At 41.1% G+C, this 461373-nt stretch carries 421 protein-coding genes, 43 tRNA genes, 3 rRNA genes, 1 other RNA gene, 4 pseudogenes, 3 riboswitches and 3 other annotated features (2 of these 478 only partly in view); of the genes and pseudogenes, 345 read left to right on the top strand and 127 right to left on the bottom strand.

Annotated elements, in window-relative coordinates:
* The 7 genes from AA0Y26_RS18825 to AA0Y26_RS18795 all read left to right on the top strand — a co-directional run.
* Positions 1 to 268, top strand: the 3' portion of a protein-coding gene (locus tag AA0Y26_RS18825; protein ID WP_413363560.1) for a YlbF family regulator. Its footprint begins 77 nt before the window's first position; only the last 268 of its 345 coding nucleotides appear in the window; its start codon lies off the left edge, out of view; it ends in the stop codon at positions 266 to 268.
* 184 nt (positions 269 to 452) lie between these two features.
* On the top strand, positions 453 to 1955 hold the full coding sequence (locus tag AA0Y26_RS18820) for a coproporphyrinogen III oxidase (RefSeq protein WP_413368315.1): 1503 nt from the start codon (positions 453 to 455) through the stop codon (positions 1953 to 1955).
* A gap of 139 nt (positions 1956 to 2094) precedes the next feature.
* Positions 2095 to 3294 carry an MBL fold metallo-hydrolase gene (locus AA0Y26_RS18815; protein ID WP_413363559.1) on the top strand — a complete coding sequence of 400 codons (1200 nt, stop codon included), beginning with the start codon at positions 2095 to 2097 and terminating at the stop codon, positions 3292 to 3294.
* On the top strand, positions 3281 to 3529 hold the full coding sequence (locus AA0Y26_RS18810; RefSeq protein WP_413363558.1) for a DUF3006 domain-containing protein: 249 nt from the start codon (positions 3281 to 3283) through the stop codon (positions 3527 to 3529). Before AA0Y26_RS18815 ends, AA0Y26_RS18810 begins: the two co-directional genes overlap by 14 nt.
* A 141-nt stretch (positions 3530 to 3670) precedes the next feature.
* Positions 3671 to 4459, top strand: coding sequence for an HAD family hydrolase (locus AA0Y26_RS18805; RefSeq protein WP_413363557.1), 789 nt, complete (start codon positions 3671 to 3673; stop codon positions 4457 to 4459).
* A 479-nt stretch (positions 4460 to 4938) separates the two neighbouring features.
* Positions 4939 to 5274, top strand: coding sequence for a hypothetical protein (locus AA0Y26_RS18800; RefSeq protein ID WP_413363556.1), 336 nt, complete (start codon positions 4939 to 4941; stop codon positions 5272 to 5274).
* A gap of 57 nt (positions 5275 to 5331) precedes the next feature.
* Entirely contained in the window at positions 5332 to 6156 is an 825-nt protein-coding gene (locus tag AA0Y26_RS18795; RefSeq protein ID WP_413363555.1) for a hypothetical protein, read from the top strand.
* Between the two features lie 146 nt (positions 6157 to 6302).
* Here the strand turns inward: AA0Y26_RS18795 and serA are convergent, their stop codons facing one another.
* Positions 6303 to 7925, bottom strand: coding sequence for a phosphoglycerate dehydrogenase (serA, locus tag AA0Y26_RS18790; protein ID WP_413363554.1), 1623 nt, complete (start codon positions 7923 to 7925; stop codon positions 6303 to 6305).
* A gap of 62 nt (positions 7926 to 7987) precedes the next feature.
* Positions 7988 to 8235 (bottom strand) — a binding site (T-box leader).
* A 349-nt stretch (positions 8236 to 8584) separates the two neighbouring features.
* Between serA and AA0Y26_RS18785 the strand changes: the two genes are divergently transcribed.
* The 3 genes from AA0Y26_RS18785 (at position 8585) to AA0Y26_RS18775 (ending at position 12361) form a co-directional block, all read left to right on the top strand.
* Positions 8585 to 10231 carry an FAD-binding dehydrogenase gene (locus tag AA0Y26_RS18785; RefSeq protein ID WP_413363553.1) on the top strand — a complete coding sequence of 549 codons (1647 nt, stop codon included), beginning with the start codon at positions 8585 to 8587 and terminating at the stop codon, positions 10229 to 10231.
* A 60-nt stretch (positions 10232 to 10291) separates the two neighbouring features.
* A complete protein-coding gene (locus tag AA0Y26_RS18780) occupies positions 10292 to 11074 on the top strand; it encodes an enoyl-CoA hydratase (RefSeq protein WP_413363552.1) in 783 nt (260 codons plus the stop codon).
* Positions 11075 to 11191: 117 nt separating this feature from the next.
* Positions 11192 to 12361 (top strand): hypothetical protein, encoded by a 1170-nt coding sequence (locus AA0Y26_RS18775; protein WP_413363551.1) that lies wholly within the window; start codon positions 11192 to 11194, stop codon positions 12359 to 12361.
* A 59-nt stretch (positions 12362 to 12420) separates the two neighbouring features.
* Here AA0Y26_RS18775 and AA0Y26_RS18770 read toward each other — a convergent pair whose 3' ends face one another.
* Positions 12421 to 12606, bottom strand: coding sequence for a YhzD family protein (locus tag AA0Y26_RS18770; RefSeq protein WP_413363550.1), 186 nt, complete (start codon positions 12604 to 12606; stop codon positions 12421 to 12423).
* Between the two features lie 324 nt (positions 12607 to 12930).
* On the opposite strand from AA0Y26_RS18770, the gene yhaM reads away from it, so the two are divergent.
* Positions 12931 to 13866, top strand: a complete 936-nt coding sequence (yhaM, locus tag AA0Y26_RS18765; RefSeq protein ID WP_413363549.1) for a 3'-5' exoribonuclease YhaM — start codon at positions 12931 to 12933, stop codon at positions 13864 to 13866.
* An 88-nt stretch (positions 13867 to 13954) separates the two neighbouring features.
* Here yhaM and serC read toward each other — a convergent pair whose 3' ends face one another.
* Complete coding sequence (gene serC / locus AA0Y26_RS18760) at positions 13955 to 15043, bottom strand: 3-phosphoserine/phosphohydroxythreonine transaminase (protein ID WP_413368313.1); 1089 nt, start codon at positions 15041 to 15043, stop codon at positions 13955 to 13957.
* A gap of 498 nt (positions 15044 to 15541) precedes the next feature.
* On the opposite strand from serC, the gene AA0Y26_RS18755 reads away from it, so the two are divergent.
* Positions 15542 to 16117 (top strand): TetR/AcrR family transcriptional regulator, encoded by a 576-nt coding sequence (locus AA0Y26_RS18755; protein ID WP_413363548.1) that lies wholly within the window; start codon positions 15542 to 15544, stop codon positions 16115 to 16117.
* Between the two features lie 237 nt (positions 16118 to 16354).
* The gene (locus tag AA0Y26_RS18750) at positions 16355 to 16693 is read left to right on the top strand and encodes a zinc ribbon domain-containing protein YjdM (protein ID WP_413363547.1); all 339 of its coding nucleotides are present in this window, start codon (positions 16355 to 16357) and stop codon (positions 16691 to 16693) included.
* 272 nt (positions 16694 to 16965) lie between these two features.
* Here the strand turns inward: AA0Y26_RS18750 and AA0Y26_RS18745 are convergent, their stop codons facing one another.
* Positions 16966 to 17799, bottom strand: coding sequence for a peptidylprolyl isomerase (locus tag AA0Y26_RS18745; protein ID WP_413363546.1), 834 nt, complete (start codon positions 17797 to 17799; stop codon positions 16966 to 16968).
* Between the two features lie 144 nt (positions 17800 to 17943).
* Between AA0Y26_RS18745 and AA0Y26_RS18740 the strand changes: the two genes are divergently transcribed.
* On the top strand, positions 17944 to 18048 hold the full coding sequence (locus AA0Y26_RS18740) for a YjcZ family sporulation protein (protein WP_081978036.1): 105 nt from the start codon (positions 17944 to 17946) through the stop codon (positions 18046 to 18048).
* 56 nt (positions 18049 to 18104) lie between these two features.
* Here AA0Y26_RS18740 and AA0Y26_RS18735 read toward each other — a convergent pair whose 3' ends face one another.
* The 6 genes from AA0Y26_RS18735 to AA0Y26_RS18710 all read right to left on the bottom strand — a co-directional run bounded on the left by AA0Y26_RS18735 (position 18105) and on the right by AA0Y26_RS18710 (position 21639).
* Complete coding sequence (locus tag AA0Y26_RS18735; protein WP_036157470.1) at positions 18105 to 18290, bottom strand: hypothetical protein; 186 nt, start codon at positions 18288 to 18290, stop codon at positions 18105 to 18107.
* A gap of 47 nt (positions 18291 to 18337) precedes the next feature.
* Positions 18338 to 18904 carry a DUF3267 domain-containing protein gene (locus AA0Y26_RS18730; protein ID WP_413363545.1) on the bottom strand — a complete coding sequence of 189 codons (567 nt, stop codon included), beginning with the start codon at positions 18902 to 18904 and terminating at the stop codon, positions 18338 to 18340.
* A gap of 224 nt (positions 18905 to 19128) precedes the next feature.
* Entirely contained in the window at positions 19129 to 19689 is a 561-nt protein-coding gene (locus AA0Y26_RS18725; RefSeq protein ID WP_413368311.1) for an HTH-type transcriptional regulator Hpr, read from the bottom strand.
* A 162-nt stretch (positions 19690 to 19851) separates the two neighbouring features.
* Positions 19852 to 20241, bottom strand: coding sequence for a YtxH domain-containing protein (locus AA0Y26_RS18720; RefSeq protein ID WP_413363543.1), 390 nt, complete (start codon positions 20239 to 20241; stop codon positions 19852 to 19854).
* Between the two features lie 218 nt (positions 20242 to 20459).
* Positions 20460 to 20987 (bottom strand): tryptophan transporter, encoded by a 528-nt coding sequence (locus AA0Y26_RS18715; protein ID WP_413363542.1) that lies wholly within the window; start codon positions 20985 to 20987, stop codon positions 20460 to 20462.
* A gap of 238 nt (positions 20988 to 21225) precedes the next feature.
* The gene (locus AA0Y26_RS18710; RefSeq protein ID WP_413363541.1) at positions 21226 to 21639 is read right to left on the bottom strand and encodes an HIT family protein; all 414 of its coding nucleotides are present in this window, start codon (positions 21637 to 21639) and stop codon (positions 21226 to 21228) included.
* 101 nt (positions 21640 to 21740) lie between these two features.
* Here AA0Y26_RS18710 and AA0Y26_RS18705 point away from each other — a divergent pair, with 101 nt between their 5' ends.
* Together AA0Y26_RS18705 and AA0Y26_RS18700 are read left to right on the top strand one after the other, a co-directional pair.
* Complete coding sequence (locus tag AA0Y26_RS18705; RefSeq protein ID WP_413363540.1) at positions 21741 to 22481, top strand: ABC transporter ATP-binding protein; 741 nt, start codon at positions 21741 to 21743, stop codon at positions 22479 to 22481.
* Complete coding sequence (locus AA0Y26_RS18700) at positions 22474 to 23670, top strand: ABC transporter permease (protein WP_413363539.1); 1197 nt, start codon at positions 22474 to 22476, stop codon at positions 23668 to 23670. The genes AA0Y26_RS18705 and AA0Y26_RS18700 overlap by 8 nt, the downstream gene beginning before the upstream one ends.
* Positions 23671 to 23852: 182 nt before the next feature.
* Here the strand turns inward: AA0Y26_RS18700 and AA0Y26_RS18695 are convergent, their stop codons facing one another.
* Positions 23853 to 24359, bottom strand: a complete 507-nt coding sequence (locus AA0Y26_RS18695) for an antibiotic biosynthesis monooxygenase family protein (protein ID WP_413363538.1) — start codon at positions 24357 to 24359, stop codon at positions 23853 to 23855.
* Between the two features lie 88 nt (positions 24360 to 24447).
* Between AA0Y26_RS18695 and AA0Y26_RS18690 the strand changes: the two genes are divergently transcribed.
* The 8 genes from AA0Y26_RS18690 (at position 24448) to AA0Y26_RS18655 (ending at position 32285) form a co-directional block, all read left to right on the top strand.
* Positions 24448 to 24669 carry a hypothetical protein gene (locus AA0Y26_RS18690; protein WP_413363537.1) on the top strand — a complete coding sequence of 74 codons (222 nt, stop codon included), beginning with the start codon at positions 24448 to 24450 and terminating at the stop codon, positions 24667 to 24669.
* A 124-nt stretch (positions 24670 to 24793) separates the two neighbouring features.
* Positions 24794 to 25846: a uroporphyrinogen decarboxylase gene (gene hemE / locus AA0Y26_RS18685; RefSeq protein WP_413363536.1), complete on the top strand. Its 1053-nt coding sequence runs from the start codon at positions 24794 to 24796 to the stop codon at positions 25844 to 25846.
* 222 nt (positions 25847 to 26068) lie between these two features.
* Positions 26069 to 27001, top strand: coding sequence for a ferrochelatase (gene hemH / locus AA0Y26_RS18680; protein ID WP_413363535.1), 933 nt, complete (start codon positions 26069 to 26071; stop codon positions 26999 to 27001).
* Between the two features lie 11 nt (positions 27002 to 27012).
* The gene (hemY, locus tag AA0Y26_RS18675) at positions 27013 to 28452 is read left to right on the top strand and encodes a protoporphyrinogen oxidase (protein ID WP_413363534.1); all 1440 of its coding nucleotides are present in this window, start codon (positions 27013 to 27015) and stop codon (positions 28450 to 28452) included.
* 307 nt (positions 28453 to 28759) lie between these two features.
* Entirely contained in the window at positions 28760 to 29716 is a 957-nt protein-coding gene (locus tag AA0Y26_RS18670; RefSeq protein ID WP_413363533.1) for a YncE family protein, read from the top strand.
* Positions 29713 to 30405 carry a response regulator transcription factor gene (locus AA0Y26_RS18665; protein ID WP_413363532.1) on the top strand — a complete coding sequence of 231 codons (693 nt, stop codon included), beginning with the start codon at positions 29713 to 29715 and terminating at the stop codon, positions 30403 to 30405. Before AA0Y26_RS18670 ends, AA0Y26_RS18665 begins: the two co-directional genes overlap by 4 nt.
* A complete protein-coding gene (locus AA0Y26_RS18660) occupies positions 30402 to 31787 on the top strand; it encodes a sensor histidine kinase (protein ID WP_413363531.1) in 1386 nt (461 codons plus the stop codon). The genes AA0Y26_RS18665 and AA0Y26_RS18660 overlap by 4 nt, the downstream gene beginning before the upstream one ends.
* Entirely contained in the window at positions 31788 to 32285 is a 498-nt protein-coding gene (locus AA0Y26_RS18655; protein WP_413363530.1) for a FixH family protein, read from the top strand.
* A gap of 399 nt (positions 32286 to 32684) precedes the next feature.
* Here the strand turns inward: AA0Y26_RS18655 and yhfH are convergent, their stop codons facing one another.
* Positions 32685 to 32810, bottom strand: a complete 126-nt coding sequence (gene yhfH / locus AA0Y26_RS18650) for a protein YhfH (RefSeq protein WP_081978034.1) — start codon at positions 32808 to 32810, stop codon at positions 32685 to 32687.
* A gap of 140 nt (positions 32811 to 32950) precedes the next feature.
* Here yhfH and AA0Y26_RS18645 point away from each other — a divergent pair, with 140 nt between their 5' ends.
* The 33 genes and pseudogenes from AA0Y26_RS18645 to AA0Y26_RS18485 all read left to right on the top strand — a co-directional run bounded on the left by AA0Y26_RS18645 (position 32951) and on the right by AA0Y26_RS18485 (position 65156).
* On the top strand, positions 32951 to 33943 hold the full coding sequence (locus tag AA0Y26_RS18645) for a lipoate--protein ligase (RefSeq protein WP_413363529.1): 993 nt from the start codon (positions 32951 to 32953) through the stop codon (positions 33941 to 33943).
* 95 nt (positions 33944 to 34038) lie between these two features.
* Positions 34039 to 34743: a response regulator transcription factor gene (locus AA0Y26_RS18640; RefSeq protein ID WP_413363528.1), complete on the top strand. Its 705-nt coding sequence runs from the start codon at positions 34039 to 34041 to the stop codon at positions 34741 to 34743.
* On the top strand, positions 34743 to 35729 hold the full coding sequence (locus AA0Y26_RS18635) for a sensor histidine kinase (protein ID WP_413363527.1): 987 nt from the start codon (positions 34743 to 34745) through the stop codon (positions 35727 to 35729). The genes AA0Y26_RS18640 and AA0Y26_RS18635 overlap by 1 nt, the downstream gene beginning before the upstream one ends.
* A 10-nt stretch (positions 35730 to 35739) precedes the next feature.
* Positions 35740 to 36168: a hypothetical protein gene (locus AA0Y26_RS18630; RefSeq protein WP_413363526.1), complete on the top strand. Its 429-nt coding sequence runs from the start codon at positions 35740 to 35742 to the stop codon at positions 36166 to 36168.
* Positions 36169 to 36178: 10 nt separating this feature from the next.
* Entirely contained in the window at positions 36179 to 36952 is a 774-nt protein-coding gene (locus AA0Y26_RS18625) for an ABC transporter ATP-binding protein (protein ID WP_413363525.1), read from the top strand.
* Positions 36924 to 38852 carry an FtsX-like permease family protein gene (locus tag AA0Y26_RS18620; RefSeq protein ID WP_413363524.1) on the top strand — a complete coding sequence of 643 codons (1929 nt, stop codon included), beginning with the start codon at positions 36924 to 36926 and terminating at the stop codon, positions 38850 to 38852. Before AA0Y26_RS18625 ends, AA0Y26_RS18620 begins: the two co-directional genes overlap by 29 nt.
* A gap of 149 nt (positions 38853 to 39001) precedes the next feature.
* Positions 39002 to 40555 (top strand): fatty acid--CoA ligase family protein, encoded by a 1554-nt coding sequence (locus tag AA0Y26_RS18615; protein WP_413363523.1) that lies wholly within the window; start codon positions 39002 to 39004, stop codon positions 40553 to 40555.
* Between the two features lie 559 nt (positions 40556 to 41114).
* Positions 41115 to 41372 (top strand): (4Fe-4S)-binding protein, encoded by a 258-nt coding sequence (locus tag AA0Y26_RS18610; RefSeq protein WP_413363522.1) that lies wholly within the window; start codon positions 41115 to 41117, stop codon positions 41370 to 41372.
* 288 nt (positions 41373 to 41660) lie between these two features.
* Positions 41661 to 43631 (top strand): S9 family peptidase, encoded by a 1971-nt coding sequence (locus tag AA0Y26_RS18605; RefSeq protein ID WP_413363521.1) that lies wholly within the window; start codon positions 41661 to 41663, stop codon positions 43629 to 43631.
* Between the two features lie 154 nt (positions 43632 to 43785).
* Positions 43786 to 45024: an EAL and HDOD domain-containing protein gene (locus AA0Y26_RS18600; RefSeq protein ID WP_413363520.1), complete on the top strand. Its 1239-nt coding sequence runs from the start codon at positions 43786 to 43788 to the stop codon at positions 45022 to 45024.
* A gap of 435 nt (positions 45025 to 45459) precedes the next feature.
* Positions 45460 to 46311: a YitT family protein gene (locus tag AA0Y26_RS18595; RefSeq protein WP_413363519.1), complete on the top strand. Its 852-nt coding sequence runs from the start codon at positions 45460 to 45462 to the stop codon at positions 46309 to 46311.
* 51 nt (positions 46312 to 46362) lie between these two features.
* The gene (gene cccB / locus AA0Y26_RS18590; RefSeq protein ID WP_413363518.1) at positions 46363 to 46707 is read left to right on the top strand and encodes a cytochrome c551; all 345 of its coding nucleotides are present in this window, start codon (positions 46363 to 46365) and stop codon (positions 46705 to 46707) included.
* A gap of 349 nt (positions 46708 to 47056) precedes the next feature.
* Positions 47057 to 47998 carry an HPr(Ser) kinase/phosphatase gene (hprK, locus tag AA0Y26_RS18585; RefSeq protein ID WP_413363517.1) on the top strand — a complete coding sequence of 314 codons (942 nt, stop codon included), beginning with the start codon at positions 47057 to 47059 and terminating at the stop codon, positions 47996 to 47998.
* 15 nt (positions 47999 to 48013) lie between these two features.
* On the top strand, positions 48014 to 48835 hold the full coding sequence (lgt, locus tag AA0Y26_RS18580) for a prolipoprotein diacylglyceryl transferase (protein WP_413363516.1): 822 nt from the start codon (positions 48014 to 48016) through the stop codon (positions 48833 to 48835).
* A 12-nt stretch (positions 48836 to 48847) separates the two neighbouring features.
* Positions 48848 to 49786 (top strand): nucleoside recognition domain-containing protein, encoded by a 939-nt coding sequence (locus tag AA0Y26_RS18575; protein WP_413363515.1) that lies wholly within the window; start codon positions 48848 to 48850, stop codon positions 49784 to 49786.
* Complete coding sequence (gene ppaX / locus AA0Y26_RS18570) at positions 49783 to 50421, top strand: pyrophosphatase PpaX (RefSeq protein ID WP_413363514.1); 639 nt, start codon at positions 49783 to 49785, stop codon at positions 50419 to 50421. Before AA0Y26_RS18575 ends, ppaX begins: the two co-directional genes overlap by 4 nt.
* Positions 50422 to 50424: 3 nt before the next feature.
* The gene (locus AA0Y26_RS18565) at positions 50425 to 50958 is read left to right on the top strand and encodes an acyltransferase (protein WP_413363513.1); all 534 of its coding nucleotides are present in this window, start codon (positions 50425 to 50427) and stop codon (positions 50956 to 50958) included.
* A 208-nt stretch (positions 50959 to 51166) separates the two neighbouring features.
* Positions 51167 to 52333 (top strand): ATP phosphoribosyltransferase regulatory subunit, encoded by a 1167-nt coding sequence (locus AA0Y26_RS18560; protein ID WP_413363512.1) that lies wholly within the window; start codon positions 51167 to 51169, stop codon positions 52331 to 52333.
* A complete protein-coding gene (gene hisG / locus AA0Y26_RS18555) occupies positions 52330 to 52953 on the top strand; it encodes an ATP phosphoribosyltransferase (RefSeq protein ID WP_413363511.1) in 624 nt (207 codons plus the stop codon). Before AA0Y26_RS18560 ends, hisG begins: the two co-directional genes overlap by 4 nt.
* A 13-nt stretch (positions 52954 to 52966) precedes the next feature.
* Entirely contained in the window at positions 52967 to 54247 is a 1281-nt protein-coding gene (gene hisD / locus AA0Y26_RS18550; protein WP_413363510.1) for a histidinol dehydrogenase, read from the top strand.
* 1 nt (position 54248) lies between these two features.
* The gene (hisB, locus tag AA0Y26_RS18545) at positions 54249 to 54845 is read left to right on the top strand and encodes an imidazoleglycerol-phosphate dehydratase HisB (RefSeq protein WP_413363509.1); all 597 of its coding nucleotides are present in this window, start codon (positions 54249 to 54251) and stop codon (positions 54843 to 54845) included.
* On the top strand, positions 54842 to 55453 hold the full coding sequence (gene hisH, locus AA0Y26_RS18540) for an imidazole glycerol phosphate synthase subunit HisH (protein ID WP_413363508.1): 612 nt from the start codon (positions 54842 to 54844) through the stop codon (positions 55451 to 55453). Before hisB ends, hisH begins: the two co-directional genes overlap by 4 nt.
* A 2-nt stretch (positions 55454 to 55455) precedes the next feature.
* Positions 55456 to 56214, top strand: coding sequence for an imidazole glycerol phosphate synthase subunit HisF (hisF, locus tag AA0Y26_RS18535; RefSeq protein ID WP_413363507.1), 759 nt, complete (start codon positions 55456 to 55458; stop codon positions 56212 to 56214).
* On the top strand, positions 56211 to 56825 hold the full coding sequence (gene hisIE / locus AA0Y26_RS18530) for a bifunctional phosphoribosyl-AMP cyclohydrolase/phosphoribosyl-ATP diphosphatase HisIE (protein WP_413363506.1): 615 nt from the start codon (positions 56211 to 56213) through the stop codon (positions 56823 to 56825). Before hisF ends, hisIE begins: the two co-directional genes overlap by 4 nt.
* A 366-nt stretch (positions 56826 to 57191) precedes the next feature.
* Positions 57192 to 58709 (top strand): tetratricopeptide repeat protein, encoded by a 1518-nt coding sequence (locus tag AA0Y26_RS18525; RefSeq protein WP_413363505.1) that lies wholly within the window; start codon positions 57192 to 57194, stop codon positions 58707 to 58709.
* Positions 58710 to 58782: 73 nt separating this feature from the next.
* On the top strand, positions 58783 to 59727 hold the full coding sequence (gene trxB, locus AA0Y26_RS18520) for a thioredoxin-disulfide reductase (RefSeq protein ID WP_413363504.1): 945 nt from the start codon (positions 58783 to 58785) through the stop codon (positions 59725 to 59727).
* A gap of 230 nt (positions 59728 to 59957) precedes the next feature.
* Positions 59958 to 60422, top strand: a complete 465-nt coding sequence (locus tag AA0Y26_RS18515; protein ID WP_413363503.1) for an NUDIX domain-containing protein — start codon at positions 59958 to 59960, stop codon at positions 60420 to 60422.
* A 23-nt stretch (positions 60423 to 60445) separates the two neighbouring features.
* Positions 60446 to 61339, top strand: a complete 894-nt coding sequence (rapZ, locus tag AA0Y26_RS18510) for an RNase adapter RapZ (protein ID WP_413363502.1) — start codon at positions 60446 to 60448, stop codon at positions 61337 to 61339.
* Between the two features lie 28 nt (positions 61340 to 61367).
* Positions 61368 to 62351 (top strand): gluconeogenesis factor YvcK family protein, encoded by a 984-nt coding sequence (locus tag AA0Y26_RS18505; RefSeq protein WP_413363501.1) that lies wholly within the window; start codon positions 61368 to 61370, stop codon positions 62349 to 62351.
* 50 nt (positions 62352 to 62401) lie between these two features.
* Complete coding sequence (gene whiA, locus AA0Y26_RS18500) at positions 62402 to 63349, top strand: DNA-binding protein WhiA (protein ID WP_413363500.1); 948 nt, start codon at positions 62402 to 62404, stop codon at positions 63347 to 63349.
* A 122-nt stretch (positions 63350 to 63471) separates the two neighbouring features.
* A complete protein-coding gene (locus tag AA0Y26_RS18495; protein WP_413363499.1) occupies positions 63472 to 63729 on the top strand; it encodes an HPr family phosphocarrier protein in 258 nt (85 codons plus the stop codon).
* 274 nt (positions 63730 to 64003) lie between these two features.
* A pseudogene (locus AA0Y26_RS18490) lies at positions 64004 to 64258 on the top strand (CPCC family cysteine-rich protein); the annotation flags it as partial.
* Positions 64259 to 64670: 412 nt separating this feature from the next.
* Positions 64671 to 65156, top strand: coding sequence for a hypothetical protein (locus AA0Y26_RS18485; protein ID WP_413363498.1), 486 nt, complete (start codon positions 64671 to 64673; stop codon positions 65154 to 65156).
* A 194-nt stretch (positions 65157 to 65350) separates the two neighbouring features.
* Here AA0Y26_RS18485 and clpP read toward each other — a convergent pair whose 3' ends face one another.
* Complete coding sequence (clpP, locus tag AA0Y26_RS18480) at positions 65351 to 65932, bottom strand: ATP-dependent Clp endopeptidase proteolytic subunit ClpP (protein WP_413363497.1); 582 nt, start codon at positions 65930 to 65932, stop codon at positions 65351 to 65353.
* Positions 65933 to 66115: 183 nt separating this feature from the next.
* Between clpP and AA0Y26_RS18475 the strand changes: the two genes are divergently transcribed.
* Positions 66116 to 66190 (top strand) — tRNA-Arg (locus AA0Y26_RS18475).
* Positions 66191 to 66374: 184 nt separating this feature from the next.
* Here AA0Y26_RS18475 and AA0Y26_RS18470 read toward each other — a convergent pair.
* Positions 66375 to 66680, bottom strand: a complete 306-nt coding sequence (locus tag AA0Y26_RS18470) for a hypothetical protein (RefSeq protein WP_413363496.1) — start codon at positions 66678 to 66680, stop codon at positions 66375 to 66377.
* Between the two features lie 1098 nt (positions 66681 to 67778).
* Between AA0Y26_RS18470 and AA0Y26_RS18465 the strand changes: the two genes are divergently transcribed.
* Genes AA0Y26_RS18465 through AA0Y26_RS18455 form a run of 3 tightly spaced genes read left to right on the top strand, consistent with a single transcriptional unit; the run spans position 67779 to position 70018 of the window.
* Positions 67779 to 68570: a basic amino acid ABC transporter substrate-binding protein gene (locus AA0Y26_RS18465; protein ID WP_413363495.1), complete on the top strand. Its 792-nt coding sequence runs from the start codon at positions 67779 to 67781 to the stop codon at positions 68568 to 68570.
* A gap of 21 nt (positions 68571 to 68591) precedes the next feature.
* The gene (locus tag AA0Y26_RS18460; RefSeq protein WP_413363494.1) at positions 68592 to 69299 is read left to right on the top strand and encodes an amino acid ABC transporter permease; all 708 of its coding nucleotides are present in this window, start codon (positions 68592 to 68594) and stop codon (positions 69297 to 69299) included.
* Entirely contained in the window at positions 69296 to 70018 is a 723-nt protein-coding gene (locus AA0Y26_RS18455) for an amino acid ABC transporter ATP-binding protein (RefSeq protein WP_413363493.1), read from the top strand. Before AA0Y26_RS18460 ends, AA0Y26_RS18455 begins: the two co-directional genes overlap by 4 nt.
* Positions 70019 to 70070: 52 nt before the next feature.
* On the opposite strand, the gene AA0Y26_RS18450 is transcribed toward AA0Y26_RS18455, so the two are convergent.
* Positions 70071 to 70682: a spore coat protein gene (locus AA0Y26_RS18450; RefSeq protein ID WP_413363492.1), complete on the bottom strand. Its 612-nt coding sequence runs from the start codon at positions 70680 to 70682 to the stop codon at positions 70071 to 70073.
* A 98-nt stretch (positions 70683 to 70780) separates the two neighbouring features.
* On the opposite strand from AA0Y26_RS18450, the gene AA0Y26_RS18445 reads away from it, so the two are divergent.
* The 9 genes from AA0Y26_RS18445 (at position 70781) to eno (ending at position 79974) form a co-directional block, all read left to right on the top strand.
* Positions 70781 to 71371, top strand: a complete 591-nt coding sequence (locus AA0Y26_RS18445; RefSeq protein WP_413363491.1) for a LemA family protein — start codon at positions 70781 to 70783, stop codon at positions 71369 to 71371.
* Positions 71372 to 71528: 157 nt separating this feature from the next.
* The gene (locus tag AA0Y26_RS18440) at positions 71529 to 72233 is read left to right on the top strand and encodes a TPM domain-containing protein (RefSeq protein WP_413363490.1); all 705 of its coding nucleotides are present in this window, start codon (positions 71529 to 71531) and stop codon (positions 72231 to 72233) included.
* 47 nt (positions 72234 to 72280) lie between these two features.
* Positions 72281 to 72541, top strand: coding sequence for a glutaredoxin family protein (locus tag AA0Y26_RS18435; protein ID WP_413363489.1), 261 nt, complete (start codon positions 72281 to 72283; stop codon positions 72539 to 72541).
* A gap of 161 nt (positions 72542 to 72702) precedes the next feature.
* Positions 72703 to 73722 carry a sugar-binding transcriptional regulator gene (locus tag AA0Y26_RS18430; RefSeq protein ID WP_413363488.1) on the top strand — a complete coding sequence of 340 codons (1020 nt, stop codon included), beginning with the start codon at positions 72703 to 72705 and terminating at the stop codon, positions 73720 to 73722.
* 48 nt (positions 73723 to 73770) lie between these two features.
* Entirely contained in the window at positions 73771 to 74781 is a 1011-nt protein-coding gene (gene gap, locus AA0Y26_RS18425; protein ID WP_413363487.1) for a type I glyceraldehyde-3-phosphate dehydrogenase, read from the top strand.
* A gap of 326 nt (positions 74782 to 75107) precedes the next feature.
* Positions 75108 to 76295 carry a phosphoglycerate kinase gene (locus tag AA0Y26_RS18420; protein ID WP_413363486.1) on the top strand — a complete coding sequence of 396 codons (1188 nt, stop codon included), beginning with the start codon at positions 75108 to 75110 and terminating at the stop codon, positions 76293 to 76295.
* Between the two features lie 12 nt (positions 76296 to 76307).
* Positions 76308 to 77069 carry a triose-phosphate isomerase gene (tpiA, locus tag AA0Y26_RS18415; RefSeq protein ID WP_413363485.1) on the top strand — a complete coding sequence of 254 codons (762 nt, stop codon included), beginning with the start codon at positions 76308 to 76310 and terminating at the stop codon, positions 77067 to 77069.
* Entirely contained in the window at positions 77062 to 78618 is a 1557-nt protein-coding gene (gene gpmI, locus AA0Y26_RS18410) for a 2,3-bisphosphoglycerate-independent phosphoglycerate mutase (RefSeq protein WP_413363484.1), read from the top strand. The genes tpiA and gpmI overlap by 8 nt, the downstream gene beginning before the upstream one ends.
* A gap of 63 nt (positions 78619 to 78681) precedes the next feature.
* Complete coding sequence (gene eno, locus AA0Y26_RS18405) at positions 78682 to 79974, top strand: phosphopyruvate hydratase (RefSeq protein ID WP_413363483.1); 1293 nt, start codon at positions 78682 to 78684, stop codon at positions 79972 to 79974.
* Positions 79975 to 80372: 398 nt separating this feature from the next.
* Here eno and AA0Y26_RS18400 read toward each other — a convergent pair whose 3' ends face one another.
* The 4 genes from AA0Y26_RS18400 to AA0Y26_RS18385 form a co-directional block, all read right to left on the bottom strand.
* Complete coding sequence (locus AA0Y26_RS18400; protein WP_413363482.1) at positions 80373 to 81335, bottom strand: nuclease-related domain-containing protein; 963 nt, start codon at positions 81333 to 81335, stop codon at positions 80373 to 80375.
* Positions 81336 to 81632: 297 nt separating this feature from the next.
* Complete coding sequence (locus AA0Y26_RS18395) at positions 81633 to 83309, bottom strand: sodium:solute symporter family protein (protein WP_413363481.1); 1677 nt, start codon at positions 83307 to 83309, stop codon at positions 81633 to 81635.
* Between the two features lie 33 nt (positions 83310 to 83342).
* The gene (locus AA0Y26_RS18390; RefSeq protein WP_413363480.1) at positions 83343 to 83645 is read right to left on the bottom strand and encodes a DUF4212 domain-containing protein; all 303 of its coding nucleotides are present in this window, start codon (positions 83643 to 83645) and stop codon (positions 83343 to 83345) included.
* A gap of 151 nt (positions 83646 to 83796) precedes the next feature.
* Entirely contained in the window at positions 83797 to 83973 is a 177-nt protein-coding gene (locus AA0Y26_RS18385) for a hypothetical protein (protein WP_413363479.1), read from the bottom strand.
* Positions 83974 to 84598: 625 nt separating this feature from the next.
* Here AA0Y26_RS18385 and AA0Y26_RS18380 point away from each other — a divergent pair.
* The 6 genes from AA0Y26_RS18380 (at position 84599) to smpB (ending at position 90610) form a co-directional block, all read left to right on the top strand.
* Positions 84599 to 85903, top strand: a complete 1305-nt coding sequence (locus tag AA0Y26_RS18380) for a hemolysin family protein (protein ID WP_413363478.1) — start codon at positions 84599 to 84601, stop codon at positions 85901 to 85903.
* A gap of 87 nt (positions 85904 to 85990) precedes the next feature.
* A complete protein-coding gene (locus AA0Y26_RS18375; RefSeq protein ID WP_413363477.1) occupies positions 85991 to 86320 on the top strand; it encodes a hypothetical protein in 330 nt (109 codons plus the stop codon).
* 104 nt (positions 86321 to 86424) lie between these two features.
* Positions 86425 to 86652, top strand: coding sequence for a preprotein translocase subunit SecG (gene secG / locus AA0Y26_RS18370; RefSeq protein WP_413363476.1), 228 nt, complete (start codon positions 86425 to 86427; stop codon positions 86650 to 86652).
* An 81-nt stretch (positions 86653 to 86733) separates the two neighbouring features.
* Positions 86734 to 87480 (top strand): alpha/beta hydrolase, encoded by a 747-nt coding sequence (locus tag AA0Y26_RS18365; RefSeq protein WP_413363475.1) that lies wholly within the window; start codon positions 86734 to 86736, stop codon positions 87478 to 87480.
* A gap of 37 nt (positions 87481 to 87517) precedes the next feature.
* Positions 87518 to 89917 carry a ribonuclease R gene (gene rnr / locus AA0Y26_RS18360; protein WP_413363474.1) on the top strand — a complete coding sequence of 800 codons (2400 nt, stop codon included), beginning with the start codon at positions 87518 to 87520 and terminating at the stop codon, positions 89915 to 89917.
* 228 nt (positions 89918 to 90145) lie between these two features.
* Positions 90146 to 90610, top strand: coding sequence for an SsrA-binding protein SmpB (gene smpB / locus AA0Y26_RS18355; RefSeq protein WP_036157296.1), 465 nt, complete (start codon positions 90146 to 90148; stop codon positions 90608 to 90610).
* 145 nt (positions 90611 to 90755) lie between these two features.
* Here the strand turns inward: smpB and AA0Y26_RS18350 are convergent, their stop codons facing one another.
* From AA0Y26_RS18350 to AA0Y26_RS18325, 6 genes are all read right to left on the bottom strand, one after another.
* On the bottom strand, positions 90756 to 91127 hold the full coding sequence (locus tag AA0Y26_RS18350) for a hypothetical protein (protein ID WP_413363473.1): 372 nt from the start codon (positions 91125 to 91127) through the stop codon (positions 90756 to 90758).
* 300 nt (positions 91128 to 91427) lie between these two features.
* Positions 91428 to 91619, bottom strand: a complete 192-nt coding sequence (locus tag AA0Y26_RS18345; RefSeq protein ID WP_413363472.1) for a DUF4083 family protein — start codon at positions 91617 to 91619, stop codon at positions 91428 to 91430.
* 274 nt (positions 91620 to 91893) lie between these two features.
* Positions 91894 to 92331, bottom strand: a complete 438-nt coding sequence (locus AA0Y26_RS18340) for a hypothetical protein (RefSeq protein ID WP_413363471.1) — start codon at positions 92329 to 92331, stop codon at positions 91894 to 91896.
* Between the two features lie 650 nt (positions 92332 to 92981).
* Positions 92982 to 93158 carry a multidrug transporter gene (locus AA0Y26_RS18335; protein ID WP_413363470.1) on the bottom strand — a complete coding sequence of 59 codons (177 nt, stop codon included), beginning with the start codon at positions 93156 to 93158 and terminating at the stop codon, positions 92982 to 92984.
* Positions 93159 to 93251: 93 nt separating this feature from the next.
* On the bottom strand, positions 93252 to 93617 hold the full coding sequence (locus AA0Y26_RS18330; RefSeq protein WP_413368309.1) for a DUF2294 domain-containing protein: 366 nt from the start codon (positions 93615 to 93617) through the stop codon (positions 93252 to 93254).
* Positions 93618 to 94326: 709 nt separating this feature from the next.
* Positions 94327 to 94797 (bottom strand): hypothetical protein, encoded by a 471-nt coding sequence (locus AA0Y26_RS18325; RefSeq protein WP_413363469.1) that lies wholly within the window; start codon positions 94795 to 94797, stop codon positions 94327 to 94329.
* A 314-nt stretch (positions 94798 to 95111) separates the two neighbouring features.
* Between AA0Y26_RS18325 and AA0Y26_RS18320 the strand changes: the two genes are divergently transcribed.
* Complete coding sequence (locus AA0Y26_RS18320) at positions 95112 to 96062, top strand: hypothetical protein (protein ID WP_413363468.1); 951 nt, start codon at positions 95112 to 95114, stop codon at positions 96060 to 96062.
* A gap of 253 nt (positions 96063 to 96315) precedes the next feature.
* On the opposite strand, the gene AA0Y26_RS18315 is transcribed toward AA0Y26_RS18320, so the two are convergent.
* From AA0Y26_RS18315 to AA0Y26_RS18305, 3 genes are read right to left on the bottom strand one after another with little or no spacing between them, the layout of a single operon-like run.
* Entirely contained in the window at positions 96316 to 97044 is a 729-nt protein-coding gene (locus AA0Y26_RS18315; RefSeq protein WP_413368307.1) for an amino acid ABC transporter ATP-binding protein, read from the bottom strand.
* Positions 97045 to 97071: 27 nt separating this feature from the next.
* Positions 97072 to 97737: an amino acid ABC transporter permease gene (locus AA0Y26_RS18310; RefSeq protein ID WP_413363467.1), complete on the bottom strand. Its 666-nt coding sequence runs from the start codon at positions 97735 to 97737 to the stop codon at positions 97072 to 97074.
* A gap of 33 nt (positions 97738 to 97770) precedes the next feature.
* The gene (locus tag AA0Y26_RS18305; RefSeq protein ID WP_413363466.1) at positions 97771 to 98556 is read right to left on the bottom strand and encodes a transporter substrate-binding domain-containing protein; all 786 of its coding nucleotides are present in this window, start codon (positions 98554 to 98556) and stop codon (positions 97771 to 97773) included.
* Between the two features lie 237 nt (positions 98557 to 98793).
* Between AA0Y26_RS18305 and AA0Y26_RS18300 the strand changes: the two genes are divergently transcribed.
* Positions 98794 to 99114: a hypothetical protein gene (locus AA0Y26_RS18300; protein ID WP_413363465.1), complete on the top strand. Its 321-nt coding sequence runs from the start codon at positions 98794 to 98796 to the stop codon at positions 99112 to 99114.
* Positions 99115 to 99234: 120 nt separating this feature from the next.
* On the opposite strand, the gene AA0Y26_RS18295 is transcribed toward AA0Y26_RS18300, so the two are convergent.
* Positions 99235 to 99870, bottom strand: coding sequence for a hypothetical protein (locus AA0Y26_RS18295; protein WP_413363464.1), 636 nt, complete (start codon positions 99868 to 99870; stop codon positions 99235 to 99237).
* On the bottom strand, positions 99870 to 100949 hold the full coding sequence (locus AA0Y26_RS18290; protein ID WP_413363463.1) for an ankyrin repeat domain-containing protein: 1080 nt from the start codon (positions 100947 to 100949) through the stop codon (positions 99870 to 99872). Before AA0Y26_RS18290 ends, AA0Y26_RS18295 begins: the two co-directional genes overlap by 1 nt.
* A gap of 667 nt (positions 100950 to 101616) precedes the next feature.
* Here AA0Y26_RS18290 and AA0Y26_RS18285 point away from each other — a divergent pair.
* From AA0Y26_RS18285 to AA0Y26_RS18255, 7 genes are all read left to right on the top strand, one after another.
* A complete protein-coding gene (locus AA0Y26_RS18285) occupies positions 101617 to 102486 on the top strand; it encodes a MurR/RpiR family transcriptional regulator (RefSeq protein WP_413363462.1) in 870 nt (289 codons plus the stop codon).
* 5 nt (positions 102487 to 102491) lie between these two features.
* Positions 102492 to 103628, top strand: a complete 1137-nt coding sequence (locus AA0Y26_RS18280) for an amidohydrolase (RefSeq protein ID WP_413363461.1) — start codon at positions 102492 to 102494, stop codon at positions 103626 to 103628.
* Entirely contained in the window at positions 103625 to 104440 is an 816-nt protein-coding gene (locus AA0Y26_RS18275; RefSeq protein ID WP_413363460.1) for a GNAT family N-acetyltransferase, read from the top strand. The genes AA0Y26_RS18280 and AA0Y26_RS18275 overlap by 4 nt, the downstream gene beginning before the upstream one ends.
* Positions 104440 to 105546: an o-succinylbenzoate synthase gene (menC, locus tag AA0Y26_RS18270; protein ID WP_413368305.1), complete on the top strand. Its 1107-nt coding sequence runs from the start codon at positions 104440 to 104442 to the stop codon at positions 105544 to 105546. The genes AA0Y26_RS18275 and menC overlap by 1 nt, the downstream gene beginning before the upstream one ends.
* 105 nt (positions 105547 to 105651) lie before the next feature.
* Positions 105652 to 106746, top strand: coding sequence for a hypothetical protein (locus tag AA0Y26_RS18265; RefSeq protein WP_413363459.1), 1095 nt, complete (start codon positions 105652 to 105654; stop codon positions 106744 to 106746).
* A gap of 123 nt (positions 106747 to 106869) precedes the next feature.
* Complete coding sequence (locus tag AA0Y26_RS18260; RefSeq protein WP_413363458.1) at positions 106870 to 107928, top strand: hypothetical protein; 1059 nt, start codon at positions 106870 to 106872, stop codon at positions 107926 to 107928.
* A 63-nt stretch (positions 107929 to 107991) separates the two neighbouring features.
* A complete protein-coding gene (locus tag AA0Y26_RS18255; RefSeq protein WP_413363457.1) occupies positions 107992 to 109428 on the top strand; it encodes a hypothetical protein in 1437 nt (478 codons plus the stop codon).
* Between the two features lie 54 nt (positions 109429 to 109482).
* Here the strand turns inward: AA0Y26_RS18255 and AA0Y26_RS18250 are convergent, their stop codons facing one another.
* The gene (locus AA0Y26_RS18250; RefSeq protein ID WP_413363456.1) at positions 109483 to 110172 is read right to left on the bottom strand and encodes a zf-HC2 domain-containing protein; all 690 of its coding nucleotides are present in this window, start codon (positions 110170 to 110172) and stop codon (positions 109483 to 109485) included.
* The gene (locus AA0Y26_RS18245; RefSeq protein ID WP_413363455.1) at positions 110169 to 110651 is read right to left on the bottom strand and encodes an RNA polymerase sigma factor; all 483 of its coding nucleotides are present in this window, start codon (positions 110649 to 110651) and stop codon (positions 110169 to 110171) included. The genes AA0Y26_RS18250 and AA0Y26_RS18245 overlap by 4 nt, the downstream gene beginning before the upstream one ends.
* Before the next feature lie 579 nt (positions 110652 to 111230).
* On the opposite strand from AA0Y26_RS18245, the gene AA0Y26_RS18240 reads away from it, so the two are divergent.
* A complete protein-coding gene (locus tag AA0Y26_RS18240) occupies positions 111231 to 111440 on the top strand; it encodes a hypothetical protein (RefSeq protein ID WP_413363454.1) in 210 nt (69 codons plus the stop codon).
* A 44-nt stretch (positions 111441 to 111484) separates the two neighbouring features.
* Positions 111485 to 111841: a transfer-messenger RNA gene (ssrA, locus tag AA0Y26_RS18235) on the top strand.
* Positions 111842 to 111966: 125 nt separating this feature from the next.
* Here ssrA and AA0Y26_RS18230 read toward each other — a convergent pair.
* Together AA0Y26_RS18230 and AA0Y26_RS18225 are read right to left on the bottom strand one after the other, a co-directional pair.
* Complete coding sequence (locus AA0Y26_RS18230; RefSeq protein WP_413363453.1) at positions 111967 to 113112, bottom strand: tyrosine-type recombinase/integrase; 1146 nt, start codon at positions 113110 to 113112, stop codon at positions 111967 to 111969.
* A gap of 57 nt (positions 113113 to 113169) precedes the next feature.
* Positions 113170 to 113787, bottom strand: coding sequence for a helix-turn-helix domain-containing protein (locus tag AA0Y26_RS18225; RefSeq protein ID WP_413363452.1), 618 nt, complete (start codon positions 113785 to 113787; stop codon positions 113170 to 113172).
* Between the two features lie 174 nt (positions 113788 to 113961).
* On the opposite strand from AA0Y26_RS18225, the gene AA0Y26_RS18220 reads away from it, so the two are divergent.
* The 12 genes from AA0Y26_RS18220 (at position 113962) to AA0Y26_RS18165 (ending at position 130428) form a co-directional block, all read left to right on the top strand.
* Complete coding sequence (locus AA0Y26_RS18220) at positions 113962 to 114222, top strand: DNA-binding protein (RefSeq protein ID WP_413363451.1); 261 nt, start codon at positions 113962 to 113964, stop codon at positions 114220 to 114222.
* A gap of 73 nt (positions 114223 to 114295) precedes the next feature.
* Positions 114296 to 115810 (top strand): YfjI family protein, encoded by a 1515-nt coding sequence (locus AA0Y26_RS18215; RefSeq protein WP_413363450.1) that lies wholly within the window; start codon positions 114296 to 114298, stop codon positions 115808 to 115810.
* A gap of 749 nt (positions 115811 to 116559) precedes the next feature.
* Positions 116560 to 117834, top strand: coding sequence for a replication-relaxation family protein (locus AA0Y26_RS18210; protein WP_413363449.1), 1275 nt, complete (start codon positions 116560 to 116562; stop codon positions 117832 to 117834).
* Positions 117835 to 118459: 625 nt separating this feature from the next.
* A complete protein-coding gene (locus tag AA0Y26_RS18205) occupies positions 118460 to 121588 on the top strand; it encodes an AAA domain-containing protein (RefSeq protein WP_413363448.1) in 3129 nt (1042 codons plus the stop codon).
* Positions 121588 to 123324: a hypothetical protein gene (locus tag AA0Y26_RS18200; protein ID WP_413363447.1), complete on the top strand. Its 1737-nt coding sequence runs from the start codon at positions 121588 to 121590 to the stop codon at positions 123322 to 123324. Before AA0Y26_RS18205 ends, AA0Y26_RS18200 begins: the two co-directional genes overlap by 1 nt.
* A gap of 517 nt (positions 123325 to 123841) precedes the next feature.
* A complete protein-coding gene (locus tag AA0Y26_RS18195) occupies positions 123842 to 124495 on the top strand; it encodes a recombinase family protein (protein WP_413363446.1) in 654 nt (217 codons plus the stop codon).
* Between the two features lie 274 nt (positions 124496 to 124769).
* Entirely contained in the window at positions 124770 to 125870 is a 1101-nt protein-coding gene (locus AA0Y26_RS18190) for a GTP pyrophosphokinase family protein (RefSeq protein WP_413363445.1), read from the top strand.
* Between the two features lie 751 nt (positions 125871 to 126621).
* Complete coding sequence (locus AA0Y26_RS18185) at positions 126622 to 127065, top strand: hypothetical protein (protein ID WP_413363444.1); 444 nt, start codon at positions 126622 to 126624, stop codon at positions 127063 to 127065.
* Between the two features lie 619 nt (positions 127066 to 127684).
* A complete protein-coding gene (locus AA0Y26_RS18180) occupies positions 127685 to 128056 on the top strand; it encodes a helix-turn-helix domain-containing protein (protein WP_413363443.1) in 372 nt (123 codons plus the stop codon).
* Between the two features lie 6 nt (positions 128057 to 128062).
* A complete protein-coding gene (locus AA0Y26_RS18175; protein WP_413363442.1) occupies positions 128063 to 128872 on the top strand; it encodes an ImmA/IrrE family metallo-endopeptidase in 810 nt (269 codons plus the stop codon).
* Entirely contained in the window at positions 128859 to 129716 is an 858-nt protein-coding gene (locus AA0Y26_RS18170; protein WP_413363441.1) for a hypothetical protein, read from the top strand. The genes AA0Y26_RS18175 and AA0Y26_RS18170 overlap by 14 nt, the downstream gene beginning before the upstream one ends.
* 535 nt (positions 129717 to 130251) lie before the next feature.
* Complete coding sequence (locus tag AA0Y26_RS18165) at positions 130252 to 130428, top strand: hypothetical protein (protein WP_413363440.1); 177 nt, start codon at positions 130252 to 130254, stop codon at positions 130426 to 130428.
* A gap of 270 nt (positions 130429 to 130698) precedes the next feature.
* Here the strand turns inward: AA0Y26_RS18165 and AA0Y26_RS18160 are convergent, their stop codons facing one another.
* Complete coding sequence (locus tag AA0Y26_RS18160; protein WP_413363439.1) at positions 130699 to 131874, bottom strand: hypothetical protein; 1176 nt, start codon at positions 131872 to 131874, stop codon at positions 130699 to 130701.
* A 900-nt stretch (positions 131875 to 132774) separates the two neighbouring features.
* On the opposite strand from AA0Y26_RS18160, the gene AA0Y26_RS18155 reads away from it, so the two are divergent.
* On the top strand, positions 132775 to 133638 hold the full coding sequence (locus AA0Y26_RS18155) for a hypothetical protein (RefSeq protein WP_413363438.1): 864 nt from the start codon (positions 132775 to 132777) through the stop codon (positions 133636 to 133638).
* A 267-nt stretch (positions 133639 to 133905) separates the two neighbouring features.
* Here the strand turns inward: AA0Y26_RS18155 and AA0Y26_RS18150 are convergent, their stop codons facing one another.
* Together AA0Y26_RS18150 and AA0Y26_RS18145 are read right to left on the bottom strand one after the other, a co-directional pair.
* Positions 133906 to 134637: an SDR family oxidoreductase gene (locus tag AA0Y26_RS18150; RefSeq protein ID WP_413368303.1), complete on the bottom strand. Its 732-nt coding sequence runs from the start codon at positions 134635 to 134637 to the stop codon at positions 133906 to 133908.
* Positions 134637 to 134912 carry an Atu4866 domain-containing protein gene (locus tag AA0Y26_RS18145; protein WP_413368302.1) on the bottom strand — a complete coding sequence of 92 codons (276 nt, stop codon included), beginning with the start codon at positions 134910 to 134912 and terminating at the stop codon, positions 134637 to 134639. Before AA0Y26_RS18145 ends, AA0Y26_RS18150 begins: the two co-directional genes overlap by 1 nt.
* A gap of 256 nt (positions 134913 to 135168) precedes the next feature.
* Between AA0Y26_RS18145 and AA0Y26_RS18140 the strand changes: the two genes are divergently transcribed.
* Complete coding sequence (locus tag AA0Y26_RS18140; protein ID WP_413363437.1) at positions 135169 to 136050, top strand: AraC family transcriptional regulator; 882 nt, start codon at positions 135169 to 135171, stop codon at positions 136048 to 136050.
* A 249-nt stretch (positions 136051 to 136299) separates the two neighbouring features.
* Entirely contained in the window at positions 136300 to 138525 is a 2226-nt protein-coding gene (locus AA0Y26_RS18135; protein WP_413363436.1) for a YcdB/YcdC domain-containing protein, read from the top strand.
* Positions 138526 to 138686: 161 nt separating this feature from the next.
* Here AA0Y26_RS18135 and AA0Y26_RS18130 read toward each other — a convergent pair whose 3' ends face one another.
* The 3 genes from AA0Y26_RS18130 to AA0Y26_RS18120 all read right to left on the bottom strand — a co-directional run bounded on the left by AA0Y26_RS18130 (position 138687) and on the right by AA0Y26_RS18120 (position 142299).
* Positions 138687 to 139517, bottom strand: a complete 831-nt coding sequence (locus AA0Y26_RS18130; protein WP_413363435.1) for a glycerophosphodiester phosphodiesterase — start codon at positions 139515 to 139517, stop codon at positions 138687 to 138689.
* A gap of 733 nt (positions 139518 to 140250) precedes the next feature.
* Positions 140251 to 140619, bottom strand: a complete 369-nt coding sequence (locus AA0Y26_RS18125; RefSeq protein ID WP_413363434.1) for a hypothetical protein — start codon at positions 140617 to 140619, stop codon at positions 140251 to 140253.
* Between the two features lie 504 nt (positions 140620 to 141123).
* The gene (locus tag AA0Y26_RS18120; RefSeq protein ID WP_413363433.1) at positions 141124 to 142299 is read right to left on the bottom strand and encodes an ROK family protein; all 1176 of its coding nucleotides are present in this window, start codon (positions 142297 to 142299) and stop codon (positions 141124 to 141126) included.
* Positions 142300 to 142450: 151 nt separating this feature from the next.
* On the opposite strand from AA0Y26_RS18120, the gene xylF reads away from it, so the two are divergent.
* The 9 genes from xylF (at position 142451) to AA0Y26_RS18075 (ending at position 153290) form a co-directional block, all read left to right on the top strand.
* Entirely contained in the window at positions 142451 to 143539 is a 1089-nt protein-coding gene (gene xylF / locus AA0Y26_RS18115) for a D-xylose ABC transporter substrate-binding protein (protein WP_413363432.1), read from the top strand.
* A gap of 97 nt (positions 143540 to 143636) precedes the next feature.
* The gene (locus tag AA0Y26_RS18110) at positions 143637 to 145163 is read left to right on the top strand and encodes a xylose ABC transporter ATP-binding protein (RefSeq protein WP_413363431.1); all 1527 of its coding nucleotides are present in this window, start codon (positions 143637 to 143639) and stop codon (positions 145161 to 145163) included.
* A 10-nt stretch (positions 145164 to 145173) separates the two neighbouring features.
* A complete protein-coding gene (locus tag AA0Y26_RS18105) occupies positions 145174 to 146328 on the top strand; it encodes a sugar ABC transporter permease (protein WP_413368300.1) in 1155 nt (384 codons plus the stop codon).
* Between the two features lie 16 nt (positions 146329 to 146344).
* Entirely contained in the window at positions 146345 to 147664 is a 1320-nt protein-coding gene (gene xylA / locus AA0Y26_RS18100; RefSeq protein ID WP_413363430.1) for a xylose isomerase, read from the top strand.
* Positions 147665 to 147751: 87 nt separating this feature from the next.
* Entirely contained in the window at positions 147752 to 149248 is a 1497-nt protein-coding gene (xylB, locus tag AA0Y26_RS18095) for a xylulokinase (protein ID WP_413368298.1), read from the top strand.
* A gap of 13 nt (positions 149249 to 149261) precedes the next feature.
* Positions 149262 to 150239, top strand: a complete 978-nt coding sequence (locus tag AA0Y26_RS18090; protein WP_413363429.1) for a Gfo/Idh/MocA family protein — start codon at positions 149262 to 149264, stop codon at positions 150237 to 150239.
* Entirely contained in the window at positions 150236 to 151264 is a 1029-nt protein-coding gene (locus tag AA0Y26_RS18085; RefSeq protein ID WP_413363428.1) for an aldose epimerase family protein, read from the top strand. Before AA0Y26_RS18090 ends, AA0Y26_RS18085 begins: the two co-directional genes overlap by 4 nt.
* A 715-nt stretch (positions 151265 to 151979) precedes the next feature.
* Positions 151980 to 152126: a YrzI family small protein gene (locus tag AA0Y26_RS18080; protein WP_413363427.1), complete on the top strand. Its 147-nt coding sequence runs from the start codon at positions 151980 to 151982 to the stop codon at positions 152124 to 152126.
* A gap of 735 nt (positions 152127 to 152861) precedes the next feature.
* Complete coding sequence (locus AA0Y26_RS18075) at positions 152862 to 153290, top strand: hypothetical protein (RefSeq protein WP_413363426.1); 429 nt, start codon at positions 152862 to 152864, stop codon at positions 153288 to 153290.
* Positions 153291 to 153652: 362 nt separating this feature from the next.
* On the opposite strand, the gene AA0Y26_RS18070 is transcribed toward AA0Y26_RS18075, so the two are convergent.
* The gene (locus AA0Y26_RS18070; protein ID WP_413363425.1) at positions 153653 to 154102 is read right to left on the bottom strand and encodes a hypothetical protein; all 450 of its coding nucleotides are present in this window, start codon (positions 154100 to 154102) and stop codon (positions 153653 to 153655) included.
* Between the two features lie 549 nt (positions 154103 to 154651).
* Between AA0Y26_RS18070 and AA0Y26_RS18065 the strand changes: the two genes are divergently transcribed.
* A complete protein-coding gene (locus AA0Y26_RS18065; protein ID WP_413363424.1) occupies positions 154652 to 155086 on the top strand; it encodes a hypothetical protein in 435 nt (144 codons plus the stop codon).
* Between the two features lie 291 nt (positions 155087 to 155377).
* Here AA0Y26_RS18065 and AA0Y26_RS18060 read toward each other — a convergent pair whose 3' ends face one another.
* Entirely contained in the window at positions 155378 to 156145 is a 768-nt protein-coding gene (locus tag AA0Y26_RS18060; protein WP_413363423.1) for an SDR family oxidoreductase, read from the bottom strand.
* A 334-nt stretch (positions 156146 to 156479) separates the two neighbouring features.
* Here AA0Y26_RS18060 and AA0Y26_RS18055 point away from each other — a divergent pair, with 334 nt between their 5' ends.
* Complete coding sequence (locus tag AA0Y26_RS18055; RefSeq protein WP_413368296.1) at positions 156480 to 156950, top strand: DinB family protein; 471 nt, start codon at positions 156480 to 156482, stop codon at positions 156948 to 156950.
* A 323-nt stretch (positions 156951 to 157273) separates the two neighbouring features.
* Here AA0Y26_RS18055 and AA0Y26_RS18050 read toward each other — a convergent pair whose 3' ends face one another.
* Positions 157274 to 157600, bottom strand: coding sequence for a peptidylprolyl isomerase (locus AA0Y26_RS18050; protein WP_413363422.1), 327 nt, complete (start codon positions 157598 to 157600; stop codon positions 157274 to 157276).
* A gap of 482 nt (positions 157601 to 158082) precedes the next feature.
* Entirely contained in the window at positions 158083 to 158574 is a 492-nt protein-coding gene (locus tag AA0Y26_RS18045) for a hypothetical protein (RefSeq protein WP_413363421.1), read from the bottom strand.
* Positions 158575 to 159411: 837 nt separating this feature from the next.
* On the opposite strand from AA0Y26_RS18045, the gene AA0Y26_RS18040 reads away from it, so the two are divergent.
* A complete protein-coding gene (locus AA0Y26_RS18040) occupies positions 159412 to 160281 on the top strand; it encodes a polysaccharide deacetylase family protein (protein ID WP_413363420.1) in 870 nt (289 codons plus the stop codon).
* Between the two features lie 526 nt (positions 160282 to 160807).
* Here AA0Y26_RS18040 and AA0Y26_RS18035 read toward each other — a convergent pair.
* Complete coding sequence (locus AA0Y26_RS18035; RefSeq protein ID WP_036198350.1) at positions 160808 to 161554, bottom strand: SDR family NAD(P)-dependent oxidoreductase; 747 nt, start codon at positions 161552 to 161554, stop codon at positions 160808 to 160810.
* Between the two features lie 168 nt (positions 161555 to 161722).
* Between AA0Y26_RS18035 and AA0Y26_RS18030 the strand changes: the two genes are divergently transcribed.
* Entirely contained in the window at positions 161723 to 162085 is a 363-nt protein-coding gene (locus AA0Y26_RS18030; protein ID WP_413363419.1) for a winged helix-turn-helix transcriptional regulator, read from the top strand.
* Positions 162086 to 162494: 409 nt separating this feature from the next.
* Here AA0Y26_RS18030 and AA0Y26_RS18025 read toward each other — a convergent pair.
* Positions 162495 to 162909: pseudogene (locus tag AA0Y26_RS18025) on the bottom strand (DUF2716 domain-containing protein).
* A gap of 515 nt (positions 162910 to 163424) precedes the next feature.
* Between AA0Y26_RS18025 and AA0Y26_RS18020 the strand changes: the two are divergent.
* The 4 genes and pseudogenes from AA0Y26_RS18020 to AA0Y26_RS18005 all read left to right on the top strand — a co-directional run.
* A complete protein-coding gene (locus AA0Y26_RS18020) occupies positions 163425 to 163919 on the top strand; it encodes an RNA polymerase sigma factor (protein WP_413363418.1) in 495 nt (164 codons plus the stop codon).
* Positions 163916 to 164653, top strand: a complete 738-nt coding sequence (locus AA0Y26_RS18015) for a hypothetical protein (RefSeq protein WP_413363417.1) — start codon at positions 163916 to 163918, stop codon at positions 164651 to 164653. Before AA0Y26_RS18020 ends, AA0Y26_RS18015 begins: the two co-directional genes overlap by 4 nt.
* A gap of 500 nt (positions 164654 to 165153) precedes the next feature.
* A pseudogene (locus AA0Y26_RS18010) lies at positions 165154 to 165369 on the top strand (YdeI/OmpD-associated family protein); the annotation flags it as partial.
* Positions 165354 to 165467 (top strand): annotated as a pseudogene (locus tag AA0Y26_RS18005) (VOC family protein); the annotation flags it as partial. The pseudogenes AA0Y26_RS18010 and AA0Y26_RS18005, both read left to right, overlap by 16 nt.
* A 366-nt stretch (positions 165468 to 165833) precedes the next feature.
* On the opposite strand, the gene AA0Y26_RS18000 reads toward AA0Y26_RS18005, so the two are convergent.
* The 4 genes from AA0Y26_RS18000 to AA0Y26_RS17985 form a co-directional block, all read right to left on the bottom strand.
* Positions 165834 to 167168 carry an FtsW/RodA/SpoVE family cell cycle protein gene (locus AA0Y26_RS18000; RefSeq protein WP_413363416.1) on the bottom strand — a complete coding sequence of 445 codons (1335 nt, stop codon included), beginning with the start codon at positions 167166 to 167168 and terminating at the stop codon, positions 165834 to 165836.
* Positions 167165 to 167587, bottom strand: a complete 423-nt coding sequence (locus tag AA0Y26_RS17995) for a PadR family transcriptional regulator (RefSeq protein WP_413363415.1) — start codon at positions 167585 to 167587, stop codon at positions 167165 to 167167. The genes AA0Y26_RS18000 and AA0Y26_RS17995 overlap by 4 nt, the downstream gene beginning before the upstream one ends.
* Positions 167588 to 167590: 3 nt before the next feature.
* Positions 167591 to 168142, bottom strand: coding sequence for a sigma-70 family RNA polymerase sigma factor (locus AA0Y26_RS17990; protein ID WP_413363414.1), 552 nt, complete (start codon positions 168140 to 168142; stop codon positions 167591 to 167593).
* 608 nt (positions 168143 to 168750) lie between these two features.
* The gene (locus tag AA0Y26_RS17985; protein ID WP_413363413.1) at positions 168751 to 169713 is read right to left on the bottom strand and encodes a 2-hydroxyacid dehydrogenase; all 963 of its coding nucleotides are present in this window, start codon (positions 169711 to 169713) and stop codon (positions 168751 to 168753) included.
* A 292-nt stretch (positions 169714 to 170005) separates the two neighbouring features.
* Between AA0Y26_RS17985 and AA0Y26_RS17980 the strand changes: the two genes are divergently transcribed.
* The 5 genes from AA0Y26_RS17980 to AA0Y26_RS17960 all read left to right on the top strand — a co-directional run bounded on the left by AA0Y26_RS17980 (position 170006) and on the right by AA0Y26_RS17960 (position 174660).
* Positions 170006 to 170554: a helix-turn-helix domain-containing protein gene (locus tag AA0Y26_RS17980; RefSeq protein WP_413363412.1), complete on the top strand. Its 549-nt coding sequence runs from the start codon at positions 170006 to 170008 to the stop codon at positions 170552 to 170554.
* Positions 170555 to 170691: 137 nt separating this feature from the next.
* Entirely contained in the window at positions 170692 to 171948 is a 1257-nt protein-coding gene (locus tag AA0Y26_RS17975; protein ID WP_413363411.1) for a hydroxymethylglutaryl-CoA reductase, degradative, read from the top strand.
* Positions 171949 to 171951: 3 nt separating this feature from the next.
* The gene (locus tag AA0Y26_RS17970; RefSeq protein WP_413363410.1) at positions 171952 to 172392 is read left to right on the top strand and encodes a hypothetical protein; all 441 of its coding nucleotides are present in this window, start codon (positions 171952 to 171954) and stop codon (positions 172390 to 172392) included.
* Positions 172389 to 173744: a tripartite tricarboxylate transporter permease gene (locus AA0Y26_RS17965; RefSeq protein WP_413363409.1), complete on the top strand. Its 1356-nt coding sequence runs from the start codon at positions 172389 to 172391 to the stop codon at positions 173742 to 173744. The genes AA0Y26_RS17970 and AA0Y26_RS17965 overlap by 4 nt, the downstream gene beginning before the upstream one ends.
* A gap of 19 nt (positions 173745 to 173763) precedes the next feature.
* Positions 173764 to 174660, top strand: a complete 897-nt coding sequence (locus AA0Y26_RS17960) for a hydroxymethylglutaryl-CoA lyase (protein ID WP_413363408.1) — start codon at positions 173764 to 173766, stop codon at positions 174658 to 174660.
* Between the two features lie 129 nt (positions 174661 to 174789).
* On the opposite strand, the gene AA0Y26_RS17955 is transcribed toward AA0Y26_RS17960, so the two are convergent.
* Complete coding sequence (locus AA0Y26_RS17955) at positions 174790 to 174993, bottom strand: hypothetical protein (RefSeq protein ID WP_413363407.1); 204 nt, start codon at positions 174991 to 174993, stop codon at positions 174790 to 174792.
* 155 nt (positions 174994 to 175148) lie between these two features.
* On the opposite strand from AA0Y26_RS17955, the gene AA0Y26_RS17950 reads away from it, so the two are divergent.
* The 33 genes from AA0Y26_RS17950 to AA0Y26_RS17790 all read left to right on the top strand — a co-directional run bounded on the left by AA0Y26_RS17950 (position 175149) and on the right by AA0Y26_RS17790 (position 214660).
* Positions 175149 to 175331: a hypothetical protein gene (locus AA0Y26_RS17950; protein ID WP_413363406.1), complete on the top strand. Its 183-nt coding sequence runs from the start codon at positions 175149 to 175151 to the stop codon at positions 175329 to 175331.
* The gene (locus AA0Y26_RS17945; RefSeq protein ID WP_413368294.1) at positions 175321 to 176742 is read left to right on the top strand and encodes an amidase; all 1422 of its coding nucleotides are present in this window, start codon (positions 175321 to 175323) and stop codon (positions 176740 to 176742) included. The genes AA0Y26_RS17950 and AA0Y26_RS17945 overlap by 11 nt, the downstream gene beginning before the upstream one ends.
* A gap of 185 nt (positions 176743 to 176927) precedes the next feature.
* Complete coding sequence (locus AA0Y26_RS17940) at positions 176928 to 177395, top strand: hypothetical protein (RefSeq protein WP_413363405.1); 468 nt, start codon at positions 176928 to 176930, stop codon at positions 177393 to 177395.
* A 171-nt stretch (positions 177396 to 177566) separates the two neighbouring features.
* Positions 177567 to 178568 carry a LacI family DNA-binding transcriptional regulator gene (locus tag AA0Y26_RS17935; RefSeq protein ID WP_413363404.1) on the top strand — a complete coding sequence of 334 codons (1002 nt, stop codon included), beginning with the start codon at positions 177567 to 177569 and terminating at the stop codon, positions 178566 to 178568.
* A gap of 523 nt (positions 178569 to 179091) precedes the next feature.
* Positions 179092 to 180495: a hypothetical protein gene (locus AA0Y26_RS17930; protein ID WP_413363403.1), complete on the top strand. Its 1404-nt coding sequence runs from the start codon at positions 179092 to 179094 to the stop codon at positions 180493 to 180495.
* Between the two features lie 5 nt (positions 180496 to 180500).
* Complete coding sequence (locus tag AA0Y26_RS17925; RefSeq protein WP_413363402.1) at positions 180501 to 181922, top strand: aldehyde dehydrogenase family protein; 1422 nt, start codon at positions 180501 to 180503, stop codon at positions 181920 to 181922.
* A 12-nt stretch (positions 181923 to 181934) separates the two neighbouring features.
* Positions 181935 to 183110, top strand: a complete 1176-nt coding sequence (locus AA0Y26_RS17920; RefSeq protein WP_413363401.1) for an iron-containing alcohol dehydrogenase — start codon at positions 181935 to 181937, stop codon at positions 183108 to 183110.
* A 302-nt stretch (positions 183111 to 183412) separates the two neighbouring features.
* Positions 183413 to 184012 carry a glycerol-3-phosphate responsive antiterminator gene (locus tag AA0Y26_RS17915; protein ID WP_413363400.1) on the top strand — a complete coding sequence of 200 codons (600 nt, stop codon included), beginning with the start codon at positions 183413 to 183415 and terminating at the stop codon, positions 184010 to 184012.
* 161 nt (positions 184013 to 184173) lie between these two features.
* Positions 184174 to 185478, top strand: coding sequence for an ABC transporter substrate-binding protein (locus AA0Y26_RS17910; protein ID WP_413363399.1), 1305 nt, complete (start codon positions 184174 to 184176; stop codon positions 185476 to 185478).
* 63 nt (positions 185479 to 185541) lie between these two features.
* On the top strand, positions 185542 to 186459 hold the full coding sequence (locus AA0Y26_RS17905; protein ID WP_413363398.1) for a carbohydrate ABC transporter permease: 918 nt from the start codon (positions 185542 to 185544) through the stop codon (positions 186457 to 186459).
* Positions 186446 to 187270, top strand: a complete 825-nt coding sequence (locus AA0Y26_RS17900; protein WP_413363397.1) for a carbohydrate ABC transporter permease — start codon at positions 186446 to 186448, stop codon at positions 187268 to 187270. Before AA0Y26_RS17905 ends, AA0Y26_RS17900 begins: the two co-directional genes overlap by 14 nt.
* A gap of 11 nt (positions 187271 to 187281) precedes the next feature.
* Complete coding sequence (locus tag AA0Y26_RS17895) at positions 187282 to 188394, top strand: ABC transporter ATP-binding protein (protein WP_413363396.1); 1113 nt, start codon at positions 187282 to 187284, stop codon at positions 188392 to 188394.
* 20 nt (positions 188395 to 188414) lie between these two features.
* Positions 188415 to 189245, top strand: coding sequence for a sugar phosphate isomerase/epimerase family protein (locus AA0Y26_RS17890; protein WP_413363395.1), 831 nt, complete (start codon positions 188415 to 188417; stop codon positions 189243 to 189245).
* Positions 189226 to 190005, top strand: coding sequence for an HAD-IIA family hydrolase (locus tag AA0Y26_RS17885; protein WP_413363394.1), 780 nt, complete (start codon positions 189226 to 189228; stop codon positions 190003 to 190005). The genes AA0Y26_RS17890 and AA0Y26_RS17885 overlap by 20 nt, the downstream gene beginning before the upstream one ends.
* 157 nt (positions 190006 to 190162) lie before the next feature.
* Entirely contained in the window at positions 190163 to 191527 is a 1365-nt protein-coding gene (locus AA0Y26_RS17880) for a glycoside hydrolase family 28 protein (protein ID WP_413363393.1), read from the top strand.
* Positions 191528 to 191558: 31 nt separating this feature from the next.
* Entirely contained in the window at positions 191559 to 192896 is a 1338-nt protein-coding gene (locus tag AA0Y26_RS17875) for an extracellular solute-binding protein (protein WP_413363392.1), read from the top strand.
* Positions 192897 to 193204: 308 nt separating this feature from the next.
* Positions 193205 to 194146: a carbohydrate ABC transporter permease gene (locus AA0Y26_RS17870; RefSeq protein WP_413363391.1), complete on the top strand. Its 942-nt coding sequence runs from the start codon at positions 193205 to 193207 to the stop codon at positions 194144 to 194146.
* Positions 194147 to 194153: 7 nt separating this feature from the next.
* Complete coding sequence (locus AA0Y26_RS17865) at positions 194154 to 194990, top strand: carbohydrate ABC transporter permease (protein ID WP_413363390.1); 837 nt, start codon at positions 194154 to 194156, stop codon at positions 194988 to 194990.
* Positions 194991 to 195014: 24 nt separating this feature from the next.
* A complete protein-coding gene (locus AA0Y26_RS17860; protein WP_413363389.1) occupies positions 195015 to 196358 on the top strand; it encodes an ABC transporter substrate-binding protein in 1344 nt (447 codons plus the stop codon).
* Positions 196359 to 196445: 87 nt separating this feature from the next.
* Positions 196446 to 197552: a glycoside hydrolase family 88/105 protein gene (locus AA0Y26_RS17855; RefSeq protein ID WP_413368292.1), complete on the top strand. Its 1107-nt coding sequence runs from the start codon at positions 196446 to 196448 to the stop codon at positions 197550 to 197552.
* A 511-nt stretch (positions 197553 to 198063) separates the two neighbouring features.
* Positions 198064 to 199767 carry a sensor histidine kinase gene (locus AA0Y26_RS17850; protein ID WP_413368290.1) on the top strand — a complete coding sequence of 568 codons (1704 nt, stop codon included), beginning with the start codon at positions 198064 to 198066 and terminating at the stop codon, positions 199765 to 199767.
* Between the two features lie 6 nt (positions 199768 to 199773).
* Positions 199774 to 201321 carry a response regulator gene (locus AA0Y26_RS17845; RefSeq protein WP_413363388.1) on the top strand — a complete coding sequence of 516 codons (1548 nt, stop codon included), beginning with the start codon at positions 199774 to 199776 and terminating at the stop codon, positions 201319 to 201321.
* Between the two features lie 220 nt (positions 201322 to 201541).
* Positions 201542 to 202372: a 5-dehydro-4-deoxy-D-glucuronate isomerase gene (kduI, locus tag AA0Y26_RS17840; protein ID WP_413363387.1), complete on the top strand. Its 831-nt coding sequence runs from the start codon at positions 201542 to 201544 to the stop codon at positions 202370 to 202372.
* 28 nt (positions 202373 to 202400) lie between these two features.
* Positions 202401 to 203183, top strand: a complete 783-nt coding sequence (kduD, locus tag AA0Y26_RS17835; protein ID WP_413363386.1) for a 2-dehydro-3-deoxy-D-gluconate 5-dehydrogenase KduD — start codon at positions 202401 to 202403, stop codon at positions 203181 to 203183.
* Between the two features lie 80 nt (positions 203184 to 203263).
* Positions 203264 to 204106: a sugar phosphate isomerase/epimerase family protein gene (locus AA0Y26_RS17830; RefSeq protein WP_413363385.1), complete on the top strand. Its 843-nt coding sequence runs from the start codon at positions 203264 to 203266 to the stop codon at positions 204104 to 204106.
* A 12-nt stretch (positions 204107 to 204118) separates the two neighbouring features.
* A complete protein-coding gene (locus tag AA0Y26_RS17825; protein WP_413363384.1) occupies positions 204119 to 205621 on the top strand; it encodes a tagaturonate reductase in 1503 nt (500 codons plus the stop codon).
* Positions 205596 to 207083: a UxaA family hydrolase gene (locus tag AA0Y26_RS17820; protein ID WP_413363383.1), complete on the top strand. Its 1488-nt coding sequence runs from the start codon at positions 205596 to 205598 to the stop codon at positions 207081 to 207083. Before AA0Y26_RS17825 ends, AA0Y26_RS17820 begins: the two co-directional genes overlap by 26 nt.
* 261 nt (positions 207084 to 207344) lie before the next feature.
* Positions 207345 to 208442: an ABC transporter ATP-binding protein gene (locus tag AA0Y26_RS17815; protein WP_413363382.1), complete on the top strand. Its 1098-nt coding sequence runs from the start codon at positions 207345 to 207347 to the stop codon at positions 208440 to 208442.
* Between the two features lie 142 nt (positions 208443 to 208584).
* The gene (locus AA0Y26_RS17810) at positions 208585 to 209529 is read left to right on the top strand and encodes a sugar kinase (protein ID WP_413368287.1); all 945 of its coding nucleotides are present in this window, start codon (positions 208585 to 208587) and stop codon (positions 209527 to 209529) included.
* Positions 209530 to 209538: 9 nt separating this feature from the next.
* The gene (locus AA0Y26_RS17805; RefSeq protein WP_413363381.1) at positions 209539 to 210165 is read left to right on the top strand and encodes a bifunctional 2-keto-4-hydroxyglutarate aldolase/2-keto-3-deoxy-6-phosphogluconate aldolase; all 627 of its coding nucleotides are present in this window, start codon (positions 209539 to 209541) and stop codon (positions 210163 to 210165) included.
* 19 nt (positions 210166 to 210184) lie between these two features.
* Positions 210185 to 211579, top strand: a complete 1395-nt coding sequence (gene uxaC, locus AA0Y26_RS17800; RefSeq protein ID WP_413363380.1) for a glucuronate isomerase — start codon at positions 210185 to 210187, stop codon at positions 211577 to 211579.
* Between the two features lie 211 nt (positions 211580 to 211790).
* Entirely contained in the window at positions 211791 to 212363 is a 573-nt protein-coding gene (locus AA0Y26_RS17795) for a TetR/AcrR family transcriptional regulator (RefSeq protein ID WP_413363379.1), read from the top strand.
* A 104-nt stretch (positions 212364 to 212467) separates the two neighbouring features.
* On the top strand, positions 212468 to 214660 hold the full coding sequence (locus tag AA0Y26_RS17790) for a YhgE/Pip family protein (protein WP_413363378.1): 2193 nt from the start codon (positions 212468 to 212470) through the stop codon (positions 214658 to 214660).
* A 303-nt stretch (positions 214661 to 214963) separates the two neighbouring features.
* Here the strand turns inward: AA0Y26_RS17790 and AA0Y26_RS17785 are convergent, their stop codons facing one another.
* The gene (locus AA0Y26_RS17785; protein WP_413363377.1) at positions 214964 to 216358 is read right to left on the bottom strand and encodes an L-cystine transporter; all 1395 of its coding nucleotides are present in this window, start codon (positions 216356 to 216358) and stop codon (positions 214964 to 214966) included.
* Positions 216359 to 216799: 441 nt separating this feature from the next.
* Here AA0Y26_RS17785 and AA0Y26_RS17780 point away from each other — a divergent pair, with 441 nt between their 5' ends.
* The gene (locus AA0Y26_RS17780) at positions 216800 to 217270 is read left to right on the top strand and encodes a Fe-S oxidoreductase (RefSeq protein ID WP_413363376.1); all 471 of its coding nucleotides are present in this window, start codon (positions 216800 to 216802) and stop codon (positions 217268 to 217270) included.
* 236 nt (positions 217271 to 217506) lie between these two features.
* Here AA0Y26_RS17780 and AA0Y26_RS17775 read toward each other — a convergent pair whose 3' ends face one another.
* Positions 217507 to 217767 (bottom strand): hypothetical protein, encoded by a 261-nt coding sequence (locus AA0Y26_RS17775; RefSeq protein WP_413363375.1) that lies wholly within the window; start codon positions 217765 to 217767, stop codon positions 217507 to 217509.
* Between the two features lie 686 nt (positions 217768 to 218453).
* On the opposite strand from AA0Y26_RS17775, the gene AA0Y26_RS17770 reads away from it, so the two are divergent.
* The 5 genes from AA0Y26_RS17770 (at position 218454) to AA0Y26_RS17750 (ending at position 223650) form a co-directional block, all read left to right on the top strand.
* Entirely contained in the window at positions 218454 to 218654 is a 201-nt protein-coding gene (locus AA0Y26_RS17770; protein ID WP_036157120.1) for a cold-shock protein, read from the top strand.
* A gap of 215 nt (positions 218655 to 218869) precedes the next feature.
* Positions 218870 to 220453: an ATP-binding protein gene (locus tag AA0Y26_RS17765; RefSeq protein WP_413363374.1), complete on the top strand. Its 1584-nt coding sequence runs from the start codon at positions 218870 to 218872 to the stop codon at positions 220451 to 220453.
* 5 nt (positions 220454 to 220458) lie between these two features.
* Positions 220459 to 221148, top strand: a complete 690-nt coding sequence (locus AA0Y26_RS17760; protein WP_413363373.1) for a response regulator — start codon at positions 220459 to 220461, stop codon at positions 221146 to 221148.
* A gap of 831 nt (positions 221149 to 221979) precedes the next feature.
* Entirely contained in the window at positions 221980 to 222921 is a 942-nt protein-coding gene (locus AA0Y26_RS17755; protein ID WP_413363372.1) for a diguanylate cyclase domain-containing protein, read from the top strand.
* Positions 222922 to 223200: 279 nt separating this feature from the next.
* Entirely contained in the window at positions 223201 to 223650 is a 450-nt protein-coding gene (locus AA0Y26_RS17750) for a DinB family protein (protein WP_413363371.1), read from the top strand.
* Positions 223651 to 223860: 210 nt separating this feature from the next.
* Here AA0Y26_RS17750 and AA0Y26_RS17745 read toward each other — a convergent pair whose 3' ends face one another.
* Positions 223861 to 224208, bottom strand: a complete 348-nt coding sequence (locus AA0Y26_RS17745; protein WP_413363370.1) for a hypothetical protein — start codon at positions 224206 to 224208, stop codon at positions 223861 to 223863.
* Positions 224209 to 224533: 325 nt separating this feature from the next.
* Here AA0Y26_RS17745 and AA0Y26_RS17740 point away from each other — a divergent pair, with 325 nt between their 5' ends.
* From AA0Y26_RS17740 to AA0Y26_RS17725, 4 genes are all read left to right on the top strand, one after another.
* Entirely contained in the window at positions 224534 to 225133 is a 600-nt protein-coding gene (locus tag AA0Y26_RS17740) for a nitroreductase family protein (protein WP_413363369.1), read from the top strand.
* Positions 225134 to 225555: 422 nt separating this feature from the next.
* Positions 225556 to 226029: a DinB family protein gene (locus tag AA0Y26_RS17735; protein WP_413363368.1), complete on the top strand. Its 474-nt coding sequence runs from the start codon at positions 225556 to 225558 to the stop codon at positions 226027 to 226029.
* A 665-nt stretch (positions 226030 to 226694) separates the two neighbouring features.
* On the top strand, positions 226695 to 226952 hold the full coding sequence (locus tag AA0Y26_RS17730; protein WP_413363367.1) for a hypothetical protein: 258 nt from the start codon (positions 226695 to 226697) through the stop codon (positions 226950 to 226952).
* A 267-nt stretch (positions 226953 to 227219) separates the two neighbouring features.
* Entirely contained in the window at positions 227220 to 227558 is a 339-nt protein-coding gene (locus AA0Y26_RS17725; protein WP_413363366.1) for a cupin domain-containing protein, read from the top strand.
* Positions 227559 to 227933: 375 nt separating this feature from the next.
* On the opposite strand, the gene AA0Y26_RS17720 is transcribed toward AA0Y26_RS17725, so the two are convergent.
* Complete coding sequence (locus tag AA0Y26_RS17720) at positions 227934 to 229028, bottom strand: NADH-dependent flavin oxidoreductase (protein WP_413363365.1); 1095 nt, start codon at positions 229026 to 229028, stop codon at positions 227934 to 227936.
* Between the two features lie 368 nt (positions 229029 to 229396).
* Between AA0Y26_RS17720 and AA0Y26_RS17715 the strand changes: the two genes are divergently transcribed.
* The 3 genes from AA0Y26_RS17715 to AA0Y26_RS17705 all read left to right on the top strand — a co-directional run bounded on the left by AA0Y26_RS17715 (position 229397) and on the right by AA0Y26_RS17705 (position 233467).
* Positions 229397 to 230170, top strand: coding sequence for a TerC family protein (locus tag AA0Y26_RS17715; protein WP_413363364.1), 774 nt, complete (start codon positions 229397 to 229399; stop codon positions 230168 to 230170).
* Between the two features lie 328 nt (positions 230171 to 230498).
* Positions 230499 to 230750 (top strand) — a binding site (T-box leader).
* A gap of 80 nt (positions 230751 to 230830) precedes the next feature.
* A complete protein-coding gene (locus AA0Y26_RS17710) occupies positions 230831 to 232195 on the top strand; it encodes an amino acid permease (protein ID WP_413363363.1) in 1365 nt (454 codons plus the stop codon).
* A 378-nt stretch (positions 232196 to 232573) separates the two neighbouring features.
* Positions 232574 to 233467: an SDR family oxidoreductase gene (locus AA0Y26_RS17705; protein ID WP_413363362.1), complete on the top strand. Its 894-nt coding sequence runs from the start codon at positions 232574 to 232576 to the stop codon at positions 233465 to 233467.
* Between the two features lie 459 nt (positions 233468 to 233926).
* Here AA0Y26_RS17705 and AA0Y26_RS17700 read toward each other — a convergent pair whose 3' ends face one another.
* Entirely contained in the window at positions 233927 to 234346 is a 420-nt protein-coding gene (locus AA0Y26_RS17700) for a hypothetical protein (protein WP_413363361.1), read from the bottom strand.
* Positions 234347 to 234723: 377 nt separating this feature from the next.
* On the opposite strand from AA0Y26_RS17700, the gene AA0Y26_RS17695 reads away from it, so the two are divergent.
* The 3 genes from AA0Y26_RS17695 to AA0Y26_RS17685 all read left to right on the top strand — a co-directional run bounded on the left by AA0Y26_RS17695 (position 234724) and on the right by AA0Y26_RS17685 (position 236475).
* On the top strand, positions 234724 to 234915 hold the full coding sequence (locus AA0Y26_RS17695; RefSeq protein ID WP_413363360.1) for a hypothetical protein: 192 nt from the start codon (positions 234724 to 234726) through the stop codon (positions 234913 to 234915).
* 278 nt (positions 234916 to 235193) lie between these two features.
* Positions 235194 to 235265: transfer RNA gene (locus AA0Y26_RS17690), tRNA-Asn, on the top strand.
* A 439-nt stretch (positions 235266 to 235704) separates the two neighbouring features.
* The gene (locus AA0Y26_RS17685; protein WP_413363359.1) at positions 235705 to 236475 is read left to right on the top strand and encodes a TSUP family transporter; all 771 of its coding nucleotides are present in this window, start codon (positions 235705 to 235707) and stop codon (positions 236473 to 236475) included.
* Between the two features lie 515 nt (positions 236476 to 236990).
* Here the strand turns inward: AA0Y26_RS17685 and AA0Y26_RS17680 are convergent.
* Positions 236991 to 237596, bottom strand: a complete 606-nt coding sequence (locus AA0Y26_RS17680; RefSeq protein ID WP_413363358.1) for a TetR/AcrR family transcriptional regulator — start codon at positions 237594 to 237596, stop codon at positions 236991 to 236993.
* Between the two features lie 173 nt (positions 237597 to 237769).
* Here AA0Y26_RS17680 and AA0Y26_RS17675 point away from each other — a divergent pair, with 173 nt between their 5' ends.
* The gene (locus AA0Y26_RS17675; RefSeq protein WP_413363357.1) at positions 237770 to 238558 is read left to right on the top strand and encodes a tyrosine-protein phosphatase; all 789 of its coding nucleotides are present in this window, start codon (positions 237770 to 237772) and stop codon (positions 238556 to 238558) included.
* 516 nt (positions 238559 to 239074) lie between these two features.
* On the opposite strand, the gene AA0Y26_RS17670 is transcribed toward AA0Y26_RS17675, so the two are convergent.
* Positions 239075 to 239926, bottom strand: coding sequence for a TetR/AcrR family transcriptional regulator (locus AA0Y26_RS17670; protein ID WP_413363356.1), 852 nt, complete (start codon positions 239924 to 239926; stop codon positions 239075 to 239077).
* A gap of 118 nt (positions 239927 to 240044) precedes the next feature.
* Here AA0Y26_RS17670 and AA0Y26_RS17665 point away from each other — a divergent pair, with 118 nt between their 5' ends.
* From AA0Y26_RS17665 to AA0Y26_RS17645, 5 genes are all read left to right on the top strand, one after another.
* On the top strand, positions 240045 to 241475 hold the full coding sequence (locus AA0Y26_RS17665) for an MDR family MFS transporter (protein WP_413363355.1): 1431 nt from the start codon (positions 240045 to 240047) through the stop codon (positions 241473 to 241475).
* 225 nt (positions 241476 to 241700) lie between these two features.
* Complete coding sequence (locus AA0Y26_RS17660) at positions 241701 to 242348, top strand: FusB/FusC family EF-G-binding protein (protein ID WP_413363354.1); 648 nt, start codon at positions 241701 to 241703, stop codon at positions 242346 to 242348.
* Positions 242349 to 242502: 154 nt separating this feature from the next.
* Positions 242503 to 242685: a hypothetical protein gene (locus AA0Y26_RS17655; protein WP_413363353.1), complete on the top strand. Its 183-nt coding sequence runs from the start codon at positions 242503 to 242505 to the stop codon at positions 242683 to 242685.
* Between the two features lie 504 nt (positions 242686 to 243189).
* The gene (locus AA0Y26_RS17650) at positions 243190 to 243498 is read left to right on the top strand and encodes a hypothetical protein (RefSeq protein ID WP_413363352.1); all 309 of its coding nucleotides are present in this window, start codon (positions 243190 to 243192) and stop codon (positions 243496 to 243498) included.
* 432 nt (positions 243499 to 243930) lie between these two features.
* Positions 243931 to 244257 (top strand): helix-turn-helix domain-containing protein, encoded by a 327-nt coding sequence (locus AA0Y26_RS17645; protein ID WP_413363351.1) that lies wholly within the window; start codon positions 243931 to 243933, stop codon positions 244255 to 244257.
* Positions 244258 to 244947: 690 nt separating this feature from the next.
* Here the strand turns inward: AA0Y26_RS17645 and AA0Y26_RS17640 are convergent.
* Positions 244948 to 245163: a hypothetical protein gene (locus AA0Y26_RS17640; protein WP_413363350.1), complete on the bottom strand. Its 216-nt coding sequence runs from the start codon at positions 245161 to 245163 to the stop codon at positions 244948 to 244950.
* 60 nt (positions 245164 to 245223) lie between these two features.
* Positions 245224 to 245324, top strand: a riboswitch (purine riboswitch).
* Between the two features lie 144 nt (positions 245325 to 245468).
* Here AA0Y26_RS17640 and AA0Y26_RS17635 point away from each other — a divergent pair.
* Entirely contained in the window at positions 245469 to 246764 is a 1296-nt protein-coding gene (locus AA0Y26_RS17635) for an NCS2 family permease (protein WP_413363349.1), read from the top strand.
* Positions 246765 to 247164: 400 nt separating this feature from the next.
* Complete coding sequence (locus tag AA0Y26_RS17630; protein WP_413363348.1) at positions 247165 to 247569, top strand: hypothetical protein; 405 nt, start codon at positions 247165 to 247167, stop codon at positions 247567 to 247569.
* A gap of 441 nt (positions 247570 to 248010) precedes the next feature.
* Here AA0Y26_RS17630 and AA0Y26_RS17625 read toward each other — a convergent pair whose 3' ends face one another.
* Positions 248011 to 248394, bottom strand: coding sequence for a RidA family protein (locus AA0Y26_RS17625; protein ID WP_413363347.1), 384 nt, complete (start codon positions 248392 to 248394; stop codon positions 248011 to 248013).
* Between the two features lie 106 nt (positions 248395 to 248500).
* Here AA0Y26_RS17625 and AA0Y26_RS17620 point away from each other — a divergent pair, with 106 nt between their 5' ends.
* From AA0Y26_RS17620 to AA0Y26_RS17595, 6 genes are all read left to right on the top strand, one after another.
* Positions 248501 to 248839 (top strand): winged helix-turn-helix transcriptional regulator, encoded by a 339-nt coding sequence (locus AA0Y26_RS17620; protein WP_413368285.1) that lies wholly within the window; start codon positions 248501 to 248503, stop codon positions 248837 to 248839.
* Positions 248840 to 248855: 16 nt separating this feature from the next.
* Complete coding sequence (locus AA0Y26_RS17615) at positions 248856 to 249122, top strand: hypothetical protein (RefSeq protein ID WP_413363346.1); 267 nt, start codon at positions 248856 to 248858, stop codon at positions 249120 to 249122.
* Between the two features lie 5 nt (positions 249123 to 249127).
* Positions 249128 to 249631, top strand: coding sequence for a hypothetical protein (locus AA0Y26_RS17610; protein ID WP_413363345.1), 504 nt, complete (start codon positions 249128 to 249130; stop codon positions 249629 to 249631).
* 257 nt (positions 249632 to 249888) lie between these two features.
* Positions 249889 to 250917, top strand: a complete 1029-nt coding sequence (locus tag AA0Y26_RS17605; RefSeq protein WP_413363344.1) for a Bug family tripartite tricarboxylate transporter substrate binding protein — start codon at positions 249889 to 249891, stop codon at positions 250915 to 250917.
* Positions 250918 to 250974: 57 nt separating this feature from the next.
* Positions 250975 to 251439, top strand: a complete 465-nt coding sequence (locus AA0Y26_RS17600) for a tripartite tricarboxylate transporter TctB family protein (protein ID WP_413363343.1) — start codon at positions 250975 to 250977, stop codon at positions 251437 to 251439.
* 18 nt (positions 251440 to 251457) lie between these two features.
* Positions 251458 to 252984, top strand: a complete 1527-nt coding sequence (locus AA0Y26_RS17595; protein WP_413363342.1) for a tripartite tricarboxylate transporter permease — start codon at positions 251458 to 251460, stop codon at positions 252982 to 252984.
* A 78-nt stretch (positions 252985 to 253062) separates the two neighbouring features.
* Here the strand turns inward: AA0Y26_RS17595 and AA0Y26_RS17590 are convergent, their stop codons facing one another.
* From AA0Y26_RS17590 to nirB, 6 genes are all read right to left on the bottom strand, one after another.
* A complete protein-coding gene (locus AA0Y26_RS17590) occupies positions 253063 to 253791 on the bottom strand; it encodes a DUF5694 domain-containing protein (RefSeq protein WP_413363341.1) in 729 nt (242 codons plus the stop codon).
* Positions 253792 to 254160: 369 nt separating this feature from the next.
* Positions 254161 to 254916: a sirohydrochlorin chelatase gene (locus AA0Y26_RS17585; protein WP_413363340.1), complete on the bottom strand. Its 756-nt coding sequence runs from the start codon at positions 254914 to 254916 to the stop codon at positions 254161 to 254163.
* Position 254917: 1 nt separating this feature from the next.
* Positions 254918 to 255694 carry a uroporphyrinogen-III C-methyltransferase gene (cobA, locus tag AA0Y26_RS17580; protein ID WP_413363339.1) on the bottom strand — a complete coding sequence of 259 codons (777 nt, stop codon included), beginning with the start codon at positions 255692 to 255694 and terminating at the stop codon, positions 254918 to 254920.
* Between the two features lie 5 nt (positions 255695 to 255699).
* The gene (locus AA0Y26_RS17575; protein ID WP_413363338.1) at positions 255700 to 256545 is read right to left on the bottom strand and encodes a formate/nitrite transporter family protein; all 846 of its coding nucleotides are present in this window, start codon (positions 256543 to 256545) and stop codon (positions 255700 to 255702) included.
* 133 nt (positions 256546 to 256678) lie between these two features.
* The gene (gene nirD / locus AA0Y26_RS17570) at positions 256679 to 257026 is read right to left on the bottom strand and encodes a nitrite reductase small subunit NirD (RefSeq protein ID WP_413363337.1); all 348 of its coding nucleotides are present in this window, start codon (positions 257024 to 257026) and stop codon (positions 256679 to 256681) included.
* A 21-nt stretch (positions 257027 to 257047) separates the two neighbouring features.
* The gene (gene nirB / locus AA0Y26_RS17565) at positions 257048 to 259471 is read right to left on the bottom strand and encodes a nitrite reductase large subunit NirB (protein ID WP_413363336.1); all 2424 of its coding nucleotides are present in this window, start codon (positions 259469 to 259471) and stop codon (positions 257048 to 257050) included.
* A gap of 318 nt (positions 259472 to 259789) precedes the next feature.
* Between nirB and AA0Y26_RS17560 the strand changes: the two genes are divergently transcribed.
* Positions 259790 to 260626 carry a uroporphyrinogen-III synthase gene (locus AA0Y26_RS17560; RefSeq protein ID WP_413363335.1) on the top strand — a complete coding sequence of 279 codons (837 nt, stop codon included), beginning with the start codon at positions 259790 to 259792 and terminating at the stop codon, positions 260624 to 260626.
* A gap of 198 nt (positions 260627 to 260824) precedes the next feature.
* On the opposite strand, the gene AA0Y26_RS17555 is transcribed toward AA0Y26_RS17560, so the two are convergent.
* Positions 260825 to 262276 (bottom strand): helix-turn-helix domain-containing protein, encoded by a 1452-nt coding sequence (locus tag AA0Y26_RS17555; RefSeq protein ID WP_413363334.1) that lies wholly within the window; start codon positions 262274 to 262276, stop codon positions 260825 to 260827.
* 162 nt (positions 262277 to 262438) lie between these two features.
* Here AA0Y26_RS17555 and AA0Y26_RS17550 point away from each other — a divergent pair, with 162 nt between their 5' ends.
* Genes AA0Y26_RS17550 through hutI form a run of 3 tightly spaced genes read left to right on the top strand, consistent with a single transcriptional unit; the run spans position 262439 to position 266736 of the window.
* A complete protein-coding gene (locus AA0Y26_RS17550; protein WP_413368283.1) occupies positions 262439 to 263773 on the top strand; it encodes a YjiH family protein in 1335 nt (444 codons plus the stop codon).
* 15 nt (positions 263774 to 263788) lie between these two features.
* A complete protein-coding gene (hutU, locus tag AA0Y26_RS17545) occupies positions 263789 to 265450 on the top strand; it encodes a urocanate hydratase (protein WP_413363333.1) in 1662 nt (553 codons plus the stop codon).
* Positions 265450 to 266736 carry an imidazolonepropionase gene (gene hutI / locus AA0Y26_RS17540; RefSeq protein WP_413368281.1) on the top strand — a complete coding sequence of 429 codons (1287 nt, stop codon included), beginning with the start codon at positions 265450 to 265452 and terminating at the stop codon, positions 266734 to 266736. The genes hutU and hutI overlap by 1 nt, the downstream gene beginning before the upstream one ends.
* A gap of 140 nt (positions 266737 to 266876) precedes the next feature.
* On the opposite strand, the gene AA0Y26_RS17535 is transcribed toward hutI, so the two are convergent.
* Complete coding sequence (locus AA0Y26_RS17535; RefSeq protein ID WP_413363332.1) at positions 266877 to 267410, bottom strand: hypothetical protein; 534 nt, start codon at positions 267408 to 267410, stop codon at positions 266877 to 266879.
* 386 nt (positions 267411 to 267796) lie between these two features.
* Here AA0Y26_RS17535 and AA0Y26_RS17530 point away from each other — a divergent pair, with 386 nt between their 5' ends.
* The 3 genes from AA0Y26_RS17530 (at position 267797) to AA0Y26_RS17520 (ending at position 271850) form a co-directional block, all read left to right on the top strand.
* A complete protein-coding gene (locus AA0Y26_RS17530) occupies positions 267797 to 269230 on the top strand; it encodes a hypothetical protein (protein WP_413363331.1) in 1434 nt (477 codons plus the stop codon).
* Positions 269231 to 269526: 296 nt separating this feature from the next.
* Positions 269527 to 271059 carry a DEAD/DEAH box helicase gene (locus tag AA0Y26_RS17525; protein WP_413363330.1) on the top strand — a complete coding sequence of 511 codons (1533 nt, stop codon included), beginning with the start codon at positions 269527 to 269529 and terminating at the stop codon, positions 271057 to 271059.
* 14 nt (positions 271060 to 271073) lie between these two features.
* Positions 271074 to 271850, top strand: coding sequence for a YqhG family protein (locus tag AA0Y26_RS17520; protein WP_413363329.1), 777 nt, complete (start codon positions 271074 to 271076; stop codon positions 271848 to 271850).
* A 59-nt stretch (positions 271851 to 271909) separates the two neighbouring features.
* On the opposite strand, the gene AA0Y26_RS17515 is transcribed toward AA0Y26_RS17520, so the two are convergent.
* Positions 271910 to 272434: a YceI family protein gene (locus AA0Y26_RS17515; protein WP_413363328.1), complete on the bottom strand. Its 525-nt coding sequence runs from the start codon at positions 272432 to 272434 to the stop codon at positions 271910 to 271912.
* Positions 272435 to 272782: 348 nt separating this feature from the next.
* On the opposite strand from AA0Y26_RS17515, the gene AA0Y26_RS17510 reads away from it, so the two are divergent.
* Positions 272783 to 272855: transfer RNA gene (locus tag AA0Y26_RS17510), tRNA-Val, on the top strand.
* Positions 272856 to 273060: 205 nt separating this feature from the next.
* On the opposite strand, the gene AA0Y26_RS17505 is transcribed toward AA0Y26_RS17510, so the two are convergent.
* The 3 genes from AA0Y26_RS17505 to AA0Y26_RS17495 form a co-directional block, all read right to left on the bottom strand.
* Entirely contained in the window at positions 273061 to 273570 is a 510-nt protein-coding gene (locus AA0Y26_RS17505; protein WP_413363327.1) for a YfiT family bacillithiol transferase, read from the bottom strand.
* Between the two features lie 29 nt (positions 273571 to 273599).
* On the bottom strand, positions 273600 to 275111 hold the full coding sequence (locus tag AA0Y26_RS17500) for a succinate CoA transferase (protein WP_413363326.1): 1512 nt from the start codon (positions 275109 to 275111) through the stop codon (positions 273600 to 273602).
* A 188-nt stretch (positions 275112 to 275299) separates the two neighbouring features.
* Positions 275300 to 276223, bottom strand: a complete 924-nt coding sequence (locus AA0Y26_RS17495; protein ID WP_413363325.1) for a LysR family transcriptional regulator — start codon at positions 276221 to 276223, stop codon at positions 275300 to 275302.
* 333 nt (positions 276224 to 276556) lie between these two features.
* On the opposite strand from AA0Y26_RS17495, the gene AA0Y26_RS17490 reads away from it, so the two are divergent.
* From AA0Y26_RS17490 to AA0Y26_RS17460, 7 genes are all read left to right on the top strand, one after another.
* Positions 276557 to 277399, top strand: coding sequence for a hypothetical protein (locus AA0Y26_RS17490; RefSeq protein ID WP_413363324.1), 843 nt, complete (start codon positions 276557 to 276559; stop codon positions 277397 to 277399).
* A 268-nt stretch (positions 277400 to 277667) separates the two neighbouring features.
* Complete coding sequence (locus tag AA0Y26_RS17485; RefSeq protein WP_413363323.1) at positions 277668 to 278489, top strand: phosphate ABC transporter substrate-binding protein PstS family protein; 822 nt, start codon at positions 277668 to 277670, stop codon at positions 278487 to 278489.
* Positions 278490 to 278503: 14 nt separating this feature from the next.
* The gene (gene pstC / locus AA0Y26_RS17480) at positions 278504 to 279415 is read left to right on the top strand and encodes a phosphate ABC transporter permease subunit PstC (protein WP_413363322.1); all 912 of its coding nucleotides are present in this window, start codon (positions 278504 to 278506) and stop codon (positions 279413 to 279415) included.
* 1 nt (position 279416) lies between these two features.
* On the top strand, positions 279417 to 280241 hold the full coding sequence (pstA, locus tag AA0Y26_RS17475; RefSeq protein ID WP_413363321.1) for a phosphate ABC transporter permease PstA: 825 nt from the start codon (positions 279417 to 279419) through the stop codon (positions 280239 to 280241).
* Positions 280242 to 280280: 39 nt separating this feature from the next.
* Entirely contained in the window at positions 280281 to 281075 is a 795-nt protein-coding gene (gene pstB / locus AA0Y26_RS17470; protein ID WP_413368279.1) for a phosphate ABC transporter ATP-binding protein PstB, read from the top strand.
* Positions 281076 to 281313: 238 nt separating this feature from the next.
* Complete coding sequence (locus AA0Y26_RS17465; RefSeq protein WP_413363320.1) at positions 281314 to 281811, top strand: RNA polymerase sigma factor; 498 nt, start codon at positions 281314 to 281316, stop codon at positions 281809 to 281811.
* A complete protein-coding gene (locus AA0Y26_RS17460; protein WP_413363319.1) occupies positions 281811 to 282683 on the top strand; it encodes an RsiV family protein in 873 nt (290 codons plus the stop codon). Before AA0Y26_RS17465 ends, AA0Y26_RS17460 begins: the two co-directional genes overlap by 1 nt.
* 69 nt (positions 282684 to 282752) lie before the next feature.
* Here the strand turns inward: AA0Y26_RS17460 and AA0Y26_RS17455 are convergent, their stop codons facing one another.
* The 5 genes from AA0Y26_RS17455 to qoxA form a co-directional block, all read right to left on the bottom strand.
* Positions 282753 to 283688 carry a hypothetical protein gene (locus tag AA0Y26_RS17455; RefSeq protein ID WP_413363318.1) on the bottom strand — a complete coding sequence of 312 codons (936 nt, stop codon included), beginning with the start codon at positions 283686 to 283688 and terminating at the stop codon, positions 282753 to 282755.
* Between the two features lie 235 nt (positions 283689 to 283923).
* Entirely contained in the window at positions 283924 to 284205 is a 282-nt protein-coding gene (qoxD, locus tag AA0Y26_RS17450) for a cytochrome aa3 quinol oxidase subunit IV (RefSeq protein ID WP_413363317.1), read from the bottom strand.
* 1 nt (position 284206) lies between these two features.
* Entirely contained in the window at positions 284207 to 284806 is a 600-nt protein-coding gene (locus tag AA0Y26_RS17445) for a cytochrome (ubi)quinol oxidase subunit III (protein WP_413363316.1), read from the bottom strand.
* Positions 284806 to 286764 (bottom strand): cytochrome aa3 quinol oxidase subunit I, encoded by a 1959-nt coding sequence (gene qoxB, locus AA0Y26_RS17440; RefSeq protein WP_413363315.1) that lies wholly within the window; start codon positions 286762 to 286764, stop codon positions 284806 to 284808. Before qoxB ends, AA0Y26_RS17445 begins: the two co-directional genes overlap by 1 nt.
* A 47-nt stretch (positions 286765 to 286811) precedes the next feature.
* Positions 286812 to 287750 (bottom strand): cytochrome aa3 quinol oxidase subunit II, encoded by a 939-nt coding sequence (gene qoxA / locus AA0Y26_RS17435; protein ID WP_413363314.1) that lies wholly within the window; start codon positions 287748 to 287750, stop codon positions 286812 to 286814.
* Positions 287751 to 289231: 1481 nt separating this feature from the next.
* On the opposite strand from qoxA, the gene AA0Y26_RS17430 reads away from it, so the two are divergent.
* The 6 genes from AA0Y26_RS17430 (at position 289232) to AA0Y26_RS17405 (ending at position 296495) form a co-directional block, all read left to right on the top strand.
* The gene (locus AA0Y26_RS17430) at positions 289232 to 289969 is read left to right on the top strand and encodes a 3D domain-containing protein (RefSeq protein ID WP_413363313.1); all 738 of its coding nucleotides are present in this window, start codon (positions 289232 to 289234) and stop codon (positions 289967 to 289969) included.
* Between the two features lie 424 nt (positions 289970 to 290393).
* Complete coding sequence (locus AA0Y26_RS17425) at positions 290394 to 290861, top strand: NUDIX hydrolase (RefSeq protein WP_413363312.1); 468 nt, start codon at positions 290394 to 290396, stop codon at positions 290859 to 290861.
* 249 nt (positions 290862 to 291110) lie between these two features.
* Positions 291111 to 292322 carry a serine/threonine transporter SstT gene (gene sstT / locus AA0Y26_RS17420; protein ID WP_413363311.1) on the top strand — a complete coding sequence of 404 codons (1212 nt, stop codon included), beginning with the start codon at positions 291111 to 291113 and terminating at the stop codon, positions 292320 to 292322.
* Positions 292323 to 292627: 305 nt separating this feature from the next.
* The gene (locus AA0Y26_RS17415) at positions 292628 to 293470 is read left to right on the top strand and encodes a hypothetical protein (RefSeq protein ID WP_413363310.1); all 843 of its coding nucleotides are present in this window, start codon (positions 292628 to 292630) and stop codon (positions 293468 to 293470) included.
* A 374-nt stretch (positions 293471 to 293844) separates the two neighbouring features.
* Entirely contained in the window at positions 293845 to 295539 is a 1695-nt protein-coding gene (locus AA0Y26_RS17410; RefSeq protein WP_413363309.1) for a methyl-accepting chemotaxis protein, read from the top strand.
* Positions 295540 to 295721: 182 nt separating this feature from the next.
* Positions 295722 to 296495 (top strand): SDR family NAD(P)-dependent oxidoreductase, encoded by a 774-nt coding sequence (locus AA0Y26_RS17405; protein WP_413363308.1) that lies wholly within the window; start codon positions 295722 to 295724, stop codon positions 296493 to 296495.
* A gap of 374 nt (positions 296496 to 296869) precedes the next feature.
* Here AA0Y26_RS17405 and AA0Y26_RS17400 read toward each other — a convergent pair whose 3' ends face one another.
* Positions 296870 to 297568, bottom strand: a complete 699-nt coding sequence (locus tag AA0Y26_RS17400; RefSeq protein WP_413363307.1) for a DUF421 domain-containing protein — start codon at positions 297566 to 297568, stop codon at positions 296870 to 296872.
* Positions 297569 to 297782: 214 nt separating this feature from the next.
* On the bottom strand, positions 297783 to 298508 hold the full coding sequence (locus AA0Y26_RS17395; RefSeq protein ID WP_413363306.1) for a hypothetical protein: 726 nt from the start codon (positions 298506 to 298508) through the stop codon (positions 297783 to 297785).
* 635 nt (positions 298509 to 299143) lie between these two features.
* Between AA0Y26_RS17395 and AA0Y26_RS17390 the strand changes: the two genes are divergently transcribed.
* Positions 299144 to 299617 (top strand): DUF2062 domain-containing protein, encoded by a 474-nt coding sequence (locus AA0Y26_RS17390; protein ID WP_413363305.1) that lies wholly within the window; start codon positions 299144 to 299146, stop codon positions 299615 to 299617.
* Positions 299618 to 300267: 650 nt separating this feature from the next.
* Here AA0Y26_RS17390 and AA0Y26_RS17385 read toward each other — a convergent pair.
* Complete coding sequence (locus tag AA0Y26_RS17385) at positions 300268 to 302259, bottom strand: methyl-accepting chemotaxis protein (protein ID WP_413363304.1); 1992 nt, start codon at positions 302257 to 302259, stop codon at positions 300268 to 300270.
* 425 nt (positions 302260 to 302684) lie between these two features.
* Between AA0Y26_RS17385 and AA0Y26_RS17380 the strand changes: the two genes are divergently transcribed.
* Positions 302685 to 302858: a Zn-dependent hydrolase gene (locus AA0Y26_RS17380; protein ID WP_413363303.1), complete on the top strand. Its 174-nt coding sequence runs from the start codon at positions 302685 to 302687 to the stop codon at positions 302856 to 302858.
* Positions 302845 to 303417, top strand: a complete 573-nt coding sequence (locus AA0Y26_RS17375) for a Fic/DOC family protein (RefSeq protein ID WP_413363302.1) — start codon at positions 302845 to 302847, stop codon at positions 303415 to 303417. The genes AA0Y26_RS17380 and AA0Y26_RS17375 overlap by 14 nt, the downstream gene beginning before the upstream one ends.
* 95 nt (positions 303418 to 303512) lie before the next feature.
* Here AA0Y26_RS17375 and AA0Y26_RS17370 read toward each other — a convergent pair whose 3' ends face one another.
* Genes AA0Y26_RS17370 through AA0Y26_RS17360 form a run of 3 tightly spaced genes read right to left on the bottom strand, consistent with a single transcriptional unit; the run spans position 303513 to position 308260 of the window.
* Positions 303513 to 305330 carry an ABC transporter substrate-binding protein gene (locus AA0Y26_RS17370; RefSeq protein ID WP_413363301.1) on the bottom strand — a complete coding sequence of 606 codons (1818 nt, stop codon included), beginning with the start codon at positions 305328 to 305330 and terminating at the stop codon, positions 303513 to 303515.
* 20 nt (positions 305331 to 305350) lie between these two features.
* Positions 305351 to 306847, bottom strand: coding sequence for an ABC transporter permease (locus tag AA0Y26_RS17365; RefSeq protein ID WP_413363300.1), 1497 nt, complete (start codon positions 306845 to 306847; stop codon positions 305351 to 305353).
* Between the two features lie 12 nt (positions 306848 to 306859).
* Positions 306860 to 308260, bottom strand: a complete 1401-nt coding sequence (locus AA0Y26_RS17360; RefSeq protein WP_413363299.1) for an ABC transporter permease — start codon at positions 308258 to 308260, stop codon at positions 306860 to 306862.
* Between the two features lie 123 nt (positions 308261 to 308383).
* On the opposite strand from AA0Y26_RS17360, the gene AA0Y26_RS17355 reads away from it, so the two are divergent.
* The 3 genes from AA0Y26_RS17355 to AA0Y26_RS17345 all read left to right on the top strand — a co-directional run bounded on the left by AA0Y26_RS17355 (position 308384) and on the right by AA0Y26_RS17345 (position 311681).
* Positions 308384 to 310120 carry a dipeptide ABC transporter ATP-binding protein gene (locus tag AA0Y26_RS17355; RefSeq protein WP_413363298.1) on the top strand — a complete coding sequence of 579 codons (1737 nt, stop codon included), beginning with the start codon at positions 308384 to 308386 and terminating at the stop codon, positions 310118 to 310120.
* A gap of 336 nt (positions 310121 to 310456) precedes the next feature.
* Positions 310457 to 310906, top strand: a complete 450-nt coding sequence (locus AA0Y26_RS17350) for a hypothetical protein (protein ID WP_413363297.1) — start codon at positions 310457 to 310459, stop codon at positions 310904 to 310906.
* 139 nt (positions 310907 to 311045) lie between these two features.
* On the top strand, positions 311046 to 311681 hold the full coding sequence (locus AA0Y26_RS17345; protein ID WP_413363296.1) for a hypothetical protein: 636 nt from the start codon (positions 311046 to 311048) through the stop codon (positions 311679 to 311681).
* 238 nt (positions 311682 to 311919) lie between these two features.
* Here AA0Y26_RS17345 and AA0Y26_RS17340 read toward each other — a convergent pair whose 3' ends face one another.
* From AA0Y26_RS17340 to AA0Y26_RS17325, 4 genes are all read right to left on the bottom strand, one after another.
* Entirely contained in the window at positions 311920 to 312948 is a 1029-nt protein-coding gene (locus tag AA0Y26_RS17340; protein WP_413363295.1) for an NADH:flavin oxidoreductase/NADH oxidase, read from the bottom strand.
* Positions 312949 to 313080: 132 nt separating this feature from the next.
* On the bottom strand, positions 313081 to 313548 hold the full coding sequence (locus AA0Y26_RS17335; protein WP_413363294.1) for a DMT family transporter: 468 nt from the start codon (positions 313546 to 313548) through the stop codon (positions 313081 to 313083).
* Between the two features lie 13 nt (positions 313549 to 313561).
* Positions 313562 to 313990: a DMT family transporter gene (locus tag AA0Y26_RS17330; RefSeq protein WP_413363293.1), complete on the bottom strand. Its 429-nt coding sequence runs from the start codon at positions 313988 to 313990 to the stop codon at positions 313562 to 313564.
* Positions 313991 to 314071: 81 nt separating this feature from the next.
* Positions 314072 to 314386 (bottom strand): ArsR/SmtB family transcription factor, encoded by a 315-nt coding sequence (locus AA0Y26_RS17325; protein WP_413363292.1) that lies wholly within the window; start codon positions 314384 to 314386, stop codon positions 314072 to 314074.
* Positions 314387 to 314876: 490 nt separating this feature from the next.
* On the opposite strand from AA0Y26_RS17325, the gene AA0Y26_RS17320 reads away from it, so the two are divergent.
* From AA0Y26_RS17320 to AA0Y26_RS17305, 4 genes are all read left to right on the top strand, one after another.
* Entirely contained in the window at positions 314877 to 316469 is a 1593-nt protein-coding gene (locus AA0Y26_RS17320) for an ATP-binding protein (protein ID WP_413363291.1), read from the top strand.
* A 164-nt stretch (positions 316470 to 316633) separates the two neighbouring features.
* Positions 316634 to 317311 (top strand): response regulator, encoded by a 678-nt coding sequence (locus AA0Y26_RS17315; RefSeq protein WP_413363290.1) that lies wholly within the window; start codon positions 316634 to 316636, stop codon positions 317309 to 317311.
* Positions 317312 to 317347: 36 nt separating this feature from the next.
* Positions 317348 to 318307: a tripartite tricarboxylate transporter substrate binding protein gene (locus AA0Y26_RS17310; RefSeq protein ID WP_413363289.1), complete on the top strand. Its 960-nt coding sequence runs from the start codon at positions 317348 to 317350 to the stop codon at positions 318305 to 318307.
* Between the two features lie 529 nt (positions 318308 to 318836).
* Positions 318837 to 320129, top strand: a complete 1293-nt coding sequence (locus AA0Y26_RS17305) for a CitMHS family transporter (protein WP_413363288.1) — start codon at positions 318837 to 318839, stop codon at positions 320127 to 320129.
* Between the two features lie 242 nt (positions 320130 to 320371).
* Here AA0Y26_RS17305 and AA0Y26_RS17300 read toward each other — a convergent pair whose 3' ends face one another.
* A complete protein-coding gene (locus AA0Y26_RS17300; RefSeq protein WP_413368277.1) occupies positions 320372 to 321250 on the bottom strand; it encodes a TRM11 family SAM-dependent methyltransferase in 879 nt (292 codons plus the stop codon).
* 390 nt (positions 321251 to 321640) lie between these two features.
* Here AA0Y26_RS17300 and AA0Y26_RS17295 point away from each other — a divergent pair, with 390 nt between their 5' ends.
* The 4 genes from AA0Y26_RS17295 (at position 321641) to hutH (ending at position 326807) form a co-directional block, all read left to right on the top strand.
* A complete protein-coding gene (locus tag AA0Y26_RS17295) occupies positions 321641 to 322390 on the top strand; it encodes a metallophosphoesterase family protein (RefSeq protein ID WP_413363287.1) in 750 nt (249 codons plus the stop codon).
* Between the two features lie 195 nt (positions 322391 to 322585).
* Positions 322586 to 323020, top strand: a complete 435-nt coding sequence (locus tag AA0Y26_RS17290) for an SACOL1771 family peroxiredoxin (RefSeq protein ID WP_413363286.1) — start codon at positions 322586 to 322588, stop codon at positions 323018 to 323020.
* Between the two features lie 14 nt (positions 323021 to 323034).
* On the top strand, positions 323035 to 325032 hold the full coding sequence (locus AA0Y26_RS17285) for an ABC1 kinase family protein (RefSeq protein ID WP_413363285.1): 1998 nt from the start codon (positions 323035 to 323037) through the stop codon (positions 325030 to 325032).
* Positions 325033 to 325331: 299 nt separating this feature from the next.
* Entirely contained in the window at positions 325332 to 326807 is a 1476-nt protein-coding gene (hutH, locus tag AA0Y26_RS17280) for a histidine ammonia-lyase (RefSeq protein ID WP_413363284.1), read from the top strand.
* 42 nt (positions 326808 to 326849) lie between these two features.
* On the opposite strand, the gene AA0Y26_RS17275 is transcribed toward hutH, so the two are convergent.
* On the bottom strand, positions 326850 to 328061 hold the full coding sequence (locus tag AA0Y26_RS17275; protein WP_413363283.1) for an NAD(P)/FAD-dependent oxidoreductase: 1212 nt from the start codon (positions 328059 to 328061) through the stop codon (positions 326850 to 326852).
* Between the two features lie 115 nt (positions 328062 to 328176).
* On the opposite strand from AA0Y26_RS17275, the gene AA0Y26_RS17270 reads away from it, so the two are divergent.
* Positions 328177 to 329052, top strand: coding sequence for a 5'-3' exonuclease (locus AA0Y26_RS17270; protein WP_413363282.1), 876 nt, complete (start codon positions 328177 to 328179; stop codon positions 329050 to 329052).
* A 17-nt stretch (positions 329053 to 329069) separates the two neighbouring features.
* On the opposite strand, the gene AA0Y26_RS17265 is transcribed toward AA0Y26_RS17270, so the two are convergent.
* Complete coding sequence (locus tag AA0Y26_RS17265; RefSeq protein ID WP_413363281.1) at positions 329070 to 329594, bottom strand: C39 family peptidase; 525 nt, start codon at positions 329592 to 329594, stop codon at positions 329070 to 329072.
* Between the two features lie 237 nt (positions 329595 to 329831).
* Positions 329832 to 330149, bottom strand: a complete 318-nt coding sequence (locus AA0Y26_RS17260; RefSeq protein WP_413363280.1) for a thioredoxin family protein — start codon at positions 330147 to 330149, stop codon at positions 329832 to 329834.
* Between the two features lie 310 nt (positions 330150 to 330459).
* On the opposite strand from AA0Y26_RS17260, the gene AA0Y26_RS17255 reads away from it, so the two are divergent.
* The 10 genes from AA0Y26_RS17255 to AA0Y26_RS17210 all read left to right on the top strand — a co-directional run bounded on the left by AA0Y26_RS17255 (position 330460) and on the right by AA0Y26_RS17210 (position 341112).
* A complete protein-coding gene (locus AA0Y26_RS17255; RefSeq protein ID WP_413363279.1) occupies positions 330460 to 332850 on the top strand; it encodes a 3-hydroxyacyl-CoA dehydrogenase/enoyl-CoA hydratase family protein in 2391 nt (796 codons plus the stop codon).
* Between the two features lie 143 nt (positions 332851 to 332993).
* Positions 332994 to 334166 (top strand): acetyl-CoA C-acetyltransferase, encoded by a 1173-nt coding sequence (locus AA0Y26_RS17250; protein ID WP_413363278.1) that lies wholly within the window; start codon positions 332994 to 332996, stop codon positions 334164 to 334166.
* 161 nt (positions 334167 to 334327) lie between these two features.
* Positions 334328 to 336109 (top strand): acyl-CoA dehydrogenase family protein, encoded by a 1782-nt coding sequence (locus AA0Y26_RS17245; RefSeq protein WP_413363277.1) that lies wholly within the window; start codon positions 334328 to 334330, stop codon positions 336107 to 336109.
* A gap of 478 nt (positions 336110 to 336587) precedes the next feature.
* Positions 336588 to 336944, top strand: a complete 357-nt coding sequence (locus AA0Y26_RS17240) for an arsenate reductase family protein (RefSeq protein WP_413363276.1) — start codon at positions 336588 to 336590, stop codon at positions 336942 to 336944.
* A gap of 82 nt (positions 336945 to 337026) precedes the next feature.
* Positions 337027 to 337407, top strand: coding sequence for a glycine cleavage system protein GcvH (gcvH, locus tag AA0Y26_RS17235; protein ID WP_413363275.1), 381 nt, complete (start codon positions 337027 to 337029; stop codon positions 337405 to 337407).
* A 214-nt stretch (positions 337408 to 337621) separates the two neighbouring features.
* Complete coding sequence (locus tag AA0Y26_RS17230; RefSeq protein WP_413363274.1) at positions 337622 to 337945, top strand: hypothetical protein; 324 nt, start codon at positions 337622 to 337624, stop codon at positions 337943 to 337945.
* A 9-nt stretch (positions 337946 to 337954) separates the two neighbouring features.
* Positions 337955 to 338257, top strand: coding sequence for a thioredoxin family protein (locus AA0Y26_RS17225; protein WP_413363273.1), 303 nt, complete (start codon positions 337955 to 337957; stop codon positions 338255 to 338257).
* 61 nt (positions 338258 to 338318) lie between these two features.
* A riboswitch (SAM riboswitch) is annotated at positions 338319 to 338422 on the top strand.
* A 78-nt stretch (positions 338423 to 338500) separates the two neighbouring features.
* Entirely contained in the window at positions 338501 to 339526 is a 1026-nt protein-coding gene (locus AA0Y26_RS17220; protein WP_413363272.1) for a methionine ABC transporter ATP-binding protein, read from the top strand.
* Positions 339519 to 340187 carry a methionine ABC transporter permease gene (locus AA0Y26_RS17215; RefSeq protein ID WP_413363271.1) on the top strand — a complete coding sequence of 223 codons (669 nt, stop codon included), beginning with the start codon at positions 339519 to 339521 and terminating at the stop codon, positions 340185 to 340187. Before AA0Y26_RS17220 ends, AA0Y26_RS17215 begins: the two co-directional genes overlap by 8 nt.
* A 58-nt stretch (positions 340188 to 340245) precedes the next feature.
* On the top strand, positions 340246 to 341112 hold the full coding sequence (locus tag AA0Y26_RS17210; protein WP_413363270.1) for a MetQ/NlpA family ABC transporter substrate-binding protein: 867 nt from the start codon (positions 340246 to 340248) through the stop codon (positions 341110 to 341112).
* 177 nt (positions 341113 to 341289) lie between these two features.
* Here the strand turns inward: AA0Y26_RS17210 and AA0Y26_RS17205 are convergent, their stop codons facing one another.
* The gene (locus tag AA0Y26_RS17205) at positions 341290 to 342192 is read right to left on the bottom strand and encodes a LysR family transcriptional regulator (RefSeq protein ID WP_413363269.1); all 903 of its coding nucleotides are present in this window, start codon (positions 342190 to 342192) and stop codon (positions 341290 to 341292) included.
* A gap of 118 nt (positions 342193 to 342310) precedes the next feature.
* Here AA0Y26_RS17205 and gltB point away from each other — a divergent pair, with 118 nt between their 5' ends.
* A complete protein-coding gene (gltB, locus tag AA0Y26_RS17200; RefSeq protein ID WP_413363268.1) occupies positions 342311 to 346828 on the top strand; it encodes a glutamate synthase large subunit in 4518 nt (1505 codons plus the stop codon).
* 166 nt (positions 346829 to 346994) lie between these two features.
* On the top strand, positions 346995 to 348476 hold the full coding sequence (locus tag AA0Y26_RS17195) for a glutamate synthase subunit beta (RefSeq protein ID WP_413363267.1): 1482 nt from the start codon (positions 346995 to 346997) through the stop codon (positions 348474 to 348476).
* Between the two features lie 109 nt (positions 348477 to 348585).
* Here AA0Y26_RS17195 and AA0Y26_RS17190 read toward each other — a convergent pair whose 3' ends face one another.
* Positions 348586 to 350592, bottom strand: coding sequence for an ATP-binding protein (locus AA0Y26_RS17190; protein WP_413363266.1), 2007 nt, complete (start codon positions 350590 to 350592; stop codon positions 348586 to 348588).
* A 91-nt stretch (positions 350593 to 350683) separates the two neighbouring features.
* On the bottom strand, positions 350684 to 351406 hold the full coding sequence (locus AA0Y26_RS17185; protein ID WP_413363265.1) for a response regulator transcription factor: 723 nt from the start codon (positions 351404 to 351406) through the stop codon (positions 350684 to 350686).
* 520 nt (positions 351407 to 351926) lie between these two features.
* On the opposite strand from AA0Y26_RS17185, the gene sufC reads away from it, so the two are divergent.
* From sufC to sufB, 5 genes are all read left to right on the top strand, one after another.
* Positions 351927 to 352706 (top strand): Fe-S cluster assembly ATPase SufC, encoded by a 780-nt coding sequence (gene sufC / locus AA0Y26_RS17180; protein WP_413363264.1) that lies wholly within the window; start codon positions 351927 to 351929, stop codon positions 352704 to 352706.
* Positions 352707 to 352724: 18 nt separating this feature from the next.
* Entirely contained in the window at positions 352725 to 354032 is a 1308-nt protein-coding gene (sufD, locus tag AA0Y26_RS17175) for a Fe-S cluster assembly protein SufD (protein ID WP_413363263.1), read from the top strand.
* Entirely contained in the window at positions 354029 to 355258 is a 1230-nt protein-coding gene (locus tag AA0Y26_RS17170) for a cysteine desulfurase (protein ID WP_413368276.1), read from the top strand. The genes sufD and AA0Y26_RS17170 overlap by 4 nt, the downstream gene beginning before the upstream one ends.
* Positions 355248 to 355691 (top strand): Fe-S cluster assembly sulfur transfer protein SufU, encoded by a 444-nt coding sequence (gene sufU / locus AA0Y26_RS17165; RefSeq protein ID WP_413363262.1) that lies wholly within the window; start codon positions 355248 to 355250, stop codon positions 355689 to 355691. The genes AA0Y26_RS17170 and sufU overlap by 11 nt, the downstream gene beginning before the upstream one ends.
* 159 nt (positions 355692 to 355850) lie before the next feature.
* Positions 355851 to 357248, top strand: a complete 1398-nt coding sequence (gene sufB, locus AA0Y26_RS17160) for a Fe-S cluster assembly protein SufB (RefSeq protein ID WP_413363261.1) — start codon at positions 355851 to 355853, stop codon at positions 357246 to 357248.
* A gap of 69 nt (positions 357249 to 357317) precedes the next feature.
* Here sufB and AA0Y26_RS17155 read toward each other — a convergent pair whose 3' ends face one another.
* Positions 357318 to 358163, bottom strand: coding sequence for an AraC family transcriptional regulator (locus AA0Y26_RS17155; protein WP_413363260.1), 846 nt, complete (start codon positions 358161 to 358163; stop codon positions 357318 to 357320).
* Positions 358164 to 358629: 466 nt separating this feature from the next.
* Positions 358630 to 359364 carry a glycerophosphodiester phosphodiesterase gene (locus AA0Y26_RS17150; RefSeq protein WP_413363259.1) on the bottom strand — a complete coding sequence of 245 codons (735 nt, stop codon included), beginning with the start codon at positions 359362 to 359364 and terminating at the stop codon, positions 358630 to 358632.
* Between the two features lie 187 nt (positions 359365 to 359551).
* Between AA0Y26_RS17150 and AA0Y26_RS17145 the strand changes: the two genes are divergently transcribed.
* The 5 genes from AA0Y26_RS17145 to AA0Y26_RS17125 all read left to right on the top strand — a co-directional run bounded on the left by AA0Y26_RS17145 (position 359552) and on the right by AA0Y26_RS17125 (position 365024).
* Positions 359552 to 360640, top strand: a complete 1089-nt coding sequence (locus AA0Y26_RS17145; RefSeq protein WP_413363258.1) for an ABC transporter ATP-binding protein — start codon at positions 359552 to 359554, stop codon at positions 360638 to 360640.
* Positions 360641 to 360652: 12 nt separating this feature from the next.
* Positions 360653 to 361537 (top strand): carbohydrate ABC transporter permease, encoded by an 885-nt coding sequence (locus tag AA0Y26_RS17140; protein ID WP_413363257.1) that lies wholly within the window; start codon positions 360653 to 360655, stop codon positions 361535 to 361537.
* 2 nt (positions 361538 to 361539) lie between these two features.
* The gene (locus AA0Y26_RS17135) at positions 361540 to 362352 is read left to right on the top strand and encodes a carbohydrate ABC transporter permease (RefSeq protein ID WP_413368274.1); all 813 of its coding nucleotides are present in this window, start codon (positions 361540 to 361542) and stop codon (positions 362350 to 362352) included.
* Between the two features lie 20 nt (positions 362353 to 362372).
* On the top strand, positions 362373 to 363743 hold the full coding sequence (locus AA0Y26_RS17130; RefSeq protein ID WP_413363256.1) for an ABC transporter substrate-binding protein: 1371 nt from the start codon (positions 362373 to 362375) through the stop codon (positions 363741 to 363743).
* A 261-nt stretch (positions 363744 to 364004) separates the two neighbouring features.
* The gene (locus AA0Y26_RS17125) at positions 364005 to 365024 is read left to right on the top strand and encodes an ArsR/SmtB family transcription factor (protein WP_413363255.1); all 1020 of its coding nucleotides are present in this window, start codon (positions 364005 to 364007) and stop codon (positions 365022 to 365024) included.
* Positions 365025 to 365332: 308 nt separating this feature from the next.
* Here the strand turns inward: AA0Y26_RS17125 and AA0Y26_RS17120 are convergent, their stop codons facing one another.
* The gene (locus AA0Y26_RS17120) at positions 365333 to 366121 is read right to left on the bottom strand and encodes a glycerophosphodiester phosphodiesterase (RefSeq protein ID WP_413363254.1); all 789 of its coding nucleotides are present in this window, start codon (positions 366119 to 366121) and stop codon (positions 365333 to 365335) included.
* A gap of 150 nt (positions 366122 to 366271) precedes the next feature.
* Between AA0Y26_RS17120 and AA0Y26_RS17115 the strand changes: the two genes are divergently transcribed.
* From AA0Y26_RS17115 to AA0Y26_RS17085, 7 genes are all read left to right on the top strand, one after another.
* Positions 366272 to 367129 (top strand): DUF72 domain-containing protein, encoded by an 858-nt coding sequence (locus AA0Y26_RS17115; protein ID WP_413363253.1) that lies wholly within the window; start codon positions 366272 to 366274, stop codon positions 367127 to 367129.
* Positions 367129 to 367950 (top strand): sulfite exporter TauE/SafE family protein, encoded by an 822-nt coding sequence (locus AA0Y26_RS17110; protein ID WP_413363252.1) that lies wholly within the window; start codon positions 367129 to 367131, stop codon positions 367948 to 367950. Before AA0Y26_RS17115 ends, AA0Y26_RS17110 begins: the two co-directional genes overlap by 1 nt.
* A gap of 15 nt (positions 367951 to 367965) precedes the next feature.
* Positions 367966 to 369330, top strand: coding sequence for a bifunctional metallophosphatase/5'-nucleotidase (locus AA0Y26_RS17105; RefSeq protein ID WP_413363251.1), 1365 nt, complete (start codon positions 367966 to 367968; stop codon positions 369328 to 369330).
* A gap of 78 nt (positions 369331 to 369408) precedes the next feature.
* On the top strand, positions 369409 to 370512 hold the full coding sequence (locus AA0Y26_RS17100; RefSeq protein ID WP_413363250.1) for an HD-GYP domain-containing protein: 1104 nt from the start codon (positions 369409 to 369411) through the stop codon (positions 370510 to 370512).
* Positions 370513 to 370574: 62 nt separating this feature from the next.
* Positions 370575 to 371324 carry a sporulation protein YunB gene (gene yunB / locus AA0Y26_RS17095; RefSeq protein WP_413368272.1) on the top strand — a complete coding sequence of 250 codons (750 nt, stop codon included), beginning with the start codon at positions 370575 to 370577 and terminating at the stop codon, positions 371322 to 371324.
* A 109-nt stretch (positions 371325 to 371433) separates the two neighbouring features.
* A complete protein-coding gene (lipA, locus tag AA0Y26_RS17090) occupies positions 371434 to 372360 on the top strand; it encodes a lipoyl synthase (protein WP_413363249.1) in 927 nt (308 codons plus the stop codon).
* 51 nt (positions 372361 to 372411) lie between these two features.
* Positions 372412 to 372732 (top strand): YutD family protein, encoded by a 321-nt coding sequence (locus AA0Y26_RS17085; protein ID WP_413363248.1) that lies wholly within the window; start codon positions 372412 to 372414, stop codon positions 372730 to 372732.
* Between the two features lie 166 nt (positions 372733 to 372898).
* Here AA0Y26_RS17085 and AA0Y26_RS17080 read toward each other — a convergent pair whose 3' ends face one another.
* A complete protein-coding gene (locus tag AA0Y26_RS17080; RefSeq protein ID WP_413363247.1) occupies positions 372899 to 373165 on the bottom strand; it encodes a DUF3055 domain-containing protein in 267 nt (88 codons plus the stop codon).
* 88 nt (positions 373166 to 373253) lie between these two features.
* On the opposite strand from AA0Y26_RS17080, the gene AA0Y26_RS17075 reads away from it, so the two are divergent.
* Together AA0Y26_RS17075 and AA0Y26_RS17070 are read left to right on the top strand one after the other, a co-directional pair.
* Positions 373254 to 373703 carry a DUF86 domain-containing protein gene (locus tag AA0Y26_RS17075; protein ID WP_413363246.1) on the top strand — a complete coding sequence of 150 codons (450 nt, stop codon included), beginning with the start codon at positions 373254 to 373256 and terminating at the stop codon, positions 373701 to 373703.
* Positions 373696 to 374469: a TIGR01457 family HAD-type hydrolase gene (locus tag AA0Y26_RS17070; protein ID WP_413368270.1), complete on the top strand. Its 774-nt coding sequence runs from the start codon at positions 373696 to 373698 to the stop codon at positions 374467 to 374469. Before AA0Y26_RS17075 ends, AA0Y26_RS17070 begins: the two co-directional genes overlap by 8 nt.
* A 474-nt stretch (positions 374470 to 374943) precedes the next feature.
* Here the strand turns inward: AA0Y26_RS17070 and AA0Y26_RS17065 are convergent, their stop codons facing one another.
* Positions 374944 to 375180, bottom strand: coding sequence for a YuzB family protein (locus AA0Y26_RS17065; protein WP_413363245.1), 237 nt, complete (start codon positions 375178 to 375180; stop codon positions 374944 to 374946).
* A gap of 181 nt (positions 375181 to 375361) precedes the next feature.
* Here AA0Y26_RS17065 and AA0Y26_RS17060 point away from each other — a divergent pair, with 181 nt between their 5' ends.
* Positions 375362 to 376432, top strand: a complete 1071-nt coding sequence (locus AA0Y26_RS17060) for an NAD(P)/FAD-dependent oxidoreductase (protein WP_413363244.1) — start codon at positions 375362 to 375364, stop codon at positions 376430 to 376432.
* Positions 376433 to 376569: 137 nt separating this feature from the next.
* Here AA0Y26_RS17060 and AA0Y26_RS17055 read toward each other — a convergent pair whose 3' ends face one another.
* Entirely contained in the window at positions 376570 to 376944 is a 375-nt protein-coding gene (locus AA0Y26_RS17055) for a HesB/IscA family protein (RefSeq protein ID WP_413363243.1), read from the bottom strand.
* 151 nt (positions 376945 to 377095) lie between these two features.
* Between AA0Y26_RS17055 and AA0Y26_RS17050 the strand changes: the two genes are divergently transcribed.
* Positions 377096 to 377791: a DUF2225 domain-containing protein gene (locus AA0Y26_RS17050; protein ID WP_413363242.1), complete on the top strand. Its 696-nt coding sequence runs from the start codon at positions 377096 to 377098 to the stop codon at positions 377789 to 377791.
* A 72-nt stretch (positions 377792 to 377863) separates the two neighbouring features.
* Here the strand turns inward: AA0Y26_RS17050 and AA0Y26_RS17045 are convergent, their stop codons facing one another.
* Complete coding sequence (locus tag AA0Y26_RS17045) at positions 377864 to 378100, bottom strand: NifU family protein (protein ID WP_413363241.1); 237 nt, start codon at positions 378098 to 378100, stop codon at positions 377864 to 377866.
* Positions 378101 to 378185: 85 nt separating this feature from the next.
* Here AA0Y26_RS17045 and AA0Y26_RS17040 point away from each other — a divergent pair, with 85 nt between their 5' ends.
* The 6 genes from AA0Y26_RS17040 (at position 378186) to AA0Y26_RS17015 (ending at position 384466) form a co-directional block, all read left to right on the top strand.
* Positions 378186 to 378512 carry a YuzD family protein gene (locus AA0Y26_RS17040; RefSeq protein ID WP_413363240.1) on the top strand — a complete coding sequence of 109 codons (327 nt, stop codon included), beginning with the start codon at positions 378186 to 378188 and terminating at the stop codon, positions 378510 to 378512.
* A gap of 175 nt (positions 378513 to 378687) precedes the next feature.
* Positions 378688 to 379893, top strand: a complete 1206-nt coding sequence (locus tag AA0Y26_RS17035) for an EAL-associated domain-containing protein (RefSeq protein WP_413363239.1) — start codon at positions 378688 to 378690, stop codon at positions 379891 to 379893.
* Positions 379894 to 380188: 295 nt separating this feature from the next.
* Positions 380189 to 381400 (top strand): NAD(P)/FAD-dependent oxidoreductase, encoded by a 1212-nt coding sequence (locus AA0Y26_RS17030; RefSeq protein ID WP_413363238.1) that lies wholly within the window; start codon positions 380189 to 380191, stop codon positions 381398 to 381400.
* 140 nt (positions 381401 to 381540) lie between these two features.
* Positions 381541 to 382038 (top strand): NUDIX domain-containing protein, encoded by a 498-nt coding sequence (locus tag AA0Y26_RS17025; RefSeq protein WP_413363237.1) that lies wholly within the window; start codon positions 381541 to 381543, stop codon positions 382036 to 382038.
* A gap of 123 nt (positions 382039 to 382161) precedes the next feature.
* Entirely contained in the window at positions 382162 to 383967 is a 1806-nt protein-coding gene (locus AA0Y26_RS17020; RefSeq protein ID WP_413363236.1) for a carbon starvation protein A, read from the top strand.
* 166 nt (positions 383968 to 384133) lie between these two features.
* The gene (locus AA0Y26_RS17015) at positions 384134 to 384466 is read left to right on the top strand and encodes a YuiB family protein (RefSeq protein WP_413363235.1); all 333 of its coding nucleotides are present in this window, start codon (positions 384134 to 384136) and stop codon (positions 384464 to 384466) included.
* 163 nt (positions 384467 to 384629) lie between these two features.
* Here the strand turns inward: AA0Y26_RS17015 and AA0Y26_RS17010 are convergent, their stop codons facing one another.
* Positions 384630 to 385118 (bottom strand): divergent PAP2 family protein, encoded by a 489-nt coding sequence (locus tag AA0Y26_RS17010; protein ID WP_413363234.1) that lies wholly within the window; start codon positions 385116 to 385118, stop codon positions 384630 to 384632.
* A 138-nt stretch (positions 385119 to 385256) separates the two neighbouring features.
* On the opposite strand from AA0Y26_RS17010, the gene AA0Y26_RS17005 reads away from it, so the two are divergent.
* Both AA0Y26_RS17005 and AA0Y26_RS17000 read left to right on the top strand, forming a co-directional pair.
* A complete protein-coding gene (locus AA0Y26_RS17005) occupies positions 385257 to 386750 on the top strand; it encodes a leucyl aminopeptidase (RefSeq protein ID WP_413363233.1) in 1494 nt (497 codons plus the stop codon).
* Between the two features lie 462 nt (positions 386751 to 387212).
* On the top strand, positions 387213 to 387437 hold the full coding sequence (locus AA0Y26_RS17000) for a hypothetical protein (protein WP_413363232.1): 225 nt from the start codon (positions 387213 to 387215) through the stop codon (positions 387435 to 387437).
* A gap of 38 nt (positions 387438 to 387475) precedes the next feature.
* Here AA0Y26_RS17000 and mnhG read toward each other — a convergent pair whose 3' ends face one another.
* Genes mnhG through AA0Y26_RS16965 form a run of 7 tightly spaced genes read right to left on the bottom strand, consistent with a single transcriptional unit; the run spans position 387476 to position 393234 of the window.
* On the bottom strand, positions 387476 to 387844 hold the full coding sequence (gene mnhG / locus AA0Y26_RS16995; protein WP_413368269.1) for a monovalent cation/H(+) antiporter subunit G: 369 nt from the start codon (positions 387842 to 387844) through the stop codon (positions 387476 to 387478).
* Complete coding sequence (locus AA0Y26_RS16990) at positions 387828 to 388109, bottom strand: Na(+)/H(+) antiporter subunit F1 (protein WP_413363231.1); 282 nt, start codon at positions 388107 to 388109, stop codon at positions 387828 to 387830. Before AA0Y26_RS16990 ends, mnhG begins: the two co-directional genes overlap by 17 nt.
* Positions 388106 to 388585: a Na+/H+ antiporter subunit E gene (locus AA0Y26_RS16985; RefSeq protein ID WP_413363230.1), complete on the bottom strand. Its 480-nt coding sequence runs from the start codon at positions 388583 to 388585 to the stop codon at positions 388106 to 388108. Before AA0Y26_RS16985 ends, AA0Y26_RS16990 begins: the two co-directional genes overlap by 4 nt.
* A 1-nt stretch (position 388586) precedes the next feature.
* Positions 388587 to 390074, bottom strand: coding sequence for a Na+/H+ antiporter subunit D (locus AA0Y26_RS16980; RefSeq protein WP_413368267.1), 1488 nt, complete (start codon positions 390072 to 390074; stop codon positions 388587 to 388589).
* Complete coding sequence (locus AA0Y26_RS16975) at positions 390067 to 390408, bottom strand: Na(+)/H(+) antiporter subunit C (protein WP_413363229.1); 342 nt, start codon at positions 390406 to 390408, stop codon at positions 390067 to 390069. Before AA0Y26_RS16975 ends, AA0Y26_RS16980 begins: the two co-directional genes overlap by 8 nt.
* Positions 390408 to 390830, bottom strand: a complete 423-nt coding sequence (locus AA0Y26_RS16970) for a Na(+)/H(+) antiporter subunit B (protein WP_413363228.1) — start codon at positions 390828 to 390830, stop codon at positions 390408 to 390410. The genes AA0Y26_RS16975 and AA0Y26_RS16970 overlap by 1 nt, the downstream gene beginning before the upstream one ends.
* Positions 390817 to 393234, bottom strand: a complete 2418-nt coding sequence (locus tag AA0Y26_RS16965; protein WP_413363227.1) for a Na+/H+ antiporter subunit A — start codon at positions 393232 to 393234, stop codon at positions 390817 to 390819. Before AA0Y26_RS16965 ends, AA0Y26_RS16970 begins: the two co-directional genes overlap by 14 nt.
* 157 nt (positions 393235 to 393391) lie before the next feature.
* Between AA0Y26_RS16965 and AA0Y26_RS16960 the strand changes: the two genes are divergently transcribed.
* On the top strand, positions 393392 to 393952 hold the full coding sequence (locus AA0Y26_RS16960; protein WP_413363226.1) for a DUF5366 family protein: 561 nt from the start codon (positions 393392 to 393394) through the stop codon (positions 393950 to 393952).
* 53 nt (positions 393953 to 394005) lie between these two features.
* Here the strand turns inward: AA0Y26_RS16960 and AA0Y26_RS16955 are convergent, their stop codons facing one another.
* Both AA0Y26_RS16955 and AA0Y26_RS16950 read right to left on the bottom strand, forming a co-directional pair.
* Positions 394006 to 395856, bottom strand: a complete 1851-nt coding sequence (locus AA0Y26_RS16955; protein ID WP_413363225.1) for a transglycosylase domain-containing protein — start codon at positions 395854 to 395856, stop codon at positions 394006 to 394008.
* A gap of 54 nt (positions 395857 to 395910) precedes the next feature.
* Positions 395911 to 397128 (bottom strand): MFS transporter, encoded by a 1218-nt coding sequence (locus AA0Y26_RS16950; protein WP_413363224.1) that lies wholly within the window; start codon positions 397126 to 397128, stop codon positions 395911 to 395913.
* 284 nt (positions 397129 to 397412) lie between these two features.
* Here AA0Y26_RS16950 and AA0Y26_RS16945 point away from each other — a divergent pair, with 284 nt between their 5' ends.
* Together AA0Y26_RS16945 and AA0Y26_RS16940 are read left to right on the top strand one after the other, a co-directional pair.
* On the top strand, positions 397413 to 398000 hold the full coding sequence (locus AA0Y26_RS16945; RefSeq protein WP_413363223.1) for a peptidylprolyl isomerase: 588 nt from the start codon (positions 397413 to 397415) through the stop codon (positions 397998 to 398000).
* A gap of 21 nt (positions 398001 to 398021) precedes the next feature.
* Positions 398022 to 398240, top strand: a complete 219-nt coding sequence (locus tag AA0Y26_RS16940; RefSeq protein WP_413363222.1) for a hypothetical protein — start codon at positions 398022 to 398024, stop codon at positions 398238 to 398240.
* A 20-nt stretch (positions 398241 to 398260) separates the two neighbouring features.
* Here the strand turns inward: AA0Y26_RS16940 and AA0Y26_RS16935 are convergent, their stop codons facing one another.
* Both AA0Y26_RS16935 and AA0Y26_RS16930 read right to left on the bottom strand, forming a co-directional pair.
* On the bottom strand, positions 398261 to 399451 hold the full coding sequence (locus AA0Y26_RS16935) for an MFS transporter (protein ID WP_413363221.1): 1191 nt from the start codon (positions 399449 to 399451) through the stop codon (positions 398261 to 398263).
* 103 nt (positions 399452 to 399554) lie between these two features.
* Positions 399555 to 400724 (bottom strand): MalY/PatB family protein, encoded by a 1170-nt coding sequence (locus AA0Y26_RS16930; RefSeq protein ID WP_413363220.1) that lies wholly within the window; start codon positions 400722 to 400724, stop codon positions 399555 to 399557.
* Positions 400725 to 400803: 79 nt separating this feature from the next.
* Here AA0Y26_RS16930 and AA0Y26_RS16925 point away from each other — a divergent pair, with 79 nt between their 5' ends.
* Positions 400804 to 401064, top strand: a complete 261-nt coding sequence (locus AA0Y26_RS16925) for a DUF1871 family protein (protein ID WP_413363219.1) — start codon at positions 400804 to 400806, stop codon at positions 401062 to 401064.
* Between the two features lie 24 nt (positions 401065 to 401088).
* On the opposite strand, the gene AA0Y26_RS16920 is transcribed toward AA0Y26_RS16925, so the two are convergent.
* Together AA0Y26_RS16920 and AA0Y26_RS16915 are read right to left on the bottom strand one after the other, a co-directional pair.
* Positions 401089 to 401298, bottom strand: coding sequence for a helix-turn-helix domain-containing protein (locus AA0Y26_RS16920; RefSeq protein WP_413363218.1), 210 nt, complete (start codon positions 401296 to 401298; stop codon positions 401089 to 401091).
* A 134-nt stretch (positions 401299 to 401432) separates the two neighbouring features.
* Positions 401433 to 402758: a sodium-dependent transporter gene (locus AA0Y26_RS16915; RefSeq protein ID WP_413363217.1), complete on the bottom strand. Its 1326-nt coding sequence runs from the start codon at positions 402756 to 402758 to the stop codon at positions 401433 to 401435.
* A 245-nt stretch (positions 402759 to 403003) separates the two neighbouring features.
* On the opposite strand from AA0Y26_RS16915, the gene yugI reads away from it, so the two are divergent.
* The 4 genes from yugI (at position 403004) to AA0Y26_RS16895 (ending at position 407802) form a co-directional block, all read left to right on the top strand.
* A complete protein-coding gene (yugI, locus tag AA0Y26_RS16910) occupies positions 403004 to 403378 on the top strand; it encodes a S1 domain-containing post-transcriptional regulator GSP13 (RefSeq protein WP_413363216.1) in 375 nt (124 codons plus the stop codon).
* Positions 403379 to 403557: 179 nt separating this feature from the next.
* Positions 403558 to 405099 (top strand): L-glutamate gamma-semialdehyde dehydrogenase, encoded by a 1542-nt coding sequence (gene pruA / locus AA0Y26_RS16905; RefSeq protein ID WP_413363215.1) that lies wholly within the window; start codon positions 403558 to 403560, stop codon positions 405097 to 405099.
* A 206-nt stretch (positions 405100 to 405305) separates the two neighbouring features.
* Positions 405306 to 406550 (top strand): Glu/Leu/Phe/Val family dehydrogenase, encoded by a 1245-nt coding sequence (locus AA0Y26_RS16900; protein ID WP_413363214.1) that lies wholly within the window; start codon positions 405306 to 405308, stop codon positions 406548 to 406550.
* A 97-nt stretch (positions 406551 to 406647) separates the two neighbouring features.
* On the top strand, positions 406648 to 407802 hold the full coding sequence (locus tag AA0Y26_RS16895) for an iron-containing alcohol dehydrogenase (protein WP_413363213.1): 1155 nt from the start codon (positions 406648 to 406650) through the stop codon (positions 407800 to 407802).
* A gap of 155 nt (positions 407803 to 407957) precedes the next feature.
* On the opposite strand, the gene AA0Y26_RS16890 is transcribed toward AA0Y26_RS16895, so the two are convergent.
* Complete coding sequence (locus tag AA0Y26_RS16890) at positions 407958 to 408914, bottom strand: cation diffusion facilitator family transporter (RefSeq protein WP_413363212.1); 957 nt, start codon at positions 408912 to 408914, stop codon at positions 407958 to 407960.
* A 55-nt stretch (positions 408915 to 408969) separates the two neighbouring features.
* Positions 408970 to 409686 (bottom strand): MgtC/SapB family protein, encoded by a 717-nt coding sequence (locus AA0Y26_RS16885; RefSeq protein ID WP_413363211.1) that lies wholly within the window; start codon positions 409684 to 409686, stop codon positions 408970 to 408972.
* A 79-nt stretch (positions 409687 to 409765) separates the two neighbouring features.
* Between AA0Y26_RS16885 and AA0Y26_RS16880 the strand changes: the two genes are divergently transcribed.
* The 46 genes from AA0Y26_RS16880 (at position 409766) to AA0Y26_RS16655 (ending at position 421958) form a co-directional block, all read left to right on the top strand.
* Entirely contained in the window at positions 409766 to 410668 is a 903-nt protein-coding gene (locus AA0Y26_RS16880) for a DMT family transporter (RefSeq protein WP_413363210.1), read from the top strand.
* 252 nt (positions 410669 to 410920) lie between these two features.
* A 16S ribosomal RNA gene (locus AA0Y26_RS16875) occupies positions 410921 to 412475 on the top strand.
* A gap of 277 nt (positions 412476 to 412752) precedes the next feature.
* Positions 412753 to 415681 (top strand): 23S ribosomal RNA (locus AA0Y26_RS16870).
* 139 nt (positions 415682 to 415820) lie between these two features.
* A 5S ribosomal RNA gene (rrf, locus tag AA0Y26_RS16865) occupies positions 415821 to 415936 on the top strand.
* Together the 16S, 23S and 5S rRNA genes with 20 tRNA genes alongside form the textbook arrangement of a ribosomal RNA operon.
* 10 nt (positions 415937 to 415946) lie before the next feature.
* Positions 415947 to 416022 (top strand) — tRNA-Val (locus AA0Y26_RS16860).
* A 9-nt stretch (positions 416023 to 416031) separates the two neighbouring features.
* A tRNA-Thr gene (locus AA0Y26_RS16855) sits at positions 416032 to 416107 on the top strand.
* A 4-nt stretch (positions 416108 to 416111) separates the two neighbouring features.
* A tRNA-Lys gene (locus AA0Y26_RS16850) sits at positions 416112 to 416187 on the top strand.
* A gap of 12 nt (positions 416188 to 416199) precedes the next feature.
* A tRNA-Leu gene (locus AA0Y26_RS16845) sits at positions 416200 to 416281 on the top strand.
* Between the two features lie 34 nt (positions 416282 to 416315).
* Positions 416316 to 416390 (top strand) — tRNA-Gly (locus AA0Y26_RS16840).
* Positions 416391 to 416396: 6 nt separating this feature from the next.
* A tRNA-Leu gene (locus tag AA0Y26_RS16835) sits at positions 416397 to 416485 on the top strand.
* A 16-nt stretch (positions 416486 to 416501) separates the two neighbouring features.
* A tRNA-Arg gene (locus AA0Y26_RS16830) sits at positions 416502 to 416578 on the top strand.
* Positions 416579 to 416587: 9 nt separating this feature from the next.
* Positions 416588 to 416664, top strand: a tRNA-Pro gene (locus AA0Y26_RS16825).
* A 27-nt stretch (positions 416665 to 416691) separates the two neighbouring features.
* Positions 416692 to 416767 (top strand) — tRNA-Ala (locus tag AA0Y26_RS16820).
* A 20-nt stretch (positions 416768 to 416787) separates the two neighbouring features.
* Positions 416788 to 416861 (top strand) — tRNA-Met (locus AA0Y26_RS16815).
* Between the two features lie 7 nt (positions 416862 to 416868).
* Positions 416869 to 416945: transfer RNA gene (locus AA0Y26_RS16810), tRNA-Ile, on the top strand.
* 15 nt (positions 416946 to 416960) lie between these two features.
* A tRNA-Ser gene (locus tag AA0Y26_RS16805) sits at positions 416961 to 417053 on the top strand.
* 55 nt (positions 417054 to 417108) lie between these two features.
* Positions 417109 to 417183: transfer RNA gene (locus AA0Y26_RS16800), tRNA-Met, on the top strand.
* A gap of 3 nt (positions 417184 to 417186) precedes the next feature.
* Positions 417187 to 417262, top strand: a tRNA-Asp gene (locus AA0Y26_RS16795).
* A gap of 12 nt (positions 417263 to 417274) precedes the next feature.
* Positions 417275 to 417350, top strand: a tRNA-Phe gene (locus AA0Y26_RS16790).
* An 8-nt stretch (positions 417351 to 417358) separates the two neighbouring features.
* A tRNA-Gly gene (locus tag AA0Y26_RS16785) sits at positions 417359 to 417432 on the top strand.
* Between the two features lie 13 nt (positions 417433 to 417445).
* Positions 417446 to 417522: transfer RNA gene (locus AA0Y26_RS16780), tRNA-Ile, on the top strand.
* Between the two features lie 13 nt (positions 417523 to 417535).
* Positions 417536 to 417610 (top strand) — tRNA-Asn (locus AA0Y26_RS16775).
* Between the two features lie 6 nt (positions 417611 to 417616).
* A tRNA-Ser gene (locus tag AA0Y26_RS16770) sits at positions 417617 to 417707 on the top strand.
* A 20-nt stretch (positions 417708 to 417727) separates the two neighbouring features.
* A tRNA-Glu gene (locus AA0Y26_RS16765) sits at positions 417728 to 417799 on the top strand.
* 838 nt (positions 417800 to 418637) lie between these two features.
* Positions 418638 to 418713, top strand: a tRNA-Val gene (locus AA0Y26_RS16760).
* Between the two features lie 8 nt (positions 418714 to 418721).
* Positions 418722 to 418797 (top strand) — tRNA-Thr (locus AA0Y26_RS16755).
* 4 nt (positions 418798 to 418801) lie between these two features.
* Positions 418802 to 418877, top strand: a tRNA-Lys gene (locus AA0Y26_RS16750).
* A gap of 12 nt (positions 418878 to 418889) precedes the next feature.
* Positions 418890 to 418971 (top strand) — tRNA-Leu (locus tag AA0Y26_RS16745).
* A 33-nt stretch (positions 418972 to 419004) separates the two neighbouring features.
* Positions 419005 to 419079: transfer RNA gene (locus AA0Y26_RS16740), tRNA-Gly, on the top strand.
* A gap of 6 nt (positions 419080 to 419085) precedes the next feature.
* Positions 419086 to 419174: transfer RNA gene (locus AA0Y26_RS16735), tRNA-Leu, on the top strand.
* A 16-nt stretch (positions 419175 to 419190) separates the two neighbouring features.
* Positions 419191 to 419267, top strand: a tRNA-Arg gene (locus tag AA0Y26_RS16730).
* Between the two features lie 9 nt (positions 419268 to 419276).
* A tRNA-Pro gene (locus tag AA0Y26_RS16725) sits at positions 419277 to 419353 on the top strand.
* Between the two features lie 27 nt (positions 419354 to 419380).
* Positions 419381 to 419456 (top strand) — tRNA-Ala (locus AA0Y26_RS16720).
* A gap of 20 nt (positions 419457 to 419476) precedes the next feature.
* Positions 419477 to 419550 (top strand) — tRNA-Met (locus tag AA0Y26_RS16715).
* A gap of 7 nt (positions 419551 to 419557) precedes the next feature.
* Positions 419558 to 419634, top strand: a tRNA-Ile gene (locus tag AA0Y26_RS16710).
* 15 nt (positions 419635 to 419649) lie between these two features.
* Positions 419650 to 419742, top strand: a tRNA-Ser gene (locus tag AA0Y26_RS16705).
* A 55-nt stretch (positions 419743 to 419797) separates the two neighbouring features.
* Positions 419798 to 419872 (top strand) — tRNA-Met (locus AA0Y26_RS16700).
* A gap of 3 nt (positions 419873 to 419875) precedes the next feature.
* Positions 419876 to 419951, top strand: a tRNA-Asp gene (locus AA0Y26_RS16695).
* Positions 419952 to 419964: 13 nt separating this feature from the next.
* Positions 419965 to 420040, top strand: a tRNA-Phe gene (locus AA0Y26_RS16690).
* A gap of 8 nt (positions 420041 to 420048) precedes the next feature.
* A tRNA-Gly gene (locus AA0Y26_RS16685) sits at positions 420049 to 420122 on the top strand.
* A gap of 13 nt (positions 420123 to 420135) precedes the next feature.
* Positions 420136 to 420212, top strand: a tRNA-Ile gene (locus AA0Y26_RS16680).
* Positions 420213 to 420225: 13 nt separating this feature from the next.
* A tRNA-Asn gene (locus AA0Y26_RS16675) sits at positions 420226 to 420300 on the top strand.
* A gap of 5 nt (positions 420301 to 420305) precedes the next feature.
* Positions 420306 to 420396, top strand: a tRNA-Ser gene (locus tag AA0Y26_RS16670).
* A gap of 2 nt (positions 420397 to 420398) precedes the next feature.
* Positions 420399 to 420470, top strand: a tRNA-Glu gene (locus tag AA0Y26_RS16665).
* Between the two features lie 116 nt (positions 420471 to 420586).
* Positions 420587 to 421342: a MerR family transcriptional regulator gene (locus AA0Y26_RS16660; protein WP_413363209.1), complete on the top strand. Its 756-nt coding sequence runs from the start codon at positions 420587 to 420589 to the stop codon at positions 421340 to 421342.
* A 268-nt stretch (positions 421343 to 421610) separates the two neighbouring features.
* On the top strand, positions 421611 to 421958 hold the full coding sequence (locus AA0Y26_RS16655) for a TraR/DksA C4-type zinc finger protein (protein ID WP_413363208.1): 348 nt from the start codon (positions 421611 to 421613) through the stop codon (positions 421956 to 421958).
* 84 nt (positions 421959 to 422042) lie between these two features.
* Here AA0Y26_RS16655 and AA0Y26_RS16650 read toward each other — a convergent pair whose 3' ends face one another.
* Positions 422043 to 422963: a 1,4-dihydroxy-2-naphthoate polyprenyltransferase gene (locus AA0Y26_RS16650; RefSeq protein ID WP_413363207.1), complete on the bottom strand. Its 921-nt coding sequence runs from the start codon at positions 422961 to 422963 to the stop codon at positions 422043 to 422045.
* A 194-nt stretch (positions 422964 to 423157) separates the two neighbouring features.
* Here AA0Y26_RS16650 and AA0Y26_RS16645 point away from each other — a divergent pair, with 194 nt between their 5' ends.
* The 7 genes from AA0Y26_RS16645 to AA0Y26_RS16615 all read left to right on the top strand — a co-directional run bounded on the left by AA0Y26_RS16645 (position 423158) and on the right by AA0Y26_RS16615 (position 432056).
* Positions 423158 to 424537: an isochorismate synthase gene (locus AA0Y26_RS16645; RefSeq protein WP_413363206.1), complete on the top strand. Its 1380-nt coding sequence runs from the start codon at positions 423158 to 423160 to the stop codon at positions 424535 to 424537.
* Positions 424530 to 426251 (top strand): 2-succinyl-5-enolpyruvyl-6-hydroxy-3-cyclohexene-1-carboxylic-acid synthase, encoded by a 1722-nt coding sequence (gene menD / locus AA0Y26_RS16640; protein WP_413363205.1) that lies wholly within the window; start codon positions 424530 to 424532, stop codon positions 426249 to 426251. The genes AA0Y26_RS16645 and menD overlap by 8 nt, the downstream gene beginning before the upstream one ends.
* Positions 426239 to 427057: a 2-succinyl-6-hydroxy-2,4-cyclohexadiene-1-carboxylate synthase gene (gene menH / locus AA0Y26_RS16635; protein ID WP_413363204.1), complete on the top strand. Its 819-nt coding sequence runs from the start codon at positions 426239 to 426241 to the stop codon at positions 427055 to 427057. The genes menD and menH overlap by 13 nt, the downstream gene beginning before the upstream one ends.
* 12 nt (positions 427058 to 427069) lie before the next feature.
* Complete coding sequence (menB, locus tag AA0Y26_RS16630; protein ID WP_413363203.1) at positions 427070 to 427891, top strand: 1,4-dihydroxy-2-naphthoyl-CoA synthase; 822 nt, start codon at positions 427070 to 427072, stop codon at positions 427889 to 427891.
* A 300-nt stretch (positions 427892 to 428191) separates the two neighbouring features.
* Positions 428192 to 429463: a diguanylate cyclase domain-containing protein gene (locus tag AA0Y26_RS16625; RefSeq protein ID WP_413363202.1), complete on the top strand. Its 1272-nt coding sequence runs from the start codon at positions 428192 to 428194 to the stop codon at positions 429461 to 429463.
* Between the two features lie 45 nt (positions 429464 to 429508).
* Positions 429509 to 430945, top strand: a complete 1437-nt coding sequence (locus tag AA0Y26_RS16620; protein WP_413363201.1) for an o-succinylbenzoate--CoA ligase — start codon at positions 429509 to 429511, stop codon at positions 430943 to 430945.
* A gap of 319 nt (positions 430946 to 431264) precedes the next feature.
* Positions 431265 to 432056: a transglutaminase domain-containing protein gene (locus AA0Y26_RS16615; protein WP_413363200.1), complete on the top strand. Its 792-nt coding sequence runs from the start codon at positions 431265 to 431267 to the stop codon at positions 432054 to 432056.
* A gap of 101 nt (positions 432057 to 432157) precedes the next feature.
* Here AA0Y26_RS16615 and AA0Y26_RS16610 read toward each other — a convergent pair whose 3' ends face one another.
* Together AA0Y26_RS16610 and yidD are read right to left on the bottom strand one after the other, a co-directional pair.
* Positions 432158 to 433189, bottom strand: coding sequence for a metal ABC transporter solute-binding protein, Zn/Mn family (locus AA0Y26_RS16610; protein ID WP_413363199.1), 1032 nt, complete (start codon positions 433187 to 433189; stop codon positions 432158 to 432160).
* Between the two features lie 98 nt (positions 433190 to 433287).
* The gene (gene yidD, locus AA0Y26_RS16605) at positions 433288 to 433521 is read right to left on the bottom strand and encodes a membrane protein insertion efficiency factor YidD (RefSeq protein WP_413363198.1); all 234 of its coding nucleotides are present in this window, start codon (positions 433519 to 433521) and stop codon (positions 433288 to 433290) included.
* Positions 433522 to 433816: 295 nt separating this feature from the next.
* Here yidD and AA0Y26_RS16600 point away from each other — a divergent pair, with 295 nt between their 5' ends.
* The 4 genes from AA0Y26_RS16600 to AA0Y26_RS16585 all read left to right on the top strand — a co-directional run bounded on the left by AA0Y26_RS16600 (position 433817) and on the right by AA0Y26_RS16585 (position 435954).
* On the top strand, positions 433817 to 434260 hold the full coding sequence (locus AA0Y26_RS16600) for a Dps family protein (protein WP_413363197.1): 444 nt from the start codon (positions 433817 to 433819) through the stop codon (positions 434258 to 434260).
* Positions 434261 to 434356: 96 nt separating this feature from the next.
* Positions 434357 to 434665: a transposase gene (locus AA0Y26_RS16595; protein ID WP_413363196.1), complete on the top strand. Its 309-nt coding sequence runs from the start codon at positions 434357 to 434359 to the stop codon at positions 434663 to 434665.
* Positions 434666 to 434714: 49 nt separating this feature from the next.
* On the top strand, positions 434715 to 435182 hold the full coding sequence (locus AA0Y26_RS16590; RefSeq protein ID WP_413363195.1) for an NUDIX domain-containing protein: 468 nt from the start codon (positions 434715 to 434717) through the stop codon (positions 435180 to 435182).
* Positions 435166 to 435954, top strand: coding sequence for an alpha/beta hydrolase family protein (locus AA0Y26_RS16585; protein ID WP_413363194.1), 789 nt, complete (start codon positions 435166 to 435168; stop codon positions 435952 to 435954). The genes AA0Y26_RS16590 and AA0Y26_RS16585 overlap by 17 nt, the downstream gene beginning before the upstream one ends.
* A gap of 221 nt (positions 435955 to 436175) precedes the next feature.
* On the opposite strand, the gene pckA is transcribed toward AA0Y26_RS16585, so the two are convergent.
* Positions 436176 to 437762, bottom strand: coding sequence for a phosphoenolpyruvate carboxykinase (ATP) (gene pckA / locus AA0Y26_RS16580; protein WP_413363193.1), 1587 nt, complete (start codon positions 437760 to 437762; stop codon positions 436176 to 436178).
* Between the two features lie 200 nt (positions 437763 to 437962).
* Positions 437963 to 438079, top strand: a riboswitch (SAM riboswitch).
* A gap of 279 nt (positions 438080 to 438358) precedes the next feature.
* On the opposite strand from pckA, the gene metK reads away from it, so the two are divergent.
* Positions 438359 to 439555 (top strand): methionine adenosyltransferase, encoded by a 1197-nt coding sequence (gene metK / locus AA0Y26_RS16575; RefSeq protein ID WP_413363192.1) that lies wholly within the window; start codon positions 438359 to 438361, stop codon positions 439553 to 439555.
* A 271-nt stretch (positions 439556 to 439826) separates the two neighbouring features.
* On the opposite strand, the gene AA0Y26_RS16570 is transcribed toward metK, so the two are convergent.
* A complete protein-coding gene (locus AA0Y26_RS16570; protein ID WP_413363191.1) occupies positions 439827 to 440339 on the bottom strand; it encodes a gamma carbonic anhydrase family protein in 513 nt (170 codons plus the stop codon).
* A gap of 111 nt (positions 440340 to 440450) precedes the next feature.
* On the opposite strand from AA0Y26_RS16570, the gene AA0Y26_RS16565 reads away from it, so the two are divergent.
* The 4 genes from AA0Y26_RS16565 to AA0Y26_RS16550 all read left to right on the top strand — a co-directional run bounded on the left by AA0Y26_RS16565 (position 440451) and on the right by AA0Y26_RS16550 (position 444867).
* Positions 440451 to 441254: an alpha/beta hydrolase gene (locus AA0Y26_RS16565; protein WP_413363190.1), complete on the top strand. Its 804-nt coding sequence runs from the start codon at positions 440451 to 440453 to the stop codon at positions 441252 to 441254.
* Positions 441255 to 441413: 159 nt separating this feature from the next.
* Positions 441414 to 442865, top strand: coding sequence for an alanine/glycine:cation symporter family protein (locus tag AA0Y26_RS16560; protein ID WP_413363189.1), 1452 nt, complete (start codon positions 441414 to 441416; stop codon positions 442863 to 442865).
* Between the two features lie 245 nt (positions 442866 to 443110).
* Entirely contained in the window at positions 443111 to 443605 is a 495-nt protein-coding gene (locus tag AA0Y26_RS16555) for a sigma-70 family RNA polymerase sigma factor (RefSeq protein ID WP_413363188.1), read from the top strand.
* The gene (locus AA0Y26_RS16550) at positions 443605 to 444867 is read left to right on the top strand and encodes a DUF4179 domain-containing protein (RefSeq protein ID WP_413363187.1); all 1263 of its coding nucleotides are present in this window, start codon (positions 443605 to 443607) and stop codon (positions 444865 to 444867) included. Before AA0Y26_RS16555 ends, AA0Y26_RS16550 begins: the two co-directional genes overlap by 1 nt.
* 33 nt (positions 444868 to 444900) lie before the next feature.
* On the opposite strand, the gene AA0Y26_RS16545 is transcribed toward AA0Y26_RS16550, so the two are convergent.
* From AA0Y26_RS16545 to AA0Y26_RS16525, 5 genes are all read right to left on the bottom strand, one after another.
* A complete protein-coding gene (locus AA0Y26_RS16545; RefSeq protein ID WP_413363186.1) occupies positions 444901 to 446184 on the bottom strand; it encodes an ABC transporter permease in 1284 nt (427 codons plus the stop codon).
* Between the two features lies 1 nt (position 446185).
* Positions 446186 to 446869 (bottom strand): ABC transporter ATP-binding protein, encoded by a 684-nt coding sequence (locus tag AA0Y26_RS16540; protein ID WP_413363185.1) that lies wholly within the window; start codon positions 446867 to 446869, stop codon positions 446186 to 446188.
* 106 nt (positions 446870 to 446975) lie between these two features.
* Positions 446976 to 447605 carry a LysE family translocator gene (locus tag AA0Y26_RS16535; protein ID WP_413363184.1) on the bottom strand — a complete coding sequence of 210 codons (630 nt, stop codon included), beginning with the start codon at positions 447603 to 447605 and terminating at the stop codon, positions 446976 to 446978.
* A gap of 151 nt (positions 447606 to 447756) precedes the next feature.
* A complete protein-coding gene (locus tag AA0Y26_RS16530) occupies positions 447757 to 448338 on the bottom strand; it encodes a class I SAM-dependent methyltransferase (RefSeq protein ID WP_413368265.1) in 582 nt (193 codons plus the stop codon).
* Positions 448335 to 449291, bottom strand: coding sequence for a TIGR01212 family radical SAM protein (locus AA0Y26_RS16525; protein ID WP_413363183.1), 957 nt, complete (start codon positions 449289 to 449291; stop codon positions 448335 to 448337). The genes AA0Y26_RS16530 and AA0Y26_RS16525 overlap by 4 nt, the downstream gene beginning before the upstream one ends.
* Positions 449292 to 449425: 134 nt before the next feature.
* On the opposite strand from AA0Y26_RS16525, the gene AA0Y26_RS16520 reads away from it, so the two are divergent.
* The 11 genes from AA0Y26_RS16520 to AA0Y26_RS16470 form a co-directional block, all read left to right on the top strand.
* The gene (locus AA0Y26_RS16520; protein ID WP_413363182.1) at positions 449426 to 450598 is read left to right on the top strand and encodes an MDR family MFS transporter; all 1173 of its coding nucleotides are present in this window, start codon (positions 449426 to 449428) and stop codon (positions 450596 to 450598) included.
* A 47-nt stretch (positions 450599 to 450645) separates the two neighbouring features.
* Positions 450646 to 450860, top strand: a binding site (T-box leader).
* A 102-nt stretch (positions 450861 to 450962) separates the two neighbouring features.
* Positions 450963 to 453377, top strand: a complete 2415-nt coding sequence (leuS, locus tag AA0Y26_RS16515) for a leucine--tRNA ligase (protein WP_413363181.1) — start codon at positions 450963 to 450965, stop codon at positions 453375 to 453377.
* 743 nt (positions 453378 to 454120) lie between these two features.
* A complete protein-coding gene (gene cobA / locus AA0Y26_RS16510; RefSeq protein ID WP_413363180.1) occupies positions 454121 to 454900 on the top strand; it encodes a uroporphyrinogen-III C-methyltransferase in 780 nt (259 codons plus the stop codon).
* Between the two features lie 13 nt (positions 454901 to 454913).
* Positions 454914 to 455654, top strand: coding sequence for a sirohydrochlorin chelatase (locus AA0Y26_RS16505; protein ID WP_413363179.1), 741 nt, complete (start codon positions 454914 to 454916; stop codon positions 455652 to 455654).
* Positions 455651 to 455797, top strand: a complete 147-nt coding sequence (locus tag AA0Y26_RS16500; RefSeq protein WP_413363178.1) for a YezD family protein — start codon at positions 455651 to 455653, stop codon at positions 455795 to 455797. Before AA0Y26_RS16505 ends, AA0Y26_RS16500 begins: the two co-directional genes overlap by 4 nt.
* Positions 455798 to 455818: 21 nt before the next feature.
* Complete coding sequence (locus AA0Y26_RS16495; protein ID WP_413363177.1) at positions 455819 to 457594, top strand: assimilatory sulfite reductase (NADPH) flavoprotein subunit; 1776 nt, start codon at positions 455819 to 455821, stop codon at positions 457592 to 457594.
* Positions 457595 to 457606: 12 nt separating this feature from the next.
* Complete coding sequence (cysI, locus tag AA0Y26_RS16490) at positions 457607 to 459328, top strand: assimilatory sulfite reductase (NADPH) hemoprotein subunit (protein WP_413363176.1); 1722 nt, start codon at positions 457607 to 457609, stop codon at positions 459326 to 459328.
* Positions 459329 to 459348: 20 nt separating this feature from the next.
* Positions 459349 to 459936 carry an NAD(P)-binding protein gene (locus AA0Y26_RS16485; protein ID WP_413363175.1) on the top strand — a complete coding sequence of 196 codons (588 nt, stop codon included), beginning with the start codon at positions 459349 to 459351 and terminating at the stop codon, positions 459934 to 459936.
* A 94-nt stretch (positions 459937 to 460030) separates the two neighbouring features.
* Positions 460031 to 460201: a hypothetical protein gene (locus AA0Y26_RS16480; RefSeq protein WP_413363174.1), complete on the top strand. Its 171-nt coding sequence runs from the start codon at positions 460031 to 460033 to the stop codon at positions 460199 to 460201.
* Positions 460202 to 460518: 317 nt separating this feature from the next.
* Positions 460519 to 460968, top strand: coding sequence for a CoxG family protein (locus AA0Y26_RS16475; protein WP_413363173.1), 450 nt, complete (start codon positions 460519 to 460521; stop codon positions 460966 to 460968).
* A gap of 105 nt (positions 460969 to 461073) precedes the next feature.
* Positions 461074 to 461373: the 5' portion of a sigma-70 family RNA polymerase sigma factor gene (locus AA0Y26_RS16470; protein WP_413363172.1), read on the top strand. Its footprint extends 234 nt past the window's final position; only the first 300 of its 534 coding nucleotides appear in the window; it begins with the start codon at positions 461074 to 461076; its stop codon lies beyond the right edge, outside the window.

Raw genomic sequence — 461373 nt, 5'->3', positions numbered from 1 at the left:
GTCAGTCGAGGAAGTTCGTGCTGACGAGGAAGCGCGTGTATTATTTACGAATTTCCGTGATATTCAAATGAAGCTGCAGCAGAAGCAGGCAGCTGGTGAAGAACTTCAAGAAGATGAATATGTCTACTTACAAAAAGCAGCACAGCTTGCACAGCAAAATCCAAAGATTTTAGCAATGCTTGAAGCAGAAATGGCGATGAGCACTGTTTTAGAAGAAGTAAACCGCATTTTAGTTCAGCCGATTCAATCATTATATGACGGGCTATAAGAGCCTATGAGAGACCGTACCGATCGTACGGTCTTTTTTATGTACTGCCGGCATTGAGTCTGGAAAAATTAAATGCTTGAATCATTCATGACTGTAGTGTAGGCTGTTTTTTGTTACAATAGGTAAGGTATTTTGAATGGTAGAATGAATGAAATAGATGAATTTAACGAAAGTAGAGAAGATAATGAAGACGATACACATTACTGAACAATTTAAAGATGATTGGAACCGTGTACTGAATCATATTGCGAACCTTTTTTATGAGGATTCTGTAATTCGGTTCACAAAAGATGGTTCTGATATGTCGATTTCTTTTACACATGCAATAGATGAACACTTCACCATTACAACGACAGCAAAACTGATCGTGGATGGACAGGAGTATACAAGCCATTATTCGATTGGCTATGCAACAGAAGGGACAGAAAAAGAGCGCAGCATTCGTATGAAACGCGCACTTTCCCATGTCATGCTGGATGTATTGGAGCAATATACAGGGATGACGCAGCAATGGGGAATCCTAACGGGAGTACGCCCGACAAAGCTGTATCATAAATACAGAAAAGCCGGGCTTCCAGAGGAGGAAATATTCGAGGTCCTTAAAAAGGATTTCCGGCTATCCGATGCAAAAATTGATTTGATGAAGGAGATTGCAGCGCGCCAGCTGCAGGTCATTCCTGATTTAGATGAGATTGGGAAAGAGATCTCCATCTATATTGGTGTTCCTTTCTGTCCAACAATGTGTGCGTACTGTACGTTCCCTGCGTATGCCATCCAGTCCAACCGGAAGGCGGGCCGTGTAGAAAAATTCATCGATGGCCTGCATATTGAGCTGCGCGAAATGGGTAAATGGCTAACAGAAAAAAATATGCGCATCACGTCTATTTATTGGGGCGGGGGTACACCGACTTCCATAGAGGCAGAAGAGATGGATGCACTTTATCAAACCATGTTTGATTCGTTTCCGAACAAGGAATCCATTCGTGAAATTACAGTAGAGGCAGGCCGACCTGATACAATTACGCCTGAAAAGATTGAAGTGCTGAAGAAGTGGGGAATCGACCGTATTTCCGTAAACCCGCAGTCATATACGCAGGAGACATTGAAGGCAATTGGGCGCCACCATACTGTCCAAGAAACAATCGATAAGTTCTGGCTATCACGCAACATGGGGATGAACAATATCAATATGGATTTAATTATTGGCCTGCCGAATGAAGGTATTGAGGAGTTCCGGCATTCACTGGAAGAATCCGCAAAAATGCAGCCAGAATCATTGACAGTTCATACATTGAGCTTTAAGCGTGCTTCGGAAATGACGCGTAATAAAGATAAATATAAAGTGGCAGATCGTGATACAGTGGCAGAAATGATGCAGATGGCAAGCAACTGGACAAAGGAAAACGGCTATGTACCTTATTATTTGTACCGCCAGAAAAACATTTTAGGGAATCTTGAAAATGTAGGATATTGCAAGCCTGGAGAAGAATCGATTTATAATATTGTGATCATGGAGGAAGTGCAGACGATTTTAGGAATCGGCTGTGGGGCTTCATCAAAATTTGTCCATCCTGAAACAGGAAAGATTACGCAATTCCATAACCCGAAAGATCCTGCCGCTTATATCATGACTTTTGAAGAGGCAATCAAGAAGAAAATTGATATTTTAAATGAATTATACTCGTAAGAAGCCTTTGGTATTTCTCTAGTTTTTTTACTTAGAGAGAATGCTCGGTTTTGTTAAAGGGGGCGGCAGCTTTGCCGCTCCCTTAAAAGTAACTGGCTAACGTACTAGTGCGCGTAGTCAAGAAAAAAGGATTTGTAATATGAAGAAAATAATGATACTGCTACTGATGTTCCTGCTTGTAGGTTGCACAGATGTAACGAAGCCTATAGAGAATGAATCCGTTGTTCCAACAGCACAGTCCGGGAAAGATATGTTAGTTCACTTTATAAATGTAGGGCAGGGAGACGCTATCTTGATCCAGGCGCCGAATGGCAAAACAATGCTGATTGATGGAGGGGTGAAAGGAGAAGGTTCAAATGTTGTTTCCTACCTTCGAGAGCAGGGAGTCAAGCAGCTTGACTATGTAGTAGCGACTCATCCGGATGCTGATCATATTGGCGGCTTGATTTCGGTATTGAACTCTGTTTCCATCAAACATTTCCTTGATTCGGGAAAAGTGCATACCTCTCAAACTTATGAGGAAATGATCTCATTGATTTCCGCAAAGAATATTCCTTACATTGTTCCGAAGACAGGGGATAACGTGAAGCTGGATGATACACTTGATATTACCGTACTAAATGCAGATGAAGATGCGTCTGACAATAATGAGGCGTCAATTGTGCTGAAAGTGGTATATAATAATGTATCCTTCTTGTTGACAGGGGATGCGGGAATTGATGTAGAGAAAGAAATGATGGCCTCCCAGGATGTACATGCTACGGTCTTGAAGGCAGGGCATCATGGTTCCAACACGAGCAGTTCTCCTGCATTTATAAATGCTGTTGACCCGGAAGTATCCATTTTAAGTTATGGACAGGATAATAAATACGGACATCCTCATTTTGAAGTAGTAGAAAGTCTGCAGGCAGCAGGCAGTAAAATTTATGGAACAGCTGAATCTGGCCATATTGTTATTACTACTGATGGGCAAAGCTATTCGGTCAATGCAGGTGAATGGACAGGGGTAGGTGCAACAAGCTCGATTCCGGCAGCACCAAAAGGCAAAATAGAAATTATCAGTAAGGATTTGGAAGCAGAATTAGTAAGTATTAAAAACAATAGCACCAAATCAGTCAATCTTGCTGGATGGCAGTTAGTTTCGGTAGAAGGAAACCAGGTATATGAATTCCCGGATGTGACCTTACAGCCAGGTGAAACGGTCATAATTGCGAGTGGACCGGACGCCGTAGAATCAGAAGGAGTACTGAAATGGACGAGCCGGCAGATTTGGCTGAATTCCGGGGATGCGGCAAAACTACAGAACGTAAAAGGAGAGGTTGTCAGTGAGCTCGAATAACTATACCCTCGACCGTTTTGAGGCGGATTATGCTATCTTTTTAAAGCGGCCTAATGAAACAGAACAATTAATCATTCACAAGGAAGATATCCATGTACCTGTAAAGCAGGGTGATATCGTAAGTATTCTTGATGATGGAGAAAACTATGAAATCAAAGTGCTGGCAGAAGAAACAAAAGCCGCCGAGGAACGGATAAAAGATTTAATGAGCCGGCTTAGACAAAAACAACAGTAAAATAAACCCGTAAATGGTAGAGGTCAATCTAGCGTTTACGGGTGTTTTTATATAGAAAATTGTTCATAAATCATCGGAATTTTATGACTTTAATATGCTAAAATGAAAGGTAGATATATTGATGATGTAGGAGCGAAACAGATGACAATAAAAACGATAATTTTTGATCTTGATGATACATTACTTTGGGATCAAAAATCAGTGAAAACAGCATTCGAAAAAACGTGTAGCTATGCGGCAGCAAAATATGAAGTAGCACCGGATGAGCTGGAAAAGGCTGTGAGACAGGAAGCCCGCACGCTTTATGAAGGTTATGAAACGTATGATTATACTGTGCTGATTGGTATTAATCCATTTGAAGGGCTTTGGGGTGTATTTGATGACCCAACGCCAGAGTTTCAGAAAATGAAAGAAATAGTAGCAGGGTACCGTACAGAAGCATGGACAAACGGGCTTAAGAAGTTTGGAATTCAGGACCCGGAGTTTGGGTATGAGCTGGGAGAGCGTTTTGTGGAAGAGCGTAAGGCAGCGCCGTTTTTATATGATGATACCTTTACAGTACTGGATGAACTAAAGGATCACTATCAATTAGTGCTTCTGACAAATGGATCACCAAGCCTGCAAAATTTGAAGCTTGAAATTACGCCAGAGATTGCTCCCTATTTTGATCAGATTGTGATTTCAGGCGATTTTGGTAAAGGAAAGCCAGACGCTTCTATTTTTGCTTCTGTGCTGGAACAAAACAATTTGAAACCAGAAGATGCGATAATGGTAGGCGACAATTTGATGACAGATATTTTAGGCTCGTCACGTGTCGGTATGCGCAATGTCTGGATTAATCGTGAAAATAAACCTCATAACCCGGATGTCACACCTACATATGAAGTGACTTCATTGACAGAGTTTTTAACGTTATTAAAAGAGCTTTAACAGGGGGGTTTTTCAGCTGTGCGCTGTAATAGGGAATAATGAAAATAGACACAGTATGATGAAAAAGCCGTTTGATTAGGAGAACTAAAAAGAGTGAAGACAAAGTCATTTTTGGCTTTGTCTTCACTTTGTTTAGATGTTTTTATATCTAGGTAATCAATCGGATACTTGCCAAGCGGGTACTAGGGAAATAGAGCCGTTAAAGAAAATTTAAAATATATTCTTTCTATTTATTATGAATAATTACAGTGATATAAAGAATAGTATAAAAGGGAGCAGGATCTTTTTATATTCTGCTATTTTCCAGCCAGCAATCTTCTTTTTAGCTCTTTCACTCAACGTTTCCTGTTTCTTTCAGCGGTGAGGTGAAACGGCGGATTCATATCATAGAGTTACTCCTCCGTTATTCTTGCAAATACGTGAATAGTCTGACTATTCATGGTATACTTGATTGAATAAAGGGTGAAAGGAGTTTGCTCATGAATATACCATGTGAAAATTGCAGACGCCTGGAGATAGAAACAGCCACTCTAACAATTGAGGGACATGCTGCAAATCTCTGTATAACATGTCAGCATGTATTGGCACAGAACAAAGAGCGATTTTTTCAACTTGTGCGTTCTAAAAGAAAGTCTGAATCTAATGATGAAATGAAGAAAAAGCATACAATGTTATCCGCCTTGCTGGTTACAGGTATGGCAGGGATTGCATTAGTCATAGGAATTGGAACAGCTGAAAGTATGGGGATATTTACTGAGGTCCAGTTCATTAGTCAAACTGAATACTTATCATTTGCATTGCTTAAACAGCTATAGTGATTTGACGCCCGCATGATACTTGTGGGCGTTTTTATATGAAATGAGGGGAGACATATGAGAAGAACAATCGAGGGAGAATGTTTTAGCTGCCATGACAAGATGCCGATGAATTTTATGCCGCGTGCAGTGGTGAACGGAAAGGATGTCCTTTTATGCAGGAGCTGTAATTATCATTTTGAAAACGGTGGTCATACACCGCAGCCTATTATCTTTCCTGCAACATCTATCCATTGTGATCAATGCAAGAGACTTTATACGAAGGTAGATATTTACCAAGTAAATGATATGAGACTTTGCCTGTTATGCGAATCGATGATTACAAGGACTCATAAGCCCGCTGCTACTGCTGCTAGCGGTGCGCGCTTATCCTTTTCCTGGAGAACCGGCATTGTGGTTGCTGTATTGCTGCTAAGTATAATTGGAGTGACAAAAGGAGAAGAGTTTTTTGACCCGATGTTTACATCGCAGCAAGAGGTGAGTGAATACGTCCAAACAGTGACGAATCCATTAAATGAATTGAACAATCAATTGATGGAGGAGTTAGGGATTGCAGGGGGAACGATTGAGCAGGAGAAAGCAGTTGATTATAAGGAGAAATTGAATCATCTTTCCTTGCAGGCAGTGAGCAAAGAAGAAGAGTTACTGGAGTTGGCAGAGGGAGAAAAACATAAAATTGAGATTTTAGAAAAAATGATCAGCACTTCTCAAATACCTGATGCGAAAAAGCGGGTCATAGATATAGAATCATTAGTAAGTGAGCTGCAGAGCGCCCACGAACAGGGAAATGAGATCTTGACAGGTCTATTTGATAAAAAAGAAATAAAATATAATAAGAAAGAAGGAGAATTAATGCACGTTTATTATATAGGGGGGAAGTAGCGTAGAATTTCTATATGTTATCTTGAAATAAACAGAGCTCTCCAGAAAGTCGAAACTTTCCAGGGAGCTCTGTTTTTCTTGATAAATATTTACTTCAAACGTATTGCTTCTGGAGAGAGCAAGTACTCTTATTCCTTGTTGAAAGATTAAAGTGTAATTGACTTTACTTCATCGATATTTTCAAGCTGGCCCACGTAGACCAGATCTTCTTCTGTTACTTCATTGTCTACTGCAAGCATCATGACAGCAGAACCGCCAATATCGTTACGGCCAACTTGCATCGTCGCGATGTTGATATCCTTTTCAGCTAATTTCGTAGCTACGCGGCCGATTGCACCTGGCTTATCCGTATTTTTAATATAAAGAAGATTGCCTTGCGGAATAACATCGACTACGAAACCTTCCACTTTTACGATCCGTGCACCAAGACCGTTTAGAAGTGTGCCAGCGACTACATGTGTTTCTGTTTCTGTTTTCACTTCTACAGTAACTAAATTCGTGAAGCCTTTTGCTGTTGTTGTTTTATGTTCATTAATTTTAATGCCTACACGTTCAGCTAGGTAACGGGCATTTACATCATTTACATGTGTGCCGTGATTTGTTGATAATAATCCTTTGATTGTGTTGGCAGTCAATGGGCGAACATCATAGTTTGCAACTTCACCAGCATAAGAAATATTTAATTCTTTTACTGTACCTTCTGATACTTGGATAAGGAACTTTCCAAGCTTTTCAGCTAGTGCAAAGAATGGCTCTACTTCAGCAAGCTTTTCCTTAGGAATAGAAGGCATATTGACAGGGTTTGTTACTGTGCCTGTTTTAAAGAATTTAATAATGTCGTTTGATACATCTACCGCTACAGATTCCTGAGCTTCTACAGTTGAAGCGCCAAGGTGAGGTGTTGCGATTACTTGCGGCAGCGTAAGTAGTTTGTGATCTGTTGCAGGCTCTTCTACGAATACGTCAAGGGCAGCACCGGCCACTTTTCCTTGTACGATTGCATCATACAGATCATCTTCATTGATAATTCCGCCGCGTGCACAGTTAATAATTCTTACGCCGTCTTTCATCATTGCGAATTTCTCTTTGTTAATCAGGTTACGTGTTTCTGGCAGAAGAGGTGTATGCACAGTAATAAACTCCGCTTGTGCACAGATTTCTTCTACTGTAGCTTTTGTTACACCAAGCTCTGCAGCACGTTCCTCAGATAGGAATGGGTCATATGCCATAACATTCATACGAGAGCCTTTCGCACGGTAAGCTACTTCAGCACCGATACGTCCAAATCCGACTACACCTAATGTTTTGTTTTTTAACTCTACACCAACATAAGATTTGCGGTCCCATTTGCCATTCTTTAATGTGTTGAATGCTTGTGGAATGTGACGGGCTAATGATGTCATCATCGCTACAGTGTGCTCAGCGGCAGAGTTTGTGTTGCCGTCTGGCGCGTTCACTACGATAATCCCATGCTCTGTTGCTGCAGTTAAATCGATGTTATCGACGCCTACTCCGGCACGTCCGATTAATTTCAACTTTTTAGCAGACTCGATAATTTCGCGTGTTACTGTTGTTTGAGAACGTACTAATAACACTTCCACATCTGCAATTTTTTCTTTTAATTGCTCCGGTGTTAAACCAGTGTCGATGATGACATTTAAGTCTAATTCATTTTCCAGGCGAAGCGGCTGGATCCCATCCTCGCTTAGTGGGTCTGCGATGAATACGTTAATCGTTTTTGTTGCTTTCTCAATTGTTTCTGTTGCCATTTGATTATTTCGCTCCTTTTGAATATAAAATAAAAAGCCTTCCCGTCCCCTTACAGCAATGTGTAAGGGGCGAAAGGCTGTTAATGAACATACTTACGCGGTGCCACCCTTTTTCGTTGCAGGAATTTTCTGAATAAAAAGTCTGCAACCTTCGTTCAACTGCGTAACGTGCATGTGACGGATAGGCATACTGTATTTCCGCCTATCTATTCAGGAGTTGAACCCAATTCGATTCTAACACCGGTTTGCACCAACCACCGGCTCTCTTGAGAAAGAAATTCGAAGAGCATGTCTCCATCTTCATATTTGTTCTTGATTAAATTTGTTAACATCATAATCCGATTGTTCACTTCTGTCAACAAGGTTTATAAAAAAAATTAAAAATACCGTTTATTTCATAGGAACATCAACTTAAAATACGAACTATATTTATTGAAATGTTTTATAATGTTCGTTTTTGAGCATATTGTATGAAAGCGTTATCGTTCACTTTAACTGCTTATATTGCTTAATTTGCAGAAAATTCAAATATACCATCCGTGTAATCGTAACGAACAACAAGACGAACATTCACAAACAGTCACAATTTTGTCAAGAAGGGCAGGGAAAGGAATGATAGCCCTAGAAAGTAAGTATTATACAAGTACTGGGGGTATGGGATGAAATACGATGTAATTGTAGTAGGGGCAGGCCTTGCGGGGCTGACAGTTGTATATGAACTGATTGATAAGGGGAAAAAGGTGCTGCTCGTCGATCAAGAGCCGGCATCCTCTATCGGCGGGCAGGCGTTTTGGTCGTTTGGCGGTTTGTTTTTAGTGGATTCAACTGAACAACGAAGAATGGGCATCAAGGATAGTCATGAACTGGCATGGCAGGACTGGTTAGGAACAGCTGGCTTTGATCGATTGGATGATGAGGATTCATGGGGATATCAATGGGCCAAAGCTTATGTGGAGTTTGCAGCGGGTGAAAAGTATGCATGGTTAAAGTCTAAAGGAATCAAGTTCTTCCCTGTAGTCGGATGGGCCGAGCGTGGGGGAAGCTTGGCAGGCGGACATGGAAATTCTGTTCCACGATTCCATATTGTATGGGGGACAGGCCCGGGTCTTGTTGAACCTTTTGCTCAAAAGGTAGTAGATGCCGTTAAAAGCGGTGATGTAGAGTATAAACCCCGTCATAAAGTAACCGATTTATTAGTGGAGAATGGAACAGTAGTCGGGATTACCGGGAAACAGCTGGAGCCAAGCGATGTGGACAGAGGGAAGGAAAGCTCGAGAGTTGAAATAGGAGACTTTGAATACCATGGGGATGCTGTTGTGATCGCAAGCGGCGGAATCGGGGCCAACTTGGATCTTGTAAGGAAAAATTGGCCATCGAGGCTTGGACTTCCACCGAAAAAAATGGTGGCTGGCGTACCTGCATATGTAGATGGCAGTATGCTTGAAATAGCAGAGAATATTGGCAGCCGCCTCGTGAATAGAGATAGAATGTGGCATTATACAGAAGGGTTGAAAAACTGGAATCCGATTTGGCAAAACCACGGAATCCGTATTCTGCCCGGCCCATCTTCCATGTGGTTTGATGCAAAAGGCAACCGCTTTACAGCACCAAATTTTCCAGGTTTCGATACGCTGAGCACATTAGAGGCTATACAAAAAACAGGGTATGACTATTCGTGGTTCATCTTAACGGAAAAAATTATCGAAAAAGAATTTGCGCTGTCAGGCTCCGAACAAAATTTAGATCTTACAAATAAAAGTGTCCGGGATGTTATTAGGCGCGCTCTTCCTGGGCCTCCTGCTTCTGTTCAGGCTTTTAAGGAACATGGTGAAGATTTCATAATCGCCAATAGTCTTAAGGCATTAGTCGAGGGAATGAATCAGCTGGCAGGCAATGAAAATCTAGACTTCCTGCATATAAAAAATCAGGTTTTGGCTCGGGATCGAGAGATGGAAAATTCGTTTACGAAAGACGCACAGGTAACGGCCATACGAGGCGCTCGTAATTATATAGGTGATAAACTCATTCGTGTAGCAAAGCCCCATAAAATTCTCGATCCGAAGGCAGGGCCTTTAATCGCTGTTAGATTAAATATTTTGACACGGAAAACACTTGGGGGTTTACAAACGAACCTTGACGGGGAAGTGCTGAATGAAGGCGGTGAAAGAATTCCTGGTTTGTTTGCTGCAGGAGAAGCATGTGGTTTTGGCGGCGGCGGTGTCCATGGATATCGTTCGCTGGAAGGTACCTTCTTGGGAGGCTGCCTATTCACAGGACGGCAAGTAGGAAAATATTTAAGCAATTAAAGGGTTTTACAAGAAAGTGTCGAAAATAATGAATGAATATTCATAAAAGGGGTGGAGAAAATGAATTATGAAACAATTGTATTGGAAATTTTAGAGAGAAAAGCGATTTTGACATTAAATCGACCGAATGCTATGAATGCAATGGACTTTACGATGATGCGAGAGCTAGCGGACTGCTTTGAATCGCTACATAATGAAAAAGATGTGCAAGTCTTAGTCGTGAAGGGCGAAGGTAAGGTGTTTTCAGCAGGAGGCGATGTGAAAATGATGCTTGCATCCAGTGACCTCTCAGACTTTGGGGATATTATGGGGGATATATCCCGCTTAGTAAAAGCATACTACACATTACCGATGATTACTGTAGCACAAATTCATGGTGCCTCAGCTGGGCTGGGTTTTAGTCTCGCTCTTGCCAGCGATATCATTGTTGCGGAAGAAACGAGTAAACTTGCGATGAATTTCATTGGCATCGGGTTAATTCCAGACGGCGGAGGACATTTCTTCATGAAGGAACGCTTAGGTACGCCGAAAGCAAAACAAATGATTTGGGAGGGCAAGGTACTAAATGGTGAAGATGCGCTGTCTCTTGGGCTAATTGACTATAATGTACCAAACGGAACCTCGGCTGCAACAGTAGATCAAATTGTTGGGAAGCTAATTGCCTCACCGATTGCTGCTATGCTGGAATCTAAGAAAATATTGCATAATGCGAAGCTGCCGGAGCTTGAAGCGATTCTCGAAGGAGAAGCGAGAGGACAGACGGCTATGCGTCATACGGAAGACCACCTAGAAGGTATCAAGGCATTCGTTGAGAAACGTTCGCCAGAGTTCATAGGGAAGTAATATGAAAAAAGGATATCTCGTTTTACTCGAGGCATCCTTTTTAATTTATACAAAAACCTGTACAGCAGCAGTGCAAATAATTATGATTATGAAGGACTGAAAAATGGAGGATCAATAATGGAACAAACATTACAACGTCTTCAGGAAGGCCAGCTCATTCATAATATATACTGTCCTACAGCTGAAGAGACCATTGCTGTATGTGAGGCAGAGCTTGCAATGCTGCAGGATGAGAAGCGGTTTTATTTTGAAGTGCCCCTTGAGCAATTTGATCAAGTCTTTCAATACTTTAATGAGATGGGTTCAATTAAACAAGGCGCTTTTACGTATATACAAGCCCGTCATATTGCCGAAACAGGTAATATCCGGAATTTAAAAATAGACGAGCGGGGCCGTATTTTCTTTGAAAAAGAATTGATTGGCATAAGTACAGCCCTTGCATTTGCGCAAAGCAAGTGGAACGGGTCATCCCGTGAAGAAGCGATGGAAATTGCGGTCATGACAGGTCTTGCTGTTATAGGCGAAGCATTTGTAGAAGACCTCATCTCTGTTCATGACATCGAGGTTTATGAGGGCCGGAAACTGCATGTAGGTGATGGTTTGGAAGATGTAGTGAGAACAAACGGAGCAAAAGTCATCGTAAAAAAAGTCGCGGCTAAAGCAACGAAAAAAGCGATGTATAGCTCTGTAGTAGCAAAAAAAACCATTACCTTACTAAATGCAAATGTTGTCACAGGCGCACTCGTTACAGGTGTAATGTCAAGCATTGATATTGTACGGACAATAAAAGGTGAGATGTCACCTGCCCAACTATTTAAAAATGTCTCCAAAACTGCTGCAAGTGTGATGGGAAGCATGATCGGGTTACTGATTGGAGGCGGCATCGGTTTAAACATCCCGAATGTCAGCACGGCTGTGATCAGTCTGATTGGCGGCATCGTTGGTCTAATTATCGGAAGTATGCTGGCTACGAAGATTGTTAAGCGGGTATTAGATTTCTTCATCAAGGATGATACAGCGAAGATGCTGGATATATTCAATAAGCAGCTAGCAATTGCGGCTGAAGAATTCCTGTTGAATGAACAGGAATTGCAGCAGGCATTGAGCAATTTCAGTGAAGACTATGACATGCAAGATGAACTTCGCAAAATGCACGCTTCAGATCACCGTGAAGGTTATGCGAACTCTCTCATTGAGCACGAGCTGATACGTATTGTACGAGCCCGCATGTATTTACAAGTGCCAACGAATGAGGAACTTTATCAAGTCATTAGACGAATGCAATAAAAATAGACAGTCTCTCGCACGGGAGGCTGTCTATTTCTTACAATTAGGCATATGTAGGATTACACATGAAATAAGATTAATTTTCCAGACTTGTTTACTAGGCGATGGGTCTTTTCAGCAATACCTTTTTCTTCAATTTGTTTTTGGCCTTCGATTTTGGCCACATCATCATTTTCAAAAGTCCATACTTCATCAAACAATGTTTCCCCCGTCTTTTCAAATGCAGTGAATCGATAGTTTTCCATTTTACTCACCCTTTATTTTACAAGATACAACTATTATACATGAAATTTCTCATTAATTCACAGAACTATCTGTATAATGTCGGAGATTTTCGAAAATATGGCGTGTTCATGAACGCTGGAGGAAATATAATAAATGCCGAATCTCCTATTTTTTGAGAGGGGGCTATGTGTTTTGACTAAGCATCATATTATCCCTCTTCAGGCTGTGTTTTAAAATTTTGGAAATACGTCCTTTTCAATCGAAAAGGGAAACGAAGGCATGATACAATAAGAGAGTAGAAACACAGGACAGTGATTTAACAGTTAGTAAAGGAGCGATTGTTCGTGAAAGGGATTACGAAACTCCAGGTAGGGGAACAGGTAGATCAATTTTTATTAATAAAAGAAGCGAAAAAAGGTGTTACAACAGTAGGTAAGCCTTTTATGTCACTTATTCTCCAAGACCGCAGTGGTGACATTGAGGCAAAGCTGTGGGATACGAACGAAGAGCATGAACAAACGTATCGAGCGCAGGTGATTGTCCGTGTAGGGGGAGAGATCCACGATTATCGTGGGAAAAACCAATTGCGAATTAAGCAAATTCGTGTGGCAAGACCGGATGATAATATTCAGATCAGTGATTTACTTCCTACTTCTTCCGTTCCGAAAGAACAGTTATACGAGGATTTAACTCAATTTTTCTTTGAAATAAAAAATCCGCACATTTCACGTATTACTCGCCATCTCGTTAAAAAGCACCAAGAAAGCCTGATGGTTTATCCGGCAGCGACTAAAAATCACCATGATTATGCATCCGGACTACTTGACCATGTAGTATCGATGCTCCGTTTGAGCAAAGCAATCTGTGAGCTTTATCCGACCTTGAACAAGGATTTGATGTATGCCGGCGTTATCCTGCATGATGTAGGAAAGGTCATTGAATTGACAGGTCCTGTCGGCACAGCTTATACAGTAGAGGGAAATTTACTTGGCCATATTACGATTATGGTAAATGAAATTGGCCAGGCAGCTAAGGAATTAAACATCGAGGGTGAGGAAGTAATGCTGCTTCAGCATTTGGTATTGTCCCATCACGGGAAGGAAGAATGGGGAAGCCCTAAAAAGCCGATGATCCAAGAGGCGGAAATTCTGCACTATATCGATAATATTGATGCGAAAATGAACATGCTGACGCGTGCGCTGGATAAAACAAAGCCGGGCGAATTTACAGAAAGGCTGTTCCCGCTTGATAATCGCTCATTTTATAAGCCTTTAATTTAAGTAAGAGAACGGGAATAACCAGTAAAAAAACAACCTCAGGGCGTTTGCTCCTGAGGTTGTTTTCGTAATAGAGAGTGGTTTTTCTAGATTATTGATGATCTTTTTGGAATTTCACCATAAAATCAGCTAGCGCCTGGCACGCTTCACGAGGGACGGCATTATAGGCAGAAGCACGGCAGCCGCCGACTGAGCGGTGGCCATTTAAGCCGACAAATCCAGCAGCTTTCGCTTCAGCAAGGAATTGTTTCTCAAGCGCCTCATCCGCCACACGGAATGTAATGTTCATTAGTGAGCGGGAGCCTGTTTCCGCATGTCCTGTATAGAATCCATTAGAACGGTCAATGACATCATAGATCAAGGCTGCCTTCTCTTCGTTATTCTTTTCAATCTGTTCCAGACCGCCTTTGTTTTCTACCCATTTCAGCACTTCTCCAAGCATGTAGATCCCGAATGTCGGTGGTGTATTGTAAAGGGAGTTGTTATCAGCATGTGTTGAGTATTTCAGTATTGCTGGAATGTTTTTGTTTGCTTTTTCCAGCAGATCTTTACGCATAATAACAACCGTTACACCAGAAGGACCTAGGTTTTTCTGAGCCCCTGCATAAATAATCCCGAATTTTGAAACATCTACTCGTTTAGATAAAATATCAGAAGACATGTCCGCTACTAAAGGAACATCCCCTGTGTCAGGGAACACCTTCCACTGTGTTCCGAAAATTGTATTGTTAGAAGTCAGATGTACATATGCATCATCCGCATTCCATTTAATTTCCTCAACAGAAGGGATATTGCGGTATTTATTTTCTTTTGTAGAAGCTGCTTCTACAGCTGTACCAAACAATTTTGCCTCTTTGATTGCCTTTTCAGACCATGAGCCTGTTTGGATGTAGCTTGCTGTTTTTCCTTCTTGCAGAAAGTTCATTGGAATCATCGCAAACTGCAGGCTTGCCCCGCCCTGAAGGAATAATACTTCGTAATTTTCAGGGATATTATAAATTTTACGTAAACGTTCGATTGCTCCGTTATGTACTTCTTCAAACGTTGCACTACGGTGACTCATTTCCATAATGGACATGCCTGTGTTTTGGAAATCTACTAATTCTTGTTGAGCCGCTTCTAGTACTTCGTATGGTAAAGCAGATGGACCGGCATTGAAGTTATATGCGCGTTTCGTCATAGTATTCAAATGGAACACTCCTTCAGTAGTTTTATTTATTATAATATATTGTTCTTCAAAATAAATGGGAAAATTCGCAATAATTTTGAGGGAAAAGGACAAAACAAAGAAAAAACCGTACTAATAGCGCTTATTTTGTTTAAAATGTTCGTATTTAACTAATTTTTTCACATATAAATCTATTGAATGCTCGTATTTGTTCACGCAATTGTTGTAATTAATGAAAAAGCCAAGTGATGTATGAAGAATGCGTTTGAAGTACCCAGTGTTGCAGCGATTCTAAAGAATAGAAATGATGCAGTGTAAGAAGGTCGATTATTTACTATTGATAATAATGCTTGTTGGCGCTTTATGTTTTCATAATAGGTGAGGCAGATCTTTATACAGGCAATCATCTCATGTTAGTCTGGCCTGAGAGATAACCGATAACATGTGCCAACTCTATAGAACAGTGTTATAATCAAGGCATTTGAAGAACGCTTTATTGGGGTGAACAAAGTGGGAAGAGAAAGGAAATTTACTACGGAGGAAATCTTTCGTGAGACAGAGAGACTCCTTCTGGAGGTAGGGTATGAGGGATATACTATTAGCCTTCTTGCAGAAGCATTGAACGTTTCGCGGGCGGCGATTTATAAATACTATACGAATAAAGAAGAACTAGTTGTGGATTTTATGCTTGGACATATTGTAGGGATAATTGAAGCATTTAAAAACGTGGATGATACACAATCATTCCAGGGCCAGCTGGACGAGGTATTAGATATAGTCTTGGCATCAAAGGATCTTCATCGGATTCTTTCCCTTTCCCAAGGCATTGATACGAAGCGGAATGAAGACATCGCAAGGAAAATGGAGCGTCTACACGAACTTCACAAAGAAATGTACATCCCGCTTTATACGATGGTAAATCGGGGAAAGGAAGAAGGAGTTTTGAAAGAGGAAATTCCGAATGCACTGATAATCGCCTTTATCTTCCAAAGCATTGATTTACAAAATCATATGCAGATTCCTGAGGAGATTTTCACCAGGTCCATTAAACAGCTTGTACGAACGGGGATTGTCCGAACGCAATGATATAGGTAAAAGAAGAGGAGAAGTCATTTTAAAGCCTCCTTCTTTTTCATGAAGACAGAGGTCTTGCTGGGACGCTCATAGAAAAATAATTATCCTGTCATGCTATTAAACAATCTGTGAAAGAGCTGGTCCGGCGATTTTTTTTCGACAGCTCGAATTCTTTTTAGAAGAAAGCGGTTGTTCCAATAATAAATTTGTGACAGTATAGAAGGGATAAATGGAGAGGATGAAACAGTTATGGAAAATTTACCAAATTGCCCGCAGTGCGGTGGGGAATATACATATGAAGATGGTGTGAACTATGTATGCCCTATGTGTGCCCATGAGTGGTCACAGACAGCCGGGGAAAGCGCTGAGGAAGGGCTGGTAGTACGTGATGCAAACGGCAACTTACTTCAGGATGGCGACACGGTTACAGTCATCAAAGATTTGAAGGTCAAAGGAAGCTCCCAGGCTTTGAAACAGGGGACGAAGGTAAAAGGCATTCGCCTAGTGGAGGGCGATCATAATATTGACTGTAAAATTGATGGCTTTGGCGGAATGAAGCTGAAGTCGGAGTTTGTAAAGAAAATCTAACAAGTGAAGGATTTTCGTAAAGGCAAAAAGATGCGGCAGGGGAATAATCCCCGCCGCATCTTTTGTTAGTATGGAAATAAGTAAAGAACCCCTTGTGATACAGGAGAAGCAGTTACCCGCTTTTGGACTTCTATGCAAGATGTGCAGCGAAGCATAAATGACAAGAGTACACTGAGAAGATGATATGGTCTGCAGCCTCTTCGGGAGTGTATACATTGTCAGCTTGTCTAAAAGTCCTTCTCATAGCAGGGGAGTAAGACTGGACTGAGTGCTTATTTAAAAGCGTCTTCTAGGTCTTTGTCTTTTACCTCTACTTTCGCATCTTCAACTAATTTTGATTGAATAGTAGGCCAGTCCGCTTTTTTAGCACGTACTGTTTCAGTGATTTCTTCTTTTTTCTCTTCAAGTGTACCGTAGCCTTCTACGTCACGTTTTTCTAATACTTCGATAATGTGGTAGCCAAAATCAGATTTTACAGGCTCAGAAATTGTGTTTAGCTCAAGAGCGTATGCCGCATCATTGAATTCTTCCACCATAGTGCCGACAGAGAACCAACCTAGGTCGCCGCCTTCAGCGCCAGAAGCTGTATCTGTTGATTTTTCCTTCGCAATTGCAGCAAAGTCGCCGCCATTTTTCAGCTCTTCGATAATGGCTCTTGCTTCTTCCTCAGTTGCTACTAAAATATGACGAGCATGCAGCTCTTGGCTGGCTTGTTCATAATATTTTTGCACTTCTTCATCGCTTACTTCCACTTCAGCCTTTGCTTTTTCTTGCAGTAAGCTGAATCGGATGTTTTGCTTGAAAGTTTCTTCCGTTAAGCCGTTCGCCTCTAAAGCAGCGCCCATCTGATCACCATATTGCTCTGCATATGTGTCATACTGCTCTTGGATTTCTTTATCAGTCACTTCGTATTTGTCATTTAAAATTTTATCAATGACAACTTGCTGAAGTAATTGATCACCTGCAATCTTTTTGATTTCATTATAAAACTCATCTTGTGTGATGTCGCCTACTTCAGTTTTAACGACCACTTCATCACCAGGATTGCTGCAGGCAGCCAATCCAAGAGATGCTGCAAATGTCAAAGCGTAAAACGTTTTTTTCATAATTCAAACTCTCCTAACATTTTTTACAATGCAATAGATACTATAACATAAACGAAAAAAAAACAAAATGGTTTCACGCGTCAACTGCCTAACTTTTACATTCCGGCATGCATAGCATATAAGGTAGTAAAGGAGGTGTGAGATATGAGCGGTGGAGGCTACGCTGGTGGTGGTTATGGTTCTGGCTTTGCTTTACTCGTGGTCCTATTCATTTTATTGATTATTGTAGGGGCTGCATTTATCTACTAATTTGAAAATGTAGAAATAAAAAAGGCGAGATCTGCTATGTAGCAAATCTCGTCTTTTTAAACTGCAAATAATACTTCCACATAAAACGAAACTAACAAGATGGTAATGAGTACATTAATTGTACGGAAAATTTTCGGGTGCCGTTCTTCGGGAATTTCACGACGCATACATAGCGCATATGTCATGCGGTTAATTTGGAATAAATAAAATACTGAGAATAGCACTACGATTAAAAGTAGCAATTCTATTCCTCCCCTCTATCGCTTCTTCAAGAATATCAAATGACGCATTATGGAGACAAGTTTGAGCTATCTTCCGAACAAGATGGAATCAAAATTTCGTATCCTCTCGGTGTTTCCTCGATTATAGCATTTTTAGGAGCTTTCCATAAATCTTTTACATACAGCAAGTCAAGCAGGCAAATACTGCAATGAAGAGCGAATAATAAACAGAAATAATGAGAAAATACCGGCCATACCAAGGCTCCTGCAACAAAAAGCGGATTCAAAGTGCAGAAAGGTGCAAGCAGTGAGAAAATGTATCTTCTTTTAGGAATAGGATCTTGCAGCCGCATATGCAAAATTGGTATAAAGGAAAATTTGATTTTAATTCGGTAAGAAAGTGACTTTCTATAATTTAACAAAGATAAATAGTGAATAAGCTTATGCACTGGGTAAAGAAGAAAAAAAGTGAACGCGAATTGGAAAAAACGCGCGTCTGAATGAGCGTTCGTATGAGTAAGACCTATCAAAATGTAAGAAAAACAGAAAGTAAGAATAAAGGTAAGACCTGTTAGCAAAAAAACCCGTGGTGTCCCATATTCATATTCGATGTTAATGGTTTTTATACAATTCATACATATATTACCCCGTTAATGAAAATATGTGTGCCTTTATCCTCTACAGAATGACCGGAATAGTTCAAAATCATTCGCTCTAAAAATATAACTGTCCTTCAGCAAGTATCAAAGGCAAGCTGTGACTTTTCGTAAACAGCAACAATTCAATATAGCAAAGCCCATGAGAAAAATCCACTGAGCAAAATAAAAAGAGTGTACAGAAAGTATACACTCTTTTCTCATTATTGTGGAATAGAAGCCTTCTCTTCCACCTTATCTAAGCTTTCTTTGAAGTTATCAAATGAGCGTTCAAAAATCTCGATAAAATCATCACCATATATATTACGGATGACTGCCATGACATCTAAAAACTCAGGGAAGCGTCCATATAATTCTTTTAAAGCTAAAGAACCAGTAAGGATTGAATGATGCGTATCATGATAATGTTCATACATGAGAAGGATCAAATCATTGCCGGATTCTGTTAGCTCTACATACGTATTACGCTTATCATCATCTCGTTTAGAAAACTTGAGCAGCCCTCGCTCTTCCAGTTTTTTAGAGAAGTTAAACGCAGTAGATACATGCATTACCCCAAACTTTGCAACATCAGAAATAGAAGCACCTTTTAAATGGAACGCAATCCATAAAATATGGTGCTCATTGATGTTTAAGTCATAAGGTTTGATCCAATTTTGCCAATCTTTTTCGACAGCTTTCCAAAGAGCTTTAGATAGCTGAGCAATGCGTTGACTATATAACATAGCCTCTTTCATTGTGTATAATTCCTCAGACATTGCAATCACCTTCTTCTTTCATAGCGTTTTGAAAATATTATAGCAATAAAAGAAAAAAGTTTAAAGTTAGAAAAATTAAATAATTGAAATGCGATTTAAAATTGCAATTTAGTAGGTTTATAATGATAAAAATATTGCAAAACAGAATATAATTTTAGGTATAAATGACTATACGTTCTGTTGGTTATTACTTTCTTCTTTTCTGTTTTGCGAAAGATTTTTCTCGATTTCGCCGATGGAATTCTGTAAATTTTCGATTTCTTGTTTTAGTTTTGCTGTTTCCGGCTCAATATCATTTTTGAAGTTTGTAATAGTATCTTTCATTTCATTTATTATTTTTGGTATATTATTTTTCGCTTCACCAGTAAAAGCGGTAATAGATTGTTTTACATTTGTTGTTTCATTTTTAATGTCAGCGAGCTGATGTTTAAAAATGGCTGCATTGCGGGCGATTGTTGAACGCAGCTGCTGGCCGGGTTGGGGCGCTGTTACGATTGCCGTAGCTATGCCGGCGAAAACCCCTATTGATAATCCTGTCAAAAACGTTTTTGCCTTCATATTGTCATCTCCTTTGTTAAATGTGAGTCTACAGTAGGTTTTTCAGTTTATTTCAGTATCTTTCCCACTCATATCCTTATTAAACCACGAAAAAGGAAATAACAAAATGAAAAAAAGCTGACCAAAAAGGACAGCTTCTTTTTCGCATGGTGCCTGCTGTAAAGGGAGAAAATCTCCTGATAGATTGTTATCAATACAGCAGGTATAAGGTATTTACGCTAGGCTTGTGATACAGAAGTTTTGAAATTTGAACGCTTAATGAGACCGATCATAATCGGATAGATGATCACAAAGGCAATCGCATTTAGAGCGACAGCAGGAAGTACTACTGTTGCAAACAGGACAGCAAAATCAATCGGGACTTCTGTTAATAGCAAGGCCATTAATAAAAATACGCTTCCTGATAAAATAGTGCCCAGTCCGACCAAAACGGTTGCAACCGCAATTTTCTGTGCGAAATGGCGAATCGCCGCCACGACAGCCAAAAACACGAAAGCTGTTACAAATTTATCGATTACATTTGGTACAAAGCCCCCTGGGAATGTAGAGAACAACCCTGAAATAATGCCAGTAGAAATTCCTAATAGGAAAGTTTCTTTAACAGAAGGGAATAATAGAATCCCTATGAACATCATCGTCAGCATGAAGTCGGGCTTCATACCCCCGCTGATTCCAGGAATCATTACATAAAGAGCTGCACCTACACCAACTAAAAGCGCCATCAAAACTAAATTTTTTGTATTCATTTTTCTCGTCTCCTCTAAACTTTTCTAGTCTCGGTTCTCCTAATGTGCTCTCATTGCCATTAGCGAAAACTTATATTGAATTTTACGACTGAATCTTCTAAAAATCAATTACTCTCATATTATTTCATAGAGTGGATGTAAAATTAAGAAGTAACACTCTATCATTATACATGAGGCATGGCAGGTAGATTTATGACTTGTCCCTCAAAGAAGAGAGGGACATCTGATAACATAAAAACTACAGGTTGGACTTAATAGCCTCCGCAAAGTTAGCCAATTCATCCATTTCAAATTTTTTGGATTCCCACCCGACTTTCAGGCCGTCTGTTTCATCATAACGTGGAATAAGATGCAGGTGATAGTGGAATACCGTCTGACCTGCAGCTGCGCCGTTATTGTTTACCGTGTTCATACCTACCGGATTGAACGCAAGCTTGATTGCCTTTGCGACTTTCGGAGCCGCTTTATAGAGGTTGGCCGCTATTTCCTCCGGCATTTCAAAAAGATCCGGACAGTGTGTTTTGGGAATCAGCAGTGTATGTCCCTTCGTTAATGGCATGATGTCCATAAAGGCGTATACATGTTCATCCTCATAAACTTTTGTACTGGGGATATCGCCATTAACAATTTTACAGAATAGGCAATCGCTCATCTTGAATCATCCTTTCCATCTATTTTCATCTATTTTAGCATATGCCGACTGAATGTTTTCTAACTTTTTGATAAACTAAGGACAAGAACAGGAGTGAAATAATGACAATTTTACAAGTATCGAATGTTTCCGGCGGCTACACACGGAAGCCCGTCATAAAAGATTTATCATTTACTATTGGAAAAGGAGAGCTTGTCGGGCTGATCGGGCTAAACGGTGCCGGTAAAAGTACGACAATCAAACACATTATCGGAACACTCTTACCGAGAGAAGGAGAAATACGCTTAAACGGTGTAACGTTGCAGGAAGATATGGATGCCTACCGCGGCAGCTTTTCTTATATCCCGGAGACACCAGTTTTATATGAAGAACTGACATTAAAGGAGCACTTGGCCTTAACAGCCATGGCGTATGGAATTGATGAAAGAACATTAGAAGAACGGTCGGAGAAGCTGCTGAAGGAATTCCGTATGGAAAAGCGGCTGAATTGGTTCCCGTCTCATTTTTCGAAAGGAATGCGTCAAAAAGTAATGATTATGTGTGCTTTTCTCGTAAATCCGAGCCTTTACATCATTGATGAACCATTTGTCGGTCTGGACCCGCTCGGCATTCAGTCGCTGCTTGATCAAATGGATGCAAAAAAACGAGAAGGGGCCTCTATTTTGATGTCCACCCATATTTTATCGACAGCAGAGAGGTATTGTGACCGCATTATTCTACTGCATGAAGGGCGCGTTCGTGCACAAGGGACGATGGATGATTTGCGTGCAAGCTTCAGGATGCCGAACGCAACGCTTGATGACCTGTATATCGAGATGACGAAGGAGCAGGCAGGTGAATAGCATGCACAGTATTTGGTCAAAGCGTTTCCTACATTATATAGGAGAAGTGCAAAAATATATGCGCTTCGTATTTACAGGTCATTTGGCAATCGTCTTTGTCTTTGCGGTCGGGGCGGCAGGCTATCAATATAGTGAATGGTTAAAAGCAGCGCCGAATGATTTTCCTGCTGAATGGCTGGTTGCCGTCATTATCGGAGGGATTTTATCCTTCAGTGCGCCTACGACGTTAATACGCGAGCCTGATCAGGTGTATTTGCTGCCCCTTGAAACGAAAATGCGCCTGTATTTTAAAAAAGCGCTGAACTGGACGTTCATTTCTCAAGTATTACTACCGGCAGTTGCTTATATTATTGCTGTTCCATTGCTGAATGCAGTGACAGATCTTTCTGCTGCTCAAGTATGGTCAGGATTATTGTTTGTCATCATCTTGAAGTACCTTAATATCCAAATAGAATTCAATTACCGTTATGGAAATCGCGGACAGCATGTATGGATCGACCGGGCGGCACGTCTTGTGATCTCTATTTTGACACTTCAGACTATATTAGAAAGCAGTCTATGGATGGGAGCACTTTTTGTCATCATCCTTCTCGCTTATAACATAGCGCTGATGAAGAGGGTGAAAGGACAGCCTGTACCATATGAGCATTTTGTAAAATTAGAACAAAATCGTATGATGCGCTTCTACCGGTTCGCCAATTACTTCACTGAGGTGCCACATCTTCGCGGGTCAGTCCGCCGAAGAGCCTGGCTTGACTTTCTGTATAGCTGGATTCCATTTAAAAAGGAAAAGACACAGCTATACCTTGTGTTCCGGACGTTTATACGTACAGATGACCATTTCTATCTCTGGGTGCGTTTGACAGCAATCTCTGCTTTAATTGGTGCATTCGTAGATATTCCAGTAGTAGCTTGGGTGGTAGCGGGAGCGTTGGCATTCGCGACAACGATTCAATTAAAGTATGCACTGCTTTCATCCGTAGAGTTCCGTATGGACATGTTATTCCCGGTGCGAAAGGAGCAGCGCCTGGAAGCTGTAGCGACGCTGCTGCGATTCTTCCTTATACTGCAGGCGGCGATAGTGGCGGTATGCAGTATAGGCCAGCCATTATTCCTTATCACGCCGGTAATTATCCTTGTTGTTACTGAACTGACATTATTATTGACAAAAAACCCTAGCGCCTCATAGCGCTAGGGTTTTTACATTTTTTTTAGTAGGTTTTACCCAGCCTGTCTTGAAAACGCTTGCCAGACAAGGCGCGCGGACGAGCGAAGACGCGAATAGAACCTAAGTTCATGAGTGTATGAGCGAAGCAAGCAACGCTGGATGAAAGCGATTATCAACAGGCTGACCTCATAGCGCCAGGGTTTTTAATCTGCAGGTGGAGCTGTATAAGTTGTTGTATAGGTTTTGGCATTGAATAAATTTTGTGTAGGAGAGCTTGATGAGTCAAGAAGAGCTGCAAGTTCACCTTGAAACTGGTTTGATTTTGTCCATGTGTCGAAAGAGGCTGGACCAGCCCATTGCGTTATGACTACATAAATTTCGGCCTTTATAGGGCGCAGTACCCGATAGGCAATGAGTGAAGGGTCATTTTTTAAAGGGGCGATGCTTCTAACAAGCTGCTCCTCGAACACCGGACGTGCTTCATCCATAACAGGTACATTTTGCATTGCCACAAATCCACGCTGCTCAAATGTCCCTGACCCATCGATGACTTCAAAGTTACGCGGTGTAGCAAAGACGCTTTTCTTCGTTGTTTCATGCATGACTACCGAGTTGCCGCCGCCATGCAGTAAAATCATATTTTCCTTCCCGTGCTTCTTCACTAGTTTTTCCATAAAATCAGGTGTCCCTGATGTTAAATAAAACTTCATAAAATTCCCCTCCCTTATGATATTTATTACCATTTAAAAGCTATTGAAACACGTTTGTCAAAAACGCGCCTTTAGAAAGAACAATTTTATGACATTTAGTCGAGAAAACTATACAATGAGCTTGGAACAGTTTATATTGATAACGGATATCAAAGGTTACAGAATTAACTTTTTTCAGCACAATTCTCCTGCTTCTATAGGCGGCTGGATGAATGCGGATGTAAGTTGCTTTTCACTGGGTGCCGAAACACCTACTGAAGCAAGTGAAAGCCTCCGGTGGATTCGGAAGGGAGGTCTTGGAGGGAAGTAAGCCATCGTCGCACCGTGCGGCAATGACTGACCCGCGTTCTGTGGGCCCAAGCAAAAAACCGAATCCCGACACAATTATGCCAAAGTATAATTGATTACATTTTTTGAGGGGAAGGTACTCTTTCATGAGAACAATTAACGATACATTGCTGCGCGCAGCACGTGGGGAGCAGACAGACCATACACCTGTTTGGTACATGCGCCAGGCGGGCCGTTCACAGCCAGAATATCGTGAGATCAAACAAAAATATTCACTGGAAGAAATTACGATGCAACCGGAGCTTTGTGCATATGTAACTCGTCTCCCAGTTGAGCAATATGATGTGGATGCAGCCATTCTTTACAAAGATATCGTAACACCGCTGCCAGGGATCGGTGTGGATGTAGCAATTAAGGCAGGTGTAGGCCCTGTCATTTCTAATCCAATCCGCTCTGCGGCAGATGTAGAAAAATTGGGCGAGTTCAATGCGAAAGAGCATACACCTTTTGTGTTAGAGACGATCAAAATCCTGACAGAAGAACAGTTGAATGTACCACTTATCGGTTTTGGCGGAGCACCTTTTACATTAGCCAGCTATATGATTGAAGGCGGTCCTTCTCGTAATTATGCAAAAACAAAGTCCTTTATGGTATCACAGCCTAAAGCTTGGTTTGCATTGATGGACAAGCTTGCCGATATGATTATTGCTGATATTTCTGCTCAGGTAGAAGCAGGAGCAAAAGCAATCCAGATTTTCGATTCTTGGGTTGGTGCACTGAATGTAGAAGATTATCGTATCTTCATTAAGCCGGTTATGACGCGTATCTTTGGCGAGCTTCGCAAATTAAACGTACCGTTAATCCAATTCGGTGTCGGGGCTTCTCACTTAGTGAATGAGTGGCATGACCTGCCGATTGATGTAGTGGGACTTGATTGGCGCATGCCGATTCGTGAAGCAGAAGCACGCGGCATCACAAAGCCAGTACAAGGAAACCTAGACCCGACATTATTATTGGCTGACTGGAATGTACTTGAAGCACGTGCGAAGGATATTATCGATCAAGGTATTGCTCATGAGGGTGGGCATATCTTCAACTTAGGTCATGGTGTATTCCCGGAAGTGGACCCGGCAGTACTGAAACGACTGACAGCGTTCATCCATGACTACAGCCGTGAAGCACGAGCGGAAAATAAATAATAAAACCAATCCTATTTGCTGAGTGCCGGCAGCTCGAACAGCATATCTGCTTATTTTATGTTTCGTATTTTAATATGTCTTAATGCGGGTAACATTGTCTGTATAGGCACCTTAACGGCGACAATGAGAGGAAGCCGGGCACTGTTAGGATTAAATAGATACTAGAGGGAGCGTAAATGGCCCCTCTTATGTGCACATAATAACTTTAGAGGTGAAAATTTCATGAAACCAGTACGCGGTTTATTAGTAATGGCATACGGAACGCCATATAAAGAGGAAGATATCGAACGCTATTATACACATATCCGTCACGGGCGCAAACCATCGCAGGAGCATATCGATGATTTGACAGAACGTTACCGTGCAATTGGCGGCATTTCTCCATTGGCAAAAATGACGAAAGCGCAGGCAGAAGCTTTATGTGCACGTTTGAATGAATTACAGGATGAAGTGGAATACAAATTATTTATTGGTCTTAAGCATATTGAGCCGTTTGTCGAAGATGCAGTAGAGGCGATGGTTAATGAAGGTATTCAAGAAGCCGTATCGATTGTACTGGCTCCTCACTTCTCGACGTTCTCCATCAAATCTTATAATGGACGTGCCCAAGCCCATATTGAAAAATTAGGAGCAGACCTGAAACTGACTTCTGTTGAGTCTTGGTATACACAGCCGAAGTTCATTGAGTTCTGGAAGCAGGCAGTAAATGGTGAATTGGCGAAAATGTCAGAAGAAGAGCGTGCCAATGCATGCTTAATCGTATCGAACCATTCCCTTCCAGAAAAAATTAAACTAGCTGGTGATCCATATGAAGAGCAATTGATCGAAACGGCGCGTTTCATTAAGGAAGCTTCTGATATTGAAAACGTGGAAGTGGGCTGGCAATCAGCTGGTCAAACACCAGAGCCATGGTTAGGACCGGATGTACAGGACTTAACACGCGATCTTCATGCAGAAAAAGGATACAAAGCATTTATTTATACACCAGTCGGCTTCGTAACAGAGCACTTGGAAGTTCTTTACGACAACGATATCGAGTGTAAAGTTGTTTGTGATGAAATTGGTGCTAGCTACTATCGTCCAACGATGCCGAATACAAATCCGTTATTCATTGATGCAATGGTAGATGCAATTAACGATAAATTAGCGAAATAATATAGAGAGTGATGATGAGGGTGACTTTAAAAAGACGAAAGGTAGTCATAATAGGCGGTGGCGTTACAGGCTTAACGGCGGCGTTTTATTTGCAGCAGGCTGCAAAAGAACAGCAATATCCATTAGATGTAGTAGTAGTGGAATCTTCCTTGCGAGTAGGCGGGAAAATCCAAACGATGCGGAAAGATGGATTTATTATCGAACGTGGACCGGAATCTTTTATCGATGATTCTGGCAGCGCCTGCCGTTTAGCGCATGACTTAGGGATTGCGAATAAGCTGGTATACAACAATCTCGGACAGACTTATGTAGCCGTCGGTAAGGAACTGTATCCCATCCCAGGCAGCCTGCTGCTGGGGGGACCGCCGAAAGTCTCCTCATTTATTGCTTCTGGTTTGATTTCTTTAACTGGTAAAATTCGTGCAGCGGGTGATTTAGTAATTCCACGTGCGGCTGAGGAACAAGATGAACCAATTGGTGATTTTTTCAGACGCCGTTTTGGTAAGGAAGTAGTAGAAAATTTAGTAGAACCGCTGATGGCGGGAACGTTTGCCGGTGATATTGATCATTTGAGCATTCAATCCATGTTCCCGGAGTTTTACCAGTTGGAGAAAGAACATCGAAGCTTGCTGCTTGGGATGAAAAAGAAAAAGGCTGACCGTCTGGCTATCGGTCATTTTTCTGAACAACCGCTTCAATATGGAACGTTTGAGAATGGGTTGGAGACACTGATCGAAACGTTAGAAGAACAGCTGGCACCGAGTACAGTATTGAAAGGTGTAAAAGTGGAAGCTATCGAAAAGCTAAATGATGGGTCTATGAAGATAGTGTTGAATAATATTTCGCCTATCCAAGCTGATGCAGTGATCATGACGACTCCCTTCAACGTAGCTAAATCTGTTTTTGAAAAGTACGAGGTCATGCAGCATCAGCCATTGATGAACTGCGCGACAATTGCTACAGTAACGATGGCATTCAAGCAGGACCAGCTTCCGAAATATAAGGATGCTTTAAACTTCTTTGTATCCCGTAATAGTGATTTGGCAATTACCTCCTGTACGTGGAGCAACCGCAAATGGGATGGGGTAGCCCCCGAAGGATATGATTTGCTGCGTGTTTATATAGGTCGCGTAGGGGATGAAGCCATTGTTGAATTATCTGACAGTGAGATCGAACGGACTGTTTTGGCGGATTTGCGTAAAGCGGTCGACTTGCAGGAAAATCCGTTATTCACAGTGGTGACTCGCTGGAAGCAGGCGATGCCTCAATATACAGTAGGTCATGATGAGCGAGTACAGCAAATGAAACAGGAATTATACGAAAAGTTTCCGGATGTCATGCTTGTCGGGAGTTCTTATGAGGGAATCAGTGTACCGGACTGTATTGAACAGGGACGGGAGGCTGCTGCCGGCATGCTGAAACGAATAGTAAAAAAAGAAACTGTGCAGTAATGATCTGCCCCGTAAAAGTTAGACACCAATCTAACTTTTACGGGGGTTTTTCGTGTTGTTTAGGAAGTGCTCCAAAAGCAGATAGAACGGCTCGTTGAAATGACAGGAATCTCATGCATTTGAGTATAAAAAATAGTTTATGAAAGTTTAAGGTTTATAAAATGAAAGACAACTTCAACCTATAAATCTTCCTTTGTAAAATGATTTGTACTATAGTTAGGAGCGGCAATTCTTGTTCACAATTTTACCGCGTTTACTTCATTGATATTTCACAATTATGGAGTACGATGAGGAAGGAGGGATTTATGTGAAGAATCAAATAGTTGTTCTATTGGCGTGCATTTTTTTGATGAGTGGCTGCAGTGGAGAGCGCTTTACAGAAATCAATCCCCATCAACCATTCGTAGCATCGGTGAACATTTTGCAGCCATCCCTTTCTTTTTTCGATTATGAGGGAAAGGAAATCACCACTTGGGATTTTGATGCCGCCTATACAGGTGCTGCACTCATTCAGCATGACCGTGTATTAATGTATGGCCATGATTTGACGGAGGCGCATCTATATGAGCTTTCTACAGGTAAACGTGTTGAAGTCATTGAATGCGGAGCTGGTACAACCAATGTATATTATGATGACCAAACAGAGCGCTTTTTCATGGCCAACAGTAAGACAAATACTGTGACAAGTTATGATTCACAGGCTGCCAAATTAAGTGAACAAAAACTATATAATTATCCGATGTCCATGACGGCACACAATGGACTTTTATATGTAGTGAACTATAAGGATACGATTTTGTCAGTATTAGATATTGATACTTTTCAGGTAGTAGATGAATGGGATATTGCCAAATCTTCCCATGGCATTGCGATCCTGGAAGAACAGCATGCTGTTTGGGTAGGCGGACATGGACAAGGCAATAGGCCCAATGAAACGATTGATGTCTATGATTTAGAAACAGGCGAAAGGCTAACGGAAATTAACATGCCGCTCATGCCGATAGGGATAACGGAAAAAGGCCAGGAAGTGGCTGTCATCAGTCACGGTAAAAGCACATTATACGTAGCAAATAGAGAGGGTGAAGTGTTATGGCACCAAAAAGTCGGAGCCAATCCGTTTGCGGCGGCCTATTTCGGAAAATGGATAGCCGTTGCAGGATATGACGATCAGACAATCTATTTTGTGAATGAGCAAGGCGTTGAAAAGAGAGTAAAAACAAAGGAAGGACCGTTCCAATTGCTTGCGAGGGAGGATATAAAATGACGACGGTGTTAATTGTTGAAGATGAATTGGATATGCGTAAACTGATTGAAGTGATGTTGACAAAATCAGGGTTCAAAATACTGACTGCTGCAAGCGGTCTTGAGGCATACGCCCTATTGGAGAAAGAGCAGGTAGATATCATTTTGCTCGATGTAATGATGCCAAAAGAGGACGGCTTCCAAGTATGTAGAAATATTCGTCTAACATCTAATGTCCCGATCATCTTTTTAACCGCACGCGATTCGAATGATGATAAGGTAAGAGGGTTGACCATTGGCGGTGATGATTATATTCTTAAGCCATTTACAGCAAGTGAGCTGGTCGCCCGTATCCATGCAGTACTGCGGCGGACAGGCCGATTGATATATGAAACAGAGCAGAAACTATTGGTCCGCGGCTGTATTAAGCTGGACGAAATTTCACGAAAAGTAACAGTCAATAATATGCAGATTCCATTAACATTAAAAGAATACGAACTGCTTTATTTATTTATGCAAAGTCCGGATAATGTGTATTCCCGTGAGCAGCTGCTAGAGAGAATCTGGGATATGGAATACAGCGGAGGTACAAGGACGGTCGATACACATATTAAAACGCTGCGTCTTAAATTAGGAAAACAGTCAAAGGAAGCAAGCGATTATATTCAGACAGTATGGGGCATTGGCTACCGCTTTGAGAAGGTCAAATGAGAACTTTTGCGGGTAAGATATGGACGTTAATTGTTAGTTTCCTTCTCATTACGATCGCTTTCATGTATTTATTCACCGATTTTCTGTATGAGCAGCTTTATGTAGAGGATACAGAGGCATCCATGATTGAGTTTGGCGGAAAACTTGCTACGAAATATAAAGGCGGAGCAGTTTCGGATGAATTAATTGCAGAAATAGAAGAGCATAACAACTACTCTATTTTTAATGTATTCGCTGTCCGCAATCCGAGAGAGCTCAGTGCATGTGTGCCATTTGATATCGACTACGAAACATTAATTGGACCAGACGAGCGCCGGCAGCTGCTTGAAGGAAATGCGGTCACGAAGATTGGCTACGAAGAGCGGTTCGAACGCCAGATCATTTCAGTCATCTTGCCATTTACGGATGAGAACCGGCTTGAAGGTATTTTGTACTTATACTATCCACTCGCAAAAATTAGTGAACTGGCGAGTAAAGAAGTGGTGCTCTTAATAGCAGGAGTTGTACTGTTTTCTATTTTAATAGGCTATTTAGTGTTCAAAGGGCTGAAGCGTATCATGTATCCGCTCCATGAGCTTCAGCAAGCTGTACGGCGAATGTCAACCGGTGATTATCGCGCAAGAGTAGGTGTGACATCTAACGATGAAGTTGGCCAGCTATCGGAGGCTTTTAACCATATGGCTGAGGCAATCCAGCGGGAAGATGAAGAAAGAAAGGTATTTTTGGCTACGGTTTCTCATGAACTGAGAACACCCATCAGCTATGTAAAAGGCTATAGTGAATCAATCCAGAATGGTTTTATTGAAGGGGAACAAAAGGACGAGGCAATTTGCCTGATTGCACGAGAGGCCAACCGGATGGAAAGGCTGACGAATGAACTGATGCAGCTTGTCCATATTGATACGGAAGAGACAGATAAAATGTATCCGATTGTATTAGCTGAAACACTGCGTGATTCAGCAGCACTTGTAAACACAAAGGCAGTTGAAAAAGAAATTGCTATTGTTGTTGAACTGAATGAAGAAATTATTATAGAAGCAGATGAAGAGAAAATGAGGCAGATCTTTATTAATTTACTTGAAAACGCTATTCGTTATTCTGATAGAGGGACAAGCATTTATTTGAATGCCATGATAGAAGACGAGTGGGCAGTGATTCAAGTAGAAGATAAAGGGATTGGTATACCGCAGGAAGATTTACCTCGGATTCTTGAACGTTTCTATAGAGTCAATAAGGCACGCAGCAGAGCAGATGGCGGCAGTGGGCTTGGCCTTTCTATCGTTGATAAACTCGTTCAGCAGCATCGTGGTACACTGCATATAGCAAGTGAATTAGGAAAAGGAACGATAGTGACAGTAAGACTACCATTAATGGAGGAATAGATGATGAAGAGATTGTGGATGGCAATGGCGGCAGCAGCAGCTCTTGTAGCAGGCTGTACGGAAAAAGAAACGGTAGATACGATCGATAATGGTGAAATGCCAGTAGAAGTAGTAGTGGAAGTACTGACTCCTATGGAAGTAGCAGTAAATGAAGAAATTGCATTGGAAGCGAAAGTGACTCAAGGTGACAAAGCTGTGGATGATGCAACGGTGGAGTTTGAAGTATGGGAGTCTGGTCTTCGTGATGAAGGAGAAATGATTGAAGGCGAGCTATCCGCAGACGGTGTATATACGACGGACTATACGTTTGAAAAAGAGGGTGTTTACTATATGTATGCCCATACAACGGCTGGCGCTTATCATGTCATGCCAAAACACGAGTTCATCGTAGGTAACCCTGATATGAGTAAAGTGCTGGAGGATGACAGCTCAAGCTCGATGGATCATATGAAAGAGGATGAAAATCCAGAGGAAGAAAAATCAGAAGGGCATCATTAATTGGTGTAAGTATTCCATGATTTTATGCTGAAAATGTATTGTATGAAAGCAATCCGTCCTATCGTTTCCTATAGAAAGAGAATGGTATGAAAACTGCTTGACGATTGTAAATATAGATGGCATATGGTCATGATACGGTTTATCTCCTGTGTACGCTTATACAAACAAAAGTATTCAAAGCTGATGGAATCATAAAAGAAAAAGTGTATTAGTACAGCACTGTACTAATACACTTTTTTAATGGATGTTAGAAGGCGAACCATTTTCTAATAACCTGGAATCAAAAAGAAAAAACGTCCGGGTATTGAGCGGACCCGGACGTCTAATGGATGTGTAAGCAATAACTTTATAGTGTTATAGAATCATAAAGTGAAGCGTCAATCAGCAATATACTGTGAATTAAAGAGTGTTGCATTTCTCACAATTGTTGCTGTAGCATTCGCTTTGTTCCTCAATCTTATCACCGCATTGAACACAAACTTTGTCGGGTAGGTTTTTGAAAAATTCAACTACATTTTCTAACATTGTGGATAGCCTCCTTTTCATCATCTGTTATATTACTGTTTTGATTGTATTCATTGTATTATAACAGTTTATGTTCGTCAACACAAAAGTGTGAATTTAGGTTAAAATATTTATGTACATTTTGTGAAGGAGTGAAATAGATGTATTTCATCGATAATAAAGGCATTACCGATCCACGCATCAACCTGGCAATTGAAGAGTATGTGCTGAAGCATATGGATATTGAAAAAGACGATTTTCTTCTCTTTTATATAAACCAACCATCCATCATCATCGGCAAAAACCAAAACACTATTGAAGAAATTAATACGGATTATGTGGAAGAGAACGGTGTGATTGTCGTTCGTCGTCTTTCGGGGGGAGGAGCTGTATATCATGACCTCGGAAACTTAAATTTCAGCTTCCTGACAAAGGATGACGGGAACAGCTTCCATAACTATAAAAAGTTCACTCAGCCTGTGGTGGATGCATTAGCGAAGCTTGGCGTTAATGCTGAATTGTCCGGTCGTAATGACATTTTAGCGGAAGGGCGCAAAGTCTCCGGGAATGCCCAATTCGCTACAAAGGGACGCATGTTTTCGCATGGAACCCTGATGTTCGATACAGAAATTGATGCGGTTGTATCAGCATTAAAGGTGAAAAAGGACAAGATTGAATCAAAGGGAATTAAGTCTGTCCGTTCCCGTGTGGCCAATATTTCTGAATTCCTGAAGGAACCGATGACAGTTGAAGAATTCCGTATGGAAATTTTGAGATCTATTTTCGGCGGAGAGGAACATATCCAGTATTACGAGCTGACGGAACAAGATTGGGAAAATATCCATAAGCTGTCCGAGGAACGTTATCAGAAGTGGGAATGGAACTATGGCAAATCACCGCGCTTTAATATTCAAAAACAGCACAGATTCCCGTCAGGCAGCATCGATATCCGTCTGGAAGTAAACAAGGGGATGATTGAAGAGGCAACAATTTTCGGTGACTTCTTTGGAGTGGGCGATGTGGCTGAAGTACAGGAGCTGCTTGTTGGAACAAAGTATGAACGTGCAGCAATCAGCGAAGTGCTTTCTCCAATAGACATTCCAAAATACTTTGGCGGCGTAACAAAAGACGAATTTTTACAATTAATTTATTAATTATGGCAGATGACCTTCCTAAAGTTTTTGAGGAGGGTCATTTTTTCATGTAAAATAAAGGAGTAGTTATTTTTAAGGAGTAAAGAGGTGACAAAATGGAAAAACACCGTATTTATATAGTGGAGGACGATATGAAAATCGCCTCGTTGCTTGCAGAAACTTTACGTAAATATCAGTATGAAGTCGCAATCGTCGAAAATTTCGAAGCAATTATAGAAGAGTGTAAACGGTTTGACCCCCATATCGTACTATTAGATATCAATCTGCCTACATACGATGGCTACTATTGGTGCAGGCAGTTACGACAGCAGACCAAGTGCCCGATTTTATTCATTTCAGCTCGTTCGGGTGAAATGGACCAGATTTTTGCTTTAGAAAATGGCGGTGATGACTTTATCACAAAACCATTTAATTACGAGATTGTTCTAGCAAAGATTCGCAGCCATCTGCGGCGTACGTATGGTGAGTATGCACCAAAGCAAGGGGAGCGGACGATCAAGCAGGGGCAGCTGACATTACATTTAGAGCGAATGGAGCTTCACTTAAAGGATATGGTCATCCCCCTTCAGAAAAAAGAGTGCATCATCCTGGATTTACTAATGGGCAATGCACCGAAAGTCGTTTCACGGGATCAGCTGCTCGAACAACTTTGGGATGATCAAGCCTTTGTAGATGAAAATACGTTAAATGTGAATATGACGCGTGTACGAAAGAAATTAGCGGATTATGGAATTGTCTCTTGTATTGAAACCGTACGAGGTGCCGGCTATCGCTTTATTTTAAGCGCGGAGGAAATGTAATGGGAGCGGGATTGAAGATATTTATTACTGAACATTTATCCTATGTCATTTTTCAAGTGTTTCTCGTATTGTTCATTTTAATGCTGTATTGGCTAGAAGGCTTTCGCAACTTTGAAACGGCCCTCTATTCAATTGTGATGAGCCTTGTATTGATTGTTTCTTTTCTTACGATAAGGTACATGCTGAGAAGACGCTATTTAAAAAAAATTGCCGAGCTTCCAAGGCAGATGGATGATGCACTTCAGAAGAATGCAAAAACAATCGAATATTACCAGACAGAAGAGTACATGCATGAATTGTACAAATTGTACCAATATGAGGTGCAGGCGCTCTATGCCCGGCAGACAAGACAGTACAAGTTTACAAATCAGTGGATTCATCAAATGAAGACCCCTGTATCTGTATTGGAGCTGCTTCTTCAAGAGGATGAGCTTGATAAACGCAGCGTGCAGGAAGAAGTGGAGCGGCTGAAGAGGGGCCTTGAGATGGTTTTAATGAATGCACGGCTTGAAAATTTCCAAGAGGATCTCCAGGTCGAGCAGGTGAACTTAAAGCAGCTTGTCACGTCTACTATTAATGAAAATAAACGTTTATTTATTACGAATCGTGTGTTCCCTGAAGTTGAAATGGAAGAAGATACGCTCGTTATGAGTGACTCGAAATGGCTGAAGTTTGTTGTCATGCAGTTTATTACAAACGCTGTGAAATACACATTTGAGGAAAATAAGAAAATTTTCATCAAGGTTATAAAGCAGGGGGATAGTGTTGTGCTTTGTGTAGCTGATCAAGGAATCGGTATCCCAAAATCTGACCTGTCTCGTGTCACAAAGCCATTTTTCACAGGGGAAAATGGCCGTAAAACCGGAGAATCGACAGGTATGGGGCTTTATATCGCACAGGAGATATGTACAAAATTAGGTCACGAACTCATTATCGAGTCTGAGGTGGGTGCCGGTACGACAGTTAAAATAATTTTTCAACACTAGGGGGATGCAAGTGGAACATGTACAGGTAGGGGAATGGAAATTATTCGTTGATGTCCCAAAAACAAAGGCATTGTATGCGCAGATGAACTATCAGAATGAAGCCATGCCGTGGCTGAATTATATACAGGTGAGCAGCTTTGCAGATATAGAAGTGCAGGCCTTTTTCGATTTGCTCGGTATTGATATGCTCAAACCAAGCGACCTATCCTATCATGCAGTGGAGGACGGCACGATGATGATGTATACAGGAAGCTATCATCTGTACGGGAAACACCTTGAAGGAGAGCTGGATGGATGGGATATTGTGGCGGGAGACTATTGCTTTTCCATGACGCAGGAAATGGAAGCAGTGCCTGATGGGATGACCGGAGAGATAGTAGAAATTAGCTTTGAGGCAGTACTTCCATGGATCCTCGAGCTGCCGATTTCATCTAGGTAAAGGAGATACTATGTCAATATTAAACATCAATGAAGTAACAAAAGTATACGAAGGAAAAGTAACGACGAGGGCTTTGAATCAACTAAGCTTCGAAGTAAACGAGGGTGAATTTCTAGCAGTAATGGGACCGTCAGGCAGCGGAAAGACGACGCTGCTTAATTTAATCTCGATGATTGATACGCCTACTACAGGGGAGATTATTTTTAATGGGATGCGCCCACAAAGCCTTAATAGTACGGAGCTGGCGTACTTTCGCAGACGTGAGCTGGGGTTTATCTTTCAGGATTTCAATTTGCTGCCGATGCTGACAGTAGAGGAGAATATTATTCTTCCATTGACGTTGGATGAAAAACCTGTCGCCATGATGGAGGAACGTCTTGCAGCACTAGCGGATAAACTTGATTTGCAAAATATATTAGAAAAACGGCCGAATGAGATTTCAGGAGGACAGGCTCAGCGTACAGCGATTGCGCGTGCCCTGATTCATGAACCATCTCTTATATTAGCTGATGAACCGACAGGCAACCTAGATTCGAACGCCTCTCGTGAGGTACTGGAGCTGTTATCAAAAATGAATAGGGAAAAGAATGCGACTATTGTTATGGTAACGCATGATCCGATTGCCGCCAGCTATTGTGACCGCGTGTTATTTATTAAAGATGGAGAATTTTTTAACGAAGTTTATAGAGATGACCGCAGACAGGCATTTTTCCAGCGGATTTTAAACGTACTTAGCTTATTAGGAGGACAAGTTGGTGACTTTTCGTCAATTCGCTTACCGTAATGTCTTTCGTAACTTTCGAAATTATGCTGCTTTTTTCATGGCCAGTTTCTTCTCTGTCTTCGTATTTTTCCTCTATTCCATGCTTGTGTTCCATCCGGAAATGGAAAGTGGATTCATTGGAGAGGTCTCCATCGTCGGGATGGTTATTGCAGAAATCATTCTCGTATTGTTTTCTTGGTTCTTTATTTTTTATTCGATGAAAGCCTTTTTAGAGGCACGTTCGAAAGAGTTTGCTATCCTCCTGCATTTGGGCATGGAGAGGCGTCAGCTCAATAAGCTTGTGTTTCTGGAGACAATGATTATTGGTTTGCTTTCTAGTATGAGCGGCATTCTTTTCGGCTTTGCTTTTTCGAAATTTTTCTTTATGGTGATCCGTGAAATTTTAGGGCTTGAAGATTTGCCATTGTATGTTTCGTGGGCCCCGTTCCTATTAACCTTTTCCGTTTTTATGGGTGCATTTGTCATTATTTCATTCGGCAGTGTCATGTATAGGCCAGATCCGAAGCTGAACGATTTATTAAAGAGGCAGTCTATGGACGTTTCAGACCAGTATTCCAAGCGCCGCGCTTTTTTAGGAATTGTACTTATTTTAGTCGGCTATATGCTGGCGCTTATTACATCAAAGACAACTTTATTTACCTTTACATTGCTTATCCCGATTTTTGTGGCGTTCGGTACATTTTATTTCTTTACGGACTCGGTCTTTCTGCTATTAGATTTATTGAAACGCCAAAAGTCGTTTTACTGGCACAAAGCACGTATGCTGTCAGTTGCAGAACAACTGTACACAATGCGTCAAAATGCAAAAATGTTCTTTGTGGTGGCCATCGTTTCGATGCTGGCTATGCTCTGTGTGGTGCTTCTTGCTGCTCTTTCCTCCTACACTGCCCAGTACGACAAATTGAATCCTTTGGGCATTGTTTACAAAGGACATGTGGATAACCCTTATGAAACAGAACATGTATTGAGTATTATATCGGAGCTTGAAGAACAGGGATTTTCTTACCATATCACACGGTTCGAGGTTATTAAACAGACCTCTTTGGCAACATCGAATGAAGTGGAAATATTCAGGGAGACAGATATTAACCGGATGCTGTTTTCCTATGGCTTGCCGCTTATAAGAATGAACCCGGGAGAGGGAATGTTCATTCCTTATTCAGATGAATCCATAAAAAACTTGGAGGATGTTACTGTAGAGACAGTGCTGACGGAGAATAATTTACCAATCACAATTGATCGTGTATATCCTGAAATTATCTTCCCTACATCCATTGTTAGCCGGAATTCCATCATCATCAGTGACGAGGATTTTGAACGTTTAGTAAACCCGTTGGCAGTCGAGGGTGAGCCGCCAGCCTATCACTTATTTGCATTCGACATTCCTCACTGGATAGAAGCGAAGGATATTGGACTGGACATTCAGCATATTGTATCGCATGAATATGTCACAAACTCTGTCTATTCATTACCTTTTTACTTTGAGAATACAGGGTTAAATTATTCTTATATATTAGCTACGTATTCGCTGTTTACGGTTGTAGGAGTGCTTGTTGTAGTGGTTTTCCTGTTAGCGGCAGGAAGCTTTATCTATTTCAAGCTATATGCAAATCTAGAAAGGGAGCGCCAGCAATTTATTGTCCTTAAACGGATGGGACTGACAGATCTAGAGCAGAAGCGTCTTATTACAAGGCACCTTGCCCCGCAGTTTTTCCTGCCATGGGGAGTGGCGCTGCTTCATAGCACATTTGCATTTATTGCCCTGCAGTCTGTATTGAAGGATATTGTTAACCTCATTATTGTAAAAGAAATCATCATTGCATTTTGTCTGTTTGCGATAGTGCAAGTTGTCTACTTTTACATGATCCGCTGGCGTTATATTGCCCATCTCAAAGATTGAATGATAGTGAATAAAGTAGAAAAAAACGTTATTTTTTAACAAGAAAGACGAATGAAATACAAATCCTCTATTGTTTTATTAATATATTTATTTTATAATATTAGGAAAATGAATGGAAATTCATTTGCGCACAAAGGGGGATGGATGTATTGAATTTAGTTGAACAAATACGACAACAAGCTTTCGAACAACCAGAAAAGATTGCGTACTATTTTATGGGGAAAGGCACGAGCTATGCTGAGTTAGAGCATACAGTAGGACGTTTTGCTGCGACGCTGCAGGATATGGGGGTAAAGAAGGGAGATCATGTAGCGTTGCTGCTTGGCAATACACCTCATTTTATCATTTCTTTATATGCAACGATGAGGCTGGGAGCGACTGCCATTCCGATTAATCCGATTTATACGCCGGATGAAATTTCATACATCATTCAAAATGGGGATGTAAAAGCGGTTATTGCACTCGACATGTTATTGCCGCTTGTAGAAATGGGTATGAAAGCGCTTCCGCAGGTAGAAGCGTACATTATTTGTGAAACAACACCGGATATAGGGGAGAAATATGCTGCATTAAGTGATGCAGCGAAACAGAAGGCGAAGCTATTCACACATGTATTGGCGGGGACGGCTGCATCCATCGAACCGGCTGCAGTACATACAGATGATACGGCTGTTATTTTATATACTTCCGGGACAACGGGCCATCCAAAAGGCGCTATGCTAACGCATGGCAATCTTTATTCAAATGCCAGAGATGTAGGTAATTACCTGCAAATAGCTGGAGAAGACCGAGTAATTACAACGTTACCTGTATTCCATGTATTTGCGCTCACAGTAGTCGTAAATGCACCGCTGATGAAGGGCGCTACGCTTTTATTGGCACCACGTTTCAGCCCAGGTGAAATATTCAAACTGGCAGATGAGTATAAGGCAACAGTCTTTGCAGGTGTACCGACGATGTTCAACTTCCTCTATCAATTCGAGGAGGGAGATCCGAAAGTATTTTCCCATCTCCGCCTGGCAATTTCAGGGGGTGCTTCTTTACCAGTTGCATTGCTTCATAATTTCGAAGAAAAATTCAATGTACGGGTTTCGGAAGGATATGGTCTGTCAGAGGCATCTCCAGTTACATGTTTCAATCCATTAGATCGGGAGCGAAAGGCTGGATCAATCGGACAATCAATCATCAATGTTGAAAATAGGGTTGTGGATGTAAATGGCGAAGAAGTCCCTGTCGGTGAAGTTGGGGAACTCATTGTTCGAGGGCCGAACGTCATGAAGGGCTACTATAAAATGCCTGAAGAAACAGCTATGGCGATCCGTGATGGCTGGCTCTACACAGGAGACCTTGCACGAAAGGATGAGGAGGACTACTTCTTTATCGTCGATCGTAAAAAAGATATGATTATTGTAGGGGGCTACAATGTCTATCCGCGTGAAGTGGAAGAAGTGCTGTTTACACATCCAAATGTTATTGAAGCAGCAGTAGTAGGATTCCCGGACCCTGATTTTGGCGAAGCGGTACATGCCTATGTTGTATTAAAGGATAAAACGATGGCACCAGACGAGCTGAAGCATTATTGTGCAGAGCACATCGTAAAATATAAAGTGCCGAAGACAATTGAAGTTTTAGACGAGCTGCCGAAAAATTCAACAGGTAAAATTCTGCGCCGTTCTTTAAAAGACGCGCTGCCGGCAAAATAGAATGATAAATAAGAAGTCAGTGCTTTCATAGCGCTGGCTTTTCGTTTTTTTTTTTTGGTAATTTCATAAAATGGAGGTTTACCCAGCCTGTCTTGAACACGCTTGCCAGACAAGGCGCGCCGACGAGCGAAGACGCGAATAGAACCTAAGTTCATGAGGGTACGAGCGAGGCAAGCAACACTGGATGAGAGCGTTTGTCAACAGGCTGAAGTCAGTGCTTCCATAGCGCTGGCTTTTCGTTTTTTTTTTGGTAATTTCATAAAATGGAGGTTTACCCAGCCTGTCTTGAAAACGCTTGCCAGACAAGGCGCGCCGACGAGCGAAGACGCGAATAGAACCTAAGTTCATGAGGGTACGAGCGAGGCAAGCAACGCTGGATGAGAGCGTTTGTCAACAGGCTGGAGTCAGTGCTTCCATAGCGCTGGCTTTTTTGCGGTTAAAGAGAGCAAGCTATACCTCTCATCAAGACTAGTGTCCTCTCTGTCTTAAATTAGATGTGTTTTCATAAGTATAAAAGTTCCTTTTTCAGGGGTATAGTCAAAAAAGAGGAGCTGATTTTATGGACGAAAAAAAATTGCTGGAAGAGGGATATCGCAAATATTACGGCAAGGATATCGATGTATTCTTTAAAAAAGAGCTATGCATCCATGCTCAAAATTGTATAAACAGTAATCCAGCGGTGTTTAATGTAGACCGCCGCCCGTGGGTACTGCCTGATGGGGATAAAGTGGAGGATGTAATGCGGGCTGTTAATTCATGCCGAGTAGGGGCGCTGCAATATATTTTACATGAAACAAAGGAAAACGATAAGGAATAGATAAACCGGTGTTAGCTAGGAGCTAATGCCGATTTTTTGTTGGAAAGTGATGAAATGAAGGTGCTCTTACATAAGTTGAAAGGACCGCAAAAATAGGTACTCTATTTAAGTTGAATGTATGATCGCCAGCAGCCGCAAATGATGCAGGAAGAATGATAGTGTAATCTGTTGAAAGAGATTAAATTAAAAAAATATTTAGTATTTTTAGTAGAAAGGTTTAGGAAAAAACAGAAATGGATGATACACTATTGTTACGGAATCCGAAATAAATCGAAATGAGGGATCAACATGTTAACAACAGATCATTTATTTACTTTGCAGTCTGTCGCAAATCCGGTGCTGTCGCCATCGAATGAAGAGGCGGTTTTTATTCGCACTCATATCGATAAGGAAGACAATAAATATTACGCTCACTTGTTCCATATACATATCGAATCAGGGGAAACAACGCAATGGACATTTGGAAAAGAGCGCGTCAGCAGCCCTCAGTGGTCACCTGATGGTACGAAAATTGCATTCCTTTCTAACCGTGATGAAAAAAATCAATTATATATTCTTCAAAGCCGTGGCGGAGAAGCAAAAAAAGTGACGGATCTTGCAAATGGGGTAAGTTCCTTTACATGGAGCCCTTGTGGAGAAAAAGTATGGCTGACTGGAAGTGTCAAACAGGGGAAAACAATTACTGATAAGGCAGAAAAAGAGGAAGATAAATTACCTCAGGCTTATGTGGTAAATGGCATGAAATATAAAATGGACGGGATTGGCGGAGCAGGGCTGCGTCCCCAGGATCAATTCACCCAAATTGCGGTGCTGACGCTTGCCGATGAAAAGATAGAGCAGTTTACAACAGGGGATTTTCATCATGGGCTGGCGGGTATTTCCCGCGATGGCAGCCGCATTGTTATGAGCGTCAATCGAGCGGAAAACCTGGACTTTGAATTCCGCACACCCCTGTATATCGTTGATGTGGAGACAAAGGAAGAGAAAACACTTGTAGATGAAGAGGGCTATTACGGTGGTGTAGCATATTCATATGATAACCGATACATCGCGTATATCGGCAGCGACGCTTCTTATAAAAATGCTACGCATAACAATGTGTATATCTATGATACGGAGACGGGACTTACACAGCAGCTTACAGAAATGCTAGATGCTCCAGCAGGTGATCTTGCCGTAGCCGATGTTCAACAGGGAGTGGATGCACCTGGTGTCGTGTGGACGGAAACAAATGCATTGTACTTCCAATTATCAACGATGGGTGATGTACGCTTGTACTATGCAGACCTTGAGGGAAGCATTTTCCCGGCCACTCCAGAAGGCGAGCATGTTTACAGCTATGACGTAGCGCGTAATGGAAACTGGGCTCTTGCTGCAATTTCTAATCCAGCATTCCCTGGCGAAGTGTTCTTCCTTGATATCACGACAGGGGAACGCCGCCAGCTGACTAATTTGAATGAAGAATTTATGCGGGAAGTACCGCTTTCTACTCCTGAAGCTATCGTCTACCAAACAACAATTGGGGATGTGCACGGATGGATTATGAAGCCGGCTGCCTACGAAGAAGGCAAGAAGTATCCATTAATTGTAGAGGTCCATGGTGGTCCTCATACAATGTATGCCAATACATTTTTCCATGAAATGCAGCTATTAGCAGCACAAGGCTATGGTGTGTTATATGTAAATCCACGAGGAAGCCATGGCTACAGCCAGGAATTTGTAGATGGCGTCCGCGGCGATTACGGCAGCGGTGATTATGAGGATATCATGGCTGGGGTTGATTATGTGTTAGCAGCCTATGATTGGATTGACGAGAGTCGTCTGGGTGTGACAGGAGGCAGCTACGGCGGCTTTATGACGAACTGGATTGTTGGCCATACAAACCGCTTTAAAGCAGCAGTCACACAGCGCTCCATTTCAAACTGGATCAGTTTCTTCGGTGTATCGGATATCGGGTACTACTTCAGTGAGTGGCAGCACTTTGCCGATATGAAATCCGTCGATAAGTTATGGGACTTCTCCCCACTGAAATATGCTGAAAATATAGAGACACCATTATTGATTCTGCACAGTGAAAAAGATTTCAGGTGTCCGATCGAGCAGGCAGAGCAGCTTTATATTACATTAAAGTCGTTAGGTAAAGAGGTCGGCTTTGTCCGATTCCCTGACAATGACCATAACCTGTCTCGAACAGGTACACCAAACTTGCGGGTGGAGCGTTTAACACAAATTATAGAGTGGTTTAATAAATATCTATAATAAAAGGAGATAAGGGCGTTCTTACGTCCTATCTTTTTTTTAGTTAAATAGATAATTTCCTTTAAAGATTTTGTAGTTTGCGAAGAAATTTTACTAATTAAGTAGCATAGTTATGGTATAATTTTGAAAAGAAACGTAAAGAGAGGAAATTTGTATGGAGGTTTTTATTGGTCGACAACCTATATTTAATTTACATGAACAAGTGGTTGCCTATGAGCTCCTTTACCGTAATAAAGACGGAAATTCGTTTCCCATCACTGATTCGGATGCAGCAACTGTTGATGTGCTTGTTAATTCTTTTGTGAATATGGGAATTGACGAAGTAAGCAAGGGACGTCCTTGCTTTGTAAATTTTACATACAATTTACTGATGGGCCCTCTAACTGATTATCTGGAACCGTCTAAGGTTGTGATAGAAATATTAGAAGATGTGCCGATTACAACGGAGCTTGTCGAGCGTTTGCGAGAGCTGAAAAAGAAGGGGTTTAAAATAGCTCTTGATGACTTTGTATTACAGGAAGAGGTTCAAATTTACGATGAGTTATTTGCTTATATTGACTATATAAAAGTAGATTTTCTGCTCTCGCCGCTGCTGGAACGAATGGAGATTGAAAAAAAGGTAAAAACAGACTTTCCGCATATTAAACTGCTGGCGGAAAAGGTGGAGACCCGCAATCAATTTGATGTGGCAAGGCATTCAGGCTATACCCTTTTCCAAGGATACTTTTTTGAGCAGCCGCAGCTGATTAGATCGACGGACATTCCGGCAAACACACTTCAGTATTTTCAAATTCTCGCTTTATTGAGGGATGAAGAACCTAATATCAATAAATTAGCGGAAAGTATTGAACGGGATATTTCTGTCTCCTACAAGCTTCTGCAATTGATCAATAAGTCGACGAAACGGACGAGGTCAAAAATACGGTCAATCAAACAGGCTATTTTGATGCTGGGCTTATCAGAACTAAGAAAATGGATTTACTTACTGGCAATGCGGGAAATCAATAGCCGTAATAAAACAGATGTATTTAATGAGCTGATGCGGACATCTTTATTCCGGGCGAAAGTTTGTGAAAAGATAGCAAGGCTTAATTACAGGGAGAACTTTTCAGAGTACTTTCTGATAGGGCTGTTTTCATTAATCGATTCACTGCTGCGTAGACCGATGGATATGATTCTGCAGCAATTGCCGTTTTCGGAGGAAATTGCAGAAACCATTGGCGGAGGAGAAACAGAAATGACTCCTTATCTGCAGTTTAGTATCGCATTAAGCAAAGCAGAATGGGAACAGGTTGATAAGTACGCTGAGAAGTTAGGGCTGACAAAAGAGGCAGTCATTCAAATACAGGCTGAAGCGGATGACTGGGTAGAAGAAACATTTGAAAATTATTAGTGGCTGGAGGCTTGGACATAAGTAGAAACCCCAAGAAAATCAGGGTAAATCTATAAGAAAAATTTGATGCTTTCGAGATTGATTGAAGTGCAGAGCCGAGTGCATCTGCCGCTAAGCTCTCGGTGCAGAGCAAAGCTTCCTGGGGAATAGCACGAACAGGCTCAGCACATGCCCTCAGAAAGCGTACCCGTAACGGAAATCAATTGTGACCATACCGAAAAAACACCATTTTTCCATCTGGAAAATGGTGTTTTTAGGTTTTGTCCGAGTTTCTTTTAGTTCCGTAAGCTAAAACCATTAGATAGAGTTACCGGATGCATGTAATTTTGTGTTTTCCTTCAATTATAAGAAACTTCACTTTAATGAAGTTCTCAGAACGCTTAGCATTTGTTATAATCATGGCTAAATTGACTCGTAAAAAAGGTAGGGAAAAATGTGAATAACGAAAAAAATTCTGCAAAAGATACAATTATAGAGTATTTGTATGTCATCGCAGGGGCAGCTGTAGTAGCAATCGGCTTTAATGCATTTCTCTTTCCCAATCAGGTAGCTTCGGGCGGAGTAAGCGGTATTAGTACGATTCTGCATGGAATATTTGGCTGGAATGCTGGGATTGTTCAATATGCCTTTAATATTCCGCTTTTCATAGCAGGCGTCTTGATTTTAGGGAAGAAGTTCGGTGTGAAATCACTAGTGGGTACATTGGCTCTGCCGTTTTTTGTCATACTGACAGAGAGCTGGAATGCATGGACATACACACCGCTGCTCGGTGCTATTTTTGGCGGTATTTTTGTTGGAACAGGCATTGGTCTTGTATTCAAGGGGAAAGCTTCAACAGGCGGGACAGACTTACTTGCACAGATTATTACGAAATATACAGGTTTGACATTGGGGACGAGCGTGCTTTTGATCGATGGATTGATTGCCATCAGTGCAGCTATTGTATTTGATATCGAAAAGGGACTGTACGCACTGATCGGTTTATATGTGACGACGAAGACAATCGATATTATCCAGCTGGGTTTTAGCCAATCGAAAATGGTGTATATTATAACGAATAAGCAGGATGAAATACGTGATGCAATTTTTAAAGAAATTGACCGGGGTGTGACAAAAATTCCGGCATTCGGCGGCTATACAGGAAGTGAAAAGCCGGTATTGATGGTAGTTGTTTATCAAACAGAATTCACAAAGCTGAAACAAATCGTCCAAACGGTTGATCCATCTGCCTTTGTTATCGTTTCGGATGCATATGAGGTGCTGGGTGAAGGTTTTAAACGTGCATAAAGATGCTATAATAGCATATGCAAGTAAACTCATTTTTGGAGGGGTTTCAAAATGAAAAAAAGATGGTTAGCAACTTTCATGCTAGGTTCAGCGCTAGTGCTTGGTGCATGCGGCGGTGACGATGGAGACAATGCAAAAAATAACGGCGGTACAAATGAAGAAAGCGGCGCTTCTGTTGATTCAAGCGAGCAAGTAGCACAACAGCGCTGTGCAACATGCCACGGCGGCAATCTGCAAGGTATGGGAAATACACCGGCACTAAATGATGTGGGCTCCCGTTATTCGGAAGAAGAAATTTTAGATATTATTTTAAATGGTAAGGGAAATATGCCCCCTGGTTTAGTAAAAGGTGAAGAGGCTGAAGCATTGGCAGCCTGGTTAGCTGAGAAGAAATAGATAAAAGAAAATAAAGGGTGAAAGGAGCTTTCCGGCAGGTGAACTTATTGGAGAGCTCCTTTTCTTATGGCAAGAAATTTAAGACAGCCTTTCGATGGAAACTGTTCGAAAATGGAGAATGGCATGTTAAAATAAAGTGAAACTTCAAATAGTGAGGATCCTCGTCCCCACTGATTGCTAGTTGAACCAATCGGGTTTTGCGAGCAACTGGGCTCCTGCTGGGCTTTGTGACGTTTTACGCCGTAACACAGGCGTCTTGTACCTGGCGTTTTGCTTTCGGTACAGATGAATGACTGCTCGTTAATACGGGAGAAAACAATATGTATGTTGGAGGATTGGAGAGGTTGCGATGATACAAGTAACGACAAGAGATGTAATGGAAAAATTCGATTTAGAGCTGGTCAGCGGCCAGGAAGGAATCGGACGTTATATTACGACAAGTGATATTTCAAGACCAGGCCTTGAAATGGCAGGATACTTTACACACTATCCATCAAATCGCGTCCAGCTTCTAGGGAAAACGGAGCTTTCCTTTTTTGAAATGCTGCCGGCTACTGACAGGCGCGACCGCATGATGAAACTGTGTGCGCAAAATACACCGGCGATTATCATTTCACGAGAACTTGAAGTCCCTCAGGAGCTGATCGATGCATCCGAGGAAAATCATGTACCGGTTTTGAAAACGAGACTCACGACGACTCGCTTTTCGAGCCGGCTGACGAACTTTTTAGAAAGCAAGCTCGCACCGACAACAGCTATTCATGGTGTTCTTGTCGACATTTATGGAATCGGCGTTATGCTTATTGGAAAGAGCGGCGTTGGGAAAAGTGAAACCGCTCTTGAACTTGTGAAAAAAGGGCACCGATTAGTAGCAGATGACTGTGTAGAAATACGTCAAGAATCGGAAGACATGCTCATTGGCAGTCCGCCGCCTTTGCTCGAGCATTTACTGGAAATCCGGGGTATCGGAATCATCGATATTATGACATTGTTCGGCGCCAGCGCAGTTCGGCCGTATAAGCGTATTACACTTGTCGTAGAGCTTGAAAACTGGGATCCGGATAAAACGTATGACCGTCTAGGGCTGGATGAGGAAAAGATGCGTATTATCGATACGGATTTGACGAAATTAACGATTCCTGTACAGCCGGGGCGGAATGTTTCGGTCATTATTGAGGTAGCAGCCATGAATTATCGACTGAAAAGAATGGGGGTCAATGCCGCCCAGGAGTTTTCTCGTCGATTAGATGATATGATTGCTTCGAATGATGAAATAATAGATGACTTTTAAAGAAAGGAGAATGTTATGAGTTTTACATTACTTGCTATTGATCCGGTAGCATTTCATTTAGGACCGATACCTGTGAGATGGTACGGGATTTTGATTGCTACAGGTATCGTACTCGCTTATTTATTGGCTCAGCGAGAGGCGGTACGTTTAGGTTTACATGAAGATTTTCTCGGCGATATGCTGATTTGGGCAGTGCCGATTTCCATTATTTCTGCTCGCATTTACTACGTCTCGATGAAATGGGACTATTACGGTGAGAATCCAGGGAGGATCATCGAGATTTGGACGGGTGGTATTGCGATCCACGGGGCTTTAATCGGAGCCTTTATTACCGCCTATATCTTTACGAAAAAACGCGGTGTCAGCTTTTTACGGGTTGCAGATATTGCAGCGCCAAGTATTTTAATCGGCCAGATTATTGGGCGCTGGGGGAACTTTATCAACCAGGAAGCATACGGCGGACCGGTTTCACGCGGATTTTTGGAGAACCTTTTCCTGCCGGACTGGATTATTGAACAAATGTATATTAAAGAAGATGGTACATATGTCCACCCGACTTTTTTATATGAATCGGTTTGGAACATCATTGGTTTAATCATTTTACTCGTGGCACGCAAGTTCAACTGGCGCCGCGGGGAAATGTTCTTCTTCTATCTGATTTGGTATTCGATAGGGCGTTTCTTCATCGAAGGACTGCGCACAGATAGCCTGTACTTGATTGGTGATTTACGTTCAGCTCAGGTTGTGTCTATTTTAGGAATTGCGATTGGTATCATCGCAATTGTTTACCGCCGTATGAATGTAAAACCTGCTGTACGTTATTTAGATAAAAAATAAGGGGTAAGCGGGATGGAGACGTTAAAAAAGGGTGTAATCTCCGGGTTTCAAACAGCCTGGAAGTTAAGTAAATTCATTTTTCCTATAACATTTATTGTAACGCTTCTTCAATTTACCCCCGTCCTGCCATGGGTAATTGACATTATTACGCCGTTGATGGGAATTTTTGGCCTGCCGGGAGAAGCGGCTATTCCTCTTGTGCTGGGGACTACCTTGAACCTGTACTCAGGGATTGCCGGTATCCTTTCGCTGGAGCTGACTGTAAAGGAAGTATTCACGCTTGCGGTGATGCTGTCATTCGCACATAGCATGTTTATTGAAACAGCAGTCGCGCTGCGGGTTGGTGTCAAACTATGGGTTGTGTTAGCTGTTCGTTTCGGACTTGCGTTTTTATCTGCCATCATTATTAATGCAGTATGGGATGGCGGGGGCGAAATCGCCAAATACGGCATGATGTCCGAAACAACAGCTAATCCGGAAGGCTGGGGAGCGATCGTTCTATTAGGCTTGGAAAGAGCGAGTCTCGGCATTTTGCAATTGATCATGATTGTGCTGCCGCTTATGATCATCGTGCAATTTTTACGAGACTATGGTTATTTAATGAAGCTTTCGAAGCTGCTGGCCCCATGGACAAAAATCATCGGGGTTAAGCCAAACGCTTCGGTGACGCTTGTAACAGGCTTGGTAATTGGGCTTGCATACGGAGCAGGGGTGATGATTCAAGCGGTAGAGGAAGACGGCGTCTCCAAAAAGGACGCAACGCTTGCCTTTATCTTCCTTGTAGCCTGTCATGCGGTCGTAGAGGATACACTCATCTTTGCGCCGCTCGGTATACCGATAGTACCATTATTATTAATACGAATTGTTACAGCCTTCATGTTAACCATAATCGTCGCTCAAATGTGGAAGCGTGCAGAACAAAGGGAAGCTAAAGGAGCATTACAGCAATGACAAAAGCATTATTATTTGATTTTGATGGAACACTGCTAGATACAAACGGTTTAATTATTGAAACATTTATGCATGTACTAAATGAACGGTTCCCTGGGCAGTATCAGCCGCAGGATTGTGTCCGCTTCCTTGGTCCTTCACTTGCAGAAACATTTAAGGAAATTGCTCCTGATGAAGTGGAAGAGCTGATCGGCAAGTACAGAGCATGGAATCTGGAGCATCATGATGAGCTCGTAAAAGAGTATGAAGGTGTTGTGGAAACACTGGAAAAGCTGAAGGAAATGGGTATCCGGTTAGCAATCGTATCGACAAAGCGAAGAAATACAATTGCACGCGGATTAGAAATTATTGGGGCAGCACATTTATTCGAAGTAGTTGTAGGTGTGGATGATGTCTCACGTGTGAAACCTGATCCTGAACCGATTCTTCTCGCATTGGAAAAGCTGGGGCTAAACCAAAGTGACGTCATCATGATCGGTGATAATTCACATGATATTGAAGGTGGAAAAAATGCCGGTGTCCGTACGGCCGGGGTTGCTTGGGCATTCAAGGGGAAAGACTTCTTACAGCAGTTTAATCCGGATTATATGCTGGAGCATATGTCCGATTTACTTTCAATTGTAAAGGAAGCGTAGAGGATGAGGAGAACGGAGCGTTATCGAGTTAAAGGGGCAAATTCATTATGGAATATGTATGATACGGTATCGTTCTGGAAAGTGATGAAATGCTTCATCATCATCACAATTGGTAGGTTTGTTCCGTCTTTGCGGATGAAAAACTGGCTTTATCGAACATTTTTAAAGATGAAAATCGGAAAGCAGACATCCCTTGCATTGATGGTGATGCCTGATACGATGTTTCCCGAGCGTATATCCGTTGGAGATAATACAGTAATCGGATTTAATACGACGATATTAGCGCATGAATATTTAATTGAGGAATATCGGCTTGGTGATGTAGTAATCGGCAGCAACGTCATGATTGGAGCCAATTCTACTGTATTGCCCGGAGTGGAAATTGGCGATGGAGCAATCATATCAGCTGCAACGCTTGTCCACCGTGATGTCCCGGCTGGCTGTATGGCAGGAGGCAATCCAATGCGTATTATCTATACGGCTGAGCAAATGGCTGAACGCAAGAAAGCAGATAATCCGAAGTGGCATAATGAATAGTGAAATCGGAGGAGTCCTAAAAATTGGGCTGCTCCGATTTTTTTATTTTACGATAGTGTATAATAACAGAAAAAGTATTCAGAAAAGTTTATAAAGTGAATCTTTTGTGAATTCATTGACTAAGTTTCAAGATAGCAGTAAAATTACTTTCATACATTAGTAATCTACTACTCTAGTACGTTAAAGTGAAAGGATAGGATGTGTCAAAATGTCATCAATCAAAATGTTTGAAAAACCACTCGGGATGCGTGATACATTCCCACAAATTTATGAAAAGCTTGAAGCGGTACGAGAAACAGGAAGAACGCTTCTTCGCGCAAGAGGCTATGAATTTATCAAAACGCCGACTGTTGAATATTACGATACAGTAGGCAAGGCTTCTGCCATTCATGATGCTACCCTTTTTAAATTAGTAGACAGCCAGGGCAATACGCTGGTGCTTCGCCCAGATATGACGACACCGATTGCCCGGGTTGTGACATCTAAACTGCTGAAGGAAAAAATCCCGCAGCGCTTGGCTTATTTTTCAAACGTCTTCCGTGCACAGCAGCAGGAAGGGGGGCGCCCAGCCGAATTTGAACAGATGGGAATTGAGTTGATTGGCGATCATTCGGTTTATGCAGATGCGGAGGTTATCATAACAGCGATTGAGCTTTTGCAGGCATATGACATTCGCTCATTTAAAGTGACAATTGGACATGCCGGGGTGCTTAGCTGCATTCTGAAGGATTATACGGAAAGCGAGGAGCAGGCTGCCGAGCTGAATGAGCTGCTCGTAAAACGTAATTATGTAGGATTTGAAGAAGCTGTTCTTGCATTTGGGCTGCCAAAAACAAAATCCGATGCGCTGCTTGCTTTTATTGAGGAGGCTGTAAGTTTATCTTCTATTGAAGCAGTCGAAAAATATGTACGTAAAAATGATGCATTGGATTATATGCAAAAGCTATGGAAGCTGCTTGCGGAGGCAGGGCTAGAGAAATACATAGCATTCGATTTTACATTGTCGAGCCATATGAATTACTACACAGGAATGTTATTTGAAGTATTTGCTGAAGGCAGTGGCTTCCCGCTAGGTAATGGGGGCCGGTATGACGGGCTGCTGGAGCATTTCGGCACAAAGGTAGGTGCGACGGGCTTCGGCTTGCGGGTTGACCGTCTGCTTGAGGCAATGCCTCTAAAGGAAATTGAAAATGTAACAGCCCTTGTATTATTTGAACCAGACGCTTTTAGCCAGGCACTGCAAAAAACAGCTGTACTGCGTGAGCAGAACAAGCGTGTGACAATGCAGTCGACGGTAGGATTAATCGATGAAAAAGCATTTAAAGAGCAGTTTCAAGAAGTGGTTTACTGCTATCAGCAGGAGGAAGAACAATGAACGAATTAACAATTGCCATGCCGAAAGGCCGAATCTTCGAAGAGGCTTATGAAATGCTGCTTGAAGCCGGATTTAATTTACCCGAGGAAGTAGAAATGTCCCGCAAGCTGATGATTGAAATCCCGGAAGAAAAAATTCGCTTTATCCTCGCGAAGCCGATGGATGTCCCAGTATACGTGGAGCATGGAGTAGCAGACATCGGGATTGCGGGAAAAGACGTTTTATTGGAGCAGCGCCGCAGCGTTCATGAACTGCTGGATTTGAAAATCAGCCAATGCTATATCGCTTCAGCTGGTTTGCCGGATACAAAAATGAATGAGATCGCCCCGCGCATTGCAACAAAATATCCAAACATTGCGATGAAATATTACAAGGGACTAGGAGAGCAGGTAGAGATCATTGAGCTGAATGGTTCAATTGAACTTGCACCGATGATTGGTCTGGCAGATCGGATCGTCGATATTGTTTCTACCGGCCGAACATTGAAGGAAAATGGTTTGGTTGAATATGAGCATATTACAGATGTCTCGTCACGTCTGATTGCCAATCCAGTAAGTTACCGGATGAAGAGTGAAAGAATTCAGGATCTGGTGTCTCGTCTGAAAAAATGTGTGAATTAGGAGAAGGATGACTATGAATATTACCACATTAACTAGTGAGATTTCGTTAAAGCGCCAGCTTGAGGGCGGCAATGAAGAACAGTTGAAGACTGTGCGCCAAGTAATCGCAGACGTTAGACAACGTGGGGATGCAGCCATCCGGATGTACAGTGAGAGATGGGATGGTTTTGCACCGGCAAACCTTCGAGTGACAGAGGAAGAAGTGAAAGAGGCTGTGAAAGGTTTTGATGAGCAGCTGTATGCAGACCTGTCAGAAGCAGCTGCTAATATCCGCCATTACCATAGTGCTCAAAAGCGTCATGGCTATGAGCTGCCGTTAGCGGACGGCTCCTGGCTGGGTCAAAGGATTACCCCTCTTGATGCAGTCGGCCTGTACGTGCCGGGTGGTTCCGCAGCCTATCCATCCTCTGTATTAATGAATGTCATCCCTGCTCAGGTAGCGGGCGTTAGGCGTATTGTCATTACTTCACCGGCTGGACAAGACGGCAAGCTTCCACCGGCGGTATTAGTAGCGGCCCACATTTTAGGCGTCAAAGAAATTTACAAAGTCGGAGGCGCGCAGGCAATCGCAGCACTTGCCTACGGGACGGAAACGATCGCTCCGGTCGATAAAATCACCGGTCCGGGCAATATTTTTGTTGCACTGGCCAAGCGCGAGGTATTTGGTGAAGTGGCGATTGATATGATTGCAGGGCCTTCTGAAATATGCGTGCTGGCAGATGATACAGCCTATGCCGACGAAATAGCGGCTGACCTGCTGTCACAGGCAGAGCACGATACACTCGCCTGCGCCATCTTAATTACGACGAGCGATACGCTTGCTGAAACGGTAGCCGATGAGGTGGAACGGCAGTTGCAAAAGCTTCCGCGTGAAGCCATTGCACGAAAGGCGATTGAAAACTTTGGTCATATTTATGTCGCAGAATCGATGGAAGAAGCGATTCGTGCCGTTAACTCATTGGCACCAGAGCATTTAGAGGTGATTACTGATAAAGCGGTGGAAGTAGCAGGACACATCACGCATGCAGGGGCTATTTTCATTGGGCGCTTTAGTTCGGAGCCTGTAGGTGATTATTTTGCAGGAACAAATCATGTGCTTCCGACAAACAGTACAGCACGTTTTGCAAGCGGCTTGAATGTGGACGATTTCATTAAACGAACAAGCATTGTTTATTATAGCGAAAAAACATGGGCACAAAATGCACCGAAAATTGCACGGCTTGCCCGTTTAGAAGGACTAGAAGGACACGCACGTGCAGTCGAATCGCGTGGCTGGGATAAAGGAGAAGAATAATATGGCACAACGTTTTGCACGCATTGAGCGCAATACAAATGAGACGAAAATTCAAGTAGAACTGAATCTAGACGGCAGCGGCCAGGCAGAAATCAAAACAGGCGTCGGCTTTATGGATCATATGCTCGACCTATTCATCAAGCATGGCCTGTTTGATGGAAAAATCATAGCAGATGGCGATACATGGATTGATGACCACCATACGACAGAAGATATCGGAATTGTGCTGGGGCAGGTATTCCGTGAAGCGCTTGGTGATAAAAAAGGGATCAAGCGTTACGGAACTGCTTTTGTACCGATGGATGATGCGCTTGCGCAAGTAGTCGTAGACTGCTCAAACCGCCCGCATCTTGAGTACCGGGTAGAGCCTGAGCTGAATGCAAAAGTCGGCGCGTTTGATACAGAACTTGTGCATGAGTTCTTATGGAAATTTGCGCTGGAGGCACGGATCAATCTGCATGTTATTGTTCCGTATGGCCGAAATACACATCATATTATCGAGGCAATCTTCAAGGCGTTGGCCCGTGCGCTCGATGATGCAGTACAAATCGATCCGCGTGTAAAGGGCGTACCATCAACGAAAGGACTGTTAACGTGAGAATCGGTGTAATTGACTATGGTATGGGGAACCTGTTCAGTGTGGAACAGGCATTAAAACGGCTGGACGCAGAGGTAGTTGTAACGAGTGATGAGAAAGAGCTAGGTACAGCTGATGCCCTTGTACTTCCAGGGGTCGGTGCATTTCCCGATGCTATGAAACGACTAGAGGAAACAGGGCTGATCGATTTTATAAGAAATAATAATAAACCGCTGCTGGGTATCTGCCTCGGCATGCAGCTGATGTTTGAAGAAAGTGAAGAAGTGACACCGACAACAGGGCTTGGCATCTTCAAGGGGAGCATTAAGCGCTTTACTGATGTATCCCGCATTCCGCATATGGGATGGAATGAACTGGAACTGGCACATCTGCCTGCGTGGTTGGAAGGAAAGAGTTTCCCGAACGACCGCCATGTTTATTTCGTGCATTCTTTCTATGCAGCGAATATGGCGGATGAGGAGCTTGTTGCCTCAGCGGATTATGAAGGTGTCCGCGTACCTGGGATCATTGCTTCGGGCAATTTTACAGGCATGCAATTTCATCCCGAAAAATCCGGTGAGTTCGGTGTATTTTTATTACGGGAATGGCTGAAAGGCGTGGAGGTGTAAGTATGCTGACAAAACGAATTATTCCATGTCTTGACGTTAAAGAGGGACGTGTTGTAAAGGGTGTGCAGTTTGTGGGGCTCCGTGATGCTGGAGATCCAGTAGAGCTGGCGAAGTTTTATGATGAGCAAGGTGCCGATGAATTGGTGTTCCTCGACATTTCAGCTTCTCATGAGGGACGTGAGACGATGGTCGACGTTGTCCGCCAAACAGCAAGCGCCCTGGCGATTCCGTTTACGGTAGGGGGCGGTATTCGTACGCTTGATGATATGAAACGTATTCTGCGTGCAGGAGCAGATAAAGTATCGGTCAATACATCTGCACTTGAGCGGCCTGAGCTGATCAAAGAAGGGGCAGATTACTTCGGAGCCCAGTGTATCGTCTGTGCCATCGATGCACGTTTTTCGGAAGAAGACGGTACGTGGATGGTCTACACACATGGCGGCCGTAATAAAACATCCTGGAAGGCAGTAGATTGGGCAAAAGAGGCTGTACGCCTTGGAGCTGGTGAAATCCTGCTGACAAGCATGAACCAGGACGGAGAAAAATCAGGTTTTGATGTTGGTCTGACCAAGGCGGTACGTGATGCGGTAACTGTTCCTGTCATTGCCAGCGGTGGTGCAGGAAATGCCGAACACTTCCGTGAAGTGCTGCAGGAAGTAGATGCAGATGCAGCCTTGGCAGCATCGATTTTCCACTATAAAGAAACGAGCGTAGCAGAAGTGAAAAGCTATTTGCGAGAAAAAGGAGTGCATGTGCGATGAACGTAAAATTTAACGAGCAGGGGCTGATCCCGGCAGTTGTGCAGGATGCACAGTCTAAAGAAGTGCTGACAGTAGCCTATATGAACGAAGAATCACTGCAAAAGACGATTGAGACAGGAGAGACATGGTTCTATTCCCGTTCCCGCGAAGAGCTTTGGCATAAGGGCGCGACAAGCGGTCATACACAAAAGGTAATATCGATCAAAGCAGACTGTGATCAGGACGCTTTAGTAGTAGAGGTCATTCCTGCAGGGCCTGCATGCCATAACGGCACGACATCCTGCTTCATGGAATCTATCGTTGAAAATGAACGTCCAGGTTCCGTAGCCATTCTACCGCAGCTGGTAGAAGTCATTAAACAACGTGAAATCGATATGCCGGAAGGTGCTTACACTACATATTTATTTGAAAAAGGCATCGATAAAATTTGCAAAAAGGTCGGGGAAGAAGCAACAGAGGTTGTCATCGGAGCAAAAAACCGCGACAAAGAAGAAGTAAAGTGGGAATCGGCGGATCTTTTATATCACCTTCTTGTTTTACTTCAAGAGCAAAAAGTAGATGTATACGAAGTATTAGACGTACTGCAAAAACGTCATGAAGGAAAGAAATAAGCAAAGAGTCTTTCTTTTCTGTATCGAAAGGCAGCGCCGTCAGACGCAAAAAGTAGATATCTATGAAGTATTAGACGTACTGCAAAAACGTCATGAAGGAAAGAAATAAACAGAGAGTCTTCCAGCAGAAAACAAGCATCCACAGCGGGCTTTCACGACCAATAACAATTGATGAAAATTCGTCATGAACAGATATAGCGGTATTTTGTACTGTTTATGCTATAATAGGGACAATTATGGGGAACGTGTCAGAGCGTTCCTCATTTCAGTGAGAAAATAATTTTGTGGAAATCCACATAAGAAGGGACAACACCTCGCCTTATGATAGGGGAGGTGTGTCCTTCTCATGTTTCGGAGGAAATATTGTTGGAAAATAAACGTCAAATAAAAACAAGAAATAACGTCGTTTCGTTTATTCCGAACGGTGATTATTATTATCAAAAAGCACTGACAGCCCTAGAACGCGATCAAATGGACAAGGCCTACAAATATATTAAGCGTGCTGCCGAGCTTAGCCCGGATGACGGCTTGATTTTAATGCAGTACGGAATACTGGAAATGGAATATCAAAATTTTGAACATGCATACGAATTAATTCATACCGCTTATCACCTGGATCAAAACGAGCCGGAAATTGTCTTTATGCTTGCCGAGGTCTCAGGGTGTGTAGGAATGATTCATGATGCCAAAAAATATGCGCTTAAGTATTTAGATATGGAGCCGGAGGGTATGTATTCGGTAGAGGCGCAGGAAATTCTGGATTTCGTGGAGTTTGAAAAAGAAGTGCTTGAAAACCTGGATGAAAACGATTCAGAGAAAATGGTCGGGCAGGAAAAGGCGCGCCGTTTAATGGAAAAAGGCGATTTCAATAAGGCAATTGAAGTATTAGAGGAATTGATTGAACGGTTCCCGGATGCTTGGGCGGCGTATAACAATTTATCACTCGCTTATTTTTATATCGGGGAAGCTGAAGAAGCACGTGCCTTGCTGCATCAAGTGCTGAGAGAAAACCATGGCAATCTGCATGCGCTCTGCAACTTGGCGGTGTTTGCCTATTATGAAAAGAATGAAGAGGAGCTATCCTCGTTGCTCGATATTTTAGCTAAAATTCAGCCGTATGAATGGGATAACCGCTACAAGCTTGGTGCTACACTTGCGCTGATCGGCCAATATGAGCAGGCATATAAATGGCTTCGCTCTATGAGCAAGCGTGGTTATGAAGGAGATCCAGGCTTTTATTTCTGGCTGTCGCAGTCTGCCTATTTTTCAGGACATGAGGAAGCAGCAAAACAGGCATGGGCTTATCTGATCAAGCTCGACCCTACAAAGGAAGGCTTCGAGCCATGGCTGCATGATGCGAGCAAATCAAAAGCGCTTGAAAACAGCCGTGAAATTATTGTCGACAAGATTAACAGCGGTTTTACATCCGATCGATTATTCGGCTTTTTCCTATTGAAGCGTTCAGCACATAAACAGGAAATTATCGCGCATCCAAAATGGATAGATGTTGCAGACTATAATGAAATAGAAAAATTATGTCTTGCCTATGCGCTGGGACATGAATTCAGTAAGAAGGCAAAAGGCCAGCTTAGCATATTACGCGGGATGGAAGTGGCAGAAGTAGTTGCAGAAAAATATGGTGCCATTCGTCTCGAAGCTGCCCAAGTGCTGCAGCTATGGTTTGCCCTGTTTGAATTGGCTGCAAAGGTCGACTATCCTTTTAGAAATGTGAAAGCACTAGCTGCTTCAGTTGACTACATGTTCCATTCGGCTATGGATGAAAAGGTGACGAAAAAGCAGTTTGCGGAGAAGTACGGAATCAGCGCTGCCACGTTAACGAAGTACTGCGATGAACTGGTTGATTTTGTACCATCTGAAGTGTAAGCATATATATTGAAACACACATAAATATCGCATACGATATAAATGATAGAAGTGTTATGAGGAGGATTTCAAAATGGCAGAAGAAAAAATTTATGATGTAGTAATCATTGGCGCAGGTCCTGCCGGCATGACAGCAGCAGTTTACGCATCACGTGCAAAACTTTCTACATTGATGCTCGAGCGTGGAATTCCAGGTGGTCAAATGGCCAATACGGAAGAAGTAGAAAACTACCCAGGTTTCGATACAATTCTAGGGCCTGAACTTTCTACTAAAATGTTCGAACATGCCAAAAAATTTGGTGCTGAATATGCCTATGGGGATGTTTCGGAAATTATTGATGGCGAAGAATATAAAACGATCGTCGCTGGTAAAAAAGAATATAAAACTCGCACAATTATCATCTCAACAGGCGCAGAGTATAAAAAAATGGGCGTACCAGGTGAAAAAGAGCTTGGCGGCCGCGGTGTCAGCTACTGTGCTGTATGTGACGGCGCATTCTTTAAAGACAAAGAGCTTGTAGTAGTCGGCGGCGGAGACTCTGCAGTCGAGGAAGGTGTGTATTTAACACGCTTTGCGAAAAAAGTGACAATCGTCCACAGACGTGACGAACTACGTGCTCAAAAAATTCTTCAGGAACGTGCCTTTGCGAATGAAAAAATCGACTTCATCTGGAACTCAACAGTGAAAGAAATCCATGAAGCAGATGGCAAAGTGGGCAGCGTCACACTTGCCTCAACAGTAGATGATACAGAAACAGCATTTAAAACAGACGGCGTATTCGTGTATATCGGTATGCTGCCGTTGACAGGACCGTTTAAATCATTAAATATCCTGAATGAAAACGGCTATGTTGTAACGAACGAAAAAATGGAAACGACAGTACCAGGTATTTTTGCTGCCGGGGATGTACGTGATAAAATGCTTCGCCAAATTGTCACAGCTACTGGTGATGGCAGTATTGCTGCTCAAACAGCGCAGCACTATATAGAAGAATTAAAAGAAAAGCTCGGTTTATAATTAACCGTACCTTAATCATATTGTAACTTCCTTGCAATAATGAAACAGTATAATAAAAGGTGAAACTGACTATTATCGTTAAAAAAGTTCTACTCCCTTTTATACTTACTTTAGGCTGTTTGACAGGCGCTAGCCTGAAAAACAGTCTCTTTTTTTGCGTGTATTTTTGGAACGGAAGTCGCAGACAAGTTATAATAAAGAAAAGAGCATCAGGATTAGAGGTGTGATGTATGCAAAGAATTGCCAACTTATTAGCGGTTCAGAACGATCAAGTGCTATTGCTCCAAAAACCTAGACGTGGCTGGTACGTAGCGCCAGGCGGGAAGATGGAAAGCGGAGAGTCTATCTATGAAGCGGCGGTACGCGAATTTCAGGAAGAAACAAATGTAACACCTCTAGATGTCCATCTAAAGGGCGTATATACAATGATTATCAAAAACGGAGAGCAAGTCGTCGATGAATGGATGCTCTATACGTTTGTAGCACGCGGAGTAGAGGGCACACCATTCGAAGAAACACGTGAAGGAAAACTGGGCTGGTATCCTGTCGAGGAATTAAAAACGCTCCCGATGGCGAAAGGCGACCGGACAAATTTATTGTTTGCTGCCCACCAAAAGGGGACGCAATACGGCACGTTTGAATATACCGAGGATTTTGAGCTGATTAGCGAACAGATACAATCATCAATAGAATAGAGGAAAGAGGAGTGAGGGGGAACGTGGGTAATAGTCAGCATTACACACATGAATTAGTTATTATTACGGGAATGTCCGGTGCAGGAAAAACGGTGGCGGTGCAAAGCTTTGAAGATTTGGGCTACTACTGTGTAGATAATTTGCCGCCGGAGCTGTTAACGACTTTTTATACATTAATGAGAAATTCGGATAAGAAAATTTCACGCATTGCTGTTGTAATGGATTTACGCGGACGGGAATTTTTCGATTCGATGATCGATGCGCTTGATACGCTTTTGCGGGAAGAAGATGTCAAGCCGCATATTCTATTTTTAGATGCCGACAATGAAACGCTTGTACGCCGTTATAAGGAGTCACGTCGTTCCCATCCGCTGGCGCCTCTGGGCTTGCCTCTTGAAGGGATTAAGCAGGAAAGACAGATGCTGTCCGAGGTGAAAGGCCGGGCTAAAACGGTGTTTAATACATCAAAAATGAAGCCGCGTGAGCTGCGTGAGCGAATTGCCCTCGAGTTTTCCCACGCCAGCACACCGACATTTTCAGTCAATGTCATGTCTTTTGGCTTTAAACACGGGTTGCCGATTGATGCAGACCTTGTATTTGATGTCCGTTTTTTAAAAAACCCATATTATGTAGATGAGCTCCGGCATAAAACAGGGCTCCAGACCGAAGTATCCTCGTATGTGCTGGCAACGGACGAAACGCAGGCGCTCATTACAAAACTGACAGACTTGTTTCAGTTTATGATCCCTCAGTATAAAGCGGAGGGGAAATCCCAGCTTGTGATTGCTTTTGGATGTACCGGCGGACAGCACAGATCTGTGACACTTGCTGAATACTTCGGAAAATTACTGGGCCATACAGAGCAGACGGTCATCACACATCGGGATATTGAGCATAGCCATAAAAAGGATGAATGAGGGGAAGCATCATAGAAAGGATGATGGAATGCGAAAGAGAAAGAAGAAAATCGTCGTGATAGGAGGAGGTACGGGACTGTCGACACTGCTGCGGGGGTTGAAAATGCACCCCTTTGATATTACAGCTATTGTAACAGTAGCAGACGACGGTGGTTCCTCCGGCAGACTACGCGATGATTACGACATTCCACCTCCGGGAGATGTCCGCAATGTCATCGCGGCTCTATCAGATGTAGAGCCGCTTATTGAACAAATGTTTCAGTATCGTTTTAACAACTCCAATGAGCTGGGCGGGCACTCGCTTGGCAATCTTATGCTGACGGCGCTGACTGATATAACCGGTGATTTCAGCTATGCGATTGCCGAAATGTGCAAAGTACTGAATGTACACGGGAAAGTCATCCCAGCTGCGAATAAAAAGATAACATTACATGCAGAGCTGATAGATGGTACATATATTCAAGGAGAATCACGGATTCCAGATGCTGCCGTACCGATTAAGCGCGTATTTCTTGCCCCTCAGGATGTGACGGCTTTGCCGGCTGCTGTGAAGGCTATTAAGAATGCTGATATGATCGTGATTGGACCAGGCAGCCTCTATACGAGTATCATTCCAAACTTGCTTGTAAACGAAATTGGAAAGGCCGTTGTGGAATCGATGGCAAAGAAGATTTATGTTTGTAACTTAATGACACAGCGGGGAGAGACAATCGGCTATACAGCATCCCAGCATGTAGAGGCGATTCATGCACATGTAGGGACACCATTCATTGAGGTGATCTTAATCCATAACGATGAGCTGCCCCAAAATGTAAAAGCCAGCTATAAAGAAGAGAATGCCGAGCCGGTCCTGTTTGATATTGATCGATTGACCGAGCTGGGGCTCCAAATTTTCAAAGAGGAAATTGCAATGGTTGAAAAAGGCATAGTCCGGCATCATTCATTAAATGTGGCGGATTGGCTATGTAAATATACAGAACTGGTTGAAAAAGAACAATCAAGTTTAACATGACAATATGGTATGATAGTGCATACATATTGTGTGAGAAAGGGGGGTATCAGATGTCATTTGCTTCAGAAACAAAAAAAGAGCTGACACAGGTTGATGCAGATGATTTGAGCTTGAAGGCAGAGCTGTCCGCCCTCATTCGGATGAATGGCTCGTTAAGTTTTGCCAACCGCCAGCTAAGTCTGGATGTCCAAACGGAAAACGCAGCCATTGCACGGCGTTTATATACGATTGTTAAAAAGCTCTACAAATATAATGTAGAGCTGTTAGTACGTAAAAAAATGAGACTGAAGAAAAACAATGTATATATTTGCAGAGTTCGTGAAGGGGCAAAAGAACTGCTGACGGATTTATATATCATTTCGGATGATTTCCAGTTTAATCATACAATTGCGAAGGAGTTAATTCCGAAAACCCAGCAAAAACGCGCTTATTTACGCGGCGCTTTTTTGGCAGGCGGATCGGTGAATAATCCTGAAACTTCTGCGTATCATTTAGAAGTATATTCACTTTATAAGGAGCATGGCGAAGCGCTTGCTGATTTAATGAATGAATTTTACCTAAATGCGAAAACAATTGAACGAAAAAAAGGCTTTGTAACCTATTTGAAAGAGGCAGAGAAGATTTCTGATTTCCTCAATTTGGTCGGAGCGCACCAGGCGATGCTGAAGTTCGAGGATGTCCGGATTGTGCGGGACATGCGTAACAGTGTCAACCGGATTGTAAACTGCGAAACAGCCAACTTAAATAAGACGATTGGCGCGGCCATCCGCCAGGTAGAAAATATACGCTTTATCGAAAATGCAATTGGTCTTGATCAATTGCCGGAAAAGCTACGTGAAATCGCGCGTTTACGCGTAGAATATCAGGATGTAACATTAAAGGAATTAGGCGAAATGGTGTCTACAGGAACAGTAAGTAAATCGGGGGTTAATCATCGCCTGCGCAAGATTGATGAAATAGCCGATGCACTGCGCCGAGGAGAATATGTGAAAAGCTAAGCACAGATTTGTGCTCTCTTTTAAAAAGCGGCAACGATTTCAACAAGAAACATTGTTCTTTTCCTGTGTTTTCGCTAAGATAAAAATAAATGGATGCACGGTTGTGAAAGGGAGTTATGCGAATGGTTGAAAACCAAGTGGAAGTAAAATTAAAATCAGGGTTACAGGCACGCCAAGCCGCACTATTCGTGCAGGAGGCAAATCGCTATAAGTCAGAGGTTTACTTACAGAAAGATGAAAAGAAAGTAAATGCCAAGTCGATTATGGGCATTATGAGCCTTGCAATCGCGAAAGGGACAACGGTAACCTTGATGGCTGAAGGTGACGATGCTGATACTGCGGTTACCTCGCTATCATCATTAATTCAAAAAGAAGATTAATTCACTGCACAACTCATTTGAGTTGTGTTTTTTTTTGCTAAGTATAGATTTAAGATAAAGCCGCGACATTTATAAAAAAGTTTGATTGAAAATTCTGTAGTGATATGCAAGTTTTTTCTTGCTTAACAAAAGGGCGCGTGGAGGAAAAAAAACGCATATTCGTTTAAAAATGTAATTGAGATTGTCAATGAGTAAATTTGTATTAGCGACTCAGTTTAGTGTAACAAAAATAATCTAGTTTATGATTATAGAAAAGGTTATCGAGAGGTGTCTTATGAACAAAAACACATGCCCGTGTTGTGGTTATCAAACATTGGATAGTGATGGTGACTATGAAATATGTACAATTTGTTTTTGGGAGGATGACCCCTTTCAAAAAGAAAATGTGTATGATACAGGTGCTAACCAGATACCTCTAATTGAAGCTCAAAGGAATTATAGTAGGTATGGCGCTTGTGAAAAGAGATTTGTTGTAAATGTTAGAAAACCTATTTCACATGATAAAAGGGACCCAAATTGGAAGGCTTTGAATGATGATTTGTATGAAATAAAATTAGCATGTAAAAAGTTTAAAGAGGGAATAGATAATATTGCAGATTTAGAACGTAACTTATCTTGGATTGGTGCTCCTAAAGAAATAACTAAAATTGTTAGAAAAGCGGAAAGTGATCTAGAAATGATTAGGTTTTGTACTTCCGATTATAAGCAAAGAGAAGAAGCAATAGAGGTTGTTGAGAATTTGTTAAAACAGTTAAATATTACATTAGAAGCTCAGGATTAGTTAAAGTAACGAGGTACTTTAATTGATTAATTATTCCACAACCGGGCACAATTCTGGAAGATGAATTGTGCTTTTTCAGCAATAGGGCCAGATTCTTGAATAAGAACTATAATAATCATAACTGTAAGTTGTAGATGATTAATAAAGGAGAAAACTCATTATGTTTGGTTTTTTAAATAAAGCAAAATTAAAAAAAGATGATTTAAAAGGCATAGCAAAATTAATGTATCAGGATGTATCAGATGATTCATGGGATAAAGATAACCTTACTAAAAGAAATTTAGACTTCACTATTGAAAGCGTTCGTTATATTGATATCTATGTAAAAAAATTAATGAATACGGAGTTTGGTACTGAGCTGTTAAATACGCATTTTGATAATTTAGTGGATCGTATAGGTGCATATATTGGCGAGGTTATTAAAAATAATATTAATCAAGATTTTTATTGGTTTGAATCTGATTCAGTACGTAATTATTCACCTAATTTAGAGTTTAGTAATAACAGCACAAAGAGTGTTCTTTATTCTAAAAAGAAGAATATGGTGATATTACCTTTGAATGTGGTATCGGAATTTTTGAAAGGGAGCTCCCCCTACAGTAATCTTCTTACTTACGTAGAAGAAACTATTAAGCAAAATACTTAAAAAAGAGACGTTACTCAACAATCGGTCGCTAATGTGGAATAACACCCTTACGAAATCATCAAACTTTTTTTGTGAAATTCTCATACTTATTTAAAATAAAAACTACGCTTTGATCAAGTTTTAGTTCACTTCATCACTAAGAAAAAAATACACCCGCAGTATGCGGATGTATTTTTCTATATTATACGGTTTACTTATTTGCGGTCCATAATATGGTCGATTAGACCGTATTCTTTCGCGCGTTCTGCAGTCATGAAGTTATCGCGGTCCGTATCGCGGGCAATCACTTCAAGCGGCTGGCCTGTTCTTTCAGAAAGAATTGTGTTTAATTTTTCACGTAGGAACAGGATGCGTTTTGCAGCGATTTCGATTTCTGTTGCTTGCCCCTGAGCACCGCCAAGTGGCTGGTGAATCATAACTTCTGCGTTTGGCAGTGCGAAACGTTTGCCAGGTTCGCCTGCTGCAAGCAGGAATGCACCCATTGATGCCGCCATACCGATACAGATTGTTTGTACTTTTGGTTTGATGAAGTTCATTGTGTCGTAAATTGCCATACCAGCAGTAATAGAACCACCTGGAGAATTGATGTAAAGCGAGATGTCCTTATCTGGATCTTCTGCTTCCAGGAATAACAGCTGTGCAACGATAGAGTTTGCAACATTATCATCGATGCCGCTTCCTAATAAAATGATACGGTCTTTCAGGAGACGTGAATAAATGTCATATGCACGTTCACCACGGTTTGTCTGTTCAATAACTGTAGGAATTAAATTCATAAAAATATCCTCCTTTTAAAAAGGTAAATTCGAATACTAAATGCTGAAAGGGAAGTGCCTATCAGCTGTACCATTATCATACACGTATTAGTCAAGAAAGGTCAAATATAAACTCCGGCCTGATTAGGTATTGAAATTTGGACTAGATATCTGTATAATAGGTTAGGTATTGTTAATTAATTTGTCCTCGTGGTGTAATGGATAACACTGAAGATTCCGGTTCTTCCGCTGGGGGTTCGATTCCCTCCGAGGGCGCCAAATACTATTTTTAAAAACTACATATTTTGATTGAAAACCCCTGTAAATGTTGAGATATCAATGTTTAGAGGATTTTTTTATTTATAGATATTTGTTCGGGAAATCGTTAAAAACGATAGAAAATGAACCGACACTCCACATCATCATCTTCTTTTTGCTTGTATGATATAAGATGTTTTCACCTTCACACAAAACATGTGATGGATTCGCGGCCAAGACGCTCCGAAACATAGTGTATGTTAAATCCCGCATGGAGTAGTACACTTGCATGCGTACAGGGCAGCCTGTGGCATTCTTCTTTTATACCACAATGTAATTGCTTGTTAGCAGCATTATGGCTCACCACTTTAAGTTTCCCAACTGACTTGAAAATTAAACCATCTTCCACAGTTTTCGAGAAAGCATCCTTATTTTCCTCTTTATAGGCAGTATATTTTTCTATTTTTGCGGGAGAATAAAGCGCAGAGTGGAAGCGTCCTGCAGATTTCATTTTGAAAAATAGTAGTGAGTCAGCCCATTCATTTATTACAGAGACAACTATTCATGCCGATGCAGGATATACGTCGCGCTAATTAGTGGAAATAAGATGGTTTGAAGCAGTCTTCAAGTCATCTTATCTTTTGTTCTTTGCTTCGCTCGCTGGTCTCCTTTTATAGAGAAGTAATACTTGGCCAGAGGGCTTTTTTAGTAAAATACAATAGCTGGTCTAGTGACGAGATTGAGGCCATGTTCAAAAAAGTCAGCTGAAACAAAGGTTGATGGGCTTGTGATCAAAGAAGATGAAGAGTGGATTAATCAAAGAAACTATGTTAAATGTTCCTGCTATTGACAGAAAGTTATGAAATAGGATATATGGAAGGAGATCTTTTATGTGCTCTTGGACGTATTAAGTTGAGGTTTGTCAAAAAATAGACACATTTTCAAGGAGAAATGAAATAGGGAATTGAATTCACTTGAAATATAAGTGGATTATTAGTAGATTAATAAATGTTGCATTTAGTTGCGGCAAAAGAGCAAAAAAGTGGCCTATTCGTATGAACCATGTCATACTTTAGGCAGGTTATATGATAGCTATAGCCTTATTTTATACTATGCCCAACTAAAGGGCGCCATTTTACTGTTTCAATTATAAATCTTCAATAGCAATACCTGCTCCGCTTTGTTAGTTTAGCAGCCTGACAAAGTGGAAGAGGAATGAATAGGATAAAATGAACACCCTGTACCGATTCATTTTATCCTAAATTCGTTCTTCTTAAACTATTTTTACAAAATTATTTAAAAACGAGATTTGTGAAATAAATAAATCAGGTTGAAAGATAGGTCGTCACTTTTTGAAGTGGCGGCTTTTTTTGTGCCTATTTTCTTATTTGTTTCCTGCTCCAGATGATAACTATATATTCTGACAAAACGAATATTTATTTGCTTTACCTATTATTATACGCGAAATATGTTATAAAAATTCATGTCTATGAAAAAATAATCATTTTTTATAAAATTTTTTGTTGTATATAAATTCGGAACTTACTATAATGAGTAATATCAATCAAGGATAACAATTGACAGATAATTGGCGAGGAGGAACATATAAATGAAGAAAAGCTTACTTAAGGTGATTGCCCCATTGGCGGCGGCATCTATGTTATTAGCAGCATGTGGTTCAGACAACTCTACGGGTTCAGACGGCGAGATTACAAAATTAGTAGCCGGTACAGAGGCGACATTTGCTCCTTTTGAATACATGGACAAAAGCGGCAAGATCATAGGAATAGACAGCGAAATCCTGGATGCCATTGCTGAAGAAACTGGCGTAGATATCGAAATGAAAAATGTTGGGTGGGACCCGTTATTCTCCCAAGTACAGAATAATGAAATCCAATTAGGTGCTTCGGGTATTACGATCAACGATAAGCGTAAGGAAACTTATGATTTCACGGAGCCTTATTATGAAGCGACGCAAGTCATCGTTGTGAAGGAAGGATCAGATGTAAAATCATTAGCTGATCTAGAAGGGGAAAAAGTATCGGTGCAGATCAATACAACTGGTCATGAAGCAGCCAAAAAAGCATTTGGTGAAACAAGCACGAATATTTCTGCCTTTGAAAATCTACCTGTAGCATTGCTTGAGGTAATTAATAACTCGACTGCTGCTGCAATCGGAGACAATGCGGTTGTTTATGAGTACTTAAAAAATAATCCAGATTCAGGTTTAACGGTTATTGAAGATGATGCTTTTGATAAAGAGTATTATGGCTTGATGGTGAAAAAGGGCAACAAAGAAGTCCTGGACATCCTGAATGAAGGCTTGGATGCGATTAAGGAAAATGGCAAGCTGAATGAAATCGTTGAGAAATATACTGGTGTTACGCAAGAATTAGAATAATAGAGGTTGGAGGTGTTTCAGGTGGACTTATTTGATTTTCGCTGGGACATAATCTGGAACTACCGTGATTTTTATATTACCGGTATTTGGGTAACATTAGCCCTTACATTGGTCGGCTATATTGGAGGGGTATTCTTCGGGGTACTCCTTGGATTGGCTCAGACGTCTAAAAACAAAATCATTTACTGGCCGGCTAAGATTTATGTCGATGTCTTCCGTGGAACACCGATGCTTGTCCAGATTTACATTATCCATTTAGCGTTGATTCCAACATTGTTCGGACAGTCATATGGATGGTTCATTTCAGGGGCAGCGGCTTTAATCCTGAATAGTGCGGCCTACAATGCGGAAATTTTCCGTGCAGGAATCCAGTCCATTGATAAAGGGCAGATGGAAGCGGCCCGTTCACTTGGTCTGACGCATTCACAGGCAATGCGCAAAGTCATCCTGCCGCAGGCGGTTCGCCGCATGGTACCGCCGCTTGGCAATGAATTTATTACACTTTTAAAAGATTCATCGCTTGTAAATGTTATTGCAGCAACGGATATTCTCTATGCAAGTAAGATGATCGTAGGTACATATAACCGGGTGTGGGAGCCGTACTTATTCGCAGCGTTCCTATACCTGATCATGACATTTATCGTGACAAAGGTTATCTCATATATCGAACATCGATTCAGCATTGACTATAATCCGAGAAAGAGCAAAAAGGAGCGTGCCGGGACATGATCAAAGTAGAGAATCTACACAAATATTTCGGTAAGCTTGAAGTGTTAAAAGGCATTGACTATGAAATTCATGAATCGGAAGTTGTCTGTGTCATCGGACCATCCGGGTCGGGGAAAAGTACGTTTCTTCGCTGTTTAAACCTATTAGAAGAGGTAACGGACGGTGCAGTCTATATTGAAGGCGTCAAAATCAATGATCCAAAGACGGATATTAATGATATCCGTACAGAGGTGGGAATGGTGTTTCAGCAGTTCAATTTGTTCCCGCATATGACGGTAATAGATAATATTACAATGGCACCAATGCAAATCCGCAAAATGAACAAAGCTGATGCCGAGAAGCTGGCGCTGGAGCTGCTCGATAAGGTAGGATTGCGGGCAAAGGCGGATAATTTCCCGCAGCAGCTTTCCGGTGGACAGCAGCAGCGTGTGGCAATCGCACGAGCGCTCGCGATGAAGCCAAAGGTGATGCTGTTTGATGAACCAACCTCTGCACTTGATCCAGAAATGGTTAATGAGGTACTGGATGTTATGAAGGACCTTGCAAAAGAAGGAATGACGATGATTGTCGTCACCCATGAAATGGGCTTTGCACGTGAGGTAGGTGACCGTGTACTGTTCATGGACGGCGGTTATATTGTGGAAGAGGGCCATCCGGACGACGTTTTCGGAAATCCTCAAAATGAACGTACAAAAGCCTTTTTAGGAAAAGTATTATAAAGAGAAAAATCCATTCAAGACGGGCTGCTTGAATGGATTTTTTTGTTTTTTATTAGTTCGGCATATTTTTTGCTTTTTCAGCTTGGCCGTACATATTAAGCATCGTGTTCATATCGTTTTGAGCAAACTGTGGCACTTGGTAAATACCGCGCTTGTTTTGGTAAAGAGATACTTCATAGGCCATTTCAACACAGTTCGGTACAGAATCCTGTAATACACGACGAACAACAGGGTTTGTAGATTCAAGAGCTGCTTGTGTTTTTCCTACTGCTGCTGTTTTATGCATCGTAAGAAGGGCACCAGATAAAATTGCATCATTGACTTCGCTGGCAGATTGGATTGGTTTTTTCGGTTCGCTAGGAGTTAAACCGTATTTTACATCATTGCTCATTTGCATGTTGTATGTTTTTGTCGGGTGCTTTGGATCGTGGCCTGTTTTGTAGGCTTCCATTGTGATGTTGTATTCATCAAGCATGAAAGCGTACTGACGGTCTACAATAGCAAGAAGTTCAGGGTCTTGAATTTGATCGCGCATAAGTACGCATTGGTTTAAAGCGCCGATTGAGGCACTTAATACTTCATGTACATCCAGAATTTCGTGTGCGCCGTGGTTCATTGACATTGTTTGTCCGTTGTCTTGTGAATCAGATGGTTGAGTGAACATGTGATAATCCTCCATTCTTTTTGGGTACGATGTTATTATGGTTCCTTTTGTGTGAGCTATTCATAAGAAATTTTTAAAGGTAAAGGAGGAGAAGGCAAATGGCGAACGGCAAGAAAAGCAGTGCCATGATGATCATCATAGCGATCGTAGTAATAATCGGTATTGCACTCGTGCTCATTGTGCCGAAGTATAATAGCCTCGTGAATGGAGAAGAACAAGTTGAGGCATCTTGGGCGCAGGTAGAAAACCAATTGCAGCGCAGGTTTGATTTAATCCCTAACCTTGTGCAGACAGTAAAGGGATATGCTGCACATGAAGAGGAAGTATTTACACAAATTGCTGATGCCCGCACACAGTACGGGGGTGCTGCTACAGTAGAGGAAGCAGCGGAAGCAAATGACGATTTGACGAGTGCACTGAGCCGGCTTCTGGTGGTAGTGGAAAATTACCCTCAGTTAAAGGCGGATGTACAGTTTACCCAGCTGATGGATGAACTATCGGGAACGGAAAACCGATTGGCCGTGGCCCGTCAAGATTATAATGAAGTCGTTCGGACTTTTAATAGTGATGTTCGTTCTTTTCCTGGCAATTTGATTGCCGGTATGTTTGGTTTCGACTCGAAGGAATACTTTGAAGCAGCAAATGGAGCTGAAACGGCACCATCAGTAAATTTTGATACGGAGGAATAAACTTCCACGCACCTATTTATTCGTTAGGTGTCATGCAGTAATAGTATGCTGCCGCTTTTCTTTATTCATACGAAGGACTCGGCAGCCTTTACACAATTAACTGCTTATTGGCTTTTAAAAAGCTGCAAGGGAGGCGGGGAACATCCGAATTATTAGTTTGATTTTTAGTCTGATCCTGTTAGTACCTACAGTTGCATTTGCTGCTATTCCCCAAAAGCCGGCATATAACTCATATGTTTACGATTACGGAAATGTTATGGATGATCAAGTGGAGCAGCAGATGGTTCAAATGCTGCAGCAGCTTGAAAACAGCACAACCAATGAGGTGGTCGTCATGACCATCGATACAATCGGTGATGCTGCTCCCTTTGAATTTGGCACGGAGGTAATGCGTGAATGGGGCATTGGGCAGGCAGAGCAAAACAACGGCATGCTCATTTTTGCAACGACTGAGCAAGGACCGGGAGAAAACGATGTTTGGATATCGGTTGGACAAGGGCTGGAAGGTGATTATCCGGACGGGAAAATCGGCAGGATGATTGAGACATATATGAAGCCGTATTTAGACCAGGGTGATTATACGAGTGCATTTGCCAATATCATGAACGTCCTGTATGAAGAGATGGGCGGTGAGGCAACCGGCGAACCATTGCCTACGGAAGACGGCGGTGGAGGCTTCAGTATTGGCTTTCTCATTTTGATCCTCATTCTTTACTTTATTTTCAGCGGCTTTGGCGGCGGCGGTAGAGGCGGCGGCAGACGCGGACCAAGACGCTATTATGTAGGAGGCTTCGGCGGCGGCGGTTTTGGCGGCTTCGGCGGTGGAGGTTCTGCTGGGGGCGGAGCTGGACGAAAGTTTTAATTCCTTCAGCAGAGACCTTATTACCCGTAGATGTAATTATCTGTATAATGGAAATAGAAGGAGTGATGGCATTGAAAAAGGTAATCTTCTATTCCCGTCCCGACTGTCCGCTATGTGAAGAGGGATTGCTTACGTTGAAGCTTGTGCAGGAGGACGTGCCCTTTGATATCGAAGTGAAAAATATTGAAGAGGACGATACATTGCATGAAAAATATACGCTCATGATTCCGGTAGTTGAAGAAAACGGAAAGATGCTTCAGTATGGGCAGTTGGACTACGTAACATTAATGGAGGCGCTCGATGAATAAATCGAGTGCCCTGCCTTTTTTAAGAAAAGCTGGAGGAAATGGATTGCACAATAAAACGAGGAAGGATATAATGAAAACAAGGAAATAAATTTTTTTACCCTGAATGGGACAATAAAATAATATATGGGACGAATTTTGACCAACTGTACAGGAGGTGGCATATGAGCGATTTCTCTTGCTACAAAGTAGGACGCCAATTAATACCAGAAATTGATGTGCTCTTGAAAAAGCGTTTCCGCATTTTACAGGCGATCCATGCTGCAGGGCCTTTAGGAAGGCGTACGCTGGCGGATTTCCTGCATGTGACGGAGCGAGAAGTACGCAATGAAACAACATTGTTACATGAACAACAATTAATTGAAATCGGTCAAAAAGGTATGATTTGCACTCAACTTGGGTATGAAGTACTTGAGCAATTAAAACCGTTGTACTATGAACTTTCAGGTCTTGCCCAAAAAGAACAGCAGCTGGCTGAAAAGTTTGGCATTGAGAGGGTCATTATCATTCCCGGATCATTCCGAAGCGAAGCAAGCCGCATTCTGTTAGGAAAAGAAGCGAGCAAATGGCTGGTGAAGCTTGTGCAGGAAGGCAGCAAGATAGCTGTGACCGGGGGAAGTTCAGTGGCAGCGATTGCTCCCTATCTTCAGCCTGTCGATTCCATGCCGTCTGTAAAATTTATTGCAGCCCGGGGCGGAATTGGAGAAGAAATGAGCCTGCAGGCAAATATTCTTGTTTCTCAATTTGCAAAGGCCTGCCATGCTTCCTATAAAACGCTGTTTATGCCCGAGTTTTTAAGTGAACAGGCATATGTTGCGATGAAAGCGGAGCCGAGTGTCCAGGAAATTATCCGTCTTTATGAAGAAGTCGATATCGTGCTGCATGGTATTGGCACTGCTGACGAGATGGCGGAAAAACGCGGCAGCAGTGAAGCAGATAAAGCGCTTCTAACAGAGAAAGGGGCTGTTGGTGAGGCTTTTGGCTATTATTTTGATGCCGAGGGTCACATTGTTCATCAAATCCGCACGATTTGCATTCAGCCCGAGCATGTGAAACAGAGCCGCTACGTCCTGGCAATTGCCGGCGGAGAGGAAAAGGCAAAGGCAATTGAAGCGTACTTTAAAAATGCGGCAAGGCAGACAATCTTCATCACGGATGAAGCAGCCGCAAACGAAATGTTATAAATAGCCCCAGCGCTACTTTTATAAAATAACCAACTTGGAGGAGTTAACATGGCATTAAAATTAGCAATCAATGGATTCGGTCGTATCGGTCGATTAGTATTTCGCGAAGCATTAAAGCATGACGAATTTGAAGTAGTGGCAGTCAATGACTTGACTGATGCAGGACAACTGGCACACTTATTGAAATATGACTCGGTGCACGGCATATACGAAGCTGAAGTATCGGCAGAAGAAGATGCGTTCATCGTGAACGGAAATCGAATCCGTGTCTTCTCTGAAAAAGACCCATTAAACTTGCCATGGGGAGAACTTGGTGTAGATGTCGTGCTGGAATGTACAGGTAGATTCCGTTCGATGGAAGAGGTATCTAAGCATGTTGAGGCAGGCGCGAAGAAAGCGATTCTTTCTGCTCCAGCAAAAGGCGATATGCCAACATTCGTTATGGGTGTAAATGAAGAAGAATATGATCCAGATACAATGAATGTTATTTCCAATGCATCTTGTACAACGAACTGTTTAGCACCTGTTGCCAAAATACTGGACGAAAAATTCGGTATTAAGCGCGGGATGATGACAACGATTCACTCTTATACGAATGACCAGCGTATCCTTGATTTCCCTCACTCCGACCCGCGTCGTGCACGTGCTGGGGCAGTATCAATGATTCCGACAACAACTGGTGCTGCAGTAGCGGTTTCAAAAGTATTGCCGCGACTAAAAGGGAAATTAGACGGCTTCTCTATGCGTGTCCCTACACCGAACGTATCTTGTATTGACCTAGTTGTAGAGCTGGAGGCAGATGTAACGGTGGATTCCATCAATGCTGCATTAAAAGAAGCATCAGAAGGTGAATTAAAAGGCATTTTAGGGTATAACGAATTACCGCTTGTTTCAATCGATTATAATGGCAACCATGCTTCTTCTACAGTCGATGGATTATCTACGATGGTAATGGAAAACCGCATGGCGAAAATTGTCGCATGGTATGACAATGAAATTGGTTACTCAACACGCTTAATGGACCTAGCATTATATCTAGTGGAACGCGGGCTTAAATAAGCCTGGCATGCAGCAAAACCGCTCGTCAGATAAATGTGTCATACTTTTGGGATTTTAACGAAAAAGTGTGTCACAATACGATAAAATGTAATGGAAAAGTATAGCCTTTAAGTAGTTGAACAATTATAATGTATAAAGGTAAAAGGGCGAGCGGGTTTACCGGCTCGTCCTTTTTTAAAAGGCGATCTAGTTCATTCTTGTAAAAATGGGGGAGACGCCCTGTGCTTACAAGAGACATTACATATTGACTTTTGTTACTATTTAAAAGGAAGTCTACTATATAAAAGGGCAACGCCTGTTTTTAAAATTGAAGGAGGGTTTTCTTCATGTTTTTAAAGAAGACGATGGATGATGTAAATGTAAAAGGAAAGCGCGTATTTGTACGTGTTGATTTTAATGTACCGATGGCGGATGGCCAGATTACGGATGAAACGCGCATTCGTGCAGCGATCCCGACAATCGAAGCTTTGGCAGACGGGGGAGCGAAGGTGATTCTAGCTTCGCACCTTGGCCGTCCGAAAGGCGAAGTGAATGAGGATATGCGTCTGACGGCTGTTGGTGAGCGTCTGTCTGAACTAATGGGCAAGCCGGTAAAGAAGCTGGATGAGTCAATCGGGGAAGCGGTAGAAGCAGCAGTGGCCGAAATGCAGGAAGGAGACATCGTCCTTCTGGAAAACGTTCGTTTCCATAAAGGGGAAGAAAAGAACGACGAAGAGCTGGCAAAGGCATTCGCCGGATTGGCAGATGTTTATGTCAATGATGCCTTCGGAGCGGCCCACCGTGCACATGCTTCTACTGAAGGAATTGCCAAGCACGTTGAGGCAGCAGTATCAGGCTACTTAATGCAAAAGGAGCTGGATGTCCTGGGTAAAGCGTTGTCTGAGCCGGAGCGTCCATTCACTGCGATTATCGGCGGGGCAAAAGTAAAAGATAAAATCGGCGTCATCGAAAACCTGCTTGATAAAGTGGACCATCTGATTATCGGCGGCGGACTTTCATATACATTTACCAAAGCGCAAGGTTACGATATCGGCAAATCTTTATTAGAGGAAGATAAAATCGATCTTGCAAAATCGTTTATTGAAAAAGCAAAAGAAAAGGGCGTTGAGCTGCATATGCCGATCGACGCGGTAGTAGCAAACGAATTTTCAAAAGATGCAGAAACACAGACAGTTGAAATCGATGCGATTCCAGCTGACTGGATGGGGCTTGATATCGGCCCGAAAACAGCTGCTAACTATGCAGAGATTATTAAAAATTCAAAGCTTATTATTTGGAACGGTCCAATGGGCGTGTTTGAAATGGATAAGTTTGCGAATGGTACGAAAACAGTAGCGGAAGCAATGGCGGAAACAGACGGCTATACAGTCATCGGCGGCGGTGATTCTGCTGCAGCTGTTGAAAAGTTCGGAGTGGCCGATAAGATGGATCATGTGTCCACAGGCGGCGGTGCTTCACTAGAGCTGATGGAAGGCAAAGAGCTTCCAGGTATCGTAGCATTAAACGACAAGTAACGGAGGGATTTTATGCGTAAACCAATTATTGCAGGCAACTGGAAAATGTATAAATCATTTGATGAAGCAGTTGAGTTTGTCGAAGCAGTTCGAGAAGCCATTCCTTCAGAGGAAAAGGTAGATGCGGTCGTTTGTGCACCTGCCATCTATTTACCGACGTTAGTCGATATCGCTACAGAAACAGATTTAGCAATCGGTGCTCAAAATATGCACTTTGAAGAGGAAGGGGCATTCACGGGCGAGGTGAGTCCTTCCCAGCTTGCTTCCATCCATGTGGATTATGTCATTTTAGGGCACTCAGAACGCCGTGAAATGTTCAATGAAACAGATGAAGCGGTTAATAAAAAGGTAAAAGCGGCACTCGCTCATGGAATCGTGCCGATTATCTGCTGCGGGGAAACATTAGAGGAGCGCGAGGCTGGCAATACTGAAGCAAAAGTATCAGGCCAAATTCGTGCGGCGCTTGAAGGCTTTACAGCAGAGGAAGTGGCACATATGGTCCTTGCCTATGAGCCAATCTGGGCAATCGGGACAGGCAAAACAGCAACTGCTGACGATGCCAACCAAGTATGCGGTGCCATCCGCGGGGTAGTACAGGAGCTTCATGGTGCAGAGACAGCAGAAGCAATTCGCATTCAATACGGCGGCTCCGTGAAGCCTGAGAACATTGTCGAGCTTCTTTCGAAGGAGCATATTGACGGTGCTCTTGTAGGTGGAGCGAGCCTGCAGGTAGATTCTTATTTAAAATTATTGGAGGCGGGCGCAAATGCCTAAACAGCCAGCAGCATTAATTATTTTAGACGGCTTTGCCTGCCGTGATGAAGTAAAGGGCAATGCAGTAGCACAAGCACATAAACCAAATTTTGACCGGTACTGGAATACCTACCCGCATGCAACGCTGATTGCAAGCGGAGAGGCAGTTGGTCTGCCGGAAGGTCAAATGGGGAATTCCGAAGTAGGCCACATGAATATCGGTGCAGGCCGAATTGTTTATCAAAGTTTGACGCGTATTAACAAATCCATTCGCGAAGGGGAATTTTTCCGCAACGAAAAATTCCTTGCAGCGGTTGAACATGCGAAGAAGCATGACTCAAAACTTCACCTGATGGGCCTTCTTTCAGATGGTGGGGTACATAGCCATTATGAGCATCTTTTTGCTTTGCTGAAGCTTGCGCAGGCAAACGGCATCAAGGAAGTATACGTGCATGGTTTCCTTGACGGGCGGGATGTCGGTCCGACGACAGCACTTGGCTATATTGAGGAAACAGAAAAGCAAATGGAGAAAATCGGTGTAGGAAAGTTCGCATCGATTCACGGCCGTTATTATGCGATGGACCGTGACCGCCGCTGGGAACGTGTCCAGCTGACATATAATGCGCTCGCAGACGGGGTAGGCCAGACAGCGGCAACGGCTGCTGCCGGCGTACAGTCCAGCTATGATCGTGAAGTGGAGGATGAATTCGTCATTCCTTTCGTTATTACAGAGGAAGGGAAGCCAGTCGCGACAATCGATACAAACGATGCGGTGATCTTCTTTAACTTCCGTCCAGACCGTGCCATCCAGCTATCGGCGGCCTTCACAAACGAAGCGGTAACAGGCGTGAAAATCTCTAAAAAGCATCCGACAAACTTACACTTTGTATCGTTTACCCACTACAGCGAGGATGTAAATGCAGTGGTAGCATTCGAAAATGACAACCTGGTCAATACACTTGGGGAAGTCATTGCAGCAAACGGTTTAACACAGCTCCGTATTGCCGAGACTGAAAAATATCCGCATGTCACATTCTTTATGAGCGGCAGACGTGAGGAAACTTTTGCCGGTGAGGAACGGATTTTAATTGCTTCACCAAAGGTAGCAACCTATGATCTAAAGCCGGAAATGAGTGCCTACGAGGTAACGGAGGCACTGCTTGGAGCGATTGCAGCAGACAAGTTCGATGCGATCATTCTAAACTTCGCCAACCCGGATATGGTCGGACACAGCGGTATGCTGGAGCCGACAATCAAGGCAATCGAAGCGGTGGATGAATGTCTAGGGAAAGTAGTGGATGCCATCCACGCAAAAGGCGGTTCAGCTATCATCACGGCCGACCACGGCAACTCAGACGAAGTCATAACATTGGGTGGAGAGCCGATGACGGCCCATACAACCAACCCGGTACCGGTCATTGTCACAAAGCGGGACGCTGTTCTAGCAACAGATGGTATTTTGGCCGATTTAGCGCCGACAATGCTGAGTCTATTAGGCATCGCACAGCCGGCTGAAATGACAGGGAAATCTTTAATCGTACGTTCCGAGGACAATTTAGGACTCGTTTGAACAAATAAAAGCTTCCGGTAGGTTCTGCCGAGGCAAAATTGATAATAGAGGAGAATGAAAACTATGCCATTTATTACACAAGTATACGCTCGTGAAGTATTAGACTCTCGCGGTAATCCAACAGTCGAGGTAGAAGTATTTACAGAATCAGGTGCATTTGGTCGTGCCATCGTACCATCAGGTGCATCAACAGGTGAATACGAAGCGGTAGAATTACGTGATGGCGACAAATCACGCTACCTAGGTAAAGGTGTGTTGAACGCAGTAGAAAACGTCAACACAATTATCGCTGAAGAGCTAGAAGGCAATTATTCTGTTCTTGACCAAGTAGTGATCGACAAAGCGTTGATCGAGCTTGATGGTACAGAAAACAAAGGGAAATTAGGCGCAAACGCTATCCTTGGCGTCTCAATGGCCGTAGCTCACGCAGCAGCTGACTACTTGGATGTACCTTTATATCAATACCTTGGCGGCTTCAATGCGAAGCAGTTACCAGTACCGATGATGAACATCTTAAATGGCGGTGCTCACGCTGATAACAACGTGGACATTCAAGAATTCATGGTTATGCCTGTTGGAGCAGAAAACTTCCGTCATGCATTACGTATCGGCGCTGAAATCTTCCACCACCTAAAAGCTGTATTAAAAGAAAAAGGCTACAACACAGCAGTAGGTGACGAAGGTGGTTTCGCACCAAACCTTGGCTCAAATGAAGAAGCAATTACGGTAATCCTTGAAGCAATCGAAAAAGCGGGCTACAAAGCAGGCGAAGAAGTTCGTATTGCACTTGACGTGGCATCTTCTGAGCTTTACAACAAAGAAACAGGCAAATACCACCTGGACGGAGAAGGTGTTGTAAAAACATCTGAAGAAATGGTTGACTGGTACGAGGAATTAACTTCTAAATACCCAATCATCTCTATTGAAGACGGCTTGGATGAAAACGACTGGGCAGGCCATAAATTGCTGACTGACCGTATCGGCGGCCGTGTACAATTAGTAGGGGATGACCTATTCGTAACAAACACAGCGAAATTATCCCGCGGTATCGAAGAAGGCGTTGGCAACTCGATCCTGATCAAAGTAAACCAAATCGGTACGCTGACAGAAACATTCGAAGCAATCGAAATGGCAAAACGTGCAGGCTACACAGCAGTGATTTCTCACCGTTCAGGTGAATCAGAAGATAACACAATCGCTGATATCGCAGTAGCAACAAATGCCGGCCAAATCAAAACAGGTGCACCGTCACGTACTGACCGCGTAGCGAAGTACAATCAATTACTTCGCATCGAAGATCAATTAGGCGCGACTTCTCAATACCTTGGATTAAAATCGTTCTACAACGTAAAATAATAACGGCAAAAAGGGCTCCTTTAAATCAGAAGGGGCCTTTTTTATTGGGCGGACAGTTTTGCTGAGGGGAATGGATAACGTGCTGCTGGTAATAGACATTTTTTGTTCTATAATAGACAAAATGCTTTTGTTATTAGACAATCCTCTTGTTATTAGACAAATCTGCTCGATTAATAGACAAAATCCCCTTGTTATTAGACAATCCTGCTCTATTAATAGACAACCCTAAGCGCGGGCAAGGGCTTTCTAGAGATAATAGACAATTTCTTCTCGATAATAGACAAAGTCCTGCTGTTATTAGACAATCCTGCTGTATTAATAGACAATTCCACTCCATTAATAGACAAAATCCCTTTATTATTAGACAATACGCCGCAAATCACTGATGAACTTCTTCCTTACTCCTTCCTACAGTCTTCGGGAATAATATAAACTCTGCCGCGCTTGTCTCCAACTTTTTCAAAGCCTAGCCTTGAGAGAATTTTCGAGGCGACTTGTATGGAGTCGATGCCTGTAAAGTCCCGAAATTCCTTGTTCGTAATCCGCTCACTTACTAATAATCGGTAATCTTCTAAAGCGTGGAGCAATGCTTTTTTATCTCGCGTGTTGCATGCGCTGCAATGCCAGTTCCCAGCGCTATAGTGCATAGCGGCCTGAAAATCGCAGCTCGGGCACAACACACCCTTCTTTAACCGGTCCAATGCAACGCGGCGTTTGGGAGTCGTCCGCTGGATAGCACCTAGCAATTGTTCGCCTGCTTTTTCAAGCGCCGGCTCTGTCAGCCGTGCTTCAGGGTATTTTGCAAATAATTGATGAAGAGACCGCCGCAGCCCGCTTACATGAAAAATAGGGAGCCCCTGTAAAGAGCTATCGAGCATGGCATTTTGATTGGTGATAATCACTGCATATTCTACAGGCAGGTTAATACCCCATGAACAAAGCATATTTTCCAGCAATAGTTTATGACGGTATGCCTGTTCAAACGGATCGGAAAAGTTTTCTTTCGTTCCATCCTGTCGAATTCGTCCGAACTCATGGTGGCCAGGTTTATAAAATAGCTGGCCCGTTATGTTTTTGATTTCTAAGATGAGTAAAAAATGAAGAGTAAAAACGACGCTATCAATTTGATGAGGAAAGCCTTGAGGATTCAAAAGTTCCAAATTATGAAGAAGGTAATGCTTATGAGGAATCGTGAAATCTGCAAATTCACGGTCTGAACGCTGTTCGCCGTAAAAGCCGGCTTCCAGGTTAGCGAGTCGGGCATGATAATCAAGTAATTCCTCGTCAGTGCGATGCATTCGGCGAATGAGTGCACGGGTATAACGCAGTTGATGAGGCTTTGTTCTTTCGAGTAATAACATAATCCACCTCCTGCTTCTATGTTATTGCCATAATATTGGAATTTCAAGTCTTAATAAAAAGCGGCCGCAAACGCAGCCGCTTCAGCCTGTTGCCAAACGCTTTCATTCATCGTTGCTTGTCTCGTTCGTCCTCCCATGAACTTAGGTTCTATTCGCGTCTTCGCTCAACGGCGTTCCTTGTCTGGCGAGCGTTTTCAAGCCAGGCTGGATAAAACTTTACTTTATAAAACAGCTAAAAAAATGTAAAGACAAAGTCAACAAGTGACTTTGTCTTCACTCTGACGCAGCGGCTCTCTTTTAATTAGACGTTTTATCCGTTGTCCCGTCATCCATAAACACTTCGCCGTCTTTGTAGACCATCTGCTCTGGGTAGCGTAAGTTGATGACAGCGTCCTGCAGTTCTTTTGCTGGGGCAGGCGTTGCCAGTGAGACGATAATATTCGTGGCGAATGCTGCAATGGCTCCAAATACACCGGCTCCTGTATCAATAATACCTAAAATCGTAAACCCGCCGTACTTGGCCGCGAAAATATAGCTCAGCGTTACAGCCAGCCCGACGATAATTCCCGCAATGGTTCCTTGTGCATTGGCACGCTTCCACCAGACACCGAGTACGAGGGCAGGGAAGAATGTACCTGTGGCGAGAGCGAAGGCCCATGCCACAATCTGTGTGATGGCACCAGGAGGATTCAGAGCGATCAATCCGGCCAGTAATGTAGCGACGACAATCGAAATCCGGCCGACAGCCAGCCGCTTTTGTTCTGTAGCATTTGGGTTGATAATCCGGTAGTAAATATCATGAGCGAAGGAAGAAGAAATGGAAATCATTAACCCGCCGGCGGTTGAAAGAGCGGCCGCCATGGCACCAGCAGCAACGAGGCCGATGACAAACATACCGAGATTGGCGATTTCAGGTGTTGCCATAACGACGATGTCATTTGCGATGACGAGCTCATTCCACTGGAGGATGCCATCGCCGTTTGTATCAGCAACCTGCAATTTTCCTGTATCGACCCATGATTTCGTCCATGCAGGCAAATTGGCAATTTGGCTTCCTGCTACTTCTGTCATCAAAATGAAACGAGCGAATGCTGCATAGGCGGGGGCACTGAAGTATAAAAGACCAATGAAGACCAAAGCCCAGGCACCAGACCAACGTGCGGCTTTCATTGTCGATACCGTATAGAAGCGGACAATAACATGAGGCAGACCGGCAGTACCGCACATAAGCGTAAACATAAGCGCTAAAAACTGCCATTTGGTTCCGTTTGTGAATGGGGCAAAGTATTCAGAAATGCCGAGCTCCCGGTCAAGCTCGCCCATTTTAGCGATGATTTCACCGTAAGAAACCCATGGAATTGGATTTCCTGTCAATTGAAGAGACATGAAAATAACAGGGACTAGATAAGCGATGATTAAAATGATGTACTGGGCTACCTGTGTCCAGGTAATCCCCTTCATCCCGCCGAGTGCGGAATAGACGGCTATGAGAACAACACCGATCATTGTCCCGATTTTTACATCAATTTCAAATAACCGCCCGATTACTACGCCCGAACCAGAGAGCTGGCCGATGGAGTAGGTAAAGCTGATAATAATCGTACAGATGGCAGCAAGGACGAGGGCACTCTTGCTGTTGAAGCGGTCACCGATGAATTCGGGAACCGTAAATCGGCCGAATTTCCGAAGCTGTGGTGCAAGCAGGATGGCTAAAAATAAATAACCGCCTGTCCAACCCATGATATAGGCTAAGCCGTCGTAGCCTAAAAGCATGATCGTACCGGCCATACCTATGAAGGAAGCGGCACTCATCCAGTCGGCACCAATGGCCATCCCGTTAAAAATCGGCGGTACACCGCGGCCTGCTACATAGAATTCCGATGTTTGCTTTGCCGTATTGATGACGGCGATCCAAATATACAAAGCGAAGGTAGCTAAAATAATGACTAATGATACTAAGAATTGACTATCCATACATATCCCCTCCTTATATCCTTGGCGCCGGCATTAATGGTCCATCGCTTTTCCGGAGCTCAGTTCTTCATTTCGCTTGTCATCTATCCCGTATTTTTTATCGATCCTATCACCGATAATCGCATTGGCAAACAGCAGAATGATAAACGTCAATAAAGCACCGATTGCTCCCATAAAGTAGTGGAGAGGGAAGCCGATAATTTCAATTTCCGTCAGCGAATCCGCAAAGGCAGCAACTCCAAAGGACACAATAAACCAAATGCCGAAGAAAAGAATCATATACATGTTTTTCTCACGAAAGTAGGCGTCTGCTTGGCTTTTGTCAATCTTTCTCACATAAATCCCCCCTTAAGAAATGATTCCCCTAGACCAAATCTCCATAAAATAACCGGATATGCAAATGTCCTCCCCTCAGGTAATGGAATCATATAATGACCTCTGCGAATGCAGAAGAAATTATGGAAATGAGGCACCGGAAAGGTCCAAATTAACGCAGGCCAAAAATAAATTTTAGTGTTTCGCCTAACGGCATGGGGACCATTACGATTTTTACCACTATATAAATCATCATGGCAGCTACGGGGACGGTGAGGTAGATAAATTTCTTGCTGACGAGCGCATAAATCAGTGAGGCAAGTGTAACGATAATGAAAAAATAAAGCATAGGCATTCCTCCTATATGCTGGTTAATGTACGTCATGATGAAAAATGTTGTATGTATGAAAACAGGTTAGGATTGAAAGAGTCATCATTGAAAGAGGGGCATCTGTCGGAAGTTTTAGTGAGAAAGCAACAAGCTTATTATTATCTGTTTAAAAATGTATGTCTTTAGTCGGGAAAATAAAACGTTTCCATCGTGAAAACTTTCAGCGGCTTTTCGAAAAGGGAGAAGAGGGCAATTAACATCGGCGTTCAGTCATGATTCATTTACCTGCCGGAATATAGTTTATTAATTCTTCAGGAAAAGGTGGGCGCACGATTAATAAGGAGACACTGGACATTCCCCAGCCGCTCTCTAGTATCAAGGAGGAAACGATCAGGAGAAAAGAGTAAAACAAGCAACGGATAGATAGAAAATAAAAAAAGCGCCAAGCAAATTTTTTATTGATTATGGGCTTTTCTTTAAGAAAGGGGAAATATGTGCTGTTCTTCTTGATGAGCTGGGGGATTTCCCTAAAGAGTATACTTTGTAAAAAACTGTTATAATGGAGAGATAACAAGTAAGATTGTTCCTACATATCATGATGTTCTAGGAGGTGAAGTCTTACTTTGACGAGTAAGACGGCTGCTTGACCATAGTGAAATTAACTATTTTTACGGTATTAATTGCGTTAACCGCTTTTTTCGTGGCGACTGAATTTGCCATTGTGAAAGTGAGGCAATCGCGAATTGACCAGCTTATTGCTGAAGGCAATGACCAGGCCATGATCGCAAAGCTTGTCACATCCCATTTAGATGAATATTTATCAGCCTGTCAGCTCGGCATCACGGTAACGGCACTCGGTATCGGGATGGTCGGTGAATCGACGTTTGAATTCATCCTCCATCCCTTCTTTACGTGGCTCGGTTTGAACACGGCATATGTCCATTGGTTTACCATTGCTGCAGCCTTTCTGATTGCGACGTTTTTGCATGTCGTAGTCGGTGAGCTTGCACCGAAAACCTTTGCTATCCAAAAGTCGGAGACCATTGCGCTGGCGTTTTCCCGGCCGATCATGCTGTTTTATAAAATTCTCTATCCGTTCATCTGGTTCCTCAACGGTTCTGCCCGGCTGCTCGTCGGCTTATTTGGCATGAAGCCGGCCAGTGAGCATGAACTGTCCCATACGGAGGAGGAGCTGCGGCTGCTGCTGACCGAAAGCTATAAATCCGGCGAGATCAACGGAAACGAATTGAAGTTCGTTAATAATGTATTTAAATTTGATGATAAAATCGCAAGGGAAATCATGGTCCCCCGCACGGAAATTGCCGGCTTTGAAGTAGACGCAACCTATCGTGATGTACTGACGCAGGTATCGGAGGAGCGGTATACGCGTTATCCTATCTATGAGGGAGACCGTGATAATATCGTAGGTTTTCTGAATATTAAAGATTTTTTGACGCTGGGAATAAGCAATCGTATTACGGCAGCCAATTTTTCATTACAGAACTTTTTGAATCCGGTTATCAAAACGATCGAAACAACACCGATCCAGCAGCTTCTGCAAAAGATGCAAAAGGAACGTACCCATATGGCCATCCTGCTGGATGAATACGGCGGGACGAGCGGGCTGGTGACAGTCGAAGATATTTTGGAGGAGCTTGTCGGCGAAATCCGCGATGAATTTGATGAGGATGAACAGCCGCCTGTACGCAAAATCGGGGAAGGGCACTATATTATTTATTCCAAAAGCCTGCTGTACGAAGTAGATCAGCTGCTCGGGCTCGCGCTCGATGAAGAATACCCGGAAATCGACACGCTCGGCGGCTGGTATTTTACAAATGATATGGAGCTTGATATGGATGGGTATATCGATCACGAAGACTACCGATTTACCATTCATGAAAAGGACGGAATGCAGCTTTATTACATCGAAGTTCGACAATTTTCATAAGGTAAAAGAAAAAATCAGAGCCATTTCTGGTTTTTTCTTTTTTTTTCGGGGTAAACACATACCAAACTGGTAGGGAGGTTAGTATTGATGAAAAAAATGAAGAAATCTTGGATGTTAGTATCAGCACTTACGTTATCACTAGGATTGGCAGCTTGTGGTGACGAGGAGGATCCAGTAAACGATACAGATATCATTAATGAAGATGACGGGGATAATGTCGATACAAATGATGACCCAGTAAACAACGAAATCGAAACAGAAACAGAAACTGAGACAGAAACTGACACTGACACAGAAACAGATACTGAAACAGATACTGAAACAGATACTGAAACAGACGGTGGTACTACAGGAACTGATGGTACTACAGGAACGGACGGCACTACAGATACAGATTCTACTGACGGCAACAATTAATCTAGAAATTATTACCTAAAGCCTTTTAAAGCAAGTTGTCACTCTACCCTCTTTTTGCTATAATGTTATTTGTTGTAATGTTTCAAATGAAAGAGGTGGACATTTTGCATACGGTAATAACTATTTCATTAATCATCGTTGCTATAGCTTTAATCGTCGTAGTATTATTACAATCAGGTAAGAGTGCTGGTTTATCGGGGGCCATCTCTGGTGGAGCAGAACAACTTTTTGGTAAGCAAAAAGCGCGCGGTATGGACCTTGTATTGCACCGTGTAACAATCGTGTTATCCGTGCTATTCTTAATCCTGACGCTGGCTATTACAAAATTTTAATACGAATGATAAAACGCCTAACCGACAATGGTTGGGCTTTTTTGTTAATATAAAGACAAATAAGCGAATCGGAGGACCATCATGCGAAAGGCAGAAAACAAGCCTTTTTTCTTTGAGGCTGGACCACGGGCGGTGCTATTGCTTCATGGATTTACGGGAAGCTCAGCGGATGTCCGGATGCTTGGCCGCTTTTTGGAGAAAAAAGGGTACACTTCATTAGCACCACAGTATAGAGGACACGGGACAGCACCGGAAAAGCTCATCACAACCAATCCGGACGAATGGTGGCAGGATGTGCAGGAAGCATATCAGCGTCTGCAGGAAGCAGGCTATCAGGAAATCACGGTAGCAGGTCTGTCCCTTGGCGGCGTTTTTTCATTGAAATTAGGACTAAATCAGCCAGTTAAGGGAATTATCACTATGTGTGCACCGATGACAATGCGGACACTCGACCTCATGTTTGAAGGTGTATTGGGTTACGCCAAGCAATATAAGCAATATGAAGGGAAAAAGGATGACGAAATCGAAATAGAGGTGGATGCGATCCGCCAAAAAGGTATGCCATCCTTACCCGACCTGCAGAAGCTTGTTGCGGCTGTCCGGGCGGAGGTCGATTTAGTGTATGCACCGCTTTTTGTCGTGCAGGCGACAAATGATAACATTATCGACCCGAAATCTGCGCATTATATATACGAAGAAGCGCAATCTAATATGAAAGAAATCAAATGGTATGACCATTCTGGCCATGTCATTACATTGGGCAGAGAAAAGGATCAACTGCATGAAGACATCTATCAGTTTTTAGAAAAGCTTGACTGGAGTGTCTGATGTTGAAATAGAGATTCCCATTAAAGGAGGGACAACAATGGCACAAATAAATGAATTACAGGAGCGCATTCTCGCCTTCATGAAGGAGGACGACTATAAGCCGCTCACAGTAGCCGAAATCGAAACTGCCTTCGAATTAGAAGAGGCGGAAGAATTCAAAGAGCTCGTAAAGACGCTTGTGAAAATGGAAGCGCAGGGATTGGTCGTTCGTTCCCGCTCTAACCGTTATGGTTTACCGGAACGAATGAATTTATTACGCGGCCGTTTTATCGGCCATGCGAAAGGCTTCGGCTTCGTGACACCGGAGGAACAGGGAATGGATGATATTTTCATTCCGCCTCATGACATTAACGGTGCAATCAACGGGGATACAGTACTGATCCGCGTAATGAAGGAAACGTCCGGCGACCGACGCGAAGGAACAGTCATTAAGATTGTTGAGCGCGGTAAAACAACGTTTGTCGGCACATTCCAGGCAAACCGCGGTTTTGGGTTTGTTGTACCGGATGACAAAAAACTAAACATGGATATCTTCGTTGCCAAGGAAGATACACTTGGTGCGGTGGACGGTCACAAGGTTGTTGTGGAAATTACACATTGGCCGGATGATATCAAGTCTGCAGCAGGGATCGTTACGAAAATCCTCGGTCACAAAAACGACCCAGGTGTCGATATCCTGTCGATTATCTATAAGCATGATATCCCGCCGGAGTTCCCGGCTGAAGTGGTCGATGCTGCTACAAAGGTGCCGGATGAAATCACCGAGGAAGATCTAGTCGGACGACGTGATTTGCGGGGCGAGACAATTGTGACGATTGACGGCGCCGATGCAAAGGACCTTGATGATGCCGTTACAGTAACAAAAAACAATGACGGTACGTATAAGCTCGGGGTACACATTGCAGACGTCAGCTATTACGTAACGAAGGATTCTATCATCGACAAGGAAGCGTACGAGCGTGCGACATCTGTTTATTTAACAGACCGCGTAATCCCGATGATTCCTCACCGTTTATCGAACGGTATTTGTTCCTTAAATCCACAGGTTGACCGTTTAACGCTTTCCTGTGAGATGATTATCGACGGCAACGGACAGGTCATCAAGCATGAAATTTTCCAAAGTGTGATTAAAACAGCGGAACGTATGACGTACTCTGATGTTTATAGGCTTTTAGAGGAGCGTGATGAGCATCCTGATCTGGTTGAACGCTACGAGTCATTAATTCCGATGTTCGAAATGATGGCGGAGCTTGCGCAAATCCTGCGCAACAAACGGATGAGCCGCGGTGCGATCGACTTCGATTTCAAGGAGTCGAAAGTGCTTGTGAATGAAGACGGCTGGCCGACTGACATTGTGCTGCGTGAACGTACAGTGGCAGAGCGCCTCATCGAGGAATTCATGCTGGCTGCCAATGAAACAGTCGCTGAGCATTTCCACTGGATGGAATTGCCGTTCCTTTATCGTATCCACGAAGATCCAAAGCCGGAAAAACTGCAGCGCTTCTTTGAATTTGTCACAAACTTCGGCTTGGTCATCAAAGGGACAGGGAACTCCGTTCATCCAAAAGCAATGCAGGAAATTATCAAATCCATCGAAGGACTGCCGGAAGAGCCGGTTATTTCGACAATGCTGCTTCGTTCCTTACAGCAGGCACGCTATTATCCGGAATCGCTTGGTCACTTCGGTTTATCGACGGATTATTATACACACTTCACATCACCGATCCGACGCTATCCGGACTTGATCGTACACCGTCTGATCCGTACGTACCTTATCAATGGGGATACATCGAAGGAAACGGTTGTCCAGTGGAATGCGGTCATGGAAGAGATCGCTGACCATACATCCGAGCGTGAGCGCCGTGCTGTTGACGCAGAGCGTGATACGGATGCACTGAAAAAGGCACAGTTCATGTCCGATAAAATCGGCGAGGAATTTATCGGTATGGTATCGTCCATTACGAACTTCGGTATTTTCGTGGAGCTGCCAAATACAGTAGAAGGTCTTGTGCATATCAGCAATATGACCGATGATTATTACCGCTTCGAGGACCGTATGATGGTCATGATCGGGGAGCGTACCGGCCGCCAGTTCCGTATTGGGGATGAAGTAAAGGTACGTGTAGCCAATGTCGTGATCGAGGAATCATCAGTCGACTTTGAAATCGTCGACATGGTACAATCCGCTAGCACCCGTCCGCGTAAGGTTGCACCGAAAGTGATCACAGCAGGGCGTCCTGACAAGAAACGCGGCGAGCGTTCTGAGCGTCGTGATAAACGCGGCGGAAAAGGAAAGCGCGGGGAAAAGGATAAAGGCGGAAAAAGTTCCTCATCAAGCGACCGTGACCCACGCGGCCGTCGCAAGGATGGAAAAGAAAAGCCAAAGTTCTACGAAGGCATCGCGAAAAAGGGTAAAAAGAAAAAAGGCAAAAGATAACCTGCCCCTTTAGTAAAGAGGGGAAAGGGATAAAAAGCGGGCTGGAGATGGCGTGTCTCTGGCCGTTTTTAAACGTAAGGAACTATAAATTGGGACGTTTGTAAACGTCCAGGCATTCGCTCCCGCTGCCAACTAGCTTGTCGCAGCAAAACGGGAGCGAAGGCGCTTTTCTTGCGCTATAATAGGGATAACCTGCAAGGGAATGCTTGCACTGAGGAGTTGTGAAATATGGCTAAAGGACAAGGGAAAGTACTGGCTCAAAACAAGAAGGCAGGCCACGATTATTTTATCGAGGAGACGATTGAAGCAGGCATGGTGCTGACAGGAACGGAAATCAAGTCGATCCGCGCAGGCAAGGTGCAGCTGAAGGACTCATTCGTACGTGTCCGTCATGGCGAAGCATGGATCGTCAACATGCATATTTCGCCGTTTGACCAAGGAAACCGCTTCAACCATGATCCACTGCGTGAGCGGAAGCTGCTGCTACATAAGAAACAAATCAGTGAGCTGGTCGGTGCTGTCAAACGCGACGGCTATACAATCGTGCCGCTGAAAATGTACATCAAGGACGGCTATGCAAAGCTTCTAATCGGTATCGGAAAAGGGAAAAAAGATTACGATAAACGTGATGACATGCGTAAAAAAGAAGCGAAGCGTGAAATGGAGAGAGCCTTCAAGGCACGCAATCAATAAGACTGTATTCCTTTCTTTGCTTGCTAGATCAGCAGTCTACCGCATAGAAAAAGAGGGGGATATCCTATAAAAAGCATGGATGGGCCTAGTTGTGCCTGTTCATGCTTTTTTTTAAAGCTCTATTCAATCTCTATGGCCCAGCCTCTTATCTATTTGTATACGTAAAAATATTGTAGAAGGCACCAATGCTATCAATTTCACGCAAATGTGTACCCCCGCCATAAGTCATTTTTAAATGATACGTTGTAAAGAGGCCTAAGTTATGGCTGCTAAACTGCTGTACCGTATAAACGTGCTGACCGGCTGTGCATGTGCCGCTGTCGTCACAGTGCAAACCATGTTCATTTGCCAATGCACGATAGTACGTTGCTTCTGAAGGCTTTGTGAACAGAGCAGTCACGCATATGACCACAAGTACAAGCACGGTAATCATCGGTTTTTTCTTTAACAAAAGGATAGATACAAAAATTGTAGTAACGATCATTCCGATTAATAGAATAAAAAATACGATAAACATGAAACCTCCTCCTTTTATTTACCAAATAAAGGACGGGATGTAAGTGAAATTGTTTCTTTATATGGGGGCGGTAAATAAGCCTTACTATAACCGGGAAGGCCTTCAATCGACTGCTCTATTTGAATTTGAATTACTTATCGGTTTTATTATTCATTTGTTATAACTATTCAAAAAAGCCAACAATCGTTGATGGTACAACGTTTTTGGCTTTAGGATGTGTTTATAACCTTTTATTTGGTACGCTATTTGTATGTGTTTGTATAATTGGATTTTAATGGTTATTGTTCATATTCATTAAAACTATTTTTTCTCCTTCAATAGCAAAATGAGTTGTTCATTTTGTTCAATTAATTTATCGAGTTTTTTTTCTAGATCATTGTAGCTGTTACTTTTTACTGAAGAATTTATTATTAGCCTTCTAATAAAAAGAGCAAAAGAAATAAAGAATAAAGAAATTAAAAGTATAACCGTTATCATAAATAAATTGCTCATAATCACCCTCCAAAAATAACCAATTAATTTCATTGTAACATTAATTTATAGTATTGGGTGGATTATAAAAGCCCCACGGCGAGGCTAAGATACGTTTTGAAAAGTTCAATCCACTAAAGCAGCATGTTAGCCGGATAAGAAAAGAATAAACCAAAGCATTAGGAATAGTTCAGATAGGATGAAGAAACTTACAAATAACATTAGAGCGTAAGTTTTATTACAAAAAAAATTAAATTTAACTATGTGTTCTTCAAAGTACAGTTTCAAAACTAAATTACTGGATAACAATATTTCCAACATATTGAGCATTGCCACTATTCGAATCAATGTCAATAACCAGTGTATACTCACCTTTTTCTTGAGGTAAGTGGAAGTCTTGGCTGCTTTTTTGATATGCTACATCAATCTTTTTCTCTCCTTGCCAAATTGACACACTTATTCCATCCGGATCATAATCTCCATCTTCAAAGTTTATAGCAGCTAACTCTCCTGGATGAAAGTATAGTGCGTTTTGTTTTTTAGCTAATGATTGAATATCCTTCGTTTCTTTATTGTATTTTTCATCATATTCCCATTTAATGTTGGCCTCTGCTAGAATTTCAGTTTCGTTAATCCCATTTGGGGTGAATACTGTCACAGTAGGTGGGGAAAAATCATATTCTTCACCGAAACAACCTGTTACTAAAAAGATGGAACATAAACCTGCGATCAACTTGAAAAGCGTCTTCAACTATCTTCATTCCCTTACTTTTTTCTATTAATTATATACAAATTTTAACATGAAGTTCATATAAATATGAAAAAACTCCTTATAGTAATGTTAACGTGAATATCCAACAAAAAATCACCTCACTCCTAAAGATGAGTAGGAAGAGATGATTTTAATGAAACTGTCTTCTTTCAAATAAAGTTTGATCCTCTGATGCTTTGGGATCATTCATTAAAGCAGGGGAGTGTTAGCTATCGATTACATGAACTCTTTGTAATTATCAATATAGAAAGCTACATAACCGCAATTTGGACAAACAGAAGCCTTTGGTTTTTCGGACGCTTTTTTAAACAAGCCTTTTTTCTTTTTGAATATTTTTATACTATACATCGCTCCTTCAACTTTAACCTCGCAATCTTTAATCATTTCACTTTGACATTGGCTGCATATCAATTTCAAAACCACCTTCATTTTATATGTACAGCAATTAGTAAACTTCCATGCTTAACTAGTTATTATATCAAATGGTGTTTATAGTTATGTGTAAGCCTGCATAAGTTGGCCCGCTATATAAAAAAAGAGCACAATTCTATTTCAAGAATTGCGCCCGACTATTAAAGGGAAATGCTTTTTCTATTTTTATTTCAAAACCATTAAATTAAGAACGTGAACAATGTTAAATTCTTTAGCATTTCACGATTTTTCTCTATTATTTCTTTGTTTTTAGCTATCGTTTCCTTTACACTTAAAGGCTTTTCATTATCGATAGCTTCAGGGGTATTTTCTACGTTTGTATCTGGTTGAGGTACTGATGTCTTATTCTTATCCATATTAATTTAAGCCTCCTGTATGATATTTTTTAATCGATTGAATAAGCGATGATGTTGAAATCTTGTGAAAAATGAATACATCCACTTGTTACATCATAATAATTTACTTTGCAAATCCTCTGAAAGCCTAAAGACCATGACGCGTTCGCCGTTTTTTGTACTCAAATCGGTATGAAAATTTACCACTTCAAAACCCGTTATCGCTGAGAGTGCGTCTTTTATTTCCTTCACTCCTGATTCCACCAAGCTATTTCTCATTTTTTTAACCGATAATAGGCCTTCTTTTTCTTGGCAGACTGCATATTCGGCGGGTGTTAGGACACCTTTCAACACAACAACTACCATATCTCGCACGATATCTGATTTAACCGACACGGAACCGCGCCCAAGATAATTTTTTTCCCAATGAGTTAACACTTTACTGATTTCAGCTTCAAGAACACCTTTTGTTTTATCCATCATGTTTTTCTTCCTTCCATTCCACAATTAAGCGTTCTTCATTTATTTGAAATTTCGCTATAGTCCATATCCTTTAGTTTTTAACTATAAGCTAAAAACATACTTTTTCCTATATGGCACAAGTCTCGATTTGTGGATGGATGGATCGATAAATAACTTTAAATCTCTTCTCTCTAGGTCCCTTTGAATCAGCTGGTGGAAATCGCATCCAAGGTGTGGAATAGATAAATATTCTCTCACTGGGTCATTTCTACCGGGTCAATGGCTTTTGTTTATAAAAAAAACCGACAATTAGAAAGATAATGGCCTAAAATCATAAAACCATTACACTTTGATAATTGTCGGTTTACTTTTAACTAACCTAGTCTAGGTTTTTTAAATCGTCTACCTATTATTTACAAAAACTTTATTCTAGGTTCCTTTTTGCTTTGATTGATAATCAATATCCAAAATGGGTTGACTATCAAACTAAAGGTGATAGGAACGGATAAACTTTATTTATATTAAAAATTCTATTCTTTAATAAGCTCGTTGTCAAGGTCAATTTCAATAAATTTTTGATTTGGTCCTTTTGATCCACTAGTTTGTTTTCCATTTTCCATCATTTCAAGAAAAGGTCTTAAATATAAAATGAGCGCTTATTCTTGTGTAGAAGCAGGGCCGGATTGTTGAAAATCATTATTGAACTACTTTTATAAAACTTTTTTATTTAAAAAGTTACATCGCCTTCAAAATTCGCTACGGAAGCAAGTTTTTTAAAATCACGTAAGAGTTTTAATAAGAATTCAGAGTCAATCTTAAATCCTCCGGTTAATGTATTGCTTAAATATATATCAGTATTATATTTATTATTGGAAATTGAATAGTTTACTAATAGATCCCCCTTTTGATTATAGGTTTCAAAAGTAATGATAAAATCTTGGGATGACATAGCACTTAGATAAACTTTCCCTTGTCTCTTCATTTCGAATTCTTCTAATTCAGTAATAAAGGATATTAATTTATCAAATGCAAACCAAACATTACTATTCCAACCAATAAATTTATTATCTAATATTTCAACTGTACAGGATAAACTGGGTAATCGTTCATGTCTATATTCTTCAAGAATAAATGTTACATGTGATGTCTTATCATCAGAATAAATTCTAAAATCATAATCAGATAATGGTTTAAACATTCTTTCACCTCATTAGCTATTCCCATGAAATTTCTTTGCTGCTCTTTGTTGAACTAGCCTGTATTGTTACCTTAAATGTATTATTTCATAATTTCACCCTAAAAATATAGTCTTTTTAGGGTGTTATTCAACTGATAGGCCTGATTGCTGAAAAAGATACAATTCATCTTCAAGAATTGTCCCTGGTTACGGAATATTAAAAATATGAAAGTAACCTTTAGATGAGTTGTATAATCAAAATTTAACAGTTTATTCTAGGATTTATAAAAAGTGAGTGTTACATTTATTAAGTAAATAGAGGGGGGGTTCTTATTATGAGAAAATTAATATTACTTTTAGTCCTGTTACTAAGCATTTCTGTACTTCCTACTTCTTCAAAAGCGAATGTTGTCTGGGATGGAGCCGAGGTAGTCAAAGGGCAAACGGGGAAAATGACTTTTATAAAAGATGTTAAAGTTTACAAAAAGAATATCCATGGAGATTTCGAGTCATTAGTTGTTAAGAAAGGTAACTACTTCCGTGTATATGCCAATGAAAAATATAGTGGCCAAACCTACTATTGGATGAGCTCTGGATATCGCGTCCAGGCAACAAATCTAGTTGTTTTTAAAGAAGTGCCGCTTGAGATTCGTAAATCTTTTTATAAAAATCCGGTCACTGTTTTTTCAAGCCGAAACAAAGCGAATATTTTATATACTAATGTTGATGCAAATATCTTTGACAGTCCTGGTCAATTAACCTGGCCATATGGAGGGATTATTAGTGAACGGGGAGCGTCGTCTCATTGTATTTGTGTAGCAGATTCAACCGAGTCTTGGAAATTTGAACCTACAGATATTACAATCGTAGATAGCAGACAAGTACCAAAAGGTATATTAGTAGCTAAAACAAGTACAAATATTTATGATAATCCATTAGGTAGTAATACTAAAAATACGGCAAGAGTTAATAAAGGATTTTATTTTTATAATTATGGGCTTGAAATCAATGGTTACATTAGATATTTAGATAATCGATTCATCCAGCCTTCTGATTTTGAGGCGGCTACAAGCAAAGGGACACGGTATATACAAAAAGAGGTAGAAATCATTTCTCAAGCTACAGCTGATTTATCCTATCCCAATTACCCGCAACTATCAAAATTAGAGCCAAACTATAAGGTTGAATTACTTGCCACATATGAAGATAAAAGTATTGTCTTATATAATGATATCTATTATGAAATCGCTGCAAATGCACTTGGTCTTTATCCAATAGAACCATAGCATTGTGATACAGTAAGAATAGTAGTACTACCTGTTTCATGGTAGTACTACTATTTTTAAATTACTATTCATTTTATTGCCTTGTTCAGTTATATGTCCCAATTGTGGAGTAAGAAACCCCCAATACCAAAACAAAATTTTTAATGAAGCTTTTCATAAAGAGAGGATCTTTACGAAAAGCTGCAAAGGGCTGAAGAAGTCAGGGACAATAAAACAAGGTCCTGTCTAAATAGATAGATAGGACCTTGCAGCGTTATTTCAGCGATGTCGATTTTAGGAATTCCCGCGTTCGCTCTTCTTTTGGGTTATTGAAAAACTCGTCAGGTGTGCCGTGCTCGACAATTTTCCCATCGTGCATGTACACAATGCGATCGGCCACTTCTTTAGCGAAGCCCATTTCATGGGTTACAACAACCATTGTCATACCTTCTTCAGCCAGGTCTTTCATGGTTGTTAAAACCTCGCCCACAAGTTCGGGGTCGAGTGCCGATGTTGGCTCATCGAACAGCATGATGTCCGGTTCCATCGCCAGTGCTCTGGCAATCGCCACCCGCTGCTTTTGCCCCCCTGAAAGTTTGCTGGGGTAGACATCCGCCTTATCCTCGAGGCCCACTTTACTCAGCAACTGCTTTGCGTTGGAGATTGCCGCCTCTTTGCTGGCTCCCTTTACCTTGATCGGGGCTTCGATAATGTTTTCCAGAACCGTTTTATGCGGGAACAGGTTGAAGTTTTGGAACACCATCCCGACCTTTTCCCTGATTTTGTTCAGGTTATCGGTACGTGGATTGACTTCTTTTCCTTCAATGATAATCTGGCCGTTATCCTTTTTTTCCAAAAAGTTCAAACAGCGAAGGAGGGTACTTTTCCCCGAGCCGCTCGATCCTATTAAACAGACAACATCGCTCTCGAAAACGGTCATATTGATATCCTTCAATACATGCAGGTCGCCGAACGATTTATTTAATTGCGTTATTTTAATCATTTCTCTCGTATCCAATCTGTACGCCTCCTATCGGTCACTTATTGCTAATTTCCGTTCAACTCGGTTCACGATGAATGTCAGCAGTGCTACCAGCAATAAATAGTAAACTGCTACGATGAGTAAATAGGTCATTTCATCGAAGTTATTTGATCCTAGTGTTGTCGCCACGTTGAACAGCTCGTTCATGGAGATAAATGCGGCTAACGAAGAATCTTTTAAACTGATGATAAATTGATTGCCTAAAGGCGGCAGCGCGCGGCGGAATGCCTGCGGAAGGATAATGCTTCTTAATGTCAGCGACTTTGTCATCCCTAAAGAGCGTCCTGCCTCAAACTGGCCTCTGTCGACAGATTGAATCGCTCCCCGAAGGATTTCGGAAATGTAGGCCCCGTTATGTAATGCTAGAGCAATCGAAGCGGCCCAAAAATCTGGAAGAAGGAAAATCCCGCTGATTCCGAAGTAAAGGATAAAGATTTGAACGATAAGCGGTGTCCCGCGCACCAAATACACATAGATATCTGAGATAAGTGCTAAAACTTTTATTCTGGATATTTTTAATAAGGCAAACACAAGCCCGATGACGATTCCTAGTAAGATAGAAACAACCGTCAGCTCTAGTGTTAAAAGCATCGCTTTAAAGAATACACCTTTTGTTTCTGATAGTATGTCGAAAAAATGTGAGAAACTTGGCAAAGTATTACTTCCTTTCTTTGTATGGTATAGGATTTATTCCTCTGGTTTCTTGGTAATGTCCTCACCAAAATATTCAATACTGATCCGAGTGAGTGTCCCATCTTCCCGGAGGTTTTCCAGCGCTTCGTTTATTCGCTTTAGGAGCTGCGGGTTATCCTGGGGCAGCACGATCGCTTGTTCACTGCGATTAATTAACTGCTGGCCTATAATCTCAAACCCTTCCTTGGCAGCAGTTTTCCCGGTAACAAAATCCGTGATTACCGCGTCATGACGCCCGCTGCTCAATGCTTTTAAAGCAGTAATATCGCTGTCATACGTTTTTACGTTATCCGTATATTGGGAAGCTGTATCGGCATAGGTCGAACCTTTTGCTACGGCAACTTCCTTGCCCTTTAAATCTTCGACCGTCTTAATGTCACTGTCTGGTCTAGTGAAAATCTGCGGTCCCGAATAATAGTAGGGGGTAGAGAAGGAAACATGTTTGCTTCGCTGCGGATTGATCGTGTGGCTGGCAACGGCCGCATCCGCGCGCCCTGTTTTTACCCCTTCCACAATCCCTTTGAATTTGATGCGCTTCTGAACCGGCTCAAGGCCCAATTCTTTTGCAATCGCTTCGCCGACCTCAATATCAAAACCAGACATGGTGAGGTCATCATTTATGTAGCTGAATGGCTTGAATTCACCGGAAGCCGCGAACACAAATTGATCGTTATTGATCAGTTCCGATCCGTCGTCAAGCTTCTCCTTCTCGGCACAAGCAGACAAAAAGCAAACCGCAAATATACTAAAAACCAATAGTAATTTTTTATTTAACATCATGTTGGCTATCAACCCTTTTCTCTTTCATTTATTCTGCAATGGCTTCGCTAGCTAGCTTGCTTATGAAAGTAAATACCCTATTTACTCACGGTAAAACAAAAAGCGCCAGGCACCGTTCATGGTTCCTGACGTTTTTTGCCTGGCTGGACAGCCTGTACGGCTCGTTTATGTCGGCTCTTTTCTCTATTATGACTGCTGATGATAGGGCTCTTCGTAACAAGTATAAGTGGGGTTTTTTTGTCTAAGCTCTATAATAAAATAAAGGAGGGTGATATTTTAAGTATTGTAAAAGATTATTTGATCGAACAAAAGAAAATAGAGACTGCCCAAGTTAATTTAAAATTGGTGACAACTCCTGAAGGCGATAGTAACCTAGTCGCTGCTGTTGGGAAATTGGAAGATAATTCGATTGAACAAGTAGACTTACAAGAAATCGAGAAACAAATCAATTACAACGGTCCGATTTCCTCTTTAGATGATTCTTTTCTAGTGAATCCAAGCTCTTCAGAAACGAAAGAATTCATGCAAAAGCTTCTCGAAAAATTACAAGACGAATGAATCAAATCCGGATTCATTCGTCTTTTTATATGCTGCATTTACTTATGATACGGTTTACCGCTTTTTAGCTTCTCATGTAAACAGTCATACCCAAGCGCAAAAACTTCGCAATTCATTAAATCAAGAGAACTGCCAAAAACCTGCTACTGGATCTTGACTGTCGTTCGTCCCGGTTTTGGCGAAAAGATAGAGGGAGCCAAAACCAAAAGGATAGCTGTGATCATCTTGAAACAGCGTGTCGGGGTAACCGTCTTCATCTACCTGAAAGAAAAAAGAAAATGAGTCCTCCGTCAGCTTCGTAAAATAATAATCTTCATGTTGAATAAGCCTCGGGTTCCCGCCCAGTTTAATCAAAAAAGACTGATCCATCGATTTTTCGTCATTGCTGATTATCCCGTCTGAAATCGCATGTTTTCTAAGACCTGGATGAGTAAACAGATCGTTGACGCTTTCCGCTGAAATGGGATGCTCCATCACCTTTATCGAGCAATTCGGATAAATATTGTGGTCCAAATAGTCCTCATATTCCTCCGGGATAAAGATTGAAATCATGCTCTCATGTTTAAAGGGGTGGGCGAGGCACAAGTAAAAGTAATATTTTTTGGTACCTTCCTGGATAAGATCTGCCCGGTTATCAAAGTATCCAGGTGCATTCCCGCCGATCCATCCTGTACCGTATTCGTTCGGCAGATCCGGCTCGGCATAATAAAGAATACAGTCCGTTCTTTCGGTTAAAATATTCGTGCGGTTCTCCATTACAGTTCTCCATCAAGAAATTGAATGAGGTATACTTCAGGCCGTGCAAGAAACGCCGGAAAGCTGCATAAATCTGCATAGACCTGGTGTTCCACGTCATAGCAGCCTATCATGCCTTTTTTCTTTGGATTCCAGACAAGCAGCAGATCAGAGTAATTGTCGATATCGGCTGAAAGACGCAGCAGCTTTTGCCCGCCTACTTTCATCTCGATCGTATCGGTCAAAGTGAAAAAGTCGATATGTTCGATACCGAATTCATTTTCTGCCAGCTCAAGACGGAGATTGTCTCCGGTAAGAAAGCTGACCAGCTCATCCGGGAGTTTATATTTCTTCAGCTCATACTTCTTGTTTTCCACATTATGAAGGTCAGCCGGCTCCAGTGCTCTCAGATAGTCAGCCATGGCGGTGTCCTTGTTGCTGACTGCAATCGTATACGGCCGCTCACCGTCTTTTTCCGCTAACGTAACGTCCGCTCCGTGTTCAACCAAAAATTTGACCATGGCCAAATTGCCCATACGCGCGGCCACCGTCAGCGGAGTCGCTTCATAAGGATAGACCATGTCCGGTGTATTCGTATTGATGTCCACCCCTTGATCGAGCAAATAGGTGAGTGTCTTATAGTCATGGTCGGATACGGCCTCTCGCAATACAGTACCGCCATGCTGCTTGATATCCAATCCCAGCTCCTGGATAAGCGGGATATTTTTCTTGTTTCCGTAGTAGGCCTGTGAATAGGCGCCTGACCCCGTTTGATTGACCTTGTCCAGCTCGGCTCCTTGCGCTGCAATATACCTCACGATGTCTTCCTTGCAATGGCGGACAGCCCGCAAAAATGCCGGGTTATGATGGACATTCAGGTCGGCCCCGTGCTCTACCAGCAGCTTTACAACCTCCATCTTCTGCGATACAAGCGCCAGATCCAATGGGCTTAATGTAATATACTTGCTAAGTCCAATTCCTTCTTCAATGTTCCAGCCTGCTTCAATGGCAGCCTGCAAAGCCGGCATATTTCCTTCGTAAATATGCATGGCGATTTCCGGCAGCTCCTTGAACTTCCCGATACCTTTTAAAACGATCATCCCAAACCCCTCCTACAATTTGCATTAGTTACTTACTTATCAAGCTGTGAACCGCAGCGCTCGTCTCTTGTCCCATCCAATGTACAGTAATCATACGGTCCGCCATTTTTCAAAAGGGGTGAGAAAACAGATACTGGCTGTATCGGCTTCATAACAAATTCCCTCCGCTTCCGGAAATCCTCGAACATCTGATTTCAATATGAATATTTCTTCATCCATACATCCAACAGACATGATCGGCTCCGCGAGGAACGCAGACAAGATAAATGGAAATCACCCATTTGATATGTATCATATTTCCATTATAATGATCATTTGTCCTGAATACACTTCTTTTCACCTGAATGATGAAGATATGAAAGATCCATTCACTTTGCCCTGTTTATAGTGCGGTTCATCAGGATGAATAGAAGCATGTGGGGAATATCTCATTTATGAAATAAAAAATTTTGCCTATCGACATAGGAGTTTTACTCAATCTTTCTTTTAAAGTAATAAGTTTTGTTTAAATAATTACCTTTTCTAATAAAACTGCATTCGCCTTATAAAAGATAGAGTAATAAGAAATTTCAGAAAAGTATTGCAACTCATATGTAACCGTGCTAAAGTAGTCCGTATATTTGAAGCGTGAACTTCATATTTTACTAGAAAAAAGGAGGAGCTTCTTTTGAAGGATGCAAAAACGATCAAAGGGAAAATCGAACAGCACTTTAGCTCGTTGTCAAAAGCACAGCAAAAGGTAGCGTCCTTTGTTTTACATAATCCTACGTATGTCGGCGTTCATTCCGCCGCTGAAGTGGGGGAACAGGCAGGGACGAGTGAAACGACTGTCATCCGCTTCTGCTATGCTGTCGGGTTAAATGGATATGCCCAGCTGCAGAAGGAGCTCACGATGTACTTATTCGAGCACAATACGAACAGTACACTCGGCAATTATGTGTCCTCGAAGGAGGAGCTTTTTAAAGAGCAGGCACTTTGCGAAAAGGTGATGGGCCAAATCAGCAATCAAATTGTCGGAATTGCCGGACAAATAGATGGCAAGCAGTTTTTACAGACGACGAAAAAGCTCCATGAAGCGAAAACGATCTATCTCGTCGGAGCGGGCGCATCGAATTTCGCCGCCCAGTGGCTCCAGTTCACCCTGAATATGCTCCGTCCGAATGTCAAGCTTGTCCACGGGGAGACGAGCATGCTGATCCGCACCTTGCAGGAAGCGGATGAAACGGCAGTAGCGGTCGTCATTTCCCTGCACCGCTATTATAAAGAGCCAATCCAGCTTGCGGAGGAATTCAGTAAGCGCGGTGTCTATACGGTCGCCATTACGGATGCCAATGTAGCACCCATTCAGGCAGTCGCACATGAAGCGTTCGTCCTGCAGCAGGCAGAGCTTTCTACAATCGATATGATGCCTGCCCTGATTTCCTTTTTGAATACGCTCGTCGTCGGCATGATGTCGCATGATGCAGCTTACTATAATGAACAGCGTGTAAAGTTTGATGATTTTCAAAATAGCTTTATTGCGAACCGATGGAGTTGAGAGAAATGATAAAACAACAGGTAACAGAACGAATACAGCATGTCTTTGCTCACCTGCATGCCAATCCGGAAATCAGCTGGCAGGAGACGGCAACAACCGCCTATCTGGCTGCCATGCTAAAGGAGGAAGGGCTGGAGCCTCATACGTTTGATGATATGACGGGCTTCTATGTCGATATTGGTGAAGGTGTACCGAAAGTCGGGTTCCGGACAGATATGGACGCTCTTTGGCAAGAGGTGAACGGTGCATTCAAAGCCAATCACTCGTGCGGGCATGATGGCCATATGACAATGGCGATTGGCGCGGCATTATTCATAAACGAACAGAAACAATCATTATCGGGTGCTGTCCGGTTCATTTTCCAGCCGGCAGAGGAGAAGGCACAGGGCGCAAAGGCTTTCGTCGAGAAGGGTGTCGTCGATCCGCTGCAATTTCTTTTTGGTGTCCATGTCCGCCCCCTCGTGGAACTAGCGGAAGGGATGCATGCCCCGGCATTATATCACGGCGCGGCAAAGCTTTTTACCGGGACGATTACCGGGATAGAAGCACACGGGGCACGGCCGGAGCAGGGAATCAATGCGATTGAAGTGGCGGCTGCTTTGGTGGATGCATTAAAACGCATCTGGATCAGCCCGACAGAATCGGCCTCGATCAAGATGACACAGCTGCAGGCAGGCGGGTCTGCCACAAATATTATTCCGGGGTCTGCTACATTCAGCATTGATGCCCGTGCCCAGACGAACGCCACGATGGATGCACTGACAGCAGGCTTGAAACGAGCCATTGCTGCGGTGGAAGCATTGTACGGAGCGACAATCACGACAACGATGGATGCGCATATTGCCGCCGCACAGGTAAATGAGGAAGCGAAAGCGATCATGAGGCAGGCAATCATCGATACAGCAGGGGAGGAGCACTGTGCCCCTGATGTTGTAACACCAGGCGGGGAGGATTTTCACTTTTACGCCTATAAAAGACCCCAGCTGAAAACAACGCTGCTCGGTTTAGGGTGCGGCGTAACACCGGGTCTGCACCACCCGCAAATGACGTTTAATAAAGAGCATTTGCCAACCGGTGCCCAGATCATTGCACGGGCACTAACGCTGGCACTACAGCAGGCAGAAGGAAGCGATGCAGGATGATTTCAATTAAAGAGCTGACAACGATCGAGGAAATGGAGCAGGTGCAAAAGCTGGAGGAGCGTGTCTGGGGAATTCCGCCCCTGCCGACACATCAGACGCTCACGGCATCCAAAAACGGCGGCATTCTTGTCGGCGCCTATGACGGCGAACGCTTAATCGGTTTCAGCTACGGCTTTGCCGGTCTAAAGGACGGCAGGAGCTATTTATGCTCCCATATGCTCGGTATTGATGAAGCCTACCGCTCGCAGCGCATCGGTGAACGCCTGAAGCAAGCGCAGCGAAAGCTGGCAATTGAAAAGGGCTATGAGCTGATGGTGTGGACGTTTGATCCGCTCGAAACGCGAAACGGTTATTTGAACTTAACAAAGCTGAACGGCATTTGCGATACGTATATAGAAAACTGCTACGGCGAAATGCAGGACGGGTTTAACAAAGGCTTGCCATCTGACCGCTTTGAGGTGCACTGGCACTTAAAAAGCGACTATGTCAGTGAGCAGCACACACCTGCTGAAGCGGCACATGCTGCTGCCATCGGAGAGATTACATTCGATGAAAACGGCTTGCCTCTATTAAGCTACCAATCACTCGATGATTTGACAGAACCGGCTTACCGCTTGCCGGTACCGAAGGATTTTCAGGAACTCAAAGGACAAAGCCAGGAGCATGCCATGCATTGGCGCTTTGCGACACGCGACATATTCCAGGCGATGTTTGCAGCGGGCTACGCAGCGGTCCGTGTCCAGGTGAATGAGCAGTGGAACGATTACATTTTTGTGAAAAAAGCATCACTAGCACTTGGAGGGGACAAATGATGAAAATTACCGAAATAACAATCCGTCATTTACAGATGAAATTAAAGGCGCCGTTCACGACAAGCTTCGGCACATTTACGAATAAGGATTTTCTTCTTTTGGAGGCAAAGGACGAGGACGGCACAATCGGCTGGGGAGAATCTGTCGCTTTCCATTCACCGTGGTACAACGAGGAAACGCTGAAAACAAACTGGCATATGCTCGAGGATTATTTGATCCCGCTGATTTTGAATAAAGAGATTGCCCACCCGGATGAGGTAAGCGACATTTTTGAGCCGATCCGGAAAAACAATATGGCGAAATCCACGATCGAAGGGGCCATCTGGGATATTTACGCACAGCAGACAAACCAGTCACTTGCCGCTGCCCTTGGCGGGACAAAGGATAAAATTGAAGTAGGCATCAGCATCGGTATCCAGCAATCGATCGAGGAGCTGGTATCGCTTGTAGAGGAGTACGTAAAGGACGGCTACAAGCGCATCAAGGTAAAAATCAAGCCGGGCTGGGATGTAGAGGTCATGCGCACATTGCGTGAAGCGTTCCCGGATGTGGCGATCATGGCGGATGCAAATTCAGCGTACCGTCTGGCGGATGCAGAACTGCTGAAGCAGCTGGACGCGTTCAATCTGACAATGGTCGAGCAGCCGCTCGCATCCGATGACATCATTGACCATGCAACACTTCAAAAGCAGATGAGCACACCGATCTGCCTGGATGAAAGCATCCACTCACTAGAGGATGCACGAAAAGCGGTCGAGCTCGGTGCGACGAAAATCATCAATATTAAAATCGGGCGTGTCGGCGGCTTGACGGAAGCGAAGAAAATCCATGACTACTGTGAATCTGTCGGTGTACCGGTATGGTGCGGCGGCATGCTGGAGTCAGGTGTCGGGCGTGCGCATAACGTGGCGTTAACGACACTGTCAAACTTCATCCTGCCAGGCGACACAGCAAGCTCCAGCCGCTACTGGGAAAAGGACATTATCGAGCCGGAAGTCGTGGCGGAAAACGGCTATATCCATGTACCGCAAACGGCAGGCATCGGCTATGAAGTAAACCGTGACACAGTCGAGGCTTATACGGTGGAGAAGAAAGTATATAAATGATCTTTCAACCTTAAGCACTGAAAGATGCTTAAGGTATCTCTTACCATTATATTTTCAGAATTTTTAAATAAATAGGAAGAAAAATACAAAAAAGCGGGTGAATCTATGAAAAGAAGTTTACAGATCGGCGGGGCATTCGTCGGGCTGATTGTCGGCGCCGGCTTTGCTTCCGGCCAGGAAATCATGCAGTATTTTACGAGCTTCGGCATTATGGGAATTGTCGGCGGACTGATTGCGACGGCTGCGTTTGCCTTCCTTGGAATGGCGCTTGCGCAGCTCGGCTCCAAGCTGCAGACATCATCCCATAAAGGGGTGATCTATCATATCGGGGGACCTTATATCGGCTTCATTCTCGACTTTCTGATCACGTTCTTCCTGTTTGGCGTTGCAGTCGTCATGTTTGCGGGTGCGGGCTCTACCTTCAACCAGATGTTCGGCATTGATCCGATGCTGGGGAGCATTATCATGGTCGCCGCAACCATTTGCACGCTTCTTTTGAATGTGAAAAATATCATCAACCTGATTGCGGTCATTACACCGTATTTAATGGTCGTCATCTTCATCATTTTGATTTACTCCATTTTCACGATGGACATCTCCTACTCGGAAGCGAATGAAATGGCGCAGACACAGAGTGCAGCTGCCTCTAACTGGATCGTCGGTGCATTGCTGTACGTATCGTATAATATTGCAGCCGGTGCCGCGATGCTGATCGTCATGGGCGGTACAGAAAAGGACCGCAAAGTAGCGGGTCTTGGAGGAGCAGTCGGCGGGCTGATGCTCGGCGCGCTCATCATTTTGATTAACATAGCCATGTTTATGAAGATGGACGCCGTGGCAGGAGTAGAAATGCCGACGCTAGAACTGGCAAACCAGATCCACCCGGCAGTCGGGGTACTGATGGCCATCGCACTGCTTGGCATGATGTATAACACGGCCGTCGGTATGTTCTATGCCTTTACGGTACGCTTTGTGGAACCGAATCATAAAGCATTCAAGCCAGCGATTGTCATCATCGGTCTTGCAGGCTTTGGGGCAAGTTTTGTCGGCTTTACGACCTTAGTCGGAAAAGTGTATTCGACAATGGGCTACCTCGGCTTTGCCTTAATTATCGCGGTCATCATCGCATGGATGAGAAAAGATAACAGGGAACCGCAAACAGAAGTCACGATCAACAAGCAGGCAGGGCATTTGGAATAATCATTCCAAATGCTTTTTTTAATGGCGCCGCATTCCCATTCATGCCCCCCGCGCTGCAATCATAGGCTAGTACAACAGCGTTTGGCAGGCAGCACGGAAAAAAGAGGGACAAGTAGGTGTTGTATGAAGAAGAGCTTTCAAATTGGCGGGGCGTTCGTCGGGCTTGTGACGGGGGCAGGCTTTGCCTCGGGTCAGGAAATCATGCAGTATTTTACGAGCTTTGGAGTCATGGGAATTCTCGGCGGGCTTGTGGCGACGATTGTGTTTGCTTTTTTAGGGATGATTTTGGCACAGCTTGGGTCGGATTTGCAGACGGCCTCCCATAAGGAAGGCATCTATTATATCGGCGGGCGTTTTCTCGGCCCGGTGCTGGACATGCTCATCACGGCCATCCTGTTTGGCGTTGCCGTCGTGATGTTTGCAGGGGCAGGCGCTACCTTCAATCAGACATTCGGCATCCATCCGATGATCGGAAGCATCGTGATGGTGACAGCGACGATTTTGACATTGCTGCTTGATGTGAAGAACATTCTGAGGGTCGTCGCGATGCTGACCCCTTATTTAATGGTCATTATTTTTGTTATTTTGCTTTTTTCCTTCTTTACGATGGAGTATTCGATCGGCGAGCTGGACGTGATCTCACGTGAACAGCCGGCAGCGGCATCGAACTGGTGGATGGGGGCCATTTTGTATGTTTCCTATAATATTGCGGCAGGGGCTGCGATGCTGATCGTGATGGGCGGGACAGAAAAGAACCGCAAAATAGCGGGACGCGGGGGCATACTCGGGGGTGTGATGCTCGGTCTTTTGATTGTCCTGATCAACCTGGCGCTGTTTGTCAAAATGGATGTGATCGCCGGTGTCGATATGCCGACACTTGAGCTCGCAAAGCAGATCCACCCGGCAGTCGGGGTCTGTATGGCGCTTGTGCTGCTTGGCATGATGTACAACACGGCGGTCGGCATGTTTTACGTCTTTACGGTACGCTTTATCCCGCCTGATAAACCGATGTTTAAGCCGACCATCGTGCTCGTAGGATTCATCGGCTTTGCGGCAAGCACGGCCGGCTTTACGACGCTTGTAGGGAAGCTGTATTCCACGATGGGCTATCTCGGTTTTGTCCTGGTCATCGCCATCATCTTGGCATGGGCACGGAATGAAGACAGGAGAAGCCGCCGCTAGCGCGAATGTTTAAAAGATGGAAATTAGTTTATAAGAAGGGTAAAGCAATAAAGGGGGCCTATCGTGAAAAAACTACTACTCGCAGCCGGTATCCTTTGCTTGGCCGGCTGTACAGAAAATGAAACACCAGAAGCGGAAGAAAACGAAGCCGTAGAGGAACAACAGACAGAGGTACCGGAAGAAAGGCTGACAGAGGGGGAAATCAAACAGCGGCAGCAGCTCCTCGGTGTACTGGAGGATGTAGTTTATGAGTTCGGTGTCGTGACGGATAACTCCTCGTTCAGTGACAGCCGCTACGGCCTGGCCCATGCCGACTTGATCGATATCAACCAGGACGGACAGGACGAGCTGTATATGTTGTTTAGAGGTTCAAGACACCACGATAGCGTATTCGACCACCGCAATCAGGACGGCTATATAGTGGAAATCTGGCAGGCGAACAAGGAAGCTGAACAAGCGGTCCTCCTGCATCATGATTTCATCAATCTCGATTCCCTGGCGCCTACGGATATGAGCATTTCCTTTGTCACAACAGGCAAGGGGGAAGTACTGCTGAAGAACAGCTACTTCCAATCGGACGAACAGGAAAACTTCGATGAATCCGTGTATTATGCATATCGTGACGGGACATTCGAGCAGGTGCTCACAACCTATCACAGCGCCGGGGAGCAGGAAGCATACCGGCTGGATGATGGAAATGTCAACAGGGAAACGTTTGAGCGGCGCCTGCAGGACTACGAAGGAGAGGAAGTCCCCATCCTGAAGAGCGAGGAAGGGGAAAAGGCATTCGCCTTTGATACAGTCGATATTTCAGGCAATATCGGACGCGTATTCTCTGATCTGACGGAAGGCTTCAATACAACATTGGTGGATGGGGAAGAGGCTTCCGAGGAAGCAATGGCCGACATTCAGGAAGGCATATCCGAGTTTACGTTCCCTGTCAAAATCGATCAGCGTGACAAGGCAACGTATGAGCCGATCATCACGAGCCTGATCGTAACGGGGAAGGTACCGCAGGATGGCGGCAATCTGGATTACTTCATGGGCTATAACGAAGAGACGGTTGCCAAGCAGATGAAGGCACTCCACAATATTGACGTGGACGCTGCTGCACTCGACCTGCCGTCCCCGCAAACGCCTGATAACACAACCCTTCTGCACTACGCGGACGGTGTCTTTTACGTCCCACCGAGTGACTTCCATAACCGGCACGTCACGCGTGAGGTAACAGCCGCAGCAAAGGTAACGGACGACACGTATTTCGTCACGTTCCGCGATACCTTCTTTGACCTCATGGGCTATATGGATGGAACACAGGATACCGACTTTGATCTAGCGGAGTACGAGGACGTCCCGATGAGCGAATGGCCAAAAGAAACCCAGGCCTATATCTCGAACGGCATCCCGAGCTATGCGGTCGTAAAGCTGGTGGACGGGAAGGTACAGATCCCTTATATGGGCTACCGCAACTTGACGGAGGCGGAGCTTGAGAGTTTTTAACTAATAGAAGAAGCGCCTGTTTGAACAAGTATTCAAACAGGCGCTTTTTTACGGCTAGTCAAAATTGAAACGGCTCTCCACTTCAGGACTTGCTTTCGGCAGCTCCATTCCTTCCTCCCAGACAAGGATGGCGTCATCAGGTGCGCCGTAATAGATCGCTTTTATATCCGGGCCTTTCCCGTCCTCCTTATACATGTCTAAGTCGATTGAGTCATACCAGTTTTCAAGCGTATACGGCAGCTCGGACTTCTCCTTGATGATCGGACGCAGCGGAATCATATAGAAATTGCCGTCATCGTCTATATCATATTTCAGCCGGTACAGTGCATAGCCGTCCGTAATTTCTGCATGGTAGGCGATCCTGCCGTCAGGGAGTATGCTGACATCGGAAATTTCCACGTCCTCCGAGGCAACGGTTGTAATATTCCATTCAAACAGACCGTAATAGCCGCCCCAAAGAAGCAGGCATACCACCGTCGCAATGGCGATTCCCTTCAAGAACGCCTTTTTCCTCGTCTTGTTCCAGAAGGCTGACATGCTTTTCAGTGCAGTCCGGTCCTTTTGGTTATCCTTGATATCCTCCGGCGCCAGCCGGATATCCTGCTTGATGGCTGCCAGCTCGGCCCGGCACTCTTTACAGTTCGACAGGTGTTCCTCGATCATGTGCCTGCTCGCTTCGCTGCACACCTCATCATGATACAGCGGCAGCAGGTCCCGTACGACATCACACGGCAATTTGTTCATTGCTCTTCCTCCTTCAGCCTCGTCTGCAGTTTCTGTTTGGCCCGGTGAAATGTAACCCGCGCCCAGCTCTCCGTCTTCCCGAACAGCTGGCTGATCTGCCGAAACGACAGCTCCCCGAAAATCCGCAAAGTAAACACTTCCTTGTACGGCTCCTCCAGCCGGTGCAGCGCCTGATGGATCCGGAACACGTTTTCCTTATCCGTCATCAGCTCCTCGATGCGCACGCCTTCCTGTTCCGGTATGTCCTCGTCAGAAAACCGCTTCTGTTTATCCAGATAAGTAAAATATGTATTTTTCGCAATCTGACACAGCCATACATGCAGCTTGCACTGACCGTTGAACGACTCGATGCCTTTTAAAGCCTTGAAAAATGTCTCCTGCGTAATCTCCTCGGCAACTTTGTCATTGCGGCTGAGCGAATACACAAAGGCATACACATCCTTGAAATACCGCTCATAAATATCCTCGAACTCCGTCACATTCCACCCTCCTTTCCTACATAAGACCAGGCTACAGGCCATTCGTTACAAAATTGGTGGAGGTTTTTTATTTTTTAACCAAAATATGTACTTGACCACACATTCCACTACGGGTGGACGCTTTTCCCGTTGGAAGCTTTGCTCTGCATCGAAAGCGCAGCGGCAGATGCACTCGCCACCCTGCGTTACATGTGCTTTTTCCTCTATAAAAAATAACCGTTCCTTCTAGTATACTTTCAATGTCTGGGAGGGAGGGCTAGCATTTTATATAAGAACCCTTTGATCTTCCAAGCACAGCGCATCTTAACAAGTACTTTTAGCAAGTGCTGATCGTCTAGTAGTCTAAGATAGTATTGGAAGATTTTTAAACAGTCAAAACGTCTATTCGCTGATTTTGACATACAACTTAAATAAAAATAAGCGACAATCTATATGACATTTATTTTACGTTATGTCGTATATGGATTTGGCTGTTTTGCAATGTGCAGCAGTTAAAGATGGGCGGAGAAAAAGGATCTGTGTCTATCTTTATAACAAAGGGATTAGAGCTGTAATTCCAAGTATGTCAGAAGTTTTCGTATGGAGGATAGAAAGAAGATTTCCATAGAAAAGGAGGAAGAGAATGATTTGGCAGCACCACCAGTAATCAATAGGGAAATGGGGCAGGCACTTCTCTTGAAGTTATGCCGCTCACACGTTATAATAGGTACTGTAAGTTGCCAGTGGGTATCTACTCATACGATACTCATTATAGAACAAGTGCGTTTTGTTCTACCCGTACACGACTAGCTCGTGACCCGGACATAGTGCGTATTATACGCCTTCTATCATTCGGGGACGTTACGGATTCGACAGGGATGGTTCAAGCTCTAGTCGCGCGTCGGAGGTCTCGGCTCCGTCATCAACGGAAGTTATATAATAACTGGCAAACAACAAAACTTAGCTTTCGCAGCGTAAGCTCTTAAGCGCTCCGCCTCTGCATCGCCCATGTGCAGTCCGTGGGGCCCAACTTTAGTGGGATACGACCTGCTGGTACCACCTGAGTCAGCGGTAAGAGATTTCCAGGTTAGTGCACAGGACGCCTGTTTGTCGGCATAATGCTGCACGAATCGCAAGTAGACAAACTACACGCGTAGAAGCTGGCGTATTGGAGTTTCTGGACGCGGGTTCGACTCCCGCCGTCTCCATACATAGAAATCATTGGATTTCAAACAGTGTCAAAACCCTTGATAATCAAGGGTTTTTTCTTTTATCCTGGTTCATCAAATGTCATTGGATTTCATTCAATGGCATTTTTAATGGCATTTTTTCAGAGTTAAAACTCCATATACTTTGCAAACTTTTCAACTGCTACTTCCTTAGCTTTTTCGGTTACGTGAGCGTAGATATTCATAGTTGTTTGTACATCCGTATGTCCTAAACGGTCTTGTACTTCCTTAATAGTTGCACCAGCTTCAAATAACAATGAACAATGAGTATGACGGAGTCCATGTGTAGTGATTTTTTCTAAATTATATTTTTCCTGTACTTGAACAATCCATTTACGTGTTTTTGTTGGTTGGAGATAATCGTGGTACTCATTACTGAAAACAAGTTGATTAGGTTTTAAAGTGTTGATCCCTAACTTTAAATAATCTTGTGCCTGTTGCTTTTTCCAAGTTTCTAAAATAGCCATCGTTACTTTATCCATTTTTATTGTACGGATAGAGCCCTTTGTCTTCGTTACTTTTACATATAGTTGATTTTCTTCACCACGTGCTAAGGCCTTGTTAATACGGACTTCGCTATCTTTGAAATTGATATCGTTCCATTGCAATGCCAGTGCTTCACCTTTACGCATACCACTAAAAGAAAGCAACCTGAATAATGCATAAGCTTTATAATTACTTTCTTTCTCCAAGCATTTTAAGAAGTGAATTAATTGTTCTTTTGTATAGTAATTAATCGTTTCATCTTCAATAGGAATATCGAGACTTTTAGGCATCGTAACTCTTTTCATTGGATTATCGTTAATGATCCCCAAGGTCACTGCGTAATCAAATACTTTTGAAGCGTATGATTTTACGGTGCGATATTTTTGTAGTTTATTGAACCAATCATTTACGTGCTTTTGGCAAGTTTGCACATTAACTTTTCCAATTTTATAGTCACCCAATGAGGGTAATATATGATTCTTAAATATACCTGTAGTCTTAACGAACGTACTTGCTTCTACAGTATTCTTATACTGCTCAATCCATAAAAGATAAATTTCTCTATATGTTTCAGTAGCTTTTTTACGGTAGTCTCCTCGCTCTATTTCTAATTGTAGACGGGAAAGGGCCAATTTAGCTTCTTTCTTTGTAACAAAACCACTTCTTGTTGTTTTTAACCGTTTCCCGGTTAATGGGTCTGTTCCAATATAGAGTTGAAATTTATAAAACTTCTTACCATTCTTTTGGTAACTTTGTATGTTAGCCATGAATTTTTCTCTCCTCTTTAGACGCTTGCGGGGGCAAGAGAGAAAGTCTTATTTAACTTAGAATATTAATTTGCAAAGTTGAATAAGTTTTTCTTTATCTTCTTTTGAGAGAGGTTTGCTTGAGATTGTTACAGCATAATAATCGTTTAAAATGGTTTCTAACTCAATATGTTTAGTTAATAAAGGATGTGTATGATCTCCAACATTAATAAGTTCATGTTGAAAATCAAACAATTCTGCTTTTGCTATCATTAATTCTTTTTCTAGATCCTCGATTTCCATATCTAAATGTGTAAGAGTATCCCTATAGGTATAGATGCCTAACTCATCACCTGGATAAATTTTATCAAGTTCATGTGAGTGTTCTTCTGTTATTTTTTTCTTCGCTGCTAAAAAAGTTTCAAAATCATTTTTTGCATTTATCCAATTATTAAATAGAATATGATATTTCTCGATATTAAGATTTTTAGTATTATCTTCAATTAATTCTTCTACTGTCATATTCCCTAATTGAGCAATAAGGTAAAGTCTCTCGGGTCCAGGGACAGAAACATTATTTTCCCATTTTGACACTAAACCTTTACTAGAGTTATTCACCAACTTCCCGAACTCTTCCATACTTTTCCCTAAGTTTAGTCTTATCTTTTTAATCCTATCCCCAATCGTCTCTTTCAATATTGGCACTCCCTTTCGCTTTGTGTAACTATAATATACCAAGTTTATTAAAGTTTCAAATTCATCTTGACATCTCTAGTTGGATTCATATAACATCAAATTACACATTTTGTATAAAAAAGTTTACTAATTTAGTTTCAAAATGTTTCGTAAAATGACTTTAGGAGTGATAAAGTGCTGATTAATTTAGATTCATTAGAAGAACAAATTAAAAAAGTTGTAATTGAAGCTACGAAAGAAGCATTAGTTTTAAATACTAATAATCAGGGAGCTAGTGAATGGATGTCTATGAAAGAAGCAGCTAGTTATATTGGTGTAAGTTACAACAGTTTTGTGAAGTTCCGTTCTATGGGGCTAGCTGTGTGTGAAATCGATGGTATTAAACGTGTTTCTAAGAAGGAAATAGATGCATTCTTAATGAAAAATAGTTTTTAAAATCTTGGGGGCAAGAGATTAAATAAATTTTGAAATGGTAAGGAAGGTACATATTATATTGGATAATTCGGAGATGCAAAATCAGATTAAAGGGATACTTATGGAATGGGAAGAGCCGATTAAATTAGATGAAACGAGAGTACCGATTTTTGATGTATCCATTTTTCCCGATTGGATTAGAAAATTTATTAAGGCAGTGCAAGAAGATACGCAGACGCCGATAGATGCTCCTGTAATGGCTGCCCTTGCTGCTCTTTCTACTTGTATAGCAGGGAATTTTGAAGTAGAGGCTAAGCCAGGTTGGAATGAAACATTAAATACCTATACAATGATGGCACTTGATCCTGCCAGTAGGAAGAGTACGGTATTTAATCATTTTATTAAACCAATTGTAATCTACGAATTTTCTCTAAAAGAAAAATACAATAAAGCTATTCTTAATGAAAAAATAGAAAGAGAAGCCATTCTAGAGAAAATTAATAAGCTCGTTGAGAAAAGAAAGAAAATGAATGATGATATAAAAATTAAAGAAGCTACAGAAGAAATAAAAGAATTATCCGAGATTGTAGACGAAGAAATAAATCCGACAATAAAAATCCCTAGAATAATAACAAGTGATGCTACTCAAGAAAAATTAGCTGTTTTAATGCATGATAATGAAGAAAGGATGGCCTTGTTAACAGCTGAAGGTGGAGAGGTTATTCAAATTATGTCGGGAAGGTATTCGGGAAAAATTAATATTGATATTTATTTAAAAAGTTTTTTACCAGACAATATTACAATAGATCGTTTAAGCAGGCCAAATATAACAATGTCTAAACCAATGTTAACAATAGGGCTATTTGTCCAACCATCGGTTATTAAAAATTTGCCACAAGAATTTGCAAACCGTGGACTAACACAACGTTTTCTATTTTCTGTTCCTAATTCAAATTTAGGAACAAGGAGATCAAGGACTAAAACTATTGATGAGTTGGTGGCGGAAAATTATAAAAAGAACATTACAAAGTTATTGGACATGAGATTTCGGAAGAATGTGTTAGAAGAAGGAAGTAAGAAGCTCGTATATCCGACTATTCTACGCTATGAAGACAAAGCATCTGAATTTATACATACTATTCATGATGAAACAGAGAGCTTACTAAAAAATCGTGAGTTATCATCTGAATTTATTGGATGGCTTGGAAAAATGAATGGACAAATAATAAGAATATCGGGATTACTTCATGTAGCCGAATATGTGGAGTTGGATAAAGCAGAAATTCCTAAAGAAATTTCATACGAGACGCTTTATAAAGCCTACAGTATTCGAAATTATTTAATAAGCCATACTGAAAGGGCGCTTGGAATTATTGACGAAGATCAAAATGTAGAAGATTTAAAATATGTAGTAAAAAAACTAATCAGCTACAAAAATGAAGGGGAAGAGATAATACCTTATCAAAGCCTGTGGCAAAGTACGAAGTCTAAGTTTAAAAAAGCAGAAGTGTTAAAAGATATTGTTTATTATTTGGAGTCTTTACACTACTTGAAGTTAGAACAGAATGGGAAAAAATTGATGATTATAATAAATCCCTTACTTAAATGATCCGTAAGGGTAAATAGGGGAGTACTAGGGTTTTTTTTATAACTTGTAGTAGTGGAGCAATAAGAGTTAAGTAGTTATTAGGGATATTAGGGGTTTTAGGAGAAGGTTATAGATAAAGATACGTATTTATCAGCCCTAAATCCCCTAAGACCTTATCAAGATAGTGTTGATACTGCTAAATTTAAGGGAAGTAGCAATCCTGAAAAATCCTAAATACCCTAGATATAATAAAAATTTACAATATTATTTTGATTTGTTATACTAATTGCAGAGATACTAATCTCTAACTTCTTTGTTTTAATGTGGGTCATTCACCAATTTACAGAGTGATCACACGGTTTTCTTAACTTTCTGGTCTTTGGGCCAATATTTGACGCTACCAGTCTGTCTATTTGTAGCAACGATTTAATTTAATACTTGCATCTTCAAGCAAGCCGGTTGTCTTTAACAACTGGGCTTGCTTTTTTGTATGAAACTGCAGCAGCTTGAAATGAGCCTTTAGCTGAGAATTTAAAAGAGAAAATAGAATAGAATTTTCTTGAGGTTTTTTGTGAGATTAGTAAAGAGATAATTTGCAATTGGAAGAGATTTATTAAGTTAAAAATACCCGATAAAGTAGCCATTTAAGCGAGAGATAATAAAAGAGATTCATTCTCTTCTATTTTCTCATCCTTAATCCTTGATATGACGTCGGTTGAGAGGTTTTTTTAGATACCACTACTATATAACCCCAACAGGAATTTGAAAGGATGGAAAAACGCTTGGATACGCTTAATTACAGTTTAACGCCACTCCGTGTACAAGTAATAGAAACTTTGTATGTGATAAGAGGGGGGAATGCAAGGCTGATTGCACAGTTTATTCATCAGAAATTGAACTGCGACAAGAAGGAAGAAAAGCAGATTATGAATGTGTTACATCGCTTAAAGGAAAACGGTGTAATCACGTCCAGAAAATTAGAAGGGAAATATGCTGGATCAATGTTTTATCTTTCAGCATCGGGTTTTGAGTTGGCTAAACGTCTATTAGATATTAAGCCAAATCAACGAGGATCGATGTGGATGAAATACAAATATCCTTATAATCAAAAAGCAAGGGCTTTAATGCGTGATTATAGTTACGAGGCTTATAAACCTCCTTTTCAACAATATGCACACCACCAGCTTATTATAAAGTCGATTGTCAGTGCGTATGAAAAAGGAGTAAACCAGGCAACGCCATTTCGGCTAACTTTAGATGCTGTGAAAAAATACACCTATAGAGACGATCAAAAAGGGCTAGCAGATGGTGAGTTAAAGCCGGATGCAGAATTAGCAATAGGAAATGAAATCTATGCCTTGGAGATTGACCGTTCCACGGAGTATTATGCTCAGCTCGTAAACAAGTTCAAAAATTACAAACGATATTTAGATTATGCAGCAACTAACGAACAAGTATATCCAGTGACTAAAATTATCTTTGTCATTGATGATACGGAGCGTTCGTACGGGATGGCTAGACGTTGGGATACGATTTTTAAGGCGTATTTAGATGGCATGGGGATAACGGATTCTTATAAAAGTTGGCCTGATATTGACCTTATTTTAACGACCGTAGGCGGGTTGGCAGACGTAATTAATACAGAGTCATTACGTGGCCTGGTGGATAAGAACCTTGTTATAGAAAATTATGCACCATTCATACATGATAAAGTAGCTACGAAATCTATCATCGCTAAATACAGAGCTTTAGATCGGTATACAACAGCATTTTCTACAGCCGATAAAGATGAAATAATCTTACTAAGTGTGAATGCTTACTATAACAGTACATTCTATCGGTACCTGGCATATCAGGTTGCTGAAAAATATTATGGTTTACAGGATATCGATTTTTACTCAAGTAAAGTAACCATCCAGCAGGTCCTGCATTCTCATGGTGTAAGAGACAGCTGGGAAATAGACTGGCGTAAGTCAAAAGCTAATATTAACTTAAAGAAGCAGCTTGAAATGGCCTTGTCTAAAGTGAAATATATAAAAATGTAACGAGAGGTTAAAAATAGTGTCACCATTAATTGGTGGCGCTATTCTTTTGTCTGTAAATTCATAAAGATTATTATGGACACAGGTTCAATACTTTCTGTTATCCATTTTCGATATTAAAAAATATATAAAATCTATTAAAAAGATACACTATGATTCGGGGTGTTATTAATCTGCATACGAAAAATGTTGAGATTTTGGAATGAAAAACGAATCGGAAGATGTATGACGTAAAAGATACGGAGGTAGCTCACACTGTAAGCATGGGTGGTCAGTGAATTTGACGAGTTTAAAAAAGTGCTAGGTACCCTTTTTTTGAATTAATAAAGAATGCAAAAGCATTTTTACAGAAAGTAAGATTCAGGCAGCATGGATGTGGGCAATTGGGATATAAAATGAAATACAGGGTTTATTAGGGTATTTGATAATAAGTGGGACCTAAAGCCAGTGATTTTCCCAGCTCGATCATCATGGTGCAACATATTTTCGCTTATGATTGAGTGCTATAAAAGTCTAATTTAAAGTATGAGATAAAAATAAAAGTATTACTTACATAAATGGTAAAATAATATTTTATTTGTTAATATATTATTGGAAGTTAATCCTTATTCAAACGAGGTGGTATTTAATGAATTATGTGATTGATAATAAATATATTTTAATCGAGGAAATTGCTAGAGGAAAAGATAGTATTATATTTGATGCAAAGCATAGAAAGACAAAAGAATTTTTAAGTATTAAAATATTGCAATTTAATTTAGACGATAGAGAACATGAATATCTTTCAGAAATATACAAAAGAGATGCGGAGGCATTATCTAGATTAAATCATCCAAACATCATCAAATATATAAATTCAGGAATAGACGAAAATAAATTTTATATAGTAATGGAAAATTTTTTGGGTGATAATTTGGAGAATTATCAAAAAGAAAATACTTTAAAAATCGAAGAAAAAATAGACATTATAGAACAAATATTAAATGGCATGAGTGAAGCGCATAATAAAAACATTATACATAGAGATATCAAACCATCAAATATTCTAGTTTCAGATGAGGGAAGAGTTAAGATAATCGACTTTGGTATAAGTAAGATTTTAGATCTCTATAGTTTTAATACAGGTTATACATTAAAAGACCGTATGACTAAAGAATATGCTTCGCCAGAACAAATATTAGGTAAGGAATTAAATTTTCAAACAGACATTTATTCAGTAGGATTAGTCTTACTGAAGTTATTAACAAACCAAACTCCTGCAGTTGATAAAGAAGGGGTTTATTTTAGCATAGACAACTTATTTGTAGATAATGAATTAAAAATTATATTAAAAAAAGCATTAGCTATTGATGTAAATTCGAGATATAAAACCTGCTATAGCTTTTTAGAAGATTTACAGGCTTATAAAGAAACGTTTTCCGTGGTAGATGGGGTATTAAATGTTTTTGCACCTAAATACTTATCGAAGAAATTATATGAAAAGGGGATAATTTTCAACAACAATGAAAGAGAATTTTTAAGTTTTTTAAACTCTGCACTAGCAGCTCCAACTATTTATAAGTCGAAAAATAGTTATTATTTAATTGGTGAAGAAGTTAAACTCGTTTTGAAACCTAATCATTATGATGGATATTTTGAGATTAAAGAAATTGATTCATTAATAGATTATTCTACGAATGAATACGAGCGTAACAAGGGCATAGAGATTAATACAGGAATAAATGTTGCTACTAAGAAACTGGTATCTCAAAATCGGAACAATTTCAATGTTTTAATAAAGGCTATAGATAAAAAATATGAGCAACATAAGTCTAAAGAAATATCGGCAGAAGAATCAAATAAATTAATTGAGGAATGGGAAAATGTCCTAGATATCTTAAATGATTTTAATTATAAAAGGCAAAATATAGGTAACTATGAAGAGTTTGAAATTGATAATAATAAAAATCAAATAAAAGTAAAGTTAGGATTAAATTCCGATATTGGATTAATAGAAGAAAATGACTATATAAATTTGCAAATGAAGAATAAAGGGAAAATTACTGTTGGGAAATTTAAATATATTAAAGATAATGTTTTGTTTACATCAATTGTTCCACATCTAGAATTTGAGAAAATCAGTCCAATTGGAAACCTTTCAATTGATATGACTCAAGCATTAGCTATGAATAAAAGATTAAGGAACGCACTTAGAGCTTTAAGGAATGGTCAAACTGCAAATAGAGAATTATTTAATTATTTAATAGACCCTTCAACTTTAACAATTAATAATTCAATTACAGATTTAGAGTTTGTAAATAAGAGTATTGATTCAGAAAACAAAATAGCGGTTAAAAGAGCATTAGATACCAATGATGTATTTCTAATTCAAGGGCCTCCTGGCACAGGGAAATCAACAGTCATTACTGAGATTATTAACCAAATATTTTTAGAAAAAGATAACGCTAAGGTATTAGTTACCTCCCCTTCTCATGTGGCAGTAGATCACCTATTAAAAAATATAATTAAGACTCAAGAGAATAGAAAAATCATAAGAATTGGTAATAGTGAAAAAATAGCTGTTGAATCGGAAAATTTACTAGTTAATGAACAATTAAGGATATGGGTTCATGAGGTTAAAGAATCGTCTTTAAAAAATACACGGAATAAATTTCATTTTAACGCAGAACTTAATATGGATGAAAGAAAAGTCTTAAAAAACTTCAGCACTAATAGTAAAGATGCTTTTGATAAAGATAATGTTGATCCTAAACTTAAGCAAACATTAGAGATTATTAAGTCATGGCATTCAAGATTAGAATTAATGGATGAATTTGATGATATATTTGCTCAAGAAGCATCAATTGTAGCTTCGACATGTGTAGGAATAGCGTCTAGACATACTTTAAGAAGCATTGTTTATGATTGGGTTATAATTGATGAAGCTGCACGTGCAACTGCACCTGAAATGATTTTACCAATGTTATTAGGATATAAAATAATACTTGTAGGTGATCATCATCAATTACCACCAATTATAAACCTAATTCAAGAAAAAGAATTGGGTATAAATGTGAAAAAACTTGAAAAAAGTTTGTTTGAAGACATTTTTAATAAGTCTTCTGAAGAAGCAAGATATACTTTAAGTTCACAATTCCGAATGCATCCTGTAATCTCATCAATGATAAAAAATGTATTTTATCCTACTCATAAAATTGAAACTAGAGTTGAGAAAGAAGAGAGAATGCATGGATTAGATGAAAAAGAAATTATTATTTGGAAAGATACTAATAATCTCAAGGGACGTAAAGAGGAAAAGTTCGGTGAATCTTATAGAAATATTGAAGAAGCTAAAATTATCAATAGAGAACTAGAGATAATTAATAAAGAATATAAAAAGAAGGGGATAAAGAGATCTGTTGGTGTGATTTCTGGATATAATGCTCAAAAGCAACTGTTAATCTCGACAATATCACCTAGAGATCCTAAATGGAGTAACCTTGAAATCCAAATTGATAATATTGATGCTTTCCAGGGATCTGAAACAGATATCGTGTTTTATAGTTTGGTTAGATCAAATTTGGACTATAAAATAGGCTTCTTGAGTGATCAAAGAAGATTAAATGTTGCATTATCTCGAGCCAAAACGAGATTATATATTGTTGGTGACAGTAGGGCCGTTGTTAAAGCACATAATAATAAAGGTGATTATTTTAGAAAAGTAATTCACTACATAAACCAACATCCAGAGACCTGCTTGTTTCAGGAGGTATATTAATGAGTAAATCACTAGTTTATAATGCTGTTAAGAGAGAATTCCCATATTATAGAGTAATAAATATTTTTGAAATAGGTATGCCTATTTTTAAAAAAAGCGCTAAGTGCTTAGCTACTATTGAAAAGGGATTACCTATTGTACAAGAATATACTTTAAGATTGTCAAACTTAAACTATAGTACAGTAGAAATTTCAGAAATGTTAGCTTTAGATAAAGATTTAGTTCAATCTGCATACTATACGCTTATACAATTAGATTTAATTGATTTTAAAACAAGAAAAATTACTGAAAAGGGAAGAGAAGCACTTAATAAGAGTAAGTATTCAAATTTAGAAATTACTGAAGTAAGTTTACCTATTAATTCGTATACAGGTACTATTCATAAAAGTGGTAGTTTTATTAAAGCTAAAAATACTAACAAAATGAACTTATTTACTATAAAGCCTCTCTTATCTAAAAATGATCAAAATTTAGTAGATTATACTAAAGTTCGTGCTATTTTCAAATCATTAAAAAAGGAAGAAGATTCTGAATTCGATGGGAATTTAGTGGAGATTTCGAAAGTCGTTAATAAAGCAGATGAATTTTATAAACTATACATTGTTATACTTGAATCACCAGATAAAGAAATTCGATTATTAGCTTATGATTTGGATTACCATTTGGAAGCATTAGAACTTAAATTAAAGCAAGGTGATTTACAAGGAATTAAATATTTTATTACAGATTCAAAGTTTCTAGAAGAAATATATTCTCTCGATTTTTTACATGGTGTAGAAATTTCAGAGGTTGATTTTTGGGATATACTTGATGTAAGCATTTTAGAATCGGATTATAATCAATTGGAATTTATACTGCCTATTAATGATTATTTTATTCCCAATGATGGGTGGATAGATGCCCTAAGTAAACTATTAAAATCAAAGACAAGTGTTATTATAACCTTTACAGGTAACTATTCTAATACTTATCAAAAAGAACAAGTAAATAAAATAATTAACTTGAAAAGTTCTACAGAATTTTTAAATGTGAATCATTCTATATCGCTTCAACTTCCAACCTTATGTATTAATAAAAGTGAGGGCTTTATAGTTAAACCATCTTGTTATAATTTAGATTTAGTTACAAATAGCAAATGTATGGAAACAAAGGTTTATAAAATTACTGAATTTAAGGAAGCCGAAGTTACTGAAGGAGTATTTGCTAAGGAAGAATTATTAAATAAACAAAGTCTTAAAAAAGCTATAAAAGAGCTAGTAATGTTGATTAAAGATTTAGATTTGTTAATGAATGATTATTATGGAATGGGCTGGCTAATAAACAATCGTTGTAATAATGAACACATATTCGAAAAGATGGGGCTAGCACATAATTTGAACAATTTTACTACATTTACTGCACAGTTATACGGTTGTATTGGAGAAATTATTAAAGAACTTGGAGATAAGGAAAATAGAAGAGGTTATTTCTTTAATGATTTTAAAGAACGAGTTCCACATGCACAAAATGCGATGAATAGACTTCGGGTATATAGGAATTCTGTGCAACATAGCCATTTGGATGACAATCAAATTCAGATATATCTAGATTTTATTAAACAAGATTTAAATGGTACCTTCCCTGAATTTTTAGATAACGGGTACCTAATTTTACAATCAATTATTATTAAGGAGTTGATTAAAAGTGTTAAAGAAGAAATTAGTATAATAAAAGTTGAGTTGCAAGAAATGTATTGATTTTAAATAGAAAAAGCAGTTTAAATCTAATGGGATTTAATCTGCTTTTTAGTATTAATTTATCTCCAACCATAGACAGCAACATCTTTTAATGGGTATCCTTAGTCTGAGCTAGAATTTGCGTGCCAATCATATGCTTGTTTTGCTCAGACACTCATAGAATGATCTACATGGCCAGAATTTACATTGTATATAATATCAACTCTTCCTTCTTTTCAAACTGTTGTTAGGTAAATTAAATCATAGCAGCAAAAACAAAGAAATTATTTAATTCTATTTTATAATTTGTAAAGGTATACCTTTATAAACTGAGCTAAATAATTGAATAAACGTCTGTAAATATTACGTTTTAATATTTACAGGCGTTTTTTTATTTGGTTAGACCTTTACAGAAAGAATGAACATCACAGAGTTTATAAAATTGTAATAAATTGACATATAGATATTTTTAGTATAAAATATAGGAACATAAGTTCTTTTTCGGTAAATGTAAAATATTTATAGAGGGTGATTAACTATGAGTGAAGTAATGGGATATGTCAGAGTATCAGATAGAGATCAAAATCCGGACAGACAATATAAGAAGATGTTAGAGCTCAATATTCCAGAAAGATTTATTTTTATTGATAAAGCGAGTGGTAAAGATTTTAATCGCCCACAATATATAACAATGAAAAATATGCTCCGTGCTGGAGACCTCATATACATAGATGCTTTAGATCGACTTGGCAGAAATTATGATGAAATAATAAAGGAATGGAAATACATCACACGTAATATTAAAGCTGATATTATATTAATCGAAAATGCTACTTTATTTGATAGTCGTAAGTTTAAAGGAATGAATGATATCGGCAAGTTGATGGAGGATCAATTCCTATCTTTATTAGCCTACGTTGCTGAACAAGAAAGAAATAAGATACTGCAGCGTCAAAAAGAGGGTATTGCAGCTGCAAAAGCCAAGGGAAAACACCTAGGGCGCCCACAGTTCAATCTAGATAATCTAAGCCCTACACAGCTGCAAAATTTAAGTGCTAATTATGGGATATGGAAGAGTAAAAAAATAACGGGCGTTGAGTTTGCGAAGATTTTGCAGTTGAAAAAAAGTACTTTTTACAAGATTATTAATCAGTATGAGTTGAAAAGAGATATCAGTCTAATGCATTTTTGAGAAACTAATAAAACCCCTGTACTGATATGCAGAAATTTTTATTATCTCACAAACAGGCCATTTAATTGAACAACATATTTGGGGAAACGTGTTTAAGTTAAGGGAGTGTGTGAAGCAATGTACTTAAACTAACAGCGTGGGTTAGATGAATAATCAAACAGCAACCATATCAATGATTAGTACTATAATAAAATCCTCTTAAATTTATATAAATCTTTCCGATGCATTTCCGTTTTAAGGTATAATTAAGATAATTCTTTTGTATTTTTTACTTATGGATTTAAAACTATTAACGGCTAGTGGAGAGATGAAAATGGAAATAAGGGAATGGGAAAAAAAGTACAGAGAGCAAAGGTTTAAGTACGAATCTTTAACAAATAGATTAAGGACCTTACTTGAGGAATTATTAAAAACTAAAGGAATAAAAGTAACTATTGAAAGTCGTACTAAAGAAATAGATAGTTTTTTAGGTAAGGTTAATAGACCTAATAAATCCTATGAAAATCCATTGGATGAAATTACAGATTTATCTGGAATAAGATTAATTGTTAATTCTGTTAATGATGTTGACGAAGTTGCTAAGATTATTACTGATCAATTTATTATTGATAAAGATAAATCTATTAATAAATCCGATTTATTAAGCCCAGATCAGTTTGGCTATCTTTCACAGCATTATATTGTTAAGTTAAACGATGCGAGAACTTGTTTACCTGAATGGGCGGATTTAAAAGATTTTTGGGCGGAAATTCAAGTGCGGACAGTTTTACAGCATGCATGGGCAGTTATTTCACACTCTCTTGATTATAAGAATCAGATCGATGTGCCTACTGTTTTAAGAAGGCGATTATTTCGACTCAGTGCCATGTTTGAACTTGCGGATGAAGAACTAAACAGTTTAATTCTTAAAACAGAGGATCTATCGATTGAGTATAAGCACCAAATTTCAAGTGATGGAATAACTGAATTAAACCTAGATTCACTTAAAGTATATTTAGAAGAATCCAGAGTGGTTAATGAGTGGGCTAATTTTATAGAATCTTTAAATGTAAAGATTGGTCCGATCGGGATGATCTCACGTGATGTTGAAATGTGTATTAAAGTTGGAATTAATACAATAAATGAGCTTAATGAATTATTAGAGAAGTCATTCGGCTGGGGAGAAGAATATCTTAAGGATTTTTATGAACACACTTTTGGAAAAATTGTTCCCAAGGGTTGTTCGACAGACCGAAATGGAATAATAACATTATTGTTAATTGCGAATTTTCCAGAAGTTTTTACAGATGAGGTATTGGATAGTGAGTTAGGATTTGGTAATCCAAAAAGCGCAACGATTCCTGCAATGAAATTTAATCCGAAGTACCAGGGATAAATAATATTCAAGAGTATTATGTTTCGAATAAAGGGTGCTTTAGTTCAACAACAAGTCGAATTTAATTCGGCTTTTTTTTATTTCTATAATGCGTTACCACTTTTGAGTTATAGAACAGTCTATATTCGGTAATCTGGCGCTTTAGTAAAAAGAGAAAGGGTTCTACATATCAGATATGACTAATATGTAGAACGCTTTAATTTTTCTATCTTTTTTAAAATTAGGTTTTGATAACTTGAGCGAGTAGGTCTTTTATTCATTTTATTTATTTACATATAACTGAAATATATTCATACTTAAATTGTTGTAATAGATATAAAACTTTAGATAGGGGTATTGCATATGAAGGAATTCATCGTAACAAGATAAGGAATTTTAGATACATATAATGATTCTTTATCGGGATATAAAGAGTTACCTGGCGTAGTGGATATGGAAGTATTTCTTCAGGAATGGGACAAAGATTTAATAAGTGGTTATAGTATTTTACATGAAGAGTTTAAAGTTCATATATATAAAAGCTATCTCCATGTTGCGAACAATCAATATAAAGAAATACATAATACTAATGACATTACTGTTTTGACGAATGGATAGGTCAAAAATATGAAGTACTCAAACCAATGGGGGACGCATGGGAGTTTACCAAAGAAAATATTAAACCGAAGTCATTCCTTGTTTAAATAAAGGTTATTTTAGTGAATAAAAAAGTACTGTTTTTGTTGTCGCTATAAAGTAGGAGTGAAAATCTATGATGGAGCCTGTTGAGAAAGGCAAAGAATTATTGGAAAAATATGCGTTTGATAATCCAGAAATACTAAAAAAGAAGCATTCTTATAAAAAAGATTATTATCTTCCGTTGAATCTAGGTAGTCGAAAAATAATTATTCATTATAATCATCTTAAGTTTTATAATCTTGAGAAATGTTATGACCGTTTCAGATTACTAGAGAATCAAGAACTTCGTGTTACAGATAAAAGACATCTCTATCGAATAAAGGGAAAAGAGGATATTATGCGATTAAATCAATATCCGCTTCATGCACTTGGTTTAGAGGGTTTTTCTTATTTACTTAAGAATTGCGAAGGTGGTACTGGTTACTTTAATCTTCAATTAAAAAGCACAGAAGTCTTTTATAACTATCTTTATAAGTTATATATGCACAACAAAGATTTATTTAATAAAGACTGTTAGGTAAGAAGCAGCTTTGATTTGCAAATGCTGATTTATTTGGTTTATCGCTTATTCTCTTTACATTCTTCAAATAAAAAACCAATCCGTTGGACTTCTTATTGAGCTAAATCTGGCTTTAGTTTAATAACGATATTCAGCAATTGGGCCAGATTGTTGAGGAAAGTAAAAACGTATTTTTATACTCAATTGAGATTGTGAAGGATTACACTTAAACTAACGGGTCAGTTTAGTAAAATAAGGAGTTGAAACTTTATCCAAAAATTAATGTCTAAATATTAAAGTAGGAGCGGTTTGGAGATACATTTTCCAGCTCATTTTTTATGTGTATTTTTAGGTCAACCTCTACTTTTAACATAGCTATTAAAGATTAAAGTTTACTCAAACTCAAATAATTATAAAATAAACTTAACTATCGCACATGCTTACAAGAGGTAATTTCAAGCGAATAAATAAAACATAACAATTCTAACTTAAGCTTTTTAAATTAAACTGAATAATTACTTGTCAAAAAGGGTACAATATTTTTACAAGTTGTAAAATTTATTTTTACATTAGTGTGTGATATTAGTGTATAATGTAAGCAGAGCAACCCTTAAATTTATATACGGAGGTGTTTTAAATGAAATTATTCAACAATCAACAAACAATCGGAAAAAATTTATTAGCTTTTCTTCGTCTAAAAGGTTACACAAAATCTTCGTTTGCTAAAATGGCGGAAATTTCTAGGCCTACTTTGAATCAAATTTTCGAAGGAAATAGCCCTAATCCTAACACATATAAAGAACAAATGAAAAAAATAACGGATGCATTAAATGTTCCTATAGAGTTTTTCCTAGAAACCGCGTTTGACACAGCAGAAAAATGGCAAATGCCAACAACTCAGTACTCAGATCATGCTTTTTCATCACCTGAAAGAAGCAAAGAAGCACAAAGCTTATTAAACGATTTAGATGAATTGCTGACAGTCGCAGCTCTTTATATAAAGGAGTAATAAAAATTGAGAATAACTGGTGAGAATTTAGATAAAACCGTAGAAGCAAATAAAAGCATTAGTAGAGAAATAACTAGTCACATACAATCAATTGATCCTCTCTTATCTAAATACCGTAAAATGTCTCCAGAGAAGAGAGCTATACAAATTCTGGAGGATCATTATTTAATACAAATTCCTATTCCGGATGTTGATTGGGGAGGAGCTATTAAAGAACTGCCTAATGGATTCAAGGTCCCTGTTATCAATACAGCCCAGCCACGTTTATATCAATACTTTATCTATTGGCATGAAATTTACCATCTAACTGAAACGGATTCTCTGTCAGCTTCTCACGACATATCTACAGAGTTCGACTTGACAGAAAGAAAAGCAGATTATTTTGCTAGTCAAATGTTGATGGGGCAGGAATTATATACTTTTTATTTCGATATTGATGAAATAGAGACAAATTTTATTCATCGAATTGCACGGTGCATGGATGCTTTTAAAGCTCCTTATAAAGCAGTTCTAATACAGTTGTATGAACTGGCTATTAAGTATAGGAATACGGAGCTTCAGGATGAGATAAAGAAAAACTTCGACAAATCATTAACAAGACAAGAATGGATAACCATCTTTAAGCATCTATCTTTAGATGAAACTTTGGTTGAGCCATCTCTTATTGTAGATTTAGGAAAGTTAAAAAATCTAGTTGATGAGAAAAGTAAGGAATCCCCAGACGATCGAGCATATTCCGAAACAAAGATATTCGTAGACGAACTAGAAGAGAAGTTTCTTGTTGTGAAAGGAAAAATAGAAAGTGGGGCAATATGAGGAATTAAACGAGGGGATTCAAAGGGGGAATAACCTTCGTATTCTAATTATCGACAATAATAACTTAGAGTTTTGCATTCAAAATAAAACATTTTTTCCAGCAAATACGATATTCGATAACTATGACATAATTCTGACTCCAGAATGGGTACATAGTGAAATAGCTCACAGTGATAGTCGGCTTCAGTACTTAGCTAGCATTCCAAAACCATCTTACATTCTATCTGAAGAAGAAGACTATACTAGATTGGTAGATTATCAAGATTATCGTTTGATGAGACTATTTGATTACGCTACTTCCTCCATTACAAAAGCAAGAAAAAAGATAGGCGAATTTAAAAGTTACTACGCTAGGGAGCAAGATCTTCCTGAAAATTGGATTGCTGATTTTTGCGACAATGCTTTTGAAATCAATGAAACAACTGGACCAGGTGGAGAAACAATTGAACTTAGAAAAAATGCGGGAGAAACATCTATTCTAGTTTTAGCGTACTTATTGGTCCATCACTATTCTTCAAAGATAGGTAGAATTACCATTTTTTCAAGTGATAAGGGAAGCTTAACTATCAAAGAAAGTATCATGGACAATTTGGGGAAAATGGAGTTAACAAACAATGTTAAAATCCCTATAACTTTCAAAACGACAGATATATTAATTGCAGAGGCTTGTAAGGATGGAAGGATTCAATCCAGTGACATTTTGTCAATACGCTCTAATCCAAGGACTGTTATATATACTGAGCTATTAGATGACAGAACCTCTCATAGATATAAAGGAGTTTTGGATACAAATGAGTTTATAAAACTTGTAGATTCGATAGACAAATATCATATTGAATTTTAATTATGAAAAGAGAGTGGCTACTAGCTGCTTTCTTTTTTTAGGATATGTTAAAGGAAAAGGTTAGTTTGTAGTAAAATAATAAAGTAACACCTACCTATGTCTGATTAAATTATCTTCATCTTAGTTGGATATTTATGTTGAAATATGAATGAGTTTGAGAAGATGTACACTTAAACTAACGGGGGCTTTAGTTTAACAAGACATAGTAATTTATCTCTTCAACAATCGGGCGCGATTATGGATCCACACTATTATAAAATGATTAACTTTTTTTAAAATGGAGTTCTCACACTAGCTGTTAAGCAAACATTGAAGGGCATTTTTTAGTTAAGCTTTATTCCTACCTCACATCTAGCGCTAACTTTTTATAAAACAAATATGCAGATTCATTTTTTATTATATAATAAAGTTAATAATATAAAATATTCAAATGGGAACACCCCGTATTGAATGTGACTAACCATTTCGCTAAGTAGCTAAAATGTTTTTTGTCATGTTTGATTCGGGGTGTCTCTTTTTAGGAGAGGATATGCATATGAAAGATATTTCGGAAAAAGCTGTAGAGGTTATTGAAATAAATGTGTTAATTATTCATAGATCTTTAGCTGATTTAAGATACGTTAATACTCATTTAAATTTAGATATCTTAAATGAAATTAACTCGATGAATGCTTTATTATCAAAGTTAAAAAATAAATTAGATGTGAATTAAATATAAGGGGAAGGTATGTATTAATTCTTTATTTAAAGAGGTCATATATAGTTAATGATATATAAGAGAATGATGATTCAACCAGTTACTGATATTAAATCAGTGACTGGCTGTTTAGTTTTATTTAAATGTGAGTAAGCTCATGGTACATAAGCTATTTGGTATTGCCTACTAAAAAACGTTATTACGTTTATCTTGTCCAAGAAAATGGCTCGATTTCTCAGTTGCGAGGCGATTCATATTTCAAGTGCGGAAGACAAAATGAACTTTTTATACTCCTCTTTTACTGTATTTTGCTAAAAACGCTTGGTATTTTAGATATTTTCTTTCTAAATATATTGTCGCGTTGTAATAAATTTGTTTTAGATAATTATCAACCAGAGAGTTTCCACCATGGGCACTTATATAAACATTTCCTCTTTTTCTTAGTACGGTATCAGTGAGACTAAGTTCTTTTCGTACTCTTAACAGGAAATTTTTAGTTCCTAAAAATGAAATAGTCGCTTGTGGGGGGCCTTTCTTTGCTTTTTTGGGAATATATAGACAACCGTCTCCGTCGAAATAACCTCGGATAAAGTGACTTTTTAAATTAGAGGGTAAGATAGTTTCGTCAGGGAACTCAATAATTAGTGATTTTTTGGGTACACACCCTTTAGAGGTTAAATCTTTAATCATTTTTTTATTATGGATAGTTAGTCTACATGCTCGATATATTTTACCATTTTTATTTTTAATAATTTTTTCGGTTATTTTAGCATCTGTTTGCAGGAAATTCTTCAGTTTAACTAAATGATCAATATCCTCTATTTTTAAAACTATATCTAAACTGTAAGTGTGTTCTTGATTTGTTATATTGGCATCAGCATAGAAAAAACCGAGCCAGTACGCCTTTTGTTCAGTATCTATAACTTCAAATATACGCTCATTTGCAAGCGGAATTTTCCAATAGTTTAATGCATCGATATTTCTTGCTTTTAAATAATCAGCCAAAACAGCATTATTTATTTTCACTTTTCTAGCTACATCACTTACTGTGTAACCTTGTAAGAATAATCCTTCTGCCTTGCGTAGCTTTTCCTCTCTGGCTTCTTCATTTCGAGGATTTCTATGGGGCTTTATAACATGTCCTTTTGAACGTAAATAAGTTATAAAGCTAGTAGGCGTTGTATGATTTTCTATACAAAGTTTCTTAATACTTCCACCCTTCGCTAACCATATATTTTCAAGCCTTTCAAATAATGCTTGTCGATTATAATCAGTATTACCAACTCGAGCTGTAATGGTATATCCCTTTTTCTTTAAATAATCGGATATTTTACCATTGCTCATTTTTAATAGCCCTGCTATCTTTCGAATAGAATTTCCATCTATAAATAAACTTTCAGCGAACACTAACTTATCCGAAGTAGACATATTATTAAAATTATCTGGAATATTAAAATTCATATTTTACTCACCTAAACTTTTTATGTAAAAGTATTTCTAAAAAAAATTGTCTTATACATAAAAATTAAATGTGAATTTCTTCTAAGTGAAGGGTGGTCAAATAAGATTTTAAAAAGACGATGCAAGATACTTTGCCTTTACAAGAATAATGAATTGACATAAGTATATGTTTTTGAAGCACCTTATGAAATTTGAAGTACCCCCATAAGGATAGATTTTTTACTCCAATGATTATGGTGCAACACCTTGTTCTAATTCACCTTAAATTTGTCTTTAATAGCTGTGCAATATAATATTTTATTTTTTGGTTCAGGTTTAATTCATTATATAATATAACTTTAAAATGAAAATTTGCCCCCGACAACGCTAATTTAGTTAAATGGCATTTAATTTGGCATTTAGCAATCTTAGAAGAGTGCTGAAAACCTTTATAAATGCTGATATTATAAGCTATTTAATGAAGAGTGGTTCGACTCCCGCCGTCTCCATACATACGAAATCATTGAGTTTCACTGAGTGCTATGACGTAAAGCATAAAGTTTCCTTTTGGAAGCTTTATGCTTTATTTTGTTTTAGGAAGTTTTACGATTGATTAATTGCTATTTTATTTTAGTTTGAATTTAATTTTTATAAAAAAACGATCATTTTCAGCCTTTCATTTGTAGCGATTTTATTCAAATGTAGTTTTGTAAAAAGATTGATTATTTAAAACAAAGTACGATTATTTGAAACAAAAAGTGATAATTGATACTAAAGTTTGATTGAAAACTTGTGTCGATAGGCAGAATATTTTCTTATTCCACAATAGGGCCAGTTTGCGAAGTACCTGGACTAATGGATATGATACGCTAATGACAGAAGTAAAGTAAGATTACTTATACTTAAAAATGGAGGGGTAAAATGAGAAAATTCGCTGGGATTACTATAATTGCTTTTAGTTTGTTATTGGGGCTTTGCTGTGCAATAGCCTTTCATCAGGAGGTTATCGTTGCCAATATCATGTTTTGGATTATTAGTCTTCCTCTTTACATCATGGGTCAAATAACCAGAACTTCAAAGTCTGAATTTAAATATAGAGGAAAGCCCTGGGTATTGAACTATATTTTTTTCTTTTTTATTTATCCGCTATTAACCTATTTGTATGGGTCTTATAACGATCTAAAAGAAAATACTTTTGTAGATGAACAATTTATTATTTATGAACCTGTATCAGGTACACTAGGAGAGTTGTCTTTCGGTGCTTTTGTGCTTCTCCTCTTCCTATTTGCTGCTCGATTTCTTAATCCCGATTTAAAACGAAAAAGTTTATTGAACATAATTATTATTGGAAACGTTATTTTCCTGATTGCCTTTAATTATCTCATGTTCTCTGATTATAGAGGAATCCATGAAGAAAAGGGATTGATTACAAGCAACTGGAGGGGTGAACAGCATATTATTTCTTATGAAGAGATTGAAGGTATTTATTTGGTACCTTATGTCCATTATGCAAGTTTATCCAACGCTTCCGATGAGACAAGGTTTGTTTGGAAAGTGGTTTTTCAACCCAGCAATCAAAATGAAGTAGTTTACCGTTATCAAATGATGACGGAGTCTAATTTAGAGCAGACGATGGACATGAAGAAAGTTGCGAAAGAAAATGATATACCTTTTATCGTGGGAGAAATGAGTCAAGAAATATTGAAGTGGTTTGATATTGACTTGAAATATGAAGAGCTAGATAAGGATCGTTATTATGAGCTTTTTCAAGTGAGTACTAACTAATATAGAACAGAGATGGCTTATTTTAAATTCGTGATAACAGGAATAGTATAAGGCCAACCGGTTTAGTTTAGGGGAGAAAAGGTGTTATAAAGAAATACATACAACGCAATAAAGCTATTGAATAGGAGATAAACCTGCAAAAGAAATAATACCCCCAGGTCCCACATTGAATGGGACTTGGGGGTATTTTGCTGCATATATTTCTCTTCAACTATGGATGCTGTAACGGGGAAATCTATAGTTGCTAGTAATGTCTCTTTGTTTAATCTACATGGCGGGTTTAATGACCAGTTCACTTACATCGACATACTCAGGCTGTTCCAGCGCATAAACGATAGCACGGGCAATAGCCGTTGCTGGGAGAGTGGTACGGCGGTATTCCTTCATGATTTCCTTTGCCTCGTTGTCGGTAATGCTCTCGGCTAGTTCTGATTCCGTTACGCCCGGCGATACAAGGGTTACACGGATGCCTTGCCCTGCAGTCTCTTGCCGGAGTCCATCCGTTATGGCACGTACGGCATATTTGGTCGCGCAGTAGACAGCTGCTGTCGGGCTCACTTCGTAGGCACCGATGGAAGCGATATTAATGAAATGTCCGAAACCTTGTTTTTTCATGACGGGAAGACCTGCGGCAATGCCATGGAGGACACCGCGAATATTGACATCGATCATTCGGTTCCATTCCTCGATCTTCAGTGCTTCCAGCGAAGAGAGCGGCATCACCCCTGCATTGTTGATCACCGCGTCCACTCGTCCAAAACGACTTTGAGCTGCTTCAATGATCGCCTGCATCTGTTCCAGTTCCGTTACATCGAGCCGCTGGACGACTACAGAACCGCCATCCGCCTGAATGTCAGATGCCAATGTCTCCAGTCTTTCTAAACGTCTTGCCCCGATGACAACATGAGCGCCTAGACTTGCGAGCAGTCGAGCTGTTGTTTCACCGATTCCGCTGCTTGCTCCCGTAATCACCACTACTTTTCCATTAAGTGCAGACATCATTTGTTGCCCCCTTCACTAGGTTTTTCTAAATAGAGCACCATACCTGCATGGTAAAGTACACCGTCGATAAAATCACCGTCAGCAGTAAAGCCTGTATCATCGACATATTCGATATGGTTGCCTTCGATAGTATAGCTGCCTTGATAGGCGCTTTTTTTGCTGCCGCGTGCTTCGTCGTACCGTCCGTTCGGAAGCAGCTCGTGCCGGATATGGCCGTCCGCGGTTACCCAGATGCCTGTATAGGGATGTAAATCAGCATGTTCTTTTTTCATTTCCTTATCTCCTTCCACATGTAAACGATAGGCAGCACTAAAACCTAGATAGAATGAGAGTGATTGAAGAGCATAAATGAAACTTGCTCCATTTCTGTCTATCTTATTGAAGTGCCTGCCCATACACACATTATGAACTTCAGTGCCAAAGGGGAGGTAGCCGGTATTTATGAAATGATTGCCTAATACTCCAACAAAATATAATATATTGAATAAGAAAGCCATACGTGTTAATGGAAAAGGTGGGGGAACGGCCATGGAGCGGATTAAGGAATTAGCAGAGTTGATTGAGAGAAACGTAACGGTAGATGGGACGTCTGAGACAGCTATACCAGGCTTGCGGTTTGTTCGTACCTCCCGCGTTTCTGAGCCTGTTTACTCTGTTTATGAGCCTTCCCTATGCATTGTGGCTCAGGGAACAAAATTGGTCATGCTCGGTGAAGAAAGCTATCAGTACGATTCGGCCAGCTATTTGACTGCGTCTGTTCATCTGCCGATTACAGGACAGGTCGTGGCGGCTTCACCTGAAGAACCTTATTTATGTGTCAATTTGCAGCTTGATATGAATCAGATTTTCGAAGTTATTCAATCATCGAATCAAGGAATGTCTAGTGAATTCACAGGACGCGGTCTGGAAATCACCCGTATAAACGAATCGCTCCTGGAAGCGGTATTACGGCTGATTAGGCTGCTGGAAACTCCGCACGATATACCGGTCCTTGCCGCAAGTATTAAGCGTGAGATCATTTACCGGATTCTACAGAATGATGAGAATAATTCCTTGAAGCACTTTGCCCTTGTAGGCAGTCAGGCCCAGCGCATCGCAAAGGTGATTGGGGTATTGAACCGAGAATTCGCTCAACCTTTAAAGGTGGACGACTTAGCGAAAGAGGCCAGCATGAGCGCTTCATCCTTCTATCACCATTTCAAGGAAATCACGGGCATGAGCCCGATCCAGTATCAGAAACAGCTTCGGCTGCAGGAAGCACGCCGAATGCTTTTAACGGAAAGTATGGAAGCGGCGGAAGCAGCGTTCCAGGTAGGCTATGAAAGTCCATCGCATTTCAGCCGGGAATACAGCCGCAAGTTTGGCCTGCCCCCAATGAAGGACATACAGCGTTTGCGGGAAATGTTTTAGCAGCCGCTATTATGCTTGAAATTCCCTTAGGAATCATGACTTGTTCATGATTCTTTTATTTTTTGATGTTAAATAGACAGAAATAAAGAGAATGGCAAATGAGGAATAACCTAAAACGCTCCTGCAAACCAGCAGGAGCGTTTTAAATTTTTTGGTTAATTTTAGAAAATATGCAACTTTTTATTTCCAAATTACGTATAATGAAAGTGTAAACAGATGTTTTACGAAAAAGAGACAGGGGGATGTAGAATGAGTACTTTTAAGAAGGCGGGTGTATTGTTATCCGCTACAGCATTGTCAGTTGGCTTATTGGCACCGATGGCAAGCGCTACAGCGTTAGTAAATGAGCGGATGGAGACATTGCCGATTCAAGTGGCGCAGACGAATGCAGCGGTAACAAAGAATGATTTAATGAAGCGTTTTCGGGAGCTGTTTCCAGATGGGTTCCCAAATGTAACGGAAAAGGATTTTTATATGGGGACAGGCTACTCGGATCCTAAAGACCCTACGGTGCGTTATGAGCTTAGTTTCTCAAGGAACGTCGGGAACCGTCATGAATATGGAAGCTTAACATTTGTTGGAGAGAAGCTGGAGTTGGAGCAATTCCATTACCAGCCACTCAATTCAAAGGATGTATTGTTCCCGGCAAAATATACAAAAGGGGAAGCGCAAAAAGCGGCGGATGAGTTTATTAAAAAGTTCGATAAAGCCGGAGAGTATGAGCTTGTACCAGATGAATACAATTATTATTCATCGTCTCTTTTAACGCAGCCGGTTCAATATATGTTTACGTATACGAAGAAAAAGTCTGGTGTACCGATTTCCGATCAATCTATCAATATCGGTGTATTAGGGGATGGCACAGTAGCATCTTATTATAAAACACAAACGGCAGCAGGTAATTTTACGTATGATGATCTGTCCAAGAAACAAAGTGAAGCCGATATGGCCAAACGTTTACAGGATGCATTGAAGGCGCAGTTGTCATACAGGATTGAAACGGATTATGCAACAGGCAATCATACAGTAAAGCTTGTGTATCAGCCGAATAGCCAGATTAGATCAGGTGTCCATGCTGTTACCGGGCAATGGCTGACAACGGAAGGGCTGTCCTCCACGTTAGCCAACCCAACGATTACACCGATTGTGACGGCACCTTTAGCGGCAAAACAGCCGAACGTTACAGCAGGGCAGGCACAGGCGCTGGCGGAGAAGGTGCTTGCAACAGATCAAAAAGGCGTTAAGCTAAAGATCGAATCCATTAATGAAACAACAACAGAGACTGGTAAGGCAGTATATAACATTAACTATATGTATCACTACGCAAATGGCGGGACAGGCACTGAATTAAAAATTGATAAAAAAACAGGGGAAATTATTAAATATAGAGATATTAAAAGCAGCCTCGAAATAGAAGATGATAGCAGTAAGTCGGAAGTGGAATTAACACGGCAGCAGGCATTAGAAAAGGCGACTGCCTATGTGAAAGAATGGGCACCTTCCTATGCACATCAGTATGCATTACCGATAGAGGAGGGCCTTTACCACAATTATAATGACAGCTATTACTTTACGTTCCCGCGTATCGTAAATGGTATAACGGTAGCAGGAGACCAAATCTCGGTAAGCGTCGACACAAAAACAGGGGATTTATTAAGTTTGGATGTGAACGCATATGATGATATACAGTGGCCGGCAGCAACAGATATTTTGACACAACAGAAAGCAACTGAGTTGTTGAAAGATCAGTTAAAGCTGAACTTGCAATATGCCAACCATCCAAAAGTGGAAAGTGAGCAGCACTACAGCCTCGTATATCAACCTGTTTTCAGTGAAGGCCCGTATGCTGTCATTGATGCCAAAACAGGGGAATGGCTGGATTATGGCATGGCGAGTTCAGATAAGCCGACAATCGAGCATCCAACAGCTGCGGCGGAATTAAACTATTTAATTCAGGCAGGTATTTTAGAGGCAGATGAAACATTCAATCCAGATGCGCCCGTTACAAAAGAGGAAGCGCTAAAGGTAATAATGAAATCTGTCACACATATGTATTATGAACCGAGAGATCATGAGAATGAAGCGACGGATCAATCGTTTACGGATATTACGCCGGGTCATCCTTTATACCAATATGTCACACGTGCAGTAAAAATGGGTATGCTTGATGCGTCTACTAAAACGTTCAATGCGACTGCCTCCCTTTCAAATCAGGAACTGGCAAAATGGGGAGTTGGTATGCTGAAGCTGCATAACGTAGCGCAGCTTCGCGATATATATGGGCTGAATTACAGTGATGCTGGACAAGTAGATCAGGACCTGCGCGGCTATGTGGCATTAGCGTATGGAATGGGCTTACTAGAAGCGCAAAATAATGAACTGAAGCCAAAAAGTGAAGTAACGTATGCACAATTGGCACAAGTGACAATTCGTTTAGCCCATAAAATGAACGAATACCAGATCGACAACTATTAATAAGTGTAGAGATGAGCAAAGCCCCGATAAATAACGTTCCATCATATTTGTTCGGGCAGCCATACACTTGGGGCATAAGAAAAGCACAGAATCATCGATTTCTAAACCATCAGAAGGAGCAGCACATGCTGCTCCTTTTAGTATTCTATTCTAGAAAACTATCATTTTCTAGGATCTACATAATCCGGATAATCCGTAATGATGGCATCAACGCCCATATCGAATAGGAAGTCTGCAGCTTCTTGACTTCGTACTGTCCATGAACCAATTTGCATATCTAAAGCGTGTACCTGGTCTACTAATTCTTCCGTCACGATGCCGTAACTAGGGTTGAACCAATCTGCATATGTTGAAAATTCTTGTAAGGCTTCAGCTGTTGTGTGCGAACGGTTGGAAGTTAATACACCAATCGGCACTTTAGGAAGAAGCTTGTCCATTTTTTTCATCGATTCAAAGTTGAAAGACTGAAGAATGATTTTTTCATTTTGCGGTTTATGGAGATTCCGTTCTTTTAACGCAGCTGCTACTTGTTCTTCGATGCCAGGGTACAGCTCAGGCGCTTTTAATTCGATTAGGATGCCGATTTTCCCGTGGTAGCGATCAAGGATTTCTTCGAATGTCGGGATTTGTTCTCCTGCGAACTGTTCCGCTTTCCAGCTGCCTGCATCAAGACTTCTGAGCTGTTCAAATGTTAAATCTCCTACTTTTCCTGTGCCGTCTGTTGTGCGGTCAACGGTCGTATCGTGAATCACCACTAATTTACCGTCTTTACTTCTTTGGAGATCGATTTCAATATAATCGGCTTTCATCTTCACTGCCAGGTCAAAACCCGCCATTGTATTTTCAGGTGCATAACCTGTTGCCCCGCGATGTGCTACATTTTCCACCTGTTTTCTTTCGCCTGGTGTTGGTCCTTCTGCCGACCCTTGACTGAATGGACTGAATAATAAGGATAAGGCCACTCCTGTACCGATTAATAGTTTTTTGCTCATTTCTCCATCTCCCATCTGAAATATGATACAAATTTAGTTTAAAAGAGAGATGTTAAACGGAGATGTAGAGAGGTTGGTAGTTTCATAAAGAGTGTGTAAACGAAATTTGGCCTTTATCCTTACGATTGTTTACAAATCAGCTAATCAAATAGATGTGCTGTAATTGTATATTTTGTAAAATACCCAAGATAAATTTTTGTGTTTCGGGATGCTTATTACTTTATAAATGGTAAGTAGACTTGATACGTATTCTCCAACTAACTATTGCTTCTGTACACATCTCTATAGAGTTTTTCAATACTCGGTTTCTGCTGTCTCCAGGTTTTATGCCTCTTAAAAATTACTGATAATGGATGGGGTTTCCTTTATATCAAACAGGATAGCGCTGCTGCTTAGCATTAATTCAGAAAAGGAATATTTTAAAAAACACCAATCCCCATGTCCCTCGTTAAAATTTTATTGTCCCATTATCTTAGGATACAGTAATACTTCTTTTATTTTTTTCTTTAATTCTTTCTTTAATTCTTTCTTTAATTCTTAGGGCGCCGGGAGCCGTTGATGCAGCGGGGTTTGCGGCTGTTTTTGTGCACCAATCTGACGTGCTCTGTCCACCAATTTGGTGTGTAGTTGCATGTCAAAGTGGCGCACAGTTATCGTCAAACAGACGCGGAGTTCCTATCAAAGTGACGCACAGTTACCATCAAACAGACGCATACGACAAATTGACGTCTAGTCAAATTGGCGGTATGTCTACATCTAACAATTTCTGTAATTCATCATACCGAACGCGGTAATAGGTGCCTGTGTGGTCGAATCGTTTTTTCTCGATCAGCTTCCTTTTGTGCAAGGATTTGATCAGCCGCTCAATTGTGCTTTTTGATAAGAATGGAATCTGCAAAAGCCAGCCTTCGTTCGTGCATTGAAACCATTTACAGCCTTCGATTGTTGTTTTTGAAAACTGGGCATTGTAGTGTACTTGCTGCAGGAAAATGGCTTCAAGCAGGCCGACTTTCACAGCCACTGTTGGATAAACGAGAGTAACAGGACCTTCTACCGGCAGCCTGCTCCTAGATATCCTTCCTTCTTCATCATGCCAATTCATCTTACATTCCCCCTTTATCTAAAGAATCGAAATGAATGGGTAAAAAGGGGACATTTCTTAATGATTTTTTTAGAGAATTTTTCATGTGTGCTAAATGGCGTCTTTCGTATCGGAAAGTTAGGTGGATTTTATAGCCCGGGCTTGTTGCTGAAGTAAAAGAGCGGGGGGTAAACATTTCTTCTTTTTTCGAAACGTTATTCTGATAGAGTAAATCAACAATCAACTAAATATCAATTTATTTTTCTCTCATAAGAAACTTGTTATATATGAATAATATTTTTAGAAGCCTGCAAAAATTTCGAGGATTTCTTATGATAGGCGAATTTGATAGCTATGTAAATAATCATAAATAGAACTCGAATAATGTCGACTCTCTTTCTGTCGAGCCTCGGCATTGGCTGTTCTCGTTTACGACAGTGCAGCACTTTCCGCAAAACAGCCATCTATCCTGAAGTTTCGGATAGATGGCTATTCGTCTTGTGCTGAAAATGTATCGGCTCCACTCTAGACTTCCAGCTGCACATGTTCTGAGCTATAGGATTGTAAAAACTGCTGAATGATAATCGATGCAACACCTAGCACACTTCCTTTGTCGATTAAAGTGGAGAAGTGGACCTCCACCTGCTGGGGGAAGAACGAGCTCGCCTGATTTGAAATGATGCTTTTGATCGGTTGTTCGATAAAAGGCTTCAGGAGCGCGATTCTGTTCCCAATGACAATTTTGGAAGGGTTAAATGTATTCATTAAATTCATCAGGCCGATAGAGACGTATTCGCTGTATTGCTGAATGATGGCATCGGGCACAGCGTTATCCTCGATCAATTGAATCGCATCTTCCAGCGTTAAATCGCTGATGCCGGTTGCCTCCTCCAGCTGCTGGACGAGGTTATGCTCGGAAGCATAGGCTTCCCAGCAGCCCTTTTGACCGCAGCGGCAAGTTTTACCGTTCATGTGGATGATCATATGGCCGCTTTCGCCGGAGTAGCCGTGCTCTCCCAAAAACAATTCGCCGTTAATAATAATCCCGAGACCGATCCCGTACCCGATACTGACATACAAAATGTTCTGCTGCTTCATATGGGAGATCAATGAAAACTCCGCATAGGCTCCGGCATTTGCCTCGTTGCTAATATAGATCGGGAAATCAAAATGCTCCGCCAGCATAGAGACGAGGTCGACATTTTTCCAGTTCAGGTTTGGGGCATTTAAAATGATGCCTTCCTGGTCAATGATGCCGGGCACAGCGATCCCCATACCGATAATGTGATAGGGGCTGGCCGGCACATTGGCTGCCAGCAGGTGAATGAAGGAGATGATTTTTTCCTTGTACACCGACAATGTTGTATCCGTAACAGCATATTTTTTTTCGAATATAATTTCGCCGTTCAAATTCGTAATAATGCCTCTTAAATAGTTAACACCGATATCAATCCCGATGGAATAGCCTGCATGCTCATTGAGTTGTAAAAGAGTGGAACGGCGACCGCCTGTGGAAGCTTCCTTGCCGGCCTCGATGATTAGCTGCTCATCGATCAGCTCTTTTACGAGGTTTGCGACAGTTGCTTTTTTTAATTGTGTATTGTTGATAATTTCATTTCGTGAAATCCTTTTCTGCAGCAGAATCTGCTGTAAAATCGCTTCTTTATTGAGCTTTTTCCCAAGCTGCTGATTCCATGACATGACGATCCCTCCCTTCCTCCTAATCAATTATAGAGATTTTCTGAGAGATTTGTATAGTAATAAAAAACTTTGTTTACGCGATAGACAAAGTAAAAGCGGTGTGCTATTATTTCTTTAAATTACATTAACTTGTAATAAAAGGAGGATGTTTATGAAGAAATGTAAGGGGTTACATTTGTTTGTTGTAATGCTTCTATCCGTGCTGGTTTTGGCGGCATGCGGTCAGGATGCCGGAAGTTCTTCCGGCACGGAAAATGGTTCTTCCGATGAGGGCGGGGACGATAAGCTGAAAATCGGTTTATCCGTTTCTGACTTAACATTAGAGCGGTGGCAAAATGACCGCGACTTCTTCGTGGCGAAAGCAGAGGAGCTGGGGGCAGATGTGATTGTGCAGTCAGCGGATGGGGATGAAGCACAGCAGCTGTCGCAAATCCAAAACATGCTGTCACAAAATATCGATGTACTTGTCATTATTGCGATTAATTCAGATTCATTGTCTACAGTGGTGGAGCAGGCAAAAGCGGAGGGTGTACCGGTACTCGCATATGACCGGTTGATCAACAACGCTGAAATCGATGCCTACGTTTCCTTTGATAACATCCGTGTAGGCGAGATGCAGGCAGAGTATTTAGTGAATTTAAAACCGACGGGCAACTACTTCCTGATGGGTGGTTCGCCAACAGATAACAATGCAAAAATGTTCCGTGAAGGTCAAATGAATATTATCCAGCCTTTAGTGGATAAAGGCGATATCAAGATTGTCGGCGACCAGTGGGCAAAGGACTGGGATGCAAACGAAGCGCTTAAAATTATGGAAAATGCGTTAACAGCAACGAAAAACCAAATCGATGTAGTCGTTGCATCGAATGATAATACTGCCGGTGGTGCGATTCAGGCGCTGTCGGGTCAGGATTTGGCAGGGAAAGTATTAATCTCTGGGCAGGATGCCGACTTGGCAGGTGTGCAGCGCATTGCAGAAGGCTTACAGACAATGACTGTTTACAAGCCGATTAAAGCGATTGCGGAAAAAAGCGCGGAAATCGCTGTTCAGCTTGGCGAGGGTGAAGAAGTATCGGCTGATTCATCGGTGAATAATGGATTGATCGATGTACCGTATGTCATGCTGGATCCGGTTTCTGTAGGAAAAGACGATCTGGTGGATACAGTGATTGCGGATGAGTTCCATTCTTATGAAGACGTGTATAAAAACGTGCCGGAAAATGAGCGTCCGGAGAAGTGATGATGTAAAAAAGGGGAGATTCAATCTCCCTTTTCTTTTCAAACAATAATTCTGATAATTAATACTATTGAAAATAAAACGTTAGTGAGGGAAGAGGATGGAAACGTACGCACTTGAAATGAGAGGTATCACAAAACAATTCCCCGGCGTAAAAGCGCTTGATAATGTAACGTTTGCAGTCCGTAAAGGTGAGATACATGCGCTCTGTGGTGAAAACGGCGCTGGAAAATCGACGCTGATGAAGGTATTAAGCGGTGTTTATCCTGCTGGTACTTATGCCGGCAGTATTTTCATTAACAATCAGGAAATGAGCTTTAAGAATATTAAGGAATCACAGGATGCAGGGATCGCGATAATTTATCAGGAACTGGCTTTAATCGGCGAGCTGTCGATTGCGGAAAACTTGTTTTTGGGGCATGACCTGATGCGCCAGCGGATCATTAACTGGAATGAAATTTACCGCCAGGCAATCATTGCTTTGGAGAAAGTGGGGCTGCACGTAGACCCGCAGATTCCGGTAAAGGAACTGACAGTCGGGAAACAGCAGCTTGTCGAAATTGCAAAGGCATTAATGAAAAAGACAGATATCCTGATTCTGGACGAACCGACAGCGGCATTAACGGAAAGTGATGTAGCCGTACTAGTAAAGCTGCTGAATGAACTTCGACAACAAGGTGTATCGTGTATATACATTTCACATAAACTCGGAGAAGTAATGGAGCTTGCAGATTCAGTCACCATTCTGCGGGATGGAAAGACTATTTCAACGGACCCGATTTCGGCATTGAACGAGGACAAAATTATTACGAAGATGGTGGGCCGCGAGCTGACGGAGCTGTTCCCGTATGAACCGCGTGACATCGGCAGCGACAAAGTACTCAGTGTGGAAAATTATAGTGCGTATGATAAGGCGGGAAAAGCCGTCGTCTCGGGTATTAATTTTGATTTGAAAAAAGGCGAGATTTTAGGGGTTTCGGGTCTGATGGGGGCAGGACGCTCCGAGCTGTTTATCAGCCTGTTTGGCGGAATGCCCGGTAAGAAAGCAGGCACCGTCACGATTGACGGCAAGCCGGTAAAGATAAAGATGCCCGCGGATGCAATTAAGGAAGGATTGGCGTACGTATCGGAAGACCGCAAGCGATACGGCCTTGTCCTCGGGATGGACATCACGAAAAATACGACATTGATTGCGCTGAATAAAGTCATGAAGCTGAACATGATCAATCAGGCAATGGAAGTAAAAAATGCACAGGAGATTACCCAGCGCATGAAGCTGAAAGCCCCCAATCTGGATGTAGAGGTCGGGAAGCTGAGCGGCGGTAATCAGCAAAAGGTTGTACTGAGCAAATGGATTATGAACAATCCGAAAATCCTCATTCTAGATGAGCCGACACGGGGAATTGATGTCGGAGCCAAATATGAAATCTATAAGATTATGAATGAACTGGTTCAGCAGGGGGTAGGCATTGTCTTGATATCTTCGGAGCTTCCGGAAGTGCTCGGCATGTCTGACCGCATTTTGGTCATGAGCCACGGCCGGATTACAGGAGAGTTTACGCGCGAGGAAGCAACACAGGAAAAAATCATGATATGTGCGACAGGGGGAGAGAAAGTTGTCCAATGAACAAGCAGTAATGAATCAGCCGGAGATCAGCAGCAAAAATAGTAAACTCCCGTTCAAGATTGATATTCAATCGTATACGCTCATCATTGCATTGGTAGGAATTGCTGTCATTTTTACGGTTCTGACGGGCGGGGAGTTTTTATCGTCACGGAATATTTCGAACTTATTTACGCAAATGTCCGTCATTGCCATATTGGCGATCGGGATGACCCTTGTCATTGTAGCCGGTCATATCGATTTATCCGTCGGCTCCATTGTCGGGTTAACAGGTGGGATTGCCGCCATGCTGCAGGTGTGGCAGGGCTGGAGTACACCGCTTGTTGTGCTGACGGCTGTTGTGGTCGGTGCGGTTTTGGGCTTATGGCAAGGCTGGTGGGTGGCCTACCGGGCAGTACCGGCCTTTATTGCGACGCTTGGCGGTATGCTGATTTTCCGCGGGATTTTGATCGGTCTTTCGGACGGCCAGACAGTAGCGGGTTTAAATCAAGGCTTCAAGCAGATCGGCAATAGCTATCTGCCATACATGATCGCCTACATCATCGTTGCCATTACCGTTATCGTGCTGATCGTGACCACAGTACGGAACCGCCAAAAACGTAATGAGATGGGCTTACTGCTGGTGCCGGCTAGTTTGGATTATGGAAAAGTGGTCTTATACTCTGTGTTCATCGTGGTTATTACGTATATGCTAAACCGTTATTTAGGGGTCCCGACACCATTTTTGATTGTTGTGGCGACGGCTTTATTATTTGTGTTCGTGACAAATAAAACGGCCTTTGGGCGCCGTGTATACGCAATGGGTGGAAATCCGGAAGCAGCGGCATTGTCGGGGATCAACATCAAACGCAATACATTAAGTGTATTTGTCATCATGGGGGCATTGGCCGGTTTAGCCGGCGTGTTATTGACGGCGCGGTTAAATGCAGCAACCGTATCGGCAGGCAATAGCTACGAGCTTGATGCGATTGCCGCCTGTGTCATCGGCGGTACAAGTTTGATGGGCGGAAAAGGACGTATTTTCGGGGCATTGATCGGTGCGCTCATTATGGCGTCTATCGATAATGGGATGTCGATGATGAACATCGGTGCCTACTGGCAGTATATCGTAAAAGGCTTGATTTTAATTTTGGCCGTATGGATTGATATGGTGAGCAAGAACAAATAATGAGGAGGCCCAAGTCATGGCATATTTTAAGGACATTTCAGCAATTCAATACGAAGGTGCTCAATCAACAAATGGTTTAGCATTCAAATACTACAACCCGCAGGAAAAAGTGGGCGACCGGACGATGGAAGAAATTTTACGTTTCGGTGTAGCGTACTGGCATACATTTACGTATGACGGCGGAGATCCGTTCGGCGCCGGCAATATGCAGCGCTCATGGGATCACTATTCAGGGATGGATTTAGCAAAAGCGCGGGTGGAAGCCTCTTTTGAGTTTTACGAGAAATTAAATGTTCCGTTTTTCTGCTTCCATGATGTAGATGTAGCTCCAGAAGGCGCGACATTGGCAGAGACGAATAAGAACCTGGATATCATCGTCGATGAAATCGAGCAATATGTAAAAACATCCAAAACAAAGCTGTTATGGAATACGGCCAATATGTTCTCGCATCCCCGTTTTGTACACGGGGCAGCAACGGCGCCGAATGCGGATGTTTTTGCGTATGCAGCCGCGAAAGTAAAAAAAGGGCTGGAGGTTGCCAAGCGCTTACAGGCAGAAAACTATGTATTCTGGGGCGGCCGTGAAGGCTATGAGTCGCTGCTGAATACAAATATGAAGCTCGAGCAGGATAACCTGGCGCGCTTCTTCCATATGGCACTGGATTATGCAAAGGAAATCGGCTATACGGGGCAGTTTTTGATTGAGCCGAAGCCGAAAGAGCCTACGAAGCACCAGTATGATTTTGACGTAGCAACAGGAATCGGCTTCCTGCGCACGTATGGATTGGAAAAGGACTTTAAATTCAATATTGAAGCAAACCATGCGACACTGGCGGGCCACACATTTGAGCATGAGCTGCACACAGCCCGCATTCACGGCATGCTCGGGTCTGTCGATGCCAATCAGGGTGATACATTGCTAGGGTGGGATACTGACGAATTCCCGACAGATTTATATAGTAATACCTTGGCAATGTATGAGATTTTGAAAAACGGAGGACTTGGCAAGGGCGGCTTGAACTTCGATGCGAAAGTACGCCGCGGCTCCTTCCAGCAGGATGATTTATTCTACGCCCATATCGCGGGCATGGACTCCTTTGCGATCGGCCTGAAAGTTGCGCATCAGCTGCTGCAGGATGGGGTATTGGAAGACTTTGTCGACGAACGCTACAGCAGCTATCAAGAGGGCATCGGCAAAAAGATTGCAGAAGGTACAACGGACTTTAAGGAACTAGAGCAGTATGCACTGAACGTAACGGAGATTGAAAATCAGTCGGGGCGTGTAGAAAAATTACGGATGGTCATCAATCAATATTTACTAAACACTTTAAAGTAAATGCTTTAAGGAACCTTTAGTTTAAAGCTGTCCTATAGGGAGGTGTCCTTGTAGGGCAGCTGTTTTTATATGGAAGGAGGCGGCATGGTGAACTATGTATTGGGTATTGATTTAGGGACGAGTGCAGTAAAGGCGTGCTTAATGAATGAACAGGGAATACTTGTAGATGAAGCGACAACTACATACAGCTTATATCATGAAAAAGCGGGCTATTCAGAGCAGAAGCCGGAAGACTGGATCACGGGTGTCACTGCAGCCATTCAGCAGATTATGGAACGTTTCGAGGAGGACCCGGCGCTGATTGCCGGTATCAGCTTTTCCGGCCAGATGCACGGCTTGGTGCTACTGGATGAAAGAGGGGAAGTGCTGCGTCCCGCTATCCTATGGAATGATACGAGAACGACGGCACAGTGCAGGCAGATCGTTGAAAAGGTGGGGCGTGAGCGGCTGCTGGCCATTACGAAAAACCCGGCATTAGAAGGGTTTACGCTGCCGAAAATTTTATGGGTGAAGGAATATGAGCCGCATATTTTCGAAAAAGCTGCTTCATTTGTATTGCCGAAAGACTATGTACGCTACGTCATGACAGGACAGATTCATATGGAAATGTCGGACGCTGCCGGCACCTTATTATTGGATGTGGCAGCGAGTGGATGGAGCAGGGAAATTGCTCAGGCTGTAGATATTGATCTGGCAATCTGCCCGCCGCTTATCCAATCAGCGGCACAAGCAGGTGCCATTACCTCCCGTTTTGCACAGGCAACAGGATTATCCACGCAGACAAAGGTATACGCTGGCGGTGCTGATAACGCGTGCGGCGCCGTGGGAGCGGGGATTGTTTCAGAAGGGAAATCAATGGTGAGCATCGGGACATCCGGGGTACTGCTCGCATATGAGCAGGATGCGGAAAAACAGTTTGACGGGAAAGTCCATTACTTCAACCATGCAGTGATGGATGCGTACTACACGATGGGGGTAACGCTATCTGCCGGGCATTCATTAAGCTGGTTTAAACATACGTTTGCGGCCGGTGAAACGTATGATGCGCTGGTTGAAAAAACGGCATCTATACCGCCGGGCAGCAATGCATTGCTTTATACACCGTATCTAGTTGGGGAGCGTACCCCCTATCCGGACAGCCAGATTCGCGCAAGCTTTATCGGTATCGATGCCTCCCATACGAAGGCACATTTTACGAAAGCCGTGATGGAGGGGATTACGTTTTCGTTGCGTGATACGCTGGAGGTTTTCCGTGCGGCAGGGAAGCGGATCGATGAAATGGTGTCGATTGGCGGCGGGGCGAAAAATCCGGTGTGGCTTCAAATACAGGCCGATATTTTCAATGCGAAAATCCACAAATTAGAAAATGAGCAGGGCCCGAGTATTGGCGCCTGCATGATTGCGCTTGTCGGGGCAGGGCTGGTGGACTCCTATGAGGAAGCGGTTGAAAGGTGTGTAAAAATTGCCGAAACATATACACCGAATCCGGACAATGTAGCTGCCTATAACCGGGTCTATACAATTTATAAGGAGATTTACAGCCAGACAAAACCGCTGAATGATGCATTGCAGCAATTACGCTAAGGGAGAGATGATGATGGAGAAAGTAAAGTGGGGCATTTTAAGTACGGCACAGATTGCACTGACGGAGCTGATTCCTGCAATTGAGCGGGCAGTGAATGCAGAAGTGACAGCGATAGCGAGCAGGGGGCCTAAAGTACATCCGGCAGCACAGGAGCTTAATATCCCGTGTGCCTATGAAAGCTATGAGGAATTGCTGCACGATCCGGATGTCCAGGTCATTTATATTCCACTGCCGAACGACCTGCATAAAGAATGGGCGATGAAGGCAGCAAGTGCAGGAAAGCATGTTCTTTGCGAGAAACCGGTCGTATTAGACGCGGCCGATTTAGAAGAAATCCTCGAGCATTTTGCTGCCCATAACTGTTTGTTTATGGAAGCCTTCATGTACCAGTTCCATCCGCAGCACCAGCGTGTGAAGGAGCTAATCGAGGCGGGGGAAATTGGAGAAGTAAAGCTGTTCAGATCGAGCCATTCTTTTTTATTTGAAAATCGGGACGGCAATATCCGGATGAATAAAGAACAGGGCGGCGGTGCTCTTTGGGATGTCGGCTGCTACTCTTTACATGCGATGCAGTATCATATCGGGGCCAATGTAAAATCCGTACATTTTACAGGGCAGTTGGATGAGCAGACGGGTGTAGATGTTTCAGCGTTCGGCATTATCGAATTCGAAAATAATGTGACGGCACTCATTGATTGCAGCTTCGATATGATCGAACGCAATGAAATAGAAATTGTCGGGACAAAAGGGACTATAAAAGTAAAGCATGCGTTCCGTCCGGATGTATTCGGCGGCGATGCCAAGATTATCGTCACGGCACCTCCTGTCGAAAGAACCGAATATGTCCAAGGGGATATTTATAAGTTGGAAGTCGAGTATTTCTCCCGGTGCATTTTAGAAAAACGCAATCTACACGAGCAGCACCACTATTCACGCAACACGACGCGACTATTATTACAGGCATATAAAAGCCTGGAAGCGAATGTATGAGTGGCACTATCAAGCAATCCACATTTGGGCATGTAGACGGGACCGAGATTTTGCAGACGACAATGGAGAATGAAAACGGTGTACGTGTATCGACCATGACGTACGGCGCGGCTATTACAGAAATTGCTGTACCGGACCGCCATGGTGTCATCGAAAATGTAGTATGCAGTTTCCCGAATGTGGAGGGGTATATCGCAAACCCGCAGTTTTTCGGTGCTACAATCGGCCCGTTTGCCGGCAGGTTAGAGAATGCGACACTGCGCATTCATGAAGAGGAAATTCAGCTCACGCCGAATGAAGGCAAGCATTTACTGCACGGCGGTGACCAGGGGTTTCATCAGCAAATCTGGAATGTGACGACAGAGCAGTGCGGCCAAGAGCTAAGGACGATGTATGACCTAGCATATAACACCGATTATCCGGGTCCTATTTTCTGCCGTATTACATTTTCCCTGCTGCCCTCCAATACATTGGCAATCGTGTATGAGGCGCGTGCGGAAAATGATACGTATATTAACCTGACAAACCACAGTTATTTTAATCTGTCGGGGAATTTGAAAAGAACCGTTGTACAGCATGAGCTAACGATACCCGCAGCACATTATTTACCAATCAATGAAGAAGGCCTGCCGCTGAACGAGTACGAAGCAGCAGCGGGTACGCTATTTGATTTTCGACAGAAAAAATCACTAGGCAGCGTCATAGGTGCCGACCATCCGCAAATTGCTTTAGCGAAGGGAGGACTCGATCATCCTTTTCTATTAAACGGCGAGGTGATCGAGCTGTCGGATTCTGAGAGCGGGCGTACGCTCCGCATCGTGACAGAGGATAAGGCAGCGGTTATCTATACAGGCAATAAAATCGGCGAAGGATTTCGTTTTTCCGATGCCCCGGCAGCGAATTTTTCGGGGATCTGTATCGAAGAACAAAACGTGCCGAACAGCGTCCTTCACCCGAACTTACCAAGCTCCTTCGTAAAAGGGAAAACAACATATCACAAAAAGACGCTGTATCATTTTTTATAGAGTTCTGCTGTCTTTATTCCCCGGGTATGGAAAGCTTCAGAACACCAGACAAAAGGTAAACGGGGCTTGCCGTAGCTATAGAATGCAGGTTGATCAAAGACAACCCACAGACCCATATCTTAAGTGAAATGAAAAGAACCCGTTTTGAAAAAGTTTGTTCAAAACGGGTTAACTCTTTGGGAAACAATGTGTACTTTTTACAAAAAGGTTTGAATATTTTTTAACTAAAGCCCCTTTTACTTTAAGTACAAAAATTCTCAAGTACATAAAAATTCCATAAAGATCCAGTTTTCATTTAGCTTTAAGTCTGCTATACCTTCTATTTACTCCTTCGAAAAAATCAGGTAACTGACAATGTAAAGAAGCAAGGAGTTTTTCGAGTCATTTACAAAATTATTTAAAATTAGAAAAAAATGTTTACAAACAGCTCGAAAATGCATATACTTACAAAGTAAACAAAAAATTCTTAAGGAGGTCGAATGAAATGAACGTTATCGTTAAATTGATGTCAGTGGTAGTTACAGCTTCAGCAAAAATGAAAATCACACATTCGACCAGAGTGGAATGGCTTGTTTAAGGATTTCTTTGTAATTTAAACATACCCATACCGCAGGGAGAAGTGTGCCCCTGCGGTATTTTTATGCCTTTTTACCGTAGGGGGAGTCTCTCTGCGGTTTTTTTCATTTTTCAGGGTAATTGAAGGAGGTGATAATAAATGATATTAAATATTTTTTCTCTCACGATAACTATTACAAAACGTGAGACTTCTCTTGAGAAAGCACTTCAATATGAAAATACGAAAAAAATCTTTGAAGAGAACCGAAGAAAAGTAGAAAATTATATTCGTCATCGTCTATATTAATTTTGTTAATTCAAAACATGAAAGGTGGTAATTGAAATGATTTATAGGATCAAAAGAGGTCATGCAGTTTTATGGGTGGAGAAAGACACAACCTAGCCAACGGTAATATAAAGTGACATTATAGCTATTTAACTTTAAAATCTCAGTAAAGCTAACCCGTTCTAACCCAGGACGGGTTGCTTCAGGAGTTATTTTACACTTTTCTAAGCGATATTTTACACATACAACTTGATGTAGTTTAGGGAATTGCGGAATTACAATGTTAGGGAAATTCTAATTCTAAAAGCGTAATTCCCCGATATTAAAATTGAATTTGGCAATTTTTAATTGCTTAATGCCATTCATCTGCCCCGTTAGTACAATAAGTTCAATAAAAAAGGCATTAATTCTTCTCCATTCCAGGACGTGTTTTATTTTTATATCTCAAATTGAACGTACTCCAAGTTCACAAATGCGTCTTTTTTCAATCCTTCCATTCCTTCAACTTATCTACGGAAGTTGCACTGCATACTGCTGAACTCTTTGTACCATAATCATGGAAATATATAATGGGGTGTGAATCTCCGCCTCTAGACGGATTCAAGATAGGTATGAGGCCGGTGTTTTTATGAATTTCCAAATTATATAATAAATAGGTAAAAATATGAATAGAGGAAGCTATTACATCTATCAAAAATGTATAGACACTTTCCTTATTTTCTTCATATTACGATATTATTTCAAGGAGGAATTCTTATGAAAAAAATAATTGGGGTAAGTTTTATTCTATTTGCTGGTATCACATTATCCGGCTGTTCAGGGATAATAGAAAGTTCTTTAGATCCAAGTGATAAAGCTGATTTTGAAATTGCTACTGAACAAGAAACTGGAAGCGGAAGTATTGAGTTATTAACACCAACGATTACAACAAAGGATCATCAATTAGAATTTAGGACGGAAGGAATCGACGAAAATAAAGTGACCTTTATTTCTGTTGCCAATAAAAAAATATTTGAACAGAAAATAAAAAATAATGAATCCTACGAGCTTACCATTGAAGATATCAAAGATGCTCATAGGACGGACTACGAGCCAAAAGTCCAGCTTTGGCAAACGGCAGATGATACGGAAGATGGAGATATCGTAGTCTTTAAACAAGTTAGATATACAGTTGAAAAAGATTAGTTTTCCTGTTAGGCAATTAACCAGAAGAATTGGGATTAATGAACTTTTTAACGCATACCAAATTGTTGTGTAATAAAAGAACATGACAGATTGTTTCTCGGCACAAGTGGATGTTTTTATAGTTTGGATAACTCAAATGGGATTGCTCAAAAAATACTGGATCACATTAGAGGAACAGCCGAAGCCACAAAACTTTAGTAATTGATAAAGCATCACCTGCCGATTTTACGTCCTCTGAAAAATAGAGGGCTTTTTTACTTCGCAATATAATTCAAGTAAGCAATACCACTTTTGAAGGTGCTAACTAAAAAGACACAATTCCTTGTACAAGAATTGTGCCCGGGTGTTGAAGATGACTTTTACTAATCATCTGGATTTTCTGTAAGAATCCAAGGTATATTAGCAACAAAATTCAACTGTAATACTGGGGATGGAAATCCTTCTGGTACAGATGCTAAATCCTCTGAAAATCCAAATGTAAAATTCTCTACCTTAAAAGTATTCAGTTCATTAAAGTTAGAGGATGTACACAATTCCCCTTCTAATACTCTCCCGACAAGATGATAATCTCCTATGTATAACCGTACCCCAGCTTCCTCAGCAGGGAATTCGGAAAGCTCTGCTGGTTTTGTAGGGAGAACTCCTAATTTGTTGAATATTTCGGAAACGGAAGTCGCTAAAACCTTAGATGCTTCAATATAATTTTTACAGTATAAGCAGTTACAAACCTCTATATCTTTACTATAAAATTCTCGTGTCTTAGCAAGATCGACTTCTACAAACGATTTCCCTATTCTAATTTGTTGTAGCATTAAAATATCCCCCTCTTGCAAAATCTCCACAATCTTACGACAGTTTTAACATAACGGTCCTATTTTTCTTTGGAAATTCTATTCAATAAAATGGCCCTTTAATGGAAAATGACGCATCCTTTATTAAAGAATTGCGCTCGGTTGTTGAAGAGTGTTATTTCATTGACCTTGCAATTTCTAACATTTGATTCTGAAATAAACGGTAACTCAGTATTTCTACAGAAGTACCATCTTGGGCCCATCTAAGTAATCCTTCAGTGATGAGTTCTCCATCATGTTCTACTTTGCCGCCATTGCCCCATTAGCCAAGGAGAAGTTTGGATTTCTAATGTCCAATCGTCAGGAATCCTGGTTGGAGTTAAAACGGTAAAGCCAACTTCTTTCTGTATTTCAGCTGTAGTTTTGCTATGGTGATTATACTTTATTTCTTTAGCCATAATGATCATTGGGTAACAATTAAACAGGATTAGGACAATTACTAAACGCATAAAATTGAAACAGGAAGATAAATGAGGTGACTCTATTTTAGAAAAACTCAGGAAAATTAATATGAAAACTGCTGTATTTATGGGAATTATTTTTTACTCTTTGACTATCTTAATCCACTTTCTTATTATAAGCAAAAGTATTCCGTTTACATGGGTTAATGGTGGAAGGTCTGAATCATTCGCTGAACAGCTGCCAATCTCTGTTATAAATATCGTTATTTCTATTATTGGAGTAGTTTTTACGTTGATTGTCGGGAGAATTAACCTATATAAATACAAAAGGGGAATAACCGTTATATGTTGGTTTTTTGTTGTACTTTGGTCTTTTGGATTTATACAGCAATTGTTTGGAACACCTTTTGAAAAAATGGTTTGTTCGTTAGTATTGCTTATTGGCGTTATCTCGAACTTGCGTATGGCGATTGAAAAAAATAGATGTAGCTATTTAATTAATAAATTTGTGAATAATTATACTTACAATAAAGGGGTGCGTTAGTTTAACAAGCAAATATTATAAAAATAGAACTTCCACAAATCAGGAACTCCCATATTGATAAGTAATATCAACATTAAACTTTAACAGAGCCTAATAAAAAAGCACTTTTCCTTGTTCAAGAAAAGCGCCCATTTATGGAATAGCTTAAATAACATCTCAACCCCAAACTCACTTGCTGCTTCTTCAATTCCCGCCCTAATAAAGATAAGTCTGGCTAACAATCGCAATTATTCTATTCTTCAATAAAGAAATCCACGTAGACCTATATTTTTTTGTACTAATTCAATATTTTCATTCAACATAGCTCAGCTTATTCCGTAGATATTCCTCATAGGTAATTATCCCTTTTCTTTGCATAGGATTTGTATTTTTTCCTTCGACTAAAGAATTGTATAGTTTTCCCGAGAAAGGAATACTTAAAACAGCATTAGTTTCATTGTTAATCTTAATTTTTAACTCCGCCATCTCTCTTAATGTCATTAGATCTGGACCACAGAAATCATCCAATTTTCCTTGTGGGCCTTTATTAACTAAATCGATTAAATAGCTAGCAAACTCATTAACATCCACGCTTTGAAATTTAACCCTTCCAGGAATTATATATTTTTTAAAGAAAGGTTTTGATAAGAATAAGCTTTCAACAAAGCTATGAAACTGAGTTGCACGAGCAATTGTATAGGGTACAGAACTATTTTTTAATAATTCCTCTGCTTTGTATTTAAGTCTATAGTATTTGAAGGGGATTTCCTCAATTCCTACAATTGATGGATAAATAAAAAGTTTTATATGGTGCAGCTTGCTTAAAAGTTTTTCAAACCCAGCAACCTCAATGTTTTTAGCGTTTTTTATCGGACTAGTTGCTGCGTGAATGATTACGTCAACATCTTTTACTGCTTCTTCTAAACCTTCGCCGGATAATAAATCGCTGTACACCCATGGAAAATCTACTTCTTTTGGTTTTCTTCTCGAAGTTATTTTAACTTGATAATCTAAACCTTTTAATTGCTTTAACAAAGCTGAGCCTAATTGTCCGGTTGAACCAGTTACAAGGATTCTCAAGTACAACACTCCTATTCAAATGGATACTCCTGGTATTGTAATATTCAGAAGTTGGTTACTTTATTCTACTAACGTCCCCCTGGTGTAAGCGGTAATTCTTTATAATTTCTCTATAACATATATGAGACCGATATGTGTTTTACTTTCCTCCACAATCTGGCCCTATAACTGAAAAAAGCGACCTTCATTTTATTGAAGAATCGCGACTGATTGAGGAATAACACGAAGAAGTGCTGATCACTTGGAAAATTGTTATGGATTTTTTGCCATAATCGTTCACTACGAACATTCATTCCTGTATATTAAATATATACCAATAGATGGAGGATAAATGATGAATTCAATTGATTTAATTCTTTTAAATTTCAATGAAGTACGAAGAAGAAGTATTAAGCTTTGGACTGCTATTCCTCAAGAAAAATTACATTGGAAACCCGATGATGAAGCAATGACTTGTATTGAGATGATTCGGCATGTTCTTGAAAGTGAACATTATTACCACCTAGCTATTCAAAATCGTGGAAGTCTGGAAGTATTCGATTCTCCTTTCGAACAACAGCCTTTTTCCACGGTAAACGCTGAATTAGATTTTGCTGAACCGTTTAGAAATGACTTCTTAGAAACTATTAAGTCATTTTCAGAAGAAGATCTACTAAACATTAAAATTGATCGTTCCGAATCAGGTTACATAAGAAGTTTAGGCGACATGCTGCTAAGAGTAGCCTATCATGAGTCAGTTCATACTGGCCAATTGCTGGATTACTTAAGAACGGCAAAGGTTCCAAGAATACGAGTTTGGGATTGAGTTTAGATAGGTGATATACCATTTTTATTCGTTACTACGGTATATGTTTCTAATACAGAAAAGCACCCCATTATTGAAGTTGAATCCCATTAAAAAATGTAGATGTACAACGTTAATAAATTTGCTATATACACGTTTTATTCAGATAAGACCCTTACAACATTTTCCACAAAATCCTGAAAAGTTACGTTTTGCCTATCTTTATATACCTTTGCATAAAAAGCTGTATAAATAATGTTCTACAAAAAAGCCGTAAATGTTGATTCAACCACATTTACGGCTTTCGAATGTGCGCCGAAACTTGCATTAGTAATATATTCCCTTTATAAATCAATGATGTTATCAAAGGATGCAACTTTTCCGTTAATTAAAACCTTAACTTTTGCATTTCCAGGATTCATTTTATATATGTACTGTTTTAATTCCGTATTATCTTGATTTTCAGTATTAAAATTAATATTTAGTATGCCATTAATTACTTCTACTTCAGTAATTGTAAGCATTTCTGAGGATTGAAAAATAATATAAGCATTCATACCCTTTTTAATGAGTTGTAATTGGTGTTCCGTATTAATTACATTTTGAACTTTATCAGGAATATCAAAAGTTTGATCAACACTTACACTTGATGAATTACATGCTGCTAACATTAATATGAAGAATAGTATTAGATAAAATAATTTTTTTATAGTAATCACTCTCCAATAAGTAATCAAATAATTTCCGAATAGTAACTATTTCAGCATATTTTCAATAATACCTTCGCAATATAAACAAGATCTCCGTGGTGTCGTTTGATAACATTTCGTAAAAGATTGTTATTCCACAATCAGGCCCGATTGCTGAAAAAGGCACAATTCCTCTTCAAGAATTGCACCCGATTGCTGAATATGGTTTTTGAACTATAGCTCCCGGTCTTAATAAGGAGTTTCTTTAGAAGTAAGCATACATATCAAGCGATAGCGGGGAAAAATCATTTTCTTTTTAATAATGCGAACAGGATGCCAAAAAAGCCGGCCCGGCGGTTCTGATGGTCCAAGGACTACTCGGCCTTTCACCTTCCTGCGGATCCCTGTATCCGGTCCTTGAGTCGAAGATAGTCAATCCGACGCACTATTTATTAGTATGTAGTTCACCCACGCAGGAAATTTTCCATCTGTTTCCGTACTGCTGCTGGGGCAATTAGTTGAATATGTTCACCTTTATCGTTGCAGGTGAAAATTCCTTTGAAAACGTCGGGCATGGCATCGTACTGTTTCTCTAACTGTTCATGAAATTCTTTGAAACAAAAATAAGGATATTTTTCTAGCAAGTAGGGGATTAAAAAAGCTGACCGCAAGATTTCATATTCCTGATAATTATATGGTGTGCTTTCGGGACGCTTTTTTAAGATTTCCACCATCTTATTCATTAGAACAGTAACTTCTTCTTCGCTTGCAAAGGCAGCATATCCTCTAATGGCAGTAAGCCGCATATCCAAATATCGCTCTTTTTTATATGCTTTTAGAAAAAAGTCCTTTCCGTCCTCTGGCAAGTCAAATACTAATTGCTTTAATAGGGCATTACGTTTGGCAATATCCTTTGTATTAAAATATGTTTCCATGTTTGTGTTCCTTTTGTCCATATATCTCACCTCCATTTATGAGCTGTGAAATTACAGCTTGTTTTTCAGACAGGTTTAGTTCACATACGGTAAGGGAGCTGGATAGTTGCTGTGTTTCTGTTACCTCAAGAACATACCATTTTCTCTTTTTGTACTTACTAGAATCTTCGCACATAGTTATAGATTCTTCATTGCAAATTATCTCTCCACTTGATTTTTTACGTTATATATTCTTTTCGATAGGAAGGTTATTAAAACCTCCATTCTAATTGCACTAAATAATCTGTTACTTTAAATACAAAATTTCACAAACCCGCCTAAACTTTCTCCTGAAAATCTAGGTGCTATTCAATAATATGGCCTGGTTGCGGAATAAAAGCTAAAAGCGATACTTCTACTAAACTGCTCCGTAAGCACAATAAGGCTGGCGTAGAAGGAAGCTTTTAAATGCTGCGAAGGAGAGAACTTAGTAACTATATTCGAAGAGATAATCAATAGTTACAAAACAATTACCATAAGATTTAACAACATGCATACTAAGGACACCACGTGGCAAACTAAAATCACAGAGGTGTATATTGTGAGTAACAGCCCGAAGAAAAATTTAAGCGGTAACGTTCGTGATGGGCAAGCAGTAAGGAAGAATCAAGAGAGTTTGATCATGAACTTGCAAACGAACCTTTGAGTTTCCCTATTATTATTTAAACCTGGTCCTTTAGTTAAATAAGTTCCACAACTTCGTTAGTTGAACAACAAATGAAATTTTTATCATGCTAAACAATTATGAGAAATAAAAACACATTCAGGTTAGAATAGCCATCACTAAAACGGTTATCAATATAAGAAGGAGGTGGATGGATGAAAGAACGAATACTCAAGTGGTTGTTGGTTACGGGGTTTTTATTTTGTTTGCATATAACAGATATCATGACTGTTTATGCGAATGAGGGACCCTTGACAGATGTATCGTGGCAATGGTTGAAAGCGGACCTACAAGCTGATCCGGAAGTACATTTACCTGACCTTAAAGGAGGATCTGAAAATTCCGGGCGGGATACTCAGCAGCCTGTTGACCTAAGAATTTTACAACAACGATATCCAGATATATTTTTTTTACAAGGTCCTACTGATCAAAAACGAGTTGCTTTAACTTTTGATGATGGTCCTGATCCACGTTTTTCAAATAATGTATTAGATGTATTAAAACAGTACAATGTACCAGCAACATTCTTCCTGTTAGGTTCAAAAGCCGTTGCTAACCCTGAAATTGTCAAGCGAATGCAAAACGAGGGTCATGTAATCGGAAACCATACCTACGCCCATCCTAACCTTGTCACAGAATCTGACCTCGGAACCCTCGAGAGGGAAGTAACTAGAACTGAAGATGCTCTTAATGACATTATTGGTTACCGGACAAAATTATTTAGACCACCATATGGCTTCCTATACAATGAATTAGTCGAGAAGCTTCGGGAAATGAATTATTACGTGATTGCCTGGTCGGTTGATTCGTTGGATTGGCAGGAAGATCCGCCGGAAGTTATTGCTTCGAATGTAGTAGACAACATTCATCCAGGCGCAATCATTCTCATGCACGATGGGGCAGAATCGGGTGGAGATCGAACTAATACAATCGAATCGCTTCATCAAATTATCCCAAAACTGCAAGATCAAGGCTATGAATTTGTCACAGTTCCAGAATTGCTGAATGTGCCATTTAAGAAATAGAATGTATCTCTTACATTTACCTTTAATATTTGTTTTTTCTGTATTGCTAATCATAAAAGGCACATTTATTCCATTAAAAAGACAAAGGAGACATATTCCCCACGCTAAAGGGAATATGTCTTCTTTTTTAAGACACTCAAACTTTCACCAATAATATCACTGCCCCAATCACTAATCACTGACACTCTATATAGTCGCCATTATTATTTTTCTTGTTCAACTAACCTGCCCTTTAGCTGAAGAAGACACTTTTCCTTTTTCAAGAAAAGCACCCGATTGTTGAAGAACGGTATTCAACTAAAGCACTCGTTACTTTAAGTACATTTATTTATTCACAAATTAATCTTTTTTACAGGTCATTTAGTGGTAGCCCCAGGAAAATGCGAATTTACAACGTTTAGCAAATTCAAACATAAAAAAAGTCGAATTCCCTGTTCTTTAAGGAAACGACTTTTTTATACGACTTCTTCAAGTAAATCCCCATTAACCTTTTTTGGGGACTATTTGTAATCTCTGCGCAGTGAAATTATACCTGGGCTAGCCCGCCATCTACGAACAATTCAACACCCGTCAAGTAACTGCTTTCGTCTGAAGCAAGGAAAGATACAGCGTTTGCTACTTCTTCAGGTGTCCCAACTTTTCCAGCTGGAACAGTATTTCTGCTATTTTCCAGTACCTCTTCAAGTGCATCACCAAAAAGCTCATCGTATGCAGGTGTAAGAATACCTCCTGGACTAACCACATTTACACGGATTTCAGTACCTTTTAGGTCAAGAATCCAGTTGCGAACTAGTGCTCTTAATGCTGCTTTAGATGCTCCATATACACTAAACGCTGGGTTGCCAATTGATCCAGCAGTAGAGCCCGTTACAATAATAGAACCTACTTTGTCCGGGAATAGTGATAACGCTTTTTGAACAGTAAAGATGGTTCCTTTAACGTTAATGTCGAACGTTCTATCAACCTGCTCTTCAGTAATTTCACCTAATGGAAGGAAGTTGCCGGTGCCTGCATTAGCAAAAAGAATGTCCAACTTACCTTTTTCCTGCTTTATAATGTCATATAGTTTGTCTAAGTCTTCAAGCTTAGAAATATCACCTTGAACACCAGTTACGTTCTTGCCAATTTGGTTAACAGCTTTATCAAGTTCGTTTTGTCTACGTCCCGTGATATAAACATATGCACCTTCGTTTACAAATTTTTGTGCTGTAGCAAGACCAATCCCACTTGTTCCACCCGTTACAAGCGCTATTTTACCTTCAAATTTACCCATACTTAACACTCCTTTAGAATTAATTTTATTTTACGTCTAGTACCTTTAAGTACTTGAAGAACAACTTACAAGATATAGTATCCTTCAGTAGGCACATTATCGGAAGTACCCACTTTTTTGTGATATAGTAACTAAAAAGTAATAAATGTGGAATGGAGAGCTTTAGACATGAAAAAAAAATTTAGTTGTGGGTTTGAAGTGACAAAGGAAGTTATTGGCGGAAAATGGAAAGGCCTTGTATTATACTTTTTAATGAATGGACCAAAGAGAACGAGTGAATTAAAGCGCATTATCCCAAATATAACTCAGAAAATGCTGATTCAAACACTTAGAGAGCTTGAAGCCAGTGGACTTGTGAGCAGAAAGATGTATAATCAAGTACCGCCGAAGGTTGAATATTCATCCACTGAACTTGGAGAATCTCTTAAACCTATCTTGCAGGAGCTCTGTCAATGGGGAGGCCATTATGCGGAGCAAGAGTATGCAGAAGGTGAATATGAAATTGTACAACCAGAACAAGTTTCATATTAAAGGTAATATAATTTCATAGAGATCTAAAGGTATTAGTCATCTTAATCAATACCTTCAGAATAAGGTTTAGGAATACTTGAACGCACTATCAAGATATAATATACACAGTAATACAGCATGGTATAATTACCTAAAACACGGAGGACTACTTTAGATTAGATGTTTCTTATTATTATTTTAACTTACTTAATTCCTATAGTATTTGTAGTTTGGTATCTGATATATTTTCTAAAATTACAAAAAGAGAATATTAAAAACTATTCCAGATAAACTTGATAATATTAAGAAATAGTCGAGATAAACTCGGCTATTTTCATTGTTTAAACTTTCTCTTATTATTCAATTATCCTGCCACTTTAGCAACATAAAGAAAAAGCCTTACCTTTTATTAAGGAAAGCCACAATTTAATTATCCCTGACATAATATCTTTTGAAACATTCTCGGTTGATGTTTTTCAAAACCTTTTATCATATCTTTTCCAAAAATAGTGATGGTTCCTTCCCAAGGTTGTCCTAATAATCCCCATTCAAAATTTTATGAATAAAAAAGTAATAAGCACCGTTTGGAAAGATGGGTGCTGTCCATCCATCAAACTCACTTTTTGAAACTCTAAATGGGGGTTTATCCAATAACCTGGATGCTCATTATAAGTATCTATATCTCCAGACCAATTTATATATGAGGATACATCATAAGTTATAAATGGCTTGGGAACATCAAAAGATGGGAAGTTTGATATGCTTGGTTCAAAATTAAAGTCATTATATATCCTATCCCATACCTCTTTATATTCTAATGTAGATAATTCAACCCTATTTTCCATTTGACTAGCCATCTTTACGATGCTTTTATTGAATATTATTATATCATTGCTTGTTAAACTAACCTGCCCCGTTAGTTTAAGTACAATTCTTCACAAACTCATCAAAATGTTAACATAAATATCCAGAACTTTTAAAGTGTTGTTCAATAAAATGGCCCTTTAATGGAAAGTGACATCTTTCTTTATTAAAGAATTGCGCCCGATTGTTGAATAATGAATGTCATTACAAGGTTATGTTCAGCGATACTCCAATACAACGCTTTGAGAATGTTTAAAGGAGATATATTACCAACTGTTGAATTAGTAAATATAAACTTAACGTTCCCAAACGCCATTTGGGAGACGTAAAGAGGCACTGAGCGAATCTTATTCACTTAGTGCCTCTTCACTTTATATAAAACTAAATTTCACAGTAAAATGAATGAGTCATAGTAATATTTGTAAAAATAATCATAAAAAAGTCACCAAAAGATATTTTCAAGTGTGTAGTAAGTGAAGAAAGGAGTTGATACGCTTTGCAACAGGTTATTTCTACGACTGAAATAGAGATAAACATAGATCGAATTATAGATACATATGGAAATATGTTATTTCGGATATGCCTAGTTATTTTATGCAACGAATCCGATGCTGAAGATGCAGTACAAGATACCTTTATAAAATATTTATCGAAGGCGCCTACTTTTAACGATTCCGAACACGAAAAAGCTTGGTTTATTACGGTAGCAACGAATCGCTGTAAAAATATGCGAAGATACAATATTATTCGTAGACACCTAGATATAAATGACTTGCAGCTTTATTGTAAAAACGAAGAAAATTACGGTTTACTTGAAGCTCTTATGAAACTGCCTCACAAGCAAAAGGTCGTATTATTACTCCACTATGTAGAAGGCTATAAGGTTGAGGAAATAGCGAAAATACTTACCATTACAGTAGCAGCAGTGAAAAAGCGATTACAACGAGGGAGAGAGCTTATTCGTCAAAATTATCGAGAGGAGGAACAATGATGGAGGAACATAAAATAAAAGATGCTGTTAACTCAATTGAAATGTCTAAGGCAATGGAAAATCGGCTGAAAATTAAAAGCTATGACCAAAAGCGAGAAAAGTCGCGTCAAATCAATTTTAAAAAGTGGGGTTCTGTCGCAAGTGTGTTTGGCATTCTTTTACTACTTCTGTTCAACTTGCCGTTTACTAATCATTACGGAAATTCTCAATTAGTCAATTTTACGATTACAGCATATGCGGCGGACAGTACAGGTCATCAACTTTTAAAAGAAAAAACGACATTCGATTTAGGGGTGTTAGATCGGTTAGATGGTTTAACTAGTATAAGTGGGGACGGAGATAATTTAATTTTTACCGATGTTTCACTTCAAGTTTCTGGAGATAATATTGACGTTATTTTATATGAAATTAATAATGGAACTTTTATAGAGGATGTCATCTTGTCAAAGGAAGAAGTAGCCAACAAGGATCAGCTAGTATTAGAAAAAATTAATTATATAATGAATGAACCTAATTCAGAGATATTCAAAGCTATAAAAGACCTTGGTAATACCTTTACCGTTAAATATAGCGAGCAGCAGCATTATAAATACTCACTTGCGATTCCTCCTCACAATTCGATAGAAGAGGACGTATTAATTAGCGTAACTGTAACTTATACAGACGGCACTTCTGAACAACAGGATATTGTTGTAAATCAAGAATCGGATTCTATTTCATTAGTACTTAATTAATAATAAGTCCAAATCCTCGTTGTTTTTTTATACATCAATAATTTAAAATAACGTTCCCAAATTAAAGTTTTGGATTACACCACAAAGGCACGAATGTTGTTAAATCAACATTTGTGCCTTTGCGCTTGAACAATCGATTATATAGTTTACTATATATATGTCATAAATAATTGAAGTAGCTGCCTCTTGCGGAGCTTGTCCATAAATTTGCATAAAAACTTGAATAACATTGTTTATCGTCAAAGTGTTATTCAACAATATGGTCCGATTGCTGAAAAAGGCACAATTCCTCTTCAAGAATTGCACCGATTGTGGAAGATAACATCAAGGAAAAATCGTGCAAGCAAGAAGAAGGGGAATGATTTTATGTGCAGTAGGGGAGGGGTATGGCAACTATTCCTGTTTTTTAGATCATAAACATGTATTTCACTTATTTGATAGCGTTCAATTTTTCTATGTGCGAAACCACTCATATTGAATTAGAAAGGATATGTTCAAAAGTGGAAATTAAAAATTTAATTAGAGTTAAGACAAGGCAGGAATTGAGGGATTGGCTTGAAGAAAATTCAAATACAGCAAGCTTTTGTTGGGTAATAGTAAGCATGAGTGAACAAACTGAAGTCATCCCGTATCTAGATGCAGTGGAGGAAGCATTATGTTTTGGTTGGATTGATGGTATAAAGAAGAAAATATCAGAGACCCGATATCTTCTACGCCATGGTCAGCAAGTTTCGGCATGTTAATCGATAAATTCGGTGTAATGTGGAAATTTAATAGTGATGCAAGTAAATTTCTAGATGGTTTCGTAAATTAATTTCATATTATAAGAGCGGGTGTCCCGTTCACAATTTTTACGAGACACCCACACTCATACATTATTAACAGACCCTGAAGTACCTGTATGATTGGTGATTTCAGGGCTTTTTTATTTCTATTTTAGTTTAAAACTTTCATTTAGAAACAGGGATGGAAGTGGGCAAGGGATATTAATCTATAGCAGGGAGGACTACTAAACCCTGCAGTACAGCATGAATGTATTCATCGGGTGCGTTACTTTGTTGCCCTAAAACAAGCAGGGCTTACTATACAAAAACCATTAAATTAATGACTGGAAAAAGTTATGGTTGCTGTTCCTTGTTACAGAATCACGCCCTTTTAATCATCATTCAGATTTTTGACTTTAAATGTTTATATCATCTGCTATCGTGGGTTCTACAATATCCTTTCTTCGATAAACATTTAAAATGAACCCTAAAACAGCAGCGTAAAAGAGGATTGCACTTCCTCCATAACTAATAAACGGCAGAGAGACTTCCATGATGGGCACGATTCCAAAGGCCATCAATATATTCCAAGTAGTAGGAACGGCAAATAATACAGCACCACCGATTACGATTAATCTCCCATAAAGATCTTTTGTTTTAAATGCATTTTTTGAGATTCTTAAAATAAAAATCAGCAGAACCAAACAAAGACCGATTCCGAATGTCCAACCAAGAGAATAGACGAGGAAGGGGAAAGCAAAATCTGTATGTGATTCTGGCAGCAATTGAAATTTCAAATCATTATTAAGTCCGTTACCGAACCATCCCGCTTTTGCCAGGACATTCCTAACGACCATATACATATATCCGGCTCCATTTGGATCGGCATTTGGGTTTATAAAAGTAGATAATCTAGTAAGAAAATAACTTTGGTGTGAGGTCGTAGTAATAATCATAATGATAAAGATGATACCAGCCACTAGATTTGATACGACTAGGTTGATAGCTAATTTCTTATGAACACGTGCAAATGTAAACATTCCTAGTAAACAGAAAATGTAAATGACCCCAACCATAAAGTTTGGCACTATCATGTAGAGTAATATGGGAATCCAAAATAAAACAAGAATAAATCCCTGTTTTCCCCAACTGCGAAACTTATTTATTTTGTTAAAAATACCGGCCCAAGCCAGGAAAAAGAAAAATAAACTAAATATAGTGCCATCGATTGTTATACCCGGAAGTAAAATCCATCTTTTTGCTCCGTTGACCGTATATCCAAATAAATAGAGATATACGTGAATGAACAAGCCGATAGCATAAAAGTACATCCACCAATTCTTTGATTTTTGATAATTAAAGAAAAGAAATCCAATAATCACAAGAGCAGCTAAGGAGTACCAGATAGCTTGTCTCCCCATAATATGGGTGATTGATGATGAAATCCCAGGGATTCCACCCACTAACGGGAGAAAACTGATACTAGCAAAAACAATAAATAAAGCAATTAGAATCCAATCCATTTTGGGCTTATGAAGGTGATTTAATTTTTCTCCAATAATAAATGGATTGCCCATTTCTTGAATGGCCTTTTCATCTGAATTTTCTTCAGAAAATCCTCTTTTTTTGTAAGATTGACTTAACTCTTGCAGATGATGAGTAAGCTCTTTTTTTATCCTGTTGTGGGCCTCCGTAGATTTGACTTTGGAAGTGACTTTGCTTAAAAATTCTTCAAATTTGGGAGAACTCATAAAGATGCCTCCGTTATGAAGGGATTAAGGGATAATTCTTGTTTAGTGGTATCTTGTTTATAAGTAGCTAAGTATTTTTTACCTTTGGAGTTTAAGGAATAATATTTCTTGTTATTTATCCAACTTGAAGTAAGCATTTCTTTATTTTCTAATAGATGTAGCAGCGTATAAAGCTGCCCTTCATTTTTTTGGAAAGCACGTTCGTTTTTTTGAAAAAGTTGGACGGAAATATTGTAGCCATCCTTTGATTCATGCTGAACAGATTCTAATATAGCTATAATGGTTTCTGTATGAAATTGTGATTGCTGGTTCGTACGAATGGCTTCACGCACGGCATTTTTTCTTTCATTAGAAAAAGAAAAATCCTTGAATATTGATTTTTCCATCGAACTCTTCAGGTTCTTAAATGGATCATTCATCTCCTAAACCTCCTCTATCATCTTGTCTTTTAATAATTCCTTCGCACGCTTTAATCTAGTTTTTAATGTATTTATATTTACTGAAGTAATCTTGCTTATCTCTTTTAAAGACAGCTCTTCATAATAATGTAGAAATACGACTTCTCTGTACTTTAGAGGCAAATTCATGACGGCATTCGTTAAGCTATTTTCTTCACTATGCTTGATAACCTCCTCTTCCACCTGTTTTGACTTAGAGGGGATATGGTCAAATACTTTATTGCTAAGCATTATTTTGCGATAATGCCAGCTTCTTAAATAGTCCTTGCAATGATTACTCGCAATGCGATATAGCCAAGTTTTTATTGTTGACTGCTGATTAAATTGATTTAGTTTTTCATAACACTTTATAAATATCTCTTGTGCTAAATCTTCTGCTATGGTTCGGTTTTTTACATATGTATATACAAGATGCAGGATATCATCGCTGTATTCACGCATTAATTGTTCAATGATCTGCTCACGCTCATCCAGCATCATTTCATCTGTCACCGCCAATTGGTTTAATTCATTCATCTAGTTGTCACCACCTCATATATTTTAGACGAAGCTACCCTTCATTCGGTTTGAAAAATATAATTTTTTTATGACCGCCTGTATTCTAGGGTATAAGTGGAAAAAGGAACAACCTCTTATCAGATTGTTCCAAAATGTTGTAGGTAGGTTAGGTCGCTTTTAAGACTACTTATTCGACTAATGATCCCTTATTTCTCAGAAGGAACTGTAATTACAACAGTTCTAATCAGAATTGCATATTGTTGTAAATCTGCATTTACCGTTACCAAGTAATTTAAGTGTAAACCTCCACAATATCTACTTTGCATAATACTTGTTATGAAACAATATGGCCCGATTGTGAAACAAGAAAATATCCTACCTATCTACACAGGAATTTGATCAAACTTTTTTATAAACGCTCAGGCTTTATTATCAATTATCGAATTTTATTTCAAAGGCACACTTGCAGCATACGGCAAAACAAAAAAGCATCTTGAAAGAATGGATTGGATACTACCCATTCTTTGGAGATGCTTTTTGTATGGAAAGAACAGAAAGTGATGTAAAGTAAATCGGGTTTCACTCTTTCAAATTAAAAAGGAATGCTCCTCAATAATCAAATCCCGCTATCCATGTACGATATTGTTTCGTCTGCCTTGTATCACATCAATTAGGTTTTGCGCTGCAAGCTTGCACATCCCCAGGCGTGTATCAATAGAGGAGCTGCCGATATGGGGCAGGGCTACCAGGTTTGGCAGTGTAAGCAGCTTATGATCGGGGTCGACCGGTTCTTCGGCAAATACATCCAGCCCGGCAGCATAAATATCCCCGTTCACAAGTGCGTCATATAAATCATCCTCATTCACGATGCCGCCGCGTGCCGTATTGATGAGAACGGCCGTTTTTTTCATCAGCTTTAACTCGCGGGCTGTTATCAAGTCTTTCGTTTCAGCGGAATAAGGCGTTAAGATGCATACAAAATCGGATGCTTTCAATAATTCATCGAGTTCCTGATAGACGGCACCAAGCGTTTCTTCCGCTTCATATTTACGCGAGCGGTTGTAGTAGAGTACATTCATATCAAAGCCTTTTGCGCGCTTTGCAACGGCCTGTCCGATGGCGCCGAACCCAATGATCCCAAGGGTTGCGTGGTGAATATCCCGCCCGGTCAAACTGAATATCGACCAGGACTTCCATTCATTGTTGCGAAGGTGCTCCGAAGCTTCGGGAATTCTGCGTGCAGTGGCCATCAGGAGTGCAAAGGTCAGGTCTGCTGTCGTATCCGTTAAAATGCCAGGGGTGTTGGTGACGGTAATGTTTTTTGCCTTGGCCGCTTCCATATCAATATGGTTAAATCCGACAGATAGTGTACTGACCACTTTTAGGTTTTTCGCTTTTTCTAGAAGGGGTGCATCGATTGTGTCAGTGATTAAGCAGTACAGGGCATCGACGTTTTCAATCTCGCGTTCCAGTACTTCCCGTGGAACAGGCGTCTCTTCGGAGTCCCAGCCCGAGACTTCAAAATGCGCCGAAAGCATGTCAACTGCTTCCTCAGGCAATCTGCGTGTTACATACAATAACGGTTTCATCTGTAACCTCCTTGATTATTCAGGCTATGCAAAAGTATCTTTGAACATTATTTTCTTTCCTTTTCTAAAGCAATTGAAAATCTATCTAAAATTGTAACATGACAAACCATAATTTGGCTGTTGAATAGCAGGATACAGGACACCGGTTAAAAAAACATGCCAGATAGCACGATTCCTCTCCTGTTTACCTGATCATGTTCAAAGTCTATATTTCCCAAATTTGCCTATGATGCGTTTGAAAATATAGTATAGTTACTGTAAAAAGCCTAATGGATCGAGGGGAATGGAATAGATGAACATACTAGAAGTTGGGACAAAAATTAAGCAGATGCGGAAGAAAAACAAAATGTCCCAGGATGAGTTAGCCACGCAGATCAATTTAACGAAAAGCCATATTTCGAAAATCGAAAACGGCAAGGCGACGCCGAGCCTGGCGACATTGTCCAAGATTGCGGAAATATTTGATGTACCGATGGCTTGGTTTGTGATTCAGGAGCAGTTTGACGGTATTTCCATTGTCTCTAAAAAAGAGCGCAATGAGACGGTGGAAACGAATGAACTCGGCTATCAATATGAGCTGCTCGCAAATAAAAGCTATATGAGTAATATCAATCCTTCTATTGTCACTGTACATAATGGGGCGGAAAATTTGGCGCCGTATACCCACGATAATGATGAATTTATTTATGTGATTTCCGGGGGTATTATCTTGAAATACGATAATAAATTTTACGAGTTGGAAGAGGGGGACTCCGCTTATTTTTCCGGGAAGAAGGAGCATATTTTTATTAACAACTCTACGGAAAACTCAAAAGTATTGACAATTTATGTTGAGGATTAAAAATATTCGTTTAAACGTAAATATTATCGAAAATACAACTTTCTTGTTTACAATTATGTTCTGACAATTTACAATTGGTGTAATATCATTCAACTAAGTTGAATAGTATTACACTTTTTTATTTTGGGGGTATGGGGATGACTTCACGTATTAAAGGGTTTTATTTACTTTCTGTAGAAGAGCGAATCAAGCTGATCGCTGAGCAATCCAATTTAACAAATGAGGAAGTTGAAGCATTAAGAAGCGGACTTCCATTAGAGCTTGCGGATGCAATGGTTGAAAATGTTATTGGACATATTTCAGTGCCGCTGGGGGTAGCGGCCAATTTCAAGGTGAATGGCAAAGAGGTATTTATTCCGATGGCTACGGAGGAACCGTCAGTCATTGCTGCGGCCAGTAATGCCGCACGTGCAGCATATGAGCTGGGCGGTATTTTTACTTCCAGCTCGGGGACAGTGATGCGCGGGCAGATCCAAGTATTGAATATTGATGACCCGCATGGAGCGAGAGCGAAAATTTTTGAACATAAAGATGAAATCATCGAGCACTGTAACGCAAAAGATCCGACGCTTGTAAAGTTGGGCGGCGGCGTAAAGGATGTAGAGGTGCACTTAATCGATACGGCAAAAGAAACAATGGTTGTCGTACATCTGATCGTCGATACGAAGGATGCGATGGGTGCAAACGCTGTCAATACGATGGCGGAATCCGTTTCACCATTGATCGAACGAATTACAAATGGCCGGGTCGTGCTGCGCATTATTTCAAATTTAGCAGATAAACGTATTGTGCGTGCACGCGGTGAATTCTCGACAGACATGCTCGGCGGTATTGAAATCGCTAAAAATATTGTAAGTGCCTATGAATTTGCGGATGCGGATCCGTACCGGGCTGCCACACATAATAAAGGGGTCATGAATGGTATTACCGCGGCGGTATTGGCATCGGGGAACGATACACGTGCTGTTGAGGCAGGGGCTCATGCCTATGCTGCCCGTTCCGGCAGATACCGTTCGTTAACGACATGGGAGCTGAATAAAGCAGGCAACCTTGTTGGTACACTGGAATTGCCGTTAGCTGTCGGCATTGTCGGAGGGGCTACAAAGACTCACCCTGCAGCAAAAGCAGCGCTGAAAATTATGGGCGTGCAATCGGCAGAGGAACTGGCCAGCTACATTGCCGCGGTAGGATTAGTAGAAAACCTGGCAAGCTTACGGGCGCTTTCAGCAGAAGGCATCCAGTCCGGTCATATGCGTCTGCATGCGAAAAACCTGGCTGTGATGGCCGGTGCAACAGGCGATATTATTGACCGGGTCGTACAGCAGGCGGTGGAAGAAAAGGATTTCCGATATGATCGTGTTTTAGAGATTACAAACTCTCTGCGAGGTGAGTAAAATATGGCGACTACTCAACATAATGAGCAAAAAAATCCAGATGATAAAAAGTTTATCGAGATTTTAGGGGACACTGTTTCCGGTAATCAGTTAATTATTTCGATTATTTTAAGTGTGGCAGCCAGCTTTCTAGGCTATCAGCTGGGCCAGTGGATATTTCCGAAGTTTGCAGAGCCGCAGATGATCAACTCGTATTCACTGCTGACAGGGATTGCCGGTATTTTGATCGTTGTCGCGATCAATACGATTCTTTTTAAACCGAAGCGTATTTTAGTAGAAGACGAGACATCCAGCCATTCCTTAAAGGAAGCGTTTGAAGATTTACAGATTGATATCGACGAGGAAATACGGTTAATCGAGGAAGACCCGGTGACAAAAAAAGAGCTCGAGGATTTTGGTGTGCTTTCCAGCCTGCAAAGCCTGAAAGGAGCGGATAAAAAATGAGTATTTATTTAACAGCGCTTCTTTTTGCCCTTTTAGGTGCGGCTATCTTTACCATCATCGGACTTATTTCGGGCACGGACGAAACAGCGATTATGGTCCCGATCACATTGCTGGTAATCTTGCTGGGGGCGCCTCCTGAAGGTGTCTTTGCCTTCTTTATGGCAGGGGTACTGGCAAAGCATTTAACGCATGCTGTACCTACCGCTTTATTAGGAATTCCCGGTGATACCACGGCGGTCCCGTTAATCGATCACGCTAACACATTGCGCCGTTTGGGGATGCCGCACGTTGCCCTGCGGAAAATGATTTCAGGTGGTGTCATCGGTGCATTTATCGCACTACCGACGGCGGTCCTTTTAGGGCAGTTTTTAGGGCAATTTGCCGACTTCTTTAAATCTTCATCGGGCATTATTTTTACGCTTGCCGCAATTTTAATCGCCTTCTTCTCCAAGGGAAAATGGGCAAGTATTTTAATCATTATTCCATTTGCCTTTTTCATTAAAGCGTTAGACAGCGTCAGCTTTGCGATGCTGGATAAGCATTTAAGCATCACCTTCTTTTTAGGGATCGCTATTGGACCGATGTTTTGTAATATTTTGATGGCGGCATCTCCTGTTGCCAAAAATGATTTAACGCGGGCTAAGCCGAATGAATATAACCTTGCCCCAGAAACGAAATCGTGGAAAGGGTATTTCCCGAATCCATTTAAAATCTTATCGAAACGGCAGTCCATTTTTACGAGCATTACAACGTTTCTTTCCTCCCTCACATTCGTATTCAGTCCTGTAGGGATGACGTCTTTGATGGGTGAAATTGTCGGCTCCCGCACAAAAGGAGCCTATAAAAAATCAACAACGAGTCTTACGGTAATGAACGGTGTAACGGAGTCGACTTATATTGCTGAGGCTATTATTCCTTTAATTGCATTCGGTATTCCGTTAAGCCCTGTAGCACTTGGACCGGCATCGCCATTGTTTAATGCACCGCCCGTGTTTACGGTAGAGCCGGTAAACAACCTGCACACGTTAATGTCTTCATGGGATTTCTTCATTTTCGGGCTGATCGGTATTAGTATCGGGGTATTAATTGCCTATCCGTTTGCGATGAACTATGCTCGTAAAGCGTCTGTTTTGGTATTAAAATATATCAGCCAGGAAGCGATTGTAGCGATGTTCATCGGACTGGCGTTCTTGCTTGCCTATAACGAGGCACAGCTCGTCGGGGTTGTGTTAACATTCACCGTCGCAACTGTCGGTGGTTTATTGAACCGTATTTTAGGTGTCGGGGCTGGTGTCCAGTTCATGGTATTCTACGCATCAAGCTGGATTATGCTGCAGCTGTTCGGCATTTAGCGAAAGGGGGTATATCTGTATGACCTTACCAAAGGCAGTGGAAATAAGAGAAGTCGGCCCGCGTGACGGCTTACAAAATGAGAAAGTATTTATTCCAACCGATTTGAAAGTAGAATGGATCAACTTAATCAGCGAAACAGGCGTCCGGCACATCGAAGTATCCTCTTTTGTCAGTCCTAAATGGATACCGGCGCTGGCCGATCACAATGAAGTATTCGAACAAATCACACGTGATGAAAAAATAACGTATGCAGCACTTGTGCCGAATCTGAAAGGGATGGAAGGGGCCGTCAAACAAAAGGTGGATGAAATCGCGCTATTTATCTCTGCTTCCGAGGAGCACAATCAACAGAATGTGAATGCGTCCATCGACCAATCTCTGCAAAACTTAAAGGCGGTAGCTGAAGCAGCAAATCGTGAAGGCATACGACTAAGAGGCTATATTTCGACTGTATTCGGCAGTCCGTTCGGTGACGAAGTAACGCTTCAGACAGTGAAGAAAATCATTGATGCGTATTTAGAGATGGGCGTTTTGGAAATCTCGCTCGGCGATACAATCGGCGTGGCAGACCCTGTGCAGGTGAAGTCTATTTTATCAGAGCTGCTCACTCAATATGACCGTGATTTATTTGCCCTTCATTTTCATGATACGTACGGCCGCGCGTTAGCGAATATATTTGCAGCACTTGAGTGCGGGATTACAAAATACGACAGTGCGATCGGCGGTTTGGGCGGCTGTCCTTATGCCCCGGGTGCAAGCGGCAATGTATCAACAAATGATTTAGTGAACTTCCTGCATCGTGTAAGCGTGCAGACAAATATTGATGAAGAAAAATTGTTTGCAGCGACGCAGTTTTTACAGCTGGCAATGCATAGACAACCTGACAGTAAAGTGTATAAAGTGCAAAGCAAGTAAGAAAAAGGATGTGGGGATTCTCTTCCCGCATCCTTTTTTAGGTAGGCTGTAAGCAGTATGAGGTAAAGGCTTTTTGTTGCGCTTTTTCGATAAATAGTTCAAGCGCTTAAGACCTCTCCTATTATACCTTCACCGTATAATGTATTCTGTAATTTTTTGCAGCATTGCATAAAATGCAGGTGATGCGAAGTTATACTCGAATAAGTTGCCTTCGTAAAGAACAATACGGATCGTATTTTTATGTCCGACAGTCGGGTTGATATTTGAAGAGTTATTCTTTTGAGTAAGCTCCGTTTTTAACGGGAGCTGGGTAACAAGCAAATGTTTTTCCACTTACATAACGACGTCTCTGCCAGCTTGAAAAAATAGGACTAAGAGGGTAGTGGTAAGTCTTTCTAACGAACTTTCTAAAAATTCAACAAATTTGGTATATTTAAGTTTATGATAGATATATGCGAGAGAATTCGCTACTAAAGGAGGCAATATTCATGAGATTAACAGTTGAACAAATGCTTGTTAGTAAAGGTATTACTCCAAAAGAAGGACATCTAGAGATCTTGGAAGCACGGTGGAAGGAAATGAGTGAGCTGCGGGGGGATTTGGATGGGATTAAAATTGATGACGCGGATATTGCATTAAAAAATATTGCAGGGGGTGATCATCATGAGTAATCTGCATTTGAAATCTGTTGAGGAACTGGCGCCATTGCTTGAATCGAAGCAGTTATCGCCTGTGGAGCTGACAAAAGAGATTTTGGCTTTCGCGCATCAAAGCCAGGAGGCGATTAATTCCTATATTGACTTCTATGATGACGAAGCGTTGAAAGAAGCGGAAAAAGCTGAGGCAGAGATTGCAAGTGGCAATTACAAAGGGATGTATCACGGAATTCCTCTGGCGTTAAAGGATAATTTATATTTTAAGGATAAAGTAACGACGATGGCATCGAAAATTCATAAGGACTTCTCATCGGATGCAGATGCGACAGTTGTCGAAAAGCTGCGGGAGGCCGGTGTCATTTTTACAGGGAAGCTGAGCATGCATGAGTATGCTTGGGGGATTACGAATAATAATCCGCATTTTGGACCGGTCCGAAACCCGTGGGATCCAACGAAGATTCCGGGGGGCTCAAGCGGCGGCTCTGGTGCTGCTGTGGCAGCGGGTGCCAGTGTTGCCTCACTTGGAACAGATACGGCAGGTTCTATCCGCATTCCGTCATCGGCTTGCGGAATCGTCGGGTTGAAGCCTACACATGGCCGGGTCAGCAAGTTTGGATGCTTTCCGCTGGCATGGACGCTAGACCATATCGGGCCGATGACTAAAACGGTAAAAGATGCAGCTGCAATGCTTGAAATCATTTCAGGATTCGATCATCGGGACCCGACTTGTGTCGATCGCCCTGTTGATCAATACGTAAATTACTTGACGGGGGACGTGAAGGATTTAGTCATCGGGGTAAATGAAGATTACTTCTTCAAGCAGGTTGATCACGATGTGGAAAATGCCGTCCGCAAAGCGATTGATTTACTCGTAAGCCAAGGGGCGAAGGTGGAGGTCGTGAAAATTCCATCACTTCAATATGCCGAGTGGGCAGAGCTTGTCACGTCCTTATCAGAAGCCTCCGCTATTCATCATACCAACTTAAAGACAAGACCAGAGGATTATGGCAACGATATCCGATTGCTGTTTGAATTGGGTGAGCTGCCATCAGCAGTAGATTACCTGCAGGCACAGCAGGTAAGGAGACAGCTAAAGGCTGAGTTCACGGAGTTGTTTAAAAAGGTGGATGTATTAATCACACCGACTTTACCGGTTGTTGCAAACGACATCGGCGATGATACTGTCGACTTGAACGGTGAAAAAGTGGACTTGATTAATAATATTATCCGGTTCACTGGCCCAAGCAACTTAACGGGACTTCCTGCCTTGACTGTTCCGTGCGGCTTCAAAGGCAAGCTGCCAATCGGCCTTCAAATTATCGGGCCAGCCTTCAGGGAGGGCAAAGTATTGAATGTAGGCTATGCGGTGGAGCAATTTAATCTGATGGAGAGCAAAAAGCCGGAAATCCTATTGGCAAATCGATAAAAGGCTAATAACGAGATAAAAATTATTTTCCAATAGCACTTATGAATGGTAGATTTTATTCTAGCATTCATAGGTGCTTTATTATTTTGCGGAAAGGGGGCTGCTATAGTAGAAAAATAAAAATTGGATATTTGTGCTAAAATGCAAAGGGATAATAGGATTTTTAGAATAAGGAGAATGTTTGAATGAAGTTTTTTGTAGATGATGATCATTGGGATATAACGGGCTATGCAGAGGAGCTCAAAAAATTATTGCCTCGATTTAATCAAGAGACAGCGGGCTTTTTAAAAAGCCATTCATTTCATGATGGGAAGGTTATTTCGCTGACGGTGTTAAATCAAGAAAATGGGAAAACAAAGGACCCTACGACAGTAAAAATGGTGATTGAGCAGTATGAAGAGGGAGGAGGGACATATGAAATTCAATGGGTAAATGTTCGGAAGTTTTTTATGGACTATGATATCACTCGAAATGTCTACGGAAACAAACCCCATGAAATTGTTTTTGGCGGCAGGAGAGGGCTTGATGAGTGGGGATACGATGAAATTCTTCCGTTGAGTAAAAAGAAATTACAGCATGAAATTCTTTTATTTTCCCAAACGACAATCATCATCCACTGCTCGACTATTAAAATTAGAAAAATAAAAGCGTAAACGACATTGTTTACTAACAGAGTGGAAAATAACAATAATATTATTTCACTAATAGGATTGTAAAGCTATATAGAAAACGAACGTCACAGATTGAAAAAAATCCTTTCCAAAAAAGGAAATCTACTTGTTACAATATAAGAAATAATGGAAGTAATAGAAGGGGGTGAGCGTATGGTTTCTTCGAAGGATGTGGCGAAATATGCGGGGGTTTCGCAAACGACGGTGTCACGGGTATTAAATACGCCGGAGCTTGTAAAAAAGCCGACGTTAGAAAAGGTTTTAAAAGCGATCGAAGCGTTAAATTATGTACCGGATGCGAATGCCAGGTCGCTCGTACAGCAAAAGACAAAAACCATTGCCTTGTTATCCGGACCGCTGCATAACCCGTTTTTTGTGGACACAACAACAGCCATTGTGAATTATGCGACGGAAAAAGGGTATAAAGTAAATGTCCAGTTTGTGAACGATGAAAACTTAACAGAAGCGTATGCGACGGCAATCGGCACAAAGGTAGACGGCATTATTTTGTCGTGTATTTTGTATGATGACCCAATTTTCAATCGTCTGCAGGAGATGAATATTCCGTTTATTACATATAACCGCAAGCATCGAAATAACGAGCAGTTTGTAGAAATCGATAATTTCGAGGCGGGGTATTTATCGGCAAAGCATGTCATCGAGCAGCAGCATACGAAGCTCAGCTGGGTAGGGGGGCCGCTGACTGTCAGCACGTTTAAGCATCGGTACGAAGGGTTTCTGAAAGCTTGTGAGGATCATCAAATTGAGCTTTCGGATGATTATATTTTGCAGACGGATACATCCAAAAAGGGCTGTGAGGATGCGTTGGCCGCGCTGCTGGAGCTGGAGGAAAAACCAACTGCTATCTGCACGGGATCGGATTCGATTGCCTTGAATATTTTAGATCATGCAACACAGATTGGGGCCGCTGTACCGGATGACATCAGTATTGTCGGTATTGATAATGTGGAGCTGAGCCAGCATGGACGAATTCAATTAACGACAATCGGCAGTATCTCGGAGCATAACCTGGGGCTGCTCGCCATTGAGCGATTGATTGAATTGATAGAAAATAAAAAAAACTCTTGCATCAACATTACGGAGTCTGTTAAAGTTTTTTCAAGAAGTACGACAAAAAAGATAAAACGGCGATGAGCCTGTTTTATTTCATTAAAAATGAATACGTAACCATTTCTAACGTAGTTCAGCAATAAAGGAATAGTAGGTTGTGTTGATTATCTAAATATCAGCAGCAGGTAAGGAGCTTATTTTTCGGGTAAAACCTTATCAAATAGCTTTTGCTAGTTGATTGTAGTGAAGGCAGCGAGACTCCTACGGGAATAGCAATGTTTTCTCTGCGACGAAAACAAAGTGACAGTCGCATGAGCCGAAGACCCCGCAGGAGTTTAAAAAAATAAAGGAACGCCACATCCTGTGGCAACGCCTTTATGACCAACATCATGTTGGCCTGAGGAGGCTGAGGTCATGCCCGGGGAAAGCGAGCCTGCTGTAGCGGAAAGCAACAAGCTTGCTGAGCAGGCACAAAAAACCTCCAATTAGTGAAAAGCAGGGGTTATCTGATTGGAGAGTGCTTGTTCTCTAAAATGACTACGTATTCATATTGCTGAATAGTAGTTCGTACGACTAGCATCACACAAAGTTGATTGGGGGAAATCAAATGTTATGGAAAGATCGTAAATATGGGGAAGAATCCCCCCATATTCCGGCAGGACCATTCAAAATCCGTATTCCATTCATTCATTATCGCTTTGAATGGCCGGATTATGTACAAGGGTTATTAATGTGTGCGGTTGATTTATCGGCCATTCCGTTATTAACAGCATTGCTTGGTATGCCGTTTGAAGTAGCGTTAGCGATTATCGTATTAAACGGATTATTTTATTTACTGCACCATTTACTAGGTGATCCGGTCGTACCGGGCTGGATTACACCGGCCATTCCGCTCATCATTTTATATTGTGAGCAGTTCCCGCAAGGACCGGAAAGGGTGCATTCACTCATAGCCTTCCAGCTGACGCTTGGTATTTTAAGCCTTGTTTTAGGTGCTACCGGGCTGGCATCGCGTGTCGTGAGTTTAATCCCGCCCGCATTAAAAACGGGCGTTATTATGGGAGCCGGTTTGGCAGCGGTTATTTCTGTCTTCCAGGTAGGGGGACGCTTTGAGATGTTCCCATGGACAATTTCCATCGCGATTGGTATTGGGTTTTATCTATTATTCTCGAAACATTTCACACAGTTCCAAAAGCGCAACGTATTTTGGGGCACGATTGCAAAGCTCGGTATTTTCCCGGTCATCATTATTGCCGTTGTCATTGCACCATTATTCGGTGAAGCACCATGGCCGAAAATTGAATGGGGCTTCTCATCTCCGGACTTTATTACCCTATGGAATGAGTACACGGTATTCGGTTTAGGCCTGCCTCCTTTTATGATGTTTGTGACAGCGCTTCCAACAGTGCTGGCAGCCTATATTGTATTATTCGGTGATGTATTGCAAAACAAGGTGTTAGTAGAAGATGGTTCGGCAGCTCGTCCGGATGAAAAAATCGAGTATTTGCCAAGCCGCGCACACTTAATCTTTGGTATGCGTAACAGCTTCATGAGTATTTTAGGTCCTGACGTCACAATGTGCGGACCGAACTGGACAGCTATGCAGGTCGTTATGATCGAGCGCTACAAAAAAGGGCGCAAGGCAATGGATTCATTCTTTGGCGGTATCGGTTCATTCCGCTGGGGGACAAATACAGGTTTATTACTATTGCCGATTGTTAGTTTAGTAGAACCGATTTTAGGTGTCGCACTTGCTCTTACGCTATTGATCCAGGGGTATGTAAGTGTGAAAGTAGGTATTTTGGAAGCACGCAGTCAAACAGATCTAGGTATTGGCGGTATTATCGCAGCCGTACTTTGCATTAAAGGGGCGGCATGGGGCTTCGCGGTAGGAATTGTGCTTTGCCTATTAATCTATGGCCGTGATTTCTTCCGCGGTGAAGTAGATAATACTTTTGTGAAAGACCAACGAAACAATCCGTATTCAACAATTGAAAAGCAGGAGGGATAAGCTTTATGCAAAAGCAATTTTATCTGAATGGTGAATGGGTAGAAGGACAAGGCTTTACTGAATTATATTCTCCCCATACAAAAGAAGTATTAGCTCAAATCCCGCAGGCAACGGAGGAGCAGGTAAAACAGGCAATTGATATGGCGGAGGCGGCGCGTCCAGCCATGGCTGGTTTAACAGCGCTTGAGCGTGCAGAGATTTTAGAGCACCTCGCACAGCTATTCAAGGATAACCGGCAGCGTGCAGCTGAAATCATTTCATTGGAAGGTGCCAAGCCGATCAAGTTTGCGCTCGCTGAAATTGACCGGACGATTGAGACGTATAAATTTGCGGCTGAGGAAGCAAAGCGATTAACAGGTGAAATGATTCCGATGGATGCAGCAAAAGGCGGAGCAGGCCGCTTTGGCTACACAATCACGCAGCCGATCGGTGTCATCGGCGCGATTACACCGTTCAATTTCCCGCAAAATTTAGTCGCACATAAAGTGGGGCCGGCGATTGCAGCGGGGAATACGATTGTGTTAAAACCGGCTTCCCAAACACCGTTATCGGCCTTGTTTTTAGCCGAGCTGATTGCGCAAACAAACTTGCCAAAAGGTGCATTTAACGTCGTCACAGGAAGCGGCCGTGTAGTGGGTGATGCGCTTGTCACAAGCGATAAAGTGAAGATGATTACATTTACGGGCAGTCCGGCAGTAGGGATCGGTATCCGTAATAAGGCAGGCCTCAAGCGAGTTGCATTAGAGCTTGGCTCAAATGCGGGACTGATTATTGACCGCGGCACAAATATCGATGACATCGTGGCAAAATGCGTAGTCGGTGCCTTCTCCAATCAGGGGCAGGTGTGTATTTCGATCCAGCGTATTTATGTGATGGAAGAGGTCGCGGATGAGTTTATCGAGAAATTTGTCGCGGCAACACAGAAGCTGAAGGTCGGTAACCCGCTTCATATGGAAACGGATATTGCTTCGATGATTCATGCAGATGAGCAAGTACGTGCGCAGCAGTGGGTAGAGGAAGCTGCAGCAAAAGGAGCGGAAGTCTTAACAGGCGGCTCGATTGCAGATGGGGTATTCGCACCGACCATCTTGCACAATGTAGAATCGCATGCGAAGGTAAGCTGTCAGGAAGTGTTCGCACCGATTGTGAGCGTGAATCGCATCAGCTCTATTGAAGAAGGAATTCAGGCAATCAATGATTCAACTTACGGTCTGCAGGCAGGGATTTTCACTAAGGATATCCAGACAGCATTTGCAGCATCTAAAAAACTTGAAGTTGGCGGTGTCATCATTAATGATATCCCGACATATCGTGTAGACCAAATGCCGTACGGCGGCGTAAAGGAAAGCGGAACAGGCAAAGAAGGACTGAAATACGCCATCCATGAAATGGTCGAATCAAAATTAATCGTCTGGAATCAAGCGTAAGGAGGAACTACAATGGCAGAAAAAATTACTTTTGCCCCGATTAGCTATACTGGCTGGGGCTCACTGGCGCATTTGGCTGGTGAAGTGCAGCGCTTTGGCGCAAAGAAAGTATTGGTTGTAACCGATCCATTTTTAAAGGGTTTAGGCTTAACGGATAAGGTAGAAAAACCGCTGGCAGAAATCGGTGTGACGACGGAGCTTTATACAGAGGTAGTACCAGAACCGCCGCTTGCTGTTGGTGAAAAATTGGTCGCCTATACACGGGACCATGCATTTGATTTAGTGATTGGTCTAGGCGGCGGCAGTGCGCTGGATTTAGCGAAGCTCGCTGGCGTGCTTGCTGTACACGAAGGAAAAGTTGCTGATTATTTGAATTTAACAGGGTCGAAGCAAGTATCGAAAAAAGGCTTGCCGACGATTTTGATTACGACAACATCCGGTACAGGCTCGGAAATCACGAATATTTCCGTGCTGTCACTTGAAACGACAAAGGATGTCGTGACGCATGATTATCTGCTGGCGGATGTTGCGATTGTTGATCCGGAACTAACGATTTCACTGCCGCCAAAAGTAACGGCTGCAACAGGTGTAGATGCGCTGACACATGCGGTCGAAGCATATATTTCAAAAAATGCGAGCCCTGTATCGGATGCGCTGGCACTTCAGGCGATTCGCCTGATCAGCAACTCCCTTCGCACAGCGGTGTTCGAAGGAGAAAACAAGCAGGCGCGTACGGATATGAGCTATGGCAGTTATTTAGCGGGTCTTGCGTTCTTCAATGCCGGAGTAGCAGGTGTACATGCACTGGCTTATCCGCTTGGCGGTCAGTTCCATATCGCACACGGGGATTCAAACGCCGTACTGCTTCCATACGTGATGGGCTATATCCGCAGCAGCTGTGAAAAACGCATGAAGGATATTTATGACGCAATGGGCTTCAGCTCTGCGAACCTCTCGCAAGAGGAAGCTTCCTATAAATGTGTAGCGGAGCTGAAGCGTTTAGTGGAGGATGTCAACATTCCGTCTACATTGAAAGGCTTCGATATTACAGAGGATGCACTGGAAGGTCTGACAAATGACGCGGTGGAGCAAAAGCGTATTTTAGCCCGCAGTCCGCTTCCATTGTTGAAAGAGGATATTTTCAAAATCTACAAAGCTGCCTATGACGGTGTGATTGTAGAGCATTAAGCTATTGGCAGGTAAAACGTTCTCCGACTGCTCAATGAACGAAAAGAAATCTGCTAATGGATGAAAAAATGAACGCCTGCTCGTTGAAGATTTTCAACTTGCGGGCGTTTGTTTTTTGAGGAGTTACAAAAAGCGCATTCCGCCTCTTCATGTAGCTTTAAATCAAAACTTTTTCATGCTCATTGCTGCTGCCCTTCTCAAAAATAGGAGAAGTAAACAGAGTGTAAACAATATGTTATGTTTATCAAATTATCACCATATGCATGGTTTTCTCTTCTATTATAGAGAGAAGGAGGGATATCATGTTGAAGGTATTTCAGGAAAGGCTTGAAAAGCATCGGATGATCGCTGCAATCAAGGAGCCAAAAGCGCTTGAAAAGGCGATCAAATATAAACAAAACTTGAGTGCGGTGATCCTGATGACAGGCAATATTTTAACGGTGCATCAGTATGTAAAGCTGCTGCATGATGAAGGGCTGCCGGTTATTTTGCATGTGGAGAAGATTGGCGGGCTGCAGCTGGATCAATACGGTATCGATTTCCTCTATAATATAGTAAAGCCGTTTGCGATTGTGACGACGAAATCGAATGTCATTAAAAAGGCAAAGCAGAAGAAAATGTTTGTCATTCAGCGTGTCTTTTTGATTGATACGGAAGTTTATTGTCAATTGGAGCAATCGGTCAATGATTCTGCGGCGGATATTATCGAAATTATGCCGTGCAGGGCACCGGATTTTATCAAGAAACTTTCGCTTGTTACGGATAAGCCTTTACTAACGGGCGGGCTGCTGAATACGGAAAAGGATGCGATTGAGGCCCTGCAAAACGGGGCAGCAGCGGTAACAACATCCAATACCGAGCTATGGAAAAATAGTATTCACAATTACAACACAATTAATTAATATGCTGTCAATGCTGGATTAACATTTTGTCTTTATAGTAGTAAGTGAGAAGTAAATAGACTCAGGCGCTGATAAGAGAGGCCGCAATTTGTCGTGTAAAGCTGTACATGACTTTTTGCGGCCTCTTTTTGTGATGCCTAAGAGACTTGGGAGGAGATTGGATGAGGGCTTTAACAAAGTTTTTGCTGGTGTGTGTATGCGTGGTTGTATTGGCTGCATGTAAAGATTCGGAAGGTGGTTCTGCAGGGACTGATGCTGCAGCATCAGGCGAAAAGGTAAAAATCGAATACTGGCATGTCAATGCGGAAACCCAAGGCGGAAAAACAGTAGAAGAGCTGGTGGAAGAATTCAATGCACAAAGTGACACAGTAGAAGTAGTGGCTAAGTTTAATCCGGATATGTATAAAGGGTTAATGCAAAATCTGCAAGCGGAAGCAGCAGCCGGCAATGCTCCGGCAGTCGTGCAGATCGGCTGGGCATTTTTGGATTATTTCTCCAATAACTTTTCCTATGTAGAGCCGCAGTCAATTATTGATCAGCATTTTGAGGAAGATAAAACATTTTTGACAGATCATTTCTTACCGAATGTTATGGACCTTGCGAAAAATAGCGAAGGTTCCCAGGTAGGAATTCCATATTCGTTAAGCAACCCGGTATTATACATTAACCGTGATTTGCTGCGTGAGGCCGGCTTGGATGAAAATGGTCCGAAAACGTGGCAGGAAGTACAAGAGTTCTCGGAAGTGATTAAAGAGGAAACAGGCAAATACGGCTTCTATTTACAAGAACCGGCGGATAACTGGGCAACACAGGCTTTACTGGAAAGCAACGGTGCCCAAATGATCAAGGATGGCAAAGCAACGTTTGCGTCCGCGGAAGGAATCGAGGCGTATTCATTATGGGCGGACATGATCGTGAAGGAAGAGACAGCGCTGCATATCGGCTGGGATCAAGGGATTCAAAGCTTTATCGATGGCAACGTGGCGATGCTTTATACAACGATTGCACAGCGTTCAAATGTACAAAATAACGCACAATTTGATGTAGCAACAGTGAAATCGCCGGCTTGGGAAGGAAAAGAAGTCAAGCTGCCTGCCGGTGGGGCAATGCTGGCCGTTACGGCGCAAGAGGAGGAGCAGCAAAAGGCTGCCTGGGAATTCATGAAGTTCTTGTATAGTGTAGAATCGGTTGCGAAATGGACGGAAGGCACAGGGTATGTACCGCCGCGTGAAGGGGTAGCGGATGCGGAAAATGGTCTGAAGCAATTCCTGGAGGAAAATGAAATGATGCAGGCAGCGGTAGACCAAATGGATGTGATCGTACCTTGGACTTCATTCCCGGGGGATGCAGGCTTGCAGGCCGAGCAGCTGTTATTGGATGTCCGTGATCAAATTTTAGGCGGTACCATTACCGTTGAAGAAGGGCTGACGACAACGCAGGAAGCGATTAATAAATTATTGGAATAACCCTCTTATATCGGTGGGTATGAGCTGCCCGCCGATGTTTTATCCGGTGAAAGTGGTGAGATAATGAGTGCTTTGACAGCATCCTTGAAAAAAATATCGGCGAATAAACAGGCATGGTTTGCCTATGGTATGCTTCTTCCTTCTGTGGTCATCATGGCCGTATTTATGTTCTGGCCATTTCTTTACACGATTTATTTAAGCTTTTTTGATTGGAATATGATCAAGCCCACAAAGGAGTTTGTAGGCCTGCAAAATTATATCAATGTGTTGAAGGATCCTATTACTTATAAGGTGTTTTGGAATTCGGCTGTGTATATTTTTATTTTGCTTGTAATCAACTTTACTGTCCCGTATATTTTTGCGTTCATTCTCGATTTTGTGATTGGAAAGATGAATGGCTTTTATAAAAGTGCGTTCTTCTTGCCGGCCTTTATTTCATTGGTGGTAGGGTCGATTTTATTTACGTGGATTTTGAATCCCATTTCTGGTCCTGTCGCGATTGTGATGGGCTGGTTCGGGCTTGAAATGCCGATTTGGAGCAAGCTGGACGGCTGGGTTATATTTGTTCTTTCCCTTATTACATCGTGGAAGATTTTCGGCTATAACTTTATTTTGCTCTATGCATCTATTAACGGAATTTCCAGGGAAATTATCGAGGCGGCACGACTGGACAATGTGCCATTATGGAAAATCTTCTTCCACATCGTTGTCCCGATGAGCAGCGCTACAGGTATTTACATTTTCATTATTACGATTGTGCAGGGGCTTCAGTTTGCGTTTACACCGATCAAGGTCATTACACAGGGCGGTCCTAACTATGCGAGCTCCAATGTCATTTATCATGCTTACCATGAAGCGTTTGTATTGTACCGGACAGGCCATTCAGCCGCCTTGTCGATTTTAACGATGGTGATCTTTGTAATTTTGCTGATTCTGGAATTCAAATATGTAGAGAGAGGTATTTACTATGAAAATAAGTAAAAAAGTATCGGTACCTTGGCATATTGTTTTTCTGATCACGATTTTCCTATTGATTTTCCCGATTTTTTTTGCGGTCGGCTCATCGTTTAAAACATTACAGGATGCTTATAACAACCCATTGTCGCTTTTTTCTCTTAACCCGACATTGGAAAACTATCAAACCTTTTTTGACAGCCTGCCGGCACTGCAAATTACGTTGAATACATTCCTTATTGCGTCGGTAGTTACGATCTTCAAGGTAGTGACATCCTTCCTAGCTGCATATGCCTTTGTATATTTTATCTTTAAAGGCAAAAATACATTGTATTTCATCTTGATCAGTACGATTTTCCTGCCGTTTACCGTAACGATGATTCCCAATTATTTGATTATCTCGAATCTGGGGCTGAGCGATTCGTTATGGGGTGTTGTTTTGCCGCAGCTGGCCGATGCAATGGGGATTTTTTTATTAACACAGGCGCTGCGAACGATTCCTGTATCGCTCATTGAGGTAGCGAGGCTCGATGATATGAGTCATTGGCAAATTATGAAGGATATCGTGCTGCCTCTTGCAAGACCGGCAGTCACGTCGACAAGTATTTGGTTTTTCATTACGGCATGGAATGAATATGTATGGCCCGTGCTGATTTTAAAAAGCACGGAAAACTTTACGCTTCCACTGGCACTGCAAATGTATATCAGTTCAGAGGGCGGTACGAACTTTACGGTAGCGATGGCTGTATCAGTGATCACCATGATTATTCCACTCGCCTTATATTTGATGTTCCAGCGCTATATTATCGGAACATTTACTTCATCCGGGATTAAATAGGAGGAGCGGTCATGAAAGAAATACGTTTTGAAAACGTGAAAAAAAGCTATGGAAATACAGAAGTTGTGAAAGAATTGGATTTCACGATTCATGAAGGGGAGCGTTTGATTTTACTTGGTCCATCAGGATGCGGTAAGTCAACGACACTCCGTATGATTGCAGGGCTTGAAAATATTTCATCAGGCAATCTATACATGGGCGGCAAATTAGTGAATGAGGTGCCAAGCGGGAAACGTGAAGTGGCGATGGTGTTTCAAAACTACGCGCTTTATCCCCATATGACGGTCAAACAGAATATCGTGTATGCGCTTCGGATGAAGAAGGTGCCCAAAAAGGAAATAGCCGCCCGCCTGGAGGATGCATTAACGATGCTGCAGCTAAGAGGACTGGAGGACCGTTTGCCAAAGGACTTATCGGGAGGACAGCGGCAGCGTGTCGCATTGGCACGAGCGGTCGTAAAACAGGCGGATTTCTTCCTGCTTGATGAACCCCTTTCGAATTTAGATGCACAGCTTCGTGTTTCTGCCAGAAAGGAATTAGTCAAGATTCATGAAAAGTATAAGCAAACAATTGTTTATGTGACACATGATCAAATTGAAGCGATGACAGTAGGTGACCGTATCGCGCTGTTAAATGAAGGTGTCCTTCAAATGATCGACACGCCTGAAAATGTCTATCATCGGCCGGCTAATATTTTCACGGCGAAATTTATCGGTGCACCTCCGACGAATATTTTGGAGATGGTCTATTATGACGGACACATTCAATTTGGGCTTCAGAAAATGGCTATTCCTGATGGATGGGTGGAACAGATCCAAAAGGCAAAGTCCTCGGAGATGGTTTTCGGTATCCGGCCGGAGCATGTGGAAATAATGAAAGAGCCTCGGGAAAATGTGATGTTTGCCACTGTGAAATCGGTTGAAAATTTAGGAGCGGAGTATGCGGTTTATCTAGACTTCCATAACGAAGAAGTAATTGTATTGAGTTCCGAAAAAGAGTGGCACGCGGGAGAGCAGGTGTACATTCGTCCAAATGTTCAGCATATGCATATCTTTGATAAGGCAACGACTAATTCTATCGGCTATCCAGAAAAAATGGTGAGTAGAGTACCTGTATTCAATTAAACAACATGGAGGAATTCACGATGAAGATTTGTTATTCGGATTTAGTGCTTATTACAAATGAGATAGTTGAAAATGTGAAAAAGCTTATCCAGCATGGGGCTGATGTAGTGGAGCTTTTAATGGATGGCGATAAATGGGATGAGATGGAGGCATTGTTCCCGGCTTTAACCGAGCAGTTACTTGCTTTGGATGTAGCATATACCGTGCATCCCCCGGCATGGGACATAAATTTGACGAGCGAAAATAAAGCGATTCGTGAAGCATCGTTTCTGGAATATAAAAAGGCCATTGAATTTGCGGGCAGGATTCAGGCATACCATGTCGTCATTCACCCCGGTTTTTGCTTTGCTCCGCCATTTGATAAGGAATTAGGAAAGCGCCGGGCAAAAATGTATATCCAGCAGCTATGTGAAATCGCAAAGCCGTTGAACGTAACATTGGCGATTGAAAATGTGGGGTATAACGGAACGTCTTTATTTACGCAGGAAGAATATGAGCATTTTTTAGGTGATGTGGATAGCAGTGCAAAATATTTACTGGATATCGGCCATGCCAATTTGAACGGATGGGACATAGCTGCTGTGATTTATCATGTGAAGGACCGCTTGGCGGGACTGCATGTACATGATAATGACGGCCATGGGGACCAGCATTTACCGATAGGGGAAGGAACGGTCGAGTGGGCTTCTATTTTTGAAGTGCTGCGAACGGAACAAATCGTTTGTGAGCTTGTGTTAGAATACGCCCCCGGCACAGATTTGAGTTTGCTGCAAAAAGGGAAAGAGCGGTTAGTAAATGAGCTTTCCACTACCCAAAAGGCAGGGCATATCAGTGAATACGGCGCTGTTTGATGCATTCTGCTTTGACCTGGATGGAACGGTTTATGTGAGTGATACAGTGCTGCCGCATGTACTGGACACGATGTCAAAGCTCAGAAAAGCAAATAAAAAGGTGCTGTTCATTTCCAATTCACCGACGCAGTCAAGAGCAAGTGCTGCCGGGAAATTACGTAACTTTGGGATTGATGTTCAGGAACAGGAAGTGTTAACAGCCGCGTATTTAGCGGCTAAATTCATGTCTGAAAATGATCGTGCAAGTACTGCATTTATTGTAGGCGAAGGGGCGCTGCATGAGGAGTTTGAGAATTTCGGGTTGGCACAGACGACAGATCCATTTGAATCAACGCATGTTGTAGTAGGCCTGGACCGCCAATTTACGTATCAAAAATTGAACGATGCGATGCTCGCTCTCCGTAACGGTGCAAAGCTGATCGTGACGAATCCAGATCCAGCCTGCCCTATTCCGGGCGGACTGCAGGCGGATACGATGTCTATTGCAAAGGCGATAGAAACAGCAGCGGAGACGAAAATCGAGACGATGATCGGCAAGCCGACCGCCTATTTCGCCCATGCGATGCTGGAGCTATTAAACGTGCCGGCAAAGAGCAGCTTAATAATAGGTGATCGGCTTGAGACGGATATTTTGCTTGGGAAAACAGTAGGAATGCCTACTTGTCTCGTATTAACGGGTGCTGCAACAATCCAGCATGTTGAACAATCAGCCTATAAGCCGGATTATATTATTTCGAATTTGAGCGAGTTAATTTTCTAGCTCTATACTGCATGCCATCGTCAATCTGCTGCCTGGATTGATGGTGGCTTTTATTAATTTTAATGATAGAAGGGGGAATTGTTATATAATGGTTTTGGAGTATTTGTTTTAGGGTTAATAGGGAATGGGAGAAAATCAAAAAACAAGGGGGAGTTATGTGGGTCAGGCTAGTGGTTCAAGTATTTATAATATTACGAGTTTTGGGGCAATAGGTGATGGACAAACGGTGAATACGGGGATGATTGCAGAGGCGGTCAGCGCATGCTTTGCTGCCGGCGGAGGAACCGTCTATGTACCTGCTGGTGAATTTTTGACGGGATCCATTACGTTGAAAAGCAATGTTCATCTCTATTTAGAAGCAGGGGCTGTTTTGTCATTTACAAATGATATAGATGAATACCGGGTCGTGGAGTCGCGGTGGGAAGGGGTATTACGGCAAGTGTATGCCTCTTGTATTTATGCGGAGGATGCCGAAAATATTGCCATTACCGGACATGGTACGCTGCAGGGGAACGGTGCATTTTGGTGGGAGGCTTTCCGTAAGGAGGCACTTTCTTATCCGAGGCCGAAACTAGTTAGTTTTGATCATTGCCGGCACGTACAGATTTCGGGTATAAAATTGCTGAATTCGCCGAGCTGGACGGTGCATCCGGTGTGCTGTGAAAATGTGACGATCCACGGGCTGACGATTATTAACCCGGCGGACTCGCCGAATACGGACGGGATTAACCCGGAGTCCTGCAGAAATGTACGGATCTCTGACAGCCATATTGATGTCGGGGATGATTGCATCGCCATCAAGGCAGGAACCGAGGATACAGCGGAGCATATCCCATGCGAAAATATAACGATTACGAACTGTACCATGATCCATGGGCACGGAGGCGTCGTTTTAGGAAGCGAAATGAGCGGAAGCATTCGAAATGTGACCATTTCGAATTGTGTATTTGAAGGAACGGATAGAGGGATCCGCTTCAAATCAAGACGGGGACGCGGAGGGGTCATTGAGGACATCCGGGTAAACAATATCGTGATGAAAGGGGTTATTTGCCCGTTCATCTTAAATTTGTATTATTATTTTGGACCGCGCGGAATGGATTCCTTCGTATCGGATAAAAATCCTCACCCGGTCACGGATGAAACACCGATCTTTAGACGCATTCATTTTTCGAATATAACAGCACACGATGTCAGTGCAGCAGCTGGCTTTTTATACGGGTTAGCTGAAATGTATGTGGAGGATATTACATTTGCCCATGTAGATGTTTCGATGGCAGAACATGCAGAGGCAGCGCTGCCGGCCATGATGGCAGAGCTTGAACCAATGAAGCAGCGCGGGTTTTATTGCTCGAATGTACGTGATATCCGATTCGATCACGTAACAGTGAGCAATCATGAGGGGCCGGCATTTTATGTGGAAAATGGCGAAGATGTGGAAATCGTGTCTTGCCGTTCGAAAAACCCTGTGAAGAAAGAAGAGGAGCTTGCTGTCTTTGAACAGGTCATAAATAAAAACTACTAAAAAATAGCTGCACAGATACGGAGGGGGAAAAGTGATTGATAAAAGAAGGGCAGTCTTTTGCTGTTTCATACTGCTGGTAATTGCTTTAACTCTGCTAGGCTGCTCATATGAAAAACCCTCCTCTGGACATACAGAGAAAAAGGAAAAAGTAAAGCTGACATTTTGGTTTGATAATGCAGGAGTGCATCGGACAGCGGTATGGGAAGAGCTGATCGAGATGTTTGAGAAAGAACATCCGAATATCGATATAGAGTATGAAGGGTTTTTAAAGGATTCGGCCAAAGCAAAATTCGATGCTGCCATAGCGATTGGCGAAGTGCCGGATGTGGCGAGTATTTATACAAGCTGGCTGCCGGAATACACGAGCAGAGATGCATTATTACCTTTGGATGCCTATTTTAATAGCTGGAGCGAAAAGGAGAAGATCAACCCTGATACGATCGCCTTCAATCGAAGCATTACGAACGACAGGAATGTATACGGCATCCCGTATACGCAAAATTTGGATGTTTTTTGGGTGCGAGCCGACTGGCTGAAAAATGCGAATTTAAAGACACCCGAAACATGGGATGAGTTTTTTTATACAGTGGAAAAGCTGACTAATAAAGAGAGAAATCAATACGGCTATAGTATACGGGGCGGGGCAGGTTCTTCCTTTCAATTACAGCGGCTGATGTATGCGTACTCAGGGATTTCGGAGTACATGGTAGATGGTAAAAGTACAATCAATGATCCGCTGCATGTTGAGTTTGTAAAAAAATATTTTGCATTATATCAAAACAATACGCCCATCAGTGATATTACAAATGATTATCCAAACATGCTGATGGGATTTGATAATAGCACCGTCGGGATGATCCAGCATAATATCGGCTCCTTTGCAGAGCACAGTGAATCGCTGGCGCCGGATCAATTCACCGTCATTCCGTTACCGAAGTCTATTAATGGGCACTATGTCGTGGAAGATGGCAATACGATGGATATCAGCATTTTTAAGCAAAGCAAGCATCCGGACGAAGCATGGACATTTTTATCCTTTTTAGCATCCCAAAAAGCACAAAGCTATTGGAATAAAGAGGTTGGCCAAATCCCTACACATCAGGAAGTATTCAAGGAAGAATGGGCAATAAATGCACCGCATCTTCAGACAGCTCTGCAAGTTTATAACGATCCGCAAACAAAGTTTTATAAACCGCCGTTTTTTGTAACAGAGTACAATACCATTCGTATGACAATCGTAGAACCGGGCATACAGGAAGTATTGAGCGGAACAAAAACGGTAGAAGCGTTTTTAGAGGAGTGGGCCGCTACGATCGAAGAGACGTACCGGCGTCATGAAGAATATACGGCGAATGCCAAGATACAATAATAGTAAAAAACATCCCTCGAGGAGCTGCCTGGAAAGCTGAAACTTTCCGGGCGGCTCTTCTTTTTTATCAATAGATTTGCCTCACATATGATAGAAGCTGAATGTATTGCCTTTATAGCTAACGTTGTATTAGTGCGAGCAGGCTTTGGCAAAATGTTTTATACAATATAGAGTCGTATTTTGTTAGTTTTTGAGCGAATTCACATCATTGAGTGAATAATCTTAAAATTTATAAAGAAAATCTTAAAATTTTGAATATTTTAAGAAACCGTTTTCATTTAGAATAAATCCAGAAGGGAGGAAATGAGATGAGTTATTCCCAAGAAGTAAACGAACCTGCAGTAAGAGTAAAAAAGACGGCAGATAAGAAAAAATTCAATAAGAAAAAATTAATTCCTTATCTTTTCATTCTGCCATCATTCCTTTTTATTATGAGTTTCCTTTTTTATCCTATAGCCATGGTGTTTTATTATAGCGTGCAGCATTACGATATTTCAGCACCATACTATAACCGATTTGCCGGATTAGAAAACTTCGTTCAAATATTTACACAAGATAAATTGTTTTTCCCAAGCTTGTTGAATAGTTTGAAATGGGTTGTCACTGAAGTAGGGTTACAGTTAGTTTTCGGTATGATTTTAGCTCTATTGCTGAATCAAACATTTAAATTCAGAGGGGCAGTTCGTGCGATTGCCTTTGTACCATGGGCCATTTCCGGTGTGTTGGCCTCTGTTATGTGGTCGCTGATGTACAACGAACATATGGGTGTGCTGAATGATCTATTGATGAAAGTAGGACTGATCGATGAGCCTATGGCGTTTTTGGCCAGTACATCAACAGCATTCGGTGCAGTAGTTATTGCGGAGCTGTGGAGAGGGATTCCATTCTTTGCGATTACTTTACTTGCCGGGCTTCAAAGTATTCCGAATGAATTGTATGAGGCAGCTAGAGTAGACGGGGCAAACAGATGGAAGTCCTTCATTTACGTGACGCTGCCGCAATTAAAAAATACGATTGTGCTGACTACGTTATTAAGGGTTGTATGGGAATTCAACAACGTCGATCTATTATTTAACTTAACAGGCGGCGGACCTGCCCACTCGACAACAACCTTGACGATGTACATTGCGGAGCTGGCAGTACACGGAAGTAACTTCGGCTATGGAGCCGCCCTTACAGTTATTTCATTTGGTATTTTGCTAATATTCGCCATTCTTTATTTGAAGCTCTCTCGTTATGAAAAGGAGTGATTTCTAGATGTTTTCAAAAAATAAAAAGGTAGATAGATTATTAACATTTTATCTGCCGTTAACGATGATGTTAAGCTTCACCATTTTTCCGATCTACTGGACATTGAACACGGCATTTAAGCCTGAAGGGGACATTATGCAGAGGCCGCTGCAGTATCTTCCGGTCAATCCTACAACAGAAAACTTCGTAACGGCTTGGAGCAATGTGGGATTTGCGGTCTTCATGAAAAACAGTTTAATCGTCGGTCTTTCGACGGTAGTGGTCGTGCTGATCTGTTCGACTTTGTCCGGCTATGCACTGGCAAGGTTTGACTTTAAAGGGAAGAGAAGCTTCTTGTTAATGCTGTTATGTACGCAGTTTATTCCAAGGTCGATGATGATCATTCCGTTGTTCATAATCTTTAAAAATCTTGGTTTGATCAGTAGTCCATTGGCATTAATCATTACGTATACAGCTATTGAAATTCCGTTTACAACCATTCTGATGAGCGGATTCATTAAAAATGTACCAAAAGAGCTGGAAGAGGCTGCACTGATCGACGGATGTACGAAATTGCAGGCACTGCGCTTTATCGTATTCCCGCTTCTATTGCCGGGGATTGTGGCAACAGCGGTCTTCACGTTCATTTATACGTGGAATGAGTTTTTAATCGCATTGATGTTAACGAACCAGCAAAGTCGATTTACCCTTCCGGTAGGACTCAGTACGATGATGGGTGAATTTAACGTGAACTACGGTGCGTTAGCGGCAGGAAGTATAATCGCTTTAATTCCGGCGGTTTTATTATTCGCCTATGCACAGAAGCATTTAGTCAATGGTATGGGTGGAGCAGTAAAAGGTTAAGCAGATACAAAGGGGGAGAAGGTTATGTTCAAAAAGAAGTGGAAATCGTCAGTTTTATTGGGGGCACTGACGGCGGGGATGATTTTAGCGGGATGCAGCGATGATGAGAAGGTAGCTACTTCGACAGAGGGGGCAAGCCCGAGTTCGGATGAACCGGCGACAATTACGTTTTGGGATGAAAATGCAGGGCCGCAGCGAACACCAATCTGGGAAGAGCTGATTAAACGATTCGAAGATGAAAATCCAAACATAGATGTTGAGTATGTTGGACTTCCGAAAGATTCCGCGAAATCGAAACTGGATGCTGCGATTGCTGCAGATGATATGCCGGATGTAGGATCTGTACAAACAAGCTGGCTGCCGGAGTTTTCCATCCGCGATGCATTATTGCCGCTGGATGATTACTGGGCAGATTCAGAGCTGAATGGGTTAATCAACCAAGGTGCGCTTGATTTTAATAAAGAAATCGTGCAGGGAAATGGCCTGTATGGGATTCCTTATACACAAAACCTGGATATTCTTTGGGTTCGCCCGGATTGGTTTGAAGAAGCAGGCGTAAAGATTCCGGAAACATGGGATGAGTTTTTCGCAGCTGCTGAGCAAATGACAGACAAAGCAAACGGCCGCTACGGTTACACAATCCGCGGTGGTGCGGGCGGTTCATTCCAGCTGCAGCGTTTAATGTTTGCTTACAATGGCTTTGAGGATTATGTAACGGAAGATGGAAAGTCTACGATTAATGATCCGAAAAATGTAGAGTTCGTAGAAAAGTACCTTTCAATGTACGAAAAATTTACACCAAAAAGTGATATTACAAACGGTTACAAAGAGATGATTGCTGGTTTTGACACAGGTGTTATAGCGATGGTGCATCACAATATCGGTTCTTACGGCGAGCATAATAAAGCTTTAGAGGAAAATCAATTCCAAGCGATTCCATTACCTAAAACTGCAGATGGCAAATATGTAGCAGAAGGTGGAAACACAATCGGACTATCCATTTTCAAAACAACGGAAAATCCTGATGCTGCATGGAAATTTGTGGAATTCATTAACTCTGCAGAAAGCCAAAGCTACTGGAATGAGCAGGTAGGGCAGATTCCTACAAATGCAGATGTTATTAAAGAGGATTGGGTGAAAAATTCACCGCATATTCAAATAGCCTTTGATGTATATGACGATCCAAATACAATTTTATACAAGCCGCCATTCTACTTGCCGGATTATCGTTCAATTTTAGATAACCTTGTTGATTCTGGTACGCAATCTGTTATGAGCGGAAAATCAACAGCACAGGAATTCCTGGATGAATGGGCAAAAGCAATCGAGGATTCACAGAAGCAGTACTCTGAGCATTTCGGTAAATAACATGTTAGGGAGTGTCGATCAGCCTTGTTTGACACTCCTTTTTATTTCATGCAAAAAAACTAAAGGAGCAGGGAGAACATGACAAATATATCTAAAAAAATCGGTGTGCATACACCACTCGAAATGGCGGAAAGAGCATGTCAAGCCATTATGGAAACCTACACACCAAGCGAGCTGCCGCCGGCTAACTCGTTTCATTATCACCAAGGAGTATTTTTATATGGAATGTTAAGAGTGTGGCAGGAAACGGGGAAGGAAGAATACTTTCAATATATGAAAGACTATATTGACAGCCTCATCGATGCTGAAGGGAATTTATACTTTGCACGGGATGAGCTGGATTCGGTGCAGGCGGGAATCCTCCTGTTCCCATTATACGAAGTAACGAAAGATGCCCGGTATATGGTTGCGGCAAAAAAACTGCGTCACTTACTGCACACGATTAATAAAACAACAGAAGGAGGCTTTTGGCATAAGGACAAATATCCGTACCAAATGTGGCTGGATGGCTTATTCATGGCAGGCCCTTTCATGCTGATGTATGGCGAGCATTTCCACGAAGCCGATTTAGAGCTGGTTGTATTGCGGCAGGAACAGCTGATGCGAAAGCATATGAAAGATCCGAACACAGGGCTTCTGTTCCATGCATGGGATGAAAAACGAGCACAGCCGTGGGCAAATACAGAAACAGGCTGCTCACCTGAGTTCTGGGGACGTTCTGTCGGCTGGTACGGGACAGCACTGATCGATATTCTGGAAGCACTTGGCGACAAAAAGCGGGGGCAGGAAGACATTATCCAAGCATTACAGGATGTAGTTCCAGCAATCATTTCTTACCAGGATGAACAGACCGGTTTATGGTATCAAATCGTAGATAAGGGCGACCGCCGGGATAATTGGCTGGAATCTTCCTGCTCAGCACTATTCTTATATACAATCGCAAAAGCATTGAAGCATGGGTTAGTAGATGAAGCCCACTATGCGGTAGTCGAGAAAGCATATGAAGGCCTGCTGGAATACATGGTGGATGCGGATGAGGAAACATTCACATTAAAAGGGATTTGTATCGGTACTTCTGCCGGCGTATACGATTATTATGTAGGCAGACCAACATCAGAAAACGATCTTCATGGCATGGGAGCATTCATTTTGGCAAGCATGGCACTGCATGATCTACAAAAGAAAGACGCATAGAGGACAGCTCGGTTTGCCGTAAAAGCCGCAGTAAAATATGGCATATGAAAGGCCCCTTGCAGGGAATATATAATACGGCTGGCGTAAATGCTGCTGAAAAAACGTAATAGATAAGAATTTCGAATAGGATCTTTCCGGAAACAGGGGAGATTTTATTCGAATTTTTTATTTTACGAAAATAGCAGTTCGCTGTAAAAAAAATATTTTAGAGGTTCAAAAGGAAGAAGGAAGTGTCTGAAAGGGCGTTTTGAAGCGCTTCTATTGCTAGGTGAAGCCCCTGCCCTGTCCGCCGTAGAATAGGCAGTTAAGTGCATATTTTGTTGAAGGCGCTCAATATTTGTATGAAATGTTATTTACCGTATAAATAGAATCGGTTATTGTTTAATTAATAGAAATATTTAAAATATTGATAAGGAGGGGGATATTAATTAAAAATAAAATAATAGATTTTATTCAGAAATACTTTCTTTACTCTTTTAAATCGACCATTAATACGCTGTATTTGCCGATTGTGATCATTTGTATTTTTATAACGGGGTTAGTATCTTCCAGGCTTGCCACTGCTCAAATTGAAGAAAACGCATACAAAAATATTACGGATACAATCTTCCAGACCAAAAATTATTTAGACTATACGTTATCGGATGTCTTTTCGCAGCTTGTTTCTTTATCATATGATTCCAGAGTGATGGGGTTATTGGCGAAAGAACGGGAGGAGATTGTCCCGGAGGATTACATTCCGCTACATAAAAATCTGCAAATTATTTATTCGCGCTATAATACGATTCTAGAGTCGGTGCTCATCGATCTAAATGAAGGGGATTTCCTACTTTACAATAGTGAGTACAATAGCAATCCACATATTGACTATGAAGAGTATTTTACGAACTATGATGAGAGCAGCGAGAATTTCTATTGGCTGAATATTCACCGAAACAGGGTTTTTAATCAAGAAGGAAATGTGTTGTCCACGTATAAATTACTGACGCTTAATAATGCATCTGCAAAAGGAATCATATTATTTAATTTACGGGAAGATTTCTTCGAAGGCATTTTGAATCGGTCATTAATCGGAGAAAACGGCTATTTAACACTAATCAGCCCCGATGGCAATTACGAATCGAAAGAGCTTGGCAGCCAGTATCAGCTAAACAAGGATACGCTCCATAAATTACAAAACACAGCAAGTGAAAACGGGCGGTTTACGTATGAAAATGAAATCAATAAAAAGATGATCGTCGTCTATGACACAATCAAAACGAATAATTGGAAAATCGCTGCAGTCGTTCCAGAGGAAGAATTGCTGAGCAAAATCAATTATATAAAGCATTTCACGATTGCTCTTATGGTGATTATGATTGTACTGGTCGTGATCCTGACGAATATTGTCATCAAATTGATCTCTAAACCTTTTGATCGATTGGCCAAACAAATGGGCACAGTCAATGAAAACCATCTTGTCCTGGAAGAAGAAATGTCAGGCCCGAAGGAAATGAAGGTTCTTCACAACGGGTTTACGGATTTAATGGATCGAATTCACCTTTTAATGGATCAAATCCGTCTAGAGCAGGAAGAGAAACGGCGGTTGGAATTTGCGATTATGCAGTCACAAATCAATCCGCATTTCCTTTACAATACGCTTTATTCTATAAAAGGTTTATGTGATATGGGGCTTACGAAAGATGCGAGTCAAATGATTACAGCTCTTTCTAACTTTTTCCGCATCGGAATCAGTAAAGGCAGTGAAGTCATCTCGATAGAAGAAGAGATTGAACATATCCAAAACTATCTGTATATTCAGGAAATGAGATATGGTGATGATTTTTCCTATGAGATTGATGTCATGCCAGATATACTTTCTTATCCAATCGTAAAATTATCCTTACAGCCGTTAATTGAAAATGCGATTTATCATGGGGTGAAACAAAAGCGCGGCCAAGGAAAAATACTAATCAAGGGGTATGCAGACGGTGACGTGATTCACCTGCAGGTAGCTGACAATGGAAATGGCATCAGTAAGGAAAAATTACAGGTTATTTTGAACGAGCTGGCATCTATGTATGAAGAAAAGAATCATATAATCGGCATCGGTCTAAAAAGCGTAAATGAACGAATTAAAATTCAATTTGGCAGGGAGTACGGACTGACAATTGCAAGTGAAGAAGGGGTAGGCACAACTAGTAGTATCAGCATTCCAAAGCAACAAGGGGGTTGAATGAGGATGTACAAAGTAATTGTCGTTGAGGATGATAAAATTATCCGCCGGGGTATTTGCCAGGCCATTCCATGGGAGCAAAATGGTTTTGTAATCGCCGGAGAAGCAAGTGATGGGGAACTTGCCTTAGAGTTAATTGAAAGAGAGCAGCCGCACGTTGTCATATCAGATATTAATATGCCTTTTTTAAACGGTTTGGATATGGTGAGGCAGCTGAAGGACAAAACACCGGATACACGTTTTATTTTTTTGACAGGTTATGAGGATTTTACGTATGCACAGCAGGCGATCCAGCTAAAGGCATTTGATTATTTGCTGAAGCCGGTGGATACATCTGCGCTGCTGCAAAAAGTGAAGGATGCCGCAGCTGAATGGGAAGAAGCGTCGGAGAAAGAAAAAAAGATTACTAGCTCAATGCCCATCTTGCAGCAGAAGTTTTTCAGGAAAATAGAAAACGGTGATGCCCAATTGGACACTGAAAAGGAATTAGCCGACTTAGGCATCGAGCTTGAAGGAGCATTCTATTCATGCTTACTTGTCAATTACGCCTATGTCAGCGAATCCCATAGTCTTTCTTTAAAGGAAAAGCTTATAGATGCAGCGTCTCTGTATTTTGGCGAAGGAAAATCGCATGTGCTAAATGCAGCGGATAATGAATATGCGGTTCTGCTATCCTTTGATGAAGGGGACATACAGAAAAACCAATTTGCTGAAACCTTATTTAATCAGCTGATCAGTAACGAGGTCATCACCATGACAATAGGCAGGACATATCCAAATCTTTTTGAGGTGAGCCATGCCTATATTGAGGCAAGAATGGCGATGGATATGAGACATATTATGGGGACAGGTAAGCTGTTTTCCATAGAGGACACTGTCACAAAAAGCGAAAAAGCCGGCAGTCAATTTCAAAGTTTAGAAAACAAGGTTGCGGAACAGATCAAGCAGGGTGTGCCCGAAAAGGTGCAGGAGACATTAAATCAGTTCATAGAGTCAGTAGTGGAAAATAAAAATATTTCCTTAGCAGATTTAAAGGTTTTTACGCTTAAGTATATGACAATGCTGTTTTTTGAAATCGAGAAATGGAACAAGGAAGAGATCAAAAGCTTCAATTCCTCGGCAGTTTTTAAAGAAGTAATGGAAATGGATACATTGACCGATATGATGAGCATCATTCAGCGGCTGATTCAGCAATGGTCCGAGCTCATGTACCAAAAAGAAGACACCGACTATAAAAGCCATGTTGATCTTGCCATTCAATATATGAAAGAGAATTACGGAGACAGCAATTTGACGCTGCAAAAGGTAGCAAAGCTCATTCATGTAAGTACACCGTATTTGAGCAACCTGTTCAAGCTGGAGAAGGGATTCAATTTTGGTGATTATTTATTGGAGTTACGAATGAAAAAAGCGATGGAACTGCTGCGTTTGGAAAACCTGAAAAACTATGAGGTGGCTGAAGAGGTAGGCTACAGCAATCCGCAATATTTCAGTATTTGCTTTAAGAAATATACGAGCTGCACACCAGCCGAATATAGGAAAAAGTTTAAATGAAAAAGACACTGGATGAGGGCAAATAGCCCTCATTTTTTTATAGTATAAAAATTTAAGAAAAGCGTTTGATATTTTAAGGACTTGCCAGGGTCAAATTGTAAACCCTTACATCCTTTTATATAATCGATGTGTAAGAATTATCAAAAAATAGTGATTTATTCGACAAAGGTATGTACAAGGAGATGCTGGTTTTCGGCATTACATAAGGGGGCAATTGTTGATGGAAACACGTTATGCAAATCATCCAGAGGAAATAAAACGTTATAACACGGACGAATTAAGGGAGCACTTCCTAGTGGAAACACTATTTGAACCAGGGAAGGTTCATCTTACTTATACACATGTGGACCGCATGATTTTTGGCGGTGTGACACCTGCAGAAGAAACATTAACGATTAAGCTTGATAAGGAATTGGGCGTGAGTTATTTCCTAGAGCGCCGTGAATTAGGAATTATTAATATCGGCGGAGACGGTGTTGTTGTTCTCGATGGGGAAGAATACGACATGGTGCGCCAAGACGGGCTGTATGTTGGGCGAGGAACGAAAGAGGTGCTGTTCCGTTCGAAAGATCCTGAGCAACCGGCGAAGTTTTATATTAATTCGACACCGGCCCACCATACGTATCCAACTGTGAAAATTGATATTCGCAGCATTAAGCCGCTTGAAGCAGGTGAGCCGGAAAAGCTGAACGTACGGAAAATTTACCAATATGTGCATCCGAATGTTTGTGAGAGCTGCCAGCTGCAAATGGGCTTGACGATGCTTTCACAAGGAAGCGTCTGGAACACGATGCCTTGTCATACACATGAACGCCGTATGGAAGTATATTTGTATTTTGATATGGCTCCGGATACACGTGTATTCCACTTTATGGGCCAGCCGGATGAGACAAGACACCTGATTATGAAAAACGAGCAGGCAGTAATATCGCCAAGCTGGTCCATCCATACAGGAACGGCAACGAGTAACTATACATTTATCTGGGGTATGTGCGGCGAAAATATTACGTACGACGACATGGACCACGTGAAGATGGAAGATCTGCGGTAGTAAACGCTCGAAAATAGGAGGGAAAAGTATGACGTCTGCATTAAATGAATTCTCATTAGATTTTTTCTCATTGGCCGGCAAAGTAGCGATTGTCACTGGCGGCAATACAGGGTTGGGGCAAGGCTATGCCGTTGCACTGGCAAAAGCAGGGGCGGACCTTTTCATCGTTACGCATGGAACGAACTGGGAGGAAACGAAAGAGCTGATTGAAAAAGAGGGAAGAAGAGTCGCGTTTTATCAGGCGGACTTATCGAACCGGGAGAATATAAAAGGGTTAGTGGAGAATTGCTTAGCTACGTATGGAAAGATCGATATTTTAGTTAACAATGCAGGGACGATCCGCCGGGCACCACTCCTTGAGTATAAGGAAGAAGACTGGGATGCGGTGATGGATCTGAATTTGAATTCAGTCTATTACCTGAGCCAATTGGCAGCAAAAGTGATGGCAGAGCAAAAAAGCGGCAAAATTATCAATATCGCCTCGATGCTATCTTACCAAGGCGGGAAATTTGTGCCGCCGTATACGACAAGCAAGCATGGAATTGCAGGCCTGACAAAGGCATTTGCCAATGAGCTGGCAGAATACGGTATACAAATTAACGCCATCGCACCGGGCTATGTGGAGACAAAAAACACAGCGCCGATTCGTGAAAATCCAGAACGGTTTGCGGAAATTACGAGCCGCATTCCTGCAGGACGCTGGGCAACACCGGCTGATTTGATGGGGGTCGTTGTATTTTTGGCGAGCAGGGCATCGGATTATATGAACGGCCACATTGTAGCGGTTGACGGAGGCTGGCTGGCGAGATAGCTTTTTCGCATGAGAGATGATTACTAAAGCCGTATCGACTTGAATGATACGGCTTTTACTAGATATCAGGAGGAACAAATATGAGGGCGAATATTGGCATTCGGGCACACGATATCGGAAGTCTTCCATTAGAGCAGTTGACAAAAGAAATTGCCGATAAAAAGCTATCTTCTGTTCAACTGGCAATTGCAAAATCCTTTCCGCCATTGTACCCGGGGGCAGGGTCATTAACGCCTGGGCTGGCCCATCATTTAAAGCAGGCATTTGCAAAACAAGATATACAAATTGCTGTGCTTGGCTGCTATATTAATATGATTCATCCCGATCAAAACGAACGGGCAAACCAATTGAATAAATTCAAAGAGCATATACGATACGCTCGTGATCTAGGCTGCAGCATTGTAGGGACGGAAACCGGAAGCGTCATACCGGAACTGGGCTATACAGAGGATAATTTCCGTGAAGAACCTTATCAAGAGGTTGTAAAAAGTGTAAGAGAGCTTGTGGAGGAAGCCGAAAAATTTGGTGTCATCGTGGGGATTGAAGGCGGAATTAATCACCCGATCCATACACCGCAAAGAATGAAAAGGCTGCTGGATGACATCTCGTCCACGAATCTACAGGTCATTTACGATCCGGCTAACTTCATGAGCCTGGAAAACTATAAAGAACAGGAACAAGTAATAGAAGAGGCAATGACGCTCTTTGGCGACCGGATTGCCATTCTCCACGCGAAGGATTTTGTCGTGAACAATGACCAAATCGAGATGGTACCAGTCGGAACAGGCCAGTTAAAATATGATGTATTGTTCCAGCACCTTAAACAAAGGAAGCCGTATATCAATATATTGATGGAAAATACGAAAGAGCCGCATATTTCAGCAAGCATGGCCTTTTTACAGGAGAAATACGAACAGGCATAAGGGGGAGAAGGGATGGAGAAGCTGTCACGAAACTTGTTCCCGGATATTCCACAGTATCCCGAGAAAGTTTTGCAGTTTGGCGAAGGCAATTTTTTGCGGGCTTTTGCTGACTGGCAAATTGATGTCATGAACCAACAAACGGAATTTAACGGCAGTGTGGTTGCTGTACAGCCGCGCGGGCAGGGGAAAACGGAAAAATTGAATCAACAAGATGGGCTATACACGCTGTTTCTGATGGGCATGAAGGACGGAAAAGCGGTAAAAGAGCATCGGGTTATCAGCTCTATTTCAAGAGGGATTGACCTATTCAACCACTACAATGAGTATATGGAGCTTGCACATAACCCCCATTTGCGTTTCGTTATTTCAAATACGACGGAAGCCGGAGTTGTTTTCGACCCCGATGATCGGCTGGAGGACCGCCCGCAAAAATGCTTTCCAGCAAAGTTAACCGCTTTTTTATATGAGCGTTTCCGGGCTTTCAGCGGAGCTAACAGCAAGGGGCTTATTGTTTTGCCGTGTGAGTTAATCGAAAAGAACGGCGATTTACTAAAGAAATATATTTTACAGTACGCTGCTGTTTGGCAGCTGGGTGAAGGTTTTACGCAATGGATCGAGGAAGCAAACACCTTTTGCAATACGATGGTCGACCGCATTGTACCAGGGTTTCCCGTTGATTCAGCCGATGAGATGACAACTGAACTCGGCTATTTGGATGACTATATGGTGATGGCAGAACATTATCACTTATGGGTGATCGAAGGACCGAGATGGCTGCGTGACGAATTCCCGGCACAGCAGGCAGGCATGAACACGTTAATTGTCGACGATCTGACACCGTACCGTACCCAAAAAGTACGTATTTTGAACGGGGCACATACTGCCATGACACCTGTTGCATATCTTTATGGGTTAAACACCGTCGCAGAGGCAGTCGAGCATGAAAAGACAGGGACTTACGTTAAGGAATTAATTGATGAGGAAATTATTCCTGCCCTGGATTTTCCGAAAGAGGAGCTGCATGCTTTTGCAGCAGATGTAATGGACCGATTTAGAAATCCGTTTATTCAGCATTACTTACTCAGTATTTCATTGAATTCGGTGTCGAAATTTAAAACGAGAAATTTACCGACATTGCTGGAATACGTTGAGCAAAAGCAAACTTTGCCAGAGAGGCTTGTTTTTGCGCTTGGAGCATTAATTTCATTTTATAGAGGCAAACGTGGGGAAGAGGATATTCCATTAGAGGATAATGAACGGGTTTTGCAGTTCTTTCAAGAGCAGTGGGCACTGTATGATGGCACATTCCCAAGTGTCTTACAGCTTGTAGAAAATATATTGCGATACGAGGAATGGGCACAAGATTTAAATCAAATACCGGGATTAACCCTAGCAGTAAGTGAGGCACTGTATAAAATAGAGACAAACGGGATGAAGGCGGCTATCGAGTCAATAAAAGAGGTAAATAGCGGGCTTGAGGGGGATTCTCATGATGGATGTTATTCAACTAAATGATCACGATAATGTCGTGGTGGCATTAAAGGATTTAGTGAAGGACTATATTGTAACGGTTAAAGGGCAGCAAATTAAGCTGAAGGACAATGTGGACAGAGGGCATAAGATCGCCATTACCGACATTGCACCGAATGAGCATATTTTGAAATACGGCTATCCGATCGGTTTTGCAGTAAATGCTATTACTGCCGGTGAACATATTCATACACACAATACCAAAACCAATCTGGATGGTATTCAATCGTATGAATTTCGGCAGCAATTGAATGCCAATCCCTTTCAGAACGAGCAGCTAACCTTCCAGGGGTTCAAAAGAAAGAATGGAGAGGTCGGGATTCGTAATGAGCTTTGGATTGTGCCGACAGTAGGATGTGTCAATGGCATCGCCGAAAAAATGATTAAGCGGTTTGAACGTGAAGTAGGAGATATAGCGCCCTTTGAAAATGTTCTTGTGCTAAAGCATAACTACGGCTGCTCTCAGCTGGGAGATGACCATGAAAACACAAGAAGCATTTTAGTGAATGCTGTGCATCATCCAAATGCAGGCGGTGTACTGGTGCTTGGGCTAGGCTGTGAAAATAATACGCTGCATGAATTTAAGCAGGAGCTGGGCGACTATGATGAATCCCGGGTGAAGTTTTTATCCTCGCAGGAAGTACGGGATGAGATAGAAGCAGGGGTTGCGTTATTAAAAGAAATCTACGAAGCGGCAAAAGAGGATAAGAGAGAAGCGGTTCCGTTAGCAGAATTGAAGGTTGGCCTGAAATGCGGGGGTTCAGATGGATTTTCAGGCATTACAGCCAATCCGCTGTTGGGCAGGTTTTCAGACTTTTTAGCTGCACAGGGCGGGACGACGGTTTTAACAGAGGTGCCGGAAATGTTTGGTGCAGAGAAAATTTTAATGGCACGCGCTGAAACTAAAGAAGTATTTGAAAAAACCGTGGATATGATTAATGACTTTAAAGAATACTTTATCCAAAATAATCAGCCGATTTATGAAAACCCTTCGCCCGGCAATAAAGCAGGAGGCATTACGACGCTTGAGGATAAATCTTTAGGCTGTACACAAAAAGCAGGTACATCAACGGTCGTAGACGTATTGAAATACGGTGAGCGCTTAAAGCGAAAGGGACTCAATCTATTAAGTGCACCCGGAAATGATTTAGTGGCCTCTTCCGCCTTAGCGGCAGCCGGATGCCAGCTTGTATTATTTACGACTGGCAGGGGTACTCCATTCGGCTCTTTTGTACCGACGATGAAAGTTTCATCCAACACGCCGATTTATGAAGCGAAGCCCCACTGGATCGACTTTAATGCAGGTGTTCTTTTGGAGCAGGAAGCAGACGGCGTACTGCGTGAATTTATTCAGTATATTATTCGGGTTGCAAGCGGCGAGTGGCTGAATAACGAAAAAAATGACTTTAGGGAATTAGCCATTTTTAAAACGGGTGTTACATTATAACGTAGAGCGCTGTGCTAAAAGTCATTTTGACCTTTAGCACAGCTTTTTTGTCATTCATCTTTGATCCGGCGGAAATCACATCAACATGTCACCCGCGCTGTTTTGGAAATATATAAAAATATTAAACAATTATCTAAAAATTTTAAATTATCTTTGAAAGCGTTTTCTAATAGAATGGAGAAAAGAGAAAAACGTGTGGTTAGTAAGCCAGGTCTCATAGGAGCTTTACTAGCCAACTCTTTAAAGTAGGGGGCAGCAGCAATGGCGGAATTAAAGCTGGATAATATTTATAAAATTTATGATAACAAAGTAACGGCAGTAAACGATTTTAATCTTCATATTCAAGACAAAGAATTTATCGTGTTTGTCGGTCCATCAGGATGCGGGAAATCAACAACGCTTCGTATGATTGCAGGGCTTGAAGAGATTTCAAAAGGGGATTTCTATATTGATGAGCAGCGTGTCAATGAAGTGGCTCCGAAAGACCGGGATATCGCGATGGTATTCCAGAATTATGCCTTATACCCGCATATGACGGTGTATGACAATATTGCATTCGGCTTAAAGCTGCGCAAAATTTCAAAGCAGGAAATTGAACGCCGGGTGACGGAGGCCGCAAAAATTTTAGGGCTTGAAGAATATTTAACTCGTAAACCGAAGGCGCTTTCCGGTGGACAACGGCAGCGTGTGGCACTAGGCCGTGCCATTGTACGGGATGCAAAAGTGTTTTTAATGGATGAACCGTTGTCCAATCTTGATGCTAAGCTGCGTGTGCAAATGCGTGCTGAAATCGTGAAGCTTCACCGCCGTTTAGAAACAACGACTATTTATGTTACGCATGACCAAACGGAAGCAATGACGATGGCAACCCGGATCGTAGTAATGAAAGACGGTGTTATCCAGCAAGTAGGAGCACCAAAATATATTTATGATAATCCGGAAAATATTTTTGTAGGCGGCTTTATTGGATCACCTTCGATGAATTTCCTTAACGGCATCGTAAAGGAAACAGGCTTTGTAATGGACACGAAAACAATTGATATACCGGCAGAAAAAATGGCTGTTTTACGTTCGCAAGGTTATATGGATCAAGAGGTGGTTTTAGGCATTAGGCCGGAAGATTTCTTTATTGAGCCGGAACGAATCGACGCGTCTAAAGGAACGGCATTCCAGTTTGATGTTGAGGTAGCTGAGTTAACAGGTGCTGAAATGATGATTTACTCCAAAATAGAAGATCAAAATATAGTGGCGACTGTAGACGTTCGCAATAATATCGAACCGGGGCAGAAAATAGAATTAGCTTTTGATATGAATAAAGCGCATTTCTTCGACAAGAACAGCGAAATAAGAATTCGCTGATAAAGTAAAAGGAAGCTCTTTTTAGGATAGCCGCTATTCAATTATTGTAGTGGCTATTTCCTTTTGCAGGAGAAAGAACGTGGAGAAGCTTCGCAAAAAAATGTGCAGCCTTCTTACATTAATGCAGATCTGGGGGATTGAAATGACAAATAAAACTATTTTCACGTTAGGGGACGCACTCATTACGTTCAATCCAAGTGCTGCAGGCCCTTTACGCTATGTTTCTTCTTTTGAAAGAAAAGTTGGGGGAGCAGAGCTTAATTTTGCCATCGGCTGTGCGCGCCTAGGTCTTGATGTGAAGTGGATGAGCCGGCTCGGTGGAGATGAATTCGGCAAATATATTTATAAAACAGTACGCGGGGAAGGCATTAATATGGACGAAGTAAAGCTGGTAGACGGCTATCCAAGCTCATTAAACTTTAAGGAGGTTTTAGAGGACGGCTCCGGTAAAACATTTTACTACCGGTACCAGTCTCCTATTTCCACATTGACGCCCGATGATATCAAGCCCGAATTATTCCATGATGTTGCCTATATTCATTTAACGGGTGTGTTTCTAGCAATCGCGGAAAATAACTTGCACATTGTCTTAAAGATTCTGGACATTGCCAAGGAACGAAACATCCCGGTAGCATTCGACCCGAATATTCGCCTGAAGCTATGGACGATCGAAGAAGCCCGTGCAGCCTATTTCAGGATTTTCCCGTATGTCGATGTGCTGCTGACGGGGCTGGATGAAATTGAAATGATAGTAGGAGATGTGTCTTTAGCGTCCTTTGCCGAGCAATATACTATCGAGCAGCTTGTCATTAAAGACGGAGCGAATGGTTCGAAAGCTTATATTGCCGGTGAGTGGTATGAGGCTGCACCGTTTAACGTGAAACCGGTCGATACGGTCGGTGCCGGTGACGGCTTTGATGCTGCCTATATTTATGGATTAATGAATGATTACGGTGTGCAGGAGCGCTTGACGTTTGCCAATGCAGTCGGTGCAATGGTCACAACGGTAAAAGGCGATAATGAAGGGCTGCCTGAATATGATGAGGTGCAAATTTTTTTAGGAAACAAAACAGCGGTGGAAAGGTAGGGGGTACGGATGTCAAAGTCAGAAATCATTCAGCAAATTAAGCAGCATAAATTAGTGGCAGTAGTGCGCGGTGCTTCGGCAGAAGAGGCGTCAGGCATTATAAACGGGGCTGTACAGGGAGGCATTCGTTTAATTGAGCTTACATATACGACACCGTATGTACAGGATGTATTCCAGGAAGTTCGTGATCTGGATGCACTTATAGGTGCCGGTACAGTGCTGGATGCAGAAACGGCAAGACATGCCATTTTGCATGGCGCAAAATTTATAGTGAGCCCTAGCTTCAGCAAGGACATTGCCACACTATGCAATCGATACAGCATTCCTTATTTGCCTGGCTGTATGACAATTCGGGAAATGGTGCAGGCACTGGAGTCAGGCTGCGACCTTGTAAAGCTGTTCCCTGCGAGTAACTTTACGCCTGCCTTCATTAAATCTGTGAACGGCCCGTTACCGAACATAGAGATTATGCCAACAGGCGGTATTGACGCGAATAATATGCGTGAATGGCTGGGTGCCGGCGCTGTAGCTGTAGGCATTGGCAGTGACTTATCGAAGGCGTATAAGCAAGGCGGCCTTGATGCAGTGGCAGCAGCAAGCAGGAATTACTGCGGGCAATTACATCAGGAACAATAAAAGTGGAGGGGGAAAACCAATGACTAAAGCATTTTTAGATGACCGTTTTTTATTAAACAGTCCTGTAGCTGAAAGACTCTATAACGAGTATGCCAAAGACCTGCCGATCATCGATTATCATTGCCATTTGATTCCGCAGCAGATTTTTGAAGACACGGTATTCGAAAACATCACGGAAGTATGGCTGAACGGCGATCATTATAAGTGGCGTGCAATGCGGGCAAACGGTATCGATGAAACGTACATTACAGGGGATGCAGCACCTTATGAAAAATTTGAAAAATGGGCTGAAACGGTACCGGCTACATTAGGGAACCCTCTATACCACTGGACGCATTTAGAGCTGCGCAGGTATTTTAACGAAGAGAGACTGGTGAACAGCCAAACGGCACCAGCGATTTGGGAAAATGTTAATGGACAGTTAAAAGAAAAATCGGTTCGTGAGCTTATTAAGCAATCGAATGTCGAGGTCATTTGTACAACGGATGATCCGGTGGATTCACTTGCATATCATATTCAATTAAAGCAGGATAAGGAGTTTACGGTACAGGTGCTGCCAAGCTTTAGACCCGACCAGGCATTGGAAATTAACCGTCCTACCTTTACCGGCTGGATTGCTAAACTTGTGGACGCCTCAAAAGTCAACATTACGAGCTTGGCTGATTTAAAAGCGGCCCTGCAGCAGCGTATCGCCTTTTTTGCAGAGGCAGGATGCAAAGTGTCGGATCATGCGCTCGATCAACTCTATTACGAGCCGGCTACCGAGGAACAAGTAGATGCGATTCTCCAGGAAGCATTGGCGGGGAAAAAGGTAACGCAGCTTGAAGAGGCGCAATATAAAACACATTTGCTGCAGTTTTTAGGACAGCAATATACGGCATATGATTGGGCGATGCAATATCATATTTCCGCGCATCGCAATAATAATACAAAAATGTTTAACACACTTGGCCCGGATACAGGCTATGACAGTATAAATGATGGGCAGATTGCCGTTCCTTTAACTGAGCTGCTGGACAGTCTGGCTATGGAAAATGCATTGCCCAAAACAATTATTTACTCGCTAAATCCGAAAGATTATTACGTGATTGCAAGTATTGTGGGAAGTTTTCAAGAGCGTATACCAGGCAAGATCCAATTCGGCACAGCATGGTGGTTCAATGACCAAAAAGAGGGCATGCTTGATCAGATGAAGGCATTGGCAAGCATCGGTTTATTGAGCCGTTTTATAGGGATGCTTACAGATTCAAGAAGTTTCCTTTCCTATACACGCCATGAATATTTCCGCCGTTTACTATGTGATGTGATTGGGCAATGGGTAGTGGATGGTGAAGCTCCGGAAGATTATGAGCTGTTAGGAAAAATGGTAGAAGACATTTGCTATTATAATGCGAAAAGGTATTTTAACTTTTAAAAAGGAAGGGGAAAATAGTGCCGAGGAAAACCGTTCAAACGTATGAATTTGAATAAAAGTTCAAAAAATCTTCGTCTTAAAGTTATAATAAAAATATCGCTTGCATTTTAAAAATACCGGTGTATAATAATGACCAGATGACCGAAACGTTATTTTGGTCATTTTTATATTCAGACTGTAAGAGAAAATGCTAGCAAAGGGATGACGTCTAATGGACCGCAGACAGGAAATTTTAGATGCAGCTACAAAATCCTTTTCACTCTTTGGGTATAAGGCGACGACGATTGAGCAGGTAGCAAAGGTTGCGAATGTAGGCAAGGGAACAATCTACACGTTTTTTGACAACAAGGAAGTGCTGCTGCAGGAAGTGGTTGTTTCGTTGATTCGGGAAATGAAGGTAGCAATGGATATGACCGTTGATCCGTCCGTCAGCTTTATCGAGAATGCGCATATGGCACTGATGAAAATGCTTCAATTTAGAGAGAAGCACGTACTATTTGCCAAGCTGGTCGAAGAGGAGAAAGCGTTGCGCACGCCGGCAGTAAAGGAAATGCTTCAGGTAATCGAAACCGAAATCATTTCGTATATTGCAGGATTTATTCAAATCGGCATTGATAAAAAGCACATTAACGAATGTGATCCGCCGCTTGTCGCTTATTTACTGCTGAAATCGTATCTGGCGTTTGTAGTAGATTGGCAGCAAACACATGATGAACCTCTAAGTGAAGAAAAGATCTTATTGACGTTTAAGCAGACGATCTTTAGCGGCTTAACAAAAAAATAGAAAAAATCAGTTTTCTTTTGAGGAATAACTGATTTTTTCTTGGAACAAAATGACCAAATGACTGTTTCGGTCAGTTAGTATTATTAAATAGAAGGTGGAATAAAATGTTTAAGTCAGAATGGCTAAAAGTATTAACAACGCGAAAAATGATTATTTCGATCGTCGCCGTGTTGTTCATTCCGGTGTTATACAGTGGGATGTTTTTATGGGCCTTTTGGGATCCATATGCCAATTTAAACAGCATCCCTGTTGCTGTAGTAAATGAAGACCACGGTACAACGTATGAAGGCGAAGAGATGGCCCTCGGTCAGGAGCTTACAAAGAAACTGATAGACAGTAAGCAGTTTAAATTTGAGGAAGTGCCGAGTGATAAGGCAGAGAAACAGCTTGAGGATTTAGATTATTACATGATTATCCGCATTCCTGAAAACTTTTCGGAACATGCGACAACTTTATTAGATGAAACACCATCTAAGCTTGTCATTGACTATATTCCAAATGAAGGCTATAACTTCCTTGGTGCACAAATCGGTGAAACAGCTTTAGATCGTATTAAAGCTGAGGTCAATACACAGGTAACGAAAACTTATGCAGAGCAGCTCTTCACATCGATTACAAAATTAGGCGATGGCTTTACGGAGGCTGCAGATGGTGCAGGTGAGCTGGATAACGGAGCGAAAAAAATCGTTGATGGGGCAGAGGACCTTGAAGGATATTTGGAGCAGCTGGCAGCCAGCACAATCGAATTGTCTGATGGTACAGACGAGCTGACAACAGGTGCGAAAAAAGCGGCATCCGGTGCGAACGATTTAGCAAAAGGTATTGCGACAATCGAAGACGGAAGCACACAGCTGGCAGCAGGTGCCAATCAAGCGGCATCCGGTGCAACTGATTTAGCACAAGGAATTTCAAGCTATACAGAAGGTGCTGCACAGGTAGCGGCCGGGCAAGCAACATTGGTAGAGAAACAACAGTCATTAGCAGCTGGGATTTCCAATGTAGCTAACGGCAGTGCAAGCTTACAGGCAGGTGCCAATCAGTTAGACGGCAGCGCAGCAAGCCTGCATCAAGGAATCAGCGCACTGTCACAACAAATGCAAGATGTGCTCGCAAGCCTGCCTCCTGAACAGGCACAAGCGTTACAGGCAACATTAGATCAATTAAACACAGGCAGCGAGCAATTAGCCGGCGGTGTATCACAGCTTGCAGCGAGCGCAGGTGAGTTACAGCAAGGAGCTGCACAATTACAGGATGGCAGTACACAAATAGCTGCCGGCCAACAGCAGGTAGCAGACGGTGCCAATAAGCTGGTGGCAAACTCCGAAGCACTTGTAAACGGCGCAGCAAGCCTGAAAGCCGGGAATGAAACATTAGCAAGCAAGCTGTCTGAGCTGGCAAATGGCGCAGGAACAGCAAAAGCGGGTGCCAATGAATTAGCGTCTGGTTTAAATGCGTTAGTGCAAGGCAGTACAACATTAAATGACGGTACATCTTTACTTGCGGAGAAATCCGGCGAGCTGGCAGATGGTTCGTCAACACTGGCAGCAGGTACAAAAGAGCTGGCAGACGGAACAACAACGTTAGCTTCCAAGCTGACAGAAGCCAGCGGGGAAGTAAATATTCAGCCAAACGATAAAAACTATGACATGGTTGCACAACCGGTAACTGTCGAAAAAGAAGCCATTAACAAAGTACCAAACTACGGTACTGGGTTTGCACCATACTTCATTTCATTAGGTTTATTTGTAGGGGCATTGTTAATTTCTATCGTGTTCCCGCTTGTTGAGCCGGCCATTCGTCCAACAAGTGCTGTCGCATGGTTCTTCAGTAAAGTTTCGATTTTAGCTGTAGTAGGTATTATTCAATCGCTTATCTCTGTGGCGGTTGTAGTAGGTCTGCTAGGCCTTGAACCAGACAGCTTACTGATGTTCACATTAACAGCAATCCTGACAAGCTTTACATTCTTGGCGATTATTCAAATGTTCGTATCAATCTTTGGGGATCCAGGGCGATTTATCGCGATTTTAACATTGATCATTCAGTTGACAACAAGTGCAGGTACTTTCCCATTAGAGCTAGTACCGGATCCATTAAAATCGTTTAACCCGTTCTTCCCAATGACATACTCTGTCCAAGCATTTAAAGCAGCAATTTCTACAGGTGATATGGCGTTCCTAGGCTTCAACAGCTCAGTACTTGCTGGCTTTATGATCGCATGTCTAGTCATTACATTCGGCTACTTTGCATTAATCTTTAAAAAGCGTTACTCAAAAGAGTCGGAAGCAGTAGAAGCATAAGAAAAACAACCTTTACGGTAAACATGTAGAGGCTAGGATAAAGCAAAAGGCACCATTTTTCTCAAGTGGAAAAATGGTGTTTTTTTGTATGGTGAAAATTGATTTCCGTTACGGGGAAGCTCTCTGCGGACCCGGGCTGAGCCTGTAGACATGGGTTTCGTGCTATTTCCGCCGGAAGCTTTGTTCTCCATTTCTTCTTGGGGATTTTATGTACCAGCCTCATTTTGTTGTGTAAAGAGAAAATGAAAACAGCCAGCCGGCACCGAGTAAGTATCGATGCCGGCTGGCTGCTTGATTCTTCTATTACGCTTCGACTACTTCGTCTAAGCTGTTTTTATCATTGTATACTTTTTCATCGAATTCGCCGGTAATTTTACTTGTTAGTACACCAGAAGTCATACTTCCGCTTACATTTACTGCTGTACGTCCCATATCGATCAGAGGCTCAACAGAGATTAGTAAACCAACAATTGCTACAGGTAAGTTCAATACAGAAAGAACAATTAAAGAAGCGAATGTGGCACCGCCGCCTACGCCGGCAACACCGAATGAGCTGATCATGACAACTAATACGACTGTCAGGATAAAGCTAATGCTAAATGGATCAATACCAGCAGCTGGTGCTACCATAATCGCTAGCATCGCTGGATAAATCCCTGCACAGCCGTTTTGTCCAATACTTAAACTGAATGGTCCAACAAAGTTTGCTACACCTTCTGAAACACCGTACCCATTTGTTTGCGTTTTGATATTAAGCGGCAGCGTACCTGCACTTGAACGTGAAGTAAACGCAAATGTCAGAGCAGGTAATCCCTTTTTCAAGAATGTGACTGGGCTTAATTTTGCAAGAGCAATCATGATCAGGTGAACGATGAACATCGCAATAAGCGCTACATAAGACGCAACGACAAATTTACCCAAATTCCAGATCGCCTCATAATCACTTGTTGCTGCAACCTTTGTCATTAAAGCTAAAACCCCGTATGGTGTAATGCGTAGTACCAATGTTACGATACGCATCGTGATGGCATATAGAGTATCTACAATTTTCGCGAACAGCTCAGCTTGTTCCGGTTGTTTACGTCGGATACCTAAATAGGCAATCCCAATAAAGGATGCGAAAATCACGACAGCGATTGTGGAAGTTGTCCGCGAGCCTGTCAAATCAGCGAATGGATTTGAAGGAATAAACGAAAGGATTTGATCAGGAATCGTCATATCCTCTACTGTTGCCACTCGTTCTACTAGTTCTTCGTTACGAGCGTTTTCCGCATCACCAGCTTGTAATTCAACTCCGTCTAAACCGAAGCCAAGAGCAGCCCCAATTCCGATTAATGCTGCGATCCCAGTTGTGACAAGTAAAATCCCGATCCCGTAGAAACTGATTTTTCCAAGGTTTTTTGTAAGATTTACTTTTGTAAATGCCCCCACAATGGAAATGAAGACTAATGGCATAACAACCATCTGCAGCAGCTTCACATAACCTGAACCGACAATGTCAAACCATTCAATAGTTGTTGCAGTGACATCAGATGTTGTGCCGTACAGCAGGTGAATAATGATACCAAATACAATCCCTGCGCCGAGACCTGTAAATACACGCGTTGAGAATTTCACGTGTTTTTTCTGCATCATATATAATCCAAAAATTAATGCAAGAAGAATAACGATATTTATGATAATAAGTAACGTATTCAAAATAGACCCTCCTTCGAATGAATTTTTAAATTACAAAGCATAGTCAATGTAACTAAAAAATCTTTTAATTTTGCTGAGCATTAATATATTACAATAAATCTAATAGAGAAAGTAGGATTTTGCTTGCTGTATATTTCGAATCACAAAATAGTTATATCAGTGCAAGAACTTGCTTTTAAAATACCGCAGCAAAGACGAAGAACATCGCTCTTTCCACTCCATATCGATTGAAAGCTGTGCCCTACATATTGTCTTATATTGCGGCAAATACACTATCTATATTCCCCATAAAATTCAGAACAATCCGATGAACAAAAATAAAAATCAATATGTACGATTTGGCATTAAATGAGGATGATTAAAATTGATAAAACGGTATGATTCGAATAAAATCACAAGAGAAACCTTTTGAAATAAAGTTTATAAAGGAGGAAGACAAGAATGAAGAAATATTGGATATTCCTTCTTATTGTATTGTTAGTCGGCTGCAGCGGCCGTGAAGAGGCTGCCCCGTTATTCACAGATGATCAGGCTGTACCGTTTCAGATTGTGAAATATGAGGAGAAAATCGCACCTGTTTATGAACAGCTTGTCCCGCATATTGCTTATGCAAAAACGGAAGGCCAGCTGGAAGCATTAAAGGGAAGATTCGATATAGAAAATCTTTCAATGGATATGGAGCAATATTTCGCTGTATTTATCGTGACGTATTCAGATAGCTGCGGCATAGCAGTAGACGGTGTTTATAATAAGGACGGGCTGCTGTCTGTGCAGCTGCTGTCAGCGAGCGGGGAAGCGTGCGATGAAACGCCAGAGCCGCATACCTTTGTCCTTCAGGTCGAAAAGGGCGAATATGAAAAAGTGCAGCTGTATAATGGCAATGTCATTAAATCCTCGATGGATGTCGAGTAACGATAGCTTACAGGGAAATTTGAGAACAGCATTAGGACTGCTTCTGCTGTCATAATCAAACGCTATTTTCTCATAGAGCAGCCTTTCCAAAAGCAATGTTCACACTTGTTGATCATTGCTTTTTATATTGCCGCCCAGCCGGCCCATTATGAGCCAAACCCAAATAAGCCCTTCCAACGAAGGGAAGGGCCAAATCGCTATAGGATACGCGTTGATAATACATACTGCTTATGTGTCTATTGAGTCAGCACATCATCTACATAAAGCTTCGCTTGCACTAAGCCTAAATTCGTTTCTTTTCTCACAAAACGTACTATTTCAACAGTCGTTCTGCCATCATTGAACATGGCCGTAATTTTACTGTCTAAATCCGCATCCTTGTGTGCACGCAAATTCTTTGCTTGTACATCTTCAAGCTTTGTCACTTTATTTTGTAAAATGAAAATATAGCCTACTAAGAAAAGTATAATTAGTAGAGAGGATACTTCAAATAACACATTGACACCTCCTTTAATTATTCTTTACAGGTTACATCCATTTTTACCATTTGTAAATCCAATCAATTCAGCAGGTAAAGCAACAATTAATAATAGATAGCTTCCTGTAGCCACTGCTTTCAAAATTTTTTTCCATATCCCACATGTGATAAAACCTATAAAACAGCTTATGCATTTCAGTATGGTGTCATTGTTTTCCATCCACTTCTAGGAGAAGGAATCATCATAGGTCATACCATAAATACAGTCTTCCCCTGATTTTTCGACATGTTTAAAACAACGTCTTTTCCAACTGACAAAAAAACATTTTTTTATCAATTGTAACATATTTACAAATCTAAATATTTGGTATATTATAGGTATAAGAATTGTGTTTAGCTGTTATACTTTTGGGGTAAACACTTTTTAAGCTTATAATTAAATACCTATGATTAATCTTTTGGATACTTTAGAATTCACATTTCCACCGAAAAAATTCTTTTTAATTTCCAGTGCCGTTATATTTATTTGACTAATTCGGATTTTAAGTATATAGTGGAGTTAATAAAGTCCTTCGATAGGAAACAAGTTGAATTCACCTATTACAAAGAGTAATCAGTGGTATTTGATACTTTTTGTAATATGTGAATTTTTTTCTTTACAAAAAAAGCTTATATATTAAATTTTAATTAATGGAGGTCATTTACATGACACAAGGTACAGTAAAATGGTTTAACGCAGAAAAAGGTTTCGGATTCATCGAAGTTGAAGGCGGTTCAGACGTATTCGCTCACTTCTCAGCAATCCAAGGCGACGGCTTCAAAACTTTAGAAGAAGGCCAAAAGGTTGAATTCGAAGTAGAACAAGGTCAACGCGGACCACAAGCTACAAACATCGTAAAACTTTAATTTTTACGCATAGCTGAAACAAAGAGGAATCCTATTATAGGGTTCCTCTTTTTTTGTGCAAAATTATAAAATGGTTATGACCAGCCTTTTCTTTAGCCGCCTTCCGCATTTCTGTTGTTTTTAATTTCTGAATAAAAAGAAAAATCGATTGTTTCATAAGTTTACCATGATATAATAAGCTAAACTTTTTACATACCAATGGAAGGTATAGAGAAATGAAAAAAAATACGTTAAATTATCGCGTTTTTAAGTACAATTTTTTCCTCGCATTAGCGGTGATGTTGTTTGCGGTGGCGGCTTCTTATTTTGTCATGGCAAATGTAGTGGAAAATGAGATCGGCGAGCGTGCTTTAAGTGTGGCGAAGATGACAGCCAAGCATCCAGAGGTAATTGAGCGGATGAAGGAAGGCAGAACGACAAAGGAGCTGCAGCAGCTTGCACTTGAAATACAAAGGCAGGCTGGAGCTGAATACGTAGTGATTGGGGATGAATATTCTATCCGCTACGCCCATCCGGTACCAGGCAGAATCGGGGAAAAAATGGTGGGGGATGATAATACCAAAGCACTGATTGAAGGGAAGTCTTACATATCGATTGCAGAGGGAACACTTGGGGAGGCAGTGCGCGGGAAGTCACCGATCTTCGATGAACATGGAACAATCATCGGTATTGTATCAGTCGGATTTTTACGTAAAGAGATTCTGACTACGAATATCGTGTATGCCAAGTCGTTAGTGGTTGTCCTGCTCATTACCGTTATTTTATCGGTACTATTGGCTACCTATCTTTCGAATAAAATAAAGGAACAGCTGCTGAATTATGAGCCAGAGGAGATTGCCGAAATTTTAACAGAAAGAAATGCGATGGTCGAATCCATCCGGGAAGGAATCATTGTAGTGAACACAGCCGGTACGATTACATTGAGTAATCATGCGGCGAATAAAATTTTAAATCGCCGGGAGACGGTAGTCGGAGAAAACATTCAAGCGGTTATTCCGCATACAAGGCTCATGGAAGTAATGGAGCATGGCGAAAAACAGTTTGACCGGGTGATGAATATTAATAATGCCAAGACATTAGTGAATCGTGTGCCGATTATTAAGGAAGGAAGGTATATTGGAGCGGTGGCGAGCTTCCGTCTTTTTGAGGAGATTGACCTCATTGCGGATGAATTATCGCAAGTAAACCAATATATTGAATCACTGCGGGCTCAAACACATGAGTACAATAACTTTTTGTATACAATATCAGGACTGGTCCAATTGCAGGCTTATGATGAGGCCATTGAGTTAATCCATCATGAGAGGATCGGTAATCATGCGTTGATTAACTTTATGAACCAGCATATTAAAGATCCGTATTTGAGCGGCATTATGATTGGCTACTATAACCGGGCGAAGGAATTGAAAGTGAAGCTTCTGTTAGATGAAAGCAGCTATTGCGGCCGGCTGGAGTCCCCTATTGAAAAACACCTGCTCATTTCGATATTAGGGAATCTGGTGACGAATGCATTTGAAGCAGTAGAACAACTGGAGGAACGGCAGCGGGTTGTCCGGATTTATATTTTTGAACATGAAAAGGAAATCGTATTTGAAATTGAGGATTCCGGAAAAGGGATCCAGCCGGAGCAAATGGATGTTATTTTTGAGCTGAAACAATCGACAAAAGACCAAAAAACAAGGGGATATGGTCTTCATATTGTGAAAGAGAATGTCACATTGTTAAATGGCTCGATTGCTATAGAAAAAGGAGACCTAGGGGGAGCACTGTTTATTATTTCTATTCCAAAAGAGGGGTGACGGGTATGGAGAAAAAAATAGAAGTACTTATTGTTGAGGATGATGTACGCATTGCCAAAATCCATGAGAAATTTATTGCTTCGATTGAAGGGTTTCAAACGGTTGGTATGGCCCATACAGTTGAAGAAGCGGAGCTGTGGATTGAAAGCCTGCAGCCGCAGCTGATTTTGCTCGATATCTATTTTCCGGACAAGCTGGGAGTAGAGCTGTTTGAGTTTGTAAGGGAAAAAAGCCCGAAAACAGATATTATTTTAATCACGGGAGCAGCAGAGGTAGATATTGTACGGCAGGCGTATGTGAATGGCGTGGCGGATTATTTATTAAAGCCCCTTACATTGCAGCGCTTTACAGAGTGTCTAGTCAAATACAAAGCGAAGAAGATGATCTTTGAAAGCGGAGATGTACTGAATGTAGAGGATATTAAGCGGCTGTGGAATTACCCCGGAGAAGCTGAATTGAACGGGAAATCGCTTGATATTCCAAAGGGGATCGATCCGGTCACAAAAACGAAAGTAGTCGATTTTATCAGGACATGCCAAGTTGGCATTACTGCAGAAAAGCTGGGGAAAAATTTAGGTATTAGCCGAACGACAGCACGCCGGTATTTGGAGCATCTAATGGAAGAGAGGCTGGTGCATGTCGAGCATATTTACGGCTCCGTAGGAAGACCTGAAAGAAGATATTTTATTACATGATCGTGATGAGAAATAAAGAGTGAGGATGACTGTCTTGCTTTTGAGGATACCAATCATTCCATGAAGCGTATAGAACAATGAAAAAGCATGAAAATTATTAGTAGATAGCACTCTTTGCCCAATAATCAGACGCCTTTCTATTATAAGAAAAGCGTCTCAGCCTGTTGACAAACGCTTTCATACAGCGTTGCTTGCCTCGCTCGTACCCTCATGAACTTAGGTTCTATTCGCGTCTTCGCTCGTCGGCGCGCCTTGTCTGGCAAGCGTTTTCAAGACAGGCTAGGTAAAACCATCTTTTTATTAAAGTATATCTTAAAAGATGTGAAGACAAAGTCATGAAACGACTTTGTCTCCACTCTGAGACGCCTTTCTACTATAAGAAAAGCGTCTGTTTTTTATTTAGGGGCCATAGTGTCGAATGACTCGGCTCTTCGTAATGGAATAGAAAGAGACGCTGCTCTTGAACAATTGAGAGAATAAGAGGGTATACTCCACATATGCTAGGCTGGTATACTTGCTGAAGTCGAAAAAGTGAATTTTAATTCAATAATGAAATCTTTTTTTGAAGGTTTCCAAGTATTGCGGGAATATAGAAGAAGAAGCTGAAATTCATTCGATACATTTAAATAAAGATAAATGATTTATATGAGTTGGGAATCGTCTCCCGTATGCGGGCAGAATTCTAGTGTTGAATAAAGCCTGGGTATGTCCAGTTTAGGAAGATGTAATCAAATTCTTAACATAATCGTGTAAATACTTTTTGTAATTTAAAGCCTCAATTGATACGCTAATAAAAATATGAAAGTAATATTAAATAATGGAGGTACTTTCATGGTAATACCATTACACGAAATACAGATGTATAGGAATTTTAATGAGCTTGCCAGCGATGTATTAGATCTGGCAAAGGAAATTTTACCTGATAAATTGATTTATTTAAGCTCTTTTACGGATAATCAGCAAGTCATCCTGAAAGTTTCAGACGCTGATACAGATATTCTTGTGACGGAGGGCAGGGCTATAAACCTTGATCAGAGTGTTTGTAATCGCATTGATTTCGAAAAAAATCAGCCATTAGTCTTTGAGGATGTAAGTAAAGAAGCCAGTTTGGACGATTTAAGAAAAATATACGGAAAAGTCAATATTAACGCTTATGTGGGCATACCTATTTCTCTTACGAATGGAGAGAAGTTTGGAACCTTATGCGCGGTTCATCATAAAGCTTCTCACTTTGACACGAAGAGCATAAGCATGCTTCAAAAAATAGCCAAGATGTTCTCATATTATTTGGCTTTAGAAAAGATAGCCTATAGAGATTCGCTGACAGGACTATATAACAGGCAGTATCTCTTTAACTTCTTTGAAGACTTTGCTAAATCCGGGGGAGTGCTATTCTTTCTTGATTTGGATGGGTTTAAAAAGATCAATGATGTAAATGGACACGATACTGGGGACCAAGTATTAAAAGAGGTTGCTTCAAGGATCCAGCAATTTATAAAAGAACAGGCAGATGTATTTGCAGTTAGATTAGGGGGAGATGAATTCATAATAAATTTCCCCCAGATGTCTTCAAGAGAAGAAATAGAAAAGCAGGCCGATTGTCTTCTTAACTATCTAAACACTTGGAATACGCCATACCAGCTGTCGGCAAGTATCGGGATAGTCTCTTATCCAGCCAGTGAAACTGCTTCGCTCGAAACCATCCTTAAAAATGCCGATAACGCTTTATACCGCGCAAAAGCAGCGGGAAAGAATACTTTTGAAGTTTTTTAAGGAATTATTGGCGGAAATCAATATTTTTCAAAGGAATAGTGAATGGCCCGCTTAAGATAATTGGACGACTATCCAAAACGCTTCTGGGGCTGCTCCTATTTTTTTTGTGCTTCTGTGGAAAGGTGTCTTTTTTTTATTTAATAGTCAGAAAGTTATTCAATTAAAGGGCTAGATTGTTAAATAGCACATTTAAACTAAGGGCATTTTAGTTGAAGTAGGGATATTAATGTCTTTAGACGAATATTGTTTTTTAGAATCATATTGAAGGGGGGAAGGCGTATGGAGGATATAATTAATGGAATAAACCACTGGATACAAATATTACCGAAGATATATAACTCAATGTCAGAAACAGAAATATCAAATCGCCCATTACCAAATAAATGGTCCAAAAAGGAGATTTTAGGACACCTATGCGACTCTGCAATAAATAATATTAATAGGTTTATAAAGATTCAGTACGAAGAACAACCATTTGTTATCCAATCATATAATCAAAACCAGTGGGTAATACTTCAGAATTATCAAGAAAAACCAATTGGTGAGATATTAAACCTTTTTTTAGCATTAAACAAGCAAATCATAAATACTGTATCGAATATTCCAAAAGAGAGATTATCAAATCTTTGTGATATAGGAAATAATCAACTAAAAACATTAGAGTGGCTCGTAAAAGATTATCTTAAACATATGGAACATCATATTAACAACCAAATCCTTATTAAATAGAATGCCTAATATTGATACTGCTTCTTTAACTAAAGGATGCTTTAGCTGAACAACACTCTGAGAAAATGATCAAACTTTTTATGAAATTTTCATACTTAACTAAAACGAAAACCTCCATTTTGATCAATCTTTTTTCAAAATGGAGGTTTTGCCCCTTATGTAATGAATTTTTCCAAGTGTTTTTCCCCAATTATAAAAAAAATCTTTATTCTAGCTATCTTTATCAGAGACATTAATGAAGGTACCTTTTGCTTTTTCAAAAGCTAACACATAACATTCTTCTTTGTTATCCATTTGAATAATCTCTAAATAATTTCCATCAGCAGAAACTAATGGAGCAGTCACATTAATTCCTGATTGGAGCAAAAATTTGATCCAAACTAACTCGGCTTTAATGGAGTCTTTTTTGTACTTCGAACTAGGATAAAACTTCAGAATAAAATTTTTACCAGCACCCTTACATTCAAATACATTATTAGAAAACCCGCCTATTAAATGTAATTCGGGTAGATTAACTTCATATTTCACCGTACCTATAGATAAAAGAGTATTATCCAAATTTATTCCTCCCTTGTACGTCATCTAAAAGATTCTTTTTTTCATATTCCTAATTCCTTCTTTTCATGATGTTACATTCCTAGTAATACCCCAACCAAATAGTAGAGATGACAGAATTGATTTGTAAATTAAGGTTTAACTAATCAGCTAATTAAAATGACTCTAATCTTCCAGAATCGGGCGCTTCTCAGAAAAAAAGGATACCCTATCGGAGGATTATTTTAGCAAATAAGAGGAATACTATTAGAGGAGCGAAGTGTGTGGGTGAAGCAATTCTGTTAAAGAGTGTACAAGTAATGATAAAAAATGAGGAGGAAGTAACATTATGACAAAAGATTTCTACACTGTACTTAAAGAAAGACGTTCTTACTACGGAATTAATAAAGAGGTACAAGTATCAGAAGAAAGAATTAAAGAAATTGTAGAATTTGCTGTGAAATACACTCCGTCAGCTTTCAATTCTCAAACTGCACGTGTAGTTGTATTATCAGGTGAAGCACATAATAAATTATGGGACATTACAACTGAAGCACTAAGAAAAGCAGTCGGAGATGGAGACTTTTCGGGAACTCAACAAAAAATGGATTCTTTTAAAGCGGGTTATGGAACAGTATTATTCTTTGAGGATGAAGCAATAGTTAAATCACTTCAAGAACAATTTGCCCTATATGCTGATAACTTTCCAATTTGGTCAAACCAAGCATCAGGTATGCACCAATTAGTTGTATGGGCAGCATTGGAGGCAGAGGGATTAGGAGCGTCTTTACAACACTATAATCCACTAATTGATGATGAAGTGAAAAATGAATGGAATATCCCTGAGAATTGGAAGCTCATTGCGCAAATGCCATTCGGTAATCCAACAGCTGAACCAGGTGAAAAGGAATTCCAGCCTCTTGAGAATCGCGTGAAATTTTACAAGTAATGAATTTCTCTATAAATGATCTATTCTAAACCAGTATCCTGACGGAACTGGTTTTTTTTGAGATGGATCATCTGAAAATATGTTGAAGAAAGTAGAAAGATATTACAAGAATTTGTTTGAAATCTTGTATGAATATAAACAAGGTTTTTCTTTATTCTGCTTCTGCTGATGTTATGAAAATCCAGTATGTTCCTCCACTAAAAGGAGCAATTCTTAAAGAAGAATTGTGCCTTTTTCAGCAATAGGACCAGATTGTGAAGAAATGTATTTAAAGTAATGTGTTCAGTTTAACAAAAAAACTAATTCATTTAGGCAATTAATCAAGGGAGTAGTTTCAGAAGGATTAATGTCTATTATTGTTGAATTAATGGATGTCCTGCAAATACCGTTAGAGAAGTTTTTAAAAAAGGGGGAATCGCGGTATGAACGTCTACTGCAAAGGTGTTATTAAACAGATGGATTTAGCTGTTGACTCGATTATCAAGCTGATAGGAACTCTGAGCGAAGAAGACCTCAGTATTAAACCAACCGAGGGGAAATGGTCTATTGGTGAGCTTCTCTCTCACATATCGGTTCTATGCAAAGCAGATTTTCTGATAGGAATGGGTGCTTCTGAGGAAGAGCTTGACCGTTTTTATGTGGAGGCTGAACCAGAAGTTAATAAAACGGCAATCATCAATGCCCTAATGATCAATTACTCTTATTTAAAAGAAGGCATAGCATTATTGGAGGAAGAGGAGCTGTTACGGGAAATCACTTCGTTTTTCGGGGTTACTCATTCTCGATACGAATGGCTGTTGGATACACAGGCTCACCTTTTCCACCATCGTGGGCAATTACACTCAATGATGATTCATGTGCTAAAGCGTAAACCGAACGTCCAGTTGTTTGTGTAGGTTAGCCTTGAAAACTTATTTAATTAAAAAGAGCTTTAGTGGAAGAAGCATTAATTGATTGATGAGTTACATCATTTTTTGGCTATTTTACAAACGGGAGCTATTTTTGGATAACAGAAGGGGAAAACGATCAAGGCTTTTTATAAAATCTCTACCGGCATTAGCTAATGGTTTATGAAAGTCTATATTTAGAAGATAACTAAAATGATAGGGGGGTTCTTATACATAATCGTCATCCTTCTTATTAACTCCTTAGACCCAAAGGTATCTTATTCTATGTATTAGTTGGTAATTGTTCGTATATCAGTTACAGTACCCTTATGATAAGTGATGATATAAAAACTGCTGTAGTATGTGATATGGAGAACCGCATCGTAAGTGATCGTAAAGTAGAAGTTCGAATTGATAATCTGGATATATGTTTAGCATGGATGTTCTTTTAAGGTATAAAAAGCAGGCTTATAATTTTATGAACAAAATCAAGATCATTTTTGAAATTAGCCCTATCTAAGTCTAGACAAGATAGGGCTTTTAATGGTGGAAAAAGTGTAATCTTAAAATATTTTATTGAATTTACAAATCTTTATGTTAATTATAATTTCCTAATGATATCTTCATCCTTTTGTAGTAAAATTAGTAAACTATATCAGGAGGAAAGAACTACTATGTTGTATATTATTGGAGGCATTATACTATTTATTATTTTTGCTGTAATCGGCGGGGAGGGAGGAATTGGCTGCTTCTTCTTTTTATTAATTACTTTGGTGCTTTGGAGAATTGGTATATTAGGTTTTATTATCAATATTGCACTAAGAGTATTAAGATGGATAGGTGTGAGATTGGTTTATTATTATGAAAAGTTTTTTGGAGCAGATGAAGGAGTTGCTTACCTTTCAAAGGCAGTGGTTAGTTTATTAATTTAAACAAGTACGCTTAAAGCGATTATTGAGCAAAATTGCCCTTCAAGAATAGTTGATAAGTTCATTACACCGAGCTTCGATTATTTATGGAGAACCCTATCATAAATAATGACTTAGATACTCACTAAACGGGCCCTTTCCTGTAATAAGGAAAGGGCTTTTCTTCCCTGACAAGGATATTTTATGGATAACATTGTAATAAGTAAATTGGATAGTAGTGTTAAAAAGTAAAGAAAATTATGAAATAATATATGGTAAGGAGTGGGTGTAATGAAGATAAGTAAGCAAACGGCGGAACATTATTTATGGGGGGATAACTGTGATGGCTGGCACTTAGTAAAAAATAGTGAATTAAGTGTTATTCACGAACGTATGCCGGTAAATACAACAGAAGTTATACATTATCATAATAAAGCACGTCAATTTTTCTTTATTTTAATGGGTGTTGCAACAATTCAAATTGATGGTGAAATCATTACATTACATCCTCAAGAAGGTATAGAAGTACCTCCCTTAATGGAACATCAACTGCGTAATGATTCGGATCAAGATATTGAATTCTTAGTAATATCCCAACCAAATAGTAGAGGTGACAGAATCAATTTATAAATTAAGATTTAACTAATCAGCTCATCAAAATTACTATAATATCCACAATCGGTCGTAATCCTTGAGGAAGAATTGTGTCTTCTTTAACAATCAGGCCAGATTATTGATTAACTTACCAAACGCTGATTTGGCAGCTTCTATAGAATCTCATGGATAAGAAAAACAAAAAAACAGGTAGAACGGTATCAATAAATAATACTTGTTCTACCTGTTTCATTTTCCTTGTTCAGTTGGGGAGCCACCAGCGACAAACAGTAAAATACCTGATTCAATCATAACCAAACCAAGTACGAAACGGATAATCGTATATAGTTTGTTCTGTATGCTGTCTCATTTATTTAGGTCAGTTCGTCATAGCGGTTCCTTTCTTTACAATTATTTTACCCCTGGCACCCAGCCGACATTACGTTTCATCATGTTCATGAGCGGCTCTGGAATGTTATTTTCACGACTCATGTCCATTTCAGTAATAACTGGTTCACCAGCGGCTACTTTTTCTACCCAGTGTGGTTCGATTAATAGCTCACGGCCAAGTGCGAGCAGATCAGCACCTGTTTCCATCGCTTCTTTAGCATCTTCCGGTGAATAGATTGAACCAACGCCGATAAGCGGTACACGACCGTCAATCACGCGTTTTAAAATTGTAATCCGGTTTTCTTTTTCACCGCTATAACGACGCGCTTCTGCACGGAAATCGCCTAATGAGATGTGTAAGTAATCGAGCTTTTCATCTGCTAAACGATCTACAAGTTGAACCGTTTCATCTAGAGTGATACCGTCTTCTTCAGGCTCTTCTGGGCTAAAACGATAACCAACGATAAATTGATCATCCGCATATTGCGCTTTTGCACGGTTTACACGATCGATAATTTCTAATAAGAATGTCATACGTTTTTCAACAGAGCCACCGTAACGGTCTGTACGTTTATTTGTAAAGCCTGAGAAGAATTGCTGTAATAAATACGTATTGGCACCGTGAATTTCCACACCGTCAAATCCTGCTTCAATTGCGCGACGTGTCGTTTCACCAAATGCTGCGACGATTTCCTCAATTTCTTCTACCGTTAATGCACGAGCCACACCGCCATCTGCTGCAACGGTTTCACTTGCGCTGACGACATCGCCATTTGGCACAAGGTCACGTACTGCTTGGCGTCCACCATGATAAATTTGTAAAATGGCTTTTGCGCCGCCATCGTGAATTGCATCAGCAATACGTTTTAAGCTCGGAGTGTATTCATCGCTATGCGCCGAGATTTGACCTGGGAAGCCTTTCCCATTAGGAATCACGTAAGCACATGCTGTAATGACCGCACCGACGCCAGATGAGCGCTCACGGTAATATGTAATTTCCGCATCTGATACTGTATCATCCGCATTTGCTGAATAAGTTGTCATTGGCGCCATCACGACACGATTACGAATTGTGACGCCGTTATTAAGTGTAAATGGTGTTAAATAAGTTATCATGTTATTCACTCCTTCTAAAACAAGAGTAAATTTATCGGATTTAAAAGTCAAAGATCCTGCTTTACTATTATCTTCTATTTTTTGCATCAGAATGAAAAAAAGCAGCTGATTGTTATTCCCTTAAAGGGCCATTTAATGGAATAACAATCTGATTGTAAAATTGAACGCTTATGGTATTGCTATTGTGGTCCTTGTGAAAGATTACAATTAAATTTTTGAAGAAGACAATAGAAGAGGTAATTTATAAAGTGCAAAAAATTTGGATTAACATGCTTCACCAATATGCTCTAAGAATAGCCCATTACTAAATTGGAAATTCTATATCTGTCGAGAAATTTACATGTCATTATTAGATTGGGGACTATTAAATGGAGTCAATATGGTTAGAGTATGCGTGGACGTTACTAATCCTCATAGGATTGGAAGGATTACTATCAGCTGACAATGCCCTAGTACTTGCAGTAATTGCCAAGCATTTACCTGAGGAGCAGAAAAAAAGAGCTATAAATTACGGAATTATTATGGCTTTCGTTTTCAGGTTTGCTGCACTTTTTGCGATTTCTTTTATTGCGAATGTATGGCAGATACAGGCAATTGGGGCTGCCTATCTTCTTTATCTGGGATTAAAGCATGTCATTCAGGCAAGGTTCGGGAAAGATAATAAGAATATTCGTAAGGACAATGAAAAGGAATCTGCTGGTAAAGGTTTTGGTCCAACAGTAGGGAAGATCGCATTAGCGGACCTCGCTTTTGCAGTTGATTCAATTCTAGCTGCAGTTGCCCTTGCCCTTGGTCTTCCGGATTCACCCCTGGACGATTTTGGTGGGATGGACGGGGGGCAATTTATTGTCGTTGTTCTTGGAGGCATTGCAGGACTTGTCTTAATCAAATTTGCAGCAACTTGGTTTGTACAACTTCTGGATAAACGCCCGGCATTGGAAACAACAGCATATGCAATTGTTGCCTGGGTTGGAGTCAAACTGGCTGTCATAACTCTTGCACATGAGGATATCGGTGTCTTAAATCATGACTTTCCTCACAGTACAATTTGGACCCTGATTTTCTATGGAGTATTAGTAGCTATTGCCCTAATCGGTTGGTTTGCACCTAGCAATAAGTCAAAGCTAAAAAATGAATCGTAATAAATAACAAAGTAGCGCATCTTGAGAAGTGATTCGCTATTTATATAATGGGATAAGCTAATTCAAAAAGAATTAAGCGATTTAGGTATGAGAGCATATTGTTAGTTATTCCATTCAAGGGCCATATTGTTGAATAACATGTTTAAAAGAACTTTACTAACATTTTTTAGGATATCTGCTTTCTCTTTACCATTTAAGCGGTGAGTTGCATTTGGATAGTATAATGTCCGATGTAATATAAGCGGGTTATGAAGAAATTCTAAAAATGATATTGACAAAAAAACTTTCTTCTGTAGAATAAAAAACAATTCAAAAATATTTGTATAGAATAAAGGCTATGAAAAGAAATAGTATCAATTACTTTTACGAACAGAAAGTTACCGGTTGATGAGAGGTGCATGTAAAATGATTATGAATTCATCTTGGAGCTGTGTACCGAAAAGATCATTCTGAGTAGGCTGCGCCGGTAAGCACCCGTAATCATGTGCGAGAGTATCGTCAAATGACCGTACTTCTTAAGGTAAGTAATGTGAATTGCTTATAAATTAAAGGTGGTAACACGAGTTGAATCGTCCTTTTGGTTAATCCAAAAGGGCGTTTTTTTTATTCCTTTTTTGAGCAAAGTATTTGGAAATTTAGAAGTATAAGGAGTAAAAAGTTATGAAAGAAAATCAGCAAGATTCGCAGCTTAAACGAGGTTTAAGTAACAGGCATATGCAATTAATTGCCCTTGGTGGATCCATTGGTGTCGGTTTGTTCTATGGATCTAGTTCAACCATCCAAATGGCTGGCCCATCTATTTTATTAGCCTATTTAGTTGGCGGATTCGTTATTTTTACAATTATGAGAGCGTTAGGAGAAATGGCTGTAGCCGAACCGGTATCAGGTTCTTTCAGTACTTATGCCAACAAATATTTAGGAAACTTTGCAGGATTCTTATCCGGCTGGACCTATTGGTTCATGTGGATTGTCGTTGGGATGGCCGAATTAACAGTCGTTGGTGTCTATATTAATTATTGGTTCCCAGATATTCCTCAATGGGTAACTGCCCTTGTTGTACTTATATTAATGACAATTGTGAATTTAGCGAATGTAAAAGCTTACGGAGAATTTGAGTTCTGGTTTGCAATGATAAAAGTTGTCGCAATTATCGGCATGATTGTTCTTGGGTTGGTCATTATTTTCTTCGGTTTGGGCAATCACGGCGAAGCGATTGGTTTTGATAATTTATGGTCTCACGGTGGCTTCATGCCAAATGGATTTAACGGAATCTTAATGTCCCTCGTATTAGTGATGTTCTCGTTCGGTGGTGTTGAATTAGTTGGTATTTCAGCAGGAGAAGCAAAAGATCCCAGCAAGTCTATACCTTCTGCCATCAATAACATTGTTTGGCGTATTTTAATTTTCTATATTGGTGCGTTAGGCGTCATGATGACCCTGTATCCTTGGAACGAAGTCGGTTCAAACGGTAGTCCCTTTGTTCAAATTTTCGATTATGTCGGAATCCCTGGTGCAGCTCATATTATTAACTTTGTTGTTATCACAGCTGCAATGTCTGCATTTAATAGTGGTTTATACGGGACAGGAAGAATGTTGTACAACTTATCATTACAGAAGAATGGCCCTAAATATTTCAAAACGCTTAGCAAAAACGGAACCCCGAGAAGAGGTATTTTATTCTCATCAATGATTTTACTTATTGCGGTTATCTTAAACTATATCGTGCCGGAAAAAGTGTTCATCTATATTTCTGCTGTTGCGACCATTGCAGTCATTACAAGCTGGATGATTATTTTATTAGCACAATTGAAATTTAGAAAGTCAAAAACGAAAGAGGAAGCAGCCGAGCTGAAGTTCAAAATTCCGCTTTATCCACTTTCTACGTACATTGCCATTGCATTCTTATTACTCGTTATTGTGCTAATGATGTTTATTCCAGACATGCGTGTTGCCCTGTATATCGCACCGATTTGGTTTTTAATCTTGTATGTTGGATACAAAGTAATAAATGTTAAAAGTAGTTAAATCATTTTGTTGAATGAACACCTCTTTAAAGAATAGCCAATTTATTAATACTGTAAATCTGCATTTTTTAATCGGTCCAACTTCAACAATCGGGCACTATTCATGAAGATGAATGGTGCCTTTTTCAGCATAGGGCGAGATAATCGAATAAGTTCTTCATAGAGATATCTGTATAGTTTGGTAGGGGTGTTAATCACAGGAACGCTTATTAATTAGTGGATTTGAAAAGGGGAAAAGGTCTGAAGCTGTTTAAAGTAATGATCATAGGGAAAAAATGTACCAGGGATTAGTTTATGAAAGCTTGCAAAGAGTGTTAGAAACTTTTCTGAACTTTTATTCTTTGGTTTTAAATATTAAACAAGATAGGAGATGTTTTTGATGAAAAACCCACATCTAACGGATCCACGTAAGAAATTCTATACGGAAAAATTCCCGGATCAAGAGCAGAACACACCAGCGCTACAGGATGAAATGAGCCCTAAACCTGACTGCGGAGAAGAATCATATAAAGGATACAATCGCCTGGAAGGACGCAATGCCTTGATTACCGGCGGCGATTCCGGAATTGGCCGTGCCGCCGCTATTGCCTATGCGCGTGAAGGTGCAAATGTGGCTATCCAATTCTTCCCTGGTGAAGAAGAGGATGCGAACGAAGTCAAAGAATTAATTGAAAAAGCAGGCAGAAAAGCATTGCTGCTACCGTATGACTTGCGGGAAGATGGCACAGCGACAGAGATTGTTACAAAAACTGTGGAAGCTTTTGGCGGACTGGACACGCTGGTATTGAATGCGGCGCAGCAAATCGCACAGCCAACCCTAGGTGATTTAACAATCAAACAAGTGCAGGATACCTTCAAAGTAAACATCATCAGCATGTTTGAGACCGTAAAAGCTGCCGAAGAGCATCTGGAACCAGGAAGTGCGATTATTACTACCACATCGGTTCAATCTTTCAATCCGTCCACATCTTTAATGGATTATGCTTCTACAAAAGGTGCGATAAGCAACTTTACGGTAAACCTTTCCTCGTACTTTGCTTCTAAGGGGGTGCGTGTCAATGGGGTTGCGCCGGGACCAATTTGGACACCATTGCAGTTGGATAACGGACAATTGGACGGACAAATCCCTGAGTTTGGCCAAAACGCTCCTCTTGGCCGTGCGGGACAGCCGGTAGAGCTTGCGCCGGTATATGTTCTTCTAGCCTCCGATGAAGGAAGTTATATCACAGGTCAGATTTACGGGGTAACAGGCGGCGAGCCGATCGACTTGTAATCTTAAGTGTGAGTCAAATAAAAACACCTTACTCGAATTCAGTGATGTTTTACGCTTCCCTTATTACGGTACGGGAACACATAATAGATGATGGACTCACAGCTAAAGCATAGAGAATGTAAAACGTAATAAATGATAATATGCCTGCTGCCATTGGTGTTTAGTAACCAATGGCAGCAGGCTTCTACTTGCTTTTCATTAATAACAGCCTTCAACAATCGGGCGCTTTAGTTTAATAAGCAACAGTAGAAAAATGAAAAAAAGACTTGATTCCAATAGATAGGAATCAAGCCGATATAATTAAATCCGCCAGCATCAATGTGCTGCCCATACACTCGACACATTGTGAGGGTGTCGCGTAGTTGGGGTTAGTATAAGCAAATAAAAAATGGCTGTGTTGAAAATCTTTATGTGAATCTCCACAGCCTCTCTGCCTTTTTAACTTTTAAATGGCTGATTTTATTTATTCAATTCCTTATATAAAACATATTTTAAAGCAGAAATTTCGTCTTCAGACAGTGTACCTTCAATTTCGGATAATACTTCATCCTTACTAATTGAACCGTTTTGCGCTTGTTCCTGAATCTCAAGTAAACGAGTAACGCCCACTTTTTTTATTAACACACGTGTCGCTTCTTCCTTCGTTTGGAAGGGAAGAGTATCCGGATTTATAGTTGCTGCCTCGCTTGCAATTTCTTGAACCATCGGATCGTTCTCGATATAGGATTTTACCTCTTCTAGATTCTCATCATCTAACGTAGATTCCACTTTTTCGATTATTTTTTCGGAAGCGATATTTGTCCCGAAATGCCACACAGCATAGCCAGCTGCTCCGAGTAAAACAAGAAATATTGCGGTAATTGTTAAAAACTTTTTCATCAACTCACTCCTAACAGTTTGAATATAGCACAACTTCTCAAAAACCACGAAGAAAAGATGTTTTCTATAATTGGTTTAATTTTATTGATTTGGGGACATAGAGCAAATAAGTTTTCACCCTGCTCTATAGATAGCATAATGAGCTATTGCAGGTACGTCTATATTTCCATCTGGATACTTATGCCACAATCGGGCGCAATCCATGCCTGCCTATAGTTATAAATTTCTGTTACATCAAAATGTAAGTAACTATACTATTTTTTTAGCGTGGGGTTAATACGCAATCAAAATTTCTGATCAGTAATTTTTTACTAAGAAATAATATGAATAATATTGCCGCTACCTTCACATTATATGTGTTGTGGAGGTGAGATAACATGGGACAAAACAACAATAACAACAACGAACGCAACAACCGTAATAACAACAATAACAACAACCGTAACAACCGTGAGGAGTTTGCGGAAGATTTAAACTTTGACCGTAACAACAACGAACGCAACAATAACGAACGCAATAACAACGAACGCAATAACAACCGTAACAACAATAACAACAACAACCGTTAATGAAAACACCTTAAAGATTGTCTAAACTCAGAATAATTTCACTTTTTATAAAGTGCATTATTCTGGGTTTTTATCACCTTTGATAAGTTAAAGATCATCTTACTAATCGGTGAATCAATAATAAATTCTGAAGTGCTTCCTGGCTTCTTTTCTGGGAGACATAGCCGAAAATACAAGGTCTTACAAAAAATCAACGAAAAATGAATGTTGCAACAAGAGTATAAATCGATTGATAATCGGCCATTATAAGCAAGTAGGAAATAAAGCCATAAAACCTTTCCGAAGTAGCTCAGTGGTAGAGCAATCGGCTGTTAACCGATTGGTCGTAGGTTCGAGTCCTACCTTCGGAGTATTAACTAATCGATTTGAATTTTCAAATCTCAAGCAGAAGAACGCTATTCCTGAATAGGATAAGCGTTCTTTTTTCATTATGAAATGGTTCCAAATTTATGAAAGGCCAGTGCTGGAATTCACAAGGCCAATGAAATAACATTTTTGAACAATCGGGCGCGGTTGTGAAGCAGCACTCACAATTTTAGGAAATGAACAAACTTTTTTATAAAAGTCGCATACTTAACTAAAACAAAAAACTCTATTTTGATTAATTTTTTTCAAAATGGAGTTTTTTCATTTGCTGTTACATAAGAGTTGATCGCATTTTAACTGTATTCAATTCTTTACTGCTATCCCTTCTGAATCAATGATTAGTGATTATAGTATCGAATAGGTCTATTTACAATTCGAATATTTTTAGTTACTATCCAAGTAGTAACTAAAAGGGGTGTTTTTATGTTTGGAGATATAGATATTTTAATCGTTACTATTTTGTTTCTTTTTGGTTTTTTAGGGGCCTTTATAAATTCCATTGTTGGCGGTGGTGGGTTGATTACGTTACCAGTATTATTATTTGTTGGACTACCGCCAGCGACGGCCATTGCCACAAATAAACTTGCCGCTACACTAGGAAACTTAACGAGTATGCTGACATTTTTACGGGCTGGAAAAATTGATTACAAATTATTAAGACCTATTGTTCCGCTTGTCTTCATTGGTTCAATGCTTGGGGCAGTTACGGTGAATTATATTTCACCTGATTTACTTAAACCTCTTATTTTCCTCATGCTGGTAGTTGTTTTGATTTACACTATAATGAAAAAAGATTGGGGAAGTGTTGAAAACAGAAGTCCAATGACAAGGAAAAGAAAAATTCTTTTTATCAGTGTGTTAATTGTTATTGGTTTTTACGACGGTTTTTTAGGGCCTGGTACAGGGTCGTTTATTATATTCGCTTTTATCATTATGGGTTTTGATTTTATACAAGCTTCCGGCAATGCCAAACTGCTTAATTTCACAAGTAATTTCGCTGCACTGATCATGTTTTTGTTCCTTGATGCCGTTAATTATTCGTATGGCATAATTATGGGCATATCGATGATCATCGGCGCCTTTGCTGGAGCAAAATTTGCGTTAGGACGTGGAACTAAATATGTGCGAATTATCTTCATCCTTGTTACGTCCCTGCTTATTTTAAAAAGTGGATATGATTTTTTTATGAAATAACCTTAATATATGAGGATATGTGAGATATCTTTTTTTTAATAAATACACGTGTAGATAATGATCAGTCCTTTGAAAAACTAGCTTTAGGCAAACCTCATTTACAGCAGAGGTTTGTGGAAATATGTAGGTAGGCTGACAAAAACGACATAGGATAGTTAAGTGATTTTGAGGAGGAAGCTGGTTGTTGTTCGATGAAAGGGCTGGATTATGGAGTGACTGTGGATTTGAAATAAAGTGACGGTGTTTATAAAAAAAGAGGAACCGCAATTTCTTATCTTTATAAAGAAGGGATTTCGTTTTTTCTTGTGCATTAAGAGCCTATTGAGTGATAATAAAGCTATTCTATTATTATTTATTGCTGTAAACTTATTTCAAAACGGACGCAAAATAACTAGTCCTTAGAATGAAAAGGGAGCATCAAAGAGGCCCCCTGCGGCTATTTTTTCTGTTAAATCAACGATACGGAGTTCCACTAAATAGTGAATTCAAGAGATATAAGAAGAATTTGGACTTGGCTACATATAATTTTTTTCCTTTAGTAAGCCCTCTACTACAAATTCAATAATTTTGTCTTTCACTATTGGAAAGATATCATCGCCTATTTCATTTTTGTGTAAGCGTAGCGTCAGTACCGCCTGCATAATTCCTACAATAACTCTAGGATCATTTGTTGGTAATGTCCCTTGTTCTATTAGCAAGTTAACTGCCTGAATACCTCTCATTGCATTCATTTGGTTAAATTCTGACATTTGATCTGGTAATTTACGTATCAGTCGTTCATGATCCTCATTTTGAAAAAATTGTTGCAGAAAAGGATTTTTTTCAACGGAATCGAAAGAAAAGTGAAAGAATGAATGTAACAACTCTTTTGATGTAAGATTTTTTCGAAACAGTTCATTTAGAACTCCCTCACGAACTTCCACTTCATTTATTAATATTTCATAATAAAGCTCTTCTTTGGAATCGAAAAATTTATAAAACGTTCCTTTGGCAATCCCACACTCTTTAATTATTTCATCAATACTCGTCTTCGCAAGACCGTATTTAATAAAAATATTGCGACCTTTTGTCAAAAGATTTTGTTTAATATGCTCCTTTTCGTTATCGGTAAATTTAGGCATTTGGTATCTCCTTTTATTTTATATGACTTTTTATGGATTTTTAGTCACGTATAATTTATACTATACCACATGTAGTCGAAAAAGAGATGAAAATAATGTTACCTGTATCTTTTTTGTGACTATATGAATTTTTTTGGTCATATTATTTAAATTAAAAAAGTAGGGAGAACAATATGAAAGTTATAAGTGAAAATCTAATTGGATTTGATGGGCTTTATAATTTCCGGGACATAGGGGGATTTATAACGAATGATGGAAGAGTAATGAAAAAGGGTGTTTTATTTCGCTCTGATGAGCTATCAAGGCTTTCTGTAAAAGATATGGAGGTGCTTAATCATTTAAAAATAAAGTTAATCTGTGATTTAAGAACAGACCAAGAAAGAAAATCAAAGCCTAGCAAATTTTTATCAGCACCAACCATAAAGGTGGTGAACATTTCTATTCAAGATAAGAGTCAAGAATTCACACGTTTTGAATTCTTCAAATTTCTAGTAAGTAAATCAAATTCAATAAACTTTGAAACAATTATGAAGGATATGTACTATAACATGGCCTTTATTAACAATTCTAAAATTAATGAAGTGATTACATTGCTTTCTGAGCAGGAGCATCTGCCTGCGTTAATTCATTGCACTGGAGGAAAAGATCGAACCGGCTTCATCTCTGCACTCATACAATTGATGGTTGGCGTTCCATATCATAAAGTAATGGAAGAATATTTGTATTCCAATCATTTAATTGAACCTAAGATGAAAAAGGCGGAGAATATGATTAGGTGGATGAGCCTTTTCCAAGTATCTTCAGAGCGAGTAAAACCAATGCTAGAAGTTCGGAGAGAATATTTAGATGATATTTATAAAGAAATCATTAATCAATACGGCGATATAGAAACTTATTTATGCGATGGCTGCAGTATAAAACGAGAGTATTTATCAAAATTAAAAAATAGGCTCCTTGAATAGCAAATCTTATAAAAATGTACTGCTTTATTTTAAATATTTTTTTATTTATCTTCATTGTGACTAATAGAACTTAAAAAGTCATAATGTATCTTTTGGGATGGGAAATTTTAAATGAAGTGAATAGGAATTACTTCTAAACAAAGGGTGATTGTTTAGTTATTTGGGCACTAAGGTTAGAAGGAAAGTTTATATTGCTAGTCCATCATGGCATTTCAAGATGAAAAGCTTTCGGCGCAAACATTCCTGAATAGGGAAGAGACGGATGCATTTATGTCCTTGATTTAGAAGAGCGAAATAATTGGATAAGCATATTGGAAAGTATAGCTTATAAGATTATGTGAATGATGTTATCCATTTTATTAAAGAAACATAATTTCTGAACTTCCGTTTCTTTTTCATTCTTCAGCTATTATTAACTTGACTAATGTTATAGAAAATTGGTTTTGATTACTTTGGATAAACAAAAAATTGTCAACAAAGCTCTATAAAAGGCTTTGTTGACATATTGAATGGAATTTACTTATTGTTTTGTTTGTGAATAATAGTAAATACTTCATTCAAGAGCTGTTCATTTCCTGAAAAAGTGGGAGATAGTATTTTTAATTGTCGCATGGCCCCTTCACAAACACCCCATCTTATATATGAGCTTTGAATTTCCTCCAAAATAAAATGGATTATTTCTTGGGCTTCCTGTGAAAATTCGCTTTTAATTGTTGTTAATAATTTTTGGATATTATTAACGGCGGTTTCTTGACTCTCATATGAACTTGGTGATCTATATGGGAAGAGAATTTGATTGGTTTCTTTTGTTAGTTCGATGTTTTTCTCCAAACGCAAAATATTATAATTTAAAATATCCGTACTATTAAGATTCAGCTTCATCTGATCGGAATATCTAAATTGATAGCCTAACCCTCCAATAAAGTGAGTAGATAAATCCATTGCACTCTCCGCTATTTCATTACCGTAAACCTCTATTAAGCGATTGGCCAGCCAGTTCAGCTCTTTATAATGGCTATTTACCATATATTTTTGCAGCTCTTCATCATTTTCTCCTAAAGAAATATTATATAACTCTGCAATTTTCTCGGTTCCATAGAGGGAATGTTTTATTCGAAGCTGGGAATAAAACAATTGCTTATTATTAGGCTGACCTTCAAATAACAACATGTTTTGCTGCTCTTCTACTTTCGCATCTACTTTTTGAATAATATGAAGAATTAATTGAGATTTCGTTGAAAAATATTTGTAAAATGTCCCTTTTGATATTTTAGCATGGTCTAAAATATCTTGAATTGCCGTATCGTGATAGCCTTTTGTGCGAAATAGTTGTTTAGCAACCTCAATGATCTGCTCCTTTTTACTCATACACCTTTATCTCCTCAAAAAATTATTGACACCTTTATTATACCATATTATCATGAATTTGAACTTGAGTATAAAAAAATATACATGGGTTTACTTTTGTGAAAGGAGCGTAAACGGTATGGAAACAAATAAAACACAACCAATTGATATACATGGAAATCAATTTAAACGATCTGGGTTTGTCCTCGTTTTAATGGCTGCCACCTTTTTAACGATTATAAACCAGACCTTGTTAGTGACTGCTTTACCAAAGATAATGGGAGATCTAGATATCAATGCTATAGATGCACAATGGCTGATCACGTCATTTATGTTAATCAGCGGCATAATGATTCCTGCTTCTGCCTTTTTGTTACATACAATCCCTAATAGAACGTTATATTTTATAGCAATGGGCAGTTTTGCAATTGGAACGATTACCTGTGCACTTAGCGCATCATTTACTACCTTGTTTTTAGGCCGAATCATTCAAGCTATTGGTTCAGGAGTAATGATTCCTTTAATGCAGACCCTTATGTTTATGGTTTATCCGGCAGAACGGAGGGGGGAAGCAATGGGATTGGTAGGAATTGTTATAGCATTTTCTCCCGCAATCGCTCCAACAGTATCTGGCTGGATAGTTGATTATTATGACTGGCACTACTTATTTTATATCCTTCTTCCGCTAGTGGGGGTAAATATGTTGCTGGCATTCTTTTGTATGAAAAACATTATTAAATTAACAAAGCCTAAGCTTGATGTTTTCTCTTTATTACTCAGTAGTGTAGGTTTAGGTTCACTTTTGTATGGGATAAGTGTTGCAGGAAATGCAGGGTGGCAAAATAAGATTTCGTGGATAGCCTGCATAATAGGCATTGCAGTCATCATACTCTTTTCTCTGCGCCAATTAAAATCAGCTCAACCTTTTCTACAGTTACAAGTATTTAAAAGCAGAACTTTTACGTTGTCTACAATCATTGTTGCTATTATTTTTATGACAATGATTGGTTCAGAAATTCTTTTGCCTATTTATACACAATCAATAAAGGGGTTTTCGGCACTTCAATCAGGTCTAATATTGCTCCCTGGTGCCCTTGTTTTAGGTATAGTTTCACCAATTGCTGGAAAGCTGTTTGACAAGTATGGAGTAAAGAAAATAGCGATTATAGGTATGTTTATTGTAACGATCGCATCATGTCCATTCTTATTTCTTACGAAGGATACGGCCGCTTGGTGGATTGTTTGTCTTTACTCATTCAGGATGTTAGGTATGGGTTTAGTAATGATGCCTTTAGCTGCAGCCGGGATCAATGCATTACCCAATGAACTAATAAGCCACGGTTCAGCAATTAATAATACTGTGCGCCAAGTGTTTGCTTCATTAGGCTCTACAATAATGGTAGGGATTATGTCAGCCACAGCAGCTGGATATTCAAATGGTTACGAGGGCGTCTCTGCTTTGTTGAATGGACTTAATAATGGATTTATGTCTGCTTTCCTTCTAATCGTTGTAGCATTTCTTTTATGCTTTTTTATAAAACCAACAATTCGTATACAAGAGATAAAATAAACTGTTGTATAGGCTCCCGGTTAATTAAAAATATGCTCATCACAAAATTATAACAGCCATTGTGAAGTGTTTTTTGAAAACAATACTATCCTATGTTTTTTTATGATAAGTGTTTTAAAGTTATGGTGAAAAGATGTAACGGCTGGGATGATTAAAACGTCATCTGTCTTTCGATAAATTACATCATATTTAAAGATAAGAAAAAATATATAGGAGTGATTTTAAATGACTAAACTAATCCAACCTTTTTTAACGGTTGCTAACTATCATTTACTTGAACAACAAATGAATAAAATTTTGCAAACACTTGCGACAACAAAAGACAAAGACGTCATACTTGCTGTACGTGGTATTGTTGAAAGTGAAATCACAGCAAAATTACTGCTGCCAGCAGAGGAAGCTGAGCTGATCGAACAACTTTTTTATGTTACGGATCGTGTACAGGGTGACGCGTATCTAGAACAATTAAAACCTTATGTCATCCCCTTTAAAGCTGTTACGGCAAATACATTGAAAAGCCTGTTTAAAAAGGAAAAAAAACTAAAGTTACCGAACGTTGAAGAGATAGATTTACAGCATACTTGTTATTTCACCTGGAATGATTCAGGTGCCCACCGGAAATATGTCTTAATTGAAAAAGATGACCAGTTTCAAGCAATTAAAGGTACTATCTCCAATGAAACAATCAAAGGAATATGTGCCATCTGTAACCGGCACGCCGAGGTTAACTTATTTACTACTTCCATTAAAGGAAGAGTGATCGGGACATTTACAAGTCATAGTAATTACATTTGCGCAGATAGCCAAAAGTGTAATCGGCATATAACTGATTTAGAAAAAACAATCACTTTTTTCGAACGTATTACACAATAAGAACCCTCCTTTATTATATTTTAAATTGCGAAGAAATGGCGCCACCTATAGGGGAAGCGTCTTTAAGAATGAAACTTTCATTATTCTAATCCGTATGTAAGATAGGCAAATTAGTTGGAATTTATGTGGAAAGTAAATGAAGGGAGGCATAAGTATGACTACAGATGTTATGACGATAGCTGCTATCCTCTCTATTGTTATATGGATTGCGGTGTCTCGAGAACTTGTGAAAACTCCAAAAGAGAAGAACGGACTAAAAATTATTACCTTAATGTCTGCGGGGACATTATCAACAGTGATATTGACCATTTCACTTTTTCAAAAAATCCAATTCTAACGATTTAAATGTGGTTTTCGATAGGTGGTGAAAATTTTGGAACTTTTTATTATTTTATCAGTACTATACCTTCCTGTTTTCGTTTGGCTTTCCACAACATATGTTGGATATCATAAAGCGGAGGGCAGGGGAGATTCGAAGAAAAAAAGTATATACATAGGATTCTTGCTGACTCTTAGCTGTTTTCATTTCGTAAGCAATATACTATTTAACGTAAAAGCCTCATACGGGCTGCCTATAACGGTTTCGATCATTTTGTTATTCAGCATTTATATGTTGACGATTATAGTCAGAGATAAACGATCCGGTATTGTTGATGAAGAGCAGGTAAAGTAGCAAATAAACATTTTTCGTAGTTTGCTTAAATAGTACAAGAGGAACCTTCAACAATTGGGCGCATTTCTTTAGTAACGAGTGCGTCTGCTTTCCATTTAAGGGGCGTTTATCGAAGAAAAGAGATTGTAAAAAGTTTGTTAGAAAAGCAATGAGTGAGGAGGGGTGAACATGGTACAGTTATTCGGATTGATTCTTATATGGGGCATCCCGGCATTATTGGTATGGAGCCTCGTTTTAAGTATGATCCATGTGGCAAAAGAGCCTAAATCAGGGCAGTTTTTGGGGCGGACACTGACGTTTATCGGCGCTTTATATTCGTATGGTGCCGGTTCACTAGCTTCGTGGTTTGGACTCATTTGTATCATTTTTGGAATCGTTGGTTATACAGAGGGCGGATTTTTTGGTTCGACCATGTTCCTGCTATTCGGCGCGTTTTTAGTTTATAACTTTTTCCCGCGCTATAACATGCCAGACTAGTAAGCAGTGAACATCTATTTTTATGAATGTCAGCAGGGCATAGGCTTAAAGCAATAATATAATAGTGACCTGAATCTATAACAATCAGGAGCGATTGTTGAAGAAAACTTAGATCTCTAAACGACTTGATTATTATATTTTTTAGTGCAGTGAAGTTATGTCACATCAAAAATTAAACAAATACATTTTTAACCCCGTTCTAAATTTAGAGCGGGGTTATATTGTTTGAACTATTAAAATTAAAAACTTTATTGTCATTTTATACTTGAGTCACTTTATTAATGAAAGATTTAGTTAGAATAAATATTACTTTTGTCTTAAATTGAAAAATAATACATTTATAACTTTATCCCCTTCTGCTGGAATTAAACTAAAGATATAATAGGAAACTATACACTTAAGCCAGTGTATTAAGGATAGCGAGGTGTAAGGATGTATAATGATCAGGTAAAAATAACTTCAAAGAACTTTAAACGATATCACAAAATAATGGAAGATAATATGATTTCTGAAGTAGAAAAAAAGTTAACAAAATTGGCTTTCATTTTAGTTAATAAAAGAATAGAAAAAAACCTTACACAAAATGAAGTGGTAGAGAGAAGTCGTTTATCGAAAAGTGTTGTTTCCAAAATGGAGTCATTTATCTCCATCCCCACATCTATAACTTTAGTAAAATATGCAGATGCAGTAGACATGGAATTAACTTTTGTAGAGAAGAATCCTTTTGAAAAAGATGCGAAGTTTAAAACAAAGCCGTGACGTTTATAAAAAGTTTGATTAGAAACCCTGTGTTGGTATGCAGGGATTTCTTATTTCAAAGCTGCAGCTGCTGTTGACTTTTAATAAAGTTAGTCCGTGCTATATCTTTCTTCTTACTGTCTTGTGTGTTATATAATCAAGAATAAAGATTGCCTTTTCAATTCTTCCCATCCCTCAGAGGGCTTCGACAATTTTATTTTGTCCAGTTTAGTGTTGATACTCCATTGTGCCTTTTTCAGCAATCAGGCCGGGTTGTGAAGTAATTTCATATTATGTAGTAGATCATTACTGTGCAGCAAATGATGCTGGTATTTTTTCGACATAAAAAGCTTATTAATAAATCCCTTTTATTTGCCCTTAACTATCATATGAATTTATACCGGTATTTTCGATTCCCTCTGTCATTGTCTTTTGAGGATGAGTATTAATTAAAAATAATCTTACCCTAACTTCATCCTATGTTTTTCAAACGATTCGTAAATTGTCCACACGAGTAAATCAACTACATAAAAATCTATATTGCAGTTATTATTCCAGACTTGACAGTTCCGGTTATAGGTAGCGAGGCTTGGATGAAAAGGTAAGAATACATCCCCTCCCGAAAGATAAGAAACAGCAGAGCGCTTGGATATTGGCGGTAATATCTTTAACGAGGTTTTATACTTTTTACTGAAGTGCGTTAGCAAAATATTAGCATTTTGCTAACGCACTTTTAGTTAAGAAATTATTTTGTTTTAAATAACTTACCGTTGTTAAAGCACTCACATTATAGCCAGATGCTTGGGCAGTAATATAGATTTTCCGAGCTTTTGTACCGAGGTGTTTCACTGTAATTCCTTGTGGAGCTAGCATCTTCTGAAACTTTTGCTCTTTTTCGAATATTTTTGCTTTTACTACTGCAAACACTTATTCCAATTTATACTATTGACGCTTTAAATTTAACCTGATATTATTCTCCTATAATTTTTAAAAAAATTAAATATACCTTGTATAAATTCAAGAATACGGCTTGAAAGTTTCTACCAGCTACCATAAATAGCTTGTCTACAAGGAATGGGAAATGAATGTTTTTTTATATTCCATTTTGTAGAAAAAACTTTGGCCGGATTGTGGTCAAAGTTTTTTTTATACAATGAAAAATACGTTAGCTGAAAATTAATCCCAGAATCATTTCTGTTCGTTTTTTACTTTAGCAAATAGGAGACTACAACATGAGAAACTTTTTTAAATTTGCAGAACGGAACACTTCCTATAAGCAGGAATCACTCGCAGGAATTACGACCTTCTTATCTATAGCCTATATATTAGTCGTAAATCCAATTATCCTAAGCCAATCGGGGATGGATCAAGGGGCTGTATTCACTGCAACTGCTCTTACTGCAATCATTGGAACACTACTGATGGGGCTGCTTGCTAACTACCCAATCGCTATCGCACCTAGTATGGGACTGAATTCATTCTTCACTTTTTCTGTATGTATTGGAATGGGCATTGACTGGCAAGTTACTTTAACAGGCGTTTTTGTTGCCGGAATTATTTTTATGTTATTGAGTTTATTCAAAATCCGAGAGAAGATCATTAATATTATTCCACTTGATATAAAATTTGCAATCGCTTCTGGTATTGGATTCTTCATTACATTTGTCGGATTAAAAAATGGTGGCATTGTGGTCGGCAATCCAGATACATTTGTTTCGATTGGCGATTTAACTTCACCAATGACGCTGTTAGCGATTATCGGTCTTGTTATGACAATCATTATGTTAGTACGCGGCATTAATGGCGGCATTTTCTACGCCATGGTGATTACAACGGCTATAGGGATGATGTTTGGATTAATCGATGTTCCTTCATCGATCGTTGGAAGTATCCCGAGCATTGAACCAACATTTGGTGTTGTGTTTGGCCATTTAGATGAAATTTTCACGCCAGAAATACTGACAGTCATCTTTACATTTTTAATCGTTGCCTTTTTTGATACAGCAGGTGCATTAATTGGACTAACGAGCCAAGCAGGGATGATGAAAGATAATAATATTCCTAATATCGGAAAAGGATTGCTTGCCGATTCTGCTGCTGGTGTAATTGGTGCTGTTTTAGGTACATCAACACCTGCTACAAGTGTTGAATCTTCTGCTGGTATTGCTGTCGGAGGAAAAACCGGTTTCACGTCTGTCGTTATTGCCGCTTGTTTTGTTGTTGCTTTGTTCTTCTCCCCAGTTATTAGCGTTATTTCGGTGGAAGTGACGTCAGCTGCATTAATTATTGTAGGCGCATTAATGGCAATGGAGATTCGTAAAATCAATTGGACAAAGTTAGAAATTGTGATCCCATCATTTTTAACAATTATTATGATGCCGCTAACGTCTAGTGTCGTCATCGGGATTGGATTAGGTTTTGTTCTTTATCCAGTTTGTTTAGCAGCACAAAAACGTTATAAAGAAGTTCATCCAATTATGTATGTACTTTGTTTGTTATTCATTTTATACTTTGCTTTTATAGTGTAGGGAAGAGAATTAGAGGACTAGGAGAGTTGCCGGTAGGTAGAGAGCAACGCCTAAATGAACATACACCATGAAAGAACGTAATGACCTTCATTCTCTTTAGTAATTAAATAAAGAGTTTTAACCATAAAAGACATAGGTTAGTTTTGCTAACCTATGTCTTTTTTACCTCATCAATAACTTACGAACCCTACTACGAGTGAGATTATTAGATAATGCATTCTTCCACAATCGGGCGCGATTCGGTAACAAGAATCAGCGCTTTTTTAGTAAAGGGCCATATTGTGGAATAATTATCACTTATAAAAGAGGCCAGACGAGGGTTGTGGAATGTTATACTTCCATTAAAATGATAAGGTTTATCATTATTAACAATTAAACGAATAAAAGGAGATATGTAAGTTTGATTGATTACTTTGAACGTAAAATTAGATTAAAAGATTTTGAAGTGTGGGATGTTCAAATTGGAGGTCAATATTATACTTTAGCCATTACAGATGAATTCCGACTTGCCACATTTGATGATTTTGAAATGCCAGATTTAATTTATGATGTAGATGACCAGCGTGCAAATTATGTTTCTACTACATATTTCTCTGATGAACCTGTTAAAGAGGAACATCGAGAAATACTGGGTGAATTTGCACGAATGCTTACAAATCACTTAGCGTTGGCACATTGTGAAGTAATTACAAAGTTTTATCATGAAAACCCTGAAAAAGCGATAGAACAAATATTGTTAACGAAATACGGTTTCAGAGAATCAGAAATACCATTAGATAAATTATGGCATTTTAACCAAGAATAATGACCTTTAGTTTTTCTCTAACTAATGGAGTAAGGTAAAGTGGTTTCGCACTATATCTATGCGAACTTTCTTAATATCATAAAACACCCAAATCTCAATTTGGGTTTATTTTTAATCTTCAACAATCGGGCGCTTCTGTTTCCATTTAAGGGACGTTTATTCGGCGCATTTTTGGTGTATAACTTTTCACGCGTTACAACATGCCAGACTAGTAAGCAGGGCATAGGCTTAAAGCAATGATAATAGTGATTTAAATCCACAACAATCAGGAGCGATTGTAGACCAGCACGATTAGGAAAGTATCAAACCTTTTATTAAAATCTTATACTTAGTGAAAACGAGAACTCCATTTTGAACAGCCTTTTTCAAAATGGAGTTTTTGCGTGTACTTTTAAATAGGGGGCTGGAATTTTTAATTATGCTTTATTCCAAAGAAAAAGCTTAATCGGTGTGTGCGACAGCTCTGACTTCAATCAGCTGCTCAGGGAAGGCCAAGTATGTCACACCGATACAGCTGCCGGCTGGCCGATGTTCTCCTACATATTCCTTAAACAGTTCTATAACCTGCTCGAAATGCTCCTGCGGATTTGTTAAATAGAGCTCCACATAAGCGAGGTTAGACTTAGTTACTCCAAATCCCCCCAGTACTCGGTCGAGATTTTCAAGTGTTTGCCGGGTCTGTGCTTCGATATCATCTACGCCGACGAAGACCCCCTCCTGGTTATGGGAAAATTGCCCCGAAATATAGATAGTGTCATTGACACCGTACCCTTGGGTAATTCCATGATCCCAAAGATTGTGATTGTAGGTTTTAACATTTGTCATTACTTTTCTCTCCTTTATTTGAAAGTAAAGTAAGTATAGAATGAATAAAAAGAGAAAAATAGTACGCACATTTTTGATAGTGACTATCAGAAAGGATAGTGTCCATATGAGTATGGCTGACTATAAGGAAAAGGGGAATATCCAAGAGACCCCTTTTGGGTATACATTGTCGGTGATTGGCGGTAAGTGGAAAATGCTGATTCTTTACCTCCTGGCTGAAAAACAACCTGTTCGTTTTAATGAGATGAAAAGACAAATAGGAGCTATTACCTTTAAAACATTGAGTTCCCAGCTTAAAGAATTAGAAGCAGATGGTATGGTTATACGGAAGGAGTATCCTCAAGTTCCCCCTAAAGTAGAGTACAGTCTCACACATAAAGCAGAGAGTCTATTACCTGTTTTGGAACAGTTATGTGAATGGGGAGAAAAAAACCGCAATATTTAAGTTTAGGGGTGAATAGATGGTTAGAAGAAGAGGAATTTATGAAATCAAAATTCGCGACAAGCAGCTTATCTGTCCGTTCTGTCAAAATAACCGGTTTACGCATCGTGAAGTTTATATGGATTTGGCAAAGTTTAGACAAGAGGCAAAGGAGCAGCTGTCGTTGCAGTCATTTACCTGTACGACATGTGGGGATATCCGCATGTTTCAAGAAAAGAACTGCTTTGACCATACGATGGAAAAACATGTGTCTATTATTGAATATACGGAAGTGATCAATGAATGAGCGGTATGGATGAATCTTTACGCCCCCTAAAAAGTCGTATTACGATTTTTGATGAACCTGTAATCTGCCGGTTTTGTTCACATGATGTATTTATTCCTCATGAAGTGTTCGTGAATGTCGAGCAGCCGGGTATCGGTGTTTATCACGTGCGTTATGCAGCAATTTGCCACTATTGTGGCGAAGTGAAGCATTTCAGCGATCCAAGTGGTTATGATGCGGAAAAAGGAGATTATATTTGGGCATTAAATCAATACCTGCTTTCAATTAGAAAATATAAGGCGAAGATTTTATGCTATGTCGGAAAAAGAAAAAAAGACAAAATAACTGCTTTTATCCATGCGCTTATCGAGAGCTTTGATGCAGATGTAGAGACTGTAAAGGATTCCAACGGAGAAGTACTGCTTCAAATGAAGTTTTCTGACTTGAATGATATACAAATAAATAGAATGCGCATAATAAATTGTGCACAACGGCTAAATATATCTGTGAAAGAACTCATCATTCAATAGGGTAATTGATAGAAATTATATGGAAAAACACTTTCTTATCCAGCAATGGAGCGCTTTGAAACCTCAACTAAATAGTTGTTCAAACACCATTTCACCCTGTTGAAATGGTGTTTTTCTATGCCCGCATGAACAGTATGAACAAAATAGCCAGTATAAATATAAAGAACAGTATTTGACTAATATATGAAATATTCAGAATATGATTTTTAATATAGACAGCGCTTACATAATAGTGTGAAGGTGAAAGCAAAAGGGGGATGTTTATGCGAAAAAAATTATTAGCACTATTTTCTGCTGCGACATTGAGTCTGGGATTAGCAGCGTGCAGTGATTCTGGCACAGGGGGCTCGGGCTCAGGAAGCGGTGGAGACTATCCAAAAAATAATATCACCATCGTGGCACCATCAGGGGCTGGGGGAGGCTGGGATTTAACAGCCCGTTCCATTGGTAAAGTGATGAACGAAACAAAAATAATAGAAAAGCCGATTACAATCGAAAATCAGCCGGGCGGCGGTGGTGCCGTATTCATGGCAACCTACGCGACAAAAGAAGTGAAAAACGACCATATGTTAATGGTCAAATCGCCGCCGATCCTTATTAACAATTTAAAGGCTGAAGGAAACAGCCCATACGGCTATAAGGATACAACGCCTTTAGCACAGTTAACAAAAGACTTTGGGGCGATTGTTGTAAAGGCAGACTCTCCGTATCAAAGCTTGACAGAGCTGCTGGATGATATTAAAGCAGATGCATCAGCGCTTACATTGGCAGGTGGTTCAGCACCGGGCTCGATGGATCATTTAGTAACAATTTTGCCGGCATACGAGTACGGCATTAACCCGAAAACGGTTAAGTATGTTTCTTATGATGGCGGTGGTGAGGCAATGGCTGCATTATTAGGAAACAATGCAGATGCAATCGGTACGGATATTTCCACTGTCACGCCGTATTTAAAAAGCGGGGATGTTCGCGTACTGGCAGTAACATCACCAGAAAAGCTGAAGCTTGAAGGGTTAGAAGATATTCCTACACTTTATGATTTAGGAATTGAAACCGAGTTTACGATTTGGCGCGGTATTTTTGGTCCGAAAGAAATGTCTGACACAGCGAAAGACTACTGGCTGGAAAAGCTTGATGAGCTTTCAAAATCAGAAGAGTGGGCTGCAGAGCTGGAACGTAACGGATGGGAAAATGATTACCGTTCGGGTGATGACTTCACAGCATTCCTTGAAGAGCAGGAAGTATTGATTAAAGAAATTTTGACTGCTTTGGATATGCAAAAATAATTTGTTTGGTGCGAGCAGTAGGTTTGCTCGCATCTCTCGTTTGGAGGTGGAACAGATATGAATAAAAACTTTGACCGTATAGCGAGTATTGTATTTTTGGCGTTAGGTATTCTCATTGTGGTGGAATCAGGGAAAATCTCCGATAGTGCATACGGTTCTTCAATCGGTCCGAAAACATTTCCGATGGGATTAGGCATCCTTTTAATCATCTTAAGTATCGTGCTTCTTATTGAAACGGTGAAATACCGAAAAACTTATAAAATTGCAGAAGAGCATGAGGATATCAGCTCGCCTAATTATAAACGTTTCTTGATCATCTTCGTTGCTGCCTTGGGCTATGTATTATTACTTGATAAATTGGGCTATGTCATTACTACATTTGTCTTCCTTTTAATTGGCTTCCAGACGCTTGAAAAAGGTAAGTGGATTTCATCGATACTTGTGGCTGGCGCATTCTCGGCCATAATTTATGTCGGATTTGTCAATGTATTGGGCGGTTCATTACCGGGCTTGCCATTTTAAAAGAGAGGAGGAGAAGGTATGGGAACAGTACAATATTTAATGGACGGCTTTGCGATTGCATTTCAATGGCATAATATTTTGTTCGCTCTTTTAGGTGTCATTATTGGTACAGCGGTTGGTGTCTTGCCGGGTATCGGTCCGATGAGCGGTGTAGCCCTGCTCATTCCGGTGACAGCGACACTAACATCCGGACTGCCGATGGAGATGGCCGCCACAAGCTCCATTATTTTACTTGCAGGGGTTTACTATGGGGCTATGTATGGCGGCTCTACAACATCTATTTTATTGAACACACCAGGGGAATCCTCATCCGTAGTGACAACGCTTGATGGATATCAAATGGCAAGGCAGGGGCGTGCGGGTTCGGCATTAGCAATTGCCGCGATTGGTTCGTTCGTTGCCGGAATTGTTGCATTAATCGGACTGGTCTTATTAGCAAGGCCACTATCTAAAGTAGCGATTAACTTTGGACCGGCAGAGTATTTTTCACTGATGCTTCTAGGGTTGGCAGCGGTGAGCGGGCTTGCTGGTAAATCAATTACAAAAGCACTTATTATGACAGTTTTAGGTTTATTATTAGGAACAATCGGAATTGACGCGGTATCGGGTATTTCTCGTTTTACATATGATCAGCCTGTTCTGTATAGCGGGATAGAATTTTTAACAGTTGCGGTAGGGTTATTTGCACTGGGAGAAGTGTTCAAAACGATTTTCGAAAAGGATGGCAATGATGAGCCGATCGCGAAAATCAAGCGAATCCTGCCAACAAAACAGGATTTAAAGGATAGTGCTGCACCGATTGGACGGGGTTCGCTTCTCGGCTTTTTCCTAGGTGTTTTACCAGGTGCAGGTGCCACACTTGCCTCATTCTTTGCCTACATTACGGAAAAGAAAATTAGTAAAAATCCAGAATCATTCGGGAAGGGGAATATTGCAGGAGTAGCTTCTCCGGAATCCGCAAACAATGCAGCTTCCGGCGGTGCGATGATCCCCCTTTTAACATTAGGTATTCCCGGCTCCGGTACTACAGCCATTTTAATGGGTGCATTTATTATGTACAATATCCAGCCAGGCCCTCTTCTTTTCGAAGAGCATCCGCAAGTAGCTTGGGGGTTAATTGCGAGTATGTTTCTAGGGAACTTAATGCTGCTTGTGCTGAATATGCCGCTTGTACGTATTTTTGCTAAAATCATTGAAACACCGAAAAAGTATTTATTGCCGATTATTATCGCAATTTCGATTTTTGGTGTTTACGCCGTTCAATATACAACGTTTGATTTGCTGCTGCTCTTGGCATGCGGCGTGCTGGGCTACTATTTTGCGAAAAATGATTTCCCGGTAGCACCGCTTGTCCTTGCGCTAGTATTGGGACCGATGATTGAAAATAATATGCGCCGTGCCTTAACGATTTCAAACGGCGATTTCAATATTTTCGTCACAAAGCCGTTATCGTTAGTATTTTTAGCAGCCGCTATTTTATGGATTTTAGTTCCTTTAATCTTAAAGCTGCGCGGGAAGAACGTAATTATTAACGAAGAAGGCTAAGAATGCTTATGAGGAAAAGAAAGTCTCCGATTGCCGGGTGACTTTCTTTTTTGTGTGATAAGAATAAGGGTGATCATTTTATACGCTCCGTACACCAATCTCCCCGAAGTTAACAACCGTATAACCAGGCACCTCGCTCAGGAATTGCTTCAATAAATAGTTGTGGGCTACACCGCATAAAACTAACACTTTTGCAGATGTCTCCTTTAAACTTCTTCGAATGTTCTGAGCCATTTTCAAATTGCGGTAGTACCAGTAATTCGCTACCCATTCAAAGGCATTTGCATCGTTCAGCATCATAAGGTCCACGTAGATATCATGGTCCTTTTTAATCTGCGTCTCGCTGTTCAGGAGTTGAAAGATTTCAATGATGCTCTTTTCTTTCATTGCAGTAGATAAAAACTGCATTTGGGCATCCGCCTTTTCCATAATACGATGGAATCCTGCATCAGAAGATAAGTCATCTATATCAGGGATGTGAGGAAGGGATTCATTCCAATCGACAGCCCATAGTTTCTCATGATGCAGCTTTTTAGCGAGTCGAAAGGCGATTTGCTCTGTTTCGTTATATTGGAGTGTGTGCTTCCCTTGTAGGTAGTGCTGGTATAATGTGTCGAGGCTGCTTTGATAGGTAGCAGGGATTTCCACGAATAGTTGGTCCGGATGATAATCGGCCAATAGATGAACAAATTGTTCAAAATCTTGTTCACTATAAATCGTTTTATCCTCATCCGATAGATAGATAACATCAGCTTTATTATCCAAAGCTATATGCATCGTGCCTAATAACATAATTTCTATAGTCATTTGTTTTCCCCCTTGGTGACGTGAAGTATGATGTATATGATTATACAGTAGTAAACCATTAATGTATATAAATGGAATTAATATTATCGAGGGCGAGCCTGGCTATATATGAAGAAAGGATTAGGTAACTGATTTTTATTTTATTTCCTGGAAGCGAAGTATCCATGTACCGAATGCGCTGTTACCAGCAGCTGCTATGAAATCGGAAAGGAAAGGGCGGCACGCTTTAAGGGGAAGCTTGCGTCACTTTCCCCATGCTGCCGATAGAACACAGGAGAACAACTCTACAAACTATCAAGCGTTGAAGAGAAAAAAGTGCCAAGCACAAGTTGCTTATTGCTAAACAAACGTGCTTGGCACTTATATTTTTTAGTATGCAGAAAAAGAAAACGCCTTTCGTTCATCAATTCTTTCAGTTAAAACAGCTTCGATTTTTGGATCATAGCCGAGGTAGTTGCACAGCACATACTTGCGCTTGGATATAGCCGCTGCCGATTTGACCGTGGTTTTGATTCCATCCATCAATATCCCCGAAAACAGCAAGTACGGCATGATAAATACTGTATCTGCCTCATGTAGTAGAAGGGGGTGGTCGATCATCTCCTGAAAGCTTGGTTCGGCGGCTGTTAAATAGCAATCCTCTACTCGAATGCCATGAAACCGATTGCTAAGCCGACGTCCGATTTCCTGTAGATCCCGTTTCACATCCTGGTCAGTGGAGCCTCGGCCGACTAATAAAATGAGTGAGTTCTTTGTGATAGGCTGATCTGTTTTTACAATCCTTTCCGCTATCATTTCCACCATGCTTGGATGAACACCAATAGGCTGTCCGTATTGCAGCGTTACATTAGGGTAATGTCTTTGTAATGCCAGTAAAGCCCCAGGGATATCTTTTTTCGCATGGACAGCGGTTAAAAGCAGCAGGGGAATTGCTGTTATGGATGTTGCCCCTTGCTCAACACATCGCTGATATGCAGTTTCAATTGTCGGTTCGGCTAATTCCAAAAAGCCGTATTCTTGAATAGTTTCAGAGCGACCCTTCATAAAGCTCCGAACGAAGGAGATAGCTTCTTCGCATGCACGCGGAATGCGGCTTCCATGGCATATATATAAGATAGCCTCCATTTTAAAAGGCTCCCTTCGCAAGCAGTGCTGTGTCGATGGTGGGTTCAAACCAGCTTACCTTGTGATGTAATTTCACCACATCTCCAATGACAATCATACTTGGATTGATGATTTGCTCACGTTCCGCTATTTCTGCAATAGTTTCGAGCGTACCAACGACCGTTTTTTGAGAGGCTAATGTTCCGCAGTGGATAAGTGCTGCCGGGGTATCCGAGTCTTTTCCGTGCAGCAGCAGCTGCCGTCTAATATATGGGAGATTCTTCACGCCCATATAAATGGCCAGAGTATCGATTCCTTTGGCAAGCGCCTCCCATTGGATATTGTCCTCGCCGCCTTCTTTCCGATGCCCTGTTATGAGAGCAAAGGAGGAGCTGTGATGACGGTGGGTAACCGGTATGCCTGCGTAGGCGGGGGCTGCGATACCGGCTGTGATCCCGGGAATTATTTCAAAAGGCACCCCTGCTTGCCGGCAGGCTTCTGCCTCTTCACCGCCGCGCCCGAATACGAATGGATCACCGCCTTTTAACCGGGTAACGATTTTTCCCTTTTTCGCATAGTTAACGAGAAATTTATGAATGGTTTCCTGCTGCATTAAATGGTAATCGGGCAGCTTTCCGCAATTTATTAATTCGGCATCGGGCTTTGCATAATGGAGAAGGTCATTGTTTACTAGACGGTCGTATAGTATCACATCCGCTTTTTGTATACATTTGAGGCCTTTTACTGTAATGAGTTCAACATCTCCAGGACCTGCTCCTACGATATAGACTTTCCCCATTCTACTCATCCTCCTTGGCTTACTTTTTTGATCTGGTAATTTCTTTCTAGCACAAGGTCCTTCTTTTCAGTTCGAGCGTACGTTATATATAAGGCAAAGCCTGTAAATACAAAGCCTCCGACAAGATTGCCAAACAGCACCGGTACCTGATTCCACAGCAGCCAATCGGCAGTGGAAACATCCGCACCGAGCAGCATGCCTGCAGGGATGACAAACATATTGACGACAGCATGCTCAAATCCTTGAGCGAAAAACATGAAAATCGGCAGCCACATTGCTGCAATCTTGCCGATGGTCGATTGGGAGGTCATGGCCATGACGACGCCGAGCGTTACCATCCAGTTGCACAATAGCGCTTTTACGAAGACGACGAGCAAACCGGAGGAACCGAGCACTGAATAAGCCAACGTTTTCGCCTCGGCCACTGCGATGATTTTATCCGTCACGGCCAGCCCTGAAATCGTTCCTAAATGTGTAGCGGAAATAACGTATAAAACAGCATACAGGGCGGCGCCGAGCAGGTGGCCGGTAATTACCCAAAACCAGTTTTGCATCATTTGCTTTACGGTCGCTTTCTTTTCGAATACAGCGAGCGGAAGCAAAATGAAGTTTCCTGTGACAAGCTCCAGCCCAAGAAGTGTAATGATGACAAAACAGGCAGGAAAGAAAAGTGCGCCTATAATGCCAAGCTGGGTCTGCATTTCTGCAGTGAATGCTAAAGTGGTGCCAAAGCCGAGAAGCGCCCCCGCTAAACCACCCCTTATTAATAAATCATGAACAGGAAGCTGTGCTTTATCGGCCCCTGCTTGAATCATATTTTGTACAACTTGACCTGGCTTTACATATGACATCAACATCTCCCCATTCGTTCCTCTTATTCTCCCGAGACTCCTTTTATTTGAGTAAATGCTGGTTCAGGAGCCTCGGCTATCACGACCTGCAAGAACAAGCGGCAGTTGGCTTTTTCGAATACACCGCATTTACTCATGAATGAGCGCGGTAATGTGAGTTATTTGGCAAAATAATATATACATCATCGGCTTCGACTTCTATTTGAAATGTTTTGACGCATCCATGGTCCGGTTCCTGTACTTTTCCGCTTGTCACATCGATTTTCCAGTCATGCATTGGGCAGAAAACGTACTGGCCGCTTACAATCCCTTCCACGAGCACACCGCCTTTATGTGGACACCGGTTTTCGATAGCACGAATCTCCCCGTTCAGTAAATGAAATACCGCAATTTCAAGGGACCCGATCTGGACTGTTTTTCCGAAGTCTCTTGGCAGTTCATTCATCGATAGCACTTTAATCCGATTCAATGTTTTTTCCATAAAGGTTTCCTCCGAGCTGGTTTAGTTTGTCGATACAGGAACCGTAACCTTCTTATAAAGCTCGGTTACTATTCTTTCATTGTTCACAATATGGCTCCATGGCTCCTTTTGGACAGATATAGCTTCGTCCAGACGCTCATTCAGCTCATCGCGTTGCCTTTTATCCTCAAGTACTGTCCTGATTGTATCGAGGCCGAGACGCTCTACCCATACCGATGTTCTTTCAAGGTATACACCCGTTTCGCGGTAGTACTGGAAATAAGCGCTGGCATATTCGATGACTTCGTCGCTTGTTTTGACTTTGCACAATAGATCTGCGGCCCGAAGGTGTGTACCGCCGTTCCCGCCGACGTACAGTTCCCATCCGCCATCTACGCCGACAATCCCAAAATCTTTAATCCCCGACTCGGCACAGTTGCGGGGACAGGCGGAGACCGCCATTTTAAATTTATGAGGGGTTGCTACACGTTCCAGTTTTTTCTCTAACGCAATCCCTAGACCGATGGAATCCTGCGTGCCGAAACGGCAGAAGCTTTCACCGACACAGGTCTTGACTGTACGGAGCGTCTTGCCGTATGCATAGCCGGATGGCATATCGAGTTCCGCCCATACCTTTGGCAAGTCTTCTTTTTCGATCCCGAACATATCAATCCGCTGGCCGCCCGTCACCTTCAGTAATTGTACGTTGTATTTATCTGCGACATCCGCTATTTTCCGCAGTTGTTCCGGGTTGGTCACACCGCCATACATTCTTGGGACAACGGAGAATGTACCATTTTTCTGTATATTTGCGTGAAGGCGCTCGTTGACAAAGCGTGACTGCGCTTCATCCTGATATTCAAGAGGGTGGACCATCCCGATATAGTAATTCAATGCCGTTCTGCATTTTGAACAGCCATCACTTGTTTTCCATCCTAAAACATGCATCACTTCACGGGTATGCATGAGTTTCTTTTCGCGGATTTCGGCAATCACTTCATCTCTGGAAAGTGTCGTACAGCCGCAAATCGTTTCTTTTACAGCTGCTGCATCGAATTCGGCGCCGAGTGTATGCTGCAGCAATTCAGCAACGAGCGGTTTACAGCCCCCGCAGGAACGGGAAGCACTTGTGCAGGCTTTTATCCCGTCGACTGTCGTGCAGCCTTTCTCGTGAATCGCCTGCACAACCGCTCCCTTTGAGACGCCGTTGCAGCCGCAAATAATTTCATCGGCCGCCATGTCTGCTACTAAACTTTCACCTGTATCGGCACCCGATTGTAAAATTGATACTTTCGTTGTGCCCCCGATATCCTCCTGTTTGGTAATCATGGAAAACAGCCGGCTTCCATCGCTGCTGTCACCGTAGAGGACGGCACCTACCAGGCGGTTTTCGCGCAGTACCATTTTTTTGTACACCCCGTCTTGCTCGTCGAACACTTTAATCGCCTTTTTGCCATCGCCCTCGATGAAATCTCCCGCTGAAAACACTTCCACCCCGGATACCTTCAATTGCGTAGATAGGATGGAGCCTTTGTAAGGATCCGTGGCACCATGACATAATTGTTTCGCCAATACTTTGCCTTGTTCGAATAAAGGAGCTACCAATCCGTAGGCGATGCCGTTATGTTCCGCACATTCTCCGACTGCATAGATATTTGGTGAGCTCGTTTGTAAGTAGTCATCGACAACAATTCCTCGGTTGACGGCAATTCCTGCCTCCCGGGCCAATAGACAGTTCGGTCTGATACCGGCGGCCATGACGACCAAATCCGTCTCTAATTGTGTACCGTCTGTAAACGTAATCCCTTTTACACGCTCTCCACCGAGAATTTCCTTCGTATGTTTTTCCAATAAAAATTTTACACCCTGCTGGGATAGCTCCTTCTCCAACAGCTTGCCGGCCGTCTGATCGAGCTGGCGTTCCATTAAAAACGAGCCTATGTGAATGACGGTCACGTCCATTCCTAGATCCAGCAGGCCGCGTGCAGCCTCCAGCCCGAGCAGGCCTCCGCCTATAACTGTCGCTTTTTTATATGTTTTCGAAGCCTCTATCATGGTGTGGGTATCTTTAATATCCCTGAATGCAATCACTCCATTAAGATCAGCTCCCTTTACCGGGAGAATAAACGGTAAGGAACCAGTGGCGAAAATGAGCTCGTCATACGGTTCGATTCTTCCTGTATCCGTCATTACCACTTTTCGTCCGGGATCTACCTTGACAACTGTCTCCCCGGAGTGAAGGGTGATGTTATTGCTTTCGTACCAGTCCCAATCATTTAAGGTGATATCCTCTATATTCGTATCGCCTTGCAGCACTTTTGATAAAAGAATCCGATTGTAATTTGGGTGCGGTTCTGTACCGAATATCGTGATATCGAAGGAATCGCTTGAAAGTTTTAGGATTTCTTCAATCGTTCTCACGCCTGCCATACCATTTCCAATAAGAACCAGTTTGCTTTTCGCCATAAAGTATTCCCCCTTAGAGTTATAAAAAGTGACAATAATAGACCGGTAAATTCATGATGAATTTGTTTGCTGTTTTACATGTTAGATTTTATCACATATAAAATTTCTGTAAAGTGAAAATAATCAGATTTTTATTAAAGTAATGATGGTTCTTCTTGTATGAAAACACTTCCAATATAGATTTAACAAGGGTTCTGGAGGTTCTGGATTTATGTTAGAAAAAGTTACGTGATGTGCTGTTGCTATTACTATGAATTTGAAAATTATCGAATTTAGTGGATAATGAAAATGTAAATATACAGGGAAAGGGGCTAGTTTATGAAAAAGTTAGAAGGCAAGCGCATTGCTATTGTTGCTTCGAGAAAAGTAGAAGAACAAAGCGCGATTGTGAAAAATCTAGGCGGGGAACCGGTTCTCCGGCCTGCACAAGGAACTGTTTTCCTCAGTGATACAGCAGATATAGAGGCCGGGATTACAAAAGTGATGGAAGGATATTTCGACTGGGTCATCCTCACAACCGGGGTAGGGCTGGAGACGCTTGTGAAAATTTCCCGGAAGATGGGAGCGGAAGAAGCCTTTCTTGCAGCTTTACGAAATGTGAAAATCGCCGCTCGCGGATATAAAACAGTCAATATGCTGAAAAAGCTTGATTTAACGGCCGAAGTGCGTGATACCGACGGCAGTACAGCAGGGTTAGTGCAGGCTTTAACCGCTCATGATCTGAAAAATGCCCGCGTGGCGCTTCAGCTTCACGGCGACCCTGCCCCGCTGCTTGTCGAGTGGCTGCAGAAGCAGGAAGCTGCATTTCATGAAATTCTGCCGTACAAACACATTCCGCCGGAAACAGAAGTGTTGAAGCAGCTTCTTCAAGACATACTGGCGGGACAGGTGGACGCTGTAAGTTTTACAAGCACCCCGCAAGCACGCTTCCTGTTCGCCTATGCAAAAGAACAAGGGGTAAAAGATTCGCTGGTTGCTGCGTTTGAGACAAACGTAATAGCCTTGTCCGTGGGTAAAGTAACGGCCCAAGCTTTACGGGAAGAAGGAGTGGCACGCATCATCATTCCTGAAAACGAACGAATGGGCAGTGCTTTAATGACTCTAGCAAAATATTATGATGAGCATAGGAATACGGCGGAAGTGCAAAAGCCTTAAAAGGAGGCTTGCTTACTTAAGCGGGGCGGCCTTATTGACCGGAACAGGCCAGGGTTTTCCTGCATCACATATATAACGGAATTAATTTAGCATGGGGTAATGTGGTTGTCCACATCACCCCTCTTTTTTGGTTTGGGGCATGTCACTTGGCTGCTTGATACCTGATTGCAGCAGCAGGAGTAAAGGCCTAGTTACCTATTATGTTTTCTGCACCCGCTGACGGTACCGATAAGGCGTCTGATGATGAGCCTGCTTGAACAGTTTAATGAAATAGTTGGCGTCGGAAAAGCCAGCAAGTGCAGCAACTTCCGTAATGGGGAAGTTTGTTTCCCGCAGAAGTTTTTCAGCGTGCTGCAGGCGGTATTGCTGCACATATTTCTTGAAGGGGACACCCTGCTTTTTAGAAAAATGAGCGCTTAAATACGTACTGCTAATACCGAGATGCTCAGCGACAGTTGTCAATGATACATCCGGGTCCGCATAGTGAAGCTGGATGTAATCGACCGCAAGCTCGGATAGGTCGGCAAATGTATGCTGTTTGGCGCTTTGGACGGATTGCATCAGTGCCTGGATAAAGAAAATCATTTCCTGGAGAATTTCGTACAGAATGGGATTTTCCAAAATGATATGGAACAGCTTTCTATATTGTGATTCAAGCCGTGCGTGCTGCTGGAGATGATATTTCAGCATATATCGCCGGATTTGCGCGAGCACGCTTGTCAGATGAATGCGTACGTCATCCTGGTGGTAATGGACATCAGGCAGTGTTAACGTATAAAAGAATGATTTAATATCTGGTATGTTTTGATCCTCCAGTGCCTTGATCCAGAACTGCTGTTGTTCTGGAGATAACAAGGGATCAAGGTGTGAGATGTCGATTTGCTCGGAGCTGAAGAAAATTTGATTATAGCCTTTATAAAAACGCTGATTGAGTGCGCGTTTTGTTTCCTCATACATATGGCGCAGTGCCGCTGATTCTCCATCATAAATAGAAATATTCAACATGCCGCTATACCGTGTCTGCCATTCCTGCATCAGCAGCTGGCAGTGTTTTTTTACTGCATCTAAAGAGTCCGTGTGGGCCACGCAAATAATTCGTTTATGCAATGGAACAAGTGTAAATTCCTCGAGTAAAAAGGACTGGGAAAGCCATCGGTAGAGTGTAAGGTTTTCCTCGAATTTCGCCGGTTCCACCAGAAAAAACTGCTGCTGTGACCGGTTGATAATTTTCGGATCATTTAAGTAGAGGGACAAATATACATCAGTTTCCGGCAGTACAGAAGAGGGGGGAATCGTTTCCTTCTTTGGGCGAATGGATAAAAGGATTGCTTTTAAAGATTCCAATGCAACCGGCTTTGTAAATAATTGGACTGCCTGCAGCTCGATGGCAAGCTGAGCATGCTGAAAAATCGGCTGAGCTGTTACCGCAATGATGATCACCGGCTTTGATAGCAGTAACTGTTTAACTGTAGGTGTAATCAACGCCATATTGGCAATGACAACATGAATTTGCTCCTGCTGCAGGATGGTTACGGCTTCAGATGCAGAATGTGCCTCACGCATCGTTAATTGCTTTGCTGCATAATTGTTTAAATACCATTTGATCCCATTAATTTCTTCTATATCTCTCTCTAAAAATAATATCTCCATTGTTTACTATCATCCTCATAAAATTTCTATATCTAAAATAATTGCTATTTTCATATGATAAAAAGCATCTGTAAATAAAATAATACGATAAATACGTTAATTATTCCATTTATTCTGAAAACTTAAAGCGTTTACAATGAAAACACACAAGGGGGGATAATGATGGCAAATGTTCCGCAGGAAATATCGCATGCACCAAAAGAGAAGCAAGATATAAAAGTCATTGCCAAAATGCTGATCTGTAGTGTTATCGGTATATTCAGCTTTTTTGTTTCGTTTGAATGGGGTGGGAAAAGCACAATCCTGATTGACCACATCGTAACATGGGTGCAAACAACCTTCCCGACAATTGTAACGGTGTATATTTTCATTGGATTAATCGCTGGTACGGCTCATCCATTTATCACGGGTAAGTGGAAGGTTTCAAAGGTGAATGTCATCCTGTCAGTATTTAAAGTTTTTGGATTGGCGGCAGGAGTGATGCTGATTTTCGGTTTTGGTCCCGCATGGCTCATGAATCCAGATATCGGGCCATATTTAATGGATAAGCTCATTAAGCCACTTGGGGTGCTTATTCCAATCGGTTCGCTGTTTTTAGCACTGCTTGTCAGCTACGGCCTTTTAGAATTCATCGGGGCATTAACACAGCCGATTATGAAGCCGGTATTTAAAACGCCGGGCCGCTCAGCTGTAGATGCTGTGGCGTCATTTGTCGGAAGTTATTCAGTTGGTCTTGTACTGACGAACCGCCTCTACAATGAGGGCAGATATACAGCGAAGGAAGCAGCAATTATTGCAACAGGCTTCTCTACGGTATCTGCGACGTTCATGGTCATTATTGCGAAGACGCTCGGTATTATGGAATATTGGAATTTATTCTTTTGGGTATCGCTTGTCGTTACATTCATCGTCACGGCCATTACTGCCAGAATATATCCTTTACGTACGATGAAGGACGACTATATGGAAGGCGTGACCCCGCAGCCGGAAAAGGTCATCACGAAGGACCGGTTAAAGACGGCATGGGTAGAAGCCAAGGAAGCGGTTGAAAAGACACCTTCGCTTGGAAAGAACCTATGGGTGAACTTAAGAGACGGTATGTTCATGACGATGGCACTTATTCCTTCTATTCTATCAATCGGGTTACTGGGCTTGGTTTTAGTAACGTATACGCCTGTTTTTGATTGGGTAGCGTATATTTTCGCTCCATTCACATATTTACTTCAATTGCCGGAGCCAATGCTGACAGCTAAGGCGCTGGCGGTTTCGATTGCTGAAGTATTTCTGCCTGCATTGGTCGTGACGGAAGCGATGTTAGTGACGAAGTTTATTGTCGCTGTTGTATCGATTTCATCTGTTCTGTTTTTATCCGCGGTTATTCCGCTGATCTTGTCGACAGATATTCCGATTACATTGCGTCAGATGATCATCATTTGGTTCGAGCGTGTCGTTTTGACATTGATTTTAGTGACACCTATTGCATTTATACTATTTTAAAGGGAGAGATCGTTTATGTTACAAACACGTACAATTCGCGCACCGAGAGGGTCTGAGCTGACTTGTAAAGGTTGGACGCAGGAGGCAGCGATGCGCATGCTGATGAATAATCTGGATCCGGAGGTAGCGGAAAATCCAGACGAACTAGTTGTTTACGGCGGTATCGGGCGTGCAGCCCGTAACTGGGAAAGCTTTGATAAAATGATTGAGACGTTAAAGAAACTTGAAAATGATGAGACGATGCTCGTACAGTCCGGAAAGCCGGTTGCTGTCTTTAAAACACACGAGCATGCACCACGTGTACTTATTGCAAACTCAAACCTTGTTCCTGCATGGGCGAATTGGGATCACTTCTATGAGCTGGAAGAGCGCAATTTGATGATGTACGGGCAGATGACGGCTGGCAGCTGGATTTATATTGGGGCACAGGGGATATTGCAAGGGACATATTTAAGCTTTGTGGAAGCCGGTAAGAAAAAGTTCGGTTCTGCTGACCTGCGCGGCAAATTTATCCTTACAGGCGGAATGGGCGGTATGAGCGGTGCCCAGCCGCTAGCAGGAAAAATGGCGGGGGCTGTTATTCTCGTCGTCGAGGTAGACCGTGCACGCATTGAGCGGAAAATAAAAGAAGGGTACTGTGACTATCTTGTTGAGACCGTGGATGAAGCAATCGAGCTCGTTAATAAACTAACAACGGCGAAAGAGCCTGCTTCTATCGGGCTTGTAGGAAACTGTGCGGATGTCAACCGTGAGCTGTTGAACCGCGGCATCATTCCTGATTTAGTGACAGACCAGACGAGTGCGCATGATCCGATCAATGGCTATGTTCCAAACGGCATGACGCTTGAGGAAGCATTGGCACTGCGTTCGAAGGATCCGAAAACATATGAGCAAAAAGCAAAGGAAGCGATGGCAGAGCACGTACGTACAATGCTTGAATTCCAGGAAGCAGGAGCGGAAACATTCGATTACGGCAATAATATCCGCGCTTATGCAAAGGAAATGGGTGTCGAAAATGCCTTTGATTTCCCTGGCTTTGTCCCAGCTTACATCCGCCCGCTGTTCTGCGAAGGAAAGGGGCCATTCCGCTGGGCGGCATTATCGGGTGATCCGGAGGACATCTATAAAACAGACGCGCTGGCAAAGGAAATGTTTGCTGATGATGAAGGCCTTGTTAACTGGATTGAGATGGCACAGAAAATGGTGAAATGGCAGGGACTGCCTGCACGAATTTGCTGGCTGGGCTATGGGGATCGTCATCGTTTTGCGCTGCGTGTGAATGAAATGGTAGCAAAAGGGGAATTAAAAGCTCCAATCGTATTTGGGCGAGATCATCTGGATTCGGGTTCGGTTGCTTCTCCTAACCGTGAGACCGAAAGCATGAAGGACGGTTCGGATGCAGTATCCGATTGGCCGCTGCTTAATGCTCTTGTTAATACGGCTGGCGGTGCCAGCTGGGTGAGCATTCATCACGGAGGCGGAGTAGGCATGGGCTACTCCCAGCATGCGGGCCAAGTATTGGTGGCAGATGGTACAGAGATGGCTGCTGAAAAAATCAACCGTGTACTCGTATCAGATCCAGGAATGGGCGTCGTTCGCCACGCAGACGCCGGCTACGAACTTGCAATTAAGACAGCAAAGGAAAAAGGCGTGCATATGCCGATGCTGGAAGGATGATGGATATGCTACTTATTCAAAATGCAAATGAAGTGCTGACATTACAAAGTGATACGAAAGGGCCTCGCACACGTGGTGCCATGAGCAATCTTGGCGTAATCGAAAATGCCAGTGTATTAGTCGAGGGCGACCGTATTGCAGCAGTCGGGCCATTAGCGGCGCTTGAAGAGCAATACGGCGAAAAGGTGAAAAAGGCAAGGAAGATTGATGCAGCGGGCAAGATTGTCATGCCGGGTCTTATTGACTGTCATACCCACCTCGTGCATGGAGGTACCCGTGAACATGAGCTGAATATGCGATTGGCTGGAAAAACATATATGGAAATCATGAATGCTGGCGGCGGTATTCATTACACAACGACAAAAACAAGGGAAGCAAGCTTTGAGTCGCTATATGAAAAAACAAGCAAGCATTTGGATCGGTTCCTGCAATACGGTGTAACGACAGTAGAGGCGAAATCAGGTTACGGGCTTGATTGGGAAACGGAGAAAAAACAGTTGGAAGTGGCGAAAAAGCTGCAGGAAACACATCCTGTTGATGTCGTCTCGACATTTATGGGAGCCCATGCGGTGCCTAAGGAATATAAGGGAAATGAAGATGCCTTTGTTGATATTGTGATTGAAGAAATGCTGCCTAAAGTTGCAGAATTGGGGCTTGCTGAGTTCAATGATGTATTTTGTGAAAAGGGTGTTTTCACACCTGACCAGTCCCGAAGAATTTTAGAAGCCGGAAAACGCTGCGGGCTGACGCCAAAAATCCACGCTGATGAAATCGAACCTTATGAGGGAGCGGAGCTTGCGGCGGAAGTGGAAGCCATTTCAGCAGAACACCTTCTTGTTGCATCCGATACAGGTATTGAAAAAATGGCAGAAGCGGGTACGATTGCTGTCCTTCTTCCGGGAACGGCTTTCTTTTTACGAGCGCCGTTTGCACGTGGGAGACTCATGATTGACCGCGGTGTGCCGGTTGCCATCTCAACAGACTTCAACCCGGGCTCATCCCCGACAATCAGCCTGCCGTTCATTCAAAACCTGGCATGCATGAATATGGGGATGACGATGGAGGAAGTACTTTGTGCTACGACGATCAATGCGGCCTATGCAATTAACCGCGGCGATGAAATCGGAACAATCGAGACAGGAAAAAAGGCAGATCTTCTTATATTAGATGTGCCGAATTATAAACAGCTGCAATATTTTTACGGAATGAACCATACAGATACGGTCGTGAAGGCCGGGGAAGTGGTCGTTGCAGGCGGATTATTATGTACGTCTGGGACTACGTGATATAAAGAGGGAAAGAAAAATTAATAGCGATAGATTTAGATGCTCGAACGGAATAAAGCCGTTCGAGTATTTTTATGAAGACAGGGACCCATTGTCGATAGAAGGCCCAAGTAGGGAAAGTGCAAAAGCAGTATATCAGTTCAATATTCGATGGAGTCAGCTATGTCCACTAAAACATCTGGCGGGACTTTGCCTGAAATCCGCTTGTCGACGCTCAGCATATACTGCCAGCCTTCTTTCTCGAATACGAGTGCATGAATTCCTGAAATCCCCATGTAAACCGCTTCCTCTTCATCCTTTAATATAAATTTCTCCAGCACATATTTATCGGAAATAGGAATTTTATGCGCAAGCGGTCTCACTTCAATTTTGTAACGATGCTCGGTAGAGGTCTCATGGATTAATAGAGCTTCGAACGAATCATTAATGTCGTCTTCTAAATCATTGAATCGGCCAAAAAAGTGGGTGAAGCTGATCGGTGGCACCTGCATCGGCAGTTTAAGTTCCTGTTTAAAGTGCCGTTCAGCATCTTCTCGTGCCTCCTCGATTGTTTTATAGCCGATTTCAATAAAAAACTTTTCAAAAGGAGGCACTTTCTCATTAGCAGCTGCATGGCTGCTTTCGAAAAGGAGCAGCAAAACTGTCAGGAAGGTCAGCGGAGCATGTTTGATCATAGTCTGTACCTCGGTTTAGTTTTTTGCTAGTATGCTCCGCTTTCGTGCTTGTCATGAATCAATCATTTGAATGTAAATGAATAATATAGCCAATCGTCTGCCGATTCTTCTCCGTACATAGAAAAAATTCAATTTTTATAGGTGGATCTTTAAAATGCGAAGCCCCTGCACTAAGCTTAAGTCTTTTGAGAAATCAATATATCCCTTTTTTCGATTCCTTTGAATAGGAAAAAGTGAAAAGTAGAATAGTATCGGAACAGATGGATGTTTACCATATCAAAAAAATATTAATTACAATTTGTAATAATTGGTATAAAGTTAGATATGTTAAAAATTTGATGAAGAAATAGTCTTGGGCTATTGCTTTGGGAAGTTGGGGATTTCGTATGAAAAAATATTGGCTTGCATGGGTGATAATAGCACTGCTTGTCGGTTGCTCTGATGGGAAGGATAAGGAACCTGAGAAGGTAGCTGCCGGCGAACAGTCTGAAGCAACCGAAAACAATCAGGAAAAGCAAACTGCTGAAAGACAGCTATATGAAAAATTATCGGAAGCAGTAGAAACATTGGGGTATACATATGATAGCCGCACATATGAGGAAAATGAATATGAAATAGGAGTTGTGCATGCAGAACTAGTCGATTTTGATAATGACGGTGTAGAAGAAGTATACGCTTTAATGAAAGGAAGCAACTACCCTCTTTCTACATATGGTCATCGGAATGTCGATAATTATGTACACGAAGTTTGGACAGTTAATCCTGATGGAGAAAGTGCTATGTTATCTTTTTCGGGAGAGATTGAAAAAATGGAATGCTCTGCATGTGATATGAGTGTTTCCTTAGTGGAAGGCAAGGATGGCAGGACGTACATAAAAATGTTCTCACATCAGACGAATGAAGGGTTGGCGGACAATAGAGAATGGATTTATGCGAAGGATCCAAATAGCTCTGAAACGGAATTGGTCGTGTCGGGTTATATAACGAATAGCGATGGAGCGCTTGTTTACATGCTGAATGATGTAGAAACAGATCAAGCCGCATATGAAGCAGCATTTGCGCCGTATGTAGGGGAGGAACGCCCGATCATTATTAGCAACGCGGGGGCGAAAGCATATGGTTTCAACTATGCAAGTCCAGCTACCTATGTTGGAAAAGTATTGGCGGAACTTGCGCCGAGTGTAAACCATTTCGTTGACAACGAAGAAACAAAAGAGACAAAGAAAAAGGAAGAAGTGTTACAGGCTTTATCCGAATTTAGTGATATACTGAGCATTAATCTCGACAAGCAGGACCATGCAGAAGGGCTGGTTATGCATGTTATCCAAGCCAACAATATTGAAAATGAAACGCCAAATGATTTGGAAATGACCTTTGACGGGGATACGGTAAAAGAGAAGTACAGAGAGACATTCGGTGTGGAATTGGATATGGAAAATAACTTCTTCCCTAGAAGAGATATGATTTCACAATCGCTGATTACATATGAGTTAGGCAAGTTCTATGCGTACCCGCAAGGTATTTTCAGTGATGACATTAATCGTGAATACCAAGATGTGTATAAGGTATTTGATGATGTATACTATGTGACATTTGTCGATGATGAGTTCAACTATATGGAATATTCAGCAATGACAACTCCGGTAATGACAGCGGAGGAGATGCTGGCAGATGGTATTTCTAACTGGCCGGATGAAGCCCGCAACTGGGTAAAGCCGAATGTGCAGCGCTATGCAGTTGTTAAATATATTGATGGTGCACCAAAAGTCCAATATATGGGAGCACAAAATTTAACAGATGAGCAGCTAGCGGCGTTCTAATTTGAAATTTATAATCGAACCATTAAGTCTACTTAATATAAGAATAGCTGGAGTACCTGATTCGCGTAAGAGTCAGGTACTTTTTATATAAATGGCTCTAATGATATCCTTTCTTTAAAAGATTTATTTTCAATAATTTATGTACCCATTTCCAGTCTATCCATCCTGTTGATTTCGCAAAACGATAACGCCAGAAAAACATTGCCAAATAATACATCCTACAAAACAATATATATTCTCATACACCTCTCGATTTCGGGCACCCTATGTAAAAATAGTAGCCGCGAGGTGTGTTTATGTATATCGAAAGGTCGTCAGATTGGAAGGCAGAATTTTTAAAGCGTTTGGAAGATAACGGGCCTTGGGATAAATGGGCTCTTTATAATATGAGCTATGACATGGCGAAAAATAACCTGATTACTGACTTTACCGGTCTTCAAGCACCAAAATACTTGCCGCACTTCACGCCGCTTGCCCATCAGCTGGAGGCTGCAGAAACGGTGATCGAGAGGATGAACGGCAAAGCGATCCTGGCAGACGAGGTAGGGCTTGGGAAAACAATCGAAGCGGGGCTTGTGCTGAAGGAATACATGATCCGCGGTTTGGTAAAGAAAGTACTCATTTTGGCTCCGGCTTCCTTGATCAATCAATGGGTAGAGGAGCTGAATCATAAGTTTTTCATCCCGGCAATTGCCTATAAGAAAAAATACGGGATCGATCAATCAGAAATCATGGTGATGAGCATGGATACGGCAAAGAAAAGTCCGCATCGGGAGCTCATTTATGAGCAGGATTATGACATGATTATTATTGACGAGGCACATAAGCTGAAAAATCATAAAACAAAGGCATATGAATTTGTACAGACATTAAAGAAAAAGTTTTGTTTACTGCTGACGGCTACACCCATTCAAAATGATGTATTTGAGCTGTTTTATTTAATTTCATTATTGAAGCCTGGTCATTTAGGAAACTTTGAAGCGTTCCAGACTTCTTTCTCAGCCAGCAAGCGGACGGTCGAGCATGAGGAGTATTTGAAAGAGCTGGTGAACCAGGTAATGGTTCGTAACAGAAGACAGGATACGGGTGTAGAATGGACGAATCGAAAGGTACAGAACATCCAAATCCAGTTTACGAAAGAAGAGCAGGAAGCATATAAACTGCTATCTGGCTTAAAGGATATATCCTCAGTTTTTTCAGGCAGTTTTTCAATGATTACACTGCAAAAAGAGATTTGCAGTAGTAAGGAAGCGGCTTGTATGACACTGAACTATATGATGTCTAAGTGCACGAGTGAGGAAGAAATTACGTACGTAGAGGCTTTGGTGGAGAAGCTGATGGAGATGGAGGTTAACTCAAAAGCGGAAAAAGTGTATGAGATTATCTCGCAGGCAGATGATAAAGTCATCATTTTCACAGAATACCGGGCCAGCCAGACGTATTTGCAATGGTATTTAGGGACAAAGGGGATAACAAGTGTGCCCTTCAATGGGAAGTTCAGCAAAAGCAAGCGGGACTGGATGAAGCAGCTATTCAGGGATAAGGCACAGGTACTTATTGCGACTGAGTCCGGCGGTGAGGGGATTAACCTTCAGTTTTGCCACCATGTCATCAACTATGATCTGCCGTGGAATCCGATGAAGCTGGAGCAGCGGATTGGGCGTGTGCATCGTCTCGGTCAAGAGCATGATGTGCACATTTACAATCTGGCTGTCCAGGATACAATCGAGCAGCATATTTTAGATCTGCTATATGAAAAGATTGATGTATTTGAAAAGGTGGTCGGTGAGCTGGATGATATCCTAGCCGGCTATAAGGAATCAATCTAAAGAGGAGGAAGCGCATGTATCCACAACAGGTTCATCAGTACTTGCAAACATTCTTTCAAGAAACAAATTGTCCGATTTTAACAGAGCATCCGCATTATTTAGTTGTACAACTGACGGAAGAGATGGATAAAAAAATTATGAATCGACCGTATTATTGGCAATATGTCGAGAGCGCGGGAATAGAGCCGGCACCTCTTCAGCTGACATTAATTACAGATCGGACAAATCTCGAGGATGATATCAAAGGGGAAATGATCCATTTCGGTTCCCCAAGGCTTAGTCTGTTGTTTGAAGCGACAAAGGATTTGGGTGCCTTTGTTAAACTGTATGAGTATACAGGGCATAGGAATGATATAATCCTGACTCCATGGCTGGGCGTTAACTATAAAATTTCATACTACTGTAACCATACGAAGGAAATGATCTATTCGCTCGGCATTAATTTACTGACAGGGCGGGTAGTAGAAAACTTTCAGGAAGAGTTGAAGAATCGGGAACTTCATGCAGACATACCGGAGAACGCCTTTACTGTTCCTTATATTATTAAGCCTGCACGTGCGCTGGATCGTCTTGATATTCTGGTGGAGGAAATGATTATTGAAGATGACCATTCCTGGGCAAAAGCGGCAGAGGCAAGATGGCTGCGTGACTTGGAAGTGCTCGAGTACTTTTATGTGGATTCCGTCACAAAGCCTGAAAGCTATGAGCTTGAGAAGAAGGCGCTGGAGGAGCAATATACACCTCGCATTAAGGTAGATATGGTTAACGGCGGATTGTTTTATTTAAGCTAGGTTGGGACTTATAAAGAGAGAAGCATGCGTACTTATTGGACGCATGCTTCTTTGTATAGTTAAGCTGGGTTGACTTCTAGGTCAACATTAATTTTAATTTCTTTGCCGACTAATACGCCGCCTGTTTCCAAAGCTGCGTTCCATGTTAAGCCAAATTCATCACGGTTAATTTTCGTTTCAGCTTCAAATCCGTATACCTCAACACCCCATGGATTTGTTCCTCTACCATTGAATTCAACATTAAATGTGACTGGTTTTGTTACATCTTTAATCGTTAAGTCACCAGTTACTTTGTAATCATCGCCATCTTTTGCGATATCTGTTGATTGGAATGAAATTGTTGGATATTGATCCGCATCAAAAAAGTCTGCTGAACGTAAGTGGTTGTCACGGTCCTCTGATTTCGTGCTGATTGAAGCTACTTGAATATCAAATGTAATTGTTGCATCTGATAAATCCGATAAATCAGCTGTAGTTACTGTTGCAGAGTAATCTTCAAATACTCCTTTTACCTTTGATACCATCATATGTTTAACCGAGAAGCCAACGTTTGAATGTGATTGATCTACTGTCCAGTTTGTCATGTTTAATTCCCCCTGTTTTGAAATCAAGAATCTCGAATTCGAGATAATTTAATTTGAATATACACGCTCTTTTTCATTTCGTCAAGATGAAATTTAAAATTATGTGAAAGAGGAGAGTAGGATAAACAGCATAAAGTCAGTGCGTCATATTAACGATTGTAATAAATATATTCATTCTGCCGAAAATTCTTTGTTATCAATTATATGGTTCCACGGGGAACTTATTCTTAAAAGTTAGACATTTTTAGGAGACTAAAATACTAAGGAAAAAATATGTTTTTCAGGGATACCCATTCAAAAAAAGATGTGTTATGATTGCTATGTAAGTGATGTCGTTTTAGTATATACGGTCTTGTAGCTCAGCTGGGAGAGCACCACCTCGACAAGGTGGGGGTCGCAGGTTCGAACCCTGTCGAGACCATCAGTTTAACAAGCAGCAAATCCTTAATGCATATGGATTTGCTGTTTTTTTATTTTGCTTTTTACTCTAGGGAGTCATTTGAACAGTTATCCTTAGAACGGCTAACGCATGATAGGCTGCTCCAAACATATTAGTAAGAGGGCAGAGCGACTAATGAAAAAATTGGCTTATCGAAGTTCGAAAAGCCAATTCAACACAGATTGTATTAATTTGATAATGCGATTTTGATATGAGCCAAGTGATGGTTTTCATGCCAGGCTAATTTTGCAACTTTTGCTGCAACTGTTACTTGACCGTTTTTCTGGTGGATAAAAGTTCGGCCTAATTGTTCTTCAGTTAAACTGGATCCTAAAGATACAATGCGCTCATTGATCCCTTCAAGCATTTTAATCGAAGGCTCGACAGGGAGCTTTGTATCCGGCTGGACCGCCCACTTTTCTTCGTCGAACCCCGGTATGGTTGGATTTTCATCTGTTAAAGCCAGCTTCAAACGCTGATACATATTCAGCTGGGAATCTGCAATATGATGAATAAGCTGACGAACTGTCCAGGCACCTTCGCGATATGTTTTGCTTAATTCTTCATCACTTAATGAATCAACCGTTTCTCTTAAGCGTGTTGTGTAAATTTCGATCTCCTTTAGCCAATCTTGAACATTTTCTAATGTTACTTCTTCAGGAACCTGCAGTTGCCCAATTGGGTATCGTACATCCATTTTTAAGCCCCTTTCCTTATTCGTTATTTTTAGTTTTCCTCACTCATTAACATCGTGCCTTTTTCTTTAAGGCTTGTATGGAATGAGAAAGCTTTTTCAAGAATATGCGGAGTATGACCGCCAACCTTTTCTTTTGCTTCTTCAAAGTAAGCGCGTAACTGTGGTCTGTAAGTAGGATGTGCAATTTCAATCAGTTTTTCTGCTCTTTTTACCGGCGGCAGTCCACGCAGGTCAGCATAACCTTGCTCTGTCACAATGACATCTACATCATGTTCTGTATGGTCAATATGTGATACGAAAGGAACGATTGCTGAAATAGCCCCGTCTTTTGCCAAAGATGATGTGACAAAGATTGTAATTTTGGCGTTACGGGCAAAATCTCCAGAACCGCCGATTCCATTCATAATTTTTGTTCCGCTCACATGAGTTGAATTGACATTTCCGTAAATATCTACTTCAAGAGCAGTGTTAAATGAAATAATACCTAACCGGCGGATGACTTCCGGGTTATTAGAAATTTCCTGCGGTCTAAACATAATTTTGTCCTTGTATTTTTCTAAATCCCCGGCTAATGAATCTACACGTTTCTTAGAAAGCGAGAACGAAGTACCTGCTGCAAATTTAACGATCCCTGCATCGATCAAGTCAAAGACACCATCCTGCAGCACTTCAGAAAATACTTCGATATCCTTAAACTGAGAATGCTTCATCCCATTTAAAACAGCATTCGCAACAGAACCTACGCCGGACTGTAATGGGGCTAATGACTCTGGTAAATTTCCTGCCTCCACTTCTCCAGCTAGGAAGCTTAATAAGTGATTGGCAATTTGCTGTGTTTCCTCATTTGGCTCAAATAATGGGGAAGGGATATCAGGCTGCTCCGATAAAACAATTCCTTTTACTTTGTCTGGATTGACTTTAATACCGATTTCTCCAATCCGGTCTGCCACATTGTAAATAGGAATCTCTCTTCGTTCCCCTTGATCTTTCTGTACATAAATATCGTGAAGCCCTTCGTATGCGCTCGGGGCAGAGGTGTTTAGCTCAATGATAACGTTTTCGGCTCTTTCTACAAAAATCGGCGAGTTTCCTACAGAACCTGTCGGAATAATATAGCCTTCCTCCGTGATGGCAGCGGCTTCAATAACGGCATAATCAATTTTTCCTAATGTTCCTTTTCGTACCTCTTCTGCTGTGTGTGATAGATGCTGGTCAATATAGAAAATCTCACCTCTATTGATTTTCCCGCGCATCACAGCATTGCCCTGGTAAGGAACACGTAAGTTAAGGATACCGGCTTCGGCCATTGATTGGTCAGCTGTCGGGCCTAACGAAGCACCCGTATATAAGTTCACCTTAAAGTCTTCTTTCTCACCACGCTTGGAAAGTGCAAGAGGAAATTCTTTCGGCTCACCGAAAAGCGTAAATCCACTCATGCCAAGGTTCATTCCGTCTTCAATCCAAGAAGCTGCCTCCTCAGCTGAAACAACTTTACCCAAAAACGCTTCATTTCTGATGAATTGCTTTAAATCCTTACTCATTAACAATCACCTCATAATTAGTTTTTTACTTGATGAAATGCTGGCAAAAAATTTATAGGCATTCCCAGTTGATGATAAACCCCCTTGCCATATTTATTTCTCATTTTCATGAGTGGCCTTGTCTTCATTGTAAAGAGGACTATACCGTCAGTCTATTACATCATTTCTATGATAATGATAGATACAAACTATAATACAAAATTAGACAAAGATTGCATTGCCTCTTTCTCTGTATGAAAATGAAGCTTTTCGATTTCACGTACTAATAATTTAATATATTCACGTGCTGCATAATTAATAAAACAATTCTTTTTCATTACGAGATAAACGTCCCTAGTCAAAGCTGGTTTTTCAATACGCTGGAAAAATAAATCCTCTGTATCATAAAATTCGTACAATGTACGTGAGACAACACTAAGACCGACATCATTTCGAACTAGATTCAGAATCGATTTAATACTAGACGTTTCAATGATCGGCTCTAACTTCTTACCAAATTTAGCGCTGGTCTTATTAAGCAATTTTCTGCATTGATGACTGTTCGGAAATAAAATAAGAGGGCTATCTAAAACAGAAGAAAAGGAAACTTTTTGTTCTTCCTTCTGTTGACTGCTAATCAGATAAAATTCTTCCTCATACAATTTTGTTACTTGCAGCATATCATATTGATCAAGCTGAAAACCTATACCAAAATCAGCCTGATTTTCGAGGACAGCCTTTTCTACTTGATCTGTAGTTTCAATAAGCACTTTAATGCTTGGATACAGCTGGTTAAATTGAATACACAAAGTAGATACCAAATCCGTTATTTCTCCTGGCAGCACAGCAATCTTCAATTCTCCCATTTCTACTTTCGAAAATGCTGTAATCTGCGAAGACATACTTTGGATGGAAGCTTGAATATTTAACGCCTCTCGCTGGACAATTTCTCCGACCCTCGTAAGTTCAATTCTCTTCCCAACTCGGTTAAACAACGAATAGCCTACCTCTTTTTCAAGCATCTTAATTTGATGGCTTAAAGTGGGTTGTGAGATTCCTAAATTTTCAGCTGCCTTCGTAAAATGCAGTTCTTTACTAACCATTAAAAAATACTCTAAATGTCGTAACTCCATGCCGCTTCAGCCCTTTTTAGTGAATTTTCATCCTTGTTTACATAGTTGTTTCATCCAGTACTCTAGTTGTTTTCTTTACTGGAATTATTTCATATTGTGACCCTAAAAAGCAAAAAGGTCCTGAATATGCTTTTCCATCGCGCTCGATTGCTGAATACAGTACCTCGCTATCTGCCTGTTAAATGTTTTGAAAAGAAGCGTTTCTGTACCCGTATCTATAACCGTGGATATTCGTAAATACCTGTTTTCACTTACTATACTCTTTTCGTCAAATACACGCCGTACCCCAATCAACATATGATATAGAACCGGGAATATTGAAGGAGGAAAGAGATGGGGTTATCTATGAACGGCAGCCGACACTCACGTGTATTTATAAATAATGATCAGCTGATTGACAATAATCAGGTTGAGTATAAGAGTGATTATTTGGCGGAATTTGTGAAGGAACAGCAGGCATCAAATGAATTGCTTCACCGGGCTATCCGTGTACTGAAGCAGCACCATACAAATGTGACAGTAAGACAGATGAATAAATGGCGGGTGATCGACAAGCAGCTTGGTGAGCTCAATGGCCAGCATGAGAAAGTGGAGCAGCACATAACGGGCTGGCTGGAGAAGCTGGAAAACCAAAATCAGGAGCTCCAAGCGACTGTCACTGTGGAGCAGCAGGAGATTAAAATGCTGCTGGAGCAAATGGAGCATGTCGGGAAAACATATACAGAACTTGAACAGAAGCTGGATGAATTAACAGGTACAAATCAGAAAATGACGGATCGTCTGGATCAACAAACGACGGTGAACGAAGAAATGATCAGCCGTTTAGATCAGTATCAGGATCTCCAGGAGGAAATTTCCCAGCAGCTTGATCAGTTCACCTTGGTCACAGATGAGGTGATGAACCGATTGAAGCAGCTAGGAGGTTCGCATGAAGAAGTGATGAGCAAAATGGATGAGCATCATGACCTCCAGCAAACGATGGCGAATCAGGTTTCTACTATAGAAGAAACACAGAAAGACTTGATCGATCGGGTAGAAGGCCAGGAGGGGGTAATGGACAAATTAATGCGCCAAGTTCACCATTTACGTTCTATTCTTTATGAACGCACTAATTTCCTGGAAGAGAAGATGGAAAAGGCGTATGAGCAATTTAACCGAATTTATATGAAAAATTAAAGCCAGGCACGAGAATTTGATTCAATTTTATATGTAAGATGAAACGACCTTGAGAGATCAAGGTCGTTTTTAATTTCGAGTAGAAGAGAGAGTCAAATGAATTTTACAATGATTTACAATAATTAGCTAGTTGTTAGAAAAGTCTAAATATTGTTCACCGAATTTTCAAATAGAAATAAACTTTTTACACTACGTTTACAAAACATCCATCGAACGTTAATAAATATCCTTTATTCTAAAACTAGATTAAAAGTCATGGAGGTACCGAATGATGAAAAGGTGGATGCAACTAATTTTGCTGATGACGATGGTCGCACTACTCGCTGCATGTGGAAAAGATAGCGCACAGGAAGCAGCGGCAGGAGCAACGATTGCCATTTCGGGTTCGACATCCGTTGGGCCATTAGCAGAGAAGCTTGCGATGAAATATGAAGAGCAGGAAGCAGTGAATATCGAAGTAAACCAAATTGGTTCCTCGGCAGGAATTACAAATGCAACGACGGGTGTTTCGGAAATCGGTATGTCTAGCCGTGATTTAAAAGAAGAAGAAAAAGCAGAGCTAGAGGAAGTAGTCATTGCCTATGACGGGATTGTGGTTGTCACACACCCGACAAATAAAGTAGATAATTTGACAATGGATCAGGTGAAGCAAATTTTTACGGGTGAAGTGACGAACTGGAAGGAGCTTGGCGGTGACGATATGGAAATCGTGGTTGTTTCGCGTGAAGATGGTTCAGGTTCACGTGATGCATTTCAGGAAATCGTCGGTTACTCTTCAGGTGAATTAATTCGTAATGCAATCGTAGCAAGCGGGAACGGAAATATTAAAACAACGGTTGCAACAAATAAGCATGCAGTAGGATTTATTTCCTTTGAATATATTGATGAGTCGATTGCAACAGTTGACATCAACGGAGTAGAGGCAACGGCGGAAAATGTACTAGCAAATGAATATAGTCTGTCCCGGCCATTCCTTTTTGTGCACCGTGCAGCGGAGCTGACAAAAGCAGGCCAATCATTTATCGACTTTATCTTAAGCGATGAAGGGCAGGAGATTGTTGAATCATCTGGCGCGATTCGCGTTAACTAATTGGAGGAATTGTAGTGACTACCGCAAACATGGAAAAGCATGAAGAAATGACGAAAGCGAACAAGCGGAAATACTTGCTTGAAAGCTTGTCAGCAAAAATATTTTTAGGCTGTGCATTATTGTCGGTATTAAGTTTGTTGCTCATTATTGGGTTTGTCTTTTATAAAGGGTCGAATCCATTTATTGCGGATGGCTATAGCTTCATCGATTTCATCTTTGGATCAGAATGGGTACCGAGTGAGGACAAGTTTGGGATCTTCCCTATGATTGTCGCTTCTCTATTTGCGACAGCAGGAGCATTAGTAATAGGCGTACCGGTTGGGTTATTTACAGCGATTTTCCTCGCTGAAATTGCACCAAAATCAGTAGCAAAAGTGTTATCGCCGGCTATTCAGTTATTAGCAGGTATCCCGTCTGTCTTGTACGGGGTATTCGGTTTAGCGATTATTGTTCCGTTTCTGCAAAATAACTTAGGCCTTGCGCGCGGACAGAGCTTGCTGGCAGTTATCATCGTACTGGCGATTATGATGCTGCCGACGATTGTGACGGTTGCAGAAACAGCAATTCGTGCAGTGCCGAAAACATATCGGGAAGGATCTATGGCGCTTGGTGCTTCGCAAATCGGTACGATTTTTAAAGTAGTGGTGCCGGCAGCGAAATCAGGAATCATGGCTGCCATTGTCCTTGGACTAGGCCGGGCGATCGGTGAAACGATGGCAGTGATTCTCGTGGCAGGTAACAGCTTGATCATCCCAACAAGTTTGACAGATTCGGTTCGTCCATTAACGACGAACATTGCACTCGAGATGGGCTATGCATTCGGGACGCATCAGGAAATGCTGTTTGCAACAGGGATTGTGTTATTCTCTTTCATTTTACTTTTAAACTTTGTATTAGCGAAAATTACGGCAAAAGGTGGTCAATAAGGTGAGACAAGCAAAAGAAAATATGCTGCGGGGCCTGCTATGGCTATCTGCCTTTGTATCAATAGCCGTCCTCGTCGTAATCGTTGGATATATCTTTTATAAAGGAATTTCATACATTAGCTTTGATTTTATTTTCGGTGACTACTCGCCAACAGGTGATGGCGGTATTTGGCCGATGATTGTTACAACTCTTTATACGATCGGTATTTCATTATTAATTGCAACACCGATTGGCATTTTAGCAGCGGTTTATTTGCAGGAGTATGCAAAGCAGGGACGATTAGTGAAAACAATCCGCTTTGCGACGGAAAGCTTAACAGGTATTCCATCGATTATCTATGGTTTGTTTGGTGCTGTGTTCTTTGTCACGACATTAAAATTAGGGATGTCGATTATCTCAGCTTCCCTGACATTAACGATTATTGTATTGCCGGTAATCATCCGTACGACGGAGGAGGCGTTAAAAACGGTACCTCAGTCTTATCGGGAGGGTTCACTCGCACTCGGTACAACAAAGCTTCAGACACTTATTAAGGTGATTTTGCCAAGTGCAATGCCTGGGATCTTATCGGGTATCATTTTATCGATTGGACGTATTGTCGGTGAATCGGCAGCGATCTTCCTGACGGCAGGAACAGTAGCAGCAATGCCGGAAAGCATCTTCTCATCAGCACGTACGCTGACTGTACATTCCTACCTGGTTACACAGGAATCCGGAGACATCGGGCTAGCGGCAGCTGTCGGAATTGTGTTGATCGTAATCATTTTAGCATTGAATTTTGGCGCGACATTCGTTTCGAAAAAATTAAACAAGGCAGATTATTAAAGGGGTATCGCTATGACAATTACAATGGAAAAACCGATAATGAGAGCAAGTTCATTTGCATTTGTGAAGGAAGCAGCTGCTGAAAAGGAAAAAATAAAAGTAAGTAATTTAAATTTACATTATGGAGAAAAACAGGCGCTTTATAATGTATCATTGGATATTCAGCAAAAGGAAGTCACTGCGTTAATCGGTCCTTCCGGCTGCGGGAAGTCAACATTTTTACGTACATTAAACCGTATGAACGATTTAATTGACGGAGTGAAAATCAACGGTGATATCGTAATCGACGACGAAAACATTTACCGCTCGAACGATGTGATCAAGCTTCGTACAAAGGTAGGAATGGTGTTCCAAAAGCCGAACCTGTTCCCGATGAGTATTTATGATAATGTAGCATACGGCCCTCGCATGCAAGGGATTAAAAACAAAAAGGTGCTAAATCAAATTGTAGAAGACAGCCTTCGCGGCGCGGCTATCTGGGATGAGGTAAAGGACCGCCTGAAATCGTCGGCACTTGGTCTTTCCGGCGGGCAGCAGCAGCGTGTATGTATTGCCCGGGCAATTGCGATGAAGCCGGATGTTATTTTAATGGATGAGCCAACGTCAGCGCTTGATCCAATTTCAACACTGAAAGTTGAAGAGCTTATCGCCCAGCTGAAAGAGAATTACACAATTGTGATTGTGACACATAATATGCAGCAGGCAGCCCGTATCAGCGATAAAACGGCTTTCTTCTTAAATGGAGAAATCGTTGAATACGATAAAACAGATATCATTTTCTCTAATCCGACAGACAAGCGCACAGAAGACTATATTTCCGGTCGTTTTGGCTAATCAAGTTTCTAATTGAATATGTTTACAATAGAATCAGCACCCTCAAGGTTTGATAAATTCAAATCTTGCGGGTGTTTTTTGTATGCCGAGAAGAAATGTCTACTATAGACTTTATGTACGCTTTTTTGAGAAGCTGTTCGGTAGAAGAAAATAATCGTTCGTTTCAACTTTTTTGGTCCTGCCATCCGTCTATCATATGTATACACGAACAAATGCTGAAAAAAGGAGCCCTTAGTAGATGAAGCATCAACATGTTGAGCAAGTATTTGTAACATTCATCCGCGCGAACAAAGAAAGATTTTATTTGCTTGCCTATAGCTATACAAAAAATGAGCAGGATGCACTCGATATCGTACAAGACAGTATTCAAAAAGCCCTGCAGTCACTGCACACATTACAGAATGAGGAACAGCTGAAAAGCTGGTTTTATAAAATTGTCGTAAGAACAGCAATCGACTTCTTGCGGAAAAACAAGCGCATTCAGGTTATGGATGACGAACAACTCGGATTTTTATCACCTCCACAAAATGATACATATGAAAATATGGATTTAGAGGATGCGCTGGACACATTGCCTCCTGTATACAGGGAAGTCATCGTTCTCCGCTATTTTGAGGATTTGAAAATCGAGGATGTTGCACACATATTGGATGCCAATGTCAATACGGTGAAATCAAGGATTTATAAAGCATTGAAGCTGCTTAAAATACAACTGACGAAAGAGGAGTTGTCATAATGGACAAATTGAAAAAATTAGAGGAAAAATACCGAAATGTACCGATTCCTGAAAACTTGGATGCTGTTGTAGAAGCAAGTTTGAAAAAGGGACGTAAAAAACGTGCCCCCAAATGGGTGTTAGGAGCAACGGCCGCAGCTGCTCTATTTACAGCGAGTCTGAATATGAGCCCTGCTATGGCAAAAACATTAGGAGAGGTGCCTGTGCTAGGGAGTGTCATAGAAGTGTTAACCTTTGTTCAATACGAAACGGACAAGGATAATTATTCAGCAGCAATCGATGTACCGCAAATTACAGGCGAGTCGGATGAGATCCGTGCCCTGAATGAAAAATATGCAGCAGAGGGCAAGGCACTGTATGAGCAATTCCAGCAGGATATGAAGGGCATGGAGCAGGCAGATGGAGGACATTTAGGCGTAGACAGCGGCTATATTGTCGCTACAGATACAGAGCAGCTGCTGTCAATCGGCCGCTACGTGGTGGAAACGGTTGGCTCCTCTTCTACAGTCATGCAATACGATACAATCGATAAGCAAAAGGAAATTATCCTGACACTGCCGAGTCTATTCAAGGATGAGCGATATATCTCGGTAATCAGCGATTATCTTATCGGAAAAATGCAGGAAGAGATGCTGGCAACGAACCAGGAAAAAATCTATTGGGTAAAAGGCGGCGGAATGCCTGATGAAGAGTTAATCGATGCCTTTACGTCCATCCGTCCGGATCAGAACTTCTATATCACAGAGGATCACAAACTGGTTATTGTCTTTGATAAATATGAAGTGGCGCCAGGGTATATGGGAGTTGTCGAATTTGAAATACCGACAGAACTGATAAAAGAGATTCGTATGAGTGATGAGTATTTGAAGTAAAGTTAATTACTGCTTAAAAATATAGAGAGAGGGGAAGGACGATATCGGTTCCTCTCCTCTATTTTTTACTTATAAAAAATCGGCAGGCATTTGTTCCATCAAGCGGTCTAGCTGTTCTTGAGAAATGCCTGCTGTCTCCATTAACCGATTTTTTGTTTGCTGGAGCTGCTTCGTATAAGCAGTGAACTGTCCCTCTTCCCAAAACCTTCGCAGCTGCTCCTGTTTCACGACTCTTCTTTCTATATGAACCAGCTCAATGGTCGATTTGTTTATTGGAATGGGCAGGATAGATTGCAGACTAAGCTTGATTCGATTGTCATTATGCTTTTTCTGGATAGTCCGAAGCAACACGAGCGGGTCGCCAATATATTTCAACAGGTGTGACTGTTCAATCTCGTATAAATCCAGAATGTCATCCACCCCAAAGTAGTGTAATAAACGCTGCCGGCAGTAAGTCATATGTTCCTGTGACGCTTCAATCGTCTCCATCGTTTCGAACTTCTCCAATTCATGCTGTAAGTCCATTGGATACTGTAGAAGGCTGCTAATATTTTCTGCTGAAAACCCAATGGAGCAGCAGTGGATTTTCCTTTTTTCCTCTCTTGTATCCAACTCGATAATCCAAAACATCTGCTTTTCTAAAAAAGCATCATATTCTAACGGCGAAAATAAAAAATACGCCTGTGAATCGATATGGGAGTAATAGGGCGTACCGAGAAAGGAAAACGTTTTTTGAGGGAAAAGTGCCTCCTCATTTATATAAGAAAGAAGCTCAGTCATCTGGCCGTCTATTAACGTACGAGATGATGTGATTGCTGCAACATGGCGTTTTAATCGAAGGAAATGGCCGAGATTAAATAAGCTGCCGTCTGATGCCTCCTGCTTTGTATCTGACAGCTGGTTTTCAATAGCGGAGAGCTCTATCTGCTTTGATGCTATATAAGCATCAATCTGTGAACTTGTATCGGCATCATGTGATAAGAGAGGATAGAAGTGATGATACATGGCATTGAGCCCCTTTATAACAAGCTGAATCTCTTTCCTACAACATGCCCAAAGTGAAGAAAGAGTTAAACATATACAAACGAAAAGAATAGGGGAGGGGGATAGACAGATGTCATCATAGAACAAAAAAATCCGCAGGGTACAAACCCTGCGGATTACTGCGTATTTTATTTTCTAACCGTAACATCGCACAAGGCAGATGCTGCGTTCCCAAGCGATAAAAGCCGCATATTGATTACATATCCCAAAGAAGGATAAGTAGTGTTCCTAAAATCGTAATTAATACCATCGCAAATCCATAAACGATGTTTGAGTAAATGGACCACTTGTCTTTTGATTCACCAGCGTGCATGAAGATGATGAATTGCAGGCCAGCTTGTAGGAAAGCTGTAACTAAAAGGACAATCATTCCTGTTGTCATGGACATATCCATGAAGTAAACAAGCAATGCCACTACTGTTAATACAAGTGAGAAGACAAATCCCATTACTTGACCTAAAGGAAAGTATTTCGCCATATTACATCATTCCTTTCAAGTAAATGAAACTGAAGATGAAGATCCACACAACGTCCAGGAAGTGCCAGTATAGCGAGAAGATAAAGGACTTATTCGCTGTTTCTGGATTTAAACCACGTTTCGCAATTTGAATCATGATGAATAGACCCCAGAAGAAACCAACCGTTACGTGAAGACCGTGTGTACCTAACGTCGTTAACAAAATCGATGTGAAGGCACTTACTGTAATACCTGCACCTACATGTACGTAGTGTAGGAATTCATAAATCTCAACACTCAGGAAGGCTAAACCTAATGCTAGTGTGATACCCATAAACGTTAGTGTCGCTTTTTTACTGCCAAGGCGCATTGCATGAATTGCAAGACCAATTGTAAAACTACTTGTTAATAGTAAGAACGTTTCAGCAAGCACTGGTGTGATTTCAAAAATCTCTGCACCAGACGGACCGCTGCCTGTACGATCTACTAATGTAAAGTACGCGGCGAATAATGTCCCAAACAGCATAATCTCCGCACCAAGGAATACCCAAAAACCAAAGATCTTCAGGTCGTTTTCCTCTGTACTATACTCTAGTGGTACTGAGTGATCTACTTTAGCCATTATTTCGCACCTCGCTTTTCATATTGTTTTTCTGTTGCTTTTACTTCTTCTTCAGGAATGTAGTAGCCATGATCTTTTTCGAATGAACGATATGCCATACATGCAAGAACAACAATCAAGCCGACAATTGCCGGAATCCACATACTAAAGATTAACGAGAATCCTAGTAGGAAGAATCCACAGCTCATGATAAATGGAACACCTGAGTAGTTTGGCATGTGAATTTTCTTGATCTCGCCTTTGAAAATTTCAGTGCCGTTGTGTTTCATATCCCAGAATGCTTCAGAAGTGCTGTCTGTGATATCTGGTGTAATAGCAAAGTTATACGCTGGAATTGGCGTATGTGTTGCCCATTCTAGACCACGTGCATTCCATGGATCTGAACCGATGTTGCGTGGTGAGTTTTTGAAGCTGTACCAAATGTTCCAAACTAACATGATGAAAGATACAGCCATGATTCCAGCACCAACGAATGAAACCATGTTTAAAGTTGTGAAACCAGTTGACTCTGAGTAAGTGTACATACGACGTGCTTGCCCGTCTAAACCAGTGATGTACATTGGCATGAACGCAAGCAAGAAACCTGTTGACATTACCCAAACAGTTGCTTTACCGATTTTTTCATTCAACATGAAGCCGAACATTTTTGGCCAGTAGAATGTTAAACCAGCTAACATCGCGTAAACAACACCAGGGATGATTACGTTATGGAAGTGGGCAACTAAGAACATTGTATTGTGGTATTGGTAGTCAGCTGCAGACATCGCAAGCATAACCCCTGTTACACCACCAAGTGTAAATAATGGGATGAAGTGAACTGCATAAAGCATCGGTGTTGTAAATTCAATTTTCCCTTTATACAACGTGAACATCCAGTTAAAGATCTTAACCCCAGTTGGGATGGCAATTGCCATTGTCGTAATAGAGAAGATTGAGTTTGTGAAAGCACCTTGACCCATTGTAAAGAAGTGGTGCGTCCATACTGTGAACGCAAACACAGAGATAACGATCATCGACCACACCATTGAGTTGTAGCCATATAGGTTACGACGTGAAAACGTTGAAATAATCTCTGAGAAAATACCGAATGCCGGTAAAATCAAGATATATACTTCAGGGTGACCCCAAACCCAGAATAGGTTGGCCCATAGCATATCCATACCGCCGTTGCCGATTGCGAAGAATTGTGTATCAAATAGACGGTCCATCGCACCCATTGCTAACGCTACTGTTAGAACTGGGAAGGCAAATACAACGATTAAGTTTGCGATTAACGCTGACCAAGTGAACATTGGCATTTTAAATAATGTCATGCCTGGTGCACGCATTTTCATGATTGTCGTAATGAAGTTAATACCCGTCATTAACGTACCAATCCCTGCAATCTGGATCGCAATCATGTAGTAGTTCGTACCGACTGATTTACTAAACTCAACGTCTGCTAATGGGAAGTATGAAGTCCAGCCTGCATCAGGAGATCCCCCGACAACGAATGAAAGGTTGAATAGCATAGCACCCATAAAGAATAGCCAGAAGCTCAAGTTGTTTAAGCGTGGGAACGCAACGTCACGTGCCCCGATTTGTAATGGTACTAAAAAGTTAAAGAAGAATGTAATGAAAGGCATCGCCATGAATAGGATCATGACTACCCCGTGAGTTGTAAATACCTCATTATAGTGCTGTGCATCTAAAAATGTATTTTCCGGCATAGACAGTTGATAACGAAGCATGATCGCATCAACCCCACCGCGGAATAACATTAAGAGGGCCATCAGCAAGTACATAATACCGATTTTCTTATGGTCAACTGTTGTAATCCACTCACGCCATAGGTAGCCCCATAGCTTGAAGTATGTGATGACACCAACCAATGCAATCGATACAAGCACAATCAATACCATCGAAACGTAAATTAAGAAACTTGGATGTGGTATCATAAAGCGCTCAAAAAATTCCATACTGTTGTAACTCCTTTCAGACTTTTACAGTCTTTCTGTTTACATCATTAATGAGAAGAATGATCTTCGTGTTCAGTGTCATTGTGATTTTCATGCTCGCTGTGATCCGTGTCTTCTTCGTGCTGATCATGGTTCACATCATCTGAGCTGCCGTGATTATGCTCAGGTGCTGGTGAGAATTCTAAGTGTGTACCTGTGTAAGTAGAACGGCCAAGGTGACCAGGCTCAAGTAGCTCTTCGAATTTTTCCTCTGTAATTGGTTCAGCAGTTTCCTGTACTTCCTCTACCCACTCATCGAATTCCTCTTGAGATAGAGCAGTTACATCAAAAGTTTGTTCTGCTGTACCCGCACCGGCAAAGTTTGCGTTACGGCCCCAGAATTCACCCTCTACATCCGACGCTAAGTGAAGCGTTGTTACCATGTCGGCCATCGCATATTTCTGACCGCCAAGTTGTGGAATCCAGAAGCTTGTAATTGGTCCATGAGAGTATAGCTTGAATTCAATGTTACGGTTTGCTGGAATGTATAAATAGTTGACTGTCTCAATTCCTTGCTCTGGATAACTAAAATGCCATTTCCAATCTGAAGAAGATGCATAAATTACTAATGGTTCCTCTTCGACATATTCTTCCGGTGCGCTTTCTACTAAATAGTTACTCTCTACTGATCGTACAGCTAAGAAGAGAACAATTAAAACCGGAACCCCAATACAAATTGTTTCTACTAACCAGTGACCATGGATATGTGGCGGCTCATAGTCAGGGCTTTGTTTTGAAGCGCGATATTTAACTAACATAAATATCAACATTGCAAATACAACTAAGACAATCGCACCCATGGTATAGATTAACAACATTGTGTCGTTTGCCTGCACTTCTGCTTGAGGACCTTTAGGGTCAAGCACTAATAATGGATCACATCCACCAAGAAGCATCGTGCCGAAGACTATAGATGCTAATAAAGTCCCTTTTAAATTCACTTTCATAGTTGGACTCCTTTCAATTCAATTAGGTACAGCTATTTAACAACATATTTACCCATTTATAGATTTTCGAAAGGAATATTCAACCAATAATTGAGCAGAACGATTCCTCTTTTACTCATCTTCCCTAGTTGCCGTTATATGAATCTTGTAATCCAGTAAACGTACGAGAAGCAGCATGAAAGTTCTTAAAAGAACATGTTGAAAACTTAGCATCTTAATAAATGTTTACAAGTTTACTATTTTGCCATAGCAAATCGCATCTTTAAACAGTAAGAAGTTTTCTGCTCCATATCTGCTGCTCTTTCCGTTGGACTTCTATATAAGATTCCGTTTTTCTATAGAAGGTGCGAACACCGTTTAATACGAAAACAAAAGGGAAAGAAATAGGTATATATGATAGGTGTGAGCTGAGGTAAATCGTTACTATAAAATCATGCCTGATAGAATATTTACATTCTTTTCTACTTAAACAAAAGCTGGAATTTAATATATTAAGCACAATTTTAAACGTAACATTTTTCTTATCTCTGGCTCCAAGTAAATTGTAGTGAATTACAAAATCGAAGTCAAAAAAATGTTATGCACTTAGAGGGGGATAAAAGGGCAGGAATGAAAGGGGAAAATAGGCGTTGAGACACCAAGCAGAAGAAAGGTGATTATTAACGGTTTTTAATGATTTTTCGAGTGATAATTTTAAGATAAAATTGTGGCATTTTTATGGCTTCGTTAAAATACGTAATAATCAGACAATTTAGATTCTTTTCATAAAATGGCGTAATACCAATGTTTTTACAAAAAAGTATATAGATTGGGTAAAGTGAACGATTTTTTTAAATAGTAAGATATTAAGAGAAATAGAGCGGAATGCAGCTGATGGAGAAAAATAACCGTTTTTTTCACTCAAGTTATGGAGTATTTTATCTATTTTTAATCGAATTGTTCATCGGTCTGCACGTCTCCTGATTGTGGGACAATTATCTTATTATATAAGTTAAATTTATTATTTAAAGCTTGTATGAATATCCAGCTGATGCAGACGCTTTTACAGAAAATTTACATACAATAAATAGCTGCTGCATCTTAAGGGCATAAAAATGGACAAGAAGCTTTTGTCGTATGAAAAAGGTTAGTTAGCGTTATTTAGTGTAAAGTGAAGTACGAAACTTAAACTACTAAATAGGTAGAGACCATTTTCCATTACTCTTTAGCCGAGTTTGGAAAATGGTTTTTTGTTATGTAAAGAATGAAAAGTTTCTCTCTTTAAAAGCTTTTCCAGAAGAGATCTCAATCAGCCTGTACATGCAGCTGTAATGAAAAGAAAAATTCTACTTCTTCCTTTGTAAAAACGTACAGCTCCTATTCCTAAAATCAGTGATTAAGATTAGCATAATCTCTTTTTTCAAAATAAATGTTTATTTTTTATATCTTTTGGACAAATTTGGACGTGAAGCAACAAATTTCTACAAAAGGAGGGCATTGTGATGAAAAGAATGACTTGTTTCATCTTTGCTTTGGTTGTATTTTTAACCACCTCGGTGGTTTCGGCACAGACGGATCTGCCAATTGGAGATAATGAAGAGGAATCTGATCCTAACGATTATTATTTTACAGATGCTTTAGATGCTACCATCCCAATAGCATTCCAGCTTGATTTGGATTTGGAGCCGGAAGTGTATAAGGTTAAAGCGGGGGACAACCTCTACCGTATTGCCTTGGCCCATAACGTGTCACTTGAATCAATCATAGGCTGGAATGAGTTAAGCGATTATTTAATTTATCCAGGGGATGAATTAAAAGTGAGCGGTGAAGAGATAAAAGGTACAGACTTACCAGAAACGTTTGTAGCGTCGGCTCCTGTGATTCCAGCCTCTCAGCCGGTAGTACAAGCAAATGAAACAGCAGCAGCAGCGCCGCAAGAAGTTGAAACGGTCCAAGAGCTGACTGTTACAGCAACTGCTTATACAGCCTATTGTGAAGGCTGTTCAGGGACAACTGCGTACGGTATAGATTTACGAGCTAATCCAAACCGTAAAGTTATCGCTGTCGATCCTAGAGTCATTCCGCTGGGAACAAAAGTATGGGTAGAAGGCTATGGAGAAGCAATTGCAGGGGATACGGGCGGTGCTATTAAGGGGCATAAAATTGACGTCTTCATCCCGTCCCATGAAAATGCCATTGCATGGGGTGTCAAGACCGTTAAACTTAGAGTACTCAACTGATTTAGCTCATAATGCCAGTTGTCTTCGACGTTAAGTAAGAATTATCCGCTATACTTACTGATAGAGCAGCTGCTTTGTAAAGCACATATATTTGGCTCTAAGCCGAAAACGATTGGCATGATCCACTTGAATTCATTTTCAAGTGGATTTTTTGTTTTGGAGCGGACCCCAGCATTTTAGGGCTAATGGGAGAGACAGGTACATTATCGTTGGAGGTTATGAAACTACATGCACGCTGCATCGCTGCCATTGGAATACGAGACAGGTCTTCCCCATTAAAAAGGAATTCCTCCTGAAAGATTTCATAGTAATGAAAGAAAATAGTGTAAACAGTAACCTTTTAGGAAAGGACAGTATAAAATAGAAAGTAATCTATTTTTTTAATACAAAACAGCTCTCGATTATAGAAAAGGATGGTCTAACGATGTCAAAACATACGGAGTACTATAAATATTTGAGAGATTACGTAGGGACCCAGCCGCTTATTTTGCCTGGCGCGGTTGTCATCATTCGGAACCCTGCTGGGAAAGTGCTTTTGCAAAAACGGCCAGAGGGTAAATGGGGGCTGCCAGGAGGGCTCATGAATCTAGGGGAGAGCTTTGAACAAGTGGCCGAACGAGAAGTGTTTGAGGAAGTGGGTCTGCGCGTACGTAATCTACAGCTCTTGAATGTATATTCAGGTGAAAAGTATTACATGAAAGCAGCTAACGGAGATGAATTTTATTGTGTTACAGCCGTTTTTCTCACGAGCGAGGTAGAAGGAAGTCTGCAGCTTGATCCTGCGGAAACATTAGAAGCAGGGTATTTTGAAGATACGCAGCTCCCTGAATCAATGGTGGGGAGCCATCGCAGGTTTATTGAGGCATCCAGGGAAATGAAGGCATCTGAATAGAGAGGAAATAAAATCTGCTTCTCTTTTTAATAAGAGGAGCAGATTTTCATTTGAAGATACCAAAATAGTATTTCCTTTTTCTTAAATTACGAAATAATTAAAGTTTATACTTAAAAAATCTCGAATAAGTATGTATAATTCTATTTTAAGAAAGTAATTACTGTATTCCGAATTTTTATGTTACTATGTGTTATACAAAAAAACATATATCCGTCTTGAGAGTACAGTGAAAGACAGTTGGAGGAAATAATGAAGAATTTAGTTTCAAGATGGAACCAGATTAATCTGGTTAATCGAATCATCATCGGTATCATTATCGGGGGAATTCTAGCCTTAACAGTCCCTGAACAGGCAGGCGGCATTTCAATTCTTGGTACATTATTTGTAAGTGCGCTAAAGGCAGTTGCGCCTGTCCTTGTACTGTTCCTTGTGATTAATGCCATTGCCGGACAAAAAAGCGGTACTCAAACAAATATGAAATCTATTCTTGTTCTTTATGCAATCGGCACATTCCTAGCCGGTTTCGTAGCGGTAGTAGTAAGTTATATTTTCCCGGTAACATTAACGCTGAAAGAATCAGCTCAAGATGTAGCACCGCCCAGCGGAGTCGGTGAAGTAATAGAGAAGCTGGTCTTTAATATCGTAACAAACCCCGTAACTGCTATTATGGACGCCAATTATATCGGGATTTTAGCATGGGCTGTTGTATTAGGGATTGCGTTAAAACAAGCAAGTGCTGCGACGAAAAATGTATTGGAAAACATTTCGGATGCTATCACGAAAGTAGTGCAATGGGTGATCAATTTGGCACCATTTGGAATTCTCGGCCTTGTGTTCGATGCCATTGCAACAAATGGACTGTCAGCTTTATCGGAATACGGTCGACTGCTATTAGTCTTGGTGGGAAGCATGTTCTTCATCGCCCTTATCGTAAACCCAGTATTAGTATTTATCTATACAAGAAAAAATCCGTATCCGCTTGTATTAACATGTTTAAAGGATAGCGGTATTACAGCATTCTTCACACGCAGCTCTGCAGCAAATATTCCGGTGAATATTAAGCTGTGTGAGAAGCTGGGGTTAAACAAAGATACATATTCAGTATCGATTCCACTAGGAGCGACAATCAATATGGCTGGGGCGGCCGTGACAATTTCTGTCCTGACGCTGGCAGCAGTTCATACATTGGGCATCGAGGTGGATTTTGCGACTGCTGTTATTTTAATGGTTGTATCGGCCGTTTCAGCGGCCGGTGCTTCTGGTATAGCTGGCGGATCACTTCTTTTAATTCCGGTAGCGTGCAGCTTATTTGGCATTTCAGATGACATCGCTATGCAGGTTGTAGCAATCGGCTTTATCATAGGGGTCGTACAGGATTCATGTGAGACAGCACTGAACTCTTCTTCAGACGTTGTGTTTACTGCAGCTGCCGAGCAGGCAAAAGCGCGAAAAATTAGTTAATAGGAAAAAGTATCTTTAGAGGGCCGTAACATAAATGTTACGGCCTTTTTATATTAGTAGATAACCTAATGAATACCATAGAAAATTTCTGGACCGCCTAGATATATTCTCTCTGATCAATGCATACGTAAATATAGAAAGCATTAAAAATGGAAGCAAAATTTATAGAGAATGGATTGGAGGCTCATATGTGCTGATAGAGAGGCTGCTGGCAGGCACACGGAAAAACATACATACGAAAGGTCATCTGGTATCTTGATCACGGGATTCTGGATGGCTATTTGTTTATTTCAAGGAGGGATTGAATGAGGATTTTAAACGGCAGATACTTACTAGATGGGGCAGAGAAAATCATCCATTTGAGTGACATGAATCGACAAAAATATAAAAAAAGGTTTAAAGGAAAGCTTTACTGCCCAACGGAGGGGTGCCCTGCGCTTTTGTCATATAGCGGGGGGGAAAAGCCTCATTTTAAGACTTGGCGCCGCCAACAGCATAGCGAAGGATGTATCTATAATGTACACAGAGAATTGGCAGGGATCGAAGAGGGTTTTTTGGAGGATAAGACGCTCACTATCAGCGGTAATAGAAAGCAAAATGCTCTGCGGGAGGCTGCAAGGCTATTTACAAAACCAGAAGAGGATAATGAAGCTGTTAAAGACAAAGTTTCCGTAAAAAGAGTAAGGGTGCAAGGAAAGAAGGAACGCAGGAATAAACATGTCCAGATGACATTGTATGATGGAGACCTATTAGAGGATGACACGTTGGTGAAAGGTAAGGCTATCCGCAAAAAGTTTGTAGATGAAATTAAACAACGAGATGTAGGACAAGTGAGGCTTGTACTAGGGTTTATTCAGAAGGCTGTAGCGGCTGGGGAAGTAGCTGATCTTTATATTGAACATAATGATGCTATGCTGAAGGTCATTTATCCTGAGGAATTTATGAGGGAACGATTAAACAGCAGCTATTTAAACAAATTTATCTCTATTTCTAAAGCTTTAGAGGCAGGAGAGGTTTTGACATTTACAGGAGTTGGAGATATAGGAATGAATGAGAGAGGAGAAAAAGAGCTTGTTATTTATAGCGGAGCGGATTTTAAAATAAACAGCTTGGACTTATCTGTTTTTGCGAAGAAATATATAGTGTGAGGATAGAAATTGATTGGCAATAACGATTTGATGATAGAAGTACCTCTTTTCTGCGCTGAAAGTTCTCTTTATATTTGTCTTTTGAACTATTTTTATAAGATACAAAAGGCATGTAAACCCTTTATATGTTGATATTTAAAATGATTTTAATGAGTCTATATATCTATTTGTGCGGTATATTTATAATAAATATCAACAAGTTAATGTAAATGTGAAAAAAATATGGAAAATTTCTGTTTATTCAATATAATGAAAATAGATATAAGAAGTCATACCTTTCTAGTTCTTCTGCAATATGTAGATGGTCTTCTTTTTAGGAGGCTCATCTTTTTTATATTGGCTTTTTGTCATTTCATTAATCAAGGGGTGTATTTATGAGAATATCAGTGAAAAAAAGGATATTTACAGGTTTCATGATTGTGGCCGTTTTACTCATCATAGTAGCAGGAATGGCTCTGTTTTCTTTGCAGCGTATTACAGATTCATATTCAAAAGTAATTAATGAGCAGGTTGAAGTTCAAACATATATGAAGGAAATTGTTGTAAAAGTGCAAAAGCAATCATTAGCTGTCCGGGGCACTCTTCTGGAGGATACGATGAATCTGCGTACGGAATTCAGGGAAGCTACGGAAGAAATAGATGTGCTTATAAAGGATATGCGCGGGATTGTAACAGATGCAGAATTCCTGAGAGCACTAGATAAAATTGAACTGAAAAATATAGAGCTGACAAAAGAGTACGATGCTTTTGTAGGAAGCTTACAAGAAAATCCGACAACTGATGAAAAAATGGTAGTGTGGGATAAAAGACTTAAACCAATCACAACAGGAATGATTGATGTCGCTTCTCTATATGGCGAGAAGGCAGTTACATTAATGCGGGAAGCAAACGAGGACAACAAGCAAGGAACAAATAATACGACGCTCATCGTATCGGTCATTAGTCTAATTACGTTATTATTGGCTGTAGTTATCGGCTGGATAGTATCTACTACAATTGCAGGACCTCTCCAAAAATTGACGAAAGCAACGAAGGCTATGGCAGAAGGGGATTTAACAATTGAGCCTGTGCAGGTAAAAAACAAGGATGAATTTGGAGATTTAGCTTCATCATTTAATGGGATGCTCGTAAATTTAAGAAGTCTCGTAGGCCAGGTACATACTAGTGCTGAACAGGTGGCAGCTTCCTCTGAGGAATTGATGGCAAGCGCGGAACAAACAACAGAGGCAACGAATCAAATCGCCGCATCTATTCAAGAAGTGGCCGGCGGGTCTAAAAAGCAGGAAGTGAGCACAGATGAAAGCTCGCAAGCAATGCAGGAGATGATGACGGGCGTACAGCTAGTTGCAACAGCGACTTCAACTGTGGCAGATGTGTCATCAGAAGCTACGAAAGAAGCAGATGAGGGGAATGTCGCTCTTCAGCGTGTTGTTATTCAAATGGATAAAATCAATGAATCAACAAATGATTCGGCGACGGTCATTCAACAACTAGAGGAACGTTCTACAGCAATCGTGAAAATTATTGAAGTAATTACAGGTATTGCAGATCAAACGAACCTGTTGGCATTGAATGCAGCAATTGAGGCAGCTCGAGCAGGAGAGCATGGAAAAGGATTTGCTGTTGTAGCTGATGAGGTACGAAAGCTGGCGGAACAGTCTAAAACTTCTGCAGATCAAATTGCAGGGCTAATTGGAGAAATTCAAGCGGATACAAAGCATGCAGTTAGAACGATGGAGAAGGGAACAGATGAAGTGGCATCCGGTATTTCCGTAGTACAGGAAGCAGGAGCTGGTTTCAAGCGGATTCAGTCTTCTATTAGTGAAATGGCTTCACAAATTCAGGAAATTTCTGCTGTAGCACAGCGCATGTCTGCAAGTGCCGAGCAGGTGAATCTATCCATCGATCAGGTAGCGCATGTCGCCAAGCAGACTTCCGAGAATGCAGAAACGGTGGCAGCTACGTCAGAGGAACAGCTGGCTTCTATGGAGGAAATTTCACTATCTTCAGCTGCGCTATCAAAACGTGCTGAAGAACTGTTGACACAGATTAATCAATTTAAAGTGTAGTTATTAGTTAGTAACACCTTTTCGAAGTGATTCGAAAGGGTGTTTATTTTTATATAAATTTGTTTCAAATGATCGTGCTTGTATATAGATGCCTTGTGTTTTTTTTGAATCTATTCGGGCATAGTAATGAAAGAAAGAGAAAATAAATTATTGTTGTTAACGGAAAGGCAGGAGGAGTTTTTATGTCACGATTTATGGATAAAGTCATTATCATTACAGGTGCAGCTGGCGGTATTGGGAAAGAAGTTGCCCGTAGACTTGCAAGTGAAGGAGCCAAATTAACATTGGTGGATGTAAATGAAGAAGCTATAGAGAATATGGTTTCAGAGCTGCAATTACAGGAAGATAACATACTTGTAGTGAAGGCCGATGTATCGAAAGAGCAGGATGTAAAAAACTATGTTGAAAAAACGGTTGAAAAATTTGGCCAAATTGACGGTTTCGCAAATAACGCAGGCGTTGAAGGACCGGCAAAGCCGCTTGAGGAAGTAACAGAAAAGGATTTTGATTTTGTTTATAATATCAATGTAAAGGGAGCACTTTTTGGTATTAAGTATGTACTGCCTGTCATGAAGAAACAAAAAAGAGGTTCGATCGTTAACACTTCTTCAGTAGCTGGTCTCATCGGTTCTCCTGGGATGGTATTGTATAACTCCTCCAAGCATGCCTTAATGGGGATCAATAAAGTGGCGGCGATTGAGGCGGCGGATTATAGTGTCCGGGTCAACACGGTCAATCCGGGGGTCATCAATACACGAATGATGCGTCAAATCGAGGCGAATGTAGCTCCAGGATCAGCAGAAGCAGCTCGTTCGGCTTATAATGAGGCCGTACCGATGAAGCGTTACGGGGAACCGCAGGAAGTAGCGAATGTCATCGTCTTCCTGCTTTCGGACGAAGCGTCGTATGTAAGTTCGTCCTCTTATACGGTTGATGGCGGCCTATTTAATATGTAAGAGCAGAATAGAAGAATAAAAAGGAGTGATGTCCGTTTTTCCGGTCCACGCCTTTTAGAGTTGTTGTGGAAAGTGGGCATGCTATATTGCCTCCTGCTTAGCTTTCGAATAAAGGTTGAGTAAAAATACCTCGGAGACTATATTTTACAGCAAATTAAAAGCATCCGGTCTGAGCAAGATTGATCAGAACAGATGCTTTGCCGCAGTTTAAAAATTTGTTCATTTTCTACTTGTATTACTCCGCAATCAAGCCCGGTTGTCGAGAATCTGCGTTTAATTGTTAGCTCGTACCTAGTAACTCCCCCTCGGTTTCTTGATAAGCTAAATATAAGAGTGTAAAAATACCCGTCTAGGTAAGTTACCTCCACATCTTCTCAATTCTGTAATTTATCATCGTTGATATCGATACGAAGGCTCCCATCAGGCTGAACCTCTGCAAAAAATACTTCATCAACAGAGTTTACGCCTGCATTTTTTAACTGTTGCTGTAACCATGTTTTATCAAGATTTAAGCGGGAAAGGTTGTTCGTATTAATTACGCCATCTGAAATCACTTCGGTTGCAACAGGGTAAGTCTTATAGTGAGTTTGTATACTTAAATCCCCTTTGGTTACCGTTTGTTTATTGTCTTTCTTCATGACAGATAATTTCCCGCTCGTTTCAAAAACAGCGTACTCAACATCGTTTAGAGAAAATGCATCTTTTTCACGTAACATTGATTTCAACGTATCGATATCGAGCCGCGTTTTCCTTAATGCATGCTCCATAATCTTGCCCTCTTTAATAACAATAATAGGCTCACCCGTTGTGTATTTTCTTAAATTCTTGGATTTTATATCAATAAATCCCATCAACAAGGTGAATACTGCCCACCCTATTAAAGCAATTAATCCGTTTCGGATACTTAGATTTTCATTAACCGCTAAGTTTGCGGTGATGGACCCTATGGCCATGGCAGAAACAAAATTAAAGAAGGTCATTTGACTGATTTCTTTTCTTCCAATGATTCTAGTTAGGACAAATAAAACAAAGAAAGCGATAAATAGTCTAATTATAAGTTCTGATAAAACCATAAACATCTTCACCCTTCAAATTTCATTCTTTCGAAGGAAGTTTTCGAATTTGTTTATAGAATGTCCATAAATTCTGCCGTTTATCCTACTTCCATTATGACGGCATCGTATGATTGGTGCTGCCATGACCTAACAAAGCGCTGCAAAAAAGGCCCCCAGCAAGGGACCCTTTTGTATGATAAAGGCTAATTGTTTTTTAGGGAAAGTTCTCAAGTCAAACGAGCATTAACAAGGCGGAGTAACAAAAGACGCCAAGGAAAAAGGAAAAGAAGCTGCTTTTTCTTTCTTCCGGCAATTCTTCCTTTAGAACGTTGAGAATAATCCCGCCTGCTAAGAAGGCAGTGAGTAACGATATATAAATTTCTTCTAATTCAACAAATAATCCAACCACCCATCCGAAAAGTATAGCAGCAGCCAGCAGCCATCTTCCGTAGCGATCGTAAACTGCCTCATGATTTTTTCTAAGACTGTGATCATTCGTGATAAAGTGAACAGCTAATGCTAAAAAGTAGAAGAACATTCCCCAATCGCCATTATATTCTTCTCTAATTAAAAGGTAGCCTATTAGAGCGTTATAAACAAAAAAGGAGGATATGTGTATCCAGAATATACCAGGGTCCGCTTTATCCATATTGTTTTCTTTCTTTGAATTCTTCACCATTTTTTCAAGACCATAAAAAATGGTTAACCCTAGCAAGGCTATTAAATAGACATGATTCTCAAGCAGATGGAAGATCCCGCTACCACCAGCCTTCTCTATAATATGTTGATGTTTGTTTAAATCGGGCAGTAGATGAATAAAAACATAAGAAACCGCTATTCCACCTGCAATGGAAAGAAATTTACTTCTTGGCGTGTCTTTAATAAATGTCATTGATTTAGAAAATAGATGAATGAATGTAAACCCAATAGCGAAAATCAAACTTAGAGCAATCTCCATTAAAATCTCCCACCCCCGATGTTTAGTGTAAGGTTTTTATAGCCTAATTCTACATAGTTAAAACAAAACAGAAATCTCGTGTTTACTGGATTCAATGCATTTAATCGCTGTACGCCTTTTCTACCTCGTTTTTTCCGATTGTTGAATTACATAAAAATTAATTCTTTTCTTTATCAATCCACAACACTTTATATAAAAATGCGAGTTCAGCTTCTTCCATGTACTTCTCAATTTTAGGGACATGCTATAATCGATACACCTAAACGGAAGCGATAAAATAAGAAAATTCGAGGTAAACATATAAGCATCAAATAAAATCCGTTTGTTATGTATAACTAGAAGTGGCAGGTGATTGACTTGCGGTTTACTAAAATTATCTAATTGTATTAAATTTGCGTAATTTGTATTGTAGTAATCTTTCAATAGGGTTTGCTGCAAATAGTCATTAGAAAACTGTGTTTTTACTAATTAGCGGTAAAGGGTTTACTAAAAGCGGAGGGATTATAACCGTCCCTTTCAAATTTCTTCTCATAAATCCTTATTGCTGCATTTGCACCAATAAAACTATCATAATGATACACTAGAAGCATTGACTCTTAAGGTTATGTTAAGGTACTTGGAAAGGATCTACACAGATGAAAATAACCCGTAGAATTAAATATACTTTAATCCGTCTATTTCGACTTAAATCTAATCCAGAACATGTAGCATTAGGTCTAACTATAGGTCTTATTCCCAGCTGGATTCCTACGTTTGGACTGGGGCCCGTATTTTCGCTTGGTTTGGCAAGACTAGTAAAGGCAAATAAAGTTTCAGCCCTTGTTGGCGGAATCATAGGAACTCCTATATGGCCGCTGCTATTCTTGTTAAATTATAAAGTCGGGGGCTTAATATTGGAAAGGGAATCAAGGGTAGATGAACTAGATGAAGTCGGATATATAAATGCTACTCATCATACCTATAAAGGGATTGCCGGTTCCCACTCTAGTGGGGTCTTATTTCTAACAGGAGCAGCTATCAATATACTGATCTCCTCAATTCTAGTTTACTTTATTGTGTATATCTTATTTAAGACGTACCGGGTCAGGATTTTAAATAAAATTAGATAAAACTGTAATTGAAGACAACTATCGAAGTTCATTGTGCAGTATAAAGTTCACTACACATTAAGAAAAGATGGCCAACGTCTTCGTCTAAATGGCCCTTTAATGGAAACAGGCACACTCATTATGAAAGAGATGTGCTTGACTGCCGAATAAGTCTTTAGTCAATAATGTAACCCTGCGCCCGATTTTTTGTACCTTTCGAACCCTAAAATCTTTCTAGATGCCGCATGCTGTATACATTTAAGAATTAGGGGAAAGGTGTTAACAAAGAACAGCATTAGCTGCTTGCTAATTCGTCCAAAATACTCCAGGGAAGGGTGCGTATGCGGAATAAAGAAAAGGAAAAAGAAAATTCGAATGTCACAATCATGTATGCTTTATTGGCAACAGTGGCCGGTCTAGCGGTTACGTTGCTTGCGTATATGTAGGAAGCGGAATGTAAAAAGTGGGGAACATGGAAGAACTATTCATTGGTCTCAAGCATATACTAATTAGTGGTCAGCTTTTATGAACGAGTGTAAATAAAAGAGCTATTCCTTTTTATGAAAACAAAAAAGAAAGATCAACACCCTTTTGAAATCGCCAAAAAAGGGTGTTGTTATGTTAGTCAGCTTAAAAGAAAACCCTGCTGCCCGTAAGCAGCAGGGGAATGCTTATTTAACTTGGAAGACTTGAGCAGAGTGGCGCAGTTCAACAGCCATATCAGATAATGCACTGGCCATCGTTGCCATTTCAGCCATTGAGCTATTTTGTTCTTCGGAAGCGGAGGCAATTTCCTGTGTGTTACTTGAAGTAGAAATTGAAATTTCCGTAATGTGCTCGATATCACCGACCATCTTTACTGCATTAGTCTGGATGCGGGTACTTTCCTCATGAATTTGCTTCATATGATCAGAGACATTATTTACTACACGAGCAATGTCATGGAATGCTTCACCTGCAGAAGCAACAAGGGTTGTTCCCTCTTTTACTGCCTCTGTTCCGTCGTTCATCGCCTGGATAGAGGAATGAATTTCCTGCTGGATTTCCTTGATCAGCTGACTAATTTGTCCGGATGCTTGTGCGGATTGTTCCGCGAGCTTACGTACCTCATCTGCTACAACAGCAAAGCCTTTTCCTGATTCCCCGGCACGGGCCGCCTCAATTGCTGCATTTAATGCCAGCAGATTCGTCTGATCGGCAATGCTTGTAATCACAGCAATGATTTTATCAATTTCCGATGATTTCAAACCTAGGTGATTGATTGTTCTAGTGGCTGCATCGGTTGTTGCTTCCACTCGTTCCATCTGAGTCACTGTTTTCTGGATTACATTTGTTCCAGAGGAAGCTACCTCAACAGCGTGGTGGGCGACATTATTTGTTTCATCGATATTGTTTGTGATAAGTGTAATGCCTTGCGAAATGCCTGTTACTACATGTTTGACGTCTTCAGTGTAGCTTGCCTGCTGTTCTGCACTTGATGCAATGGTTTGGACAGAGGCAGCAATCTGCTCGGAAGCTGCGACCGTATCATTTGTACTTTCTGTCAGTTGCTCTGACGAAGCCGCAACCTGATCAGCAGTATGCTGGATACTTACAACAAGGTCCTTCGTATTATGCACCATCGTATTGAAATTCTCCATTAGATGACCCAATTCATCTTTAGATTTGACTTGCAGGGGATCAATTGTCAAATTGCCTTCTGCTACTTGGTCCATTCCTGTTGTTACAGCGATAATTGGTTTGACAATGCGCCGGACGACTGTGTAAGAAATAGCGGCAATAATGCACGCAGCCAACACAATGATAGCCAATGTTATATTCTGAAGCTTCTTTGATTCAGCAAGTACCGTATTTTCTGGTATGTGCATACTCAGCCCATAGCCGACAGCATCAATTGGCGCATATGCGAGCAGCTGGTTCTGGCCTGCCTCCTCTACATCTACCATATCTGCTGATGTCTGGCTCGCTTTGACTATCTCTCTCATCGCTTCATTTAGAGAAGATTCCTCCAGCGGTTTTCCTATATTATCCGTGTTATTGTCCATTTGGATAACACCGCTGCCATCCACAAGAATAATTTCAGCCTGCATATCTTTTTCGTCAAATGTTAAATATGTATTGATCAATACCTCAAAATTCGCCGAACCTGCCAGAATGCCGATGACATCGCCGTTTCTATCTTTAATTGGTGTAGTGGCAACGACAATTCGATTACCTGTTGCTTTTGAAACTAACACATCTGAGTAGCTTGCCGAACCTGCCAAGGTAGTGGGGTAATAGCTGCGGTCGCTATAGTCAGAGCCGATAGAATCAGCTTTTGTATGGGCTACAACAATGCCATCTGTATCCAATACGAACATCGTTTCAAAAACCTCTGACCGCTCATTCAATGTAGTAAGAAATGGGTTGATGCGTGAAGAATCAAGTGATTTCATAATATCACTTTCAGCAGCAATCTCCATTTCGCTCTTGCGTGCCTCAAACCACCGGGTGATATCCTCACTTTTACTGTTAACGACATCCTGCATCGCTGTTTTTTCTTTTGTGACTAATGTTAGGCTGTTCATTGCTTGAATAGAAATAGTTGCAGCAACTAAAGGGATAATTGCCAACAACAAAATCCAGATTGTTAATTTTATACGAAGACTTTTAAAATGAAACACAGAACCTTCCCCCGAAAAATAGAATATTATCAAAAAAAACCATTTATGTAATCATGCGTATTAATTATAGTAAAAACAAATAAGAAATCAACATGAGATTTTTTTGAAAAAGGGATAATTTTAGGATATTAAGGGAAAATTCGATTTCTATAGAATTTTACGTGTTTAACGTAGTAAAAATAATTTGAAATATAGAGAGATGGAACTATTTAGAGTGTACCTCTTATCTTTTTTATGCTCTATAACCTCCAACAAATAATTTTTTTAAAAGAAGGGAAACTTTCTGACTGGCGAATAGTAGTTTCAGTGACAAAGGTAATAAGGTTTTTTAATGAAATGAATTATTTGCCACCCAATTGGCAGCGGTTGATAAATGCATAAGTGCCTTGTCTTCATGTATAATAGTCGATATGGGGGGCGGGAAAATGAAAAAAATCATGATCAATTCGCTTGAATTTAAGCGCGTAGAAAAAAACTTAGCTCTTGAAAACCTATACGTGGATGAAGAACTGGCTTTAAAAGCTATTGAAACCGTCAATGCAGGAAAAAAGCTAACGCCTACTATGATAAAAGAAGCGCTGCAGCATGGAAAAGTATAATTTTGGTGAAGACGCTTCCTATTTATTGAGCCATAATAAGCTTGGCATTCAGACGATTGAGCAGCTTGAGCTAGCAGAAGCTTACGCCTTTATGATTCGGGCACTGGAAATTGAAAATGGGGTTTATCACATTTCAGGCTTTACGAAAGCCGGATTTCTGGAGCTGCATCGTTATTTGTTCCAGGATATTTATCGATTTGCAGGAGAGTTCCGGGATGTACAGCTTTCAAAAGGAACTACACGCTTTTGCCAATTCCAATATATTGACCGAATGGCCGATGAAATATTTGGTGCATTACATAAAGAAGGAGATTGGCATGATATCGGCACTGCCGCTAAACGTCTAGCTTATTTCAAGGCAGAATTGAATATGCTGCACCCTTTCCGTGAGGGGAATGGCCGTGCGACAAGAATCTTCATCCATGCCTATGCTAGAACAAAAGGGTATGAATGGGATTATGCAAGTCTAGACAAAGAGGAATATATGAAGGCAATGATTGAATCGGTTATTGATTCAACAGCATTGGAGTCTATTTTTTTGAAAACATTACACATGTAATAGTGTCTGAAAAGGTTAGTTTCTCTTTTTAGGCGTTTTTTTATGGGAAAAAGCTCTAGGCGATGATATGTCATTGCCTAGAGCTTTTTTGGTTTTTATTTTTCTTCTTTATAAGCGTTTAAGAATTCTTTTGCTTTCTCTGGGTCAGCTACTAATTCTAAGCCTGTATTAACTAATGGAGATACTGTCGATACAGCCTTTAGCTTGTTGCCTTGGTAATAGCTGATAAACTCGTCTTGGTTGATCGAGTAAAGTACTGCTTTACGCAAGTCGGCAGATTCTGATACTGCACGTCCAGATGGATTAAATAGCGCATAAGATACAGCATTGCTGTCGGCAGTTTTCAATGTCAGGTTGCTGTCGCCTTCGACAACATCGATTTTCGTTTCAGGTACTGCTTGCAATACATGGATTTCACCATTACGCAGAGCAGATACTGCACTGTCATTGTCTTGAATGAAACGTACGCTAATATTGTTGATTAAAGGTTCATTCTCTGTACCAGCCGCATAAGCAGGGTTTTTTACAAATGTCGCTTCATAGTCATTTTTCTGTACCATGATGTAAGGACCGCTTGCCCATAGGTGGTTATTATAAGAAGCGCCTTCCGTTACAACGGATTGGTCACCGTACGCAATATCCTTGTTTGGATCGTAGCTTTCCACATCGAATGTATTAACTGCTGTTACCTGTGCTTCAGAAACAATACCGCCTGATTGGTGAGCCAGGTAGTTAAGTACTTGCGGGAATGGGTCAGCTGTTGTAATTTTTACTACTTGGTATTTACCAGCCGCATTATCCACATCCGCTTCATCTGTTACCACTTCTGCGATAGCTGCAGGCAGGTCATCGGATAGAGCTTCCAGGATGCTGCCGCCTTCACTTGATGTAATCTCTTCAAGCTCGCCGATGTCCTCCACGATTGAAACTGTATCGATATTTTCATGAATAGAGTACGTACGGTGGTCCGGTACTGACTTTTCATCTTTTGCACGTTCTAGAGAGAAAACAACATCCTCCGCTGAAACAAGGTCGCCTGTATCGACTGCTGCACCGTTTTCAACTTTTGTGAAGTTGATATCATCACGAAGCACAAAGTAGTAGGATTTATTATCTTCTGCAGAAGCATGGTCGATCGATAAAGAACCATCTGATACAACTTCATCTGTATCTGTTAAATTGACTAATCGCACATACATATTTGTGTTTAATGTATTGATCGAGCCGTCATTACCTTTGACTGGGTCAAGGGATGTCAATGATGCAATTGCCTGGTGCAATACAAGTGTGTCTGTTGCATTTTTTGCTTCATCATTAAAGGAGATATCTTCCCATGCTTGCGCACGTGATTTTGATAAACGTACTGTATCCGGGTTTACCTCTTTAGAATAAATCCCTTGGAACTTCTTCGAAATATAAAGTGGTGCGATATAGGCATTGTCAAATACAAGTGCCTGCTCCAGCTCTGCGTATTTTTCTTCTGCTTCTTTTCCAGTTAGCGTACTTGCTTCATCAATCAGCTTGTCGACTGTTTCATCGGAAGTATCGCTATAATCTCCGCCTGATTTAAATAGGCCGCGCACCGCATAGTCCGGGTTTCCTGTTACTGTAGTCCAGCTGGAAAGGGCAACATCATAGTTTCCTGCTTCTTTTTGTGTTGTAAATGAACCATAATCCGGCTGGATGTTCAATTTTACATCAAAACCATTTTTCACAAGCTGGTCACGAAGGATGTTCATGTCAGCTTCGTTTGAGGCCATGCCTAGAACTTCAATTGTCGGCTGCCCGCTGTTGTTTTGATTATCTGTCTTTGTTTCTTCTACATCTGATTTTGTTTCGACACAGCCTGCAAGCATAACCGCTGCAGCCGCAGTTGTAACGCCGGCATAGAATAATTTATTGCGTTTTTTCATTTGAAATTCCTCCAATTATGTTAGTTTGCTTTCGGGTCAAGCGCATCACGTAATCCGTCACCTAGGAAGTTGAAGGACAGTACAAGAAGCATGATGCAGAGCCCCGGGAAGATAGCCACATAGGAATGTGTTTCTAAATAGGCGCTTCCCACTTTCAAAATATTGCCCCATTCGGGAATATGAGGTTCAACCCCAAGTCCGAGGAAGCTTAAACTACTTGTAGAAATGACGGCACCGCCGATTGTGAGTGTTGCCTTCACGATCATCGGAGCAAGAGAATTCGGCACAATATGCTTGAATATAATCGCACGATCAGAAGCACCTAATGCCTTGGCGGATTCCACGAATTCATAGTTGGAAATCTGCATGACATTTGCGCGCATAGTCCGTGCATATGTCGGGATGGCACCTACGCTCAGTGCAATAATCAGGTTCGTCGTGTTCGCCCCGAAAGCCGCGATAATTGCGATGGCCAGTAAAATCCCTGGAATTGCATATAACACATCAAGCAGACGCATGATGATACTATCTGTTGCCTTTCCGTAGTAGCCGGAAATTGCGCCAAGTGCGCCGCCTATAACTGCCGGGATGATTGTAGAGAAAAACCCTACAATCAAGGAGATTTGGGCACCAAAAACGATACGGGAAAATAAATCCCGTCCGTAATCGTCCGTACCGAGCGGATGCTCAAGGGACGGTGTCTGCAGTAAGGCACTGTAATTGTTCTCTGTTGCAAAGTCATAGTCAAATGTCCAGGAACTTGCAACTGAAAGGGAAAACATAAAAATAATAAAGAACAGCCCGAATACCGCCATCGTATTCCGTAAAATCTTCTGCCACATTTTCTGCCACTTCTCTACAGCAGAAGCATCTTTATTGCGTGCCTTTTGGATGAGGCTGTAGCCAAGCAGGAAGGAAAAGATATTTCCTGTTACCACTGCTGCGAGTAAGACAATACCGACAGGAAGCATCCATTTAGGCGCTGCAGCCGGCGTTACATATTTGGCGATAAGGAATATCATGGCTATGTAAAAAATCGAAAGCCCGATAAAAGCACCCATTGCCAGTAAAAATGAATCGACTACATAAGGCTTGTAAATGTTCAATGCCGAGATCAGCAAAATGAAAACTTGTGTCAACAGGGCATAGACAGCAAATGTATATTCGGCCGTTTTATTTTTCGACAGAAGCAGGAAGCCATAGCTCGCTGCGAAAATATTGCCTGCTAGTATCGTGAATACAAGAGGAAGGCCCAATAATCTTGTAGGCCGTTTTATTTCACGACTGCTTGCTAGATCCTTTTTTATCCTCCACGATGATAGGACGATAAGGCCCGTTGTCACAGCATAAATGCCGAAGAAAATGAGTACAACCGGGCGGCTATGACCAGCTTGGAAATCATAACTATAGAAAAGGAACAGAAGCGTTAAAATGGCAGAGAAAGCAAGCGTAAACTGTGCTGTCTTGTATTCCTGGGTAACCTTTAGCAATAGCTTTGCATCTGAAATAAATTTCATCGCTTTGTCTCCTTAAGATTTTTTCATTTTTGAACGAATACGCGGATCAAAGAAGTTATATAAAATATCGATGATCATGTTCACGAGAGAGATTGTGACCGCAATATACACAACCCCGCCTAAAATGGCCGGAATATCAGGGATAAATTGTTTATCAACAATATAGCTTCCGATACCACTGATGTTGAACACCTTCTCCGTTACCGAAGCACCGCCCAGCATTCCTCCAAACAATAGACCAATGACTGTAATGATTGGAATCATCGCATTACGAATTGCGTGCTTGGAGATGACTTTTCTTCCTGACAGCCCCTTTGCCTTTGCCGTCGTAATATAGTCTTCATGGATAACCTCCAGCATGCTTGAACGTGTCATACGTGCAATAGAGGCAGTAAGCGAAGTACCCAGGACGATAATCGGCATCACAAGCGATAGCCAATTACTTGGATTGTAGGTTGCCGGGAACCATTTCAGATCGATCGAGAATGTTAAAATCATAATAAGACCTTGCCAAAAGCTTGGAATGGATAAACCGATTAAGGCAATGATCATGAATGTATAGTCGATGAACGAATTTGGTCTAACTGCTGAAATAATACCAATCGGAATTGCTATAATAATAGCCATTAACAGCGAGACAAAGGCAATTTCCAACGTTACAGGGAACTTGTTTATAATGCTCTGGGCTACGTCTTCTTTCCCCGCAAATGATGTCCCAAGATCGAAGGTGAATAATCCCGATAAGGAATTCCACAGCTGCTGTAAATACGATTGGTCCAAACCGTAAATTCGATTAAAATTATCGACCTGCTCTTGTGTTGCACCCACCCCTAAAATATTTCGTGCCGGATCAAATGGTGATAGGTAGAGAATTGTAAAGACAAGCATTGCTACTCCTGCAATGACAAATACGCTTTGTAAAATTCGAGCGGCAATGAAATAGGAAAATGGATTACTATATATGGCGAGCATCACATACATGAAAATACCGGGAATGAAAGTAAGCGCGACAAATGTTTTGTTCTCTAATAGTCCTGCAAAAAAACGTTTATATGAAGGCTGGCTTATTCCCTCGGCAGCGAGCTGCATCGCGGATTCTTTATGTAATTTTTCATTTGCCAATTCTGAAACTTTTGCTTCAAGCTCTGTTTCTTTAACTGATTGATTGAAAAACTGTGCTTTTGCCTGTTCCTGCTTTCGAAAGTCCTGTGTCCACTTAGTAAAATCAGCTGAAGAACGAAGGTCATTTACCTTTTGTGCATATTTTTGTTTATAGGTTGGATCATTGCGTTTGAGCAGGTAAAATAAAAGCGTAAAAAGGTGGATAGGGAATCCTAGTAATAGTAAAGTTAGGAAGCTACCTTTTTTAGCCGCTGTCTTTTCAAAATGACGGCGGAAAAACATATTTTTCATGAAAAACCCTCCTTTCCTCGTGGTTGTTTATGCCTATGATATTGTATAATTCCTATCAACATAGTATAGTATGGGGTAGCAAGGTGATGAAGTCAATAATTTTTCGGATAAAGGATGAATAGTATGAGCGAACGTCTTCTTGAAATAAATGATTTGCAGGTTTCATTTATTACAGGTGAAACGGAGTTTGAAGCAGTAAAGGGTGTTAGTTTTCACGTAAAAAAAGGGGAAACGGTCGGTATTGTTGGAGAGTCAGGTTCAGGGAAAAGTGTAACTGCTCGTTCTATCATGCGGCTTTTGCCATCTCCCCCTTCCTTTCTAAAGTCGGGTACAATACATTTCCAAGGGAAGAATTTAGTCCAGCAATCTGAAAAAGAAATGGAATCGATTCGGGGAAAAGATATCAGTATGATCTTCCAGGATCCGATGACCTCGACAAACCCGACAATCAAAATCGGAGAGCAGATTGCAGAAAGCTTGATTAAGCATCAAGGAATGACAAAAGAACAGGCATATAACCGTACAATTGAATTATTAAAGCTTGTCGGCATTAAAAATGCAGAGGAGCGTTACAATCAATATCCGCATGAATACTCGGGCGGAATGCGTCAGCGTGCTATGATTGCAATGGCTTTAGCGTGCAACCCGTCTCTATTAATTGCTGATGAGCCAACGACTGCACTCGATGTAACGATTCAAGCGCAAATTTTGAATTTAATGAAGCAGATGCAGGAACAGTTTGGTACGGCCATTATTTTAATTACCCATGATTTAGGGGTGGTCGCCGGCATGTGTGACCGCATCGTCGTCATGAAAGAAGGAGAAATTGTTGAGGAAGGCACGACGGAAGAAATATTTGCGCATGCCAAGCATCCTTATACAAAACGTCTTTTGAATGCGCTGCCGAAGCTGCATGAGAAGAAGGAATCAAAACAGCAGCCGAATTTGCCGGCTGGAATGGACATTGATACACCGCTTGTTGAAGTGCGGCATTTAAAGAAACATTTTGATTTAGGCAAGGGCAGTGTACTGAAAGCGGTAGATGATCTATCATTTGCCATTTATCCAGGGGAAACGCTGGGGCTGGTAGGGGAATCGGGCTCCGGTAAATCAACGACAGGGAGAACCATTCTTCAATTACACCAACCGACAGATGGAGACGTCCTATATAAAGGAGTGCCCGTTACCCGATTATCGAAATCGGAGCTGAAGATGATGCGCCGGCATATGCAGATTATTTTTCAAGACCCGTATTCATCGTTGAATCCGCGTAAAAAGGTATTAGATATTATTGGGGAAGCACTTGATATACATAAGCTGGCCAAGAGCCGGGAAGCGCGTCGGGCCCGTGTTGAGGAGCTGCTTGAACTAGTCGGTTTACAGAAAGAGCATGCCCTTCGTTATCCCCACGAGTTTAGCGGGGGGCAGCGGCAGCGCATCGGGATTGCCAGAGCTTTAGCTGTCGAGCCGAACTTCATTGTTTGTGACGAACCTTTATCTGCACTAGATGTATCGATTCAAAAGCAGGTGGTGGAATTACTGCAGGATCTGCAGCAGCGTCTGGGACTGACTTATTTATTCATTGCACATGATCTATCAATGGTGAAGCATATTAGCGACCGTGTAGCTGTGATGTATGGAGGCAAGATTGTAGAGTTAGCTGAAAGTGAAGAGCTGTACAGCAATCCGCAGCACCCGTATACAAAAATGCTTCTGCAGTCAATTCCGATTCCTGACCCGGCGATCGAAAAGCAAAAAAAACGCCAAGTACTATCAGAAGAAGAATTGAGCATGAAGCAATTTCATACAGAAGGCGCACAATTGATGGAAGTTTCACCCGGGCACTGGGTAGCGCAATAAAAAAGCCTTTTAGGACTTTCCCTTTGCTATCTAGCTCATGAGTGATACTTCTTTAGGAAGAAAAACGGAGCTGTCTAGAAATTTTTAATTTTCTAGACAGCTCCTTTATTTTTAAAATTCATTAGTGGAATATACTGGAGCCGACTGCTATGTACACTTATACTGTGTATATTTCCGGTTTTATAAAGTGAAAGGGACGTCTTTTTACGTTTCTTCCAACTAACTATTTAGATACCGATGGATAAGGACAGCGTTTTGGCAGAAAAAAAGGAATGTTCTCATGTCCGCAACAATTTGCGTTATACTACAAAAGAAAGAATAGTTGGAGGGATTTGTATGACAATTACAGTAAAGGCGCTTGAGCGATGCAATAAAGAGACTGAGGAAACGCTCGCGGTAGAGACAGGAGAATTTTTAGGGCAAAAGCTGGCTTATTTAAAAAACCATCAGGAAGAGTTTTTGTATGCAGAGTCAGAGAATTTTGCAAACCTAAAGATGGACGCTGTTGTCCTTGAGTTTGATGAAATGTTCAACGTATATACGGCGTTATTCGGCCTGCGTTTACAGAAGAAAGTCAATGCCCAGCTGAAGGCTTATTTACGCGATAACCTTAAAGGTATGCTTGGTTCTTCAAGCGCGATGTTTTCAGGTGATGAGGGAATTTGGGAAATTAATATCGCTCTTGATGCAATGGAAGGATTTACAGGAGAAGAGACGATTGGACAGGCTTATGAATTACTGTGCAGCTTTGTAAAAAGGCTGCTTGGAGCGATTGAACCACAATAAAGCACCCAGAGATGCTTCAAGAATAATGCTGGCGTACGGATAAGGCGGATAGTTCATTCATCCGTGCAGCCGGCATTCATGAAGTGTACATAGAAATTTCATCGGAAAAATAAAAACAGCTTTACGGCAGGAGGTATATATGAAAAAACTATTTTGGAAAAAATTGCTGTGGATGGTCCCGCTGGCTCTTGTTATCAGTATATTATTTGCTGTGATGGAATGGCCGTTATGGATAGCATTTGCGCTCTTTGTCATCATTGCAGGAATGGAAATACCGATCATGCTTTATGCTATGTACTTTTCACAAAACTTACAACAAATTACGAAATATGTCGACCAGCAACAAGAAATGCCGGTGTTTGCCTATATGCATCAATTAAGAGAAGGAACAAAAGAAAATCAGCTAGAAGCAATCGATGCGGTGTTAGCAAAATATAAACAGCCGCAAGTTCAGGCAGTGTATGGGGCCAATAAAGCCATTATGCTAGACGAATTTGGAAAAGCCCGTCGTTTGGCAGAACCCATTTCCTCCTCGGAGATTGGACAGTATACGCTGGCACTAATTGAAGCGGTGCAGGGGAACAGGGAACAGGCCAAACGGTATTCGCTGCAAAAGGAATGGATGAAGGCGAGCATCGAGGCAAATCTTGCTTATATTGAAAAGGATAGGGAGGCATTTGAACGAGAAGCGCAAAAGGCGATCAACAATGCCAAGGGAATCCAGTACTATTCTAATACATATGTATTCAAACGGATGAGAGACGAGTGGCAGTGAGTCACCCGTTTGCTGTAAAGGAAAGGCTCTATAGTTGTTGCAACGAATAAAGAGCAAATGATTTATACTACAAATAGAGCAGCCTTTTGGAAATCAGGGGCTGCTTTTTGATTTTATGTAAGGCCAGGAATGGGATTCGTTCTATAAAAGAATGACCGTTCAACAGTTTAGGATATAAGAATGTGAAAAGGCAATCCTCATATGAAGATTGCCTTTAAGTAATTAGTTAAAAACCTAATTAAATTCTAAATCCGTCCGCATATTGTTTTGGAATATGCGTGTCTTTTTTTAATGTAGTTGCTGCTTCCAATGCCCAGTGAGGGTTTCTTAACATACCTCTTCCAATTGCTACAAGATCAGCGTCTTCGTTTCCGATAACAGCATTTGCTAAAATAGGGTCGTCCAATCTTCCAACAGCAATCACTGGAACGTTAAGGGCATTTTTAATATCTCTGGCAAATGGAACCTGATAGGCAGCATGGGTACCCGGTCTGCCCGCTGCAGTGATAGGCCCTTCTCCGCCAGAGGAGACGTGAAATAGATCTACTCCTGCTTGTTGATACTCTTTAGCGATTTCGATACTTTCCTTAATATCGTATCCACCTTCTACATACTCTTTTGCAGACATCCGCATAATTAACGGCATATGTTCAGGCATTACACTTTTAGCAGCCTGTACTACTTCTTTACCAAACAGTGTTAAATCCTTTCCATATTGATCATCACGTTTATTTGTTAAAGGAGAGTGAAATTGGTGGATTAAATAGCCGTGAGCACCATGAATTTCAATCGCATCTACCCCTGCCTTAATAGCACGTTCAATAGCCTTACGGAACTTTTCCACCATTTCCTTAACTTCCTCTGTAGTAAGAGCTCTCGGTGTTTTTGAATTTTCATCAAATGGAATGGCAGAAGGAGCTGCCGGCATAGCGGCGTCTTCTGCTTTACGTCCTGCGTGAGCAATTTGAATACCGACTTTTGCTCCGTATTTATGGCAGGCTTCAACGATTCTTGCCAAAGCAGGAATTTGCTCGTCTGACCATAACCCTAAGTCATGGTCTGTAATACGTCCATCGGGTTCCACATCGGTCATTTCAATGATAATAAAACCTGCGCCGCCTATCGCACGATTTACATAATGCAGAAAGTGCCAATCTGTCGCAATTCCATCTTTCTTTTCCACCGAATATTGGCACATTGGAGGCATAACAATACGATTTTTCAATTCCAAGCCTTTAAACGTAAACGGACTAAACATATGATTCATCAAAAAAACTCCTTTTTACATATATTACCTAAAAATTTAGGGGATAAAAAAACGATGAGTGTGAGCAGCTGCCAGTTATTAGTATGACTTTTTGCGGCCGCTTCATAAGCAAAAATAACATATTGAATGTTTTTACAGTGCTTTAGCTTCCTCGTTTGAGCGTTTATTTCCCTTGTATATAAAATAAAGAGAAATAACCATAAACAATAAGGCAAATACACGTTTACTATCTAACTCTATGACTAAACTATTGAACCATCCAAAATGATCAACCACTACCCCGATTACAAGCTGACCAGCTATTCCCGCAATATTGGTTGCGATAACCCCAATTCTAGGAACGGCCATAACAGTCAATAGTAAATACATAGTACCTAAAAATGCTGCACTTAACTGCCATTTAGGTGCCTCTAAAAGGGCAAGCACATCTCCATTCCCAAAAAAGAAAATGAAGATAGTAAGAAACATGGTTCCGGTAAGGAATGTTAAAAATGTTGTTTCAATGGTTCCGGCTTTACGGCTGAGTGTACCATTGATAGATGATTGTGCGCTTAAGGTGATACCGCCAATCAATGTGAATAAAATCATAAAGAACCCCATAATTCTAAACCTCCTAGTTTATTAAGATCAGTGCGATAATCATTGAAATAACGGCAAAAATCTTTTCCTTATTAACTTTAGTTTTCTTACTGCCTAACCACCCGAAATGCTCGATAATCATACTCATTACCAACTGTCCGATAATGACAGCAACCATTGTGATACCGACACCAACAAATGGGACACTTATAACGATAGATGTTAAATAAACAACACCCAACAACCCTCCAAGTAATGACCATTTAGGTGCTTCTACTGCATAGGAAAGCTTTCCTTTCCCAAAGAAAAGCCACAATAGCCCCATGATGATCGACCCCATAAAGAAGTTATAAAAGCTTGTTTCAATTTGCCCGATTGATTTTCCAAGTTCAGCATAAATAGCCCCTTCAAAGCTAAGTGCTGCTCCAGCCAATAGGGCTAAAATATAGGAGATAAAGCGCATATAATAGTTCCTCTTTTCTAAATAATTATATATCTAGAAATCTAGATATAATGTGGTAAAAAAAACAGATATCAATAGTAATTAGATGTCTGTTTTGAAATATTCAGCTAACTGTTGAATAAATTCTTCATTGCGTCTGTAGTATGTCCATTGTCCATGGCGAATTGATTCAAGCAGACCAGCTTTTTGCATCATATTTAAGTAGCTAGAAACGGTAGATTGAGAAACTTTGGCTTTTTCTTGAATATCCCCGACACATACTCCGCCTTTATAATCTACCTCCTTTGGCAGGTGAGCGCCTTGTTCCGGGAAATGCTTCTCTGGTTCCTTTAACCACTCTAGGATATTGAGTCTTGTTTCGTTAGATAACGCCTTGAATACATCAATAGGTTCCATGTGCGTAATTGTATATCTGGATTTCTCGATATGTCAAGTTGAAGCCCAAAAACTATAAAGCATGATGACAGTTCTTGTTCATAAAATTTCCAATTATGAATTTCCTCTATCAAGTCTCTTCCAGATTTCCTCCTATGGGTTGTATCTGATTTTGGATACCCAAAACCTTTAACCGTCTTTGGTTGAAGGTTTTTTTAAGTTCAAAAATTACTTTCCACTATAGTATAATCAAGAAATTAAGCTGGATTCAAACTAGCCTTTCCTATGATGTTGTAGTAGGTGTGTATAGATTTTTTACATTCAAAACAACCGTATTAGTCAGAGACCATGAGCTGCGTCAGTTTTTTTCTTGAGCAGCATCATGTGACATGGCTGCTTAAGAACTGCAGGAATTTAGCCCTTTTAGTTAAGAGGAATGGTATATTCTTAACGATAGCAGGGCGAAAATTAATAATAACTGAATGATACTAGTTGAAAAGGGTTAAGTACATTGAACAAAAAAAGGATTCTATTACAAACAAAAATATTAGGACTAATTAGCACATTAATCCTGTTTATCGTTTTTCTTCTCGCAAGCATATTTGCTTACTTGCAATATGTTGATGCGAGGACTCAAGTAAAGCAATTAGCGCTGCAATCGGCTATGACAATTTCTCTCATGCCGGAACTTAAAGAGTCCATTGGAAAAAGTGATTTAGAGCTGCATTTTCGTCCAATTGCTGATCAGGTAATAGATCAGGTAAATGCTGAAAACATTGTCATTGAAGACCGGGAGAAGATTATTTACTCGCATAGAGATCCAAGTCAAGTTGGTGAAAAGAGTTTTGACTATACAAATAATCATGCGTTAATATTTGGCGGATCCAATAATTTTGAAGTAGAACGAGCGAGCGGTTCTGTCTTAATTGGGAAGGTTCCTATCATTGCAGACAATGGGGAATATACCCGTGTAATTGGCACCGTCTCGGTTGAATATGCGGAAAAGGATATATATCAAAATATTTACAAACGAATTAAGTCGATTCTCATTGCATCTTTGATTGTTTTGATTTTAGGAATCATTGGCGGTGTTTTTTTAACCAAAAGCATTAGAAGAGATACGATGGGACTGGAACCGCATGAAATTTCCTCGTTATATCGAGAAAGAAGTGCCATTCTGCTGTCGGTCAAGGAAGGAATTATTGCAATCGATCAAAATGGATTTTTAACTTTAATCAATCATTCTGCAAGGTCTATGTTGAATCTCGCAGAGGAAGCCTCGATTGGTCAACATATCAAGTTGGTATTACCAATGATAAAAATCGATCAGGTATTGCAAGAAGGCAAGCCCATTCATAATGTCGAGGTATTAATTAATGGTAAAGTATTTATCTTTAATTTTATCCCAATTATCGAAAATGAACAGATCACGGGCGTGGTTTCCAGTTTTCGTGATAAAACGGAGCTTAAAAAGCTCGTTGATACAATCACGGAGGTTCGCGAATATTCAGAGGGGCTTCGTGCGCAAACACATGAATATTCTAATAAATTATACTTACTGTCAGGATTAATCCAATTAGAGAGATATGACGATGCATTTGACTTTATACAAAAGGAGTCAGCCAATCACCAGCACCAGAACCGAATCCTGTTCAATCAAATTCATGATATAAATGTTCAAGCGATATTATTAGGGAAGCTGGGGAATGCATCGGAAAAGAAAATTGCCTTTGAAATTGACCCTGATAGTTATGTAGACCCTTTACCGGGCCATATTGAGGTCACGGATATCATCACCATAATTGGAAACCTTATTGATAACGCATTTGATGCGGTAGCCCATCAGAAAGAGAGAAGGGTGACTTTTTCAATTACAGGAATCGGAAATGATATCATTATAGAAGTAGCGGATAACGGAAAGGGTATTGCTGAAGACTTGCTGGACTCTTTATTTTATATAGGCAGTTCCTCTAAAGGAAAAAATAGAGGATACGGCTTATTTAATGTTAAACAAATTGTAGAATCCTTAGGTGGAACAATAGAAGTAAATAATGATAAAAACGGCGGGGCTATTTTTACGGTATTCCTTCCGAAAAAGCTATAGGTTAAAGTGAAGCTTCATCAGTGGAGAATTTTTACATCTCCGCTGATAGATAGCTGCACTGGCAGGCTTGTACGGGAACTATCTACGCTTCGCTTTATTCAAGGCTTGAAGTTGATGGTGTCTGAGTGCCTGTTAATGCGAGATAAAGTAAGGAGAGAGGCAAAATGATTAAGGTTGTCATTGCCGAAGATGATTTTCGAATTGCACAAGTGCAGGAACAATTTTTACAAAAGGTACCAGATGTAAAGGTTGTTCAGAAGGCACTGAATGCAAAGGAAACAATGGAAATATTAGAGGAATACGAGGTTGATTTGCTTTTTTTGGATATCTATATGCCTGATGATCTTGGGACGAATTTGTTAGCAAAGATTCGGGACAATTATCCGACGGTTGATATTATTATGGTTACTGCAGCAACAGAAAAAACGATGCTTGAGACGGCAGTCAGGTATGGTGTTAGCAACTATTTGCTGAAGCCGGTCACAATGGAGAAATTTGTGGAAGCAGTGGAACAATATAAAAAAAAGAAGAAGCTGCTAAGCCATCGAGATGAGGTAGATCAAACACTGATTGATCGATACTTTGGGGTCGCCCATCAATCATCCACAACTCAAAAAGATTTGCCTTCAGGCGTAGATCGTCATACGTTAGACAAAGTGAAAAAAGTAATGAAAGAACTGAAAGGCGGCATTTCCATCGAGGAAATGGGTGAACAGATTGGGGCATCTCGCACCACTGCAAGAAGGTATTTAGAGTTTCTCGTTTCAATAGATGTATGTACGGCAAAACATGAATACGGAGTTGTAGGAAGACCTGAGAGGAAATATTACTATAAAGAATAATAAGGTTGACTCAAAAATGTGGACGAGGAATGAATAATGAGAATAAAGTTAATGAGTAGTTTCATGCTTGTTGTCATGTTTTGCGTTGGGTGTTCACATGATGGGGAGCAAGAAGCGATAACAGATACAGTAACAATAATCGCCCCAAGCTCTATTGGCGGGGGCTGGGACAAAACAGCAAGAGCTATACAGGACATTTTAATGAGTAACAATTTACTAGATGAGGACATACAGGTACTGAATAAAATTGGCGCTGGCGGAGAGTTAGGATGGAAATATGCTAAACAGCAGGAAGGCCATGTGTTAGCAATGAATTCAAGCCTGCTCATTACCAATCATTTATTAGGGCAAAGCAAGCTAACCTATAAAGATTTTACACCGATTGCCACGTTGGCTACGGAATGGGATGTTGTAATTGTTTCGAAGGATTCGGAAATAAAAAATGCAAAAAGTTTAATGGAAAATCTGAAAGAAACACCCCAGGCATATAAAATAGGTGTGTCCCCAAGATTAGGCAATGATGATCAGATCTCTTTTGTATTAGCGAGTAAACAGGCAGGAATACACCCGGCAGAACTGGATTTTTTAGTATATGAAAATAGTGGTCAAGTAGTGGATGCATTATTAAAAAAGCAAATAGATGTTGCAACGATGACTCTATCCGAGGCTAAAAAATATTATGATTCGGAACAAGTCCAAATGCTTGTCATCTCATCGGAGAAACGGTTAAAGGGACTCCCTGAAATTCCTACATGGACAGAGGAAGGAATTGAGTTAGTTTTTAAGCATTGGCGAGGTATTATGGGACCACCTAATATGCCGGAAAAAGAAATCGAATTTTGGGAGACGACATTGGCCAAAATGGTAAAAACGGAAGAATGGAAACAAACGTTACAGAAATATATGTGGGAAGACTTTTACATGAACAGCAGTGAAACTTCCAGGTTTCTCGATGAAGAAAATGAGAAATATAGAGAATTAATGGAAATCAACTAACGAGGCAGTTCCTCTTTAACAACATTAATTTTAACGGAGATAGTAAAATGAACTATTTGTATTTTCATTTTCTATAGTGGTTATTGATTATAAAATTGTATATCATCAGACATTTGATTTAAGAGGTTGACTAATGAGACATATGCATTCTATCTACTGTTTTATACAGATGGCAGAGAAAATGTATAGTCCACGGTTAGCCTCTTTTTTGTATATAAATAATAGGCCGTGTTATTTACACTACTTTATTTTGCTCTCGTTTGGCGATCTATAGTATAGGCTTATCGTTTTCCCGATTGATAAATCACGTGCTGTAAGGCGGATGGTATCAAATCGATTATCCAAAATTGATGCATCACATACTTTTGCGTGAACAAAATGTACGAAATAGATATAAAGAAATTAATAAACATTAATTTGAAAACGATTACATTTGCTCGCCATTGTCTTATTATAAGGTTTAATATTCAGAAAATTAGTTATTTATCGAATCGATAAATAGCCTAGGGAAGCAATTGGGGGGAGTATTATGCTAGCGATTTTAGGATTTTTGATGATATTGGTATTTATGATTTTGATTATGACTGGTCGTCTTACAGCAATGATTGCGTTAATTGTCGTTCCAATTGCGTTTGCTGTTATTGGTGGATTCGGAAGTGAAATGGGCCCTATGATGTTGGATGGAATTAAAAGTGTCGCTCCAACTGGGATTATGATTTTATTCGCAATTCTTTTCTTTGGTATTTTGATTGACGCAGGAGTATTTGATCCTATCATTCATACGATTCTGAAGTTAGTAAAAGGGGATCCTGTGAAAATTGCTATCGGAACAGCAGTTTTAGCCCTTCTGATTTCTTTAGATGGTGACGGTACGACAACATACATGATTACGATTTCTGCATTTTTACCGCTCTATAAAAGAATTGGCATGCGGCCGATTGTATTAGCGGGTATTGCCGTTTCAGCCTCAGGTGTTATGAACCTTCTGCCTTGGGGAGGGCCGACAGCAAGGGTTATGACCGCTTTGAATCTTGAAATGTCGGAAGTTTTTACACCAGTCATTCCTGCAATGATTGGCGGCGCTATCTTTGTTCTGTTTATGGCATTTATGTTCGGTAGACAGGAAAGAAAGCGAATCGGGGTTATAGAATATGGTTATGAAGCGACAGCTCAGCTTACTGCTACAGTCGAAGATGACTCTTTGAAGCGTCCAAAATTAATTATTTTTAACTATGCGCTGACAATCATTCTTTTAGTGGCATTAATCATGGAGCTATTACCGCCTGTCACATTGTTCATGCTTGGTTTTGCAATTGCAATTACCGTAAATTATCCGAAATTAAAAGACCAAAAGGAACGTGTTGCAAATTATGCTGATAACGCATTATCTGTTGTTTCAATGGTTTTTGCAGCAGGGGTTTTTACGGGAATTCTTTCAGGTACATCAATGGTAGATGCGATGGCAAACTCGGTTATTCATTATATTCCGGATGCAATGGGTTCTCATTTTGCTGTTATTACAGCCATCCTTAGTGCACCTTTTACTTTCTTTATGTCAAATGATGCCTTTTACTATGGGGTACTTCCGTTACTTGCTAAGGCAGGGGCAGTATATGGGATCGATCCAGCCTTAATTGGCAGAGCGTCTCTTTTGGGGATGCCGGTCCATTTATTAAGTCCGCTTGTTCCATCTACGTATCTATTGGTAGGTATGGTTGGAGAGGATTTCGGTACATTACAGCGCATTTTCCTAAAGTGGGCATTCGGTTCTACAATTGTCATGATTATCGTCTGTGTAGTATTAGGGATTTTCCCTCTTTAAATTACTATACGGTTTGTAAAATATATAATATATCTCTTAATGTTACGGGCACAATTGCAGAATAACAAAGGGAAATGATCCGTTCTTTTTTATAAAAATCCCATATTTAGCCGAAATGAAAAACTCCATTTTTATTATTTTTATCAAAATGGAGTTTTTTCTTTGCTGTCAAATAGCATTGTATAAAATTTTATCATCAAACCAGCATGGGCCGCTTCAATCGTTCATTGAGGAAGCGCGGTTTACCTGCATAAAATAATGTGCCGTAAGAAAGTTTGTTTTTTTGCAACGCAGCGGTCAATTATCTCAAAACCAGCTTCTTCCATTACCTTATCGGGTGTGTCGATGGCCACCACAACTGCTTGATCTGCAATCCTGCGGGCATGATTGAGAATCTCCGCTTGTTCATCCATGGAGGCATGGGTAAATACATTGTAGGGCAGATCGATGATAGCTACATCATAATGATCTTCCACCTCGGCAATAGGACCTCTTGTCACCGTACCTCTTAAGCCAAAGTGAGCGATATTTTTTCGTGAACCTTGGCATACATGCCAATTGATATCTCTTCCTTCGATTGATATACCCATCGAAAGGGCCTCAATCAGAACAGTCCCTATCCCACAGCAAGGGTCAATCACCTTTATATTTTCAATTCGCGGTACAGCAATATTTACTACGGCACGTGCAATTCTAGTATTTAGTGCAGTGGAGTACTGCTGCGGTTTATCCTTATGCTTCCGCCAAACTGATTCGCTTTTTGTGTAAGGTCCAAAATACCATACACCATCTAAGTAGATTACACCGAAAAGACAGTCGGGGTTATCAAGGTCGGGCTCTCCATCTATTAAAAGACCGATTTCCCTCTCGAGCTGCTGGCGTTCTGTATGCTCGATCTTTTTGTTCATATTCATGTCCCGTTTATTTAAACATAGTACTTTGTACGTTTGTTCTCCTAGAGTGAGCTGTTTTATCTGTTCTTTAAGATTAATTAAATCCGTGGCAGTATATAAAACATCCAAGCGTTCTTCGATAAACGGGCTGCGGCTTGGATCAATTTCGAACTCACTGAACAGGTAATTCAATTCAGTGTCATGCCCGAAAAAGGCGCGCATTTCCATCCGGCATACATCGTATTCGTCAGGATGATGAACGTATGTGTAAATAGATTGATTGCTTTTGGCAGATGTTATCAATTTTTTCTTCCCCTATAAATTATAGTAATAGCAGCTTCAATAAAAATATGGCTGGGCAGCTTGCTAAGCTTAAAAAGCCATTTTACTATACTTCGCTTTCCAGCTGCTAATTTTCTTTTTGCTTTGTCACATTAAACATGAAAAGGTATCCCTCATAATGTTTTTCCATTAATAAGTTTCTTTTCTATATAGCGTTTATCAAAAATGAAATGATATTCAAAACCATAAATAATTTGATGGAGTCCATTATATTAGTGCAATAATTGAAAGAGAGCATTCATATATTTCTATAAAAGCCATCATAGGGGTGAGGGAATGGATGAAGTATTTGTTATAGGAGATCTCCATGGAAGCTTTCAAGCGCTGGAAAAATTATTAACAAAGTGGAATGCACAAAAACAACGTCTGATATTTCTTGGAGATTATATTAATAGGGGAAACGATAGTCTGCAGGTCATTCAGCGGGTGAAGGAGCTTGTGGAAGACTTTGATGCTGTAGCGCTGAAGGGCAATCACGAATTGATGTTTATGGAATGGCTAAAGGAGCCGGAAAAATATGCTCTTACATTTTTAAATATAGGAGGAGTACCGACACTCCAAAGCATGAAAACCTTTGTAATAAACGAAGAGCCGACAATCGATGAACTTATTGAAGGAATAAAGCGGGAACATTCACAGTTACTCACCTGGATGGAGAACCTGCCGCTTTATTATCGATGGGGACAGTATTTCTTTTCCCATGCAGGGATCAATCCATTTGTACGCCGTGGAGAAGAGTCAACTGAGCAAGAGCTTCTTTGGATAAGGGACGACTTTACCGAGTTTCCTCATGAAGCGGAGGATATCGTTGTCTTTGGACATACGCCTACGACAAATTTGAACAAAGATCTGAGCAGCGAGGTGTGGATTTCACCATGCTGTAAAAAAATTGGGATTGATGGGGGAATTCTCTATCCGGATGGACGATTAAATGGTGTTGTACTGACAAAGGGAAACCCTTCGATTATCATCCATTCCGTGATGAATGATGAACTTTTAATTGAACAACGGACATTAGCCGGATAAGCGACTGCCTATTCGGCTTTTTTGTTAGGAAAGTAAGTGGCGTACGTCTCTAAAATAGATGAGAAGAAACCTTTTTTATGGATGTGCCACGAGAAAGAGAAAAGGGTATATGAGGACTTTCGTTTGTACTTCCTTATCGGGAATTCTATTATAATAATATCAATTATTTTAAAAGATGAACTGGAGGATCGCATAATGACACAACATACATTTACACTTCAAACCAACTGGAAGGGAGGGCGGAACGATTCGGGAACCTTACAGGCAGAACGTCTGAAAACTGCAATCTCTATCCCGCCTGAAATGGATGGCCCAGGTATTGGAACGAACCCGGATGAAATGCTGCTTGGGGCTGCTGCGACATGCTATATTATTTCCCTTGCAGCCATGCTGGAACGTTCTGCTATTCAAGCCTCTCTCTCCATGAACTCTGAAGGGATAGTAGATGTTACGAATGGCATTTTCACATATGAACAGATTATACACAATCTTTCTATTAAACTTGCAGAGCATACAGAGAAAAATGAACGGATTGCTGCCCGGCTCGCTCATAAGGCAGAGCAAACGTGCATGATTAGTAAAGCCATAAAAGGGAATGTGGATATTAAGCTTTTATTATCATTTCTTTAAAAGGGTGTGAGTGAATGAGCGGATGGCAGATGGTGATTCAAATAGTAATTGCATCCGTCCTGATTTTCTTTATCAGTGGCCGGCTAATTGGTTCGAACGTTAACCTTTTAAAACGAATTTTATCCGTCGTATTGAGTGTTTCTTTCACGACATTTGTTTTTTGGTATACCTTTTTGCGGGACAATTCTCTAGATGGAGAAGGACTTGTAGAAAATATGCTGAGCGTTGCTACACTTCTATGGTTTGGCAGTATGCTGCTCATTTCCATGCTGCTCTATCTGTTTTTTGAATTGTTTGATCCAATTGCGTTAAATGAAAATGGCAGCCGGGTAAGGGGAAAGAAAAATATATTCAAACGGCTGCTTGGTCATTGGAGAAAGCAAAAGCGTCTTCGTCTCGTGTTAAAGGTTGCCATGACAACAGGCATTAACAGGACAATGAAATATGTAAAATATCGTGAAGATGAACGCGAGCTTGCAGTTGCTTTAAGACTTACACTGGAGCAGTCCGGTGGAATTTTTGTTAAGTTCGGACAGGTGCTGTCTACCAGAAAAGAATTATTCACGCCTGTTTTTATCGAAGAGCTGGAAAAGCTTCAGCAAAATGCCCCCCCATTATCAAAAGTGCAGGTCGATAGAGTATTAAAGGAAAACCTGAAGGCGCCTGTAGACCAGGTATTCAGTTACTTTGAGGAGAAACCGCTGGCTGCCGCCTCCATCGGGCAAGTTCATAGAGCAGTTTTACGCGATACGAATGAGCAGGTAGTCGTCAAAGTGCTGCGCCCTGATATGCGTGAAGTAATGAGAGATGACTTGGATATTTTAGTGGAGTTTGCTACATGGGTCTCTAGTAAATCTAAATGGGCGGAAGGCCTAGGGTTTAGAGAACTGGCAATGGGCTTTGCGGCGTCTCTTCAGGAAGAAATTGATTTTGAGATTGAAGCACGTAATATGATTCAATTATCGAATATCATGGAGAACTCCTCTGCAGTGGTAAAAATTCCGAAAGTCTATACTACATACAGTACATCGAATTTATTGGTGATGGAATATGTAGAAGGATCGTCTGTTGGTTGTGCAAAAAAAGTCTTTGAAGAACTGGATATTGATTGCTATCAATTTTCCCAAAATTTGCTCTACGTTTTTTTAGAACAGGCTCTTATTTCAGGTATTTATCATTCTGATCCACATCCAGGCAATATTTATGTTGAGCATAATACGGGCAAACCGGTACTGCTTGATTTTGGTGCTGTCGGCAGGCTATCCGCTGCCCAACAGGAAGGGCTGAAACTATTTTTAGCCGGGATACAGCATGGTGATGAAAGCCTTCTATTTGATGGGGTTCTTCTATTAGTAGAAAATGCTGAAGAGGTAGAGCGCGATGAAATAGAACAGGCAATTAGTCAAGTACTGTTAAGAATCTCCTATATTGAAAATATACCGACGGATGAATTAATCTATTGCGTGTTTTCCATCGTACAGGAATATGGCCTGCGTTTTTATCCATCAGTAAGTGTTGCCTTGCGTGCGATCGTCACACTAGATGGAACATTACGGACTATCTATCCTGCCTTCGATATCTTCCGGGAAACAAAGACGTTTTCCGATAGCTATATAAAAAGGAGCTTGAAACAGCCGTTTAAGGATCCAATCGGCACAAAGGAATACATTGAAGAAGAGATTGCGCTTATGCTGCCGAAAATTCGGAAAATTCCCCGCCGTATTGACCAGCTGATCAAGAAAGTGGAAAGCGGACGGGTTATCCTGCATCATGATATCTTTTCAGACCGGGCAAATTCAAGTTTTGTTATGCAATTATTTTCCCAATTTGTTTTATTGCTGGTTGGCATCACATTCGGTATTATTTCTGTCTCTTTATTGGCGATTTCACAATTTATGCATACTGCTTATGCTATTTATTTAAATACTGCAGCGTATTTGGGCTTATTTTTATGTGCAATCCTACTTGTTCGACTGTCTATCCAAGCAATACGAAACATGAAAAAAATATAAAAAAAGCTGAAGGGCATTTTTATGCCCTTCAGCTTTTTCATGAATAAAGAAGGAGAAATGTATGCGCTTACAGAATGAGAACTACAGGGAACTCCTTGACCAGATGAAAGGAAATAGCTGGCGAAAATCAACGTTGTCGTACAAGCAGGATGGTCACTGTATCTAATTGGAAAAGGGGGGAGCAATAACTTGGCCTCCTGTATGATCGAAAACGGAAGGGTCCTCTCAAATGCAATATTCATAAAGTACAGAAAAGGGAATCGGGGAGCAGGTTTATCCGATTTAAAGGGGCGAGTTGCGTGATTAGTTTAAACGGTAGTGGTCTGACAATTGAGCAGATGAAGGAAATACTATATAACGGGGCACAGATTTTCATAGCAGAAGAAGCGAAGGATCGGGTAAGAGAGAGCCGTGCCCGTGTCGAACGAGTAGTCAAAGAGGGAAAGACGGTATATGGAATCAATACGGGATTCGGGAAATTTAGCGATGTAAAAATTGAAGAGCATGAAGTCAATTTACTTCAGCTCAATTTGATCCGGTCACATGCGTGTGCGGTAGGAGAACCATTTCCGGAAATCGTTAGCCGAGCAATGGTTGTACTTCGGCTAAACGCTTTACTAAAAGGGTATTCAGGCATTCGATTGGAAGTGCTGGAGCGTCTTGTACTGATGACAAATGAACAGATTCATCCGGTTATTTTTCAACAGGGATCACTTGGTGCTTCAGGGGATCTGGCACCGCTTTCGCATCTAGTGCTTGCATTGATTGGAGAAGGTGATGTGGAGTGGAAGGGAAATAGAATAGCTTCAGCTGAAGTATGGAGACAGTTGAACATCCCGCCTATTGAATTGAGGGCTAAGGAAGGACTTGCGCTTATTAACGGCACACAGGCGATGACAGCACAGGGTGTGGTCAACTATATAGAAGCGGAGAAGCTGGCCTATGATAGTGAATGGATTGCTTCCATGACGCTAGAAGGTCTCAGGGGCATTATCGACGCCTTTCTGCCACCTGTTCATGAGGCAAGAGGATTTGCTGAACAGACGGACGTGGCCAGAAGAATATGCGAATGGCTGGAAGGGAGTAAGTTAATCACAAGGCAAGGGGAAATCCGAACGCAGGATCCTTATTCTCTCCGTTGCATCCCGCAGATCCATGGTGCCAGCTGGCAGGTACTGTCCTATGTAAAAGAAAAGCTGGAAATCGAAATGAATGCAGCTACAGATAATCCCTTATTATTTGAGGATGGGTCGATTATTTCGGGTGGCAATTTCCACGGTCAGCCAATTGCCTTTGCGATGGATTTTTTAAAGTTGGCTGCAGCAGAACTGGCCAATGTATCAGAGCGGCGAATTGAAAGGCTTGTCAATCCAAATTTAAATGAGGGGCTGCCTGCTTTCTTGAGCGCAAGGCCGGGACTGCAGTCAGGGGCGATGATTCTGCAATACAGTGCAGCAAGTCTCGTTTCGGAAAACAAGACACTAGCACATCCGGCCAGTGTCGATTCCATCCCATCCTCTGCCAATCAAGAGGATCATGTGAGTATGGGAACGACTGCTGCTAGACATGCATATTCCATTATTACAAATGCAAGGCGTGTATTAGCGATTGAAGCATTTTGTGCCTTACAGGCTGCTGAGTACCGCGGCACAGAGCAAATGAGTCCGAAAACGTATCAAAAGTGGCAGGAGCTTCGGAAAATCGCTGCATCTATACAGGAGGACCGAATTTTCCATCATGATATTGAAAATATAGCCGCTCATTTAATGCCATAATGAAAAGCATAGGCGTCTGCTCATACAGACGCCTATGCTTATTTACGTTTTTATACCATTTTTACGGTCTAGCGTCACAAGGCGAGCGTCATCATTTTCCCTGTCCATCACGAGATCGGCTAGTATTTTGGATCCGAGCATACTGTAGACTGTACCATTTCCACCAAGGCCGAGCAGATAAAAATGGTTCGGCTGTTCGGGGTGTTCGCCGATGAACGGGAGAGCATCCTTTGAATTACCGAATGAAGCCCCGTAAAGATAATCAGCTTTCACTTTATATTGCGGGAACAGTTTATGGAGTTCTTCCAAGAGCTTTTTTGTATGCTTTTGGATTCTTTTTTCACTCGGTGCCTTTGCCTTTTTATCATCAAGACCACCAATGATAATCCGGTTGTCAATTGTAGTACGTAAGTACAGATAAGGCCTCGTCGTTTCCCAAATGAGTGCTTTTTCATGCCATCCTTCGAAGTTAGGGATTGGGTTTGTCACGAGCGCATAGGAACGATTGATATTAGCTCCTTTTACCTTACCGAATGGCACGTCATGATAGCCGGTTGTGTAGATAATTTTTTGTGTACGGAAGATGCCGGCAATCGTGTGAATAGTAATTGCTTCATTTTCATCTTCAATGACATGGACAGGTGTATGTTCAAATACATGGAGTCCTCGTTCTTTTAATTGTTCTAGTAGTTCCTGTACAAATTTATAAGGATTAAATTCTGCATCGTTATAGGTGACAAGGGCAGCAGATTTTTCAAATCCCATCTTCTTCTTCAGGACACGGCTTCCCCAGTAATCTACAGGAAATCCAAACTTGAGAAGTGTCTCAAATTCCTTTTGTATTTTCTTTTTATGTTTTTTTCTACTTGCATAATAAATGCTTGGACGCCGGATAAAGTCTGCTTTGTTTAGCATTGTTTGTGAAAGTTCCTCGAGTTCATCTAATGCTGTATTACAAAGTTTATAAAAACGAACCGCATCCTTTTTTCCAATTTGCTCAATCAGCTCATGAAGCATGATGTCGTTGGAATATTGAAGAAGTCCGGTATTGGCAGACGTACTTCCTTCTCCGGGGACCTCCTTATCCAAAATAGCAATTTTCAGTCCTTCATCCATTAATGCCTTTGCTGTTAAAACACCACTAATACCACCGCCGACAATGATAGCATCATAAAACGGTGAAATTTCCGGATTGGTATGAGGCTGTTTTATATAAGTATCAGGCCAAAATACGCGGCCATTAATAATATCCATTTCGCTACCTCCTTTATCTGCCATGTTTTACTATTTCCCCGTTCAAACCTCTTTCAATCAGTATGGATCTAACATTTGCTATAATAGATAGGTTGTAGAAAGAGAGGCTTTGAATATGACAAAACATTTACTTATTGTAGACGGCATGGCACTGCTTTTCCGTTCGTTTTTCGCATCTGCTGCGATGAATCAATTCATCCGGCTTGAAGATGGTACGCCGACGAATGGCGTGCAGGGGTTTGCACGGCATGTACTAACAGCACAAACTTTAATGAAGCCCACACATATAGCGATTTGCTGGGATATGGGGATGCATACATTCCGCAATGACTTATTTGATGGGTATAAGTCGAACCGTCCCGCTCCTCCGGAAGAGATGATCCCGCAATTTGATATGGCAAAAGAAGTGGCAGAAATGCTGGGATGGACGAACTTCGGTATTAAAGGGATGGAAGCGGATGATCTCATCGGCTCTATGGTAGCAAAGTGGAAAGAAGAAGCGGCAATTACGGTCATTAGTGGAGATAAAGACCTGCTGCAATTGTTAAATCCACACACAACGATCGCTTTAACGAAGAAAGGGTATACGGAATATGATGTATACACAGAAGAGCGATTTTTAAAAGAATATGGGATACAGCCTGCTCAATTTGCCGATGTGAAGGCATTTATGGGAGATGCAAGTGATGGATATCCTGGGGTGAAGGGGATAGGACCGAAAACGGCACTAAAGCTCATTCAGGAGTTTGGTTCCATTGAGGGCGTGCTGGAGGCGCTCCCAACGCTAAAAGCTGGCCAGCGAATTAAAATTGGTGAAAATGAAGGGATGCTGAAATTATCCTACCAGCTGGCTCAAATTCACTGTGAAGCACCAATTGAAAGAGAACTGGAGCATTTGCTTGTCCCTTCCACATATACGCCGCAATTAGAAGTCTTACAGCAGCGAGGGCTGCGTCTGATTGTGAAGCATGCCAAAGCCTTAGGCTTATAAAAAAGAGCACGAGGGAGTTATTCCCTCGGCTCTATTTTGACAAAGCTCAATACATGTCGATTATCATCATAACAAATGGAACGTACTTTGCTTTCGCGGTCGCGGCCGCCGTTATCATGGATAATTAAGTGAAGGCAGTCATCTTTTATCTCATAGCCAATTAGCGGTACCCAGTGGTATTTGTATAGCGGCTTTTTGTTTGTAAACCATTGGAACGTAAAATATTGGTCAAATTTCATGGCTACAGGATTACCATGCTTAAGCTGCATGATTGCTTCAGATAAATTGCACTCGTCTATAAGGAATTCCTCACCAAGCTGCTCTCGCAGCTTTCGGATGAAGCGCCATTTGAAGAGTCCAATTTTTGTTCCGCCTAATAGATCATATAGTTCATTAATGTCCTTTTTTACTACGGTATGATTTTGAGATAAATAATTTAGAATGACATGAGCAGTTGTTGGTCCGCATGCAGAATTACGAAATTCCGGGCGGACTGTGTCGTTATATTGGGACATTCCATTAACGTCTAATAAAACACGCATTTTACGTCACCTCCGATTCCGTTCTATAAAGTCTATTAATACCCACTTACCTAAAAAATAATCCTTTCACCAAATCGGATATTGAAAAAAGGCCCGCCTGTAGACGAGCCTTTTACCAATGATATCCTGTGTTGCTGAGCAGAATGATAACCGCTCATTCCCACTACCTAAAGCAGAAAGTATAGAGACAAGTATAGAAGAGAAGATGTCTTCTGATTAGGCAATAAGAGCATTCAATTAGTTTTGTGCTTCTAAGAAATCTGTTACTTGTTCTGGAGATTTGGCATTAGCACTATGCAAATGAGCAAGCTTTTCTCCATTTTGGAAAATCAATAATGAAGGAATACCCATTACTTGATACTTCTCTGCTAATTCCGGGAAGTTGTCACGGTTGGCAGAATACCATACATATTGATTATATTCTTCAACGATCGGATCGATGAACATATCCATACGTGTACAATCTGGGCACCATCCCGCAAAGAATTTCACGATGACCTTTTTATCACCGGAAATGATTTCATTGAATTGATCTACTGTAGTAATTTCTATCATACATATCACGCTCCTTATACTTGCTAGTTTACACATATTAGCGAAGAGCGGGAAGTGTTTTGCTCTGAAAGGGGAAGAAGGAAAAAAGTTTTCAGCTAAAATATAATGAATCGATGTTTATTATTTTATTGGTATATCAATGAAATGGAATGAAATTTCAGATTTTTATAGAAAATGTACTGAAAAAATGTTGCTAAAAATGACAAAATCATCTACACTAAGAACAGAAAAGCTGTTTCAAGTTTTTTTTTCGTTAAAAAATGAATGATTGTTCATTCGGTACAAAAGAGTGGAGAAGGGGGAAGTTCTCGTGACTTACAAAATTCAAAAAGCGGCCGTATTAGGGTCAGGGGTTATGGGGTCAGGTATTGCTGCGCATTTAGCGAATATCGGCATCCCGACATTATTGTTAGATATCGTACCAAAAGAAGTGACTGCAGAAGAGCAGGCTAAGGGATACACAATAGAAAGCCCGCAAGTTCGCAATCGTTTTGCAACAGGTGCCCTGCAAAAACTTCTAAAGCAAAAACCGGCACCATTAGCAGCTAAAAAGAATCTTGCGCTCATTACGGCTGGGAACTTTGAGGATGATTTCGATAAATTAAAAGATGTAGATTGGATCATTGAAGTTATTGTAGAAAACCTTGATATCAAAAAGGGACTGATGGAAAAAATCGATACGGTCCGTAAACCAGGTACGATTGTCAGCTCGAATACATCAGGGGTAAGCATCAATGCAATGGCTGAAGGACGTTCGGAAGATTTCCAAAAACATTTCCTTGGGACGCATTTCTTCAACCCGCCACGCTATTTAAAATTATTGGAGGTTATTCCTTCTACTGCAACTGCACCGGAAGTCGTCTCATTTATGCAGACATTCGGGGAAGATGTTCTAGGCAAAGGGGTAGTAGTCGCAAAAGATACGCCGAACTTCATTGCAAATCGGATCGGGACATACGGCTTGATCATCACGATGAAGGAGATGCAGGAACGCGGCTATTCTGTAGGAGAAGTTGATTCAGTGACAGGACCATTGATTGGCCGTCCAAAGTCAGCGACATTCCGTACGCTCGATGTAGTCGGTTTAGATACATTTGCGCATGTAGCGAAAAATGTATATGACAACACAACGGGCGAAGAGCAGGCAGTATTTGCCGAGAATCCAATCTTGAAGAAAATGGTTGAAAATGGATGGCTTGGTGCCAAATCCGGTCAAGGTTTCTTCGTAAAAAAAGGAAAAGAAATTTTAGAGCTTAATATAGATACATTTGAATATGAGCCGGTGAAAAAGCTGAAAACGCCTTCTATGGAAATGGCAAAACAGGCACGCGGATTAGGAAATAAGGTTAAAACTCTTGTCTATGCAAAAGATCGTACAGGTGAATTGCTGTGGAACATTTTTGCTCCGACATTGCTTTACTCAGCGCAGCTGACAGGCGAAATTGCCGATGACATTGTAGCGATTGATAATGCAATGAAATGGGGCTTCGGCTGGACACAGGGGCCATTCGAAATGTGGGATGCAATCGGTGTGAAGCAATCCGTTGAAAAAATGAAGGAAGAAGGACGCGAAATTCCAGCGTTTGTTCAAGGTCTTCTCGACAAAGGGCTTGAAACCTTCTATTCAGAAGTGGACGGCGATTTAGCTTATTACAATGGCAACGAATACGTAAAGGTGCCAGTAAATGAAAAGGCTATTAATTTAAAACGCTATAAGAAAAAGCATGGAGTAATTAAGTCAAATGCTGGCGCAAGTTTAATCGATTTACAGGATGGAGTTTTACTGCTGGAGTTCCATTCACAATCAAATGCGATCGGTCTTGATATTATCCAAATGCTGAATGCAGGAATCGATGAACTTGAAAATAACTCCGCTTATAAAGGGCTTGTTATCGGAAACCAAGGTAAAAACTTCTGTGTAGGGGCAAACCTCGGCATGATTCTCATGGAAGCGCAGGATGATAATATCTTTGAACTTGACTATGTAATCAATGCATTCCAAAAAGCAATGCGCCGCATTAAATATGCAGCAAAGCCAGTTGTAGCGGCTCCGTTCCAAATGACGCTTGGCGGTGGTGCAGAAGTATGTTTACCGGCAGCTCATATCCAAGCTTCGGCAGAGACGTACATCGGCTTAGTAGAAGCAGGTGTAGGGGTCATCCCTGGAGGAGCAGGTAACCTTGGTCTTTACGAAAAATTCCTAAAAGGAATACCGAACGGGGTAGATGTAGATCTGCAGACGGTCTTAAACAAAGTATTTGAAACTATTGCGATGGCGAAAGTATCGACTTCCGGCGAAGAGGCGCGTGAAAATAACTTCCTGGACTTCGCCGATGGAGTTTCGGTAAACCCAGATCATTTAATCTACGATGCCAAGCAGGCGGCCATTGCATTATATGATGCCGGCTACAAGCCTCCGGTGAAGAAGAAGATTAAAGTGGCAGGGGCACCAGGCTACGCAACACTGTTATTAGGTGCACAAGGCATGTTCGATTCTGGATTCATTAGCGAATATGACCTTTCAATCGCGAAAAAACTTGCATTCGTTCTTGCAGGCGGTCTTGTACCATACGGAACGGAAGTAGATGAAGAGTATATTCTAGGCTTAGAGAAAAAGGCTTTCCTGGAGCTGGTACAGCATCCGAAAACACAGCAGCGTATGCAGCACATGCTGGTTAAGGGGAAACCATTACGCAACTAGTTTGCAGGGGGAACGCTCGCATACTGCGTTACTGGTTCAGCCCATCTGATCTGCGAACGTTTTCTTTACAGTCTTAAATAATCATAACGAGTTTAATAGAAAATGATGAATAGCATTCAGCTAAACAAGGGGGAGACATCACTATGCGTGAAGCCGTTATTGTGGCAGGTGCAAGAACGCCAATCGGAAAAGCAAAAAAGGGTTCACTTGCAGCAATGCGTCCGGATGATTTCGGCGGCGTTGTTGTAAAAGAAACATTGAAACGAGCAGGCTATGAAGGGCCAATCGATGATTTAATCATGGGTTGTGCAATGCCTGAAGCAGAACAAGGAATGAACGTGGCGCGTTTAATCGGAGCGCTTGCCGGCCTTCCGGATTCTACTCCTGCTATCACAGTCAATCGTTTCTGTTCATCAGGGCTGCAATCGATTGCCTATGCTGCAGAGCGTATTATGCTTGGCCATTCTAGAGCGATTATTGCCGGCGGCGTAGAATCAATGAGCATGATTCCAATGACAGGAAATACAGTGCGGTTGAATCCAAAGCTGGCAGAAGAAGCACCTCAATATTATATGGGGATGGGACATACGGCAGAGGAAGTAGCACGCCGCTATGAAGTAAGCCGTGAAGACCAAGATGCTTTTGCAGTTCGTTCCCATGAGTTGGCCGAGAAAGCAATCAAAGAAGGAAAATTCAAGGATGAAATTGTACCGGTCGAAGTGACACAGCATTTTGTAGATAAGGATAATAAACCTGGATCACGTACATTTACATTCGATACAGACGAAGGTGTGCGTCCAGGTACAACAGTTGAAGGATTGGCAAAGCTTCGCCCGGCATTCAATATAAAAGGCTCTGTAACAGCAGGGAATGCTTCCCAGACTTCTGACGGGGCAGCAGCAGTGCTCGTAATGGACCGTGAAGAAGCAGAAGCACAAGGTATGAAGCCAATGGCGAAATTCCTAGGGTTTGCTGTTGGGGGAGTGCCGCCGGAAGTAATGGGAATTGGCCCGATTGAAGCGGTACCGAAAGCATTGAAGATCGCTGGTTTGACACAGGACCAAATCGATCTTTGGGAGATTAACGAAGCATTTGCTTCTCAATCAATCCAAGTCGTTCGCCACCTTGGCATTGATATGGATAAGGTCAATGTAAACGGCGGTGCTATTGCACTTGGCCATCCACTAGGTGCAACAGGTACGATCCTGACGCTTAAGCTGATTCATGAATTAAAACGCCGTGGACAAAAGTACGGTGTAGTCACAATGTGTATCGGCGGCGGTATGGGTGCTGCAGGGGTGTTTGAAGTACTTTAATAAGCGTTAGAACAGCTTTCGGGAAGCACATTCTAATTGCCTCCGAATGGGCTTCCCGGGCTTTCTATATATAAGAAATATAAATTCATTCAGCTGCAAATTCGCCAGTGCAGCCTGATTTACAATAGGCGAACCAAAACATTAAGGGGAGGATGTTCATAATGGAACAAACAACAAACATTATTAAAGGCGGCGGATTCTTGATTGAGGACGTGGATATTAATCGTGTAATTACGCCAGAGGATTTCACAGACGAGCAGAAAATGATCGCGCAAACAACGACAGAGTTTGTGCAAAACGAAGTACTGCCGGTTGTCGAAAACTTGGAGCATCACGAATTCGAGCATTCAGTACGTTTATTGAAAACAGCAGGTGAATTAGGGCTGTTAGCTGCTGACGTACCGGAAGAATACGAAGGCCTTGGACTTGATAAAATTTCTTCAGCACTAATCGCAGAAAAATTGTCTCCAGCAGGTGGTTTCTCTATTACACATGGTGCACACGTAGGAATCGGTTCTTTGCCAATCGTTTTATTCGGTAACGAAGAGCAAAAATCAAAGTATCTTCCAAAGCTGGCTTCTGGCGAATTGATTGCTGCTTATGCATTGACTGAGCCAGGTTCAGGTTCAGATGCTTTAGGTGCAAAAACAACAGCGAAATTAAATGAAGCAGGTACGCACTATGTATTAAATGGTGAAAAACAATGGATTACAAATGCCGGCTTTGCTGACGTATTTGTTGTCTATGCAAAAATCGATGGGGATAAATTCACAGCATTTATCGTAGAAAGATCATTCCCGGGTGTATCAGTAGGACCGGAAGAGAAGAAAATGGGGATCAAATCTTCTTCTACTCGTACATTGATTTTAGAGGATGCACAAGTACCAGTGGAAAACTTACTTGGTGAAGTGGGCCGTGGTCACGTAATCGCATTCAACATTTTAAACATCGGCCGTTATAAATTAGGGGTTGGTACTGTAGGAGCTTCTAAACGTGCGTTAGAGCTGGCTGTTCAATATGCAAACCAGCGCCAGCAATTTAAAACACCATTATCAGGCTTCAGCCTGACAAAAGAAAAACTAGCGACAATGGCATCTCAGTTATATGCTTCTGAATCATTAAACTATCGTACGGTAGGGTACTTCGAAGATACATTGAGCCAGCTATCTCCTGAAGAGCAAAAGGACGGCCGTGCTATTGCAGCAGCAGTAGCAGAGTATGCGATTGAATGCTCTATTGCTAAAGTATTCGGTTCTGAAACATTAGACTATATCGCGGATGAAGCTGTGCAATTACACGGCGGCTACGGCTTCATGGCAGAGTACGAAGTAGAGCGCATCTACCGTGACTCCCGTATTAACCGTATCTTTGAAGGTACAAACGAAATCAACCGTATGATCGTACCTGGTACATTCATGAAGAAAGCATTAAAAGGCGAGCTGCCGCTTCTTCAAGTAGCGCAAAACCTGCAAAATGAGCTTCTTATGCTGATGCCTGAGGAATTAGAAGATGCTCCATTAGCACAAGAAAAATATCTTGTGAAAAATGCGAAGAAAATTGCAGTTTTGGCAGCAGGTACAGCAGCGCAGGCATTTGGGGCTAAATTAGATCAAGAGCAAGAACTGCTTGTAAATATTGCAAACATTGCAAACCAATTATACGCAATGGAATCTGCAGTCATCCGTACACAAAAAGCAATCGAGCGTGACGGTGCAGAAAAAGCGAAGCAAAAAATTCTTTATACAGAAATTTTCTGCCAGGAAGCATTCGCGGAAATCGAAAAAGAAGCAAAAGATACATTGCTTGCTTCAGTGGAAGGCGATGCTGGCCGTATGACATTATCGGCTTTACGTAAATTAACGCGTAACAACCCTTACAACCTGATTCCGAAAAAGCGTGAAGCAGCTGCAAAAATCATCGAAGCTGAAAAGTATACTGTGTAATATAAGTTTATTGAGACTATCCTGCCTGAGCAGGATGGTCTCAGCCTGTTGACAAACGCTTTCATCCTGCGTTGCTTGCCTTGCTCATCCGCGAATGAACTTAGGTTCTATTCGAGTCTTCGCTCGTCGGTGCGCCTTGTCTGACAAGCGTTTTCAAGACAGGCTGGGTAAAATCTTCTCTTTACCAAAGTATCTAAAAAGACGTATAGACAAAGTCATAAAACGACTTTGTCTTCGCTCTGAGACCATCCTGCCTGAGCAGGATGGTCTTTTTCGTATAAAGGCATTTACGCCTATGGCAATTTTGGAAACGAGACATACTTTACTTATAACATGCATGATTGGATGCGGATGCCCCGAAACCTCCATAACTGGTAAACAATAAATTTCATGGAAATAGATTTTAAATTTTTAGCTTTTCTAGACTGTTTCCTTTACAATGGGGGAGGACAAATTTATATAAAAAGGGGCAACATTCATGGCACTTACAGTTATTCAATATCCTAAATGCACAACATGCAGAAAAGCGATTAAATGGCTCGAAGAAAATAATCTTGCATATGAATCCATTCATATTGTTGAACAAACGCCGACAAAGGAAGAATTGACAGAGCTATATAAAAAGAGCGGTCTTCCTTTAAAGAAATTTTTCAATACATCAGGCAATAAGTACAAAGAGCTTGGTTTAAAGGATCAGCTGTCAACTATGTCAGAGGAAGAACAGCTGGAGTTATTGGCATCAGATGGCATGTTGATAAAACGTCCAATCGTTACAGACGGACAAAAAGTAACACTTGGATTTAAGGAGTCTGACTTCTCAGAAACATGGAAATAAACTGAATGTGAGCTTGTTTTTGCTATAGAAATGTGTCAAACTGAAGAGGATTATTGATACATTTCGTTGGAGGGATTTATTCATGAGTATTCCTAAAGATCTGCGCTATACGCAAGAGCATGAATGGGTAAAAATTGAAGGCAATAAAGTACGTGTTGGTATTACGGACTTCGCACAGCATGAATTAGGCGATATCGTATTCGTTGAGCTTCCTGAAGTAGGCGATACAGTAACGTTTAATGAACCGTTTGGTAGCGTAGAATCAGTAAAAACAGTTTCTGAATTATATTCACCAGTGTCTGGTACAGTAGTAGAAGTGAATGAGGAGTTATCTGATAACCCTGAATTCGTTAATGAATCTCCATATGAAAATGCTTGGATGATTGTTATTGAACTTTCGAATGAATCGGAAGTAGAGCAATTAATGACTGCTGAAGCATATGAAGAATTGATCGCTGAATAATACGAAAGCGCCTGAATCTAACAGTAGATTTTGGCGCTTTTTTTCAAAATAAAAGAAAGTAAAACTTTTTACTTTATAGAATAGTTCGGTATGCGCGTCTGCAGCTTGAAGCTGCTTCGTCTATTGCTAGGCATGGGAAATATGTTAGATAAAAGCTTGCAGCAGCAAAAAAGATGCGAATGCCCCTTTCATAAAAGCGGGAGGTAAGCGGTGAATGATTGAAAAGTGTATAATTGTAGAAGGTCGTTCTGATAAATTAAAAATTGAGCCTCTGCTTGCTGAACATGTGTTGATCATTTGTACACATGGCACGAAGGACGAGGAAGCGTTCATTGACTTGCTTGAGCCGTATGAGTACTGTGAGTTTTTTACATTTTTTGACCGGGATAAATCCGGCGATTATTTGCGAAAAATGATGCGTCGCACATACAGTGAAGCAGTTCAGCTGGAGCTGCCCGCCCCTTTTACAGGTGTTGCAGAAGCACCGAGTGCGATTGTGCGCCAAATTTTACAAGCGGCCAAATTCCAAGTGAAATAGGATGATTAGATGAAGGAATGGACACAGAATGAGTGGCAGGAAGCAATGAAAACAGAGCGTATAGCTGCCTTTTATTTATATACACCAATTTGTGGTACATGTGCTATCGCCTCTAAAATGATGACAGTTGTGGAAGAACTACTGCCGGATGTAGCGATTGGTAAAGGAAATGTGAATTATTTGGAAGATTTGGCGATGCAATATGAGGTGGAAAGTGTACCTTGTTTGCTGATTGCACGCGATGGAGAGTATGCCCAAAAGCTGTATGCATTTCAATCCGTACCTAATTTGTATGAAATATTAAAAAAGTGATTGACGGACAATTGCATGGCGTGGTACAGTAACAAACATAAAAATAAACTTAATAACGTTACTCTTATAAAGAGCGGTGGAGGGAAGTGCCCTGTGAAGCCCGGCAACCATCACATATGTGAAAAGGTGCCAAGTCACTCAAAGTCATGCTTTGGAAGATGAGAGAACGGTTACGTATAAAATGTACGAAAACCTTTCTGCTTATCACGGCGGAAAGGTTTTTTTATGTAGAAGGAGCCAAATATGATTGAGTTACGTAATATAACAAAAGTTTACAAAACGAAAAACGGTGAATTGACAGCCGTTGATAATGTAAACCTATCGATTGAAAAAGGAGAAATATACGGCATTATCGGCTATAGCGGTGCGGGTAAAAGTACGATGATCCGCCTGTTGAATGGTTTAGAAAAGCCGACGACGGGCTCCGTCATAGTAAACCAAGAGGAAATCTCGGCAATTTCTGGTGGAAAGCTTCGTGCAGCACGTCAGAAAATCAGTATGATCTTCCAGCACTTCAATCTTCTATGGTCCCGTACAGTGGAAGAGAATATCGCATTTCCATTGGAGATTGCAGGGGTACCAAAGCAGGAGCGTGCAAAGCGTGTGGCTGAGCTTATTGACCTCGTTGGTTTGACAGGCCGCGGCAAAGCGTATCCCTCTCAATTATCAGGCGGGCAAAAGCAGCGTGTAGGGATTGCAAGGGCGCTTGCCAACAATCCAGAAGTTCTGCTTTGCGATGAAGCAACTTCCGCTCTCGATCCGGAAACAACAGATTCGATCCTGGAGCTATTACTGGACATTAACAAGCGTTTAGGGCTGACAATTGTGCTGATTACACACGAAATGCATGTTATACGCAAAATCTGCCACCGTGTAGCCGTTATGGAAGCTGGGAAGGTAGTAGAGACTGGAAAGGTATTAGATGTCTTCCAGAACCCGCAGGCACCTATTACGAAAAGGTTTGTATCGCAAGTATCAGGTACAAATGAAACAAGAGAATCAATCGAGCAGATTCTGGAAAATTATCCTTCCGGTAAGCTGGTAAAAGTAACGTTTGTGGGACAAGCTACAGAACAACCTGTTATTTCTCAGCTGATTAAGGAGCATGGGGTTGATGTAAATATTGTACATGGGTCTATTTCCTATACGACAAGCGGTCCTTACGGGACATTGATTGTGCATATTGACGGAACAGAGGAGCAAGTACAAACGGCACTTCACGTGTTGGCAAAACATGAATTACAAACGGAGGTGATTGAGCATGCTTAGTCAATTATTTCCGAATGTAAACTGGGAGAAGATGACAGAAGCTTTATATGAAACAGTGTATATGACTGCTGTTTCTACAATCATTACATTTATTTTAGGATTGGCAATCGGCATTGTGCTTTTTTTAACAAGTCCATATCAATTATGGGCAAATAAAATTGTTTATTTCTTAACAGGATCATTAGTGAATATTTTCCGTTCGATTCCATTTATCGTATTGATCATATTACTAATTCCATTTACAAAGTTTTTAGTAGGTTCCATTCGTGGTGCCAATGCGGCATTACCGGCGCTCATAATTGGAGCAGCTCCGTTTTATGCACGCATGGTGTTAATTGCTCTTCGTGAAATTGATAAAGGCGTTATTGAAGCAGCTCGCTCAATGGGGGCAAAAACATCGACTATTATCTTTAAGGTACTAATGCCAGAAAGCTTACCGGCATTAATATCAGGTATTACCGTAACCGCTGTTGCACTTGTCGGTTATACTGCAATGGCCGGCATTATTGGAGCTGGCGGATTAGGGAACTTGGCATATTTAGAAGGGTTCCAGCGAAATCGTTCAGATGTGACATTGATGGCGACCATTTTAATATTACTTGTCGTATTCATTATTCAATATATCGGTGATTTTATTACAGCAAAAATTGATAAGCGTTAATTAGTGCGTTCACGCACCTATAAAAATAAATTTATAAGAAAAGGCAGGGTTTAATATTATGGCATTTTTAACAAAGAAAAAGGTATTAGCATCTACATTGGTATCAGCATCTGTATTAGCATTAGCAGCATGTGGCTCAGATGATGAGGGTACAAACACAGGCAGCACGGACAATGCGGATAAAGAAGAATCTTCAACATTAGTAGTAGGCGCTTCTAATACACCACATGCAATCATTTTAGAGCAAGTGGAGCCGATTTTAGAAGAACAAGGCATTGATTTAGAAATCGAAACGTATCAAGATTATATCTTGCCAAACCAAGACCTTGAGGGCAAAGAAATTGATGCTAACTATTTCCAGCACATTCCTTATTTCGAAGCTCAAATTGAAGAGTTCGGTTATGACTTCGCAAACGCAGGCGGCATCCATATTGAGCCGATCGGTGTCTACTCTAAAAAATATAACTCGCTTTCAGAACTTCCTGAAGGAGCTACGATTCTGTTATCGAACTCTGTAGCAGACCATGGCCGTATGTTATCGCTGCTTGAGCAAGAAGGTTTGATTAAACTGAAGGAAGGCATCGATAAAACGAAGGCTGAAACTTCGGATATCGTGGAAAATCCAAAGAACTTTGAATTTGATGCCAATACAGAAGCATCACTGCTATATCAAATGTATGAAAATGAAGAAGGCGATGCAGTATTAATCAACTCAAACTATGCAATCGACAACGGCTTAAATCCATTGGAAGACTCTATTGCGATTGAAAGTTCTGAATCACCATATGTAAACATTATTGCAGTACGTGCAGGTGATGAGGACAGCGAAAAGATCAAAGCATTAGTAGAAGCTTTACATTCCGAAAAAATCCAAGAGTTCATTCTTGAAGAGTGGGGCGGCTCTGTCGTACCTGTAACAAAATAAATAAGATAATCCCAAGAACAAGTCGTTCTTGGGATTTTTTTGCGGGGAATTCTGAGATATTCCCCGGGAAATCGACATAATGAGAGAGAATCGCCGATATTTGTATAGAAGCTGCTGATATCCCGGTGATGCCTCACATGAAAACAAGCCGTCCCCAGCAACGGAAACGGCTTATTTTTATTGGAATTGTGATAGACGTGAGAAGAAGTTTGTGACGAAGTCCAGAAAGACTTTTTCGGAAGCAGCGAGTTCACGGTTTGTCGGTGAAATAACCCCTACAGTACGGCGGATTGCAGGGATGGCAATCGGCATTTTTACTGTAAAGCGGGGTGTTGAATCGTATAGAGAGCTTTCAGGAAGCAGTGTTACGCCGATACCCGCTGCAACAAGTCCCTTCAACGCATCCATATCTTCCCCCTCAGATGTAATTGCTGGTACGAAGCCGGCAGACCTGCATGCTTCTACAGCTACTTTATGGAGAATGTAACCCTCTGGAAAAAGTACGAAGTTTTCATTTCGTAAATCGACAAGATTGATCTGTTTATTTTTTGCAAGCCGGTGATTAGCAGGAAGCAGGGCATGTATATTTTCGCTGAAAAGTATGGTTGTATTGATTGATTCATCCTTTGGCGGGAGGGGTCCTAAAAATGCCAGGTTTAATTCGCGATTTTTCACCGCATCGATTAAAAATTTGTATGTCCCTTGGCGTAAGTGGAAGGACACATCGGGATATTCTTTCTTGAAAGCAGAAATAACAGTTGGTAATACATAGCTTGCTAAACTTGTAGGAAAGCCGATTTTTATCGTTCCTTTTGCCGGATCCAAAAATTCCTCGACTTGCTTTGCAGCAAAGTCAATTGCCTTAAGCGCGGTAATTGTGTGTTCTAAAAAGGTCTTACCAATCGGTGTCAGCTTTACATTACGCCCGATTCTTTCAAAAAGCGGTGTCCCCAGTTCTTCCTCAAGGTTGGCAATTTGCCGGCTGATAGCTGACTGTGCTACGTGAAGATGCTCTGCAGCTTCAGAAATATGTTCGCGTTCTGCTACCTCTACAAAATAGCGTAATTGGCGTAATTCCAACGTTCTCACCCCATTTATCTAATTATTAGATTAATTCCATCCAAACTATATATTGTTTATATTATTTCGAAAACTTTAAAATGTAAATACGTAATTGAAAGATTTGGGGGGAATTTACATGGCTTTTCATCAATATCCAGCAGCACAAGGTCTTTATTCACCGGAGTTCGAGCATGACGCGTGTGGAATTGGGATGTATGCAAACTTTAAAGGACGACCGTCACATGAAATCGTAAAGAACGGGTTAGAGATGTTATGTCGCCTGGAACACCGTGCAGGACGTGGGGGAGACGGTAAGACAGGTGATGGAGCAGGCATCATGGTACAAATCCCGGACGTATTTTTCAAATTAAACTGTACGGAACTCAATTTACCCGAAAAAGGCGAGTATGGTGTCGGGCAGTTATTTTTCACAGACCGAGAAGAAGAACGCAAGGCAATTGAAGCAAAAATGAACGAATTGATTACAGCGGAGGGCCAGTCATTAATCGGGTGGCGCTGGGCACCAACGGATAAGAGTAAGCTGAGTGAGGTGGCAAAGTCCTCGGCTCCGGTTGTACGACAGGTTTTCATTCGTAAAAATGCAAGTGACCGATTAGCCTTCGAACGAAAGCTGTATGTCATTCGAAAGCAGGTTGAACATTGGGCTGAAGCTCAAGGATACGAATTTTATTGCCCTAGCTTATCGAGCCAAACAATGGTATTCAAGGGGTTGCTGGCGCCTGAAGAGGTAAGCGATTTTTATCAGGATTTACAGGACGAGAGCTTTGTATCGGCATTTGCGCTTGTACATTCTCGTTATTCAACGAATACATTCCCATCTTGGAAACGTGCGCACCCAAACCGCTATATCATCCATAACGGAGAAATCAACACACTGCGCGGCAATATGAACTGGATGCGTGCCCGTGAACAGCAGTTTGTATCGGAAGCATTCGGAGATGATTTACAAAAGCTCTTACCGATTATTGATCCATCAGGGTCTGACTCTTCAATGCTTGATAATGCATTCGAGTTCTTTGTATTAGCAGGGCGTACACCGGCTCATGCCGCGATGATGCTGATTCCGGAGCCTTGGACGGAAAATCCACGTATCGATAAAGGGCGAAAAGCATTTTATCAATATCATGCGAGTCTAATGGAGCCGTGGGATGGACCGACAGCAATCTGCTTCACGGACGGTAAGCAAATCGGTGCAATTCTTGATCGTAATGGTTTGCGTCCAGGCCGTTTGTATGTAACAAAGGATGATCATGTCATTTTCTCTTCTGAAACAGGAGTAGTGGATGTACCGGAGGAAGAGGTAGTCATGAAAGACCGCCTAAGCCCGGGACGCATGCTGTTAATCGATCTTGAGCAAGGTAAAATCATTTCGGATGAAGATCTGAAATCTGAAATGGTAGTACAGGAGCCTTACCAGAAATGGCTGGAAGAAAACATGATCAAGCTGGACGCTGAAAAGGAAGAGCCGATTGTCGTGAATGACCTGACGCTTCGTCAAAAGATTTATGGCTACACATTTGAAGATGTACAGAAGTATATTGTCCCGTTAGCGAAGGAAGGGAAGGATCCTTTAGGTTCCATGGGAAATGATACGCCGCTTGCGGTACTGTCAGATCGACCACAGTCATTGTTCAATTATTTCAAGCAGCTATTCGCGCAAGTAACAAATCCACCGATCGACTCGATTCGTGAACATGTCGTAACTTCTACAATGACATTGCTAGGCAAGGAAGGAAACTTGCTTCATCCAAGTGCAGAAAACGCACGACGTATTATGCTGGAGACACCTATATTAACGAATAGTGAATATAAACGTTTGTTAGAGAACAACGAAAAGGATTTCCGGTCTTCTGTTATCACACTTGCCTACACACACAGTATCGAAGAAGAACTAATTCGCATTCGTGAGCAGGCAGTAGCTGCAATTGAAGAGGGTAAGTCGTTGCTTGTACTTTGTGACAATATCGAGAATCCGGCTGTACCAACAGTACCAGTACTGCTTGCAGCAAGCAGTCTGCATCAATATTTAGTAAGGGAAGGTCTCCGGACGAAGGTGAGCCTCATCGTTAATAGCGCGGAAGCTCGTGAAGTACACCATTTTGCAGCCTTGATTGGTTTTGGCGTAGATGCAATTAATCCATATCTTGCCTACGCTACAATTAAGGAAGCAATTGAAAAGGAAAACCTGCATGTAGACTACCAGACAGCTGTGAAAAAATTCCGTAAGGGAGCAGCAGACGGTGTAGTGAAAGTTATGTCCAAAATGGGGATTTCCACTGTACAGTCATACCGGGGTGCACAAGTATTTGAGGCGGTAGGAATTAGTAAAGAGGTAATCGAGGAGCACTTTACAGGCACAGCTTCTCAAATCGACGGTATTGATATAGAAACGATCGGAGAAGAGGCAAAACGACGTTATGAATATGCAGTAAAAGCAATGCGCGCTGAGCTGGAGTCAGGTTCTGATTTCCAATGGCGGGCAGATGGTGAACACCATGCCTTTAATCCGAAAACAATCCATACATTACAGTGGGCAACCCGCAAAAATGATTATGGCCTATATCGGATGTATGCTGAAATGGCGAATGAAGAAAGAATTGGTTTTTTACGGAACTTATTTGACTTTAAGAAGGCAGAGCGAAAAATCCCGTTAGAAGATGTAGAGTCTGTGGATTCCATTGTGAAACGCTTTAAATCCGGGGCAATGTCTTTTGGTTCATTATCGAAAGAGGCTCATGAAACATTAGCAATTGCGATGAACCGTCTAGGTGCCCGCTCTAATTCCGGGGAGGGCGGGGAAGATCCAGCCCGTTTTACGCCGGATGCGAATGGGGATTATCGCCGCAGTGCCATCAAGCAGATTGCTTCAGGACGCTTTGGGGTGAAATCACACTATCTAGTAAATGCCGATGAGCTGCAAATTAAAATGGCGCAAGGAGCAAAACCAGGAGAAGGCGGTCAATTACCGGGCAATAAAGTCTATCCGTGGGTTGCAGAAGTCCGCGGTTCAACACCGGGAGTAGGTTTAATCTCACCGCCGCCTCATCATGATATTTACTCGATTGAGGATATGGCTGAATTAATCCATGATTTGAAAAATGCAAACCGATATGCCCGTATTTCTGTCAAACTTGTAGCGAAGGCAGGTGTAGGAACGATTGCGGCTGGTGTGGCAAAAGGTGCAGCAGATGTAATTGTTATTTCGGGCTATGACGGAGGTACAGGAGCTTCACCGAAAACTTCCATCAAGCATACAGGGCTGCCATGGGAGCTAGGACTTGCAGAAGCACATCAAACATTGATGCTGAATGGTCTCCGTGACAGAGTAATATTAGAAACAGACGGAAAATTAATGACAGGAAAAGATGTGGTGATGGCGGCTCTGTTAGGAGCAGAGGAATTTGGATTTGCAACAGCTCCGTTAATTGTTTTGGGCTGTGTAATGATGCGTGCATGTCATTTGGATACTTGTCCAGTTGGCGTGGCGACACAAAACCCGGAACTTCGCGCCAAATTCATGGGCAGTGCCGACCACGTAGTAAATTATATGCGCTTTGTAGCAGAAGAAATGCGTGAATATATGTCAATTCTTGGTTTCCGTACAGTTGAGGAAATGGTAGGAAGAACAGATGTGCTGATGATTTCTGAACGTACAAAGCAGCATTGGAAAGCAAACCAGCTGGATTTGACAGCTCTTCTTCACCAAGTCCAGGGCACGCGTACCAAACAGCGCGAGCAAAATCATGGAATTGCAGAAAGCTTTGATATGGTGCATCTATTGCCGAAAGTAGAAAAAGCGATTGAAGAGAAGAAAAAAGTGGACCTATCATTCCCGATTAAAAATACAGATCGCGTAATGGGAACAATTATCGGCAGCGAGATTTCCCGTAAATACGGCGAACAAGGATTAACGGACAACACGATTAATCTAACATTCACTGGACACGCGGGACAGAGCTTTGGTGCATTCATTCCACGCGGTATGACGATGAAAGTAACGGGCGATGCGAACGACTATTTCGGCAAAGGATTATCCGGCGGTAAGGTGATAGCTGTATCGCCGATCAAGGGTGATTATGAGAAGAATGTTATTGCCGGAAACGTATGTCTCTATGGTGCAACAAGCGGCCAGGCATTTATTAATGGACGTGCAGGACACCGATTCGCTGTACGTAATTCAGGTGCTAATATCGTGGTCGAAGGAATTGGGGACCATGGATGTGAGTACATGACAGGAGGACGTATTGTTGTCTTAGGAGATGTTGGTCAAAATTTTGGGGCCGGTATGTCGGGCGGCGTTGCATATGTCTTACCAACTAACGCAGCCGCCTTTAAAGCACAGTGCAATCTTGAGATGATTGAATTTGCGAAGCTAGAAGAGAAAGGTGAAATCGAAGCAGTCCGCAATATGATTATTCAACATCTGGAGCAGACAGACAGTACCGCAGCACTTAATGTATTGGCGAAGTGGGAGGAAATGGTACCGAAGTTCGTAAAGGTTGTGCCAACGGATTACCAGGCAATGGTAGAAAAAATCAATTTCCACAAGCTGCAAGGTTTAACGGATGAAAATGCTGCTATGCAAGCATTTGTAGAAACAACAGGCAGCAAGGAGTTTGCCATTTCGAAATAAGCAAAATAGTAAGGTTTTGCTCTCATGAAAGCCAAGGTATTGTGCTGGATGCTGCTTTATAAGGCGTCGCCAAAGGGTTGTGTGAGAATTACATGCAGCCTTTGGTGAATTGCTTTATACAGGCAGCCAAGGTACAAAGGTGTTCTTAGTAAGAGGAGGGGTCTAGATGGGAAAACCGACTGGATTTATGGAATACAAACGAGAAAAGACGGAAGAGCAGCCAACTCTAGAACGCGTTTCTAACTGGAAGGAATATGCGTCTAGATTATCGGATGAATCATTACAAACACAAGGAGCACGCTGTATGGACTGCGGTACACCTTTCTGTCATATGGGGATAGAAATTCGTGGGACAGCGGCCGGGTGCCCAATTAACAACGTTATTCCTGAATGGAATGATTTAGTATATAAGGGACAATGGAAGGAAGCCTTAGATCGTCTGCATATGACAAATAACTTCCCGGAATTTACAGGGCGCGTCTGTCCGGCCCCGTGTGAAGGCTCTTGTACATTAGCGATTACAGATCCTGCTGTAGCAATCAAATCAATTGAACGTACGATCATCGATAAAGGATTTGAAAACGGCTGGGTTGTTCCACGCATCCCGCGTCATAGAACAGGGCAAAAGGTCGCTGTCGTTGGATCGGGTCCTGCAGGATTGGCTGCAGCTGATGAATTAAATCAGCTCGGACATAAAGTGACAGTATTTGAGCGTGCAGATCGTCCAGGCGGGCTATTAATGTACGGCATTCCTAATATGAAGCTTGAAAAAGAAGTGATCGAACGCCGTGTGAACCTGCTTGCATTAGAAGGGATTGAATTTAAATGCGGGGTTAACGTAGGGACTGATATCTCTACAGAGGAGCTTCGTTCTCAATATGATGCGGTTATCCTATGCCTAGGGGCGCAAAAACAGCGCCTGCTTCATATGGATGGCTCTGACGCTGAAGGGATTCACCTTGCGATGGACTACTTAACAGATGTGACAAAGAGTCTTCTCGATTCAAATTTTGAGGACGGTAAAGCATTAAATGTGGAAGGCAAAGATGTCATTGTCATCGGCGGTGGTGATACAGGAGCTGACTGCGTAGCAACAGCTATTCGGCAAAACTGTAAATCCGTCTATCAATTTGGCAAACATCCAGCCTTGCCGATTAATCGCACGCAGGATAATCCTTGGCCAAAAGATCCGAATGTCTTTACATTGGATTATGCCTATGCTGAAGTAAATGATGTGAAAGGGTACGATCCTCGTGAATACTGCATCCAAACACAAAAAATTGTGAAGGATGCGAACGGGCATGTAAAAGAACTTCATACGATCCAAATGGAGAAAATTCTAGGGGATGACGGCTTCCATTATTTTAAGGAACTTCCGGGAACAGAACGTGTCTGGCCAGCTCAGCATGTCTTTGTTGCAATTGGGTTTGAAGGTGTGGAGAAGTCGCTGCCTGAGCAGTTCGGGGTAGAAGTCGTGAATAACCGAATCCGTGCTTCCGTAAAAGACTTTGAGACGAATATTCCGGGTGTTTTTGCAGCAGGAGATGCACGCCGAGGTCAAAGTCTTGTCGTATGGGCTATTAAGGAAGGGCGCAGTGTAGCAGCAAGCGCACATTATTATTTGCAGGAATCACAAGTATTGGCTTAAATAAAAGAAGAACCCAGCGGTATAAGATTTTCTATACCGCCGGGTTCTTTTAACTTTATAGAAAAAGCCAGCTGTTACGCTACAATTATAGAGAGAAAAACTCGGCTGACTATAAAAAGGATTGTTCTTTAGGATGAAGAACTTTTTCCACTTTGAGCTGGACAGGTAAGATAATGGAAAAAGTGCTTCCTTTGCCTTTTTCACTGAAGGCTGTAATTTCTCCTTGATGTGCTGCTATAATTTCCTTGGCAATCGATAGGCCCAGTCCCATGCCACTGCCTGTATCTGTCCGCGCTTCATCGGCTTTATAAAGCCTGTTGAAGGCCATAGTTATCTCCTCTTTGTTCATCCCAATACCGGAATCTGAAATATGGAAAATGATTTTATTTACATTACGCTGCAGTTCAGTATTTATCTGGATTGTTCCTCCTTCAGGTGTAAATTTCATCGCATTTTGAAGAAGATTTTGGATTACTTGGTTCATCCGGAAAACGTCAATCGTTATATATGCTTGTTCAGAAGATGGCAGGGCAGGAAATGAATCGACGATAAATGATAAATTATTTATTGTAAAGTCATGGATAAACTGCTGTTTAATGCTTTTTAAGTAAAGCGCTGCATTTTCTTCTACAAAGTGATATGTTATTTGGTTCTCCTCCAGTTTAGCCAGCTCAAATAAATCATCCGTGAGCTTTTTCATAAATAGAAGCTTATTCATTACAAGATTTAAATATTTTTCCTTGTTCTCCTGAATCAGCCCATTTTTCAGCATCTCTACAAAACCGAGAGCGGTCTGCATTGGGGTTCCAAGGTCATGAGAAATGTTGGACAAAAGCTTACGGCGGGATATTTCTACCTTTTTCAGTTTCTGGTTGGATGCAGCCAGTTCCTCATTAAGCTCATAAAGAGCCCGTGTTCTTTCGCTAACAATATGCTCCAGGTTACCATTTAAATGAATAAGTTCATCAGAAACAACTTCTAGACGTTTATAAGCATCTGCCATTTGATTGGCCATTGTAATGATTTGAACAAGGAAAAATAAAAATACGCCAAAATAGTACAGCAACGTGGCAGAAGAGCCGCCTATATAATAGAACCAGTCATTCATAATTACTAATACTACAATAAGAGAGCCGATAAAATTCGCCCATGCCCACTGCCGCTTGCGATAAATAGCAAGCGGATAAACATAAAAAATATGATAAGAAATCGCAAGAAACACATAAGTAAACTGAAAATAAATTGTATAGGTAAATATATCAGGCGGTGTAGCTAATAGAAAGAAAGAATAGCCCATCCCCAGATAAACTAAAACTTTTGTAATAACAGGCTGCTTCTCATTCGGGAATATATGAGAAATATAGTAAATGAGCAGTAATATACATATGCTGATCGATAAGTATTCCAATTTGTAAACCGTAAAAAACAGATGATCCGGGATATAATAGCGCAGGATATACCCATCTGTAACGGCGAGGCGAATGCTGAACATTAGGCACATACCGCTAAAGTAAAATGCCATAATGTCAGTGCGGCGGAAAAAATAGGTGAAAAAGTAAAACGTACTCATTATAAGCAAGCTGCCGAGAATAATCAGCTCTGATGTAACAGCATGAGCGTTTTCTTTCATGATTACGTCTGAATGGCCGATAACAAAAGAATCCCATATTCCATTACGCCGCTGGTGAAAATTAGAGACTTGAACAACAAGCTCTAGAGTAGCACTTGACGGAGTGATCGTAATCATTTGAGACATTGTCCATGGTTTTTCCGAGAGAGCGCTTGTCCCAACGATGCCGGACTCAGCACGAGGCTGGCCATTTACCCATACTTTATAAGCTGAGTTGCTGGCAGGGATTTGGAGTGCCAATGGCTGATCAATTGCTTGCTCATTTAAATGAATGAGTAAGCGATAGGTAGCAAATCCTTCATTTGGGTAACTGCCAGTGCCTTCAGAGAGTCTCGACCATTCCGAAGGGACCTTCACGTAAGCCGGCTCTTCCAAGTGATTGGGGATTTGCTCAGGTGTCAGCAGAGCATTCCAATAAAAGGACCAATTCCCCTCCAGTGATATGCTATCTGCTGAAGGAGAGGGGATCCACTCTTTTAAATCCACTTCTCCCTTTTCTGCTGGAGAGGCGGCTTGAGTATAACTTGAGGAAGGCCAGAGCATTAAAAAGAAAAAAAGGAATAAAAGGCATATCGAATTATGCTTCACCATGTCCATTAAACATAAAACCGCCGCCCCGAATTGTTAAAATATATTGCGGGTTCGAGACATCCTTTTCTATTTTTTTTCTGATATTGCTAATGTGGACATTAACTGTCCGTGTATCACCCATGCTATCATTTCCCCACACGCCGCTATACAGCTCTGAAGAACTCCAGATTTTATTAGGATGCTGAGCTAAAAATAAAAGCAGCCGATACTCCTTCGAAGACAAAGGTATTTCCTCATTCTCAATGAAAACCTTTTGTGTATTCTCCTCGATCTTCAATTCATCGAAGGTAAGAACTGGCGTAGTGAAAGGAGTAAAGGCAGCCTGCAGAATTGCCTGATGGTAAATGGGCGCACGGCGAAGGTTAGAACGAATTCTTGCCAGTAGTTCCTCCATAATAAATGGTTTTGTTATATAATCATCTCCTCCAGCCTCCAGCCCCTCTATGATATCGAAAGAACCTTTTTTGCAACTGATGAAAATGATCGGCACATTCGAAATTTTCCGTATTTCTTTACATGTCTGGATCCCGTCAATACCCGGTATCATTATATCTAGTAAAACAAGATTCGGATTCTCTTTTTCAAATAGAAGGAGACCTTCATATCCGTTTTGGGCAAAAAAAGGAGTAAAGCCGTGACTTGTTAAAAACAGCTCAAGTAATTCGCATATGGATAAATCATCTTCTATGATTAATATTTTATTTTGCATTTCTTACCCTGCCCTCTGTGAATATTTAGTTTTATATATAAACCGAAATTTGGAAATGTTACACGTTTATTATACTTAAAATTAACATCAATGTAAGAGCTGGTTTAAAAGAAATCACTTAAAATTCTCTATTTTTTTGATAATAATAAGAGCTGTATTTAGCAGGAGAAAATAAAGGGAAGTGATGGGAGGTTTAACTTGTAATGAAGAGAGAAATAATGAGGGAAGTTTGAAAGAGGCAAGGACTGTACTTATCATAGAGAATCACTATATTATATAGGAATGCAAACTGATATTGATTCTCATTTATTGCTTTCTTATTGAAAAAACAAAAATGAAAGATGATTTCCCTATTATTATATGAAATCTCATTATGATATCGTTTTCAAAGAAAATTTAAAGGGTATTTAATTAAAATCATTCTAAACTATTTGCAACTCGATTCTATTTCAGTTAAGATGGTTTATGATGAAAATAAGTAATGGAATATCCATTCAATTGAACATATGGAGGGTAACTTATGGCAACTTTAGAAATCAAAAATCTTCACGTTGAAATTGACGGCAAAGAGATTTTAAAAGGTGTAAACCTAACTATTAACACAAACGAAGTACATGCGATCATGGGTCCAAACGGTACTGGTAAATCTACATTAGCATCTGCAATCATGGGTCACCCTAAATACGAAGTAACACAAGGTGAAGTATTACTTGATGGCGAGAACGTATTAGAAATGGAAGTAGATGAGCGTGCGCAAGCTGGTCTATTCCTAGCGATGCAATATCCTTCAGAAATCTCTGGTGTTACAAATGCAGACTTCCTGCGTTCTGCAATCAATGCACGCCGTGAAGAAGGTGATGAAATTTCCTTAATGAAATTCATCCGTGAATTAGATAAAACAATGGACTTTTTAGAAATGCCGGAAGAAATGGGTCAACGTTACTTAAACGAAGGCTTCTCTGGCGGTGAGAAAAAGCGTAACGAAATTCTTCAATTAATGATGATCAAGCCTACTTTCGCTATTCTTGACGAAATCGATTCAGGTCTAGATATCGATGCATTGAAAATCGTTTCAAAAGGTATCAATGAAATGCGCGGCGAAGGCTTCGGCTGCTTGATGATCACGCACTATCAACGTCTATTAAACTACATCACACCAGATCACGTACACGTTATGATGCAAGGCCGTGTCGTAAAATCAGGCGGTTCTGAATTAGCTCAACGCTTAGAAGCTGAAGGCTATGAGTGGATTAAAAAAGAATTAGGTATTGAAGACGAAACAGTTGGTCAAGAAGCATAATTAAGGAGGACGAAAGAGATGACGGTTGAAACTAAATTGGCGTTATCAGCACAAGAAGTACGTTCGTTCTCGCAAAACAACAACGAACCGGCAGCATTTGCTGATTTCCGCGTTGCAGCTCTTGAAAAGGCAGCTGAACTAGCGCTACCAAAACCAGATAAAACGAACATTACAAAATGGAACTTTACAGAATTCCCTGTTCACACGGTGGACTCAGCAAAGTTCGCATCTTTAGAAGAGCTTCCTGAAGAAGTGAAGGCAATAATCGACATTGAAGGTCAGGAAAATCTTTATATCCAACGCAATAACACACCGGCTTTCATTAAAGTATCAGAAGAGCTGACATCAAAAGGTGTGATTTTCACGGACATTGAAACAGCAATCCGTGACCATGCTGAATTAGTAGAGAAATACTTCATGACAACTGCTGTCAAAGTGGATGAGCACAAGCTGGCTGCTTACCATGCAGCATTAGTCAACGGCGGGGTATTCGTTTATGTACCGCGCAACGTAATTATTGATGAGCCGCTTCAAGTTGTGTTCCTAAACGACAACGAAGAAGCTTCATTATTCAATCACGTTTTAGTGGTAGCTGAAGAATCTTCGGCTGTTACATACGTAGAAACGTATGTTTCGACTGTAGAAGAAGCGAAAGGTCAAGCAAACATTATCGCGGAAGTAATTGTAAAAGATAATGCACAAGTTACTTTTGGTGCTGTAGATGTATTGGCAAAGGGTTATACTACGTATGTTAACCGCCGTGCACATCTAACACGCGATGCAAAAATTGACTGGGCTCTTGGCCTAATGAACGATTCAGATACAATTGCTGAAAACATTACACACCTAGTAGGTGACGGTTCTGCTGCTGATACAAAAACAGTGGTAGTTGGCCGCGGCACGCAAAAGCAAAACTTCACTACAGAAGTTCGCCACTGGGGTAAAAACTCTGATGGGCAGATCCTGACTCATGGTGTAATGAAAGAAGCAGCACAATCTATTTTCAATGGTATTGGTAAAATCGAACATGGTGCAACAAAGGCAAACGCTGAGCAAGAATCACGCGTATTGATGCTTTCTGAAAAAGCACGTGGCGATGCTAACCCAATCCTTTTAATTGATGAAGACGATGTAACAGCAGGACACGCAGCATCTGTTGGACGTGTTGACCCGACTCAACTGTACTATTTGATGAGCCGCGGAATTTCGAAAGCAGAAGCAGAGCGCCTTGTAATTCACGGATTCCTTGCGCCAGTTGTTACTAACTTGCCGATTGAGGGCGTTAAAAAGCAGCTGACGGAGGTTATCGAAAGGAAAGTGCGATAATGAATCAAGAAATTAAACGCTATTTTCCAATTTTGAATCAAGAAGTAAACGGGCATCCACTTGTTTACCTTGATAGTGCAGCAACGTCTCAAAAACCAATTCAAGTAATCGAAGCGATGAGAAAGTACTATGAACTTGACAATTCAAACGTCCACCGAGGTGTTCATACATTAGGAAACCGTGCTACGGACCTGTATGAAGGGTCACGTGAAAAAGTGCGCAAATTCATCAATGCAAATTCGACGAAAGAAGTCATTTTTACTCGTGGTACAACGACTTCTCTAAACACGGTTGCTGGAGGGTATGCTCGTCAAACGCTCCAGGAAGGTGATGAGATTGTGATTTCCTATATGGAGCATCATTCAAACATTATCCCTTGGCAGCAGGTTGCAAAAGAAAAAGGCGCTGTGTTAAAGTACTTGGATTTAGAGGCAGACGGTACGATTTCACTTGATACGGTTCGTAAGACAATTACGCCGAAAACAAAAATCGTATCTGTTATGATGGTTTCAAATGTCCTTGGTACAATAAATCCAATAAAAGAGATTGCTAAAATTGCCCATGAAAATGGAGCGATCATGGTCGTTGATGGGGCACAGGCTGTTCCCCATATGAAAGTTGATGTTCAGGACATCGATTGCGACTTTTTAGCCTTCTCAGGCCATAAAATGTGTGGTCCTACAGGTATCGGGGTATTATATGGAAAACAAGCAATCCTTGAAAACATGGAGCCGGTTGAATTTGGCGGAGAAATGATTGACTTTGTAGGCCTTCATGACTCGACATGGAAAGAGCTTCCGTGGAAATTTGAAGGAGGTACACCAATCATTGCGAGTGCAATTGGACTTGGTGCAGCCATCGATTTCCTAGAAGAAATCGGCCTTGAGAAAATTGAAGCATATGAGCATAAGCTAGCAGCATATGCGATGGATCAAATGGAAACAATTGATGGCCTGTCAATTTATGGACCGCGTGATGCGAACAAGCGCTGTGGCTTGGTAACATTCAATCTTGATGATGTACATCCACATGATGTAGCAACAGTATTAGATATGAATGGTATCGCTGTACGTGCTGGGCATCACTGTGCCCAACCGCTGATGAAATGGCTTCAAGTAACAGCAACAGCTCGTGCAAGCTTCTATATGTACAATGATGAAGCAGATGTTGATGCACTTGTTGCAGGATTGCGTTCGGCGAAGGAGTATTTTAACGATGTCTTTTAACAATAACCTTGACCAGCTGTATCGCTCAGTTATTATGGATCACTATAAAAACCCGCGTAACAAAGGGTCTTTGGAAGATGAAAGTGTTACAATTGATATGAACAACCCAACTTGCGGTGACCGTATACATTTGACACTAAAAGTAGAAGACGGGATTGTACGGGACGCAAAATTCGATGGCGAAGGCTGCTCCATTTCCATGTCTTCCGCCTCTATGATGACACAGATTATCAAGGGCAGAAAGAAAGAAGAAGCACTTGAACTGGCGGAAATTTTCTCGAAAATGATGCTAGGTGAAGAGTTTGACGTAGATAAATATGATTTGGGAGATGTAGAGGCACTACAAGGTGTCGCGAAATTCCCAGCACGTATTAAGTGTGCAACGCTTGCTTGGAAAGCAATGGAACAAGGCGTTAAAAAGGGTAACGAGTAGTTATCACGATAGTAACAAACTGTCAGGCTAAAGCGCTGGTTTGCCCGGGAAGTGAGATGGGCAGCTGTGTGATCGAAGATAGCTGCATCTCAGACTCGCATTTAGCGCAGGTGATCGAGCGCTTTAGCAACTTTTCTATAAACGAACGGAGGAGACAACATGGCGAAAAAGATGCCTGATATCGGCGATTACAAATATGGCTTCCATGATAAGGACGTATCAATTTTCCGTTCAAAACGTGGATTGACTGAAGAAATCGTTCGAGAAATTTCAAAAATGAAAGAAGAGCCGGAGTGGATGTTAGAATACCGCTTGAACGCTCTAGAAATCTTCTATTCAAAACCAATGCCACAATGGGGCGGCGACCTTTCTGCATTAAACTTCGACGAAATTACGTACTACGTAAAACCGTCTGAAGCTACACAAAAATCATGGGATGAAGTACCTGAAGAAATCAAACGTACATTTGATAAATTAGGTATCCCAGAAGCAGAACAAAAATACTTGGCAGGTGTATCTGCTCAGTACGAATCTGAAGTAGTTTACCACAACATGAAACAAGACCTTGAAGATATGGGGATTGTATTTAAAGATACAGACTCAGCGCTTCGTGAAAACGAAGACATCTTCAAACAATACTGGGGTACAGTTATTCCAGCAGCAGACAACAAATTTTCTGCCCTTAACTCCGCAGTATGGTCAGGTGGTTCATTTATCTATGTACCACCAGGTGTGAAAGTAGAAACACCATTACAAGCTTACTTCCGTATCAACTCTGAAAACATGGGTCAATTCGAGCGTACATTGATCATCGTTGATGAGGGTGCACACGTACACTACGTAGAAGGATGTACAGCTCCTGTTTATACAACAAATTCATTACACTCAGCAGTAGTAGAAATCATCGTTAAGAAGGATGCTTACTGCCGTTATACAACGATCCAAAACTGGGCGAATAACGTTTACAACCTAGTAACAAAACGTACAGTTGTTGAAGCAAATGGTACGATGGAATGGATCGATGGAAACATCGGTTCAAAATTAACGATGAAATATCCAGCTTGTATCCTTAAAGGTGAAGGCGCTCGTGGTATGACATTATCTATCGCATTAGCTGGCCGCGGTCAGCACCAAGATGCTGGTGCGAAAATGATTCACTTAGCACCAAACACATCTTCAACAATCGTATCAAAATCGATTTCAAAACAAGGCGGTAAAGTAACATACCGTGGTATCGTTCGCTTCGGTCCTCGTGCTACTGGTGCACGTGCTAACATCGAGTGTGATACATTAATCATGGATAACGAGTCTACTTCAGACACAATTCCATACAACGAAATCTTAAATGACAATGTATCTTTAGAGCACGAAGCAAAAGTTTCAAAAGTATCTGAAGAGCAATTGTTCTACCTGATGTCTCGTGGTATTTCAGAAGAAGAAGCGACAGAAATGATCGTAATGGGCTTCATCGAGCCATTTACAAAAGAGCTTCCAATGGAATACGCAGTAGAGATGAACCGTCTGATCAAGTTCGAGATGGAAGGTTCTATCGGATAATCAAAAAAATCGAGTGCTCATTGCACTCGTTTTTTTTTGAATTTTGTTATTTAATATATCTCTTATGCTTTATCTAGAAATAATAGGAACCCACAATTCATGTTTTGGCTTATGCTTTGGTCCGTAATAGCATTCGATACAAGGTAAATTAGCTAACTCGTATCCTGAGGTTGGAACCCACTCTGTATATAATCTCTTCCATGCCTCTACAATATTCGGGAAAACCACCCATGTATTTGGAGGAATCGTGAGAATCTCCATATCGCTTGGCGGCTCGTTATCATATCTTACTCCCATAAAATAAGCAAACTCATCATCTGTGATGGATGCTTCCTTCCCGCAAATCCCTAGAAGCCCTTCAAGTGAACATTTTGGGTTTTCCCATGACATATCGATCAGCTCCTGCATAAAGCCATCTTTCTTGGCGCTGTTCCACAATGTAGGAATTGTCTTAAAAGCTCTAGCTGTTTTGACAGGCTTGCTTCTTCCAATGATTCGCAGCTCAAAATCAATGTTTTCTATTCTGTAATCCATTTCTGTGTCTCCTTTTATGGAAATTTGAAAAGAGATTTTAGGAAAGGCTTTTAATTCTACTCCATGTTTTCTGGCGGAAGAAGGAGTTAGACCGTGTGTCTTTTTGAAAGCACGTGTAAATGAATCTACAGATTCATATCCATATTTTGCTGCGATATCTATTATCAGCACATTGCTTTTTTGAATTTCAAATGCCGCAAGAGTTAGGCGTCTTCTTCTTATATATTCAGAAAGCGATATACCAGCAAGAGAAGAGAACATACGAGAGAAATGATACTCCGATGTATGAGCAATCTTGGCAATATCCTTATAGCTTATATCTCCGTCGATATTTCGTTCAATATAATCCAGTACGTTGTTCATTCGTTCCAGCCATTCCATAAAATTTATCTCCCTCAAGAAAATAATAAATAAGTGAAAGCCATTTTTCCCGACATCTACTGCCTAAAAAAGTCGTATGTCCCACTTTAGAATCGTCATCCCACCTATCTATGCAGATTAGTTATATATTAGAAAAAAATCATATAAATGTATATATTGAGTTATAATAGAAGGCTGGTCGAATTCATCCTCTATAAGAAGTATTTGTAAAGGTATTTTAAGTAATGGTTATTGATTTTGGAAAAATAAGGAGGTAATTCAGAGGGAAAAGTAAGACATAATATATGTTATTTCTAATAAGGAGAGGGGGGCTATTAGGAAATGTCCCCGCTTACTCTTCCTATAAGAATATAGGAAGAGCAAAACGAAGTACTTTAACTGAATGATTAGCTTTCATTCTGAAATACAGCGACAGCGGAAAAACATTTGGTTTGGGAAACTGTAAATAGCCTGCTAATAGCAAACTTTAATGGTTAGTATGATTTTTACCTAGTGCAGCGAGCATTATATCAGGCACATCCGTGAAAATAGCATCCACACCAGCCGTTTGCAGCTGTCTTGCAATCGTCTCATCGTTTACCGTAAAAGTACGGACGATGACGCCATTGCTGATAGCTTCTTGTATAATTTCACGAAAAGTATGGTAGTAAGGAATATGCAGGGCATCACCAGGCAGGGATTTTACATACGATTCAAGCTGAACAATAAGAGAGCCAAATAGCACGCCAGTTTGAATCGTAGGCTGCAATTGATGAAATCGCTGGATACTTTCATGATTAAAGGAAGACACAATGATACGTTCCTGCAAACCAACAGCATTAATTTCCTCGGAAATGAGGTTTTCTATTCCTTCGTATTCAAAAATATCGGACTTGATCTCAATATTCAGGAGATGTTCTGTCTCCTTGAAAATAGCAAAGACTTCTCCAAGTGTAGGAATTATTTCATCCGCAAATTGTTCTCCAAACCAACGCCCGTAATCATATTGCCGCAGCTCGTCTAGTGTCATATCCTTTACAAAACCAGAACCATTTGACGTACGATCAATTGTTTCGTCATGAATAACTACCAGCTGCCGATCTGCTGTCAGATGGACATCAAACTCTACGCCAAATACGTCCAGCTCCGCTGCCTTATGGAAAGCGAGCGGTGTATTTTCCGGAAACTTCCCACTAAATCCCCTATGTGCAAATAGCTTCATTTTTGTTTGTCCCTACTTTCCTTTGAAAAATAGTAAAACTTCTTCGTTATTTAGAATATAGTGATTCAAAGACCGACACAACCAATTTACAGAAAATTCATACGGAGTTAACGGTTCCTTGATATCAGCCTTTTATAATGTCCTTATAAGGAGCGTTAGCCCGTCGAGAAGGGGGAGAAGAAGGTGCATGGAAAGAGTTAAGCTAGAAAATGTAAAAAAATCTTATGATAAACAGACGGAAGTGCTCCGTGACATCAATGTAGAAGTAGAGCCGGGAGAGTTTTTTGTCCTAGTAGGTCCATCTGGATGCGGAAAGAGTACAATGCTTCGGGTCATTGCTGGTCTGGAGGAAATTACAGCAGGAAACTTGATTTTCGGAGAAGAGGTCGTCAATGACATTCATCCGAGCAAGCGCGGAATTACGATGGTGTTTCAAAATTATGCTTTGTATCCACATATGACAGTAGCGGAAAACATCGGCTTTGGTCTCCAAGTGAAGAAGCTTGGAAAACAAGTTCGCAAGGAGAAGATAGAAGAAGTAGCGGGCATGCTTGGCTTAAGTGATTATCTAAGCAGGAAGCCGCGTCAGCTGTCGGGAGGGCAGCGCCAGCGTGTTGCCCTGGCAAGAGCCATTGTAAATGAGCAGCCAATTTGTTTGATGGATGAGCCTCTTTCGAACCTTGATGCGAAACTGCGTGCCCATATGCGATCTGAGCTTCGGCGTTTGCAGAAAAAGCTGGGCTTTACAATGATTTATGTTACCCATGACCAGGTAGAGGCAATGACCATGGGAGACAGGATGATGATTTTGGATAAAGGAGTTGCCCAGCAAATCGGCAGCCCGATGGATATTTACAATTTTCCGGAAAATACCTTTGTGGCTACATTTATTGGCTCACCCCCGATGAATCTGAAAAAAGCAAATGTACAAGCAGCCGCACATACCATTCAGCTCAGTTCCATGATTACCATTCCCATTGAAGCGCGGCTTTCAGAGAAACTGCCGGAAAGTGTCATTTTGGGAGTGCGACCGGAGCACCTGACACGGCCAGCAGAGGGAGGCCGGGTTTACAAGGCGCCAGTTGTCAATGTCGCACTTTTAGGGAACGAAACGTTAATTTCTCTCGATTTGGACGGAGAAGAATGGATTTGTAAATGGGGAGGGCAATGGCATTATAAAATCGGCCAATCACTTGAATTTTCTATTAACGAAGAGGAAATTTGCTTGTTTGATCCGGAGACAGAAAAAATCATCCAAAAAGGGATGAAAGGGTAAGGGGTGGAGTAGATGAAGCTGTGGAAACGGTCTGTAAACGTGAGAGTAGGGCTGCTTTACCTCCTTCCCTCCATTATCCTCTTTGGCATGTTTGTGTTCTATCCGATGGCAAAAACAATTTATTTAAGCTTCTTTTTAACGAATCAAAATGGCCTGCCTGTCTATTTTAATGGCATAGAAAACTATACGTATATTTTTTCATCGGATGAATTCCGCAATAGTATGAAGGCGACCTTGTTATTTGTCATCTATACCGTACCGGTGAGCGTATTGATCGCGCTTGTCATGGCCATTTTGGCAAATGAGAAGTTAAAAGGAATCGGCTTTTACCGAACAATTTTTTCTTCGACGATGGGTATTTCTGTTGCAGCATCAGCGGTTGTATGGCTGTTCCTATTTCATCCATCGGTTGGGGCATTTAATAATATTTTAAAAGCGATCAATCTGCCGGCAGTTCAGTGGCTGCTGGATCCTGAATGGGCCTTGCTTTCGGTTTCTCTAACGACCATCTGGATGAATATCGGTTTTAACTTTCTCGTCATTCTGGGAGGATTGCAAAATATTGATGAAAGCCTTTATGAAAGTGCAACGATAGACGGGGCAGGCTATTTTACAAAACTGCGCCGAATCACCATTCCGCTTTTATCTCCTACATTATTTTTCATCATTACCATTTCGTTAATTAATGCATTCCAGAGCTTTGGCCAAATCGATATTTTGACAAAAGGAGGGCCCATCCAGTCGACCAACTTAGTTGTGTATTCGATTTACAAGGAGGCATTTGTTAATTATCAGTTTGGTACAGCTAGTGCACAGGCCATTGTGTTGTTCGCTGTCGTACTCATTGTTACCATACTGCAATTTAAGTTTGGAGAAAGGAAGGTTCATTACCAATGAAGATGCCACTTTCTCAAAAAGTATTATTCTATATTCTGCTGACTATTTTCGCAGTACTCGTATTTTTTCCTGTCGCCTATGCCTTTTTAATTTCATTTATGACCCCGCAGGAAGTGCTTATGGGCAATATTTTGCCGCGCAGCTTCTCCTTTGGGAACTATGAGCAGGCTTTCGAGCGTTTGCCGCTGCTGAGATATTTATTGAACAGTTTTGTTGTTTCTACCATTGTCATGGCCGGACAGGTGCTAGTATGTGCTATGGCTGCCTATGTCTTTGTGTTCCTGCCGTTCCGGGGCAGCAACCTTATTTTCTTCCTGTTTATTTCAACAATGATGATTCCATGGGAGGCAACGATGATTCCGAACTTCCTGCTCGTTCAGGGGTTTGGCTGGACCAATACGTATATGGCATTAACGCTGCCTTTCTTCGCATCGGCATTCGGTACGTTCCTATTGCGCCAGCATTTCTTAACGATTCCGTATGAGCTATATGAAGCGGCCCAAATTGGGGGCGTAGGGAAGCTTAAGTTTTTCTGGAAGGTCGTATTACCGATGTCTAAGACGAGTGTTATTACACTAGGTGCCTACAGTTTTTTAACGACATGGAATATGTATTTGTGGCCGCTCCTAACGACAACGAATGATACGGTAAGAACCGTACAAATCGGGATTCGCCAATTACAGTCAAATGAAAGTGCCACTGACTGGGGAGTAGTAATGGCAGGGGTCATGATTATTATTTTGCCTACTTTAATCCTGCTGTTTTTAGGTCAAAAGCAATTGCAAAAAGGATTAACGCAGGGAGCAATCAAATAAATAAAAAGGGGTTTAAAGAGATGTCCAATTTAAAAAAGCTATTTGCATTTAGTTTGATGTTTGTCCTGATGCTCATTATTAGTGCATGTAACGGTGAAGAGGCTGCTGATGAGAGTGATCAAACAAAAGGAGAAACGGAAGAAAATACGGCACCAGCTAACGGCGAGAAAGTAAAGATAGAGTTTTGGCATGCGATGAGTGGTCCGAACCAACAGGCCATTGATGATATTGTAGCCGACTATAATGCTTCACAGGATAAATATGAAGTAGAGTCACTGTTCCAAGGCAGCTATGAGGAATCTTTGACAAAGCTGCGCAGTGTCGGCGGTACAGCGGATGCTCCAGCTATTATGCAGGTATTTGAAGTCGGCACGAAATATATGATTGAAAGCGGATACATCGAACCAGTACAGACATTTATCGATAAAGATGGATATGATATTAGTCAATTAGAAGAAAATATCTTAAATTATTATTCTGTCGATGATCAATTATATTCAATGCCATTTAACTCATCTACTCCTGTTATGCTCTACAATAAAGACGCATTTGCAGCCGCAGGGTTAGATCCTGAAAATCCTCCTGAAACATTCGAGGAGGTCAAAGCGGCGGCTGAAAAGCTGACGAATGGTGATATGAAGGGCTTTTCGATCCTCTTGTACGGCTGGTTCTTTGAAGAAATGCTGGCAACACAGGGCGGTCTTTATGTAGATGCGGATAATGGCCGTACAGGAGAAGTAACAGAAGCGCTGTTCAATGGTGAAGAAGGGCGCCGTGTATTCGAATTCTTGAAAGAAATGAATGATGCAGGTACTTTAGGTAACTTCGGTTCAGTATGGGATGATATCCGGACTGCTTTCGTTTCTGGCCAGGTAGCGATGTATCTTGATTCATCTGCGGGTATTTCCGGTGTTGTAGAAAGTGCTCCATTTGAAGTAGGGGCAGCATATATCCCTCACTCTGAGGAAGCGGACCGAAACGGCGTAATTATCGGCGGAGCTTCTTTATGGATGATGAACGGTATTTCCGAAGAGGAACAAGCTGGTGCATGGGATTTCATGAAATACTTGCAGACAGCACCTGTCCAGGCAAAATGGCATGTGACAACAGGGTACTTCGCGATCAACCCCGCTGCATATGACGAAGCGATTGTAAAAGAGCGCTGGACACAATATCCACAGTTCCAGGTAACAGTAGACCAGCTGCAGGATACAAAGCCTTCTACAGCGACACAAGGAGCGCTTATTTCGGTATTCCCGGAATCAAGGGAGCACATCGTGACAGCGATCGAAGAACTGTATCAGGGCGGTGATCCGCAAGCGGTGCTCGATAAAGCAGCAGAATCTACGAATCGTGCCATCGAAATTGCGAACAAAACGAGCGGTAATTAGTTTTATTGAATAAGCAGTAGAATGAAGGAAACAAAATAGATCGAGTTTATGAAAGGAAGGCAGGGCTAATTTTATTAGTCCTGCCTTCCTTGTTTTAGAAAACCTACTTAATCTTAACGAAAAAGGGAAACGGTTTGTTTTTTCCTGTATACTTGAAGGAAAGAAAAAAGGGAGTGCAAATAGTTTAAAGCAGGAAGCATATCATAAGACGATCATCTAATATTAGGTGCTACGTTATTTAGAAAGGCGGCTATACAAGGCATGGGGCATGAAATCGATATTAGTGAACTTAATGAAGAGCAGATCATCTATCTGAGCTCTCCTGTAATAGAAACATTAGCACTGTTCAGCTCGCTTATTCAGGTGAAAAATGATTTTTTATCTGAAGAGAGGGTGTTGTTAGAAGAGGTTTATAAAAATAATTTTGCAGTGATTTATTTAAAGAGGTTCCCTGATTACAGCGTATATAACCTTTTTAATTTACTTATTCCTATACCTCATTTTTCCTCTGTAGAGTTATTTGCCGAGGGTTTAAAACATATGGCGCCAAGCAAATTTCTTTATTATTTTTTTGGTGAGAATATACCGTTAGATACAATCACAACACTATGGGAAAAACCTGAAATCATTTGGAAGTTAGAAAATAATTCCTATTGGCAAACGAATGAAGTAAGAGCGCTCTATGAACAATCGATTCCCCAATTGGAACGTTTCAAAGAGGAACTGGCGGAGATTTTACTGAACATTTCAAAAACTACTGTGTTTCAAGAAATGTGGCAGGAACGCAAGCCGCTGATGGATGCATCAATACGGGAGCTTGAACAATTGTCGATGCCTTCATTATCCTTGGCACAGTATGTAATGGGAAAGACCTTTAGGCGTACAAGCTTGTACAAAATGTATTATTTCATTCCGAGCTATTGCATGACACCTGCACGTATTCGTATCTTTAATGAGTCTGTGTGCATGGTGATTTATGGTTGTGCGAACGCTTTGTCAGATGATCGAGAATCAAGTGAGGAGCTTGCAGTGCGCTTAAAGGCACTAGCAGATCCAAACCGGCTGCTCATTCTTCGGCTGCTAGCTGTTAAAAAGGAATATGGGGCAAAACTGGCTGAATATATAGGTCTTACTACAGCCACTATCTCGCATCATTTAGATATCCTAAAAAAAGCGGGGCTTGTGAAAGAGGAAAAGATCGGCACCATCAAATATTTTGCAGTGGACAAGGAACAGGTAACAGAAATGCTGCAAAGCCTGCAGCATCTCGTAGGAGAATAACAGGGTTCTACAGGACCTGCTATAACAAATCCTAGCGAAAAGAGGCAGGGCAGCTATTGGCAGCGAGGGGAGTGCCGCATTCTTTACATTACTGCTCACTGAAGCGTTGTTGCCAGGTGCCCTATTATTCACTTTGGGCCTGTTCAGCATCAAACTAGCCAAAGCATTAGCGAGAAAAAAAGCTTCTATTAGAATTAAGCTGATTTTAATAAAATTTGCTTCAAGTTGAAAATGGTCCCCATAGGAGGGACCATTTTTTATATTTCTTATCTCATAAAAAGAGTATGCTTTTTTACTTATTTTTTACTTTATTCATATAAAATATCATATAAAATATCGGGCCGGTCAGTGATGATGCCGTCAATGCCATGTCTAATAAGTTTTTTCATCGCCCGGGGCTTGTTTACTGTATACACATGAACCTTTAATTGCTGGTCATGGGCTGTTTGGATAAGGCTCTCAGTAATGGCTCCTTGATGGACAATGATGCCATCAGCATACTGGCTAATCTCCTGAAGCCTCTTTGCTGTCAATTCACTTGTTGCATCTTCAGTAAATAATTGAAACAATTGTAGAGAGCTGTTTTGCATATTTAGCAGGCGGAGGCTTCTTTCTGAAAAAGATTGGATGATAATGGTTTCATCATTCAACCGGTCAGCTATTTGCAGCTCTTTTAAAAGCGTTGCTTCCACCCCGTCTCGTCTGTTCTTTGTTTCGATGTAAAGTTTCTTATCGGGATATTTTGCCAGCACCTCTTGTAACGTAAGGATGGAAGATATACCAAATTCATTTTTTCTCTTTAATAATTGCAATTCAGCATATAGATAGTCCTTAATGGCACGTCCGTCTCCATAGGAGGGAATAGCATCGTGTTCAACAACTAATACGTCATCCCTCGTCATCTGCATATCGAACTCCAGGTAGTCAGCTCCTTGAGCAAGCGCAAGGTCATATGCTTCAAAGCTGTTTTCAATTGCATAGTAGGAGGCTCCGCGATGAGCAATGATTAAAGGTTTGTTTGTGAATGGATTGTGGAAAATCAACAACAATATAATAGCTGCTAGAATAGTAGATATTAGTAAATACCATTTTTTCAATTGCCTCAACGCCTTTCAAAATAATAGCTTGCCTATAGGATAATTTGTAAAATTGCTATTCGGATAGGCTATAATAAAGTGAAACTTCAATCGGTGGGAATTTCCCTTCCTGCTGACAATGCAAGATAAATAAAATAAGGAGGCATTTTCGTGATCTATATCGGATTAACGGGATGGGGAGATCATCCAGCACTTTATTCAGAAGTGACATCTGCCCGTGATAAATTATTTGATTATAGCGGCCATTTTCCGGTCGTTGAAGTAGATACTTCATTTTATGCGATTCCCAACCGAGTAAATGTGGAAAAATGGTGCAATGAAACGCCTGAAAACTTTCAATTTGTATTGAAGGCCTATCAGGGCATGACAGGCCATCTACGGGATGATTTACCGTACGAAACAAGAAATGATATGTTTAATGCCTTCATTGAATGCGCAGATAGCTTCCAGCAGCACGGAAAATTAGCAATGATCCTCGTTCAGTTTCCGCCGTGGTTTGATTGCTCTGCAAAAAATGTCCAATACATTCGTTATGTTAAACAGCAATTAGCGCGCTTCCCAATTGCTATAGAATTTCGTAATCAAACATGGTACGCCGGTGAAGTGAGAGAGAGAACGCTTGAATTTTTACAGGAACAAAACCTCATTCACACGGTTTGTGATGAGCCGCAGGCAGGAAGCGGCTCCGTACCTCTCGTTCCCGCAGCGACTTCCAATAAGGTGCTTCTGCGGATTCATGGACGTAACATTCATGGATGGCGGAACAGCGGAAGCAACGAGAACTGGCGAAAGGTACGCTTTTTATACGATTATAACGAAGAAGAGTTACAAGGATTGGCCGCGCATATTCGCATGCTTCAAAATCAGGCAAAGGATGTCTATGTACTTTTTAATAATAACTCTGGTGACCATGCTGCGCCAAATGCAAAACGTATGCAGCAAATCCTTGATTTACAGTTTGAAGGGCTGGCACCGAAACAGTTGAAGTTGTTTGAGGGAGATTTTTGATGGAATTTTTTGTGTTGTTTGTTATTGCGGTAGCTTCAGGAATTGTAGGGGCGCTTGTCGGGCTGGGAGGCGGTATCATTCTAGTGCCCGCTACTCTGTATATTGGAAATAATGTAGAGATGATTTCGGGTATCACACCTCAAACGGTTGTCGGATTATCCGTAATTATGATGATCTTTACAGGACTGGCTTCCACTCTTTCATACATGAAGACAAAGACGGTTGATTTTAAGTCTGGTTTTATCTTTTTTATCGGCAGCATGCCGGGGGCAATCATCGGTGCCTGGATCAATAAAGGTCTAGATTTACCTTCGTTTAATTTATATTTTGGTATTTTTCTTATTGTGATTGCTGTAATTTTGATGATCCGTGATAAATTGAAGCCGGTAAAATGGTTTGTAGAGAATGGATGGAAGAGAGAATATAAGGATAGAGAAGGAAATAGTAAGGTTTATGGATACCCAATTTGGTTTGCTGTCCTATTATCCTTTTTTGTAGGCGGTGTATCAGGATTATTTGGCATCGGCGGCGGCGCAATCCTCGTGCCGGCTATGCTGATCTTGTTTCATTTTCCGCCGCATGTTGCAGTGGCAACGAGCATGTTTTTAGTGTTTCTGACGGCTCTTGTCAATTCGGCGAGCCATATTACGCTTGGTAATGTTCCATGGCTTTATACGCTTCCTGTTATTCCGGGGGCGTATATTGGAGCGAAAGCAGGGGCTGTTATTAATCAAAAATTAAACTCTACTGCGTTAGTATACGCGCTGAGGATTGTTTTATTATTAATGGGAATACGTTTAATTATGGAGGCATTATTTTAGAAGGAGTTGGCGGCGGTGCTTGAGAAGATTCATATATTTCACACGAATGATTTACATAGCCATTTTGAATACTGGCTTCGTATGCAAGCATTTATAAAAGAGCAGCGTCAGCTATTGGCGAGCAGGGGGGAGGCAAGCTTCCTGCTCGATGTCGGAGATCATATCGATCGTTCAAATATTTTTACGGAGGCAACGCTCGGTAAAGGGAACGTGGAAATGCTCAATACAGCTGCGTACGATGCTGTAACGATAGGGAATAATGAAGGAATTACACTGGCATTTGATGATTTGACAGCTCTTTATGAAGGAGCGGCTTTTGATGTAGTAGTTGCCAATATTAAAGCGCTTACCGGTAAAAATCCGGACTGGCTGAAGCCTTATACAATTTTAACGACAATGCACGGAACAAAAATCGCGGTAATTGGTGCAACAGCCCAATACGATGTTTTTTACCGAACATTGAACTGGGAAGTAACAGAGCCGCGAAAAGCATTAGTTTTACTCGTCCAAAAAATTCGCCAGGAAGCCGATATGATTGTCTGTCTATCGCATCTCGGTATTTCAGATGATGAATTATTGGCAAATGAGTGTCCCGATATTGATGTTATTTTTGGAGCTCATACGCACCATACGCTGCCGGAAGGAAAATTTGTCAACGGCGTTTTACTGACAGGCGGCGGCAAGTTTGGTCAGTTTACAGGGCATCTGACAATTTTCTATGACCATGCTGAGAAACGCGTAACGGCACTGGAAGAAGAGTTAATCGAGAATGGACAATTGGCGATGGTATCGGGAGAGGCGGAGTTTCTGTTCGGGCTGTCAAAGACAGGGAGTGCCTTAATGAGCGAGCCGGTGATCCAATTACCGAAAACATACTATAAAGAGTGGTTCCACTATTCTCCGTTATCCAATTTATTTGCAGAAGCCGTTTTTGATTATACCGGTGCCGACTGTCTTATGTTCAATGCAGGGATTTTTGTAGAAGATTTAAAAAAAGGAAATGTCAGCCCGTATGAAATGCACAAAATTTTGCCCCATCCAATCAATCTATGTCTGGTTGAACTTACTGGAGCAGAATTAAAGGAAATATATGTGCAGGCGCAAAATGAAGAATGGTGGCACCTTCAGCTGAAGGGTCTTGGTTTCCGAGGTGTCGTATTAGGCAAGCTATTGCTGTACAATCTAAAAATGGATCGGCAAAGACAGCTGTTTCTAAATGGGGAAATTGTTGATCCTTCGCAGTCCTATACATTAGCAACACTAGATTTATTTACATTTGGCTACTTTTTCCCGTCTTTTAAATATGCTAAGAAGCATTATTATTTACCGGCTTTTTTAAGAGATATCCTGCTATCCTACTTGCAGAAATCAGGAAATTAGCAGGTCACCTTTTCTATTTAAGTAAATCAGATTATAATTTATAGTATGGAATAACAAAGATGGGAGTTTATTGGACCAATGCGCTTAATATCAATCAATGTGCTGAGGGCGGGCATGGTTGTTGGGAGAACAATTTGGAATGAGGCTGGTCACCCCCTTTTACAAAAAGGGGCAGTGGTGACAGATGGGATATTGTATCGTTTAAAGCAATTAAATATCCATTATATTTATATAGAGGATCGGATCTCATACGGAATAGAAATTGAAGAAACAGTCGAACCAGCTTTACGCAACAAAATTGTCAATAACATCACAGATTCTTTTCGTTCAGTAAGAGAAGTAAAATCTGGCCAAGCCTCTTATGTGTTGGATCAGCAATCAAAGGCAATCGGCAATATTGTAGAGGATTTGCTAAATTCCATCTTGAATAGTGAAGAAATTTTAATGGTTTTGACAGATGCTTATATGTATGATGAATATTTATATCAGCATTCCTTTCAAGTAACTCTTTATTCGTTGGCTATAGCAAAGGAAATGGGCTATTCCTATGAAGACCTTCGCTTAATTGGTATTGGAGCTCTTTTACATGACGTAGGGAAGCTAATGATACCTAGAGAGATTTTATTAAAGCCCAGTCGTTTAACGAATGAAGAGTATGAGACGATGAAGGAGCATACAAAACATGGGTTTGAGCTGCTGCGCAATTTGCACTCTGTATCTTTACTTGTTGCACACTGTGCATTCCAGCATCATGAGCGACTTGATGGCAGTGGTTATCCGAGAGGTCTTGTAGATGTTGAAATTCATCCTTTCGCCAAAATCATAGGAGTAGCCGATGTATTCGATGCTGTCACGTCGAATCGTGTATACCGTGAAAAGCTTCTCCCTTCACAAGGAATGGCAATTATCGAGGCTGGCAGCGGTACTATTTTTAGTCCGCAGGTAGTCGAAGCGCTGCGCCGAAGTGTCGTTCATTATCCGAACGGGACGATTCTTCTGTTATCAAATGGGCGCAGAGGCGTTGTATCAAAACAAAATACCGGGTTTCCGGAAAGGCCGAAAATTCGTATTTTTGAGGAAGATGACGAGATCCTTCCAGCTACATATGAAATCAATTTAGTCGATTTTCCAGACATATTAATCGACAAGGTGGAGCTTGAATATGTGACGCCTGTCGAATAGAAAAAATCCCCCATTCATATGGTAGAATAGGGGGGCTTTTTTTGTTTCATAAAAGGCGTAGAATGCGTTTCAAGCGAGGAAAGAAGGCTTCTACAAGGCTTACGCTATTATTTGTTAGTTTACTTATTATGATCATCGTTTCACTTTATTTTGTGAACAGCCGCATTATGCCGGTTTATCTGGATTACGCTGAGATACAGACAGAGAAGGTCGCATCCTATGTCGTCAGTAAAGCAATTAATTCAAGAACATCAAGTGTATTGGATGTGAATGATATTATTGTCGACCTTCCGCCTGGTACGAGTGAAATGGTGACAACAAAATTCAATACAGATATCATCAATCAAGTACGTGCCGAAACAACATCTCTTGTTAAAGAATATTTAGAGCAGGCAGAAAACGGTGATCTTGCGCACTTACCTAATCTTGAAAATGTTGAATATGATGTAGGGCGTATGGAGGCAGGGGACGGTATTGTATTCTTTGTGCCAATGGGGCAGGCATTGAATCTTCCGATATTAGGGAATCTAGGTCCTCGAATTCCTATCAGGTTTCATATCATTGGGAATGTTCATAGTGATGTTCAATCGACGATTCGAGAGTTCGGCATTAACAATGCCTACGTAGAGGTAAGTATACATTTAGAAGTGAACGTGCAAATTATTATTCCATTTGCGAGTAAATCTGCTACAGTAGAACAGTATATTCCAGTGGCAATCGGTCTAATTCGAGGCACTGTGCCGCACATTTATACAGATGGCGGGGGAGAAGGTGTTCAGCCATCTCTAGAGGTACCTGTACCGTATGATTAATAAATCGCAGGATAATTTAAAAAGCTGGTTGTTGGTTACCTCGAATATATGATACATTGACATCAATAGAGTAGTGAAAATTATGGGACATCGATAAGGGGCGAATTTCATGACATCTTGCAAACCAACGAATAATAAAGAAGATCACGTACGCAAACCGGAATGGTTAAAAATAAAGTTAAATACAAATGACGAATACAAAGCGCTGAAAAAGTTAATGCGTGAAAATAATCTGCATACCGTATGTGAAGAAGCGCGCTGCCCTAATATCCATGAATGCTGGGGTGAAAGACGTACGGCAACAATGATGATTTTAGGATCAGTGTGTACGCGTGCCTGCCGCTTCTGTGCGGTGAAAACAGGCCTTCCAACAGAGCTTGATTTAGCAGAGCCGGAACGTGTAGCAGATTCAGTAAAAATTATGGACTTGAAGCATGTCGTCATCACAATGGTGGCACGTGATGATTTAAAGGACGGAGGCTCAGGCGTGCTTGCTGAGACAATTCGTGCCATCCGTCGAAAAGCACCGTTTACGTCTGTAGAAGTATTGCCATCTGATTTAGGAGGGGTAGAAGAAAACCTACAATTGCTGATGGATGCTAAACCGGATATTTTAAACCATAATATCGAAACAGTTCGCCGCTTGACGCCAAGAGTAAGAGCAAAGGCTAAGTATGAACGTTCACTTGAATTTCTGCGAAAAGCAAAAGAGATGCAGCCGGATATTCCGACAAAATCGTCACTCATGATTGGCCTTGGAGAAACATGGGAGGAAATTTTAGAGGTAATGGACGACTTACGTGCAAATAACGTGGATATCATGACGATTGGACAGTATTTACAGCCGACGAAAAAGCATTTGCCAGTAAAGAAATACTATTCACCGATTGAGTTCGGCAAGCTTCGAAAAATTGCAATGGAAAAAGGCTTCTCTCATTGTGAAGCAGGCCCGCTGGTACGAAGCAGCTATCATGCTGATGAGCAGGTAAATGCTGCAGCGAAAGAGCGGCTTCTTCATGATACACAAACGAGTTGATTTCAAGCCGTAGTTTACTTAACATGGTGATAATAGATTGGTGGTGGATTCATGATACTTGTAGAAGGCTATATGTATGAATTGTTGGAAGATGTAAGGGAAGGCTTTAAAGAAGAGGACTTTTTAGCCCGTTATTCGGACATTTTAGTGAAGTATGATTATATCGTCGGCGACTGGGGCTACGGACAGCTTAGATTGAAGGGCTTCTATGATGATAAAAATCAGAAATCGACATTTGATACGAAAATTAGTACGCTGCAAGATTACTTGTACGAATATTGTAATTTCGGCTGTGCGTATTTTATCGTGAAAAAGGTCGGGAAGGCGCCCGCACCTATTCAAGAAGTAGAAACAGAACAGCCCGTAGAATAAAAAGAGATGGCGTTTGCCATCTCTTTTTTCAGTCTGATTGCTGTGGATAGTGAATGAGACCAGACAACTTCTGAAGCCAGGTGATCATGATAAGAAAGTGATTATTTTTAACCTATAGAAAAACCTATGTATTTCTATAGCTGCTCAAGGAAGCAATTAATCCTTCTTAACCTAATAATTCACGTAAATATTCCCGTAAATCTGCTGCTTCTTCCTCAGTGCGGTTGTATACATGCTCCAGGTAGCCAGGCTCCTCTACATCATCAGATCCAATGATGGCAAATCTGCCGAACTGGATATCCAGCACAAGCACTTTTCCAAAGAAACGGCTGCTTTGCAGAATCGCTAGATCATAGCGCTGTGTTCGCCCTGTAAAACTTACAAAGCGCGTTTTTGTATCTTCTACATCGTCATATAAGAAAAATCGTTCCATTATTGCGAAAGCTCCTTCCAATTCTAAAGAATATGGTACTATAGATAAGAAAACAGTATCAACATTTATTGATTGGAGGCAGTACATCATGTACTTCGTAGATCGTAACAAGATTACGTTAAACTTACAACATATTAATGAACTAATCGCCATATTGGAGGATCATACAGGCTGGTTGGATTCAACGGTCAATAAACTTGCGCTTCAACGTATCGGTCATAACTTGATGGAATCGATGATGGATGTTGGCAACTTAATGATTGATGGCTTCATCATGCGTGATCCAGGGAGCTATGAAGACATTATCGATATCCTTGTCGATGAAAAGGTTATTACCGAGGAAATGGATGCTCCGCTAAAAGCAGTTGTCGGATTACGTAAAATGCTTGTACGCGAATTCATTCAAGTCAATGATCAAGAGGTGCTGGATGTATTAACATCAAGCCTGCCTGCTATAAAAGAATTTCCGCCAAAAGTACAGGATTATTTAACAAATGAATTAGGTCCTGTTTCTGCTTTTTTACCCGAGGATAAATAAGATGAAGCGTTTTTGCTTTGATTTAGATGGGACAGTCTACCGGGGGAAATTGGGTATTCCTACTGCTGTTGAATTTATTCATCATTTGCAAGCTGAAGGAAATGAGCCGTTTTTCGTAACGAATAATTCATCGAAGACACCGGAGCAATTACAGCAGGCGCTTGCTGCAATTGATATTCAGGCTAAGCGAGAGCATATCTATTCCAGTGCATTGACAACAGCTAAATATGTAGCAAAAAACTATGGGACAGCAAAGGTTCAGGTCATTGGCTCTGAAGGAATTCGACATGCGCTGGAGGCAGAGGGCATCATTGTTTCAGAAGAGAGTGAAGTAGACGTGCTTGTCATGGGCATCGATCGGTCAATCGGCTATGCCCGTATTGCAGATGCCTGCTTAACAGTACAACGCGGTGCTAAACTGATTGGAACGAATGAAGATATTCGTTTCCCGAGCGAGGAAGGCTTCTTGCCTGGGAATGGTTCCTTTGTTCGCATGGTTGCTAATGTTTGTGGAGTAGAGCCATTGTTCATTGGGAAGCCATCACCTGTCATGCTGGAAATGATTGCAGAAGAGCATGGCCTGGTGCGTGATGAACTTGTGATGGTAGGAGACAATTATGATACCGATATTTTATGCGGTATCAATTTCGGCTGTACGACTGTCCATGTGAATACGGGTGTTACCCCTATGGAAATAGTGAAAGGAAAGCCGACACAGCCAACATACGTAGTGGAGGATTTATCCCAGTTACCGCATCTTGAATAAAGATGCGGTCAGCCTGTTGACAAACGCTTTCATTCATCGTTGCTTGCTTCGCTCGTCTGCTCCTGCCGCTTCGCTTTCGTCGCAAATAAAGAGCCATTCGCTCATGAACTTAGGTTCTATTCGCGTCTTCGCTCGTCGGCACGCCTTGTCTGGCAAGCGTTTTCAAGACAGGCTGGGTAAAACCTTCATTTAAAAAATCTATCTAAAAAAACGTAAAGACAAAGTCGAAAAACGACTTTGTCTTTACTCTGACCGCATCTTGAATAAAGATGCGGTTTTCTTTTGTTGATATAGGGAAAAAAAGAAAAAACGCTGAAAGAATCAACGTTTGTTTAAAAGAATAGGAAATAATAATGGTCAATTTATTAGAGCTGCCTGCATATTTGTACCAGCTGCTCGAGATCACTCTAAATCGTTCTTCGAAGAGCTCATATTAAGCATCTGTTGCAGCTAATAAGGCACAAATATACTTTTTCACCATAAAGGATTTTCTTCAATATATGCATAGATTTTTTCTGTCAGTTCGCCAGGTGTGTCAGCTTCGACAAGGTCGCCATTAACGACGGCATAGAAGTTGCTTGCACATTTCGTACAGTAACTAAGACATCCGTATTCTAATACGTCGATATTCGGGTCTTTTTCTAATGCTTCTAATGTTTCCTGTGCACCATTTGCCAAATTGCTAATACAGAACTCAACCATAGGATTCATGCCTTTGTCACCTCACTCATTGTATGCTACTAGCATTTATATTTTTAGTCAATCCACATTACTTGTGAAAAGTTTCACAAAATGACGATAACATATTGTGAAACTTCTCACAATCAGCTATACTCGTTTATGGAGACTTTGTGAACATACTAGAATGATGGAATAAATAAAGGAGAACATTATGAATAAACTAGTTTTATTAGGCGGCGGTTATGGAAATATGCGTGTATTACTGCGCCTTTTACCGAATAATTTACCAGCCGATACAGAAATTATTTTAATAGATCGTACCCCTTTCCATAGCTTAAAAACAGAGTTTTATGCGCTAGCTGCAGGTACTTCTACAGACAAGGAAATCCGTGTGGCATTTCCAGAGCATGAACGTTTACAAAAAGTGTACGGTGAGGTAATCCGCATCGATCGTGAAGAAAAAGCTGTATATCTAGAAGATGGACGGGTTATTGAATATAATGATTTAGTTATTGCATTAGGCTGTGAAGATAAATATCATGGTGTACCGGGAGCAGAAGAGTATACGTACAGTATTCAGACAATTGCTAATTCCCGCAGTACATTTGAAAAGGTTTGCGGGCTGCCGCCAGGTTCAACAGTAGCAATCGTAGGCGCTGGGCTTTCTGGGATTGAGCTTGCGAGCGAATTGCGTGAAAGCCGTTCAGATTTAAAAGTTAAATTGTTTGACCGCTCCCACCGCATTTTACGCGACTTCCCGGAAAAACTGAGCAACTACGTGAAATCCTGGTTTGAGAAACATAACGTAGAAGTTATTGCACAATCAAATATTACACGTGTAGAACCGAACCGCCTATACAATCATGACCAAGTGATCGAAGCAGATGCAATTGTATGGACAGCAGGTGTTCAGCCAGTGAAGATTGTTCGTGACATGGAGGCGGAGAAGGATAAATTTGGCCGCCCGATTGTTACTCAATATTTCAATTTACCGGATGATGAGCATATCTATGTAATAGGTGACTGTGCTTCATCTGATCTGCCTCCAACGGCACAACTTGCGGAAGAGCAGGCAGAACGTGTAGTGAAAGTATTAAAAACACGCTGGAGCGGTATGACATTGCCGGAGAAGATGCCGGATATTAAGCTAAAAGGCTTTATGGGCTCTTTAGGCAAGAAACAAGGCTTCGTGCATCTTGCTGATACAACAGTAACAGGACGCATTGCCCGCCTAATGAAATCGGGGCTGCTTTGGATGTACAAACGTCAAAACGACAACTAAATTACCAATAAAAATAAAAATGCTTTCAAGGACCTTTCCTTGAAAGCATTTTTTAGTATAGAACAAATCATTTGTGAAACGGGAATAGCTGATCATTCTAGACAGCGTAAGCAGCTGAGAATGTGCTTTTCTTCTTGTTAATCACATACTTCGGGTGTACCTTCGCGTTGAGGAGCACGGAATGAAGTACCACATCCGCATGAAGCAATAGCATTTGGATTATCAATTGTAAAACCGCCGCCGAGCAGAGATTGTTTATAATCGATTGTCGTCCCTTGTAAAATAGCGGCATCCTCTTTACTTACAATAATCTGCAGGCCGAATTGTTCATCTGAAAAGTCATCATCGCTTCTGTTGTTATCGAAATTCATGCCGTATGAAAGACCGCTGCAGCCGCCACCGCGAACTGCGACGCGTAAATATGAGCCTTCTTCTTCGTTATGTTTCATCATTTCCTTGATCTGGAAAGACGCAGCCTCTGTTAAAATGATTACTTGTTTTTCATTTGTCATCACAGTCACCTTCCTTTCCTCTATCATATCAATTGTGTTTCCGTTATGACAACAAAACTGATTTGAAAATCAATCAAATAAAATTGATACTTATATGCTAAAAATTGTTATAATAGGCATAATACTAATCTATGCGAAGGAATGAAAAAAGATGGAGATTTCACCCTACTATGAAAAGAAAGTCGAATGTCTGCATTGTAAAAAGAACTTTTCAACACTAAAAGTTCGTTCAAAATTCATCAAAGTCTCAGAAACAGATACGGACTTTATGCCCGTTTATGCAGAGGGTGATGTTCCAGCTATGTACTATAATGTCTTTGTTTGTGAACATTGCGGTTTTTCATTTACAGAGGATTTTTCACGTTATTTTGCTCCCGGAACGGCGGAAGAGATCAAGAGCCAGATTACGGATAAGTGGGTACAGCATGATTTTAAAGAGGAACGTACAGTTTTTCAGGCAATTCAAGTATATAAGCTTGCTTTATTATGTGCGAATATCAAAAAAGAAAAGCATGTAGCAAAGGCAGGTCTTGCCCTTCGAGTAGCTTGGTTTTACCGCTCTCTTCACAATGAGATGCAGGAGAAGCGTTTTATGGCAATTGCACGTGATCAATATATGGAGTCCTTCTCTACAGAAGATTACGCAAGTACACAAATGTCGGCAGCACGTATTATGTATATGATAGCAGAATTATCCCGTCGCCTGAATGATATAGAAAACGCTACACGTTTCTTTTCAAAAGTGATTGAAAGCCAGCGGGTGGGTGGTGAAGCCAAAGTAGTAGAGATGGCGAAGGAACGCTGGGAAGAAATACGGGCTCATCGTGAGGAAAAAAATACAAAATAAATAATTAAAAGCGGCTTCTTGACAGTGCAAGAAAGCCGCTTTTATCTTGTTAGTATGGCACAGCGCCGATCATTAAAATACTTGTTCTACTTCAACGATTCCTGGTACTTCTTCTAAAAGAGCGCGCTCAATACCAGCTTTTAATGTGATTGTAGAACTTGGGCAGCTGCCGCATGCGCCTAATAGACGTAATTTTACAACACCGTCTTCGATGTCTACTAATTCGCAGTCACCGCCATCGCGTAGTAAAAATGGACGTAATTTATCTAAAACTTCTTGTACTTGTTCTTTTTGTTCGATATCTGTCATTTCACTCGACTCCTTTCACTAAAATCATTATAATGTGAAGAAAACAAAAAATCCAATACTTAAATACTGAAAGGTCGGAAGAAAAATGAATGGACCGAAAGCAATCGTTGAAGTATATGGGGCTGACATTATATGTGCCAGCTGTGTAAATGCACCGTCTTCTAAGGATACATACGAGTGGTTACAAGCAGCAATTTCCCGAAAGTTCCCTGACCAGGAAGTAGAATACCGATTTATCAACATTGAAGAAACACTTGAGAATGAGCGTGACATTGATTATGCCAGCCGAATTCAAGAGGATGAATTTTTTTATCCTCTTGTTCTAGTAAACGACGAAGTAGTCGGAGAAGGTTATGTGCAGATCAAGCCGGTATATGAAGCATTAGAAAAAGCAGGATACAGCGCACAGTGATTCTCACACTATGATAAAAAGCCGCTTGAATAAGGCTTGTTATTCAAGCGGCTTTTCTCTATACTTATTTAAGTGTATAAAACTTATCGTAATACTATGTTTTGAATTCGTTTTTTGAATTAGTCGACAATTTGTTTTATGATGGAAGTAAGATGTTAAAGGGGGTTCAAATCCTATGGATGTTTTGAACGTATTAGATAAGCTCGATCAAATGGAGGTTTTTTTTGAACCAATCTATAGTGCTGATGAACATAGTATCGTTGCTTACGAGGTAAGCGGGCGTATTGTAGAGGGAGAAGCAGCAATCGATATAGCAACATTTACATATAACGAGGACGTACCAGCGGAAATTCGTGCAGAAGTAGAACAGCTAGTCGTTCGTCAGGCAATCGAGAAAATTATAGGAGAAATCGAGCACATTGATTTATATATCCCATGTAACCCTAACCTGTTAACAATTGATTTTGGGGAAAGTTATTTTTCTTTGTTGAAGGAATTAGTTACTGAGGAGAACCTTCATCACATTACCCTTGTTATGAACGAATATTTATTTGCTACTGATTTACAACAACTTCATCACCTTATAAAATATATCCAAACTTACGGCGTTAAGGTAGCCTTATCTAATGTTGGCGCTCATAGTCATCTGGATTCATTATTATTGCTTGAGCCAAGTGTACTTTGCATCGATGTGGATCAGCTGAGCTACAATAAGTGGGGCAATCAGAATTATGTATTCACTACACTGCGGGCATTGGCACTGAAAATGGGGGCATCCTTGATGGTGAGCAAAGTGGATACAATCTATCAATTACAGCACGGCTGGAAAAATGGGGCACGATATTACAAAGGAGCATATCTTGAGAAACCGTCGAAAGATTTTGTTCCCCGAGATACGCTGAAGCCTCGGTTCCGTGATGAATGCGAGCAGTTTATCGCAACGGAAAAAAAGCTGATCAAGCATAAGCTGGAAGAAGTAAAGCTGCTTGAGAGAAAAATTATTTCTAGTGTGGAAACAGTTATACCAACGAGTAAACAAGCTGATAAACTTATAGAATTGGCCAATCAATTACAGGATTACGCTTTTAGACTTTACATTTGTGATGGAGAAGGATTTCAAACGACTCCGAACATTCGATGGAAAAAAGATCAATGGGTAGTGGAAAAAGAGGCACTGCGAAAAAATTGGAGCTGGCGCCCTTATTTTCTAGAAAACTTGCTGAAAATGCGTCAAGAGCAGATTTCAGACCTTTCTAATGCCTATTCGGATATCGAAACAGGAGAACTAACACGTACATTCAGTATGGCCCTGCCAAATAATGAATATTTATTTATTGATATATCGTACGATTACCTGTATGAACATAATATTGTGAATTAAATTGCTGCAAGCCGCTCATCCTATTTTAAAAGATGAGCGGCTTTTCAGTGCTCAAGATTGCACACGTTTTCTTTCTTTCGCTAACACTATACTCATTTCTGAGATTTATTTCCGATTTTTCCTGCCTACGAATTTAGAGTGTTGAAATTACTACCTAAAAGGGCTAATATAGTATGTAGGTATTTTTGTCGAAAATATGTAGACCTAGCGTAACAAACTATTGAAGTATAGAATTGTACTTCATTTTTTGTTTGCCATGCGCTGGTACAAAAAAATTAAAGGGGTTTTGATTTCAGTGAAAAGACCGACAATTTTAGTATTAGGCGCAGGATATGGTGGATTGACTACCGTTGTTAATTTGCAAAAAATGATCAGTGCGGACGTGGCGGAAATCATCTTAATTAACAAAAATGATTACCACTATGAAACAACTTGGTTACACGAGGTAGGTGCCGGTACAATTTCTCCGGACAAGGCCCGTTACCCAATTTCTAGCGTCATTAATAATAATGTGCGTTTTGTACAAGCAACAGTTGAAAGTCTTGATGTAAACAAGAAAAAGGTTGAAACTTCTGCTGGCGAATTCACATATGATTATTTAGTCATTGGCCTTGGATTTGAAGGGGAAACTTTCGGTATTCCAGGATTAAAGGAATACGCTCTTTCTTTAACAAATATCAACACAGCTCGTCAAGTGCGTGAACACATTGAATATCAATTCGCTTCATGGTCATTAGATGAAGTAAAAGACGATAGCAAATTGACAATCATCGTAGGTGGTGCAGGCTTCACAGGTATCGAGTTTTTAGGTGAGCTTGGCAACCGTATTCCTGAGCTTTGCAAAGAGTTCGATATTCCACAAGAAAAAGTGCGTGTACTATGTGTAGAAGCAGCTCCAATGGTACTGCCAGGATTTGATCCACAACTTGTAGAATATGCAAAAACGCAATTATCTAAAAAAGGTATCGAATTCTCAATCGGTACACCGCTTGTTGAAGCTACTCAAGAAGGTGTTAAGATTAAGAAGGGCGAAGATGAGTTTGAATTTATTAAAGCTGGTACAGTTGTATGGGCTGCAGGTGTTCGTGGAAACAGCTTAATCGAAACTTCAGGCATTGAGTCAAATCGTGCGCGTATCGCTGTTCGTAAGGACATGCGTGCTCCAGGCTTTGATGATGTATTTGTAGTAGGTGACTGTGCATTCCTTCTGAATGAAGAAGCAGGTCGTCCATACCCGCCAACTGCTCAAATCGCTATGCAACAAGCGGTAAACATTGCAAAAAACATCAAGCATTTAATGAACGGTGAAGATACAGAGACATTTGTATATGATGACAAAGGTGCTGTGTGTTCTCTAGGTCATGATGATGCAATAGGTAATGCAATGGGACGTAAATTCACTGGTAAAACAGCTTCTGCGCTTAAGAAAGTTGTTGATGACCGTGCGCTATTCTTAGTAGGCGGCGTAGGGCTGACATTGAAAAAGGGTAAATTTAAATTTCTTTAATTGAAACGGTAAGCAGGGGAAGTTTTAACACTTTCCCTGCTTTTTTTATAGGCAAAAAACAAAAGGGTAGGGAATATTTTTCTTTAAGAAGGAGAGCCGCTATACTTAATAGTAGAATATGTAAAAGGGCTGATAGAGAGATGAAAAAAGATCGTGGAAAAGTATGGCTAGGTGTTTGTGGAATTGTAGAAAATGACAACGGGGAATGGCTGGTTGTCAAAAAAACGTATAGCGGACTGAAGGGGCGCTGGTCTCTGCCAGCAGGGTTTGTACAAGAAGGAGAGACGATTGATGAGGCAGTCGTGCGAGAAGTAAAGGAAGAGACAGGGATTGATTGTTATGTAAAAGGCCTTGTCGGATTTCGGACAGGTGTCATCCGCAGTGAAATTAGCGATAATATGGCGATTCTCTATTGTGGTCAGGCAGAAGCCTCACAATCGATTATCGTACAGGAACGGGAAATTTTAGAGGCACATTGGATCTCACCGAAGCAGCTTGCAGTCGATGAGCTTTCAAATATCATGTTGAAGGAAGTAGCCCGCAATGATGTAAAAAAAAATATGATAGATTTTGTTGATAATATCATTCCGGAAGAAATATTTGGTTATACACAGTACAATCTATTCATTAAAAAATAGAATAATAGGTAAAGATATTACACTAGAAATGGTGTGAAAATAATTATCTGATTATTTTAAAAATAATTTCCCTCCTTCCTTCATACGTTGCAATAAGCATAAAAGAAGGAGGGGCGTTTTATTATGAATGCGATTTCCATTGTTATCGGAGCTATCTGTATACTCGTTATCGGTTATCGCCTATATGGTTACTTTTTCACGAAGAAAGTATTAAAAATCAATGAAAAAGAGCCGACACCGGCGCATCAGCTAAAAGATGGGAAGGATTATGTACCCACCAATAAATGGGTGGCGTTTGGTCACCATTTTGCGGCAATTGCTGCGGCGGGGCCGCTGGTAGGGCCAGTGCTTGCCGCTCAGTTCGGCTACCTGCCGGGGCTGTTATGGCTGTTAATCGGTGCGGTTATTGGGGGAGCAGTGCACGATGCAGTAGTATTATTTGCCTCGATGCGGAGAAAAGGCAAGTCATTGTCTGAAGTGATGAAGGAGGAGCTAGGGCCAGTTGCAGGCTTCTGTACAGGGCTTGCTATGCTGTTTATTATCACGATTACAATGGCGGGACTCTCGCTAGTTGTATTAGGAGCACTAGAGCGTAATCCATGGGGAACCTTTGCTGTTGCTATTACGATTCCAATCGCTATATTGGTAGGGATTGCATATAAGAAAACAGGCAATCTGCTTACAACTTCTGCAGTAGGGTTTATCTTGTTGATGATTGGTGTATTTATGGGGCCTTATTTGCAGGGGACATGGCTTGGAGACTTGCTGACGTTAGAACGCGATACTTTAGCACTTATTTTACCGATATATGCGTTCTTCGCAGCTGCTTTGCCGGTATGGATACTGCTGGCACCACGTGATTATTTGAGCAGTTTTATGAAGATCGGTGTATTTATCGCCCTGATTATCGGTGTATTTATTGTAAACCCTGTTATTCAGTTTCCTGCTGTCATTCCAGACTTTTTAGGGGGCGGAGGGCCTGTCGTAGCAGGACCGGTATGGCCGTTTGTGTCAATTACGATTGCTTGTGGAGCCATTTCGGGCTTCCATGCATTTGTCGGCTCAGGAACGACACCGAAAATGCTGGATCGGTGGGAAGATATCCGTGTCGTTGGATTTGGGGCGATGCTGGTAGAAAGTTTGGTAGGGGTTATGGCGCTAATTGCAGCTACCTCTCTTTACCCGGGTGACTATTTCGCTATTAATTCGGCGCCAGCCGTTTTTGCTACGCTAGGTATGGACACAGTGAATCTAAATATGCTGGCCGAGCAAATTGGTATGGATTTAGAAGGACGTACTGGGGGCGCTGTTACATTAGCTGTAGGGATGACCTATATTTTCACAGGAGTTCCTTGGTTTGCCGATATGTCTTCGTACTTCTACCAATTCGTTATCATGTTTGAAGCTGTATTTATTTTGACAGCCATTGATGCCGGAACGCGGGTAGCCCGCTACCTCATTCAAGATTTCTTTGGGGAAGTATATAAACCGTTAAAGAAAACAGATTGGATGCCCGGTACCTTATTTGCCAGTGCGCTTGCCTGCTTTATGTGGGGGTATTTATTGTACTCGGGCGATATTAGCTCTGTTTGGGCATTGTTTGGCGTATCGAATCAATTAATGGCTTCAATAGGACTGGTATGTGGAGCGACCATCATTTTGAAAATAGCAGATCGGCGCATTTATGTGTTAACCTGTATCATTCCGCTCGCGTATTTATATGTAACAGTAAATGTGGCGGGAATCTGGATGGTAAAGAACGTCTATTGGAACAGTGAAGCAGGGGGCTATTCTGTATTGAATGGGGTCCTGTCCATCGTCATGCTGATTCTTGGTCTCATCATTGTGCTGACAGCTATCCGTAAATGGAAGGATTTATGGAATAGTAAACGATATGTCAATGGTGTAGCAGTGAATGGCAGAATGTAAAGGGATGCCCTATAAGCGATCGCTTATAGGGCATTTCTTTTTCTATGGAGAGAGATTGAGCAGTGATTATTCCTATGTCCGTTTCTTGACGATATAATTATATCCATTGAAAGCCCTCTCCTTATAATGTAAACTAATGTAAGGAAAACTGGAGGGTTTACATAGAATGAATGATGTTTCTTTAGTCCAATTAATTATTTCGGTCGTACTCTTTTTCGTTATGTTCTTCGGAATCGGCTTTTTGCTGAATATGCTGCTGCGTATGACATGGCTGATGGCCATTGTGTATCCGGTTGTTGTTGTCTTTATAGTGGATGAAGAAGGAGTGAGCTTCCTAGATTATATCTTCAAGCCAGGCACAGCTTTCCCAGCACTGATGGACAAACTTCAGGCATTACAAATTGTAGATATCTTAATTTTATCCGGTGGTTTTGCCGGGGCGATTGTAGCGGGTATTGTTATGATTTACTTACGTAAAGCGGGATATAGAATGTTCTAACATGCATCATAAAGTAACGAAAGAGGCGCACCTTGCTCAGCGAGGTGCGCTTTTTCAATGAAATAGATGGAGGAAGAGGTTTTACCTATAAGGAAAAGTGAACCTAGGATCATAAGGATTTTTTACTTGCTGAATTTGTGAGAGCAGATTGTGTGATAAAGCCTTATTTAAAATAATGGAGGAGTATAGAATAAACGGCGCAGCTAAAGAAAATACCTGCGAGTGCTCCTGCCAGCACTTCGCTTCTTTTGTGACCGAGCAGGGTTTTTAATTCCTCAATTTTTTCTTCTTCATTCATATTAGGCCAGCGTTTGATGTCACGGAAAAAAATTTGTAAATCACGGCGGATTTCATTTAATGCAGCTGCATGTTGTCCAGCCTGATAACGGATGCCGCTCGCATCGTACATGACAATCGAAGCAAACATGGCTGCAACCGCAAATAGAGGTGTATCAAATCCTGCTTCAAAGCCGACTGCCGTAGCTAAGCTGGTAACGGCCGCTGAATGGGAGCTAGGCATACCGCCTGTAGAGGTAAGAAGTGACCAATCCAATTTTCTCGTCATAATTAAATGGACGGGTACTTTTAGGATTTGGGCAAAAAGGATTGCTAATAAGCTTAAAACAAGAGGTGTATTTTCCAGCAAGACCATTAACCATCGTTCCTTCCCTATGGATAGTTGCCATCATCATAACATATTTTGAAAATGGTGAAAAATTATGAATTTCGTTATCCGAAGTAATAGAATAGAGGTATAATAGGATGGATAAAACATTTAGGAGGCAGTAGCATGAAAATCGAAACAGAAAACAGAACATTCGAAACAATTTCAGCAGGAACAATCATCGTTGGTGTTCAAAAACACCGTGAACAGATGAAAAATTGGGATGAGTTTGGTGGCTTTTTTGACTCGGCCCTAGAAGAGTGGATTCGGACAGGGGAAATTAGTTCCGACAGGAAGAAATTGACGAAGTTTCCGGTAGCAACGGCAAATGAAAAGCTTAAGCGAGTGGTATTTATAGGGCTTGGAGAAGGGAAATCATTAACGGAAGAAGAGCTGCGAGAAGCGTTCGGTCTAGTAGGGAAGGAACTGAAATCACTAAAGGTGAACGACTATGCCATTTGGCTGGATTCGTTTGTGACACCGGTATTAGAAGAAACGGATGTTGCATTCCTGGCTGCTGAAGGCATCGGCATGGGCTTCTATACAGTACCGAATTACAAAACGTCTTCTAACGAAATCGATACATATCTTGATCGTGTAGAACTTGTGACACAGGCAGATATGGAAGAAGTGGCATCAAGCTTTGATGTAGGACGTATTTATGCAGAAGCAGTAAATGAAGCACGTAGCCTTATTAATTTACCGCCAAATCTTTTGACAGCAACAGATCTTGCAGACTATGCAGTAGAGCTGGCCAAGCAGTATGATTTCGAAGTAGAAATTCTTGATAAGGCACAGCTGGAAGAGTTAGGGATGGGCGGTATTTTAAGCGTAAACCAAGGCTCTGTAGAAGAACCGCGTATGATTACGTTGAAATATAAAGCAAAGGATAGCTGGGAAGATGTTGTCGGCTTTGTTGGAAAAGGTGTGACATACGATACCGGCGGCTATTCTTTAAAACCGCGTGAAAGCATGGTCGGGATGAAGGGCGATATGGGCGGAGCGGCAGCAGTCCTTGGAGCGATGAAAATCATTGGCGAGACACGACCTAACCGTAATGTAGTAGCAGTTATCGGTTCTACAGACAATATGGTGTCAGGCACTGCCTTTAAGCCGGATGATGTGATTACAACTTACAGTGGTAAAACAGTAGAAGTGCTGAATACGGATGCGGAAGGACGTCTTGTATTGGCTGATGCTATGACGTATGCAAAGCAGCAGGGAGCAAATTACCTGATTGATGTTGCTACGTTAACAGGTGGAGTCATTGTAGCGCTTGGCATGGATAAAACAGGTGCCTTAACAAACAATGAAGAGTTCTTTGAGAGCTTCATGGAGGCTGCAGTTGAAACAGGAGAGTTCGTATGGCGTCTTCCATTAACGGAAAAAGATAAAAAGCGTATCCGTAAATCAGATCTGGCAGATTTAAATAATTCACCTGGCCGTGACGGACATATGATCTTTGGCGGCGGCTTTGTTGGCGAATTCGCGGAAGATACACCGTGGATTCATCTTGATATTGCCGGCACATCAGATGCTTCCGGGTCTCATGATTTAGGACCAAAAGGCGGTACTGGAGTCATGGTACGTACGTTAGCAGCGTTTGTTGAACAATTTTAAGTAGTATCAAAAGGCGGTTTCCCGATTTAAGATGGGAAACCGTTTTATATTGGGTTCATAAAAAACGATGATCCTGATAATTGGGAGACAAAAAGAAGGGTTTCAACAGCATGAAGCCATTCCTCTTTATTTCAACTTTTTAATATTTCTTTCAGGCAGATAAGCTAACTGGATTATCAATATGGAGCCGCCGATATATCCTGCACTTTTTGGAATGATCGCTATTTCTTCTAGGAAAAGGGCTATGATTTATGAGGAGCAGTAGGGATATCCGGCAATTATCACTGGAAAGCAGCATTTATTTTAATAAAAGGAAATCCATCTTGGGAATAGCTTTTAAGTAAGAGAGCAATTATTCATATCTTGAATTATGCCAGAACAACATTTTATCATCCTGCTCTTTGGGCAAATACCAATATAGAACGGTTCTTTTCTCATACTCTACAATAGAGGAGGGATTCTATGGCAAGATTTTACGGTAGGGGGCCCGGCCGCCCGTATGGAGGACCATATGGAGGCCCAGGCTTTGGCAATTTTGGAGGACCATTCTTAGGCGGCTTCTTAGGAGGGGTCCTTGGAAGTGCGTTTGTACCAAATTACCGACCATATCCATATTACGGGAACCCATATCCATATCCATACCCGTATCCGTACCCATATCCATACCAGCCATATAGACCATATTAAAAAAGCACAAATCCGCCTTTGGTGGATTTGTGCTCTTCTTACTTAATGCCTTGTTCTTTTTTCATGCGGTTAATTTCTTCTTCTAAATCATCATGTGTTGTCCCACTCCAAGGTCTTACCCCAGCAATGTAAGAGGAGCGGCTCATAATATGGCCTCCAACAGGACCCGTAATAAAGATGAAGAGAATCCCTAATAAAATACGGGCATTGAAATGATCCTCAATAAGCCAAAAATGCAGGAACACACCGATTAAAATACACATAACCCCCAGTGTGGCGCTTTTAGAGGCTGCATGAGCTCGTGTATAAAGGTCAGGCAATCGAAATAACCCAATGGCTGTGACGACGATAAATAACACGCCGACTGCTATAAAGAAAACAATCAATACGTTAGCGAGAATTGTCACGTTCAATGATATCTCCTTTCTCTATGAATTTAGAGAAAGCAACTGTACCGATGAATGATAAGATCGCCAGCAGTAAAATAATTTCTAGGAAATAGCTTGTTTCTACCATGATGGAGAACAAGCCTACTAGTGAAATAAGGCAGACACCGATTGTATCCAGAGAGATGACCCTGTCAGAAGCGTCAGGTCCCTTTACTAGACGATAGATAATGACAATCATTGAGAGTGTAATGAGGACGATTGAGCCCCAAATAAAGTATGTCATGCACGGCTCACCTCCAGAATAGCTTTTTCGAATGAATCGCGTATCGATGCAATCGTTTCATCTATATCTGCCGCATCGATCGCGTGAATATATAAATATTTATTATCATCGGAAATATGAACAACAACCGTTCCAGGCGTAAGGGTAATCAAACTGGATAAAAGTGTAAGCTCCCATTCTTCAATTAATGCTGTTTCATACTTGAAAAAAGCCGGCTGCATATCCATTTTTGGTTTTAATACGACTTTTAATACAGCAATATTCGCAAGAATAAGCTCTTTTAGGAACAGCAGCACTAATTTAATGATCGCCCAAACCCTTTCAAGATAAAGCCGGCTTTTGAAGAAACGCCGCATCATGACCAGCGCTAAAGCTCCCAGCAGAAAGCCGATTAGGAATCCATTGGCACTAAAATTCGTGGATAGAAACATCCATAGAAATGCTAAGGAGAAGTTAAGCAGAATTTGAAAGGCCAATCTATTCTCCTCCTTTCATGACTGCATCTACATATATGCTTGGATCAACTAGAATTTTCGCCGCATTATCCATAAACGGGACGAGCCATTCCGAACCGACCCCGTAGGCAACGGATATAATAACAAGTATGGCAGTTGGGAAGAACATGCGGTTATAGCGGTGCTTTTCCACAGCAGCGCGTTCTCCTTCTTCACCCCAAAATGCATAAATAAAGATACGGATCACCGACAGCAATACAATCAAGCTTGAGGCTAGCAGAAAAATGCTGCTCCAAATATTGCCTGCTTCAAAACCACCCTGCACAATTAGCAGTTTGCCTACGAACCCGCTTAAGGGCGGGATGCCAGCAAGACCGAAAGCAGCGATTAAATAGAACCACCCAAGCGCAGGGTATGTTTTCATTAAGCCGCCCATTTTACGCAAATTCGAAGTGCCGGTGACATAGATAACCAAACCAACCAGCATGAACAAAACTGCCTTAATAATCATATCGTGGACAAGATAGAAGAGAGCTCCCTCTAGTCCAATTTCGTTCATTTGTGCAGCACCGAATAAGATGACTCCGACGGCTATCACAATGTTATAGATAATAATTTGTTTTACATTAAATGTAGCAAGTGCACCAATGCATCCTGCCAAAATTGTTAAAACGGCTAAAATCAGCAGGATCTCATGTGTATACGAAACATCATGTACGAAAAAGAGCGTGTATGTACGCATAATCGCATAGACCCCGACCTTTGTAAGCAATGCACCGAACAATGCAAGAACAGGGATAGGGGCTGCTCCATATGAGCTTGGCAGCCAGAAATAAAGCGGGAAAATCGCTGCCTTCAATCCGAATACGAGCAAGAACAGAACAGCAATTGTCGTAATGATGCCAGGCTGATTAATTTCAGCAATTTTCACTGAAATATCTGCCATGCTTAATGTTCCTACAACAGAATATAAATAAGCTACCGCAATAACGAATAAAGCGGAGGAAATGACGTTAACTAAAATGTATTTGATGGACTCTCGAAGCTGTCCTTTCTCCCCGCCTAGTACAATCAGCAGATAGGAAGACATTAAGAGGACTTCAAAGAATACAAACAAGTTAAAAATATCGCCTGTTGTAAAGGCGCCTGTTACCCCAGTTAAAATGAACATGAGGCCAGGGTAGTAGAAAAACTTTTCCCGTTCACGGCCGATGGATTCGAAGCCGTACCAAACGATGAAAAATCCAAGTACGAAAGTAGTGAACACCAGCAATGAAGACATACCATCAGCTACCATCGTAATGCCATAAGGTACCGGCCAGTTCCCGAATGTTACAGATTGTATCCCTTCATCTTTTACCTTCACCATAACAAGAAACGCCACGAATGCTGCGCAGAAAAGCGTCAGTAAGGAAAGAATCCGCTGTAGTCGGACATTCTTGTGTAAAAACATTAGGACCATTCCCATGAAAAATGGGATAAGGATCGGAATTAACAGGAAGTTAGTCATCTTCATCACTTCCTTTCATCTTAGTCGTATCATCCGTTCCAAGCTCTTGATAAGCGCGGTAGGCAAGTACGAGGAAGAACGCCGTCACTCCAAATGAAATAACAATCGCTGTTAAGATTAGTGCTTGTGGCAGAGGGTCTGCATAGTCCGTTACACCCTCTCCTAGCACGGGAGGACTTTCTCCTCCAAGACCACCCATCGTCAAAATGAGCAGATGTGCACCGTGACTCAAAAGTCCAGTACCGATAATAATCCGCAAAAGGGAGCGGGATAAGATTAAATAAATTGCGGCCATGAATAGGAATCCGCAGACAAAAGCCATTACAATTTCCATTATTCATCCTCTCCTATCGTTTGAATAATGGTCATCGTCACACCGACAACAACGAGAAATACACCAAGGTCAAACAAAGCTGCAGTATGAAGCGATGTCTTTCCAATCAGCGGCAAGTAGAAATAATCAAAAAAGTGAGTAAAGAAAGGTTTTCCCTTAAACATCGGAAAAGCGGCCGTTCCTACTGCCAAAATTAATCCGGCTGCCGTCATATACATATAGTTCACCGGTAGAATCATCTGTACGGTTTTCAAATCATAAGCAATTACGAGAAGAACAATCGCACTTGACATTAATAGACCGCCTACAAATCCTCCTCCTGGTGTATAATGCCCTGCAAAGAAAATATGGACAGCGAAGAAGAAAATGATGAAGAACACGAATTTAGAAGTGAATTGAAGAATTAAATTATTCGTTCTCATTACTTTTCTCCTTTCTGCTCAAACGAAGCTTAATCATGGCATAAATACCCATACCGGCAATACCAAGCACCGTAATTTCAAATAATGTATCAAATCCTCGATAGTCTACTAGAATAACGTTTACGATATTGCCCCCTCCAGCAAGGGAATACACCGTTTCCTTATAGTAACCGGAAATAGATTCAACTAATTTTTGTGAATGCGCAGATAACGCCAGTAACGTCACCATAGCACCGACACCAATTGCAATGACCGCACGTCCCACTTGGAAGCGCATCCGTTCTTCCACACGTCCAAGCTTCGGTAAATGATAGAAAGCCATCAGGAACAATGCAACGGAAATCGTTTCGATGACCAGCTGTGTCAATGCAAGATCAGGTGCGTTGAAAATGACAAAGAATAGGGCCACTGTATAGCCGACTGCCCCCAGCCCAACAATCGCTGTAATGCGAGATTTTGCAAACAGGGTAGTGAGCGTCCCTATTACTAATACAGCAATCAGGGTAATATCATAGATTGCAATTGGGGAAACGTTTTCAAAAGATAAAGCAAATGCATCTTTGATGAAAAGCGTCCCAATAACAATACTGACGATGGCAGCAAACATGTATGTCAAATATTTCCGAATCGACCCTGTCATATAAAGGTTTGAGAAACGCTCCATTAACGTATCCAGTACCGTATTCATCATAAAATCATACAGTTTATTTAGCGACAGCCAGTCCGGAATAATACGATAAACTTTTTGCCACTTAGGAAGCACAAGGAACAATAGTAAACCAACTGCAACTACGCCGACTGTCATCCAGAACTCGGGCTGGAATCCGTGCCATGCATGTACTGCAATATTCACTTCATCAGGCGAAGAATATAAAAACGGCTGAATTACTGCAACAGCAGGTTTCACAAATAGATCGCCTATTAGGTTTGGGATGAAAAAGATTACAACGACAAGGGTTGCTAGAATGACTGGAGAAACGAGCATACCAACCGGTGCTTCATGTGGTTTTTTTGGTAATTCCGCCGCTTGTAATTTTCCAGTAAACGTTTTAAACACAAAGTAAAAGCTATACACAAACGTGAATACGCTTGCCACCCAAGCAATAATCGGGAATAATATGCCGAATGTTTCGAAGTTGAATAGGCCAAATTCTTTCACTGAAAGCATGCCCGTCAAAAACATTTCCTTACTCAAGAAGCCGTTAAATGGCGGAAGACCTGCCATAGAAAAGCTGCCGATTAATGCTACTGTAAAGCTGACCGGCATAAGGCTCATTAGTCCGCCCAATTTTCTAATATCTCTGGTCCCTGTCTCATGATCTACAATCCCGGCAATCATGAACAGACTTCCTTTAAATGTGGCGTGGTTAATCAAATGGAAGATTGCTGCAAATGCGGCGTATTTAAAGACCGTGCCTGCTGCATCTTCTACATGGAAAGCCATTGCTGCTACACCTAAAAGCGACATAATAAGGCCAAGCTGACTTACGGTGGAGAAGGCTAAAATCCCTTTTAAATCGGTCTGCTTAGAGGCAAACAGGGAGCCCCAAAGCAAAGTAAGTAATCCAATACCGGCAACAAGCCAAACCCATACTTCAGAAAGGGCAAAAATTGGTGTAAAGCGCGCTACTAAATAGATTCCGGCTTTTACCATTGTGGCTGAATGAAGGTAAGCAGAAACAGGTGTGGGCGCCTCCATTGCATCTGGCAGCCAAATATAGAACGGGAACTGCGCAGATTTTGTAAATGCTCCTAGTAAAATTAATACAAGCGCAAGTACAAAATAATCATGTGAAGCTATGCTAGGTGCCTGAACAATTAACTCCCGGATGGAGAATGTGCCGCCCATCAGTGATAGAAGAACGAAACCGCCAAGCATCATCAATCCGCCGGCAACTGTAATCATCATCGATTTTAAAGCACCGAAACGAGACTTATCGCGATTGAACCAGTACCCAATCAACAGGAAGGATGAAATGGAAGTCAACTCCCAGAATAGATAAAGAGTAATGACATGGTCGGATTGAACGACCCCAAGCATTGCCGTCATAAACATTAATAAATAAACATAAAAGTTGTGTAGCTGCTCCTTTGTTTTATCCAAATAGAAAATAGAATAAAGAACAACTAACGAGCCGATTCCTGTTATCAGGATGGAAAAGAGTACACTCAATCCGTCCAAATAAGAACTGAACGAAATATCGAGAGAGGGAATCCACTCCATAACCGCAACGGCAGACTCTCCATTAATCGTTTGCTTGATGAACGAGATATAATAGCCGAGTAAAGCAAGGGGGACTAACAATACAAACCATCCCGTATGTATGGCCCGAATTTGCTTAAATAAAAAAGGCAACAAAATTGCTGCAATAATCGGGATGAATATGGCAAGCACTTGCATCACCGCGCCTCCTTTCAAAAAATATTTTCTCAATAGCACAATTATAACGTACTTCAAAGGCAGATGCATACCTGTAATCTCTTACAGGAGTTGATAAGAGCGGGGTTTTTTCAGTATTATTAAATATGTAGGAATAAAGAAAAATGGGGTAAAAAAAATTATGAAAAATCCATATTTATATGGCTATCTACCGCTTTTTACGATTTTGCTTTTTAGTTTGACATTTGGCATTTATGTAGTGACAGAATCAATGGGGATCTTGCAGGGAATCGGTGTATATGCCGGCATGCGCGAATTTTTGTCGGAGATGGAGTTAAAAGTGTTTTTACTAATTCTATTTTCTCTTGGCTTTTTTATGCTATTTTCCGCCCTTAAGTTAATCGGAGAGACTGTCCATGAATTAGGCATGCTTTTCTTTTCGAAAGATTATAAAGGGGAGACAATGAGCGCAGCACGCGGAGGGTATGTCATCTTTTTCATTGGAGCACTGCTGTCTGCTTTTGGTATTCAATCGGCCATTGTACTGCTCGCTGTAGCTGCATTGACTGTAGCGGTTTATTTTGTGTATACGATTTATAAAATGAGCTTTTTTATGAATATGACAGGCTTAATTGGGCTGATCTTTTTTGAAATACTATTTTGGGTATTATTTAGTACTACGATACTATACATAATTATCAAGCTATATAACGGCATTATTGCAAGCTTGCCGTTTGTATAGACCAAATACCTTTACATATGAAAAGAGGATCACCAGTTAATGGTGATCCTTCTTTAATCCATGATAGCATTGAATATTTTAAAATGAATTCGGTACTTTTCGAGATTTTGCATATTACGAGGTTCATCGTAGCCAATCCAGACAGCGGTTGTATAATTTTCTGTCAAACCGGCCAGCCAGAAATCCTTATAGTCATTTGTCGTACCTGTTTTGGCTCCAATGTAGGAGGTATTCGTAGACAGGCCCGCCCCCGTACCTTTCCGGACAACATCGGATAAAAGAGTCCGCATATGCCGTACCGTTTTCGTCGACCAAATGACATCACGCTCATCCGGCCATTCATAAAGGATATTTCCCTCTAAATCTGTCACTTTCCGAATGGCCCTTGCCGGTAAATAACTACCATCTATAAAGCTTGTATAAGCATCAGCCATCTCCAATGAAGTTACACCATAGGTCAACCCGCCAAGTGCTGCAGAGTAGTTACGGTCCTCTTCGACAATTGACCGGAAATTAAAGCGGTCAATATATCCAAATGCTTGCTCCAGCCCAACTTTATTTAAGAGGCGGAGGGCACTAGTGTTATAGCTCCAGCTAAAGGCAGTAGAAATCGAGACATTTCCGTATATACCGCCGCCGTAGTTCTGCGGGCAAAAATTGCCCAGGCAGTAGGGAGCACCGCTGATTGTCGATGCTGGTGTGTAATCCAGCAGCTCAATAGCCGGCGCATAGTCGATTAACGGCTTGAAGGCAGAACCCGGCTGTCGAGGGGTCTGGTAGACTCGATGCAGATTTAGTTTTTCATAGTTTTTACCTGCAAACATACTAACGATCTCACGTGTTTCATTATCGATAATAACGGCACTTGCTTCAATATCATAGGGGGAAAGAATTTGATCCACCGCTGCTTCATCTTCTGCCTGTTTCTCAGGCAGAAGAGCAGTGTAAATATTAATACCTCCTGCAAGTAATTGATCAATACGAGCATCCAACTGTAACGAGATAAGATTGCGTTCCTCCGTATTATCCGTTTTGGATAAACGCTCATCAAATCCTTCTGTATGTGACACTAGCCAGCGTAGCTCCTGTAATACATATGTGCTATAGGCTGGGTGATGCTGCATTTTCTTTTTGATATGCAGTTCGATCGGCTGTTGTTTGGCAACTGCCGCTTCTTCGGAAGAAATAATATTGTTTTTAGCCAGCGTATCAAGCAAGCGTTCTTGCCGTGCCTTTGTATTGGCAAATTTCGTTACAGGGTCGTAAAGACTAGGATTGTTAGGGATGGCTGAAATGAAAGCCAGCTGTGCTACAGACAACTCACCGAGCGGACGGCCGAAGTAGTAGGTAGCTGCACTGGCAATGCCATAAACTTGATGGCCAAAATATATTTCATTCAAATACATCTCTAATATTTCTTCTTTCTCGTAGACCTGTTCAAGCTCGTAGGCATAAAATAACTCCATCAGCTTGCGCTCATATGTCTTTTCCTCGGACAAATAGCGCATGCGCACAAGCTGCTGGGTAATCGTACTGCCGCCCTGCTGCCTGGATTTTTCAGCAGAGTTAGCCATAACAGCCCGTGCAATGGCACTTACATCAAAGCCGATATGATGAAAAAAGGCAGTATCTTCACTATAGATAAATATATCTTTTACAATTTGCGGAAATTCATCATAGTTGAGCGGCTCACGCCATTCGACGTATTCCTCGCTGAATAACGTACCTTCACTATCAAGCAGCGTTACAGGCAGCTGAGCCTGCATCTGCGGAAGGTGGATAGATGCCTCTATTTTTTCCTCATGTGCTTTCGCAGCGGCTACTTCCTTCCATACTTCATTCCCTACAAGCAGCAGCAAAAGTATGGAGCAAAGAATCAGGAAATACCCGAAAATCTGTTTCATATGTTTTCCTCCAACAGTTCACATATAGCAAGAATACCATAGTTTTACTGTTCGTTATACGTGATTTTTAAGGAGATCATCCATATGCTGCTTTGGCATTTTCTGAATAAAATAGATGATGACAAATGCGATGAAAAAGAGCAGTCCAGTCGAGTAAAAGACCGCTGGAATATCCCATGCCCCGCTTATAACACCGCCTAATACAGGGCCTATAATATTTCCGAGGAAACGGAAGCTTTGGTTGTAGCCCATAATTTCCCCTTGTACATCGATCGGTGCTTCACGCCGGATTAGGGCAGATGTAATAGGGACCAGGCCTCCAACGACTATACCAAACAGAAGGCGCAGCACCATCAGCTGCCAAAGGGCAGTAACGAATGCTTGGGGAATGATGAATACAACACAAGCGATGAGTAAATATTTTAATACTTTTTCATATCCGACCCGGTCGCTCAATTTCCCCCAGAAGCGGGCAAACAAGATGTTGCCAAGACCCGTTGCACTAAAAGTAATTCCTGCAAGCAGTACTACCTCTTCAGCAGGTGTTAAGTGGGATACATATAGAGATAGGAGCGGCTGAATACTAAAGTTTCCGATTTGGATCAATGAGGTCACCATCATGACATTCAAGATCAGCCGATGATGGAAAATTGCCCAAACGACGTTTTTTCGGGAATAGACAGCCGACTTTACCTTACGTTCTATTTTTGGCTCATGGACGCTGAAAATAATTAAGAAACCAGCAATGGCAATCGTAATGGCAGTGATAATAAATGTATAACTGAATCCTACCGCATCTGCCATTGCTCCCCCGATGACAGGACCGAAAAGTGTCCCGCCGACACTGCCCATTTGCAGCGTTCCAAGCGTTTTACCAGCTACTTCCTTCGGTGTATGCTTACTTATAAAGGCTATCGAGGTAGGAATGAAACCTGTCACTACTCCCATGAATAGTCTCAAAAGGAAAAACTGCTCAACATTTTGCACGTATCCCATAAGAAAAATGCTGGCTGCAATCCCGAAAGCATTAATAATCATGATTGGCTTATAGCCGTATTTATCCGCAATTCTTCCCCAGATAGGAGACATAAGGAATGCTGTGATGAAAGTAGCGGCGAAAACAAGACCTGCCCATTTCTGCACGTAACTTTCAGTAAAATCTCCCATCGTATCTATATAAAGCGAAAGAAAAGGCATAATCATCGTTGCAGAAGCGGCTACAATAAAATTAGAAATAAATATGATGATAAAATTATGTTTGTTAGTTTGCATTGTATCTCTACTTCCTATCTTTTGTGAAAATTTCATCTATTTAGTATAACTTATTTCGTGAGACGAAGGAAATGTTCTGTTTGATTCAATACCTTTTTCCTACATACCCATTGTGCATGCACTTTAATACGTCTTTTTATAAAATGATCTGTATCCTTGCGAAAGAAGTTGCAGATTGAAAATGAATCCTGAATTCCGGCAGAGCTAAGCGGAAAAAAAAAGCAAGGTGTGGTACACTAAATCGAGGTAAGAAACACCTAGACTTATTTAAAGGAGAGACAAGTATGCTTCCACAATTAACAAAAGAATTAAATGCCGGTGAAGTACTGGTAGAAATGAAAACAACAATGGGGTCATTAAAAATTAAACTGTTCCCGGAACAGGCTCCAAAAACAGTAGAAAACTTTTTAGGTCATGCTAAGTCAGGCTATTATGACGGTATTATTTTCCACCGTGTCATTCCAAACTTCATGATCCAAGGAGGCGACCCAACAGGCACAGGTATGGGCGGCGAATCAATTTGGGGCGGTACATTTGAAGATGAGTGTGTTCCTGAATTATTAAACATCCGTGGAGCTCTTTCTATGGCGAATGCTGGACCAGGCACAAACGGCTCTCAATTCTTCATCGTGCAAGCTCCGCAAGTAGAAGTATCTATGCTGAAGCAAATGGAAGTGCGCGGCTGGGGCAAAGAAGAAGTAGATCTTTACAAGAAGAACGGCGGTACGCCTTGGTTAGATGGCAAGCATACTGTATTCGGACAAGTAGTCGAAGGCATGGATGTTGTTGACAATATTGCGAAAGTTGACCGTGATATGCGCGACAAACCAAACGAAGATGTTAAAATTGAATCGATCACTGTTTTTGAATAATAACGAAAGAAGTGTGAGATTATGGAAAATTTGATCCTCAATTGGGGGTTCCTATATTTTCCGGAAGATAAGTCCACCTACATTCCGGCCGCTGTTGAAATGCTTTTATTATTCGTAGTCGTCTTTTTATTATTCAAATGGCTGCGTAAAAAATCGGCGAAACAAGCTGCAGAGGCAAAACAGCTGGAAGAGCGTGCATTAGCAGAACGCGATAAACGAATGCAGAAGGATAAGGAATAATCATAGGAAAAAGACAAGCCTCAAACTGCAGGCTTGTCTTTTTTTATAGCAAAATGCAGAAAAATTGTATAGAAGAAAGGAACGGCTATGGTAAAGATCACGAGCCCATTCCAACCCCAAGATGACCAGATAGGACTCAGAAGTGTACTCCCTGTTGCTACTCCAACGTAATAGGATACAAGGTATAAGCTGGAGGCAAGTCCTTTTTGTGACTCTGCCGTAGAAGAAACAGTACTTGCTGTCAAAGAATGGGCTGTAAAGAACCCAAAGCATGTAATGCAAAGTCCAGCTACGACTCCTGGTATAGACGAGCTTAGTGTCAGCGCAAGCCCGGCCAATAGTACAATGATTGCTGTATTGCGAAGAAAATATAAAGAAAACCGGTTTGATAGATAGCTGGCGGTCGGTGCACCGATAATACCGAAACCGTAAGCAAAATAAATAGACGAAATGGAATCTAGCGGCATCCCATATGGCGGTCCGGTTAAATGAAATGGTAAATATGTCCACATGCCAGTGAAGGACATCTGTAACGCAATACCCAGCCCGAACATCAGAAGCAGCAAAGGATTTTTCATATGCTGATAGAATCCAAGAAAATCTGTGCGCAGCGTTCGTTCACCTGGTGCAAAATTCTTTGATTTCGGCAAAGAGAAAGAAACGAACACAAGAACTAGGACACCGAAGGCACTTAAATAGAGGATTGCATGCTGCCACGTTTGATGTTCTGAAACATAACCCGTAACAACTCGTCCAATCATTCCGCCAAGCGCATTGCAGGATATGTAGAAGGCAGTTACTAAAGCACTGTGCTTTGTATCAATTTCTTCTGCAATATAGGCAAGAGCGGCAGCCGGAACACCAGCAAGCATGAATCCCTGTACAAAACGGATTACAGCAATCATTGGAAATGAATGTGCAAAGGGAATGCAAAAGAATGTGAGAAGAGACAGAAAAATAGATAGCTTAATAAACAGAACCCGCCCGTGACGATCGGAAAGAAATCCTAATACAATCAGCCCAGCAATGAGTGAGATAGTCGGCAGAGACATCGTCAAGCTTGCTGCGGATACAGAAATATGAAATTCTTCCGTAAAGAGAGGAAGGAGAGGCTGAGTTGAATACATGACCGCAAAAATGAACATCGATGCAAGACCCAAACTCAGCACAATCATCCAATAGGAACGGTTCTCTGGTGTATATCCCTTCATAGATACCCCTCCCTGCAATGTCTATCTTTTTTAACCTGATTTATAGAGTCATACTTATACCGAGAATTCCTTTACATCCAAAACATTATAAAGTAGGAAGGGTTTATTCAAAAGCCTTTTTAAATCTTTGGACCCCGTCTTTTATTGTTTCAAATGGGGCAGCAACATTCATTCGTAAAAATCCGCGGCCTGCTTCCCCGTATTTAGTACCTGGTTCGAGGGCTAGCTTTCCGACTGTTAATAGACGTTCCATTACTTCTTTTTCTTCTATTCCCGTAGCACGGTAATCAATCCATAACAAGTAAGTTGCTTGTGGCTTTGCTATTTGGATACCTGGGATTGCAGTCAACTCTTGGATAACATAGTCCATATTTTTAGATAAATAGTCTAGTAGTTCATCGAGCCAAGCTTCTCCATGTGAATAGGCAGCTTGAATAGCTGCAGAAGCAAATGTGTTCAGCTCGAATTGACCGTGGGCAAGGGCATGCTGCTCCAATTTTGCACGGAAGTTTCGGTTTGGTACGACCATCATGGCAGCCTGGATGCCTGCGATATTAAATGTTTTCGTAGGAGCGATGCATGTAATAATGTTTGCTTCATCCGCACGTTTCACCGTCAATAAAGGGATGTGTTTGCTGCCGTCAATCAGCAGATCAGCGTGAATTTCGTCTGAAATAATAATGACATCATATTGAATGGCAAGCTCGACAAGGTGCTCCAAGTCTTCCTGTGACCATACGATTCCTCCAGGATTATGAGGGTTGCATAAAATATACAGTTTTACCCCTTGTTTAAATGTCTCCTCTAGCTGGTGGAAGTCATAATGATAAGTCCCGCCATTTTCCACTAGATCACATGAAACGATTTCTCGCTGCTGGTGCTTTGGTACATTAAAGAATGGGGGATAGACAGGTGTGGAAATGGCAATTTTATCTCCGGGTTCAGTAAAGGTTTCTACTATGCTGGCAATAGCCGGTACAACCCCCTGATTAAATAGAATTGTCGATGGATCAATCGTCCAGTGATGACGTTTTTCAAACCAGGAAACAATGGAATCTTTACATTCGTCACAAACATAGGAGTATCCAAAAACGGGATGTTCCAGGCGTTGATGTAAAGCATCAATGATTTGTTGTGGAGCGGCAAAATCCATATCTGCCACCCACATCGGTAAAATTTCTGATGCATCAGCAAGACTATAAACTGTATCCATTTTGTCCCACTTTACCGAGCGTGTGCTTCTTCTTACGTGTGCTTCGTTAAAAATCGACATACTATCACTCTTTTCTTTAGTTAGTATGATAGTTATGTTATCATACAAAATAATGAAAAGAGTAGTCAGGGGAGTTACCGTGGAAAATATTGAAATGAATAAAAAAGCTGTTGCGATGCTTGCAAAGTGGGATCCATTTAAAATAGGGGAAAATGGTTATGATACGGAAACGGCAGATGTAGTTGCAGCTCTTCAAGTAATCGATGATCCAAGTAAGCTCGGAAAAGTCATTCAGCAAGTATATGAGCTTTCCTTTGAACAGTGGATACCTTTTGAGGATTGTGTTGAAATCGCCCGCAAGCTAATTGCGATCAAATATGAAGCAAAGTGCATTATTTAAAAAACTCGGCTTTTGCCGAGTTTTTTAATTCTGTAGTGTATCCATTAAGTTAGAGGCTGGAACTTCCAAAACATTCGAAAGTTTTAGGATTGTCTGAATGGAAGGTGTTGACTCACCTCTTTCGTACATAGATAATTTTTCAACTCCAAGTTGTGTTTTCAGTGATAAATCCTCAAGAGACCAGTTCCGTTCTTCCCGCAGCTGTTTTAATAACTCATGTAACGCAATTCTCATCAAGCGAGCACATCCTCTCAAATTTTTACTATATAAGTTCATTATAATACGTAAGCATTCCGGTAAATGACCCTTTTTTGTCTAAAAATTGAAACTTAAAAGCTGGACTCGGAAGACGAAGAGTCCAGCTTTTTTTATGCAAAAGCGCTTCTTATTAAAATTATCAGAATAGCAACCGGTGCAACGTAACGTACAATCGTTATCCAAATTGTAAAGAGAAGTGAAGAGGAGCGCAGCTCTTGTTGCGAAATCTTTTTCGAATAATGAAAGCCGGCAAATAACGAAATTAGTAATGCACCAATCGGCATTAATATACTGCTTGTTATATAGTCGGCAAAATCAAAGAAATTTTTCCCCATAATCGTAAAGTCGCTCATCACTCCGTAGGATAGGGCGCTTGGAATTCCGACAAGGAAGATAATAGCAGCGAAGATCCACGAAGCACGTTTACGGCCTTGCGTCTTCTGTCCAATCCCAATTGCTACTACAACTTCCAGCATGGCAATAGCGGAAGTGACAGTTGCGAATAAAATTAAAATAAAGAAGATGATCAAGAACAAGCCACCCATAGGCAATTGCTCAAATACGGCAGGTAGAATGACGAACACAAGCCCCGGTCCTTGCTCTGGGGAGTAGTCAAGTGCGAAAACTGCCGGAAAAATGACGAGACCAGCCAATATAGAAATAAGGATATTCATAATTGCCACGTTACCGGCAGAACTTACGATATTTTCCTTTGGAGATAAATAGGAAGAGTAGGTGATCATCGCTGAAACGCCGACACTAAGGGAGAAGAAGGCCTGTCCGAGTGCCAATAGTAACGTTTGAATATTTAAATATGACCAATCCGGTACAAACATGAATTTTATGCCTTCCATGGCACCATCTAAAGTCACAGAGCGGATAAATAACAGGATAAAGAAGATGAATAGCAGGGGCATCATCCATTTACTCGCGACTTCAATACCGCCTTTAATGCCTGCTTGAACAATTAGTAAGGTTAGTAACATGAATGCGCCTTGGGCAATGAGCACCTCAAAAGGATTTGCAATGATATTGCTAAATAAAGCAGCGAAGTCCAATCCCTGTCCTGTTAATTGTAATGTAACAGCTCGGAATAGATAGCTTAAAATCCAACCACCTACAACGCTGTAAAATGATAGTATAATACCGCATGCTATAAGCCCGAGCCAGCCAACCATATACCATGGCTTTCCAGGAGCCTGCGATTTAAATGAATTGATCGGATCAAGCTGACCACGGCGACCAATCATAAATTCTGCAATTAAAATCGGAAGTCCGATGACGACTGTACATAGAATGAACAGCAGAATGAAGACACTTCCTCCATTCGTTCCTGCCATATACGGAAATTTCCAAATTGCCCCAAGCCCGATTGCGCTACCAGCTGCTGCTAGTACGAAACCGATCTTGGAGGCGAATTGATCTCTTGATGACAAAGTAAAACCTCCTTAAAAGTAAAAAACGTATTCATTTTAACGCATTTCCTAATGAAAACATAGTTATTCTCTAAAAATTTCTGAAATTTATCTACTGACTTTAAAGTAAGAAAAATAAAGGATAGAAAAGTAGATGAAGATAAGCATAAATGATATACGGGACATTCTTTGTGGCGTATCTTCCGATATGTTATAATTTAACATGACATTTTCGTATATAAGTAAAGAGAAAGTAGGATTAAGCTATGGCAAAAAAATATGAAGTAGGTGACGTGCTAACTGGTAAAGTTACAGGTATCCAGCCGTACGGGGCATTTGTGGCATTGGACGAAAACACACAGGGGCTTGTTCATATTTCAGAAATTACGTATGGGTTTGTAAAGGACGTTCATGATTATTTAAAGGTTGGAGATGATATTACAGTAAAGGTGCTGGAAGTGGATGATGAGGCAAAGAAGATCAGCTTATCGATCCGGGTATTACACGAAGTACCCCACCCTAAAAAACGTGAGCAATTGCCGCGTAAATCACTCCAAGATCGTGTAGATGAAGATGATGCCAATGGTTTTCAAGTGCTAAAGAGTAAGCTTCAGGATTGGATTAACCAAGCGGGCGAGTAACAAAAATGTGTTTATATTAAATAAGGGCGGATAAATAGGTGCGGAGATTGTTTTTCTCTGTACCTTTTAATTTTGTGTAAAAAGGGTAATCACTTGATGAGGCATAATAAGTTTACTATATGGGCATATGAGAAATGAGAGCTTCCTTTAAATGTGAATGTTAGCAGAGGAGATAGTATATGAATTCATACAAACATGAACCACTCACCGATTTTTCATCTGCTGAAAATCGATTGGCTTATAAACAAGAGCTTGAGAAGTTAGGGTTGGAGCTAGGGAAGAACTATCCGCTTATCATTGGGGGAGAGCGCATTCCTGCAGAGAAAAAGTTCATATCCTATAATCCGGCAAAAAAATCAGAAGTTGTGGGTACGGTTTCTAATGCAACAATCGGCCATGCACAGCAGACAATGGAAGTCGCACAAGAAAAGTATAAAACATGGAGAAATGTAAAGCCGGAAATCAGGGCAAATATTTTATTTAAAGCTTCAGCAATTCTTCGCCGCCGTAAATTCGAGTTTTCCGCATTACTAACGAAAGAAGCAGGGAAGCCCTGGAAAGAAGCGGATGCTGATACAGCTGAAGCGATAGACTTTCTAGAGTATTATGGGAGAGAAATGCTGCGGTTGAAGAGTGGTGAGCCAGTTCAAAGCCGATTGAGCGAGCTCAATCGTTATGAATATATTCCACTGGGTGCAGGGATAGTTCTTCCCTCATGGAACTCCCCATTCGCCAGTATGGCAGGTATGACTGCAGCCGCTATTGTAACAGGGAATACAGTACTACTGAATCCCGCCTCTGCCGCTCCGGTTATTGCTTATAAGTTCGTAGAAGTCATGGAGGAGGCAGGGCTGCCTGTAGGTGTGCTGAACTTTATTCCGGGAAGCGGTGCAGAAGTAAGAGACTATTTAGTTGACCATCCGAAAACTAGGTTCATCAGCTTTACAGGTTCCCGAGAAGCAGGTCTTCGTATCAATGAAAGAGCATCAAAATTTGTGCAAGGCCAATTTTGGATAAAGCACATCATTGCTGAAATGGGCGGAAAGAATACAATCGTAGTGGACCATGAGGCAGATTTAGAGTTTGCAGCACAGTCTATTGTGCAATCTGCCTTTAGTTTTTCGGGTCAAAACCGTTCCACATCTTCTCGAGCGGTCATTGTAGAGGAAGTGTATGATCAGATAGTCAGTGAAGTAGCAAAATTAACGAAAGAGTTAAAAGTGGGCGATCCAGCTGATCCTGAAAACTCTCTAGCACCTGTTATTGACGATGATGCCTTTAAGAAAACTACAGAGTATATTGAAATAGGAAAATCAGAAGGACGGCTTATAGCTGGAGGAGGAAGTGATGACTCTGTAGGTTATTACATTGAGCCGACTATTTTCGCTGATGTGGATCGTTCTGCTCGTATTATGAAAGAAGAAATTATTGGGCCTGTATTGGCGATGACGAAAGCAAAGGATTTTACGGAAGCTCTTGAAATTGCAAATGATACTGAGTGTGGATTAACAGGTACAGTTATATCGAATAACCGCATGCATATAGAGCAGGCCTGTATGGAATTTCATGTAGGGAATCTTTATATTAACCGGGGGTGTACAGGTGCCGTTGTTGGCTATCAACCTTTTGGTGGAATTAAATCTGGTGTTACTTCAAAAGCAGGGGGACCAGATTACTTAAAGCTTTATATGCAATCAAAAACTATATGTGAAAACTTTTAACTGTAAAGTGACATGGCTGCGTCAATCAATAGGTCGAAAATCACTAATTATTCATGTTAATTAACACTTAATGTAAGCGTACCCATGACTAAGTAAACAAAATCTTAAAAGTGTTCAAAATGTGACAAAATAATAGCCAATTCTTATAAGAAGTATGTTACAATGTTGGCGTTATCACTAATTAAATTTAAAGAGGCGAATATATAATGGCTGAAAATTTAAACCTATTCACATCAACACAGGAAGTTATTCAAGAAGCGTTAGGCAAGCTTGGCTATGACGAAGCAATGTATGATTTACTGAAAGAGCCGCTGCGTCTGCTAACTGTGCGTATCCCTGTAAAAATGGATGATGGCACTACAAAAGTATTTACTGGTTATCGTGCGCAGCACTCTGACGCAGTAGGTCCAACAAAAGGTGGTGTACGTTTCCACCCAATGGTTAGCGAAGAAGAGGTAAAGGCGCTTTCTATGTGGATGACATTGAAGTGTGGTATTGTCGACCTTCCTTATGGAGGCGGTAAGGGCGGTATTATCTGCGACCCGCGTCAAATGTCTATGGGTGAATTGGAACGTTTAAGCCGTGGTTACGTTCGTGCAATTAGCCAAGTAGTAGGTCCTACTAAGGATATTCCGGCACCGGACGTTTTCACAAATGCACAAATTATGGCATGGATGATGGATGAATATAGCCGAATGGATGAATTCAACTCACCTGGTTTTATCACAGGTAAACCAATTGTTCTTGGTGGATCGCAAGGCCGCGACCGTGCAACAGCAGAAGGTGTTACGATTGTTATTCAGGAGGCGGCGAAAAAACGTGGACTCGATATTAAAGATGCACGTGTCGTAATTCAAGGTTTCGGTAACGCAGGAAGCTTCCTAGCAAAATTCATGAGTGATTTAGGCGTGAAAGTTATCGGTATTTCCGATGCATACGGTGCTCTTCATGATCCAAACGGACTTGATATTGATTACTTATTAGATCGTCGTGATTCATTTGGTACTGTTACCACATTATTTGAAAATACAATTACAAACAAAGAGCTTCTGGAACTAGACTGCGATATTTTAGTCCCAGCTGCTATAGAAAACCAAATCACAGCTGAAAACGCACATAATATCAAAGCTGATATTGTGGTGGAAGCTGCAAATGGTCCTACAACAGCAGAAGCAACAAAAATTCTAACAGACCGTGGAATTCTTTTAGTGCCGGATGTTCTTGCATCAGCTGGTGGTGTAACAGTATCCTACTTTGAATGGGTACAAAACAATCAAGGATACTATTGGACAGAAGAAGAAGTGCGCGAGAAATTGTACCGCAAAATGGTAGATGCATTTGAAAATGTCTATACAACAGCAACAAACCGAAACATCAATATGCGTCTGGCGGCGTATATGGTAGGTGTTCGTCGTACGGCCGAAGCTTCTCGCTTCCGTGGATGGGTCTAATACGTATAAAATAGAGCTATGTGAGTACTCACATAGCTTTTTTTTATGGATAGGAAAGGGCGATCTTACTAATATTAAGCAGAAGAGGTGTTAGGAAATGAATAGTTTTACGTTTTGGAATCCAGTCAGACTACATTTTGGAAAGAACAGTATTGAACAGTTAGTAAAAGAAGTGCTTCCATATCATAAAGTGCTGATTGTTTATGGAGGAGGCAGTATTAAAAAGAATGGTGTCTATGAGGATGTAACAAAAGCATTGGCAGGAAAAGAAATCTTCGAACTTTCCGGTGTTGAACCTAACCCGCGTGTTTCAACAGCTCGCAAAGGAATCGAGATTTGTAAGCAGGAAGGGATTGATTTAGTTCTGGCAGTTGGCGGCGGATCAGTAATCGATTGTGCGAAACTAATTGCTGCTGGAGCTAAAATTGAAGAGGATGCTTGGGACCTAGTTAAAAAGAAGGTTATTGCAACAGAAGCTCTTCCGCTGGGAACAGTGCTAACTCTAGCTGCCACTGCATCGGAAATGAATTCCGGATCTGTTATTACGAATCTAGAAACGAAAGAAAAATTAGGTTGGGGCAGCCCGGCTACTTTCCCTGCATTTTCAATTTTAGATCCAAGCTATACGTTTACCGTACCAGCAGATCAAACAGTAAATGGTGTGGTAGATACGATGACACACATCTTCGAACAGTATTTTAATAATGCGACAAATACCCCAATTACAGACGAAATGAGTGAAGGGATTCTACGTACAATTATTGAAGTAGCACCAAAAGTACTGAAGGAGCCGGACAACTATGAACACCGTGAAACGCTGATGCTTGCTGGTACAATGGGGCTGAACGGTTTCTTATCAATTGGTTCTCGAGGAGACTGGGCAACTCATAATATTGAGCATGCTGTTTCAGCCTATTATGATATCCCACATGCAGGCGGTCTAGCGATTCTTTTACCAAACTGGATGCGTCATAATCTGCAGATCAATCCGGCGCGTTTTGCTCGAATGGCAGAAAAAGTCTTCGGTGTAGAGCGTCAAGATCGAACTGAGGAAGAAGTAGCAACGGAAGGGATTGAACGTTTGAGTGCATTTTGGAAGTCGATTGGGGCTCCGAGTCGTCTAGCGGATTATAATATTACAGATGCAGATTTCGATGGCATCATTGAGCACACAATGTTTAATGGACCTTTCGGAAACTTTAATAAGCTCGATCGGCAAGATGTTCGTGCTATTTTAGAGGCATCCCTGTAAGAATCAGGCTTTATATGCAGAAATAGCTATTTGCTAGGAGAGTATGTAAATCCGAAACGTAAAGAATTAGTTAGCTGACGTTAAGAGGTTAGTCTTTAGGCTAGCTTATAATATTAAAGCAGGACTTCCTTGGTAGAAGGAGTCCTGCTTTATGATTATTGTTTCCAAAGTGTCACTTGGTCGTCCTCATCAAATGCAATCGTTACTTTGGTAACGCCTTTTTGAGCCATGATTAATTTAGTCAGCTCATCGCGTACGTCATCGAGATAGGCGAGTGATAATTCTGGATTTGTCTCTGCCACTAACTCCACATGAAGAAATTCCCCTTCTTTAATAACCTCAATACGGGCAATATCTTTTACATGGGGATCTTCCATCACAAGTTGTCCAATGTGAATCATCATCTCTTCATCTGTCTCACCGATTGCGCCTCTTGCATTATCAAGGAAGACGCGGCCCACTACATAAAACATCATGAGTCCGATAATCATCGATACAAGCCCTTCAATACGATGGAAGCCTGTAAAGTAGGCGATAACAATAGCAACAAATGCCAGCACATTCCCGCTTGTGGCTACTAAGTCTTCCATCCATACAAGCTTGGTGGCGGGCTTAGCCCGGTTTAAATATTTCGCTGATATAGGAACAGCCATGATTCCAGTGTGTTCAACATTTACTTCATGTAAAACTTCTTTGGCTGCTTTATGAAGGACAAAGCCTTCTAAAGCAATTCCGATTGCCAAGACGCCGAGAGCAATAAGTACGCCAGTGGATTCATCAGCGGGATGCATAAAATGATGCCACCCCTCTTTAATTGTTTCATAGGAAAGGATGGCTACAATAAGCACGGCACCGAGACAGACGAGATTGACAACCCTTCCGTAGCCGTTCGGAAATTTTGGGGTAGGAGCCTTTTTAGATAAAGCTGAACCAATGTAAACAAAGAATTGATTTGCTGCATCCCCGAATGAATGCATCATTTCTGCAAACATGGCGACATTACCAGTAAAGAAGAAGGCTGCCCCTTTAATGATGCCTAAAAAAGAATTGACTAATGCAGCGATAAGAGAGGGTCTGTTCCCTTCTTTTAATAGTAGGAAAAACTGTCCCATATATCGTCCTCCTTATTAGTAGAATAAGTTGCCCCATATAGCCTTCTCCCATACATTAAAAATCAATCTCGATTCGCTCGATAAATTCAAGCTCATGTAAAATCGTGTAGATCCAGAATGTATCCTTTGGGATGAGAGTGGAGAAGCGGATGTTTACCTCATGGCGAGAGATATCATCCTTCATAGGGAAATCGCGTATGCCGACATGCTCAATCACCAGATCATGCTTGGTCATTCTATCAATTAGCACTGGTAGTTTCGAAATATCAGTAATCATCATCTTCAATGATAACTCTCGCATACGTAACCTTTTTGGCCCGATTTTGATAAGAAATGGAGCGATTAATTCGATACCAATTACTACAATGAGCACAGTCGCGAATGCCTGAAAATAAAAACCGGCTCCTACGGCAATCCCAATACCAGCTGCTCCCCAAATCATGGCAGCTGTCGTTAAACCTGTTATACTGTCATTTCCTCTGCGTAAAATGACACCGGCTCCGAGAAAGCCTATACCACTCACTACCTGAGCTGCCAAGCGTAACGGATCCATCGTAATGTTAATATCATCTCTTGGAGGAGTCATATACGCTGTTTCAATAGAAATTGTTGTAAGTAAACAACTGAAAGTGGCAATAACAAGACTGGTCTTTAAACCGACTGGCTTCTTTTTTAATTCCCTTTCAATACCGATTATTAAACTTAAAGTACCGGCAATCACTAATTTAATTAATATTTCAATAGACAACGAATCACTTAGTAAGAAATCCATATTAATCATCCTTTCTTATATTTCGTATTGCGAATAAACATAGTTGGTGTAAAATAAATGAGGCTAAGGGGGTGAGTATATGTTTAATGAAAAGGCAAGACCATACATAGCGATTATTATCGGAGTTGCCTCGGTTTCAATGTCAGCGATTTTTGTTAAACTGGCGAATGCTGAATCGGCTGTAATTGCTTTTTATCGTATGTTCTTTTCGATCCTTATTATGAGTCCGGTGTTTTTCTTGAAATACCGTGGGGAAATAAAGCTGCTTCATAAGAAGGATTGGATTTTCTCGACAATTGCAGGCGTATTTTTAGCTTTTCATTTTATTTTATGGTTTGAATCATTGAATTACACTTCTGTAGCGAGTTCTACTGTATTAGTTACTCTTCAGCCGCTATTTGCATTTATCGGTACATACATTTTCTTTAAAGAGAAAATATCGCTCCAATCTATTGTAGCAGGTAGTGTAGCGATTGTTGGGAGTTTCTTGATCAGCTGGGGAGATTTCCGTGTCAGCGGCTCGGCCCTTTATGGGGATATACTAGCATTGATTGCTTGTGCACTTATAACGGGTTACCTGCTATTTGGTCAGGATGTTCGGCAAAGACTATCCTTAATGACCTATACAATGGTGGTCTATAGTGTAAGTACAATTTGTTTGTTTTTTTATGTATTAATAATGGGACAATCATTTGGTCCTTATGAATCAACAGATTGGTTTTGGTTCATTATGTTAGCGATTGTGCCTAACCTTTTGGGGCATACCTTATTCAATTGGGCCCTTAAGTGGGTGAGTACAAATACTATTTCTATTGCAATATTATTTGAACCAGTGGGTGCCGCAATTTTTGCGTATTTTATTTTTGCGGAAAAATTAATTGCTTCTCAAATAATAGGCGGGTTAGTTGTAGTAGGTGGTATATCGTTGTTTATTATTGATATTAAAAAGCTGAAAAGTTTTTTTAAGAAAACTATTGCATAGTACAAAAAGATGTTGTATATTATTACTTGTCCTTAACGAGACAGCAACCCTATGAATAAGATCGAAAACATTTTAGAATAGAGTTGACATCGAATTAAGGATGAGTTATTATAATAAAGTCGCCAATAACGACGAAATGAACTTTGAAAACTGAACAAGCAAGACGTTAACAATAATTTTCTTTCTTAAATGAAAGAGACAACTTGACTAAAATAATAGTCAGCAACATTTTGAGCTTAACTCAAACTACTTTTTATGGAGAGTTTGATCCTGGCTCAGGACGAACGCTGGCGGCGTGCCTAATACATGCAAGTCGAGCGGACGTTTTGTTGGTGCTTGCACCGACTTAACGTTAGCGGCGGACGGGTGAGTAACACGTGGGCAACCTGCCCTGTAGTCTGGGATAACTCCGGGAAACCGGGGCTAATACCGGATGATACTTTCTATCTCATGTTAGAAAGTTGAAAGATGGTTCTGCTATCGCTACAGGATGGGCCCGCGGCGCATTAGCTAGTTGGTGAGGTAACGGCTCACCAAGGCAACGATGCGTAGCCGACCTGAGAGGGTGATCGGCCACACTGGGACTGAGACACGGCCCAGACTCCTACGGGAGGCAGCAGTAGGGAATCTTCCACAATGGACGAAAGTCTGATGGAGCAACGCCGCGTGAGTGAAGAAGGATTTCGGTTCGTAAAACTCTGTTGTAAGGGAAGAACAAGTACAGTAGTAACTGGCTGTACCTTGACGGTACCTTATTAGAAAGCCACGGCTAACTACGTGCCAGCAGCCGCGGTAATACGTAGGTGGCAAGCGTTGTCCGGAATTATTGGGCGTAAAGCGCGCGCAGGCGGTCCTTTAAGTCTGATGTGAAAGCCCACGGCTCAACCGTGGAGGGTCATTGGAAACTGGGGGACTTGAGTGCAGAAGAGGAAAGTGGAATTCCAAGTGTAGCGGTGAAATGCGTAGAGATTTGGAGGAACACCAGTGGCGAAGGCGACTTTCTGGTCTGTAACTGACGCTGAGGCGCGAAAGCGTGGGGAGCAAACAGGATTAGATACCCTGGTAGTCCACGCCGTAAACGATGAGTGCTAAGTGTTAGGGGGTTTCCGCCCCTTAGTGCTGCAGCTAACGCATTAAGCACTCCGCCTGGGGAGTACGGTCGCAAGACTGAAACTCAAAGGAATTGACGGGGGCCCGCACAAGCGGTGGAGCATGTGGTTTAATTCGAAGCAACGCGAAGAACCTTACCAGGTCTTGACATCCCATTGACCACTGTAGAGATACAGTTTTCCCTTCGGGGACAACGGTGACAGGTGGTGCATGGTTGTCGTCAGCTCGTGTCGTGAGATGTTGGGTTAAGTCCCGCAACGAGCGCAACCCTTGTTCTTAGTTGCCATCATTTAGTTGGGCACTCTAAGGAGACTGCCGGTGACAAACCGGAGGAAGGTGGGGATGACGTCAAATCATCATGCCCCTTATGACCTGGGCTACACACGTGCTACAATGGACGGTACAAACGGTTGCCAACCCGCGAGGGGGAGCTAATCCGATAAAACCGTTCTCAGTTCGGATTGTAGGCTGCAACTCGCCTACATGAAGCCGGAATCGCTAGTAATCGCGGATCAGCATGCCGCGGTGAATACGTTCCCGGGCCTTGTACACACCGCCCGTCACACCACGAGAGTTTGTAACACCCGAAGTCGGTGAGGTAACCTTTTGGAGCCAGCCGCCGAAGGTGGGATAGATGATTGGGGTGAAGTCGTAACAAGGTAGCCGTATCGGAAGGTGCGGCTGGATCACCTCCTTTCTAAGGATATTTTTCGGAAGTGCATCACGCTGTGATGTACGTTAACGTTCTTGCTGTTCAGTTTTGAAAGTTCATACTTTCAAAACTTGCTCCTGCGGTTACTCGTCGCAAATGTGCGAAGAAGTAGACACAGGTAGCGCACTTGTTCTTTGAAAACTGGATAAAACGACATTGAAAGCAAACACAAATTTCTATCTTTAAATAGATATGAGTCAAACAAGTCAAGTAATTGACGTGTAAACTGAAGTCTAACTCTTCGAGTTAGCGTTAACTTATTGGTTAAGTTAATAAGGGCGCACGGTGGATGCCTTGGCACTAGGAGTCGATGAAGGACGGCACTAACACCGATATGCCTCGGGGAGCTGTAAGTAAGCTTTGATCCGGGGATTTCCGAATGGGGGAACCCACTGCGTTTAATCGCGCAGTACTTTCGCGTGAATTCATAGCGCGTTAGAGACAGACCCAGGGAACTGAAACATCTAAGTACCTGGAGGAAGAGAAAGAAAATTCGATTCCCTGAGTAGCGGCGAGCGAAACGGGAAGAGCCCAAACCAAGAGGCTTGCCTCTTGGGGTTGTAGGACACTCTATACGGAGTTACAAAGGAATGATTTAGGCGAAGCGACTTGGAAAGGTCCGCCAGAGCAGGTAAAAGCCCTGTAGCCAAAAAGTCATTCCCTCCAGAGTGGATCCTGAGTACGGCGGAACACGTGAAATTCCGTCGGAATCCGGGAGGACCATCTCCCAAGGCTAAATACTACCTAGTGACCGATAGTGAACCAGTACCGTGAGGGAAAGGTGAAAAGCACCCCGGGAGGGGAGTGAAAGAGAACCTGAAACCGTGTGCCTACAAGTAGTTAGAGCCCGTTAATGGGTGATAGCGTGCCTTTTGTAGAATGAACCGGCGAGTTACGATTACGTGCGAGGTTAAGTTGAGAAAACGGAGCCGCAGCGAAAGCGAGTCTGAATAGGGCGAAATAGTACGTGGTCGTAGACCCGAAACCAGGTGATCTACCCATGTCCAGGGTGAAGGTGAGGTAACACTTACTGGAGGCCCGAACCCACGCACGTTGAAAAGTGCGGGGATGAGGTGTGGGTAGCGGAGAAATTCCAATCGAACTTGGAGATAGCTGGTTCTCTCCGAAATAGCTTTAGGGCTAGCCTCGTGATTGAGAATACCGGAGGTAGAGCACTGTTTGGACTAGGGGGGCATCTCGCTTTACCGAATTCAGACAAACTCCGAATGCCGGATATTTATACACGGGAGTCAGACTGCGAGTGATAAGATCCGTAGTCAAAAGGGAAACAGCCCAGACCACCAGCTAAGGTCCCAAAGTAATCGTTAAGTGGAAAAGGATGTGGCGTTGCTTAGACAACCAGGATGTTGGCTTAGAAGCAGCCATCATTTAAAGAGTGCGTAATAGCTCACTGGTCGAGTGACGCTGCGCCGAAAATGTATCGGGGCTAAACGATTCACCGAAGCTGTGGATTGACATCTTTGATGTCAGTGGTAGGAGAGCGTTCTAACTGCGTTGAAGTCAGACCGGAAGGACTGGTGGAGCGGTTAGAAGTGAGAATGCCGGTATGAGTAGCGAAAGACGGGTGAGAATCCCGTCCACCGTATGACTAAGGTTTCCTGAGGAAGGCTCGTCCGCTCAGGGTTAGTCGGGACCTAAGCCGAGGCCGACAGGCGTAGGCGATGGACAACAGGTTGATATTCCTGTACTACCTCCCCACCGTTTGAGAAATGGGGGGACGCAGTAGGGTAGGGTAAGCAGAGCGTTGGTTGTCTCTGTTCAAGCAGTAAGGCGTGTGTGTAGGCAAATCCGCACACTGTAACGTTGAGCTGTGATGACGAGTCCGTATGGACGAAGTTCCTGATCTCACACTGCCAAGAAAAGCCTCTATCGAGGTGGGAGGTACCCGTACCGCAAACCGACACAGGTAGTCGAGGAGAGAATCCTAAGGTGTGCGAGAGAACTCTCGTTAAGGAACTCGGCAAAATGACCCCGTAACTTCGGGAGAAGGGGTGCTCTGGTAGGGTGAAAGCCCGAGAGAGCCGCAGTGAATAGGCCCAGGCGACTGTTTAGCAAAAACACAGGTCTCTGCAAAACCGTAAGGTGACGTATAGGGGCTGACGCCTGCCCGGTGCTGGAAGGTTAAGAGGAGCGGTTAGCGCAAGCGAAGCTGTGAATTGAAGCCCCAGTAAACGGCGGCCGTAACTATAACGGTCCTAAGGTAGCGAAATTCCTTGTCGGGTAAGTTCCGACCCGCACGAAAGGCGTAACGATCTGGGCACTGTCTCAACGAGAGACTCGGTGAAATTATAGTACCTGTGAAGATGCAGGTTACCCGCGACAGGACGGAAAGACCCCGTGGAGCTTTACTGTAGTTTGATATTGAATTTTGGTACAACTTGTACAGGATAGGTAGGAGCCAGAGAGCCCGGAGCGCCAGCTTCGGAGGAGGCGTCGGTGGGATACTACCCTGGTTGTATTGAAATTCTAACCCATGCCCCTCATCGGGGCAGGAGACAGTGTCAGACGGACAGTTTGACTGGGGCGGTCGCCTCCTAAAAGGTAACGGAGGCGCCCAAAGGTTCCCTCAGAATGGTTGGAAATCATTCGTAGAGTGTAAAGGCACAAGGGAGCTTGACTGCGAGACCTACAAGTCGAGCAGGGTCGAAAGACGGGCTTAGTGATCCGGTGGTTCCGCATGGAAGGGCCATCGCTCAACGGATAAAAGCTACCCCGGGGATAACAGGCTTATCTCCCCCAAGAGTCCACATCGACGGGGAGGTTTGGCACCTCGATGTCGGCTCATCGCATCCTGGGGCTGTAGTCGGTCCCAAGGGTTGGGCTGTTCGCCCATTAAAGCGGTACGCGAGCTGGGTTCAGAACGTCGTGAGACAGTTCGGTCCCTATCCGTCGTGGGCGTAGGAAATTTGAGAGGAGCTGTCCTTAGTACGAGAGGACCGGGATGGACATACCGCTGGTGTACCAGTTGTTCTGCCAAGGGCATCGCTGGGTAGCTATGTATGGACGGGATAAGTGCTGAAAGCATCTAAGCATGAAGCCCCCCTCAAGATGAGATTTCCCATTACGCAAGTAAGTAAGACCCCTGAAAGACGATCAGGTAGATAGGTTCGAGGTGGAAGTATGGCGACATATGGAGCTGACGAATACTAATCGGTCGAGGACTTAACCAAATTTTGTGTGCTGTACAATGAAACGTTTATCCAGTTTTGAAGGAATAAGTTTCTTTCAAAGAAGCACGGAAGTCAGCGGAACTTCTGCTAGAACGCCACATCCTGTGGCAGCGCAGAAGCCATTACATCCATGCAATAGTGAAGTGATGATGGCAGAGAGGCCACACCCGTTCCCATACCGAACACGGAAGTTAAGCTCTCTAGCGCCAATGGTAGTTGGGGGCTTCCCCCTGCGAGAGTAGGACATCGCTTCGCTTAATACCCAGGAGGATTAGCTCAGCTGGGAGAGCACCTGCCTTACAAGCAGGGGGTCGGCGGTTCGAGCCCGTCATCCTCCACCATCTCAAAATGCCGGTGTAGCTCAGTTGGTAGAGCAACTGACTTGTAATCAGTAGGTCGTGGGTTCGACTCCTATCGCCGGCACCATTTTGAGCCATTAGCTCAGTTGGTAGAGCATCTGACTTTTAATCAGAGGGTCGAAGGTTCGAGTCCTTCATGGCTCACCATTTTTATAATATGCGGGTGTGGCGGAACTGGCAGACGCACTAGACTTAGGATCTAGCGCCGCAAGGCGTGGGGGTTCGACTCCCTTCACCCGCATCATTTTTTCAGCCAGAAAAGATAGCAGTAAATTGCGGAAGTAGTTCAGTGGTAGAACACCACCTTGCCAAGGTGGGGGTCGCGAGTTCGAACCTCGTCTTCCGCTCCAACAACTGCCGGGGTGGCGGAACTGGCAGACGCACAGGACTTAAAATCCTGCGGTAGGTGACTACCGTACCGGTTCGATTCCGGTCCTCGGCACCATTCACATGATAAATTAGCGCCCGTAGCTCAATTGGATAGAGCGTCTGACTACGGATCAGAAGGTTATGGGTTCGACTCCTGTCGGGCGCGCCAATGAATGTACGGGAAGTAGCTCAGCTTGGTAGAGCACTTGGTTTGGGACCAAGGGGTCGCAGGTTCGAATCCTGTCTTCCCGACCATCCAAATTTATATGACTGAAAATATATGGGGCCTTAGCTCAGCTGGGAGAGCGCCTGCCTTGCACGCAGGAGGTCAGCGGTTCGATCCCGCTAGGCTCCACCAACCATATAATTAAAGATCCTGGCGGCGTAGCTCAGCTGGCTAGAGCGTACGGTTCATACCCGTAAGGTCGGGGGTTCGATCCCCTCTGCCGCCATCTTAAAGGACCTTTAGCTCAGTTGGTTAGAGCAGACGGCTCATAACCGTCCGGTCACAGGTTCGAGTCCTGTAAGGTCCACCAGATAAATATAATAACGGAGGAATACCCAAGTCCGGCTGAAGGGATCGGTCTTGAAAACCGACAGGCGGGTTAAACCGCGCGGGGGTTCGAATCCCTCTTCCTCCGCCATTTTTTGAAATAGAAATGGTGCATTACAGACTTCAGCAAACTCGAATAAAATTATCGCGGGGTGGAGCAGTGGTAGCTCGTCGGGCTCATAACCCGAAGGTCGTTGGTTCAAATCCGGCCCCCGCAACCAAATGGTCCCGTGGTGTAGCGGTTAACATGCCTGCCTGTCACGCAGGAGATCGCCGGTTCGATCCCGGTCGGGACCGCCATTTTTTGATAAAGGGTCAGTAGCTCAGTTGGTAGAGCATTAGATTGAAGCTCTAAGTGTCGGCGGTTCGATTCCGTCCTGACCCACCATTTCATCTGCGGGTGTAGTTTAATGGTAAAACCTCAGCCTTCCAAGCTGATGTCGTGGGTTCGATTCCCATCACCCGCTCCATTTTATATGTAATGGGCCTATAGCTCAGCTGGTTAGAGCGCACGCCTGATAAGCGTGAGGTCGATGGTTCGAGTCCATTTAGGCCCACCATATATAATATTATTCCGAAGTAGCTCAGTGGTAGAGCAACCGGCTGTTAACCGGTTGGTCGTAGGTTCGAGTCCTACCTTCGGAGCCATTTTTTGGGGAAGTACTCAAGAGGCTGAAGAGGCGCCCCTGCTAAGGGTGTAGGTCGCGTAAGCGGCGCGAGGGTTCAAATCCCTCCTTCTCCGCCATACATATTCAATCTTATAGTGGCCCGTTGGTCAAGTGGTTAAGACACCGCCCTTTCACGGCGGTAACACGGGTTCGAATCCCGTACGGGTCATTACAAAAGTCCAGGACGATTAATAAATCGTTCTGGGCTTTTTTTTATCGCTGATTAATGAAAAATTGGTTAGTAGTGATACGGAGTGCTAGATAGAGATTCTTATCCAAGAGCTTATTGAATTAAAAATATTAGTTAAAGTTCTACTTATATGTACCTGATAACCTTGAAGATAGTGTTGGTTATGGTTATGCAGATGTTCCTATCTTAAGCAGATTTTAAAAAAAGAGGTTAGCTAAAAAGTTTATAGCGTCTGATAAAATTATAAGGTAAGGAAAAAGATATATTGTACGTTCTATTAAGAAGAATATTGTGGGGCCGCTAAAAGTAGCTGATAATCAGGTAACCATTGAACAAGCCTAAAAATGAAACAGATCTGTAGAGGGTGTCTTTCCTTAAAAAGAGAAGTTAATGTAAACATAACTAAACAATATATAAAGGTTCTTGTATAATGAAAGGAATGATAATTTCCGCTCACCACATTAACAAATTGCTGCATAACAGAAATTTTACATTGAGTATATCTCGTATTTCAGTTTAACTATGAAAAAAAATTTATAAAAATACATACAAATAGATGACAAGTAGAGAAGGTTTTCGCTATTATTAGTAAGAAGGCTATTGATTAAAGTAAACCTATATCAACAATACCACCTCTATATCTTGTATTTTAAATACAAGAGGTTTGCTATATATAGTATAGTTTGAAATAAATTATTTTTTTTATAAAAAAAGTTAAAAAAGGTATTGCAATTACCTGTAAATGTGATAATATAAATCTTGTCCTTAAGAAAAGGGTAACCAAATAAACTAACTAACTTTTAGTTATTAGCGCTTTGGAGGATTAGCTCAGCTGGGAGAGCACCTGCCTTACAAGCAGGGGGTCGGCGGTTCGAGCCCGTCATCCTCCACCATCTCAAGTGCCGGTGTAGCTCAATTGGTAGAGCAACTGACTTGTAATCAGTAGGTTGAGGGTTCAAGTCCTTTCGCCGGCACCACTTTGAGCCATTAGCTCAGTTGGTAGAGCATCTGACTTTTAATCAGAGGGTCGAAGGTTCGAGTCCTTCATGGCTCACCATTTTTATAATATGCGGGTGTGGCGGAACTGGCAGACGCACTAGACTTAGGATCTAGCGCCGCAAGGCGTGGGGGTTCGACTCCCTTCACCCGCATCATTTTTCAGCCAGAAAAGATAGCAGTAAATTGCGGAAGTAGTTCAGTGGTAGAACACCACCTTGCCAAGGTGGGGGTCGCGAGTTCGAACCTCGTCTTCCGCTCCAACAACTGCCGGGGTGGCGGAACTGGCAGACGCACAGGACTTAAAATCCTGCGGTAGGTGACTACCGTACCGGTTCGATTCCGGTCCTCGGCACCATTCACATGATAAATTAGCGCCCGTAGCTCAATTGGATAGAGCGTCTGACTACGGATCAGAAGGTTATGGGTTCGACTCCTGTCGGGCGCGCCAATGAATGTACGGGAAGTAGCTCAGCTTGGTAGAGCACTTGGTTTGGGACCAAGGGGTCGCAGGTTCGAATCCTGTCTTCCCGACCATCCAAATTTATATGACTGAAAATATATGGGGCCTTAGCTCAGCTGGGAGAGCGCCTGCCTTGCACGCAGGAGGTCAGCGGTTCGATCCCGCTAGGCTCCACCAACCATATAATTAAAGATCCTGGCGGCGTAGCTCAGCTGGCTAGAGCGTACGGTTCATACCCGTAAGGTCGGGGGTTCGATCCCCTCTGCCGCCATCTTAAAGGACCTTTAGCTCAGTTGGTTAGAGCAGACGGCTCATAACCGTCCGGTCACAGGTTCGAGTCCTGTAAGGTCCACCAGATAAATATAATAACGGAGGAATACCCAAGTCCGGCTGAAGGGATCGGTCTTGAAAACCGACAGGCGGGTTAAACCGCGCGGGGGTTCGAATCCCTCTTCCTCCGCCATTTTTTGAAATAGAAATGGTGCATTACAGACTTCAGCAAACTCGAATAAAATTATCGCGGGGTGGAGCAGTGGTAGCTCGTCGGGCTCATAACCCGAAGGTCGTTGGTTCAAATCCGGCCCCCGCAACCAAATGGTCCCGTGGTGTAGCGGTTAACATGCCTGCCTGTCACGCAGGAGATCGCCGGTTCGATCCCGGTCGGGACCGCCATTTTTTTGATAAAGGGTCAGTAGCTCAGTTGGTAGAGCATTAGATTGAAGCTCTAAGTGTCGGCGGTTCGATTCCGTCCTGACCCACCATTTCATCTGCGGGTGTAGTTTAATGGTAAAACCTCAGCCTTCCAAGCTGATGTCGTGGGTTCGATTCCCATCACCCGCTCCATTTTATATATAACGGGCCTATAGCTCAGCTGGTTAGAGCGCACGCCTGATAAGCGTGAGGTCGATGGTTCGAGTCCATTTAGGCCCACCATATATAATATTATTCCGAAGTAGCTCAGTGGTAGAGCAACCGGCTGTTAACCGGTTGGTCGTAGGTTCGAGTCCTACCTTCGGAGCCATTTTTGGGGAAGTACTCAAGAGGCTGAAGAGGCGCCCCTGCTAAGGGTGTAGGTCGCGTAAGCGGCGCGAGGGTTCAAATCCCTCCTTCTCCGCCATTGGCCCGTTGGTCAAGTGGTTAAGACACCGCCCTTTCACGGCGGTAACACGGGTTCGAATCCCGTACGGGTCATCAAAAGTCCGAAACGATCATGTAATCGTTTCGGACTTTTTTATTTGTATAAAAAGGATAATTCCTTGACCTTTACGTTACGTAAACGATTATATTTAACGAAGAGGTGAGAAGTAATGTATATACATGAACTTGCGAAATTATCAGGTATAACTACACGGACTTTACGTTATTATGATGAAATTGGATTGCTTATTCCAGAAAAAAGAAGAGACACGGGATATAGGGTTTATCATCAGCAGCACATCGACCGATTACAGCAAATCTTATTTTACCGGGAATTGGATATGCCGTTAGATCAGATTAAGGATATTTTAAATGCAGAAGGATTTGAACAATTGAAAAGTTTGAGGCAGCATCAGGATGCTTTATTATTAAAAAAGCAATATATTAATGGACTGCTTGAAACCGTGACGAAGACAATCGAATCAATTGAGGATGGGCTAACTATGACGAATGAAGAAAAATTTGAAGGCTTCAAACAACAAATAATTAATGAGAATGAACGCTACTATGGGGAAGAAATAAGGAATAAATATGGAGAAGGTTCGGTATTGGGTACTTATAGTATGGTCCGAAATATGACGGAGGAACAGTATCAAACTATGCAGGCAATTGAAGGAACATTACTAGCATCTTTACAAGAAGCAATAAAGGAAGGTAATCCTGCTTCTGAATTGGCATTAGAAGTAGCAGAACATCATAAGCAATGGCTTAGTTTTTATTGGCCGAAATATACAAAAGAAGCACATGTTGGCCTTGCTCAAATGTATATGGAAGATCAGCGATTTATTGAATATTATGATTCACGAGTAGCTCCTGGTGCGACTCAATTTTTAACAGCATGCATTGTCCATTACGCACAGGGATAATATACTTCCTACGCTCTCCTATGTTTAAAAATGAATATAGAGGTAATAAAACAATATAAAGTGGAACTTTAATTACTGGGAGTTTCCCATGTTCCCCTGATTGTGCGTCTTTATTAATTGGGCGCAAGCAAACGCAGCTCCCATCTTGTTTTTCAATCTCTTTACTTATTGGGTGGGGACTATTAGTATTTACAGCTTCATTTTCAATATAGATAAATTACTTCATATAAGATAGGTTAAACATGTACGGTATAGGAGGGTGTTTACAGTGAAACTATCAAAAAAGAATCATTTGAAAAAGCAATTAGAGAATCAGTTAAAAGAAACTGAACGCTTTTTAGAAACAGATCAAGAAATAGAGAGCACGGAATTAACAGATTTTGATAGAAATCATCCAGCAGATATGGCAACAGACTATACAACGCAAATTACGGAAATGGCCATTGAAGATTTTCGAGAAGAAGAGATAGAAGAAATAAAGGCAGCGCTACAGGCGATAGAAGATGGGACATACGGCCGGTGTCAGGTTTGCGGCAAGGAAATTCCCTATGAACGTTTGGAAGCATTACCGACTGCCATGACATGTATTGATCATGCAGATGAAGAAATAGTATAAATAAAAGGGCCTCCCTATAAGCAAAGACTTATAGGGAAGCCCTGTTTTTGTTCCTTTAAAACTTCTAGTTTAAAAATAGCAAAATCAGAAAAGTAGATGATCGATTAATAAACCGATAGCTAATAGGAAGCCGAAGATAGTATTAGTTTGCGCGGTAAATTTCATCGCAGGCATAACCTCAAGGGGTTCTTTTTTCAGGCGAAAAATTTCAATGGCTTTAATTGGCTTAAGAATACTTAGTAACACGATTAATGCCCAATAAGTAATATCTTCAATGATGACCAAGCCTGCTATCCAAAGGTAGGAAACGATAAAGAACAGAGAAAGGATATAGACGGCATTGTTACGTCCAACTAAAATGGCCATCGTTTTCCGTCCACCTTCAGTATCTCCAACGATATCACGAATATTATTAGATAGCATAATTGCGCCTACTAGAATCATACTTGGAACTGATAGTAAAACAGCTTCTAATGTTACTGTATTAGTTTGGATAAAGAAGGCAATCAAGACAATGCCCATACCCATTACAATTCCGGAAACGAGCTCTCCAAATGGTGAGTAGGCAATTGGATAAGGACCACCTGTGTATAAATAGCCGATTAGCATACATACTAGACCGATTAACGCTAACCACCAGGAACTCATAGCACAAATATAAATGCCTAGTAGCAACGCGATGCCGTAAAAGCTTAGTGCAATTCCCATAATTGTACCTGGGGCTACCCCATGACGTACAATCGTTCCGCCGATACCTACAGAATTTTCATTGTCTAGACCTAACTTATAATCATAATACTCATTAAACATATTAGTGGCAGCTTGAATGAGCATGCTTGCCACCAGCATGGCAAAGAATAGCGGGAAGCTAATATTTTCTCCTTCCACCGTTAGGGCGATGGTTGTCCCTAAAAAAACAGGCACGAAAGAAGCAGTTAAAGTATGGGGCCTTGTAAGATGCCACCAAACCTTAAAGCCCCTATCGGCTTCAATGACTTTAGTCATACGTATATTTCTCTCCTTCAACTAAACTGTACTATCCTATTTTATACGAATAACAAGAAAAAAGGTAGAGGTGTGCCTTTCTCGTACAGGTTTAGGACAAAAAGTGATATGATAATATAGATAATGTTGAAAAATGTACGATAGCAATTAGAGCTTTTTTCTTAAGCTTAATTGCAAAGACGGAGGTAATTTTCATGCAACAAAAGTGGTACAATGCCACTGAAGTAGAAGTGGGCTCTTTGAACGTAAAGCGCCATTTTTATATGGAAACAATTGAGGTAAACCGATTATCTGCCCTTGCCTTTTTTGCAGCTGGCGAAAAGTATAAGGGTGAGCGGTATTTTTGGCAAAACCGTGAGAAGACTTTAACACTTGTAGGTTTAGGACATGCTCATACAATTGAGAATAATGCAGGACATACGCGTTTTGATGAAGTGGCGCGAGAATGGAAGCAATTAACGAAAAATATTGTAAAGGAAGAGGATCTTCAGCCTATTTTATTTGGTGGATTTACGTTTGATCCGCAAAATGAAATTAAGGGGGAATGGTCTGCCTTTCCACAGAGCTTTTTTACTGTTGCTACATTTCAGCTAGTCATCCGTCATGACAAAGCATTTGTAAGCATTCACTATATCACTGAGGAAGAAAATAGTGCCCACATATTTGAGCAATTAAGACATGAGCGGGACCATCTAATTCATGCAGCACAAGTGAAGGAAGTTAAAACGTATAAAAAACCTGTTATGACAAATCATAGAGAGCCATATAAAGAAGAATATTTACAATCAATTCAGCAGGTAACAGAATGCATTAAAGCAGGAGACGCACAAAAAGTGGTTATTGCTCGTTCATTAGCTCTTCAATTTGAAGAAAAGGTAGCATCTCCGCAGATCTTGTCACATGTTATTCATGAACAGCCGGAAAGCTATTTGTTTGGGCTGGAGCATGACGATATGCTGTTTTTCGGTGCATCTCCAGAACGGCTTGTAAAAGTGGAGGAAGGACAAGCCTTTTCTTCATGTATAGCAGGCTCCATTCGACGCGGGCAAACATCTGATGAAGATAAGCAATTAGGGCAGGCATTGTTAAATGATGAAAAGAATCGCGGGGAGCATCATTATGTTGTCGAGATGATTTCAGAGACATTTAAAAAGAACTGTTTAAATGTGAAATTTCCAAAGCAGCCAAAACTATTGAAAATCCGTGATATTCAACACTTGTATACACCGGTAGAGGGAACTTTGAATGATGGGGCAACAATTTTGCAGCTTGTGAAGGATCTACATCCGACTCCGGCATTAGGCGGTGTGCCTCGTCAAGAAGCACTGGAGATGATTCGTACCTTTGAGCCAATGAACCGTGGCCTTTATGCGGCACCAATTGGCTGGGTTGATGCAGATGGCAATGGAGAATTTGCTGTTGCAATTCGTTCGGCTGCCTTACTTGGTGATCGAGCCTTTTTATATGCAGGAGGAGGCATTGTAGGGGATTCCACACCACAATCCGAATATGAGGAGACGCTGGTGAAATTCCGTCCGATGCTGCGCGCCTTAGGAGGAAATTTAGGTGAATGAACGTAATATCTTATCCAATTATGTATATACAATTGTAACGAGTTTGGTAAATAACGGAGTAGAGCAGGCAGTAGTCAGTCCAGGTTCACGCTCGACTCCATTAGCGTATGCAATAGCTCATACGAAGGAAATTGAGATGTTCCGGCAGGTGGATGAGCGTGCGGCAGGCTTCTTTGCCTTAGGCCTCGCAAAGGCTTCAGGTAAACCAGTTGTTTTATTATGCACTTCGGGAACAGCAGCGGCGAACTACTATCCGGCAATCGTAGAGGCAAAAAATGCACGTATTCCTCTTATTGTTGTTACAGCTGATCGTCCGCATGAATTACGTGAGGTAGGCGCGCCCCAAACAATTAATCAACTCCATTTATATGGAGAGCAAGTGAAATGGTTTGCCGAATATCCGATTCCGGATGAGGCAAAGCAAACATTGCCTTTTATCGAACGGCATACAGCACGGGCTGTTGCTGTTGCTACAAGCGCTCCATATGGACCTGTCCATATAAATATTCCATTCCGGGAGCCGTTATTGATCGATTTTAAAGAAATGCCCAAGCCGCGCTTTAGTACTGCTGTAGTGAACGGATATGGGCTAGCACCTGAAGCCCGCCGTTTATTAGAGGAAGCGGTAGCACAGGCAGAAAAAGGCTTAGTTATTATCGGTGAGCTGCCGTTGAACACAGACAATATATTCATTTGGCGGTTGATCAGAAAGCTAAAATGGCCGGTCATCGTGGAAAGTCTATCAGGGTTACGAGGGAATGTTCCAGAAGACTGCGAGCCATATATCATCTCGACCTATGATGCTATTTTAAAGAATACAGCATTTAAACGCGTGGCGGCACCAGATACGGTTATTCGTATAGGAGCCCAGCCTGTATCAAAATTCTTATCTATCTTTTTAACGGAATCAATACCAAGAACATATATAGTAATTGATGAAGATCCAATGTTCCGGGATTCTACTCATATGACGACACATGCAATCCATGCATGTGTGAATGAATCATTTGATGAGCTGATATTGAACTCAAAATTAAGTCCAATCTACGCAGAAATATGGAAGCACGCCCAGCAAAAAGCATTATCTCAAATTGAACGTTATATCGAAGGGGAAAAGGATGAGGGAGCTCTTGTCGGGAAAATGATGCAACTGCTTCCTGAGCATAGTGATGTCTTTGCTTCAAGCAGTATGCCAATCCGTGATATTGATACATTCTACATGCCTGCTGCAAAAGATATTCGTATCGCGGCAAACCGGGGTGCAAATGGCATTGATGGTGTGATGTCCACGGCACTTGGCTATAGTGCGGCTACACCTGACAGAAACTCTTATTTACTGATCGGAGATTTGGCATTTCTGCATGACAGCAATGCTTTTGTAGCTGCCCGTTATCAGCAGCTGAAGCTGACCGTTGTAGTTATGAATAATGATGGCGGCGGTATCTTCTCTTATCTGCCACAGGCTTCTGTAGAGCGGCATTATGAGGATCTGTTTGGCACTCCAACCGGGCTAACCTTTGAACATTTGGCTGCCATGTATGATTTACAATATACTAGGGTCGAAGGAATGAAAGCGTTTGAACAGGCATTAGCGGAGCCAAGTCAAAAGCCTATTCGATTGATTGAAGTAATGACAGATAGGGAAGAAAATTTGATTACTCACCGTAAATTATGGCAGGCAATTAACGAGGAGCTGGACAAATGGCTTTCCTAAAAGTAAAAGGGATCAATGTTCATATTCAAGTTTGGAATGAATCAGCAGATCAAACGATTGTTATGCTGCACGGCTTTACCGGGTCGACTCACACATGGGAACCGATAGCTCATCAGCTTTCTAGTTTTCGTATTGTAGCTATTGATTGTATTGGGCACGGCAAGACAGACAGCCCTGGCGATTCATCACTTTATGAAATGAACAGTCAGATCGAAGTACTGGAGGAAATATGCCGGCAGCTTCGGCTTGATAGTTTTATCCTTGTCGGTTATTCAATGGGTGGTCGAATTGCGCTCAGCTATGCAGTAAAATACCCTAATCGAATCAAGACACTTCTTCTGGAAAGCGCATCACCAGGTTTGAAATCTGAGGAAGAACGGGTATTACGCAGAAAGGCTGATAGCTTATTAGCTGATAAGATAGAAGCGGACGGTATTGAAAAATTCGTGGATACATGGGAAAATATTTCTCTTTTTGCTACGCAGAAAAGGCTTCCGTTAAGCATGCAGCAACAAATAAGAAAAGAGCGGCTTCAGCAGCATGCAATTGGTCTTGCAAACAGCCTTCGTGGCATGGGCACAGGAATGATGCCGTCATTATGGGAAAAGCTAAGAGAGCTGGAAATACCCGTAATTTTAATTACCGGAGAACTGGATGTGAAGTTTGAGAATATTGCCCGGGAAATGACTGCATTAATCAAAAAAGTGCGGCATTTGACAGTAAATGACGTCGGACACGCAATTCATGTGGAAAATTCGTCAGAGTTTGCTACAATAATAAAGGAAACGATTTCATCAAATTTTTAGGAGGACTATACAATGACAACACGTCAATGGACTTCACTACATACTTACGAAGATATTAAGTATGAGTTCTACAACGGGATCGCTAAAATTACGATCAACCGTCCAGAAGTGCGTAATGCATTCCGTCCGAAAACGGTAATGGAAATGATCGACGCATTTTCACGTGCACGTGACGATAAAAACGTCGGTGTAATTATCTTAACAGGTGAAGGGGAAATGGCATTCTGCTCAGGCGGCGACCAAAAAGTGCGCGGTCATGGCGGCTATGTAGGCGAAGACGAGATTCCGCGTCTGAATGTACTTGATTTACAACGCTTAATCCGTGTTATCCCTAAACCAGTCGTAGCGATGGTTGCAGGCTATGCAATCGGTGGTGGACATGTATTGCATGTCGTATGTGATTTAACGATTGCAGCTGACAATGCACGTTTCGGACAAACAGGACCAAAAGTAGGCTCATTTGATGCTGGTTACGGTTCAGGCTACCTGGCTCGCATCGTAGGTCATAAAAAGGCACGCGAGATTTGGTATTTATGCCGTCAATACGACGCACAACAAGCGCTTGATATGGGCTTAGTAAACACTGTAGTACCATATGAGCAATTAGAAGATGAAACAGTTCAATGGTGTGAAGAAATGCTTGAAATGTCTCCAACTGCGCTACGCTTCTTAAAGGCAGCAATGAATGCAGATACAGATGGTCTAGCAGGTCTTCAACAAATGGCTGGCGATGCTACACTTCTTTACTACACAACAGATGAAGCAAAAGAAGGCCGCGACGCATTTAAAGAAAAACGTAAACCAGACTTCGGTCAATTCCCACGTTTCCCGTAAATCGATTTATCATAAGTAAGAAGGGTACTTGTGCCCTTTTTAAAATGAAGACAAAGTCATTTTATGACTTTGTCTTCACTTCTTTTTAGCTTATTTTACAAAAAGAAGTTTCACCCCGACTGTCTTTGAAAACGTTTGTCAGGTAAGCAGCACTGGATGAAAGTGTTTGTCAAAAGTCTGAGAAAGTTAACTGTACCTTTCTTATTTTTCCACTTGCTTTTCCTTTAACAAAATAATTAAGATTAGGATAGTAGAGTAAAAATACCGCAAGCAACGATAAGCAGGGGGTGAAATAGAAAAATGGATGCTACTGAATATGAGAAACTAAAGAATAAACTTACCTCCCTTTTTGAATATAATAAAGATGCTATTTTGTATCTCGATAAAAAAGGAAATATTTTAGATGCCAATCCGGCTTTTATCGCTATAAGCGGCTTTGAAAAAAGCAAAATAGTAGATTGTCATTTTCAACAATTCATCATTAATGAACCAGGTGAAGAAGAGCATGCGAATCTTTCGTTAGATGAGCTGTATTTTTTAGATAGACGTTTTCGATTGATCGCTGAAGGTAATGTAACTGTTTCTTGTTTGATGCGTTTAAATCCTATCAAAGAGGATGACTGTCTTGTAGGATATTTTTTAATTATGAAAAGCATGGTTGAATTAGATAAGATTGCAGAGCGATATTTGGATAGTGAACTGAATTACCGGATAATCGCTGAAAATATTCAAGATGTCTTGGTTTTAATGAATAAGAATTTAAATTATCTTTATGTTTCTCCTTCTAGCAAAGAGATTTTCGGTTTTGATTACACAGATTTTCATGACCGGGAGCCATTTTTTAATATTCACCCTGATTATATAGAGGAGCTTACAAATAACTTTACAGCTGCTCTTGAAAAAGATGAAACGTTTGATATGAAGCTCCAGGCTCTTCATACAGAGCGTGGTTGGATATGGGCCGAGGTCAAAGGGAACCCCGTTTATGATAGAGAGGGCCATTTTTTGCATATGTTATTGGTTGCTAGGGATATTTCAAAAGAAAAGCAGCAGGAAGACCATTTAAAATATTTTGCTTATCATGATATGTTAACAGGATTACCAAACCGCCGTATGTTCAGCGATCACTTAGATACAGCAATATCGATGCTTTCAAAAAAGCACTCTCCATTTATTCTTATGTTATTGGACATAGATAATTTTAAACAAATTAATGATTCATATGGACATGAAATTGGCGATAAAGTCATTATTGAATTTGGTAATCGGTTAAAACGGGTGATAGAAGAACAGGGACTCGTGGCGAGGTTAGGCGGGGATGAATTTGTTATATTAGTATCAGGCACAGCTGATAAAGGATATGTGAAAAATATCGCTCAACAAATTAATGAAGCAGTTAAAGAGCCAATAGTCATACAGCATACAAAGCTGGAAATCACCACTAGTATAGGGGTCGTGTTTATGGAAGAGCCTTCCTTAACAGCAGCTCAGGCATTGCGGTATGCCGACGAGGCATTATATAAAGGAAAAAGTCTTGGAAAGAATACTTTTAATATCTATGAGAAGAAATAACGGGGCAGATTTAAGCCCCTTTTCATATTGTAGGGGGGAACATATATGCAGCCGAATTGGTTAGCACAGCGCAGCTATTTGACACCTAATCGAATTGGTTTGAGTTATTATCACGAAAAATGGACATTTAAAGAACTTTATGAGGAAGCGGTCCGGATTGCTGAAAAGCTGGCAGCATTTCATTTACATAAAGGAGATCGCATCGCACTTTTAGCCCCTTCCCGTCCTGAACTCATACTGATGATATATGGCTGTATGGAAAGAGGAATAGAGATTGTTTTATTGAATGGAAGGCTATCACCATATGAACTGCAGTATCAGATTCAGGATGCCGAAGTAAAGGCGGTTCTTGTTCATGAAGAAGAAAAGCAAAAGCTTCCTGAGGATGTCGAATATATTCTATTTACTGAGGTCTTTCATGCTGAGGGAGTTGAAATAGAAGCAGTAGAAGAATGGGATGATGAAGCAACCATTTCCATTATGTATACATCAGGGACGACCGGATTTCCAAAAGGGGTTCGGCAGACGGTCCGAAATCACAGTTCAAGTGCGATAAGCTCCGCCCTGAATTTAGGCCTGAAGGAAGATGACGTGTGGCTATGTACGGTGCCAATTTTTCATATTAGCGGCTTTTCAATTTTAATGAGGTCCTTGCTGTACGGCATGCAAGTACGTTTATATGAGAAGTTCGATGTGACCTTGTGTGCGGCTGAAATTGCACAAGGATTGGTGACGAGAATGTCAGCAGTTGCTGTAATGCTAGAACGGGTTCTTTCTTACATGGAGGAACATGGACTAAAAGCCCATCCAAATTTTAGTTCTATTCTTGCGGGAGGCGGACCGGTTCCAGTGGATTATTTGAAAAGGGCAGAGAGGCTGCAGCTGCAGGTAGTCCAGACGTATGGCATGACAGAAACATCTTCCCAGACAGCTACATTAAGCAGTGAGGATGCTATGCAAAAAGCAGGTTCTGCAGGAAAACCGCTGTTTTTCAATCAAATTCGAATTGAAGGTTCTAAAAAGCCAACGGACGAAGGGGAAATTTGTATTCGCGGTCCGCATGTAACACCTGGTTATATTGGACGCTTTGCAACCCGTCCTGCATTGGATGCAGGCTGGTTGAAGACAGGTGATATCGGTTATCTGGATGAAGAAGGCTATTTATATGTTATCGATCGCCGGGCAGATTTAATCATCTCAGGTGGAGAAAATATTTACCCGGCTGAAATTGAAAATGTGCTGCTCGCCCACCCATCGGTTAAGGAAGCAGGCGTATGCGGAATGGATGATAGTGTATGGGGGCAGGTGCCGGTTGCTTTTGTTGTCTTAAAGAAAGAGGCAGCTGCTGAGGAACTTCTTTCCTTCTGTAAAATGAGATTAGCATCTTATAAATTGCCGAAGAATATTATTTTCATCGATGAATTACCTCGTAATGGGTCAAATAAACTTGTACGGAGAAAGTTAAAGGAGCTTTTGCAATAGAGAGAGGCGTCTTGGCATCATAATTTGCGACAAATCCTTTGTAGTAAAGAGGAGGATAGGGTGTTGATTACATCCAAGTCATAAGAGCTATTAGTAGATATGTAGGAAGAAAATAGAGCTATTCAGAAAATTAAAACTTTCTGAGTAGTTCTTTTTTTATGATTACATTTTTAAAAAGCCGAATATCTCCTCGTAAAGATAAAAAGAATAATAGCAATTTGATAGTCCATGTTTATCATCTTTTGGTTCTTGGGTATTTTTAAACGAAAGAATCATATAATGCAAAGATGATGACAACTAAGGAAAAGGGGGGCTGACTTTGAAAAAGCTAGGGAGATTACTGGGGTTAATAACCTTATGCAGCGGGCTTGGTGCTTCTATTATGTCGACTACGGCCATGGCTGACCAAACAGCTTATGATTCGGAGTTATATAGTGAAATCTATGATGGTATTGCTTCCTTTGAGCCTTCCTTCACAGTCTCATATAAGGGAGAGGAAGAAGCGGTAGAAGAGCAACTCAAGCTAATTCTACATGACATTCGTAAAAAGGACAGTTATTCATATGAAAATATGACAAGATTAGAGGCTAGTATAAAACAAATGGGAGATGAGATGAATCTCCAATTTAGCATCGACTTTTTAACAACAAAAGAAAAAGAAAAATACGTGGATGAGCGGGTGGAAGAAATACTTTCTAACATTCGGAAAGAAAAACTTTCACACCAGGATATGATTAAAGCTGTCCATGACTATATTGTACTTAATATCGAATACTCAGACAATACACAAGGAAGTAGTCATAGTACTTATACAGCCTTGACGGAAAACAAAGGGGTTTGCCAGGCATATTCACTGCTTATGCACAAAATGCTATCAGAGCTCGGGATTGAAGCGCAATATATTAAGGGAAAGGCTGGAGGGGCGGCTCACAGCTGGAATCTTGTAAAGGTAGCGGGAGAGTGGCGACATATTGATGCCACTTGGGATGATCCATTAGATAATAAGGAAGACACAATCCGTTATAACTACTTCCTGAAAACAGACAAAGAAATGAAAAAGACGCATTCATGGAATACAGCAGATTACCCTAAAGCATTTAGTAAGAGATAGATTGCCCTGAAAAAGAAAGAAGACAATACCGTATTTGAGCCGGCATTGTCTTTTTTTGTGTTTATTATTCTAAAAAAACTTGAATCTATTTGCCATTCCGATTACTGCAGAGCAGTTTTCAATGCTTCCATATTTTTCTTCATTAATGTGAAATAGGTTTCATCATTGCTGATGTCCTCAGATGTTAAAACGCTTAGGTTATGCAAAGTCAGTGTTTCGGCGCCTACTTCTTTTTGAATGACTTCTGTAAGTTTTGAAGATACATTTTGTTCAAAGAAAATATACTGAATGTCTTCCTCTTTTGCTAGGTCGACAATTGTCATTAGCTCTTTTTGGGAAGGTTCACTTTGTGAATTTAACCCTGCGACAGGTACTTGAGTAAAACCATAATGGCCTGCAATGTAGCCAAATGCTGCGTGTGATACAAAGAATGTTTTCTTGGATGTTTCAGCGGCCATTGACTCAAATTCAGCATGAAGTTCATCTAGCTCTGTTGCAAGTTTGTCATAGTTTTCAGTAAAAGCAGCTTCATGTTCAGGCATAGCTTTAACAAGTTCATCCTTGATAACAGCAGCTAAATCTTTAGAAATAACAGGGGAAAGCCAAACGTGGGAATCATGCTCTTCCCCATGCCCGTGGGAGTCTTCTCCCTCATGGTCATGGTCGTGCTCTTCTTCATGCCCATGGGAGTCTTCACCTTCATGGTCATGCTCTTCTTCAGCATGTACATGGCCAGTAGAAATATCAAGCATATCCTCACTTACATTATCAGCTGTAGAGACTAATTTTACATGCTCATTAGCCAATGTTGTTTTTGCTTTTTCTACAAATCCTTCAAGCCCTAGACCAATATAGAAAAATAAATCCGCGTCTGCTAAAGTCATCATATCTTTTTGTGTTGGCTCAAATGTATGCTCGTTAGCCCCGGGAGGATAAATGGAAGAGACTTCTACATATTCGCCGCCAATGCGTTCAGCAAAATATTGCAGGGGATAAACCGTCGTATAAATGGATAATGTGTTATCCGTTCCACTTGTATTGGAGTCCTTTTCCTTTTCTTTTTCGTCTCCGCCGCATGCAGCAAGTACAAGAGCAGCAATTGATAAAAGAAGGAAGGGTAAAAACTTTTTCATTTTGTTCACCTCTTAATTGTAATTATTACGATTTAAATTCAACATTGATTATAATACAGGAAAGAAACGAAAAAGACAATAAAAAATAGCCTTCGAAATTATTTTTTTTTCGAAGGCCATTCTTCAGGTACAGGATCAAACCCTCCTGGATGAAACGGCTGGCATTTTAAAATACGGATTGTCGTCAAAATTATTCCTTTAATGGCACCATGTTTTTGGAATGCTTCCAACCCATAGCTTGAACATGTGGGATGGAAACGGCAAGATGGCGGAGTCATTGGAGAGATATACTTTCGATACAAGCGAATTAGCCAAATAAAAGGATATTTCATTATTTGTTATCCACCTTCTGATAAGTCTGCTTTGCAGCAAAGTTATGTTGTTTCGCTACTGAAAAGATAGCAACAGCAAAACTTGATACGACAACAATTAAAATTAATGGTAAACTCAATCTCCTCACCTCATTCTCTATTATAAAGCGATTTCAAGAGATTTTGTTCTACAATCTCTTGAACAGTTGATACTATTCTTAAAAATTCTACATATATCCATTTTAAGAACTAGAAAAGTGGGTATAATACCTATGATAATTAATTTAATTATCCATTAACTTGATGAGGTGATCTTATGGCGAAAAAAACATTAGATAAACAGTTGAATGAATTAGTAGCAACATGGTCAGTACTTTACACGAAGCTACATAACTATCATTGGTATGTAAGCGGACCATCATTTTTTACATTACACGCAAAATTTGAAGAATTATATAATGAAGTAACATTGTCGCTCGATGAAGTTGCTGAACGTATTTTATCAAAAGGCGGCAAGCCAGTTGCAACAATGAAAGAGCATTTGGAACTTTCATTAGTCAAAGAACCAACAGGCTCGGAAACAGCTGAAGAAATGGTGCAGTCCATTATTGATGATTTCGATGTGTTAAAGAAAGCATTGAAGGAAGCAATGGAAACAGCTTCTGAAGAAGGCGATGACAGAACGGAAGACTTATTAAATGCAAAAGTTCAAAGCCTGGAAAAACATACATGGATGTTATCTGCATTCCTTGGCAACTAATCAACTTATTTGTTTAAAATGCGGCCTCTAAAAGGAGGTCGCATTTTGTGTATAAACCCTCAAGCCGCTACTTATACTATTAGTGAGGTGGCTTATATGGAAAAACACATGTACTATATATCGGTTCCGCATTTAACATGCACAGCTTATCCAGGTATGAGACCGTACGATTTTAAAATGGAGTTAGAGCCTCACAAGGCGAGAGTGTTTCAAAAATTGTTTGCATCTATTTACCAGCTTGAAACATCAAATATGGTTCGTGCCCATTTACCATTTATCCCTTATCATATGGATGAACTGAATCATGATATCGACCATCGTTACAAGCAAATATATGCGCTGATTCATGAATATGGTGACGATCAAACAAAAGAATTTGTGGAGAAAATGCCTTTTTTCAGTTGAAGCGCTGACATCCCTTCGCTACACTTAAAATTAGTTAGGAGTTGAAGGGATGTTTACATTCATAGATGAAAATGGACTTGAAGTAGTTCTGCGATTTGACAAAGGCCCGTTTGAGGTGGAGCCAAGACATGTGCTGGCTCTAGTAAAATATGAGAATAAGTGGCTCTGTACTGAGCACTTTACGCGAGGAATTGAATTCCCCGGAGGAAAGCAAGAGAAGGGAGAGACGCTTATTGAAGCGGCAATCCGTGAAGTATATGAAGAAACACAAGTAAAGGTGAAGGACGCTGAATGGTTTGCCTATTATGTAGTGTATGACAAAATCCCCTTTTGCAAGGCTGTTTTTACAGCTAGCGTAGAAGAGATAGAAGAGTTCATTGGGGAATATGAAACAGTTGCAAGACACTGGCTGACAGAAGAAGAATTACTTGCACATCCAAACTTGAGTTTTTATATGCGTGATGATGGAATGAAAAAGATGTTACAGGAAGTGAAGACACATGCAAGACAATGGTAAAATCACATCCATACGTAAATATCCTTCACCAAATCCCCATATCCGGTTGGATGAAATTACATACTGGTCAGATGGGCTTCGAGTAAAGGGATTACTGGCAAGACCGATTAAGAAGGCTCATACTGAGGCAATGCTTTATCTGCGCGGAGGCATGCAGTCTATTGGTATGGTGAGACCGGCTAGAATTGCTCAATTTGCTATGCAGGGATTTACCGTATTTGCTCCCTATTATAGGGGGAACCGCGGCGGAGAGGGAAGAGATGAATTTGCGGGTGATGACCGCTACGATGCTGTATATGGTGTTGACATAGTGAAACAGTTTGTCGAATGTGAAAATGTACATGTATATGGTTTTTCACGTGGAGGACTGATGGCATTGTGGACGGCTATCTTAAGAGAGGACATCGCTTCTGTCGTAACTTGGGCGGGAGTATCAGATGCTGCGGCTACTTATTGGGAGCGAATTGATATGCGCAGAGGACTGCGGCGTGTCATTGGGGGCACGCCAAAAAAAGTTCCAGAGCGTTATGATGACCGGACTCCTCTATTTGAAATTGAAAAAATGAAAGCACCGGTTTTGATCATTCACGGCACGAGTGATCAGCATGTAGATATTGAGCATGCTTATCAGTTAGAGTACTGTCTTCAGGATGCAGGGAAGTTCTATGAAACATGGTATTCCTACGGGCTGAAACATCATTACCCGCCAGAAGTAAATTCAGAAACAGTTCGTGCCCTTTGTGGATGGATGAAGGGAAAGGGTGTAGAATAAATAGAGCGGCTTCTATGAAAGGAAGCTGCTTTTTCTTATTTAGGCTGCTGCATAACTTTCTAACACATTTTGTCAGATGTAAGCATAGAGTTTACAGGTATTTATTCTATCAGGGGAATAGGGGGAGAGGCTTTCTCCACACAAAAAGGAGCAGCTATATAAGCTGCTCCTTTTAATTTATAAGGATGTGGTTACTGCGTGGAACGGAAAATAGCTCTTCCTTATACTAAAGGCCCGCCTTTTTTCACGATCTCTTCAGAAACATCTTCAAATTTCTTGAAGTTATTATTGAATAGCCCAGCAAGCTCTGTAGCTTTTTTATCATATGCCGCTTTGTCAGCCCAAGCTTCACGCGGGTTTAATACTTCGGATGGTACACCTTCAACAGCGACAGGAATGTTTAATCCAAATACACCATCTTGGATTGTCTCTACTTCATTTAACTTACCTTCAATTGCAGCACGAACCATTGTACGTGTATAAGAAAGTTTCATACGAGAACCTACACCATATTCGCCGCCAGTCCAGCCAGTGTTAACTAAGAACACTTGTGAGCCGTGCTCGTCGATTTTCTTTCCTAGCATTTCAGCATAAACTGTCGCCGGAAGAGGTAAGAATGGAGAACCGAAACATGTTGAGAATACTGGTTCTGGCTCTGTAACACCGCGCTCTGTGCCAGCCAACTTCGAAGTGAAGCCGCTCAAGAAGTGGTACATCGCTTGCTCTTTCGTTAATTTAGAGATTGGAGGTAGTACGCCAAAAGCATCTGCAGTTAAGAAAACAATTGTTTTTGGATGACCTGCAACCGACGGTGTTACGATATTATCGATATAATGGATTGGATAAGCTACACGTGTATTTTCAGTTAATGAACCATCACTATAATCACAAATGCGTGTTTCAGGATGAACAGCGACATTTTCAAGTACAGCGCCGAACTTGATTGCATTGTAAATTTCCGGTTCCTTTTCAGCAGAAAGGTTGATTGTTTTTGCGTAGCATCCGCCTTCAACATTGAATACACCGTTGTCAGACCAGCCATGCTCATCATCACCAATCAGCTTGCGGTCAGCATCAGCCGATAAAGTCGTTTTACCAGTACCTGAAAGACCGAAGAATAATGCTACATCGCCTTCCTCACCTACATTGGCAGAACAGTGCATTGGGAAAATCCCTTGTTCTGGTAACAGATAATTCATAATACCGAAGATTGATTTTTTCATTTCACCAGCGTACTCTGTACCACCTATAAGGATGATTCTCTTTTCCATTGATGTGATGATGAAAGTTTCTGATGCTGTACCATCAACTGCTGGATCAGCCTTGAAAGATGGTGCTGATACGATTGTGAACTGTGATTCGTGATCCGTTAATTCTTCAGCTGTTGGGCGGATGAATAATTGATGACAGAAAAGATTATGCCAAGCATATTCGTTTATAACTTGGATTGATAGCTGAGAGTCTTTGTCAGCTCCTGCAAATCCTTTAAACACGAATAACTCGTCTTTCTCTTTTAAGTAGTTAATCACTTTTACGTAAAGGTTGTCGAAAATTTCTGTCGAGATTGGTCGATTTACTTTTCCCCAGTCAATTTTATCTTTAGAAGCATCTTCTTCTACCATATATTTATCTTTAGGAGAACGGCCAGTATACTTACCAGTTTCAGCACGTAAAGCGCCATCTACTGTCAATGTAGCTTCCCCACGAGATGTAGCCTTTTCAACTAATTCTGGTACAGATAGTTGAACGTTAATATTTGCCCCGCTTAATAATTCCTTCAGTTCGTTGTTGATATCTACTGAATTCATCGATTAAATACCATCCTTTTTTATATAGTTCCCCTAGGTGAGGGAGGTTAGTTACTAATTCAAAAATAGTATAACACATTGATTTAAATAATCTATACTAATTGTGAATTTATTTTATGAATTTTTTATATTCCATAAAACCATTATAAATCGTTTGACAAGATGAAACAAATTTCGTACCATGTACAATTGAACGGATACTCTTATCCCGAGCTGGTGGAGGGTCAGGCCCTATGAAACCCGGCAACCTGCAATACGATTATCGTAACGTGTTGGTGCCAACCTGATGCAAGGATATAATCCTTGAACGATAAGAGTGAAAGGTAACGAAAACATGACTCCTTTCCTCATACATGAGCGAAGGGATTTTTTTGTTTTAAATGCGAAAAGAGCAGTTTAAGGAATTACTGTTATATCGTCCTTATAAAGAAAGACATATAAGCAGGCTGAGCTTCTCTTTGTTATTCCGGGCCTTTCTAAATCCTCGTGTAAAAGTTAGCAGCGGCTTTTTTAATCCGTACGGGTAGACATACATGGGTAATGAGTACCGTATCAAATACGCGCTTTCGCGCAAGGTATTTTTAGGAGGAAAACAAATGACAAACCGTCGACTGTTTACATCAGAAAGTGTAACAGAAGGGCATCCAGACAAAATTTGCGACCAAATTTCAGATGCCATTTTAGATGCTATTCTAGCAGAAGATCCAAACGCTCGCGTAGCGTGCGAAACAACTGTTACGACAGGACTTGTATTAGTATCCGGTGAAGTAACGACATCTACATATGTAGATATTAAAGGAATTGTACGTGATACAGTAGAACAAATTGGCTATACACGCGGAAAATATGGTTTTGATGCTGAAAACCTAGCCGTACTGGTAGCTCTTGGTGAGCAATCGCCTGATATCGCACAAGGTGTTGACCAAGCGCTTGAAGCTCGCGAAGGCGCAATGACTGACGAAGAACTAGAGGCAATCGGTGCCGGAGACCAGGGCTTAATGTTTGGTTATGCATGCAATGAGACACCAGAACTGATGCCGCTGCCTATCAGTTTGGCACATAAGCTGGCTCGTCGCCTGACAGAAGCTCGTAAATCAGGTGAACTGCCTTATCTGCGTCCAGATGGAAAAACACAAGTAACTGTAGAATATGACGAAAACAACCAACCTGCACGTGTGGATACAATTGTTTTATCTACACAGCATGACGAAGAAGTAACATTAGAGCAAATTCAAAAAGACATTAAAGAAGTGGTAATCAATAAAGTAGTACCCGCAAACTTAATTGATGTAAACACGAAATATTTCATTAATCCAACAGGCCGTTTTGTTATTGGCGGACCAAAAGGAGATGCAGGGCTTACTGGCCGTAAAATTATCGTTGATACATACGGTGGTTATGCGCGTCACGGCGGCGGTGCTTTCTCTGGTAAGGATGCTACAAAGGTTGACCGGTCAGCAGCCTACGCAGCACGTTATGTTGCGAAAAATATTGTAGCGGCAGAGCTTGCAGAGCGTGCTGAGGTACAGCTTGCGTATGCAATCGGTGTAGCTCGCCCTGTATCGATCGCTGTTGATACATTTGGCACTGGTAAAGTGGAAGAAAGCAAAATCGTGGAATGGGTACGTGAACTATTTGATTTACGTCCAGCCGGGATCATTAAAATGCTTGACCTGCGCCGTCCAATCTATAAACAAACAGCAGCTTATGGCCACTTTGGCCGTACAGACCTGGATGTACCATGGGAAAAAACGGACAAGGCTCAAGCGCTTCGCGAAAAAGCGGGCCTATAATTGAGTTGTGCCAGGATATGAAAAGGCCGTCACTTCATGTGGCGGCTTTTTTAGCAGATAAGGAAAGGGACCAGCGCTGGATAAGAGAACAATGCACACTCTTTTTCTGCGCTATAGCAGCTGAACCAAATGTCTAATACCGTTTGCCAGATTGAAAACTAATCTTTCATATTTTCACAAGGGCATAGAATCATCATCAATTTTAGAGCAGAAATCTCTTTAACATATTATATAATAGAAAAAAAGCCTCCATTAGGCGGCTTTCTGCTTGTTATTTTTGTAGTGATTTATAGTATTGCCCTTTTTCTACATACTCCCGAATGATTCGATCCATATCTGCACGGTCTTCAGGCGTAATTTCACGGACGACTTTTGCAGGACTGCCCATCGCTAAGGAGTTGGGAGGAATTTTTTTACCTGGAGGAACAAGGCTGCCGGCCCCTACAAAGGCGCCTTCTCCGATTTCGGCACCATCCAAAATAATAGAGCCCATACCAATAAGTGCTCGCTTGCGGACGACACAGCTATGTAATGTTACTTGGTGGCCAACTGTCACCTCATCCTCAATAATAAGAGGATTGTCGGGGCTTTGGTGAAGGCAGCTTAAATCCTGGATGCTCACACGGCTGCCTATGATTGTTGGAGCAACATCTCCGCGGATCACGGTGTTAAACCACACAGATGTTTCTGCCCCAATTGTAACGTCACCTGTAATTGTGACATAATCGGCAATAAAGGCAGATGGGTCTATGTTCGGATTTTTGTCTTTATAAGGGTAAATCATATTCTTTCGCCTCATTTCAAGCTAATATGTATAATTATCGTAACAAATAGTAAGTAGGAAATAAACAAACTTTTCAATTAATAACGAATGAGAATTTTAGGAGGAAGGCCGATGTGGAAATGGGATGCTGAGGGGCAGCCAAAAGCGGTTGTGGCAATTTTTCATAGTGCTTATGAGCACCATGCCTGGTATGCGTGGCTTATTGAAAAATTACGAGGCTCAGGATTTCACGTTGTAATGGGAGATTTACCGGGACACGGGGAGCAAGCAAAAAATCATCGCTACCATGATGAGGAGTTTCAAGAATATTATACTTATGCAAAACAGCTGATTCAGGTTGCTCATACAGATAATCTGCCGGTATTTATAATAGGAAATGGACTGGGAGCAACAATTGCTGCACGCGCATTATATCGTAATAAGTTCGACTGTGCAGGTCTCATAATGGTGTCACCTTGGCTCCATTTGAAGCTTGAACCAGGGAAGCTTTCGAAGGCTTTGTCGAGTCTGAGCGCGATTACATCAAACGTCAAGCTAAAACATGAAATCACCTATAATACATTGACACGTAACTTTGAAGTATATGGTGAGATGAAGGATGATGTACCTTTTAACACAGTTGTCACTGTGAAATGGTATCGTGAACTGCAGCAGCTTTTAAGAATGTGGAAAGACGCAGAGGTAAAGCTGCCTGCATTGCCTGTTCTTCTAATGACAGGCGGACGTGACAGTATCACGGATACGGCATATTCAAAGCAATGGCTCGTTCAACAAAATCTAACTCATTTTCAATATAAGGAATGGAAAGACAGCTTGAATAGTCTATTTTTTGAAATGGAACGGGAAGAGATCTTCCTGCTAACAAAAGATTTTATGAATAATAGTTTAAGGTCCCTCGGCTATATTATCTCCTAAAAGAGGCGCAATGAATAAATAGTTCATTGCGCTTTTTAACATTCTTCGACTATAAAAAAGGAATATTTCAAAAATTTTAAAAATTAGTTGAATGGATGAGTATTTTGTAATATAGTGAATTTCAAAATAATAAAATAAATTTAAAAAGGGGTGTGGAGAATGGAAGATTTTATTGGATGGTTGAACGGTATTCTTTGGGGACCAGTAATGATTTACGGCATTTTAATCGTAGGCCTTTTCTTTTCTATCTTAACGAAGTTTTGCCAGGTCCGTTTAATCGGGGATATGTTCAAATTAATGTTCAAAGGGGAAAAATCTGAAGCAGGAGTGTCTTCTTTCCAGGCCATGTCGATTGCTTTATCAGGACGTGTAGGGACAGGGAATATTGTCGGTACCGCTTCTGCCATTGCATTTGGTGGTCCGGGGGCTATTTTCTGGATGTGGGTCACTGCATTTATCGGTGCTTCAACGGCTTATGTAGAGTCAACATTAGCACAAATCTATAAGGAAAAGAAAAACGGGTTATATCGCGGGGGACCAGCATTCTACATTGAAAAAGCGACTGGAATGAGATGGTTTGGAATCATCTTTGCAATTTCAGCAATCTTAGCAGTAGCAATTTTAATGCCAGGTGTACAATCGAACGCAATTGCCGGTGCAGTTAACAATGCGTTTAATATTGAGCCATGGATTACTGGTTTAGTAGTTATTGTTTTACTAGGTTTTATTATCATCGGGGGAGTTAAACGTATTGCGAACGCTGCCCAAATCTTAGTTCCATTTATGGCAGGATTGTACTTACTGGTTGCAGGAATTGTCATTATTATAAATATCAATGCAGTACCCGATGTGCTTGCTTTAATCGTGCGTAGTGCGTTTAATCAAGATGCTGTTTTTGGAGGTATGATTGGTTCGGCGATCTTCTGGGGAGTTAAACGTGCGGTATACTCGAATGAGGCCGGTCAAGGGACAGGAGCTCACCCTGCTGCAGCCGCAGAAGTTTCCCACCCAGCTAAACAAGGTCTGGTACAGGCAGCGTCTATTTATATCGATACATTGTTGGTATGTTCGGCAACGGCACTAATGATTTTATTCATGGGTACGTACAATACGAATGTAGGTGATGCAGAGGGTGAATTGGTTGTAGAGTATGCACCTGGCATTACATATTCAGAATTTACACAGGCAGCAGTTACAGAAGCATTCCCAAGTTTAAATAATTTTGGTTCAGGATTTGTTGCAATTGCACTATTCTTCTTCGCATTTACAACTTTAATGGCCTATTATTATATTGCGGAAACAAATGTTTCATATATGTTGAGGGGTAAAGGAGAAGTTATCTTTACCTGGATATTGAAATTTGTTCTACTTGCTTCAGCATTCTATGGGGCAGTGAGAACATCGGATCTAGCGTGGGCATTAGGTGATGCAGGTCTTGGACTCATGGTATGGATCAATGTGTTAGCAATGCTCTTTATCATGAAGCCGGCCCTAGTCGCCTTGAAAGACTATGAAAGACAGAAGAAAGAAGGAAAAGATCCTGTCTTCGATCCTATTAAATTAGGCATTAAAAATGCTGATTTCTGGGAAAAGCGAAATAGGGGAGAATAATAAGGTAGAGAGCTGCTTCGTATTTTGAAGCAGCTTTTTTATTTTGCAGATTAATAGACAACATTAGCTAGATAATAGACAAAAGGTGACCAGTAATAGACAATGTGGACTAATTAATAGACAAAAGCCGCCTATTAATAGACAAACCTAGCCAAATAATAGACAGACAAAAAAATTTCCATCGATTTTGAACGATTTATTCAATTGTACGGTCTAATACATAAAGAGAGATAAGTGGGTGAATTATGGAGCAAATGGCAAAAAGGGCAATCAGCGGAGATGAACAGGCCATTTTATCTCTTCTAGAGCACTATGAAGAAACCTTATACAGGACGGCGTATGCTTATTTGCGTAATGAACAGGATGCACTAGATGCAATACAGGAGCTCGCGTACCGGGTATTCAAGAAAATTCATCAGGTTAAAGAACCTGCCTATATAAATACATGGTTTGTACGGGTGCTGATTAATATTTGCCTGGATATGAAAAAGAAACGACTGGATTATGTTCCTGACTACGCTGAGCCAAGCTACGAACAGAAAATGGATTTTGAAGTGCTTGATATGATTAGCAGGCTATCAGAGCAGGAACAGCAGGTTATATTTTTAAAATATGTTGAGCAACGAACAAACAAAGAGATTGCGAGTGTGCAAAACATTCCCGAAGGTACAGTGAAATCACGTGTGCATCACGCATTAAAGAAATTAAAGCTACTTTTTGGACAGGGAGGGACAGATTGATGACTACCCCATTTGATTTCGAGAAATTGAACAAAGAGTTAGATCAAATCAACGTACCAAAAGAACAATTAGCAAAAACCCGGCATAGGGCCCTCCAGAAAGTACAGAAAGAAAAACGGCGGATAAGTAACTGGCGCTATTATACAGTACTTACAGCGGCAGCTGCTTTGGCATTCATCCTGTCTATCCGTTTCATTCCGCCTTTTGCTGAAACAATGACGCTTGTCCCTGGCTTTACAGAGGTTGTATTGTTCCTTACAGAGGATCAAAGGGATGAAAAATATACTTATGAGGAGCTTGACATTAGTGAAACGAAAAACAATCTAACCCTTACAGTAAAAGGGGTGCTGGCCGATGAAACGGGGATGAAAATTCGTTATTCACTAGAGGCGCCATATAATATTGCAAAGCTTCCAGTACGGTCGGTAACAATTTTACAGGATGGGAAGGAATTAGACGGGGCATCCAGTTATGGCTCGCCGGTAGACGGAGAAATAAAAAAATATATAGAGGATACAATTTTTCAAACTGTCGAAGGCGAAAATCTGCCTAATAAGAAAAACTTTGAGCTTCAAATAACGTTTGGCGATAAGGAGGAAACAACGTTCGAAATTCCTTTTACGATCAAAAGCGATATAGTGAAAAAACAAGTATATAAAATCGATCAAACATTTTCGTATGAGGGGCAAAAACTGATTGTAAAAGATATCACGATTGCACCAACATCGACCCGTCTTCGTATAACATCTGATGCAAGCAATTCGATGCAAATTCTAAATGTTGGCCATGTACGTGTTTTCAATGAGCAAGGAGAGCCAGTAAATACACCAGAGAATGGATTAACAGGGTTAAATAATCTTTCTTATGGTGAAGTCATTTACTTATTCGAAAGTGATGCAGTCAACTCAGCGGATTCCCTCACGATTGAACTCGAAAATATAGATGTATTGCCGAAGGATGATAATTATGTTGAAGTAGATTTCAGCAAGCAAATCGTTCTAAAGCAGCCCGCAATAGGAAAGGTGAAGTTTAAAATAAGACAGGGTGGTGTTATTACAATTGAAGAGGAGGAGGGGACAGAGGTTCGTTTAAGTCATGCGATTGATGCAGACGGGAGACGTTTTGAAATGGAATCATTCTCCAGTACATGGAATCAAGTGGATTATACGTATCCAATAGAAATGAAAGCCCCCGTAAAGATTTATTTCTATAACTTTCCAAATACAATCTATTTTAAAGAACAAGTTATTGTGAATAAATAAAACAAGGATGAGGGCAGACCCTCATCCTTTTGTTTATAATTCCTGACGCAGTGCTTGGATAACTTCAATTTTTGTTGCTTTACGTGCAGGACGCCAGCCGGATAAGATTGCCACCAGCAGGCTGATGCCCCCTGCAATCAGTACAAGGCTGAATGGAATGACAGAAAACGTAAGTTCATAACCTGTCAGATCATCCTCCGATAAAGCATAGGCGAGTACATGCGGCAGAATAGCGTTTGCCCCAAAGCTAATCGCATACGAAAGAATAATCGCCAAGCCTGTGCCTAACAAGCCGATAAATGCACTTTCCATTAAAAACAATCGTTGAATCAATGCCGGAGAGGCACCAATTGCCTTTAACACGCCAATTTCACGTGTACGTTCTGTCACAGCCATCGTCATCGTGTTGAAGATACCGATAGAGGCAATTAATACAGCAATTGTTCCGATAAATACAAGACCGATTTTGAAGATCAGGAAGAATAGATCCATTTCCTCTAATTGCTCCACAACGGAATACACTTGGTAACCTTGTTCTTTTAAGATGTCTAATACAGGGATTACATTTTCAAGTGAATCTACAAAAATCGTTGTTGTAGGGTATGCTTCTAAGGATGGGAGTATCGTTTGTACACCCTGTCCAAAAATAACGGAAGAATCAATATACCATTCATATGAAGGCTTCTTTAAGACACCGACAACCGTGAATTCCCCAGATTGCACCTCTTGATCTCCTTCACCATCTTCAAACTCGAGCGTTACTGTTTTTCCGATAATCTCTCCTTTATAGCCTTCTTCTTCACCGTTGTACCATGTCCCATTTGCTTCCGCTTCTCTTGACTTGCGCTCGATTTCTGCCTGATCCGCTTCGTTTAATAAATTTTGAGCGTAATGGTAGCCGACAATAATTTCATTTGGTGCCGTTGGTAAACGTCCCTCGCTTAAATTCGATGGAAGTTTTGATTGCGCCTCCATATCAAATATTGCTCCCTGTGAATAGCCTGTACGATCTTCGAAGGTCGACAAGACGGAAGCTGCGACATCCCATTTTTTTAATACGACATTGACATGCTCTACGTCATTTATCCACTTTTCATCCTCGGCGGTTAGGCTTTCATCACCCCAGAGCTCGATTTCCGTAATTTTCTCTTGATTTAAAATTTCATTACGCATCGTCTCCTGAATACCAAACCCGATTGAGGCTAATACGATTAAAAAGGCACAGCCAATCATGGCAGCCAGAACGGTAGTTGTGACGCGCATCTTATTTTTCTTCATATGCTGCCAAACAAATTGCAATTGATCTTTAAATAACATACTACACTTCCTCCATTAATAATCCATCAGTCATACGCAAGATACGGTCCGCGATAGAAGCTACTTCCTCGTCATGGGTAATGATGATGAAAGTGACATTGCTTTCCCTGTTTAGTTGCTGCATGAGTTGGAGAATTTCTTGTTCTGTCTGCATATCCAAACTGCCAGTCGGTTCGTCCGCTAAAACGATAGGAGGATCGGTAATCATTGCCCGGGCAATCGATACACGCTGCTGCTGTCCGCCGGATAGCTCATTTGGATAGTGGTCTGCCACCTCTGTCAAACCAACTCTTTTAAGCATGTCCTGCACCTTTTTCTGGCGTATTGCTGGACTGATTCCTTTCAGCTTTAGGGGCAGCTCAATATTTTCAACAACATTTTGGCCGGGGAGGAGTTGAAAGTTTTGGAAAATGAAACCGAAGTGATTTAAGCGAAAGGCAGCGCTTTGCTTTTCAGTAAATACTGCAGTCTCGGTATCTTTAATGAATACAGAGCCAGAATTCGGTTTTAGAAAGCCGGCAATAACCTGTAAGAGGGTAGACTTTCCAGAACCGCTTTTACCGACGATCGAAACGATTTCTCCCTGCTGTACCTCGAAATTAATCCCTTTTAATACTTCCACCTTCTTTTCCTTGCCTTTCTTGCCGATCATGAAGGCGTGGTGTAATGATTGAACTGTAATCATATGCTCATTCCTTTTTGTGTTAATAAGCTAAGTGTAAAAGGCAAATATGAAGATATAGAGCCTGCATTTCTGAAGATTTTCTTAAGAAATACAAAAAGCCACTGAATCAGTGGCTTTTTTCAAAGGCAAGCTTAATACCGAAAGCAATTAAAATAGTACCCGTTACCCCTTCAATTGCAAGTTTTGTTCGTGTTTTTTTCATGAAGCTGCTGATTTTATCCAATAAGTAAATGTAAAATACAAACCATATAGCTGTTAACCCTGTATAAAGAAGCCCCATCAGGAGGAAGGGGAACACCGTTTGACTTGTTCCGTCGACAAATTGAGGCAGGAACGTCAAAAAGAATACAGCAACCTTTGGATTTGTGACATTCGTAAGGAAGCCTTGTTTAAAACACGGCTGCCCTGTGTAGTTATTGTTTTCTTGCAATTCATCAGGCAGCTGTTTGTAAAGATTTTTTATGGACCACAAGGTTTTAACTCCTAAATAGCATAAGTACACAGCCCCTACATATTTAATGACCGTGAACAAATAGGCTGATTTTACAAGGATTGCAGAGAGCCCTATTACTGCAGCGAATGTATGGATCAGTAAGCCGCAGCATGAACCGAGCATTGTTTTTAACCCTCCGCTCCGACCGTTAACAAGTGTGTTTTTAGTAGCGATGGCTGTATCGGGGCCTGGCAAAATGATGAGCAATATACACATAAGTAAAAAGAAAGAGAGATTATCCATAAAAACCACCAATCTATTTTGTTCTGAAAATTCAGAAATTAATATACCATAAATATGGCTCTGAGAAAATAGCCGAAGAAGGTGAGTTTTTAAATAAAATAAGGGGACCTTGGAGTGAGCTTTTATTAAAAAAGAGCCGAGGATAGATTCCTCAGCTCTCAAGGGGCAATTCTTTGACCTTTTCTAATGCAATAACAAATGGAGGGTCATTTTTCTGGTTCAAAAATTCGTAGCGCAGCACGTGAATATATTTCTGAGGCAGATCGCTTACAAATCGAATGACCTCATCACGTTCCTTTTTGCCGCCTTCATGCCCATGATAAATAACAAGCACGATAATGCCGCCGACCTTCAGGAGCTTTAATAGGCTCTTTAAAGCCTGAATAGTCGTATTCGGGCGTGTAATCACCTCATGATCACTACCCGGCAGGTAACCCAGGTTGAATATGGCGCCTGAAATAGGCTTGTCTACATATTTTGCCACATTTTCGTGCCCATCTTTTAGGACAACTGCCCGATGTTCAAGGGCATTGTCGAGCAAACGGTGAAGTGTCGCATCGACTGCCTGCTTTTGTACATCAAATGCATAGACAAAGCCGTCATCGCCAACAAGCCCGGCTAAAAACAGTGTATCATGACCATTGCCGGCTGTTGCATCAACTGCAATATCCCCATTGCTGATTGCTGATTTTAATAATGTCTGCGCATATTGTAGAACTCGTTCCAGCTTCATTTTGCCACTTCCGCCTGGTAGTACTTGCCTTGCCATGAGCCGCGTCGTTCCAGCTCCGCATCAATGCCATTCAGTACTTCCCATTTATTAACTGACCACATTGGCCCAATCATGAGATCAATCGGTCCATCACCTGTAATACGGTGAACGATCATTTCAGGTGGCAGCACCTCTAGCTGATCGGCTACAAGGTTGATATAAGCATCCTTTTCCATGAACTCCAGCATTCCTTTTTCATACTGCTTCACAAGAGGTGTACCCTTTAACAAATGCAGTAAATGGATCTTGATGCCTTGGACATCGAGCTTCGCTACTTCCCGTGCTGTATCCATCATCATATCGTAGTCTTCCAGCGGCAAACCGTTAATGATATGTGTGACAATACGGATATTGTGCTTGCGCAGTTTTTCTACACCTTCAACATATGTTTGATAGTCATGTGCCCGGTTGATCAGGTTCGCTGTTTTTTCATGCACAGTCTGCAGGCCAAGCTCTACCCAAAGATACGTGCGTTCATTTAGCTCAGCCAAATATTCGACAACGTCATCAGGGAGGCAATCAGGACGTGTAGCAATACTAAGCCCCATTACACCTTCACAAGCAAGTGCTGCTTCAAACTTTTCTTTTAATACTTCAAGCGGAGCATGCGTATTTGTATATGCTTGGAAATAGGCCATTGTCAGGCCATCCTTCCATTTATTCTCCATTTTTGCTTTGATCTTTTCAAATTGAACAGGGATCGGATCAACCTTATCACCTGCAAAATCTCCCGAGCCGGCAGCGGAGCAGAAAGTACAGCCGCCAAAAGCAACTGTGCCATCCCGGTTCGGGCAGTCAAAACCGGCATCCAGTGCAACTTTATATACTTTTTTTCCAAATTCATTCCGCAAATAGCGATTCCATGTATAATAACGCTTTCCATCTGAAGGGAAAGGGAAATTTGTTTCTGTCATATATGTCACTCCTCTAACGCCCTATTTTAACATGCAGAGGACACTCTGACATAACAGAAAATCTTTTTCTTGTACATTTTACGAATTACGCATAGACTTACTGTTTGGAGCTTGAAATTAATGGAGGAAATTTTATGCCGAAAAGTGTGTGGTTTTTAGTTGTAGGAATGTTTGTAAATACAGTCGGAAGCTCATTTTTGTGGCCTCTAAATAGTATTTATATTCATGATTATTTAGGAAAGTCGCTTACCGTGGCAGGATTTGTTTTAATGTTGAATTCGTTAGCAGGTGTATTTGGCAATCTGCTTGGCGGTTATTTATTTGATAGATTAGGAGGATATAAGACAATTGTCTTTGGGGTCGTATGTAATTTAGTCACATTAGCCCTTTTGACAGTGTGGCATGACTGGCCCCAGTATGTCATTTTACTGACAATGGTCGGGTTCAGCGGCGGAATTGTCTTTCCTGCAATGTATGCCCTCATCGGCAGCGCCTGGCCGGAAGGGGGAAGAAAAGCCTTCAACACATTATTCTTAGCAAACAATGTAGGAGTGGCGATCGGTCCTGCACTGGCTGGAGTAATTGCTGATATTAACTTTGAATATGTTTTCATTACGAACCTGGCGACATACGCAGTGTTCTTCTTTATTGCTGTTTTTGCCTTCAGACGATTTAAACAGGCAGGCATTGCACCGAAAAATGTGATTGCAGAAGGGGCAGGCCCCCAATCAAAAGCACCGTTATTTGCTATATTGATACTATGTATCTCCCTCGTGTTCTGCTGGATGTCGTATTCACAGTGGAGCGCGACGATCTCTTCCTATACACAGGAGCTGGGGATGAGCCTCTCTCAATATAGTTTACTATGGACGATTAATGGACTATTAATTGTAGGAGTACAGCCATTCATCCGGCCAATTGTCCGGATGTGGGAGGATAAACTGAAACACCAATTAATATTAGGGCTGGTACTGATGTCTGCCTCAATTGGCCTGGTATCAATTGCAGGAGATTTTAAAATGTTTGCCGCTGCCATGGTGGTTCTGACATTGGGAGAAGTATTCTTTACACCGGTTATCCCGTTAGTAGCAAACAAACTGGCACCGGAAGGAAGGCAAGGTTTCTATCAGGGGATTGTGAATAGTGCAACGACAATAGGGCGTATGGTAGGACCGCTGATCGGCGGGGTGATGGTCGATGTGTATGGTATGCAGGTGCTTGCCATCTTCCTTGCTATTGCACTTATTGTTGCCATCATTCCGTGTTTACTGTACGATCAGCCATTGAAACGGGTTAAGTATGAATAAACACTTGTGCTTTTCAATTGTTTCCATTAAAATAAATGAAAATATTAAGAACGACTGTGATGAGGAATAGTAGGTCTAGAAGTCTTCAAGAGAGCCTGCGGTTGGTGTGAGCCGGCAGATGAACAGACTGAACTCGCCTCGGAGTATGCTTTTGGCGAAAATAGTAGCTGGAAGCCGTGTTTTCGCGTTAAGAAATCTAAGCTGAGTGCTGTGTCACTAATGTGGGTGGTACCGCGGGAGTCAAAATTCTCTCGTCCCTTTCTATTATGGAATGGGGCGAGTTTTTTTGTTTTTTTAAAATTCCGTAAATTCCGCTTAAATATGTGAAAACAGGTCGACAATGATACTTTAAGGAGGAAATACCATGAGTTTTAATCATCAAGAAATCGAAAAAAAATGGCAGCAATATTGGGCTGCCAACAATACGTTTAAAACAGGCAACGACAATTCAAAACCGAAATTTTACGCATTAGATATGTTCCCTTATCCATCAGGTGCAGGACTCCATGTAGGACACCCGGAAGGCTATACGGCGACTGATATTTTATCTCGCTACAAGCGCATGCAAGGCTTTAACGTTCTTCATCCGATGGGATGGGATGCCTTTGGTCTTCCAGCGGAGCAATATGCACTTGATACAGGAAATGACCCTGCTGAATTCACAGAGAAAAATATCGCAACGTTTAAACGCCAAATCCAAGAGCTTGGCTTTTCCTATGACTGGGATCGTGAAATTAATACAACAGATCCGAAATACTACAAATGGACACAATGGATCTTTACAAAGTTAGTAGACATGGGCTTGGCTTATGTAGATGAAATTCCTGTAAACTGGTGCCCAGCACTAGGCACAGTTCTAGCAAACGAAGAAGTAATTGATGGTAAATCAGAACGCGGCGGTCATCCGGTAGAGCGTCGCCCAATGAAACAATGGATGCTGAAAATCACAGCATACGCTGACCGCCTGCTTGATGATTTAGAGGAAGTAGATTGGCCCGAATCAATTAAAGATATGCAGCGCAACTGGATTGGACGTTCTGAAGGGGCACAAGTAACATTCGCTATTGATGGGACGGATGCGTCATTTGAAGTATTCACGACACGCCCTGATACATTATTCGGTGCAACTTATTGCGTTCTTGCACCAGAGCACAAACTAGTAGCAGACATTACAACTGCAGAACAAAAGTCGGCCGTAGAAGCATACTTGGATAAAGTAAAGCTTAAATCAGATTTAGAGCGTACAGACCTGGCGAAAGAAAAAACAGGTGTCTTTACGGGTGCTTATGCAATCAATCCGATCAACAGAGAAAAAATGCCAATCTGGATTGCTGATTATGTACTTTCAACATATGGTACTGGGGCAATCATGGCTGTACCAGCTCATGATGAGCGTGACTATGAGTTTGCAAAAGAATTTGGTTTAGAAATTAAGCCGGTTCTTGAAGGCGGGGACGTTGAGAAAGAAGCATTCGTTGGAGACGGTGCTCATATTAACTCAGAGTTCTTAAACGGCTTAAATAAAGAAGACGGTATTAAAGCGGCAATCCAATGGTTAGAGGAAAATGGCGTAGGGGAGAAAAAGATTTCTTACCGACTACGAGACTGGTTGTTTTCTCGCCAACGCTATTGGGGAGAGCCGATTCCAGTCATTCATTGGGAAGATGGAACAATGACAACAGTACCGGTAGATCAACTGCCATTAGAATTGCCGAAAACATCCAATATCCGTCCATCCGGTACAGGAGAATCACCGCTTGCCAACATCGATGAGTGGGTGAATGTAGTTGACCCGGAAACAGGAAAAAAAGGACGTCGTGAAACAAATACAATGCCGCAGTGGGCAGGTTCTAGCTGGTACTTCCTGCGCTACATCGATCCGCATAATGAGGAAGCAATCGCTGACCCAGAATTACTAAAACGCTGGCTGCCTGTAGATATCTACATCGGCGGGGCAGAGCATGCAGTACTTCACTTGCTATATGCACGTTTCTGGCATAAAGTGCTTTACGATTTAGGCGTAGTACCGACAAAAGAACCGTTCCAAAAGCTATTTAACCAAGGAATGATTTTAGGTGAAGGCAATGAGAAAATGTCTAAATCAAAAGGAAATGTTGTAAACCCTGATGAAATTATTACATCACATGGTGCGGACACACTTCGTCTATATGAAATGTTCATGGGACCACTTGAGGCTTCTGTAGCTTGGTCTACGAACGGCTTAGATGGTGCTCGTCGTTTCCTTGACCGTATTTGGCGCTTGTTCGTAACAGAAGAAGGCACAGCAGCGGAAAAGGTTCAGCCATCCGATGATAAAACATTAGAAAAGTCTTATCACCAAACAGTGAAAAAAGTGACGGAAGACATCGAGGGTATCCGTTTTAACACTGCTATTTCTCAAATGATGGTATTCATTAATGACTGCTATAAAGCAGAAGTTGTGCCGACAGAGTATGCAGAAGGGTTTGTAAAGCTGCTTGCTCCTATCGCGCCACACGTGGCAGAAGAGCTATGGGCAATCCTAGGTCATGAAGGTACGATCTCTTATGAAGCTTGGCCGACATATGATGAGTCAAAGCTTGTAGATGATGAAGTGGAAGTTGTAGTTCAAGTGAACGGCAAAGTCCGCGCCAAAGTAAAAGTGGCAAAAGACGCATCGAAGGAAGAGCTGGAACAAATAGCAATTAACGATGAAAAAGTGAAGGAATTCATGGATGGAAAAGAGTTAGTGAAGCTAATTGCAATTCCAGGTAAGTTAGTAAACATTGTAGTCAAATAAACATATAGTGTAGAAGTAAGCTGCGTATTGGAAATAACTCCAATACGCAGCTTTTTTGTTATGTAAGAAATTATATCGTTTCAAGAAGCATAAACATTTAAATTAAATTCCAGCCTCTATAAAATAGCTTCTAAAAGTTTTCCTGTAGTAAGTCTTTTCCCCTAGGTTATTTTATGAACAGGTAGTTTCTTATAGTTGTTTATTATTGAAGAGTCTGAATGATTTAGGGATTTATACATAAAAGACGGTAAAACAGCTTATTTACATTTGATGCATATTAGCAATGAAGAACATTTTGAAATATGAAAAAATTTAAAAAACATAGTTGACTAATAGGGATTATATGTTTATATTTGTTTTAACATTTTTTTTACTGTGCAGAAATGAACTGTAAGAAAATTACACTATAGCGAATGAGGCAGCTATAAGGTGTTCTTTGGAAAGCAGGAGAACAAGCAGCCTATTCATACTTAAAGATGACGATTAATGTATGTCGAAAATAGACAGTAAATGGTGAATGATGACAAGGTTATGTAATGTTTAATCATAGTAGATTACTAGATAAAAATTGCATTTTTAAATATATATAAGTATAAATTTTGAATTTATAGAAATCATTAAGCATCCAAACTGACATTTTATGTGACGAAATAGTATGCGATTACTCGGATTAGATAGTCGCTGTTGGCTGGTCGCAACTAAAAAGATGAATGCATTTTTTGAAAGATAGAGGAGGAACAACGTTGGGGAAAGTATATATTGTCGGAGCAGGCCCCGGTGATCCGGATTTGATTACAGTTAAAGGACTGCGTGCAATCAAAGAAGCGGATGTAATCCTTTATGATCGCTTGATAAATAAACAACTCCTTACCTATGCTAAGCCAGATGCTGAGCTCATTTTTGTCGGAAAACTGCCGAATTATCATGGAGTTATTCAAGATCGGATCAATACATTGCTTGTCGAGCACGGTAAAAAGGAAAAAGTGGTGACCCGTTTGAAGGGAGGGGATCCATTTGTCTTCGGCAGGGGAGCGGAAGAAGCAGAAGTGTTAGCAGAAGCGGGTGTTCCATTTGAAATTGTACCGGGAATCACATCCGGTATCGCTGCACCAGCTTATGCAGGTATACCTGTGACACATCGCGACCATAGTTCCAGCTTTGCCATCGTAACCGGACATATGCGCGAAGGGAAGGATGATTCTATCAAATGGGAGAGCTTGGCGACAGGAATTGATACATTGGCTATTTATATGGGTGTTGGGAACTTACCCTATATTTGTAAGCAGTTAACCAAGCACGGAAAACCAGCAGATACACCAGTAGCACTCATTCATTGGGGCACTACGGATGTGCAAAAAACTGTTACAGGAACACTCGATACGATTGTCGAAATGGTTCAGCAGGAAAAAGTAGAAAATCCCAGCATGATTGTTATAGGCGAAGTTGTCAAAGTGAGAGAAAAAATTCAGTGGTTTGAAAAAGAGCAATATTTACAAAAACTACGCCAGGAAATTTCAGTGTAAGTAGGTGTCATCTATGCAAGCAGTACTATATGTCGCACACGGGAGTCGAGTGAAGGAGGGGGTTGATGAGGCCCTTGCCTTTATTGACGAGGTAACACCTCGTATTAATGCACCGATTCAACAAAAAAGTTTTCTGGAACTGGCAGAACCGACAATTATGCAGGGAGTCGCCGCGTGTGTAGAGCAAGGGGCGACAGAGGTTGCTGTAGCGCCGATTCTACTATTGACAGCAAATCACTTGAACAAGGATATCCCCGATGAAATAGAAGAAGCAAAAAGAAAATTCCCGGAAGTGGTTTTTTCAATCGGCCAGGCATTTGGAGTTGATGACAGGCTGGTAAATGTACTTGAAAAAAGGCTGAAGGAATCAAATGAAAATTATAAAGGCGCAAATGTCCTGCTAGTTGGACGAGGGAGTAGCGATCCTGCTGTGAAAAGAGACTTAACTCGGATCGCTGGCTTGTTAAAGGGCAGGGCTGGTCTGAATGAAGTGTCTACCTGCTTTTTATATGGGAAAGGGGTATCATTTGAGGATGCTCTCCAGCAGTTGATGACAGAAGATCGAAAAACATTTATTATTCCGTATTTACTATTTACAGGGTTATTAAAGCAACATATTCAAACGAAAATTGCTAATATTCAGGAAACGAATAAAGCTGTTCATTTATGTGAGTGTCTGGGATATGACGAGCAGGTCCAACATGTCTTTATCGATAGAATCATACAGTTGATGGAAAGGAGAGATGAACAATGAGTACGCGTAAAGACAATATTGAAGTAACATTGGAAAATGTGAAGAAAATGGTTAGTTCCATGAAATACGGCTCCGTTACGCTCATTATTCAAGATAACTATGTTGTACAGATAGAGAAAAATGAAAAAATTCGTTTGAAATAATTTGAATGAGGTGCGAACAAATTGACACTACAAGTAATTAATAGTCCATTTACCGAACAACAAGTAAAGATTTTAAATGAGTTATTACCGAATTTAACTTCACAGCAAAAAATTTGGCTGACAGGTTATTTGACAGCAGCCTCGGCTGAGGGGCCGGCTGCAGTGCAGGAGCCGGCTCAAGTTGCACAGCAAACAAAGGAGATTACCATTCTTTTTGCTTCGCAAACCGGCAATAGCCAGAAAGTAGCGAAAAAACTGGGGGCTGCGTTAGAAGACCCGAATCACCAAATAACGGTCACGTCGATGGGTGATTACAAGGTAAATAACTTAAAGAAATTAGACCATCTATTTATTGTAGCAAGTACGCATGGAGAAGGTGAGCCGCCGGATAATGCGATCAGCTTCTATGACTACTTACATAGCAAGCGGGCACCAAAGTTGGATAATGTAAAATACGCTGTCCTTTCTTTAGGAGATAGCTCTTATGAATTTTTCTGTAAAACAGGTATTGATTTCGATGAACGTCTAAAAGCACTTGGTGCGACGAGCATTGTGCCGCGTGTAGACTGTGATGTAGACTTTGATGCTGATGCCGATGCATGGATTCAACAGGTGACAGAGGCGCTGGCAACAAGTACGGCAGCATCGCCTGCAGCCCAAACAGTGCAAGTGCCGACAGGGACATCTGACTATTCACGAAGCAACCCTTTCTATGCGGAAGTATTAGAAAAAGTTAACCTGAACGGCCGTGGATCGAATAAGGAAACCATCCATTTGGAACTTTCATTGGAAGGTTCTGGTTTAACATATGAACCAGGTGATGTATTGGCAATTGTGCCGGAAAATAGTGATCACCTAATCGCCTTATTATTAACTGCCCTTGGCTTTGATGGGACACAAAAAGTGACGGTAGACGGCAATGAGTCAGCATTGCAGGACGCTTTAAAGCACCTGGATATTACAGCATTATCAAAAACGCTGCTGAACAAATTTATCCCATACACGCAAAATACTGAACTGGGAGCATTAATTGAAGACCGGGATGTGTTGAATGCATATGTATATGGCCGTGACGTAATTGATATTGTCGAAACTTTCAGACCTTGGACATGGACACCTCAGCAATTCATCGAACAATTACGTAAAATCCCGGCACGTGAATATTCGATTTCAAGCAGCTATGCGGCTTATCCAGAAGAGGTTCATTTAACTATTGGAAAGGTATTCCATGAAACAGGCGGCCGTTACCGTGAAGGAGTTGTATCAGGTAATGTCGCAACGAATGTAGAAATCGGTGATAAATTAGCGGTCTATGTAAAACAAAATCCGAACTTTAAATTGCCTGCAGATTCTGCTCCAATCATTATGATTGGTGCAGGAACAGGGATTGCGCCGTTCCGTTCTTTCCTTCAGGAACGAGAAGAACAAGGGACGCAAGGAAAGAGCTGGCTATTCTTCGGTGATCAGCATTTCGTTACGGACTTCCTGTATCAGGTAGAATGGCAGCGCTGGTTAAAGGAAGGGACATTAACTAACATGAATGTTGCTTTCTCTCGTGACCAGCAAGAAAAGATATATGTGCAGCATCGACTGGTTGAGAATGCGAAAGAAGTATTCGAATGGATCGAGCAAGGCGCTAACATTTACTTATGCGGTGATGAAAAGACATTAGGTCATAGTGTGAACGAAGCGTTAATTACAATCTTTGAGCAGCAGAAGCAATTGTCACGCGATGAGGCGGCTGATTATTTAAAAGAATTGCAAAAACAGAAGCGTTATCAACGTGACGTGTACTAAGGGGGAAGTAAAATGACAGAGAAAATCGTACTGCCGCCACAAGAAGGGCCATTTAGTGATGTAGAACGTATTAAAGAAGAAAGTAATTACCTGCGCGGTACACTTGAAAAAACGATGGGGTATCCAATCAGCTCGGGTATTCCAGACGATGACAACCGTCTTATGAAATTCCATGGAAGTTATCTTCAAGATGACCGTGACTTGCGAAATGAGCGTGCCAAGCAAAAGCTTGAACCTGCGTATCAATTCATGGTACGTGTACGTACACCGGGTGGAGTAGCGACGCCGGAGCAATGGCTGACAATGGACCGTTTATCCGATGAGGTAGGAAACGGTACGCTGAAGCTGACAACACGCCAGGCGTTCCAATTGCATGGAATTTTAAAATGGAATGTTAAAAAATTTATGCAGGGAATCAATGAGGTACTGCTTGACTCGCTGGCTGCATGCGGGGACGTAAACCGTAATGTTATGTGCAATGCTAATCCTTATCAATCTAAGCTTCATGCAGAGGTTTTTGAATGGTCGGCAAAATTAAGTGAGCATCTGCTTCCGCGTACAACAGCCTATCATGAATTATGGCTGAACGGTGAAAAAGTCGTGGATACGCAGGAAAAAGAGATTGAACCTATTTATGGTTCATTGTATCTGCCACGTAAATTCAAAATCGGTATTGCTATCCCACCTCATAATGATGCAGATATTTATTCGCAGGATATCGGATTTATTGCAATCTTGGAGAATGGTCAGCTGACAGGCTTTAACGTGCTGGTCGGCGGCGGTATGGGTATGACGCATGGAGATGACACGACATATCCACAGCTTGGTCGTTTAATTGGCTTTATTACACCAGATAAGTTACTTGAAACAGCTGAAAAAATCATGACGATTCAGCGTGATTATGGAAATCGTAAAGAGCGTAAAAATGCACGATTCAAATATACAATTGATAAGCGCGGCCTTGATTGGTTCAAGGAAGAGCTGCACCGTCGTCTAGGCTGGAATATCGAGGAAGCTCGGCCATTCCAATTTGACCATACAGGAGACCGTTATGGATGGATTAAAGGTGAAGATGGCAAATGGCATTATACATTGTTCATCCAAAACGGCCGTATTAAAGATTTCGAAGGCTATCCACTAAAAACGGGCTTACGTGAAATTGCAAAGGTGCATACAGGAGAATTCCGATTGACAGGTAACCAGAATCTTGTCATCGGCAACGTATCACCGCAAAAGAAGAAAAAAATTGATGAGCTGATTAAACAATATAATATTACAGCAGGCGAGTTCTACTCAGCCCTACGCCGCAATTCGATTGCGTGTGTGTCATTACCAACATGCGGCCTGGCAATGGCCGAAGCAGAGCGCTACCTGCCTTCATTGGTAGAAAAAATTGAAGTGATTTTGGATGATGTCGGCTTGCGTGATGAAGAAATTGTGATCCGAATGAGCGGATGTCCAAATGGCTGCTCTCGAGCCGCGATGGGAGAAATCGGGTTCATCGGCAAAGGGCCAGGCAAGTATAACATGTACTTAGGGGGCGGCTTTACAGGTGACCGTCTAAATAAAATCTACCGCGAAAACATTGGAGAAGAGGAAATCTTAAGTGAGCTGCGCCCTATCATCACACGCTACGCAGCAGAGCGTTTACAAGGGGAACGCTTTGGTGATTTCGTAATCCGTGCAGGATATGTGGCTGCTACAACAGACGGTACAAACTTCCATACAGTTTAGGTGATAGTATGCTCCCGATTATGATCAAGCTCAAAGGACAAAAGTGTGTTATTGTCGGCGGCGGTAAAATTGCCTATCGAAGAACAATGACATTGCTGGCAGAAGGGGCACGTATTGTAATTGTCAGCCCAGAGCTGCGCCCGGAGTTAGCGGCACTTGTAGAGCAAAAACGGGTGGGCTGGCTGCCACGTGCGTTTGAAAAACAGGATGTTCATGATACGTTTTTAGTTGTTGCAGCAACGAATAAGCGTGAGGTGAATGAAGCTGTTGCACATAGCTGCAGCGCCAATCAGCTGATTAATATTGCAGACGACCCGGGAAATAGTTCATTCTATTTTCCGGCAGTCGGCAAGCGTGGACTGTTGACGGTTGCTGTAGGGACAGAAGGGGCAAGCCCAATCCTTGCCAAAAACATCCGGGATGAAATCATGTCGCAGTTTGACGAATCATATGAATCGTATATTAGCTTTGTGAAAATTTCCCGGGAAAAGATTTTGTCCTTACGGGTTGGCGAAGTAGAAAAGCGGCAGTTACTGACGGAAATTGTAGATAAGAAGTATTTAGATGCTGGATTGCAAAAAGCCTTTTTAGAACAGCTGAACAAATAAAAACGGTATTGGAATCAATAGGGTTCCAATACCGTTTTTTTATTTGCTGTTTTTCATGTATGCTAGACATAATCATAACTAGAGGAGTAGAGCGATGATTTATTATGAAGCAGACTGTATGTATTGTAAAACGCCGTTTAAATTGATTGAAGGCACAAGGAAGTACCAACAATACAAGCAAAATCGAAACGGTAAGTTTGCCTGTGATGATTGTGAGCGGCGAATTGAAGCGGATGCCCGCAAATATTTATTTGACCGGGATTAGAGGTGAATCTGGGATTACATCGTAGGGAAATCCGTTACGGTGCAATTCACTTTATTGAGGGTTCAACTAAATATATTTTAGCTGAGACTCTGTCACTTTGTTTCTGATAAGCTATTTTATTCGAATGGATAGTTGTATTTGCGATTTCAGTATCAATGCTGCTATGTATGGAAGAGGTAGGTATAAAATAATATGAATTGTATACTAAAATTACCTAACTTTAGAGCATGAAAGGTGAAAATAACTATTTTCCAATGGAGAGTTTTTAGGTAAACTGTAGGTGAAGCTAAAGAAAATAGTAGAAAGTTGGCATAAATATGGCACAAGCATCACACACAGTAACAGTTCCGACTAACATTGAAAATGTATGGGATTTCGTAAGCAAAATCGAACAGTGGGCTACACTAGTACCAGCATATAAAGAACATGAACAGATTGACGAAAAGAAGTCTATCTGGACATTTGAAGGCAGCATGAAGGGTCTGAAAAAGACGGTGCAAATGGAATTAGATATTATTGAATTTAATGGCCCGAACAACATTAAATTCACGCTAAAAGGCCTGACAGATAACTTCACAGGCAGCGGCCAGTTCCAGGCTGAGGAAATAGTAGAAGGCACAAAAATGACAGGAACGGTGGAAGTAAACGCTGGCGGTATTTCCGGTGCGGTACTAACACCTATGATTAAAATGATGCTGCCGAAAGTAACGACACGCCTGACAGAGAAAATAGCGCGTACTATCCAAAGTACAGTGCCAACTGCATAAAAGAAATGAAAACTTGGTCCAAAGAGGGCCAAGTTTTTTTATGTAAAGTGAAACTTTTTGAAAATAAGTTCTGTCTAACGGCTGACCAGAAGAAGGAGGGAGATTGTGGAACCAGAGGAACGAGAACGAAGGTTGATAGAGACGATGGATCAGTATGGCGATGATATCGTGAAGCTTTGTTATACATATGTACGCAATTGGCAGACAGCAGAGGACTTGACGCAGGATAGCTTCTTAAGATTTTTCCGTTCCCTTCATACATTTCGCGGAGAGGCAAATATCAAGACGTTTTTATATCGCATTGCAATTAACGTCTGCCATGATTATTTGATGAGCTGGAAATATAAAAAAGTTACGATCACGAATGCCTTTCAGAAGCTTTTACACACAGACAGGTCAGCAGAG

The organism is Lysinibacillus canaveralius (assembly GCF_047301505.1).
GTDB lineage: Bacteria > Bacillota > Bacilli > Bacillales_A > Planococcaceae > Lysinibacillus_B.
The sequence above is the reverse complement of the archived record's forward strand: the minus strand, read 5'-3'. Positions and strand labels throughout refer to the sequence as shown.

Bases quoted from the DNA above. Each gene is read 5' to 3' on its own strand.
- AA0Y26_RS18820 (WP_413368315.1), top strand. From the start codon at position 453: ATGAAGACGATACACATTACTGAACAATTTAAAGATGATTGGAACCGT.
- AA0Y26_RS18815 (WP_413363559.1), top strand. From the start codon at position 2,095: ATGAAGAAAATAATGATACTGCTACTGATGTTCCTGCTTGTAGGTTGC.
- AA0Y26_RS18805 (WP_413363557.1), top strand. From the start codon at position 3,671: ATGACAATAAAAACGATAATTTTTGATCTTGATGATACATTACTTTGG.
- AA0Y26_RS18800 (WP_413363556.1), top strand. From the start codon at position 4,939: ATGAATATACCATGTGAAAATTGCAGACGCCTGGAGATAGAAACAGCC.
- AA0Y26_RS18795 (WP_413363555.1), top strand. From the start codon at position 5,332: ATGAGAAGAACAATCGAGGGAGAATGTTTTAGCTGCCATGACAAGATG.
- serA (WP_413363554.1), bottom strand. From the start codon at position 7,925: ATGGCAACAGAAACAATTGAGAAAGCAACAAAAACGATTAACGTATTC.
- AA0Y26_RS18785 (WP_413363553.1), top strand. From the start codon at position 8,585: ATGAAATACGATGTAATTGTAGTAGGGGCAGGCCTTGCGGGGCTGACA.
- AA0Y26_RS18780 (WP_413363552.1), top strand. From the start codon at position 10,292: ATGAATTATGAAACAATTGTATTGGAAATTTTAGAGAGAAAAGCGATT.
- AA0Y26_RS18775 (WP_413363551.1), top strand. From the start codon at position 11,192: ATGGAACAAACATTACAACGTCTTCAGGAAGGCCAGCTCATTCATAAT.
- AA0Y26_RS18770 (WP_413363550.1), bottom strand. From the start codon at position 12,606: ATGGAAAACTATCGATTCACTGCATTTGAAAAGACGGGGGAAACATTG.
- serC (WP_413368313.1), bottom strand. From the start codon at position 15,043: ATGACGAAACGCGCATATAACTTCAATGCCGGTCCATCTGCTTTACCA.
- AA0Y26_RS18750 (WP_413363547.1), top strand. From the start codon at position 16,355: ATGGAAAATTTACCAAATTGCCCGCAGTGCGGTGGGGAATATACATAT.
- AA0Y26_RS18745 (WP_413363546.1), bottom strand. From the start codon at position 17,799: ATGAAAAAAACGTTTTACGCTTTGACATTTGCAGCATCTCTTGGATTG.
- AA0Y26_RS18740 (WP_081978036.1), top strand. From the start codon at position 17,944: ATGAGCGGTGGAGGCTACGCTGGTGGTGGTTATGGTTCTGGCTTTGCT.
- AA0Y26_RS18730 (WP_413363545.1), bottom strand. From the start codon at position 18,904: ATGAATTGTATAAAAACCATTAACATCGAATATGAATATGGGACACCA.
- AA0Y26_RS18720 (WP_413363543.1), bottom strand. From the start codon at position 20,241: ATGAAGGCAAAAACGTTTTTGACAGGATTATCAATAGGGGTTTTCGCC.
- AA0Y26_RS18715 (WP_413363542.1), bottom strand. From the start codon at position 20,987: ATGAATACAAAAAATTTAGTTTTGATGGCGCTTTTAGTTGGTGTAGGT.
- AA0Y26_RS18710 (WP_413363541.1), bottom strand. From the start codon at position 21,639: ATGAGCGATTGCCTATTCTGTAAAATTGTTAATGGCGATATCCCCAGT.
- AA0Y26_RS18705 (WP_413363540.1), top strand. From the start codon at position 21,741: ATGACAATTTTACAAGTATCGAATGTTTCCGGCGGCTACACACGGAAG.
- AA0Y26_RS18695 (WP_413363538.1), bottom strand. From the start codon at position 24,359: ATGAAGTTTTATTTAACATCAGGGACACCTGATTTTATGGAAAAACTA.
- AA0Y26_RS18690 (WP_413363537.1), top strand. From the start codon at position 24,448: ATGACATTTAGTCGAGAAAACTATACAATGAGCTTGGAACAGTTTATA.
- hemE (WP_413363536.1), top strand. From the start codon at position 24,794: ATGAGAACAATTAACGATACATTGCTGCGCGCAGCACGTGGGGAGCAG.
- hemH (WP_413363535.1), top strand. From the start codon at position 26,069: ATGAAACCAGTACGCGGTTTATTAGTAATGGCATACGGAACGCCATAT.
- hemY (WP_413363534.1), top strand. From the start codon at position 27,013: ATGATGAGGGTGACTTTAAAAAGACGAAAGGTAGTCATAATAGGCGGT.
- AA0Y26_RS18665 (WP_413363532.1), top strand. From the start codon at position 29,713: ATGACGACGGTGTTAATTGTTGAAGATGAATTGGATATGCGTAAACTG.
- AA0Y26_RS18660 (WP_413363531.1), top strand. From the start codon at position 30,402: ATGAGAACTTTTGCGGGTAAGATATGGACGTTAATTGTTAGTTTCCTT.
- AA0Y26_RS18655 (WP_413363530.1), top strand. From the start codon at position 31,788: ATGATGAAGAGATTGTGGATGGCAATGGCGGCAGCAGCAGCTCTTGTA.
- yhfH (WP_081978034.1), bottom strand. From the start codon at position 32,810: ATGTTAGAAAATGTAGTTGAATTTTTCAAAAACCTACCCGACAAAGTT.
- AA0Y26_RS18645 (WP_413363529.1), top strand. From the start codon at position 32,951: ATGTATTTCATCGATAATAAAGGCATTACCGATCCACGCATCAACCTG.
- AA0Y26_RS18640 (WP_413363528.1), top strand. From the start codon at position 34,039: ATGGAAAAACACCGTATTTATATAGTGGAGGACGATATGAAAATCGCC.
- AA0Y26_RS18635 (WP_413363527.1), top strand. From the start codon at position 34,743: ATGGGAGCGGGATTGAAGATATTTATTACTGAACATTTATCCTATGTC.
- AA0Y26_RS18625 (WP_413363525.1), top strand. From the start codon at position 36,179: ATGTCAATATTAAACATCAATGAAGTAACAAAAGTATACGAAGGAAAA.
- AA0Y26_RS18610 (WP_413363522.1), top strand. From the start codon at position 41,115: ATGGACGAAAAAAAATTGCTGGAAGAGGGATATCGCAAATATTACGGC.
- AA0Y26_RS18605 (WP_413363521.1), top strand. From the start codon at position 41,661: ATGTTAACAACAGATCATTTATTTACTTTGCAGTCTGTCGCAAATCCG.
- AA0Y26_RS18600 (WP_413363520.1), top strand. From the start codon at position 43,786: ATGGAGGTTTTTATTGGTCGACAACCTATATTTAATTTACATGAACAA.
- cccB (WP_413363518.1), top strand. From the start codon at position 46,363: ATGAAAAAAAGATGGTTAGCAACTTTCATGCTAGGTTCAGCGCTAGTG.
- hprK (WP_413363517.1), top strand. From the start codon at position 47,057: ATGATACAAGTAACGACAAGAGATGTAATGGAAAAATTCGATTTAGAG.
- lgt (WP_413363516.1), top strand. From the start codon at position 48,014: ATGAGTTTTACATTACTTGCTATTGATCCGGTAGCATTTCATTTAGGA.
- AA0Y26_RS18575 (WP_413363515.1), top strand. From the start codon at position 48,848: ATGGAGACGTTAAAAAAGGGTGTAATCTCCGGGTTTCAAACAGCCTGG.
- ppaX (WP_413363514.1), top strand. From the start codon at position 49,783: ATGACAAAAGCATTATTATTTGATTTTGATGGAACACTGCTAGATACA.
- AA0Y26_RS18565 (WP_413363513.1), top strand. From the start codon at position 50,425: ATGAGGAGAACGGAGCGTTATCGAGTTAAAGGGGCAAATTCATTATGG.
- AA0Y26_RS18560 (WP_413363512.1), top strand. From the start codon at position 51,167: ATGTCATCAATCAAAATGTTTGAAAAACCACTCGGGATGCGTGATACA.
- hisG (WP_413363511.1), top strand. From the start codon at position 52,330: ATGAACGAATTAACAATTGCCATGCCGAAAGGCCGAATCTTCGAAGAG.
- hisD (WP_413363510.1), top strand. From the start codon at position 52,967: ATGAATATTACCACATTAACTAGTGAGATTTCGTTAAAGCGCCAGCTT.
- hisB (WP_413363509.1), top strand. From the start codon at position 54,249: ATGGCACAACGTTTTGCACGCATTGAGCGCAATACAAATGAGACGAAA.
- hisF (WP_413363507.1), top strand. From the start codon at position 55,456: ATGCTGACAAAACGAATTATTCCATGTCTTGACGTTAAAGAGGGACGT.
- hisIE (WP_413363506.1), top strand. From the start codon at position 56,211: ATGAACGTAAAATTTAACGAGCAGGGGCTGATCCCGGCAGTTGTGCAG.
- trxB (WP_413363504.1), top strand. From the start codon at position 58,783: ATGGCAGAAGAAAAAATTTATGATGTAGTAATCATTGGCGCAGGTCCT.
- AA0Y26_RS18515 (WP_413363503.1), top strand. From the start codon at position 59,958: ATGCAAAGAATTGCCAACTTATTAGCGGTTCAGAACGATCAAGTGCTA.
- AA0Y26_RS18505 (WP_413363501.1), top strand. From the start codon at position 61,368: ATGCGAAAGAGAAAGAAGAAAATCGTCGTGATAGGAGGAGGTACGGGA.
- whiA (WP_413363500.1), top strand. From the start codon at position 62,402: ATGTCATTTGCTTCAGAAACAAAAAAAGAGCTGACACAGGTTGATGCA.
- AA0Y26_RS18495 (WP_413363499.1), top strand. From the start codon at position 63,472: ATGGTTGAAAACCAAGTGGAAGTAAAATTAAAATCAGGGTTACAGGCA.
- AA0Y26_RS18485 (WP_413363498.1), top strand. From the start codon at position 64,671: ATGTTTGGTTTTTTAAATAAAGCAAAATTAAAAAAAGATGATTTAAAA.
- clpP (WP_413363497.1), bottom strand. From the start codon at position 65,932: ATGAATTTAATTCCTACAGTTATTGAACAGACAAACCGTGGTGAACGT.
- AA0Y26_RS18470 (WP_413363496.1), bottom strand. From the start codon at position 66,680: ATGAAATCTGCAGGACGCTTCCACTCTGCGCTTTATTCTCCCGCAAAA.
- AA0Y26_RS18465 (WP_413363495.1), top strand. From the start codon at position 67,779: ATGAAGAAAAGCTTACTTAAGGTGATTGCCCCATTGGCGGCGGCATCT.
- AA0Y26_RS18455 (WP_413363493.1), top strand. From the start codon at position 69,296: ATGATCAAAGTAGAGAATCTACACAAATATTTCGGTAAGCTTGAAGTG.
- AA0Y26_RS18450 (WP_413363492.1), bottom strand. From the start codon at position 70,682: ATGTTCACTCAACCATCTGATTCACAAGACAACGGACAAACAATGTCA.
- AA0Y26_RS18445 (WP_413363491.1), top strand. From the start codon at position 70,781: ATGGCGAACGGCAAGAAAAGCAGTGCCATGATGATCATCATAGCGATC.
- AA0Y26_RS18435 (WP_413363489.1), top strand. From the start codon at position 72,281: ATGGAAATAGAAGGAGTGATGGCATTGAAAAAGGTAATCTTCTATTCC.
- AA0Y26_RS18430 (WP_413363488.1), top strand. From the start codon at position 72,703: ATGAGCGATTTCTCTTGCTACAAAGTAGGACGCCAATTAATACCAGAA.
- gap (WP_413363487.1), top strand. From the start codon at position 73,771: ATGGCATTAAAATTAGCAATCAATGGATTCGGTCGTATCGGTCGATTA.
- AA0Y26_RS18420 (WP_413363486.1), top strand. From the start codon at position 75,108: ATGTTTTTAAAGAAGACGATGGATGATGTAAATGTAAAAGGAAAGCGC.
- tpiA (WP_413363485.1), top strand. From the start codon at position 76,308: ATGCGTAAACCAATTATTGCAGGCAACTGGAAAATGTATAAATCATTT.
- gpmI (WP_413363484.1), top strand. From the start codon at position 77,062: ATGCCTAAACAGCCAGCAGCATTAATTATTTTAGACGGCTTTGCCTGC.
- eno (WP_413363483.1), top strand. From the start codon at position 78,682: ATGCCATTTATTACACAAGTATACGCTCGTGAAGTATTAGACTCTCGC.
- AA0Y26_RS18400 (WP_413363482.1), bottom strand. From the start codon at position 81,335: ATGTTATTACTCGAAAGAACAAAGCCTCATCAACTGCGTTATACCCGT.
- AA0Y26_RS18395 (WP_413363481.1), bottom strand. From the start codon at position 83,309: ATGGATAGTCAATTCTTAGTATCATTAGTCATTATTTTAGCTACCTTC.
- AA0Y26_RS18385 (WP_413363479.1), bottom strand. From the start codon at position 83,973: ATGCTTTATTTTTTCATTATCGTTACACTTGCCTCACTGATTTATGCG.
- AA0Y26_RS18375 (WP_413363477.1), top strand. From the start codon at position 85,991: ATGAAAAAAATGAAGAAATCTTGGATGTTAGTATCAGCACTTACGTTA.
- AA0Y26_RS18365 (WP_413363475.1), top strand. From the start codon at position 86,734: ATGCGAAAGGCAGAAAACAAGCCTTTTTTCTTTGAGGCTGGACCACGG.
- rnr (WP_413363474.1), top strand. From the start codon at position 87,518: ATGGCACAAATAAATGAATTACAGGAGCGCATTCTCGCCTTCATGAAG.
- smpB (WP_036157296.1), top strand. From the start codon at position 90,146: ATGGCTAAAGGACAAGGGAAAGTACTGGCTCAAAACAAGAAGGCAGGC.
- AA0Y26_RS18350 (WP_413363473.1), bottom strand. From the start codon at position 91,127: ATGTTTATCGTATTTTTTATTCTATTAATCGGAATGATCGTTACTACA.
- AA0Y26_RS18345 (WP_413363472.1), bottom strand. From the start codon at position 91,619: ATGAGCAATTTATTTATGATAACGGTTATACTTTTAATTTCTTTATTC.
- AA0Y26_RS18335 (WP_413363470.1), bottom strand. From the start codon at position 93,158: ATGGATAAGAATAAGACATCAGTACCTCAACCAGATACAAACGTAGAA.
- AA0Y26_RS18330 (WP_413368309.1), bottom strand. From the start codon at position 93,617: ATGGATAAAACAAAAGGTGTTCTTGAAGCTGAAATCAGTAAAGTGTTA.
- AA0Y26_RS18325 (WP_413363469.1), bottom strand. From the start codon at position 94,797: ATGTTTAAACCATTATCTGATTATGATTTTAGAATTTATTCTGATGAT.
- AA0Y26_RS18320 (WP_413363468.1), top strand. From the start codon at position 95,112: ATGAGAAAATTAATATTACTTTTAGTCCTGTTACTAAGCATTTCTGTA.
- AA0Y26_RS18315 (WP_413368307.1), bottom strand. From the start codon at position 97,044: ATGATTAAAATAACGCAATTAAATAAATCGTTCGGCGACCTGCATGTA.
- AA0Y26_RS18305 (WP_413363466.1), bottom strand. From the start codon at position 98,556: ATGATGTTAAATAAAAAATTACTATTGGTTTTTAGTATATTTGCGGTT.
- AA0Y26_RS18295 (WP_413363464.1), bottom strand. From the start codon at position 99,870: ATGGAGAACCGCACGAATATTTTAACCGAAAGAACGGACTGTATTCTT.
- AA0Y26_RS18290 (WP_413363463.1), bottom strand. From the start codon at position 100,949: ATGATCGTTTTAAAAGGTATCGGGAAGTTCAAGGAGCTGCCGGAAATC.
- AA0Y26_RS18280 (WP_413363461.1), top strand. From the start codon at position 102,492: ATGATAAAACAACAGGTAACAGAACGAATACAGCATGTCTTTGCTCAC.
- AA0Y26_RS18275 (WP_413363460.1), top strand. From the start codon at position 103,625: ATGATTTCAATTAAAGAGCTGACAACGATCGAGGAAATGGAGCAGGTG.
- menC (WP_413368305.1), top strand. From the start codon at position 104,440: ATGAAAATTACCGAAATAACAATCCGTCATTTACAGATGAAATTAAAG.
- AA0Y26_RS18265 (WP_413363459.1), top strand. From the start codon at position 105,652: ATGAAAAGAAGTTTACAGATCGGCGGGGCATTCGTCGGGCTGATTGTC.
- AA0Y26_RS18260 (WP_413363458.1), top strand. From the start codon at position 106,870: ATGAAGAAGAGCTTTCAAATTGGCGGGGCGTTCGTCGGGCTTGTGACG.
- AA0Y26_RS18250 (WP_413363456.1), bottom strand. From the start codon at position 110,172: ATGAACAAATTGCCGTGTGATGTCGTACGGGACCTGCTGCCGCTGTAT.
- AA0Y26_RS18240 (WP_413363454.1), top strand. From the start codon at position 111,231: ATGGAGGATAGAAAGAAGATTTCCATAGAAAAGGAGGAAGAGAATGAT.
- AA0Y26_RS18230 (WP_413363453.1), bottom strand. From the start codon at position 113,112: ATGGCTAACATACAAAGTTACCAAAAGAATGGTAAGAAGTTTTATAAA.
- AA0Y26_RS18215 (WP_413363450.1), top strand. From the start codon at position 114,296: ATGCAAAATCAGATTAAAGGGATACTTATGGAATGGGAAGAGCCGATT.
- AA0Y26_RS18210 (WP_413363449.1), top strand. From the start codon at position 116,560: ATGGAAAAACGCTTGGATACGCTTAATTACAGTTTAACGCCACTCCGT.
- AA0Y26_RS18205 (WP_413363448.1), top strand. From the start codon at position 118,460: ATGAATTATGTGATTGATAATAAATATATTTTAATCGAGGAAATTGCT.
- AA0Y26_RS18200 (WP_413363447.1), top strand. From the start codon at position 121,588: ATGAGTAAATCACTAGTTTATAATGCTGTTAAGAGAGAATTCCCATAT.
- AA0Y26_RS18195 (WP_413363446.1), top strand. From the start codon at position 123,842: ATGAGTGAAGTAATGGGATATGTCAGAGTATCAGATAGAGATCAAAAT.
- AA0Y26_RS18190 (WP_413363445.1), top strand. From the start codon at position 124,770: ATGGATTTAAAACTATTAACGGCTAGTGGAGAGATGAAAATGGAAATA.
- AA0Y26_RS18185 (WP_413363444.1), top strand. From the start codon at position 126,622: ATGATGGAGCCTGTTGAGAAAGGCAAAGAATTATTGGAAAAATATGCG.
- AA0Y26_RS18180 (WP_413363443.1), top strand. From the start codon at position 127,685: ATGAAATTATTCAACAATCAACAAACAATCGGAAAAAATTTATTAGCT.
- AA0Y26_RS18165 (WP_413363440.1), top strand. From the start codon at position 130,252: ATGAAAGATATTTCGGAAAAAGCTGTAGAGGTTATTGAAATAAATGTG.
- AA0Y26_RS18160 (WP_413363439.1), bottom strand. From the start codon at position 131,874: ATGAATTTTAATATTCCAGATAATTTTAATAATATGTCTACTTCGGAT.
- AA0Y26_RS18155 (WP_413363438.1), top strand. From the start codon at position 132,775: ATGAGAAAATTCGCTGGGATTACTATAATTGCTTTTAGTTTGTTATTG.
- AA0Y26_RS18150 (WP_413368303.1), bottom strand. From the start codon at position 134,637: ATGTCTGCACTTAATGGAAAAGTAGTGGTGATTACGGGAGCAAGCAGC.
- AA0Y26_RS18145 (WP_413368302.1), bottom strand. From the start codon at position 134,912: ATGAAAAAAGAACATGCTGATTTACATCCCTATACAGGCATCTGGGTA.
- AA0Y26_RS18140 (WP_413363437.1), top strand. From the start codon at position 135,169: ATGGAGCGGATTAAGGAATTAGCAGAGTTGATTGAGAGAAACGTAACG.
- AA0Y26_RS18135 (WP_413363436.1), top strand. From the start codon at position 136,300: ATGAGTACTTTTAAGAAGGCGGGTGTATTGTTATCCGCTACAGCATTG.
- AA0Y26_RS18130 (WP_413363435.1), bottom strand. From the start codon at position 139,517: ATGAGCAAAAAACTATTAATCGGTACAGGAGTGGCCTTATCCTTATTA.
- AA0Y26_RS18125 (WP_413363434.1), bottom strand. From the start codon at position 140,619: ATGAATTGGCATGATGAAGAAGGAAGGATATCTAGGAGCAGGCTGCCG.
- AA0Y26_RS18120 (WP_413363433.1), bottom strand. From the start codon at position 142,299: ATGTCATGGAATCAGCAGCTTGGGAAAAAGCTCAATAAAGAAGCGATT.
- xylF (WP_413363432.1), top strand. From the start codon at position 142,451: ATGAAGAAATGTAAGGGGTTACATTTGTTTGTTGTAATGCTTCTATCC.
- AA0Y26_RS18110 (WP_413363431.1), top strand. From the start codon at position 143,637: ATGGAAACGTACGCACTTGAAATGAGAGGTATCACAAAACAATTCCCC.
- AA0Y26_RS18105 (WP_413368300.1), top strand. From the start codon at position 145,174: ATGAATCAGCCGGAGATCAGCAGCAAAAATAGTAAACTCCCGTTCAAG.
- xylA (WP_413363430.1), top strand. From the start codon at position 146,345: ATGGCATATTTTAAGGACATTTCAGCAATTCAATACGAAGGTGCTCAA.
- AA0Y26_RS18090 (WP_413363429.1), top strand. From the start codon at position 149,262: ATGGAGAAAGTAAAGTGGGGCATTTTAAGTACGGCACAGATTGCACTG.
- AA0Y26_RS18085 (WP_413363428.1), top strand. From the start codon at position 150,236: ATGAGTGGCACTATCAAGCAATCCACATTTGGGCATGTAGACGGGACC.
- AA0Y26_RS18080 (WP_413363427.1), top strand. From the start codon at position 151,980: ATGATATTAAATATTTTTTCTCTCACGATAACTATTACAAAACGTGAG.
- AA0Y26_RS18075 (WP_413363426.1), top strand. From the start codon at position 152,862: ATGAAAAAAATAATTGGGGTAAGTTTTATTCTATTTGCTGGTATCACA.
- AA0Y26_RS18070 (WP_413363425.1), bottom strand. From the start codon at position 154,102: ATGCTACAACAAATTAGAATAGGGAAATCGTTTGTAGAAGTCGATCTT.
- AA0Y26_RS18065 (WP_413363424.1), top strand. From the start codon at position 154,652: ATGAAAACTGCTGTATTTATGGGAATTATTTTTTACTCTTTGACTATC.
- AA0Y26_RS18055 (WP_413368296.1), top strand. From the start codon at position 156,480: ATGAATTCAATTGATTTAATTCTTTTAAATTTCAATGAAGTACGAAGA.
- AA0Y26_RS18050 (WP_413363422.1), bottom strand. From the start codon at position 157,600: ATGTTAGCAGCATGTAATTCATCAAGTGTAAGTGTTGATCAAACTTTT.
- AA0Y26_RS18045 (WP_413363421.1), bottom strand. From the start codon at position 158,574: ATGGACAAAAGGAACACAAACATGGAAACATATTTTAATACAAAGGAT.
- AA0Y26_RS18040 (WP_413363420.1), top strand. From the start codon at position 159,412: ATGAAAGAACGAATACTCAAGTGGTTGTTGGTTACGGGGTTTTTATTT.
- AA0Y26_RS18035 (WP_036198350.1), bottom strand. From the start codon at position 161,554: ATGGGTAAATTTGAAGGTAAAATAGCGCTTGTAACGGGTGGAACAAGT.
- AA0Y26_RS18030 (WP_413363419.1), top strand. From the start codon at position 161,723: ATGAAAAAAAAATTTAGTTGTGGGTTTGAAGTGACAAAGGAAGTTATT.
- AA0Y26_RS18015 (WP_413363417.1), top strand. From the start codon at position 163,916: ATGATGGAGGAACATAAAATAAAAGATGCTGTTAACTCAATTGAAATG.
- AA0Y26_RS18000 (WP_413363416.1), bottom strand. From the start codon at position 167,168: ATGAGTTCTCCCAAATTTGAAGAATTTTTAAGCAAAGTCACTTCCAAA.
- AA0Y26_RS17995 (WP_413363415.1), bottom strand. From the start codon at position 167,587: ATGAATGATCCATTTAAGAACCTGAAGAGTTCGATGGAAAAATCAATA.
- AA0Y26_RS17990 (WP_413363414.1), bottom strand. From the start codon at position 168,142: ATGAATGAATTAAACCAATTGGCGGTGACAGATGAAATGATGCTGGAT.
- AA0Y26_RS17985 (WP_413363413.1), bottom strand. From the start codon at position 169,713: ATGAAACCGTTATTGTATGTAACACGCAGATTGCCTGAGGAAGCAGTT.
- AA0Y26_RS17980 (WP_413363412.1), top strand. From the start codon at position 170,006: ATGAACATACTAGAAGTTGGGACAAAAATTAAGCAGATGCGGAAGAAA.
- AA0Y26_RS17975 (WP_413363411.1), top strand. From the start codon at position 170,692: ATGACTTCACGTATTAAAGGGTTTTATTTACTTTCTGTAGAAGAGCGA.
- AA0Y26_RS17970 (WP_413363410.1), top strand. From the start codon at position 171,952: ATGGCGACTACTCAACATAATGAGCAAAAAAATCCAGATGATAAAAAG.
- AA0Y26_RS17965 (WP_413363409.1), top strand. From the start codon at position 172,389: ATGAGTATTTATTTAACAGCGCTTCTTTTTGCCCTTTTAGGTGCGGCT.
- AA0Y26_RS17960 (WP_413363408.1), top strand. From the start codon at position 173,764: ATGACCTTACCAAAGGCAGTGGAAATAAGAGAAGTCGGCCCGCGTGAC.
- AA0Y26_RS17950 (WP_413363406.1), top strand. From the start codon at position 175,149: ATGAGATTAACAGTTGAACAAATGCTTGTTAGTAAAGGTATTACTCCA.
- AA0Y26_RS17940 (WP_413363405.1), top strand. From the start codon at position 176,928: ATGAAGTTTTTTGTAGATGATGATCATTGGGATATAACGGGCTATGCA.
- AA0Y26_RS17935 (WP_413363404.1), top strand. From the start codon at position 177,567: ATGGTTTCTTCGAAGGATGTGGCGAAATATGCGGGGGTTTCGCAAACG.
- AA0Y26_RS17930 (WP_413363403.1), top strand. From the start codon at position 179,092: ATGTTATGGAAAGATCGTAAATATGGGGAAGAATCCCCCCATATTCCG.
- AA0Y26_RS17925 (WP_413363402.1), top strand. From the start codon at position 180,501: ATGCAAAAGCAATTTTATCTGAATGGTGAATGGGTAGAAGGACAAGGC.
- AA0Y26_RS17920 (WP_413363401.1), top strand. From the start codon at position 181,935: ATGGCAGAAAAAATTACTTTTGCCCCGATTAGCTATACTGGCTGGGGC.
- AA0Y26_RS17915 (WP_413363400.1), top strand. From the start codon at position 183,413: ATGTTGAAGGTATTTCAGGAAAGGCTTGAAAAGCATCGGATGATCGCT.
- AA0Y26_RS17910 (WP_413363399.1), top strand. From the start codon at position 184,174: ATGAGGGCTTTAACAAAGTTTTTGCTGGTGTGTGTATGCGTGGTTGTA.
- AA0Y26_RS17905 (WP_413363398.1), top strand. From the start codon at position 185,542: ATGAGTGCTTTGACAGCATCCTTGAAAAAAATATCGGCGAATAAACAG.
- AA0Y26_RS17900 (WP_413363397.1), top strand. From the start codon at position 186,446: ATGAAAATAAGTAAAAAAGTATCGGTACCTTGGCATATTGTTTTTCTG.
- AA0Y26_RS17895 (WP_413363396.1), top strand. From the start codon at position 187,282: ATGAAAGAAATACGTTTTGAAAACGTGAAAAAAAGCTATGGAAATACA.
- AA0Y26_RS17890 (WP_413363395.1), top strand. From the start codon at position 188,415: ATGAAGATTTGTTATTCGGATTTAGTGCTTATTACAAATGAGATAGTT.
- AA0Y26_RS17870 (WP_413363391.1), top strand. From the start codon at position 193,205: ATGAGTTATTCCCAAGAAGTAAACGAACCTGCAGTAAGAGTAAAAAAG.
- AA0Y26_RS17865 (WP_413363390.1), top strand. From the start codon at position 194,154: ATGTTTTCAAAAAATAAAAAGGTAGATAGATTATTAACATTTTATCTG.
- AA0Y26_RS17860 (WP_413363389.1), top strand. From the start codon at position 195,015: ATGTTCAAAAAGAAGTGGAAATCGTCAGTTTTATTGGGGGCACTGACG.
- AA0Y26_RS17845 (WP_413363388.1), top strand. From the start codon at position 199,774: ATGTACAAAGTAATTGTCGTTGAGGATGATAAAATTATCCGCCGGGGT.
- kduI (WP_413363387.1), top strand. From the start codon at position 201,542: ATGGAAACACGTTATGCAAATCATCCAGAGGAAATAAAACGTTATAAC.
- kduD (WP_413363386.1), top strand. From the start codon at position 202,401: ATGACGTCTGCATTAAATGAATTCTCATTAGATTTTTTCTCATTGGCC.
- AA0Y26_RS17830 (WP_413363385.1), top strand. From the start codon at position 203,264: ATGAGGGCGAATATTGGCATTCGGGCACACGATATCGGAAGTCTTCCA.
- AA0Y26_RS17825 (WP_413363384.1), top strand. From the start codon at position 204,119: ATGGAGAAGCTGTCACGAAACTTGTTCCCGGATATTCCACAGTATCCC.
- AA0Y26_RS17820 (WP_413363383.1), top strand. From the start codon at position 205,596: ATGATGGATGTTATTCAACTAAATGATCACGATAATGTCGTGGTGGCA.
- AA0Y26_RS17815 (WP_413363382.1), top strand. From the start codon at position 207,345: ATGGCGGAATTAAAGCTGGATAATATTTATAAAATTTATGATAACAAA.
- AA0Y26_RS17810 (WP_413368287.1), top strand. From the start codon at position 208,585: ATGACAAATAAAACTATTTTCACGTTAGGGGACGCACTCATTACGTTC.
- AA0Y26_RS17805 (WP_413363381.1), top strand. From the start codon at position 209,539: ATGTCAAAGTCAGAAATCATTCAGCAAATTAAGCAGCATAAATTAGTG.
- uxaC (WP_413363380.1), top strand. From the start codon at position 210,185: ATGACTAAAGCATTTTTAGATGACCGTTTTTTATTAAACAGTCCTGTA.
- AA0Y26_RS17795 (WP_413363379.1), top strand. From the start codon at position 211,791: ATGGACCGCAGACAGGAAATTTTAGATGCAGCTACAAAATCCTTTTCA.
- AA0Y26_RS17790 (WP_413363378.1), top strand. From the start codon at position 212,468: ATGTTTAAGTCAGAATGGCTAAAAGTATTAACAACGCGAAAAATGATT.
- AA0Y26_RS17780 (WP_413363376.1), top strand. From the start codon at position 216,800: ATGAAGAAATATTGGATATTCCTTCTTATTGTATTGTTAGTCGGCTGC.
- AA0Y26_RS17770 (WP_036157120.1), top strand. From the start codon at position 218,454: ATGACACAAGGTACAGTAAAATGGTTTAACGCAGAAAAAGGTTTCGGA.
- AA0Y26_RS17765 (WP_413363374.1), top strand. From the start codon at position 218,870: ATGAAAAAAAATACGTTAAATTATCGCGTTTTTAAGTACAATTTTTTC.
- AA0Y26_RS17760 (WP_413363373.1), top strand. From the start codon at position 220,459: ATGGAGAAAAAAATAGAAGTACTTATTGTTGAGGATGATGTACGCATT.
- AA0Y26_RS17755 (WP_413363372.1), top strand. From the start codon at position 221,980: ATGGTAATACCATTACACGAAATACAGATGTATAGGAATTTTAATGAG.
- AA0Y26_RS17750 (WP_413363371.1), top strand. From the start codon at position 223,201: ATGGAGGATATAATTAATGGAATAAACCACTGGATACAAATATTACCG.
- AA0Y26_RS17740 (WP_413363369.1), top strand. From the start codon at position 224,534: ATGACAAAAGATTTCTACACTGTACTTAAAGAAAGACGTTCTTACTAC.
- AA0Y26_RS17735 (WP_413363368.1), top strand. From the start codon at position 225,556: ATGAACGTCTACTGCAAAGGTGTTATTAAACAGATGGATTTAGCTGTT.
- AA0Y26_RS17730 (WP_413363367.1), top strand. From the start codon at position 226,695: ATGTTGTATATTATTGGAGGCATTATACTATTTATTATTTTTGCTGTA.
- AA0Y26_RS17725 (WP_413363366.1), top strand. From the start codon at position 227,220: ATGAAGATAAGTAAGCAAACGGCGGAACATTATTTATGGGGGGATAAC.
- AA0Y26_RS17720 (WP_413363365.1), bottom strand. From the start codon at position 229,028: ATGATAACTTATTTAACACCATTTACACTTAATAACGGCGTCACAATT.
- AA0Y26_RS17715 (WP_413363364.1), top strand. From the start codon at position 229,397: ATGGAGTCAATATGGTTAGAGTATGCGTGGACGTTACTAATCCTCATA.
- AA0Y26_RS17710 (WP_413363363.1), top strand. From the start codon at position 230,831: ATGAAAGAAAATCAGCAAGATTCGCAGCTTAAACGAGGTTTAAGTAAC.
- AA0Y26_RS17705 (WP_413363362.1), top strand. From the start codon at position 232,574: ATGAAAAACCCACATCTAACGGATCCACGTAAGAAATTCTATACGGAA.
- AA0Y26_RS17700 (WP_413363361.1), bottom strand. From the start codon at position 234,346: ATGAAAAAGTTTTTAACAATTACCGCAATATTTCTTGTTTTACTCGGA.
- AA0Y26_RS17695 (WP_413363360.1), top strand. From the start codon at position 234,724: ATGGGACAAAACAACAATAACAACAACGAACGCAACAACCGTAATAAC.
- AA0Y26_RS17685 (WP_413363359.1), top strand. From the start codon at position 235,705: ATGTTTGGAGATATAGATATTTTAATCGTTACTATTTTGTTTCTTTTT.
- AA0Y26_RS17680 (WP_413363358.1), bottom strand. From the start codon at position 237,596: ATGCCTAAATTTACCGATAACGAAAAGGAGCATATTAAACAAAATCTT.
- AA0Y26_RS17675 (WP_413363357.1), top strand. From the start codon at position 237,770: ATGAAAGTTATAAGTGAAAATCTAATTGGATTTGATGGGCTTTATAAT.
- AA0Y26_RS17670 (WP_413363356.1), bottom strand. From the start codon at position 239,926: ATGAGTAAAAAGGAGCAGATCATTGAGGTTGCTAAACAACTATTTCGC.
- AA0Y26_RS17665 (WP_413363355.1), top strand. From the start codon at position 240,045: ATGGAAACAAATAAAACACAACCAATTGATATACATGGAAATCAATTT.
- AA0Y26_RS17660 (WP_413363354.1), top strand. From the start codon at position 241,701: ATGACTAAACTAATCCAACCTTTTTTAACGGTTGCTAACTATCATTTA.
- AA0Y26_RS17655 (WP_413363353.1), top strand. From the start codon at position 242,503: ATGACTACAGATGTTATGACGATAGCTGCTATCCTCTCTATTGTTATA.
- AA0Y26_RS17650 (WP_413363352.1), top strand. From the start codon at position 243,190: ATGGTACAGTTATTCGGATTGATTCTTATATGGGGCATCCCGGCATTA.
- AA0Y26_RS17645 (WP_413363351.1), top strand. From the start codon at position 243,931: ATGTATAATGATCAGGTAAAAATAACTTCAAAGAACTTTAAACGATAT.
- AA0Y26_RS17635 (WP_413363349.1), top strand. From the start codon at position 245,469: ATGAGAAACTTTTTTAAATTTGCAGAACGGAACACTTCCTATAAGCAG.
- AA0Y26_RS17625 (WP_413363347.1), bottom strand. From the start codon at position 248,394: ATGACAAATGTTAAAACCTACAATCACAATCTTTGGGATCATGGAATT.
- AA0Y26_RS17620 (WP_413368285.1), top strand. From the start codon at position 248,501: ATGAGTATGGCTGACTATAAGGAAAAGGGGAATATCCAAGAGACCCCT.
- AA0Y26_RS17615 (WP_413363346.1), top strand. From the start codon at position 248,856: ATGGTTAGAAGAAGAGGAATTTATGAAATCAAAATTCGCGACAAGCAG.
- AA0Y26_RS17610 (WP_413363345.1), top strand. From the start codon at position 249,128: ATGGATGAATCTTTACGCCCCCTAAAAAGTCGTATTACGATTTTTGAT.
- AA0Y26_RS17605 (WP_413363344.1), top strand. From the start codon at position 249,889: ATGTTTATGCGAAAAAAATTATTAGCACTATTTTCTGCTGCGACATTG.
- AA0Y26_RS17600 (WP_413363343.1), top strand. From the start codon at position 250,975: ATGAATAAAAACTTTGACCGTATAGCGAGTATTGTATTTTTGGCGTTA.
- AA0Y26_RS17595 (WP_413363342.1), top strand. From the start codon at position 251,458: ATGGGAACAGTACAATATTTAATGGACGGCTTTGCGATTGCATTTCAA.
- AA0Y26_RS17590 (WP_413363341.1), bottom strand. From the start codon at position 253,791: ATGACTATAGAAATTATGTTATTAGGCACGATGCATATAGCTTTGGAT.
- AA0Y26_RS17585 (WP_413363340.1), bottom strand. From the start codon at position 254,916: ATGGAGGCTATCTTATATATATGCCATGGAAGCCGCATTCCGCGTGCA.
- cobA (WP_413363339.1), bottom strand. From the start codon at position 255,694: ATGGGGAAAGTCTATATCGTAGGAGCAGGTCCTGGAGATGTTGAACTC.
- AA0Y26_RS17575 (WP_413363338.1), bottom strand. From the start codon at position 256,545: ATGTCATATGTAAAGCCAGGTCAAGTTGTACAAAATATGATTCAAGCA.
- nirD (WP_413363337.1), bottom strand. From the start codon at position 257,026: ATGGAAAAAACATTGAATCGGATTAAAGTGCTATCGATGAATGAACTG.
- nirB (WP_413363336.1), bottom strand. From the start codon at position 259,471: ATGGCGAAAAGCAAACTGGTTCTTATTGGAAATGGTATGGCAGGCGTG.
- AA0Y26_RS17560 (WP_413363335.1), top strand. From the start codon at position 259,790: ATGAAAAAGTTAGAAGGCAAGCGCATTGCTATTGTTGCTTCGAGAAAA.
- AA0Y26_RS17555 (WP_413363334.1), bottom strand. From the start codon at position 262,276: ATGGAGATATTATTTTTAGAGAGAGATATAGAAGAAATTAATGGGATC.
- AA0Y26_RS17550 (WP_413368283.1), top strand. From the start codon at position 262,439: ATGGCAAATGTTCCGCAGGAAATATCGCATGCACCAAAAGAGAAGCAA.
- hutU (WP_413363333.1), top strand. From the start codon at position 263,789: ATGTTACAAACACGTACAATTCGCGCACCGAGAGGGTCTGAGCTGACT.
- hutI (WP_413368281.1), top strand. From the start codon at position 265,450: ATGGATATGCTACTTATTCAAAATGCAAATGAAGTGCTGACATTACAA.
- AA0Y26_RS17535 (WP_413363332.1), bottom strand. From the start codon at position 267,410: ATGATCAAACATGCTCCGCTGACCTTCCTGACAGTTTTGCTGCTCCTT.
- AA0Y26_RS17530 (WP_413363331.1), top strand. From the start codon at position 267,797: ATGAAAAAATATTGGCTTGCATGGGTGATAATAGCACTGCTTGTCGGT.
- AA0Y26_RS17525 (WP_413363330.1), top strand. From the start codon at position 269,527: ATGTATATCGAAAGGTCGTCAGATTGGAAGGCAGAATTTTTAAAGCGT.
- AA0Y26_RS17520 (WP_413363329.1), top strand. From the start codon at position 271,074: ATGTATCCACAACAGGTTCATCAGTACTTGCAAACATTCTTTCAAGAA.
- AA0Y26_RS17515 (WP_413363328.1), bottom strand. From the start codon at position 272,434: ATGACAAACTGGACAGTAGATCAATCACATTCAAACGTTGGCTTCTCG.
- AA0Y26_RS17505 (WP_413363327.1), bottom strand. From the start codon at position 273,570: ATGGATGTACGATACCCAATTGGGCAACTGCAGGTTCCTGAAGAAGTA.
- AA0Y26_RS17500 (WP_413363326.1), bottom strand. From the start codon at position 275,111: ATGAGTAAGGATTTAAAGCAATTCATCAGAAATGAAGCGTTTTTGGGT.
- AA0Y26_RS17495 (WP_413363325.1), bottom strand. From the start codon at position 276,223: ATGGAGTTACGACATTTAGAGTATTTTTTAATGGTTAGTAAAGAACTG.
- AA0Y26_RS17490 (WP_413363324.1), top strand. From the start codon at position 276,557: ATGGGGTTATCTATGAACGGCAGCCGACACTCACGTGTATTTATAAAT.
- AA0Y26_RS17485 (WP_413363323.1), top strand. From the start codon at position 277,668: ATGATGAAAAGGTGGATGCAACTAATTTTGCTGATGACGATGGTCGCA.
- pstB (WP_413368279.1), top strand. From the start codon at position 280,281: ATGAGAGCAAGTTCATTTGCATTTGTGAAGGAAGCAGCTGCTGAAAAG.
- AA0Y26_RS17465 (WP_413363320.1), top strand. From the start codon at position 281,314: ATGAAGCATCAACATGTTGAGCAAGTATTTGTAACATTCATCCGCGCG.
- AA0Y26_RS17460 (WP_413363319.1), top strand. From the start codon at position 281,811: ATGGACAAATTGAAAAAATTAGAGGAAAAATACCGAAATGTACCGATT.
- AA0Y26_RS17455 (WP_413363318.1), bottom strand. From the start codon at position 283,688: ATGTATCATCACTTCTATCCTCTCTTATCACATGATGCCGATACAAGT.
- qoxD (WP_413363317.1), bottom strand. From the start codon at position 284,205: ATGGCGAAATACTTTCCTTTAGGTCAAGTAATGGGATTTGTCTTCTCA.
- AA0Y26_RS17445 (WP_413363316.1), bottom strand. From the start codon at position 284,806: ATGGCTAAAGTAGATCACTCAGTACCACTAGAGTATAGTACAGAGGAA.
- qoxB (WP_413363315.1), bottom strand. From the start codon at position 286,764: ATGGAATTTTTTGAGCGCTTTATGATACCACATCCAAGTTTCTTAATT.
- qoxA (WP_413363314.1), bottom strand. From the start codon at position 287,750: ATGAAAGTGAATTTAAAAGGGACTTTATTAGCATCTATAGTCTTCGGC.
- AA0Y26_RS17430 (WP_413363313.1), top strand. From the start codon at position 289,232: ATGAAAAGAATGACTTGTTTCATCTTTGCTTTGGTTGTATTTTTAACC.
- AA0Y26_RS17425 (WP_413363312.1), top strand. From the start codon at position 290,394: ATGTCAAAACATACGGAGTACTATAAATATTTGAGAGATTACGTAGGG.
- sstT (WP_413363311.1), top strand. From the start codon at position 291,111: ATGAAGAATTTAGTTTCAAGATGGAACCAGATTAATCTGGTTAATCGA.
- AA0Y26_RS17415 (WP_413363310.1), top strand. From the start codon at position 292,628: ATGAGGATTTTAAACGGCAGATACTTACTAGATGGGGCAGAGAAAATC.
- AA0Y26_RS17410 (WP_413363309.1), top strand. From the start codon at position 293,845: ATGAGAATATCAGTGAAAAAAAGGATATTTACAGGTTTCATGATTGTG.
- AA0Y26_RS17405 (WP_413363308.1), top strand. From the start codon at position 295,722: ATGTCACGATTTATGGATAAAGTCATTATCATTACAGGTGCAGCTGGC.
- AA0Y26_RS17400 (WP_413363307.1), bottom strand. From the start codon at position 297,568: ATGGTTTTATCAGAACTTATAATTAGACTATTTATCGCTTTCTTTGTT.
- AA0Y26_RS17395 (WP_413363306.1), bottom strand. From the start codon at position 298,508: ATGGAGATTGCTCTAAGTTTGATTTTCGCTATTGGGTTTACATTCATT.
- AA0Y26_RS17390 (WP_413363305.1), top strand. From the start codon at position 299,144: ATGAAAATAACCCGTAGAATTAAATATACTTTAATCCGTCTATTTCGA.
- AA0Y26_RS17380 (WP_413363303.1), top strand. From the start codon at position 302,685: ATGAAAAAAATCATGATCAATTCGCTTGAATTTAAGCGCGTAGAAAAA.
- AA0Y26_RS17375 (WP_413363302.1), top strand. From the start codon at position 302,845: ATGGAAAAGTATAATTTTGGTGAAGACGCTTCCTATTTATTGAGCCAT.
- AA0Y26_RS17370 (WP_413363301.1), bottom strand. From the start codon at position 305,330: ATGAAAAAACGCAATAAATTATTCTATGCCGGCGTTACAACTGCGGCT.
- AA0Y26_RS17365 (WP_413363300.1), bottom strand. From the start codon at position 306,847: ATGAAATTTATTTCAGATGCAAAGCTATTGCTAAAGGTTACCCAGGAA.
- AA0Y26_RS17360 (WP_413363299.1), bottom strand. From the start codon at position 308,260: ATGAAAAATATGTTTTTCCGCCGTCATTTTGAAAAGACAGCGGCTAAA.
- AA0Y26_RS17355 (WP_413363298.1), top strand. From the start codon at position 308,384: ATGAGCGAACGTCTTCTTGAAATAAATGATTTGCAGGTTTCATTTATT.
- AA0Y26_RS17350 (WP_413363297.1), top strand. From the start codon at position 310,457: ATGACAATTACAGTAAAGGCGCTTGAGCGATGCAATAAAGAGACTGAG.
- AA0Y26_RS17345 (WP_413363296.1), top strand. From the start codon at position 311,046: ATGAAAAAACTATTTTGGAAAAAATTGCTGTGGATGGTCCCGCTGGCT.
- AA0Y26_RS17340 (WP_413363295.1), bottom strand. From the start codon at position 312,948: ATGAATCATATGTTTAGTCCGTTTACGTTTAAAGGCTTGGAATTGAAA.
- AA0Y26_RS17335 (WP_413363294.1), bottom strand. From the start codon at position 313,548: ATGGGGTTCTTTATGATTTTATTCACATTGATTGGCGGTATCACCTTA.
- AA0Y26_RS17330 (WP_413363293.1), bottom strand. From the start codon at position 313,990: ATGCGCTTTATCTCCTATATTTTAGCCCTATTGGCTGGAGCAGCACTT.
- AA0Y26_RS17325 (WP_413363292.1), bottom strand. From the start codon at position 314,386: ATGGAACCTATTGATGTATTCAAGGCGTTATCTAACGAAACAAGACTC.
- AA0Y26_RS17315 (WP_413363290.1), top strand. From the start codon at position 316,634: ATGATTAAGGTTGTCATTGCCGAAGATGATTTTCGAATTGCACAAGTG.
- AA0Y26_RS17310 (WP_413363289.1), top strand. From the start codon at position 317,348: ATGAGAATAAAGTTAATGAGTAGTTTCATGCTTGTTGTCATGTTTTGC.
- AA0Y26_RS17305 (WP_413363288.1), top strand. From the start codon at position 318,837: ATGCTAGCGATTTTAGGATTTTTGATGATATTGGTATTTATGATTTTG.
- AA0Y26_RS17300 (WP_413368277.1), bottom strand. From the start codon at position 321,250: ATGGAAATGCGCGCCTTTTTCGGGCATGACACTGAATTGAATTACCTG.
- AA0Y26_RS17295 (WP_413363287.1), top strand. From the start codon at position 321,641: ATGGATGAAGTATTTGTTATAGGAGATCTCCATGGAAGCTTTCAAGCG.
- AA0Y26_RS17290 (WP_413363286.1), top strand. From the start codon at position 322,586: ATGACACAACATACATTTACACTTCAAACCAACTGGAAGGGAGGGCGG.
- AA0Y26_RS17285 (WP_413363285.1), top strand. From the start codon at position 323,035: ATGAGCGGATGGCAGATGGTGATTCAAATAGTAATTGCATCCGTCCTG.
- AA0Y26_RS17275 (WP_413363283.1), bottom strand. From the start codon at position 328,061: ATGGATATTATTAATGGCCGCGTATTTTGGCCTGATACTTATATAAAA.
- AA0Y26_RS17270 (WP_413363282.1), top strand. From the start codon at position 328,177: ATGACAAAACATTTACTTATTGTAGACGGCATGGCACTGCTTTTCCGT.
- AA0Y26_RS17265 (WP_413363281.1), bottom strand. From the start codon at position 329,594: ATGCGTGTTTTATTAGACGTTAATGGAATGTCCCAATATAACGACACA.
- AA0Y26_RS17260 (WP_413363280.1), bottom strand. From the start codon at position 330,149: ATGATAGAAATTACTACAGTAGATCAATTCAATGAAATCATTTCCGGT.
- AA0Y26_RS17250 (WP_413363278.1), top strand. From the start codon at position 332,994: ATGCGTGAAGCCGTTATTGTGGCAGGTGCAAGAACGCCAATCGGAAAA.
- AA0Y26_RS17245 (WP_413363277.1), top strand. From the start codon at position 334,328: ATGGAACAAACAACAAACATTATTAAAGGCGGCGGATTCTTGATTGAG.
- AA0Y26_RS17240 (WP_413363276.1), top strand. From the start codon at position 336,588: ATGGCACTTACAGTTATTCAATATCCTAAATGCACAACATGCAGAAAA.
- gcvH (WP_413363275.1), top strand. From the start codon at position 337,027: ATGAGTATTCCTAAAGATCTGCGCTATACGCAAGAGCATGAATGGGTA.
- AA0Y26_RS17230 (WP_413363274.1), top strand. From the start codon at position 337,622: ATGATTGAAAAGTGTATAATTGTAGAAGGTCGTTCTGATAAATTAAAA.
- AA0Y26_RS17225 (WP_413363273.1), top strand. From the start codon at position 337,955: ATGAAGGAATGGACACAGAATGAGTGGCAGGAAGCAATGAAAACAGAG.
- AA0Y26_RS17220 (WP_413363272.1), top strand. From the start codon at position 338,501: ATGATTGAGTTACGTAATATAACAAAAGTTTACAAAACGAAAAACGGT.
- AA0Y26_RS17215 (WP_413363271.1), top strand. From the start codon at position 339,519: ATGCTTAGTCAATTATTTCCGAATGTAAACTGGGAGAAGATGACAGAA.
- AA0Y26_RS17210 (WP_413363270.1), top strand. From the start codon at position 340,246: ATGGCATTTTTAACAAAGAAAAAGGTATTAGCATCTACATTGGTATCA.
- gltB (WP_413363268.1), top strand. From the start codon at position 342,311: ATGGCTTTTCATCAATATCCAGCAGCACAAGGTCTTTATTCACCGGAG.
- AA0Y26_RS17195 (WP_413363267.1), top strand. From the start codon at position 346,995: ATGGGAAAACCGACTGGATTTATGGAATACAAACGAGAAAAGACGGAA.
- AA0Y26_RS17185 (WP_413363265.1), bottom strand. From the start codon at position 351,406: ATGCAAAATAAAATATTAATCATAGAAGATGATTTATCCATATGCGAA.
- sufC (WP_413363264.1), top strand. From the start codon at position 351,927: ATGGCAACTTTAGAAATCAAAAATCTTCACGTTGAAATTGACGGCAAA.
- sufD (WP_413363263.1), top strand. From the start codon at position 352,725: ATGACGGTTGAAACTAAATTGGCGTTATCAGCACAAGAAGTACGTTCG.
- sufU (WP_413363262.1), top strand. From the start codon at position 355,248: ATGTCTTTTAACAATAACCTTGACCAGCTGTATCGCTCAGTTATTATG.
- sufB (WP_413363261.1), top strand. From the start codon at position 355,851: ATGGCGAAAAAGATGCCTGATATCGGCGATTACAAATATGGCTTCCAT.
- AA0Y26_RS17155 (WP_413363260.1), bottom strand. From the start codon at position 358,163: ATGGAATGGCTGGAACGAATGAACAACGTACTGGATTATATTGAACGA.
- AA0Y26_RS17150 (WP_413363259.1), bottom strand. From the start codon at position 359,364: ATGAAGCTATTTGCACATAGGGGATTTAGTGGGAAGTTTCCGGAAAAT.
- AA0Y26_RS17145 (WP_413363258.1), top strand. From the start codon at position 359,552: ATGGAAAGAGTTAAGCTAGAAAATGTAAAAAAATCTTATGATAAACAG.
- AA0Y26_RS17140 (WP_413363257.1), top strand. From the start codon at position 360,653: ATGAAGCTGTGGAAACGGTCTGTAAACGTGAGAGTAGGGCTGCTTTAC.
- AA0Y26_RS17135 (WP_413368274.1), top strand. From the start codon at position 361,540: ATGCCACTTTCTCAAAAAGTATTATTCTATATTCTGCTGACTATTTTC.
- AA0Y26_RS17130 (WP_413363256.1), top strand. From the start codon at position 362,373: ATGTCCAATTTAAAAAAGCTATTTGCATTTAGTTTGATGTTTGTCCTG.
- AA0Y26_RS17125 (WP_413363255.1), top strand. From the start codon at position 364,005: ATGGGGCATGAAATCGATATTAGTGAACTTAATGAAGAGCAGATCATC.
- AA0Y26_RS17110 (WP_413363252.1), top strand. From the start codon at position 367,129: ATGGAATTTTTTGTGTTGTTTGTTATTGCGGTAGCTTCAGGAATTGTA.
- AA0Y26_RS17100 (WP_413363250.1), top strand. From the start codon at position 369,409: ATGCGCTTAATATCAATCAATGTGCTGAGGGCGGGCATGGTTGTTGGG.
- yunB (WP_413368272.1), top strand. From the start codon at position 370,575: ATGCGTTTCAAGCGAGGAAAGAAGGCTTCTACAAGGCTTACGCTATTA.
- lipA (WP_413363249.1), top strand. From the start codon at position 371,434: ATGACATCTTGCAAACCAACGAATAATAAAGAAGATCACGTACGCAAA.
- AA0Y26_RS17085 (WP_413363248.1), top strand. From the start codon at position 372,412: ATGATACTTGTAGAAGGCTATATGTATGAATTGTTGGAAGATGTAAGG.
- AA0Y26_RS17080 (WP_413363247.1), bottom strand. From the start codon at position 373,165: ATGGAACGATTTTTCTTATATGACGATGTAGAAGATACAAAAACGCGC.
- AA0Y26_RS17075 (WP_413363246.1), top strand. From the start codon at position 373,254: ATGTACTTCGTAGATCGTAACAAGATTACGTTAAACTTACAACATATT.
- AA0Y26_RS17065 (WP_413363245.1), bottom strand. From the start codon at position 375,180: ATGAATCCTATGGTTGAGTTCTGTATTAGCAATTTGGCAAATGGTGCA.
- AA0Y26_RS17060 (WP_413363244.1), top strand. From the start codon at position 375,362: ATGAATAAACTAGTTTTATTAGGCGGCGGTTATGGAAATATGCGTGTA.
- AA0Y26_RS17055 (WP_413363243.1), bottom strand. From the start codon at position 376,944: ATGACAAATGAAAAACAAGTAATCATTTTAACAGAGGCTGCGTCTTTC.
- AA0Y26_RS17050 (WP_413363242.1), top strand. From the start codon at position 377,096: ATGGAGATTTCACCCTACTATGAAAAGAAAGTCGAATGTCTGCATTGT.
- AA0Y26_RS17045 (WP_413363241.1), bottom strand. From the start codon at position 378,100: ATGACAGATATCGAACAAAAAGAACAAGTACAAGAAGTTTTAGATAAA.
- AA0Y26_RS17040 (WP_413363240.1), top strand. From the start codon at position 378,186: ATGAATGGACCGAAAGCAATCGTTGAAGTATATGGGGCTGACATTATA.
- AA0Y26_RS17035 (WP_413363239.1), top strand. From the start codon at position 378,688: ATGGATGTTTTGAACGTATTAGATAAGCTCGATCAAATGGAGGTTTTT.
- AA0Y26_RS17025 (WP_413363237.1), top strand. From the start codon at position 381,541: ATGAAAAAAGATCGTGGAAAAGTATGGCTAGGTGTTTGTGGAATTGTA.
- AA0Y26_RS17020 (WP_413363236.1), top strand. From the start codon at position 382,162: ATGAATGCGATTTCCATTGTTATCGGAGCTATCTGTATACTCGTTATC.
- AA0Y26_RS17015 (WP_413363235.1), top strand. From the start codon at position 384,134: ATGAATGATGTTTCTTTAGTCCAATTAATTATTTCGGTCGTACTCTTT.
- AA0Y26_RS17010 (WP_413363234.1), bottom strand. From the start codon at position 385,118: ATGGTCTTGCTGGAAAATACACCTCTTGTTTTAAGCTTATTAGCAATC.
- AA0Y26_RS17005 (WP_413363233.1), top strand. From the start codon at position 385,257: ATGAAAATCGAAACAGAAAACAGAACATTCGAAACAATTTCAGCAGGA.
- AA0Y26_RS17000 (WP_413363232.1), top strand. From the start codon at position 387,213: ATGGCAAGATTTTACGGTAGGGGGCCCGGCCGCCCGTATGGAGGACCA.
- AA0Y26_RS16990 (WP_413363231.1), bottom strand. From the start codon at position 388,109: ATGACATACTTTATTTGGGGCTCAATCGTCCTCATTACACTCTCAATG.
- AA0Y26_RS16980 (WP_413368267.1), bottom strand. From the start codon at position 390,074: ATGACTAACTTCCTGTTAATTCCGATCCTTATCCCATTTTTCATGGGA.
- AA0Y26_RS16975 (WP_413363229.1), bottom strand. From the start codon at position 390,408: ATGGAAATTGTAATGGCTTTTGTCTGCGGATTCCTATTCATGGCCGCA.
- AA0Y26_RS16970 (WP_413363228.1), bottom strand. From the start codon at position 390,830: ATGAGAACGAATAATTTAATTCTTCAATTCACTTCTAAATTCGTGTTC.
- AA0Y26_RS16960 (WP_413363226.1), top strand. From the start codon at position 393,392: ATGAAAAATCCATATTTATATGGCTATCTACCGCTTTTTACGATTTTG.
- AA0Y26_RS16955 (WP_413363225.1), bottom strand. From the start codon at position 395,856: ATGAAACAGATTTTCGGGTATTTCCTGATTCTTTGCTCCATACTTTTG.
- AA0Y26_RS16950 (WP_413363224.1), bottom strand. From the start codon at position 397,128: ATGCAAACTAACAAACATAATTTTATCATCATATTTATTTCTAATTTT.
- AA0Y26_RS16945 (WP_413363223.1), top strand. From the start codon at position 397,413: ATGCTTCCACAATTAACAAAAGAATTAAATGCCGGTGAAGTACTGGTA.
- AA0Y26_RS16940 (WP_413363222.1), top strand. From the start codon at position 398,022: ATGGAAAATTTGATCCTCAATTGGGGGTTCCTATATTTTCCGGAAGAT.
- AA0Y26_RS16935 (WP_413363221.1), bottom strand. From the start codon at position 399,451: ATGAAGGGATATACACCAGAGAACCGTTCCTATTGGATGATTGTGCTG.
- AA0Y26_RS16930 (WP_413363220.1), bottom strand. From the start codon at position 400,724: ATGTCGATTTTTAACGAAGCACACGTAAGAAGAAGCACACGCTCGGTA.
- AA0Y26_RS16920 (WP_413363218.1), bottom strand. From the start codon at position 401,298: ATGAGAATTGCGTTACATGAGTTATTAAAACAGCTGCGGGAAGAACGG.
- yugI (WP_413363216.1), top strand. From the start codon at position 403,004: ATGGCAAAAAAATATGAAGTAGGTGACGTGCTAACTGGTAAAGTTACA.
- pruA (WP_413363215.1), top strand. From the start codon at position 403,558: ATGAATTCATACAAACATGAACCACTCACCGATTTTTCATCTGCTGAA.
- AA0Y26_RS16900 (WP_413363214.1), top strand. From the start codon at position 405,306: ATGGCTGAAAATTTAAACCTATTCACATCAACACAGGAAGTTATTCAA.
- AA0Y26_RS16895 (WP_413363213.1), top strand. From the start codon at position 406,648: ATGAATAGTTTTACGTTTTGGAATCCAGTCAGACTACATTTTGGAAAG.
- AA0Y26_RS16890 (WP_413363212.1), bottom strand. From the start codon at position 408,914: ATGGGACAGTTTTTCCTACTATTAAAAGAAGGGAACAGACCCTCTCTT.
- AA0Y26_RS16885 (WP_413363211.1), bottom strand. From the start codon at position 409,686: ATGGATTTCTTACTAAGTGATTCGTTGTCTATTGAAATATTAATTAAA.
- AA0Y26_RS16880 (WP_413363210.1), top strand. From the start codon at position 409,766: ATGTTTAATGAAAAGGCAAGACCATACATAGCGATTATTATCGGAGTT.
- AA0Y26_RS16660 (WP_413363209.1), top strand. From the start codon at position 420,587: ATGTATATACATGAACTTGCGAAATTATCAGGTATAACTACACGGACT.
- AA0Y26_RS16650 (WP_413363207.1), bottom strand. From the start codon at position 422,963: ATGACTAAAGTCATTGAAGCCGATAGGGGCTTTAAGGTTTGGTGGCAT.
- AA0Y26_RS16645 (WP_413363206.1), top strand. From the start codon at position 423,158: ATGCAACAAAAGTGGTACAATGCCACTGAAGTAGAAGTGGGCTCTTTG.
- menH (WP_413363204.1), top strand. From the start codon at position 426,239: ATGGCTTTCCTAAAAGTAAAAGGGATCAATGTTCATATTCAAGTTTGG.
- menB (WP_413363203.1), top strand. From the start codon at position 427,070: ATGACAACACGTCAATGGACTTCACTACATACTTACGAAGATATTAAG.
- AA0Y26_RS16625 (WP_413363202.1), top strand. From the start codon at position 428,192: ATGGATGCTACTGAATATGAGAAACTAAAGAATAAACTTACCTCCCTT.
- AA0Y26_RS16620 (WP_413363201.1), top strand. From the start codon at position 429,509: ATGCAGCCGAATTGGTTAGCACAGCGCAGCTATTTGACACCTAATCGA.
- AA0Y26_RS16610 (WP_413363199.1), bottom strand. From the start codon at position 433,189: ATGAAAAAGTTTTTACCCTTCCTTCTTTTATCAATTGCTGCTCTTGTA.
- yidD (WP_413363198.1), bottom strand. From the start codon at position 433,521: ATGAAATATCCTTTTATTTGGCTAATTCGCTTGTATCGAAAGTATATC.
- AA0Y26_RS16600 (WP_413363197.1), top strand. From the start codon at position 433,817: ATGGCGAAAAAAACATTAGATAAACAGTTGAATGAATTAGTAGCAACA.
- AA0Y26_RS16595 (WP_413363196.1), top strand. From the start codon at position 434,357: ATGGAAAAACACATGTACTATATATCGGTTCCGCATTTAACATGCACA.
- AA0Y26_RS16590 (WP_413363195.1), top strand. From the start codon at position 434,715: ATGTTTACATTCATAGATGAAAATGGACTTGAAGTAGTTCTGCGATTT.
- AA0Y26_RS16585 (WP_413363194.1), top strand. From the start codon at position 435,166: ATGCAAGACAATGGTAAAATCACATCCATACGTAAATATCCTTCACCA.
- pckA (WP_413363193.1), bottom strand. From the start codon at position 437,762: ATGAATTCAGTAGATATCAACAACGAACTGAAGGAATTATTAAGCGGG.
- metK (WP_413363192.1), top strand. From the start codon at position 438,359: ATGACAAACCGTCGACTGTTTACATCAGAAAGTGTAACAGAAGGGCAT.
- AA0Y26_RS16570 (WP_413363191.1), bottom strand. From the start codon at position 440,339: ATGATTTACCCTTATAAAGACAAAAATCCGAACATAGACCCATCTGCC.
- AA0Y26_RS16565 (WP_413363190.1), top strand. From the start codon at position 440,451: ATGTGGAAATGGGATGCTGAGGGGCAGCCAAAAGCGGTTGTGGCAATT.
- AA0Y26_RS16560 (WP_413363189.1), top strand. From the start codon at position 441,414: ATGGAAGATTTTATTGGATGGTTGAACGGTATTCTTTGGGGACCAGTA.
- AA0Y26_RS16555 (WP_413363188.1), top strand. From the start codon at position 443,111: ATGGAGCAAATGGCAAAAAGGGCAATCAGCGGAGATGAACAGGCCATT.
- AA0Y26_RS16550 (WP_413363187.1), top strand. From the start codon at position 443,605: ATGACTACCCCATTTGATTTCGAGAAATTGAACAAAGAGTTAGATCAA.
- AA0Y26_RS16545 (WP_413363186.1), bottom strand. From the start codon at position 446,184: ATGTTATTTAAAGATCAATTGCAATTTGTTTGGCAGCATATGAAGAAA.
- AA0Y26_RS16540 (WP_413363185.1), bottom strand. From the start codon at position 446,869: ATGATTACAGTTCAATCATTACACCACGCCTTCATGATCGGCAAGAAA.
- AA0Y26_RS16535 (WP_413363184.1), bottom strand. From the start codon at position 447,605: ATGGATAATCTCTCTTTCTTTTTACTTATGTGTATATTGCTCATCATT.
- AA0Y26_RS16530 (WP_413368265.1), bottom strand. From the start codon at position 448,338: ATGAAGCTGGAACGAGTTCTACAATATGCGCAGACATTATTAAAATCA.
- AA0Y26_RS16525 (WP_413363183.1), bottom strand. From the start codon at position 449,291: ATGACAGAAACAAATTTCCCTTTCCCTTCAGATGGAAAGCGTTATTAT.
- AA0Y26_RS16520 (WP_413363182.1), top strand. From the start codon at position 449,426: ATGCCGAAAAGTGTGTGGTTTTTAGTTGTAGGAATGTTTGTAAATACA.
- leuS (WP_413363181.1), top strand. From the start codon at position 450,963: ATGAGTTTTAATCATCAAGAAATCGAAAAAAAATGGCAGCAATATTGG.
- AA0Y26_RS16505 (WP_413363179.1), top strand. From the start codon at position 454,914: ATGCAAGCAGTACTATATGTCGCACACGGGAGTCGAGTGAAGGAGGGG.
- AA0Y26_RS16500 (WP_413363178.1), top strand. From the start codon at position 455,651: ATGAGTACGCGTAAAGACAATATTGAAGTAACATTGGAAAATGTGAAG.
- cysI (WP_413363176.1), top strand. From the start codon at position 457,607: ATGACAGAGAAAATCGTACTGCCGCCACAAGAAGGGCCATTTAGTGAT.
- AA0Y26_RS16485 (WP_413363175.1), top strand. From the start codon at position 459,349: ATGATCAAGCTCAAAGGACAAAAGTGTGTTATTGTCGGCGGCGGTAAA.
- AA0Y26_RS16480 (WP_413363174.1), top strand. From the start codon at position 460,031: ATGATTTATTATGAAGCAGACTGTATGTATTGTAAAACGCCGTTTAAA.
- AA0Y26_RS16475 (WP_413363173.1), top strand. From the start codon at position 460,519: ATGGCACAAGCATCACACACAGTAACAGTTCCGACTAACATTGAAAAT.